At 67.6% G+C, this 460,136-nt stretch carries 403 protein-coding genes, 4 tRNA genes, 5 pseudogenes and 1 riboswitch (1 of these 413 running past the window's edge); of the genes and pseudogenes, 219 read left to right on the top strand and 193 right to left on the bottom strand.

Annotated features, from left to right (window positions below):
• The first annotated feature begins 100 nt into the window (after positions 1-100).
• The 11 genes from dnaA to ACZ5IQ_RS00055 all read left to right on the top strand — a co-directional run bounded on the left by dnaA (position 101) and on the right by ACZ5IQ_RS00055 (position 12,712).
• Positions 101-1,576 carry a chromosomal replication initiator protein DnaA gene (gene dnaA, locus ACZ5IQ_RS00005; protein ID WP_212807810.1) on the top strand — a complete coding sequence of 492 codons (1,476 nt, stop codon included), beginning with the start codon at positions 101-103 and terminating at the stop codon, positions 1,574-1,576.
• 629 nt (positions 1,577-2,205) lie between these two features.
• Positions 2,206-3,396 (top strand): DNA polymerase III subunit beta, encoded by a 1,191-nt coding sequence (gene dnaN / locus ACZ5IQ_RS00010; RefSeq protein WP_061006386.1) that lies wholly within the window; start codon positions 2,206-2,208, stop codon positions 3,394-3,396.
• 28 nt (positions 3,397-3,424) lie between these two features.
• A complete protein-coding gene (gnd, locus tag ACZ5IQ_RS00015) occupies positions 3,425-4,318 on the top strand; it encodes a phosphogluconate dehydrogenase (NAD(+)-dependent, decarboxylating) (RefSeq protein ID WP_212807811.1) in 894 nt (297 codons plus the stop codon).
• Positions 4,319-5,482 (top strand): DNA replication/repair protein RecF, encoded by a 1,164-nt coding sequence (gene recF / locus ACZ5IQ_RS00020; RefSeq protein ID WP_212807812.1) that lies wholly within the window; start codon positions 4,319-4,321, stop codon positions 5,480-5,482. It begins immediately after the preceding gene.
• Between the two features lie 23 nt (positions 5,483-5,505).
• Positions 5,506-6,054, top strand: a complete 549-nt coding sequence (locus tag ACZ5IQ_RS00025) for a DUF721 family protein (RefSeq protein WP_212813567.1) — start codon at positions 5,506-5,508, stop codon at positions 6,052-6,054.
• Positions 6,055-6,273: 219 nt separating this feature from the next.
• A complete protein-coding gene (gene gyrB / locus ACZ5IQ_RS00030) occupies positions 6,274-8,301 on the top strand; it encodes a DNA topoisomerase (ATP-hydrolyzing) subunit B (protein ID WP_020099899.1) in 2,028 nt (675 codons plus the stop codon).
• A gap of 90 nt (positions 8,302-8,391) precedes the next feature.
• Positions 8,392-10,917 carry a DNA gyrase subunit A gene (gene gyrA, locus ACZ5IQ_RS00035; protein ID WP_212807813.1) on the top strand — a complete coding sequence of 842 codons (2,526 nt, stop codon included), beginning with the start codon at positions 8,392-8,394 and terminating at the stop codon, positions 10,915-10,917.
• Positions 10,918-10,960: 43 nt separating this feature from the next.
• The gene (locus ACZ5IQ_RS00040) at positions 10,961-11,884 is read left to right on the top strand and encodes a DUF3566 domain-containing protein (protein WP_212807814.1); all 924 of its coding nucleotides are present in this window, start codon (positions 10,961-10,963) and stop codon (positions 11,882-11,884) included.
• A 65-nt stretch (positions 11,885-11,949) separates the two neighbouring features.
• Positions 11,950-12,023, top strand: a tRNA-Ile gene (locus tag ACZ5IQ_RS00045).
• 155 nt (positions 12,024-12,178) lie between these two features.
• Positions 12,179-12,251: transfer RNA gene (locus tag ACZ5IQ_RS00050), tRNA-Ala, on the top strand.
• A 95-nt stretch (positions 12,252-12,346) separates the two neighbouring features.
• The gene (locus ACZ5IQ_RS00055; protein ID WP_212807816.1) at positions 12,347-12,712 is read left to right on the top strand and encodes a hypothetical protein; all 366 of its coding nucleotides are present in this window, start codon (positions 12,347-12,349) and stop codon (positions 12,710-12,712) included.
• A gap of 72 nt (positions 12,713-12,784) precedes the next feature.
• Here the strand turns inward: ACZ5IQ_RS00055 and cwsA are convergent, their stop codons facing one another.
• Positions 12,785-13,156 (bottom strand): cell wall synthesis protein CwsA, encoded by a 372-nt coding sequence (gene cwsA, locus ACZ5IQ_RS00060; RefSeq protein WP_212807817.1) that lies wholly within the window; start codon positions 13,154-13,156, stop codon positions 12,785-12,787.
• A 131-nt stretch (positions 13,157-13,287) separates the two neighbouring features.
• On the opposite strand from cwsA, the gene ACZ5IQ_RS00065 reads away from it, so the two are divergent.
• The gene (locus ACZ5IQ_RS00065) at positions 13,288-13,815 is read left to right on the top strand and encodes a peptidylprolyl isomerase (protein ID WP_166555253.1); all 528 of its coding nucleotides are present in this window, start codon (positions 13,288-13,290) and stop codon (positions 13,813-13,815) included.
• 66 nt (positions 13,816-13,881) lie between these two features.
• On the opposite strand, the gene ACZ5IQ_RS00070 is transcribed toward ACZ5IQ_RS00065, so the two are convergent.
• Both ACZ5IQ_RS00070 and crgA read right to left on the bottom strand, forming a co-directional pair.
• Positions 13,882-14,295: a PH domain-containing protein gene (locus ACZ5IQ_RS00070; protein WP_212807818.1), complete on the bottom strand. Its 414-nt coding sequence runs from the start codon at positions 14,293-14,295 to the stop codon at positions 13,882-13,884.
• 148 nt (positions 14,296-14,443) lie between these two features.
• Entirely contained in the window at positions 14,444-14,728 is a 285-nt protein-coding gene (gene crgA / locus ACZ5IQ_RS00075) for a cell division protein CrgA (RefSeq protein ID WP_020099906.1), read from the bottom strand.
• A gap of 107 nt (positions 14,729-14,835) precedes the next feature.
• On the opposite strand from crgA, the gene ACZ5IQ_RS00080 reads away from it, so the two are divergent.
• On the top strand, positions 14,836-15,630 hold the full coding sequence (locus ACZ5IQ_RS00080) for a DUF881 domain-containing protein (protein WP_082761963.1): 795 nt from the start codon (positions 14,836-14,838) through the stop codon (positions 15,628-15,630).
• A gap of 37 nt (positions 15,631-15,667) precedes the next feature.
• The gene (locus ACZ5IQ_RS00085; RefSeq protein ID WP_061005907.1) at positions 15,668-16,336 is read left to right on the top strand and encodes an aminodeoxychorismate/anthranilate synthase component II; all 669 of its coding nucleotides are present in this window, start codon (positions 15,668-15,670) and stop codon (positions 16,334-16,336) included.
• 21 nt (positions 16,337-16,357) lie between these two features.
• Here the strand turns inward: ACZ5IQ_RS00085 and pknB are convergent, their stop codons facing one another.
• The 7 genes from pknB to ACZ5IQ_RS00120 all read right to left on the bottom strand — a co-directional run bounded on the left by pknB (position 16,358) and on the right by ACZ5IQ_RS00120 (position 26,096).
• Positions 16,358-18,241 carry a Stk1 family PASTA domain-containing Ser/Thr kinase gene (gene pknB / locus ACZ5IQ_RS00090; RefSeq protein WP_464480623.1) on the bottom strand — a complete coding sequence of 628 codons (1,884 nt, stop codon included), beginning with the start codon at positions 18,239-18,241 and terminating at the stop codon, positions 16,358-16,360.
• Positions 18,238-19,467: a protein kinase domain-containing protein gene (locus ACZ5IQ_RS00095; RefSeq protein ID WP_061005914.1), complete on the bottom strand. Its 1,230-nt coding sequence runs from the start codon at positions 19,465-19,467 to the stop codon at positions 18,238-18,240. The genes pknB and ACZ5IQ_RS00095 overlap by 4 nt, the downstream gene beginning before the upstream one ends.
• Positions 19,464-20,942: a D,D-transpeptidase PbpA gene (gene pbpA, locus ACZ5IQ_RS00100; RefSeq protein WP_464480624.1), complete on the bottom strand. Its 1,479-nt coding sequence runs from the start codon at positions 20,940-20,942 to the stop codon at positions 19,464-19,466. Before pbpA ends, ACZ5IQ_RS00095 begins: the two co-directional genes overlap by 4 nt.
• A complete protein-coding gene (locus ACZ5IQ_RS00105) occupies positions 20,939-22,414 on the bottom strand; it encodes an FtsW/RodA/SpoVE family cell cycle protein (protein ID WP_464480625.1) in 1,476 nt (491 codons plus the stop codon). The genes pbpA and ACZ5IQ_RS00105 overlap by 4 nt, the downstream gene beginning before the upstream one ends.
• Before the next feature lie 28 nt (positions 22,415-22,442).
• Positions 22,443-23,981 (bottom strand): PP2C family protein-serine/threonine phosphatase, encoded by a 1,539-nt coding sequence (locus ACZ5IQ_RS00110; protein WP_464480626.1) that lies wholly within the window; start codon positions 23,979-23,981, stop codon positions 22,443-22,445.
• On the bottom strand, positions 23,978-24,445 hold the full coding sequence (locus ACZ5IQ_RS00115) for an FHA domain-containing protein FhaB/FipA (protein ID WP_064859211.1): 468 nt from the start codon (positions 24,443-24,445) through the stop codon (positions 23,978-23,980). Before ACZ5IQ_RS00115 ends, ACZ5IQ_RS00110 begins: the two co-directional genes overlap by 4 nt.
• Before the next feature lie 124 nt (positions 24,446-24,569).
• On the bottom strand, positions 24,570-26,096 hold the full coding sequence (locus tag ACZ5IQ_RS00120; RefSeq protein ID WP_133425703.1) for a DUF3662 and FHA domain-containing protein: 1,527 nt from the start codon (positions 26,094-26,096) through the stop codon (positions 24,570-24,572).
• Positions 26,097-26,372: 276 nt separating this feature from the next.
• Between ACZ5IQ_RS00120 and ACZ5IQ_RS00125 the strand changes: the two genes are divergently transcribed.
• The 7 genes from ACZ5IQ_RS00125 (at position 26,373) to ACZ5IQ_RS00155 (ending at position 30,571) form a co-directional block, all read left to right on the top strand.
• Positions 26,373-26,455: transfer RNA gene (locus ACZ5IQ_RS00125), tRNA-Leu, on the top strand.
• A gap of 135 nt (positions 26,456-26,590) precedes the next feature.
• Positions 26,591-27,046: an SRPBCC family protein gene (locus ACZ5IQ_RS00130; protein ID WP_133425704.1), complete on the top strand. Its 456-nt coding sequence runs from the start codon at positions 26,591-26,593 to the stop codon at positions 27,044-27,046.
• Positions 27,047-27,152: 106 nt separating this feature from the next.
• Positions 27,153-27,347, top strand: a complete 195-nt coding sequence (locus ACZ5IQ_RS00135) for a hypothetical protein (protein ID WP_212807820.1) — start codon at positions 27,153-27,155, stop codon at positions 27,345-27,347.
• 121 nt (positions 27,348-27,468) lie between these two features.
• Complete coding sequence (locus ACZ5IQ_RS00140; protein WP_212807821.1) at positions 27,469-27,876, top strand: hypothetical protein; 408 nt, start codon at positions 27,469-27,471, stop codon at positions 27,874-27,876.
• Positions 27,877-27,934: 58 nt separating this feature from the next.
• On the top strand, positions 27,935-28,768 hold the full coding sequence (locus ACZ5IQ_RS00145) for an SDR family NAD(P)-dependent oxidoreductase (protein WP_212807822.1): 834 nt from the start codon (positions 27,935-27,937) through the stop codon (positions 28,766-28,768).
• A gap of 29 nt (positions 28,769-28,797) precedes the next feature.
• Positions 28,798-29,853: a DUF6670 family protein gene (locus tag ACZ5IQ_RS00150; protein WP_212807823.1), complete on the top strand. Its 1,056-nt coding sequence runs from the start codon at positions 28,798-28,800 to the stop codon at positions 29,851-29,853.
• Between the two features lie 70 nt (positions 29,854-29,923).
• Positions 29,924-30,571 carry a TetR/AcrR family transcriptional regulator gene (locus tag ACZ5IQ_RS00155; protein WP_371824501.1) on the top strand — a complete coding sequence of 216 codons (648 nt, stop codon included), beginning with the start codon at positions 29,924-29,926 and terminating at the stop codon, positions 30,569-30,571.
• Here ACZ5IQ_RS00155 and ACZ5IQ_RS00160 read toward each other — a convergent pair.
• Positions 30,568-31,065, bottom strand: a complete 498-nt coding sequence (locus ACZ5IQ_RS00160; RefSeq protein ID WP_061000052.1) for a nuclear transport factor 2 family protein — start codon at positions 31,063-31,065, stop codon at positions 30,568-30,570. The genes ACZ5IQ_RS00155 and ACZ5IQ_RS00160 overlap by 4 nt on opposite strands.
• Positions 31,062-31,928: an LLM class F420-dependent oxidoreductase gene (locus tag ACZ5IQ_RS00165; protein ID WP_212807824.1), complete on the bottom strand. Its 867-nt coding sequence runs from the start codon at positions 31,926-31,928 to the stop codon at positions 31,062-31,064. Before ACZ5IQ_RS00165 ends, ACZ5IQ_RS00160 begins: the two co-directional genes overlap by 4 nt.
• A gap of 78 nt (positions 31,929-32,006) precedes the next feature.
• On the opposite strand from ACZ5IQ_RS00165, the gene ACZ5IQ_RS00170 reads away from it, so the two are divergent.
• From ACZ5IQ_RS00170 to ACZ5IQ_RS00180, 3 genes are read left to right on the top strand one after another with little or no spacing between them, the layout of a single operon-like run.
• Complete coding sequence (locus ACZ5IQ_RS00170; RefSeq protein WP_212807825.1) at positions 32,007-32,837, top strand: SDR family NAD(P)-dependent oxidoreductase; 831 nt, start codon at positions 32,007-32,009, stop codon at positions 32,835-32,837.
• 2 nt (positions 32,838-32,839) lie between these two features.
• Positions 32,840-33,442 (top strand): TetR/AcrR family transcriptional regulator, encoded by a 603-nt coding sequence (locus tag ACZ5IQ_RS00175; RefSeq protein ID WP_212807826.1) that lies wholly within the window; start codon positions 32,840-32,842, stop codon positions 33,440-33,442.
• Between the two features lie 11 nt (positions 33,443-33,453).
• Positions 33,454-33,969, top strand: coding sequence for a nuclear transport factor 2 family protein (locus ACZ5IQ_RS00180; RefSeq protein ID WP_212807827.1), 516 nt, complete (start codon positions 33,454-33,456; stop codon positions 33,967-33,969).
• Positions 33,970-33,978: 9 nt separating this feature from the next.
• Here the strand turns inward: ACZ5IQ_RS00180 and ACZ5IQ_RS00185 are convergent, their stop codons facing one another.
• Genes ACZ5IQ_RS00185 through ACZ5IQ_RS00195 form a run of 3 tightly spaced genes read right to left on the bottom strand, consistent with a single transcriptional unit; the run spans position 33,979 to position 36,235 of the window.
• A complete protein-coding gene (locus ACZ5IQ_RS00185) occupies positions 33,979-34,305 on the bottom strand; it encodes a hypothetical protein (protein WP_212807828.1) in 327 nt (108 codons plus the stop codon).
• 25 nt (positions 34,306-34,330) lie between these two features.
• Positions 34,331-35,695 carry a neutral zinc metallopeptidase gene (locus ACZ5IQ_RS00190; protein WP_212807829.1) on the bottom strand — a complete coding sequence of 455 codons (1,365 nt, stop codon included), beginning with the start codon at positions 35,693-35,695 and terminating at the stop codon, positions 34,331-34,333.
• Positions 35,696-35,698: 3 nt separating this feature from the next.
• Entirely contained in the window at positions 35,699-36,235 is a 537-nt protein-coding gene (locus ACZ5IQ_RS00195) for an anti-apoptotic protein (protein WP_212807830.1), read from the bottom strand.
• Positions 36,236-36,467: 232 nt separating this feature from the next.
• On the opposite strand from ACZ5IQ_RS00195, the gene ACZ5IQ_RS00200 reads away from it, so the two are divergent.
• Both ACZ5IQ_RS00200 and ACZ5IQ_RS00205 read left to right on the top strand, forming a co-directional pair.
• Positions 36,468-37,199 carry an LpqN/LpqT family lipoprotein gene (locus tag ACZ5IQ_RS00200; protein ID WP_212807831.1) on the top strand — a complete coding sequence of 244 codons (732 nt, stop codon included), beginning with the start codon at positions 36,468-36,470 and terminating at the stop codon, positions 37,197-37,199.
• A 4-nt stretch (positions 37,200-37,203) separates the two neighbouring features.
• Positions 37,204-37,605 carry a hypothetical protein gene (locus tag ACZ5IQ_RS00205; protein WP_212807832.1) on the top strand — a complete coding sequence of 134 codons (402 nt, stop codon included), beginning with the start codon at positions 37,204-37,206 and terminating at the stop codon, positions 37,603-37,605.
• A gap of 1 nt (position 37,606) precedes the next feature.
• Here the strand turns inward: ACZ5IQ_RS00205 and ACZ5IQ_RS00210 are convergent, their stop codons facing one another.
• From ACZ5IQ_RS00210 to ACZ5IQ_RS00225, 4 genes are all read right to left on the bottom strand, one after another.
• A complete protein-coding gene (locus ACZ5IQ_RS00210; RefSeq protein ID WP_464480627.1) occupies positions 37,607-40,693 on the bottom strand; it encodes a BTAD domain-containing putative transcriptional regulator in 3,087 nt (1,028 codons plus the stop codon).
• A gap of 103 nt (positions 40,694-40,796) precedes the next feature.
• Positions 40,797-41,393, bottom strand: a complete 597-nt coding sequence (locus ACZ5IQ_RS00215; RefSeq protein ID WP_464480628.1) for a DUF3592 domain-containing protein — start codon at positions 41,391-41,393, stop codon at positions 40,797-40,799.
• 160 nt (positions 41,394-41,553) lie between these two features.
• Positions 41,554-42,723 carry a S1C family serine protease gene (locus tag ACZ5IQ_RS00220; RefSeq protein ID WP_061000084.1) on the bottom strand — a complete coding sequence of 390 codons (1,170 nt, stop codon included), beginning with the start codon at positions 42,721-42,723 and terminating at the stop codon, positions 41,554-41,556.
• A gap of 361 nt (positions 42,724-43,084) precedes the next feature.
• The gene (locus ACZ5IQ_RS00225) at positions 43,085-43,528 is read right to left on the bottom strand and encodes a hypothetical protein (RefSeq protein ID WP_464480629.1); all 444 of its coding nucleotides are present in this window, start codon (positions 43,526-43,528) and stop codon (positions 43,085-43,087) included.
• 222 nt (positions 43,529-43,750) lie between these two features.
• Between ACZ5IQ_RS00225 and ACZ5IQ_RS00230 the strand changes: the two genes are divergently transcribed.
• Genes ACZ5IQ_RS00230 through ACZ5IQ_RS00250 form a run of 5 tightly spaced genes read left to right on the top strand, consistent with a single transcriptional unit; the run spans position 43,751 to position 48,991 of the window.
• Positions 43,751-45,382: a metallophosphoesterase gene (locus tag ACZ5IQ_RS00230; RefSeq protein ID WP_318985910.1), complete on the top strand. Its 1,632-nt coding sequence runs from the start codon at positions 43,751-43,753 to the stop codon at positions 45,380-45,382.
• 44 nt (positions 45,383-45,426) lie between these two features.
• Complete coding sequence (locus tag ACZ5IQ_RS00235; protein WP_464480630.1) at positions 45,427-47,115, top strand: serine/threonine-protein kinase; 1,689 nt, start codon at positions 45,427-45,429, stop codon at positions 47,113-47,115.
• Positions 47,116-47,170: 55 nt separating this feature from the next.
• The gene (locus tag ACZ5IQ_RS00240; protein ID WP_212807838.1) at positions 47,171-47,797 is read left to right on the top strand and encodes a TetR/AcrR family transcriptional regulator; all 627 of its coding nucleotides are present in this window, start codon (positions 47,171-47,173) and stop codon (positions 47,795-47,797) included.
• On the top strand, positions 47,794-48,450 hold the full coding sequence (locus tag ACZ5IQ_RS00245; RefSeq protein WP_212807839.1) for an enoyl-CoA hydratase-related protein: 657 nt from the start codon (positions 47,794-47,796) through the stop codon (positions 48,448-48,450). Before ACZ5IQ_RS00240 ends, ACZ5IQ_RS00245 begins: the two co-directional genes overlap by 4 nt.
• Positions 48,451-48,484: 34 nt before the next feature.
• Positions 48,485-48,991 (top strand): pyridoxamine 5'-phosphate oxidase family protein, encoded by a 507-nt coding sequence (locus ACZ5IQ_RS00250; RefSeq protein ID WP_212807840.1) that lies wholly within the window; start codon positions 48,485-48,487, stop codon positions 48,989-48,991.
• Positions 48,992-49,040: 49 nt separating this feature from the next.
• Here the strand turns inward: ACZ5IQ_RS00250 and ACZ5IQ_RS00255 are convergent, their stop codons facing one another.
• Both ACZ5IQ_RS00255 and ACZ5IQ_RS00260 read right to left on the bottom strand, forming a co-directional pair.
• The gene (locus ACZ5IQ_RS00255) at positions 49,041-49,352 is read right to left on the bottom strand and encodes a GNAT family N-acetyltransferase (protein WP_212807841.1); all 312 of its coding nucleotides are present in this window, start codon (positions 49,350-49,352) and stop codon (positions 49,041-49,043) included.
• A gap of 79 nt (positions 49,353-49,431) precedes the next feature.
• Positions 49,432-49,728: a WhiB family transcriptional regulator gene (locus tag ACZ5IQ_RS00260; RefSeq protein WP_212807842.1), complete on the bottom strand. Its 297-nt coding sequence runs from the start codon at positions 49,726-49,728 to the stop codon at positions 49,432-49,434.
• Between the two features lie 351 nt (positions 49,729-50,079).
• On the opposite strand from ACZ5IQ_RS00260, the gene ACZ5IQ_RS00265 reads away from it, so the two are divergent.
• Positions 50,080-50,853 (top strand): transcriptional regulator, encoded by a 774-nt coding sequence (locus tag ACZ5IQ_RS00265; protein WP_371824502.1) that lies wholly within the window; start codon positions 50,080-50,082, stop codon positions 50,851-50,853.
• 12 nt (positions 50,854-50,865) lie between these two features.
• Here ACZ5IQ_RS00265 and ACZ5IQ_RS00270 read toward each other — a convergent pair whose 3' ends face one another.
• Positions 50,866-52,062 carry a MinD/ParA family ATP-binding protein gene (locus ACZ5IQ_RS00270; protein ID WP_212807843.1) on the bottom strand — a complete coding sequence of 399 codons (1,197 nt, stop codon included), beginning with the start codon at positions 52,060-52,062 and terminating at the stop codon, positions 50,866-50,868.
• 517 nt (positions 52,063-52,579) lie between these two features.
• On the opposite strand from ACZ5IQ_RS00270, the gene ACZ5IQ_RS00275 reads away from it, so the two are divergent.
• The 16 genes and pseudogenes from ACZ5IQ_RS00275 to ACZ5IQ_RS00350 all read left to right on the top strand — a co-directional run bounded on the left by ACZ5IQ_RS00275 (position 52,580) and on the right by ACZ5IQ_RS00350 (position 73,352).
• A complete protein-coding gene (locus ACZ5IQ_RS00275; protein ID WP_212807844.1) occupies positions 52,580-53,440 on the top strand; it encodes an ESX secretion-associated protein EspG in 861 nt (286 codons plus the stop codon).
• A 2-nt stretch (positions 53,441-53,442) separates the two neighbouring features.
• Positions 53,443-53,961, top strand: a complete 519-nt coding sequence (locus tag ACZ5IQ_RS00280) for a YbaB/EbfC family DNA-binding protein (protein WP_464480631.1) — start codon at positions 53,443-53,445, stop codon at positions 53,959-53,961.
• Positions 53,954-55,675, top strand: a complete 1,722-nt coding sequence (eccA, locus tag ACZ5IQ_RS00285; protein ID WP_212807846.1) for a type VII secretion AAA-ATPase EccA — start codon at positions 53,954-53,956, stop codon at positions 55,673-55,675. Before ACZ5IQ_RS00280 ends, eccA (ACZ5IQ_RS00285) begins: the two co-directional genes overlap by 8 nt.
• A gap of 3 nt (positions 55,676-55,678) precedes the next feature.
• Complete coding sequence (eccB, locus tag ACZ5IQ_RS00290) at positions 55,679-57,154, top strand: type VII secretion protein EccB (protein ID WP_212807847.1); 1,476 nt, start codon at positions 55,679-55,681, stop codon at positions 57,152-57,154.
• Positions 57,151-59,388 carry a type VII secretion protein EccCa gene (eccCa, locus tag ACZ5IQ_RS00295; RefSeq protein WP_133425723.1) on the top strand — a complete coding sequence of 746 codons (2,238 nt, stop codon included), beginning with the start codon at positions 57,151-57,153 and terminating at the stop codon, positions 59,386-59,388. Before eccB (ACZ5IQ_RS00290) ends, eccCa (ACZ5IQ_RS00295) begins: the two co-directional genes overlap by 4 nt.
• Positions 59,385-61,130, top strand: a complete 1,746-nt coding sequence (gene eccCb, locus ACZ5IQ_RS00300; protein ID WP_212807848.1) for a type VII secretion protein EccCb — start codon at positions 59,385-59,387, stop codon at positions 61,128-61,130. The genes eccCa (ACZ5IQ_RS00295) and eccCb overlap by 4 nt, the downstream gene beginning before the upstream one ends.
• A 172-nt stretch (positions 61,131-61,302) precedes the next feature.
• Positions 61,303-61,599 carry a PE family protein gene (locus ACZ5IQ_RS00305; protein WP_212807849.1) on the top strand — a complete coding sequence of 99 codons (297 nt, stop codon included), beginning with the start codon at positions 61,303-61,305 and terminating at the stop codon, positions 61,597-61,599.
• 45 nt (positions 61,600-61,644) lie between these two features.
• Positions 61,645-62,973: a PPE family protein gene (locus ACZ5IQ_RS00310; RefSeq protein ID WP_212807850.1), complete on the top strand. Its 1,329-nt coding sequence runs from the start codon at positions 61,645-61,647 to the stop codon at positions 62,971-62,973.
• Positions 62,974-63,070: 97 nt separating this feature from the next.
• A complete protein-coding gene (locus tag ACZ5IQ_RS00315) occupies positions 63,071-63,376 on the top strand; it encodes a WXG100 family type VII secretion target (protein WP_212807851.1) in 306 nt (101 codons plus the stop codon).
• A gap of 45 nt (positions 63,377-63,421) precedes the next feature.
• Positions 63,422-63,706 carry a WXG100 family type VII secretion target gene (locus tag ACZ5IQ_RS00320; protein ID WP_212807852.1) on the top strand — a complete coding sequence of 95 codons (285 nt, stop codon included), beginning with the start codon at positions 63,422-63,424 and terminating at the stop codon, positions 63,704-63,706.
• Between the two features lie 106 nt (positions 63,707-63,812).
• Positions 63,813-65,207 (top strand): annotated as a pseudogene (locus tag ACZ5IQ_RS00325) (MinD/ParA family ATP-binding protein).
• Complete coding sequence (gene eccD / locus ACZ5IQ_RS00330) at positions 65,204-66,748, top strand: type VII secretion integral membrane protein EccD (RefSeq protein WP_212807853.1); 1,545 nt, start codon at positions 65,204-65,206, stop codon at positions 66,746-66,748. Before ACZ5IQ_RS00325 ends, eccD (ACZ5IQ_RS00330) begins: the two are co-directional and overlap by 4 nt.
• A gap of 100 nt (positions 66,749-66,848) precedes the next feature.
• Entirely contained in the window at positions 66,849-67,952 is a 1,104-nt protein-coding gene (locus tag ACZ5IQ_RS00335; protein WP_212807854.1) for a hypothetical protein, read from the top strand.
• Between the two features lie 101 nt (positions 67,953-68,053).
• The gene (locus tag ACZ5IQ_RS00340; protein ID WP_212807855.1) at positions 68,054-69,532 is read left to right on the top strand and encodes a neutral zinc metallopeptidase; all 1,479 of its coding nucleotides are present in this window, start codon (positions 68,054-68,056) and stop codon (positions 69,530-69,532) included.
• Between the two features lie 55 nt (positions 69,533-69,587).
• Positions 69,588-72,638 carry an ATP-binding cassette domain-containing protein gene (locus ACZ5IQ_RS00345; protein WP_212814468.1) on the top strand — a complete coding sequence of 1,017 codons (3,051 nt, stop codon included), beginning with the start codon at positions 69,588-69,590 and terminating at the stop codon, positions 72,636-72,638.
• Between the two features lie 33 nt (positions 72,639-72,671).
• Positions 72,672-73,352: a sensor domain-containing protein gene (locus ACZ5IQ_RS00350; protein WP_212807856.1), complete on the top strand. Its 681-nt coding sequence runs from the start codon at positions 72,672-72,674 to the stop codon at positions 73,350-73,352.
• 1 nt (position 73,353) lies between these two features.
• On the opposite strand, the gene ACZ5IQ_RS00355 is transcribed toward ACZ5IQ_RS00350, so the two are convergent.
• The 11 genes from ACZ5IQ_RS00355 to ACZ5IQ_RS00405 form a co-directional block, all read right to left on the bottom strand.
• Positions 73,354-75,360 carry a serine/threonine-protein kinase gene (locus tag ACZ5IQ_RS00355; protein ID WP_212807857.1) on the bottom strand — a complete coding sequence of 669 codons (2,007 nt, stop codon included), beginning with the start codon at positions 75,358-75,360 and terminating at the stop codon, positions 73,354-73,356.
• Between the two features lie 10 nt (positions 75,361-75,370).
• Positions 75,371-76,564, bottom strand: a complete 1,194-nt coding sequence (locus tag ACZ5IQ_RS00360; RefSeq protein WP_464480632.1) for a DUF7373 family lipoprotein — start codon at positions 76,562-76,564, stop codon at positions 75,371-75,373.
• Between the two features lie 157 nt (positions 76,565-76,721).
• The gene (locus ACZ5IQ_RS00365) at positions 76,722-77,906 is read right to left on the bottom strand and encodes a DUF7373 family lipoprotein (protein ID WP_212807859.1); all 1,185 of its coding nucleotides are present in this window, start codon (positions 77,904-77,906) and stop codon (positions 76,722-76,724) included.
• Positions 77,907-77,916: 10 nt separating this feature from the next.
• Positions 77,917-78,255 (bottom strand): YbaB/EbfC family nucleoid-associated protein, encoded by a 339-nt coding sequence (locus tag ACZ5IQ_RS00370; RefSeq protein ID WP_212807860.1) that lies wholly within the window; start codon positions 78,253-78,255, stop codon positions 77,917-77,919.
• Complete coding sequence (locus tag ACZ5IQ_RS00375; protein WP_212807861.1) at positions 78,252-79,823, bottom strand: PPE domain-containing protein; 1,572 nt, start codon at positions 79,821-79,823, stop codon at positions 78,252-78,254. The genes ACZ5IQ_RS00370 and ACZ5IQ_RS00375 overlap by 4 nt, the downstream gene beginning before the upstream one ends.
• A 14-nt stretch (positions 79,824-79,837) precedes the next feature.
• Positions 79,838-81,223: a type VII secretion protein EccE gene (eccE, locus tag ACZ5IQ_RS00380; protein WP_212807862.1), complete on the bottom strand. Its 1,386-nt coding sequence runs from the start codon at positions 81,221-81,223 to the stop codon at positions 79,838-79,840.
• On the bottom strand, positions 81,220-82,566 hold the full coding sequence (gene mycP, locus ACZ5IQ_RS00385; RefSeq protein ID WP_212807863.1) for a type VII secretion-associated serine protease mycosin: 1,347 nt from the start codon (positions 82,564-82,566) through the stop codon (positions 81,220-81,222). Before mycP (ACZ5IQ_RS00385) ends, eccE (ACZ5IQ_RS00380) begins: the two co-directional genes overlap by 4 nt.
• A 193-nt stretch (positions 82,567-82,759) precedes the next feature.
• A complete protein-coding gene (locus tag ACZ5IQ_RS00390) occupies positions 82,760-83,017 on the bottom strand; it encodes an HPr family phosphocarrier protein (RefSeq protein ID WP_020099974.1) in 258 nt (85 codons plus the stop codon).
• A 45-nt stretch (positions 83,018-83,062) separates the two neighbouring features.
• The gene (locus tag ACZ5IQ_RS00395; RefSeq protein ID WP_212807864.1) at positions 83,063-85,084 is read right to left on the bottom strand and encodes a PTS fructose transporter subunit IIABC; all 2,022 of its coding nucleotides are present in this window, start codon (positions 85,082-85,084) and stop codon (positions 83,063-83,065) included.
• A gap of 25 nt (positions 85,085-85,109) precedes the next feature.
• Complete coding sequence (gene pfkB, locus ACZ5IQ_RS00400) at positions 85,110-86,087, bottom strand: 1-phosphofructokinase (protein ID WP_212807865.1); 978 nt, start codon at positions 86,085-86,087, stop codon at positions 85,110-85,112.
• Positions 86,084-86,863, bottom strand: a complete 780-nt coding sequence (locus tag ACZ5IQ_RS00405) for a DeoR/GlpR family DNA-binding transcription regulator (RefSeq protein ID WP_212807866.1) — start codon at positions 86,861-86,863, stop codon at positions 86,084-86,086. The genes pfkB and ACZ5IQ_RS00405 overlap by 4 nt, the downstream gene beginning before the upstream one ends.
• A gap of 102 nt (positions 86,864-86,965) precedes the next feature.
• Here ACZ5IQ_RS00405 and ptsP point away from each other — a divergent pair, with 102 nt between their 5' ends.
• Both ptsP and ACZ5IQ_RS00415 read left to right on the top strand, forming a co-directional pair.
• Complete coding sequence (ptsP, locus tag ACZ5IQ_RS00410; protein WP_406774756.1) at positions 86,966-88,693, top strand: phosphoenolpyruvate--protein phosphotransferase; 1,728 nt, start codon at positions 86,966-86,968, stop codon at positions 88,691-88,693.
• A gap of 64 nt (positions 88,694-88,757) precedes the next feature.
• Positions 88,758-89,732, top strand: a complete 975-nt coding sequence (locus ACZ5IQ_RS00415; protein WP_464480633.1) for a pirin family protein — start codon at positions 88,758-88,760, stop codon at positions 89,730-89,732.
• Here ACZ5IQ_RS00415 and ACZ5IQ_RS00420 read toward each other — a convergent pair whose 3' ends face one another.
• Positions 89,733-91,907, bottom strand: a complete 2,175-nt coding sequence (locus ACZ5IQ_RS00420; RefSeq protein WP_406774758.1) for an FUSC family protein — start codon at positions 91,905-91,907, stop codon at positions 89,733-89,735.
• 257 nt (positions 91,908-92,164) lie between these two features.
• Here ACZ5IQ_RS00420 and ACZ5IQ_RS00425 point away from each other — a divergent pair, with 257 nt between their 5' ends.
• The 7 genes from ACZ5IQ_RS00425 (at position 92,165) to ACZ5IQ_RS00455 (ending at position 98,223) form a co-directional block, all read left to right on the top strand.
• The gene (locus ACZ5IQ_RS00425; RefSeq protein WP_406774759.1) at positions 92,165-92,800 is read left to right on the top strand and encodes a TetR/AcrR family transcriptional regulator; all 636 of its coding nucleotides are present in this window, start codon (positions 92,165-92,167) and stop codon (positions 92,798-92,800) included.
• A 27-nt stretch (positions 92,801-92,827) separates the two neighbouring features.
• Entirely contained in the window at positions 92,828-93,760 is a 933-nt protein-coding gene (locus tag ACZ5IQ_RS00430) for a class I SAM-dependent methyltransferase (protein ID WP_406774760.1), read from the top strand.
• An 81-nt stretch (positions 93,761-93,841) separates the two neighbouring features.
• On the top strand, positions 93,842-95,236 hold the full coding sequence (locus ACZ5IQ_RS00435) for an aldehyde dehydrogenase family protein (RefSeq protein WP_406774761.1): 1,395 nt from the start codon (positions 93,842-93,844) through the stop codon (positions 95,234-95,236).
• A 114-nt stretch (positions 95,237-95,350) separates the two neighbouring features.
• Complete coding sequence (locus ACZ5IQ_RS00440; protein ID WP_212807872.1) at positions 95,351-96,214, top strand: SDR family oxidoreductase; 864 nt, start codon at positions 95,351-95,353, stop codon at positions 96,212-96,214.
• A gap of 3 nt (positions 96,215-96,217) precedes the next feature.
• A complete protein-coding gene (locus ACZ5IQ_RS00445) occupies positions 96,218-97,189 on the top strand; it encodes an NADPH:quinone oxidoreductase family protein (RefSeq protein WP_212807873.1) in 972 nt (323 codons plus the stop codon).
• Positions 97,190-97,675, top strand: a complete 486-nt coding sequence (locus ACZ5IQ_RS00450) for a DUF456 domain-containing protein (protein ID WP_212807874.1) — start codon at positions 97,190-97,192, stop codon at positions 97,673-97,675.
• The gene (locus tag ACZ5IQ_RS00455) at positions 97,672-98,223 is read left to right on the top strand and encodes a YceI family protein (RefSeq protein ID WP_212807875.1); all 552 of its coding nucleotides are present in this window, start codon (positions 97,672-97,674) and stop codon (positions 98,221-98,223) included. Before ACZ5IQ_RS00450 ends, ACZ5IQ_RS00455 begins: the two co-directional genes overlap by 4 nt.
• Here the strand turns inward: ACZ5IQ_RS00455 and ACZ5IQ_RS00460 are convergent.
• Genes ACZ5IQ_RS00460 through ACZ5IQ_RS00470 form a run of 3 tightly spaced genes read right to left on the bottom strand, consistent with a single transcriptional unit; the run spans position 98,220 to position 101,034 of the window.
• Positions 98,220-99,029, bottom strand: coding sequence for a tyrosine-protein phosphatase (locus ACZ5IQ_RS00460; RefSeq protein WP_212807876.1), 810 nt, complete (start codon positions 99,027-99,029; stop codon positions 98,220-98,222). The genes ACZ5IQ_RS00455 and ACZ5IQ_RS00460 overlap by 4 nt on opposite strands.
• Positions 99,029-100,246, bottom strand: coding sequence for an acyl-CoA dehydrogenase family protein (locus tag ACZ5IQ_RS00465; protein WP_406774807.1), 1,218 nt, complete (start codon positions 100,244-100,246; stop codon positions 99,029-99,031). Before ACZ5IQ_RS00465 ends, ACZ5IQ_RS00460 begins: the two co-directional genes overlap by 1 nt.
• A 35-nt stretch (positions 100,247-100,281) precedes the next feature.
• The gene (locus tag ACZ5IQ_RS00470; RefSeq protein ID WP_212807878.1) at positions 100,282-101,034 is read right to left on the bottom strand and encodes a hypothetical protein; all 753 of its coding nucleotides are present in this window, start codon (positions 101,032-101,034) and stop codon (positions 100,282-100,284) included.
• 221 nt (positions 101,035-101,255) lie between these two features.
• Between ACZ5IQ_RS00470 and ACZ5IQ_RS00475 the strand changes: the two genes are divergently transcribed.
• Positions 101,256-102,275: an alcohol dehydrogenase catalytic domain-containing protein gene (locus ACZ5IQ_RS00475; protein ID WP_212807879.1), complete on the top strand. Its 1,020-nt coding sequence runs from the start codon at positions 101,256-101,258 to the stop codon at positions 102,273-102,275.
• A gap of 11 nt (positions 102,276-102,286) precedes the next feature.
• On the opposite strand, the gene ACZ5IQ_RS00480 is transcribed toward ACZ5IQ_RS00475, so the two are convergent.
• Entirely contained in the window at positions 102,287-102,901 is a 615-nt protein-coding gene (locus ACZ5IQ_RS00480) for a DJ-1/PfpI family protein (protein ID WP_212807880.1), read from the bottom strand.
• A 62-nt stretch (positions 102,902-102,963) separates the two neighbouring features.
• Here ACZ5IQ_RS00480 and ACZ5IQ_RS00485 point away from each other — a divergent pair, with 62 nt between their 5' ends.
• Positions 102,964-104,298, top strand: coding sequence for an aminotransferase-like domain-containing protein (locus ACZ5IQ_RS00485; protein WP_212807881.1), 1,335 nt, complete (start codon positions 102,964-102,966; stop codon positions 104,296-104,298).
• Here ACZ5IQ_RS00485 and ACZ5IQ_RS00490 read toward each other — a convergent pair.
• The gene (locus tag ACZ5IQ_RS00490; protein WP_212807882.1) at positions 104,254-105,081 is read right to left on the bottom strand and encodes an alpha/beta fold hydrolase; all 828 of its coding nucleotides are present in this window, start codon (positions 105,079-105,081) and stop codon (positions 104,254-104,256) included. The genes ACZ5IQ_RS00485 and ACZ5IQ_RS00490 overlap by 45 nt on opposite strands.
• Positions 105,082-105,296: 215 nt before the next feature.
• Complete coding sequence (locus ACZ5IQ_RS00495) at positions 105,297-105,527, bottom strand: hypothetical protein (protein ID WP_212807883.1); 231 nt, start codon at positions 105,525-105,527, stop codon at positions 105,297-105,299.
• Between the two features lie 206 nt (positions 105,528-105,733).
• Between ACZ5IQ_RS00495 and ACZ5IQ_RS00500 the strand changes: the two genes are divergently transcribed.
• From ACZ5IQ_RS00500 to ACZ5IQ_RS00510, 3 genes are read left to right on the top strand one after another with little or no spacing between them, the layout of a single operon-like run.
• Positions 105,734-106,375, top strand: coding sequence for a response regulator (locus tag ACZ5IQ_RS00500; RefSeq protein WP_212807884.1), 642 nt, complete (start codon positions 105,734-105,736; stop codon positions 106,373-106,375).
• A gap of 10 nt (positions 106,376-106,385) precedes the next feature.
• Positions 106,386-107,579 carry a sensor histidine kinase gene (locus ACZ5IQ_RS00505; protein ID WP_212807885.1) on the top strand — a complete coding sequence of 398 codons (1,194 nt, stop codon included), beginning with the start codon at positions 106,386-106,388 and terminating at the stop codon, positions 107,577-107,579.
• A 39-nt stretch (positions 107,580-107,618) separates the two neighbouring features.
• Positions 107,619-108,515, top strand: coding sequence for an alpha/beta fold hydrolase (locus ACZ5IQ_RS00510; RefSeq protein ID WP_212807886.1), 897 nt, complete (start codon positions 107,619-107,621; stop codon positions 108,513-108,515).
• Positions 108,516-108,683: 168 nt separating this feature from the next.
• On the opposite strand, the gene pntB is transcribed toward ACZ5IQ_RS00510, so the two are convergent.
• The 5 genes from pntB to ACZ5IQ_RS00535 all read right to left on the bottom strand — a co-directional run bounded on the left by pntB (position 108,684) and on the right by ACZ5IQ_RS00535 (position 113,864).
• On the bottom strand, positions 108,684-110,114 hold the full coding sequence (pntB, locus tag ACZ5IQ_RS00515; RefSeq protein ID WP_212807887.1) for a Re/Si-specific NAD(P)(+) transhydrogenase subunit beta: 1,431 nt from the start codon (positions 110,112-110,114) through the stop codon (positions 108,684-108,686).
• 35 nt (positions 110,115-110,149) lie between these two features.
• Entirely contained in the window at positions 110,150-111,676 is a 1,527-nt protein-coding gene (locus ACZ5IQ_RS00520; RefSeq protein WP_212807888.1) for a Re/Si-specific NAD(P)(+) transhydrogenase subunit alpha, read from the bottom strand.
• Between the two features lie 284 nt (positions 111,677-111,960).
• Positions 111,961-112,308 (bottom strand): hypothetical protein, encoded by a 348-nt coding sequence (locus ACZ5IQ_RS00525; protein ID WP_061000463.1) that lies wholly within the window; start codon positions 112,306-112,308, stop codon positions 111,961-111,963.
• Between the two features lie 140 nt (positions 112,309-112,448).
• Positions 112,449-113,471, bottom strand: coding sequence for an EspA/EspE family type VII secretion system effector (locus ACZ5IQ_RS00530; protein ID WP_464480634.1), 1,023 nt, complete (start codon positions 113,469-113,471; stop codon positions 112,449-112,451).
• Between the two features lie 279 nt (positions 113,472-113,750).
• Complete coding sequence (locus ACZ5IQ_RS00535; protein ID WP_177127396.1) at positions 113,751-113,864, bottom strand: hypothetical protein; 114 nt, start codon at positions 113,862-113,864, stop codon at positions 113,751-113,753.
• Between the two features lie 152 nt (positions 113,865-114,016).
• Here ACZ5IQ_RS00535 and ACZ5IQ_RS00540 point away from each other — a divergent pair, with 152 nt between their 5' ends.
• Both ACZ5IQ_RS00540 and ACZ5IQ_RS00545 read left to right on the top strand, forming a co-directional pair.
• The gene (locus tag ACZ5IQ_RS00540; protein WP_244872714.1) at positions 114,017-114,709 is read left to right on the top strand and encodes a TetR/AcrR family transcriptional regulator; all 693 of its coding nucleotides are present in this window, start codon (positions 114,017-114,019) and stop codon (positions 114,707-114,709) included.
• Positions 114,710-114,745: 36 nt separating this feature from the next.
• Positions 114,746-116,542, top strand: coding sequence for an acyl-CoA dehydrogenase (locus ACZ5IQ_RS00545; protein ID WP_406774762.1), 1,797 nt, complete (start codon positions 114,746-114,748; stop codon positions 116,540-116,542).
• Position 116,543: 1 nt separating this feature from the next.
• Here ACZ5IQ_RS00545 and ACZ5IQ_RS00550 read toward each other — a convergent pair whose 3' ends face one another.
• Positions 116,544-117,632 carry an alcohol dehydrogenase catalytic domain-containing protein gene (locus tag ACZ5IQ_RS00550; RefSeq protein ID WP_464480635.1) on the bottom strand — a complete coding sequence of 363 codons (1,089 nt, stop codon included), beginning with the start codon at positions 117,630-117,632 and terminating at the stop codon, positions 116,544-116,546.
• Positions 117,633-117,658: 26 nt separating this feature from the next.
• Between ACZ5IQ_RS00550 and ACZ5IQ_RS00555 the strand changes: the two genes are divergently transcribed.
• Complete coding sequence (locus tag ACZ5IQ_RS00555) at positions 117,659-118,090, top strand: acyl-CoA thioesterase (RefSeq protein WP_020100011.1); 432 nt, start codon at positions 117,659-117,661, stop codon at positions 118,088-118,090.
• A gap of 188 nt (positions 118,091-118,278) precedes the next feature.
• Positions 118,279-118,722 (top strand): SRPBCC family protein, encoded by a 444-nt coding sequence (locus tag ACZ5IQ_RS00560; RefSeq protein WP_212807893.1) that lies wholly within the window; start codon positions 118,279-118,281, stop codon positions 118,720-118,722.
• A gap of 4 nt (positions 118,723-118,726) precedes the next feature.
• On the opposite strand, the gene ACZ5IQ_RS00565 is transcribed toward ACZ5IQ_RS00560, so the two are convergent.
• Complete coding sequence (locus ACZ5IQ_RS00565; protein ID WP_464480636.1) at positions 118,727-119,419, bottom strand: GntR family transcriptional regulator; 693 nt, start codon at positions 119,417-119,419, stop codon at positions 118,727-118,729.
• 136 nt (positions 119,420-119,555) lie between these two features.
• On the opposite strand from ACZ5IQ_RS00565, the gene fadD5 reads away from it, so the two are divergent.
• The 14 genes from fadD5 (at position 119,556) to ACZ5IQ_RS00635 (ending at position 137,509) form a co-directional block, all read left to right on the top strand.
• Complete coding sequence (fadD5, locus tag ACZ5IQ_RS00570; RefSeq protein WP_212807895.1) at positions 119,556-121,178, top strand: fatty-acid--CoA ligase FadD5; 1,623 nt, start codon at positions 119,556-119,558, stop codon at positions 121,176-121,178.
• A 262-nt stretch (positions 121,179-121,440) separates the two neighbouring features.
• Positions 121,441-122,244: an MlaE family ABC transporter permease gene (locus ACZ5IQ_RS00575; protein ID WP_020103356.1), complete on the top strand. Its 804-nt coding sequence runs from the start codon at positions 121,441-121,443 to the stop codon at positions 122,242-122,244.
• Positions 122,245-122,248: 4 nt separating this feature from the next.
• The gene (locus ACZ5IQ_RS00580; RefSeq protein ID WP_133425772.1) at positions 122,249-123,118 is read left to right on the top strand and encodes an MlaE family ABC transporter permease; all 870 of its coding nucleotides are present in this window, start codon (positions 122,249-122,251) and stop codon (positions 123,116-123,118) included.
• A 4-nt stretch (positions 123,119-123,122) separates the two neighbouring features.
• Positions 123,123-124,403 carry an MCE family protein gene (locus ACZ5IQ_RS00585; protein WP_212807896.1) on the top strand — a complete coding sequence of 427 codons (1,281 nt, stop codon included), beginning with the start codon at positions 123,123-123,125 and terminating at the stop codon, positions 124,401-124,403.
• Positions 124,400-125,431 (top strand): virulence factor Mce family protein, encoded by a 1,032-nt coding sequence (locus ACZ5IQ_RS00590; RefSeq protein ID WP_133425774.1) that lies wholly within the window; start codon positions 124,400-124,402, stop codon positions 125,429-125,431. The genes ACZ5IQ_RS00585 and ACZ5IQ_RS00590 overlap by 4 nt, the downstream gene beginning before the upstream one ends.
• Entirely contained in the window at positions 125,428-126,993 is a 1,566-nt protein-coding gene (locus ACZ5IQ_RS00595; RefSeq protein WP_464480637.1) for an MCE family protein, read from the top strand. Before ACZ5IQ_RS00590 ends, ACZ5IQ_RS00595 begins: the two co-directional genes overlap by 4 nt.
• Before the next feature lie 10 nt (positions 126,994-127,003).
• Positions 127,004-128,620 carry a virulence factor Mce family protein gene (locus ACZ5IQ_RS00600; protein WP_464480638.1) on the top strand — a complete coding sequence of 539 codons (1,617 nt, stop codon included), beginning with the start codon at positions 127,004-127,006 and terminating at the stop codon, positions 128,618-128,620.
• Complete coding sequence (locus tag ACZ5IQ_RS00605) at positions 128,620-129,807, top strand: virulence factor Mce family protein (RefSeq protein WP_464481519.1); 1,188 nt, start codon at positions 128,620-128,622, stop codon at positions 129,805-129,807. The genes ACZ5IQ_RS00600 and ACZ5IQ_RS00605 overlap by 1 nt, the downstream gene beginning before the upstream one ends.
• 3 nt (positions 129,808-129,810) lie before the next feature.
• A complete protein-coding gene (locus tag ACZ5IQ_RS00610) occupies positions 129,811-131,370 on the top strand; it encodes a virulence factor Mce family protein (protein WP_464480639.1) in 1,560 nt (519 codons plus the stop codon).
• Positions 131,340-132,011 carry a hypothetical protein gene (locus ACZ5IQ_RS00615; RefSeq protein WP_464480640.1) on the top strand — a complete coding sequence of 224 codons (672 nt, stop codon included), beginning with the start codon at positions 131,340-131,342 and terminating at the stop codon, positions 132,009-132,011. The genes ACZ5IQ_RS00610 and ACZ5IQ_RS00615 overlap by 31 nt, the downstream gene beginning before the upstream one ends.
• Positions 132,008-132,979, top strand: a complete 972-nt coding sequence (locus ACZ5IQ_RS00620; protein WP_464480641.1) for an RDD family protein — start codon at positions 132,008-132,010, stop codon at positions 132,977-132,979. Before ACZ5IQ_RS00615 ends, ACZ5IQ_RS00620 begins: the two co-directional genes overlap by 4 nt.
• Positions 132,979-133,542, top strand: coding sequence for a mammalian cell entry protein (locus ACZ5IQ_RS00625; protein WP_464480642.1), 564 nt, complete (start codon positions 132,979-132,981; stop codon positions 133,540-133,542). The genes ACZ5IQ_RS00620 and ACZ5IQ_RS00625 overlap by 1 nt, the downstream gene beginning before the upstream one ends.
• Complete coding sequence (locus ACZ5IQ_RS00630) at positions 133,509-134,372, top strand: mammalian cell entry protein (RefSeq protein ID WP_464480643.1); 864 nt, start codon at positions 133,509-133,511, stop codon at positions 134,370-134,372. Before ACZ5IQ_RS00625 ends, ACZ5IQ_RS00630 begins: the two co-directional genes overlap by 34 nt.
• 497 nt (positions 134,373-134,869) lie before the next feature.
• Positions 134,870-137,509 (top strand): alpha/beta hydrolase family protein, encoded by a 2,640-nt coding sequence (locus ACZ5IQ_RS00635; RefSeq protein WP_464480644.1) that lies wholly within the window; start codon positions 134,870-134,872, stop codon positions 137,507-137,509.
• Positions 137,510-137,863: 354 nt separating this feature from the next.
• Here the strand turns inward: ACZ5IQ_RS00635 and ACZ5IQ_RS00640 are convergent, their stop codons facing one another.
• Positions 137,864-138,970: a phosphodiester glycosidase family protein gene (locus ACZ5IQ_RS00640; protein WP_464480645.1), complete on the bottom strand. Its 1,107-nt coding sequence runs from the start codon at positions 138,968-138,970 to the stop codon at positions 137,864-137,866.
• 170 nt (positions 138,971-139,140) lie between these two features.
• Positions 139,141-139,899 (bottom strand): pirin family protein, encoded by a 759-nt coding sequence (locus tag ACZ5IQ_RS00645; RefSeq protein WP_464480646.1) that lies wholly within the window; start codon positions 139,897-139,899, stop codon positions 139,141-139,143.
• A gap of 67 nt (positions 139,900-139,966) precedes the next feature.
• Between ACZ5IQ_RS00645 and ACZ5IQ_RS00650 the strand changes: the two genes are divergently transcribed.
• Both ACZ5IQ_RS00650 and ACZ5IQ_RS00655 read left to right on the top strand, forming a co-directional pair.
• Entirely contained in the window at positions 139,967-140,410 is a 444-nt protein-coding gene (locus ACZ5IQ_RS00650; protein ID WP_464480647.1) for a MarR family winged helix-turn-helix transcriptional regulator, read from the top strand.
• 68 nt (positions 140,411-140,478) lie between these two features.
• Positions 140,479-140,859, top strand: a complete 381-nt coding sequence (locus ACZ5IQ_RS00655; RefSeq protein WP_464480648.1) for a hypothetical protein — start codon at positions 140,479-140,481, stop codon at positions 140,857-140,859.
• A 20-nt stretch (positions 140,860-140,879) separates the two neighbouring features.
• Here the strand turns inward: ACZ5IQ_RS00655 and ACZ5IQ_RS00660 are convergent, their stop codons facing one another.
• Positions 140,880-141,701, bottom strand: coding sequence for a maleylpyruvate isomerase N-terminal domain-containing protein (locus ACZ5IQ_RS00660; protein ID WP_244872712.1), 822 nt, complete (start codon positions 141,699-141,701; stop codon positions 140,880-140,882).
• Positions 141,702-141,856: 155 nt separating this feature from the next.
• Here ACZ5IQ_RS00660 and ACZ5IQ_RS00665 point away from each other — a divergent pair, with 155 nt between their 5' ends.
• Both ACZ5IQ_RS00665 and ACZ5IQ_RS00670 read left to right on the top strand, forming a co-directional pair.
• Positions 141,857-142,633: an SDR family NAD(P)-dependent oxidoreductase gene (locus tag ACZ5IQ_RS00665; protein WP_029105664.1), complete on the top strand. Its 777-nt coding sequence runs from the start codon at positions 141,857-141,859 to the stop codon at positions 142,631-142,633.
• 194 nt (positions 142,634-142,827) lie between these two features.
• Positions 142,828-143,736 (top strand): DUF4349 domain-containing protein, encoded by a 909-nt coding sequence (locus ACZ5IQ_RS00670; protein ID WP_464480649.1) that lies wholly within the window; start codon positions 142,828-142,830, stop codon positions 143,734-143,736.
• 65 nt (positions 143,737-143,801) lie between these two features.
• On the opposite strand, the gene ACZ5IQ_RS00675 is transcribed toward ACZ5IQ_RS00670, so the two are convergent.
• Entirely contained in the window at positions 143,802-145,112 is a 1,311-nt protein-coding gene (locus ACZ5IQ_RS00675; RefSeq protein ID WP_464480650.1) for a hypothetical protein, read from the bottom strand.
• Positions 145,113-145,302: 190 nt separating this feature from the next.
• Here ACZ5IQ_RS00675 and ACZ5IQ_RS00680 point away from each other — a divergent pair, with 190 nt between their 5' ends.
• Positions 145,303-146,190: a helix-turn-helix transcriptional regulator gene (locus ACZ5IQ_RS00680; RefSeq protein ID WP_464480651.1), complete on the top strand. Its 888-nt coding sequence runs from the start codon at positions 145,303-145,305 to the stop codon at positions 146,188-146,190.
• A gap of 69 nt (positions 146,191-146,259) precedes the next feature.
• Here the strand turns inward: ACZ5IQ_RS00680 and ACZ5IQ_RS00685 are convergent, their stop codons facing one another.
• The 3 genes from ACZ5IQ_RS00685 to ACZ5IQ_RS00695 form a co-directional block, all read right to left on the bottom strand.
• A complete protein-coding gene (locus ACZ5IQ_RS00685; protein ID WP_212807908.1) occupies positions 146,260-147,387 on the bottom strand; it encodes an NDMA-dependent alcohol dehydrogenase in 1,128 nt (375 codons plus the stop codon).
• Between the two features lie 147 nt (positions 147,388-147,534).
• A complete protein-coding gene (locus ACZ5IQ_RS00690) occupies positions 147,535-147,834 on the bottom strand; it encodes a DUF732 domain-containing protein (RefSeq protein WP_464480652.1) in 300 nt (99 codons plus the stop codon).
• Positions 147,835-147,935: 101 nt separating this feature from the next.
• Entirely contained in the window at positions 147,936-148,967 is a 1,032-nt protein-coding gene (locus ACZ5IQ_RS00695; protein ID WP_464480653.1) for a sigma-70 family RNA polymerase sigma factor, read from the bottom strand.
• Between the two features lie 60 nt (positions 148,968-149,027).
• On the opposite strand from ACZ5IQ_RS00695, the gene ACZ5IQ_RS00700 reads away from it, so the two are divergent.
• Together ACZ5IQ_RS00700 and ACZ5IQ_RS00705 are read left to right on the top strand one after the other, a co-directional pair.
• Entirely contained in the window at positions 149,028-149,867 is an 840-nt protein-coding gene (locus ACZ5IQ_RS00700) for an alpha/beta hydrolase (RefSeq protein WP_464480654.1), read from the top strand.
• A gap of 13 nt (positions 149,868-149,880) precedes the next feature.
• A complete protein-coding gene (locus tag ACZ5IQ_RS00705) occupies positions 149,881-150,918 on the top strand; it encodes an alpha/beta hydrolase family protein (protein ID WP_464480655.1) in 1,038 nt (345 codons plus the stop codon).
• Positions 150,919-150,943: 25 nt separating this feature from the next.
• Here ACZ5IQ_RS00705 and ACZ5IQ_RS00710 read toward each other — a convergent pair whose 3' ends face one another.
• Positions 150,944-152,293, bottom strand: coding sequence for an aldehyde dehydrogenase family protein (locus ACZ5IQ_RS00710; RefSeq protein ID WP_464480656.1), 1,350 nt, complete (start codon positions 152,291-152,293; stop codon positions 150,944-150,946).
• Between the two features lie 123 nt (positions 152,294-152,416).
• Between ACZ5IQ_RS00710 and ACZ5IQ_RS00715 the strand changes: the two genes are divergently transcribed.
• The 3 genes from ACZ5IQ_RS00715 (at position 152,417) to ACZ5IQ_RS00725 (ending at position 153,903) form a co-directional block, all read left to right on the top strand.
• Positions 152,417-152,593 (top strand): hypothetical protein, encoded by a 177-nt coding sequence (locus tag ACZ5IQ_RS00715; RefSeq protein ID WP_212807914.1) that lies wholly within the window; start codon positions 152,417-152,419, stop codon positions 152,591-152,593.
• A gap of 72 nt (positions 152,594-152,665) precedes the next feature.
• Complete coding sequence (locus ACZ5IQ_RS00720) at positions 152,666-153,415, top strand: DUF2786 domain-containing protein (protein ID WP_212807915.1); 750 nt, start codon at positions 152,666-152,668, stop codon at positions 153,413-153,415.
• Positions 153,412-153,903, top strand: coding sequence for a TIGR04338 family metallohydrolase (locus ACZ5IQ_RS00725; protein WP_464480657.1), 492 nt, complete (start codon positions 153,412-153,414; stop codon positions 153,901-153,903). The genes ACZ5IQ_RS00720 and ACZ5IQ_RS00725 overlap by 4 nt, the downstream gene beginning before the upstream one ends.
• Positions 153,904-154,029: 126 nt before the next feature.
• Here the strand turns inward: ACZ5IQ_RS00725 and ACZ5IQ_RS00730 are convergent, their stop codons facing one another.
• Complete coding sequence (locus ACZ5IQ_RS00730; RefSeq protein WP_212807917.1) at positions 154,030-155,031, bottom strand: DUF4331 family protein; 1,002 nt, start codon at positions 155,029-155,031, stop codon at positions 154,030-154,032.
• A gap of 85 nt (positions 155,032-155,116) precedes the next feature.
• Here ACZ5IQ_RS00730 and ACZ5IQ_RS00735 point away from each other — a divergent pair, with 85 nt between their 5' ends.
• The 7 genes from ACZ5IQ_RS00735 to ACZ5IQ_RS00765 all read left to right on the top strand — a co-directional run bounded on the left by ACZ5IQ_RS00735 (position 155,117) and on the right by ACZ5IQ_RS00765 (position 161,621).
• Entirely contained in the window at positions 155,117-155,782 is a 666-nt protein-coding gene (locus ACZ5IQ_RS00735) for an O-methyltransferase (RefSeq protein ID WP_212807918.1), read from the top strand.
• Complete coding sequence (locus tag ACZ5IQ_RS00740) at positions 155,782-156,177, top strand: hypothetical protein (RefSeq protein ID WP_212807919.1); 396 nt, start codon at positions 155,782-155,784, stop codon at positions 156,175-156,177. Before ACZ5IQ_RS00735 ends, ACZ5IQ_RS00740 begins: the two co-directional genes overlap by 1 nt.
• A 78-nt stretch (positions 156,178-156,255) precedes the next feature.
• On the top strand, positions 156,256-157,596 hold the full coding sequence (locus ACZ5IQ_RS00745; RefSeq protein WP_464480658.1) for an FAD-binding oxidoreductase: 1,341 nt from the start codon (positions 156,256-156,258) through the stop codon (positions 157,594-157,596).
• A complete protein-coding gene (locus ACZ5IQ_RS00750; RefSeq protein WP_464480659.1) occupies positions 157,593-158,339 on the top strand; it encodes a DAPG hydrolase family protein in 747 nt (248 codons plus the stop codon). The genes ACZ5IQ_RS00745 and ACZ5IQ_RS00750 overlap by 4 nt, the downstream gene beginning before the upstream one ends.
• A gap of 81 nt (positions 158,340-158,420) precedes the next feature.
• Entirely contained in the window at positions 158,421-159,491 is a 1,071-nt protein-coding gene (locus ACZ5IQ_RS00755) for an alpha/beta hydrolase family protein (RefSeq protein ID WP_464480660.1), read from the top strand.
• Positions 159,488-160,699 (top strand): saccharopine dehydrogenase family protein, encoded by a 1,212-nt coding sequence (locus ACZ5IQ_RS00760; RefSeq protein ID WP_464480661.1) that lies wholly within the window; start codon positions 159,488-159,490, stop codon positions 160,697-160,699. Before ACZ5IQ_RS00755 ends, ACZ5IQ_RS00760 begins: the two co-directional genes overlap by 4 nt.
• 91 nt (positions 160,700-160,790) lie before the next feature.
• Entirely contained in the window at positions 160,791-161,621 is an 831-nt protein-coding gene (locus tag ACZ5IQ_RS00765) for a PaaX family transcriptional regulator C-terminal domain-containing protein (protein WP_464481520.1), read from the top strand.
• Here ACZ5IQ_RS00765 and ACZ5IQ_RS00770 read toward each other — a convergent pair.
• A complete protein-coding gene (locus tag ACZ5IQ_RS00770; RefSeq protein WP_464480662.1) occupies positions 161,558-162,724 on the bottom strand; it encodes an ankyrin repeat domain-containing protein in 1,167 nt (388 codons plus the stop codon). The two genes, ACZ5IQ_RS00765 and ACZ5IQ_RS00770, sit on opposite strands and share 64 nt — an antisense overlap.
• A gap of 209 nt (positions 162,725-162,933) precedes the next feature.
• Positions 162,934-164,634, bottom strand: coding sequence for a dihydroxy-acid dehydratase (gene ilvD / locus ACZ5IQ_RS00775; protein ID WP_212807924.1), 1,701 nt, complete (start codon positions 164,632-164,634; stop codon positions 162,934-162,936).
• 75 nt (positions 164,635-164,709) lie between these two features.
• On the opposite strand from ilvD, the gene ricR reads away from it, so the two are divergent.
• On the top strand, positions 164,710-165,039 hold the full coding sequence (gene ricR, locus ACZ5IQ_RS00780) for a copper-sensing transcriptional repressor RicR (RefSeq protein ID WP_212807925.1): 330 nt from the start codon (positions 164,710-164,712) through the stop codon (positions 165,037-165,039).
• Positions 165,040-165,121: 82 nt separating this feature from the next.
• On the opposite strand, the gene ACZ5IQ_RS00785 is transcribed toward ricR, so the two are convergent.
• The 4 genes from ACZ5IQ_RS00785 to ACZ5IQ_RS00800 all read right to left on the bottom strand — a co-directional run bounded on the left by ACZ5IQ_RS00785 (position 165,122) and on the right by ACZ5IQ_RS00800 (position 169,214).
• Positions 165,122-166,714: a SulP family inorganic anion transporter gene (locus ACZ5IQ_RS00785; protein WP_464480663.1), complete on the bottom strand. Its 1,593-nt coding sequence runs from the start codon at positions 166,712-166,714 to the stop codon at positions 165,122-165,124.
• Between the two features lie 13 nt (positions 166,715-166,727).
• The gene (locus ACZ5IQ_RS00790; protein ID WP_212807927.1) at positions 166,728-167,426 is read right to left on the bottom strand and encodes a cysteine hydrolase family protein; all 699 of its coding nucleotides are present in this window, start codon (positions 167,424-167,426) and stop codon (positions 166,728-166,730) included.
• The gene (locus tag ACZ5IQ_RS00795; RefSeq protein ID WP_212807928.1) at positions 167,423-168,832 is read right to left on the bottom strand and encodes an allophanate hydrolase; all 1,410 of its coding nucleotides are present in this window, start codon (positions 168,830-168,832) and stop codon (positions 167,423-167,425) included. Before ACZ5IQ_RS00795 ends, ACZ5IQ_RS00790 begins: the two co-directional genes overlap by 4 nt.
• An 82-nt stretch (positions 168,833-168,914) precedes the next feature.
• Complete coding sequence (locus ACZ5IQ_RS00800; protein WP_064978907.1) at positions 168,915-169,214, bottom strand: thiamine-binding protein; 300 nt, start codon at positions 169,212-169,214, stop codon at positions 168,915-168,917.
• Between the two features lie 222 nt (positions 169,215-169,436).
• On the opposite strand from ACZ5IQ_RS00800, the gene ACZ5IQ_RS00805 reads away from it, so the two are divergent.
• On the top strand, positions 169,437-170,513 hold the full coding sequence (locus tag ACZ5IQ_RS00805; RefSeq protein ID WP_464480664.1) for a L,D-transpeptidase: 1,077 nt from the start codon (positions 169,437-169,439) through the stop codon (positions 170,511-170,513).
• A gap of 61 nt (positions 170,514-170,574) precedes the next feature.
• Here ACZ5IQ_RS00805 and ACZ5IQ_RS00810 read toward each other — a convergent pair whose 3' ends face one another.
• The gene (locus ACZ5IQ_RS00810) at positions 170,575-172,548 is read right to left on the bottom strand and encodes a M13 family metallopeptidase (RefSeq protein WP_464480665.1); all 1,974 of its coding nucleotides are present in this window, start codon (positions 172,546-172,548) and stop codon (positions 170,575-170,577) included.
• A 59-nt stretch (positions 172,549-172,607) separates the two neighbouring features.
• On the opposite strand from ACZ5IQ_RS00810, the gene ACZ5IQ_RS00815 reads away from it, so the two are divergent.
• Positions 172,608-173,276, top strand: a complete 669-nt coding sequence (locus tag ACZ5IQ_RS00815) for a hypothetical protein (RefSeq protein ID WP_406802149.1) — start codon at positions 172,608-172,610, stop codon at positions 173,274-173,276.
• On the top strand, positions 173,273-173,962 hold the full coding sequence (locus ACZ5IQ_RS00820) for a hypothetical protein (protein ID WP_318984813.1): 690 nt from the start codon (positions 173,273-173,275) through the stop codon (positions 173,960-173,962). Before ACZ5IQ_RS00815 ends, ACZ5IQ_RS00820 begins: the two co-directional genes overlap by 4 nt.
• A 79-nt stretch (positions 173,963-174,041) precedes the next feature.
• Here the strand turns inward: ACZ5IQ_RS00820 and ACZ5IQ_RS00825 are convergent, their stop codons facing one another.
• Together ACZ5IQ_RS00825 and ACZ5IQ_RS00830 are read right to left on the bottom strand one after the other, a co-directional pair.
• Positions 174,042-174,581, bottom strand: coding sequence for a helix-turn-helix domain-containing protein (locus tag ACZ5IQ_RS00825; RefSeq protein WP_135357928.1), 540 nt, complete (start codon positions 174,579-174,581; stop codon positions 174,042-174,044).
• Complete coding sequence (locus tag ACZ5IQ_RS00830) at positions 174,578-177,496, bottom strand: MMPL family transporter (protein WP_135357940.1); 2,919 nt, start codon at positions 177,494-177,496, stop codon at positions 174,578-174,580. The genes ACZ5IQ_RS00825 and ACZ5IQ_RS00830 overlap by 4 nt, the downstream gene beginning before the upstream one ends.
• 410 nt (positions 177,497-177,906) lie before the next feature.
• On the opposite strand from ACZ5IQ_RS00830, the gene ACZ5IQ_RS00835 reads away from it, so the two are divergent.
• A complete protein-coding gene (locus ACZ5IQ_RS00835) occupies positions 177,907-178,446 on the top strand; it encodes a hemophore (protein WP_212807931.1) in 540 nt (179 codons plus the stop codon).
• 127 nt (positions 178,447-178,573) lie between these two features.
• Positions 178,574-178,945: a heme-binding protein gene (locus ACZ5IQ_RS00840; protein WP_212807932.1), complete on the top strand. Its 372-nt coding sequence runs from the start codon at positions 178,574-178,576 to the stop codon at positions 178,943-178,945.
• Between the two features lie 52 nt (positions 178,946-178,997).
• Here the strand turns inward: ACZ5IQ_RS00840 and ACZ5IQ_RS00845 are convergent, their stop codons facing one another.
• The 3 genes from ACZ5IQ_RS00845 to ACZ5IQ_RS00855 are packed head-to-tail and all read right to left on the bottom strand — an operon-like array spanning position 178,998 to position 181,720.
• The gene (locus tag ACZ5IQ_RS00845; protein ID WP_212807933.1) at positions 178,998-179,369 is read right to left on the bottom strand and encodes a DUF3054 domain-containing protein; all 372 of its coding nucleotides are present in this window, start codon (positions 179,367-179,369) and stop codon (positions 178,998-179,000) included.
• A complete protein-coding gene (locus ACZ5IQ_RS00850) occupies positions 179,359-180,570 on the bottom strand; it encodes a M23 family metallopeptidase (protein ID WP_212807934.1) in 1,212 nt (403 codons plus the stop codon). The genes ACZ5IQ_RS00845 and ACZ5IQ_RS00850 overlap by 11 nt, the downstream gene beginning before the upstream one ends.
• A complete protein-coding gene (locus tag ACZ5IQ_RS00855; RefSeq protein ID WP_244872709.1) occupies positions 180,557-181,720 on the bottom strand; it encodes a lysylphosphatidylglycerol synthase transmembrane domain-containing protein in 1,164 nt (387 codons plus the stop codon). The genes ACZ5IQ_RS00850 and ACZ5IQ_RS00855 overlap by 14 nt, the downstream gene beginning before the upstream one ends.
• Positions 181,721-181,819: 99 nt before the next feature.
• Between ACZ5IQ_RS00855 and ACZ5IQ_RS00860 the strand changes: the two genes are divergently transcribed.
• A complete protein-coding gene (locus ACZ5IQ_RS00860; RefSeq protein ID WP_212807935.1) occupies positions 181,820-182,992 on the top strand; it encodes an AI-2E family transporter in 1,173 nt (390 codons plus the stop codon).
• On the opposite strand, the gene mmpL3 is transcribed toward ACZ5IQ_RS00860, so the two are convergent.
• From mmpL3 to trmB, 3 genes are all read right to left on the bottom strand, one after another.
• Positions 182,952-185,930, bottom strand: a complete 2,979-nt coding sequence (gene mmpL3, locus ACZ5IQ_RS00865; RefSeq protein ID WP_212807936.1) for a trehalose monomycolate exporter MmpL3 — start codon at positions 185,928-185,930, stop codon at positions 182,952-182,954. The genes ACZ5IQ_RS00860 and mmpL3 overlap by 41 nt on opposite strands.
• Positions 185,931-186,027: 97 nt before the next feature.
• On the bottom strand, positions 186,028-186,708 hold the full coding sequence (locus ACZ5IQ_RS00870; protein WP_244872895.1) for an NYN domain-containing protein: 681 nt from the start codon (positions 186,706-186,708) through the stop codon (positions 186,028-186,030).
• A gap of 14 nt (positions 186,709-186,722) precedes the next feature.
• The gene (gene trmB / locus ACZ5IQ_RS00875; protein WP_464480666.1) at positions 186,723-187,526 is read right to left on the bottom strand and encodes a tRNA (guanosine(46)-N7)-methyltransferase TrmB; all 804 of its coding nucleotides are present in this window, start codon (positions 187,524-187,526) and stop codon (positions 186,723-186,725) included.
• A 110-nt stretch (positions 187,527-187,636) separates the two neighbouring features.
• On the opposite strand from trmB, the gene ACZ5IQ_RS00880 reads away from it, so the two are divergent.
• The 3 genes from ACZ5IQ_RS00880 (at position 187,637) to ACZ5IQ_RS00890 (ending at position 192,271) form a co-directional block, all read left to right on the top strand.
• Positions 187,637-188,632 carry a hypothetical protein gene (locus ACZ5IQ_RS00880; protein WP_464480667.1) on the top strand — a complete coding sequence of 332 codons (996 nt, stop codon included), beginning with the start codon at positions 187,637-187,639 and terminating at the stop codon, positions 188,630-188,632.
• A 216-nt stretch (positions 188,633-188,848) separates the two neighbouring features.
• Positions 188,849-190,678, top strand: a complete 1,830-nt coding sequence (locus ACZ5IQ_RS00885; protein WP_212807940.1) for a phosphoenolpyruvate carboxykinase (GTP) — start codon at positions 188,849-188,851, stop codon at positions 190,676-190,678.
• A 309-nt stretch (positions 190,679-190,987) separates the two neighbouring features.
• Positions 190,988-192,271 carry a sodium:proton exchanger gene (locus ACZ5IQ_RS00890; protein WP_464480668.1) on the top strand — a complete coding sequence of 428 codons (1,284 nt, stop codon included), beginning with the start codon at positions 190,988-190,990 and terminating at the stop codon, positions 192,269-192,271.
• Here the strand turns inward: ACZ5IQ_RS00890 and ACZ5IQ_RS00895 are convergent.
• Positions 192,172-193,881 (bottom strand): GMC family oxidoreductase, encoded by a 1,710-nt coding sequence (locus ACZ5IQ_RS00895; RefSeq protein ID WP_464480669.1) that lies wholly within the window; start codon positions 193,879-193,881, stop codon positions 192,172-192,174. The genes ACZ5IQ_RS00890 and ACZ5IQ_RS00895 overlap by 100 nt on opposite strands.
• 267 nt (positions 193,882-194,148) lie before the next feature.
• Here ACZ5IQ_RS00895 and fadD4 point away from each other — a divergent pair, with 267 nt between their 5' ends.
• The 3 genes from fadD4 (at position 194,149) to ACZ5IQ_RS00910 (ending at position 197,702) form a co-directional block, all read left to right on the top strand.
• Positions 194,149-195,666, top strand: a complete 1,518-nt coding sequence (gene fadD4, locus ACZ5IQ_RS00900) for a fatty-acid--CoA ligase FadD4 (RefSeq protein ID WP_464480670.1) — start codon at positions 194,149-194,151, stop codon at positions 195,664-195,666.
• 67 nt (positions 195,667-195,733) lie between these two features.
• On the top strand, positions 195,734-196,651 hold the full coding sequence (locus tag ACZ5IQ_RS00905; protein ID WP_244872894.1) for a hotdog family protein: 918 nt from the start codon (positions 195,734-195,736) through the stop codon (positions 196,649-196,651).
• A 19-nt stretch (positions 196,652-196,670) separates the two neighbouring features.
• Positions 196,671-197,702: a PucR family transcriptional regulator gene (locus ACZ5IQ_RS00910; RefSeq protein WP_212807944.1), complete on the top strand. Its 1,032-nt coding sequence runs from the start codon at positions 196,671-196,673 to the stop codon at positions 197,700-197,702.
• 6 nt (positions 197,703-197,708) lie between these two features.
• Here the strand turns inward: ACZ5IQ_RS00910 and ACZ5IQ_RS00915 are convergent, their stop codons facing one another.
• Positions 197,709-198,137, bottom strand: coding sequence for a PaaI family thioesterase (locus tag ACZ5IQ_RS00915; RefSeq protein WP_212807945.1), 429 nt, complete (start codon positions 198,135-198,137; stop codon positions 197,709-197,711).
• Between the two features lie 205 nt (positions 198,138-198,342).
• Here ACZ5IQ_RS00915 and ACZ5IQ_RS00920 point away from each other — a divergent pair, with 205 nt between their 5' ends.
• Genes ACZ5IQ_RS00920 through ACZ5IQ_RS00935 form a run of 4 tightly spaced genes read left to right on the top strand, consistent with a single transcriptional unit; the run spans position 198,343 to position 203,326 of the window.
• The gene (locus ACZ5IQ_RS00920) at positions 198,343-198,900 is read left to right on the top strand and encodes a nuclear transport factor 2 family protein (protein ID WP_212807946.1); all 558 of its coding nucleotides are present in this window, start codon (positions 198,343-198,345) and stop codon (positions 198,898-198,900) included.
• Positions 198,893-200,575: a steroid-22-oyl-CoA synthetase gene (gene casI / locus ACZ5IQ_RS00925; RefSeq protein ID WP_406783906.1), complete on the top strand. Its 1,683-nt coding sequence runs from the start codon at positions 198,893-198,895 to the stop codon at positions 200,573-200,575. Before ACZ5IQ_RS00920 ends, casI begins: the two co-directional genes overlap by 8 nt.
• 11 nt (positions 200,576-200,586) lie before the next feature.
• Positions 200,587-202,137: an FAD-binding protein gene (locus tag ACZ5IQ_RS00930; protein ID WP_406783905.1), complete on the top strand. Its 1,551-nt coding sequence runs from the start codon at positions 200,587-200,589 to the stop codon at positions 202,135-202,137.
• A gap of 43 nt (positions 202,138-202,180) precedes the next feature.
• On the top strand, positions 202,181-203,326 hold the full coding sequence (locus tag ACZ5IQ_RS00935; protein ID WP_406783904.1) for a Rieske 2Fe-2S domain-containing protein: 1,146 nt from the start codon (positions 202,181-202,183) through the stop codon (positions 203,324-203,326).
• A gap of 81 nt (positions 203,327-203,407) precedes the next feature.
• Here the strand turns inward: ACZ5IQ_RS00935 and ACZ5IQ_RS00940 are convergent, their stop codons facing one another.
• Positions 203,408-203,677: a hypothetical protein gene (locus ACZ5IQ_RS00940; RefSeq protein ID WP_020103427.1), complete on the bottom strand. Its 270-nt coding sequence runs from the start codon at positions 203,675-203,677 to the stop codon at positions 203,408-203,410.
• Positions 203,678-203,948: 271 nt separating this feature from the next.
• Positions 203,949-204,866 carry an alpha/beta hydrolase gene (locus ACZ5IQ_RS00945; RefSeq protein WP_406783903.1) on the bottom strand — a complete coding sequence of 306 codons (918 nt, stop codon included), beginning with the start codon at positions 204,864-204,866 and terminating at the stop codon, positions 203,949-203,951.
• A gap of 110 nt (positions 204,867-204,976) precedes the next feature.
• On the opposite strand from ACZ5IQ_RS00945, the gene ACZ5IQ_RS00950 reads away from it, so the two are divergent.
• Both ACZ5IQ_RS00950 and ACZ5IQ_RS00955 read left to right on the top strand, forming a co-directional pair.
• The gene (locus tag ACZ5IQ_RS00950) at positions 204,977-206,464 is read left to right on the top strand and encodes an amino acid permease (RefSeq protein WP_212807951.1); all 1,488 of its coding nucleotides are present in this window, start codon (positions 204,977-204,979) and stop codon (positions 206,462-206,464) included.
• A 44-nt stretch (positions 206,465-206,508) separates the two neighbouring features.
• A pseudogene (locus tag ACZ5IQ_RS00955) lies at positions 206,509-207,796 on the top strand (WS/DGAT/MGAT family O-acyltransferase).
• A 98-nt stretch (positions 207,797-207,894) separates the two neighbouring features.
• On the opposite strand, the gene ACZ5IQ_RS00960 reads toward ACZ5IQ_RS00955, so the two are convergent.
• Both ACZ5IQ_RS00960 and ACZ5IQ_RS00965 read right to left on the bottom strand, forming a co-directional pair.
• Entirely contained in the window at positions 207,895-209,127 is a 1,233-nt protein-coding gene (locus tag ACZ5IQ_RS00960) for a septum formation family protein (protein ID WP_212807952.1), read from the bottom strand.
• A gap of 89 nt (positions 209,128-209,216) precedes the next feature.
• Positions 209,217-211,376 carry an acyl-CoA dehydrogenase gene (locus ACZ5IQ_RS00965; RefSeq protein WP_212807953.1) on the bottom strand — a complete coding sequence of 720 codons (2,160 nt, stop codon included), beginning with the start codon at positions 211,374-211,376 and terminating at the stop codon, positions 209,217-209,219.
• 144 nt (positions 211,377-211,520) lie between these two features.
• Here ACZ5IQ_RS00965 and ACZ5IQ_RS00970 point away from each other — a divergent pair, with 144 nt between their 5' ends.
• Together ACZ5IQ_RS00970 and ACZ5IQ_RS00975 are read left to right on the top strand one after the other, a co-directional pair.
• Positions 211,521-212,744, top strand: coding sequence for an alpha/beta hydrolase (locus tag ACZ5IQ_RS00970; protein WP_226520364.1), 1,224 nt, complete (start codon positions 211,521-211,523; stop codon positions 212,742-212,744).
• Between the two features lie 47 nt (positions 212,745-212,791).
• Positions 212,792-214,210, top strand: coding sequence for a WS/DGAT/MGAT family O-acyltransferase (locus ACZ5IQ_RS00975; protein ID WP_212807955.1), 1,419 nt, complete (start codon positions 212,792-212,794; stop codon positions 214,208-214,210).
• A 19-nt stretch (positions 214,211-214,229) separates the two neighbouring features.
• On the opposite strand, the gene ACZ5IQ_RS00980 is transcribed toward ACZ5IQ_RS00975, so the two are convergent.
• From ACZ5IQ_RS00980 to ACZ5IQ_RS00995, 4 genes are all read right to left on the bottom strand, one after another.
• A complete protein-coding gene (locus ACZ5IQ_RS00980; RefSeq protein ID WP_212807956.1) occupies positions 214,230-214,595 on the bottom strand; it encodes a hypothetical protein in 366 nt (121 codons plus the stop codon).
• Between the two features lie 234 nt (positions 214,596-214,829).
• Positions 214,830-216,062: an alpha/beta hydrolase gene (locus tag ACZ5IQ_RS00985; RefSeq protein WP_212807957.1), complete on the bottom strand. Its 1,233-nt coding sequence runs from the start codon at positions 216,060-216,062 to the stop codon at positions 214,830-214,832.
• Positions 216,052-217,623, bottom strand: a complete 1,572-nt coding sequence (fadD12, locus tag ACZ5IQ_RS00990; protein ID WP_244872893.1) for an acyl-CoA ligase FadD12 — start codon at positions 217,621-217,623, stop codon at positions 216,052-216,054. Before fadD12 ends, ACZ5IQ_RS00985 begins: the two co-directional genes overlap by 11 nt.
• Before the next feature lie 54 nt (positions 217,624-217,677).
• Positions 217,678-218,430: a lysophospholipid acyltransferase family protein gene (locus ACZ5IQ_RS00995; RefSeq protein WP_244872892.1), complete on the bottom strand. Its 753-nt coding sequence runs from the start codon at positions 218,428-218,430 to the stop codon at positions 217,678-217,680.
• Between the two features lie 147 nt (positions 218,431-218,577).
• On the opposite strand from ACZ5IQ_RS00995, the gene ACZ5IQ_RS01000 reads away from it, so the two are divergent.
• A complete protein-coding gene (locus tag ACZ5IQ_RS01000; protein ID WP_212814458.1) occupies positions 218,578-219,363 on the top strand; it encodes a crotonase/enoyl-CoA hydratase family protein in 786 nt (261 codons plus the stop codon).
• 30 nt (positions 219,364-219,393) lie between these two features.
• On the opposite strand, the gene ACZ5IQ_RS01005 is transcribed toward ACZ5IQ_RS01000, so the two are convergent.
• The 4 genes and pseudogenes from ACZ5IQ_RS01005 to ACZ5IQ_RS01020 all read right to left on the bottom strand — a co-directional run.
• The gene (locus ACZ5IQ_RS01005) at positions 219,394-219,861 is read right to left on the bottom strand and encodes a hypothetical protein (RefSeq protein ID WP_464480671.1); all 468 of its coding nucleotides are present in this window, start codon (positions 219,859-219,861) and stop codon (positions 219,394-219,396) included.
• Positions 219,862-219,903: 42 nt separating this feature from the next.
• Positions 219,904-220,389 (bottom strand): hypothetical protein, encoded by a 486-nt coding sequence (locus ACZ5IQ_RS01010; protein WP_212807961.1) that lies wholly within the window; start codon positions 220,387-220,389, stop codon positions 219,904-219,906.
• A gap of 89 nt (positions 220,390-220,478) precedes the next feature.
• Positions 220,479-221,288: an acyl-CoA dehydrogenase family protein gene (locus ACZ5IQ_RS01015; RefSeq protein WP_244881367.1), complete on the bottom strand. Its 810-nt coding sequence runs from the start codon at positions 221,286-221,288 to the stop codon at positions 220,479-220,481.
• Positions 221,289-221,492: 204 nt separating this feature from the next.
• Positions 221,493-222,611: pseudogene (locus ACZ5IQ_RS01020) on the bottom strand (acyl-CoA dehydrogenase family protein); the annotation flags it as partial.
• A gap of 58 nt (positions 222,612-222,669) precedes the next feature.
• Here ACZ5IQ_RS01020 and ACZ5IQ_RS01025 point away from each other — a divergent pair.
• Complete coding sequence (locus ACZ5IQ_RS01025) at positions 222,670-223,197, top strand: dihydrofolate reductase family protein (RefSeq protein ID WP_212807963.1); 528 nt, start codon at positions 222,670-222,672, stop codon at positions 223,195-223,197.
• Here the strand turns inward: ACZ5IQ_RS01025 and ACZ5IQ_RS01030 are convergent.
• The 5 genes from ACZ5IQ_RS01030 to ACZ5IQ_RS01050 form a co-directional block, all read right to left on the bottom strand.
• The gene (locus ACZ5IQ_RS01030; protein ID WP_212814456.1) at positions 223,194-223,769 is read right to left on the bottom strand and encodes a TetR/AcrR family transcriptional regulator; all 576 of its coding nucleotides are present in this window, start codon (positions 223,767-223,769) and stop codon (positions 223,194-223,196) included. The two genes, ACZ5IQ_RS01025 and ACZ5IQ_RS01030, sit on opposite strands and share 4 nt — an antisense overlap.
• 56 nt (positions 223,770-223,825) lie before the next feature.
• A complete protein-coding gene (locus ACZ5IQ_RS01035) occupies positions 223,826-223,960 on the bottom strand; it encodes a hypothetical protein (protein WP_020103445.1) in 135 nt (44 codons plus the stop codon).
• Positions 223,961-224,191: 231 nt separating this feature from the next.
• Positions 224,192-224,605, bottom strand: coding sequence for a hypothetical protein (locus tag ACZ5IQ_RS01040; RefSeq protein ID WP_464481525.1), 414 nt, complete (start codon positions 224,603-224,605; stop codon positions 224,192-224,194).
• A 171-nt stretch (positions 224,606-224,776) separates the two neighbouring features.
• Complete coding sequence (locus tag ACZ5IQ_RS01045; RefSeq protein ID WP_464480672.1) at positions 224,777-226,249, bottom strand: aldehyde dehydrogenase; 1,473 nt, start codon at positions 226,247-226,249, stop codon at positions 224,777-224,779.
• A gap of 55 nt (positions 226,250-226,304) precedes the next feature.
• Positions 226,305-227,063: a class I SAM-dependent methyltransferase gene (locus tag ACZ5IQ_RS01050; RefSeq protein ID WP_464481521.1), complete on the bottom strand. Its 759-nt coding sequence runs from the start codon at positions 227,061-227,063 to the stop codon at positions 226,305-226,307.
• Positions 227,064-227,120: 57 nt separating this feature from the next.
• On the opposite strand from ACZ5IQ_RS01050, the gene ACZ5IQ_RS01055 reads away from it, so the two are divergent.
• The 5 genes from ACZ5IQ_RS01055 to ACZ5IQ_RS01075 all read left to right on the top strand — a co-directional run bounded on the left by ACZ5IQ_RS01055 (position 227,121) and on the right by ACZ5IQ_RS01075 (position 234,332).
• On the top strand, positions 227,121-228,308 hold the full coding sequence (locus ACZ5IQ_RS01055; protein WP_464480673.1) for a glycosyltransferase family 4 protein: 1,188 nt from the start codon (positions 227,121-227,123) through the stop codon (positions 228,306-228,308).
• Between the two features lie 79 nt (positions 228,309-228,387).
• Positions 228,388-230,772: a TPR repeat domain-containing protein gene (locus ACZ5IQ_RS01060; protein WP_464480674.1), complete on the top strand. Its 2,385-nt coding sequence runs from the start codon at positions 228,388-228,390 to the stop codon at positions 230,770-230,772.
• Entirely contained in the window at positions 230,773-231,693 is a 921-nt protein-coding gene (locus ACZ5IQ_RS01065; protein ID WP_162563675.1) for a hypothetical protein, read from the top strand.
• 43 nt (positions 231,694-231,736) lie between these two features.
• Positions 231,737-232,519, top strand: a complete 783-nt coding sequence (locus ACZ5IQ_RS01070; protein WP_061006835.1) for an ESX-1 secretion-associated protein — start codon at positions 231,737-231,739, stop codon at positions 232,517-232,519.
• Positions 232,520-232,862: 343 nt separating this feature from the next.
• Positions 232,863-234,332, top strand: a complete 1,470-nt coding sequence (locus ACZ5IQ_RS01075; RefSeq protein WP_234785506.1) for a sugar transferase — start codon at positions 232,863-232,865, stop codon at positions 234,330-234,332.
• Here ACZ5IQ_RS01075 and ACZ5IQ_RS01080 read toward each other — a convergent pair.
• Positions 234,298-235,953, bottom strand: coding sequence for an MmpA family trehalose lipid delivery protein (locus ACZ5IQ_RS01080; RefSeq protein ID WP_464481522.1), 1,656 nt, complete (start codon positions 235,951-235,953; stop codon positions 234,298-234,300). The two genes, ACZ5IQ_RS01075 and ACZ5IQ_RS01080, sit on opposite strands and share 35 nt — an antisense overlap.
• 17 nt (positions 235,954-235,970) lie before the next feature.
• Complete coding sequence (gene pgfA, locus ACZ5IQ_RS01085) at positions 235,971-237,167, bottom strand: cell envelope lipid trafficking protein PgfA (RefSeq protein ID WP_318984785.1); 1,197 nt, start codon at positions 237,165-237,167, stop codon at positions 235,971-235,973.
• A 217-nt stretch (positions 237,168-237,384) separates the two neighbouring features.
• Between pgfA and ACZ5IQ_RS01090 the strand changes: the two genes are divergently transcribed.
• A complete protein-coding gene (locus ACZ5IQ_RS01090) occupies positions 237,385-238,494 on the top strand; it encodes an acyltransferase family protein (RefSeq protein WP_346416655.1) in 1,110 nt (369 codons plus the stop codon).
• Positions 238,495-238,501: 7 nt separating this feature from the next.
• Here the strand turns inward: ACZ5IQ_RS01090 and ACZ5IQ_RS01095 are convergent, their stop codons facing one another.
• The 3 genes from ACZ5IQ_RS01095 to ACZ5IQ_RS01105 form a co-directional block, all read right to left on the bottom strand.
• Positions 238,502-239,899, bottom strand: a complete 1,398-nt coding sequence (locus ACZ5IQ_RS01095) for an amidohydrolase family protein (protein ID WP_464480675.1) — start codon at positions 239,897-239,899, stop codon at positions 238,502-238,504.
• A gap of 104 nt (positions 239,900-240,003) precedes the next feature.
• The gene (locus ACZ5IQ_RS01100) at positions 240,004-240,642 is read right to left on the bottom strand and encodes a polysaccharide deacetylase family protein (RefSeq protein WP_318984783.1); all 639 of its coding nucleotides are present in this window, start codon (positions 240,640-240,642) and stop codon (positions 240,004-240,006) included.
• 16 nt (positions 240,643-240,658) lie between these two features.
• Complete coding sequence (locus ACZ5IQ_RS01105; protein ID WP_318984782.1) at positions 240,659-241,306, bottom strand: TetR/AcrR family transcriptional regulator; 648 nt, start codon at positions 241,304-241,306, stop codon at positions 240,659-240,661.
• A 180-nt stretch (positions 241,307-241,486) separates the two neighbouring features.
• On the opposite strand from ACZ5IQ_RS01105, the gene ACZ5IQ_RS01110 reads away from it, so the two are divergent.
• The 3 genes from ACZ5IQ_RS01110 to ACZ5IQ_RS01120 are packed head-to-tail and all read left to right on the top strand — an operon-like array spanning position 241,487 to position 243,967.
• Positions 241,487-242,332, top strand: coding sequence for an alpha/beta hydrolase (locus tag ACZ5IQ_RS01110; RefSeq protein WP_318984781.1), 846 nt, complete (start codon positions 241,487-241,489; stop codon positions 242,330-242,332).
• Between the two features lie 8 nt (positions 242,333-242,340).
• Positions 242,341-243,030 (top strand): VOC family protein, encoded by a 690-nt coding sequence (locus tag ACZ5IQ_RS01115; RefSeq protein WP_406803991.1) that lies wholly within the window; start codon positions 242,341-242,343, stop codon positions 243,028-243,030.
• Positions 243,031-243,073: 43 nt separating this feature from the next.
• A complete protein-coding gene (locus tag ACZ5IQ_RS01120) occupies positions 243,074-243,967 on the top strand; it encodes a fumarylacetoacetate hydrolase family protein (protein WP_406803992.1) in 894 nt (297 codons plus the stop codon).
• 85 nt (positions 243,968-244,052) lie between these two features.
• Here the strand turns inward: ACZ5IQ_RS01120 and ACZ5IQ_RS01125 are convergent, their stop codons facing one another.
• A complete protein-coding gene (locus ACZ5IQ_RS01125) occupies positions 244,053-244,736 on the bottom strand; it encodes a TetR/AcrR family transcriptional regulator (protein ID WP_318984778.1) in 684 nt (227 codons plus the stop codon).
• Between the two features lie 9 nt (positions 244,737-244,745).
• On the opposite strand from ACZ5IQ_RS01125, the gene ACZ5IQ_RS01130 reads away from it, so the two are divergent.
• From ACZ5IQ_RS01130 to ACZ5IQ_RS01145, 4 genes are read left to right on the top strand one after another with little or no spacing between them, the layout of a single operon-like run.
• Complete coding sequence (locus ACZ5IQ_RS01130; protein WP_346416509.1) at positions 244,746-245,624, top strand: alpha/beta fold hydrolase; 879 nt, start codon at positions 244,746-244,748, stop codon at positions 245,622-245,624.
• A 9-nt stretch (positions 245,625-245,633) separates the two neighbouring features.
• Positions 245,634-246,515, top strand: a complete 882-nt coding sequence (locus ACZ5IQ_RS01135; protein WP_318984777.1) for an alpha/beta fold hydrolase — start codon at positions 245,634-245,636, stop codon at positions 246,513-246,515.
• Positions 246,516-246,518: 3 nt separating this feature from the next.
• The gene (locus ACZ5IQ_RS01140; protein ID WP_464480676.1) at positions 246,519-248,090 is read left to right on the top strand and encodes an FAD-dependent monooxygenase; all 1,572 of its coding nucleotides are present in this window, start codon (positions 246,519-246,521) and stop codon (positions 248,088-248,090) included.
• Between the two features lie 56 nt (positions 248,091-248,146).
• Positions 248,147-249,298, top strand: a complete 1,152-nt coding sequence (locus tag ACZ5IQ_RS01145) for an MFS transporter (protein ID WP_464480677.1) — start codon at positions 248,147-248,149, stop codon at positions 249,296-249,298.
• 3 nt (positions 249,299-249,301) lie between these two features.
• Here ACZ5IQ_RS01145 and ACZ5IQ_RS01150 read toward each other — a convergent pair whose 3' ends face one another.
• Positions 249,302-253,531, bottom strand: a complete 4,230-nt coding sequence (locus ACZ5IQ_RS01150) for an alpha-(1->3)-arabinofuranosyltransferase (protein ID WP_464481523.1) — start codon at positions 253,529-253,531, stop codon at positions 249,302-249,304.
• A complete protein-coding gene (locus ACZ5IQ_RS01155) occupies positions 253,482-253,655 on the bottom strand; it encodes a DUF2613 domain-containing protein (protein WP_020103457.1) in 174 nt (57 codons plus the stop codon). The genes ACZ5IQ_RS01150 and ACZ5IQ_RS01155 overlap by 50 nt, the downstream gene beginning before the upstream one ends.
• A 99-nt stretch (positions 253,656-253,754) precedes the next feature.
• Between ACZ5IQ_RS01155 and ACZ5IQ_RS01160 the strand changes: the two genes are divergently transcribed.
• The 5 genes from ACZ5IQ_RS01160 to ACZ5IQ_RS01180 all read left to right on the top strand — a co-directional run bounded on the left by ACZ5IQ_RS01160 (position 253,755) and on the right by ACZ5IQ_RS01180 (position 258,855).
• The gene (locus tag ACZ5IQ_RS01160; protein ID WP_464480678.1) at positions 253,755-254,942 is read left to right on the top strand and encodes a glycoside hydrolase family 3 N-terminal domain-containing protein; all 1,188 of its coding nucleotides are present in this window, start codon (positions 253,755-253,757) and stop codon (positions 254,940-254,942) included.
• 25 nt (positions 254,943-254,967) lie between these two features.
• Complete coding sequence (locus ACZ5IQ_RS01165; protein WP_020103459.1) at positions 254,968-255,567, top strand: TetR/AcrR family transcriptional regulator; 600 nt, start codon at positions 254,968-254,970, stop codon at positions 255,565-255,567.
• Positions 255,568-255,801: 234 nt separating this feature from the next.
• A riboswitch (cobalamin riboswitch) is annotated at positions 255,802-255,987 on the top strand.
• 68 nt (positions 255,988-256,055) lie between these two features.
• Complete coding sequence (locus ACZ5IQ_RS01170) at positions 256,056-257,063, top strand: ABC transporter substrate-binding protein (RefSeq protein ID WP_464480679.1); 1,008 nt, start codon at positions 256,056-256,058, stop codon at positions 257,061-257,063.
• Positions 257,064-257,083: 20 nt separating this feature from the next.
• Positions 257,084-258,073, top strand: coding sequence for a FecCD family ABC transporter permease (locus tag ACZ5IQ_RS01175; RefSeq protein ID WP_073697406.1), 990 nt, complete (start codon positions 257,084-257,086; stop codon positions 258,071-258,073).
• Entirely contained in the window at positions 258,070-258,855 is a 786-nt protein-coding gene (locus ACZ5IQ_RS01180; protein ID WP_464480680.1) for an ABC transporter ATP-binding protein, read from the top strand. Before ACZ5IQ_RS01175 ends, ACZ5IQ_RS01180 begins: the two co-directional genes overlap by 4 nt.
• 177 nt (positions 258,856-259,032) lie before the next feature.
• On the opposite strand, the gene ACZ5IQ_RS01185 is transcribed toward ACZ5IQ_RS01180, so the two are convergent.
• Both ACZ5IQ_RS01185 and ACZ5IQ_RS01190 read right to left on the bottom strand, forming a co-directional pair.
• Entirely contained in the window at positions 259,033-259,875 is an 843-nt protein-coding gene (locus ACZ5IQ_RS01185; protein WP_464480681.1) for a MaoC/PaaZ C-terminal domain-containing protein, read from the bottom strand.
• A 34-nt stretch (positions 259,876-259,909) separates the two neighbouring features.
• Positions 259,910-261,259: a 3-oxoacyl-ACP reductase gene (locus ACZ5IQ_RS01190; RefSeq protein ID WP_346416504.1), complete on the bottom strand. Its 1,350-nt coding sequence runs from the start codon at positions 261,257-261,259 to the stop codon at positions 259,910-259,912.
• A 147-nt stretch (positions 261,260-261,406) separates the two neighbouring features.
• On the opposite strand from ACZ5IQ_RS01190, the gene ACZ5IQ_RS01195 reads away from it, so the two are divergent.
• From ACZ5IQ_RS01195 to ACZ5IQ_RS01205, 3 genes are all read left to right on the top strand, one after another.
• A complete protein-coding gene (locus ACZ5IQ_RS01195; protein ID WP_346416503.1) occupies positions 261,407-262,708 on the top strand; it encodes an acetyl-CoA C-acetyltransferase in 1,302 nt (433 codons plus the stop codon).
• Between the two features lie 272 nt (positions 262,709-262,980).
• Positions 262,981-263,853: an SDR family oxidoreductase gene (locus ACZ5IQ_RS01200; RefSeq protein WP_346416502.1), complete on the top strand. Its 873-nt coding sequence runs from the start codon at positions 262,981-262,983 to the stop codon at positions 263,851-263,853.
• Between the two features lie 8 nt (positions 263,854-263,861).
• Positions 263,862-264,338, top strand: a complete 477-nt coding sequence (locus ACZ5IQ_RS01205; protein ID WP_346416501.1) for a MerR family transcriptional regulator — start codon at positions 263,862-263,864, stop codon at positions 264,336-264,338.
• A gap of 5 nt (positions 264,339-264,343) precedes the next feature.
• Here ACZ5IQ_RS01205 and ACZ5IQ_RS01210 read toward each other — a convergent pair whose 3' ends face one another.
• Together ACZ5IQ_RS01210 and ACZ5IQ_RS01215 are read right to left on the bottom strand one after the other, a co-directional pair.
• A complete protein-coding gene (locus ACZ5IQ_RS01210; protein ID WP_346416500.1) occupies positions 264,344-264,667 on the bottom strand; it encodes a DUF488 domain-containing protein in 324 nt (107 codons plus the stop codon).
• Positions 264,664-265,779 (bottom strand): TDT family transporter, encoded by a 1,116-nt coding sequence (locus ACZ5IQ_RS01215; RefSeq protein ID WP_020103470.1) that lies wholly within the window; start codon positions 265,777-265,779, stop codon positions 264,664-264,666. The genes ACZ5IQ_RS01210 and ACZ5IQ_RS01215 overlap by 4 nt, the downstream gene beginning before the upstream one ends.
• On the opposite strand from ACZ5IQ_RS01215, the gene ACZ5IQ_RS01220 reads away from it, so the two are divergent.
• The 3 genes from ACZ5IQ_RS01220 (at position 265,778) to ACZ5IQ_RS01230 (ending at position 268,146) form a co-directional block, all read left to right on the top strand.
• On the top strand, positions 265,778-266,743 hold the full coding sequence (locus ACZ5IQ_RS01220) for a TIGR03564 family F420-dependent LLM class oxidoreductase (RefSeq protein ID WP_212807984.1): 966 nt from the start codon (positions 265,778-265,780) through the stop codon (positions 266,741-266,743). The genes ACZ5IQ_RS01215 and ACZ5IQ_RS01220 overlap by 2 nt on opposite strands.
• A gap of 61 nt (positions 266,744-266,804) precedes the next feature.
• Entirely contained in the window at positions 266,805-267,518 is a 714-nt protein-coding gene (locus ACZ5IQ_RS01225) for a VIT1/CCC1 transporter family protein (RefSeq protein ID WP_064859348.1), read from the top strand.
• Between the two features lie 271 nt (positions 267,519-267,789).
• The gene (locus tag ACZ5IQ_RS01230; protein ID WP_234880481.1) at positions 267,790-268,146 is read left to right on the top strand and encodes a helix-turn-helix domain-containing protein; all 357 of its coding nucleotides are present in this window, start codon (positions 267,790-267,792) and stop codon (positions 268,144-268,146) included.
• A 152-nt stretch (positions 268,147-268,298) separates the two neighbouring features.
• Here ACZ5IQ_RS01230 and phaZ read toward each other — a convergent pair whose 3' ends face one another.
• The 3 genes from phaZ to ACZ5IQ_RS01245 are packed head-to-tail and all read right to left on the bottom strand — an operon-like array spanning position 268,299 to position 272,300.
• On the bottom strand, positions 268,299-269,114 hold the full coding sequence (gene phaZ, locus ACZ5IQ_RS01235; RefSeq protein ID WP_464480682.1) for a poly(3-hydroxyalkanoate) depolymerase: 816 nt from the start codon (positions 269,112-269,114) through the stop codon (positions 268,299-268,301).
• On the bottom strand, positions 269,111-270,796 hold the full coding sequence (locus tag ACZ5IQ_RS01240; protein WP_464480683.1) for a PHA/PHB synthase family protein: 1,686 nt from the start codon (positions 270,794-270,796) through the stop codon (positions 269,111-269,113). The genes phaZ and ACZ5IQ_RS01240 overlap by 4 nt, the downstream gene beginning before the upstream one ends.
• Before the next feature lies 1 nt (position 270,797).
• A complete protein-coding gene (locus tag ACZ5IQ_RS01245) occupies positions 270,798-272,300 on the bottom strand; it encodes a long-chain-fatty-acid--CoA ligase (RefSeq protein ID WP_406801655.1) in 1,503 nt (500 codons plus the stop codon).
• A 107-nt stretch (positions 272,301-272,407) separates the two neighbouring features.
• Between ACZ5IQ_RS01245 and ACZ5IQ_RS01250 the strand changes: the two genes are divergently transcribed.
• Positions 272,408-273,586, top strand: coding sequence for a PucR family transcriptional regulator (locus ACZ5IQ_RS01250; RefSeq protein ID WP_406801656.1), 1,179 nt, complete (start codon positions 272,408-272,410; stop codon positions 273,584-273,586).
• Between the two features lie 340 nt (positions 273,587-273,926).
• Positions 273,927-274,823: an endonuclease domain-containing protein gene (locus ACZ5IQ_RS01255; protein WP_464480684.1), complete on the top strand. Its 897-nt coding sequence runs from the start codon at positions 273,927-273,929 to the stop codon at positions 274,821-274,823.
• 185 nt (positions 274,824-275,008) lie between these two features.
• On the opposite strand, the gene ACZ5IQ_RS01260 is transcribed toward ACZ5IQ_RS01255, so the two are convergent.
• Entirely contained in the window at positions 275,009-276,844 is a 1,836-nt protein-coding gene (locus tag ACZ5IQ_RS01260) for an acyl-CoA dehydrogenase (protein ID WP_464480685.1), read from the bottom strand.
• Positions 276,845-277,451: 607 nt separating this feature from the next.
• Positions 277,452-288,509, bottom strand: a complete 11,058-nt coding sequence (locus ACZ5IQ_RS01265) for a type I polyketide synthase (RefSeq protein ID WP_464480686.1) — start codon at positions 288,507-288,509, stop codon at positions 277,452-277,454.
• Positions 288,510-288,867: 358 nt separating this feature from the next.
• Between ACZ5IQ_RS01265 and ACZ5IQ_RS01270 the strand changes: the two genes are divergently transcribed.
• The 4 genes from ACZ5IQ_RS01270 to ACZ5IQ_RS01285 all read left to right on the top strand — a co-directional run bounded on the left by ACZ5IQ_RS01270 (position 288,868) and on the right by ACZ5IQ_RS01285 (position 295,579).
• Entirely contained in the window at positions 288,868-290,277 is a 1,410-nt protein-coding gene (locus ACZ5IQ_RS01270) for a condensation domain-containing protein (protein ID WP_133425844.1), read from the top strand.
• 6 nt (positions 290,278-290,283) lie between these two features.
• Positions 290,284-293,259, top strand: a complete 2,976-nt coding sequence (locus tag ACZ5IQ_RS01275; protein ID WP_293022589.1) for an MMPL/RND family transporter — start codon at positions 290,284-290,286, stop codon at positions 293,257-293,259.
• A complete protein-coding gene (gene pe / locus ACZ5IQ_RS01280; protein WP_133425846.1) occupies positions 293,256-294,425 on the top strand; it encodes an acyltransferase PE in 1,170 nt (389 codons plus the stop codon). Before ACZ5IQ_RS01275 ends, pe begins: the two co-directional genes overlap by 4 nt.
• A 257-nt stretch (positions 294,426-294,682) precedes the next feature.
• The gene (locus ACZ5IQ_RS01285; RefSeq protein WP_464480687.1) at positions 294,683-295,579 is read left to right on the top strand and encodes an endonuclease domain-containing protein; all 897 of its coding nucleotides are present in this window, start codon (positions 294,683-294,685) and stop codon (positions 295,577-295,579) included.
• Positions 295,580-296,008: 429 nt separating this feature from the next.
• Here ACZ5IQ_RS01285 and ACZ5IQ_RS01290 read toward each other — a convergent pair whose 3' ends face one another.
• The 3 genes from ACZ5IQ_RS01290 to ACZ5IQ_RS01300 form a co-directional block, all read right to left on the bottom strand.
• Complete coding sequence (locus ACZ5IQ_RS01290) at positions 296,009-297,415, bottom strand: IS1380 family transposase (protein WP_064857731.1); 1,407 nt, start codon at positions 297,413-297,415, stop codon at positions 296,009-296,011.
• Positions 297,416-297,536: 121 nt separating this feature from the next.
• Positions 297,537-298,178: a GAP family protein gene (locus ACZ5IQ_RS01295; RefSeq protein WP_212807997.1), complete on the bottom strand. Its 642-nt coding sequence runs from the start codon at positions 298,176-298,178 to the stop codon at positions 297,537-297,539.
• Between the two features lie 9 nt (positions 298,179-298,187).
• On the bottom strand, positions 298,188-299,900 hold the full coding sequence (locus ACZ5IQ_RS01300; protein ID WP_212807998.1) for an AMP-binding protein: 1,713 nt from the start codon (positions 299,898-299,900) through the stop codon (positions 298,188-298,190).
• A gap of 322 nt (positions 299,901-300,222) precedes the next feature.
• On the opposite strand from ACZ5IQ_RS01300, the gene ACZ5IQ_RS01305 reads away from it, so the two are divergent.
• The 6 genes from ACZ5IQ_RS01305 to ACZ5IQ_RS01330 all read left to right on the top strand — a co-directional run bounded on the left by ACZ5IQ_RS01305 (position 300,223) and on the right by ACZ5IQ_RS01330 (position 306,567).
• Positions 300,223-301,095 (top strand): CDP-diacylglycerol diphosphatase, encoded by an 873-nt coding sequence (locus ACZ5IQ_RS01305; RefSeq protein ID WP_212807999.1) that lies wholly within the window; start codon positions 300,223-300,225, stop codon positions 301,093-301,095.
• 77 nt (positions 301,096-301,172) lie between these two features.
• Complete coding sequence (locus tag ACZ5IQ_RS01310; protein ID WP_464480688.1) at positions 301,173-302,687, top strand: serine/threonine-protein kinase; 1,515 nt, start codon at positions 301,173-301,175, stop codon at positions 302,685-302,687.
• Between the two features lie 36 nt (positions 302,688-302,723).
• Positions 302,724-303,593 (top strand): glucose-1-phosphate thymidylyltransferase RfbA, encoded by an 870-nt coding sequence (gene rfbA / locus ACZ5IQ_RS01315; protein ID WP_064859854.1) that lies wholly within the window; start codon positions 302,724-302,726, stop codon positions 303,591-303,593.
• Positions 303,593-304,591: a dTDP-glucose 4,6-dehydratase gene (gene rfbB, locus ACZ5IQ_RS01320; RefSeq protein WP_464480689.1), complete on the top strand. Its 999-nt coding sequence runs from the start codon at positions 303,593-303,595 to the stop codon at positions 304,589-304,591. The genes rfbA and rfbB overlap by 1 nt, the downstream gene beginning before the upstream one ends.
• Before the next feature lie 14 nt (positions 304,592-304,605).
• Positions 304,606-306,012, top strand: coding sequence for a dTDP-4-dehydrorhamnose reductase (gene rfbD, locus ACZ5IQ_RS01325; protein ID WP_464480690.1), 1,407 nt, complete (start codon positions 304,606-304,608; stop codon positions 306,010-306,012).
• A 69-nt stretch (positions 306,013-306,081) separates the two neighbouring features.
• A complete protein-coding gene (locus ACZ5IQ_RS01330; RefSeq protein ID WP_406775412.1) occupies positions 306,082-306,567 on the top strand; it encodes a flavin reductase family protein in 486 nt (161 codons plus the stop codon).
• Position 306,568: 1 nt separating this feature from the next.
• Here the strand turns inward: ACZ5IQ_RS01330 and ACZ5IQ_RS01335 are convergent, their stop codons facing one another.
• The 5 genes from ACZ5IQ_RS01335 to ACZ5IQ_RS01355 form a co-directional block, all read right to left on the bottom strand.
• Positions 306,569-306,730: a hypothetical protein gene (locus tag ACZ5IQ_RS01335; protein WP_166427982.1), complete on the bottom strand. Its 162-nt coding sequence runs from the start codon at positions 306,728-306,730 to the stop codon at positions 306,569-306,571.
• Positions 306,731-306,807: 77 nt separating this feature from the next.
• Positions 306,808-307,560: a succinate dehydrogenase/fumarate reductase iron-sulfur subunit gene (locus ACZ5IQ_RS01340; protein WP_029121197.1), complete on the bottom strand. Its 753-nt coding sequence runs from the start codon at positions 307,558-307,560 to the stop codon at positions 306,808-306,810.
• A gap of 2 nt (positions 307,561-307,562) precedes the next feature.
• Complete coding sequence (locus ACZ5IQ_RS01345) at positions 307,563-309,467, bottom strand: fumarate reductase/succinate dehydrogenase flavoprotein subunit (protein ID WP_138247710.1); 1,905 nt, start codon at positions 309,465-309,467, stop codon at positions 307,563-307,565.
• Positions 309,468-309,529: 62 nt separating this feature from the next.
• Positions 309,530-310,357, bottom strand: a complete 828-nt coding sequence (locus tag ACZ5IQ_RS01350; protein ID WP_020103516.1) for a hypothetical protein — start codon at positions 310,355-310,357, stop codon at positions 309,530-309,532.
• A 96-nt stretch (positions 310,358-310,453) separates the two neighbouring features.
• Positions 310,454-310,741 carry a hypothetical protein gene (locus ACZ5IQ_RS01355; protein ID WP_061001457.1) on the bottom strand — a complete coding sequence of 96 codons (288 nt, stop codon included), beginning with the start codon at positions 310,739-310,741 and terminating at the stop codon, positions 310,454-310,456.
• Positions 310,742-310,886: 145 nt separating this feature from the next.
• Here ACZ5IQ_RS01355 and ACZ5IQ_RS01360 point away from each other — a divergent pair, with 145 nt between their 5' ends.
• The 4 genes from ACZ5IQ_RS01360 (at position 310,887) to nirD (ending at position 315,099) form a co-directional block, all read left to right on the top strand.
• Entirely contained in the window at positions 310,887-311,645 is a 759-nt protein-coding gene (locus ACZ5IQ_RS01360) for an isocitrate lyase/PEP mutase family protein (protein ID WP_464480691.1), read from the top strand.
• Positions 311,636-312,052: a hypothetical protein gene (locus tag ACZ5IQ_RS01365; RefSeq protein ID WP_464480692.1), complete on the top strand. Its 417-nt coding sequence runs from the start codon at positions 311,636-311,638 to the stop codon at positions 312,050-312,052. The genes ACZ5IQ_RS01360 and ACZ5IQ_RS01365 overlap by 10 nt, the downstream gene beginning before the upstream one ends.
• A gap of 127 nt (positions 312,053-312,179) precedes the next feature.
• Positions 312,180-314,696: a nitrite reductase large subunit NirB gene (nirB, locus tag ACZ5IQ_RS01370; protein ID WP_464480693.1), complete on the top strand. Its 2,517-nt coding sequence runs from the start codon at positions 312,180-312,182 to the stop codon at positions 314,694-314,696.
• A 13-nt stretch (positions 314,697-314,709) separates the two neighbouring features.
• A complete protein-coding gene (gene nirD / locus ACZ5IQ_RS01375) occupies positions 314,710-315,099 on the top strand; it encodes a nitrite reductase small subunit NirD (RefSeq protein WP_212808008.1) in 390 nt (129 codons plus the stop codon).
• 13 nt (positions 315,100-315,112) lie between these two features.
• Here the strand turns inward: nirD and ACZ5IQ_RS01380 are convergent, their stop codons facing one another.
• The 8 genes from ACZ5IQ_RS01380 to ACZ5IQ_RS01415 form a co-directional block, all read right to left on the bottom strand.
• On the bottom strand, positions 315,113-315,925 hold the full coding sequence (locus ACZ5IQ_RS01380) for a hypothetical protein (protein WP_212808009.1): 813 nt from the start codon (positions 315,923-315,925) through the stop codon (positions 315,113-315,115).
• Positions 315,926-315,990: 65 nt separating this feature from the next.
• Positions 315,991-316,674: a sirohydrochlorin chelatase gene (locus ACZ5IQ_RS01385; protein ID WP_133425856.1), complete on the bottom strand. Its 684-nt coding sequence runs from the start codon at positions 316,672-316,674 to the stop codon at positions 315,991-315,993.
• Positions 316,671-317,819, bottom strand: a complete 1,149-nt coding sequence (locus ACZ5IQ_RS01390; RefSeq protein ID WP_133425857.1) for a uroporphyrinogen-III synthase — start codon at positions 317,817-317,819, stop codon at positions 316,671-316,673. Before ACZ5IQ_RS01390 ends, ACZ5IQ_RS01385 begins: the two co-directional genes overlap by 4 nt.
• Before the next feature lie 137 nt (positions 317,820-317,956).
• Entirely contained in the window at positions 317,957-318,523 is a 567-nt protein-coding gene (locus ACZ5IQ_RS01395; RefSeq protein ID WP_133425858.1) for a GNAT family N-acetyltransferase, read from the bottom strand.
• Positions 318,524-318,572: 49 nt separating this feature from the next.
• Positions 318,573-319,466, bottom strand: coding sequence for a 5-oxoprolinase/urea amidolyase family protein (locus ACZ5IQ_RS01400; RefSeq protein ID WP_133425859.1), 894 nt, complete (start codon positions 319,464-319,466; stop codon positions 318,573-318,575).
• Between the two features lie 10 nt (positions 319,467-319,476).
• Positions 319,477-320,139 carry a 5-oxoprolinase subunit B family protein gene (locus ACZ5IQ_RS01405; protein WP_212808010.1) on the bottom strand — a complete coding sequence of 221 codons (663 nt, stop codon included), beginning with the start codon at positions 320,137-320,139 and terminating at the stop codon, positions 319,477-319,479.
• 74 nt (positions 320,140-320,213) lie between these two features.
• Complete coding sequence (locus ACZ5IQ_RS01410) at positions 320,214-320,909, bottom strand: queuosine precursor transporter (protein WP_133425861.1); 696 nt, start codon at positions 320,907-320,909, stop codon at positions 320,214-320,216.
• Positions 320,910-320,937: 28 nt separating this feature from the next.
• Positions 320,938-321,927 (bottom strand): ABC transporter substrate-binding protein, encoded by a 990-nt coding sequence (locus tag ACZ5IQ_RS01415; protein ID WP_212808011.1) that lies wholly within the window; start codon positions 321,925-321,927, stop codon positions 320,938-320,940.
• Positions 321,928-322,404: 477 nt separating this feature from the next.
• Here ACZ5IQ_RS01415 and ACZ5IQ_RS01420 point away from each other — a divergent pair, with 477 nt between their 5' ends.
• Positions 322,405-323,076, top strand: coding sequence for a hypothetical protein (locus tag ACZ5IQ_RS01420; RefSeq protein ID WP_133425863.1), 672 nt, complete (start codon positions 322,405-322,407; stop codon positions 323,074-323,076).
• 163 nt (positions 323,077-323,239) lie between these two features.
• Entirely contained in the window at positions 323,240-323,656 is a 417-nt protein-coding gene (locus tag ACZ5IQ_RS01425) for a DUF732 domain-containing protein (RefSeq protein WP_212808012.1), read from the top strand.
• A gap of 13 nt (positions 323,657-323,669) precedes the next feature.
• Here the strand turns inward: ACZ5IQ_RS01425 and ACZ5IQ_RS01430 are convergent, their stop codons facing one another.
• The gene (locus ACZ5IQ_RS01430; RefSeq protein ID WP_212808013.1) at positions 323,670-324,728 is read right to left on the bottom strand and encodes a patatin-like phospholipase family protein; all 1,059 of its coding nucleotides are present in this window, start codon (positions 324,726-324,728) and stop codon (positions 323,670-323,672) included.
• A gap of 340 nt (positions 324,729-325,068) precedes the next feature.
• On the opposite strand from ACZ5IQ_RS01430, the pseudogene ACZ5IQ_RS01435 reads away from it, so the two are divergent.
• Both ACZ5IQ_RS01435 and ACZ5IQ_RS01440 read left to right on the top strand, forming a co-directional pair.
• Positions 325,069-325,791: pseudogene (locus ACZ5IQ_RS01435) on the top strand (L,D-transpeptidase); the annotation flags it as partial.
• A 161-nt stretch (positions 325,792-325,952) separates the two neighbouring features.
• The gene (locus ACZ5IQ_RS01440) at positions 325,953-326,174 is read left to right on the top strand and encodes a hypothetical protein (RefSeq protein ID WP_346415499.1); all 222 of its coding nucleotides are present in this window, start codon (positions 325,953-325,955) and stop codon (positions 326,172-326,174) included.
• A 377-nt stretch (positions 326,175-326,551) separates the two neighbouring features.
• Here the strand turns inward: ACZ5IQ_RS01440 and ACZ5IQ_RS01445 are convergent, their stop codons facing one another.
• Positions 326,552-329,446: an MMPL/RND family transporter gene (locus ACZ5IQ_RS01445; protein WP_133425867.1), complete on the bottom strand. Its 2,895-nt coding sequence runs from the start codon at positions 329,444-329,446 to the stop codon at positions 326,552-326,554.
• Positions 329,443-329,874 carry an MmpS family transport accessory protein gene (locus tag ACZ5IQ_RS01450; RefSeq protein WP_133425868.1) on the bottom strand — a complete coding sequence of 144 codons (432 nt, stop codon included), beginning with the start codon at positions 329,872-329,874 and terminating at the stop codon, positions 329,443-329,445. The genes ACZ5IQ_RS01445 and ACZ5IQ_RS01450 overlap by 4 nt, the downstream gene beginning before the upstream one ends.
• 304 nt (positions 329,875-330,178) lie before the next feature.
• Between ACZ5IQ_RS01450 and ACZ5IQ_RS01455 the strand changes: the two genes are divergently transcribed.
• On the top strand, positions 330,179-330,760 hold the full coding sequence (locus ACZ5IQ_RS01455) for a TetR/AcrR family transcriptional regulator (protein WP_166427985.1): 582 nt from the start codon (positions 330,179-330,181) through the stop codon (positions 330,758-330,760).
• Here ACZ5IQ_RS01455 and ACZ5IQ_RS01460 read toward each other — a convergent pair.
• Positions 330,747-331,166 carry a nitroreductase family deazaflavin-dependent oxidoreductase gene (locus ACZ5IQ_RS01460; RefSeq protein ID WP_133425869.1) on the bottom strand — a complete coding sequence of 140 codons (420 nt, stop codon included), beginning with the start codon at positions 331,164-331,166 and terminating at the stop codon, positions 330,747-330,749. The two genes, ACZ5IQ_RS01455 and ACZ5IQ_RS01460, sit on opposite strands and share 14 nt — an antisense overlap.
• Before the next feature lie 141 nt (positions 331,167-331,307).
• Positions 331,308-332,480 carry a hypothetical protein gene (locus ACZ5IQ_RS01465; protein WP_212808014.1) on the bottom strand — a complete coding sequence of 391 codons (1,173 nt, stop codon included), beginning with the start codon at positions 332,478-332,480 and terminating at the stop codon, positions 331,308-331,310.
• Positions 332,481-332,907: 427 nt separating this feature from the next.
• On the opposite strand from ACZ5IQ_RS01465, the gene ACZ5IQ_RS01470 reads away from it, so the two are divergent.
• The gene (locus tag ACZ5IQ_RS01470) at positions 332,908-333,765 is read left to right on the top strand and encodes a DUF732 domain-containing protein (RefSeq protein ID WP_212808015.1); all 858 of its coding nucleotides are present in this window, start codon (positions 332,908-332,910) and stop codon (positions 333,763-333,765) included.
• Between the two features lie 78 nt (positions 333,766-333,843).
• Here ACZ5IQ_RS01470 and ACZ5IQ_RS01475 read toward each other — a convergent pair whose 3' ends face one another.
• The gene (locus tag ACZ5IQ_RS01475; protein WP_406804005.1) at positions 333,844-335,112 is read right to left on the bottom strand and encodes a hypothetical protein; all 1,269 of its coding nucleotides are present in this window, start codon (positions 335,110-335,112) and stop codon (positions 333,844-333,846) included.
• Positions 335,113-335,375: 263 nt separating this feature from the next.
• Here ACZ5IQ_RS01475 and ACZ5IQ_RS01480 point away from each other — a divergent pair, with 263 nt between their 5' ends.
• Positions 335,376-335,942: a hypothetical protein gene (locus ACZ5IQ_RS01480; RefSeq protein WP_244872705.1), complete on the top strand. Its 567-nt coding sequence runs from the start codon at positions 335,376-335,378 to the stop codon at positions 335,940-335,942.
• A 9-nt stretch (positions 335,943-335,951) separates the two neighbouring features.
• On the opposite strand, the gene ACZ5IQ_RS01485 is transcribed toward ACZ5IQ_RS01480, so the two are convergent.
• Positions 335,952-336,353, bottom strand: coding sequence for a MerR family transcriptional regulator (locus tag ACZ5IQ_RS01485; protein ID WP_133425877.1), 402 nt, complete (start codon positions 336,351-336,353; stop codon positions 335,952-335,954).
• A gap of 55 nt (positions 336,354-336,408) precedes the next feature.
• Here ACZ5IQ_RS01485 and ACZ5IQ_RS01490 point away from each other — a divergent pair, with 55 nt between their 5' ends.
• Positions 336,409-336,870 (top strand): PPOX class F420-dependent oxidoreductase, encoded by a 462-nt coding sequence (locus ACZ5IQ_RS01490; RefSeq protein ID WP_212808018.1) that lies wholly within the window; start codon positions 336,409-336,411, stop codon positions 336,868-336,870.
• Between the two features lie 186 nt (positions 336,871-337,056).
• Here ACZ5IQ_RS01490 and ACZ5IQ_RS01495 read toward each other — a convergent pair whose 3' ends face one another.
• Together ACZ5IQ_RS01495 and ligD are read right to left on the bottom strand one after the other, a co-directional pair.
• On the bottom strand, positions 337,057-337,527 hold the full coding sequence (locus ACZ5IQ_RS01495; protein ID WP_073694664.1) for an STAS domain-containing protein: 471 nt from the start codon (positions 337,525-337,527) through the stop codon (positions 337,057-337,059).
• Positions 337,528-337,692: 165 nt separating this feature from the next.
• Positions 337,693-338,931, bottom strand: coding sequence for a non-homologous end-joining DNA ligase (ligD, locus tag ACZ5IQ_RS01500; protein WP_212808019.1), 1,239 nt, complete (start codon positions 338,929-338,931; stop codon positions 337,693-337,695).
• Between the two features lie 77 nt (positions 338,932-339,008).
• Between ligD and fadD2 the strand changes: the two genes are divergently transcribed.
• Positions 339,009-340,721: a long-chain-fatty-acid--CoA ligase FadD2 gene (gene fadD2 / locus ACZ5IQ_RS01505; RefSeq protein ID WP_464480694.1), complete on the top strand. Its 1,713-nt coding sequence runs from the start codon at positions 339,009-339,011 to the stop codon at positions 340,719-340,721.
• On the opposite strand, the gene ACZ5IQ_RS01510 is transcribed toward fadD2, so the two are convergent.
• From ACZ5IQ_RS01510 to ACZ5IQ_RS01530, 5 genes are all read right to left on the bottom strand, one after another.
• Entirely contained in the window at positions 340,718-341,014 is a 297-nt protein-coding gene (locus tag ACZ5IQ_RS01510) for a hypothetical protein (protein ID WP_371824506.1), read from the bottom strand. The two genes, fadD2 and ACZ5IQ_RS01510, sit on opposite strands and share 4 nt — an antisense overlap.
• Before the next feature lie 125 nt (positions 341,015-341,139).
• Positions 341,140-343,320, bottom strand: a complete 2,181-nt coding sequence (locus ACZ5IQ_RS01515; RefSeq protein WP_212808022.1) for an acyl-CoA dehydrogenase — start codon at positions 343,318-343,320, stop codon at positions 341,140-341,142.
• Between the two features lie 93 nt (positions 343,321-343,413).
• Positions 343,414-344,397, bottom strand: coding sequence for a 2-hydroxyacid dehydrogenase (locus ACZ5IQ_RS01520; protein ID WP_212808023.1), 984 nt, complete (start codon positions 344,395-344,397; stop codon positions 343,414-343,416).
• Positions 344,373-345,512, bottom strand: a complete 1,140-nt coding sequence (locus ACZ5IQ_RS01525; protein WP_212808024.1) for an alpha/beta hydrolase — start codon at positions 345,510-345,512, stop codon at positions 344,373-344,375. The genes ACZ5IQ_RS01520 and ACZ5IQ_RS01525 overlap by 25 nt, the downstream gene beginning before the upstream one ends.
• Entirely contained in the window at positions 345,509-346,138 is a 630-nt protein-coding gene (locus ACZ5IQ_RS01530; protein ID WP_212814446.1) for a TetR/AcrR family transcriptional regulator, read from the bottom strand. Before ACZ5IQ_RS01530 ends, ACZ5IQ_RS01525 begins: the two co-directional genes overlap by 4 nt.
• A gap of 95 nt (positions 346,139-346,233) precedes the next feature.
• Here ACZ5IQ_RS01530 and ACZ5IQ_RS01535 point away from each other — a divergent pair, with 95 nt between their 5' ends.
• From ACZ5IQ_RS01535 to ACZ5IQ_RS01545, 3 genes are read left to right on the top strand one after another with little or no spacing between them, the layout of a single operon-like run.
• A complete protein-coding gene (locus ACZ5IQ_RS01535) occupies positions 346,234-346,812 on the top strand; it encodes a VOC family protein (protein WP_133425883.1) in 579 nt (192 codons plus the stop codon).
• A gap of 5 nt (positions 346,813-346,817) precedes the next feature.
• Complete coding sequence (locus ACZ5IQ_RS01540) at positions 346,818-347,438, top strand: hypothetical protein (RefSeq protein ID WP_212808025.1); 621 nt, start codon at positions 346,818-346,820, stop codon at positions 347,436-347,438.
• Positions 347,439-347,471: 33 nt separating this feature from the next.
• Positions 347,472-348,299 carry an MBL fold metallo-hydrolase gene (locus ACZ5IQ_RS01545; RefSeq protein ID WP_212808026.1) on the top strand — a complete coding sequence of 276 codons (828 nt, stop codon included), beginning with the start codon at positions 347,472-347,474 and terminating at the stop codon, positions 348,297-348,299.
• A 19-nt stretch (positions 348,300-348,318) separates the two neighbouring features.
• On the opposite strand, the gene ACZ5IQ_RS01550 is transcribed toward ACZ5IQ_RS01545, so the two are convergent.
• Genes ACZ5IQ_RS01550 through ACZ5IQ_RS01560 form a run of 3 tightly spaced genes read right to left on the bottom strand, consistent with a single transcriptional unit; the run spans position 348,319 to position 350,622 of the window.
• The gene (locus tag ACZ5IQ_RS01550; RefSeq protein WP_406775406.1) at positions 348,319-349,140 is read right to left on the bottom strand and encodes an SAM-dependent methyltransferase; all 822 of its coding nucleotides are present in this window, start codon (positions 349,138-349,140) and stop codon (positions 348,319-348,321) included.
• Between the two features lie 58 nt (positions 349,141-349,198).
• Complete coding sequence (locus ACZ5IQ_RS01555; protein ID WP_406775405.1) at positions 349,199-350,008, bottom strand: helix-turn-helix domain-containing protein; 810 nt, start codon at positions 350,006-350,008, stop codon at positions 349,199-349,201.
• Entirely contained in the window at positions 350,005-350,622 is a 618-nt protein-coding gene (locus ACZ5IQ_RS01560) for a TetR/AcrR family transcriptional regulator (RefSeq protein WP_226520446.1), read from the bottom strand. Before ACZ5IQ_RS01560 ends, ACZ5IQ_RS01555 begins: the two co-directional genes overlap by 4 nt.
• 77 nt (positions 350,623-350,699) lie before the next feature.
• On the opposite strand from ACZ5IQ_RS01560, the gene ACZ5IQ_RS01565 reads away from it, so the two are divergent.
• From ACZ5IQ_RS01565 to eccE (ACZ5IQ_RS01625), 13 genes are all read left to right on the top strand, one after another.
• Entirely contained in the window at positions 350,700-351,578 is an 879-nt protein-coding gene (locus ACZ5IQ_RS01565) for an oxygenase MpaB family protein (RefSeq protein ID WP_133425888.1), read from the top strand.
• A gap of 46 nt (positions 351,579-351,624) precedes the next feature.
• Positions 351,625-352,512 (top strand): class I SAM-dependent methyltransferase, encoded by an 888-nt coding sequence (locus ACZ5IQ_RS01570; protein ID WP_133425889.1) that lies wholly within the window; start codon positions 351,625-351,627, stop codon positions 352,510-352,512.
• A gap of 269 nt (positions 352,513-352,781) precedes the next feature.
• Complete coding sequence (gene eccA, locus ACZ5IQ_RS01575; protein WP_464480695.1) at positions 352,782-354,701, top strand: type VII secretion AAA-ATPase EccA; 1,920 nt, start codon at positions 352,782-352,784, stop codon at positions 354,699-354,701.
• Positions 354,698-356,296, top strand: a complete 1,599-nt coding sequence (eccB, locus tag ACZ5IQ_RS01580) for a type VII secretion protein EccB (RefSeq protein ID WP_406801665.1) — start codon at positions 354,698-354,700, stop codon at positions 356,294-356,296. Before eccA (ACZ5IQ_RS01575) ends, eccB (ACZ5IQ_RS01580) begins: the two co-directional genes overlap by 4 nt.
• Positions 356,293-360,282: a type VII secretion protein EccCa gene (gene eccCa / locus ACZ5IQ_RS01585; RefSeq protein ID WP_464480696.1), complete on the top strand. Its 3,990-nt coding sequence runs from the start codon at positions 356,293-356,295 to the stop codon at positions 360,280-360,282. Before eccB (ACZ5IQ_RS01580) ends, eccCa (ACZ5IQ_RS01585) begins: the two co-directional genes overlap by 4 nt.
• Positions 360,282-360,590, top strand: a complete 309-nt coding sequence (locus ACZ5IQ_RS01590) for a PE family protein (protein WP_020103894.1) — start codon at positions 360,282-360,284, stop codon at positions 360,588-360,590. The genes eccCa (ACZ5IQ_RS01585) and ACZ5IQ_RS01590 overlap by 1 nt, the downstream gene beginning before the upstream one ends.
• Position 360,591: 1 nt before the next feature.
• The gene (locus ACZ5IQ_RS01595) at positions 360,592-362,148 is read left to right on the top strand and encodes a PPE domain-containing protein (protein ID WP_464480697.1); all 1,557 of its coding nucleotides are present in this window, start codon (positions 360,592-360,594) and stop codon (positions 362,146-362,148) included.
• Positions 362,149-362,209: 61 nt separating this feature from the next.
• A complete protein-coding gene (locus tag ACZ5IQ_RS01600) occupies positions 362,210-362,503 on the top strand; it encodes a WXG100 family type VII secretion target (protein WP_212808036.1) in 294 nt (97 codons plus the stop codon).
• 42 nt (positions 362,504-362,545) lie between these two features.
• Complete coding sequence (locus ACZ5IQ_RS01605; RefSeq protein WP_020103897.1) at positions 362,546-362,833, top strand: WXG100 family type VII secretion target; 288 nt, start codon at positions 362,546-362,548, stop codon at positions 362,831-362,833.
• 53 nt (positions 362,834-362,886) lie between these two features.
• The gene (locus ACZ5IQ_RS01610; protein WP_406801700.1) at positions 362,887-363,759 is read left to right on the top strand and encodes an ESX secretion-associated protein EspG; all 873 of its coding nucleotides are present in this window, start codon (positions 362,887-362,889) and stop codon (positions 363,757-363,759) included.
• Positions 363,737-365,158 carry a type VII secretion integral membrane protein EccD gene (gene eccD / locus ACZ5IQ_RS01615; RefSeq protein WP_406784387.1) on the top strand — a complete coding sequence of 474 codons (1,422 nt, stop codon included), beginning with the start codon at positions 363,737-363,739 and terminating at the stop codon, positions 365,156-365,158. Before ACZ5IQ_RS01610 ends, eccD (ACZ5IQ_RS01615) begins: the two co-directional genes overlap by 23 nt.
• A complete protein-coding gene (gene mycP, locus ACZ5IQ_RS01620; RefSeq protein WP_464480698.1) occupies positions 365,158-366,537 on the top strand; it encodes a type VII secretion-associated serine protease mycosin in 1,380 nt (459 codons plus the stop codon). Before eccD (ACZ5IQ_RS01615) ends, mycP (ACZ5IQ_RS01620) begins: the two co-directional genes overlap by 1 nt.
• A complete protein-coding gene (gene eccE / locus ACZ5IQ_RS01625) occupies positions 366,534-367,439 on the top strand; it encodes a type VII secretion protein EccE (protein ID WP_464480699.1) in 906 nt (301 codons plus the stop codon). Before mycP (ACZ5IQ_RS01620) ends, eccE (ACZ5IQ_RS01625) begins: the two co-directional genes overlap by 4 nt.
• 20 nt (positions 367,440-367,459) lie before the next feature.
• On the opposite strand, the gene ACZ5IQ_RS01630 is transcribed toward eccE (ACZ5IQ_RS01625), so the two are convergent.
• A complete protein-coding gene (locus ACZ5IQ_RS01630) occupies positions 367,460-368,695 on the bottom strand; it encodes an alpha/beta hydrolase family protein (RefSeq protein ID WP_212808040.1) in 1,236 nt (411 codons plus the stop codon).
• Between the two features lie 9 nt (positions 368,696-368,704).
• Positions 368,705-369,604: an amidohydrolase family protein gene (locus tag ACZ5IQ_RS01635; protein WP_212808041.1), complete on the bottom strand. Its 900-nt coding sequence runs from the start codon at positions 369,602-369,604 to the stop codon at positions 368,705-368,707.
• Between the two features lie 51 nt (positions 369,605-369,655).
• Between ACZ5IQ_RS01635 and ACZ5IQ_RS01640 the strand changes: the two genes are divergently transcribed.
• A complete protein-coding gene (locus tag ACZ5IQ_RS01640; protein WP_406801667.1) occupies positions 369,656-370,417 on the top strand; it encodes a trans-aconitate 2-methyltransferase in 762 nt (253 codons plus the stop codon).
• Between the two features lies 1 nt (position 370,418).
• On the opposite strand, the gene ACZ5IQ_RS01645 is transcribed toward ACZ5IQ_RS01640, so the two are convergent.
• The 8 genes from ACZ5IQ_RS01645 to ACZ5IQ_RS01680 all read right to left on the bottom strand — a co-directional run bounded on the left by ACZ5IQ_RS01645 (position 370,419) and on the right by ACZ5IQ_RS01680 (position 378,934).
• On the bottom strand, positions 370,419-370,625 hold the full coding sequence (locus ACZ5IQ_RS01645) for a hypothetical protein (RefSeq protein WP_318984720.1): 207 nt from the start codon (positions 370,623-370,625) through the stop codon (positions 370,419-370,421).
• A 209-nt stretch (positions 370,626-370,834) separates the two neighbouring features.
• Positions 370,835-372,694, bottom strand: a complete 1,860-nt coding sequence (cysC, locus tag ACZ5IQ_RS01650; RefSeq protein WP_406804020.1) for an adenylyl-sulfate kinase — start codon at positions 372,692-372,694, stop codon at positions 370,835-370,837.
• Entirely contained in the window at positions 372,694-373,605 is a 912-nt protein-coding gene (gene cysD, locus ACZ5IQ_RS01655) for a sulfate adenylyltransferase subunit CysD (protein ID WP_064986140.1), read from the bottom strand. The genes cysC and cysD overlap by 1 nt, the downstream gene beginning before the upstream one ends.
• Complete coding sequence (gene stf0, locus ACZ5IQ_RS01660; RefSeq protein ID WP_020103908.1) at positions 373,602-374,402, bottom strand: trehalose 2-sulfotransferase; 801 nt, start codon at positions 374,400-374,402, stop codon at positions 373,602-373,604. Before stf0 ends, cysD begins: the two co-directional genes overlap by 4 nt.
• Positions 374,403-374,464: 62 nt before the next feature.
• On the bottom strand, positions 374,465-375,838 hold the full coding sequence (locus ACZ5IQ_RS01665; protein WP_406804021.1) for a sulfatase family protein: 1,374 nt from the start codon (positions 375,836-375,838) through the stop codon (positions 374,465-374,467).
• 100 nt (positions 375,839-375,938) lie between these two features.
• Positions 375,939-376,658: an NUDIX hydrolase gene (locus ACZ5IQ_RS01670; RefSeq protein WP_212808044.1), complete on the bottom strand. Its 720-nt coding sequence runs from the start codon at positions 376,656-376,658 to the stop codon at positions 375,939-375,941.
• 26 nt (positions 376,659-376,684) lie between these two features.
• Positions 376,685-377,170 carry a hypothetical protein gene (locus ACZ5IQ_RS01675; RefSeq protein ID WP_212808045.1) on the bottom strand — a complete coding sequence of 162 codons (486 nt, stop codon included), beginning with the start codon at positions 377,168-377,170 and terminating at the stop codon, positions 376,685-376,687.
• A 99-nt stretch (positions 377,171-377,269) separates the two neighbouring features.
• Entirely contained in the window at positions 377,270-378,934 is a 1,665-nt protein-coding gene (locus tag ACZ5IQ_RS01680; protein ID WP_212808046.1) for a purine-cytosine permease family protein, read from the bottom strand.
• A gap of 99 nt (positions 378,935-379,033) precedes the next feature.
• Here ACZ5IQ_RS01680 and ACZ5IQ_RS01685 point away from each other — a divergent pair, with 99 nt between their 5' ends.
• The 5 genes from ACZ5IQ_RS01685 to ACZ5IQ_RS01705 all read left to right on the top strand — a co-directional run bounded on the left by ACZ5IQ_RS01685 (position 379,034) and on the right by ACZ5IQ_RS01705 (position 384,538).
• Positions 379,034-379,693 carry a phosphatase PAP2 family protein gene (locus ACZ5IQ_RS01685; RefSeq protein ID WP_212808047.1) on the top strand — a complete coding sequence of 220 codons (660 nt, stop codon included), beginning with the start codon at positions 379,034-379,036 and terminating at the stop codon, positions 379,691-379,693.
• A 47-nt stretch (positions 379,694-379,740) separates the two neighbouring features.
• Positions 379,741-380,391: a L,D-transpeptidase family protein gene (locus ACZ5IQ_RS01690; RefSeq protein WP_212808048.1), complete on the top strand. Its 651-nt coding sequence runs from the start codon at positions 379,741-379,743 to the stop codon at positions 380,389-380,391.
• Positions 380,392-380,630: 239 nt separating this feature from the next.
• Positions 380,631-382,562, top strand: coding sequence for an Hsp70 family protein (locus ACZ5IQ_RS01695; protein ID WP_212808049.1), 1,932 nt, complete (start codon positions 380,631-380,633; stop codon positions 382,560-382,562).
• A 380-nt stretch (positions 382,563-382,942) separates the two neighbouring features.
• Positions 382,943-383,419, top strand: a complete 477-nt coding sequence (locus ACZ5IQ_RS01700) for a PASTA domain-containing protein (protein ID WP_244872704.1) — start codon at positions 382,943-382,945, stop codon at positions 383,417-383,419.
• 270 nt (positions 383,420-383,689) lie between these two features.
• On the top strand, positions 383,690-384,538 hold the full coding sequence (locus ACZ5IQ_RS01705; RefSeq protein WP_212808050.1) for a glycoside hydrolase family 16 protein: 849 nt from the start codon (positions 383,690-383,692) through the stop codon (positions 384,536-384,538).
• 45 nt (positions 384,539-384,583) lie between these two features.
• Here ACZ5IQ_RS01705 and ACZ5IQ_RS01710 read toward each other — a convergent pair whose 3' ends face one another.
• From ACZ5IQ_RS01710 to ACZ5IQ_RS01730, 5 genes are all read right to left on the bottom strand, one after another.
• Positions 384,584-385,447: an MT-A70 family methyltransferase gene (locus ACZ5IQ_RS01710; RefSeq protein WP_212808051.1), complete on the bottom strand. Its 864-nt coding sequence runs from the start codon at positions 385,445-385,447 to the stop codon at positions 384,584-384,586.
• 79 nt (positions 385,448-385,526) lie between these two features.
• The gene (locus tag ACZ5IQ_RS01715) at positions 385,527-386,267 is read right to left on the bottom strand and encodes a BglII/BstYI family type II restriction endonuclease (RefSeq protein WP_212808052.1); all 741 of its coding nucleotides are present in this window, start codon (positions 386,265-386,267) and stop codon (positions 385,527-385,529) included.
• A gap of 164 nt (positions 386,268-386,431) precedes the next feature.
• The gene (locus ACZ5IQ_RS01720) at positions 386,432-387,622 is read right to left on the bottom strand and encodes an alpha/beta fold hydrolase (RefSeq protein WP_212808053.1); all 1,191 of its coding nucleotides are present in this window, start codon (positions 387,620-387,622) and stop codon (positions 386,432-386,434) included.
• 6 nt (positions 387,623-387,628) lie between these two features.
• Positions 387,629-388,072, bottom strand: a complete 444-nt coding sequence (locus ACZ5IQ_RS01725; protein ID WP_212808054.1) for an SRPBCC family protein — start codon at positions 388,070-388,072, stop codon at positions 387,629-387,631.
• Positions 388,069-388,401 carry an ArsR/SmtB family transcription factor gene (locus ACZ5IQ_RS01730; RefSeq protein WP_212808055.1) on the bottom strand — a complete coding sequence of 111 codons (333 nt, stop codon included), beginning with the start codon at positions 388,399-388,401 and terminating at the stop codon, positions 388,069-388,071. The genes ACZ5IQ_RS01725 and ACZ5IQ_RS01730 overlap by 4 nt, the downstream gene beginning before the upstream one ends.
• Positions 388,402-388,487: 86 nt before the next feature.
• Between ACZ5IQ_RS01730 and ACZ5IQ_RS01735 the strand changes: the two genes are divergently transcribed.
• Together ACZ5IQ_RS01735 and ACZ5IQ_RS01740 are read left to right on the top strand one after the other, a co-directional pair.
• Positions 388,488-389,246 carry a DUF899 domain-containing protein gene (locus ACZ5IQ_RS01735; protein WP_212808056.1) on the top strand — a complete coding sequence of 253 codons (759 nt, stop codon included), beginning with the start codon at positions 388,488-388,490 and terminating at the stop codon, positions 389,244-389,246.
• Positions 389,236-389,892, top strand: coding sequence for a maleylpyruvate isomerase N-terminal domain-containing protein (locus ACZ5IQ_RS01740; protein ID WP_212808057.1), 657 nt, complete (start codon positions 389,236-389,238; stop codon positions 389,890-389,892). Before ACZ5IQ_RS01735 ends, ACZ5IQ_RS01740 begins: the two co-directional genes overlap by 11 nt.
• On the opposite strand, the gene ACZ5IQ_RS01745 is transcribed toward ACZ5IQ_RS01740, so the two are convergent.
• The 4 genes from ACZ5IQ_RS01745 to ACZ5IQ_RS01760 form a co-directional block, all read right to left on the bottom strand.
• A complete protein-coding gene (locus ACZ5IQ_RS01745) occupies positions 389,893-390,582 on the bottom strand; it encodes a TetR/AcrR family transcriptional regulator (RefSeq protein ID WP_212808058.1) in 690 nt (229 codons plus the stop codon). It lies immediately after the preceding gene.
• On the bottom strand, positions 390,575-391,666 hold the full coding sequence (locus tag ACZ5IQ_RS01750) for a TIGR03857 family LLM class F420-dependent oxidoreductase (RefSeq protein WP_212808059.1): 1,092 nt from the start codon (positions 391,664-391,666) through the stop codon (positions 390,575-390,577). Before ACZ5IQ_RS01750 ends, ACZ5IQ_RS01745 begins: the two co-directional genes overlap by 8 nt.
• 67 nt (positions 391,667-391,733) lie before the next feature.
• The gene (locus ACZ5IQ_RS01755) at positions 391,734-391,997 is read right to left on the bottom strand and encodes a hypothetical protein (protein ID WP_212808060.1); all 264 of its coding nucleotides are present in this window, start codon (positions 391,995-391,997) and stop codon (positions 391,734-391,736) included.
• A gap of 45 nt (positions 391,998-392,042) precedes the next feature.
• A complete protein-coding gene (locus ACZ5IQ_RS01760; RefSeq protein ID WP_212808061.1) occupies positions 392,043-392,663 on the bottom strand; it encodes a TetR/AcrR family transcriptional regulator in 621 nt (206 codons plus the stop codon).
• Between the two features lie 62 nt (positions 392,664-392,725).
• Here ACZ5IQ_RS01760 and ACZ5IQ_RS01765 point away from each other — a divergent pair, with 62 nt between their 5' ends.
• Entirely contained in the window at positions 392,726-393,364 is a 639-nt protein-coding gene (locus tag ACZ5IQ_RS01765; RefSeq protein ID WP_212808062.1) for an O-methyltransferase, read from the top strand.
• Positions 393,365-393,370: 6 nt separating this feature from the next.
• On the opposite strand, the gene ACZ5IQ_RS01770 is transcribed toward ACZ5IQ_RS01765, so the two are convergent.
• On the bottom strand, positions 393,371-393,928 hold the full coding sequence (locus ACZ5IQ_RS01770; protein WP_212808063.1) for a sugar O-acetyltransferase: 558 nt from the start codon (positions 393,926-393,928) through the stop codon (positions 393,371-393,373).
• A gap of 62 nt (positions 393,929-393,990) precedes the next feature.
• On the opposite strand from ACZ5IQ_RS01770, the gene ACZ5IQ_RS01775 reads away from it, so the two are divergent.
• Together ACZ5IQ_RS01775 and ACZ5IQ_RS01780 are read left to right on the top strand one after the other, a co-directional pair.
• Complete coding sequence (locus ACZ5IQ_RS01775) at positions 393,991-394,239, top strand: hypothetical protein (protein WP_073696691.1); 249 nt, start codon at positions 393,991-393,993, stop codon at positions 394,237-394,239.
• Between the two features lie 44 nt (positions 394,240-394,283).
• Positions 394,284-394,733, top strand: a complete 450-nt coding sequence (locus tag ACZ5IQ_RS01780) for a cupin domain-containing protein (RefSeq protein ID WP_212808064.1) — start codon at positions 394,284-394,286, stop codon at positions 394,731-394,733.
• Between the two features lie 2 nt (positions 394,734-394,735).
• Here the strand turns inward: ACZ5IQ_RS01780 and ACZ5IQ_RS01785 are convergent, their stop codons facing one another.
• Positions 394,736-395,281, bottom strand: coding sequence for a pyridoxamine 5'-phosphate oxidase family protein (locus tag ACZ5IQ_RS01785; protein WP_212808065.1), 546 nt, complete (start codon positions 395,279-395,281; stop codon positions 394,736-394,738).
• Between the two features lie 76 nt (positions 395,282-395,357).
• Positions 395,358-395,978: a TetR/AcrR family transcriptional regulator gene (locus ACZ5IQ_RS01790; protein ID WP_212814437.1), complete on the bottom strand. Its 621-nt coding sequence runs from the start codon at positions 395,976-395,978 to the stop codon at positions 395,358-395,360.
• 111 nt (positions 395,979-396,089) lie between these two features.
• Here ACZ5IQ_RS01790 and ACZ5IQ_RS01795 point away from each other — a divergent pair, with 111 nt between their 5' ends.
• Together ACZ5IQ_RS01795 and ACZ5IQ_RS01800 are read left to right on the top strand one after the other, a co-directional pair.
• A complete protein-coding gene (locus ACZ5IQ_RS01795; RefSeq protein WP_464480700.1) occupies positions 396,090-397,262 on the top strand; it encodes an aromatic ring-hydroxylating oxygenase subunit alpha in 1,173 nt (390 codons plus the stop codon).
• Between the two features lie 73 nt (positions 397,263-397,335).
• Positions 397,336-399,069 (top strand): acyl-CoA dehydrogenase family protein, encoded by a 1,734-nt coding sequence (locus tag ACZ5IQ_RS01800; protein ID WP_464480701.1) that lies wholly within the window; start codon positions 397,336-397,338, stop codon positions 399,067-399,069.
• Here ACZ5IQ_RS01800 and ACZ5IQ_RS01805 read toward each other — a convergent pair.
• The 3 genes from ACZ5IQ_RS01805 to ACZ5IQ_RS01815 all read right to left on the bottom strand — a co-directional run bounded on the left by ACZ5IQ_RS01805 (position 399,066) and on the right by ACZ5IQ_RS01815 (position 402,777).
• Entirely contained in the window at positions 399,066-400,526 is a 1,461-nt protein-coding gene (locus ACZ5IQ_RS01805) for a bifunctional phosphatase PAP2/diacylglycerol kinase family protein (protein WP_406775390.1), read from the bottom strand. The genes ACZ5IQ_RS01800 and ACZ5IQ_RS01805 overlap by 4 nt on opposite strands.
• A 965-nt stretch (positions 400,527-401,491) precedes the next feature.
• Positions 401,492-401,986, bottom strand: coding sequence for a hypothetical protein (locus ACZ5IQ_RS01810; protein ID WP_406775388.1), 495 nt, complete (start codon positions 401,984-401,986; stop codon positions 401,492-401,494).
• On the bottom strand, positions 401,983-402,777 hold the full coding sequence (locus tag ACZ5IQ_RS01815; protein ID WP_406775387.1) for a TIGR04255 family protein: 795 nt from the start codon (positions 402,775-402,777) through the stop codon (positions 401,983-401,985). The genes ACZ5IQ_RS01810 and ACZ5IQ_RS01815 overlap by 4 nt, the downstream gene beginning before the upstream one ends.
• A gap of 487 nt (positions 402,778-403,264) precedes the next feature.
• Here ACZ5IQ_RS01815 and ACZ5IQ_RS01820 point away from each other — a divergent pair, with 487 nt between their 5' ends.
• Positions 403,265-403,894 (top strand): hypothetical protein, encoded by a 630-nt coding sequence (locus ACZ5IQ_RS01820; protein WP_406801688.1) that lies wholly within the window; start codon positions 403,265-403,267, stop codon positions 403,892-403,894.
• 553 nt (positions 403,895-404,447) lie between these two features.
• On the opposite strand, the gene ACZ5IQ_RS01825 is transcribed toward ACZ5IQ_RS01820, so the two are convergent.
• Positions 404,448-404,606 carry a hypothetical protein gene (locus tag ACZ5IQ_RS01825; RefSeq protein ID WP_406801689.1) on the bottom strand — a complete coding sequence of 53 codons (159 nt, stop codon included), beginning with the start codon at positions 404,604-404,606 and terminating at the stop codon, positions 404,448-404,450.
• Positions 404,607-404,714: 108 nt separating this feature from the next.
• On the opposite strand from ACZ5IQ_RS01825, the gene ACZ5IQ_RS01830 reads away from it, so the two are divergent.
• Positions 404,715-405,779: an SDH family Clp fold serine proteinase gene (locus ACZ5IQ_RS01830; protein ID WP_406801690.1), complete on the top strand. Its 1,065-nt coding sequence runs from the start codon at positions 404,715-404,717 to the stop codon at positions 405,777-405,779.
• A gap of 141 nt (positions 405,780-405,920) precedes the next feature.
• Here ACZ5IQ_RS01830 and ACZ5IQ_RS01835 read toward each other — a convergent pair whose 3' ends face one another.
• The 9 genes from ACZ5IQ_RS01835 to ACZ5IQ_RS01875 form a co-directional block, all read right to left on the bottom strand.
• Positions 405,921-407,114, bottom strand: a complete 1,194-nt coding sequence (locus ACZ5IQ_RS01835; RefSeq protein WP_464480702.1) for a site-specific integrase — start codon at positions 407,112-407,114, stop codon at positions 405,921-405,923.
• A gap of 2 nt (positions 407,115-407,116) precedes the next feature.
• Positions 407,117-407,758: a class I SAM-dependent methyltransferase gene (locus tag ACZ5IQ_RS01840; RefSeq protein WP_464480703.1), complete on the bottom strand. Its 642-nt coding sequence runs from the start codon at positions 407,756-407,758 to the stop codon at positions 407,117-407,119.
• Between the two features lie 17 nt (positions 407,759-407,775).
• Positions 407,776-412,626, bottom strand: a complete 4,851-nt coding sequence (locus ACZ5IQ_RS01845) for a phage tail tape measure protein (RefSeq protein WP_464480704.1) — start codon at positions 412,624-412,626, stop codon at positions 407,776-407,778.
• 217 nt (positions 412,627-412,843) lie between these two features.
• Complete coding sequence (locus tag ACZ5IQ_RS01850) at positions 412,844-413,938, bottom strand: phage major capsid protein (RefSeq protein WP_464480705.1); 1,095 nt, start codon at positions 413,936-413,938, stop codon at positions 412,844-412,846.
• A 611-nt stretch (positions 413,939-414,549) separates the two neighbouring features.
• Positions 414,550-414,954: a hypothetical protein gene (locus tag ACZ5IQ_RS01855; protein ID WP_212808085.1), complete on the bottom strand. Its 405-nt coding sequence runs from the start codon at positions 414,952-414,954 to the stop codon at positions 414,550-414,552.
• Positions 414,954-415,256, bottom strand: coding sequence for a zinc finger domain-containing protein (locus ACZ5IQ_RS01860; protein WP_406803196.1), 303 nt, complete (start codon positions 415,254-415,256; stop codon positions 414,954-414,956). The genes ACZ5IQ_RS01855 and ACZ5IQ_RS01860 overlap by 1 nt, the downstream gene beginning before the upstream one ends.
• On the bottom strand, positions 415,250-415,996 hold the full coding sequence (locus ACZ5IQ_RS01865; RefSeq protein ID WP_464480706.1) for a hypothetical protein: 747 nt from the start codon (positions 415,994-415,996) through the stop codon (positions 415,250-415,252). Before ACZ5IQ_RS01865 ends, ACZ5IQ_RS01860 begins: the two co-directional genes overlap by 7 nt.
• A gap of 55 nt (positions 415,997-416,051) precedes the next feature.
• Positions 416,052-416,300: a hypothetical protein gene (locus ACZ5IQ_RS01870; protein ID WP_406803195.1), complete on the bottom strand. Its 249-nt coding sequence runs from the start codon at positions 416,298-416,300 to the stop codon at positions 416,052-416,054.
• 146 nt (positions 416,301-416,446) lie between these two features.
• Positions 416,447-416,641: a MerR family transcriptional regulator gene (locus ACZ5IQ_RS01875; protein WP_212814997.1), complete on the bottom strand. Its 195-nt coding sequence runs from the start codon at positions 416,639-416,641 to the stop codon at positions 416,447-416,449.
• 98 nt (positions 416,642-416,739) lie between these two features.
• Here ACZ5IQ_RS01875 and ACZ5IQ_RS01880 point away from each other — a divergent pair, with 98 nt between their 5' ends.
• Positions 416,740-417,357 (top strand): hypothetical protein, encoded by a 618-nt coding sequence (locus ACZ5IQ_RS01880; protein ID WP_212808087.1) that lies wholly within the window; start codon positions 416,740-416,742, stop codon positions 417,355-417,357.
• Positions 417,350-418,534: a tyrosine-type recombinase/integrase gene (locus ACZ5IQ_RS01885; protein ID WP_406803194.1), complete on the top strand. Its 1,185-nt coding sequence runs from the start codon at positions 417,350-417,352 to the stop codon at positions 418,532-418,534. Before ACZ5IQ_RS01880 ends, ACZ5IQ_RS01885 begins: the two co-directional genes overlap by 8 nt.
• A gap of 83 nt (positions 418,535-418,617) precedes the next feature.
• On the opposite strand, the gene ACZ5IQ_RS01890 is transcribed toward ACZ5IQ_RS01885, so the two are convergent.
• Positions 418,618-418,691: transfer RNA gene (locus tag ACZ5IQ_RS01890), tRNA-Gly, on the bottom strand.
• Positions 418,692-418,736: 45 nt separating this feature from the next.
• Between ACZ5IQ_RS01890 and dcd the strand changes: the two genes are divergently transcribed.
• Positions 418,737-419,306 carry a dCTP deaminase gene (dcd, locus tag ACZ5IQ_RS01895; RefSeq protein WP_133428252.1) on the top strand — a complete coding sequence of 190 codons (570 nt, stop codon included), beginning with the start codon at positions 418,737-418,739 and terminating at the stop codon, positions 419,304-419,306.
• Positions 419,307-419,538: 232 nt separating this feature from the next.
• Here the strand turns inward: dcd and ACZ5IQ_RS01900 are convergent, their stop codons facing one another.
• Positions 419,539-420,384, bottom strand: coding sequence for a superoxide dismutase family protein (locus tag ACZ5IQ_RS01900; protein WP_406775160.1), 846 nt, complete (start codon positions 420,382-420,384; stop codon positions 419,539-419,541).
• Between the two features lie 166 nt (positions 420,385-420,550).
• Between ACZ5IQ_RS01900 and ACZ5IQ_RS01905 the strand changes: the two genes are divergently transcribed.
• The 6 genes from ACZ5IQ_RS01905 to ACZ5IQ_RS01930 all read left to right on the top strand — a co-directional run bounded on the left by ACZ5IQ_RS01905 (position 420,551) and on the right by ACZ5IQ_RS01930 (position 427,574).
• Complete coding sequence (locus tag ACZ5IQ_RS01905; protein ID WP_212808106.1) at positions 420,551-421,861, top strand: ammonium transporter; 1,311 nt, start codon at positions 420,551-420,553, stop codon at positions 421,859-421,861.
• A gap of 224 nt (positions 421,862-422,085) precedes the next feature.
• Positions 422,086-423,648: a DUF3824 domain-containing protein gene (locus tag ACZ5IQ_RS01910; RefSeq protein WP_464480707.1), complete on the top strand. Its 1,563-nt coding sequence runs from the start codon at positions 422,086-422,088 to the stop codon at positions 423,646-423,648.
• Positions 423,649-423,743: 95 nt separating this feature from the next.
• A complete protein-coding gene (locus ACZ5IQ_RS01915) occupies positions 423,744-425,072 on the top strand; it encodes a UDP-glucose dehydrogenase family protein (RefSeq protein ID WP_464480708.1) in 1,329 nt (442 codons plus the stop codon).
• A gap of 60 nt (positions 425,073-425,132) precedes the next feature.
• Entirely contained in the window at positions 425,133-426,440 is a 1,308-nt protein-coding gene (locus tag ACZ5IQ_RS01920) for a cytochrome P450 (protein WP_464481407.1), read from the top strand.
• A gap of 1 nt (position 426,441) precedes the next feature.
• Positions 426,442-427,191: a maleylpyruvate isomerase family mycothiol-dependent enzyme gene (locus tag ACZ5IQ_RS01925; protein ID WP_464480709.1), complete on the top strand. Its 750-nt coding sequence runs from the start codon at positions 426,442-426,444 to the stop codon at positions 427,189-427,191.
• Positions 427,192-427,211: 20 nt separating this feature from the next.
• Positions 427,212-427,574: a nuclear transport factor 2 family protein gene (locus tag ACZ5IQ_RS01930; protein WP_064859798.1), complete on the top strand. Its 363-nt coding sequence runs from the start codon at positions 427,212-427,214 to the stop codon at positions 427,572-427,574.
• On the opposite strand, the gene ACZ5IQ_RS01935 is transcribed toward ACZ5IQ_RS01930, so the two are convergent.
• Both ACZ5IQ_RS01935 and ACZ5IQ_RS01940 read right to left on the bottom strand, forming a co-directional pair.
• Positions 427,552-428,775, bottom strand: a complete 1,224-nt coding sequence (locus ACZ5IQ_RS01935) for a YibE/F family protein (protein WP_082934785.1) — start codon at positions 428,773-428,775, stop codon at positions 427,552-427,554. The two genes, ACZ5IQ_RS01930 and ACZ5IQ_RS01935, sit on opposite strands and share 23 nt — an antisense overlap.
• 10 nt (positions 428,776-428,785) lie before the next feature.
• The gene (locus ACZ5IQ_RS01940) at positions 428,786-429,250 is read right to left on the bottom strand and encodes an SRPBCC family protein (RefSeq protein WP_464480710.1); all 465 of its coding nucleotides are present in this window, start codon (positions 429,248-429,250) and stop codon (positions 428,786-428,788) included.
• 36 nt (positions 429,251-429,286) lie between these two features.
• On the opposite strand from ACZ5IQ_RS01940, the gene ACZ5IQ_RS01945 reads away from it, so the two are divergent.
• Positions 429,287-429,916 (top strand): TetR/AcrR family transcriptional regulator, encoded by a 630-nt coding sequence (locus tag ACZ5IQ_RS01945; RefSeq protein ID WP_464480711.1) that lies wholly within the window; start codon positions 429,287-429,289, stop codon positions 429,914-429,916.
• 57 nt (positions 429,917-429,973) lie between these two features.
• On the opposite strand, the gene ACZ5IQ_RS01950 is transcribed toward ACZ5IQ_RS01945, so the two are convergent.
• The 4 genes from ACZ5IQ_RS01950 to ACZ5IQ_RS01965 form a co-directional block, all read right to left on the bottom strand.
• Positions 429,974-431,257: a pyridoxal phosphate-dependent aminotransferase gene (locus ACZ5IQ_RS01950; RefSeq protein WP_133428259.1), complete on the bottom strand. Its 1,284-nt coding sequence runs from the start codon at positions 431,255-431,257 to the stop codon at positions 429,974-429,976.
• Between the two features lie 115 nt (positions 431,258-431,372).
• The gene (locus ACZ5IQ_RS01955) at positions 431,373-434,270 is read right to left on the bottom strand and encodes a heterodisulfide reductase-related iron-sulfur binding cluster (RefSeq protein WP_464480712.1); all 2,898 of its coding nucleotides are present in this window, start codon (positions 434,268-434,270) and stop codon (positions 431,373-431,375) included.
• A 212-nt stretch (positions 434,271-434,482) separates the two neighbouring features.
• Positions 434,483-436,966, bottom strand: a complete 2,484-nt coding sequence (gene iniR / locus ACZ5IQ_RS01960) for an isoniazid response ATPase/transcriptional regulator IniR (RefSeq protein WP_464480713.1) — start codon at positions 436,964-436,966, stop codon at positions 434,483-434,485.
• Entirely contained in the window at positions 436,963-438,951 is a 1,989-nt protein-coding gene (locus tag ACZ5IQ_RS01965) for an Hsp70 family protein (protein ID WP_464480714.1), read from the bottom strand. The genes iniR and ACZ5IQ_RS01965 overlap by 4 nt, the downstream gene beginning before the upstream one ends.
• Before the next feature lie 215 nt (positions 438,952-439,166).
• Here ACZ5IQ_RS01965 and ACZ5IQ_RS01970 point away from each other — a divergent pair, with 215 nt between their 5' ends.
• The 6 genes from ACZ5IQ_RS01970 (at position 439,167) to ACZ5IQ_RS01995 (ending at position 446,494) form a co-directional block, all read left to right on the top strand.
• The gene (locus tag ACZ5IQ_RS01970) at positions 439,167-439,703 is read left to right on the top strand and encodes an Rv0340 family IniB-related protein (RefSeq protein WP_464480715.1); all 537 of its coding nucleotides are present in this window, start codon (positions 439,167-439,169) and stop codon (positions 439,701-439,703) included.
• A 254-nt stretch (positions 439,704-439,957) separates the two neighbouring features.
• Positions 439,958-441,070, top strand: a complete 1,113-nt coding sequence (locus tag ACZ5IQ_RS01975; protein WP_138247785.1) for an IniB N-terminal domain-containing protein — start codon at positions 439,958-439,960, stop codon at positions 441,068-441,070.
• 96 nt (positions 441,071-441,166) lie between these two features.
• Positions 441,167-443,008 (top strand): dynamin family protein, encoded by a 1,842-nt coding sequence (locus ACZ5IQ_RS01980; protein WP_409430945.1) that lies wholly within the window; start codon positions 441,167-441,169, stop codon positions 443,006-443,008.
• Positions 443,005-444,519 carry a dynamin family protein gene (locus tag ACZ5IQ_RS01985; RefSeq protein ID WP_464480716.1) on the top strand — a complete coding sequence of 505 codons (1,515 nt, stop codon included), beginning with the start codon at positions 443,005-443,007 and terminating at the stop codon, positions 444,517-444,519. The genes ACZ5IQ_RS01980 and ACZ5IQ_RS01985 overlap by 4 nt, the downstream gene beginning before the upstream one ends.
• A 50-nt stretch (positions 444,520-444,569) precedes the next feature.
• On the top strand, positions 444,570-445,253 hold the full coding sequence (locus ACZ5IQ_RS01990; protein ID WP_138247786.1) for an Abi-alpha family protein: 684 nt from the start codon (positions 444,570-444,572) through the stop codon (positions 445,251-445,253).
• Positions 445,253-446,494 carry a DUF445 domain-containing protein gene (locus ACZ5IQ_RS01995; RefSeq protein WP_464480717.1) on the top strand — a complete coding sequence of 414 codons (1,242 nt, stop codon included), beginning with the start codon at positions 445,253-445,255 and terminating at the stop codon, positions 446,492-446,494. Before ACZ5IQ_RS01990 ends, ACZ5IQ_RS01995 begins: the two co-directional genes overlap by 1 nt.
• On the opposite strand, the gene ACZ5IQ_RS02000 is transcribed toward ACZ5IQ_RS01995, so the two are convergent.
• From ACZ5IQ_RS02000 to ACZ5IQ_RS02010, 3 genes are read right to left on the bottom strand one after another with little or no spacing between them, the layout of a single operon-like run.
• A complete protein-coding gene (locus ACZ5IQ_RS02000) occupies positions 446,491-446,883 on the bottom strand; it encodes a hypothetical protein (RefSeq protein WP_464480718.1) in 393 nt (130 codons plus the stop codon). The genes ACZ5IQ_RS01995 and ACZ5IQ_RS02000 overlap by 4 nt on opposite strands.
• Before the next feature lie 6 nt (positions 446,884-446,889).
• The gene (locus ACZ5IQ_RS02005; protein WP_464480719.1) at positions 446,890-447,819 is read right to left on the bottom strand and encodes an LLM class F420-dependent oxidoreductase; all 930 of its coding nucleotides are present in this window, start codon (positions 447,817-447,819) and stop codon (positions 446,890-446,892) included.
• A 14-nt stretch (positions 447,820-447,833) separates the two neighbouring features.
• Positions 447,834-448,379 (bottom strand): hypothetical protein, encoded by a 546-nt coding sequence (locus tag ACZ5IQ_RS02010; RefSeq protein WP_138247790.1) that lies wholly within the window; start codon positions 448,377-448,379, stop codon positions 447,834-447,836.
• Between the two features lie 101 nt (positions 448,380-448,480).
• Here ACZ5IQ_RS02010 and ACZ5IQ_RS02015 point away from each other — a divergent pair.
• Both ACZ5IQ_RS02015 and ACZ5IQ_RS02020 read left to right on the top strand, forming a co-directional pair.
• Positions 448,481-449,530 (top strand): annotated as a pseudogene (locus tag ACZ5IQ_RS02015) (sulfate ABC transporter substrate-binding protein).
• Complete coding sequence (locus tag ACZ5IQ_RS02020) at positions 449,527-451,284, top strand: SulP family inorganic anion transporter (protein ID WP_464480720.1); 1,758 nt, start codon at positions 449,527-449,529, stop codon at positions 451,282-451,284. The pseudogene ACZ5IQ_RS02015 and the gene ACZ5IQ_RS02020 overlap by 4 nt, the downstream one beginning before the upstream one ends.
• A 5-nt stretch (positions 451,285-451,289) precedes the next feature.
• Here ACZ5IQ_RS02020 and ACZ5IQ_RS02025 read toward each other — a convergent pair whose 3' ends face one another.
• The 5 genes from ACZ5IQ_RS02025 to ACZ5IQ_RS02045 are packed head-to-tail and all read right to left on the bottom strand — an operon-like array spanning position 451,290 to position 457,273.
• Positions 451,290-451,586, bottom strand: a complete 297-nt coding sequence (locus tag ACZ5IQ_RS02025) for a hypothetical protein (RefSeq protein ID WP_020103971.1) — start codon at positions 451,584-451,586, stop codon at positions 451,290-451,292.
• A 19-nt stretch (positions 451,587-451,605) separates the two neighbouring features.
• The gene (locus ACZ5IQ_RS02030; protein ID WP_167838060.1) at positions 451,606-451,872 is read right to left on the bottom strand and encodes a hypothetical protein; all 267 of its coding nucleotides are present in this window, start codon (positions 451,870-451,872) and stop codon (positions 451,606-451,608) included.
• Positions 451,873-451,905: 33 nt separating this feature from the next.
• Positions 451,906-454,752: an alpha/beta fold hydrolase gene (locus tag ACZ5IQ_RS02035; RefSeq protein ID WP_464480721.1), complete on the bottom strand. Its 2,847-nt coding sequence runs from the start codon at positions 454,750-454,752 to the stop codon at positions 451,906-451,908.
• Positions 454,753-454,805: 53 nt separating this feature from the next.
• Positions 454,806-455,783, bottom strand: coding sequence for an alpha/beta hydrolase (locus tag ACZ5IQ_RS02040; protein ID WP_464480722.1), 978 nt, complete (start codon positions 455,781-455,783; stop codon positions 454,806-454,808).
• A 14-nt stretch (positions 455,784-455,797) separates the two neighbouring features.
• The gene (locus ACZ5IQ_RS02045; protein ID WP_464480723.1) at positions 455,798-457,273 is read right to left on the bottom strand and encodes a flavin-containing monooxygenase; all 1,476 of its coding nucleotides are present in this window, start codon (positions 457,271-457,273) and stop codon (positions 455,798-455,800) included.
• A gap of 661 nt (positions 457,274-457,934) precedes the next feature.
• Between ACZ5IQ_RS02045 and ACZ5IQ_RS02050 the strand changes: the two genes are divergently transcribed.
• The gene (locus tag ACZ5IQ_RS02050; RefSeq protein ID WP_406775144.1) at positions 457,935-459,395 is read left to right on the top strand and encodes an HNH endonuclease signature motif containing protein; all 1,461 of its coding nucleotides are present in this window, start codon (positions 457,935-457,937) and stop codon (positions 459,393-459,395) included.
• Here the strand turns inward: ACZ5IQ_RS02050 and ACZ5IQ_RS02055 are convergent.
• Both ACZ5IQ_RS02055 and ACZ5IQ_RS02060 read right to left on the bottom strand, forming a co-directional pair.
• Positions 459,392-460,114, bottom strand: coding sequence for an oxygen-binding di-iron domain-containing protein (locus tag ACZ5IQ_RS02055; protein ID WP_406775143.1), 723 nt, complete (start codon positions 460,112-460,114; stop codon positions 459,392-459,394). The genes ACZ5IQ_RS02050 and ACZ5IQ_RS02055 overlap by 4 nt on opposite strands.
• A gap of 1 nt (position 460,115) precedes the next feature.
• On the bottom strand, positions 460,116-460,136 hold the 3' portion of the coding sequence (locus ACZ5IQ_RS02060) for a hypothetical protein (protein WP_464480724.1). Its footprint extends 333 nt past the window's final position; the window shows 21 of its 354 coding nt (coding positions 334-354); its start codon lies off the right edge, out of view; it ends in the stop codon at positions 460,116-460,118.

Raw genomic sequence — 460,136 nt, forward strand, 5'->3', positions numbered from 1 at the left:
CACTCTCCTACTTTGTCCACAGTCTGTGGATAACTATGTGGACAGATTGTCGTCGTTTTATTGAGCCGCCGGTCAGGCGGTTGCGAGGGGGTAGTAGTCGTTGACCGCTAACCCCAGTGCATCGTTCACCGACATCTGGAAAAGCGTGGTCGCCGAACTCAACGGTGACCTCGGCGGCACCACGACGCTGACCGCCCAACAACGGGCCTGGTTGCGCATGGTTCAGCCGCTGGTGCTGACCGAGGGTTTCGCGTTGCTGTCGGTGCCCACGCAGTTCGTGCAGAACGAGATCGAACGGCACCTGCGCGAACCGATCATCGCCGCGCTGAGCCGGCACCTCGGACAACGCGTCGATCTCGGCGTCCGCATCGCGGTCCCGGAGACCGACGACCGGCCGGTGGCCACGGAAGCCCCCGAAGCCGACACGCCCGAACCCGAACCAGCCGCCGTCGCCGACGACTTGGACGACGACGCCGACGAGCTGTCCGGCGCCGAGGAGACCTGGCCCCGGTACTTCAACCGGCCGCCCGCGGACGAATCGGCCGATCTGAGCCTCAACCGGCGCTACACCTTCGACACCTTTGTCATCGGCGCCTCCAACCGGTTCGCGCACGCCGCGACACTGGCGATCGCCGAGGCGCCGGCCCGCGCCTACAACCCGCTGTTCATCTGGGGTGAATCAGGTCTGGGCAAGACGCACCTGCTGCACGCGGCGGGCAATTACGCGCAGAAGCTGTTCCCCGGCATGCGGGTCAAGTACGTCTCGACCGAGCAGTTCACGAACGACTTCATCAACTCGCTGCGGGACGACCGGACCGCGTCGTTCAAACGCAGCTTCCGCGACATCGACGTCCTGCTGGTCGACGACATCCAGTTCATCGAAGGCAAGGAAAGCACTCAGGAAGAGTTCTTCCACACCTTCAACACGCTGCACAACGCGAACAAGCAGATCGTCATCTCGTCGGACCGGCCGCCGAAACAGCTTGCGACGCTGGAAGACCGGCTGCGGACCCGGTTCGAATGGGGTCTGATCACCGACGTTCAGCCGCCCGAGCTGGAGACCCGCATCGCGATCCTGCGCAAGAAGGCGCAGATGGATCGCCTGGATGTGCCGGACGACGTGCTCGAGCTCATCGCCAGCCGCATCGATCGCAACATCCGCGAGCTCGAGGGTGCGTTGATCCGCGTGACGGCGTTCGCGTCGCTGAACAAGACGATGATCGACAAGTCGCTCGCCGAGATCGTGCTGCGAGATCTCATCGCTGACGCCGGCACCACTCAGATCAGCATCGCCACGATCATGGCGGCCACGGCCGAGTACTTCGAGACCACCGTGGAGGAGCTCCGCGGCCCCGGTAAGACCCGCGCCGTCGCCCTGTCGCGGCAGATCGCCATGTATCTGTGTCGGGAGCTCACGGACCTGTCGTTGCCGCGGATCGGGCAGGCCTTCGGCCGCGACCACACCACGGTGATGTACGCCGAACGCAAGATCAAGAAGGAAATGGCCTCGCGGCGTGAGGTTTTCGATCACGTCAAGGAACTCACCACCCGGATCCGGCAGCGGTCCAAGCACTGAATCTGTCTTCTTCGGCACCGGCCCCGCAGGCGTGATCGCCTGGGGGCCGGTGTTGTTTTAGCGGGCCGTGAGTGGGGTACCCGAGCCCCAGATCCCCGGATCCAGCGTGATTGGTGCCCCTACGACCCGAATCTCAAAAGGATTTTTTTGGCATCACGAGCACCTCCAGCCACACGACGGGTGTGTGCACAGCGCTGTGTACTACATGGGATAAACCCTGGGATTCTGCTCAGAACAATCCACATGGCCGGATTGCTCCACAAATACAAGGATTGGATTAACGACGCGTGCACAGTCTGCGCACAGGGCGGGATCCCGCCGCTGAGGCCCGGACCAGCAACTCCGTGGATCCATCCACAGCGTGCACAACCCCTATTACTAATACCTTTAGATCCCTATGGATCTTCTTCTAAAAGCAGTCCGTTGGGGAAACTCCCCGTGGACAACCGGATCCCGACGGGATTCCGGGGGTCGTCACAGGCTGCGCGCCCTGATCGTTTAGCTTTCAACTTCACGCGGAACGCTCTACGGTGTTCTTCGATAGCCGGAACCAACGCCGATGCGTGTTGTTCACGCCTCACGGCGGGATCCGGCAGGTAAGCGTGGTGGGGTAACAGCGAAGGGACGCTATGGACGTGGCGACGACAGCCGGTCTGACCGATTTGAAGTTCCGTCTCGTTCGGGAAGACTTCGCCGACGCCGTGGCCTGGGTGGCCCGGATCCTGCCGTCCAGGCCGTTGAACCCGGTCCTGGCCGGTGTGCTGCTGACTGGCTCCGACGACGGTCTGACCATCTCCGGATACGACTACGAGGTGTCGGCCGAGGTACGCGTGGCGGCTGAAATCGCGTCTCCTGGCAGTGTTTTGGTTTCGGGCAAGCTGCTCTCGGACATCACCCGCGCACTGCCGGCCAAGCCGGTGGAACTCAGCGTCGAAGGCACCCGCGTGGCGCTGAGCTGCGGTAGCGCCCGCTTCTCCCTGCCGACCATGGCGGTCGAGGACTACCCGGCGCTGCCGGCGCTGCCGGATGAGACCGGCATCGTGCCCGCCAACGTCTTCGCCGAGGCCATCGGTCAGGTGGCGGTCGCCGCCGGCCGCGACGACACCCTGCCGATGTTGACCGGTGTGCGCGTCGAGATCTCGGGCGAGAAGGTCGTGCTGGCTGCCACCGACCGGTTCCGGCTCGCGGTGCGCGAACTGACCTGGAACTCGGCGGTGCCGGATCTCGAAGCGGCCGTGCTGGTTCCGGCGAAGACGCTGGCCGAGTCCGCCAAGTCGGGAGCCGACGGCACCGAGGTGCACCTGTCGCTCGGTGCCGGTCAGGCTGTCGGCAAGGACGGCATGCTGGGTATCCGCAGCAATGGCAAGCGCACCACCACGCGCCTGCTCGACGCCGAGTTCCCGAAATTCCGCCAGCTGCTGCCGGCGGAGCACACGGCGGTGGCCACCATCGGTGTCGCCGAGCTCGCCGAGGCCATCAAGCGTGTCGCGCTGGTCGCCGATCGTGGCGCCCAGGTCCGCATGGAGTTCGCCGACGACATCCTGCGCCTGTCGGCCGGTGCCGACGACGTCGGTCGCGCCGAGGAAGACCTGCCGGTCGAGTTCTACGGTGAGCCGTTGACCATCGCGTTCAACCCGACCTACCTCACCGACGGCCTGGGTTCTTTGCATGCCGATCGTGTGACGTTCGGGTTCACGACGCCCAGCAAGCCTGCAGTGTTGCGTCCCGCCGGGGAGAATCAGTACTCGGGATCCGGTCCGTTCCCCGCCGGGGACACCGACTATGTGTACCTGCTGATGCCGGTGCGCCTGCCGGGCTGACCGGAACACGACAGCGGAGGAAGCACTGATGCAACTGGGGTTGATCGGCCTCGGAAAAATGGGCTTCAACATGCGCGAGCGTCTGCGCGGTGGCGGCCACGAAGTCATCGGATACGACCCGCGGCCGGAAGTCAGCGACGTACCGTCGCTCGCTGCGCTCGCCGAGCAGCTCGAGGCCCCGCGCGTGGTGTGGGTCATGGTGCCCTCCGGTGAGATCACCCGGGAGACCATCGAGGATCTCGCGAACGTGCTCAACTCCGGCGACCTGGTGATCGACGGCGGCAACTCCCGCTACACCGAAGACGCCGTGCATGCAAAGCTATTGGCGGACAAGGGAATCGGATTCATCGACGCCGGGGTTTCCGGTGGCGTCTGGGGCCTGACCGAAGGTTATGGCCTGATGGTCGGCGGCAGTGACGAGGACGTCGCTCGCGTCATGCCGATCTTCGAGACGCTGCGGCCCGAGGGAGATCTCGCCGACGGCTTCGTCCACGCCGGTCCGGTCGGTGCCGGCCACTTCGCCAAGATGGTGCACAACGGCGTGGAGTACGCGCTGATGACCGCCTACGGCGAGGGTTACGAGATGCTTGCCGCGTCGGACCTGATCAAGGACCCGCAGGCCGTCTACCAGGCCTGGACCAACGGCACCGTCGTGCGGTCGTGGCTGCAGCAGCTGCTGGCCAAGGCGCTGAAGGAAGATCCCCAGCTGGCCGACATCAGCGGCTACACCGAGGATTCCGGTGAAGGCCGGTGGACGGTCGAGGAGGCCATCCGGCTGCGGGTGCCGGTACCGAGCATCGCAGCCTCGCTGTTTGCCCGGTTCCTGTCCCGGCAGGACGACTCCCCGACCATGAAAGCCGTTGCGGCACTTCGTAACCAGTTCGGTGGCCACGCCGTCCAGAGGGTCAGTAAGTCCGGCTAGGTGTTTGTTCGACAGCTCAGTCTGACCGACTTCCGGTCGTGGCCGCGGCTCGACCTGGAATTGGCACCGGGTCGGACCGTGTTCGTCGGCCAGAACGGCTTCGGCAAGACCAATATCGTTGAGGCCCTGTGGTATACGGCCACGCTCGGGTCTCACCGCGTCGCCTCGGACGCCCCGCTCATCCGGTCCGGATGTGAGCGTGCCGTCGTCTCCACCATCGTCGTCAACGACGGCCGCGAGCTGGCGGTGGATCTCGACATCACGGCCGGCCGGGCCAACAAGGCCCGGCTGAACCGCTCCCCCGTCCGGTCCGCGCGCGAAATTCTCGGTGCCCTGCGGGCGGTATTGTTCGCGCCGGAGGACTTGTCGTTGGTCCGCGGCGATCCCGGGGAGCGCCGGCGTTACCTCGATGAACTCGCCAGCACCCGCCGTCCCCGGCTGGGTGGGGTGCGGGCGGATTACGAAAAAGTGGTGCGGCAGCGCACCGCGCTCCTGAAATCCGCGGGCGCCAGCCGTTTTCGGGGTGCGGATTCCGGCGCGCTCGAGACGCTCGACGTGTGGGACGGTCACCTGGCCAGCCACGGTGCCGAGCTGATCGCCGCGCGGGTGAACCTGATCAACGAATTGCACCCGGAGATCACCAAGGCCTATCACCTGCTGGCACCCGCGTCGCGGCCCGCATCGGTCCGCTACCGCAGTTCGGTCGAGGCCATCGAAGAACAGGCCGGCACCGGATCGGTCGATGTCGCGGCCTACCAGAGCGCCCTGCTCGACGAACTCGCCCGCCGCCGGTCCGCCGAACTCGAGCGCGGGGTGTGCCTGGTGGGGCCGCACCGCGACGACCTCGAGCTGCGCCTCGGCGACCAGCTGGCGAAAGGTTTTGCCAGCCACGGCGAATCGTGGTCGATGGCGCTGGCGCTGCGCCTGGGCGCCTACGAACTACTGCGGACCGACGGCACCGACCCGGTGCTGCTCCTCGATGACGTGTTCGCCGAACTCGATTCGGCACGCCGGCGAGCGCTCGCCGACGTGGCACAATCGGCTGAGCAGGTTTTGGTCACCGCGGCGGTGCCCGACGACATTCCCCAGGACTGGGACGGCACCCGGGTCAATGTGGTGATGCGTGACGACGACGGCGGACGGATTTCGGTGGTGGACTCGTGAGTGAAGAGCCTCAGAAACCGGACATGCCCGAAGGTGCTTTCCCGCCACCGCATCTCGCCCATCTCAAGGGCATGGATCTGGTGCGCCGCACGCTGGAGGAAGCCCGGGGCGCGGCGCGCAGCCAAGGTAAAGATGTCGGTCGCGGCCGTAGTGCGCCGGTCTCGAAAACCCGCCGCGGCGGGGGTCGACGCACCTGGTCCGGACCCGGGCCCGATCGCCGGGATCCGCAGTTGCTGGGTTCGGCGACCATGGACCTGGCCCGCAGCCGCGGCTGGTCGGGCCGGATGGCCGAAGGGTCGGTGTTCGGCCAGTGGTCGACGGTCGTCGGTGACCAGATCGCCGAGCACGCCTCCCCCACGTCGCTGCGCGAGGGCGTTCTCACGGTGACGGCCGAATCCACGGCCTGGGCGACGCAGCTGCGGATGGTGCAGTCGCAGATTTTGGCGAAGATCGCCGCATCCGTCGGCGACGGCGTCGTCACGTCGCTGAAGATCCTGGGTCCGTCGGGTCCGACGTGGCAGAAGGGCCCGCGGAATTTCGGTGCCCGCGGACCGCGCGACACCTTCGGCTGACGCCAAATTTGGGCGTCGCTCAGCGCGCCGATGAGTCTCAGATGACGCCCCTGGAGCGTCCGGACGCGACATCACCCGAGAAATTCCCCGCACGGCGCGAACAGACGTGTCAAAACGCTGTCAGAAAGTCAGTGCCGTCCGTACCTACCGGTAGACTGTCGACAGATCTGAGAGCGGTGTCCTCACCGCCCCCTCGAACCCCAAGGAGACGCGTTCGACGTGGCTGCCCAAAAGAAGGATGCGCCGGCTGAGTACGGTGCCGATTCGATCAAGGTCCTCGAAGGTCTGGAAGCGGTCCGCAAGCGTCCCGGTATGTACATCGGCTCCACCGGGGAGCGCGGTCTGCACCACCTGATCTGGGAAGTTGTGGACAACGCGGTCGACGAGGCGATGGCCGGTTTCGCGACCAAGGTCGACGTTCGCATCCTCGAGGACGGTGGCGTCCAGGTCACCGACGACGGCCGCGGTATCCCCGTCGCGATGCACGCCACCGGTATCCCGACCGTCGACGTCGTCATGACGGTGCTGCACGCCGGCGGCAAGTTCGAGGAAGGCGCCTACCAGGTCTCCGGTGGTCTGCACGGCGTCGGTGTCTCCGTGGTCAACGCCCTGTCGACGCGGCTCGAGGCCGACATCCACAAGGACGGCTTCGAGTGGCACCAGACCTATGACAAGTCCGTCCCCGGCACGCTGCGCAAGGGCGAGCCGTCCAAGAAGACCGGTACCACCATCCGCTTCTGGGCCGACCCGGACATCTTCGAGACCACGGTCTACGACTTCGAGACCATCGCCCGCCGCCTGCAAGAGATGGCGTTCCTGAACAAGGGTCTCACCATCGAGCTGACCGACGAGCGCGTCGCCGCCGCTGCGGTCGTCGATGAGGTCGTCAGCGATCACGCCGAAGCGCCCAAGTCCGCCGAGGAGCAGGCCGCTGAAGCCGCCGCGCCGCAAAAGGTCAAGCACCGGACCTTCCACTACCCCGACGGTCTGGTCGACTTCGTCAAGCACATCAACCGCACCAAGAGCGCCATCCAGCAGAGCATCATCGACTTCGGTGGCAAGGGTGACGGCCACGAGGTCGAGATCGCGATGCAGTGGAACGCCGGCTACTCGGAGTCGGTACACACCTTCGCCAACACCATCAACACCCACGAGGGTGGTACGCACGAAGAAGGCTTCCGCGCCGCGCTGACCACGGTGGTCAACAAGTACGCGCGCGACAAGAAGCTGCTGAAGGAGAAGGAAGCCAACCTCACCGGTGACGACATCCGTGAAGGTCTGGCGGCCGTCGTCTCGGTGAAGGTCCGTCAGCCCCAGTTCGAGGGCCAGACCAAGACCAAGCTGGGCAACACCGAGGTCAAGTCGTTCGTGCAGAAGATCTGTAACGAGCAGCTGACCCACTGGTTCGAGGCCAACCCGGCCGAGGCCAAAACGGTTGTCAACAAAGCGGTTTCGTCGGCGCAGGCCCGCGTCGCCGCGCGGAAGGCGCGGGAGCTGGTGCGGCGCAAGAGCGCGACCGACATCGGGGGTCTGCCCGGCAAGCTGGCCGACTGCCGCTCCACCGACCCGACGAAGTCGGAACTGTATGTGGTGGAGGGCGATTCGGCCGGTGGCTCGGCCAAGAGTGGCCGGGACTCGATGTTCCAGGCGATTCTGCCGCTGCGCGGCAAGATCATCAACGTCGAGAAGGCGCGTATCGATCGCGTGCTGAAGAACAACGAGGTCCAGGCCATCATCACGGCCCTGGGCACCGGTATCCACGACGAGTTCGACATCTCCAAGCTGCGGTATCACAAGATCGTGCTGATGGCCGACGCCGACGTCGACGGCCAGCACATCTCGACGCTGCTGCTGACGCTGCTGTTCCGGTTCATGAAGCCGCTGGTGGAGAACGGTCACATCTTCCTGGCCCAGCCGCCGCTGTACAAGCTGAAATGGCAACGCAGCGAACCGGAATTCGCCTACTCGGACCGCGAGCGCGACGGCCTGCTCGAGGCCGGCAAGAAGGCCGGCAAGCGCATCAACACAGACGACGGCATCCAGCGCTACAAGGGTCTGGGTGAGATGGACGCCAAGGAGCTGTGGGAGACCACGATGGATCCGTCCATCCGGGTGCTGCGTCAGGTCACCCTCGACGACGCCGCGGCCGCCGACGAACTGTTCTCGATCCTCATGGGCGAGGACGTCGAGGCGCGCCGCAGCTTCATCACCCGGAACGCGAAAGACGTTCGTTTCCTTGATGTTTAGCAATCCGCCCACGCGAAACGCGGCGAATCCGGCCCAGCTCGGCCGTCAAAAATCGATGTTTAACGTGAAACAATCCGCAGAAGGAATTCGATGACCGACACCCTGCCTCCCGAAGGCGATCGGATCGAACCGGTCGACATCCAGCAGGAGATGCAGCGCAGCTACATCGATTACGCCATGAGCGTCATCGTGGGCCGCGCCCTCCCCGAGGTCCGCGACGGCCTCAAGCCGGTACACCGCCGCGTGCTCTACGCCATGTACGACTCCGGGTTCCGGCCGGACCGCTCGCACGCCAAGTCGGCGCGTTCGGTCGCCGAGACCATGGGTAACTACCACCCGCACGGTGACGCCTCGATCTACGACACCCTGGTCCGCATGGCCCAGCCGTGGTCGCTGCGCTATCCGCTGGTCGACGGTCAGGGCAACTTCGGCTCGCCGGGTAACGACCCCGCGGCCGCCATGCGTTACACCGAGGCCCGGCTCACCCCGCTGGCCATGGAGATGCTGCGTGAAATCGACGAGGAGACAGTCGATTTCATCCCCAACTACGACGGCCGCGTGCAAGAGCCGACCGTCCTGCCCAGCCGGTTCCCCAACCTGCTGGCCAACGGCTCCGGCGGCATCGCCGTCGGTATGGCCACCAACATCCCGCCGCACAACCTCCGCGAACTCGCCGAGGCCGTGTACTGGTGCCTGGAGAACCACGAGGCCGACGAGGAGACCACCCTCGAAGCGGTGATGGAGCGGGTCAAGGGCCCGGACTTCCCCACCCACGGCCTGATCGTCGGATCCCAGGGCATCTCCGACACCTACAAGACCGGTCGCGGCTCCATCCGGATGCGCGGCGTCGTCGAGATCGAGGAAGACGCCAAGGGCCGCACCTCACTCGTCATCACCGAGCTGCCGTACCAGGTCAACCACGACAACTTCATCACCTCGATCGCCGAGCAGGTGCGCGACGGCAAGATCGGCGGCATCTCGAACATCGAGGACCAGTCCAGTGACCGCGTGGGTCTGCGGATCGTCGTCGACCTCAAGCGCGACGCCGTCGCCAAGGTGGTGCTGAACAACCTCTACAAGCACACCCAGCTGCAGACCAGCTTCGGTGCCAACATGCTGTCGATCGTCGACGGTGTGCCGCGCACCCTGCGGCTGGACCAGATGATCCGGTACTACGTCGCGCACCAGCTCGACGTCATCATCCGGCGCACGCGGTACCGGTTGCGCAAGGCCAACGAGCGCGCCCACATCTTGCGCGGCCTGGTGAAAGCCCTTGACGCCCTTGATGAAGTCATCGCGCTGATCCGCGCGTCGGCCAACGCCGATGCGGCCCGGACGGGCTTGATGGAGCTGCTCGAGGTCGACGAGGTCCAGGCGCAGGCCATCCTCGACATGCAGCTGCGTCGCCTGGCCGCCCTGGAACGGCAGCGCATCGTCGACGATCTGGCCAAGATCGAAGCCGAGATCGCCGACCTCGAGGACATCCTCGCCAAGCCCGAGCGGCAGCGCGCCATCGTCCACGACGAGCTCAAGGAGCTCGCCGACAAGTACGGCGACGACCGTCGTACCCGCATCATCGCGGCCGACGGTGACGTCACCGACGAGGACCTCATCCAGCGCGAGGACGTCGTCGTCACCATCACCGAGACCGGCTACGCCAAGCGCACCAAGACCGACCTCTACCGCAGCCAGAAGCGCGGCGGTAAGGGTGTGCAGGGCGCCGGGCTCAAGCAGGACGACATCGTCAACCACTTCTTCGTGTGCTCGACGCACGACTGGATCCTGTTCTTCACCACGCAGGGCCGGGTGTACCGGGCCAAGGCGTACGACCTGCCCGAGGCCTCGCGGACCGCGCGCGGCCAGCACGTGGCGAACCTGCTGGCCTTCCAGCCGGAAGAGCGCATCGCTCAGGTCATCCAGATCAAGAGCTACGAGGACGCGCCCTACCTGGTCCTCGCCACCCGCAACGGTCTGGTGAAGAAGTCCAAGCTGGCCGACTTCGACTCGAACCGCTCGGGCGGCATCGTCGCGATCAACCTGCGCGACGGCGACGAACTGGTCGGCGCCGTGCTGTGCTCCGCCGAAGAGGACCTGCTGCTGGTGTCCGCCAACGGCCAGTCCATCCGGTTCTCCGCGACCAACGAGGCGCTGCGGCCGATGGGTCGCGCCACCTCCGGTGTGCAAGGTATGCGGTTCAACGAAGACGACCGATTGCTGTCGCTCAACGTCGTGGTGCCGGACACCTACCTGTTGGTCGCGACCGCGGGCGGTTACGCCAAGCGGACGGCCATCGACGAGTACACGGCACAGGGCCGCGGCGGCAAGGGCATCCTCACGATTCAGTACGACCCCAAGCGTGGCAGTCTGGTCGGTGCGTTGATCGTCGATGACGACACCGAGCTGTACGCCATCACTTCCGGCGGTGGTGTCATCCGGACCGCGGCACGTCAGGTGCGCAAGGCCGGACGGCAGACCAAGGGTGTGCGGTTGATGAACCTCGGTGAGGGCGACACACTGATTGCCGTCGCGCGCAACGCCGAAGAGGCCGAAGGTCGCGACGAAACCGACACCGAGGTCGTCGACACCGCGACCGAGACCGAGACCGACGAAACGTAGTGCTGCGACTGTCCCCAGCCGCCCTGATTGAAGGAGCCGCCAGGTGAGTTCCCCGAACGAGCCGGGATACACCCGTACCGGTGACGGACCCGCGAGCAACAACGGGCCCGCCACCGGATCGGGTGGCGGCGCCCACGCGGCCGACCAGAGCGGGGACACCCCGCCCTGGCAGCGGACCCGCGGTGGGGCCCAGGCGGACGCTCCCGCGGCCGGTGGACAGAGCCTCGACGAGCGGCTGAACCGCTTCGTCAGCGGCAGTGGATCGGGATCGGGGTTGTCCAACAGTTCGCCGTCCGAGGCGGAGACGACCATCACGCCGGCCATCACTCCTGACACGCCGCCGGTCCCCCCGGTGCCGGCTGCCCCGTCGTCCCCGGCGGTCACTCCGCAGGGCAATGTGCCGCCGAAGCCGGTCCGGACGGCTGAGACCGTCCGGACGGAAACCCGGCCCGAGGCCGCCTACGCCAGCGAGATCCCGGACCTGTCCCGCCAGCCGCAGCGCCGCGCGGGCGAGCCGCGGGAGCCCCGGAGCACCGTCGCCACGGTGTCGCCGGCCCCCGCACGTTCGGCGGCGCCGCGCAGCCGTGCGGGTGCCCGGCAGGACGGACCGGTGCGGGCCAGCATGCAGGTGCGCCGCGTCGACCCGTGGAGTGTGCTGAAGGTCTCGCTGGTGCTGTCGGTGGCGTTGTTCTTCGTCTGGATGATCGCCGTCGCGTTCCTGTACCTCGTCCTGGGCGGCATGGGGGTGTGGAGCAAGCTCAACAGCAACGTTGGTGATCTGCTCACCAGCGGTGGCGGCAGCGGCGGCGAATTGGTTTCTGCCAGTACGATTTTCGGCGGCGCGACCCTCATCGGGTTGGTCAACATCGTGCTGCTGACGGCCATGGCCACGGCGGCGGCGTTCGTCTACAACCTCACCACCGATCTGGTCGGCGGCGTCGAGGTGACGCTCGCGGACCGCGACTGACGTCGCGTTTTGGGCGCAGAGGTACCCATACGGTAATCTCATCGCTCGGCCGCAAGGCCACTTTCGGGCCTATAGCTCAGGCGGTTAGAGCGCTTCGCTGATAACGAAGAGGTCGGAGGTTCGAGTCCTCCTAGGCCCACGGAAGTCGGTATCACCGACTCCCCCACCGGAAGGGTGCACCGTGAGATTGGTTCTGCTGGTGCTGGGTGCCTTGTTTGGAGTGGCCGCGGTAACCGTATGGCGGACCCAGCATGGCGCAGAGGTCTGGCATTCACTTCAATCGGACACCATCGAGGGGCCTTAGCTCAGTTGGTAGAGCGCTGCCTTTGCAAGGCAGATGTCAGGAGTTCGAATCTCCTAGGCTCCACAAAAATCCAGAGCAGTACGCAAAGCGGTTCCGACAGTCATCGGGGCCGCTTTTTTCGTGCCGGCGTTCAGCAGCGCCGTCCTACGCTGGGGCTCATGACGACAGAGATCAGCTACGCGAAGTGGATGTTGCCGCTGTCGGTGCCGTTCCGGGTCGGGCCCAAGCACAGCAAGGTGGAGGTGCGTGACGGCGCGCTGCATGTGGCCATGGGTTGGGGCTTCTCCGCCGAGATCCCGCTGGCATCGATGAAGGAGGTCCGCCGCTGGGAGGGTCGCGTCACCTCGTGGGGCGTGCACGGTTTCCGCGGCCGCTGGCTCGTCAACGGTTCGTCGGACGGCGTCGTGGCCATCACGATCGACCCGCCGGTCAAGGCGAAAGTCGTCGGGTTCCCGGTGACACTGCGTGAGCTGCGCGTCAGCGTGACGGATCCCGATGCGCTGATCGCGGCGGTGAATCACTGAGCCGACGAACATGAGCTTGTGTGCCAAATCCAGCCCGGATCTGACACACAAGCTCAGTGTCGGCGCAGAAGACTACGGCTGCGGCGTCACATCCACGCTCGGGGGCAGCGGGGAGGGCTCCGGCTGCATCGAGCGCCGCACGATCGAGAACGTGATGCCGCCGAGGGCCAGGACCGCGACGGTCGCCCCGGCGATCAGCAGGGGCCGGCGCCGCTTGGATCCGGACGACTCCACCACAAGCGCGAGATCGCCCGCGGTGTCCTCGCTGCGGTGGCACCGACGCCCCACCCAACGGGCAGTCCCCAGGGTCGAACCGACGCCCAGGCCGAGGACCCCGCGCAGGATCAGCAGCGGCCCGACGATGGTGTACTTCAGCCCGCGACCCAGGCGGGCACCGGAGCTGGGGCGGCTGACCTCGGGGACGTTCTCGGTGACAGTGCTCATCAACCAACCTCTCTACCGGACACGATTTCTGCAGACCTCCCGAGCGGAGGCCGGGCTCTACGCCAGGGCTTCCACGTTATTCGGTGGGGGCGACTTCGGGGTCTTAAATGTGAGTGGCAGACTGACTTTCCGTGACGAGCCCCATTCAGACTGCGACCGCGACGCTGCACACCAACCGCGGCGACATCAAGATTGCTTTGTTCGGTAACCACGCGCCCAAGACCGTCGCCAACTTCGTTGGTCTGGCCCAGGGCACCAAGGATTACTCCACCGAGAACGCCTCGGGCGGCACCTCCGGCCCGTTCTACGACGGCGCCATCTTCCACCGCGTCATCGACGGCTTCATGATCCAGGGCGGTGACCCGACCGGCACGGGCCGCGGCGGCCCGGGCTACCAGTTCGCCGACGAGTTCCACCCGGAGCTGCAGTTCGACAAGCCCTACCTGCTGGCCATGGCCAACGCCGGCCCGGGCACCAACGGCTCGCAGTTCTTCATCACCGTCGGCCCGACGCCGCACCTGAACCGTCGCCACACCATCTTCGGTGAGGTCGTCGACGAGGCGTCGCAGAAGGTTGTCGACGCCATCGCGACCACCGCCACTGACCGCGGCGACCGCCCGACCGAGCCGGTCGTCATCGACTCGATCACCGTTTCCTGAATTCCAGCCTGACGCGCGGCGCGGCAGTTCCCTACCGGGGGCTGTCGCGCCGTTTGCGTTCGGGAGCTAAGGAATCAGCCCGGCGTCGGTGAGGGCGTCGAGGACGTTGATGGGATCGGTGCCGACGTCCCACCGGGTGAAGACCAGGAGCCGGTCGTCGGCGGTGTCGAGCTCCAGCAGCCGCACCTTGCGGGTCAGCCGGCGGAACTCGGTGATACGCACACTCTTGAGGTCGGCCTGTGTATAAGTCTGGGTGCTGAACCATCCGCGCGCCACGAGCCCGGCCGGCGTGATCGCGAGCTTCGGCCGCGCGCGCCAGGACATCACGGCGAATACCAGCAGACCGACGGCAGCGATGCCGCCGAGAACGCGTCCGGGCAGGTCAGTGACCGAAGTCAGGGCCACCGCGGCGAGTACGACGCCGAATGCTCCACAGGCCGCGATGCCGGCGGTCGGCGGGCTCCATTGAGTTTGTTCCACGAGATGTCCACACCCTTGGGGGCAAGTTATCCACAGGCACTATCCCCAATGGGGATGAATCACATCGATGTGATTGGGTGTCCGTCAGGGTGCCAGTTGGGTTACGTCACGAGACCTGGATGTAACGAACCGGGTCGGTTGACGCAGCTCAGCGCCACCGCATGGTCAGCAGCAGACCGGTGATCATGAACGCGAAGGCGATTGCGTAGTTCCACTGGGCGAGATCGGCCATCCACTGCAGCAGGTGCGGAGTACCGGCCGGGTTCAGCGCGGCGAGCTGGAACACCGCCAGCCAGATCAGACCGATCAGCATGAGCGAGCAGAAGAACACCACGAACCACACGCTCGACGGCCCGGCCTTGACCTTCACCGGCGTCCGACTCACCGGGTTGATGGTGAAGTCGTTCTTCTTGCGAACCTTGGACTTGGGCATTGGTACCTTCGCGGACAGTCGGTGCCGCACTCCCGCGCCGGTGGAGAAAAACCGGCAATTCGGTGCGACGATGGAGCGGTATGCACTCAGAGCCTAACGCAGAAGACGTGTCGCCTCGCAGGCCCTGGTGGACGGCCGGGACCTCGGAACCTGACCAACCGGCCCGCCACTCGGCCTGGCGATTCGGCGTGCCGGTGGTCTGTGTGCTCGCCGGCCTCCTGCTCGCCACCACCCACAGTGTCTCCGGGGGCAGCGAGATCCGGCGCAGCGACGCGCCCCGCCTCGTGGACATGGTCAAGGAGGCCCAGCGCACCGTCGCCACCCGGGCCGCCGAGCGCGACAACCTGCAGCATCAGCTCGAGAATCACCACGGCGGTACCCCCGGCGCCGATGCCGCGCTCGGCGCCATCACCAGCCGGGCGAACGAACTCGGCCTGGAACTGGGCCTCGACCCCATGCGGGGACCGGGCCTGGTGATCACCCTCAATGACGCACAACGCAACGCGCAGGGCCAGTACCCGCGCGACGCCACCCCTGACGACCTCGTCGTGCATCAGCAGGACGTCCAGGCGGTGCTCAACGCGCTGTGGCTGGGCGGTGCCGAGGCCGTCCAGATGCAGGACCAGCGGATCCTGGCCACCTCGGCCCCGCGCTGCGTCGGGAACACCCTGTTGCTCAACGGCCGCACCTACAGTCCGCCGTACGTCATCACCGTGATCGGCAACGTCGAAGGTATGCGGGCCGCACTCGCCGCCGCGCCGCTGGTGACGCTCTACAAGCAGTACGTGGTGCGGTTCGGGCTCGGTTACACCGAGGAGCCGCGGGCATCGGTGGACGTCGTCGGCCACCGGATGCCGCTGAAGCTCCGGTACGCCAAACCGGCTGGACCGGTCACATATTGAGTGCTCGGCTCGGCGGGTGACCCAGTAGCCTGGCGGCATGCAGGTTCTCGTCCTCGACAACTACGACAGCTTCGTGTTCAACCTGGTCCAGTACCTGGGTCAGCTCGGGGTGCACGCGCAGGTCTGGCGTAGCGACGACGAGCGCGTCTCCACTCCCGACGGCGTCGCCGCCGTGGCCGAGGAGTTCGACGGCATCCTGGTGAGCCCCGGCCCGGGCACCCCGGAGCGGGCCGGTGCGTCCATTCCGTTGGTCCGCGCGTGCGCCGAGAACGGCACTCCCCTACTCGGGGTGTGCCTCGGACACCAGGCGATCGGCGTCGCTTTCGGTGGCACGGTCGACCGCGCGCCGGAGCTGCTGCACGGCAAGACCAGTCAGGTCCATCACGCGAACAGTGGTGTGCTGCAAGGACTTCCGGACCCGTTCACGGCGACCCGCTATCACTCGCTGACCATCCTGCCCGAGACGCTGCCGGCTGAGCTGGAGGCCATCGGGCAGACCGACAGCGGCGTCATCATGGCCGTTCGGCACCGCGAACTGCCGATCCACGGTGTGCAGTTCCACCCGGAGAGCATCCTGACCCAGGGCGGCCACCGGATGCTGGCCAACTGGCTCGCCTTCTGCGGCCAGGCTCCCGACGAGGGACTTGTCAGCCGGCTCGAGCAGGAAGTCGCCGACGCGGTTTCCGCTGCCACCCGCACCGCGTAGTTCGGCGCGGGTCGCGCGAATTTACGACGCGAAGCTCAGCGTGATCGACGCGTTGAAGTTGACCCCGCTGCCGGCCGCCGGCACCTGGCTCACGACCGCGTTGCTGCGCTGACCGCTGTTCTGCACGTCGGCGCCCTTGATCAGCACGCCGGTCCAGCCCAGCGCGCGCAGATTCGGTTCGGCGTCGGTCCAGAACTGGCCGCTCAGGTTCGGCATGACGAACTGGTTGCCCTGCGACACCTTGAGCGTGATCGGCGCGTCCTTGGCCGTCGGCGTGCCGGCCGGCGGGTCGGTGCCGATGATCTCGCCGGCCGGTTTCGGGCTGTCGACCGGGGCCGTCAGGATCGTCGTGAAGCCGACGGTGTTCAGATTCTTGGTCGCGATGTCGACGGTCTGCCCGTTGACATCGGGGATCGGGACCAGGCCCGGGCCGGAGCCGACGATGATCGTGATGACGTTGGTGATCGCGGAGGTCTGGTGCGCCGGCGGGTTGGTCGCGATGACCCGGTCCTTCTGCTCCGGCAGCGACTGCGACACCGTCTGCTGGATGTTCCGGAAGCCGGCGGACTGCAGCTTGGCCATCGCGTCGGCGGGTGACAGCTTCGACACGTCCGGGACCTCGCGCTGCTCCGGTCCGGTGGAGATGTTGATGGTGATCTCGTCACCGGCGGCGACGGAGGTGTTGGCCGCCGGCTCGGTGCCGATGACGTGGTCCGGCGCCACCGTCGAGTCGGGCCGCTGCTGCGTGCGGGTCTTGAAGCCGCGGTTCTGCAGGTTGGCGACGGCGTCGGCCTGAGCCAGCCCACGGACGTCCGGAATCTGCTGGTCGTGCGGCTTGCCACCGATCAGGTTGATGGCCACCGTGACGACGACGGTCAGCACCGCCAGGATGGCCGCGGCGATGAGCCAGCGACCGATGGGCGTCGAGGCGCGATCCGCCGACCGGTACGGCTGGGGGTTGACGCTGATCGGCTCCGGCATCATGCTGCGCGGCCCACCGAAGCCGCCGGTGCCCATCATCGCGGTGCGCTCGGCATCGGTGAGCACCTTGGGTGCATCCGGCGCCTCGCCGGCATGTACCCGGATCAGGTCGTTCCGCATGTCCGCGGCGCTCTGGTACCGGTTGTCCGGGTTCTTCGCCAGCGCCTTGAGCACGACGGCGTCCAGGCCGGGGCTGATGCCGGCGTGGCGCTGCGACGGCGGCACCGGGTCCTCGCGGACGTGCTGGTACGCCACGGCGACGGGCGAATCGCCGACGAAGGGCGGCTCACCGGTGATGAGTTCGTAGAGCACGCAGCCCAGCGAGTACACGTCCGAGCGGGCGTCGACGTTCTGCCCGCTGGCCTGCTCGGGCGACAGGTACTGCGCGGTGCCGATGACCGCGGCGGTCTGCGTCATCCGGTTGCTGCTGTCGGCGATGGCGCGGGCGATGCCGAAGTCCATGACCTTGACCGCGTTGGACTTGCTGATCATGATGTTCGCCGGCTTGATGTCCCGGTGCACGATGCCGTGCTGGTGACTGAAGTTCAGGGCCTGGCAGGCGTCGGCGATGATCTCGATGGCGCGCTGCTGCGGGAGCGGCCCCTCGGTGTGCACGATGTCGCGCAGCGTGACGCCGTCGACGTACTCCATGACGATGTACGGCAGCGGCCCGTTGGGCGTCTCGGCTTCGCCGGTGTCATAGACCGCGACGATCGCCGGGTGGTTCAGCGCGGCGGCGTTCTGCGCCTCGCGGCGGAAGCGCAGGTAGAAGCTGGGGTCCCGAGCGAGGTCGGCGCGCAGCACCTTGACCGCCACGTCGCGGTGCAGGCGCAGATCCCGTCCGAGGTGAACCTCGGACATGCCGCCGAAGCCGAGGATGTCCCCCAGCTCATAACGGTCGGAGAGGTGCTGGGGCGTGGTCATGAGATGGCCGGTCCTGACAGATCCGGGAGACGAATCGACTGGCCCGCCGGTGCGCCTGGAGTCTTGGTGGTCTCGGTGATGGTGTTGGTGACCGTCGACTGCTGCTGGTTCTTCTGGTCCTGGCGGTCCTGCGCGTTGAGCACGATCAGGATCGCGATGACGATCGCCAGCGCACCCAGGACACCCGCCGCCCACAGCAGCGCGCGCTGCCCGGGCGAGAACGTGCGCCGGGCCGGCGGGGCCGGCCGATGGCTGCCGGTGGCGGGCCGGGGCCGCGGTGTCGCGGGTGCCGGCCGGGCGGGCTCGATGGCAGCCCGCGCCTGTGTGCTCGACGGAATGGCCGCGGGAGCGGCCCGTCCGATGGTCGGGGCCTGGTTGGGCCGCGGGGGGCGGCGTCCGGCCCGGACCGCGGCGACGGCGTCGGCGAACGGGCCGCCGCTGCGGTAGCGGTGGATGGCGTCCTTGGCGAGGCTGATCTCGATCAGCTCGCGGACGTTCGGGGGCAGGTCGGCCGGCAGCGGTGGCGGCGCTTCCTTGATGTGTTTCATCGCGACGGTCAGCGCGCCGTCGCCGGTGAACGGCCGTCGCCCGGACACGGACTCGTAGCCGACGACACCGAGCGAGTAGACGTCGCTGGCGGCGGTGGCGTCGTGGCCCAGGGCCTGCTCGGGCGCGATGTACTGGGCGGTGCCCATGACCATGCCGGTCTGGGTGACAGGCGCCGCGTCGACGGCCTTGGCGATACCGAAGTCGGTGAGCTTCACCTGGCCGGTCGGGGTGATCATGATGTTGCCGGGCTTGACGTCACGGTGCACCAGGCCCGCGCTGTGCGCGACCTGCAGGGCCCGGCCCGTCTGCTCCAGCATGTCGAGCGAGTGCCGCAGGGACAGTCGGCCGGTGCGCTTGATCACCGAGTTCAGCGGCTCGCCGTTGACGAGTTCCATCACCAGGTAGGCGGTGCGGCCGGAATCGTCGAGTTCGGTCTCGCCGTAGTCGTAGACGCTGGCGATGCCGGGGTGGTTCAGCATCGCGACCGTGCGCGCCTCGGCGCGGAACCGCTCGACGAATTCGGGGTCGGTCGAATATTCGGCCTTGAGTACCTTGATGGCGACCTGTCGGCCGAGCCTGCTGTCGACGCCTTCCCAGACCTGACCCATGCCGCCAGTGGCGATGAGTCGCTGAAGTCGATAGCGGCCGGAAAGTGTGACTCCGACCCGCGCGCTCATGATCCCTCCCGTAGCGCCGCGGCGATGGTGGCCCGCCCGATGGGTGCGGCCAGCGCACCGCCGGTTGCGGACAAACGGTCTCCACCATTCTCCACTAGGACGGCGACGGCGACCTTCGGGGATTTCGCCGGGGCAAAAGCGATGTACCACGCATGTGGTGGGGTGTGACGTGGATCGGTGCCGTGTTCGGCGGTGCCCGTCTTGGATGCGATCTGCACGCCGGCTATGGCTCCCTTCTGCTGCGTCACCTGCTCGGCGCCGACCATCAGATCCGTAAGTGTAGCCGCGACCTGGGATGAGATGGCCCGCCGCTGTTGGTGCGGTGAGGTAGCCGCGATGTTGGAAAGGTCGGGTCCCTTGAGGTCGTCGACCAGGTACGGGGCCATGCTGACGCCGCCGTTGGCGATGGTCGCGGCAATCATCGCGTTCTGCAGCGGGGTCAGGGCGACGTCCTTCTGGCCGATGCTGGAGATACCCAGGGCCGGGGCGTCGGAGATCGGGCCGACGGTCGACTCCGCGACCTGCAGCGGGATCGACGGCGGCGGGGTGTCCAGGCCGAACTGCCGGGCCATGGTCCGCATCGCGTCGGCCCCGTTGTGCAGGCCGAGTTCGACGAAGGCGGTGTTGCAGGACTTGGCGAACGCCTCACGCAGGGACACCGTCGCGCCCCCGCCGCAGGCCGCGCCGCCGTAGTTCTCGAGGGTTGCGGTGCTGTCCGGCAACGTGATTCGCGCCGCCGACGTCAGCTGGGTGTCGGGGGTGGCACCGGCCTGCAGCGCGGCGGCCGTGGTCAGCACCTTGAAAGTCGACCCCGGCGGGTAGGTCTCGGAGATCGCCCGGTTCTGCAGCGGTGACTCGGGGTTGTCGCGCAACTCCTGCCAGGCGGCGGACTGTCGGTCGCCTTCATGCGAGGCGAGCAGGTTGGGGTCGTACGACGGGGACGACACCATGGCGAGAATCTTGCCGGTGGACGGATCGAGCGCCACCACCGAGCCCTTGCAGGGGTTGCCGCCGCAGCCCTGTTGCATCGCGTCCCACGCGGCTTGCTGCACGCGCGGCACGATCGTGGTGTCGACGTTGCCGCCACGCGGGTCGCGGCCGGTGAAGAAGTCGGCGATGCGGTTGCCGAACAGCCGCTCGTCGGAGCCGTTGAGGATGCTGTCCTCGGCGCGCTCGAGGCCGGCGCTGGAGTACTGCAGCGAGTAGAAGCCGGTGACCGGCGCGTAGACCAGCGGGTTCGGGTAGATGCGCAGGTAGCGGAACCGGCCGTTGGTCGGCATCGAGTAGGCCAGCAGCTGGCCGCCCGCGGTGATCTGGCCGCGCTGGCGTGAGTACTCGTCGAGCAGCACCCGCTGGTTCCGCGGGTCGGCGCGCAGGCCGTCGGCGGCGAATACCTGGGTGGTGGTGGCGTTGAGCAGCAACAGCACGATCAGTGCCATCACCAGTCCGGAGACGCGACGGAGCGAGGTGTTCATTGCTTCTCGATCACCTCGGTGTTGGCTGCCGCGATCGGCGCTTGGTTGGGGCCCCGGGTCGACAGTGGCCGCCGCGCGACGTGCGAGACCCGCAGCAGCAGGGCCAGCAGCACGTAATTGGACAGCAGCGACGAGCCGCCGTAGGACATCCACGGTGTCGTGAGGCCGGTCTGCGGGATGAGCTTGGTGACGCCGCCGACGACGATGAACAGCTGCAGCGCCAGCGCGGCGGACAGGCCCGCGGCGAGCAGCTTGCCGAAGCTGTCGCGCACGGCGATGGCGGTGCGTAGCCCCCGGATGATGACGATCGTGTAGAGCATCAGCACCGCGGCCAGGCCGACGAGCCCGAGCTCCTCGCCGACCGCGGCGATGATGAAGTCGGTGGACGCGTCGGGCACCGTGCCGGGCTGCCCGTTACCCAGGCCGGTGCCGAAGATGCCGCCGGTGGCGAAGCTGAACAGGGACTGCACCATCTGGTATCCGGCGCCGTCAGGGTCGGCGAACGGGTCCAGCCAGTTCTGCACGCGGACCCGCACGTGGTCGAAAAGTTGGTATGCGACAAGGCTTCCCACGCTGAACAGGCTCAGCCCGATGATCACCCAGCTGAACTTTTCGGTGGCCACGTACAGCAGCACCAGGAACGTCGCGTAGAGCAGCAACGAGGCGCCGAGGTCCTTCTCGAACACCATGACGCCGATCGAGCCGATCCAGGCCACGAGCAGCGGTGCCAGGTCGCGCGGCCGCGGCAGGTCCATCCCGAACACGTGCTTGCCGGCACTGGTGAACAGGCTGCGCTTGGTGACGAGCACGCTGGCGAAGAAGATCAGCAGCAGGATTTTCGAGAACTCGGCGGGCTGAATGGAGAAGCCCGGCAACCGGATCCAGATCTTGGCGCCGTACTGCTCGGCCACGGAATCCGGCAACACGGCGGGGATGGCCAGCAGCACCAGGCCGGCCAGGCCGCAGATGTAGCCGTAACGGGCGAGCATCCGGTGGTCGTGCACGAACATCAGCACCGCGGTGAACACCAGGATGCCCAGCAGCGTCCACAGCAACTGCTGGTTGGCGTTGCCGCCCGGCAGGATCCCGGCGGGCCGGGTGTGCGCCGAGAGATCCAGCCGGTAGATGAGCACCAGGCCAAGGCCGTTCAGCAGCGCAACCACGGGCAGCAGCAGCGGGTCGGCATACGGCGCGTACCGGCGCACCGCCAAGTGCGCGCCACCGAACAACACCACGAAGCCGACGGTGAACTGCACGAGGTCCATCTGCAGGCCGCGCTCCTGATTGGCCTCGACGATGAGCAGCGCCACCGTCGTGATCACGGCGGCGAAACCCAACAGCACCAACTCGGAATTACGCCGATTGGGCAGTGGAGGGGCGACCGCGACCGGAGACTGCGGCTGGGTGTCTTCCCGTCGCTGCGCCCGCCCCGGGGCGTCTTCCCGCCCCTTTTCTTGCCCCGGCGTCGTCATGCCGGTGCTCCCGCTCGCTCTCGGGCCGTCATGATGCGTTCCGGCAGTTGGTGCCCGGCTCCTGAGGTGGCGGAGGGAGTGCCGTGGCCGTCGGGGACGGAGCCGCGGGCGAGGTCGGGGCAGGCGCGGGGCTGGATGGGTTGGGAGCCGGCGCCGGGCTGGGTGCCGGTGCGGGGGCCGGAGCGGCCGTCGTCGATGCGGGGGCCTCGGGACCGGGGGCCGGCCCGCGCGGCGGCTGCGGCACCACCGACAGCGACGGTGCCGGCGTAGGTGCGGGAGGCGGCGGGGTGGCGACGGGCGGCGCGCACACCGGGAGCAGCGAGGCGCGGCTGAGTTCCTTGAGCTGACGGATCGCGTCGTCGACGGTGCCGGTCGGCAGGCCGGCGGTGACCTGGGCGCGGCCGGACTCGCGCAGATCGGCGACCTTCATGGGTTGGCAGCCCGCCCGGGTGTCGTCGACGCCGATGATCGTCATGTCCGAGTGGCTGTCCAGACACGCCAGCAGGTAGGGCTCCTGCAGCGGCAGCCCGAGCAGCGAGCCCGGCACGCCGCGCATGATGTAGACCGAGCCGTTGTGGCCGGAGACGTAGTAGTTGCTGCGGATCAGGTAGCGCCCGACGGCCAGTCCGCTCACGAGCAGCAGGATCAGCAGGATCGCGCCGATGATCAGATTGCGCCGGGTGTGCTTCTTGCGCTGCGGTGGATCAAGTTGTGCCGCAGGCTTTTTCGCGGCCGCTGCCACACGCTTGGGGTTGAAGGCGGAGGCGCGTCCGGCCGCGGTGTTGGGCGGCAGGGTGTCGTCGTCCTGACCTGACACCGCGCCCGCCAGGATGGGTGCGGTCTGGCCGTACTCGTAGTCGACGACGTCGGCCACCACGACCGTCACGTTGTCGGGGCCGCCGCCGCGCAGCGCCAGCTCGATGAGCCGGTCGGCGCAGTCCACGACGTCCGGGATCTGCATGGCGGTCTGGATGGTCTCGTGGCTGACCGGATCGGACAGGCCGTCCGAGCACAGCAGGTAGCGGTCACCGGCGCGGACCTCGCGCATCGTCAGCGTCGGCTCGACCTCGTGACCGGTCAGCGCCTTCATGATGAGCGAGCGCTGCGGGTGACTGTGCGCCTCTTCGGCGGTGATGCGGCCGTCGTCGACCAGGGTCTGGACGAAGGTGTCGTCCTTGGTGATCTGGGTCAGCTCGCCGTCGCGCATCAGGTAGCCGCGGGAGTCGCCGATGTGCACCATGCCCAGCCGCGTCCCGGCGAACAGGATGGCGCTCAGCGTGGTGCCCATGCCCTCGAGCTCGGGGTCGGCCTCGACGTGCGCCGCGATGGCGGCGTTGCCGTCGTGGACGGCGTCGTTCAGCTTGGCCAGCAGATCGCCGCCGGGTTCGTCGTCGTCGAGGTGCGCCAGCGCGGCGATCACCAGCTGCGAGGCGACCTCGCCCGCGGCGTGGCCGCCCATGCCGTCCGCCAAGGCCAGGAGGCGGGCCCCGGCGTAGACGGAGTCCTCATTGTTGGCGCGGACCAGGCCGCGGTCGCTGCGCGCGGCATATCGGAGTACGAGTGTCACGGGCGCAGCTCAATTACCGTCTTGCCGATTCGAACCGGCGTTCCCATTGGAACCCTTACCGCCGTCGTCACTTTCGCCCTGTCCAGGTATGTACCGTTGGTCGATCCTAGGTCTTCGACGTACCACTCGGAGCCTCTCGGCGACAGCCGGGCGTGCCGTGTCGAGGCGTAGTCGTCGGTGAGCACCAGGGTGGAGTCGTCGGCCCGGCCGATCAGCACGGGCTGGCTGGTCAGGGTGATCCGCGTGCCCGCGAGGGCGCCTTCGGTCACCACCAACTGGCGCGCGTACCGGCGTCGGTCCCGGTTGGGCAGCAGGGTGCCACGGAACGCCAGGCCGCGCCGCACCATGACGGCTCCGGTGGGGGCGTAGATGTCGGTGCGCAGGACGCGCAGGACCGACCAGATGAAAAGCCAGAGCAACAGGAGGAAACCGACCCGCGTCAGCTGCAGAACTAACCCCTGCATCCGACGTCCTCTCCGTTGCCGCGTCGAGGCTGGGCCCGGTGCCCGGTAGCCGTCGGCATCGTCACGATACTTTGGCGCTCACCGGCCGGTGCGAACATCATCCGGCCGGTGACAGAAACCGGGCTCAGTGAACGCGGACCACGATCTCGGAGTGACCCACCCGGATGACGTCGCCGTCGGCCAGCTGCCACTCCTGCACCGGTGCGTTGTTGACGGTGGTGCCGTTGGTCGAGTTCAGATCCGAGAGCAGCGCGGTGTGGCCGTCCCAGCGGATTTCGAGGTGCCGGCGCGAAACGCCGGTATCGGGCAGACGGAACTGCGCGTCCTGGCCGCGGCCGATGACGTTCGCGCCTTCGCGCAGCTGGTAGGTGCGGCCGCTGCCGTCGTCGAGCTGGAGGGTGACGTTCGCGCCCGCGGCGCCGTAGCCACCGCCGTAGCCGCCGGCCGGCTGACCGTAGTCGGGCTCGGCGTAGCCGGCGCCTGCGCCGCCACCGTAACCCTGGTCGCCGTAGCCACCCGGGGCCGGCGGCTGACCGTAACCCTGATCAGCGGGGGCATGACCGTAGCCCTGATCGGCCGGCGCCTGGCCGTAACCCTGCTGCTGCGGCTGGCCGTAGTTCTGCTCGCCGTAGCCGCCCTGGCCGTAGCCACCCTGCTGCTGCGGCTGGCCGTAGCCGCCCTGCTGGCCGCCGTAGCCCTGGTCGGGCTGGCCGTAACCGCCCTGCTGGGGCTGGCCGTAACCGCCCTGGCCGTAGCCACCTTGCTCGGGCTGGCCGTAGCCGCCCTGCGGGGGCTGGCCGTAGCCGCCCTGCTGGCCGCCGTAGCCCTGTTCGGGCTGCTGGCCGTAACTCTGCTGGCCGTAACCCTGCTCGGGCTGGCCGTAACCATGCTGAGGACCGACGGGCGGCGGTCCGGGAGGACCACCCTGCGGGCCGCCGAAGCCGCCCTGGCCGTACCCCGACGGGCCGGCGCCGTAACCGGCCTGCTCAGGCTGGCCATAGCCAGCCTGCTGGCCGTATCCGGGGCCACCCTGCGGCGCGCCGTAGCCGCCCTGCTGGCCGTAACCCTGCGGGGGCTGGCCGTAGCCTCCCTGGCTCGGGTCCTGCGGGTACTGCTGACCGCGCTGCTCGTCGGGCTGCCGTCCGTAGTCGTACTCGTCGCCTGGCTGGCCCTGTCCCGGGCCGGGACGGTGGGTCGGGTTGTCAGTCATCGTTGGTACTCCTGGTTCTGCGGTGTGCACGCGGTCGCTGGGTGCCGGCCGCGGTGGCCCGGCGGTTGAGTCGGGGTTGACCGCGCCGTGGGCGCGGAATTGGCCGGTATGAAGGCCAGGTGACGGCTCAAACCTGACGACCACCTCACCATACGTTTGCCATCCCCGCTCATGGACGAATCCCTCAAGGTGTTTGGCAAAAGCACTGGGTGTGAGGTCAGGATCGGCGTTCACCTTCTCGAAATCGGTGTTACTGAGCGTAATGACGTATTCGTTCGGTGCCAAAATACGGCCGCCACCGACATCACGGGCACCGGATTCGGCTTCCCGCTGGAGGGCGGCCTCGACTTCCGGGGGTGCGATCGACCCCCCGAAGACGCGGGCAAAAGCGTCTCCGACCGTGGTCTCGAGCTTGCGCTCGATCCGGTCGACCAGACCCATGTCCCCCTGCCTCGCTTCGTCTCGGTGGTCCAGATGTGATGTGCGCGATAACCGCGGACACCACTGTTACGCATGGTATCGGCCTGACCTTGCAATACGTGACCAACAGAATCGTGAGAATTCGAAAGCCGCAGGTCAGGAGGTGGCCGGCCGGCACGCGGACCGGCCGATCGCGGGATTTCGCGGTCGTGGCGGGCCGAATTGAGCCGTATCGGGTGGTCAGGCGCGGATTTGGAGCCGGGGGTGGGGGTGGTGATACTCTCTCCCAGTTGTTTGGGGCGAGTGGCGGAATGGCAGACGCGCTGGCTTCAGGTGCCAGTGTCCTTCGGGACGTGGGGGTTCAAGTCCCCCTTCGCCCACACAACAAAAGCCGCGAATCCGGTTCGGATTCGCGGCTTTTGCATTTATCGGGTGTTGTGGTGAGGCCCGTGTAGGCGATCCAGCCGAAACAAGAGGGTGACCTGCCGGGCGGTACCGATCGATAGGATCGCGCCATGAAGGGTTCGGTTACCGTCCACATGAACGCGCGGGCCGATCAGGTCTGGAATCTGATTGCCGATATTCGCAACACCCCGAAATACTCGCCCGAAGTGTTCGAGTCGGAATGGCTGGACGGAGCGACCGGACCCGCACTGGGCGCGCTGTTCCGCGGTCACGTCAAGCGCAACGAGATCGGGCCGATCTACTGGACGACGTGCCGGGTCACGGCCTGTGAGCCCGGGCGCGAGTTCGGTTTCGCGGTGCTTGCCGGCGACAAGGCGGTAAACAATTGGCACTATGCCCTGGCGCCCGCCGGTGACGGCACGGATGTCACCGAGTCGTTCTGGATGACGCCCGGCCTCCTCGACACCGTGTTCGGCATTTTCGGCGGCCAGCTGCGCACCCGGCGCAACATCCGGGACATGAGGACCACGCTCAACCGCATCAAGGCCGAGGTCGAGTCCGTCTGATCCGCCTGCGCGCAGGAAAGTGAACAGCGCGCTCCGCCCCCGGTATGAGGACGGAGCCGTCCCCAGCACGATGCCCAGCCGTGGTCTCGGCTCGTAGGGTTCGTCGATGACTGCATTCTCCTGCCGGCCGAGCCTGGCCGCGGTCGTCCTCGTACCGCGAACTCGATTCCGGCGCAACGTAATTGGAAATCCCACCTGGGCGGCCCGGATCGCCGCCGCGCGGGCGCACACCGCGCATCGGGGACGTCCCGACCTGCTTTTCGAGGAAGCGGCCACCGAGCGCGAGATGTACCGGCTGTAGCCCCCGCTGGCGGGCCAATCTGTGATTCGTGCGAGGAAACGGCCCGCTGGCGTAGGAAGCACTTCCCCGACCGCGTCGCCCGCGCTCACACTCGGTGCACGAGCTGCGGAAGGGGATCGGCATGAGGACAGAGATCGTCCACGAAAACCCGGCGCCCTTCTGGATCGCGCCCGGGACCGGTGTCGACTGGCGGACGGCCGTAGAGGCGACGGCGACGGCGGCGGCGCGGCACGTGCCGTCGGCACTGCGGTGGACAGCCGAGGTCGATGATCGCGGGACGCACCACCGCAGCGAGCGGTACGACATCTCGGAGCAGTCGTTGCCGGGCCTGCCCACGTATGTATTGACCGGCTATGGGCTGGATTACCTGAGCGACAGTGTGGACTTTCTGAAGTCGGTCGCCGCCGGACACTACGACCGGATGACGCGCCGTCAGCGCTGGCGCGGGTTGGTCCCGCATACCGCGGCCGGTGATCACTGCGAACCGCCGCTGTGGATGGGCGGCTCGGGCATCACCGGCCGAGGCTGAAGTAACCGAGTGGTAATATCGGCGACGTCCCGGTGAGAACACCGTGTGGGAGGAAGCCATGTTCATTCGTAATGCCGTGATGGACTTCGTCCAGCGCCGCACCCTGTTGCCCGAGCGACTCGACGCCGTGCTGGCCGGCCCGGGACGTGACGTCAGCGACCTGACGATCGTCGTGACGGGCGCCTCGGCCGGTATCGGCCGGCAGGCCGTCACCCAGCTCCGCGCGCGCGGTGCAACCGTCATCGCCGTCGCCCGCCGGGAGGACGAACTACGGACGCTCGCCGCCGAGACCGGATGCTCTTGGCGCACTTGCGATCTGGCCGACCAGGCGGCCACTGCCCGGCTGCTGGCCGACCTCGCCGACGAACGCGTGGACGTGCTGGTGAACAACGCCGGACATTCGATCCGCCGCAGCATCGCCGACGCCACCGACCGGCTGCACGACTATCAGCGCACGATGTCCCTCAACTACCTGGCTGCTGTTCAGCTGAGCCTGGGGCTGCTGCCGGGCATGATCGAGCGTGGCCGCGGTCAGGTCGTCAACGTCTGTACCTGGGGCCTGCACGCCAACACGTTCCCGCGCTTCTCCGCGTATGCCGCTTCCAAGAGTGCGCTGGCGATCTTCGGCCGCAGCCTCAATGCCGAACGGCCCCACCCAGGCATCAGTGCCACCAATGTCTACTTCCCACTGGTGCGCACCGAAATGATCGCGCCCACAGCCGAATACGAGGATGCCCCGGCACTGTCGGCGGAAGAGGCCGGACGCTGGATCGTGCGGGCGGTCACCCATCAGCCGGTGGAGGTCAGCCCCGCGGTGCTGCGCGCGGTCCTGCCGACCATCGACCTCATCTCCCCCGCCACGGCGGACCGGGCTCTCGCCGCCCTCACCTAGTCGCCGATCCCACGTCAGACAAGGACTCCATGAAGACGCACCCGATCTCCCGCGCGCTGTCGCGTGTCGTCATCGACGGCATGCTGCCGCTGGTCGACAGTCGCCTGCCGGCGTCGCGCCTGCCGTTCGACGCCCCGGAGATTCTCCGGCCGCATGACCTCTCACGTGCCTGGGGCGTCACGCATTTCGGTGTGTTCGTGCCGGACCTGCCCGAGCCCTACCGCTATCTCAACACCATGACGCTGCTGGGTGCGTCGGGCGCCGAACTGTTCGATCTCGACCACCTGGCCGCCGCCGACGCGCGCGACACCACCACGGTCTTCTCGTCGACCGCGCATGCGGATCAGCGGTTCTATCGGGCCTACGACATGAGCGCGGACTGCTGGTTCACCGCCGATGCCCGCCGGCTGCGCTGGGCCGAAGACCTGGCCATCAACGTGGCCCTGCCGCACGTCGTCGTCCGCGGCCGTTATCCGCAGTTCGACGTAGACCTCAAACTGAATGTCACAGCACAGGTTTCGTACTTCGTGAAGTCGCCGATCTATGACCACCTGAGCCTGCTCGCGCCCTACACCGGCACGGTCGACGGCGTCGCGGTCAGCGGTCTGGGCACCTTCGAGTACGCGAGAATCCGCACGCACCAAGCACTTACGCGCCGGCCGATACCGGCCCAGCTGAAACTGCCGCTGGATTTCTTCACCTACCAGATCATCAATCTCGACGAGCGCACGCAGGTGTTGCTGACCGACGTCCGGGCGCGGGGCCGGACCGCCTGCAAGCTGGCCCACGTGCGGGTGCTCGGCGGCGAGACCGAGGTCTACACCGACGTCCACTTCGCGGTCACCGAGTACGGCGAGCCGCTCGTCGACGATCGGGGCAACACGATGCGGAGGCCCCGCAAGTTCAAGTGGTCGGTGCGTGATGGCGACCGGGAAATTCTGGCGCTGATCGGCACTGTCGACGCGCCGTGGCGCCTCGGGCACGGACCGGGATACGTGACGGCGTACTCCTATACCGGTACCTGGGGTACCGGATCGGTCTCGGGCAGTGCATATCTGGAGTGGATCGACGTTCAGCCGGACTGAATTGCCTGTTCGTCCCAGGCAACGGTCAACTCCGGGGCAGAGGTGCTGCGGGGCTGATTAGGCTGTCCCGATGACCACGCGCCCCGTCACCGGCAGGACCGGTACCAAAGGTGTGCCGCGCGGTGAGCGTGAGCAGCTGATCGTCGAGGCCGCCATCGCCGAATTCAGCCGTGCCACGTACGCGGGCGCGTCCCTGGCCGCCATCGCCGCGCAGGCCGACGTCTCCAAGACCCTGATCATCAGTTACTTCGGTTCGAAAGAGGCGGTCTACGCCGCCTGCGTGACCAAGATCGGCACCCAGATCGAGCACGCCGTCGCCGACGCGCTCAACTCCCCCGACCACTTGGCGGGGGCCGGCGCCGCCGCTGGCGAGCCCGTGCTGGCCGCCATCTTCACGACGTTCGAGGGGCACCCGGGCGACTGGCATGTGCTGTTCGACCGGTCGGTCCCCCACGGCCCGGCGCGCGATGCCGCGCGCGAGCAGCGGACGATCCTCCGCCAGCAGGCGTTCGCCGGGGTATCGCGGTCCCTGGGCAGTGTCGGCCTGACCGATCCCGTCGACCTGGTGGCTGCCACCGGCGTCTGGGAACACATGGTGTCGGCGCTGATGCTGTTCTGGCGCAATCATCCCGAGGAGTCCGCCGCGGCGATGGTCGCCCGGGCCCACCGCGTCCTGGCGGCCATGGCCGGGCACACGCTGGACCGGGTGCGCGGCTAGGCCGGGAGCCGTCCGGCGATACCGTCCGACAGCAACCTGCGGGGCCTCTCGGTTCCGTCGAGCAGTCGCGTGACGCGTTTGACGATCTGCCAGCCGTGCGGCGCCCCGGTGGCCCGGCGAAGGTGGAAGTGGCTGACGCCGGCCCGGATGGGTTCGTAAGTCGTTGTGCGCCTGAGCAACAGCGTCGACTCGCAGACGGCGACCGCCTCATCGCCGTCGACGGTGACGACGGCGGGACTCAGGAAGTGGGTGCAACCGGTGGTGATGAAATCCTGGTGACCGGGTGAGCGCACCATGGCCGCGACGTCGGCGGGCCCGGTCATGAGCCAGTTCTCGACGTCGTAGACACCGTCGGGCGCCCACATCGCGGCGACGGCGTCGGCCTCGCCGGCGTCGACGAGCGGACCGTAGGAAGCGATCATCCGCTCGATGGCGCGTTCATCTTCTATGCGGCGCAACCGCGCTTCGAGCTCGGCCAGTCGCTGTTCGGTCATCTCGCCTCCGTGGTCAGCAGGTTCGTCAGATCTGCCAGGGCGCCGAGTTGTTCGCAGCAGTGCGCCGCGGATCGGGAGGCGATCACGCAGGTCGCGGCCGTCGCGCCGGCGTCCTCAAGCACGCCGAGTGCATCGAGTGTCTGCTGCGGCGCACCCATGGGATCCAGCGGCCTCGTGGCGAGCACGATGTCGAAATCCGTCGGAAGTTCCACGGTGGCAAGCATTGTCGAGATCTCGGCCGCGGCGAGGCCGAAGGGCATCCAGCCGTCGCCGAGCTTGACGGCCCGGCGCAGCGAACGGCGGGTCCGGCCGCCCACCCAGATCGGTACGCGCGGTTGCAGCGCACAGGGGTCCATCACGAACGAGTCGTAGTTGTAGTGATCACCCTGGTGCACTGGATGATTGGTGGGCAATGCCGTGCGCAGCGCGGCCATTGCCTCGTCCGCGCGGGCGCCCCGGTCGTCCCAGGCCGCACCCAGCAGGTCGAACTCCTCCCGCAGCGACCCGACGCCCACGCCCAGGATCAACCGGCCACCGCTGACCTGGTCGAGGGTGCCGTAACGCTTGGCGATCTCGAGCGGATGGTGGTAGCCCAGCACCAGCACCGAGGTGGCCAGCCGGATGCGGGATGTGCGCCCGGCGATGAAAGCCAAGGTGGCCAGCGGATCCCAGTACGTCGCGCCCCGGGTGGCCGCCACATCGGTCGGCACGACGACGTGTTCGGAACACGTCAGGTAGTCGATGCCGAGCAGGTCGGCGACGGCGGCGATCTCCCCGATCTCGGCGGCGCCGGCCGTCGCTTCCCACGCCGACGCGGTGGCGGGTACCTGGATCACCACTGGCGTCTGCAGACCTATCCGCATTTATGCGCCCTTCCGATCTGGCGTCTGGATCGGCTACCCTCGGACGCTGAAAACTAAAATGAATTTTAGATATGGGGCATGAACTTGTCTAGTGAGGACGCATTGCAGTTGCAGCAATACGGGCCGTGGGCCGTCATCGCGGGTGGCTCGGAAGGCGTCGGGGCCGAGTTCGCGGCACTGCTCGCGCGGGCCGGTGTCAACCTGGTGTTGATCGCGCGCAAGCCGGGGCCGCTGCAGGCCACCGCCACTCGCTGTCGCGAGTTGGGCGTGGCGGTGCGCGAGCTCACCGTCGACCTGACCACCGATGACGGTGTGGATCAGATCATCAGTGCCACAACCGATCTGGAGGTCGGACTCCTCATCTACAACGCCGGCGCCAACACCCACAGCGCCGAGTTCCTCGACGGCGACCTGACGGAGTTCCAGCGCGTCATCGACCTGAACGTCACCACCCCGCTGCGGCTGGTCCACCACTTCGGCGCGCCGATGCGCGAGCGTCGCCGGGGCGGGCTGATGTTGGTCGGCTCGCTCTCCGGGCACCTCGGCTCGGCGCGGCACACCGTGTACGGCGGGGTGAAGGCATTCAGCCGGATCTACGCCGAGGGTCTGTGGCTGGAGCTGCGCGAGCACAACGTGCACGTCCTCGAACTCGTCCTCGGCCTCACCAGGACACCGGCGATGGAGCGCGTCGGCCTCAATTTCGACGTCCCCGGCATGCCCGCGTCCGATCCGGCCGACGTCGCCCGTGAAGGCCTCGCGAATCTCGCGAACGGACCCGTGCACGTCATCTCGATGCACGCCGCCAGTCCGGCGGTCCACGCCACCACCGATCGCGACAAGGTGCTGCTGGCGTCACACGCGATGATCCAGAAGATGTTGCAGGGCACGCCCTCTGGGCCGGCGGTGTAGCCATGCCCCGCGCACCGCTCGACCGGGAACCGGCGACTCCCAGGACCCCCGCGCAGATCGACCGCTGTGACCGCATCCTCGCGACCGCCGCGCTCCTGGGGGCGCGGTACGGCCTCGAAGAGGTCCGGATGCAGGACGTGGCGGATCAGTCGGCGGTCTCGATCACCACCGTCTACCGCTACTACCCCACGAAGCATCACCTGTTCGCGGCGTTGCTGTTTCACCTCACCCAGACCGCCGCGCCGCCGGGTCCGTCGACGGGGCACCCGGTCACTGACGTCACCGAGTTCATGGCCGGCATCATCCGGGACATGCTGGCCCGTCCGCTACTGGCGCGCGCGATGATCACGTCGGTCAATGCCCGGCGCGCCGAGTCGACGGTCCGCGGCGACTACAACCTGCGGCGCAACATCCTCGGCGTCGCCGGGATCGCGGCGCCCACCGCCGACCAGACGCAGATCGCGCTCCTGATCGAGCAGTGCGCGTACGGCATCCTGTCGTGGGCCATCACCGGGGAGACGACGCCCGAGCAGGCCGAGCGCGACATGCGCCGTGCCTGCGAACTGCTCCTGGCGCCCTGGCGCCGACGAAACCGCACATCCTGAAAAGAGATCGAATGACCACCGACATCACCCTCGGCACCGGCGACCAGGCCTGCGCCATCGAGGCCATCAAGCGCACCTTCGCCCGCCGGCTGCGGTGCATGGATACCAAGCAGTGGGAGGTCTATCCGACGCTGCACACCGACGACGTCGTGTCCGAGACCTGGGATGGGTTGCCCGACAACAACAATTGGACGCCCACTGCCGGCAGTAAGAACCGCGTCGTCGGCAGGGAGGCACTCACGCGCGCCATTCGGTCACTGCTCGACGGCGGCACCACCGTCACCACCGTCCACCACGGTCACACCCCCGAGATCGAGCTGACCAGCGACACCACGGCCACCGGCATCTGGGCCATGGAGGACAAGTTGTGGTGGACCAACGGCGAAGCCGAAGAGCATCTCCACGGCTACGGCCACTATCACGAGCAGTACCGCCTGGAACACGGCCGGTGGCTCATCAGCTACCGCAAGCTGACGCGGCTGCGGGTCGACACGACGCCGCACTTCTTCGACTTCCTGAAGCGATAGGGTGCCCGCTCACTTGAGCTGACTGGCGGCATACTCCTCGGGCCGGTTCTTCTTCATCCATCGGCGCACCGGCCAAAAGATCGGCCACAGTACGGCGTAGATCACGCCGTACCCCACGTAGTAGATGATCCCGCACAGCGGCGCCGCGATCAGCCAGCCCGGGTAGATCAACAGCAGGCAGAACTGCGCAAACTGTTTGATGCCGGCGGGTTGGCCGTTGGCCATCGAGAAGAAGGCCTTCGGGTGCATCGAGTCCAGCAACCCACGCCATGCCGGGATCTTCTCTTCGACCGGCGTCTCGTCCGCGGCGACGGTGGTCTGGTCGGGCTGGGTCATGAAGGGGCTCCTTTGGCGAGGTATGTCAGAGGGTCAGGCAGGGCTTGGCGCCGTCGTACACCCCACGCCGGTATGCATCAATGCGTTCGGTCCCTTGGCCGTGGTGTTCGACGTCGCCGCGGTCGGTGCGGTAGAGCAGCAGGGCGGCGACGGCCTTGTCCAAGTCGCCCGGCGAGAGGCTGTATCTGCTGTTCGGGCGGTTGTGCAGCAGGATGCTGGCAGCCCACGAGCCGGCCAGGCAGTCGGCGCGCAGCGAGGTCTGTTTTGAGTCCTGAGGTTGACCCATGCGCATCAGCGCCGCCAGCCCGTACTGCGTTGCGATGAGCGTCGCTACCGAGAAATCGCCGCCGCTGTCATAGATGTCGGGCATCGTCTTGACGTTGTCGAAGCCGACGTAATCGTCGTCGACGCAGTAGTACAGCACCGAGCCCTTCATCGACTTGCCGCCACAGTCTGGTGCCTTGTCGGGATCGATCTTGCGTGGTGCTTTCAGTGGAGTCCAGTCGTATTTGCCGTCGGTCAGCTCCGGGATCAGCTGTGTGAAGTAGTCCTCGAGATCGTCTGGGACACCTTCGATTATCGCGTCGTACGGGGCATCGCCCCCGGCAGCTTGGTCGGCGGCATTGTTGAACGGCAGTTCGACCACCACCGGGTCACCGTTGCGATAGTCCGCACAGGACTTGGGGCCCTTGCTGAACCCGGTGCGGAACGAGCTAACGCGGTCGAATCCACTACCGTGCGCACTCAGATCGTGTTTGGCGGTACCCGGCTCGTCACGCAGGAACAGGAAACCGGCGAGGGCGTTGTCGAGATCGTCACCACTTGGGTTGTAGGTGTCTTTGGCGTGGGCGGCCCACGCTCCGGCAAAGCAGTCGGCCTGGATCTCCTTGGTCACTGTCTCGCCCTGGAAGTTCGCGCGGGCCTGGATCGCATGGCCCCACTCGTGGGCCAACACGAGTGGAATGACGAAGTCCCCGAATTTATTTCGCAAGTCGGGGAGCAGCCCCGTGGCATCCCAGGCCACGTCATCACCCTTGGAGCAGTAGAACGCGTTGCCGGCGACCTCCTCCGGAGAATCCGCGCACGGCGGCACCGGGCCCTTCTTCGGGTCCACGCCGTAAAAGCCGCCCGCGACCGGTGTGTAGTCCTTGCCGTACAGCTTGGGAAACTCGTCCTTCCAGTACGCCTGGATCTCGCCGATGGCTTGGGCAACGAGCTTGTTCACGGGATCTGAAGCGTCGCCGTGGATCTCGGCAGGCGGGGCCATGGGCTTGGCCGAAGCCGACGGGCCCGCCTGTGGATTCAGGTGCTTCTCGCCGCAGCCGGCGACGGTCAGGGTGCAGACCGCCAGGAGCGCAGATGCCCGCCAGAGGGCCCGGTGAATTCCCATCGGTTACGACGTCGGCTTGTCGTCGACCTTGAACCCGTAGTTCACGTCGGAGCCGTCGACCTTGTTGACGGTGACCGTGACGCCGTAGGTCTGGCCGCTGTCTTTGAGCTCGCAGCGCAGCGTGGCGCCGGGCGTGCCCTTCAAGTTCTCCGGGCAGGTCAGCGTTTCGGGCTTGGTGCCGAACTGCTGTCCCAGCTCCTCGCTGATCTGTTTGGCGACCTGGTCCTTGTCGATCGTCTGGACCATGTCGAACTTGACTTGCTCACCCTCGACGCTGGTGACCGTGACGTTGACGGTGCTGGTCTTGTCGCCGACCTTCATGGTGCAGTTGACCTCGGCGCCCTTCTGGCCCGCGAGGTTGTCGGGGCACGTCACCGAATCGGCCTTCTTGCCGTCGGCGCCGGTCATCTTTTCGACGATCTGGCTCTCGACGTCTTTCTTGCTCACCGACGGCGTCCCGCTGGAGCAGGCGGCGGCGCCGAACACGGCAGCCGTGATCGCAGATGCCAGAACGAGTCTCTGACACATCGTGTTGGTCATGTCGCCAACCCCTTCCGAGTTCGGGCGCCAGCCACCGGCGCCGCACTGATCGAGCGGACGGCAAAAGTTAGCGCCGCGGTGTTGGAATCCGGTTGGAAGTCCGCGCGGGTCCGGTTGGTGGCCGCCGTTCCAAGCGCGTGCGCCGCCGGGTTCAACGGAATTCCAATCGGCCGTCCATATCGTGGCGCCGAGGACGTGACCGGCGTCCGTCGTCTACCCCTGAGGAGTCACGATGCAGATGTCGCATCGGCCTGTTATCGCCGTTGCAGCCGCGGTCTGCCTGAGCATCACGCTGGGCGCTTGCGGAGGCGGAGACAAGGGCAAGAGCTCGACCAGCTCCAGTTCCAGCTCGTCGAGTTCGAGCAGCAGCTCGAGCGCGACGTCGTCGACGAAGGCCGCGCCGAAGCTGAAGCCGCGTAAGGCCGAGGAATCCGGCACGAATCCCACGATTGCCGACTACATCAAGGAAGAGAAGATTCAGGAAACGTCGATCCATCCTGGGGATCCGGGCGCGCCGGCTGTCGACATCGACCGCCCGACCGGCTGGGACAGCGCCGGCGAAGACACTCCCGACTACGCGTACGGCGCCCTCGTCTACACCGGGCCCGGCGCCCAGAGCACCGACTACACCGCGAACATCGTCGCGCTGGTGTCCCGCCTCGACGGTCCGGTGGACCCGGACAAATTGCTCAAGCTCGCAGGCGGTGAGGTGAAGAATCTCCCCGGCTTCGAGTCCGTCGGTGAGGAACCGGGCACCTCGGCCGGCTTCCCGGCGTTCCGCATCGCCGGCACCTACAACCTCAAGAGCGGTGGCAAGGCCGCCTTCGGGCAGGAGACGGTGGTCTTCAAGGGACCCGACGGCCTGTACGTGCTGCAGATCAACGCGACCAGCGACGAGAGCCAGGGCCACGAGCTGTTCGAGGCGCTGGACGCGGTGGACAAGTCTTTGAAGATCACCTTCTGACGAAATGGCGACGGCGCCACCCCGAACCAAGGCGTATCTGCTCAAGAGCCGTACCAACACCTGGTGGGTGAACGTCGAACTCGAGCTGACGGACACCCAGGTGCGGTGCCTTGCGTCCGAGTATTCGAAGTGGGTCGACGACCAGTTGGGCCTGACCGATTACCAGGCGAAGCTGTCCGCGGGTGAGGAGGTGGTGATCTTCGACTTCCCGCGGGACGCGGTGACGGTCACCTGGTTACGTCAGTTGTACCGGGGCGGCTGCGAGGTCAGCCGCGGGGACTCCCGCAAATGGGTTGTCTCGCTGGTGTATCCGTCCGGGTTCGGCAGTGTGCTCGACCTGATGACGGACCGGGCCATCTGGCGGCAGTGGCGCGAGGAACTGCCCGACCGGACCGCCAAGGCCTGATTCACACGGGCTCGACGGACTGGGCCGCCAGCCGTTCGGCGATGCCGCGGGCGAATGCCTGTTCGCCCGTGGCATCGGCGAGGCGGCCGGCCCGGTGCACCAGGGCACGGGCGCTGTCGGGACGGCCCTGGTGCAACTCGATGTCGGAGAGCAGGCACAGGAACATCGTGTTCATGACGGTCGTCCCGTCACAGGTGTATTCGTCGAACGCCTGGAAGGCGACGGCCGCGTCGCCCTCGCCCGAGCCGATGACCTGCGCCCAGACCCGGACCATGCGCGCGCATGCTGCCCATTGGGGGCTGCCCGCTGCGGTGAACTCGACGTCGACCTGGTCGGCCAGCTCGGCGATGCCGTCGGTGACACCGAGTACTGCCGCACATTCGACGTAGGTCAGCCGGGCGGCCAGGATGTTGAACACGTCGCCGCGGCTCTGCGCGAGATGCAGTGCGCGGCGGTGGTATTCGCGCATGGCATCGAGGTCGCCGCGGACGGCCTCGGCGATGGCCATCCAGCAGTAGACGCGGGGATGGAAGAAGTGCAGCGGATCGGTGACCGTCTCGGGCGGCGGGAAGTTGTCCATCATGTGCAGCCCGGTGCTGATCAGCATGTCGGTATGGCCGCGCAGCGTGTATTGCAGGATGTGCACGAAGTCGTTGACCAGACCGATCACCGGATCGCCGGACTTGTCGTACTGGTCCTGCAGGCCGATGGCGATGATCTCGACCTCGTCGATGCGGCCGTGCGCGCACAACAGCATGGACTGCAGCGCGATGGCGCCGTAGAAAGAGCGGCCCTTGACTTCCTGACCGATCTCGAAGGCCCGCTGGACGGCCGCGGCGGCCGACTCGCTGGCCTGCCCCTCGAGGATGTTCTTCGCCCCGGCCAGGTGCAGCCACAAGGTGGCCTGCCGGTCCAGGTGTTCGGGTTTGGCCGGCAGTCGGTCACCGATCTGCAGGGCGTGCTCGGCCAGCCCGGCGACGTCGTGGTAGGCGGACCGGTTCAGGGCCCGCTGGATGGCGATCTCGAGAATGCCAAGGGCCACATCGGGATTCAACTCGGCGCCGGCCCGCCAGGCATGGTCGGCGGTTGCGATGACGTGTTCGTACGCGGCGGTCGCGAGCGTGGCCGTCCGCGTGGTGGCGATCGCGGCGTGCACGCTGGTGCGGTCGGTGGTGGCGAGCTGCGCGATGAGCGCGTCGCGCACCAGGCCGTGGCTGAACCGGTAGGCGCCGGGACGGGCGGGCAGTTCGTCGAGCAGGCCGGTCTGATACGCCGGACGTAGCCGGCTCTGCACCGTCGAGACCGACAGGTCGACGATGTCGGCCAAGTCGGCGACGTTGAATTCGGGCCCGACGACGGCGGCCGCGCAGAGCACCCGACGGCAGGGCCGGTCCAGGACGCCGAGCCGGCGGCCGACGACACCGACCACGGCATCCGACAGCGCGGGATGGCCACGTTGCGGCGCGCCGTCGGTGTCCAGCGCCCGCGCCAGTTCCTTGATGTAGAAGGGGTTTCCGCCGGCTTGCTCCCAGACCTGTGCCGAGATGGCCGGCGGGATCGTGCCGCCCACCACCGCGTCGACGAGGTCTGCGGCGGCCGCGGGGTCGATGCCGTCCAGATGCAGGGTGACGGTGTCGTTCGACCGGACGATGCGCTCGAACGAGGACCGGTTCATGGGCCGGTCGTCCCCGAAGAAGGTCCAGTTGCCGATGACCTGGATGGGGACGCGCGGGAACTCTTCGGACAGCAGGACGAGGGTGTTGATCGAGGCGGGGTCCGCCCGTTGCAGATCGTCGATGACGAGCACCATCGGGGCCAGGGTCGACAGCTCGCGCAGTGCCGCGACGATGCGCTCGACCAGGGCGAATCCCGTTGGCGCGAACCGGCTGCCGGCGTTGAGGTCGTCATCGCCGTGCCATTCGGGAACCAGGGCGTTGACGACGCCGGGGGCCTCCCGCAGCACGGCCTTGCGGCCGGTGGTGCCGAGCTCGCCACCCAGTTGGCGCAGCAGCTGGATCCAGGTCCACAGCAGGGGCAGCTTCACCCCGCTCGGGTGGCCGGCCCAGGCCACGGCGATGCCCGCCGCCCGGGCGCGGTCGACGGCGGCCTGCGCCAGGGTGGTCTTGCCGATGCCGCTGTCGCCGGTCACGAGCGTCAGCCCGCCGGCGCCGCCGTCGGCCCGGCGCACCGCCGCGGTGACGGCGCCCAGTTCGGCGTCCCGGCCGACGAACGGCGGCGGCGCGGCCGGGTCCGGATCGGGATTCAGCACGTGCGGTGCGGGTGCGACGCGCAGTTCCGCGGCGCCGTCGCGAATCTTCTCGAACAGGGTCTGCAGGCCTTCGCCGGGCCGGGTACCGACCTCGCGGTCGAGTGTCGTGCGGGCCCGGTCGAATGCTTGGATGGCGTCGGCGGTGCGGTTGGACCGGTGTAGTGCCAGCATCAGATGGCCCCACAAGCGTTCCTGCAGTGGATGTTCCGCCAGGGCCGCCTCGATTTCGGGTACGAGTTCACCGCCGCCGCCGAGTTGCAGCGCCGCGTCGAAACGGGCCTCGATGGCGGTGGTTCGCAGGGCTGCGAAGCGGATGGCCTCGGGTGCGGCGAATTCGTGATAGGCGAACTCGCCGAACGGATCTCCGTGCCACAGTGCCAGCGCCTCGGTCAGCATCTCGACGGCGGCACCGGCCGAGTGGCGGATCAGCGCCGTCCGGCCTTTCGAGACAAGGCTTTCGAAGCTGACGAGGTCGATCGTGTCGCCGCCGAGCAGATTCAGCTGGTAGCCGTGGGGGTGGGAGGCGAGCCGTTGTCGCTGCGCGTCGCCCCGGCGGGCATCGGCGGTCTGGTCGGGCCCGACGTCGGCGCCCGGGTCGAGAACCCGGCGGAGGTTGGCCACATACGAGCGCACCGACGCGAGCGCCTTCGGCGGGGGCTCGTCACCCCAGACGGCGTCGATCAGGCGGTCGATGCTGACCACCGTGCCGTGATTGGCCAGCAAGACGGCCAGTACACACCGCTGCTTCGGTCCGCCGAGCGCTGCCGGCGTGCCGTCGACCCGGGCCGCTACTGCACCCGAGAGGTAGTACTGGGCCATTTCCCCCGATTCACAGCAAATTTGGAACTGGAGAGACGATACATCCGCGCATGACCTGCGGCAGCGCAGATGAACCTGGCAATCTGCTGGCGGCCGGGCCAGTTCAGAGGCGTTCCGGCCCGCGGCGGCGGCCGGCCCGGCTCACGATCCCGAATCCGGCGCCCACCAGCAGGAACGGGGCGCCGATGATGGCGAGCAGGGTCGGCAGGAACCACACCTGCCAATAGCTGTCGATGGTGGCGTCGTGCGGGTCGTCGGGGTCGTACCGGACGTCGACGTGTTCGCCCAGCTTGGCGGGAGGCGGATTGCTGCTGATCGAACTGAGAAAGCGGACGTGGGTTCCCGTGGAGGTGGCGAATTCGACACGCGCCCGGTAGCGCGGGCTGCTGCCGCCGCCGCTGGGCACCAGCTCGACGACAGTCCCGTCAGCGTGCCTGTCTGACGAATTCGATTGGGCGACAATCGCCGCGCAGACACCGGCCGCGACGGCCAACGACAGCCCGACGGCAAGGAACGCCTTCGCCAGGACGGGCGCCGCGGATGTCTTGGGTACGTCGGTGGTGCCGAGTTCCGTTGCGCCGGTGGTCGCCGGATGGGCGGGCGCGGTCCGGGCGCGGTGATTGCGCAGCAGCGCAATGAGGACGGCGATATCCACGATCACGATCACGGCGATCAGCGCCACGATGGACTCGACGCGCATGGCCCCTCCGGAGATGTCGACACGGAGAGGGTAGGACGGCGCGATTGGAATCCGGTTGGCGCGGCGATGCCCGGAAACGCCTGTGAGGGTTGTGTACGCGTATCTCGGGTTCGGCGTACACAACCCTCACAGGGATTGCGGGACAGGACGTGCGGGCGGTCTAGGCCTCCGTCTGTCCCAAGGTCACCTGCACGGAGCGCTCCGCTCCGGAGGGGTCGGCGTAGGTCACGGTGACGTTGTCACCGGGCGCCTTGGACCGGATGGCCGCGACGAGCGCTTCGGGACTGTCGATCGGCTGGTTGTCGACCTTGGTGATCACGGCGCCCTTGTCCAGGCCGGCCGCGGCCGCGGGACCGTCGGCGACAACGCCGGCCACGGCCGCGCCCTGCGCGCTGTTGTTGGCGGCCAGCTTGACGCCCAGCGAGGCGTGCTGCACCGTGCCGGTCGAGATCAGTTGGTCGGCAATGCGTTTGGCCTGGTCGACCGGGATCGCGAAGCCGAGGCCGATCGAGCCCGGCTGGGAGCCACCGGATTCCGGACCACCACCCAGCGAGGCGATCGCCGAGTTCACCCCGATCAGATTGCCGTTCATGTCGACCAGCGCACCACCGGAATTGCCGGGGTTGATCGCGGCGTCGGTCTGGATGGCACTCATCACCGACTGCTGGCCGGTCTGCTCGTCACCGGTGCTCACCGGACGGTTCAGCGAACTGATGATGCCGGTGGTCACGGTGCCCTGCAGGCCCAGCGGCGAGCCGACGGCGACCACGTTCTGTCCGACGCGCAGGTCCTTGGAAGAGCCGATGCTGATCGGGGTCAGGTCGGACACGCCCTGCGCCTTCACCACCGCGATGTCGTCGGCCGGGTCCGCGCCCACGACCGTGAAGGGCACGGTGCGCCCGTCCGCCAGCGTGACGGTCGCCTTGGTCTGGCCGCCGCCCGTCAGGCCGCGGGGCAGCCGGCCACTCGGGCTCAGCCCGCTGGGCAGTGAATCCTGTTCGGCGGCAGACTGATTGGCCTCTGCGACGACATGGTTGTTGGTCAGGATCAGGCCATCCGCGGTGAGGACGATGCCGGAGCCCTCGCCGCCCTGCTGGCCGGTCTGCACCTGCAGTTTCACGACGCTCGGCAACACCTTCGCCGACACCGCCTCGACGGAGCCGGCCGGCGCCGCCGGCGCGGGTGCGGAAGCCGTTGGCAGCGAGCGGCTCTGAATTCCGGCCGCGAGCGGAACCTGCGCCGTCGGCGCCACGCTGCCATAGTGATCGACCGCGGCCATGGTGCCGGCCGCGCCCGCCGCGATGGCTACCGCGGCGACACCGAAAGCCAGCAGCCCGGAGCGCGAGCGCTTAGCTGGCGCCGGCGGAACGGGCGCGGCGGGATACTGCTGCGGCGCCAGGTACGGAGTCCGAATCGGTTGGGTGTGGGCGTCCGATGCGTGGGGACGCTGGTAGCGGTCATTGCTCCACTGGACCAGTTTCTCCTGCTCAGCGGCGTACTGCCGCGACCAGAGGTGCTGGTTGTCGGGGGTCGGCTGTTCTGACGGGTGTCTCATTGGCGTTGACTACTTTCTCGAAACGTCGGTAAGACAGGCGTGCTCGCGCTTGATGTCTCCACCGTGCCGCCGCCAACTGAGGCGTTGCTGAGAAAGAGTTCGGGACAGCCCAAGACTTTTCAGATCACAAAAAGTGTCATTTCGGGTCGGTCGCGCGGATCCACGTGAGGGTGTTACCCCGCCCGACGTAGCTCAACTCCAGTTGTGCCCCGGTCACTTTCAAGGGCACGTAGAACGCGTCGAACGACGGCGCGGGACTGGCCCAGTGCAGCCACAACACACAGATGCCGTCATCGGGCAGCTGACCGGCGCCCGGCGTCTGGCCGATGGGCCGGACGCTCCAGGTGCCCGACTCGTCGCCCGCCCCGCGCGACCGCAGCGCACCGTCGGGCGCCAGCGTCGTGGTGGTCGGATCGTCCGGGCTGGTCCAGGCGCCGACGAACTGTTGTGCCGTGACCGATGTGCCCGGGCAGGCGGGTTCCCCGGGGGCAGCGGCGGCCGAGGGCATGCCGCAGGCGGTCAGCGCCACCACCAGTGCGGTGACCGCAGGTGCGGAATATGGCCATGCGACGCGACTCATGGCTTCAGCGTATGGCGCACAGACCGGACCTCGATGCCGTCTGCTTGGTTCCGGCGTCGTTGATCGCGATTCCGTGAACCCCGGCTGAACTTCGGCCCTGATTCCGGTGTCGGACTCGCCAGATGCTCCGTGCTGGGCCACGATCGACGGGTGCGTCCGACCCGACTGACCGTTGCCGGCGAAATCCCGGACACTGGTATCCCCGACAACTTGTCGACGACCATGACCATCGCCGAGCAGTACGACTGGCACCAGCAGTACCTGCGCCGGCACCGCGTATCGCGACGGAATTTCCTGCGCGGATCGGCGGCCGCCGCGGCGGTGGCGGCCCTGGGCCTGGCGCCGTTCGGGCGCCGTGCCTACGCACAGGACGCGCCGCTGAGCGTGGCCAACCGCCGGGTCGGTTTCGGCGGCGACGCGGACAGCCAGCTGCGGCTGGCCGCGCAGTTGTCGCGAAATCCCGGTGGCACCAGAGTGTTCGTCGACCACGGGCCCACCGATCAGTTGGGCGCGACCGTCGAGGCCGAGGTGCGCAACCTCGTCACGCAGATCCCGACCAGCGATCGCGGTGTCCTTGCGGCCGAGCAGTTCTACGCCCATGTTCCCGTCGACGGATTGCCCGGTGGCAGCGCGCATTTCTACCGGTGGCGCACCGAGGACGGCTTCGTCAGCGACGTGCGGTCGGCCAAGACGGCGATGCCCAGCGTGCGAAAGACATTGGCGCCGTTCCGGTTCACGATGATGGGTGACCAGGGCACCGATGACATACCGCGCCAGCCTGCCGGGCTCAAACGCGGCGACTACGACGACAGCTATTACAAGCCGGACAACGAGCCCGACGTCCCGCACACCGCCAACGTGTTCAATCAGATCGTCGCGTCCAACCCCGAATTCCATCTGCTGGCCGGGGATATCGCGTATGCCGACCCGTCCGGCGGCGGCAAGCCGCTGTCGTTCGTCCCGTCCGGGGGCAAGGCCGCGCACGGCTTCGACAAGTACAACCCGTTCGTCTGGGACGTCTATCTGGGCTCCATCGAGGCCAGTGCGGCGAGCACGCCGTGGATGTTCGCGACCGGTAACCACGACATGGAGGCCTCGTATCCGAGTCACGGTTACGGCGGTCACCTGGCGCGCATGGACTTTCCGGACAACGGGCCGGCGGCGTGCCCGTCGGTCTATTCGTTCACCTACGGCAACGTCGCGGTGCTGTCACTGGACGCCAACGACGTGAGCTTCGAAATCCGTTCCAACACCGGCTATTCCGACGGCACCCAGAACTCCTGGGTCGAGCGCACCCTGGCCGCCTACCGCGCCGACCCCAACATCGACTTCATCGTGTGCTTCTTCCACCACTGCGCGTACTCGACCACCGACTCGCACGCCAGCGACGGCGGTGTGCGGGTGGCCTGGTGCGAGTTGTTCGACCGGTATCAGGTCGATCTCGTGCTGCAGGGACACAACCACGTCTACGAGCGCACGGACCCGATCCGCGGCGACCGCCCCACCAAGGTCGCCGGCGACAATTCGACCGTCGACGCGGAAACCGACGGCACCGTCTACTACACGGTGGGCTGTGCCGGCCGGCCCCGATACGGTTTCCAGCCCGGGGAGCCCGAGAGCTACCGCGGCCACGAAGCTCCCGACACCTTCGTCCCGAACAGCTATGTCTGGACTGCTGAAGGGAAGAAGAAGGCGGAGGCGGTCGGCTGGTCGCGCGTGCGCTTCCGCAACTACGCCTTCATCCGCGTCGATGTCAGGCCCGGGCAGCTGCTGAGCGAAATGGACGTCACCGCGGTCGACGAACACGGCCGGGAATTCGACAAGGTCACCTATCGCCGCAGGGTGCGCGCGTAACCATTCGCTGGGCAGCGGACGCCCCCGCCTCTTATGGTTAGCCGGTGGAAGGGACACCGTTCGGCCGGTACCGGCTGATTGAGCTGCTCGGTCGTGGCGGCATGGGTGAGGTGTGGAAGGCCTACGACACCACCATGAAGCGCGTCGTCGCGATGAAGGTGCTGCCGCCGACCTTCGCCGACGACGAGCAGTACCAGGTGCGTTTCCGCAGGGAGGCCCACGCCGCGGCCGGGCTCGATGAGCCGCATATCGTGCCGATCCACGACTTCGGTGAGATCGACGACCGGCTGTTCGTGACGATGCGGCTGATCGACGGCAAGACCGTACAGCAGCTGTTGGCCGACGGACCACTGGCACCCGAGCGCGCCGTCTCGATCGTCGAGCAGATTGCTGCCGCGCTCGGCGCCGCGCATGGCGTGGGGCTGGTGCACCGCGACGTGAAACCCGCCAACATCCTGGTCACCCCAGACGATTTCGCGTACCTCATCGACTTCGGCATCGCCCGCGCCGCCGGCGAGACCAAACTGACCCACACCGGTGCCACCATCGGCACCGTCGCCTACATGGCACCCGAGCGCTTCACCAGCGACCGGTGCGACGCGCGGTCCGACATCTATGCGCTGACTTGCGTCCTGCACGAGTGCCTGACCGGAGCACCGCCATTTCCGGGCGACAGCATGGAGCGGCAGATCACCAGCCACCTCTATTCGGATCCGCCACGGCCGTCGACCATGCGGCCGGGGATTTCGGCATACATGGATCAGGTCATCGCCACCGGCATGGCGAAGGACCCCGAATTGCGCTACGCCACAACGAAAGACCTTGCCAACGCCGCGCGTTCCGCGCTGACCGGACCGGCGCAGCCCGCTCAGTTCGGTCAGCCCGCTCAGCAGACACCCCCGGCGTGGGCCGCCCCTTCGGTCCCCTACCCCACGACCGGCCCCGAGTCCTACCCGGCGCACGCGCACACGCAGTACGCGACACCGGCGCAAGGTCTGGGTGCCGGATCCGCGCAGTGGTCGCCGCCGCAGCTGGCGAACAACCAACCAGCCCAATCATGGTGGCGCAACTCGGCGGTGGTGATCGTCGCGGCCTTGGTCACGATCGTCGTCCTCGGGGGCGCCGGCATCGCGTACGTGATGTGGCCCGATAGCGGTTCGGGCGACCAGCCCCAGGCGACCAACCAGCCCAGCGCACAACTGTTTCCGTCGATGCCCACGGGTCCCGGGGGCACCGCCGGGTACCCGACCGGTTCGATGTCGACTCCCGCCTCCACCGCGGCGTCGACGCCGGCGGGACCGAGTCAGCTGCAGACCGCCGACGGTCTGACCAACCTGATCGGGACCATCAAGGCGAAGTTCGGCGACGCCATGGGATTCAAGCTCGTGGTGTACCCCGATTACGCGGTCATGGATCGCGTCTCCCCCACGAACAAGCACGTCGATCAGAGCTTCATGTACCGCGGCGGCAGCTGGAACAAGTGGGGCTCGGACACCAGCACCAGTTCGTTCGACGTGCTGGCGGACCTCGGCGCGATCAACGCGCAGGCGGTGGCCACCACCATGGCCGGTGCACCGCAGCAGCTGGGTGCGGAACCCGGCTCGCAGCTGTACCTCATCATCGAGGGCGAAGAGGGCGGCGGTCTGGGGCTCGCGATCCACTCCACGGCGCCCGGAACCGGATACATGCAGGTCAACGCCGACGGGACCATCAAGCAGATCTATCCGCCGTAACCTGCGACACCCCTGCTGCGTAGTAACGGAGCGATTGCTCTGTTATGGTGAGCCGGTGCCCCGGCCTCGTGTGTATGACCTCGACTCGGTGCTCGACGCTGCCGAATCGCTGGCCGTCGAGGCCGGGCCGGCCGGTGTCACCACCCGTTCGGTGGCCGCCGCGGCCGGCGTCTCCAACGGCGCGATCTATCACAACTTCGGCTCGCGAACCGAGCTCGTCGCCCGCACCTGGCTGCGTGCCGCACGCCGATTCCTCGATGTGCAAACGGAATTGGTCGACGCCGCCCTGGCCGACGCGGCCGCCGACCCCGTGGACGCCGTCGTCGCGGCAGCCCAGGCGCCCGCGGTGTTCTACGAGCGGCAACGGCAGTCGGCCCAACTGGTGTGGCGGGTGCAGCGCGATCAATTGCTCGGACCCGACCTGCCGGCGTCCCTGGCGGCTGAACTCAAAGACCTCGACCGTCAGCTCATCGACCTGATGGTGCGGCTGTCGTCGCACCTCTGGAACCGGCGCGACGGCGCGGCGGTCGATGCCATCACGGTGTGCATCGTCGACCTGCCGACCGCAATCATCTTGTCCCGCAACAGAATCAGCAACAGCTGGGCACGTGAACGGCTGACCGCAGCCGTACGTGCCGTCCTCGCCGACGAACCCACCCCAACCAGGAGGAAACAACCATGAGCATCACCGTCAGCTACCAGGACAAGATCGCCGTTCTCAACCTCGGCGATGACGAGAACCGCTTCTCGCTGGGCTTTCTCGACGACGTCAACGGTGCCATCGACGATCTCGTCGCGGGCGGCGCCCAGGGACTCGTGACCACCGGCGCCGGCAAGTTCTACTCCAACGGCCTGGATCTCGACTGGCTGATGGCGCACGGCGACCAGATGCAGTCCTACGTCGGGCGGGTCCACGCGCTGTTCGCGCGGGTGCTGACGCTGCCGATCCCGACGGCCGCCGCGGTCAACGGACACGCCTTCGGCGCCGGTGCGATGCTCGCCATGGCCCACGACTACCGGACCATGCGCGCTGACCGCGGGTTCTTCTGTTTCCCCGAGGTCGACATCCGGATTCCGTTCACGCCCGGTATGGCCGCGCTGATCCAGGCCAAGCTGACGCCGCAGGCGGCCATCGCGTCGATGACCACCGGCCGGCGCTTCGGTGGCGACGACGCCGCCAAGTACGGCATCGTCGAGCTGGCCACGGCCGAGGACGCGGTCGTCTCCTCCGCCGTGGATCTCGTGATTCCGGTGGCTGGCAAGGATTCCCAGACCATGGCCGCCATCAAGGCGACGATGTTCGCCCCGGCGATCGCGGCGCTGCAGGCCGGGTAACCGCCCCCAGGTGCGGCCTGATAGGCATAAGAGCGTGGGACAGAACGAGCGCAAGAAGATCGTCATGACCGACGACGAAATCGTCGAGTTCATCGATCGCAGCCGGACCGCGACCATGGCCACCGTCCTGGCCGACGGCCGGCCGCACCTGGTGGCCATGTGGTACGCCGTGCTCGACGGCGAAATCTGGTTCGAGACCAAGGCCAAGTCGCAGAAGGCGGTCAACCTGCGTCGGGATCCGACCATCACCGTGATGATCGAGGATGGTGACACCTACGGCACCCTGCGAGGTGTGTCGATCGACGGGACCGCCGAGATCGTCGAGGATCCCGACACCTGTCTGCGCGTCGGCATCAGTGTGTGGGAGCGGTACACCGGCCCCTACACCGACGAGATGCGCCCGTTCGTCGATCAGATGATGAACAACCGCGTCGCGGTCCGGGTCGTGCCGAGCCGCATGCGCAGCTGGGACCACCGCAAACTCGGCATGCCCGACATGCCGATCAGCGGCTCGACCGCGCAGTACCTGAACCAGCAGTGATCTCGGCGCGCCCCGTATCACTCTCCGATACGGAGCGCGCCCAAACCACTCAGGCCCGGTCGACCAGCGGCGCGTACTCGGGATGCTTGGCGATGTACCCGCTGACCATCGAGCATTGCGGCACGATGCGTAACCCTGCGGCACGGGTGGCGTCCAACGCCTCGGCGACGAGGATCGTCGCCAGCCCGCGGCCGCCGTACTCGGGCTGAACTTCGGTGTGCGGGAAGATTCGTCGGCCACCCCGGTCGATGTAATCGATCAGCCCGACCGTCTTGCCTTCGACGGCGATGGTGAATCGTCCGGCTTCGGCGGTGACTGTGGTCGGCGCTCCGGTCTTGTCGGTCGTGCTCGCAGTGGCCATAGAACCCACGGTAACCCTCTTGCGTAGAACCGCCGCCCGCGCTGCCGCCCCCTCAAACGGCAGCGTGGGCAAGCGGGTACTACGCGACTTCGAGGAAGATGCGGCGCTGGCGGCGGACCGGGTAGCCGTTGGCTTCGGCCAGGGACCGCAGCTGCTTCATCGCGAACGTCCGGCCGCGACCCTCCTCGGCCGGGATGACGATGCCGGCCCAGAGGCCTTCGGCGCGGGGCAGTTCGACGGCGTCACGCGCGCAGGCCCAGCGGCGCGGGCACTGGCGGCAGAGGGCCTTGGCCTCGTCGCTGGCGATCGTCGTCCACTGCTCCGGGCTCCGGGTGCACTCACCGAGCGGCAGGCCGTCCATGGCAATTGCGGTCATCGGAGTACTCCTTTGTTGTTGCGCTGCGACTGTTCCGTCGCGGTTGGGAAGAATCTATAGCACCAGACTGCAGTAATGCAACAGTTAAACCGTAGCGTTAGATATATCCGCAGGTCAGCGCGCTGCGAGGGCTCAAAAATCATCCGAATGGTCCGGAATAACATTGGTGAAAGTCGTGCTTTGGGGAGGGTGTACGGTCTAACTGAAGCGCTTGGCGCGAGACCGATACGGTTCAGTGACCGTTAACGCAATAGTTATGCGGGGCCGAACGGGTTAAGCTGTATCGGACTGCCGACGGTGCTCCGGATTTCGTGTTGAGCGCGGGCCGCAAGGGATGGGAGGTGACATCGGGTGCCGAACATCGATCCCGATGACGTCACCGAATACATCGCCCTGCCCGCAGTCGACCCCGGAATGGAGCGCGCCGGTGCGGCCGCCGCCGCCCGGCGGCGCGAGTTGGACATCAGCCAGCGCAGCCTTGCGGCCGACGGCATCATCAACGCCGGAGCGCTGATCTCATTCGAAAAGGGCCGCAGCTGGCCGCGGGAACGAACGCGCCTGCGTCTCGAAGAGGTGTTGCAGTGGCCGCCGGGAACCATCGCCCGGATCCGCAGCGGCGAGCCGGTCCCGACGACGCAGGTGCCGTTGGCGCCTCAGGCACAAGCTGCCCCAGCCCCGCCGTTGACCAACGCGGGCGAGGTTCCGCTGATCGCGCAGGCCGTCGTCGCCGCGGTGAACACGTTGGGAGCCACGGCCGACGCCCTGCCGGCGATCGAGGATTCTGAATTCACGCCGTGGGTCACGCAGATTCTGTCCGACCTGCGGCAACTCGAGGCCGTCGCCGCCAGCGCCGCCCGGCTCGGCCCGGTGTCGCCGCCGCTGATCAAGGCGTTGGGACTGGTGCGCGCCCGCATCGACGAACTGACGTTGCTCGGCGCGAAAGCGCCCACCGCGACGCTCGGGCAGCGGCTGTATGCAGCGCGCCGCAGTGCCAACCTGACCATTCAGGAGACGGCCCTGGCCGCCGGGGTTCCCGAGTCCGTCGTGGTCGGTGCCGAGGCCGAAGCGGCGGTGTCGGACCACGACAAAGAGCTGGTCGAAAAGCTGCTCGTGCAGCTGGTGTAGCCGCCGCGAGCGTCAGGAACGGTCGCGGTGCCGATCGTCACCGGTCGGGAAGTTCGCCGCCAGCGCGGCTGCGATCTCGATGAATTTGCGCCGCGTCGCCGGCGCCATTTCCCGGGTGCCGGCGATGACGCCGCCCGGCCGCAGGTGCGCATCGAACGGTACCTCGACGACGGCCTGCCCCTGCCCGGCGAACTGCTGGGCCAGGACCGAGCGGGTGCGTTTGTCGGCGTGGCCGTCGGAATCGTTGAGTACCACCACAGTTCGCTGCAGGAGACCATTGAGGCCGTGTGCCGCCAGCCAGTCGAGCGTCTGCCCGGCCGCGCCGGCACCGTCGACCCAGGGCGACGACACCACGATGAGCGCATCCAGATCCCGCAGCACCTCCTGCGTGACAGGGCTGTCCATCGTGGAGCTGCAGTCGATGATCGAGATGGTGAAATGGCGGTCCAGCCGCGAGGCGGCCTCGCGGTAGACGGCGGGATCCAGCACCCGGCGGCGGGCCGGGCTCGCCTCACCGGCCAGCACGAACAGCCCGGCGGCATTGCTGCCGACCCGGTTGCGGATGTCGGCGAAACTCTCCAGGTGCTGGTCGGACGCCAACTCCCAGTACGAGCTCAGGGCCTTGGGGTCGACGCGACTGCCGAGCTTGCCGAACGCGGTGTCGGCATCGACGGCCACTACCCGATCGTCCTGCCGGAGCTCGGCGAACAGCGACCCGATCGAGGCCGACACCGTCGTCTTGCCGACGCCGCCCTTGCCCATCACGCCGACCTTGTAGTGACCCGACAGCGCCGACCGGATCCGGTTGATCTGCTGTGCTTCCTGGATCTCGTCGGGTGACGGACCGAGGTTTACCAGCCCGAACGTCGCCTTGAACAGCGTCTTGCGCCAGCCGCGACCGGGCTCGGGCTTGCGGGTCCGGAGCAGGTCGTCGCGGCGGATGGCGTCGGCGTACGACCCGGGTGGCGTGAACTGACCCTGAGGACCGTGCGGCCAGGGTTGGTGCGGGTGCGGTCCCGGCTGCATCGGACCCGGCGGTACGGGACCGGGCTGCGGTGGGTAGCCGGTCCTGCGCTGCAGCGGTTCGGTGTGCTGCATGCCGGTGTTGCCGGCCGGATTTACCCGTGGCCAGGCCGGCGGCGTGTTCACGGGATGGCCGGCGAAAGCGCTTTCCGGGGGGTTGTGCTGCGGTTCGAAGTGGTCAGTCACCGAATACGCGCTTTCTCTCCTCGGTTCGCTCGACGCAGGTGCCAAGACGCAGATGCCATCCCAGTATCGACCACGCCGGCGCCGCCGGCGGGATGGCTGGGCCCAATTTCGTCGGCGCCCGTTCGGCCGACGGTCTGGGCCCCTTGGCTGCGGTGCTGCTGATTGGGTTGTCCACCAACGTTTTTCGCTGCGTGTCGACCGCGTCGACTGAGTGCGCGCCGTCGGTGAATTGGTGCGGATCCGGCGGCGGACCCGCTGGTAGGCTCGATGCGGGTTGTGGGGAAGCGCTGTGGGGGTGGTGTGGGGCCGCCCGCGCAGGTCAGATGCCGTGACTCGCGTAGGAGTTTGGCCATCGGCCTGCCGTCCGTCAGGTGGCGTACCAAGATGGTCACGGAGGACAGCGATGCCCGGCGCCTGGCGCCGGGAACAGGGGGTGGAGCGAGATGCAGCGGGTGGACACATGCGCCGGGCGTGATGCCGGGACGTCTGGGTCGGCTATGGCGCCGGGACGGTTGTCGTGACCGGCCCGTACACCGCGGCCAGCACCGCCTCGGGCGGCATCGACGACGTCATCGCGGTCGAGGTCACCATCGACGGCATGCTGGTCATCGCCGACAAGCTCGAGCTCATGGATTTCCCGATAAGCCTCGGCATCCGGCCGAACATTCCCCAGCTGGACCTTCGGGACCGGGTCTGGGAACAGGTGCGGCGGGATCTGACGGCGCAGGGCGTCCTCGACATCTACGGGAACCCGCATCCGGAAGTCGCCGCGATGGTCGACACCCTCAGCCGCGCCGACCGCACCATCGAGGGCCGCTGGTGGCGCCGCGACGTCGGCGGGAAGATGCTGCGGTTCGTGGTCTGTCGCAAGGGCGAACGCCATGTCGTCGCGGCCCGCGACGGCGAGATGATCGTCATCCAGCGGGTCGCCCCGCAGGTGGGCCTGGCCGGCATGGTGAATGCCGTGCTCGGCTCCGCCAACCCCGCCAACGTCGAGCCTCTGACCGCGTCGACCAGCCGGCTCAGTGACGCCCGCACCCCCGACCAGCTCACCCAGTTCGGCATCAGCCTGAGCTCGGCGCGGACCTATTCCGAACTCATCGCCAATCCCGACTCATGGGTCGAGCTCACCGCCAACGAGCGGCACGAGGGCGGTACGCACAGTGAGGCCGACGTGGCCGCCGGCGTTCTCGACTCCCGGCTGGGCCGCATCGTGTCCCTGCCGCGCAAGGTCAGCGGGGAGCTGTACGGCAGCTTCCTGGCGGGCACCGACGAGAACCTCGAACGCGCCCTGCAAGGGCTGTTGGAGTTCCTGCCGTCGCGGTCCTGGTTCGACACGGCCTCGGCGGGCGCCGCCGGCGACGATTACCAGGACTGACGTTGGCGGCCCACCATGATGACGGGTTCGATGACGAGCCGTCGGGCGACGATCCGGACGACGGCTCGGACGATGATCTCGGCGGCGCACTCGACTACCTCTACGCCGACGACGACGTCGTCCCTCCCGACGCCGGGGTCATCGAGGACGATGCGCCGTCCGCCGATGACGCGCCTGTCCCGTTCGGGTACACGGTCACCAACCCGCCGCAGACGGTGACCGTCACGGCCCTCATGGACGGCCGGATCCACCGCATCCGACTCGCTCCGGGCGTCACCGACATGACGGAAGTCGAACTGGCGGACGAGATCCTCGTGATCGCCGGACTCGCTCGCCAGGACGGCAGGTCGGCGCAATACGACGTCATGTACTCGGGACTGCGGGAACTGGGTCACGACCGCGCAGAGGCGAAGGATTTCCTGTCGCGCAGTCTCGACCTGCCGTCGCCGGAAGAGGCCGCCGCGACGCGTGCCCAGATCTTTGCCACCAGATATTCAGGGGAAGTAGACGCCAATGAGTGACCAACTCGCCGCCATGTTCAACAACGCCGTCGGCATGCTGGACACCGCACCGGCGCGTTCGATGCAGCTGTTCAGTGAGATCACGTCTGTCGACGAGACTGCGTGTGACGCCTGGATCGGGCGCATTCGCTGCGGCGACACCGATCGGACCACGTTGTTCCGCGCTTGGTACTCACGCGGCAACCTCGGCATGCTCGCCGGCCAGGCCGAGGTGTCGCTGGCGCAGGTCAACGCCCGGGTGCGTATCGGCGGCGAGCTCGGCGACATCACCTATCCCGTGAACTCGCCCCTCGCGCTGACGCTGGCGTTCGCCGTCAACGAGGCGGCCGAGGGCAATTACGCCGACGCGCTGGAAGCCGTGGAGGGCGCGGCGGTCGGCGGTTCGGAGCATTTGGTGGCGTGGGTAAAGGCCGTCATCTACACCGGCGGTCAGCGCTGGACCGATGTCATGGAGGTGCTCCGGGGTTCGGAGAGCTGGCCGGACGCCTTCCTGGCCGGTGCCGCCGGCGTGGCCCGTGGCGTCGCGGCAGCCAACCTCGGCCTGTTCACCGAGGCCAAGGACAAGCTGACCGAAGCCAATGAATCGCCGGCCGGAACGGCGTGCGGCCGGCCCATCGCGTGGTACCTGGCAATGACGTTCCGCGAGCAGGGCAACGAAGAGGGTGCCCGTCGCCTGCTGGAATGGCTGCAGGCCAACTTCCCCGAGCCGAAAGTCGCTGAGGCGCTTCGCGATCCGAACTACCGGCTGCAGACCACCACGACAGAGAAGATCGCCGCTCGGTCGGACAAGTGGGATCCGAACAGCGTCGTGGCCGACACCTCGGCGCGCGACAAGATGCTCAGTGACGCGCAGGCCGAACTCGACCGGCAGATCGGCCTGGCCAAGGTCAAGGAGCAGATCGAGACCTACCGCGCCGCAACGCAAATGGCGAAGATCCGGGCCGCGCGTGGCATGAAGGTCGCGCAGCAGTCCAAGCACATGATCTTCACCGGACCGCCGGGAACCGGCAAGACGACCATCGCGCGCGTGGTCGCCAACATCCTCGCCGGTCTCGGGGTCATCGCCGAGCCCAAGCTCATCGAGACGTCCCGCAAGGACTTCGTCGGCGAGTACCTCGGCCATACCGCCGTGAAGACGTCCAAGGTCATCGACCGGGCCCTTGGCGGCGTGCTGTTCATCGACGAGGCCTACACGCTGATCCAGGACGGACTGCAGGGCGGTGACGCCTTCGGCTCGGAAGCCATCGACACCCTGCTGGCCCGTATGGAGAACGACCGCGACCGGCTGGTCGTCATCATCGCGGGCTACAGCTCGGACATCGACCGGCTGCTGGAAGCCAACGACGGTCTCCGCTCCCGCTTCGCCACCCGTATCGAGTTCGAGTCCTACTCCCCCGAGGAGATCGTCGAAATCGCGAAAGTCATTGCCAAGAGCAATGATTCGCTGATCAACGACGAAGCGGCCAAGCAGGTGCTGGAAGCGGCGACCACGCTGTACCAGCACGAGCTGAACGGCAAGCCGGCCATCGACATCGCGGGTAACGGCCGCTATGCGCGCCAGCTGGTCGAGGCCGGTGAGCAGGCCCGCGACATGCGCCTCGCCCGCTCGATGGACATCGAGAGCCTGAGCGTCGAAGCGCTCGGCGAGATCACCGGCGACGACATGGCTTCCGCGATCAGCGGGGTGCATCGGCGCCTGAGTATCGGCGAATAACCGATGGCTGATTTCCGGCTCACCACCAAGGTTCAGGTCAGCGGCTGGCGCTTCCTGCTCCGCCGCGTCGAGCACGCCATCGTGCGGCGCGACACCCGGATGTTCGACGACCCGCTGCAGTTCTACAGCCGGTCGGTGTCCGCAGGCATCGTCGTCGCGGTCATTGTCTGTCTCGGTGCGGCGATGCTGGCGTACTTCAAACCGCAAGGTAAGCGCGGCGGGGACTCGCTGCTCGTCGACCGCAGCACGAACCAGCTGTATGTGGTGATGCCCGGGGGCTCGGGGCAGATCCGTCCGGTCTACAACCTGACGTCGGCGCGGCTGGTTCTCGGCCACACCGGTGAGCCGCAGGTCGTCAAGCCTGCGGAACTGTCCAAGATGCCGAAGGGCCAACCCATCGGCATCCCCGGTGCGCCCTACGCGACGCCGGTGAACGGCACGTCGGGCACCTGGTCGGTGTGCGACACCGTCACCAAGCCCGAGAGCGTCACCCCGACCGTCGAGACCTCGGTGCTCGTCGAACCCGTCGTTCTGGGCGGCGGCGTCGGCCCCATCCGGCCAGATCAGGGCGTGCTGGTCAAGTACCAGGACAAGACCTGGCTCATCACCAAGGACGGACGGCATTCGATCGACCTGGCCGACCGCGCGCTGACCTCTGCCGTGGGAATTCCGGTCGGTTCGAAGTCGGCGCCCATCTCGTCCGGCCTGTTCAACGCGCTGCCGAACGTCGGCCCCTGGGCCCTGGCCCCGATCCCGGCCGCGGGCGCGCCCAACACCGTCGGCCTGCCGCCGAACCTGGTGAACGGCACGGTGTTCCAGACCGTCACCGACAACAGCAAGCAGCAGTACGTGGTGCTGCCGGACGGCGTCGCGAAGGTCAACGACACCACGGCGGCCGCGCTGCGCGCCACGAACTCGTACGGGCTGATCTCGCCGCCGTCGGTGGAATCCAGCGTCGTCGCCAAAATCCCCGAGCAGACCTATACGTCACCGCTGCCGGCGAAGCCCATGACCATGCTGCTGCCGCAGGACGATCCGACGGTGTGCTGGGCGTGGCAGCGCGAAGCCGGTGACCAGGGTGCCAAGACCACGGTGATCGTCGGTCGGCACCTGCCGATCTCGCCGAGCTCGATGGGCAACGGCATCAAGCAGATCAGCGGTGACGCCACCGTCTACATCGACGGCGGTCAGTTCATCCGGCTGCAGTCGCCAGACCCGCGGTACGGCGAGGCCCAGTACTACGTCGACGCCCAGGGCGTCCGATACGGGATAGCCAACGACGACACTGCGAAGGCCCTCGGCCTCAGCGGCGCCACCACGGCACCGTGGCAGGTGGTCGGTCTGCTGATGGAAGGCCCGGTCCTGTCGAAGGAGGCGGCGTTGCTCGAACACGACACGCTGCCGGCTGATCCGAAACCGCGGAAGGTGGGCGGCAGCAACGAGGCCGCGGCGCCGCCGCATCCGGGAGGTGCGTCATGACGACCAAGAAGTTCACCCCGTCGATGAAGCGCGGTCCGCGCCTGACCCCGGGTGAGATCAACGTGACGCCGCCCGACGACCTGGGCATTGAGATCCCCGCGTCGGGCATGCAGAAGGCGATGCCGTACGTCATGGGCGGCGGCATGCTCGGAATGATCGCGATCATGATCTTCACCGGCGTCCGTCAGCTGTCGCCGTACATGCTGATGATGCCGCTGATGATGATCATGGGCACTGTCGGCTACATGGCCAGCGGCGGTGGCGGCGGCAAGAAGGTGCCGGAGATCAACGAGGACCGCAAGGAGTATCTGCGGTACCTGGCCGGCCTGCGGACCCGCGTCACGTCGTCGGCCGACGCGCAGGTGACGTTCTTCAGCTACCACGCACCGCATCCCGAGGACCTGCTGTCCATCGTGGGCACGCAGCGGCAGTGGTCGCGCAGTGTCAGCGGCAACAACGCCGACTTCTTCATGGGTGCCCGCATCGGCATCGGCGCCCAGGCGGCGGTCGACCGGTTGCTCAAGCCGAACATCGGGTCGGACCTCGCGGGCCCGATGGCCGCACCGCAGGCTCATCTGGAGCCGGTCAGCCACATGTGGGTGACCAAGTTCCTGCGCACCCACGGTCTGGTGCACGACTGCCCGAAGCTGGTGATCCTCAAGAGCTACCCGACCATCGCCATCGGTGGTGATCCGGAAGGGTCGCGGGGTCTGCTCGCCGCCATGATCTGCCACCTGGCGGTCTTCCATCCGCCGGACCTGCTGCAGATCCGGGTCCTGATGGACGATCTCGACGATCCCGACTGGGCGTGGCTCAAGTGGCTGCCCCACGTGCAGAGCCAGACCGAGTTCGACGACGCCGGGCCCAGGCGCCTGGTGTTCACCAAGCCGGACGGGCTGGCGGACCTGACGGCGCGCGGTCCGCACAGTGCCGACGCGCCCCCGTCGGGCCCATATGTTCTGGTGGTCGATCTGACGGGCGGCAAGGCCGGCTTCCCGGTCGACGGTCGCGCCGGCGTCACCGTCATCACCAAGGGCAACCACCGGTCGGGCTATCGCATCAAGGTCAATCCCGACGGCTCGTGCGAGGACCGCACGGCGTCCCAGCCATGGCGTGAGGTGACCACCGTGACCGACTCGGTGACCCCGACGTCGGCCGGCCGGTTGGCGCGCAAGCTCGCGGGCTGGTCCATCACCGGCACGATCATCGACAAGGGCACCCGCGTACAGAAGAAGGTGTCGAGCGAGTGGCACCACCTGGTCGGCGCGCGCTCGGTCGAGGAGGTGACGCCGCGGCGGTGGCGGATGTACTCGGATACGGATCAGGACCGGTTGCGCATCCCGTTCGGCCACCAGCTCAAGAATGGCGAGATCATGTATCTCGACATCAAGGAGGGCGCCGAATTCGGTGCCGGTCCGCACGGCATGCTGATCGGTACGACGGGTTCCGGTAAGTCGGAATTCCTTCGTACCCTGATCCTTTCACTGGTGGCGACGCATCATCCGGATCAGATCAACCTGCTGCTGACCGACTTCAAGGGCGGTTCGACATTCCTGGGTATGGAGAAGCTGCCGCACACCGCGGCTGTCGTCACCAACATGGAAGAGGAAGCCGAACTCGTCGGCCGTATGGGTGAGGTGCTCACCGGTGAGCTGGACCGCCGGCAGAACATCCTGCGTCAGGCCGGTATGCAGGTCGGCGCGGCCGGTGCGCTGTCGGGCGTCGCCGAGTACGAGAAGTACCGCGAGCGTGGGGCCGATCTGCCGCCGCTACCAACGCTTTTCGTCGTCGTCGACGAGTTCGCGGAGTTGCTGCAGAACCACCCGGACTTCATCGCGTTGTTCGACCGTATCTGTCGCGTGGGCCGGTCGCTGCGTGTGCACCTGCTGTTGGCGACGCAGTCACTGAACACCGGTGGCGCCCGCATCGACAAACTGGAGCCGAACCTGACGTACCGAATCGCGTTGCGTACCACGAGCTCCGCCGAATCCAAGGCGGTGATCGGTACGCCCGAGGCGCAGTACATCACCAACAAGGAGAGCGGCGTCGGCTTCCTCCGTGTCGGTATGGAGGATCCGGTCAAGTTCAAGAGCATCTACACCGGCGGCACCTATGTGCCGACGGCGGCGGAGAACGACGAAGGTGACGACGCGCCACGAGTGGTGGCGCAGAACAACTTCCGGATTCGGCCGTTCACCGCTGCGCCGATGGCAGATTCGGGAGTCGGACGATGACGAACACCGAACAGCGCGCGTTGCGCGAAGTGGTGCTGAACCAGCTGACGACCGGCGAGAGCCGGGCGTACAAGATGTGGCTGCCGCCGCTGCTGGATCCGATGCCGGTCAACGAGCTGGTGGAGCGCGACCAGCGGGCCCCGCTGCGCTTCGGTCTGGGCATCATGGACGAACCGCGTCGCCACAAGCAGGAAGTGTGGGGCATCGACACGTCGGCGGCCGGTGGCAATATCGCGGTCGGCGGAGCGCCGCAGACCGGGAAGTCGACGTTCCTGCAGACACTGGTGCTGTCGGCGGCCGCGACCCACTCCCCCAGACAGGTGCAGTTCTACTGCGTCGACCTCGGTGGTGGTGGCCTCATGTACCTCGAGGATCTGCCGCACGTCGGTGGCGTCGCCACCCGTTCCGAACCGGACCGAGTACAGCGTGTCGTCGCGGAAATGAAAGCCGTTCTGCGGCAACGTGAATTGACTTTCAAAGAGCTCCGTATCGGGTCGATTGCCAGTTACCGGCAGTTGCGTGAAGATCCGAATCACCCTGCGTCGCAGGATCCGTTCGGTGACGTCTACCTGATCATCGACGGCTGGCCGGCCTTCATCGGTGAGTTCCCGGACCTGGAGCCCGTGGTCCAGGACCTTGCCGGTCAGGGCCTGGCGTTCGGAGTGCACGTCATCATCTCGACGCCGCGCTGGACGGAACTGAAATCCCGTGTCCGTGACTACCTGGGCACGAAGGTCGAATTCCGCCTCGGTGACGTCAACGAGACGCAGATCGACCGCATCACCCGCGAGATTCCGGCGAACCGCCCCGGCCGGGCGGTGTCGATGGAGAAGCACCACCTGATGATCGGCGTGCCCCGGATGGACGGGGTGCACAGCGCAGCCGACCTCGTGCCGGCCATCACCGCTGCCGTCGACCACATCGCGTCGCTGCACACCGACATGGCACCGCGCGTGCGCGTGCTGCCCGAGCGCATCTACCTGCACGAACTCGACCCGAATCCGCCCGGACCGGAGAACGACTACCGCACCCGGTGGACGGTGCCGGTGGGCGTGCGCGAATCCGACCTCTCGGTGGCGTACAACCACATGTACAACACGCCGCACCAGCTCATCTTCGGTGCGCCGAAGTCGGGCAAGACCACCATTGCGCACGCAGTGGCGGAGGCGATCTGCAAGCGCAACAGCCCCGATCAGGTGCGGTTCATGCTCGCCGACTTCCGGTCTGGCCTGCTCGACGCGGTGCCCGAGACACACCTGCTCGCGGCTGGTGCCATCAACCGCAACATCGCTGCACTGGAAGAGTCCATCAAGGCGCTGGCGGTGAACCTGAAGAAGCGGCTGCCGCCACCGGACCTGACGACGTCCCAGCTTCGCTCACGGTCGTGGTGGAGCGGTCCGGACGTGGTGCTGCTGGTCGATGACTGGCACATGATCGTCGCCGCCAGCGGTATGGGGTCGCCGATGGCGCCATTGGCGCCGCTATTGCCCGCCGCTGCCGATATCGGTCTGCACATCATCGTGACATGTCAGATGAGTCAGGCGCACCGGTCCACGATGGACAAGTTCGTCGGTACCGCTTATGGCGCCGGAACGCCGACGATGTTCCTGTCGGGCGAGAAAGCGGAGTTCCCGTCGAGCGAGTTCAAACTCCGTCGTAGGCCCCCTGGCCAGGCGCTTCTGGTGTCACCGGACGGTAAGGAGGTCATCCAGGCGGCCTATGTTGATCCTCCGGCGGAATAAGTGTAGGTGACCCCCCAAAACCCTCGGTAGTATCAGTTTCAGACGTTCAGCAACGCTAAACGCCCGCTGATCGGCCTAGGGGGAACGGGGGTTCCGTGGGGGATCTTCAATTCTTATCTGTGCCGTTCGCACAATTCCATACCGCGATCTTGAATTGGTAAGGAGAAAAGAAATGCAGCCTTTGCAACATGAAGAGGGCGCGATCGGCGTCGGCACGCAGGTTGTCGCCAACGGAGCGCGTGGCGTTGCGACCGGCACCGCCACCATGACGGAGGCCAGCACCCTGGTCCCGGCCGGTGCAGACGAAGTGTCGCTGCAGGCCGCCATGGCATTCGCCGTCGAAGGCGTCGAGGTCATGGGCATCAACGCCTTCGCCCAGGAAGAGCTGGCGCGTGCCGGCGCGGCGTACGTCGAGGCGGGCGCCATGTATGAGGCCACCGACGTGGCTACGTCAGCGACCCTGATCTAGCCACCGCGTACGACGAGCCCACAAAGAGCCTGAGGACAGCACATCATGGGGCTTCCCGCCATGCCGGCGATGTTCTACGGAGCATTCCCGCCGGAGATGAACACCGGCCGACTCATGGCCGGTGCAGGCCCTGCGCCGATGCTGCAAGCAGCTGCAGGGTGGGAAGCGTTGGCCGTTGCGCTGGAGACGCAGGCGGTGGAGCTTGCCGCCAGCTTGGCGGAGCTGAGCGCGAACTGGTCCGGCATGGGCAGTGAACGGGCCGTCACGGCAACCACGCCGATGGTGACGTGGCTACACACCACTGCTGTGCAGGCACAGAAGCGCGCGATGCAGGCATTGGCACAGGCGGAGTCATACAGCTTGGCCTTGGCCACCACTCCGCAGCTGCCGGAAATCGAGATGAACCACGTCACGCACGGTGTACTCGAGGCCACGAATTTCCTGGGTATCAATACGGTGCCCATCGGCTTCAACGAGGCGGACTACGCGCGCATGTGGGCGTTGGCGGGCTCGGTGATGGAGACGTATCAGGCCGAGACCACCATGAACACGTTGTTCGAACCCATTCTGCCGCCAAAGCCCATCGTGATACCTGGAGTCGGCGAGGCGACGGAAGCGGCGATTGTCGCGCGAACCGCGATGGGGGTATCCGAGGCAGTGGCGCGCAATTTGGTCATTTCGCAGGTGGCCAGCCAGGCGGCAATCGAAGACGCGGCGCTGATGGTCGGAAATGCTGCGGCGCAGGCGAATTTCGCGGGACAGCGGGCCCAGGGCCAGGCGTCCAAGGCCGAATCGGCCGCGCAGCGTGCCAGCGAGCAACAGGACAAAGGCCAGCAGGGCGCGCAAATGATGATGCAGGTGGTCTCGCAGGTCGGTTCGCAGGCCGCGCAGCTGCCGCAGCAGCTCGGCCAGCTCATCACGCAGCCGGTTCAGCAGTTGAGCCAGCCGATGCAACAGATGACGCAGATTTTCAGTCAGCTGGGAAGCAGCTTCGGACAGAACAACGGGCCGCAGATCGGCCTCATGGGCGCCAGCCCCTTCTCCAATCACCCGCTGGCGGGTGGTTCGGGCGCGACATCGGGTGCGGGCTTGGTTCGCGCCGCGTCACTGCCGGGCATGGGCGGTTCGGCCCCGCGGACGCCGCTGATGGCCTCGCTGGTCGGTGGCGTCGATAACGCCTCGACCGCTTCGTTGGAGGCCGGCGCGGCAGCGGGTTCTTCCGGCGCCGGAAAGGCGCCGGTGAGCAGTGCCGGCGGTGCCGGGGCCGGAATGGGTCCCGCCGGCAAAGCAGAGAAAGGCGGGGGGACGAGGGAGGCCCTCAAGGCACCCGGGGTTCTGGTACAGGACCTCGACGACGATGACGACGACTGGTGAGTCGTCGCTTAACACACAGGCTTTCCGGCCCAGGGGGGTCGGCAAGGACTCGCCATTCCCGTGGTGAGGACACAGGAAACAGAAAAGGTGATCCAGCATGACGAGCATGAATACAGATGCCGAAGTCCTCGCCTCAGAGGCAGCGAACTTCGATCGCATCGCGGGCGAGCTGACCGGCGTCAAGACCCACGTCGACGCGGTGGCAGGCCAGCTCGCGACGCACATGAAGACACCCGAGGCGGGCATGGCGGCCCAGGCTGCATTGACTCGCTTCGACGAGGCCATGACGCAGCAGCTGAAGGAACTGGCTGACATCTCTACCAACATCCAGACTGCCGGCGTGCAGTACACCGCGGCCGATGCCGACGCCGGGTCGTCGCTGTCGAGCCAGATGCAGATCTAGCCAGACCAACCACTACGTACAACGACTCAGAAGCGGAGAAGACAAATGGCACAGGACTGGAATTTCGCCGGCATCGAGGGCAGCGCTGGCGACTTGGCCGGCGCCGTGAGCACGACACAGGGCTTGCTGGACGAGGGCAAGGCCTCGTTGGCGAAGCTGGCTTCCGTGTGGGGCGGCTCGGGTTCGGAGGCCTACCAGGCCGTCCAGCAGCGGTGGGACAACACCGCGATGGAGCTCAACAACGCGCTGCAGAGCCTCGGGCATGCCGTCAGCGAGGCCGGTGGCCAGATGCAGTCGACCGAGCACGGCGTCACCGGAATGTTCGGCTAGGCGATCCACGCGACGCAACACAGGAGGTGGGCAGGTCGGCGTAGGGTCGACTCTGCCCACCTCATGTGCGTTCCCGGTGTAATCCACACACAATCGAGAGGTACTCATGTCCGCCGACTATGACCGGCTTTTCAACAACTCGCCGGGCCAGGCCGACAACGAGGAAGCCACGCGAACCGTCGACCATGCGACCCTTGCTGCCGCCGCGCAGATGTCTGCCTCCGCGGCCGCTGCCTCGGCTGCAGGGGCCGAATCGCCGTCGGGCCCGCCCGTTGCCGGCCAGCCACAGCAGCCGCCGGGCATGGTCCCGCCGCCGCGGCCGTCTGAAGTGACGACTTAAATGCCGCCTACGCCACCGCAATTCATGCAGAACGGCCTGATGCGCTCGCCGCAGGGCGCGCCGATGGCCGGCGCGCAGTACGAGCAGCCGCAGCACGCCCCGATGATGATGCCGCCCCCACCGCGGCACATGCAGCCGCCGCCACAGCACTACGCCATGGATCCCCAGGCCGACATGCAGTGGACCGAGCAGCACATGCCGGACCAGACGTCGGCCGCCACCATCGGCGACCACCGCGCCATCGACGCGCTGTCTCACGTCGGCGTGCGGGCCGGGGTGAAGATGCCGTCGCAGCGTGGTTGGCGCCACGTGCTGTACCTGCTCACGCGGATCAACCTGGGCCTGTCGCCCGACGAACTGTACGAGTTGGACCTCTACACCCGGATCCGACGTAATGCCCGCGACTCGTACCAGATCGGTGTGCTCGGGCTGAAGGGCGGCGTCGGCAAGACGGCTGTCACGGTCACTCTGGGATCTGTCATGGCGAAAGTCCGCGGTGACCGAATCCTGGCTGTCGACGCCGATCCGGACGGTGGCAACCTGGCCGACCGGGCCGGCCGGCAGTCGGCCGCGACCATCTCGGATCTGTTGTCCGACAAGGAACTTGCGCGCTACAACGACATCCGCGCGTACACCAGCATGAATGCCTCCAACCTCGAGGTGCTGTCGTCGGCCGAGTACAGCGTCGCGCGCCGCGACTTCAACGAAGAGGACTGGTCGGCCGCGGTCAAGATCGTCTCGCAGTACTACAACCTGGTGCTCGCCGACTGCGGCGCGGGTTTGTTCCACCAGGCATCGCGAGCCGTGTTGTCGACCGTGTCCGGTCTGGTGATCGTCGCTAGCGCCTCGATCGACGGTGCCCGCCAGGCAGCGGTGACCATGGACTGGTTGCGCCAGAACGGATATCAGGATCTGCTGGGCCGGGCGTGTGTGGTCATCAACCACGTGACACCGGGCAAGACCAACATCGACGTCGACGACCTGGTGCAGCAGTTCGAGCGGCACGTGCCGGCCGGCCGCGTCGTCGTACTGCCGTGGGACAAGCACATCGCCGCCGGTTCCGACATCCAGTTCGACCTGTTGGGCAAGACCTACCAGCGGCGCATCACCGAACTCGCCGCGGCGCTGTCCGACGACTTCGACAGGCTCGAGCGCCGGTGACCGCATCGGCCGGCCCCGCAACCGCCGCGCCCACCGCGGCAGCTGACAATCCGACAAGGCAGTCGACCACCCGGGTCACCATCCTGACGGGTCGACGCATGACCGATCTGGTCCTGCCGGCGTCGACGCCGATCGAGACCTACATCGACGAGACGGTCAACGTCCTCGCCGATCTGCTCGACGACACCCCGGCCGATGTGTTGGCCGGGTTCGACTTCAAGGCCCAGGGCGTCTGGGCGTTCGCGCGCCCGGGGTCGCCGCCGTTGAAGTCCACCGAGTCGCTCGACGACGCCGGGGTCGTCGACGGTGCCCTGCTGACCTTGGTGTCGGTGAGTCGGACCGAACGCTACCGGCCGCTGGTCGAGGACGTCATCGACGCCATGGCGGTGCTCGAAGAGTCCCCAGAGTTCGACGGCGCCGCGCTGAAACGGCTTGTCGGACTGGCCATCCCAGTCGCGACGCTCGCAGTTGCTGGTGCGTCGTTGTGGTCGTGGTCGCAGTCCGGCCACGGTTGGTGGTGGCCGGTCGCGCTCGGCCTGCTGGGCGCGCTGGTGTTGGGCGGCAGCTTCGTTGCCAAGAGCCGCTACGACAACGTCGATCTGTCCGAGAGTCTTCTCGTGGCCTCGTTGCCGCTGTTGGGTGGCGCGGCCGCATTGGCGGTTCCGCTCCCTCGGGGCATCAACGACATGGGTGCGCCGCAGCTCGCCGGGGCGGCGGCGGTGATTCTGATCGTCGTGCTGGCGACCCGCGGCGGGCCGCGCAAACGTGCTGCGGTGGCAGCTTTCCTGGCGGTCATCGCGGCCGCGGTGACCGGCGCCGCCATCGCTTACGGATATGGCGGAGCTTCGTGGGTTCCCGCCGGTGCCATCGCCCTCGGACTGATCGTCGTGACCAACGCGGCGAAGCTCACGGTCGCGGTGGCGCGGATCGCGCTGCCGCCGATCCCGGCCCCGGGTGAGGTGATCGCGAACGAGGAACTGCTGGATCCGGTTGCCGCGCACAGCAATGTCATCGACGAAGAGTCGGCGACATGGCGCGCGATCATCGATTCGGTGCCTGATTCCGCGGCCCGCCTGACAGAACGCAGCACGCTGGCACGACAGCTGTTGATCGGCTTCCTGAGCGCCGGTGTCACGGTGCTGACCTACGGTGCCATCGCGATCGTGGTGCAGGGACACTTCTTCGTGCACTCGCTGATCGTCGCGGGACTGGTGACGGTCGTCTGCGGCTTCCGGTCGCGGCTCTACGCAGAACGGTGGTGCGGCTGGGCACTGTTGGCGGCGACGGTGGCCATCCCGACCGGGGTGATGATCAAGTTGGTCTCGTGGGATGCCGACAGCGCCTGGCTGGTGATAGTGCTGTACGTCGCCCTTGCGCTGGTGGCGCTGATCACCGTCGGTGCGACGGACGGCGTCGGCCGCGTCTCGCCGGTGACGAAGAGGATCTTGGAGCTGACCGATGGAGCGGCGATTGCCGCGGTGATTCCGTTGCTGCTGTGGATCGCCGGGGTCTACGACAACATCCGGAACATCCGGTTCTGACGGGTCTTTCGGCCGCGCCCGGAGCGCGATACCGCTGCAGGACCGACATGTTGGCGCCCGTACCGTGTCTTGAGTAGTCAATTTTTAGGGAGACCACGATATGTCCGAAAATCACGAGGCCGGCCCGGCGAGTGAGCAGCCGCCGACGGCCGGTGATCTCGAGGAGAAGACCCAGTTCGTCGATCGGTCGGCGTTCCAGTCGCCGAGCGCAGCCTTGCCGGGGACGGGCGACCAGACCCAGGTCGTTCCCTCGACCGCAGCCGCCCCCGAGACGGGTGACCAGACTCAGGTCGTTCCGCCGACCGTCGCGGCCCCGCAGTGGCAGCCGCCGCAGCCTCCCGCCGCGCCGAACCCTTACGGCCAGCAGGTGCCGCCCGCGGCCCCGCAGTGGCAGCCGCCGCAGCCGGGCTATCAGCCGCCGCAGTCGCAGTTCGGCCAGCCCGGAGCACCGGTGCCACCGCAGCCTGAGCAGCCGTGGAACCCCGCGGGTGCGCCCGTGCCGCCGCCGCCCCCGCCCGGGTTCGGCGCTCCGACCTACGGTGCCCCCGGGTTCGGCGCTCCGGGTTTCGGCGCTCCGATCCCGCCGGGATTTGGTCCGGGCGGCGCCCAGCCTGGTTTCGGCGCGCCCCAACCCGGTGGCTACCCCGGCCCGGGTGCACCGCAGTTCGGCGGGCCGGCCGGTCCGCAGCAGACGCCGGTCGACATGGCCAAGTCGCTGCTCACCAAGGGTGATTCGTTCATCTTCCGGTTGATGACGCGCGGTGTCCGCGGCGAACTGATTCAGCAGCCGTGGTTCCAGAACATGCGGAACAACCCGCAGGGTTCCAACCAGTTCGTCTATCTCGGCTATGGCGGAGCGGTGCTGATCGGGCTGTTCCTCAGCCTGTTCGGTGGCATCGGTTCGCTCATCGCCAGTGTGGTCTGGCTCGGGTTGGCCTACTGCTTCCTGGCCCTCGGCACGAAGCTGGCAGCCCAGTTCGTGGCCTACGGGATTTGTGGTGTGGGTGCGGCCGCCAGCCTGCTGGGTCTGTTGATCGGCATCATCGGCCTGGCGGGAGTGAGCAGCAGCCCCTACATCAGCGGTAGCCTCACGGCAATGTTGATACTGGCTGTGGTGATCAACGGTGTCATCGCAGTTGTGCTGGGCTACATCGGAATTCAGGTCCACAAGGGTATTCAGAAGATCGCTGCCGGTCAGTTCTGACAGCCCGACCGATGAACGGTGCACCCTGACATCGGGGTGCACCGTTCGCTGTTCTGAAGCTGCCGGCAGGCCATAGTCTGAATCGAACGTCAGGGGGCACGATGACAGGCGGTTTCGGATTGCGGGTGATACGCGGAACGGCGCTGCGACGTTCGGTGGCGGTATGCGTGGTGACGCTGCTCGCCGGCTGTGCGCCGACCGTCGCCGGCACCGCGGTCTCGCCTGTCAACGACCCCTTCCACGTCGCCGACCTCCCGGCCAAGGATGGCCCGAGTGGGTTGCGCGACAACGCGCCCGCAGCGGTCGGCAAGGTGCAGAACACCAACAACAGCGACGTCGACCGGCTGGCGTTGCAGGCGATCAATGACATCGCCGAGTACTGGCAACACGACTACAGCGCATCGGGTTTGAAGGGCTCATTCAAACCGATCGAGAAATTCCTGTCGTATGACGCCCGCGATCGGAGCAGTCCGGAGGCGTGCGGCGAGGACACCGCCGGCCTGGTGAATGCCTTCTACTGCCCCAGCGAGAAGCTGATGGCGTGGGACCGCGGCATCATGGTGCCGACCGGGCGAAAGTACTTCGGCGACGTCTCAGTCGCGGGTCTGATCGGGCATGAATACGGCCACGCGATCCAGTACATGGCGAAACTGGTGACCCGCAGTACGCCGGTCATCGTCCGTGAACAGCAGGCCGACTGCTTCGCCGGCGCGTATCTGCACTATGTCGCGGCCGGTGATTCCAAGCGGTTCATGATGAGCACCGGTGACGGCCTCAACCATGTGCTCGCCGGATTGATCACCGTCCGGGATCCCACGCTGGGGCCGCACGACGACGACATGCTCACCGACGGCCACGGCACCGCGCTGGACCGGGTCAGCGCGTTCCAGCAGGGCTTCACCGTCGGGCCGCAGGCCTGCGCGGCCATCGATCTGAACGACATCAAGCAGCGCCGCAAGGGTCTGCCGATGGAGCTCGAAGATGAGCCGATGGACGACGATCACCGGTCCGCAGACCTGGCGATCGACAAGGACACGATCGGCACTCTGGTCGAGTTGCTCGGGGTGATCTACTCCCCGAAGCAGCCGCCGAAGTTGACCTACGAGCCGGCGAAATGTGATATCTCACAGGGTGATTCGCCTGCCTCGTACTGTCCGTCGACGAACACGATCTCGGTGAACCTGCCTACCCTGCAACAGATCGGCACACCGGCCGACATGGCCGAAAAGACGCTCATCCAGGGTGACAACACGGCGTTCTCGATCATCGTGTCGAGGTACATGATGGCGCTCGAGAACCAGCGTGGCGTCAAGCTGGACAATCCGACAGCCGCGCTACGCACGGCCTGCCTGACTGCGCAGGCCCAGCGCCAGATGGCCAAGCCGCATGACCTGCCCAGTGGTGCCAGCCTGCAGTTGACCGCAGGTGACCTGGACAAGGCCGTCGCCGGGCTGCTCACCAACGGTTACGTGGCCACGGCGGTCGACGGGCAGGGTGTTCCGGCGGCATTCACCCGGATCGCGGCGTTCCGGGCGGGGCTGGCCACCGACGACGAGGGCTGCTACAAGCGCTACCAGTGAGGAGAGTGCATTCGTGAGCTCCGTCCCGCCGCTGATCGTGACGCTCGGTGGCGCCATGTTCACCTTCCCGCCCGGCAAGGAGGTCACCGTCGGCCGCGGCGAGGCCTCGGACGTCAGGATCCCGGACGCCGGCCCCGGTGCCAAGCATGTGGTATCTCGGTTGCACCTGATCATCCGGGTAGACCCCGGTGTCGGTCAGTGGGTGGCAATCGACAAGTCCCGCAACGGAATCTTCGCCAATCGGATGCGCGTGCCGTCGGCCGTCATCAGTGACGACCTCGTGCTGGCCGTCGGAGCTCCGGACGGGCCGCAGCTCCACTTCCGTACGGCGACCCAGGTCATTCCGGTCGCCAAGTACCGGCAGCCACCGGCGCAGATGGCATCCCCGCGTCCGACGCAGCGGATCCCTCAAGCGCCACGGCCGGTTCCGCCGCAGCCGCCGCCTCCGCCGCCGCGCCCGCCTGCAGCCGCCCCACAACGCTCGTCGGGACCGCCCGCGGGCGCCGTCACCATCGGGCGGCATTCGACAGCGACCATCAGAGTCGACGATTCGCTGGCCTCCCGAATCCACGCCTACCTGATACCCGCCCCGACCGGAACCCAGCTGTACGACAACGGCTCGGGCAACGGTACTTTCGTCAACGGTCACCGCGTCGAGGCGGTCACGCTGCGCCCCGGGGACGTCATCACCGTCGGCAACACCGACCTGGTGTTCACCGGAGGTACCGCGGTCCAGTCGCGGCAGGCGGTCGCGACCGGTGGCATCGAGGTACGCCAGGTCGGCCTCGCCATCGAGGGCCACCAGCTGCTGACCAACGTGTCGTTCGACGCCCGGCCCGGCACTCTCACGGCGGTGATCGGCCCCTCGGGCGCAGGCAAGTCGACGCTGATCAGGCTGCTCGGCGGCGTCACCAAACCCACGTCCGGGCAGGTCACCTTCGACGGACACGACGTGCACGCCCACTATGCGTCGTTGCGGTCGCGGATCGGCATGGTGCCCCAGGACGACGTGGTCCATCGGCAATTGACCGTCAGTCAGGCGCTGAACTATGCCGCCGAACTCCGGTTGCCGCCCGACACGAGCAAGGATGACCGCCACGCTGTGGTGGAACGGGTGCTCGCTGAGCTCGAGCTCGCTGCGCACCGCGACAAGCGGGTGGACAAGCTTTCGGGCGGGCAGCGTAAGCGCGCTTCGGTGGCGCTTGAATTGCTTACCGGCCCATCGCTTTTGATCCTCGACGAGCCCACTTCCGGTTTGGACCCGGCGCTGGACCGACAGGTCATGCAGATGCTGCGCCGCCTGGCCGATGCCGGGCGCACGGTGCTGGTGGTGACGCACTCCCTGACGTACCTGAACATGTGCGATCAGGTGCTGCTGCTGGCGCCCGGCGGCAAGACGGTGTACGCGGGGCCCCCGCAAGCGGTCGGATCAGCGATGGGTACACAAGACTGGGCCGACATCTTCGCCTGGGTTTCGGCCAATCCCGACGCGGCGCATGCGGTGTTCCTGCAGAACAATCCGGCCGCCGACCGACCGGCGGCGCCGCCGGAGCCCGCGGGTCCGCTCGGTGCACCGGCCCGTACCAGCACCCGCCGTCAGCTGCTCACCGTTGCGCGCCGGCAGTTGCGGCTGATCTTCGCCGATCGGATCTACACCACCTTCCTGTTGCTACTGCCGTTCATCCTGGGCGCGATGTCGCTGATCGTGCCGGGGGACACCGGATTTGGGGTGGCGACTGTAGGCCACTCCCCCAACGAACCGAATCAACTGCTCATCGTCGCCAACATCGCGGCAGTGTTCATGGGGACCGCACTGACGATCCGTGATCTGGTCGGCGAGCGCACCATCTTCCGCAGGGAGCAGGCTGTCGGTTTGTCGGCCGCCGCCTACCTTTCCGCCAAAATCGTTGTCTACAGCGCATTTACTGCCATTCAGACAGCAATCGTGGTGGCGATCGTGGTGATCGGCAAAGGTGCACCCACCCAGGGTGCCTTGCTGTTGGGCAGCCCGACTCTCGACTTCTATGTGAGTCTGACTGTGGCAGCAATTGTTTCGGCGATCCTGGGTCTGCTGCTGTCCTCGGTGGCGCGGTCCAGTGAGCAGATTCTGCCGATGCTCGTCGTCGTCATCATGCTGTCGATCGTGTTCTCCGGCGGCATGATTCCTGTCACCGGACGTGTCGGTCTGGATCAGGCATCGTGGTTCCTGCCGGGGCGGTGGGGCTTCGCAGCGTCGGCGAGCGTGGTCGACCTGCTGAAGATTGCTCCGCTCATGTCGGTCGACGATCAGCTGTGGCACCACGAATTACGTTGGTGGGCGCTGGATATCGGGGTGCTGGTGCTGCTGGGCGCGGTTGCCGGATTCGTGGTGTACCGACGGCTGCGGCTGCCGAGCTGCGGCGCCGAATCAGGTGCGCCGAAAGCGGCGCTGATCGTGGGCGCCGTGGTCCTGGCCGCGGGATTTGTGGCCGGCATGACCTACGTGACCCGCGACTCCGGAAACCGGCCGACGCAACCGACGGCACCCACAGCACCACCCAAAGCTGTTGCGCCGCCGGGGCACCGCATCGACCTGGCGACCCTGCTCCCCGACGGCAAGGCGGTGAGCGCCGCCATGCAGTCGCCGCCGATGGCGACCGCGACCATCGTCACCGCGGAAACTCCGCGAGCAGGGACAGCCACTCCCCCGCCGTGCGCCGGTGTCGCGGACGCAGGTGGCGCCACAACCTTCGGCCCGGGGTTCACCGGGATGTCAGGTATGGAACTGCGTAACCCGGCGGACCCGAATACCTGGATGGTTGCTTATGCCGTGGGCTATCCAGGACCGCAAGCAGCGGAACGGATTCCGGCCGCCGCGACATGGTTGGGATGTGCGAATACAGGTGTGACGTTCACGGCCGACGGCCGACCGGCGCGGCAGCTGGCCGTCGGTGGGGTCACATCCGACGACGGCACCCTCACCGCGGAGTTCACCGAACCGGGGCGCAGCTGCCAGCACGTGCTGACCACCAAGGCCGATGTGGTGGTCGACGTGCTGGCGTGCAGCCCGGGCGGCGGCACGCAGGCGGCGGAGCTGGCCAAGCAGATCGCTGACAAAGTCAGCTGACGGAAGGATCAGATGAATCCCTGGCGTACTGGAATGCTCATCGGAGCGGTCGTCGTTGTGGCGGCGGGTTGTTCGGTCACTGACCGGAAAGTGTCGGGTACGGCCACGACGGCCACAGGTGCCGCTTCCCCGGCGACGTCGACATCAGCTGTAGCCAAACCGATCGATGATGCCGGCCTGCCGAGGCTGTTGGGCTCGCCCTCGGAGATCAGCGACCTGGTGGGCGTCGCGATGACGCCGGAGGCGATCTTCAGAAAACCGGATACGAAGCTGCGGGTGGAACCGATCCGCTGTCTCGAAGCGGTCATGCCGGCTCTCGACACCATTGGGTACTACGGCCGAACAGGTTTCGCAGGGCAGCTTCTTCACGGGGATCAGCATGCGCAAGTGGTGCAGGTGGTGGCCGCATTCTCGACGGACGCGGAGGCGGCGGGCTTTCGTGAGGCGACTACCGGACATTGGAGGTCGTGCCAGGACCAGCAGGCGACTGTCACGGGTGGTCGGGTGCCCCTGACGTATGCGTTGGAAAGAGTTGAATCGGTCGATTCCGTCGCGAGCGTTCCGGTGTCGGGGACAGCCAGCGACGGGACCCGGGTTCCATGTCAGCACGCATTGGGTTCGCGCAGGAACGTGATCATTGACGTGCGGGTATGTGCTCCGAACGTGGCAAACAAGGGGCGCGACCTAGTCGCGAAGATCGCCGCCGGCCTGTGAATCAGCGGATGACACTCATCAGCGGAACGAAGTTGGCGTTGAGATACTCGGTAGCCAGGTAGCCGCCGGGATCGGCAAGTGCTGCAACGCTATTAGGGTCATCCACGATGATCATCGATCCGCGGTAGGCGGCCAATTGGTAGGGAAGCCCCGCTGCCCCACCGTTACCGGCGGCTTTGTCGGTGCGGACCACGACCAGTACTTCGCTGTGAATCAAGAACAATTTTCCAAGGTCGGGCATCGAACGGGTTGAACTATTGTCGCCTGGCTTGCGACGCAATTCGGGGTCGTAGTTCAGGCCGAGCGAACTGAGATAGTCGGCCGCGTTGGACGGCGTCAGCGTCTGGCTGACGCCATCGTCCGACACGTGGATCACCTGGACGCTCTTCCCCGCGGCTCTCGGATTCTGATTCTTCAGGTCGGTCTGCTGGGACGACACCTGATCAATGAGGTTGTCGGCGTCCTTGTAGCGGCCGAGAATCTTGCCGATCCATTTGAGCTGGGTCTGCCAGTTCCATGCTCGGCTGGTGTCTTTTGGCTGAGTCACGGTCGGGGCGATCGCGGCGAGGCGCTGGTAGGTCGCGTCATCGATCTCGCCGGTCGCGATGATGACGTCGGGTTTGGCGGCCTGAATGGCGCTGGTGTCGATGAAACCGACGGTGTCCTTGACCGACGGGGTTCCGGTGATCTTGGACTGCAACCATGAGGGCAGGGAAGTGCCTGCGCCGGCAATGGCCACCGGTTGTAGGCCGAGCGACAGCACGGCGTCGGCGTCGCCGGGGCCCAAGGCGGCGACAGCTGTTGGCGCCTTTGTGATTTCGGTGGTGCCGTGGGCGTGCGTGAATGATTGCGCCGTGTACGCCGGGGCGTCGGGCTTGCCGATCAGCATGATGGAGGCGACGACCGCGATGACGGTGATCACGGCGGCGCCGGCGGCACCGATGACTATTCGACGCTTGCGTGGACTCTTTTGTCGAGCAGCCGGAGGTTGGGGTGCCGCCATCTGGCCAGGCAGCGGGCCGGGCGGGTAAGGACCGCTGAACTGTCCGCTCGGATAAGTCAATACGCCATCGGGCGGTGTTGGCTGACGCGGCGGCCATGACTGCGAACCCGGAGGCGGTAGCCGACTGGGCGGCTGTAGCGCAGGGCCCGGGTTCGCGACGGCCGCGGTGGCCGCGGCCGCGAGTTCGCGGGCAGTCTGGTAGCGCGCGTTGGGGTCCTTCGCCATGCCGCGGGCGATGACTTCGTTCAGCGCCCACGGAAGAGTAGGCACCCGATCCGTGACGCGCGGTATCTCTCCTGTCACGTGTGCTGCCGCGATCGCGGCGATGCCACCCGGCAGTCCTCCATACGGTGTCCGGCCGGTGAGTAGCACGAACAGGCTGCAGGCAAGCGAATAGATATCGGCTCGAGAGTCGACGTGCTGCCCACTGAGCGCTTCAGGTGGCGCATAGGCGATGGACGCCATGACCGAGCCGTCGGTGGTCAGGTGCGCAGCGTCATCAAAGGCGCGAGCAATCCCGAAGTCCGCCAGGAAGACTCGTTCGTCATCACCGGGATCTTCGGCGTTGGCCAGCAGAAAGTTGGCGGGCTTGACGTCGCGGTGCATGATGCCCCGCCGATGCGCGTAATCGAGAGCCTTGGCGACCTCGGTGATGATGCGGGCCGCCCGCGCGGGTGACATCCGCCCGGACCGGACTTCCTGGTCGGCGTCGGTGCCCGCGACGTATTGCATGGCGATCCACAGCTGACCCGCCTCGGTTTCGCCACGGGAGTAGACCGCGACGATATTGGGGTGGTCGAGCGTGGCGGCGACATTGGCTTCGCGGAGGAAGCGCTCCCTGAACTGGCCGTCGCCCTGGATGGAAGTGGTGAGAACCTTCAGCGCGTCGCTGCGGGGCAGCTGGGGATTCTTGGCCTTGTACACCACACCCATGCCACCGACACCCAGGACGGATTCGATGGTGTAACCGGCCACGATGTCGCCGGGGTTGAAGGTCGAGGTCATTGTGGTCCGATTATTTCGCAGTCAGCAGCAGATACTGGGACGCCATTCGTTGTGTGGCGTCGAATGGTTGCAATGATGCTGCCGTATAGACCCACCGGTCCAGCGCTGCCGCGCAGGAGTAGACCCGGGCTTTGACGTCAGCGACATCGGTTGCCTGGCACTTCGCTGAGGGCAGGCCGGGCACGGCGGGACCAGGTTCACTTGGGTTCTTGGCGTCAGGCTCGGCGAACTTTTGCGCCAGCTGCGTCGCTGCGGCGGCGTCTTTGGCCCGGTACAGATGGGTGCCGCGTACCGAAACGACGTCAACGCCGGCTGGTGTCAGGGCGGTGCTCGTGAGTAACGGGTCGTCACTGAAATGAAGGATGCCGCGTGGCCCCCATAGGCCCTGATTGCTCTTGTGTTCCTTCGTGGGAACTGTCCGGCTGAGTAGGCCTTCGGGATCGGTTTGCATGGTGGCGAACTGCGCTGGATCGGTTGGCTGGAACTTGTCGATGCGTGAAGTCTGCATATCCAGCACCTTTGCAACGAATTGTGTTGCGGTGTCGCGGTTTACGTCACTCGAAGCGTATTGATACAGCACGTATGGCCCGTGCGGAGTATAGGAGCTGACTGTGAAACTTCGCTCTGACGTGGTGGCTGCGTGCGCGAGCGCCTCGGGATGTCCTGGAATTGATATCGGTTGATTGGGTGAGGCTGGATTTATTGTCGGGGCCTGTGCCGCGAATTGGCGGGCAGCGTCGTTGGCCAGGTCGGCTGTTGGGAATCGCAGTACCAGAATCACTAACTGGTTGTCGTGATCCGCGCCGCGAATGGTGCCACGACCTGAGCCGAACCCGTTGATCAGCTGATGATCTTTGGCGATCTGCTTCATCGGGCCGGGCTCGACGCTGTTTAGGCGGTCGGCGTCGAGAAATACGCCCGTCACGTTCACCCCGATGCTGATCAGGGTGGGATCGACTTCCCACGGTCCGACGACAAATTCGCCAAGCCGTTCGGCATCGATGAGGCGTCCAGATTCGGCGCCTGGTTTCAGCGCGGGCCCGGGCTTGGGTGCCGTCGGATAGTTCCCGGGGTTCAACAGGCTGACGATGGCGTCACCAGGCCTGAACGAGGGGTCTTTCGTCGCGTCGCCGTTCGTTATCGTTGTGCAGGCGGCCAGCAGTGCCACTGCGACCGTCGCTACGGCCAACTTGGCGGTCTTCATGACGTTCCCCATCGTCTCCCGACTGCGCCGGCTCCCCGTTGCGTTGCGCAGTGACTCTCCGCGAACTGTACGCACTCGAGCGCCTGAGTGCCTCAGCCCGCCGCGGCAACGGCCGGACGGCCTGAAGGCGGCCGAACGCGAGTTGAACCAGGTGCCGCTATTTCGCGGTCAGCAGCAGGTATTGGGATGCCATTCGTTGTGTGGCGTCGAACGGCTGCAACGAGGAAGCCACGTACACCCACCTATCGAATGACGCGGTGCAGTCGTAGACAAGCGCTTTCACTTCCGCATAATTGATCGCCCGGCACTTGGCCGCGGGGAGTCCGGGTACGGTCGGGCCAGGTTCGCTGGGGCTGCTACCGCCAGGCTCGGCGAGCTTCTGCGCGAGCTGCGCCGCGGTCGTGGCGTCTTTGGCCCGGTAGAGGTAGGTACCGCGTACCGAGATGACGTCGACGCCGGCTGCCGTCAATGCCGCGGCGGTTTGGACTGGGTCGTCTTCGAAATGAAGGAGGCCGCGTGGCCCCCACAAGCCCTGGTTTGCCTTGTGTTCCTTGGTGGGCACCGTCCTGCTCAACAGTCCTTCTGGATCGGTCTGCATGGTGGCGAACTGACTGGGATCGGTGGGCTTGAAGTTGTCGATTCGACTTGCCTGAAGGTCTAACGACTTGGTCGCCAGTTGCAATGAAACGCCGGGGCTTTCCTGTGCTGTGCCGCTTTGAATCAACACATATGGGCCATGCGGGGAGATGATCGAGGTGGCGAACGTTCCATCAGGCATGGTGACTTGGAGCGCCTGCGATTCCGGATGTCCGGGTATCGGGAGATTGAGTTTCGTCGAGGGATCGTGGATGCCCGGGTGCCGTGTGTAGAAACCAGATGCTGCGGCAGCCGCTTCGTCGGGGCTTGGAAAGCGCAAAACGGTGTTCTGCAGTTTGCGGAGGTGGTCGGCGTCGACGTCCGTGTGGCGGCCGGAGCCGAATCCGTAGATCAAGTGGTGCTGTTGCGCCAGTTGGTCGAGCTCGGGCGACAGGAGCGATACGACACTGAACAACAGACCGGTCGAAGTGAAGCCGACGTGCAGTAGCTGCGGGTCAATCTCCCATGGCCCGACCACGTAGTCACCCATGCGTTCGCCGTCGATAATCCGGCCGCTCTCGGGCCCGGGTTTCATGGCTGGTCCGGGCTTCGGCACCGTCGGGTAGTTGCCCGGGTTCAGCAGGCTGACTATGGCGTCACCCGGCTTGAATGACGGGTCTTTCGTGGCATCGCCGGTCGTCACCGTGGTGCAGCCGGCCAACAGTGCCACGGCCGCGGTCGCCGCGGCCAGCTTGGCGATCTTCATTCAGTGACCGCTACGGCTGGGCGGGCGGATTACCGGCCGTGATCTCGGCGACGAGCTCGTTGAGGCGGGCCCGGTCGGCGTTGATGGACTCGGTGGCCTTCGCCGTCGCGTTGCCCAAGGCCTCGTTGATGCGGGCTTCGACGGTTTCCGCGCCGAGGCGCAGCAGGCCGTCCTCGATGAACAGGTCCGTCAGCCAGTGGTGGCCGTTGAGCGTGACCTCGACGGTCTTGGCCTCGTCGGTCGCGGTGAACGACTCGGTGTTCATCTTGGCGAGCTGCTCGTCCATGACCGACTGCAGACGCTGGGCCTGCTGGAGAACCGCAGCGACCTCGGGGTGCATCTCGATCATTTGGTGTCCTTCTTGTCATCGATCTTGGTGCGACGCCGGTGTCCGATGACGCCGTCGGTGAAGGCCCGGTCCTCCTTGTACAGGACCTCGTCGGGCGACAGGTTCGCGTTGCGCTTCTTCTCCTTGCCGCCTTCGCGGCCAGCGCCGTGGCCGCCCATGCCGCCACCCATGCCGCCACCCATACCGCCGCCGCCGACCGGAGGGCGGCCCGCGGCCTGGCTGGCGCCACCGGCTGCCGCACCACCGGCACCCACCGCGGGCGCGACGGCTGCCGGCTGCATGGGCTGGCCGCCCAGCCCACCGCCACCGCCTCCGGACCCGCCGCCCGCGCCGCCGCCCGCGGACGCCGGGCTCACGCCGGGGCCGTCGGGCAGACTCGGCATCTCCGGCTTGTCGCCGCCCAAGCCGCCGGGCATGCCACCGCTCGGTGAACCCTGTCCGGAGCCGCCTGACGGCGAGCCGCCACCGGAAGGTGAACCGCCAGAGGGTGATCCGCCGCCTGCGGGCTTCTGCTCACCGGCAGAAGCCGGGCTGACGCTCGGCGACTCCGGAATCGATGGCGTCGCACCACTCGGGGTGCCACCGCCGCCACCGGCCGATGGTCCACCTCCACCAGGTCCTTGGGGCGCGCCTGTGCCGTTGCCGTCTTTCTTCGCCACGTCTCCCGGCTTGACGGCCGGCCACGGGCTCGACCCGAAGTTGGGTGGTGGCGGGGTGACGAGGGATCGGATCGTCGCCTGCTGCGCGTACTTGGCTCGTACGGTGTCGGATTCTTGCTGCTTGGTGGCGTGGCCGGTGAAGAAGTCGTATGCCGCCTGACCGACTGTCGCGAGCACGCTGGCGTTCTCGTAGTCCGCCACGTCCTGCATGCTGGGATGCTCGGGTCGCCTGCCGCCATGGATCGTGGATAGTTCGATGGCCTGGACGGCCAGGTTGTTCGCTGCCGCGGTCATCGCCGTCAGCCACGTCGAGTAGTCCTTCAGCGCCGTCTCCGCGGCTTCGGCAGCGTCGCCTTCCCACTCGACGCCCGCCATGTTGAACTTGCCGTTCAGTTCAGCCAGTTTCGCTGCCACTGCAGTCATTTTCGCGCCGAACTCGATCATCGAGGCGCCCTGGTCGCCGCCGTTGATCTGCTTGGCGGCCACCTCCCAGTCCATGCCGGGATTGCTGGGGTGCGATTCGGCTCCGCCAAGCGATTCGAGCATCCAGGGCAAGCTGCCGACCGGGTCTGAAGGGGCTGGTGCCGGGGGCAGGTTGGGCGTGATCGGTGCACCACCGCCAGCGCCCAGCTCGGTGGCATTGATGCCGGATTTCCCGGCTGCGTCGGCAGCGTCGTAAGCCGCGGCGGCCGCCCGTAGGCAGGCCGCCAGTCGCCGATTCTGAGCCCGCCCAGCCTTGAGTGCGGCGTCGAGCTGCTGCAGGTTGTTCTTGAGGAAACCGGTGGCCTCTTGCGCGATGGTCAACTCGCATGGCGCATTGGGCGCCGGCGGCAAGGTCGGCAGGTCTACGTCGACTTCAGCGGCCTTGGCGTTCAGCGTCTCCGAGGAGACTTTCAGTTTTCCAGCCATCTACTTGCTCCCCCTCACTTCTCCAGCGCCATCTGGAACCGGCTCTCCTCGCGCGGGTTGATCAGCTGGATGGGCAGCTGACGGTGGCGCGGGGTATCGATGAAGTTGTGGCGCAACAGAATTCGTGAAATACCCGGGTGTGGACCGAGGTAGGTGGTGGCGTTGGGCCACACCACCTTCGGAACGTTCCCGATCCGGGCGTTGATGAACCCCGCGAATTCCTTGAACTGCGGCGCCAAGGTGACGACGGCCCCTGCCGCCGCCGAGCGGACCACGAACTGGGTGAACACGTGTGCGTCGCCGAGGTTGATCGTCGAGTCCACGTTGTCGAACGGCATGTACACCGGGTAGCGGTCGGCGGTCTCCCCCACGAGGACGCCGGCCGAGCCGATCGGCAGCTCGTAGTGCCGGTCGGTGATCGGGCTCAGCCCCTCCAGCGCGGCGCGTTGGCCACCGAACAGACACGAGAAACCGCGCGGCGTCGTCGGCGTGGCCAGCGTGGTCAGCAGCACGGTCGCCGTCGGCGCTTGACCCGGCTTGACCCGGACGCGGGTGATCGTGTGGTCGGCGCGCGCCGACCACCACATGTTGGGACCGCCGGGTGCCGAGTAGGCCGCGGTAAATGTGCTGCGGCCCTTGATGGTTGACCACGTCTCGCGCTCGAAGCTGATCGCGGTCGCGCGGTCGTACTCCTCGAAGCTGCGGGCGGGGCGGGCGTCGATGCCGTGGCTGGCCAATTGATCGGCGATGCGGGTGGTGGTCGCCACCAGGTAGCTGGCCAGGCCGGAGACCCCGGTGCCGCGGCGCAGGGCCGACCGGCGGGTCTCGTCGGGGTCGGCGCGCAACACGATCCAGGTCCGCCGGTTGGCGGGGGCGGCGTAGGGGCCGACCACCTGCTCGTACAGCGCGACGACACTCGAGGGCGCGGTCTTGCCGACGCGGTAGCCGGCCGAGACGATGTCCGCCTCGAGATCCGGTGCGTGCGCCGCGAGCAGCTGCTCCACCAGTCGGGTGTCGAGGTTGTCGTCGGTGAAGGCCTCGCCGTTGACGATGACGGTCGGGGTGAACGAGCGCGGCACCAGTTCGACAAGCGAGACCAGGTGGTCACCCAGCCAGCGCACCGCGACGTGGTCGCCGGGCATGACCGTCGCGCCGACGGCCGGTTCCGACGGTGCCGGCGGGGCGACCTTGCGTCGGCGCTGCCAGGCGAACATCGCGGCGATCCAGCCTGTCAGCCGCCGCCCGCGGATGGCGAGGACCGAGAACAGCGCGATCAGGACACCGAGGGTGATGCCCAGCCACAGCAGATTGAAATGCATGCACAGCAGCACGACCGCCGGCACCAGCGTTGCCGCCCACAGCAGGTGCCCCGTGGTGAAGCGGAGCCCGAAGTGCCTCATCGGCGCCTCAGCGCACGGCGGGTCACCGCACCCAGGCCGAGCAGCACGATCAGCGCGGCACCGGCCACGACGACCATCGTGATCGGCCCGCGGTCCGGCGGCGGGATGTACACCGGCGGCGGAATGCTCTTGACCTGGTAGGGCGCCTGCTTGGGGCCGGCGGGAACGTCCCACGTCAGCGCCGCCACCGGGTCGATGACACCGGCGCCGACGTAGTTGTCCACTCCCCCACCGGGATGGCGTGCCGTCGCGGTGATGCGGGTGACGATCTGTGCGGCGGTCAGGTCGGGGAAACGCTGCCGCAGCAGGGCCGCCAGGCCCGAGACGTACGCCGCGGCGAACGATGTGCCGTTGATGGGGATGGGGCCGTCCTGTCCGTTCAGCGCGTTGACGGGATTGCCGTCGTAGCCCAGTGCGGTGTCGCCTTCGGCGGGGGCGGCGGCACCGACCCAGGGGCCGGACATCGAGAAGTTGCTGGGCTGGCCCTGCGGCCCGATGCCGCCGACGGTCAGCACCAGCGGCGAGTACCAGGCCGGCGAGACGATGGTCTGCACCTGCTTCCAGCCCCGCGGGTCCGACGGCACACTGACGTCCGGCGGCGGGTTCTGGTTGCAGTCCTGGCCGGTGTTGCCGGCGGCCACGATGACCACGGCGTTCTTGACGTTCACCGCGTAGGCGATGGCGGAACCGACGCCGGTCTCGTTGATGGCCCGGGTCACCTTGTAGCAGGCGGCCTCGGAAATGTTGATGACCTGTGCACCCAGGTTCGCCGCGTGCACGATGGCGCGAGCGAGGCTGCGCAGCGACCCGGCGGTCTGGGTGGTGTTCGGATCGTTGGGATCGCTGCGGGAGTCTTTCGGCTGAAATGCCTCCGAGGTCTGGCGCAGCGATAGGATGCGGGCTTCGGGCGCGACGCCGATGAACGCGTCCGTCGGTGCCGGACGGCCGGCGATGATCGACGCGGTCAGGGTGCCGTGGGCATCGCAGTCCGACAGGCCGTTGCCGCCCTTGTCGACGAAGTCGCCGCCGGGCTCGGCGGGGACCCGCGGCGAGGCGTTCACGCCGGTGTCGATGACGGCGACGGTGACGCCTGCTCCCGTCGCAAACTTCTGTGCCTCGGCGAGGTGCAGATAGTCGGCTGCCCACGGCTTGTCGGCGAAGTTGGTGTTCGGCAGCACGGTCGGTGCGGAGCAGATCTTGCGCTGCTCCATCGGCTGATCGGGGCCGGTGTCGTCGGGCGGGACGGCGCCGGGGTCGATGGCCGGCGGTTCGATGGCGAGTGCGGGCGGGGCGCTGGCGACAGCCAGCAGCAACGCAGCAGCTACGGCGGCTAGACGACGCACGAGCAACCGCCCCCACCATGGGGACGACCGCTCGTGATGTTCCGAGTCCCCCGTGACATTTTTCCCGCTACGACACCGCCGCGAACCGCGATGCCCTCCCCATACGCATGTAGCACGAATTCATACTAGTGGTGCGTAGTGGGGGCTCTGTGCGCTTTCTGTGGCTGCTGGGAGTGACCCCGAGCCGTGCCCGTCAGGCGTCGAGGTCCTGTGCCACCAGGTCAGCGACGGTGGCCAGGGCGGTTTCGTCGTCGGAGGCCACCGTCACCTGCGCTCCGTTGCCTGCCCCGAGCGTCATGATCATCAGTGCCGAGCCGGCGTCCACGGGTTCCCCGCCGTCGACCGCGAGGGTGACCTGGGCACCGGAATTGATGACGGCCTCGGAGATGACGGCCGCCGGACGGGCGTGCAGGCCGATGGCGGATCCGACGGTGACGGTCTTGCTGGGCATTGCTTCTCCTTGTGATTGTTGGGTTTGTTGCTTGATCGGGACGTTCTAGCTGTTGGCCGGCTGCAGGGCCGCGGTGGTGTCGACCGGCGGGAGCGACCGGCCCGCGCTCTTGGCGGCGATCACCGCGAGCGCACTGCAGACAGCGCCGACGACGACGGCCACCACGAACCAGATGAGGTTGCCGATGGCGAAGAAGACGAAGATGCCGCCGTGGGGCGCCTTGGAGGTCACGTCGAAGGTCATGACCAGGGCGCCGGTCACCGCGCCGCCGAACATCATCGACGGGATGACCCGCAGCGGATCGGCGGCGGCGAATGGGATGGCGCCTTCGCTGATGAAGCACGCGCCGAGAAGCCATGCGGCCCGGCCGTTTTCGCGTTCGGGCTCGGTGAACAACCGGGGCCGGACGGCCGAGGCCAACGCCATGGCCAGCGGCGGCACCATTCCGGCGGCCATGACGGCGGCCATGATCCGCAGCGATGCGACGTCGGTGATGTTCAGCCCGGCGGCGGCGAAGGAGTAGGCGGCCTTGTTGACCGGTCCGCCCAGGTCGAAGCACATCATCAGGCCGAGGATGACGCCCAGCAGGATCAGTGAACTGCCGGACATGCTGCCGAGCCAGTGGGTCAGCCCGGAGGTGACGGCGGCCAGCGGACGGCCCAGCAGGAGGAACATCGAAAGGCCGACGATCAGTGAGGCGCCGAGCGGGATCACCACCACCGGCATCAGGCCGCGGAACCACTGGGGCACCTTGAACGAGCTGATCCACAGGGCGGCGAACCCGGCGATGAGACCGCCGACGATACCGCCGATGAATCCGCCGCCCACCGTGACGGCCACCGCGCCCGCGGTGAAACCCGGTGCGATGCCGGGACGGTCGGCGATGGCGAAGGAGATGTACCCGGCGAGCGCGGGAACCAGGAAGCCGAAGGCCAGTCCACCCAAGGTGAAGAGCACGGCGCCGAGGTACTGCATCAGCCCGCCCGCCGGCAGGTTGGTCAGCGAGTTGGTGGTCGCGATGATGTGTGCGAGCGAATCCGATTGCCCGGCAGGCTTGTTGGCGATCTCATATCCCGCGAACAGGAAGCCGAGCGCGATCAGCAGACCGCCGGCCGCCACGAACGGGATCATGTAGCTGACGCCCGTCAGCAGGATCTGGCGCAGCCGGGTGCCCCAGCCCAGCCCGCCGCGAGTATCGGTGGTGGCGGCCCCGGCGGTCTCGCCCTGGACTCGGGGGGCCTGCGGATCCTTCGCCGCGGCAACGGCTTCGGCAATCATGGTGTCGGGTTCGTTGATGGCCCGCTTCACACCGGAGGCGACGACGGGCTTGCCGGCGAAGCGCTGCTTGTCCTTGACCCCGACATCGGTGGCGAAGATGACGGCGTCGGCCGCGGCGATGGTTTCGGGGGACAGTGGGGTGGACCCGGACGAGCCCTGGGTTTCGACGCTGAAGTGCACCCCGGCGCGGTCGGCGGCCAGTTTCAGGGCATCGGCGGCCATGTAGGTGTGGGCGATTCCGGTGGGACAGGCCGTGATCGCGATGATCGAGGCTGTGGGCGCCGGTTCGGCAGCAGGTGCGGCGGGGGTCGGCGCCGGGGGTGTGACCGCGGCTGCCGGTGTCGGGGCGACCACGCCTTCGACGAGTTCGACCACCTCATCGGCGGTGCCCGCGCCCCGCAGCTGTTCGACGAAGTCCTTGCGGACCAGGGCCCGGGCCAGGCTGGACAGCAGCTTCATGTGCTCGGCACCACCGGAGTCCGGGGCGGCGATGAGGAAGGCGAGGTCGGCGGGGCCGTCGGGTGCGCCGAACGGGACCGCGGGCGCCAGCCGGGCAAACCCGATCGTCGGTTCGTCGACGTGGGGCGATCGGCAATGGGGGATGGCGATGCCGCCGGGAAGCCCGGTGGCGGACTGGGCTTCGCGCGCCAGGGCGGCTTCGACGAGTCCGTCTCCGTTGGTGGCGCGACCTGTTTCGGCCATCCGGGCGGCCAGCAGTTCGATCACATTCTGCTTGTCGGGGCCGGCGTCGACGTCGAGTGCGACGAGGTCCGAGGTGATGATCGGCATGGGTGTTCCTTTTGAATAGAACGGATCAGAGGTGGGCGGAGGCGGACGTGACGGCGTGGACCTGAACGGCTTTCACGTCGATCTGGTCCGGGCCGGGCAGTGCGGAACCCGGCAGGGCGGCAGCGGCGCTGCCGTACGCGACGGCGGTCTGGAGCCGCTGCGCGGGTGTTGCGCCGGAGATGGTGGCGGCGAGGTAACCCGCCAGCGACGCGTCACCCGCTCCGACGGTGCTGCGCGGCACGATCGACGGTGCCGTGGCGGCCCAGGTGCCGTCGCGGTCGACCAGGACGGCGCCCGCGCCGCCGAGCGTGACGAGCACGGTGCCGGCCCCGCGGTCGACGAGCTGCCGCGCGGCGGACACCACCGGCATCGGATCACCCTGCGCGACAGCGTCTTCCAGCTCCGATGCGGAGCACCCGGTCAGCCAGGCCAGTTCTTCGGAGTTCGGTTTGATGAGGTCGGGCGCCGCGGATTCGAAGGCTTCTGCCAGGGCGGTGAGCGGACGTTCGGAGGTGTCCACCGCCACGCCGCACGGCAGTGCCGCCAGCCGGGCCGCGATGCCGGCGTACCAGTCGTCGGGCACCCCGGGGGGCAGCGATCCGGACAGCACGACCCAGGTGGCCCCCACTGCGTGGTCGCAGACGGCGGCGGTCAGGGTCGCCAGGGCAGCGGCATCCAGGTGGGCCCCCGGCTCGTTGAGTTTGGTTGTGGTGCCGTCTTTTTCGGTGATTGTGAGGTTGCTGCGCACGGTGCCCGGGATGGCGATGTTGTGAAACGGCACGCCGCGCGTCGTCAGCCCCGTCAGGATCGGATCGTGGTCGGCTGCCGGCAGCAGCGCGAGGGTGTCGACACCGTTCTGGGTCAGTGCGCGAGATACGTTGACCCCCTTACCTCCTGGCTCGGTGGAGACGGGGGTGAGGCGGTGTACCGCTCCCCTGGTCAGCGGCTCGTCGAGCGTGACGGTGCGGTCGAGGCTCGGGTTCAGGGTGACGGTGACGATCATGATTCACTCTCCGCGCAGATGACGTCGACGCCGGCGTCGATGAGCTCTTGGCGCTCGTGGGGGCGGATATCGGTGTCGGTGACGACGGTGCGAACCGCCGACAGCGGCGCGAAACTGACGAGGTCTTCCCTGCCGAACTTGCTCGAATCCGCCGTCACCACAACATGGTTGGCGCAGTGGACCATGGCGCGCTTGATGGCGGCCTCGTCGCTGTCCGGGGTGGAGAAACCGTGTCGGACGCTGATGCCGTTGGTGCCGAGGAAGGCGACGTCGACGCGCAGTGAGTCGAGTGTCCGCAGGGCCTGCTCCCCCACCACGGCCTGGGTGAGGCTGCGGACGCGGCCGCCCAGCAATTGCAGGGACACCGTCGGGTTGGATGTCAGCTTTGCGGCGGCGGGAATGGAGTTGGTGATGACGACGAGGTCGCGGTCGGTGGGGATGAGCTCGGCGATGCGCGCGGTGGTGGTGCCGGCGTCGATCAGCACCGTCCCGCCGGTGGCGGGCAGGAAGGCGACGGCTGCGGCCGCGATGGCGGCCTTCTGCTGGGTCTGCGTGGAATCGCGCTGGACGACGCCCTGCTCGACCAGGTGCAGGGTGCGGGCGGGCACCGCTCCCCCGTGCACGCGCCGGATGACGCCGGCCTTGTCGAGGACGTCGAGATCGCGGCGGACGGTTTCGGTGGTGACGTCGTAGGCCTCGGCCAAGTCGTTGACCGAGGCGCGACCGTCGGCGAGGACTCGCGCGGCGATGGCTTGCTGCCGTTCTTCCGCGTACATGACCCTCCAATTGTGTGGGAATCCATCCGGTTCGATCTTTGTATTGTTTGTTTTACGCTTGGATGTGTTGACTTGTCAACGGTTCGGAGTAATCTACATCACATGAGCCAGACATTTGTGAGCCCGTCGCCAAGGGTCGTCGACGTGGAAACCAGCAGTGCACCTGTAGTCCTGCGCGGCGTGCCCGCCGTCGGCGGAGTGCGGTACGCGCCGGTGCTGTGGCCGGGTCCCCGGCCCGCGCCGGAGGCCGATGACGGCGCCGCCGAGCTGGAAGAGCCGGAACGGGCGGGGGAGCGGGAGCGCTTCGCCGCGGCTTCGTCGGCGGTCGCGGACCGGCTCCGCAACCGCGCGGCGCGCGCGACCGGCGCGGCGGCCGAAGTCTTGGCCACGACGGCGACGCTCGCGCAGGACCGGGCCTGGGCGGCGGCGACGGAGAAGCGCATCGCCGACGGCATGTCGGCAGTCCGCGCCGTCGTCGCGACCGCGGACCAGTTCGTCGAGATGTTCACCCGCATGGGTGGATTGATGGCCGAGCGGGTCGCCGACCTCAGGGATATCCGGGATCGGGTGATCGCGGATCTGCGTGGCCTTCCCGAGCCGGGGGTGCCGGTGCCGGATGTGCCGTCGGTGCTGTGTGCCGAGGATCTGGCGCCCGCCGATACCGCCGGCCTGGACCCGAATCTGGTGGTCGCGTTGGTGACCAGCCTGGGTGGGCCGACCAGTCACACCGCGATCATCGCCCGTCAGCTCGGCATTCCGTGCGTCGTGGCCGTTTCCGGGCTGGAGAAGGTGCAGCCGGGAACGATGGTGCTGGTGGACGGCACCAACGGCACCGTGGAGATCGAGCCCGACGCGACCCTGGCCGCCGCGGCCGTGGCCCAGGCGCGCCGCGAGGCCGACCTCGCCGACAGCTGGCGTGGCCCGGGCGTCACTGCTGACGGGCATCGGGTCGCGGTGCTCGCCAATGTGCAGGACGGTGCCGCGGCGCATGCGGCGGCGCAGACGCCTGCGGAGGGCATCGGTCTGTTCCGCACCGAATTGTGCTTCCTGAACCGCGATCTCGAACCGACCGTCGACGAGCAGGCGCAGATCTACGGCGACGTGCTGGCCGCATTCCCGGACCGGAAAGTGGTGGTGCGCACCCTCGACGCGGGTTCGGACAAGCCGCTGCGCTTCGCCGGGCACGCCGATGAGGCCAATCCGGCGCTCGGTGTCCGTGGCATCCGCATCGCCCAGGGCAATCCGGAGCTGCTGACCCGCCAACTGCAGGCCATCGCGGCCGCGGCCGACGCCACCGGCCAGCGTCCGTGGGTGATGGCCCCGATGATCGCGACGCCCGCCGAAGCGAAAGCCTTTGCGGCACAGGTGCGGTCGTTCGGCCTGACGCCCGGCGTGATGATCGAGGTGCCCGCCGCGGCGTTGTTGGCGGATCGGATTCTGCGACACGTCGACTTTCTGTCGATCGGCACCAACGATCTGACGCAGTACACGATGGCGGCGGACCGGATGTCGGCCGACCTGGCCACGCTCAGCGACCCGTGGCAACCGGCGGTGCTGGCGTTGGTGGGTACGGCCGCCAAGGCGGGTGCCGAGCAGGGCAAGCCGGTCGGGGTGTGCGGGGAGGCTGCGGCCGATCCGGCGCTGGCGTGTGTGCTTGTCGGATTGGGCGTGACGTCCCTGTCGACGGCGGCTGCTGCGGTGCGTGCGGTCGGCGCCGCGCTCGCCGGGGTGACGCTCGAGCAGTGCCGGGCGGCCGCGGAAGCGGCGCTGGCCGCCGAGTCGTCGGCGGACGCCCGCAGCGCGGCGCTCGCTGCGCTGGCAAGCCGCTGACCAGCGGTTATCGGATGCGCATAGCACCCGGAATTAATCGGACTGCAGTCCGGTTATAGGTGACATGCCTGCTATCACCGCTGACACGATCAGCTTGCCGCGTATTGCTTCCGCTGCGCCGAGTGACACAGAACGCCCGGTGCGGTCCATCACCACCGGTCCCCGTGGCTATGAGGGCGAGGGCTTCCCGGTGGTCCGAGCCTTCGCCGGGGTCAGCCCGGTGGACCTCGACCCCTTCGTCCACCTGGACCAGATGGGTGAGGTCGAGTACGAACCCGGTGAACCGAGGGGCACCGACTGGCATCCGCACCGCGGGTTCGAGACGGTGACCTACATGATCGACGGCCGCTTCGCACACCAGGATTCCCACGGTGGCGGCGGTCTGATCACCGACGGTGCCACGCAGTGGATGACCGCCGGGTCGGGCATCCTGCACATCGAGACGCCGCCGGCCGAACTGGTCGAGAGCGGCGGACTGTTCCACGGCCTGCAGCTGTGGGTGAACCTGCCCAAGAAGGACAAGTTCGCTGCCCCCAGGTACCAGGCCATCGAGGGCCCCGACGTCACCCTGTTGTCGTCGGACGACGGCGGCGCGCTCGTGCGCGTCATCGCCGGCGAGATCGGCGACGCCAAGGGCCCGGGCGGTACGCACACACCGATCACCATGGCGCACGCGACGATTGCGCCCGGCGCGCGCCTCGACCTGCCGTGGAACCGCAACTTCAACGCGCTCGTCTACATCCTGTCCGGACGTGGCAGCGTCGGACCCGTCGGCCATCCCATCCACCAGGGTCAGCTGGCGGTGCTGGGGCCGGGCGACCGGATCACCGTCGCCGCCGACGAAGGCCAGGATTCCAACCGGCCCGCGCTCGAGGTGCTGTTGCTCGGCGGTCAGCCGATCCGGGAACCGGTCTTCCACTACGGCCCGTTCGTGATGAACTCCAAGTCGGAGCTCATCGAGGCGTTCGAGGACTTCCAATCCGGCAAGTTCGGCACGATTCCGCCGAACGCGTTGAAGCCGCACCGCCCCGGGCACTGATCACGCGGGCGCGGTCTCCGGGTAGAGGAGTTCGAGCTCGCCGAGGCTGGCGGCGACGGTCACCAGAGGCAGCGCGGCCTCGACCGACAAGTTTCCGCCGCCGGTCTCGGCGCGCAGGGCGAGCACGAAATCGTCACTGATGGGTGTGCGCGCTGCGGCGTCGGCGTCTTCGGTGCCCATGATCCGGGCGCAGATCGACGCGGTGTGCGCTTCGAGGACCTCGCGGGCGGCGCGATACGGGGCCAGGGGCGGTGGCACGACGTCAGCGATGAGGTCGGCCGCCGCCCGCAACCGGACCGTCTGATTGGCCGCCCGGACCACCGGCGCCCGCAGTTCTGTCGCCCCGCTGCTCTCCGAAAGGAAGTGGCGCACCGCATCATCCACGGTCCGGGAGGCCGTCAGCGCGTCGAAGCTCAGGGCGTGCACCCGGTCTGTGGCAGCCTCGGAGGCGCCGCGGGTCACTCGCCGCACGGCCGCGGTCAGATACCGGGTACCGGCGACGCGCGCCGCTTCCAGCGCGCGCTGAACGACCGCCGCCGACCCGCGCGGCCACAGCAGCAGCGACACCACGATGCCGACCGCGGCACCCACCAACACGTTCTCGAGCCGGATCAGCCCGACGCGCCAGCCGGCCGGGCTGATCAGGTTGTAGATGGTGAGCACCAGCATGGTGAACATCGCCTGGCCCGCCACGAACGAGAACACATCGGGCACATAGGCCGAACCGAACGCCACGATGGGCAGGACGAACCACAGCAGGACGGGGTTCGCGCCGATCAGGTGGATCACCACGGTGCCGAGGAGGAATCCGATCGCGGTGCCGCCAACGGCGCGCAACACGCGGGTCCCGGTGGTCAGCGCGCTGCTGCGCAGTACCGACAGCGATGCCATGGCGATCCAGAAACCGTGCTGCAGGGGAAACAGATGGACGACGGCCACCGCAACGGCCAGGCCGATGCCGGTACGAAGGCTGTTCTGAACCACCACCGCTCGTGTCGCGACGAATCCCGACGGGATGGCTGACACGGCCTGGGATTCGGACAGCACGCGGTCGAGGTTCCCGGCCGCCGGCAGTCGCCGACCCAGGACGCGGGCCCACACCGGCCGGGCGTCGGCGTCGGCTGCCAGTCCGATGACGCGTCCGGTCGCCCCGATACAGGCCGAGAACGTGCGCAGCCGCAACAGCTTTCGGCCCGTCGCGACGGCCAGCAGGTCGTCCGGTTCGGCGCGGATCAGCTCGATGTCCTCGCGGTAGCGCCCGCGCGTGGCGGCCCGATGCGCGGTCAGGGCGTCGGCCAGGTCGGCGCGGTAGCGATCGCGGCCCGCGGCGCGCGGTGTGCTCAGCACCCGGGCGCAGTCGTTCAGTACCCGGATGGCCGGTTCGCGGGTCTCGGCGAGCAGGGAGCCGGTGGCGTCCGTGGCACGGTCGCACAGCCAGCGCAGGTCGTCGACGACCCGCACCAGGGCGCGGCTGCCGGCGGTCAGACCGACCGGGCGGAAGTCGGCGCCGAGGAAGTTGTCGCCCAGCACCTCCATCGCATCGAAGAGCTCCTGCGCCGTCGCGGACCCCTCGAGCCGGGCGGCCAGCAGGCGGCACACCTGCGCGGCGTGCTTGCGCAGGTCGTCGTGATGCGTGGGTGGCAACAGGAACAGCGCGGCCGGGACGGCAATGGCCCAGGCCACGGCCCAGCCGAGCAGTCGATCGGGGACGGGTCCCGCCGGCGTGCACACCGGCAGCACGAACGTCATCAAGGTGGAGCGCTGCCCGGCGGCGATGATCTCGCTGAGGACACCCGAGAACGTCACGAGCAGCCCGATGGCGAACATCGCCGGCACCGCCAGCCACGGATGGGGGGACAGCAAGGTGCCCAGCGTGATCAGGACCGCGCCGTTGAAGCCGAGCCCGGCGTAGGCCAGCGCCCGCGCCGGCCGGTTGCCGGGGAAATCCACCACCACCAGCAGCGCGACGGCGCCGAAGATCGCGAACATGGTCGTCTGCGACCGGCTTCCGACGGCGGTACCGACGGCCAGTCCGACGATCGCGACGACCGGGAGCACCACACCTGCGCGGGTCGCGCGCCGGAGGGCGTCGTATTCGGGGTCCTTGTCGCGCAACCGGCTGACGAGCTGCTGCCGGCGCAACGCCGGCGACTCTCGCGACACCACGCCCGCCATGGCGCCCAACATTAATTTGGCTGACGTCGACATGCGCCGGCAACAACACGCCTGTGGCCGCGGTGTTTCGCAGGCGCCGGCACACCGGCGGTCGTTCCTGGCCGGGCTACCGATCGGCGCCGGCCCGCGGCCGGGAACCGCACGCCGTGCAGCTTTCGGTTGTTGACAGATCTGCAAGTTTGCTGGGAGCAGCAATTTCGACGGCTGTCCCGCGCATACGAGCAGGGTCGGGCCGAGATCTATGGCACAATTTGACGATGCCGTACATCGCCACCCGTGGCCCGGGTCGCCCTCCCGCGGCGAAGGCGGCCGAAACTCGTGAGCGCATCCTGCGCGCCGCACGCGAGGTTTTCAGTGAACTTGGTTATGACGCAGCAACATTCCAAGCCATTGCGATCCGTGCGGATCTGACGCGCCCAGCGATCAACCATTACTTCGCGAACAAGCGTGTGCTCTACGGCGAGGTCCTCGATCAGACCAACGCCATGGTCGTCGCTGCGGGCCGTCGCCGGGCCGAGGAAGAGACCACCTTCATCCGGCGCCTGTCGTCGTTTTTCGTCGCCGCCATCCAGGCCGATTCCGAGGACCGGTCCGCTGCGGCGTTCCTGGTGACCTCGATCCTCGAGGCACAGCGACATCCCGAATTGCGCCAGGAGGAACACGACGCGCTCGTGGCCTCCCGTGACTTCGTGACCTGGGCCGTCACCGACGCCGTCGAACGCGGCGAACTGGCCGTCGACACCGAGGTGTCCACGGTGGTGGAGATGCTCATCGCGGTGATGTGGGGCATGGGGTTCTACGCCGGCTATGTCGGCAGCCACCAGGAGCTGACCGCCGTCATCGAGCGGCTCGAACTATTGCTGGCCAACAAGCTGTGGCAGGTCACCGAATAGACCGGCATCAGCTGGTACACCTGGTACATGGGCAGCGAGCGCTCCGACGACGACACCTGGGATATCGCGAGCAGTGTGGGTGCGACGGCGGTGATGGTGGCCGCCGCGCGGGCCGGGGAAACCGAACGCGATGACGCGCTGATCCGCGATCCGTTCGCGAAGATCCTGGTGGCCGGCGCGGGTACCGGCGTGTGGGAGACGATCCTCGACGCCGATTTCAACAACCGGATGGCCGGCGCCGATCCCGAGGTGGCCGCGGTCCTCGAGCACATGGGCAACTACCAGGCGGTGCGCACGCACTTCTTCGATGCCTACTTCGCCGACGCCGCCGCGGCCGGTATCCGTCAGGTGGTGATCCTGGCGTCCGGGCTGGATTCGCGGGCCTACCGATTGGACTGGCCGGCCGGCACGACGGTGTTCGAGATCGATCAGCCGAAGGTGCTCGAGTACAAGGACGAGACCCTGAAGGCGCATGGCGCGACGCCGGCGGCGACGCTGCATCAGCTGCCGATCGACCTGCGTAACGACTGGCCGAAAGCATTGCGGGAAGCCGGGTTCGACGATTCGGCGCCGACTGCCTGGCTGGCGGAAGGGCTGCTGATGTACCTGCCGGCTGACGCGCAGGACCGCCTCTTCGAGAACATCACCGCGCTGAGCGCGCCGGGTAGCCGCATCTCGGTCGAGACGGTCGGCGAGCACGCCGCCGAACGACGCCAGCGGATGCGGGACCGGTTCGACAAGCTCGCCGGCCAGTTCGGCATGGGGCAGGTGATGAACGTGCAGGATTTGATGTACGAGGATCCCGATCGCGCCGACGTGGCCGAGTGGCTGGACGCGCACGGCTGGTCGTCGACGTCGGTCACCTCGCAGGAGGAGATGCGCCGGCTGAATCGTTGGGTGCAGGTCGATACCGTCGATGACAAGGCGTTTTCCACCTTCGTGACGGCGCGCAAGGGCTGATCGCCAGCAGTTGACCCTTCTGCCCAACCGGCTGGTTGGTTAGGATTCCGGTGTTGCCTGGCTCACGTAAGGACGTTCGTCATGACCACCGAATCTGTCGCACCCGTCGCGACCACTGATATTCCGGCTGTCGTGGCCGGTCTTCAAAAGACTTACGCCACCGGGCGCACCCGCGACCTGCAGTGGCGCAAGCGCCAGCTACTTGCGCTGGCCCAGGCGATGGAGGAGAACGAGACGGCCATCGCCAAGGCGCTGGAGGCCGATCTCGGCCGCAAGCCATTCGAGGCCTGGCTCGCGGACAGCGTCGGCACCATCGCCGAGGCCAAGGACGCCGCCAAGAACTTGCACAAGTGGGCGAAACGTCGCTACCGCCTGCTGGAGCGCTCGCAGCTGCCCGGCCGCGGCTGGGTCGAGTACGAGCCCTACGGCACGGTGCTGATCATCGGCGCCTGGAACTTCCCGTTCTACCTCACGCTGGGCCCGCTGGTCGGTGCCATCGCCGCGGGAAACACGGTGGTGCTCAAGCCATCTGAGTTCGCCCCGGCCTCGTCGCGGCTGATGGTGGAACTGGTCGAGAAGTACCTGGACACCTCGGCGATCGCGGTGGTCGAGGGCGACGGCATGGTCAGCCAGGAGCTGATCGCGCAGGGCCTGGACCGCATCATGTTCACCGGTGGCACCGAGATCGGCAAGAAGATCATGGCCGCCGCAGCCGAGCACCTGACGCCGGTGACGCTGGAGCTCGGTGGCAAGAGCCCGGTGATCGTCGCGGCCGACGCCGACATCGACGTCGCCGCCAAGCGCATCGCCTTCGCCAAGGTGATCAACTCGGGCCAGATCTGCGTCGCGCCGGATTACGTGGTGGCCGAGAAGCCCATCCGTGACGAGTTGGTCGCCAAGATCCGGGACGCCGTCGTGGCGTTCACCGCCGACGATGCCGACGGTCTGCCGATCGTCACAGAGCGGCAGTTCAACCGGCTCAGTAGCTACCTCGGCACGGGTGGCGAGGTCGTCACCGGTGGCGGCACGAACCCGGCCCGGCTCACCATCCAGCCGACCGTCGTGGTCGACCCGCCGCTCGACGCACCGGTCATGACCGAGGAGATCTTCGGGCCCATCCTGCCGGTGATCACCGTCGACTCGCTCGATGACGCCATCGCGTTCGTCAACGCCCGGCCCAAGCCGCTGGCGGCGTATCTGTTCACCAAGGCCAAGGCCGTCCGCGAGCGGTTCATCCGTGAGGTCCCGGCCGGCGGCATGCTGGTCAACCATCTGATCTTCCAGGTCTCGACGGCGCGCTTGCCGTTCGGCGGCGTCGGACCGTCCGGCATGGGCGCCTACCACGGTCGCTACGGCTTCCTGGAGTTCAGCCACGCGAAGTCGGTCATGACCAAGCCGACGCGGCCCGACCTGGGCAAGCTCATCTACCCGCCGTACACCGACAAGGCGTGGAAGATCGCGCGCAAGTTCTTCTAGAGATCGCAGACCCGGCGGCACGGCGGTCAGCCGGTCGCCGTATACACAAGGGGTGGCCCCACCCGAAAATAGATGGGGCGGGCTGTCCAATTTCTGTTCCATGAGAGGAAACCCATGCCCGGAGTGCAGGATCGCGTCATTGCCGTCACCGGAGCCGGAGGCGGCCTGGGTCGTGAATACGCGCTGACGCTGGCCCGCGAAGGCGCTTGTGTCGTGGTCAACGACCTCGGCGGCGCCCGCGACGGCACCGGCGCCGGCCACAACATGGCCGACCAGGTCGTCGAGGAGATCAAGGCCGCCGGCGGCCGCGCCGTCGCCAACTACGACTCGGTGGCCGAGGCCGAGGGCGCCGAGAACATCGTCAAGACCGCGATCGAGGCGTTCGGCAAGATCGACGGTGTGGTGTCCAACGCGGGCATCCTGCGCGACGGCACCTTCCACAAGATGACCGCCGAGCAGTGGGACATCGTGCTCAAGGTGCACCTCTACGGCGGCTACAACGTCATCCGTGCCGCCTGGCCGCACTTCCGCGAGAACGCCTACGGCCGCGTCGTGGTCGCCACCTCGACCAGTGGTCTGTTCGGCAACTTCGGTCAGGCCAACTACAGCGCCGCCAAGCTGGGCCTGGTCGGCCTGATCAACACGCTGGCCCAGGAAGGCGCCAAGTACAACATCAAGCTCAACGCCGTCGCGCCGATCGCCGCGACCCGCATGACCGAGGACATCGTGCCGCCGGAGGTCTTCGCCAAGCTGTCGCCGGAGTACGTGGCGCCGGTGGTGGCGCAGCTGTGCAGCGAGGAGCTGCCCGAGACGGGCTCGATCTTCATCGTCGGCGGCGGCAAGGTGCAGCGCACCGCGCTGTTCCAGAACGACGGTGTCACCTTCGACCACGTGCCCAGCGTTGACGAGGTGGCCGCCAAGTGGGGCGAGATCACCGACCTGTCGGCCGCCAAGGCTGCTTCGTTCGCGCTCGGCTGATAGGTGAAAGCGCTTGTCGCACAGTCGCTGACGGGTCCATCGGGCCTCGCCTACACCGATGTCGATGACGCCGCAGACCCCTCGGGCAATGCGGTCGTCATCGATGTCGGTGCGGCCGGCGTCTGCTTTCCCGACCTGCTGCTGATCCGCGGCGAGTACCAGCTCAAGCTCCCACCCGGGTTCACCCCCGGCATGGAGGTGGCAGGTACCGTCCGGTCGGCGCCGGAGAGTTCTGGTTTCGTTGCCGGCCAGCGGGTTTCGGCGTTCACCATGATGGGCGGCTACGCCGAGCGCGCGCTGGCGCTGCCGGATTCGGTGATCCCGACGCCCGACGGCTTGGACGACGCCACGGCGGTCTGCCTGCTCGGCAACTACTACACCATGTACTTCGCGCTCGCTCGCCGCGGCAAGCTGCTGGCGGGGGAGACGGTGCTGGTGCTGGGCTCGGCCGGTGGCGTCGGGGTCGCGGCCATCCAGATCGCAAAGGCCATGGGCGCCAAGGTGATCGCCATGGTGCACCGGGTCGAGGCGCTGGACTTCGTGGCCTCTGTCGGTGCCGACGTGGTGCTGCCATTGGCCGACGGCTGGCGCGAAGCCGCGCTGGCGGCGACCGACGGTCGGGGAGTGGACCTGGTGGTCGACCCGGTCGGCGGTGAGGCGTTCGATGAAGCGATTCGGGTGCTGGCGCCCGAGGGTCGCCTGCTGGTGCTGGGTTTCGCTGCCGGACAGGGCATCCCGTCGGTGAAGGTGAACCGGCTGCTGCTGCGCAACATCAGCGTCGTGGGTGTCGGGTACGGCGAGTTCATCCGCCAGGTGCCCGGTTCGGCCGCCGAGGTCGGGGCGGGCCTGGCGAAGCTGGTCGAGGCCGGGTTGCGGCCGCCGGAGCCGATGCGCTTCGCGTTGTCCGACGGTGCCGCCGCCCTGCAGGCGTTGGCAGACGGCAAGATTCACGGCAAGGCTGTCCTGGAGCCGTAAGTGAACACCTTGGGAACAGTGCTGGTGGCGCTGGTCATCGCGATCGGCCTGGTCGGCATCGTGGTGCCGGTACTGCCCGGTGGATTGCTCGTGTTCCTGGCGATCGCGGTGTGGGCGGTGGCCGTCCACACCGCGACGTCATGGGTGGTGCTCGGTGTGGCGGCGGCGTTGTTCCTGGCCGGTGAGGTCATCAAATATCTCTGGCCGATGCGCCGGATGCGTCGCGCCGACGTGTCCACCCGCAGCCTTGTCGTCGGCGGAATCCTCGGCGTCATCGGGTTTTTCGTGATCCCGGTGCTGGGCCTGGCCCTGGGCTTCGTACTGGGCGTCTACCTGTCCGAGTACTCGGCGCTGCGGGACACCAGCCGGGCCTGGACGTCGACCAAGCACGCCATCAAAGGTGTCGCACTGGCCATGGGGGTGGAGTTGACGGCCGCGCTGCTGGCCGCGGCGGCGTGGGTGACGGGATTGGTGGTCGGTAGTTGAGCGCAGAGAGACGGACTTTCGACGCGTCGGCCGGTGAGCTGCTCCTGCACACCGGCGTCACCGGCAGTGCGGCGCGGATGGGACACCGGTTGACCATCGCGATGCGATCGTGGGCGGCGACCGTGGACGTGGACGGAGACGAACCCGTTGCGGTCGAGGTGACCGTCGACCTGGACTCGCTGGACGTGCTGACGGGCGAGGGCGGTATGACGCCGCTGTCGGGTGCCGAGAAGACACTGGTTCGCAACAATGCGCTGAAGACGTTGCAGGCCAAGCGCTTTCCGCGGGCGACGTTCCGCTCGTCGTCGATCGAGCGGGATGGCGACTCGTGGCGGCTTGTCGGGACCCTGGACCTCAGCGGTCAGAGCCGCGAGCAGAGCGTCGTCGTCCACGCGGTGGGGGACGACGCGGACCTGCGGATCACCGGTGAGGCGGTGGTACGGCACAGCGACCATCGCATCAAGCAGTTCTCGATGTTGATGGGCGCGATGAAAGTGGCCGACGAGGTCCGAGTGACACTCACCGCGCAACAGGCGAACCCGACCTAGCCCCTCAGCACCGTCCGCAACCGCCTCACCTGCTCATCGGTAACACCAATGGCGGCAAGGTAATTCGATAGCGAACCATACTCGGCTTCGACGACGGCCAGGGCCGCGTCCAGGTACTCCTCGCGGACGCCGAGCACCTCTTCGGTGAGCCGGGCTTCGGCGAACGTCACGACCTCGGCAGTCTCACCGGCCCGGGTCCGGATGGTCTCGAGGATGCCTTCGCGCAGCTGCGGTACGGCGTCGTTGCTCCGCAGGAAGTCGGTGAGGATCGCGTCACGCTCGATGCCGACGGCCCCCAGCACCGTCGCCACCGTGAAGCCGGTGCGATCCTTGCCGGCGAAGCAGTGCGCGATCACCGGCCGCGAGTCGGCGAGCATCGAAATGACCTGGCGTATCGCAAGATGCGCGCCGGGCAGGGTGGGGAAGCGGCGGTACTCCTCGACCATGAAGCGACCGGCGGCGACGGCGACGTCCTCGTCATCGGGCTTCGCGGTCATCATCTTCTCGAAGGCGTTCTCGTGCGGTGCCTCGGCGGTATCGGTGCCTGCCGCGGCCAGCTCGTGGAACGGCAGCAGGTGGATCGCGACGCCGTCGGGCACCTGGCCTGGGCCGCGGCGCTCGACCTCACGCAGCGACCGGAGGTCGGCTACGTCGGTGATGCCGTAGTGCTGCAACGCTTTACGGCCGTCTTCGACGAGCCCGCTGAGCTCGCTGGAGCGGAACAGCCGGCCGGGGGCGATGCCCGTCTCTTCGGCGACGTCGCGGAAGTTCCAGGCGCCGGCGAGTTCCAGACCAGTGGACCGCATCACTGACCCAACACCGCGGCCGCCAGTGCGGACTTCTCGCGGCCCAGTTCGGCGCGCGCGATGGTGCGCATGTGCACCTCGTCCGGTCCGTCGAACAGCCGCATCGCGCGGTGCCAGGCGTAGAGCCGGGCCAGCGGGACGTCGTCGCAGATCCCGGCGGCGCCGTGCACCTGGATGGCGCGGTCGATCACATCGCACGCGACCTGCGGGGCCACCGATTTGATCTGTGACACCAGGACATGCGCGGCCTTGTTGCCCTGCTGGTCGATGGTCCAGGCGGCCTTCTCACACAGCAGCCGGGCCTGGTCGATCTCGTTGCGGGACTTGGCAATCGACTCGCGCACCACGCCCTGCTCGGCCAGCGGCTTGCCGAACGCCACGCGCTTCTGCACCCGGTCGATCATCAACGCCAGGGCCCGCTCGGCGGCGCCGAGGGCGCGCATGCAGTGGTGGATGCGGCCCGGCCCCAACCGGGCCTGCGCGATGGCGAAACCGGAGCCCTCTTCGTGCAACAGGTTCTCCGCCGGTACTCGGACGTTGTCGAAGACGATCTCGCAGTGCCCGTGCTGGTCCTGCCACCCGAACACCGGCAGCGACCGCTGGATGTCCACACCCGGGGTATCGGCCGGCACCAGGATCATCGACTGCTGGGCGTGCGACGCGGCGTCGGGATTGGTGCGGCCCATCACGATCAGGATTTTGCAGCGCGGGTCGGCGGCGCCGGTGATCCACCACTTGCGGCCATTGATGACGTAGTCGCCACCGTCGCGCAGCATCGTCGTCTCGATGTTGCGGGCGTCGGACGACGCGACGGCGGGCTCGGTCATGGCGAAGGCGCTGCGGATCTCACCACCCAGTAGCGGATCGAGCCACTGCTTGCGCTGCTGCTCGTTGGCGAACAGGTGCAGGGTCTCCATGTTGCCGGTGTCCGGCGCCGCGCAGTTGATGGCCTCGGGCGCGATTTCCATGCTCCAGCCGGAAATCTCGGCCAGCGGGGCGTACTCGAGATTGGTCAGCCCCGACTCCGACGGCAAGAACAGATTCCACAGGCCACGCTTGCGCGCCTCGATCTTGAGCTCCTCGACCACCGGCGGCACCGTGTGGTCCTGCGGGCCCTTCTCCTCGCGGTAGGCGTGGTAGGAGGCCTCGGCCGGCAGCACGCGCTCGGTCATGAACTCGGTGAGCCTGTGCTGGTAATCCTGCGCTTTTGCCGACAACGCGAAGTCCATGACCGCCACGATAAGCCACTTGGTTAGACATGTGGAAGCGCGGCCCACTCCTCGGGAACAACGCGGACGTCACTGAGGTCGATGGCCACCATGAGCTCGTCGGCCAGCGGTCGGCCGGCGGCGTCGCACCGGTAGGCGCGGCGCCGTGTCGGCACCATGATGCCGTCGGCTTCGACGATCTCACTGACATAATGGTGGGCGGCGAACCCGCCGGCGATCTCGACGCGGTAGTCATGGCGCCGGATGAGGAAATCGCTGCCGAAGAAGAAGTCCTCCTCCCGGCTGTGACTGGCGAAGCCATCGGGATAGCGCACCCGCAGGCCGCGCCACCGCTCGCCGTGATCGAGGACGGGTTCGATTTCGGTGACGTCCATGCCCGGCAGTGCCATGAAGAACGGCGTGGTCAGGTACATCCACAACGCGTAGCCGTTGAAGTAGGCCCGCTGTAACGGATTCCACGGTGTGCTCAGCTCGTGGTCGGCGAAAGTTGTTCGCGGATCCGTCTGCACGGCCACCACCCGGCCGTCGAGCTTCTCGATGGCGACGCGAGCCGGGGTGAAGTCGGTGCGCTGATCCGGTGCGCCGAACGGCCGCACCGACGCCCACTGGCGTTGCGTCGCAACGGACATCCGTCGTGGCGCCGGGTCCTGCGGCAGTCCCTTGATGCCGAACAGTTTGCCACCGGTGACGATGGTCGCCTCCACAGAGCTCAGACTGCGCCACCGGTCCAGCCCGCCGTGCGCTTCCAACACCGAGCTCAGCAGATCTGTTGTCATCTGAGGCCTTTCGCCGCCGTTGCCTCCTATGCAACACAACCCGTCGCGGCGTGGCGTCCGCCGAAGGTGGCCCTGTCACTACCAGGAGTCGCGGGGACGGACTGGCGGGCCGTGGGCCGGAATGGTGTCCGGGGTATCCGGCGCTGTGTGAGGCGAAATCTCCCCACCACGGAGCCCGCCGTGCCGCCGAGTGGCAACTGAATTCGATCAGAGGAAAACGAATGTCTACGTATCGCGCCTTTCAGGTGACTGGCCAGGCCCATTTCGAGCTGGTGGAGCGGCCCTTGCTCGAGCCACCTCCGGGTCAGGTGCGCTTCCGCGTACAGAGCTGCGGGGTGTGCCACAGCGACGTCCTCGCCGTCGAGGGCCAGCGGCCCGACCCGCACCTGCCTGTGATACCCGGTCATGAAGCCGTGGGCGTCATCGACGCCATCGGCGCCGACGTCACCGGTTGGCACGTCGGTGACCGCGTCGGCGTCGGCTTCCTCGGTGGCCACTGCGGCGTCTGTTCATCCTGCCGCCGTGGTGATTTCGTCAACTGCAACGATCAGCCCTGGTTCGGCACCAACACCGACGGTGGCTATGCCGAGGTGGCGTATGCCCGGGCCAGCGGACTGGTCCGCATCCCCGAGGGAATCGACTCCGTGGCCGCCTCGCCGCTGCTGTGCGCCGGCATCACGACCTACAACGCTGTGCAGCTGGTCCATGCGGCGCCGGATTCGCTTGTGGCCGTGCAGGGTATCGGCGGTCTGGGACATCTGGGCGTGCAGTACGCCCGCAAGCTCGGCTACCGGGTTGCGGCCATCGCCCGGGGCACCGACAAGGCCGCGCTGGCCGCCGAGCTCGGCGCCGACCACTACATCGACAGTGCGGCAACCGATCCCGCTGAGGCGTTGCAGGAACTCGGCGGCGCTGAAGCCGTCGTGGCCACGGCGTCGAGCGGCTCGTCGATGGCGCCGCTGCTGGCCGGACTGAAGCCGCGCGGCCAGCTGATCGTCGTGGGTGTCGCCGGAGACCCGATTCCGGTGAACACCGTGGATTTGGTCACCGCCAGCCGATCGATCGTCGGCAGCCTCACCGGCACCCCCGTCGAAAACGAGGACGGCATGAACTTCAGTGCCGCGCACGGGGTTGCCGCGATGACCGAGGTCCTGCCGTTCGACGAAGCACCGAAGGCCTACGCGCGCATGATGTCCGGGGACGCGCGTTTCCGCGTTGTGCTCGATATGCAGGACCGGTAGCGCCTGCGTGCTCAGGCAGCTGTCGCGCGGTCGAGGTACGGCGTGATATTGCGCAGTGCACGGGCGACGTAGTCGTCCTTCTCGCCAACGGGTGCCACGTAGCGCAGGGCTTCGACAGCGGCGTCGACGCCCTCGCTACGGGCGATGAGCCACCCCGCCAGATACGCGGACGACAGGCAGCCGCCGGCCGTCGCGACGTTGCCCTTGGCGAACAGCGGTTGGTCAAGAACGTCCACTCCGGCGGCCTGCACCCAGGGCTTGGTCGTCGAGTCGGTGCACGCCGGAACTCCGTCCAAGAGGCCGAGTTTGGCGAGGACCAACGTGCCCGAGCACTGTGCAGCCAACAGTTGCCGGGACGGGTCCAGTTTCAGGCGCGCCATCAAACACTGGTCGGCGACCACCTCGCGAGTCCGAATGCCACTGCCGACGATGACCGCATCGGCGGTGCACGCCTGTTCCAGATCGATGTGGGATTCGATGACGACGCCGTTCATCGAACCGACTCGAGGGCTTGGGCTGGCGATGGACACGCGCCAGTCCGCCTTGCGGACTCGGTTGAGAACGCCCAGTGCGATCAGCGAATCGAGTTCGTTGTAGCCGTCGAAGGTGAGGATGGCGATGTGCATGATCCGAGCCTAGGGTCGCCAATTCAATACGATCAACAAATTGTCATGCATACAATGCGGGCATGGGTCGGGCTCGGTACAAAGCCGTCGTGGACGCGCTGGCTGCCGACATCCGCGCCGGCGTGATCCCTCCCGGCGCAAGGCTGCCGACCCACCGCGAACTCGCCGCGCGTGAAGGGCTGGCGCTGGTCACCGCGACCCGCGTCTACGCCGAACTCGCCGAGATGGGACTGGTCAGCGGTGAAGCCGGCCGGGGCACTTTCGTCCGGGAATCGTCGCTCCCGCTCCGCGACGACGTTTCGGAGCGGGCATTCGCCGACGATGTCGTGGATCTGAACTTCAACTATCCCTCGGTTCCGGGACAGGCCGACCAGCTGCGAAATGCGTTGCGGGGCCTGGCCTCGTCGGGTGATCTCGACGCCCTGTTGCGGTACCAGCCGCACGCTGGGCGGCTGCACGAGCGGGCCTCGGCCGCACTGCATCTGGAGCGACGCGGCCTGAGCGTCCCGGCCGAACGCGTGTTGATCGTCAGTGGCGCACAGCACGGGCTGGCGGTCACCGCGTTGGCGATGCTGCAACCCGGCGACGTGGTGGCCGTCGATGCCCTGAGTTACCCCGGCTTCAAGGTGCTGGCCCAGGTGCTCCGGCTCGAGATGGCGCCACTTCCTGCCGGGAACGAGGGACCCGATCTCGATGCGTTCGAGGAGCTGTGCCGTACGCGGCCGGTCCGGGCGATCTACACCATGCCGACGCTGCACAACCCGCTCGGCTGGGTGACACCGGCACCGTGCCGCGAGACCCTCGTCGGGATCGCGCGCCGGCACGGTGTGACGATCATCGAGGACGCGTCGTACGCATATCTGGTCGATCGCCCGCCCGCACCGCTGGCGGTACTCGCCCCGGAACTGACCGTCTACGTGTCGGGGCTGTCGAAGAGTGTGGCCACCGGCCTGCGCATCGGATTCGTGGTTCCGCCAGCACAATTCATCGGTGCCTTCGAACGCGCGATCCGGGGGACGACGTGGAACACACCACCGTTGGTCACCGCGATTGCCGCCGGTTGGCTCAATGACGGCACCGTCACCCGGCTGGAAGCGGACAAGCGAGCCGACGCCCGGCATCGGCAGGTGGTCGCGCGCGAAGTGCTGTCCGGACTGGACGTCGTGGGGAATCCGTCTTCGTACTTCCTGTGGCTTCCGCTGCCCGGTGAGGCGCGCGCCGATCAAGTGGCGACCGATCTGCTGCGCGAAACGGTGTCGGTGTCCACCGCAGAACCCTTCGCCATGACCAAGAACCCGCCGCACGCGATCCGGGTGGCGTTGGGTTCGGTGCAGATCGACGTCCTGGCTCGATCACTCGCGACCGTGAAGCATGTCATCGACGCCCACACGTGGTGACAGGTCGGAGTCCGCGAAGTCCAGGATCATCGCCGCGACGGCGTCCGGGAATTCCACATGCAGCCAATGACCGCCGGACTCGATGGTGCGGACGTCTGGCCGACCAAAACGCGAGGCGATGGCGTCGGCAAGCTCGCCGGTGACGAAACCGTCTGCGCCGCCGCGAATCACGAGCACCGCGCCCGGGAATGCGCTGGCGGCGGGCGCGTCGGCCGCGCCGTCGTTCCACACGTCGACGTAATGGCCGGCGACGCCCGGCACCAGGTGCCTGCCGATGTCGGTGAGCCGGTCGAGCTGGGCGTCGGTGAGATGGGGGGAGATCGCCGCCCGCGAGAGGCGCTGCGCGGCACTGTCGCCGTCGATAGCGTGGAACTGCGCGACCACGCCGCCGGGTAAGCGGGTGCCGCCCAACGGAACTGGGGTGAGCAGCACCAAGCCCCAGACCCGATCGGGATGCGCGGCCGCGACCAGCTCGGCGATCTGCGAACCGAGGCTCTGGCCGACCACGATGACCGGTCCGGCGATGCTGTCGATGACGGCGCCCGCCTCGGCGGCGAGCGATTCCAACGTGATGGCGCTTGTGTCCCTGGCGGTTCCGGCGCGACGACCGAACTCCGGCAGGTCGTAGCGCACGGTCGCGACTTTGTCGCCCAGGCCGTCGATCACGCCATCCCACACGGTCAGGTCGTCGAGGAAACCGTGAATGAGAAGTACGGTCGGGGCATTCGGGTCGTGAGCCAACGTCCGGACGACAGGGAACTCGATAGGGCACCTGATCTGCATGTGCGGCGCTCCTTTCGTCTCGCTTCCGGCACAACATCCACGATGACGGCACTCGCCGGAGGTTTGGGTCACCGCGGTGATCCTGGTACCGGCAGGGTCAGCCAGCGAGGGCCGAACTCAGGCTGAAGCGTGAACCGTCAGCTCAGTCACATCGCAGATCAACAGCGGATTCCCTCCCCGCGACGACTTCGGGGAGGGAATCCGGGTTCAGGCGGTCAGCGGCCCTGCAGGGCTGAGACGCGGTAGATGCCGTGGTGCCAGAACACGCCGGGCAGCGGCATGCCGGCGGGCGGAGCCGTGATCGACGGGGTGGCGACGATGGCCGGCGGACGGACATCGGGCCCGAGGGTCGTGGCGCCGGCAGCACCGGCCAGGCCGAGTGCCGAGCCGCCGAGAACGCCGGCGGCGATGATCGAGAGGCCGAAGGTGCGGGCTGTGCTGCTCATGTGAATTCTCCTGTGTCAGTGGGTTTTTCGTGTCTTGCTCCGGTGTGTTCCGGTGATGACTCAAGAGTGCCTGGCTGCGGAGCCCGCGGGTATCGGGTAATCGGCCGAGTTGTCGGAGGATTCCCGTGTCCCCTGATCGGGGGACACGCGGCCGTCAATTTGCGATCGGAGTTACTTTTCGCTGGTTGCCGTGCGACGCTGACGGCATGAACGACGAACGGGTTCGCGTGGTGGTGGGTGACGACCACCCGATGTTTCGCGACGGCGTCGTCCGCGCCCTGACGGCGAGTGGCGCCATCGAGGTGCTGGCCGAAGCCGACGACGGCACGTCGGCGTTGGAGGCCATCCGCACCCACAAGCCTCAGGTCGCCCTCCTGGATTACCGCATGCCCGGCATGGACGGCACCGAGGTGGCGGCAGCGGTGCTGCGCGACGGCCTGCCGACACGGGTGCTGCTGCTCTCCGCGCATGACGAGGCGGAGATCGTCTACCGGGCCCTGCAGGAAGGCGCGGCCGGCTTCCTGCCGAAAGAGTCGACACGTAGCGAGCTGGTCAACGCGATCCTCGAATGCGCGAAGGGCCGCGACGTCGTCGCGCCGAGCCTGGCCGCCGGGCTCGCGGGTGAGATCCGTCGGCGGGCCGAGCCGGACGCCCCGGTGCTGAGCCCGCGCGAACGCGAGGTGCTGCAGCTGATCGCCAAGGGGGCGACCATTCCCGCCATGGCCAAGGAGCTGTACCTGGCGCCGTCGACGGTCAAGACCCATGTGCAGCGGCTCTACGAGAAGCTCGGCGTCGGGGACCGCGCGGCGGCCGTGGCCGAGGCGATGCGTCGAAAGCTACTGGACTGACGTGAGGCCGATGCTCAGCCGGATCGGGGAGTACCTGGCTGCCGAACCAGTGCGGATTTCGGCCGGGCTACGGCTCCCGCTGATCGCGCTGATCGGTGTCCTGGTGTGGATCTGGGAAGTCGACCACTGGCTGCCCGAGCTGTACGCCGTGATCCTGGGCCTGTATGCCGTCGCCGCGGTGATCTGGCTGGTGGCGGTGCTACGCGGACCCGTGCCGCGCTGGGCAGACTGGGCATCGACCGGCATCGACCTGGTGGTGATCCTGGCGCTGTGCCTGGTGTCCGGCGGCGCGACCGCGGCCCTGCTGCCCGTCTTCTTCCTGTTGCCGATCTCGGTGGCGTTCCAGGACCGTCCGCTGATGACCGCGGCGATCGGCACCCTCACTGCCACGGGCTATCTGGCGGTCTGGATCTTCTACTCCAAACACGACGACCGCATGGGCCTGCCGAACATGGTCTACACGCACTTCGGCTTTCTCGTGTGGCTGGCGGTGGCCACCACTGTGTTGTGCTGCGTGTTGGTGCGTCGACAGGAGCGCGTGCAGGCCCTACAAGAGGTGCGTCGCCAATTGGTTTCCGAGGCCATGCAGTCCGACGAGCGGCACAACCGGGAGGTCGCCGAAGGGCTGCACGACGGCCCGTTGCAGACGCTGCTGGCGGCCCGGCTGCAGCTCGATGAGGTCCGGGAGCGGACCCCCGGGCCGGAACTCGACGCGGTCTACGCCGCGCTGGAAGACACGGCGACGGCATTGCGGTCGACGGTCACCGAGTTGCATCCGCAGGTGCTCGCCCAGCTCGGGTTGACGCCGGCGGTGCGGGAACTGGTGCGGCAGTTCGAATCTCGCGGCCGGATCGAGGTGCGGGCCGACCTCGAGGAGGTAGGTATGCCGGATTCGCAGCAGCTGCTGTACCGGGCGGCCCGCGAGCTGCTGACCAACATCGGCAAGCATGCACAGGCCACGACGGTGTCGGTGCGGTTGGGCCGCATAGGCGATCGCGTCGTCCTGACCGTCGCTGACGACGGCGTCGGGTTCGACCCCGGTGTGGTGTCACGGTACGTGGCCGACGGGCACATCGGGCTGGGCTCGCTGCTGGCGCGGCTCGACGCGATGGGCGGCTCGATGCTCGTCGACTCCGCGGTCGGCGGCGGAACTCGGGTGACAGTGACGTCGCCCCCCGAGCGCGAGCTGGGTGGCACTAGATAATTCGTCGCTGGGAGGGGCCCGCGGCGGTAGCGTCACGCCATGAAACTGCGCATCCTGGTCGGTCTGCTGGCCGCAGCGGTGGTGGCCTTGGTCGTCAACGCCGTGGTGGCGGACCACACCGGTCGCGCTGCGGAACCATTCGCCGGGGGCCACGTGCTCACACTCGACGGCCCAGACCTGAACGTCCGCGAGTACGGGCCGCCCGGTGACCGGGCAATCGTTCTGCTGCACGGATATTCGGCGTCCATCGAATGGTGGGAGAAGGTCGCCCCGGCCCTGGCGGCCCATCAGCGGGTGATCGCCGTCGACCTCGTCGGGCATGGTGGCTCCGAGGCGCCGACCGATGCCGCGCCGTATCACGCCGACGGTCAGGCCGCGGCCGTCCATCGCGCGCTCGAGGCGCTGGGTGTCCGGCACGCCGAACTGGTGGGGCATTCGATGGGCGGCGAGGTGGCTGCCGCATTCGCCACCAAGTACCCGGAAATGGTTGAGCGCGTTGCGGTTTCCGATACTCCCGCCGGCGAAGATCTGGTCGAGATGCCGTTGCTCGGCAGGATGCTGTGCTGGCCCGTCATCGGGCCCGCGCTGGACCGCTTCCGCGGCGTCGATGCGATCAGCGAAAGCTCGCTGCAGACCGGGTTTGCCGCCGACTACCCCGTTCCGGCGCTGGCATTCCGGTCCCTGAAACAGCTCAACTACGCGGGGGTGTGCGACTCGAAAGACCCCGGCCGGCCCGTGGTGGAGACGTTGAAGGAGCTGGGCAAGCCGGTGCTGGTGCTGTGGGGCGACAAGGACGTCCTGACGCCGACGGCGTCGAACGTCGCGCGCTACACCGCCGCGGGCCTGCCGCCGCACCTCATTGCGGGTTCCGGCCACAGCCCGATGGTCGAGAAGCCGGACCAGTTCCTCGCGGCGATAGGCGATTTCGTCCGCTGACGAGTGCCCGGCGGCCCGCGCCGGCGCAAGGCGCGAACACAATGTGACGCTGTGAGCTTCGCCGTGTCGCTATTTTGCATCACGGCGCTCACAGCCGCACATTGTGTCCGGCACCGACACGAAAAAGCCTCCAATCCATCGGGATTGGAGGCATTTTCGTGTGTAGCGCTACAGCGCGGCGAGGATGTCGTTGACGCGGTCGCGGGCGTCGCCGAACAGCATCTGGGTGTTCTCACGGAAGAACAGCGGGTTCTGCACGCCGGCGTATCCCGAGGCCATGGAGCGCTTGAACACGATGACGTTGTCGGCGTTCCAGACGGTGAGCACCGGCATGCCGGCGATCGGGCTGCCCGGGTCCTCGGACGCGGCCGGGTTGACGGTGTCGTTGGCGCCGATGACGAGCACGACGGCGGTGTCGTCGAAGTCGTCGTTGATCTCGTCCATTTCCAGGACGATGTCGTAAGGCACCTTGGCCTCGGCGAGCAGCACGTTCATGTGGCCGGGCAGGCGGCCGGCGACGGGGTGGATACCGAAGCGGACGTTGACGCCCTTCTCGCGCAGCTTGCGGGTCAGGTCCGCGACGCCGTACTGGGCCTGGGCGACGGCCATGCCGTAGCCGGGGGTGATGATCACCGAGTCGGCCGAGCTGAGGAGTTCGGCGGCGCCTTCGGCGGTGATCTCGCGGTGCTCGCCGTAGTCCTTGTCCTCGGCGGGGCCGGCCTCGATACCGAAGCCACCGGCGATGACGGAGATGAAGGACCGGTTCATGGCCTTGCACATGATGTAGGACAGGTAGGCACCGGAGGAGCCGACGAGCGCGCCGGTGATGATCAGCAGGTCGTTGGACAGCAGGAAGCCCGAGGCGGCCGCGGCCCAGCCGGAGTAGCTGTTGAGCATCGAGACGACGACGGGCATGTCGCCACCGCCGATGGAGGCGACCAGGTGCCAACCGAGCAGCAGCGCCAGGACGGTGACGCCGACCAGCAGCCACAGGTTCGGGGAGATGACGAACCACACGGTCAGCGCCACGAACAGGACCAGCGAGCCGACGTTGAGGAAGTTCTTGCCGGGCAGCATCAGCGGCGCGGACTTGATCTTGGCCGACAGCTTCAGGTTGGCCACGATCGAACCGGTGAACGTGACGGCACCGATGAACACGCCGATGAAGACCTCGGCGGAGTGGATGCCGAGCATGCCTTCCTTGGCCAGCTCGAGGGCGCCCTGGCCGTCGAGTTCGTGCTCGACGTGCAGGTAGCCGGACCAGCCGACCAGCACGGCGGCCAGACCCACGAAGCTGTGCAGCAGGGCGATCAGCTCGGGCATGCCGGTCATCTCGACGATGCGGGCGCGCCACAGGCCGATGGCGGCACCGATGGCCATGGCGCCGACCAGCAGGGCCAGGCCCAGCGGCTCGATCTTGTTGTTGACGGCCAGCACGATGGTCGCGATCAGGGCGACGCCCATTCCGGCCATACCGAAGGCGTTACCGGCCTTGGAGGTCTCGTGCTTGGACAGCCCAGCCAGAGCGAGGATGAACAACAGGGCGGCGACGACGTAGGCCGCGTTCGCCACGTTGGTGATGGTTTCTGCGTTGAACATGAATCCGTTCCAAAGGTTCTTTAGGTCAGCAGGCTCTAGCTGCGGGAGAACATGGCCAGCATGCGGCGGGTCACCGCGAAGCCACCGAAGACGTTGATGCTGGCGAGCAGAATCGCCACGGCCGCCAGGGCGGTGATCGGGGTGTTGTGATGCCCGATCTGCAGCAGCGCGCCGACCACGATGATTCCGGAGATCGCGTTGGTCACCGACATCAGCGGGGTGTGCAGGGCGTGGTGCACGTGCCCGATCACGTAGTAGCCGATCACGATCGCCAGCGCGAACACCGTCAGGTGGACCTGCAGGGCGGCCGGGGAAGCGGCGATCAGCAAGAACAGCACCGCGGCGGCGGCGAAGGTGATGCCGAGGCGACGCTGCGTCGACATCGGCTCCTTGGCCTGCGAGACGGCGGGCGCTGCGGCGGCAGCGGCGGCGGCCGGCGCGGCGGAGACCTGCACCGGCGGCGGGGGCCAGGTGATCTCGCCATCGCGGACGACGGTCACGCCGCGCTGCACCACGTCGTCGAAGTCCAGGACGACCTGGCCGTCCTTCTCCGGGGTGAGCAGCTTGAGCAGGTTGACCAGGTTGGTGCCGTACAGCTGCGAGGCCTGCGCGGGCAGGCGGCCGGCCAGGTCGGTGTAGCCGATGATCGTCACACCGTTGTCGGTGACGATGGCCTGGTCCTTGACGGTGCCCTCGACGTTGCCGCCGTTGGCCGCGGCCATGTCGACGATCACCGAACCGGGCTTCATGGAGGCGACCATGTCGGCGGTGATGATGCGCGGTGCCGGGCGGCCCGGGATCAGCGCGGTGGTGATGATGATGTCGACGTCTTTGGCCAGCTCGGCGTAGAGCTCGGCTTCGCGGGCCTTGTAGTCGTCGCCCATTTCCTTGGCGTAGCCCGTGGCCGACACTTCACCCGCGTTGGGGTCGACGGACACGTACTCGCCGCCGAGGGAGGCGACCTGATCGGCGACCTCGGGGCGGGGGTCGGTGGCCTTGACGACGGCACCGAGCGAGCCGGCGGCGCCGATGGCGGCCAGACCGGCGACACCGGCACCGACGACGAGAACCTTGGCCGGCGGGACCTTGCCGGCGGCGGTGACCTGGCCGGTGAAGAACCGGCCGAAGGCGTGGGCGGCCTCGACGACGGCGCGATAGCCGGCGATGTTGGCCATCGACGACAGCACGTCCAGGGATTGGGCGCGCGAGATACGCGGCACCGCGTCCATGGCCAGCACCGTGATCGGGCGGGTGGCGAGCTTCTCGAGCAGTTCCGGCTTGAGGGCCGGGGAGATCAGCGAGACCAGGGTGGCGCCGTCCTTGAGGGACGCGATCTCGGCGTCGTCAGGGGCGTTGACCTTGAGCACGATGTCGGCGGCCCAGGGGGAGCCGATGTCGGCGCCGGCCTCTACATAGGCGGCGTCGGAGAAACTGGACGCGGCACCCGCGCCGGACTCAACCACTACCGAATAGCCGAGCTTGATCAGCTGCCCGACAGTTGCAGGAGTGGCGGCAACCCGTGTCTCACCAGCCAGAGACTCGCGGGGAATCCCGATGATCATCGAATCCGATCCGATCTGTGTTGGTTTGCTTGCAAGAGTCTCCCCCATCCACGTAGGGACGGTGCTCTTGCCCCCCTATACCAGTTAGCAATCGCTTATAAATTAGCAGTCGCTCATAATGCGACCAAAAGTCCGGTGCCGGGGCGTTGCCTGGATATGTCTACGTCATCAGCCCGGATTTGGGTACGCAGATTCCGACCGGTGGGATCTCCTGGACGGCAAACGTCCACTCAGTTCCGATGCGGCCGATCTCCGATCAGGGCTGGACGGTCAGGTGAGACGCGTCAACCCGCCGAAGAACTCGATGCTCGGGGCGTAGCGATCTTGGGGCAGGCGGCCTGCAATTTGTCCGTGGCCTCGGCTACTTTTTTGGAATTATCGACGAACCGCTGAAACCGGACGTCCTCGGGGCCTTTCCCGGTATCGCGCGCGATATTGGCGAATTCGTCGAATCCGGTGGCCCATGAAGCCAAATCGGATTTCAGGTCGGGCGCGGATACCGAATTTGCGGCCTGGCGGCTTTTATGTGCAAGAGCAGCCCAACGTTCGGGGTCCTCGGCAGCGCCCGGCTGCATGGCCGCGGCATTGCTGGCTTCGCCTACGGCCCGCCAGTCCTGCGCCACATCGGCCACGACGCCGCAATCGGATGCTGACGGAGTGCCAGCGTCGCGGCGCTGTGAAATCCACAGTGCCGCAGCGATTACCGATCCAACTACCGCGATAGCGACGAGTAGTGCCGCTCGGCGGCGCACGGGCGTGCGTAAAAGGGTTCTCATGGGGCTGACACTCCTGGGCGCTTGGGATTGAGCACTACCTGTCCGCCGCTCGGTGTGGGTACGTACATCGTGAGTCGTGGGTTATCGGCCTGCGCACGGTAGATATCTTTGATATCGATCGGATGCCATTCACCCAAACCGAAATTTGGAGTGAAAAACCCGGTTGAGCTTACGCCGCGACGCACGTGCTCGGCCTCGAAGTTATAGTCGACCCATTTTGCTTGATACCATTTTCCGTCGCGCTGCACCCATCGAGTGTGGTCGGGGGCGCCATTGAACGTTTCGCCCGTCAATCGGAATTTGTAATTCTCTTGCATCCGCCATGACGGGTCGACGCCCCATCCGTTCGGTGTTTTGCCGACGACGTCCTGGTAGCCGGTGGGTCCGCCTTCGATCGGGGGTTTGATGTCGCGGTGCCACGGCTTGGGCGGGGTAAACGGTCCAACCGGCGGTCCGCCGCCCGGCCCGCTCGGGTAGGGCTGCGGGTCGATGTCCCAGCGCCCGCCGCCGGGAGCGGAGTCGGCCGGCGGTGGCGGATCCCACGGATACTGCCACCCCTTGTCATCCATTAGCAGGTCCGGCTTGTTGCCGGGCGAATCGTCGGTCTTGTCGGTCGGCTCCTTGGAGCGGGGTCCTGCTTGCTTCTGCAGCGCTTCGGCGAGGAGGGCGTCGGCGTGGTCGGCTGATTGCCGAATCTTGTCGAGTGACTGCTGGGCGGTGTGCGTCAAATCCTGCACCAGCTTGCGGGTGGCCGCGGGCAGCGAAGACAGATTCGCCGGCGGCACCGCCCGACTGCTCTTTGCGTCGACAGTGATTCCGTACTGCCCCAGCGTCGACCTCAAATCGTTGAGCTGGTTCTTTGTCTGCCGAACTTCGTTGGCGGCGGTTTTGGCGGCCGATGCGACTGCCGCCGCGTCGCGGCTGTGCTGGTCCAGGCCGTCCGCTTCCACGTTGGTCCGCTGCCGCGCAGCGCTGGCGCTTGAGCCTTGCCAACTCTCGAACGCCGACAGATTGCCCAATCGCGAGCTGGCCTGAGACGCTGCGTCTGCCCGAGTTTTGCTCGCTGTGCCGACCGCATCGAGCGAGTCCGGGTTCCACTTATCGATGTCGGCTATCGATAGGCCCACAGGACATCCCCCAACCCCGTCAACTCCGCGGATACAGCCCCCGTTGACCTACCGTAACTCCCGTCGAAGGGCTCGACCTGCGCTAGTTGTTCGTGCGCACACACAATTCCGACCGGTGGGACGCAAGGCGCCAACACACCGGTCGGTGAGGTGAGATGCTCGGGTGGTTGGTTACACCGGGGGGTACGCCGGGGGCGGGTATACGCCGCGCAGGCCCCACGGGACCCAGTTGAAGAAGTACTCGACCTCGTCGCTCGCGTCGTAGTCCGGGCTCGGATCCATCAGGTACCTCCAACCGACAAGCTTGTTACTCGCGAGCTTAGCTGCTGAGGCCCGGATGCGAGTGGCAGATCGGCCGCCGAGATCCCACGGCATAGACTGGCCAACCAGTTGATTGGGTCCCGGGCCGCACGCCCGGCTGCATAGAGTGAGCTGACATGTCCACAGAGTCGTCGACAAAGGGTTCTGCCACGGGATCGCCCGCGGGGGCTTCGGCTGCGTCGAACGGGTCGAACGGCTCGTCGCGCCGTGAGGAGTTGCTGGCGGTGGCCGCGAAGTTGTTCGCGGCCCGCGGCTATCACGGGACCCGCATGGATGACGTCGCAGACGCGGTCGGCCTCAACAAGGCGACCGTGTACCACTACTACGCCAGCAAGTCGCTGATCCTCTGGGACATCTACAAGTCGACCGCCGACTTCACCGTCGATGCCCTGCACGACGACCCGACCGCTTCAGCGCGCGAGACCATCTTCAACTTCACCCGGCGGCTGCTGACCGGCATCGCCACCGACCTCGAATCCGCGGCGGTGTACTTCCAGGAGGGGCCGTACATCACCGAATGGTTCACCGAGGAGCAGGTCGCCTACATCCGCAAGGCGGAGACGACCGTCTATGAGCACGTCCGCGACGTCATCGATCGCGGCATCGCCAGCGGCGAGTTCAACGACTGCGACTCACATGTCCTCGCGCTGGGCTACATCGGGATGACACTGGGCGCCTACCGGTGGCTGCGGCCGCACGGCCGGCGCACGGCCTCCGAGATCGCCGTCGAATTCAGCACGGCACTGCTGCGCGGCCTGATCCGCGACGAAACGATCCGCACCGAGGACCCTCTCGGCGGCGGCGCCTGACACAGACCAGCGCGATCGAGAGGTGACCGAGGTCCGATGAAATCTCTTCTGCTGTCCCGCCGGGACCTCGACTTCCTGCTGTACGAGTGGCTGAAGGTCGACGAACTCACCAGCCGCAAGCGGTTCGCCGATCACTCGCGCGAGACCTTCGACGGGGTACTGGACCTCAGCGAGCAACTGGCCGAACGCTATTTCGCGCCGCACAACAAGAAGAGCGACGCCAACGAGCCGACCTTCGATGGGCAGACCGTCACGATGGTGCCGGAGGTCAAAGAGGCCTGGGATGCGTTCGTCGGCGCCGATCTGATCGGCATGTCGATGGACGAATCGGTGGGTGGCGCGCAGTTGCCCGCCGTCGTCGCGCAGGCGGCGTTCGCGTGGATCGCCGCGGCCAACGTGTCGACGTCGGGTTACCTGATGCTGACCATCGCCAACGCCAATCTGCTCACCAAGTTCGGTACGCCCGAGCAGATCGAGACCTACGTCAAACCCATGCTGGCAGGCCGCTTTTCGGGCACCATGGCGCTCTCGGAGACGCAGGCCGGATCGTCGCTCGCCGACGTGGCCACCCGCGCCGAACCGCGCGACGACGGCACCTACCGGCTGTTCGGGTCGAAGATGTGGATCTCGGGCGCCGAACACGAGATCACCGACAACATCGTCAACCTGGTGCTGGCCAAGCTGCCCGGCGGACCTCCCGGCACGAAGGGGATCTCGCTGTTCATCGTGCCCAAGTACCTGGTGAACCCCGACGGGTCGATCGGCGAGCGCAACGACGTCGCCATCGCGGGCCTGAACCACAAGATGGGGCAGCGCGGCGTCACCAACACGGTGCTGAATTTCGGTGACACGCAGTTCAATCCGGGCGGCGAGAACGGCGCGGTCGGCTATCTGGTCGGCGAGCCGCACCGCGGCATCGTCTACATGTTCCAGATGATGAACGAGGCGCGGATGGCCGTCGGCATGGGTGCCGTGGCGCTCGGCTACACCGGCTACCTGAAGTCCGTGCAGTACGCCCGGGAGCGGCCGCAGGGCCGTCCCCTGGACGTCAAGGACCCGACGACTCCGCAGGTGCCGATCGTCGAGCATCCCGATGTGCGACGAATGCTGTTGGCGCAGAAAGCCTATGCCGAAGGCGGCATGGCCCTCGGTCTGTACTGTGCGCGGTTGGTGGACGTGCAGCACAGCGCGGAGTCGGACGACGAAGCCGATGCGGCCGGCCTGCTGATCGACATCCTGACCCCGATCGCCAAGAGCTGGCCTTCGCAGTGGTGTCTGGAAGCCAACAACCTGGCGATCCAGGTGCACGGCGGGTACGGCTACACGCGCGAGTACGACGTCGAACAGCACTACCGCGACAACCGGCTGAACCCGATCCACGAGGGCACCAACGGTATCCAGAGCCTGGACCTGTTGGGCCGCAAGGTGACTCAGCGGGGCGGGGCGAGCCTGGCGGCGCTGGGACAGGTCATCGCGGAGACGGTGCGCGCGGCGGGCGAACTGGGTGGTGAGGGTGCCGAACTCGCGGGCGCCCTGGACGCGTCCTGGCAGCGACTGGTCGCCGTCACTGGCGGCATGTTCGGCTCGGGCGACATTCCCGCGGTGATGGCCAACAGCCACGTCTATCTGGAAGCGCTCGGGCACATCGTGGTGGCGTGGCTGTGGCTCGAACAGTTCGTGGCCGCCGCGGGCAAGGACGGCGACTTCTACGACGGCAAGCGGCAGGCGACCCGGTATTTCTTCCGGTTCGAATTGCCCAAGACCGCACCGCAATTGGACCTGCTCGAGTCGCTGGACCGCACGACGCTCGAGATGCGGGACTCCTGGTTCTAGCTCAGAACTGCACGATCTGCCGCACCGCGCGGCCGTCGGCGAGGGCGTCCATGCCGGTGTTGATGTCGTCCAGCGAGATGGTGTCTGACACCAGCTTCTCGACCGGCAGCCGACCCGACCGCCACAGCTCGACGAAACGCGGGATGTCCCGGGCCGGCACGGCCGACCCGAGATAGCTGCCGATCAGTGACCGGCCGTCGGCGACCAATGCCAAGGGCGACACCGAGATTCGCGCGTCGGGGTGCGGTAGCCCGACCGTGATGGTCTTGCCGCCGGGGGCCGTCACGCCGATGGCGGTCTCGAGGGCCGCGGGGTGGCCGGCGGCCTCGATGACCACATCGGCCTTGAGGTCTCCCGGATCGGTGACGGCGTCGTGCGCACCGAGCGCGCGGGCCTGCTCGAGCTTGTCGGGCAGCCGGTCCACCGCGACCACCCGCACGTCGTCATGCGCCAGCGCCGTGAGCATCGCGGCCATGCCGACCCCGCCCATGCCGATGATCGCCACCGTCTGGCCGGGCTTCGGTTGTCCGGCATTGAGCACCGCGCCGCCGCCGGTCAGCACCGCGCAGCCGAGCAGCGAGGCGACGACGGGTGGCACATCGGCGTCGACGGGCACCACCGAACGGCGGTCCACCACCGCGTGCGTCGCAAAGGCAGACACCCCCAGGTGATGGAGAACCGTTGTACCGCTTCGGGATAGCCGCGTGTCACCGCCGAGGAGCGTGCCCGCGCCGTTGGCGGCGCTGCCGGGAATGCAGGGCGCCAGGCCGTCCGTCGCGCAGGACCGGCACTGGCCGCAGCGTGGCAGGAACGTCATGACGACGCGCTGCCCCACCGCCAAATCCGAAGTGCCGCCGACCTGTTCGACGATTCCGGCCGCTTCGTGACCGAGCAGCATCGGCACCGGACGGACCCGGTTGCCGTCGACCACAGAAAGATCGGAATGACACAGCCCGGCCGCTTCGATACGCACCAGCAGCTCGCCGTCGCCCGGGCCGTCCAGGTCCAGCTCGCTGATGGTGAGCGGCTTCGATTCGGCGTACGGGCGGGCGCGCCCGATCTCTTCGAGTACGGCACCGCGAATCAACATGGCACCAGCCTGACAGACTGGCCGACATGGAGCAGGCACTGACCACCGCGGAATTCCCGGTGCACTGGCCCGTGCAGACCCGGTGGACCGACAACGACATGTTCGGGCACCTCAACAACGCGGTCTATTACGAGCTCTTCGACACCGCGATCAACGCGTGGATCAACACCACGCGCGACGTCGACCCGGTGGCCGCGCCGTGGCTCGGGGTCGTCGCCGAATCGGGCTGCCGGTACTTCGCGGAACTGAAGTTCCCGTCGCAGCTGGTCGTCGGGCTCGCGGTGACCCGGCTGGGCAACAGCAGCGTCACCTACCGCACCGGGCTGTGGGCCGACGGGGACAGCACACCCGCGGCAGTCGGCAGCTGGGTGCACGTCTACGTCGACCGCGACACCCGTCGTCCCGTCCCCATCCCGGCTCCGATCCGGGAACTGTTGGAGACCGCCGTCGTCAGCTGACTCTGCACTGATGGCGAAGAATCTCGAGTAACGGAGTGCGCCGGCTCAGGGTCAACGGCCGGACCGGCGCCGGATGCGTTGAGCCGGTATCCAGGGCGGGAAATGTCGAGAGATATCCGCCGTCAGTTCAGGATCAACGGACACACGCGCAAGATGTGCGGGACAGCGGCCTCGATATGCTCTGGGCCATGCCGATCGTGAGCAAGACCGTCGAGGTTGCCGCACCTGCAGCGCAGATCCTGGGGATCGTCGCCGACTTCGAGGCCTACCCGCAGTGGAACGAAGAGGTCACGGGCTGCTGGATCCTGCACCGCTACGACGACGGCCGGCCCAGCCAGCTTCGCCTGGACACCAAGATTCAGGGCATGGACGGCTCGTACATCCAGGCCGTCTACTACCCGGGCGACGGCCAGATTCAGACCGTCATGCAGCAGGGCAACCTGTTCTCCAAGCAGGAGCAGCTGTTCTCCGTGGTCGACCTCGGGTCCAGCGCCCTGCTGACCGTCGACATGGACGTCGAGGTCGACATGCCGGGTATCCCGTCGATGATGATCAAGAAGGTCGTCAACGACGCGCTGGACCACCTGGCCGGCAACCTCAAGACGCGCGCCGAGCAGCTCGCCGCGAACTAGCCGACTAGTCCGAAGAGGGCCACAGCCCGAGTTCGTCGAGCCGTCCGGTCAGCCGTTCGGCAGCATCGTCGAACTGGCGGCGGGTCTGCCGCACGACTTCATCGATATCCCTGTCCCGCAAGGCCGCAACCAATTCGCGGTGGTTGGCCACGGTCGCCGCACCCCACTGCGGGTCGGTGGCGTAGATCCGGACCGGCAGGTACCGGGCGGCGTGGAGCAGGAACCAGGCCAGCTTGGTCCGGCCCGCAGCGCGGTTGAACTCCTTGTGGAACAGGAACTCCGCCAGCGCGATCGCTTCGACATCACCCGCGGCGACGGCGTCGGCGAGTTCGTCGGTGAGCCGGTCGAGTTCGGCGATCGCCGGTTCGGTGATCCGCCGGGCCGCGTTCGCGGCGATCTCGGTCGCGATGGTCGCCTGCAGCCAGAAGATGTCGGCGATGTCGTCGCGGGTGAACGCGGACACCACGTGGCCGCGGTTCGGTTCGAGCTCGACCATGCCCTCACCGCGCAGCGTGCGCAGCGCCTCGCGGACCGGCGTGATGCTGACGCCGAGCGTGGCCGCGGTCTCGTCGAGCCGGACGAAGGTGCCCGACCGCAGGGTGCCCGACATGATGGCCGCCCGGAGATGGGCCGCCACCTCGTCAGATAGCTGTTCCCGCCGGCGCAGGCCGGGTAACGGTTTCGCCGAGACGTTCACGGCAGTCCTTCTTGTCGGCGGGATAGGGGCACCCGGCGGTTGTCCGGATGGTGCGGGCGTCCTATTGTGACGGCGGCAACACTATATTTGATCAAATATCAGCATCGTTTGTCGCGATCACTTCCATTCCGCCGCGATGCCGATCGAGACACAGGAGCAGACCGTGTCATCCGCAGCACTCGAGCAGCCGTATCTGGCCCGCCGGCAGAACTGGACCACCCACCTCGCCCGGCACGCCCTCATGCAGCCGGAGGGGACCGCGCTGCGTTTCGTCGGGCAGACGGTCACCTGGGGTGAGCTGCAGGCACGCGTCACCAAGCTCGCGGGCGCGCTGAGCCGTCGAGGGGTCGGCTTCGGTGACCGTGTGCTGATCCTGATGCTGAACCGCACCGAATACGTCGAGGCGTTCCTGGCCGCCAACGTCCTCGGCGCCATCGCGGTCCCGGTCAACTTCCGCATGACGCCGCCCGAAATCGCCTACCTGGTGCGGGACTGCGACCCGAAAGCCGTGATCACCGAGCAGGTGCTGGCCCCGGTCGCCACCGCGGTGCGGGAGTTGGAACCGTCGCTGGCGACCGTGATCGTCGCCGGCGGCGCCACCGAGGGGAACGTCCTCGGCTACGAGGACGTGCTCGCCGAGGACGGCGCGCCGCCCGCGCCTGTCGACATCCCCGAGGACTCCCCGGCGCTGATCATGTACACCTCGGGCACCACGGGATATCCGAAGGGCGCCGTGCTGACGCACGTCAACATCATGGGCCAGGCCATGACGAACCTGTTCACGATCGCGCCGGACATCAACAACGACGTCGGCTTCATCGGCGTCCCGTTCTTCCACATCGCCGGCATCGGCAACATGATCGGCGGCCTGCTGCTGGGTCTGCCGACGGTCATCTATCCCCTGGGCGCGTTCGATCCGGGTGCCCTGCTGGACGTGCTGGAGGCCGAGGGCGTCTCGTCGATCTTCCTGGTCCCGGCGCAGTGGCAGGCCGTGTGCGCGGCCCAGCAGGCGAAGCCGCGCAAGGTGGCTTTGCGCGTCCTTTCGTGGGGTGCGGCGCCCGCGTCGGACACTCTTCTGAGGGAGATGGCGTCGACGTTCCCCGGCACGCAGATCTTTGCTGCGTTCGGTCAGACCGAGATGTCGCCGGTGACGTGCATGCTGCTGAGCCAGGACGCGCTGCGCAAGCTCGGCTCGGTCGGCCGGGTCATCCCGACCGTGGCCGCCCGCGTCGTCGACGACAACATGAATGATGTGCCGGTGGGCGAGGTCGGGGAGATCGTCTACCGTGCACCCACCCTCATGGCGGGATATTGGAACAACCCGAAAGCGACGGCCGAGGCATTCGCCGGCGGTTGGTTCCATTCCGGGGACTTGGTTCGCCAAGACGAAGAGGGTTACATCTGGGTCGTCGATCGTAAAAAGGACATGATTATTTCCGGCGGCGAAAATATTTACTGCGCAGAAGTAGAGAACATTCTGGCCGCGCACCCCTCGATTACCGAAGTTGCGGTGATCGGGCGCCCGCATGAAAAGTGGGGCGAGGTCCCGGTGGCCGTCGTTGCTGTGACGCCCAATGCGAACGCCGATGGCGAAAGTGCCCTGACCCTGGCGGATCTCGACGATTTCCTGACCGAACGGCTGGCGCGCTACAAGCACCCGAAAGCGCTGGAAATTGTCGACGCACTCCCGCGAAATCCTTCTGGCAAGGTCCTTAAAACGGAACTCCGCGAGCGGTTCGGTGATACAAGTGTGTCGTAAGCGTGGCAAGTGACGTCGCGCTGAGAAATTCGACCACCTGAGTGGAGGGCGGATGGGCCCATGTCGCGTTTGCTGAAACTGAACGCAATTATCCCTCAGTTGGGTCACGAGGTACGCGGTGTATCGGGTACAGTCCTGTGGTCCGTCTTACTACTCGGGAGTAGCGAGACGGAAATCACTCAGTTTGTGCTAGTGGCTAAGGAGGGGACGTGCCACGCGTGACGCCGCGGAACGGCCGCTTTCCGGAAGGGAAGGCTGGTCTGTGACAGCCTCGGACAACTCCCTGGTCGGGTATCTCAAGGACCAGCTCGACAAGCCATTCACAAAAGTGGGTGGCTTCGTCAAGATGTGCATCCTCACCTTCAAGGCGCTGGTCTCGCGGCCATTCCAGTGGAAGGAGTTCATCCTTCAGTGCTGGTTCCTGATCCGGGTGGCGTTCCTGCCCACCCTGGCCGTCTCGATCCCGCTGACGGTGCTGATCATCTTCACACTGAACATCCTGCTCGGTGAATTCGGTGCGGCCGACGTGTCCGGCGCCGGCGCCGCCCTCGGTGCCGTCACCCAGCTGGGACCGCTGGTGACGGTGCTCGTGGTGGCCGGTGCCGGATCGACGGCCATCTGCGCCGACCTCGGCGCCCGGACCGTCCGCGAAGAGATCGACGCCATGGAGGTGCTCGGCATCGATCCGATCGAGCGCCTGGTCGTGCCCCGCGTGGTTGCCTCCACGTTCGTGGCCTTCATGCTCAACGGCGCGGTGATCATCATCGGTCTGGTCGGTGGCTACTTCTTCGGTGTGTACATCCAGAACGTCAACGCCGGCGCCTACGTCTCGACGCTGACGCTGCTGACGGGGTTCCCCGAGGTCGTGATCTCGGTGCTCAAGGCCACCGTCTTCGGCCTGATCGCCGGCCTGGTCGGCTGCTACCGCGGGCTCACCGTGGCGGGCGGCTCGAAGGGTGTGGGTACCGCGGTGAACGAAACACTGGTGCTCTGCGTCATCGCCCTGTTCGCGGTCAATGTCGTGCTCACCACCATCGGTATCAAGTTCGGAACGCAGGCCGGGTAGCGACATGAGCACATCGACAGTTCTGCAGGGCCGATTCCCGCGGCTCTTCTCCCGCGTCAGGGAATTCGGCGGCGCCCCGGGCCGCCTGCTCGCCAGCCTCGGCCACGTCGGCGTCTTCGTCGTGACGGCCGTCGGGCACATTCCGCACGCGCTGCGCTTCTACCGCAAAGAGGTCTTACGGCTGATCGCCGAGGTCGGCATGGGCACCGGCGCCATGGCCGTCATCGGCGGCACCGTCGCCATCATCGGCTTCGTCACCCTGGCGGCGGGCTCACTGATCGCCATTCAGGGTTTCGCCTCACTGGGCAACATCGGTGTCGCGGCGTTCACCGGCTTCTTCGCCGCACTCGCCAACATCCGCGTCGTCGCACCGGTCGTCACCGGTACGGCGCTGGCCGCGACCGTCGGCGCCGGCGCCACCGCCGAGCTGGGCGCCATGCGCATCAGTGAAGAGGTCGACGCCCTCGAGGTCATGGGCGTCAAGTCCCTGTCCTTCCTGGTGTCGACCCGCCTGATCGCCGGCATGGTCGTCATCATCCCGCTGTACGCGCTGGCCATCCTGCTGTCGTTCCTGTCGGCGCAGCTGGTCACCACGCTCTTCTACGGCCAGTCGGTCGGTACGTACGAGCACTACTTCCACACGTTCCTGCGGGTCGACGACGTCATGTGGTCGTTCCTCGAGGTCATCATCATGTCGATGGTGGTGCTGCTCAACCACGCGTACTTCGGTTACTACGCCAGCGGCGGTGCGGTCGGCGTGGGCGAGGCCGTGGGCCGCTCGATGCGTACGTCGCTGATCTCGAATGTCGTTGTCGTCCTGCTCTTCTCGTTGGCGCTGTACGGCACCGACCCGAACTTCAACCTGACGGTGTGACGCGATGACGAACCCACAGCCGAAGCCGCCCGTCGCCGAGGGGCAGGTCCACGCGCCGCTCAACACCGACCGCACGCCGCCGTACAAGGTCGTCGGCGTCATCCTTGCGGTGGTCTCCGCCCTCGTCCTGGTGGTGGTCTGGTTCCAGTTCCGCGGTTACTTCGACACCAAGGCCAAGCTGTATGTGGTGTCGCCCCGGTCCGGCCTGTCGATGGACCCGGGCTCGAAGGTCACCTACAACGGGGTCCCCATCGGCCGCGTGAAGGAGATCAACGTCGTCGGCAAGGAAGACGACACGAAGGCCCGTCTGCAGCTCGATGTCGACCCGAAGTACCTCGAACTGCTGCCCAAGAACGTCAACACCAAGCTGTTGGCCACCACGGTCTTCGGTAGCAAGTACGTCTCGTTCACCTCGCCGACCGATCCGGAGCACGCGCGGCTCAAGAGCGGCGACACCATCGACGTCTCCAAGTGCTCGCCCCCGACACCGGCCACGGCCTGCGTCACCACCGAGCTCAACACCCTGTTCGAGACGATCACGGCGATCTCCGAGCAGGTCGACCCGATCAAGCTGAACGCCACCCTGACCGCCGCCGCGCAGGCGCTGGACGGGCTCGGTGACAAGTTCGGGCAGTCGCTCGTCAACGGCAACGTCATCCTGGCCGACCTGAACCAGCGCATGCCGACCATCCGGCACGACACCAAGGCCCTCGCCGACCTGTCCGAGGTGTACTCGAAGGCCTCGCCGGATCTGTGGGACGGCCTGAAGAACGCGGTGACCACCGAGCGCACGCTGAACGACCAGCGCGGCACCATCGACCAGGCCCTCATGTCGGCCGTCGGCCTCGGCAACACCGGTGGTGACATCCTCGAGCGCGGCGGCCCCTACCTGGTCCGCGGCGCCGAGGACCTGCTGCCAACCTCGCGGGTGCTCGACAAGTACGCCCCTGAGCTCGACTGCCTGTTCCGCGGATTCGCCGCCGGTGCGCCGGCCGCGGCCAAGGGCCTCGGTGGCAACGGCTACTCGCTGGTGACCCACACCGAGCTCGTCGGTGCGGCCAACCAGTACGTGTACCCGGACAACCTCCCACGGATCAACGCCTCCGGCGGTCCGATGGGACGCCCGGGCTGCTGGACGGTCACCAAGGACATCCTCCCGATGCCCTACATGGTGATGGATACCGGCGCATCGATCGCGCCGTACAACCACTTCGGTCTCGGATCGCCGTTCGCATCGGAGTACGTCTGGGGTCGTCAAGACGGGGAGAACACGATCAACCCATGAGCATCAAGGGCACGGCGATCAAACTCGCCATCTTCTCCGCGGTCCTGCTGGCCTTCACGGCAGGCATCTTCATCGTCTTCGGTCAGTTCCGGTTCAGCCGGACCAACGAGTTCTCGGCGATCTTCACCAACAGCAGCGGTCTGAAGGCCGACCAGTTCGTGCGCGCCAACGGCGTCGAGGTCGGCAAGGTCACCGACGTCGAACTGATCGACGGTGGCAGCAGGTCGCGGGTGCATTTCACCGTCGACAAGTCCCTGTCGCTCTACCAGGGGACCACGGCCCACATCCGTTACCTCGATCTGATCGGCAACCGGTTCCTGGACCTGCGCCGCGGCGACAGCAACCAGGTGCTGCCCCCGGGCGGCACCATCCCGGTCGACCGCACGGAGCCGGCCCTGGACCTGGATGCCCTGGTGGGTGGCTTCCGGCCGCTGTTCCGGTCGCTGGATCCGCAGAAGGTCAACACCATCGCCTCGTCGCTCGTCACGATCTTCCAGGGCGAGGGCGGCACCATCAACAACATCCTCGATCAAACGGCGTCGTTCTCCTCGACCATCGGCGAGCAGGACCAGGCCATCGGTGAGGTGATCAAGAACCTCAACACGGTGCTCGACACCACGGTCAAGCACCAGAAGCAGTTCGACGACACCATCAAGAACTTCGAGTCCCTGGTCACCGGGCTGAAGCAGCGCTCCGATCCGATCGCGGACTCGGTGGCGAACATCAGCAACGCGGCCGGCTCGCTCGCCGACCTGCTGGGCGACAACCGCGAGCTGCTGCACAGCACCCTCGGCTACCTCGAGACCACGCAGCAGTCGCTGGTCGACCAGAAGGAACAGCTCAACGACACATTGCAGAAGGTGCCCCAGGCACTGAAAATCCTGGGTCGTTCCGGTGGTGTCTACGGCGACTTCTTCAACTTCTACGTCTGCGACATCGAGTTGAAGATGAACGGTCTGCAGCCGGGTGGCCCCGTGCGCACAGTCAAGCTCACCAACCAGCCGTCGGGAAGGTGCACGCCGAAGTGAGGTCCATAGAAGGGTCCGATCGGGTCCGCAGAGGCATGATGGGTCTGGCGGCCGTCGTGCTCGTCACGGCCGTGGGTGCGTCGGTCACCCAGGTGCCGATGCTGTTTGCTGCGCCGACGTACTACGGCCAGTTCAGCGATTCCGGTGGCCTGATGGTCGGCGACTACGTCCGCATCGACGGTGTCAACGTCGGCACGGTCAAGAGCATGGACATCGATCGCGACAAGGTGATCATCGGCTTCGACATCGGTACCAACACGATCGGCACGGACAGCCGCGCGCTGATCAAGACCGAGACCATCCTGGGCCGCAAAGCCATCGAGATCGAGGCCAAGGGCACCCACAAACTGCCGCCGCGCGGCACGTTGCCGCTGGGCCAGACCTCGACGCCCTACCAGATCTACGACGCCATTTTCGACGTCACCCGGGCCTCGCAGGGCTGGGACACCAAGGTCGTCAAGGAGTCGCTCAACGTCCTGTCCGAGACGGTCGATCAGACGTCGCCGCACCTGACCGCCGCGCTGGAGGGCGTGCAGAAGCTGTCCGAGACCATCGGCAAGCGCGACGAGCAGGTCCGCTCGCTGCTCGGCAACGCCAACAAGATCGCCACGATCCTCGGCGACCGCAGTGGTCAGGTGAATGCGCTGCTGGTCAATGCCCAGGCGCTGCTGCACTCGCTGAACCAGCGCGGCGAGGCCATCAGCCTGCTGCTGGAGCGCGTCTCGCGGGTGTCGCACCAGCTGAAGGCGACCATCGACGAGAACCCGAACATCAACCACGTCCTGGAACAGCTCCGGACCATCGGCGACATCCTGGTCGCCCGTAAGCAGGATCTGGCCGACACCCTGGTGTCCGCCGGCAAGTTCGTGGCCTCGCTGTCGGAGGCCATCGCCTCTGGCCCGTACTTCAAGGTCATGGTCGAGAACATCCTGCCGCCGCAGCTGATGCAGCCGTTCGTGGACGCCGCGTTCAAGAAGCGTGGCCTGAACCCCGAAGACTTCTGGCGCAGCGCCGGTCTGCCGGAGGCGCAGTGGCCGGATCCCAACGGCAAGCGCTTCGCCAACGGTGCGCCGCCGCCGGCCCCGCCGAAGCTCGAAGGCACACCGGAGCACCCCGGCCCGGCGGTGCCTCCCGGCTCGCCGTGCTCGTACACCCCGGGAGCGGGTGCCGATCCGTCGCCGGCCGATCCGCTGCCGTGCTCGCACCTCAGCGTCGGTCCGTTCGGTGGCCCGGCCTACGGTCCGCCGGATGTCATCCCGTCGGCGCCGAACCCGGCCGGGGTTCCCACCGGACCTGGTGTGCCGTCGGCCGCCTTCCCGGGACAACCGGCTGAGAACGTGCCCGGTACGCCGGTGCCGTTGCCGCCGGCACCCGTCGGTGCCCGGACGGTTCCGCTCACGCCGCAGCCCGGTGACAGCGACATCGCGCCTGGATTCGCTCCGATCCCCGGGCCGCTGATCGCGCCGCCGGCGCCGCCGGGACCGGGTCCCAGCGCCGGTCCGGCCGGTACCGCGCCGTTGCCGGGTAACCCGCCGTTCCTCCCGCCAGGGTCGCAAGGATAGGGCCGCCACGATGTCGACTGTTTTCAACATCCGGAACATCAAGAAACCGAACCTGTCCAAGGGGACGGTCATCGGTGGTGCGCTCGCGCTTGTGGCGATCGTGCTCCTCGGTTTCTTCGGTCTGCAGCTGTACCGCAAGATCACCACCACGACGATCACCGCGTACTTCCCCGAGGTCCTCGCGCTGTATCCGGGCGACAAGGTGCTGATCATGGGCGTCGAGGTCGGTGCCATCGACACCATCGAGGCGCACGGCGACCAGATGAAGGTCGTCATGCACTACTCGAATCACTTCAAGGTGCCGCAGAACGCGTCGGCGTCGGTGCTGAACCCGAGCCTCGTCGCGTCCCGTGTGATCCAGCTGTCGCCGCCCTACACTGGCGGGCCGACGATGGCCGAGGGTGCCGTGATCCCGAAGGAACGCACCCAGATCCCGATCGAGTACGACGAGCTGCGCAACCAGTTGACGCGCATCCTCGCCGAGCTGGGTCCGACCAAGGAGCAGCCGAAGGGCCCGTTCGGCGACATCATCGAGTCGTTCGCGGACGGCTTCGAGGGCAAGGGCGCCCAGTTCAACAAGACCCTCAAGGGTCTGTCGGATGCGGTGAACACCCTGAACACGGGTCGCGGTGACTTCTTCCAGGTGATCAAGAGCCTGGCGGTGTTCGTCGACGCGCTGCACAAGAGTGACCAGCAGTTCGTCTCGCTGAACAACGACCTGGCGTCGTTCACGAACAAGTTCACCAACACCGACCAGGAGTTGGCGTCGGCGCTCAAGGATTTGAACCAGGTCATGGCGACGACCCGGAGCTTCCTGGACAAGAACGGCAGCGTCCTGGCCCACGACATCAACAACGTGTCCGAGGCGACGACGGCCATTCTGCAGCCGGAGCCGCGGGACGGCCTGGAACGTGCGTTGCACGCCTACCCGAACTTCCTGGCCAACCTCGAGAACATCTACTCGCCGGCGACCGGCGGTCTGATCGCCTCCGGTGTGCTGCCGGGCGTGACCAACTCGAACCCGTTGCAGTTCATCTGCAGCTCGATCCAGGCCGGTAGCCGGTTGGGTTACCAGGATTCTGCGGAGCTGTGCGCGCAGTACCTGGCCCCGGTGATGGACGCCATCAAGTTCAACTATCTGCCGTTCGGTATCAACATGGCGACCACCGCCATGACGCTGCCGAAGTTGGTCACGTACTCGGAGCCGCGCCTGCAGCCCCCGGGCGGATACAAGGACACGACCGTGCCGGGCGTGTTCTCGCCCGACACTCCGTGGTCGCACGGCCAGCACGAGCCGGGCTGGATCACCGCTCCCGGTATGCAGGGCCTGAACGTCGGCCAGTCGACCAAGGACCTGCTGACCCCGGAATCGCTGAGCGAGCTCATGGGTGGGCCGGACATCATTCCGCCGACCGGTGGGGTCAACATGTCGGGACCGCCGAACGCCTACAACGAGAGCAGCCCGCTGCCGCCGCCGTGGTACCCGCAGCCGGGACCGGTCTCGCCGCCGCGACCGGGTAACGATCCGAGCCCGATGAGTGCCATGGCACCTGGGCCCGCCCCAGGACCGGCTCCGGCGCCCGCGCCGGCCGGACCCGCACTTCCTGCCGAAGTTGGAGGCCAATGATGACCGGGTCCATGGGGCCGAAGTCACCCTCGGCATCGCGGCATCGCGGTGGGTGGGCGCGTAACGCCCGCCGGGTCGGCGTGTTGTCGGCGGCGGCGCTGATCCTCAGCTCCTGCGGCTGGCGGGGTATCGCCAACGTGCCGTTGCCCGGTGGTCCGGGCACGGTGGACGGCCACTCGACGATCTACGTCCAGATGCCGGAAACGTTGGGCCTCAACGCCAACAGCCGGGTCCGGGTGGCCGACGTGTTCGTCGGCCGGGTGCGTGCGATCGAGCTGAAGAACTGGGTGCCTACCCTCACGGTGGATTTGAACCCCGGTATCAACCTGCCACGCAACGTGCAGGCCAAGATCGGACAGACCAGCCTGCTGGGTGCCCAGCACCTCGAGCTGGACCCGCCGGCCGATCCGTCGTCCCAACCGCTGCGCAACGGCGACACCATCGAGTTGAAGAACTCGTCGGCGTACCCGACCATCGAGCGGACGTTGGCCGGTATCTCCGGAATCCTCAACGGCGGCGGTGTGCCGAACGTCGAGAAGATCCAGTCCGAGGTCTACAACATCCTCAACGGGCGCGCGGATCAGATCAAAGAGTTCCTGCACCGGTTGGACACCTTCACCGACGAGATCAATCAGCAGCGCGAGGACATCACGCGGGCCATTCGCTCCAGTGACACGTTGCTGAAGGTCGTCGCGGATCGCAACGACACCCTTGATCGGGTGCTGACCGAGACGCCGCCGCTGATCGAGCACTTCAACAAGACCCAGGACCTGTTCTCGAACGCCGTGCTGGCGCTGGGCCGGTTGTCGAAGGCTGCGGACACGACGCTGTCGAACAGCAACGCGAACCTGCACACCAACCTCGCAACGCTGCAGCGAGCGCTCAAGCAGATCGCGAAGACGTCGCCGAACCTCGTGCCGGCCATGAAGCTGCTGTTCACGCTGCCGTTCCCGATCGACAACATCCCGAAGGTCATCCGCGGCGACTACATGAACCTCTCGCTGCACCTCGACCTGACGTTGAGTGCCATCGACAACGGCATCCTGACCGGCACCGGCCTGTCCGGTATGGCGCGCGCCCTCGAGCAGTCGTGGGGCCGCGATCCGGCGACGATGATCCCGGATGTCAGGTTCACCCCGAACCCGGCCAACGCGCCCGGCGGTCCGCGAATTGAAAGGGGGGAGTGACCGATGCTCACCCGGTTTCTGAAGATTCAGCTGATCATCTTCAGCATCGTGACCGTCGCGGCGCTGGTCGGGCTGTCCCTGGTGTACCTCAAGCTGCCGACCTACCTCGGCGTGGGCATGCACCGGTTGTACGCCGAACTGCCCAACTCGGGCGGTCTGTACAAGACCGCGAACGTCACCTACCTGGGCAACCAGGTCGGCAAGGTGCTGTCCGTCGAGCCGACGGCCCGCGGCGCGCGCGTGACCATGGACGTCAACAACGATGTGAACATCCCGGACAACGTCACGGCGAACGTGCACTCGGTGTCCGCCGTCGGTGAGCAGTTCATCGACCTGGTGCCGCCGGAGAAACCGTCGACGAAGTACCTCGCGGCCGGTCAGACCATCACCAAGGGCTCCGTCCCCAAGGAAGTCGGTCCGGCTCTCGATGCGACGCAGAACGCGCTCGCTTCGCTGCCGAAGGAGAAGATCGGCGCGCTGCTGGACTACACCGCGGAGGCGGTCGGTGGGCTCGGCCCGTCGCTGCAGCACCTCGTCGACGGCACCCAGGCGCTGGCGGGCGACTTCAAGGAGAACCTCGGTTCGGTCGACGACATCGTCCAGAACTCGGGCCCGATCATCGACAGCCAGGTCAAGTCCGGCGATGCCATCTCGCGGTGGGCCCGGAACCTGAACGTGCTGGCTGGGCAGTCGGCCCAGCAGGACGCGGCGCTGCGCGGCGCCATCCAGCAGGGTGCGCCGACGGCGGACCAGCTCAACGCGGTGTTCGGCGAGGTCCGTGACGCGTTGCCGCAGTCGCTGGCCAACGTCGAGATCGTCCTGGACATGCTGAAGCGGTACAACAAGGGCCTCGAGCAGGTGCTCGTGGTGCTGCCGATGGCCGGCCCCATCGTCGACTCGCTGACGGCGGTCTACGAGAAGGAACTGCCCATCAACCTGGCACTGGGCATCAACCAGCCGCCGCCCTGCCTCACCGGCTTCCTGCCGGCGTCGAAGTGGCGGTCCCCGGCGGACACGTCGACCGCACCGCTGGAGTCGGGTCTGTACTGCAAGATCCCGAAGGACGCCCAGAACACGGTCCGCGGTTCCCGCAACCTGCCCTGTGTGGACAACCCGGCGAAGCGCGCGGCGAGCCCCATGGAGTGCCGCGACAACAAGCCGTACGAGCCGCTGGGTACCAACCCGTGGTACGGCACGCCGGACCAGATCGTGAACTGCCCGGCTCCCGCCGCGCGCTGTGATCAGCCGGTCGACCCGGGCAAGGTGATCCCGGCGCCGTCGATCAACAACGGGATGAACCCGCTGCCGGCCAACATGCTGCCGCCCCCGGAGCGGGCGTCGGCGCCGTCCAGTGACCCGGTCAGTGCACCGGGGCAGGGCACGGTGGAGTGCAGCGGGCAGCAACCCAACAAGTGCCTCTACACTCCGGCAGCAGGACCAGAGGCCACCTACAACCCGCAGAGCGGTCAGGTGGTCGGACCGAATGGTGTGAAGTATTCGGTCAGTAACTCGAGCAACCCAGGAGACGACGGATGGAAGGAGATGCTGGCACCAGCCAGCTGAACCCCACCGATGAGCAGGACGTCACGTCGCAGGACGTGGTGACGACAGAGCCGTCTGCCGAGGAATCGATCGAGGCGCACGCGAGGAGCAGTTCGGGATTGGTGCCGGGCGAAACCGGCGAATCAGAGGGCGCGCAGCGCCCCGCCCGCATCGGGCGGGGCATCGCCCTGACGGTGTGCGTGGCGCTCGTGGCGCTGGCCGCCGCGGTCGGTGCGGGCGGCTGGTTCGCGCTCAAGTCGCATCGGGAGAGTCAGGCGCTCGCGGCGAACGAGACGGCCGCCATCGCGGCGGCCAAGGACTGCGTCACGGCCACCCAGGCTCCCGACACGACGGCGATGATCGCCGCGCAGACGAAGATCATCGAGTGCGCCACCGGCGCGTACCAGACGCAGGCGTCGTTCATGAGTGGCATCACGCTCGAGGCGTACAAGGCCGCCAACGTGCAGGTGCAGATCTCGCAGATGCGGGCGGCCGTCGAGAAGCACAACGACGACGGATCCATCGACGTCCTGGTGGCGGTGCGCGTGAAGATCAACAACAGCGCCGAGAAGGACAAGGAAGTCGGCTACCGGATGCGCGCGCAGATGGCACCGGTGGACGGAAAGTTCAAGGTGGCCAAGCTCGACCAGGTCACCTCGTGACGGTTGGTCAGGAGACGACGAGCGCCGAAGCAGTCAGCACGGGGTCCGAGTCCGAAGCGGCACCGGTGTTGGCCTCGTGGCCGGCGCGGGCCGGCGCTTTCGCGCTCGACGTGCTGCTGGGCCTGGCGATCATCACCGTGATGGCACTGCTGGGCTACGCCGCCCGGGCCGACTGGACGCTGTGGGTGTACGCCGCCCTGGCGACGCTGGCCGCGGCCGCGATCCTGGTGAACCGGTGGCTACTGCCGTCGATCACCGGGTGGAGCGTGGGCCGGTCGCTGTTCGCCATCCGGGTGGAGCGGGTCCCCGCCGGCGTTCCCGCCGGCATGGGCCGGCTGGTCCTGCGTGACCTCGCGCATCTGCTGGACACCGTCGCGGTGTTGCTGGGCTGGCTGTGGCCGCTGTGGGACCCGCGGCACCGCACCTTCGCAGATCTGTTGCTGCACACCGAAGTTCGCGTTGTCCCGGCTCCCGAGCGGGATCCGGGCCGCCGGGCCGGGCAGGTGCTGGTGGCGGGCGCCCTGGTCTGTCTGGCGGCGGTGGGGCTGAGCTACGGCGTGCAGTTCCGGCATGACCGCGCGGTCGACGAGGCGCGGCACCAGATTTCCGAGCAGGGCCCCAAGATCGTCGAGCACGTCCTGAGCTACGGCATCGACACGTATCAGAACGACTTCAAGACCGCGCAGGCGCTGGTGACCGACGGCTACCGCGACCAGCTGATCAAGCAGCAGCAGGCGGTGAGCAAGAAGCCGACGACCAACCAGTACTACGCGGTGAGCAGCGCGATCCTCAGTGCCGGCACAGATCAGGCGACCATGCTGCTCGCGCTGCAGGGGCAGCGCGGCGTCGACGCCAACACCCTGCGGTTCATCACCGCCACGGTGCGGGTCGACTTCGTGAAGTCATCTGACGGCAAGTGGCAGTTGTCGAATCTGACGGTGCTCAAGAGCCCGCGGGGAGGACGCTGATGAGCCCGCGCCGCAAGATCGATGCTGCCGAGCGCTTCGTCGCCGGTGACTACTTCAAGGCTGTTGCGGCGGCGCCCCGGCGCGTGACGCTGATCGTGATTGCCTGTGTCACAGCGGTTTTGGTGCTCTCCGCCATCGGCGCCAGCACTTATCTGCTGGTTCAGCACGAGAAGGACGTGGCGAGCCAGGCCAAGTCGGCGGCGGTGCTGGGCTACGTCAAAGAGTTCATGAGGGGCTTCACCGCGGTCGACCCGTTCCACGCCAATGCGTACGTCGAGAAGATCGCGGGCCAGTCCACCGGTGATTTCGCCAAGCAGTTCAAGGACAAGCACGACCAGATCCTGATGCAGGTGGCGCGCGCGCAACCGGCGGAGGGGACCGTCGAGGACGCGGGCGTACAACGGTGGAACGACGACGGCAGCGCGGACGTGCTGATCGCGATGAAGCTGACGACGACGACGCCGGACGGCAACGCGACCGTGGAAAGTGGCTCGCGTTGGGTGGTAACGGCTACGCAGGAAGGGCAGCAGTGGAAGATCAGCCGCATGAATCCGGTGATGTGACCCCCGGGGAGTCTGTGGCCGATGCTCCGGCCGGCGCCCCGCAGGGCAAGGCCGCCCGGCGCAGGCACCGGCTGCCCCGGCAGAAGCCCGTCGACGCCGCGCCGGCTGAAGAGCCCGTTGATGAGGCTGCTGACGCTTCGGCCGATGAGGCCGTTGGCGCTTCGACCAACGAGGCTGCTGACGCTTCGGCCGACGAGGCGGCCATAGCCGAGCCGGAAGATGCTGCCGCTCAGGAAGATTCGGACAGTGAAGCGGTTGACGAGGTAGCCGAGGAGAAGTCCGAGGCGGCGCCCGTGGTGCTGGTGCCCCATCGTCCTGCCGGTCGCAAGCTGTTGATCGCGGGTGTGGTGGCGGCGGCCCTGTTTGTCGGTGCGTCGGCGTTCGCGGGTGCCGCGGTGCAGCCGTATCTGGCGGATCGCGCCCTGGTCCAGAACAAGTTCGAGGTCGCCAAGACCGCCGCCGCGGCGGTGACCACGCTGTGGTCGTACTCGCCCAATGACATGGACAAGCTGGCGGACCGGTCGCAGCAGTATCTGGCCGGCGGCTTCGCCGAGGAGTACCGCAAGTTCGTCGATTCGATCGTCGCCAGCAACAAGCAGGCTCAGGTCACCAACCAGACCAAGGTGATGGGCACAGCGGTGGAAAGTATCAGTGCAAATGAGGCCACCGCGATCGTCTACACCAACTCCGTCGCGACCAGTCCACTGACCAAGGGCATCCCCTCGCTGCGGTACCTGTCGTATCGGCTGACCCTGAAGCGTTCCGGCGCTGATTGGAAGGTCAGTCAGATGAGTGCCCTGACCAAATTGGATCTCACTCCGCAGCTGTAGCGGCAAGCCTCGTTTGGCGGGTTTGCCTGAATTGACGTGTGCTACCTGTCAGCACACTGTGAATCGCCTGACGTGGGTTGCGGCCAAGGGTGGCAGTGGCCTGGCTGGATCCGCCAGCTATGGCGTGAATCACGTCTGGACCTGCGGTGGGTGCGTATCACAGTGACCGCCGGCGTCAATATTTGCGGAGATTCCGCCAGGGTCCAAGCCCGGTCGGCGCGCCCTTCAGCAAACAATTTTCGCATTATGAAAATTAGCTGGCTTCACGGCGTCGGCTGCGTGGAGTGAGCTCTGTTCACCCGGTTGCCAGATTTGGGAAAGCGGCAGGTCAAAGTGCGTGTTGGAGCTGCGATGCATTAATGTTACCGTCCGGTTGATAACCGATTGTGGCGGCTGAGGGGACGGGGCAAATGGCTGTTACGCATCTGGCTGGGCGGGTTCAAGCAAAGCGGGCGGCATTGCTGGGTGCGACTGTCGCAACAGCTACCGCAATGACCGTGACGGCCTCCGTGCCGAACGCGCCGGCGCCGCGGGTGGTGCCGGCGTCGCATTCGGCCGTCAACCTGTCGGCGTTCACCACGCCGTTCCCGAAGCCGGGCGTGCTGCCCGACATCACCTTCGGCGTCGGCAACGCCGCGTACAACCTGGCCCAGGGCGGCGTCGAGGCGCTGCTGCCGCCGCTGGTCCAGGCACTGAGCGCCGCCGGCGGTCTCAGCGGCCTCAATCTCAGCAACCTCATCAACCAGCTGCCGAAGAATCTGCTCAGCCAGATCCTCGATGCGCTGCCGATCAAGCTGACGCCGCTGCTGAACGCGGCGCTGGGCCCGCTCCTCACCGGTGCCTTGGTCCCGCTGCTCAGTGCGCTGGGCATCATGGACGCCCAGGGCAACGTGACGCTCAGCGGCCTGCTGGACGTCCTGGGCATCCGCCTGGACAACATCCTCGACCTGAGCAACCTGGACATCCCCGGCGTCAACATCGTCACCGCCGGACCGGTGTTCACGCTGCTGAAGATCGCCGGCCTGGACCTGGGCTGGACCCCGGGCACCGCCAACGCGATCGCCAACGCCATCAACAACACCGACTACCTCGACGTCGGCGCCATGGGCCTGATCAACGAGGTGCTGGACCGGGCCACGAAGCTCGGCGGCCTGGGCCCGCTGATCGGCGCCCTGCAGGTGGTGATCAACACCGTCGGTGACGCCATCGGCCTGGACAAGCTGGACCTGATCGATGTCCGGGTACCGCTGTCCGTCGGCTTCGGTCTCGGCGCGTTCTCCATGGGCCAGGCGTATTCGAAGGTCGTCGCGGATCTGGCGAACCAGCCGGGCGGCGCCAATCATGCGGGCCCGGTCCTCGGCAGCCTGACCGTCCTGCCGATGATCCTGCTGAACAACCTGGGCCGCGCCAACGGCGGTCTGCTGGCGCGCTTCTACCCGATCGGCGACCTGCTGGGCATCAACCTGATCACCCCGGATGTGCACGCCATGAACAGCGGTGGCATCCCGCTGCTGAACACCGGCTTGGGCATCGGCGGCGCCAACCTGCTGCCCATCAAGGTCGACGCCACCCTCGAATACCAGCCGTTCTCGGACCTGGCCGCGTGGCCCAACCCGTTCAGCCTGGCCAACAACCTGGTCGCGGGCACGCTACCGACCTATCTGCTGCGCGGCATCTCGACCGCGACGCTGACCAGCCAGCTCACCAGCCAGCTGGGCGACCTCACCGGTGGCCTGCTGAGCGGAAACCCGTTGGCCGTCAACATCTATCTGACGATCCCGACCAACACGCTGCCGTTGATGGAACCGATGTACCTCACCGGTGACGTGCTGAACATGGTCAGCTTCGGCACACTGGGCAGCCCCATCTACAAGTTGGCCAACGCCCTCGCGCCGGCCATGACCAGCCTGGTGAACCTGGGCTACACCGACGTGGTGCGCAACCCGGACGGCACCTACAGTCGCACGCTGAACGACCCCGGCACGCCGACGCCGTTCTTCTCGTTCCCGAACGTCAACTGGCAGAAGGTGCCGGCGGACATCATGAACTCGCTGGTGGCCGGCTTCAAGAAGGAATTCTTCAGCGCCAACCCGACCGATGCGCCGGACAACGCTGTCGAAGCGTTGATCAAGCTGATCACCGGCGGCAAGCTGGGCGGATTCAACCCGTTGGGTGGCCTGGCGGGCACGGTGCAGAACCTCCTCAACGGAGTGCTGGGCACGCTGGGCGGCCTCACGCAGGGCGCGACGGTCAACTCGCTGGCGGCGAAGGAAGGCGTCGTCAGCGCGACGGCCGCGACGGACATCCCGTCGACCACTCCGAAGTTGGCGCCGCTGTCGGCCAGCCTCACCGGCCTCACCGGTTCGAAGAAGGACGGCAAGCAGGCCACCGACCAGACGGCCGGCGAGAAGGACAAGACGGCCGAGGACAAGACCGGTACCACGCCGGCCGCCGAAGATCCCAAGACCGACCCGAAGGCCGAGCCCAAGGCGGAGGACACCAAGACCGACCCGAAGGTCGATCCGAAGACCGAGACCAAGACCGATCCGAAGACCGACACCAAGACGGGCACCGAGGAGTCCTCGGGCAAGCACGCCGCGCCGGAGGGCACCCCGTCCACGCCGGACAGCGGCCAGAAGCCCAAGCACGCCGCCGACGACGCGGGCAGCACGCCGACCGCGGGCAAGGACAAGAAGGACAAGAAGGCCGACAAGCCTGCGAAGTCCGACAAGGACACCAGGCGACCAAGGCCGGCACGGACAAGTCCGAGAAGGTCACCAAGGACGCCCCGAAGACCAAGAAGCAGAAGAAGGACGGCGCGGCGAAGTCAACTGCCGCGACCGGCGGGGGCTCAGCCGCCCACTGACACCCGGCAACGAGAACGCCCGACGTGCCTTCACGTCGGGCGTTCTTGTGTCATCGGCCGCGTGCGGTGGCCGATCGCTGTTGTCGCGCAGTCAATGTGGTCCGGCGTCCCCTCCGCACGTCGGGTCTCGTGCAGGTCTGACGAGCAGCGTGCTGCCGACGCACTACGGTGCCGCCCGTCCGACGGTCGCCACCGTGAGTGCGTCGGTTACTCCGAATCCGGTTCCGCTGCAGTTCAACTCGGCCGGTGTCGGCGCCCGGTTGGCGAATGATGGTCAGCAGTCGGCGGGCGGTGACGACCACGCCCACGAGCAGCCGCCCCAGGAGCCACAGGCACAGGCCGAGACAGACGCCGATGCCGAGCCCGAGGAAGAAAAGCCCGAGTCCGATGCGAAGGCCGATCTTCAGGCCGATCCGCAGGCACGCGGGGAAGCGTTCGATCTCGAGGCCGGTGACGCGAGGTCGGTGTTGGCGCCGGATGGCGAGGAGCGCGAGCCGCAGCAGGGCGCGGACGGAGACCGGGCGGGTGGGCCCGACGTCGAGAAGGAGCCGAAAAACGTTGGTGCCAAGGCTGATCCCGGTGCCGACAGTGGCACCGGTGGAGGAGCGGCCCGACGCCTGACGCCTCAAGCGAAGCCGAGCCAGCCTGGGAGTGCGCGTTCCCTGGAGTCGCACAGCACTGCCGGGGTGTCGCAGGAACCGCGTGGCGTTCCGGATCCGGCCCAGCGGCCGCCGGTGTCGCGGCGCAGCACGATGGCGGAGGAGCCACCGCCGTCCAGCAGGATGGCGGTGTCACTGCCGAGTCCGCGGAACAGGTCCTGGATCTGGTCGGGGGTGTGGCTGCCGCCCTGGAAGATGTACATCTCGTCGCGGCTTCGCACATAGGCGAGCGCGGTGCGGGCGGCGCTGGGGCCGCCGTCGTTCAGCTGTCCGGTATCGCCGGGTGCCAGTAGGCCGATGCCGCTGACCGCGACGAACCGGGCGCCCTGATTAACCAGGTTGTTGATCGGGCCAGTCGCGGCGTTGAAATCGCTTGTGCTGCTTGGGGTGATCATGTACGGCGCGCCGTCGGACGGGATGACCATGGTGCTCAGCGCTGTCCACACCTCGTTGCCGCCGGACAGGCCCTGCTTGCCCGCGTAGGGGATGGTTCCGGTGACCGCGGCGTTGGCGCGGCCCTGGCCGCGCGTGTTGTCGACGTAGGCGCCGAGCGGCGAGCTGCAACCCGTCGACGTCCACGAGCCGCCCTGCTGGCCGCGGATGTCGAAGAAGTTGGCGTTGACCGCGATGGTGGGCCGGCCCAGCGCCTGCCACGCCTCCAGCGGGGTGAAGACCTCGGAGGCCTGCAACAGACCTTCGGCGGTACGGGCGCGGGGATCGCGCTCGCAGCGGGACTGGATGCCGCGGTGGGAGTCGACGAGCAAGCGGGGATTCATGCGCTGCGACGCTGCCTTGATGACGAGCAGGTGCCCGCCATTGCCCGACTCGTACCAGTTGCCCGCGGCGTTGAGCATCGGCGCGGGGTGGTCACCGCCGAAGTTGTAGACCAGGAAGCTGCCGCGGTAGTTGGTGATGGCGTTGACCAGTAGCGAGCGCCCGTCGGCGGCGTGGGATGCCGGCACGCCGATGGTACTGACCAGGCCCGCGCACAGCGTCAGAAGCGTTGTGCGCCTGAGGGTTTTCCGCACGCGACGAACGGTGTCGCGTCGGGTAACCGGCCCGAGAAACGACATTGTGGCCCTTCCTCCGGTCCGATACAACGACCTTCAGCGTAGCCACAGCAAACACTCTGTCAACTTTGGTCACGTCTACATCACGGCGCGGTGACGGAGGAATCACCTTGGCGGACAGAGTAATTGGCCCCGCCGCCGACCGGAGTCGGGGCGGGGCCGTCGGCGCAGGGTTACGAGCCGAGCAGATCGGCGTGCATTTCCCACACCAGGATCTCGGCCGGCGTGGTGGCGGTGACGCGCTGCCCACCCGAGGCCGTCAGCCGCACGGCGTCGCCTTCCTGCAGTGGCCCGGCACCCTCGAGGGCCACCTCGCCGCGGGCCACGAACAGGTGCAGGTACTTTGCCGTCGGCAGTTCGACGCTGTCGCCGGGCTCGAGGCGGGCGCCGTGCAGCGCCGCATTGCGCTGGCCGATGGTGATGGCGGTGTCATTGGAGTGCTCGGGCCTGCCCGAGGCGATGGTGACCAGCTTGCCGCGCAACAGCTCGTCGTCGATTTCGAGCTGCTGGTAGCCGGGCGTCTTGCCGGACTCGTCGGGTACCACCCACATCTGCACGAAATGCACGGGCTCGCTGTGTGATTCGGCCCCGGTCAGGCGCCAAGAATCGTTCTTCTCCGAATGCAGGATGCCGCGTCCGGCCGACATCCGTTGCGCCAGTCCGGGGTAGATGACGCCCGAGTTGCCGGTCGAGTCCTGGTGTACGAGCGATCCGCGCAGCACCCAGGTGACGATCTCCATGTCACGGTGCGGATGGGTCTCGAATCCCGAGCCCGGTGCGACGCGGTCGTCGTTGTTCACCAGGAGCAGGCCGTGGTGGGTGTTGGCCGGGTCGTAGTGACCGCCGAACGAGAACGAGTGCTTGGAGTCCAGCCACGAGATGCGGGTGGTGTCGCGGTCGGCCGCGCGACGGATGTCGATTGTTTCGGCCATGTCGTCCCCTGTCGTTGTCGGTGAGCTTAGGTGTCGCTACTGGACGGCACAACATAAATGATGTGTCATGTATTCCGTGTGGCTGACCGATGATCAACAGGACCTCTGGCGCGCGTACCTGGCAATGAGCGGGCGCTTGCAGGCCGCACTCAACCGGCAACTGCAGCGCGATCACGGGTTGTCGCTGGCGGACTACGACGTCCTGGTGGCGCTCAGCGAGCTGCCCGATTGCCGGATGGGTGCGCTCGGTGCCCATCTGGGCTGGGAGCAGAGCCGGGTGTCCCACCAATTGGCGCGCATGCGAACCCGCGGTCTGATCGAGCGATCCGGGGCAGCCGACGACCGGCGCGCCGCCGTCGTCACCCTCACCACAGGAGGGCGGGATGCGCTCGAGGCCGCCGCTCCCGGGCACGCCGAGTTGGTGCGCGCGACGGTGTTCGACGGCATGAGCCGAGCGCAGGCGGACGCGTTGCGGCGGTGGACCGCGACGGTGCTCGAGCGATTGGACTGACGGAGCCGGGGAGCCGGGGCGAATTCGCGGCTACAGTAGGGGTCGTCGGGTTTGCGGGGAGGATTCACGTGAAACATTCGGTTGCCACCATTGCCACAGCGGGCGCGCTGGCCGCTGGGCTGGCGTGGCTGCCGGCCCCGCTGGCTCATGCCGAACGCTGTGTGCCGTTGGACGGCACCCCGATGGTGCTCAAGCGCGAGAAGAGCGTCGGCATCGGCAAGGACCTTCAGATCAACCGGACCTACACCTACGCCGATGGCATGGTGAACTGGACCATCGAGCAGTCCGGCGGCGTCAAATACAACACCGGCTTCGGTTTCGGCGCGCGGATCAACGCCGTCTACATCCCGGAACTGAATTCGAGTGGCTCGGTGCCCGGCGCACCCGGTGAATACGTGAACATCGACAGCTGGCATTTCCACGAGACCGTGCTGGTCTGCCCGCAGTAGTAGCCGTTCGCGGCGTCGCATCACACTTTCACGAACAGTTGACCGAGTTTGGCGCCGAGCCAGGGCTTGCGGCCTGCCGACAGGATCTTGCCCTGCAGAATCGACGCCCACTGGCTGCTCCGGCCATAGCCCACCAAGAGGTAGGCGACGGGGTCGGCTGAAATCCAGCAGTCGACGGCTCCGCCGGCCGGACCCACGGCGGCGGATCCGTCCTCGATCGTGACGCGATAGCGGGGACCGTCCCGGAATCGCAGCTCATAAGCCAGATGCAGCCCGGCGGCCTTCTGCCGGTCGACATAGTAGGGAATCATCGCCATTACGCCGGCTATGACGTACAACGCCTCGGCTCTCGAGATCGTCCAGTCGGCCCCGACAGCGCGGGCGATATCGAGGCCGTGGAGCAGCTGCTCGCCCAGCATCGCACTGGCCATGACCGGAACGGTCATGGCCAAACCGTTGAAGGCCGGCATCGGTTCGTCAGTTGGCCGCCGGTCGGATACCGCGATGAAGTTCTCCGCCGCGCTGATCAGCAGGTCGGCGAGCCGGCGCGGATCCCGTTCCGTGAACTGCTCGAGCATGCGAGCGTTTGCGATCACCCCTCGCTCGGTTGGGGTAGCACGCGGCGGCGCGAGCGCGAGGTACTCCTGAATGTCCGTCTCCCCTGTGACAAGCCCCGCGTAGTGCTGCAAGCCGGTGACCAGATGAGCAGCGGTCTCCGCCACGGTCCAGGAGAGATTCGGGACCGCTGCGGCGGGATCGGTCACGCTGCGTACGAGTGCGGATGTCCGGGACGCTGCGGCCCGCAAGGCTTCCCGGGTCCCTGCCAGATCGATGCCGGACACGACACAGATCCTCGCACCGGGCGGGTCGATGACGAGGTGTTTCAGGCGACCTCCGATTCGGTCGATTCGCCGGGTTCGATCGGCATGATGTCGACGCCGGATGGCCTTTGCGAGGTCCGTCCCGGTGAGCGGACGGCCTCGCATACGCTGTCGGCGTGGATATCAATGGAGCTAGCGCGGTCGTCACCGGCGGCGCGTCAGGAATCGGTGCGGCTGTTGCCCGTCAGTTGGCCGCCAAGGGTGCCCGGGTCGTCATTGCCGACCTCCAGGCCGAAAAGGGCGAGGCGCTCGCCAAGGAGATCGGGGGCGTCTTCGTCACCGTCGACGTCACCAACACCGAGCAGATCATCGACGCGGTCAAGACCGCCGCTGACCTCGGCCCGCTGCGTGCGCTCGTGAACTCGGCCGGTGTCGGCTGGGCCCAGCGCACCATCGGCAAGGACGGCGAGTTCGAGTCGGCGCACAACCTGGACCTGTACAAGAAGGTCCTCGACATCAACCTGGTCGGCACCTTCGACTGCATCCGCATCGCCGCCACCCAGATGAGCAAGAACGACCTCGCCGAGTCCGGTGAGCGTGGCGCCATCGTCAACATGACCAGCGTCGCGGCGTTCGACGGCCAGATCGGCCAGGCCGCGTACTCGTCGTCCAAGGGTGGCGTCGTGGGCCTGACCCTGCCGGTCGCGCGCGACCTGTCGGCAGTCGGCATCCGCGTGAACACCGTGGCCCCCGGCCTGATCGACACCCCGATCTACGGCGAGGGCGAAGCCTCGGAGGCCTTCAAGGCCAAGCTCGGCGAGTCGGTGCTGTTCCCGCACCGCCTCGGCAAGCCCGAGGAGCTGGCCTCCATGGTCATCGAGCTGATCACCAACTCGTACATGAACGCCGAGGTCGTCCGCGTCGACGGCGGCATCCGGATGCCTCCGAAGTAGTTCTTTCGCGAACAGACACGAAACTGCCCCTTGTCTTCGGATGAGGGGCAGTTTTGTTGCGGGGTCGCCCCGCGGGACTGCGCGCGCCGACCCCGCACCGAATGTGCGCAGAGATTGCGGATCCAGCCGTCTTGGCGATCTGGCTGCACATTCGCCGCCGAATTCCTGTGAATCGCTCGGTACGCTCGGATGGCATGACGCGCACGCGGTTCCGGCCGGTCGTATTTCTCGCTCTGTTGATCGCCTCGTTGTGGTTGGTGGCCGGGTGCAGCGGCGGCAACTCGACGCGGCATTCCGAGTCGGCCCCGGCGGCACCGGCGCCGCTCAAGAGTGGCGGGGATTTCAAAGGCGGTGCCCCCGAGGCGCCCGCGCCGCCCGTCGAACAACCGCGGGACATCGTCAAGACCGCGTCGCTGATCCTCGTCACCGCCGACCCGGCGGCCGCCGCGGACAAGGCGACCACGATCGTCGACAAAGCGGGCGGACGCGTCGACGAGCGCTCGGACGACGCCGGGTCGACGTCCGGCCGCGCGAGCGTCCACTTGGTGCTGAGAGTGCCGGCCAACGGGCTCGACGCTGCTTTGGCGTCGCTCAAGGGGCTCGGTACGGTCCAGACCCTCGAGGTCAAGACCGACGACGTCACCGCACGCCGTGTCGACCTCGATGCCCGGATCACCGCGCTGAAGACGTCGGTGGATCGGTTGCTCGGGATCATGCGTGACTCGAAGGACCCCGATGCGTTGATCAAGGCCGAGGAGGCGTTGTCGTCGAGGCAGGCCGAGCTACAGAGCCTGCAGGCGCAGCGCGACACCCTCCGCGACCAGATCACCTACAGCTCGGTCGACGTCCAGATCACCGCCGAGCGTCGCGGTGGCCCAGCCCCGGAGCGCTATCACGGCTTCTTCGGGCAGATCGAACATGGCTGGGACACGTTGTGGGCCTTTGGTTCTCACCTCGTACTGGCGTTCGGATTCCTGCTGCCGTGGCTGATTCCACTGGCGGTCCTCGGCGGGGCGCTTTACGTCTTCGTCAAGTGGTCGGGCTCGCGTCACAAGAGCGCACCAGCCGAGCCTGCGGCGCCCGCCTCCAAAACGGAGGAGTAGCTTCCGCACGTCGTGCGAAAACCCCCAATCTCGAACCGAATTGGGGGCGTTCGCGGGTGCGATCTCTACTTGGCTGCCCCCGAACTGGCCTTCTGGCCCTTGTTCGCGCCACTGCTGTCTGAGTCGGGCTTTGTCGGCTTGGTCGATGCATCCGTCTTGGCGGGCTTGCGGGGCTTCGTGAAAGTCTTCTTCAGATCCTCGCCGAACTTGTTGGTGGCAGATGTGATCTGCTTACCGGCAGTCGAGATCGCCTTCGCCGCAGCTTTTTCGACGTCCTTGACTGCTTGGGTCGGTGTGGGGCCGGCGACGGGCTTGGCGACTGGAACCGCAGCTTCCTGGCTGGTTGTTGTCGATGCGGCTGCGGTCGTGTCAATTGCTGTCGACGTCGATTCGCTCTTCGTCGAATCCGCCGGCGCGGGAGCTGAACCGGGCTTCGTCGGGACCGCCGTCCCTGACGATGCGGTTGCAGGATTGGTGGACGGAGTGATCGCCGATGCGGCAGTCGAGTCTGAAATTGCCGAGTCAACATCTGATCGAGGTGCCACGGCTGCAGTTGGTTTGGGCTTGAGAGCCTGTGCGACCCTTTCGCGCGTATATCTGATCAGTTGATTGATCACGCCATCCTCGCCCAGGACCCCAGCGGTGTCGAAATAGGAATAGCCGTTCAGGACTGCGCCGGTTATCACTGCCGGTGCATTGATGAGAAAGCTCGCCGCGGTGACGAGATCGCGCGCCTTGAGCGCGTCGCCGAACCCTTGCAGGGTGTCACCAACTGCCATCTGGAATGTCTTGATGGCGGTGAAAGAGTACTGGAACGGCCCGATGGCGAGAGCGTACGGCAGTTCGGTGGCGATGGTGTACACGTCCTTTGCCACGCTCTGCCAGATGGCGAGCGTGCCCAGCAACGGCAGCCCTACTTTGAACTTGAACCTATTGACGATCCCGTTGTACAAGCTGTCGGTCGCTCCTCGAAGGTCGCCTGCGCGGGCTTGATCGGCCGCAACACGCGCGTAGTGGGCGATACCATCCGGGCTCCAGGGGCTGAGCCATCCCTGAAGCCCTGTCGCGACGGTCTGAAGAATTGTGCCCAACGTGTTGGCGTCCGTCATACGGTTTGCGATGAGTTGCTGGAGGACCGGCGCAGGGTGTCCCACGAGGTAATGACCGATGTCCAGCAGATTGCCCACAGTCGCCTGCCCAACCGACGCCCAGGTCTCCAGCGGGTTGGTGAATGCCGTGAGTTCGACCGTTGCGGCAGAGCGCAGGGCCGGAACATGAACGGCCGCTGGGGAAGCCGTGACGGGGGTGAGAGCAATGACGCCGGCGCCGACGAGCGCGACGCCGGCGTTCATATACGGGCGTAGAGCGAGACTCAACTCGGTCTCCTTTGGTTCAGTCGAGGAGGTCAGCTGTCGCTGACCGGCCCGAAAAGTACGGACTGAACCGCAGATGTGCATTCACATTCTGTAGGCTTTTCAAATATTCAAACCAGGCGAAGTTACTAGAAGGTAGGTTTGCAAAACCGGCCACGGTTTATCTCGGAAGGCCTAGCATTCCGCCGACCGTGTGATCGAAAATGATGTGCCAGTGGGGTTTCCGATGGGGATGAAGCCGTGGGACGGCGACCGCCCGCTTACGCCGCGAATAGTGTTGGAGCGCGAGGATGTTGCGGCGCGCGGGTTGTCGTTCGCCTTCTCCACGGAGCGCATCTCGGCGCCAACGGATTGGTGCAGCTTCAGTGACACGCATCATCTGGTGTACGTATATCGCGGTGGCGCCATGCATTCCATCCAGACCGCGCTGGACTGGGGACCATCGGGCCAGGTGCCGCCGACGGCGGGAGACGTCTGGTGGAAGCCGGCGGGCGTTCAATGTGCGGCGCTGGTCCAAGGCGATGTCGCCGGCATTTGTGAGATTGCCGTCCCGCGCGGGGTGATCGACGACACGGCACTGTTGCCCCGAATCAAGTACCGGGACAGGCTCATTCACCATTTGGTCGAGGAAATTTACAGCGTTGCCGACCGTGACGACGCCATGGCGCGATTACTCACCCACTCGTTGGCTGAAACCACCCGCCTGCTGATCTGCGAGAAGTACACCGCTACGGCACCGAGGAAACCAGGGCATCGGAACCTTGACGCCCAGACTCGTTCCAGGCTCGTCGACTTCCTCAGCGACGGAATCGATTCCGAGATTCATCTGGATGCACTGGCGCAGTTGGCGGGGATGCCGGTGCACGCGTTCATCGGCGCGTTCCGGCGGGCCTTTCACACCACGCCGTACCAGTTCCTCCTGGACTTGAGGATCGACCGTGGCAAGATGCTGTTGATGTCCAGTGCGACGAGTATCGCCGAAATTGCCTCATCAGTTGGCTTTTCGACGCCGAATCACTTCGCCACCGCGTTCCGGAAGCGTGTCGGCGTATCGCCCAGTGCGTATCGGAACGCCCGGTGATCGTGACCAGGACACAAAACTGCCCCTTCTCCGCGGAAAGGGGCAGCTTCGGCTGTTCGCGAAAGAGAGTTACCAGTCTGACTCGTCGAAGGTGACGACACCGCGAATGTTGTTGCCGTCCAACATGTCCTGGTAGCCCTGGTTGATGTCCTCGAGCTTGTAGGTCCGCGTGATCATGTCGTCGATGTTCAGCAGACCGGACTTGTACAGCGCGGCCAGGCGCGGGGTCTCGATGTGCGAGCTGCCGCCACCGAAGATGTTGCCCTTCAACGTCTTCTGCAGCATGGTGAACAGGAACAGGTTCAGCTTGACGTCGGCGTCCATCATCGAGCCCATGCCGGTCACGACGCAGGTGCCCGTCTTGGCCGTCAGGATCATGGCCTCTTCGATGTACTCGCCCTTCATCTCGCCGACGGCGATGATGACCTTGTCGGCCATCAGGCCCCAGGTCAGGTCGATCATCGGCGCGATGGCCTCGGCCATCGACGGGTAGACGTGCGTCGCACCGAACTTCATCGCCTGGTCGCGCTTCCACGGGTTCGGGTCGATGGCGATGACGTGCTTGGCGCCGGAGATCACCGCGCCCTGCAGCGCGCTCATGCCGATGCCGCCGACACCGACGATGGCGACGGTTTCACCGGGCTGGACCTGCGCCACGTTGGTGGCCGAGCCGAAGCCGGTCGGCACGGCGCAACCCATGATGGCCGCGGACTCGAACGGGATGTCCTTGTCGATCTTGACGACGGAATCCTTGTGGACCGTCATGTACGGCGCGAAGGTGCCCAGCAGGTTCATCGCCGCGACCTCTTTGCCGCCGGCGGTGTGGATGCGGTTGGTGCCGTCGGCGATCGACTTGCCACCCAGCAGGACGGCGCCGCGGTCGCACAGCGAGCGGAAGCCCTTCATGCACGGCGGGCAGGAGCCACAGGCCGGGATGAACGCGAGGATGACGTGGTCGCCCTCTTCGATGCCGGTGACGTTCTTGCCGACCTTGGTGACGACGCCCGCGCCCTCGTGCCCGCCGAGACAGGGCAGCGGCATCGGGGTCGCGCCCGTCGTCAGGTGGTAGTCGGAGTGGCACATGCCCGCGGCATGCATCTGAATCTGGACTTCGTCGGCAACGGGGTCACCGAGGTCGATCTCCTCGACCTGGAACGGGGAGTTCACTTCCCACAGCAGAGCACCTTTGGTCTTCATGACGAAGATCATAGCCACAAAGTAAGAACACGTTCCAGAATGATGGTATAGAGGCGCTCTGACCTGCATAGATGATAACTAAGAACCTACTCGCCAGTCACTTGCAGACTAGGGTGGCTAGTGCCCTGGGGCCGCGGCTAGTGTGCTCTAACCGCCCGCGAAGTCGGGGCAGAGGTGAGTGGTCGAGGCGCTGACGAACAGCGCGCCCTGATTGAAGGCGTACGCCTTCTCGACGACCGTCATCTCGTCGAGAACCGTCACGCCGCCGCGGAGGTCCTTGCAGACGCCTTGGCCGGCGGCCACCATCTGGTCGGGCGTCTTGCCGGGCAGGGTGGCGCCGTTGATGCTGATCTCCTCCAGGAACGAGCCGGGGCTCGCCGTCGCCGCCGGGGCCGCCAAAACGGCAGTGGCGGTGATCACGGCGGCGCCGAGCAGCACGGTCTTCATGATCGATCCCTTTCGTCAGCAGGTCACCAGGCTGTGCCACTGAACGTATCGGCGATCGACAGGTGGAGATATAAGGGAGATCCCTACTGTTTCGACAGTCCTCAGAGGTGGGCCGGCAGTCCGAACTTCTCGAACAGCGTCGGGTCCATGAACGCGACGACGTGCGAGATGCCCTCGGGCTTGATGTCCAGCACGTGCAGCTGGAACGCCTCGTGCCGGCCCGTCTCGGCATTGCGCATGTACATGCCTGCGGCGGACTGTCCGTTGGCGGTGGTGGCGACGAACCGCATGTCGCCCGGGTGCTCGGCGGGGCACTTGAAACGGGACAGCTCGACGATGTCCCGCGGGCCCGAGTACCAGGTGTCGAACGGGGGCATCTCCCACACCGAGTCGGCGGTGAACAGCTTCACGAGCGCGTCCATGTCGTAGGACTCGAAGGCGTTGACGTACTTGGCCAGCAGGTCCTTGGCTTCGTCGGACTCCGGAGCGACCAGGACGTCGTCCTGGCTGGGGCCGACGGCATCGAGCTGGGCGCGGGCCCGTTGCAACAGGCTGTTGACGGCCGCGGTGGACGTGCCGACGGCCTCGCCGACCTCGGCGGCCTTCCACTGCAGCACGTCGCGCAGCACCAGCACCGCGCGCTGGCGGGGCGAAAGATGTTGCAGCGCAGCGATGAACGCCAGCCGCACCGACTCACGGGAGCCGACGATGGTCTGCGGATCACCCGGTGCGTCGCGCACGTCGGGCAGCGGCTCGAGCCAGGCGGTGTCGGTGCGCTCGGTGATCTCGGCCTGCGGGTCGGCCGCCGGCTGGCCCAGCCCCGACGGCAACGGCCGGCGTTGACGGCCTTCCAGTGAGGTCAGGCAGGTGTTGGTGGCGATGCGGTACAGCCAGGTCCGCACCGACGACTTGCCCTCGAAGTTGTCGTAGGCCTTCCAGGCGCGCAGGTAGGTCTCCTGCACCAGGTCCTCGGCGTCGTGCAGAGAACCGGTCATGCGGTAACAGTGGGCCAGCAGCTCGCGCCGGTGCCGTTGGGCGTCGGCCAGGAACGCGTCCCTGGACTGTGCCGGTGTGGCTGCCGCGTCTTCTCTGAGGACACTCACGTGACCCAGGGTACGCAGGGGGTGTGACATCCGGCGGGAGTCGCGGCGGCGACGGACGCACCGTGGGCCGACCCCAGATATTGTCTCTCCATGGCCACGACCCGCAGCGAACGCAGCTTCGACGGTATCGGTGGCACCAGGATCGTCTACGACGTCTGGGTGCCCGAGACCGATCCGACGGGCGTGGTGGTGCTGTCCCACGGTTTCGGCGAGCACGCCCGCCGCTATGACCATGTCGCGCAACGCTTCGGTGAGGCGGGGTTGATCACCTTCGCTCTCGATCACCGCGGCCATGGCCGCTCGGGTGGCAAGCGCGTGGTGGTCCGTGACATCTCCGAGTACACCGGGGACTTCCATCATCTGGTCGGCCTCGCGACCGCCGAATATCCCGACCTGCCACGGGTCGTGCTGGGCCACAGCATGGGTGGCGGCATCGTGTTCGCGTACGGCGTCGAGCATCCGGACGACTACAAGCTGATGGTGCTGTCCGGCCCGGCGGTCGACGCCCGTTCCCAGGTCAGCCTGCCGTTGGCGCTGGCGGCGAAGGTGCTGGGTTCCATCCTTCCCGGGTTGCCCGCGGAGAGCCTGCCGTTCGACGCGGTGTCGCGTGATCCCGAGGTGGTCGCGGCGTACAACGCCGACCCGCTCGTGTACCACGGCAAGGTGCCCGCAGGGGTGGGCAAGGCGCTGATCGAGGTCGGCGAGACCATGCCGCAGCGCGCCGCCGCCCTCACCGCGCCGCTGTTGGTGGTGCACGGCGAGGACGACAAGCTGGTCCCGGTGGCCGGCAGCCGCAAGCTGGTGGAGTGCGTCGGCTCGTCCGACGTGGCGCTGAAGGTCTACCCGAAGCTGTACCACGAGGTGTTCAACGAGCCCGAGAAGGCAGTGGTGCTCGACGACGTCGTGAGCTGGATCGAAGTGCGGCTGTGACTGGGGTGCTCGCGTGAAATGGGCTGTGCGCTTGTTGGTTTGGCTGGCGGTGCTGGCGGTGGCGGCGTGCGGTTCGGACAAGCCGGGCGGTGGCAGCGACTGGGTTGATGAGGACGTCAGCTTCGTCGCCGACGGCCTGACCATCCACGGCAGCTACCGCCATGTGCCCGGAGCTGCCGCGGCGCCGTCGGTGTTGCTGATCTCCGAGAGCGGCCAAACCGACCGCAACGGTGACAACGCCGTCGCCGGCAAGGTCGGCAACATGCGGCAGCTCGCCGAGTACCTGTCCGACAAGAAGGTCGACAGCCTGCGGTACGACAAGGTCGGCACCGGTAAGACCGGGCTCGGGCCGCACGCCCAGAACCTGCGTGACGTGGGCAGCGCGGTGTACACCGCCGGCGCCAAGGCGGCCGTGAAGTTCCTGGCCGCGCAGAAGGGCACCGACACCGCGCGCATCTCGGTCTACGGGTTGGGGGAGGGCACCGTGCACGCCTTGGCGCTCGCCACCGACACCGGCCCGGATGCCCCGAAGATCCATTCCCTCGCGCTGCTGCAGCCGCTGGCCGGCCGGTATCTCGATGTCATCACCAACCGCGTGCGGGCCTCGGTCGACGCCGACGTGAAAGCCGGCGCCAAGACCCGGCAGCAGGCCGACCAGGTGCTGGCGGACTGGTCAGCGGCCGTCGCGTCGACGCGCGCCACCGGCACCCCGCCGGCCAAGCTGCCCGAAGGCCTGAGCGCGATCCTCAACCCCGCCAACGCCAAGGCGGTGCTGGAGGCGGACGCCATCGACCCGCTGGCGCTGGCCGCGAAGCTGCCGAACGGCATGCCGGTGCTGCTGACCTGCTCGGATTCGGACGTCCAGGCCTTCTGCGAGGCGGAGCAGCCGCTGATCGCCGCGCTGGCGCACACCGCGCTCACCGTGGTTCCGCTCAAGGGTGTCAGCCACGTGCTGCGTGACGATCCGACCGACAACGTCGCCAACTACGCCAACAAGGCGCCGCTGTCCCCGCAGCTGACGGGCGCGCTGGACGGCTTCGTCACTAAGTAGTCACCACGGTTCGGGCCGGGCCGATTCAGGCGGCCGGCGGGGACCAGTGCACCACTTTCATCGCCGTCATCTCATCGAGCAGCTCAGGGCCGAAACCGAATCCGTTGCCGCTGGCGCGGCGCGGTTCGGCCGCACCACCCGGCGCACCGCCGAACACCGAATTGATCTTCACAGTTCCCACCGGCAGCGCCCGCCAGGCCTCCTGGGCATGTCCCATGTCACCGGTCAACACCGTGGCGGCCAGGCCGTACCGGTCGTCGGCTGCCTCGGCCAGTGCCGTGTCGAAGTCGGGCACGCTGCGCACAGCGGCGACGGGCCCGAAGGTCTCCTCGCTGAACACGAGCATGTCCGGCGTACAGCCGGTCAGAACGGTCGGCGGGTAGAACGTGCCCGGCCCGTCCAGTGGTTCGCCGCCGATGAGTACACGCGCACCGCGCGAGACGGCGTCGGTGACGTGCTGGTGCACGTGAGTGCGGTGCCGCTCGTCGACGAGCGGCCCGATCCGGCGGGACCATTCGCGCGCTTCACCGAGCAGCGCCTCGACGAATGCCTCGAGCTGCGACTCCACCACGTAGATGCGTTCCACTGACACGCAGATCTGGCCGGCGTTGGCAAAGGCGCCCAGCGCTGCCTGCTGGGCGGCCCAGTCGGTCTGCACTCCCGCGTCGACGATCAGCGCGTCGTTGCCGCCGTTTTCCAGCAGTGCCTTGGCACCCCGCTCGGCGCAGGCCCGCGCGATCGACCTGCCGGTGGCGCTGCTCCCGACATGCGCGACGACGTCGACCGCCTCGGCCGACGCCAATCGGGCACCCGTCGACCCATCTCCGTCGACGATTTCGAGGACGCCCTCGGGCAGGTGGGCCGCCAGTAGTTCGGCGAACCACCGACCGGTGCCCGGGCACCGCTCACTCGGCTTGTGCACCACCGTGTTTCCGGTGGCCAGCGCAGCGCCCAGCAAGCCCGCCGCCACGGCCACCGGATCGTTCCACGGTGTCAGCACCGCGACGACTCCCCGCGGCTGCGGAATCATGAGATCGGTTGCGGCCCAATTTCCCTGCAAGCTGTGGCCGCGGTGAAGCGGTCCCAGCTGGGCGTACTGCAGCAGTGTGCCGATGCTGGCTTGTACGCCACCCAACGCATCGGGTGCGGGCTTGCCGGTCTCGCGTTCGTTCAGTTCGGCCAATCCGTCGGCGGCGTCGCGGATCGCAGCCGCCGCGGACTCCAGGCAGGCGGCTCGGTCGGCCGGCGGCGTCCGGGCCCACGCGGGATAGCTTTCGCGGGCTCGTTCGACTGCGCTGTCGCATTCCGACGGGCCCGCGATCGGCACCCGCGACACGGTGTCGCCGGTGCGGGGATCGAGAACCGTCAATTCCATGGTTTGCACGCAACCTCGCTTACCCCGCCGAGCCCTGATCGAACCCGGCGGGAGCAGGAGGAGGTGTCCAACCTTCAGCGGTGGGTATATCGGCATCACGACCGACGAACAGGACGGACTGCCATGGACAAGGATGATCCCGGCTCCCGGGGCACATACACCGACGCCGACGTCGAGACCGGCGAGGCCAAGCGACCACTCAGCGCCGACGACGAACTTCGCCGCGCCAGCGCCACCGGCCGCGACGAGACGCCCGATGTCGACCAGGAATCGGGTGAAGCGCAGGAGCCGCCCGACTGACAACGGTTGCGGCGACGGCCACGACCCGTCGCGCGCGCGGAAACGTCGTACGCGTCCCATAATGTCGCGAGCATGAGTGACGACAAGATGCTGGCCCGGATCGCGGCGCTGCTGCGGCAGGCCGAGAACACCGACAACCCGCATGAGGCCGAGGCGTTCATGGCGACGGCCCAGCGCCTGGCCACCACGACGTCGATCGATCTGGCGGTGGCCCGGGCGCATTCGGCGACCCGGACCGCGGCACAGGAACCGGTGCAGCGCACAGTGACCATCGGGGAGGCGGGCACCCGGGGTCTGCGCACGTTCGTGCAGTTGTTCGTGCTGATCGCGCGGGCCAACGACGTGAAATGCGATATCGCGTCCAACTCGACTTTCGTCTATGCCTACGGGTTCGCCGAGGACATCGACGCCACCCACGCCCTGTATGCCAGCGTGGTGGTGCAGATGGTCAAGTCGTCGGACGCCTACATCTCGACGGGTGCGCACCGGCCGACGCCGACCATCACTGCCCGGCTCAACTTCCAGCTGGCATTCGGCGCCCGCGTCGGGCAGCGGCTGATCGACGCCCGCGAGGAGGCCCGGCAGGCGGCGACCGCCGAACGCGCCGACCAACCGGGGACCGCGCTTGCGTTGCGCAACAAGGACCTTGAGTTGGTGTCGTTCTACAAGAAGACGTCGCAGGCGCGGGGGAGTTGGCGGGCGACGAGTGCGTCGGCCGGCTATTCGTCGGCAGCGCGACGGGCCGGGGACCGGGCCGGGCGCCGGGCGCGGCTGGGGCCGAGCCCCGAACTATCCAGTGCGCGTACGGCTCTGGAGCGATGACCCGGGACGTTCAACGATCCGCGGTGTACGCCGCCGAGCAGTTCGTGCGCACGCTGTTCGACCGCGCCGGGGAACGCGGCAACCGGGCGGTCGAATTCTTCGGGACACAGTTGACGTTGCCGCCCGAGGCGCGCTTCGGGTCCGTCGACGCGGTGCGAAGCTACGTCGACCAGGTGCTGACCATGCCGGCAGTGGCGGCGCGGTGGCCCGATGCCGGCGCGGTGGCCGTGCGGGCGCGGCGAGGCGTGACGGCCGCGCACTACGAATCCGGTGACGGCGGCGCGGTCATTGCGGTGCCCGAACGCCAATCCACCTGGGCCCTCCGGGAATTGGTGGTCCTGCACGAGGTGGCCCACCACGTGTCCGCTGCGGTACCGCCGCACGGTCCGGCGTTCACCGCGGCGTTCTGCGAGCTGGCCGACATCGTGATGGGCCCGGAGGTGGGCCACGTCCTGCGGGTCGTCTACGCCAAGGAAGGCGTGCGCTAACTACACCCTTTCCCGCGTGCGCTGCCCCCTTTCCCGCGAGCGGCCGTGTTTGTACATGGACACGCCGCGTTCGGTGTGTATTACGCGCACGCTCGCGGCCGGCGAGCGTGCGTTTCCAGTGCTGTCCTAATGCGGCGGACCCAGATACGGGAAGACCTGCAGGGTGTCGGTGTGCGGGCTCAGGCCGGACGGTGGGCAATCGCCCTTGGTCAGCGAGGCCAGCCGGTAGTCGATCACGTCGTCGGTGAACACCCGCCCGTTCGGGTACTTGGCCGGCAGTGATGGGTTGAACGTCAGCATGTCGGGCAGGATGCCCTCAGCGTCGACGGCGGCGACGGCCTCCTCGTCGGTGTAACCGCCCGTGTGCCCCAGCAGGTGGACGAACATCGGCATCCAGCGGTCGCGGTCGTGGACCGGCTCGCTGGCGTTGTACTCCTCCTTGGTGTCGTCGGTGTTGAAGAAGCTGCTGACCGACGGATGCCCGGCCCGGTCGACGTGCAGCAGCGCACCGTCCCGGCGGACGCTGCAGCGGCCCCATATCCGGATGTCGGGCGCGGCTCCCAGGAGCGCGGTCGGCAGCTCCAGGACCATCGAGCACACATTGGCCTGCGTGTTGGAATCCACACCGGTCCAGGGGAATTCGCCACTGAGGTGCAGCGCGGTGAAGTTGCGGCCGCCCCTGATGTCGAACAGGTTCTTGATGCCGTCGAAATCGAAGAAGAAGGCATCGCTGCGGGCCCCGGCGAAGAACCGGTAACCATTGGACTCAGCGATCACCGGCTCCTTGCCGAACGACACTTCGACGCCCTCGAAGATCTTGTCGCCCACGGCTTCCGGTGACTCGGCGGCCTCGCCGGTGGCCAGGTACACATCGACGGTCTGGCGCCCGTCCACCGGCTCGGAGAACACGTAACTGAAGGCGATGTCGTTGCGGAGATCGCCGTCGTTGTCGATGGCGAGGCGGTAGATCGCATCGGGATGCAGGGCGTCGGCGTTCGGGTTGGCGTTGAGGATCAGCACCGTGCGGGCCGGGTCGGCCGGCGATTGGAAGGCGTACAGATCGCAGAGGTCCAGGCGCTGGTCGCCCAGCGGCGGGCCGAGGCTGAGGCCCGTGAAGTGATTTGACATAGCCGTCATTCAAGTGGCCGACGGGCCGCGCTGACGGCGAATCGGTCAATCTGGGCACCGGATTTTCGCGCGCTAGCCTGGGGCCATGACGCAACCCGAGCCGCAGGCAGTCGACGAGATGTTCAACCGGGTGTTGCACACCGAGGACGAGGCGCTGGCCGCCGCGCGCCAGTCCGCGGTGACGGCGGGCATGCCGGCCATCGAGGTCTCGGCGCAGCACGGAAAGCTGTTGTCGCTGTTGGCGACCATCAGCGGCGCCACCCGGGTGCTGGAGATCGGCACGCTGGCGGGCTACAGCACCATCAACCTCGCCCGCGGTATCGGAGCGGAGGGCCGCGTGACGACGTTGGAGTACTCCCCGGAACATGCCGCAGTCGCCCGGACCAACTTCGAGCGGGCCGGTGTCGCGGACCGCGTCGAGGTGCTGGTCGGCGCGGCGCTCGACACGTTGCCGCAGCTGGCGGAGCGGGGCGAGCAGTTCGACTTCTTCTTCATCGACGCGGACAAGGAGAACAACAGTGCCTACGTCGACTGGGCGGTGCGGCTGGCGGCGCCGGGCGCGGTGATCGTCGTCGACAACGTCACGCGCATGGGCCGGGTGCTCGATCCGGCCGCCGACGACCTGCAGGCGCAAGGTGTGCGCAACATGCTGGAGCTGGTGGGCAATCATCCGCGCCTGGAGGCCGCCGCCATCCAGACCGTCGGCGCCAAGGGCTGGGACGGTTTCGCAGTGGCGCGGGTGGCGACGTAGTGCTGCGCGTCGCCGCGGCGGGACTCGTGTTGGCCGTCGGCATGGCACCGACAGCCTGGGCTGACCCGACGGCACTGCCGGAGGTGCCGGTCTCGCCGGGAACGACGTTCGTCGACGATCCGGCGATCGTCGACCCCCACCCGCTGGCGGCGGAGTCCTGGAGCCGGCTGGACCCCGAACCTGCTGTGGCGCTGAATATTTCGCTCGGATCGCCGGACTGCTACGGAGTGCACGCCACGGTCCAGGAGACCGACCAGGCCGTGACGGTCACCTTGACGGCCGGCCGCAGGTCCGATCGCGAACGCATGGTCTGCACCATGATGATCATGCCGGGCAAGATCGTGGTGCCGTTGGCCAATCCTGTCGGGGCTCGGGCGGTGCTGACGGCCGAGTAGGCCCGCAACTCGAATTTGACGCAGCCGCTGATTCCCGGTGTTACGTTTCGGTGGGGCGTCGAGGCGTGAGGAGTTGCGGTGACAGCTTTGGCCGAGGTCCGACATTTTCGCCGCGGTGACGCGAGCTATGACGAGGCACGCTGCGCGACGGTGTGGAATGCGCTTGTGCCGCAGCGCTTTCCGGACGTCATCGTGCAGGCGTCGTGCACTGCCGATGTGGTGGTGGCAGTCCGCTACGCCCGCGCGAACAAGTTGGCCGTCGGTATCCGATCCGGCGGGCACAGTTGGTCGGCCAACCACCTGCGCGACGGCGGCCTGCTGCTCGACGTGAGCCGGCTCGATACGTGCCGGGTGGATCGCGACGCGATGACCGCCGTCGTCGGGCCCGGAAAAGGTGGCAGCGTGCTGGCCGCCGAACTGGAGCAGCAGGGCCTGTTCTTCCCGTCGGGACACTGCCGTGGCGTGCGACTCGGCGGGTATCTGCTGCAGGGCGGCTACGGGTGGAACAGCCGCGTGCTGGGGCCGGCGTGCGAAAGCGTGCTGGCGCTCGACGTGGTCACCGCCGATGGTGAGCAGATTCGGTGCGACGCCGAGCATCACTCCGATTTGTATTGGGCGGCACGGGGATCCGGCCCGGGATTCTTCGGCGTCGTGACGGCGTTCCACCTACGCCTCTATCCGCAGCCGTCGGTCTGCGGCAGCAGCCTGTACGTCTACCCTTTCGAGGCCGCCGACGAGATCTATACGTGGGCCCGCGCGATCAGCGCCGACGTGGACCGCCGGGTGGAGCTGCAGATCGTCGCTTCGCGGGCCATGCCGAGCTCGGGTCTGGATACGCCGGGCATCGTGCTGGCCTCCCCAGTGTTCGCCGACAGCGACGACGAAGCGAAAGCTGCAGTCGCACTGCTGGATACGTGTCCGGCGCGGCCCCATGCCCTGATGGCCGTGCCGTTCGCACCGACGAATCTGCCCACCTGGTACGACGCCGTGATGAGCAACTATCTCAGCGACCACCGCTACGCCGCGGACAACATGTGGACGTCGGCGTCGACGGCCGAGTTGTTGCCGGGCGTGCGCAACATCCTCGAGACCATGCCACCGCATCCGTCGCATTTCCTGTGGCTGAACTGGGGGCCGTCGCCCGCCCGTCAGGACATGGCTTACAGCCTGGAAGACGAGGTGTACCTGGCGCTCTACGCCGGCAGGCAGGACGCAGCCGATGACGAAAAATACGGCGATTGGGCCCGATCGAACATGGCGGCGATGTCCCACCTGGCCACCGGGATACAGCTGGCCGACGAGAACCTCGGTGCCCGGCCGGCCCGGTTCGCCACCGACGCGGCCATGGCGCGACTGGATGCGGTGCGCGCACAATATGACCCGGAGGGTCGCTTCTACGCCTGGATGGGACGGACATGAGCTACCTGGGTTACCGCGGTGACGACGCGGACACACCGTTCGGCAGGTTCTTCAATCCGGAGATGGCGGCGCTGCCACGCCATGTGGTGGAGGCGCTCGAGCACGGGCCGCAGGCCGGCCCGGTGCTGCCGGACTTCGACGAACCGCTGGCCGCCGACGGTTATCAGCAGACCGAGAACGGCTACGGCACCCTGTCGGACGGCGGGTACACCGTTGCCGTGCGCACCGACATGCCGGGCGTGACGCCGCAGATGTGGGACTGGTGGTTCGGCTGGCACGGCTGCGACGCGCGCCGCTACAAGCTGTGGCATCCGCGGGCGCATGTGTCGGCGCAGTGGCGCGACGGCCGTGACGACGTGGCCTATGTCGGCCGGACCTCGCTGGTCGAGGAGTACCTCGGCTCGGCGCTCAGTTCGGTGGCGATCCAGTTCGTCGACCCCGAGTCGCAAGGGCACGCGGGGCTGGCCATCGTCGCCCGCCTCGGTTCGCCGGACATCCCGGTCGACATCGGCTGGCTTGTTCATCAGGTGCGGCCGACACCCGACGGCGCCGAGATGCGCTCCCGATTCTGGATGGGCGGGCAGCACGTCAGCTTCCGTGCCGGTAAGTCGTTGGCGGACCATGCTTTTCGGGTCCTTGCCGCGCGTCAGCTGCCGCACCCGCGGGATCTGCTGGTGCACTGCGCGCAGGAGATGAACCACCTGGCCGGCTTCTTGCCGGAGCTCCACGCGCAGTTCGGTTGACCCGCAGCTCGCGAGGAGTCTTCGCATCGCGAGTGGCTGACGCCACTCTCGATTAACTATCGTGTGAGCTACGATCGTGGAATGGATGATAGTTCTGCCGTGGGTCGTCACCGTCCTACCTGGGTGCGTCGCACGCTGATCGCATTGGGTTGTGTCGTCGCGGTCGTGGTTTCGGCGGGCGGCTGGGTGCTGTACGCCAACGACTTCGCGATCCGCGAGCAGCGCGTCACCATCCCTGCGCCGGCGCAGCCCCTTGACGGTGTGCTGGCCCTGCCCAAGACGGGGAAGGGACCGTTCGGCCTGGTCGTGTTCGTCCACGGCGACGGTCCCGCCGATGCCAGCCGCGACGCGTTCTACCGGCCCATCTGGGAGTCCTTCGCGGAGGCCGGCTATGCGTCGTTGTCGTGGAACAAGCCCGGCGTCGGCGGCGCGCCCGGCAACTGGCTGAACCAGAGCCTGGCTGACCGGGCCGACGAGACGAGCGCCGCGATCGACTGGGCCCGCACCCGGGCCGACATCGATCCGCACCGCGTCGGCATCTGGGGTATCAGCCAAGGTGGATGGGTGGCGCCCGAGGTGGCGGTGCGCAAACCCGACTTGCAGTTCATGATTCTCGTTGGGCCGGCAATCAATTGGATGCGGCAGGGTGAGTACAACCTGCGGGCTGAACTACGGGCGCGGAACGCACCGCAGTCGGAACTGGCGGCGGCCCTGGTCCGACGAGAGCGGACGAATCAGCTGCTGCGCAACGGTGCCACCTACCACGAGTACCGCATGGCGGGCATCGACGCGTCGCCGATGTCCGCGGACCGCTGGGGATTCGTCGCCCGTAACTACCGTGCGGACGTCAGCGCGACGTTGCCGCGTCTCGCGGTCCCGGTGCTGCTGGAGCTCGGCGAGGGCGACCGGAACGTCGACGTGACCGAAACCGAACGCGTCTATCGCGCGCTGGTGCGTCCCGATCTGTTGACGGTCCAGACCTATCCGCACGCCTCGCACAGCCTCGCCAAGGATGACCTGGAAAGCAATCCCGACAGCGTAAAAGCCTATGTGATAGGAACTTTCGCGCCTCGGCAGATCTACGCACCCAGCTACCTAGACAATCTGCGGCGCTACGTCCAGGAACTGCCCGCCGCCAAGGAGGCCGGATGAGGATCCTTGCGTTGGGTGGCCCCGGCGCGATGGGTGCGGTGGCGGTCCGGCTCGCCGCGCGGCTGCCCCGGGTCGACGAGATCGTCATCGCCGACCGGGACGGTGCCGCCGCACACCGGTTGTGCGGACAACTCGCCGAGGCGCCGGTGCGGGTCAGTGCCGCCCAGGTTGACGTCACGGATGAGGTGGCCCTGTGCCGGCGCCTGGACCGGGCGGATCTCGTCGTCAACACCGTCGGGCCGTACTATCGCTTCGGAGTCCCGGTGCTGCGCGCCGCGATCGCTACGGGCACGCACTACGTCGACATCTGCGACGACTGGGAACCGACGGTGCAGATGCTCGAACTCGACGAAACCGCCCGTGCCGCAGACGTTTGCGCTGTCATCGGAATGGGGGCCAGCCCGGGAGTGAGCAACCTGCTCGTCGCCACGGCGGCCGCCGAACTCGACACGGTGCGCGACGCCTACACCGCATGGCCGGTCGACGTGTCCGGGACGGGCGGCGATGGTGGCGAGGTGCTGTTGGGCCCAGACGGCCGGCCGTCGGCCGCGGCCGTGCACTGGATGCTGCAGAGCAGCGGCAAAATCTGCACCGTCCGGGGTGGACAGCTGACGTTCGAGCGTCCGCTGCGCGCGGTCGGGTTGACCCTGCCGGGTGGCCGTCGCGGCACCGCGTACACGGTGGGCCAGCCCGAGCCCATCACGTTGCGGCGCACGCTCGGACTCACCGGCGAGGCCGTCAACCTCATGGTGATGCGGCCGCAGACCCTGGCCTACCTCGATGTGCTGCGTCGCGACACCGACCGGCGCCGACTGACCCACGAGACGGCAGCACTGCAGTTCGCGAAACCGAACCTGTTGCACTACTTACGATCTGTGCCGTTGTCGTGGCGAAGCAAAGGTCCGGGCACGCTACCGCCGTTCTTCGCCGCGGTGTCCGGCACCCGCGCCGGACGCGACCGCACGGTGCTGACCCACCTCGACCTGTCCGGGAGCGCGGCTGGATTGTTCGGGGACATGGCCCGGGCCACGGGCATCCCGCTGGCGTTGGGCCTGGCGCAGATCGTCGACGGCACCGCGCGGCGCCCGGGGGTGCACCCGCCCGACGCCGTCATCGACGCGCCGCGATTCTTCGCCGACCTGGCCCGCCAACTCGATCGGCCCGACGGCCGGCCGTTCGTCATCGTCGAACAGGACGAACGTGCCTAGACTTGGGTGCCCCGCCCGTCGTACCGCGGGCACAAGGAGCTGACCGTTGGACGCACCCATCGAAGTGCCGACCCGCACCCTCGTCGAGAGCATGCTGCGGGACGATGCCACCATCGACGCCGGTGCGCTGTACGACGTCGCGGGCGAACTCGGGATGACGGACCAGCAGGTACGGTTGTGCATCAAGCGACTGGTCGCCGACGGGCAGTTCGTCCAGGACGGACGCGGCCGGAAAGCGGTGCTGCGGGCGACCGATGAGCTGCGCAGCAGCATCACCCCGGACCTCGACTACCTCCGGCTCATGTACGCCCAGGACCGGGGCGACAACCCGTGGGACGGACGCTGGCACGTCGTGGCGTTCGCCGTCCCGGAGTCGATCCGGTCGGCGCGTGACGCCATGCGTGACGCGATCATGCGCCTCGGTGGCGCCGCGATTCAAGGTGGTCTGTACGTCTCGCCGAATGACTGGGACAGCGAAATAGCCGCCACGGCAGAACAATTGGCGATCACCGACCACGTCACCACGCTCACGACCGCGGATTTGGCCGTCGGAGGCACCGATGAGCCGCGAGCCGTCGCGGGCCTCCTGTGGCCCCTGGACGACATCGCCGAACGTCACCGGCGACTGCTCTCCGTCGCCGAACGCGCACTGTCCGCCTTGCCGGGCGCCGCCCCGACCGCGCAGCTCACCACTGCCATCGAGCTGGCCGCCGAATTCAGTCGCGCGCTCGAGCCAGACCCGCTGCTGCCGCCAGAGTTGTTGCCACAGCCGTGGATCGGCGTCGCAGCGCGGGCGAAGGTCGCGGAATGCTGGGCAGAACTGCTCAAAAGCGATGCCCCGCACCGCATCAAGCTGTTTCAGTGGTACTCGGAAGTGGTGTCCGAAGTCGCGGCGCGCAGCAGTTCAGCGGCCTCGGTCTGATAGGCGTGCTCGGCCCACTGTAACGGCGTCGAGCCGAACCGTCCGTCGGTGATGGACGGATCGGCGCCCGCCTCCAGCAGCCGCCGGATCAGCGGCAGGTCGCCCTCCCACGCGGCGTGGTGCAGCGGCGTCGCGCCCTCATCGTCACGGGCGTTGGGATCGTCCGGAAAGGTCTGCGCGACGAGTTCGACACCCGACACGTCGATGCCGTGCCGGGCGAGCAGGTCGAGGCGATCGCGGAACCCGTGCTCGGCGGCCCAGCGAATCTGCCGCTGCCACAGCTGTTCTCGCGTCTCCATCGCCTCGCCGAGCCGTCGCTCCCACGGGCTGGGCCCGGCGTCGGCGAGACCGTGGGCGAACAGTAGTTCCAGGTGCGAATCGTCCGGGCGGAACATCCGGTTGTAGAGCGTCTGCTGATCAACCGGATGGGCCCCGCGGCGCAGGAGCAGCGTCGCGAGCTCGGTGGCATGCGGATGCCGGGGCTGCCGCCGCGGCCCTTGCTCGCCTTCGCCGAACACCCCGGTCAACAGTGTGAACGGCGTCGACATGCCGCACCACAGGTAACCGCCGTTCGGATCGGCTCCGGCGTCGAGCAGGAGCGCCGCGGCGGCCAGGACGTCATTTGCACTGCGGCCCAAGGGAATCCGCGAGTAGCAGAGGTACATCATGGGCACCCAGCCGAACGGCCCGCCGCCGGTGCCGGCCAGTGCCGGGCGACGAGTGAGATGGTCGGCCAGCGCGACCGGATCACCGGCCGCGGCTGCGGCCCAGACGCTGCGGGAAACCACATCAGGCTGGGCGGCGAGCAGCTCGGCAGCGGACTGCCGGCGCGGCGGGGCGTCGGATTCGTCGTACCGCAATACCGCCCATGAGCAGAACCGGTCAGCGGGGTCGAGGGCGTTCTCGTCGACGGCGCCCGGGTCGACGCTCAGATCCGCGGCCAGCCGCAGGTAGTGCACCAGTGCGGGCCAGCCGGTGAAGCCATACCGACGGGCGACGGCGAGCTGGGCGGCGTGTAGCGCGATGCCGTTCGCCCGCTGCAGCGTGCGTGCTTCGGCGCGCAGTTTGTCCAGGGACGGATTGGTGGGCAGTGTGCTGGCCATGGCGGCCTCCTCTCATGCGCCCGTGTCCGCGAATCGGGCCGAGAAGAGGTCGGTCACAAGGTGAAGCAATCAGCAGGGAGGCTGAGCCTCTTCGAGCGGACGTCGGGCGGTCCTGCGCGCCCGACCTCACGCTATCACCGAGCCCGCCCACCGGGTGTTTTGTGCACGATTTTCCGCGCCTACCGCGGAAAATCGTGCACAAATCCCGGCTAGGTGCAGACGGCGCCGACGGCGGCGGACTGGACCAGCTTGGTGTACTTGGCCAGCACGCCGGTCTTGTAGCGCGGCGGCAGCGGCTCGAAACCTTCACGGCGCGAGGCCAATTCGGCTTCGTCGACGAGCAGGTCCAGCTTGCCATTGGCGACGTCGAGACGGATGCGGTCGCCGTCGCGCACGAACGCGATGGGGCCGCCGTCGACGGCCTCCGGCGCGATGTGCCCGACGCACAGGCCCGTCGTCCCACCCGAGAAGCGGCCGTCGGTCATCAGCAGCACGTCCTTGCCCAGGCCGGCGCCCTTGATGGCGCCGGTGATGGCCAGCATCTCGCGCATACCCGGGCCGCCCTTGGGGCCCTCATAGCGGATGACGACGACGTCGCCGTGCGTGATGGTGCCGTCCTCCAGCGCGTCGAGGGCGGCCCGCTCGCGCTCGAAAACCCTTGCGGTGCCCTCGAAAACGTCGGACTCGAAGCCGGCCGACTTCACGACGGCGCCCTCGGGAGCCAGCGAGCCGTGCAGGATGGTGATGCCGCCCGTCGGGTGGATCGGGTTGTTCATCGCGCGCAGCACCTTGCCGTCCGGGTCGGGCGGCGCGATGTGGGCGAGGTTCTCGGCCATGGTCTTGCCGGTGACGGTGAGGCAATCACCGTGCAGCAGACCGGCATCCAGCAGGGCGCGCATGACGACGGGCACGCCGCCGATCTCGTCGACGTCCTTCATCACGTGGCGGCCGAAGGGTTTCACGTCGGCCAGGTGCGGCACCTTGTTGCCGATGCGGGTGAAGTCCGCGAGCGTCAGCTCGACCTCGGCCTCGCGGGCGATGGCCAGCAGGTGCAGCACCGCGTTGGTGGAGCCGCCGAAGGCCATGACGACGGCGATGGCGTTCTCGAACGCCTCCTTGGTCAGGATGTCGCGCGCGGTGATGCCGCGGCGCAGCATCTCGACGACGGCCTCACCGGACTTGCGGGCGAACTCGTCGCGGCGCTTGTCGATGGCGACGGGAGAAGCGCTGCCCGGCAACGACATACCGAGGGCCTCGGCCGCCGACGCCATGGTGTTGGCGGTGTACATACCGCCACAGGCGCCTTCGCCCGGACAGATGGCGCGTTCGATGATGTCGACGTCCTCGCGGGACATCAGCCCGCGGGCGCACGCACCGACCGCCTCGAAGGCGTCGATGATGGTGACTTCCTTCTCGGTGCCGTCGGTCAGCTTCGCGACGCCGGGCATGATCGAGCCGTTGTAGAAGAACACGCTCGCGAGGTTCAGCCGGGCGGCCGCCATCAGCATGCCGGGGATCGACTTGTCGCAACCGGCGAGCAGCACCGAGCCGTCCAGGCGCTCGGCCTGCATGACCGTCTCGACGCTGTCGGCGATGACCTCGCGCGACACCAGCGAGAAGTGCATGCCCTCATGGCCCATCGAGATGCCGTCGGAGACGGAGATGGTGCCGAACTCCAGCGGGTAACCGCCGGCGGCGTGCACGCCCTCCTTGACCGACTGCGCCAGCCGCTGCAGCGACATGTTGCAGGGGGTGATCTCGTTCCACGACGACCCGACGCCGATCTGCGGCTTGCCCCAGTCGTCGTCACCCATGCCTACCGCGCGCAGCATGCCGCGGGCTGCGGTTTTCTCGAGACCGTCGGTGACGTCGCGACTGCGGGGCTTGATATCGGGCTGATCAGCAGACATGCAGGTAAGTATGCCCGCCGCCACCAAGCGAAATTGCATTGGATACCCCTAAGGGGTATGCGGTACGCTGGGGTTATGACGGCAGACGAGTCGGACGTTGCGGTGGCGGGTCACCCTGAGGCCCAACACGGCTATTCGCCGAACAAGGACAACTACGCCAAGCGGCTGCGGCGCGTCGAGGGACAGGTCCGCGGCATCGCCAAGATGATCGATGAGGACAAGTACTGCATCGACGTGTTGACGCAGATCAGCGCGGTGAACAGCGCGTTGCAGTCGGTCGCGCTGGCGCTGCTCGACGAGCACCTGGGGCACTGCGTGAGCCACGCGGTGGCGGTCGGCGGCGACGAGGCCGAGCAGAAGCTGGCCGAGGCCTCCGCGGCGATCGCGCGGCTCGTCCGGTCCTGACGCAATGTGACTCCACGAGCGTCGTCATCGAGTCATTTGCGATGGCGCCGCTGTCAGGGGCACATTGTGATCGCGCCGTCTCCTAGTGCCCGGCGACGACGTCCGACTCGTCGACCGTGACCGGTTGATCGGCGCCGGGTAACCGCGAGTACGCGGCGCACACCAGGCCGAAGAACAGATAGCCCAGGGCGACCTGTGGATTGGCCGCCCACGCCACCTCGGGTGCGTGGATCAGACCGATGAAGGACAACGCCGCACCGACGACCGACGCAATGGCCGCGTAGCGGAACTTCTTCTCCAGGATGAAGGTAACCATGGTGCCGAGAATCAGGCCGACGAGCACCGCGCCCTCGCCGAGCGTCTGCAACCCCTGGTAGACCACGCCCGCGCCGTTGAGCTTGTCCAGGCCCACTGCCGCGGCCGAGGTGCCGGCGGCATTCAGCGCGTTGTCGACGAGGCCGCCGGCCCATTGCGCGAGGTTGGGCAGCAGCGCCGCGACGACGGCGACGGCATGCAGGCGCGGCACCGCCTGGAAGGCCTGCGCGCCGATCAGCAGACCGATGTAGAGCAGGATCGGCACGATCGCGGGCACCGGCAACAGCGCGTCGAGCACGCCGAACAGGCCCAGGAAGCAGAAGGCCCCGATCAGCACGCCACTGGCCAGCGAATACCCGGCCCGGCCGCCGGCGTCCTTCCAGCCGGGGTGGCCGATGTAGACGGCAGGCGGGAACGGCGAGCCGAAGGCCGAGCCGATCACCGCGCCCGCGCCGTCGGCCAGCAGCACGCTGCGCAGGTTGTAGTTGTCGCCGGCGGCGGACGCGCTCTCGACGTTGCTCATCGCCTCGGTGAAGTTGTAGACGCCGAGCGGTATGGCGGTCCCCAGCAGCGGGGCCAGATGCGACAGGCCCGAGAGCAGCATGCCGATCCGCAGGTCGGGGAGCCCGATCGCGACGTCGGACACCGCCTTGGCGACATCGGGCGCCGACATGAACCCGCCGATCCAGCCGATGGCGGTACCGACGAGCAGTGCCGCAAGTCCGGTCGGGATGCCGAACGGCAGCTTCACGTCGGTGAAGAACCCGATCAGGATGATCGCCAGCACCGGCAGTCCGATCCAGGCCGCCTCCCACATCTGGGCCGCCGGCCGCATCGAGATGAACGTGATGGAGATGCCGGCCAGCGTCCCGAGCATGGCCGCCCGCGGTGTCAGTTTGCGGATGTAGGGGCCGACGAACGCACCGATCATCACGATGATGCCGATCATGAAGGCCCACGCCAGCCCCGCCTGCCAGGCCCGCATCGCATCCTTGGTGTGCAGGTAGACCGGCAGCATCACCACGAACACCACGATGAACATGTGCGGCACGCTCGGGCCGTACGGCAAAGCCGTGACGTCCGTGCGGTTTTCGCGCCGCGCGAGGCGGCGGGCCAGGAACGTGTAGTAGAGGTTGCCGAGGATCAGCGCCACCCCGAGCGCGGGCAGGATCGTGCCGAGTACGTCACCGGCGGGGACCTTGACGACGCCGATCATGAGACCCGTCAGCGTCAGGACGTTGACCAGGATGTTGAACCCCAGCCCGAAGAACGCGTTGGTGTCGCCACGCGTCCACCACGGAATGGACAGGGCCGGCTTTGGGGTGCCGGCGGCCGGGGGATCGGAGACGTCGGTGGACATGGGCAGGTCCTCTCTAGACCGCAGAAGGTGACGGGGCGCCGAGTTGTTGCAGCGCGGGAATGACCGCCGCGGTGTCCGCGACCCAGCCGAAAATGCCGCCCTGCGCGGCGATCATCTCCAGGCCCACCCGCTGGAACTCCGGGAAATATGAACCGACGCAATCGGATACGACCAGGCACTCGTAGCCGCGGTCATTGGCTTCGCGGGTGGTGGTGTGCACGCACACCTCGGTGGTGACGCCGGTGACGAGCAGTTGCGTGATGCCCGCAGCGGTCAGCGCGTCCTGCAGCCCGGTGGCGTAGAACGCGCCCTTGCCCGGCTTGTCGATCACCAACTCGCCGTCGATCGGGGCCAGCTCGTCGACGATGTCGTGGCCGTACTCACCGCGGATCAGGATGCGGCCGTACTTGCCGGGATCCCCGATCCGTTTCGACGGCGCACCGCGATTGAGCTTGGCGGGCGGGCAGTCCGACAGGTCTGGTTCGTGGCCCTCGCGGGTGTGGATGACCATGACCCCGGCGGCACGGGCCGCGGCGAGCAACGCCGCCAGCGGTGGCACCACCTTGAGCAGCTGGTCGACGTCGTTGCCGAGGCTCTCGCCGAAGCCGCCGGGCAGCAGGAAATCGCGTTGCATGTCGATGACGATCAGCGCCGTCTGACCCGCGATGAGCGTGAACGGAGTCGGTGCGGCCGGTACCGCGACAGTCGTCATGCGAGCTCCGTGACGGGCGCCGCGGCGACCTCGGTTGTCGTGCGGGGCTCGTCGAGGATGCGCGCGGCCAGCGTCAGCGCGGTGTCGTCCGACAGGGCGTTGCCCAGCAGCATCGCGCTGTACGGACGGCCGTCACCGGTCACGCCGAGCGGGACCGCGACGCCCAGGAGATCGAGCAGATTGCCGAAGTGCGTGTAGTGGCCCAGCATCGTGTTGCAATCGATCGGGTTGGCCTGCACCTGCTCGACGGTGAAGGTGGTCCCGATGGTCGGCACCACCAGGATGTCCATGGACTGCCAGAGTCGTCCCACCTCGGCCTTGAGCTCTTGCAGCTTCTGCAGGGCGGCGAACGCGTCCACCGCGGTGTAGTTCAGGCCGCTGCGGAAGATGTCGCGCACCACGGGGTGGATCGAATCAGGTTGTCGGGCAAGGAAATCACCGAACTCGACGAGCCGCTCGGCCACCCACGGGCCCTGATAGAGCAGGGCTCCCGCGGCGAGGAACGGCGCCAGTGACACCTCGACGATGACGGCCAGGCGCTCGAGGTGTTCGCGGAAACTCAGATGCGCTGCGCGCATGGCGTCGTCGCCGAAGAATTCCAGTTCGGCGATCGGCGGTAGGCCGACCCGGATCGGCCCGCCGCCGCGGCGCGGTCCCCGGTCGCGCGACCACGCGTCGGCGTCGTCGCGGCCGGCCATCACGTCGAACACCCGGTCCACGTCGTCGATGCAGCCCGCCATCACGCTGAGGCAGTCCAGCGACTTGCACGCCGGTACCAGTCCGACAGTGCTGATCAGTCCGCGGGACGGTTTGAAACCGACCACGCCGTTGAGGGCGGCGGGGACCCGGCCGGACCCGGCTGTGTCGGTGGCCACCGCGAACGGCACCTGGCCCAGCGCGACCGCCAGCGCGGAGCCCGAACTGGACCCGCCCGAGATGAGACCACCGCCGTAGACGCTGCGCGGCACCGTATAGGGCGTCCGGGTGCCGTTGAGACCCGTCGCGAACTGGTCGAGGTTGGTCTTGCCGACATAGAGCGCGCCCGCGTCGAGCAGGCGTTGCACGGCCGGTGCGGTTCGCTCGGCGACGTACGCGTAGTCGGGGCAGGACAGGGTCGTGGGCACGCCGGCGACGTCGATGCTGTCCTTCACACCGAACGGCACGCCGTACAGCGGCAGTGTGCGTGCGCCGGGCCGGTTCTCGATCTCCGCCGCGGCCGCCAACAGCTCCTCGCGCGGCACGACGGACAGCCAGGTGCCGTCATCCCCGCGGGCGGCGATGGCGTCGGCCACGCGGGCCGCGGTCTTGACCGGAGAGCCGGTGCCGGCGGCGTGCGAATCGAGGATTTCGGCCACCGACGGGCCGATGGTCGGACCAGCGGCGAACCCGTGCACATCAGAACCCATGCCTGACCATTGTCGGCAGCATGATGGCGCCGGCAGTACGGGCGTGTGTCGATCGTGTTAGGGGTCGACGGCCGCGTTGCGGCTACGTGCCGAGTTCGTCCTCGATGCGCTGGACCTTCGCGGTCAGCTGGCCGGTGTAGCCGGGCCGGATGTCGGCCTTGAGGACCAGGCTGACCCGCGGGGACACCGCAGCCACGGCGTCCACGGCCCGCTTGACGACGGCCATCACCTCGTCCCACTCACCTTCGATGTTCGTGAACATCGCGTTGGTCTCGTTGGGCAGGCCGGACTCGCGCACCACCCGCACGGCTGCGGCGACGGCCGCGGCGACGCCGCCGGACTCGTCACCACCCATCGGGCTGACGCTGAAGGCAACAATCACATGGTCGATTGTGCGCGGATTCCGCGGCTTCGACAGCCGTCCGCCGTGTTTCCCGGGTGTCGCGTGTGACCGGTGAGAGTAACGCTCGACATATCTGAGGCGATCAACTGGGCAGTTCAGCCGCCTTCGACGGGGCCGAAATCGCGGTACGACGGGCTTTCGCGGCAGGGGCCGGTCAGCGCGCTATGAGAGACTGGGGACGTTGTGAACTGGAGGTGGCGGATGCCGCAGTGGAACAAGAGCAAGCTTCTGACCGCGGTCGTGGCGGCCGGACTGGTCGCCGGAATGACCGTCGCAACCCCGTCGGCACTGGCCGACCCGGATGCGCCGGACCCCGATGTGGCGGCAGCGCCCATCGATCCGGGTCTTCCCACTGAGGCACCCTTGCCACCGCCGATCCCGCCGGCTGCTGAACCGGTGCCGGCGCCTGCGCCCGTCATCCCGGGCGCCCCGATCCCCGGCGAACCCCAGCCGATCCCGCCAGGTACTCCGGCAGGCCAGAACCCGACCCCGTTCGTCGGTCAGCCGCCGTTCAACCCGCCGACCTTCAACCCGGTGAATGGGTCCATGGTGGGTGTGGCCAAGCCGATCTACATCAACTTCCCGCGGCCCATCGCCAACAAGCAGATGGCGCAGGACGCCGTGCACATCTCGTCGAACCCGCCGGTGCCCGGCATGTTCTATTGGGTGACCGACACCCAGCTGCGCTGGCGGCCCATCGCCTTCTGGCCGGCCAACACCGTCGTCAACATCGACGCCGCGGGCACCAAGTCCAGCTTCCGCACCGGTGACGCGCTGGTCGCCACCGCCGACAACGCGACGCACCAGATGACCATCAGCCGCAACGGCAAGGTCGAGAAGACGTTCCCGATGTCCATGGGCAAGACCGGCGACGAGACCAAGAACGGCACCTACTACGTGCTGGAGAAGTTCCCGGACATCGTGATGGACTCGTCGACCTACGGTGTCCCCGTCAACTCCCCCGAGGGCTACAAGCTGAAGGTGCAGTGGGCCGTCCGCATCGACAACAGCGGCGCGTTCGTGCACAGCGCCCCCTGGTCGGTGTCCGACCAGGGCAAGCGCAACGTCAGCCACGGCTGCATCAACCTGGCGCCCGACAACGCCAAGTGGTTCTACGACCAGTTCGGCAGCGGTGACCCGATCGTCGTGAAGAACTCGGTCGGTCTCTACAACTACTCCGACGGCGCGGGCGACTGGCAGTGGGGCATGCAGACCCCGGCCGCGACGCCGTCCACGGGCAGCGGCTCGGGTTCGGGTTCGGGCGCCGGCACGCGCTGATCCGTCGACAACGCGAAAACCCCCTATTTCCAATGAAATAGGGGGTTTTCGCGTGGTATGGCTAATTCCAGATGCGCACGCGCTCGGCGGGGTCCAGGTACAGCTCGTCGGTCGTGGTGACGTCGAACGCCTCGTAGAACGAGTCGATGTTCCGGATCACGCCGTTGCACCGGAACTCCGGCGGCGAATGCGGGTCGACGGCCAGGCGCCGAATGGCTTCGGCGTCACGGGATTTGGTACGCCACACCTGCGCCCAGCCGAAGTAGACGCGCTGGACGCCGGTCAGCCCGTCGATGACGGGCGCCTCCTTGCCGCCCAGTGACAGCTCGTAGGCCAGCAGCGCGATGGACAGCCCACCCAGATCGCCGATGTTCTCGCCGACGGTGAACGCACCGTTCACGTGATGGCCCGCGTCCAGCGCCCGCGGCGTGAAGGCCTCGTACTGCTCGATGAGAGCCTTTGTCCGCAAACCGAATTCGGCACGGTCGGCATCGGTCCACCAGTCGACGAGGTTGCCGTCGCCGTCGTACTTGGCGCCCTGGTCGTCGAAACCGTGCCCGATCTCATGCCCGATCACCGCACCGATGCCGCCGTAGTTGGCGGCGTCGTCGGCCTCGGCGTCGAAGAACGGCGGCTGCAGAATGGCCGCGGGGAAGACGATCTCGTTCATGCCCGGGTTGTAGTAGGCGTTCACCGTCTGCGGCGTCATGAACCACTCGTCGCGGTCCACTTCGCTACCCAGCTTGGCCAGCTCGCGATCGTGCTCGACGGCCTGGCCCCGCAGGTAGTTGCCATACAGGTCGCCGGCGTCGATCACCAGATTCGAGTAGTCCCGCCAGCGTGCCGGGTAGCCGATCTTCGGGGTGAACTTGTCCAGCTTGGCCAGCGCGCGCTGCCGGGTCTCGGGCGTCATCCACTCCAGGTTGGTGATGCTGACGCGGTAGGCCTCGCGCAGATTGGCCACCAGCTCATCCATGCGCGCCTTGTGGGACGGCGGGAAGTGCCGGTCCACGTAGAGCTTGCCGACGGCGTCACCCATCAGGCTCTCGACCAGGCCGACGCCGCGCTTCCAGCGGTCCCGGATCGCCTCGGTGCCGGACAGGGTGCGGCCGTAGAAGTCGAAGTTCTCCGCGACCAGGTCGTCGGTCAGGATCGGGGCACGGCCGCTGATCACGCGCCAGCTCAGCCACGCCTTCCAGTCCTCGAGCGGCTCGGACGCCCACAGCGCCGCGAAGGCGACGAGGAAATCGGGTTGCCGCACCACGACTTCGGTGACCACATCGGCCGACGCGCCGACGGCCGCCAGCCAGCCGTCCCAGTCGAAACCGGGCGCCTCGTCGGCCAGATCGGCGAACCGCCGCAGGTTGTAGCTCAGGTCCGCGTCGCGGCGCTTGACCACATCCCAGTGCGCCGCGGCCAGCTTGGTCTCCAGCGCGACGATGCGGGCGGCGGTCTCGGTCTGGTCGCCGCCGTAGACCAGGCTCAGCATGCGGGCGATGTGCTGCGGGTAGGCCGCCAGCACCGCCGCGTGTGCCGGCTCGCGGTAGTAGGACTCGTCGGGCAGGCCGAGCCCGGACTGCGTGAAATGCAGCAGGTACCGCGTCGAATCCTTGGAGTCGGTGTCGACGTACGCGCCGGCGCCCCCGCCGACGCCGGTGCGCTGCAGCCCGCCTAGCACGGCGGCCAGCGCTTCAGGGGTAGCAGCGTCGGCGATGAGAGCCAGCTCGGCCCGCAGCGGCGCCAGGCCCACGGCGGCCACCTGCTCGGTGTCCATGAAGCTCGCGTAGAGGTCGCCGATGCGCTGTGCATCGGTGTTTGGGGCGCCGGCTGCGTTGGTGATGAGATCGCGCACCTGCTCCTCGGCGCGGTCGGCCAGCAGGCGGAAGGCGCCGTCGGTGGCGCGGTCGGCCGGGATGTCGTAGTCGGTGAGCCAGCGGCCGTTGACGTGACCGAACAGGTCGTCCTGCGGGCGGGCGTCGGGGTCGAGGTAGCTCAGGTCGATACCGGATCGGGGCGAGGTAGCTTCGAGAGTCACCTCGCCATCCTGCCATCGCCGCTGCAGTGCCGGTGGGCGCTGCGGGTAGCCTCACGCCCATGCCCGACGAGCGCAGCGAAGACTCCGCCGAAAAAGACGCTGCGAAAGACACAGCGAAAGACACCGGATCAGCCGGAGCGGCCACCGCCGCCAAGGCTGCCGCGCCGAGCGATCAGGCTGAGGGAATCTTCAGCCGCTACGGCATCGTCTCCGCGGTGCTGGGTGTCGTCGCGGCCGTCGCCGTCGTCGTCGCGACATGGGTCTACCTGGGGCACCGGGCCGACGACAAGGACCGCGTGCACGAGGCGCAGGCCATGAAGGCCGCCGCCGAGTGGGCCGGCCTGCTGATCAATATGACCAAGGACAACGTCGCCGTCAACGTGCCGAAGCTGCACGAGGGCACCGTCGGCCAGCTCAACGCCGATTTCGATGCCACCGTCGCGCCGTTCACCCAGCTGGTGCAGAAGCTGCAGAGCCAGACCACCGGGCAGATCGAGTCCGTCGCGTTGGAGACGCTGCACCACGCACCGCCGGGGGAGCAGGGCAAACCGGCCGTCCAGCCCGAGCTGGCGGCCATCTCCTCGGATACGACGACGGTGCTCGTGATCGCCACGTCCGTGAGCCAGAACGCCGGCGCCAAGCCGCAGACCGTGCGCTGGCGGTTGCGCCTCGGGGTGTCCGACATCGGCGGCAAGTTGCTGATCTCGCGATTGGAGACGCTGCGATGAGGAACGCGTGGCGGGTACTGGTCTTCGACATCCTGGCGCCGCTCGCGGTGCTGGCGAGCCTCGTCTACATCGGGCTGGCGCTGGACCGGCCGCTGTGGTGGGTCGTGGTGGGCACCATCGTCGGGCTGCTGGTGCTGCAGGCTTCGATCGTCAACTTCGTGCTGTTCCGCCGTGACGGCGTCACCATGGGCACCGATGACGACGCGCCCAGGTTGCGGCTCGCGGTCGTCGGCCTGACGACGGTCGCCGTGGTCGCGGCCGCCATCGTCGGCTACACCAAGTGGACGGTGCCGGATCGCACCACGAGCGCCGACATGTCCATGGTGGTCGGCATCGCCAGCAGTGTCGCGGAGGCGTCGGCGACCTTCACGCCCGGTGCGCCGAACGTGTCGATCGACCGCGCCACGGCGTTGATGGCGCCGCAGCGCGCGGAGGCCTACCGCAACGAGTTCAACGCGGTCGCCAAGGATCTGACCAGCCGTGGGGTGGCCGGGCAGGCGAGCACCATCTCGGCCGGTATCGAGACCATCGGCCCCAATTTCGCCAGTGTCGCCGTGGTCATGCGGGCCACGCAGAACACCCCCAACAAACCCGCACAGGCGACGGTGTTGGGTCTGCGGGTCACGCTGACGAAGCAGGACGGACGCTGGCTGGTCATGGACGTGACCCCGATCGCGTCGCGGTAGGGGTGGTAGCCGCTCGAGAGGGACCAAATGGTCGTCTCGGCGCGCGAGAAGCGACCATTTGGTCCTTCTCGGCGGGTGGCTACGAGCGGGCGGAACGCATCCGGGCGAACCGGTCCGAGAGCCGGCGCATGCGCACCAGCAGCGCGGCCGACGGGCTGGTGGTGCCGGCGGTGTAGGCCGAAAGTTCTTGCGCGCCAACACCGATGCGGGACGCGAACTCGGTCTCGCTGAGACCGGAACGCTCCATCAGCAGCCGGATCTGGCGGGCCACCTCGGCGCATTCGTTGGCTTCGAGCTGCGTGCGGGCGCGGGCCAGCACCTCGGCCAACGCCTTGGAGATGCCGTACGGGTTGCTCGTGGCCAGAATCTCTTCGACCTGACGGGCGGTGCGGCCGAAGGGGTCGCGCTTGATGGCGACGACGATGCGCTGCCACACCGCGAGGTCGTCGTTCTCCAGCGCGGCGCGGATGGCGGACGTCGACCAGAACTCGACGGGCTTCTCGCCGGGGGCCTGTGCCGGGAACGCGACGGTGGGCGCCCCGTTGGTGCCGGCGGCGGTGGACTTACCGGGACCGTCGGCACCAGAAGGGGTGTCCCTCACTTCGGATGTCAACGTCACCTCGCCTCCTCCAACATGGCCACCGCCACCGCCAGACAACGCTGTTTGACGTCGGGCCAATCTGCCGATTCGTGGTCGTCGAACGGGTGCGGGTCGGCCAACCTACGGACCAACTGGGTGGCCACCCACTGGTTCTTCGACCGTTCTCCACAGTAATACCCGTCAATTCCGGCCAGAACCGCGGCTGCGGTCCGGATATCCATGCAGGAGACCAAATCGACGAAGTCGGTGTAGTCCTGGACGCTGTTGCGCGACATGATCAGGTAGCCCTTGAGTCGCAGCGTCTCGGCGCCCGTCGGGATCTCGAGCCGGTCGCCGGTGGGCAACAGCACCGTCGTCGTCTCCACGGGGCTGCGGCGCTCGATGGCGGGGCCGTCGGTCTCGTCGAGCGACAGGGCGTCGAGCGCGACCGACAGCCGGCCGCCCCACATGGTGACGGGGTGCACGTCGGGGTTGTCCGACGCGGACCGGGACTGCCCGTGCGCGCGCCGCCGCAGCAGCGCCAGCCCGGTGCGCGAGCGGTCCGTGCGCGGGGGCGCCGCCGCGATCCGGCGGGGCACGGCGCGTGGTACGTACTGCTGCTCGCCGGGCTCGCAGCCGCTGAACGCCAGCGGGTCGGCGACGGTGACGGTCTGTGCGGCAAGGTTTTTCAGCTTGGCCGCGGACTTGACGACGCTGCGCAGTTCGGCGCCGGACGGGCCCAGTGCGGAGATGTCGTCGGGGATGATGACGAGGCTGCCGGTATCGGTGGCGGGCAACGGCTTCTCGAAGTCCACTGACGGCAGCAGGCGGTCCAGCCACTTGGGCAGCCACCAGTTCCACTGGTCGAACATCGCCATCAGCGCCGGCACGAGGACCAGCCGCACCACCGTGGCGTCGACCGCGATGGCCACGGCGCAGGCCACACCCATCTGGGCCACCAGCGGCATCCCGGCGAACGCGAACCCGATGAACACGGCGATCATGATCAGCGCGGCGCTCGTGATGGTGCGGGCGCTGGTGCTGACGCCGTACGCGACGGCGTCGCGGGTGTTGCCGGTCTGCAGGAAGCGTTCCCGGATACGCGTCAGCAGGAAGATCTCGTAGTCCATGGACAGGCCGAACGTCATTGCCAGGACCAGCGGCGGAATGGTGGTGTCGAGCGACTCCAGGGGCTTGAAGCCGAGCGCCTTGAACCAGCCCCATTCGAAGACGATCACCAGGCTGCCGTAGGCCGCGGCCACCGACAGCACCGTCATCAGGACGCCCTTGAGCGCCAGCACCACCGAGCGGATCGAGATCAGCAGCATCACGAACGCGATGAGCGACACGAAGACGAACACCAGCACCTCGGTGTTCGCGACGCGATGGTCGAAGTCCATGATCAGCGCCGTCGGCCCGCCCACCGCGATGGCGACGTTCGGGCCCGCGACCCCCGGCAGATGTTGTCGCAGCCACGTGATCGAGTCCCGCGCGACGAGGTCTTCGGGGTCGACCGACAGCACGACCGTGAACAGGGCGCTGCGGTTGTCGTTACTGAAGACCGGCGGCGCCACCTGGGCCACGTCCGGCGCCTGCGTCATGGTCTGGTGCAGCGCGTCGAGCGTCGCGGTGTTCTGCGCGTCGGAGGCCGTCGCGTCGGGGAACGTCGCCAGCACCCGGAGGGGGCCGAGGGCACCCGGGCCCAGCGCTTCCGCCGCGGCGGCCACGCCGCTGCGGATCTCGTGCGTCGGGGAGAACTGGCGCAGCATGCTGTTGCCCAGTTGCATGCCGAACGACGGTGCCGCGAGCAGGACCAGGAAGACGGTGGCCAGCAGCGCCGACAGCCACGGACAGCGCATGGTGCGTTCGGTCCACTGGGTCCAGAACGGCGACTGCGCGGCGTCGGAGCGGCGCGAGACGTGCAGCCACGACGAGCGCTTGGCGACCCGCTTGCCGAACGTGGCCAGCACCGCCGGGATCAGGGTGGTCGACGTCAGCACCGCGATGGCGACGGCGAGGATGGCGCCGGTGGCCATCGACGACAGCACCGGTGTGCCGATGAGATAGATGCCGGTGATCGAGGCGATCACGGTGAGCCCGGACAGCACGACCGCCAGGCCCGACGTCGCCATCGACGCGTCGACGGCCTGTTCCGGATCGCGTCCGGCCCGCAGTTCCTCCCGGAAACGCATGAGGATGAACAACGAATAGTCGACGGCGAGCGCGATACCGAACATCGACAGCGTCGTCGTCGCGAAGACGCTCATGGTGACCCAGATGGACAGGAGGTAGACCACTCCCATCGTCACGATCACCGTGCAGGCGCCGAGCAGCATCGGCATGGCCGCGGCGGCCAGGGAGCCGAACACCGCCAGCAGCACGATCAGCACGATCGGCAGGTTCCACTTCTCGGCCTCGGCGACGTCGTGCTTGGTGGTCTCACTGGCAGCCGCGCCGAGTGCGCCCTGCCCGATGACGTACAGCCGGACCTTGCCGTCGGCGGTCTGGCCGGGCTTGCCGTCCTTGATGCCGATCGCGGTGCGGAGCTTCTTGGCGATGTCGACGGCGCCGCTGTTGTTGAAGTCGAGGCGCAACGTCACGACGTAGGGTTTGCCGGCCTGCGGCTCGGCCTGCGTGGGGTCGGGGACGACCTTGACGCTGGAGACGCCGGCCGCGATGCGTTTGAGCTCGTCGACGGCGGCCGTCATGTCTTCCTGCGTGGCGTTGGCGTTGGGGGCCGCGACCAGGGCCAGCGGCGAGGCGCCCTCGTCGGGGAAATGGTCCTCGAGTTCGCGCTGGACGTGCAGCGATTGGGAGCCGGCGACCTCGAAGCCGCCGCCGCTGAGGTTGCTGGACTGGGTCGCCGCGAGATACAGGGACGGCACCATGAGCAACAGCCAGGTGGCGAAGACCACCCAGCGCCAGCGCCGCAGCAGACCGCTCAGCCGCATCATCAACTGCTGGATGGCGAACCCTCTTCCTGCGGTCGTCCCGGTTGCCACCGGAGTGTTTTGATCGGCGTTTCGTGCCGCCGACCCTACCCCAGTATGGGGTAGGGTGACCGGCTCGCGAGCGGCGATGAGGCGCCTGACGGGAACCTTGATCCAACTGCAACCGGGCCCCTGGCGTCCCCGCCGGCAACGTTGTCGGAGGCCGATGGCGGGCTCCGGCGCCAGGTTTGAACACCGCAGTGACCTGGATGTTTGCTGTGTGGATTGGTCACCGGCCGCGCCGCGATGGCAAGATGGCGGGAGCCGAATCCCGGATGAGGCCGGCGCTGCCATTGACGCCACCCCGGGAAAACAGTGTTTGCCGAGTGTTTACATGGCCGTCTCTGGTCCGTAAACCGGTGAGGAGATTTGCCATGAAGACGACCAGTGTGGCGGTTCGCCGCGGACTTGCCGGGGCGTTCGCTGTAACTGCAGTCGGCGGTGTGATGGTGACGTCGTTCGGGGCTCCGTCGGCCGGTGCGGGCCAGGATCCGTGCGCGGCCAGCCAGGTCGCCAAGACCATCGGCATGGTGGCCACCTCGACGGGCACCTACCTGGATGCGCACCCCACCGCGAACCAGACGCTGACCAACATCTCGCAGCAGCAGCCCGGCCCGCAGTCGTTGGCAGCGCTGAAGACCTACTTCGATGCCAACCCGCAGGAGGGCGCCGCGCTGCAGAACTTGCAGGCGCCGCTGGTGACGTTGTCGTCGCAGTGCAAGCTGCCGCTGACGCTGCCGCAGCTGATGGGCCTGATGCAGTCGGCGCAGCAGGGCGGCGGACTGCCCGCCACGCTGCCCGCGATGCCGAGCGTGCCCGGCGCCGTGCCGTTCACGCCCACCCTGCCCGGCGTGACGACGGCGACGGGGTCTGTGCCTGCGGCTCAGGCCGTGTCGGCACCCGCCGCGCGGTAGTTCCGGCCGCGCCCGGAGCTCCTTATCTGGCACCCCGCGAAAGTCGTCGCACTTTCTGATTAGCTTCCAGTGTCGGCATCGGTACTGGTCGCCGACATCGGAGCTCTCGACGAAGGGGTTTGACCACATGATGCTTTCCGCTCTGGCCAAGCGACGCGTTGTTGCCGGTTTCATCGGTGCCGGCGCGGTCGCCGGCAGCATGTTGTTCGGTGCCGTGCCGTCGGCCCTCGCCGACGACCTGCCGCCCAACTGCACCTCTGCGGACATCGCCGGCGTCAAGTCGGGCGTCGAGGCCTCGACCTCCGCCTACCTGTTCACCCACCCCGACGTGAACGACTTCTTCACCAGCCTCCGGGGCCTGTCGAAGGACCAGGCGCACGCCAAGGTCAAGCAGTACCTGGCCGCCAACCCGCAGACCAAGGCGGAGCTGCAGGGCATCCGGCAGCCGCTCAAGGACATCCGCGACCGCTGCGGCATCCCCGGCCCCGCCGCCCGCTAACCCGGGATTTGTGCACGAAAATCCGCGGTAGGCGCGGATTTTCGTGCACAAATCACTTGCGGAGGCGAGCCAGGCCGCGCCAGCCGAGCAGGAAGACGGCGGTGACGGTCGAGGCGACGATCACGAAACTCACCGCGACGCCCTGAGCCGAGGCCTTGCGCAGCAGCATGCCGATCACGATGGTGCTGACCCAGACCACCAACCCGGTCGGGTTCAGCGCGGTTGGGCGGCGCCAGCCCCGCGCCAGCGCCCAGCCCGCCACGGTTCCGGTCAGGAACGGCCAGCTGGTGTGCGCCACACCGGCCAGCGTGATGCCCTCGGCGTGGCTGCGCCGGCCGATGGAGCAGAAGATCACCACCAACACCACGTCGGTGAGGAAAGCCAGTGCGGCACTGCGATTTCCGGTGGTCTGCTCAGTTGTCATAGGTCATCACGTCCAGATTCAGTGGGCTGACATTGTTTTCGGCGCGGGCGGTGAAGCCGGGTTCCGGACGCGCGGGACCGCCGGCCTCCAGCGCGTCGACGGCTGCCATGTTGGCCAGTCGGTCGGTGAGCCGGAACGAGCGGAACACGAACGGCAGGCCGTCCGCGCGCAGTGGATCGGGTGCGCTCATCACGTGGAAATGCAGGTGCGGCGCACTGGAATTGCCGGTGTTGCCGACGTTGCCCAGCACCTGCCCGGTGGTCAGCCGGTCACCCGGCTTGACCTTGACGCTGCCGGTCTTCAGATGCGCGTAGAAGGCGAAGTTTCCGTTCCCGATGTCCTGGACGACGTGATTGCCGCCGTACTGCGCCAGCGTGAGGCCGGTCGGGTCGACACCCGGCACCTGCTCGGGCAGGCCGTCGAGAACCGCCACCACCGGGCCGTCGGCGACCGCGTGCACGTCCGAGCCGAAGTAGAGGTAGCTGTCCGTTTTCGCGCGGTCCCCGCTGAACAGCTGCCCGTCGGCCCGTAGCTGCTCGTAGTCGATGGCGAATCGCTCTGCGGCCCAGAGTTTTCCATCGATCGGGTTGAGGGCCATGCGGTGCGGCGTCATGTCGCAACAGCCGTTGGCGTCGAGCCAGCCGGAGCCGCGCAGCGGCGGGTCGAGTACGACGGGCTTGTGGTCGGACACCGTCACGGGTGCGACGTTCTCGGTCACCACCGGTGGCACGAGCGGCGGCATCGGCTTGGGTACCTTGACCACCACCCGGTGTGAAAGTTGCTGGGGCGCAGCGCCACCCGCGTCCAGTTTGACGTCCAGCCAGACGATCGACCGTTGTCCGGGCGCCAGATCGTTGCTGCTGATGCGGGTGCCCATGGTCCGCGTCCAGTAGGCGAGGCCGGCGCCGGACAGTTGCAGCAGGGGCCCGGCGGGTCCCAGGACGGCGATCGAATCCACGGTCACGGGTTCGGGGGAGGTGTTGGTCAGCAGCAGCTCGTATGCGAGATGCACCTTCCCGTCGGTCGCCGGAACGGGCACGGGTTCGGCCACGACGTCGACGAGGACGGGCGTGACGATCGGCTCGGCGCCTATGGAAGTCGTTGCGGGAGTAGAAGACTGGACCGATTTCGGTGCCGTCGTGCAGGACGTCAGCGCGGCGGCGAGCAGCAGTGCCGCCGCCGGCCGGCTACCCGGGATCATGCGAGGTCTCGGGGTCGGCGGGCGGCACACCCGGTGCGGGGGAAGGGGTTTCGGGCGCATCCGGGTCGAAGTCCTTCTCCGTGCGGAACAGGAAGAAGAACACCACCCAGCCGATGGCCGAGATGAAGATCCAGCTGACCAGTCGATAGATCAGCATCGTCGAGATGGCCGCCGCGAGCGTCATGCCGCTGGACACCAGGCCGGGCACCAGCACCGCCTCGACCACGAGCAGCCCGCCGGGCATCAGGGGAATCGCGCCGACGGCGCGGGCCGCGGCATACGCGACAGTCAGGCCGGCCAGCGACGGATGCCCGCCGGTGGCGTACGCCGCGCAGGCCAGGCACGCGACGTCGGCGATCCAGTTGAACAGCGACCAGCTGAATGCGACGGTCAGGGTCCGGCGGCTCAGGCTCACCGACTCCAGCTGGTTCAGGGTGCGGCGCCAGCCTTCCAGCCCGGTGTCGGCGGGCTTACCGCGCAGCGAGTTGAACCACGACAGCAGCCGCACGCCGATGCCGTCGATCTGCTGCGGATTGGCGGCGACGGTCTGGGCCAGTAGCAGCAGCGCCACGAAACCGCCGATCGTGAAGATCAGCGACAGCGGGTTCTTGCTCGCGCCGAGCAGGAACGCGCCGCCCAGGCCCAGCAGGGCCAACCCGACCACCTGCAGGGCCCCGGACATCACCAGCTGCCACGAGGCCACCAATGGCGAGGCGCCCCACAGCCGCTGCTGGCGGTAGACGAAGGTGGCCGAGAGCACTGGGCCGCCCGGCAGGGTGGTGGACAGCGCGTTGCCCGCGTAGAACGCGGCCTCGGACCGCCACTGCTTGACCTGGACACCGGCGGACCGGAGCAGGGTGCGCTGAATCTGCGCGAAGCTGTGCATCGAGGCCAGGGCCGCGACGGCCGCGGCGGCGACCCACCACCACGTCGCCGACAACAGGCTGCGCCACGCCTTGGCGAGCTGCTCCCAGACCATCACGACCTCGACGGTCAGCACGACGACGGCGATACCGATCAGAACCCAGCGCAACCACCAGTACTTGCCGCGGGGCCGGGCCGGTGCCGAACGGGCATCGGCGCGCCGGCACGCCGCCCAGAGGCCGCGACGGCGGGCCGTCAAAGACCCGGGGGCAGCCTCGTGTGACACCGCTACAGCGTATCCGGCGTGTCGCGGGCGGCTCGCCGTACGCGGCCCGCATGGCGCAACGACCCCGCGGTGTCATCGGGCGGCGCTACGCTGGCGCCCATGTCACAAGCCGACGAAGCGGTAGATCCGGTGGTACGCAAGGCCGCAGCCTGGTCGTGGCGGTTCTTGGCGATCTTCGGCGCGGTGCTCGCCGTGCTGTGGATCGTCATCAAGCTCGAGGTCATCGTGGTGCCCGTGCTGCTGGCCATGTTGGCCACGGCCTTCCTGCTGCCGGCCGTGGACCTGCTGACCCGGCGCGGTCTGCCGCGCGGCGCGGCCGTCGCGGTGATGCTGCTGAGTTCCATCGTGGTGATGGGCGGCATCCTGACGTTCGTCGTCTTCCAATTCATCGACGGCGCACCGGCTTTGGTGGAGCAGGTCACCAAGAGCATCGACGGCGCCCGCAAGTGGCTGACCGAGGGCCCGATCCTGCACCTGAGCGCCGACCAGATCAACAGCGTCGGCCAGACCGCCATCGATGCCCTCAAGAACAACCAGTCCAAGCTCACCAGCGGGGTCTTCTCCACCGCCGGCGCGCTGACCGAGATCGTCACCGGCCTGCTGCTGACCCTCTTCACCCTGATCTTCCTGCTGCACGGCGGGCGGGACATCTATGCGTTCGTCACCAAGATCATCCCGTCGTCCGTGCGGGACCGGGTGCGCGAGGCCGGCCGGGCCGGATTCGGCTCCCTGATCGGATACGTCCGCGCCACGTTCGTGGTGGCGATGGTCGACGCCGTCGGTATCGGCACCGGTTTGGCGATCATGGGGGTGCCGCTCGCGCTGCCGCTGGCGTCGCTGGTGTTCCTCGGCGCGTTCGTCCCGCTGGTCGGTGCGGTCGTGACCGGTTTCGTGGCCGTGGTGGTGGCACTGATCGCCAAGGGCTGGATCTACGCGCTGATCGCGCTCGGCCTGATCATCGCCGTGCAGCAGCTGGAGGCGCACGTGCTGCAGCCGATCGTCATGGGCCGTGCGGTGTCGGTCCACCCGCTCGCCGTCGTGCTGGCGATCGCCGGCGGCAGCGTCACCGCAGGCGTCATCGGCGCGTTGATCGCCGTGCCCATCGTCGCATTCCTCAACAGCGCCATCCGGGTGCTGACCGCTGACAATCCACGCGCCACCGAGGCCGAGGTACTCGCCGAGGCCGGTTCGGTCGCGGCCGCGGCGGTGTCGCCGGGGGACACGCCGCCAGCTACAGACGGCCCTCCCGGCGCAGCAGATCCGCAGCGCTGACCCCGCCGCCGGTGCCGCGACGCTGAGTTTCGGCGGTATCGATCTTCTCGGTGGCGTCAGGGGTGTCGGCCGGCTGGGCGCGGAACGCCGTGGTCGGCTCGTTGCCCTGGTCGCCGGGTGCGTCTGACGGCGTCTGAATCTGCGGCCCGGAGGCGCTGATGTTGCCGCGCAGCTGCCCGAGCCACGACTCGATCTCCCGGTTGCCCGGACCGCCCTGACCCTGGCCCGGCTCGGCGGGACGGCCCGCTCCCGGCGCGCGGAACGCCGTGGTGGCGGGCTCGGAGGCCGGACCGAAGGCGGTGGTCGCCGGGTCGCCGATCGCGGTGGTCGGCGGCGTCGGGTCCCCGTTCTGCGGGGTGACGGCGCGGGTCACGTTCGACACCACGTTGCGGAAGGCGCCCTTGGCGGCGCTGAACCGCGTGGTCGCGGGTTCAGCAGACGAGGGTGCGGGCGGGGCCTGCGGTGCCGGGGGCTGCGGCGGAGCGCTCGGCATCCGGTTGGTGGGTGCCTGGCTCGGCGGCTGCGGCTGCCCCGGGGTGATCCGGGTCGGGACGGCGCGCTGGCCGGGGGCCGGATGCGTGGGATCGTGCGGCGGGCGGACCGGGGCACCGGAACCGACCAGCGCACGGGGATCCTCGGGTTCGCGGACCGCGGGACGCTTGCGCTCGTCGGGCAGCTCGGTCTCGCCGAGACCCAGCTTCTGCTGAACGCGCTTCATCCACAGCGGCGCCCACCAGCAGTCGTCGCCCAGCAGCTTCATGACGGCCGGCACCAGGAACATGCGGATGACGGTGGCGTCGAGCAGCAGCGCCATCAGCAGACCGAATGCCAGGTACTTCATCATCACCAGGTCGGAGAACGCGAAGGCGCCGACGACGACGGCCAGCACCAGCGCGGCGCCGGTGATCAGGCGGCCCGTGGTGGCGGTACCGATCCGGATGGCCTCGGCGGTGGACATGCCGCGCTCGCGGGCCTCCACCATGCGGGACACCAGGAACACCTCGTAGTCGGTCGACAGACCCCAGATGACCGCGATGATCAGGCCGATCATCGGCGCCATCAGCGGCTGCGCGGTGTAGTTCATCAACCCGGAGCCGTGCCCGTTCTCGACGAACATCCAGGTCAGGATGCCCATGGTCGAGCCGAGGGTGAGGGCGCTCATCAGGGCGGCCTTGATGGGCAGCACCAGTGAGCCGAACGCCAGGAACATCAGGACGGTCGTGGTGATCACCAGGATCGCCACCATCAGCGGCAGTTTCTCGAACAGCGTGCTGATGCTGTCCTGTTCGAGCGCTGGGGTGCCGCCGACCATCACCTGGACGCCGTGCGGTTCCTGCAGGGCGCGCAGTTCGTTGATCTTCTCGCCGGCGTCACCGCTGTTGATGAGGCCGTTGGACAGCACCCGGACGGACGGGTCCTTGCTGCCGCCCTCCTGGTACGTCCGCTCGGCCCACATCTTCGACTTGTCGTTGCCGTCCGGCGTCACGAAGCCGCTGATGGTGCCGGCGTTGGCCCGCACCTGGGCGATCTGCTGATCGGTGACGGGCTGGCCGTTGTCGCTCTTGATGACGAGGGTCAGGGCGTTGGTGCGGAAGCCGGGGAAGAGCTGGTCGAACTCCTCCTGCGCGGTACGGACCGAGTTGTCCGGCGGCAGGTACTTCTCGCTCATACCGGCGAGGGCCAGCTGTCCCAGTGGGATGACCAGCAGGATCATGCCGATGGTGATCGGCACGGCGAATGCCAGTGGCCGTTTCATCACGACGTTGACCAACTTGCCCCAGAAGCCCTTCTCGACCTCTTCGCGGGTCTTGGTCTTCTGCGTCTTCTCGGCGAACCAGTCGATGATCTTGCGCGAGAACGGCCAGTTGGCCAGGAACGGCACCTTCAACAGGGTGCGCACACCGAGCGCGTCGACGTTGGAACCCAGGATGCCCAGCACTGCGGGCAGCACGGTGTTCGACAGGAACGCGGCCAGCAGCACCGACGCGATGATCGCGTAGGTGATGGACCGCAGGAAGCCCAGCGGGATCAGCAGCAGGGGCAGCGACGACGCGACGATGATCACCGCGGAGAACGCGACGGTCCGGCCCGAGGTCATGACGGATCTTCGGACGGCCGCTTCGACGTCGTAGCCCTCGGCCAGTTCTTCTCGGAACCGGCTCACGATGAACAGGCCGTAGTCGATCGCGATACCGAAGCCCATCATGGTCACGACCGGCTGGGCGAAGAAGTGCACGGGCCCGAACTCGGCGGTGAACCGCAGGATGCCGAGCGCGCCACCGATGGTCAGGCCACCGATGATGGCGGGCAGCGCGGCGGCGACCGCGCCACCGAACACGAAGAACAGGACGACCGCGACGAGCGGCACGATCGCGATCTCGGCGCGTTTCTGGTCGGTGCCGATGGTGCCGGTCAGCTCGCTCGCGAGCGGCTCCAGACCGGCCAGCTTGATGTTGCCGCCGTTGACCTTGTACAGGTCAGGGGCGACGGACTGGTAGTTCTTCAGGATCGCGTCGTCGTTGTCGCCCTTGAGCGGAACGGTGATGAAGGTGTGGCGCAGGTCCTGCGTCGTCATCTTCTTCAGCCCGTCGCTGGGCGCTTTCAGCCAGCCGACCCAGGCGACCACCTTGTCCTTGTGGTCGTTGACGAAGGTGTCCAGCTCGCCGCTGACCTTCTTCTGCCAGGCCGGGTCGGTGATCTTCTTGTCGTCGGGTGGCGTCAGGATGGCCACCACGAGGCTGGTCCGGTCGCGGCCGTAGACCTCGTCACCGAGCACCGAGGCGGCGACGGACTCGCTGCCTTCGTTGTAGAAGCCACTCTGCGTGACATGCTCGCCGAGACTGGACCCGTACACGGCGCCACCAAGGCACAGTGCGACCATGACACCGATCACTATGTATCGGAATCGGTACACCGTTCGACCCCACCAGGCGAACACGTCAGCTCCTCACGATTATCTGCATAAATTTGAGCTCAAAGGCACCCTCTAAGAGGTTGCCATTTTCAGCCACCGCACACGTCATCTGTAGTTTTTCCTAAACGCGCGAGCTCAGCAGCGCGGACAACGGCCGGAAGGGCTGCAGCCAGGCGCCCTGTTCAGGCAGCGAATCCAGGCCGATTCGCGGCAGCGGCTCCCGGAAGACACCAGGGATGTCTTCCAGGTCGACGAAGTCCAAGGTATCCGACGCTAACGCCCAACTGGCATGTTCGCGAAATCCGACCACGGTCGCGGGAGTGCCGTCGTGGGCGATGTCCTCGAGCGGTTGGCGGAACGCCTGGCCGTCGGCCGAGGCCACATAAATGCCGGCCAGACCCTCGCTGCGGCGCAGCGCGATGTGGGCCAGCATGTCGCTGTCGACGTCGCTGTCCTCGTCGGTCTTCGGCTTGGCGAACACCGCGAAACCGACGTTCCGCAGGGCCTCCACCCAGGGGCGCACGACGTCGGCGCTACCGGGTGCGATGTTGGTGAAGACGGTCGCCTCGGGCTCCAGGGACACCGGCGGCTGGTCCGGTCGCCGGCCGTTCGCGATCTCGTTGGTGCGGGCCAGTAGCCAGCGGCCCAGCGCGTCGAAGCGGGGCCGGTGGGCGGCGGTCGGCCGGCCGCCGAGGATCGACCCGAGGCCCATGTCGAGGTTCGGTGCGTCCCAGACCAGCAGCACCCGGTGCGGCCGGGGTCCCGGCGGCGGGGTGGGCGGGTAGGGCTTCACCTGTGGAATGGCCTCGGTGATCGTCACTCGGGCTTCTCCCAGATGAGTTCGGTGATGGGGCTGCCCATCCGCATGCCGCGCGCCTCATATTTGGTCGTGGGGCGCCGCACCGAGATCGGCAGGTCGGCATCGGCCGACGTGCGCTTCAGCGTCGGCTCGGCGTCGCCGACGTCGGCGATCTGCACGGCGTAGTCGGCGTGGTCGGTGGCCGCGTGCAGGATGCCGCCGGGCTTGAGGCGGCTGGAGATCAGCGCCACCGTCTCGGCCTGCAGGAGCCGGCGCTTGTGGTGGCGGGCCTTGGGCCAGGGATCCGGGAAGAACACGCGCACGGCGGTCAGGGTGCCCGGCGCGATCATGTGTTCCAGCACATCGACGCCGTCGCCGCGGACGAATCTCACATTCGTCAGGCCGGCCCGGTCGACGCCGCCGAGCAGCTGCGCCAGGCCTTTGCGGTAGACCTCGACCGCGATGACGTCGAGGTGTGGTTCCTCCTGCGCCATGGCCAGGGTCGAGATACCCGTGCCGCTGCCGATCTCCAGCACCACCGGCGCGGTGCGGCCGAACCAGGCGGCGGTGTCGATGAGGCTCGCCGCGGTGCCATCTTCGGAGCGGGCGACTTTGCCCAGCTCAGGCCAGCGCCGGTCCCAGGTGCTCTGCTGTCCGGTGGACAGGGTCGACCGGCGGGACCGGAAGCTGGTCACGCGGCGATGCTGGTGGGTGGGTGCGGCGGTGGTTTCGGTGGCCGGCTCGTTTTCGGCCGCCGAGGCGCCGGCCGACGAGGCAGCGTCGTCCTCGCGCTGGGCATACATTCGTCCATCGTCTCTCATCCGGCTGTGAGAGCCCGCATCGTGGTGCAGATTGATACCCAACAGTTGCCTGGAAAACGGCGTCGGCCGGACCCGCGCCGAGGTGCGACGATGGCATCCGGGGGTAGGTGGTGTCAGGGGATCTTTGGCAGCGGTTCACCGCGGAGCTGCAGCGGTTGACGGACGACGTGCCGGGCCTGGCGCATGTCGTCGCGGGCCCCGAACCGGACGACGCCGCCGGCCGGTACCGGTCGATATGTGCAGTGCTGAGTGAAATCGCCTGGGCGGCAAGCGAATTGGGTGACGATCGGGTGCGCCGGTGGTTGGCCTCCGATGCGATGGCGGCCCTGCGTACGGCCGCGGCGACGGCTGCGCTGGCAGCCGAAGGCCTGGTCGTCGACGCCGCCATGGACCCCGACGCCCAGCTGCGGCGGGCGCTGCACTGGCGCCGTCACGGCCGTCGCACCACCGCCGACCTGCATCAACGCTGCGCCGCGGACCTCACGCGCGGGGCATTGCGGCTGCTCGCACGTGCGGGAGTGCGACGCGTGACGTCCCGACTGGAACTTCAGCGCATCCGGCTGGAGCTGCTTCGCGAGTCCCGCCGGCAGTACGGCGACCTGCACGCCGAACTGCTCGCTCGGGTGCCGTCCCGGCGGGTCGCGACCGGGAGTTTCGAAGCCGGCGTCCGCGAGCGGCTGGTGGAGCTGGCTGCGCGGATTCGCGACGAGACCGCGTTCGCGCTCGGCGCTCCGAAGGCCGACGGCAGGTGGCCGGCACCCGGCATCCCGGGGCCGGTGCTGGCCCAGCGTCCGGACGAGGTGTGGTTGGGCCTCGTGCTGGGCGCGGGTTTCGGTCTGGGTGCGGCATTGGGGCTGGCCAGGGTGGCGACCGGGCTGGCGGGCGTGCCCGACGGCATCGGCGGCGGCGTGGGGCTGGTGCTCGGTGTCGCCCTGACGGCGGCGGTCATCGCGGGCCGCGCCCGGCTGCATCGGCGGGCGGTGCTGGACCGGTGGGTCGGGACGGCCGTCGCGGCGGCACGGCAGGCGAGTGAAGAGGAACTGGCGTACCGGTTACTGGAGGCGCAGGCGGTGATGGCGTCCGCACATCACAAAACGAAAAATTGACCGCTTTACGAATTGTGCCCACCGAAGCGCTCGCGCTACTGACGGGTAACCGGCAGTTGGCGCCCTCAAACGCGTTACCTGCGGGTTCGGGACCCGTGATTGGGCTTTCTGAATCGTTCTTGTGAGAGATCGGACAGCAGCCCGATTGTCCACTTGTATGTCACTCACGTTAACCTCTAAAGAGGTATAGCTGCGATTTGCGAGCAGGAGAATTTGATGACCTCAGCGACCATTCCCGGTCTCGACGCCGCACCGACCAATCACGCCGGGCTACTCGCCTGGGTTCGTGAAGTTGCGGAGCTGACTCAGCCCGACCGGGTGATGTTCGCCGACGGCTCGGCCGAGGAGTACGACCGTCTCGCCGCTCAGCTCGTCGAGGCCGGCACCTTCCAGAAGCTGAACCCGGAGAAGCAGCCGAATTCCTATCTCGCACTGTCGGATCCGTCGGACGTTGCTCGCGTCGAGTCGCGGACCTTCATCTGCTCGCAGCGCGAAGAGGACGCCGGGCCCACCAACAACTGGATGGATCCCGCCGAGATGCGCGGCATCATGACCGACCTCTACCGCGGCTGCATGCGCGGCCGCACCATGTGGGTCGTGCCCTTCTGCATGGGCCCGCTGGACGCCGAGGATCCCAAGCTCGGCGTCGAGATCACCGACTCGGAGTACGTCGTCGTCTCGATGCGCACCATGACGCGCATGGGTGCCAAGGCGCTGGCCAAGCTCGGCGACGACGGCTTCTTCGTCAAGGCGCTGCACTCGCTCGGTGCACCGCTGGAGCCCGGCCAGAAGGACGTGCCGTGGCCGTGCAATGACACCAAGTACATCACCCACTTCCCCGAGACCCGCGAGATCTGGAGCTACGGCTCGGGCTACGGCGGCAACGCGCTGCTGGGAAAGAAGTGCTACTCGCTGCGTATCGCCTCGGCCATGGCCCACGACGAGGGCTGGCTCGCCGAGCACATGCTGATCCTCAAGCTCATCTCGCCGGAGAACAAGGCGTACTACATTGCCGCGGCGTTCCCGTCGGCCTGCGGCAAGACCAACCTCGCGATGCTGCAGCCCACCATTCCGGGCTGGCGCGCCGAGACCGTCGGCGACGACATCGCCTGGATGCGTTTCGGCAAGGACGGCCGCCTGTACGCCGTCAACCCCGAGTTCGGCTTCTTCGGCGTCGCGCCGGGCACCAACTGGTCGTCGAACCCGAACGCCATGAAGACCATCGCCGCCGGCAACACCGTCTTCACCAACGTCGCCAAGACCGACGACGGTGACGTCTGGTGGGAAGGCCTCGAGGGCGAGCCGGAGCACCTCATCGACTGGAAGGGCCAGGACTGGATCCTGCGGGAGACGGAGACCAAGGCGGCCCACCCGAACTCGCGCTACTGCACCCCGATCTCGCAGTGCCCGTCGGTCGCGCCCGAGTGGGACGACCCGCAGGGTGTGCCGATCTCGGCGATCCTGTTCGGCGGCCGCCGCAAGACGACGGTGCCGCTGATCACGCAGGCCCGCGACTGGCAGCACGGCGTGTTCATCGGCGCCACCCTGGGTTCCGAGCAGACCGCCGCCGCCGAGGGCAAGGTCGGCACCGTGCGCCGCGACCCGATGGCCATGCTGCCGTTCCTCGGCTACCACGTCGGTGACTACTTCCAGCACTGGATCAACATCGGCAAGAACGCCGACGAGTCCAAGATGCCGAAGATCTTCTTCGTCAACTGGTTCCGCCGCGGCGACGACGGCCGCTTCCTGTGGCCGGGCTTCGGTGAGAACAGCCGCGTGCTGAAGTGGGCCATCGAGCGCATCGAGCACCAGGCCGAGGGCAAGAGCACCCCGATCGGCATCGTGCCGACCGCCGCTGACCTGGACCTGGAGGGCCTGGACGTGTCGGCCGCCGACGTCGACGAGGCGCTGGCCGTGCGTGTCGACGAGTGGCAGAACGAGCTGCCGCTGATCGAAGAGTGGTTCGAGTTCGTCGGCGAGAAGCTGCCGACCGGCATCAAGGACGAATTCGACGCCCTCAAGCACCGCTTGGCTGAAGAGGCCTGACGCTCTCTCGTACAAACACACGACCCCCGGTCTCCCAGGAGATCGGGGGTCGTGGGTTTTGGGTGACCCACCGCGAATGTGCGTCCAGATCGCCGATCGGGTGGCGGAGACGCGCTACGTGCACACTCGCGGCGTGGGGAGACCGACGGCTCCCCGCCGCAAATGATCTTGATTAGCCAAATAATCAATTTAGGGTAACCGAACTCCAAAGATTCAGGACGCTGACCAGCAAATTCAGCACCGCAAGCCGAAGCAATTCGTAGCAACACTAAGTTGCTGGAACGGTTTTAGGCGGCTAGCGTCAGCGGCGTGACCAGCACCCGATCCGCCGGCCCGACCACGCGTCGGCCGCTTGCGCGATCCCTGCTGCTGGCCACTGCGTTCGTTCTCCCGGCCGTCGCGCTGCGTCTCGCGGGCGTCCACCCGAACCCCGTCGTCTCGCTGTTGGCATTCGGCGCGGCTGTCGTCGCCGCCAGCTTCGTGCTGGCCTGGGCGGCCGAAGCAGCGCAGGTCGACGTGTCCGGTGGCCTCGCCATCGCCGTCCTGGCGCTGATCGCGGTGCTGCCCGAATACGCCGTTGACCTCTACTACGCCTACGTCGCCGGCCACAACGCCGAGTACGTGCAGTACGCCGCCGCCAACATGACCGGCTCCAACCGGTTGCTCATGGGTATCGGCTGGCCGGTCGTGGTGATCGTCGGTCTGTACGTCGCGCAGCGGATGTCGGCCGACAAGAGCAGCAAACCGATGCTGGCGCTGGAACCCGGCAACCGTGTCGAGCTGGGCTTCCTGCTCATCGCGGGATTCGTCGCGTTCATCATCCCGGCGACCGGCCGCATCCACCTGGTGCTCGGCGTGGCACTGCTGGCCTGGTTCGGCTTTTACCTCTACAAACTGACGCGCGGCGAGCCGGAGGAGCCCGCGCTCGTCGGTACTGCCGCGGCCATCGGCGCGCTGCCGGACCGTGCCCGTCGCATCACCGTCGTGACGTTGTTCGCGGTATCGGGTGCGGTCATCCTGATGTGTGCGGAGCCGTTCGCGAACAGCCTGGTCGACGCGGGCACCGAGCTGGGTGTCGACCGCTTCCTGCTGGTGCAGTGGCTCGCGCCGTTGGCCTCGGAGGCGCCGGAGTTCATCATCGCGACCATCTTCGCCGCGCGCGGCAAGAGCACCGCGGCCATCGCGACCCTCATCTCATCCAAGGTCAATCAGTGGACGCTGCTGATGGGCTCGCTGCCCATCGCCTACCTCGCCGGCGGTGGCGGCACCGAGCTGGTTCTCGACGGTCGGCAGGTCGAGGAGGTGCTGCTGACGGCCACCCAGACCATGATGGGCGTCGCGCTGATCCTGTCGCTGCGGTTCCACCGGGCGACGGCGTGGCTGCTGCTGGCGCTGTTCGTGGTGCAGTTCCCGATCACCTCGACCACCGGCCGCCTGGTGCTGTGCGGCGTCTACGGCGCGCTGACGGTGGTGGGCCTGATCATCAACCGTCGTCACATCGTCGCGACGCTGCGGGCGCCGTTCAGCGCCGGCGACAACGACGTCGACGGGGTGCGGTTCGACGGCCGGGAGTTGTCGATCGTCGGTCGCTGACCGCGGTGACGAGCGGCGCGAACCGGCGAGTCCAGGATGAGGTCCGCGGCGCGCGCGGCCATCGCCATGGCAGGCGCATTTGTGTTGCCGGACAACATGATCGGCATGATCGACAGGTCGGCAACCCGTAGGCCGTCGATGCCGCGGACCCGCAACTGGTCATCGACGATGTCGTCGTCGTTCGGTCCCATGCCGCAGGTGCCGATCGCGTGGAAACCCGTCAGCCCCTGCGTCATCGCGGCGTGCAGGAGTTCGTCATCGGATTGGGTCTCGGGGCCGGGCGTCAGCTCCGCGGCGATGAGGTCGGCAATGGGCGACTGCTGGAACACCTCGCGCATGGCGCGCAGGACCCCGATGGCGGCGGTCCGGTCGTGGGCGGTGGCCAGATAGTTGGGGTCGATCATCAAGGGGTCGTCCGGGTCGGGCGAGCTGATCCAGACGCTGCCCTCGGACGTCGGGCGCAGAATCTCACCCATACAGGACACGCCGGGCAGACGCTCGACGGTGCCGCCGGCGCCGGCCAGTGTCAGCGCGGTCACGAGCATCTGACCGTCGACGCGGGGCTGGTCGGGGGCGGTCTTGAAGAACGCGAGCACGTCGCCGGTCGGTGCGGCCAGTGGTCCCCGGCCGGTGGCGGCGTATCTGACGGTGGACCGGACCTTGCCGCACGTGGTCGACAGGTGCCGGTTGTGCCCGATGTTCCGATTGAGTCGGTAGGTGTTCACCAGGGTCCGGTGGTCGCGCATGCGCCGCCCGACGTTCGAGCGTTCCAGGTAGCGCGGCACGCCGGCGGTCGCGAGTACGTCGCTGGGCCCGATTCCGGAGAGCTGCAACAGTTTTGGTGATCCGAGCGCGCCCAGCGTGAGGATCACTTCGCGATTCGCCCGCACCACCGTCGTGAGTCCGTCCATCCGGAGCCTCACCCCCGTGGCGCGGCCCCGGGTGAACTCCAGTCGCTCTGCCGTGGCGCCGGTGAGCACCTGCAGGTTGGGGCGGGCGCGCACCGGGTCCAGGAATGCGGTGGCGGCGCTGACCCGTCTGCCGTTGTAAATGGTTGCGGGCGAAAGCCCGATGCGCGGCTCGTCTGTTTCGTTCAGGTCGCAGAGGGGCCGCAGGCCCAGGCGGGTACCGGCGGCGATCGTCGTCAGCGCGAGCGGGTCGGGGTCGCGGACGACGCTGATCGCCAGTTCGCCGCCGAACCCGCGCGTGGACGACTGACCGATGGTGTTGTGTTCGAAGCTTCGGTACGCGGCGAGGATGTGGTCCCAGCCCCAGCCGGGATTGCCCAGCTGTTCGAGCTCGTCGAAGTCGGCTTTCTGGCCGCGGTTGTAGACCATGCCGTTGACCGAGCTGGACCCGCCGAGGACCTTGCCGCGTGGCCACAGTTCGGTGGTGCCGTGCGGTCCGAGGGGAATGGTCTGGTGCTGCCAGATGTACCGCGGGTCGCCGAACAAGCGGCTGCCGAGTTTGGGGACGCGAAGGTAGGGGCTACGCGCACGGCCGCCGGCCTCGATGAGGAGTACCCGGTTGCGGGGATCGGCGGACAGGCGATTGGCCAGCACGCACCCCGCCGTCCCGGCGCCCACGACGAGGTAATCGAATGTGGCCATCGCGACCTCCGGTCGGCGTCATCAAAACTTTGCCAAAACTGCAGTCGCAAGATCACGACATCGACAGATAGTCGCATAGATCTGCAAAATATGTCGATTCGATCTACTTCTGGCGATTAGCTTAGAGTTTGCCAAAATTGCAGGAATAGCAGAATATCGTCCGTCTGCCGAGCGTTGCCGACCGCCGTCAGGTGGTTGTCGACGCCGCAGAATTCGGCACACCCACCTTCTTGACAGGTGTCAAGTCACCTGTCGTAGAGTGCCGTCATGCAGATTCGCCAGCACGTGGGCAGCGGGAAACCGGCCGTGATCTTGCACCCGTCCGGCACGGTGGTGACGTTCGACGAGTTGGAGGCCCGGGCCAACCGGCTGGCGCATCACTTCCGGGCCAACGGGCTCGTCGAGGGTGACGTCGTTGCCATCCTGATGGAGAACAACGAGCACATGCATGCGGCGATGTGGGGCGCGCGGCGCAGTGGCCTGTACTACGTGCCGATCAACATTCACCTGACGCCCGCCGAAGCCGCCTACATCATCGAGAACAGTGGCGCCGCCGCGGTGATCGGTTCGGCGGCTCTCAGTGACACGTGTGCCGGCTTGGCCGAGCACCTGAAGGGTGGGCTGCCCAAGCTGCTCATGATCGCCGACGGTGACCTGCCAGGTTGGGATCGCTACCCGGAATGCGTTGCGGCTTATCCCGATACGCCGATCGACGACGAGATCGAAGGCGACCTGCTGCAGTACTCGTCGGGCACGACGGGGCGCCCGAAGGGCATCAAGCGCGAGCTGACGCATCTGCCGCCGGCCGAGGTGCCCGGGCTCATGAAGATGCTGATGAGCTTCTGGCTCCCCAAGGATGCCGTCTACCTGAGCCCGGCGCCGCTGTACCACACCGCGCCCTCGGTGTGGTCGATGCAGATTCAGGCCGAGGGCGTCACCACGGTCGTGATGGAGAAGTTCGACGCCGAGGGCTGTCTGGACGCCATCGCGCGCTACGGCATCACGCACGGCCAGTTCGTGCCCGTGATGTTCACCCGGATGCTGAAACTGCCGCAGTCCGTGCGGGATTCGTACGACCTGTCGTCGCTCAAGCGCGTCATGCACGCCGCTGCCCCGTGCCCGGTGGAGATCAAGAAGCAGATGATCGACTGGTGGGGCCCGATCGTCGACGAGTACTACGCGTCGTCCGAGGCCATCGGCTCCACGCTGATCACGGCCGAGGACTGGCTGATCCACCCCGGGTCGGTCGGCAAGCCCATGCTGGGCGTCCTGCACATCCTCGACGAGGACGGCAACGAGCAGCCGCAGGGCGTACCGGGCGAGATCTATTTCGAGGGCGGGAACACCTTCGAGTACCTGGACGACGCCGAAAAGACCGCGGCTTCAAGGGATGCGCACGGCTGGGCGACCGTCGGCGACATCGGCTACCTCGACGAGGACGGCTACCTCTACCTCACCGACCGCCGGCATCACATGATCATCAGTGGCGGTGTGAACATCTATCCGCAGGAAGCGGAGAACGTCCTCGTCACGCATCCCAAGGTGATGGACGCCGCGGTGTTCGGTATTCCGGATGCCGAGATGGGCCAGAGCGTGAAAGCGGTTGTGCAGACCGTGGATCCGGCCGACGGCACCGAGGAGTTCGGTGCGGAGCTGCTGACCTGGTTGCGGGACCGGCTGACGCACTACAAGTGCCCGCGGTCCATCTCCTTCGAAGCGCAATTACCGCGGACCGACACGGGCAAGCTGTACAAGCAATCGCTGATCGAGAAGTACTCTGTGTGACGTGCCCACTGGCGGACCGTTTTTCGAGGACCTCAGCATAGGTTAGGTCTTCGACTGGGCGCCCGGCATGACGCTCACCGACGGTGCGGCGGCGGTACACCAGGCCATCGTCGGTGACCGGATGCGGCTGCCGTTGGACGCCGCTCTGGCCGCCGCGGTCACCGGATCACCGCGGGCGCTGGCGCACCCCGCGCTGGTGTGCGACATCGCGATCGGTCAGTCGACGCTGGTGACCCGACGAGTCAAGGCGAATCTGTTCTACCGCGGGCTGCGGTTCCACCGCTTCCCGCACATCGGCGACACCATCACCACCCGCACCGAAGTCGTTGGGCTCAAACAGAATTCAGTCAAGCCGGGCCGGCCGCGTACGGGGCTGGCGGCGCTGCGCATGATCACCATCGACCAGGACGGCCGCACGGTGCTCGACTTCCACCGGTGCGCCATGCTGCCCCTGCGCGACGACGCCGACGACACCGGCCACGCCGACGACCTCAGCACCATCGGCAGTGCCACGCCCGGGCTCCCGGACCCGACTTCGGAGTGGAATGCCGACGCGTGGCGCTCGGGGGCGCCCGGCGAGAATTTCGATCCGGAGCTCGCCGGCCAGGTGTTCACCAGCACGGCCGACGTCGTCAGCAGCGCCCCGGAACTGGCCCGCCTGACCCTCAACGTCGCTGCCACGCATCATGATTCGCGCGTGGCCGGCACTCGGCTGGTGTACGGCGGGCACACCATCGGCCTGGCGCTTGCCCAGGCCACCCGGCTCCTGCCGAACATCGTCACCGTCCTGGGCTGGGAGTCCTGCGACCACACCGGCCCCGTGCACGAGGGCGACACTCTCTACAGCGAGTTGCACGTCGAGGCCGCGCACGAGACGCCGGGCCGCGGCGGGACACTCGATCTGCGGTCCGTGGTGTTCGCGGTCGACGCCGACGGACCCGACCGGCAGGTACTGGACTGGCGGTTCAGCGTCCTGCAGTTCTGAGCATTGTCAGAATGGCGGCGTGAGCGCGTTGCGGTTGTCCGATCTGGGCAGTGACCCGGAGTCGGTGCTGCGGCTGGTCCGGTTTTTCGACGACCTCGATGCCTCGGGTGTCGACGGGGTGCTGGAGGCGGCGCAGGTCGTCGCCGGGTGTCCCGTCCACGTGCGGTGGGACGGCTCGGCACCAGAGGTCTGGCTGGAGCGCGACGCCCCGGCCCACCCGTTGGACGGCGTCCTGCTCGACCGGGTGCGGCACACGCTGGGTGACATCGGCGCCCGGGTGCCGCCGAGCTTCGGTGACCCGGCGCTGGTCGAGGTGGTGCTGTCGAGCCGGGAGCGCCCGGAGGACCGGGCGCGGGCGATCAGGCTGCTGGGGCTCGACGAGTCCCGCGAGGTCAGGGTGCTGGCGGTGTCGGCACAGTCGTCGCCGGAAGCCCTGCGAGTCATCACGTCGGCCCTGACCGCGGTGTCGGTGCGGACCGCGGACCTGGGCACCGCGACGGCGGTGGTGTGCCAGGGCCGGACCGACACGCGTGCGCTGTCCGACGAACTGGACCAGGCGATCGTCACGGCATTCCCGGCGCCGTTACCGGTCGGCGCCGACCGGGGGCCGTGGGTCGGTCTCGGGGCGGCTGGCGGCGTGTTCGCGGCGCCGACCTCGTGGTCCCAGGCGCTGCGGGCGCTGCGCTTCGCGTCGTCGACCGGTTTCGGGCGGCGTGCCGTCGCCTACGAGCGGTTGAGCGCGCTCGAGCTGCTGGCCGAGCTGCCGCCCGAGGCCACGCGCGGCAGTCACGCGCTGGCCCGCATCAACGAGATCGCGGCGACACCCACCGGCCGGCTGCAGGTCGAGACGGCCGAGGCGTTCTGCGTGTTCGGTTCGCTGCGGCGGACGGCCGAGGAGCTGCACGTGCACCACAGCACCGTGGCCGCGCGGCTCGCGCACATCGAATCCCAGTTGGGCTGGGATATGGACGATCCGCTGGACCGGTTCTCGGCGACCCTCGTGCTGATGATCCGCCGGATCGCGCTGTCGTCGGCGGAGCTGACGGACTGAGCCCGGTCAGCCCGCAAGCGGAACGATCATGAACGTGGCAGTGGACCGGGCCAACACCCGCTCCGCGGCGTCGACAATCGAGCATTCGCAGCTCAGCAGCCGGCGTCCGACATTCACCACCTGGGCTTCGGCGACCAGCGGGCCGCCGTGCGGCTGCCGGTAGTACCGGACATGCATGTCGGTGGTGACGGGGATTTCTGATCCGAGGTCGAAGAGTCCTTCGAGGCAAAAGCCGGACGCGGCGTCTGCGAGCGTCGCCAGCATCCCGCCGTGGATGCCGCCGGGCGTGATCCCTTCGAGGTCCGGCGCGAGCGGCATCGACAGGATCGCGACACCCTGCTCCTGCCAGACCACGCTGAGCTGCAGGTGTCGGTGAACGGGAGACCGCCGCAGATCTTGGGTCGCTTCGAGCGGATCGCGGAACGCGTGCGCCATGGCCGGGCACCTCCTGTCGCGCGGGAGATCCGCATGTTATCGCCCTCAGCAACGGCCGGCACTGATTAGCCGTATCCGACGATCGTCGGGAAATATCCCGGTAAGACGCGACGTATGTCGGATGACCGCGCGCGTCCGGGTTCGTGATGATGGCCACACAAGCGTGAACAGCCCACGCTCAGTCACAGACCCGAGGAGTACCCACATGGCCGTCATCGACCCCACCAAGACCTGGGAACTGGTGGAGGAACGCCTGTCGCGCACCACGAACGAGCGCCACCGCCAGGTGCTGGGCATCGTGCTCGAACACATGAAGGCGGAGGCCGTGCCGGACATGGATCGTCTGATGGCCACGTTGTCCCCGAACCCGGATTACCACTTCTGGTACGCCAACACCGACATGGGCCCGAAGACCACCGAAGGCGTGCGCGCCTATTACGAGGCGTTCGTGGCCAGCGGCGCGAATCATCTCGTCTTCGAGGTCGATCGCCTCGCCGTCGACGATGATCTGGTGATGACCGAAGGCTGGATGAAGATGATCTACCCGGGCGCGTCCGCGCAGGCCATCGGTGTGGACGTCGACGACCCGAACGGCGACTACCTGCTGGTGTTCCGTCAGCTGATCAACTGGCCGATCGACGCCGACGGCCTGATCATCGGCGAGGACGCGTATCAGACCGGCCCGGTCAGCGTCACCAAGCTCGGTGTGGCAGACCTGCCGCAGGCGTACATCGACCAGAAGGCCGCCGCCGCCAATGCCTGAACGCCGCGAGGACATCGCAGCCCTGCTGCTCGACCGCCTCGGCGATGAGCGGCTGGGGCTGCGGACCCGGGACCAGGACTGGACCTGGGACGAGGTGGTCCGCGAGTCCGCTGCCCGCGGCGCGTACGCCGCCGAACTGCGGGCTGACGGGCCGTTTCACATCGGCGTCCTGCTGGACAACGTGCCCGACTTCATCTTCTGGTTGGGCGGCGCCGCGCTGTCCGGGGCCACGATCGTCGGCATCAACCCGACGCGCGGCAACACGGAACTGGCCGGCGAGGTCCGCCATGCGGACTGTCAGCTGATCGTCACGGATTCGGCTGGGCGGGAACGGCTTACGGGCCTCGACCTCGGGCTGACGCCCGACCGCATCCTCGTCGTCGACGACCCCACCTACCAAGAAGCGATTTGTGCACGAAAATCCGCGGCCGGCGCGGAAAATCGTGCACAAATCGCTGTGGCAGACGGCGTCGGCGCCGAAACGCTGATGCTGCTGCTGTTCACCTCCGGCACGACGGGCGCGTCGAAGGCCGTCAAGTGCAGCCAGGGCCGCCTGGCGTGGATCGCCTACTCGGCCGTCGACAAGTTCAACCACGTCCGCGACGACGTCGACTACTGCTGTATGCCGCTGTTCCACGGCAACGCCATCATGGCGCTGTGGGCGCCGGCGCTGGCTGTCGGCGCGACCGTCTGCCTGACCCCGAGCTTCTCGGCGTCCGGCTTCCTGCCCGACGTGCGGTATTTCGGTGCGACGTTCTTCACCTACGTCGGCAAGGCACTCGGCTATCTGCTGGCCACCCCCGAATTGCCCGACGACGCCGACAACCCGCTCAACCGCGGGTTCGGCACCGAGGCCTCACCGGAGGACCAGGCCTACTTCAAGCGCCGGTTCGGCGCGGAGCTGTACGAGGGGTACGGCTCCAGCGAGGGCGGCGGCGCCGTCGTACTCGACCCGAACCAGCCCGAGGGGGCACTCGGCCGTCCCGCCCATCCGGGTGTCGCGATCGTCAACCCCGAAACGATGATCGAGTGTGTCCCGGCGGTTTTGGACCGGCACGGCCGCATCCTCAACCCCGACGACGCCGTCGGCGAGATCGTCGACAAGCTCGGCACCAAGAAGTTCGAGGGCTACTACAAGAACGACTCCGCCGACGCCGACCGCATCCGAAACGGCTGGTACTGGACCGGCGACCTGGGTTACCTCGACGAGAACGGCTTCATCTACTTCGCCGGCCGGCGCGGGGACTGGATTCGGGTCGACGGCGAGAACACGTCGGCCCTGTCGATCGAGCGTGTGCTGCGGCGCCATCCCGAGGTGATCGCCGCCGGGGTATACGCGGTGCCGGACCCCCGCTCGGGCGATCAGGTGATGGCCGCGATCGAGGTCGCTGACCCCATCCTGTTCGGCGTCGACAAGTTCGTGCAGTACCTGAACGACCAGGACGACCTCGGCAAGAAGGGCATGCCGCGGTTCCTGCGGATCTCGGATTCGTTGCCGGTCACCGGCTCCAACAAGGTGCTCAAGCGCGAACTGCAGGCGGACAAGTGGCACACCGACGAACTGGTGTACCGCTGGGTGGGTCGGGGCGTACCGGTTTACGGCCTGATGTCGGACGATGCCAAGCGCGCGTTGGACGATGAGTTCACGCAGTACGGACGGCAGCGATACCTATAGGGAGTTTGGGCATGACGGACTGGGACTCGACGGTTGACGTGCTGGTGGCGGGCTCTGGTGGCGGTGGCGTCACCGGCGCCTACACCGCCGCGCGTGAGGGACTCGAGGTGCTGCTGGTCGAGGCCACCGACAAGTTCGGCGGCACCACTGCCTACTCCGGTGGCGGTGGCGTGTGGTTCCCGTGCAACCCCGTGCTGCAGCGGGCCGGCACCGACGACACCATCGAGGATGCGCTCGAGTACTACCACGCCGTCGTCGGCGACCGGACGCCGCGCGAGCTGCAGGACACCTACGTCCGCGGCGGCGCGCCGCTGATGGAGTACCTGGAAGCCGATCCCAACATCAAGTTCGACATGCTGCCCTGGCCCGACTACTTCGGGAAGATGCCCAAGGCCCGGCTGGACGGTCAGCGGCACGTCGCGGCCCGTCCGCTGAAGATCGAAAAGGCGCCTGAATTCAAGGAATTGGTGCGCGGCCCGCTCGACAACGACCGGCTCGGCGTCCCGCAGCCCGACGACTACTTCATCGGCGGCCGGGCGCTGATCGCCCGCTTCCTGGTGGCGCTGAAGCAATACCCTTCGGCGACAACACAACTCAACACCGCACTGGTCGAGCTGGTCACCGAGGACGGCGCCGTCGTCGGAGCTGTTGTCGAGACCGACGGGGTCCGCAAGGCGATCAGGGCACGCAAGGGCGTGCTGCTCGCGGCCGGCGGCTTCGAGGGCAACGACGAGCTGCGGCACAAGTACGGCGTGCCCGGCGAGGCGCGAGACACCATGGGGCCCTGGGGAAATCTGGGTCAGGCGCATGAGGCGGGCATCGCCGTGGGCGCCGACACCGATCTGATGGAGCAGGCGTGGTGGTCACCCGGCCTGACCCATCCGGACGGTCGCAGCGCGTTCGCGCTGTGGTTCACCGGCGGCATTTTCGTCGACCAGGACGGCAAGCGGTTCGTCAACGAATCCGCGGCGTACGACCGCATCGGCCGCGTCGTCGTGGACCGGCTGGCCAAGGGCGAGATGACGTTGCCGTTCTGGATGATCTACGACGACACCGATGGTGGGGTGCCGCCGATCAAGGCGACCAACGTGTCGATGGTCGAGACCGAGAAGTACGTCGATGCCGGGCTGTGGCACACCGCGGACACCCTGGACGAGCTGGCCGTCAAGATCGGTGTCCCGGCCGAGCAGCTCGCCGCGACCGTCAAACAGTTCAACGAATACGCCGACGCGGGCTCCGACCCCGACTTCAGCCGCGGCGACGAGGCCTACGACCGTGCCTTCTCTGGCGGCGCCTGCCCGATGGTCCGGATCGACAAGGCGCCGTTCCACGCTGCCAAGTTCGGCATCTCCGACCTGGGCACCAAGGGCGGCCTGCGCACCGACACCACCGGTCAGGTGCTCGACACCGCCGGCAACCTGATTCCCGGGCTGTACGCGGCGGGCAACACCATGGCCGCGCCGAGCGGCTACGCCTACCCGGGCGGTGGCAACCCGATCGGCACCAGCATGGTGTTCTCCCACCTGGCGGTGCTCGATATGGTCAAACGAGAGTCTTCGTAAGGGTCCTGGTTCCAGGGCTCGGCGAATTCGAAAGGGGCACAAGATGACTGAGGCCGAGGTCCGGCATATCGATGCCGGCGTCGAGATGACGCGGTTCGCGCGCGGCTGGCACTGCATCGGGCTGGCCGAGTCGTTCCGGGACGGAAAGCCGCACTCGGTGCAGGCGTTCGGGACCAAGCTCGTGGTGTTCGCCGACTCCACCGGCGCCATCAAGGTGCTCGACGGGTACTGCCGCCACATGGGTGGTGACCTGTCGCAGGGCACCGTGAAAGGCGACGCGGTGGCGTGCCCGTTCCATGACTGGCGTTGGGGCGGGGACGGCAAGTGTCAGTTGGTGCCGTACGCCAAGCGCACGCCGCGGCTGGCCCGCACCCGCGCCTGGCAGACCACCGAGGTCAACGGGCAGCTGCTGCTCTGGCACGACCCCGAGGGTTCGACGCCCGGGCCGGAGCTGACCCCGCCGACCATCGAGGGTTACGAGGAGGGCCAGTGGTCGCCGTGGCAGTGGAACTCGCTGCTGATCGAGGGGTCGCACTGTCGCGAGATCGTCGACAACAACGTCGACATGGCGCACTTCTTCTACATCCACCACGCCTACCCGACGTACTTCAAGAACGTCATCGAGGGCCACACCGCCAGCCAGTTCATGGAGTCCAAGCCGCGCCCGGACTACGCGACCCGTGAGCTGTGGGACGGCACCTACCTGCGCTCGGAGGCGACGTATTTCGGGCCGGCGTACATGATCAACTGGCTGCACAACGATCTGGCCCCGAACTTCACGGTCGAGATCGCGCTGATCAACTGCCACTACCCCGTGACGCATGATTCGTTCGTGCTGCAGTGGGGAGTGGCGGTGCAGAACAATCCGGCGTTGCCGGCGGACAAGACCGAGAAGCTGGCAGCGTCGTTGAGCCGCAGTTTCGGCGACGGCTTCATGGAAGACGTCGAGATCTGGAAGAACAAGACGCGCATCGAGAACCCGCTGCTGACCGAGGAAGACGGTCCGGTCTACCAGCACCGCCGTTGGTACGAGCAGTTCTATGTCGACGTCGCCGACATCAAGCCCGACATGGTCGCCCGCTTCGAGCAGGAGGTCGACACCACGCACGCCAACGACCTGTGGCGCGAAGAGGTCGCCAAGAATCTGGCCAACCGCACTCCGGTCGGCAAGGCACACGCCGTCCAGTAGTCGCCGAAAAGCACTGAGCCGCTCTCGTTTTCGAGGGCGGCTCAGTGGTCAGATCGGGGTGTCGGACTCAGCGGGCGGGGCTCAGCGGGCCGGGTGCGCCTGCGGGCTCTGCACGATGGCGGCCAGCTGGCCCAGGTTCTGCAGCTTGTCCATGTCCGGAGCGGACGGGACGGGGACCGCGGAGAACGCGGGCAGCACCGGGTCGGCCGGCTTGTCCTGCAGCATGCCGAGGGCCATGTAGCCGGCCACGCCCAGACCTGCTGCCGTCAGCACCACCACAGCGGTGGAACGCCGGAACAGCTGCCGCAGGGGGCCGATGTTTTCGGTCGTCTGATGGGTCAGGGTGGTCATTGCCGTGCCTCTTCTCGGTGAAGATCACGACCGAGGTGGTCGTTGGTCTGTTCAACAACCATGCGCCCCGAAATGCTTCCCCGCAAGGGTTTATTTGATCGACTAATATTTTAAAAACCACGCATGACCTGCATAAACATCAATTAGATAGTATAATCTAAGTAACGAAGATCACGTTCGCGCGGCAGCTGGCGGGCGGGATCGTCAGTGCCGCAGCGGGTTGCGGCAGCCGCATCGGCGGTGCCGGCGCGCGATGAGTTAGCCGTCGGGGCTAGCCGACGACCGCCGGGTTCAGCAGCGGCCGCAGGAACTCGACCTGGCTGGCAAAGAACGCCCGGGCCACCTGGGTCTTGGCGGCGACGCCGTCGAACCCGTGATAAGCGCCCGGCACCACTTCCAGTTCGCACGGCACGCCCGCCGCCCGCAGCCGCTCGGCGTACTCGACATCCTCGTCGTGGAAGACATCGAAGGTCCCGACCCCGACCCAGGCCGGCGGGAGACCGGACAGATCGGCGCGCCGGGCGGGGACGGCCACCGCGGGGTCGGCGCCGCCAAGATACGCGCGCCAGCCGAAGCGGTTCGACTTCTGGGTCCACAGCCGGTGCCCCGGATGGTCCAGCCCGGGCCGGCTACCCGACCGGTCGTCGATCATCGGATATACCAAAAGCTGTGCTGCCAGGGGTATTTCACCGCGGTCATGCGCCAGCTGGGCCAACGCCGCGCTCATGCCGCCGCCGGCGCTGGCGCCGCCGACCGCCACCCGTGCCGGGTCGACGGCCGGCAGGTCGACCAGCCAGCGCAGCGCCGTATAGCAGTCCTCTAGCCCGGCCGGATACGGATTGTCGGGCGCCAGCCGGTATTTGACCGCGGCCACGGTGATGCCCAGGGCGTCCGCGAAACGCCGGCACAGCGCGTCGTCCTGCGCCGGGCTGCCGATGACGTAGCCGCCGCCGTGAATCCACAGCAGCGCGCCGCCCCGGTCCGCGCCGGTGGACGGGCGGTGCAGCCGGATCCCGACGCCCGACGGCAGGGTCAGCACCTCGACGTTGTCGGGGGTGCGGCGTTCCTGCAGGTCGGACAGTACGCGGACGAAGCGGAGGTTCCACGGCGTGATGGGACTACGCGGCATGAACCGTGCGGCCCGCGCCAGCTCGGGGTGGAAGTCGACTGTTTGCGAGAGGCCCGGCATTCAACCGACATTACTGATCGGCGCGCGTCAGGGCGGGACACGCTTGCAGTTCACACACAGGAAACTCGTTGTCCTGCGCGAAGCTGAGCATCAGTGTTCACTGAAACGCTATGACTTCCACGCCGCACAAGCATGCCGAGCCACCCGGTCTGACGGCCGAGGACGCGGGCTACCACCACACCCTCAAACCGCGTCAGCTGCAGATGATCGCGATCGGCGGTGCCATCGGCACCGGCCTGTTCCTGGGTGCCGGTGGCCGGCTGCACAACGCGGGGCCGGGGCTGTTCCTCGTCTACCTGATCTGCGGCGGGTTCGTCTTCCTGATCCTGCGGGCCCTGGGCGAGCTGGTGCTGCACCGGCCGTCGTCGGGGTCGTTCGTGTCGTACGCGCGGGAGTTCCTCGGGGAGAAGGCGGCTTATGTCGCCGGCTGGATGTACTTCCTGAACTGGGCCATGACGTCGATCGTCGACTCGACCGCCATCGCCACCTACTTCCACTACTGGTCGGCGTTCGACGCTATCCCGCAGTGGCTGATCGCGCTGATCGCCCTGGCCATCGTGCTGAGCATGAACCTGATCTCGGTGACGCTGTTCGGCGAGCTCGAGTTCTGGGCGGCCCTGATCAAAGTCGTGGCGCTGGTGACCTTCCTGGTCGTCGGCACGGTGTTCCTGGCGGGCCGCTTCAAGGTCGACGGTCAGTCCACCGGCTTCAGCGTCATCGCGGACCACGGCGGCCTGTTCCCGACCGGCCTGCTACCACTGGTGGTGGTGACCTCGGGCGTCGTCTTCGCTTATGCCGCAGTCGAACTCGTCGGCACCGCGGCGGGTGAGACGGCAGAACCGCACAAGATCATGCCGCGCGCCATCAACTCGGTGATCTTCCGCATCGCGCTCTTCTACGTCGGCTCGCTGGTGCTGCTCGGGCTGCTGCTGCCGTACTCGGCATACAAGCCGGGGGAGAGCCCGTTCGTCACGTTCTTCTCGAAGATCGGTTTCGAGGGCGCCGGCACCCTGATGAACGTCGTCGTGCTCACGGCCGCGTTCTCCAGCCTGAACGCCGGGCTGTACTCGACCGGCCGCATCCTGCGCTCCATGGCGATGAACGGCAGCGCCCCGAAGTTCACCGGCGTCATGTCGAAACGTGGTGTGCCCTATGGCGGTATCTGTCTGACCGCCAGCATCGGCCTGCTCGGTGTCGTGCTCAACGGCGTCGTGCCGGCGCAGGCCTTCGAGATCGTGCTGAACATGGCGGCGCTGGGCATCATCGCGTCGTGGGCCACCATCGTGATCTGTCAGCTGCAACTGTTCCGCTGGTCGCAGCGCGGTGAGATCGCCAGGCCGGCGTTCCGGATGTGGGGCGCGCCGTACACCGGATACGCCACGCTGGCGTTCCTGGCCGCGGTGCTGGTGCTGATGGCGTTCGACAAGCCGGTCGGCACCTGGACGGTGGCGACGCTGGTGCTCATCATCCCGGCACTGATCCTGGGCTGGTACGCGGCGCGGGGCCGGGTCCTGGCGATCGCCAAGGAGCGCGAGGGCTTCACCGGCCAGTTCCCGGTGGTCGCCAACCCGCCGCCACCGGGCGAACGTCAACCTTGACGCGTTGAGGTTTACCGCCGGCCGATTAGGGGTTTACTTGGCTGGTGGAGATCATGTCGCCGACCGATGCCATGTTCCTGCTCGGCGAGTCGCGGGAACACCCGATGCACGTCGGCGGACTGCAGCTGTTCACCCCGCCGGAGGGCGCCGGGCCCGAGTTCATCCATGACCTGCACCGGGACATGTTGGCGCACACCAACTTCAACCCCACCTACCGCAAGCGCCCGGCGCGGATTCTCGGCGGCATCGCCAGCTTCGGCTGGACGTATGACGACGACATCGACGTCGACTACCACCTGCGTCGCTCCGCGCTGCCCACGCCGGGACGGATTCGTGAGCTGCTCGACCTGTGCGGGCGGCTGCACACCAGCCTGCTGGACCGGCACCGCCCGCTGTGGGAGACATACCTCGTCGAGGGCCTCGACGACGGCCGGTTCGCGATCTACTCGAAGGCCCACCACGCGCTGCTGGACGGGGTTTCCGCTCTCCGGATGGCGATGCGCACGCTGTCCGACGACCCGTCCGAGCAGGAGGTCCGGGTGCCGTGGGACCTACCGTCCCGCAAGCGTGCGCCGAAGCAGAGCCCGTCCCTGATCGGTTCGGCGGTGGGCACCGTCGGCGCGGCGGCCGGTCTGGCGCCATCGGCGTTCCGGGTGGCTCGCGCGGTGTTGTTGGAGCAGAACCTGACCCGGACGTTCAGTGCGCCGAAGACGATGTTCAACGTCAAGATCGGTGGCGCCCGGCGGGTGGCGGCGCAGTCCTGGCCGATCGCCCGGATCAAGGCCGTCAAGCAGGCCGCCGGCGGCGTCACCGTCAACGACGTCGTACTGGCCATGTGCGCCGGTGCGCTGCGGGCCTACCTGCTCGAGCAGAACGCCCTGCCCGACGCGCCGCTGATCGCGATGGTCCCCGTGAGCCTGCGGTCCGAGGCCGACGCGGCTGCAGACCATCGCCGACTCGATGCGCGGCAACAAGCAGGTGTTCTCGGGGCTGTCGAAGACGGAGTCCATGGCCCTGTCGGCGCTGCTGCTGTCCCCGATCGCGCTGTCCGCCGTGCCGGGTTTCGTCGACGCCACCCCGCCGCCGTTCAACATCGTCATCTCGAACGTGCCGGGGCCGCGGGTGCCGATGTACTGGAAGGGCGCCCGCCTCGACGGGAACTATCCGCTGTCGATCGCGCTCGACGGGCAGGCGCTCAACATCACGCTGGTCAACAACGGCGACAACCTCGACTTCGGGTTGGTCGGTTGCCGGCACAGCGTGCCGCACCTGCAGCGGCTGCTGGGCCACCTCGAAGACTCGCTGGCGGACCTGGAGGCGGCGGTCCGCTAGGGGCGCCACGCGCGCGGCCGCCGTCGCATCTTCGCGGTACTGACCGGCTGGCGGAAAACCTGCCTGGAAATCGCGTGTGGTCAGTCTCGGCGCGCGCCTTACAGCGGCGGCGGGGCCCAGGGCAGGGTGATCGGGGCCAGGCCCGGGATCTCGAGCACGTGCGACGGCGGTGCCGGCTCGGCGGGAGCTGCCGGCTCGGCCGGGGGCGCCAGCGGCGGATGCGCCGGGTTGTCGACGGGCGAGGCCGGCGGCGCCGGCGGCACGGTCGTGTCGGTGACCGCCGGACTCGGTGCCTCGGCGGTATGGGTCACCGCCGACGAGGACGACGACGAGGACGACGACGAAGACGACGACGGCGCCACCGCTTCGGCACTCGGCGCGACTACCGGAGCCGCGGCGGTGGTCGGGGTGTTGCTCGTCGGGGCGACGGTCGTCGCGGTGGTGACGGGCGCCTGTGCCACCGGGCGCGGGGCCACCGGAGCCGGTACCGCGGTCGCGCCGCCGGGGGCCTTGATGCTGCCGGTCATCGGGCCGGGTGTCCGTGGTGCCAACGCGCAGAGCACCTGGTGGCTGCCGGCGGACCAGCTGGCCGGCCCGATGGGCCGGTGGTTGACGGTCAATGCGCTGGCGGACAAGGTCTTTGGTGCCAGATACGCGGCGGCCATCGTGAGGCAGGCGGGCCGCAGTACATCCTCCTGGTCGGCGTCCGAGGGCGGCGGGCCGTCGTGGAAGTGCGCGCCGAGGTCGATGGGCCCGACGACCTCGACCGAGTGCGGCTCGGCGCAGTCCACGGGTACGAGGCCCGTCTGACCGCCCTTCATGTCGGCGCCCAGGCAGGTGCCCGGCGGCCACACCCGGGACTGGTCCTGCTCGGCGACCAGCCCGCGGAACGGCAGCTGCTCGCCATTCGGGCCGGGCAGCTGCAATCCGCACAAGGAGATGTGTGATCCGGAACCCTCGGCACCCACCGAGCGCAGCAGGCCGTACGCGAACCGGCCGTTGGGGTCGTAGCGCGGTCCGAGGTACCGGCGGCCCGACACGGCGCAGGATTCCTGGTCGCCGTCGCCCTGGACCGAGTTGACGACCTCGAACAGGTGCGGGCTGCTGCACTGGACGAAGGCGGGGCGCTGTGGCGGCTCCGGTTGCCAGGTCAGGCAGCTGCCGGCATGCGCGCTGCGGAAGACGGCGTCGGTATGGTCGGCTTCGGTCGCGCCGCCGGCGGACGGGCCGACAGCGGCCACGGTGACCACGCCGGCGATCAGCTGGGCGCACAGCAAAGCCGCTAGCAAAGCGCGGCGTGGCGCCCAGAACTTGACCGATAGCACACTCATCGGTGCCTAGCGTGACATATTCGGCCGATCTACGCAGCTTGGCGGATCGATCTCCACCGAGTCTCTACCGTCTCGTGACGGGCGGAGGACTACTTGAGCAAAGGGTCGCGGGGCAGTCCGAGAATGCGTTCGGCGATGGTGTTCCGGGTGATCTCCGAGGTACCGCCGGCGATGGTCATGGCGCGGTAGCCCAGGTAGGCCTGGGTGAGTGTGGGAGTTTGCCCGGTCACGGCCGCGGGACCGGCCAGCTTCATGCCCAGCTCCGTCTGCCGCTGGCCCTGTTCCGCGACCACCAGTTTGGTGACATTGCCCTCGGGTCCCGGACCGGTGCCGGCGATCGCTCGGCTGATCCGTCGCAGATTCAGCAGCCGCAGGGTGTGTCCCTCGGCGATCACCGCGCCGGCGCGGTCGCGGAGCCCGGCCGCCTGCTCCGGCGGTGCCGCGTCCAACAGGGCGATCAGGTCGTCCGCACTGAAGCCGGATTGCGCGCCGGAGCCGCCGCCGATCGACAGGCGCTCGTTCCCCAGCGTGGCTCGCGCCACCAGCCAGCCCTTGTTGACGTCACCGATGACGTCGGCGTCCGGGACGAACACCTCGTCGAAGAACACCTCGTTGAAGTGGGCGTTGCCGGTCAGGCCCTTGAGGGGGTTGACGGTCACGCCGGGCGCCTTCATGTCGATCGCCATCATCGTGACGCCGGCGTGCTTGGGGGCATCGGGATCGGTGCGCACCGTGGCCAGACCCCACTGGCAGTACTGGGCCAGGCTGGTCCATACCTTCTGGCCGGTCACCAGCCAGCCGCCGTCGACCTTCTTGGCGCTGGTGCGCACGGCGGCCGCGTCCGAGCCGGCCTCGGGCTCGGAGAACAGCTGGCACCACATGATCTCGCCGCGCAGTACCGGGTACACCCAGCGCTCACGCTGGTCGTCGGTGCCGGCCTGGGCGATGGTCAGCGTCACCCAGCCGGTGATGCCGAGGTCGGGCCGCTCGACGTCGCGGAACTCCTCCTCGATGGCCAGCTGCTCCAGCACGCCCGCGTCCCGGCCCCACGGCTTGGGCCAGTGCGGCACCAGATAGCCGGAATCGACAAGGAAGTCCCGCTGCTCGTCCTCGGGCAGCGACCGCAGCGTGGCGACGGCATCGCGGGCGGCGGTGCGGTATTCGGCCGCTTCCTCGGGGAGGGCGAACGACGCGCCGTGGGCCCGGCCGGTGCGTTGTCCGTCGACCACATCGGCCAGCGGGTCGGCGCCGTCCGCGGTCAGCGCGGACAGCGTGAGGGCACGGCGCAGATACAGGTGTGCGTCGTGTTCCCAGGTGAAGCCGATGCCGCCGTGCAGCTGAATGTTGTTCTCGGCGTTGAAGACCTGGCTGTGGATCGCCTGGGTGGCGGCCACCGCGGCGCCGAACCAGGCGTCGTCCAGATCGTCGGCGCGGGCCGCATCCCACGCTGCGGCGGTGGTGAGTTCGGCCGCCACCAGCATGTTGGCGGCGTGGTGCTTGACGGCCTGGAAGGTGCCGATGGTGCGGCCGAACTGCTCCCGCACCTTGGCGTATTCGACGGCCATTTCCAGTGCCGCCCAACTGATCCCGACGGCCTCGGCAGCGGCCAGGATGCGAAAAGCGGTGTGCGCCTTGGTCGCCGCATCGCGGATGACGGCGATCGCCTCGGCCTGGTCCAGCGTCACCGAGCCGATGCTGCGCGTGGTGTCCGTGCTGTCGAGAGGGCTGACGGTGACGCCGGTGGCCTGCGCGTCGACGACCACCACGTCGTCACCGGCGACCAGGACCAGCAGCGCGGCATCAGGGGCGCCGAGCACCGTCGGGCTCTCGCCGAACACGGTGTGGGCAGTGCTGTGAACGTGGCCCGACAATCCCAGCGCGGCCACGGTGCTGCCATCGGCCATCCCGGGCAGCAGCGCGGCGCGCAGTTCGTCGGTTCCGCACCGGTCGATGACGACGGCGGCGGCGACGGTCGGCAGGAACGGCCCAGGACAGAGGTCGCGGCCTTGCGCCTCGAGTACGACCGCCAGCTCGGGCAGCCCGAACCCGGACCCGCCGAACTCCTCGGGGATGGCCAGGCCCTGCCAGCCCAGATCGGCGGCGGCTGTCCAGAAACCGGCCGGATGCGACGGTCCGCCCTCGAGCGTGGCGCGGGCGGCGGCCCGGCTGCCGAGCCGCCGCAGCAGTCCCGTCGCCGAGTCCGCGAGGTCGTTGTGGTCGTCGGTGATCGCCAGCGCAGAGGCACCCATGGCTCGACTGTAAGCACGACGGTACGGCTTCGAATAGGTCCTGACCAGCTGTGATGCACTTCACAAACGAACAGTCGCCGAACTGTGACCGCGAATGTGCTGTGGCCCCGAAACCCCGTGGTCAGGCCGGTGTACGCTCGCGAAATGACGGCTCGACCGAACAATGATGTTCACAGCCCTTCCTTGGCCACCCGGCTGCGCTGGTTCATGGCTGCCAAGCCCTCCGATCACCTGTTGGCGATGGCCACGGCCGCCGCGTCGCTGCCCGTGATCGGCAAGAGCCTCGAGCCGCTCGGCGGCGCCACTGCGATGACCCTCTGGGGCATGCGGCACGTGCCCAGCTTCTGGGCGTCCACGTCGAAGGCTCTGTTCACTCCCAGCGTTGCCGAGATCCGCCGCGCCGAGCGGGACTGCACCAACGAGGTCGTCCGGGCCGCGCTGACGGGCGTCGTGCCCCCGGCCGAACTCGACATCGAGTGGCCGGCGCCGGAGCGCACGCCGCCGTTCTGGCGGGCACGCGAACACCGGCGCCAGGTGCACCGCACCTCGGTGCGCTACGGCGACAGCCCGTCGCAGCTGCTGGATGTCTGGCGCGCCGACGACCTGCCCGCCGAGCCGGCCCCGGTTCTGATCTACCTGCCCGGCGGGGCCTGGGTGCACGGCAGCCGGCTGCTGCAGGGCTACGCCCTGATGAGCCATCTGGCCCAGCAGGGCTGGGTCTGTCTGTCCATCGACTACCGCGTGGCCCCGAATCACCGTTGGCCGCAACACATCACCGACGTCAAGACCGCGATCGCCTGGGCCCGGGCCAACGTCGACAAGTTCGGCGGCGACCGCAATTTCATCGCGATCTCCGGCGGCTCGGCCGGTGGGCACCTCGCCGCGCTGGCCGGCCTGACCGCCAACGACCCCGAACTGCAGACCGAGCTGCCCGAGGGCGCCGACACCTCGGTCGACGCCGTCGTCGGTATCTACGGCCGATACGACTGGGAGGACCGGTCGACCAAGGAACGCGAGGAATTCGTCGACTTCCTGGAGCGCGTCGTGGTCCGGCGCCGCATCGACAAGCATCCCGAGATCTACCGGCAGGCTTCGCCGATCGCGCGCGTGCACCGCGACGCACCGCCGTTCCTGGTCATTCACGGCAGCGGCGACAGCGTCATTCCGGTGGCGCAGGCGCGGGACTTCGTACACGAGCTGCGCGCGGTGTCCGCTTCGACGGTCAGCTATATCGAATTGCCCGGTGCCGGACACGGTTTCGACATGACGGACGGTGCCCGCACGGGATCGATGGCCACTGCCATAGGGTTGTTCCTCGATGAGGTTCGCCGGAACCAGAACCAGCACTGCGTCGAAGAGGTCGTCTAGACCGATCGACCGGCCGAGGTTCTGACCCGAAGCGCAGGAGAGGTCGAGTGAAACGACTGAGTGGGTGGGACGCGTTCCTGCTGTATTCGGAAACGCCCAACGTGCACATGCACACCCTCAAGATTGCCGTCATCGACCTCGCCGGCCTGGGCGACCGCACGTTCGGCATCGACGAGTTCCGCCGCGTGCTCCGCGAACGCCTGCACAAGCTGGAGCCTTTCGGCTATCAACTCGTCGACATCCCGTTCAAGTTCCACCACCCCATGTGGCGGGAGCATGCCGAGGTCGACCTCGAGTATCACGTCCGGCCGTGGCGGGTGGCCGCCCCCGGTGGCCGCCGTGAACTCGACGAGGCGATCGGCGAAATCGCCAGTACCCCACTGGATCGCAGCCGTCCGCTGTGGGAGATGTACCTCGTCGAAGGCCTGGCCAACGGGCGGGTCGCCGTGGTCGGCAAGATCCATCACGCATTGGCCGACGGGGTGGCCTCGGCCAACCTGCTGGCGCTCGGCATGGACATCACCGAGGGTCCGCAGCGGGACAACGATCTGTACGTGACGGATCCGGCACCGTCGCGCGGCCAGCTCGTCCGGTCCGCGTTCGCGGATCACCTCCGGCAGATCGCGCGGTTCCCCGGCGTCGTGAAGTACACCGCCGACGGCATGGCGCGGGTACGCAAGAGCAGCCGCAAGCTGTCGCCCGAACTGACCCGGCCGTTCACGCCGCCCCCGAGCTTCATGAACCACGTCATCACACCCCAACGGCGTTTCGCCACAGCGACTTTGGCGCTCGCGGACGTCAAGGAGACCAGCAAGAAGCTCGGTGTCACCATCAACGACCTGGTGCTGGCGATGTCGTCGGGGGCGCTGCGCGAGCTGCTGCTGAAATACGACGGCAAGGCCGACCACGCGCTGCTGGCGTCGGTGCCGATGAGCTACGATTTTTCACCGGATCGTATCTCCGGCAACCGATTCAGTGGTGTGCTGATCGCGTTGCCCGTCGACGTCGACGATGCCGCGCAGCGCGTCCAGCAGGCCCGCGAGGCCGCCTTGCTGGCCAAGGAGAGTCATCAGCTGGTCGGCCCGGAGCTGGTCGCCCGGTGGGCGGCCTACATGCCGCCGGCGCCGATGGAATCGATGTTCCGCCGCCTGTCCAACAAGGACGGGCAGAACAAGGTGCTGAACCTCAACATCTCCAACGTGCCGGGGCCCCGCGAACGCGGCAAGGTCGGCGGCGCGACCGTCACCGAGATCTACTCTGTCGGACCGCTCACCGCGGGCAGCGGGCTGAACATCACGGTGTGGAGCTACGTCGACCAGCTCAACATCTCGGTGCTCGCCGACGGTGCCACCACCGACGATCCGCATGAGGTGACGGCCGGCATGGTCGCCGACTTCAAGCAGATCCGCAGGGCCGCAGGGCTTTCCGAGGAGCTGACGGTCGTCGAGACCGCCATGGCGCAGTAGATTTGCGCCCGGTGGTGCGTCAGTCCGCCGGGCGGTTGCGGAATCGTTTGTGGAGCACCTGGCGTGACACGCCCATGATCCGACCGATCTCGGCCCAGGTCCATCCGTTGGCGCGGGCCTGGCGGACGGCCTGCTCGTATTGCGTTTTGGCGCTGACGAGGTCGTCGCGAGCCTGAGCCAGCGCTCGTCGGCTGATGCCGCCGAATACATCCGCGGCTATTGGATCGGGTTCTGCGGGTTCGTCATCAAATGACCAATCGTCGTCGTCATCATCGACGTCAAGGCCATGTGCTTTTCGGAAGGCATCGCCGGCGGCATCGATCTCTTCGCGCGTCGGACGGCGTTGTTGTGGTTCCCACCAGGGCCGCTCGGTTGGGTAGGTCATGGCTGTACCTTCCGGGGTCGATCACTGGGGAAAGTATGTGCCGACGGACCGACACGTTTCGTGTGACCGAGACCGGTGCGACCCGTCTCCAAGTGTGTTCGGGCTGGGAGCCGTCACCTTGGGCTGACAGTGTCAACCCAAGGTGACGATGTCAGCCGTTGGTGACGGATCCAGATCGGACATGTCCATGACAGCGGCGCGGTCACGTACCGCGCCGGCCGGCCGGACCGCCCGCTAGCCGACACTCTCGGAGTCGGCGACCTTCGCCTTCTCCGCCCGCACCCACTCCAGGAACCGCGTGATCGCCTCGGCGGTGTAGCGGCCGTGCGCCGAGCCGAAGACGTCGAATGCGTGCTGCGCGTTGGGGATCTCGGCGTACGCCACCGGCGCCGGTGACTGCTCGCGCAGCGCTGCGACGAAGTCCCGTCCCTCCTGGACGTCGATCAACGTGTCGTTGGTGCCGTGCAGCACGAAGAACGGTGGCGCGTCGGGTCCGATCCGCTTGATGGGCGAAGCGTCGAGGAACACCTGCGAGTCGTTGGCGTACCGCTTCTTGATGATCAGCTGCTCGAGGGCACGCATCATCTCGGCGCGGCCGGGGCCTTCGAAGCCGAACCAGTCGTACCGGCCGTACACCGGGACTGCGGCCACCACCGAGGTGTCGGCATCTTCGAAACCGGGCTGCCACTGGGGATCTCCGGGAGTCAGGGCTGCGAGCGAGGACAGGTGACCGCCCGCCGAGCCGCCACTGATCGCGACGAAATCCGGATCGCCGCCGTACTCGGCGATGTGCTCCTTGACCCAGGCCAGGGCCTGCTTCACGTCGATGATGTGCGCCGGCCACTGATGTTTCGGGCTGACGCGGTAGCCGATGGACACGCAGATCCAGCCGCGGTCGGCCAGGGCGCCCATCAGTGGGTACGCCTGCGGCCGGCGATCGCCGAGCATCCAGCCACCACCCGGAACCTGAAGCAGCACAGGGGCTTTACCGTCACGCGGCAGGTCCGGGCGGCGCCAGATGTCGGCCAGGTTGGCGCGGTGCGGGCCGTACTTGACGGTGTCCTTGTTGTACTTGCGGCGCGACAGCATGGTGCGCCCGATGCCGGGCAGGCGCGGGACGCCGGGATCGGCCGGGTTGCGCGGACCGATCACGTCATCCAGCGGCTCCTCGAACGCGGGCCGCGAGCTCCGGCTGCGGGTGAGGATGTAACCCAGGATGGCCCAGGTGATCGCGTTGATGGCCAACGCGATTCGGCCGCTGGTGCCCGAGAAGGCGCCATGCCGGCCCCGGCGGATCGCGGACAGTATTGAGGAACTGAGCACGAAGCCGGCTGCTTCACTGGACGGCCAGCCGTACGCGAACGCGACGATGCCGGGGTTCCCGGACCGGGCCAGCGGGCTGGCCGCGTTGGTGGCGTTGACGAGACCGAGGACAGCCCGTAGCAGGGTCACCGTTTTACGCGCCATCGGCCAGCGCCTTCAGCTCGCGGCGGTCGATCTTGCCGGTACTGTTGCGCGGCAGCTCCGTGAGCACCGTGATCGACCGTGGCACTTTGTAATTGGCGAGGTTGTCGCGCACGTGCTGCTTGAGGACGTCCTCGGTGGCCGTTGCCCCGTCGGCCAGCACGACGAACGCGGCCAGGCGCTGGCCGTACTGCTCGTCGTCGACGCCCAGTACCGTGGCCTCGGCGACGTCCGGGTGGGTGGACAGCGTCTTCTCCACCTCGATGGGGTAGACGTTCTCGCCGCCCGACACGATCATCTCGTCGTCGCGGCCCACCACGAACAGGCGGCCCGCGGCATCGAGATAGCCGACGTCACCCGAGGACATGTAGTCCTGGTGGAAATCCTTTGTGGCGCCGGAGGTATAGCCGTCGAACTGGGTCGAGTTGCGCACGTAGATGGTGCCCACCTCGCCTGTCGGCAACTCGTTGAAGTCGGCGTCCAGGATCTTGATCTCGGTGCCCTCGGCCGGGCGGCCGGCGGTGTCGGGGGCGGCGCGCAGGTCGGCCGGCGTCGCGGTGGCGATCATGCCGGCCTCGGTGGCGTTGTAGTTGTTGTAGATGACGTCACCGAACTGGTCCATGAACGAGGTGACGACGTCGGGGCGCATCCGTGAGCCGGAGGCCGCGGCGAACCGCAGCGAGCGGCCGCTGTAGCGGTTGCGGATGTGGTCGGGCAGTTCCATGATGCGGTCGAACATCACTGGGACGACGCACAATCCGGTTGCCTGGTACTTGTCGACCAACGCCAGCGTGGCCTGTGGGTCGAACTTGCGGCGCGTGACGACGGTGCAGGCCATCGATGCCGCGAAAACCAGTTGCGAGAAGCCCCAGGCGTGGAACATCGGTGCGACGACGACGGTCGTCTCCTCCGTGCGCCACGGCGTCCGATCCAGGATGGCCTTCAGTGCGTCCAGCCCACCGCCGGAATGCTTGGCGCCCTTGGGAGTTCCGGTGGTTCCGGAGGTCAGCAGGATCACCCGGCTCTTCTCGCCGGTGCGTCGCGGCTGCAGCCCCAGGTGGTCGATGATGAGCGACTCGACGGTCAGCGGGTGGTCGTCGGTATCGGTCCACGCCACGATTCGCGTGGTGCCGGTCCGGCCCTCGAGCGCACGATCGACCGTCGCCGTGAACTCTTCGTCGTAGATGATGACGTCGACGTTCTCGCGGGCCACGACCTCGGCCATCGCCGGGCCGGCGAAGGAAGTGTTGAGCAGCAACACATCTGCGCCGATGCGGTTGGCCGCGATCAGGGAGTCGACGAAGCCGCGGTGGTTGCGTGCCATGATGCCCACGACCTTGGCCGAGGGCAGCGTCTGCAGGGCGGCGGCGAAGGCGTCGCCGCGCTTGTCGAGCTCACTGAAGGTCAGCGTGCCCAGCTCGTCGATGAGGCCGGGGCGGTTCCCGCAGCGTTGCGCGGAACTCGCGAAACCCGAAGTGACGCTCATGTTTTCGCGCGCCATGGCACCGGCGATCCGCACGTACTTGTCCGGGCGGAGCGGGGCGATGACACCGGCCCGCACCATGGTGTTGACCAGGCCCGCTGTCGCGGTCAGCTTGTCGGTGATTCCCACGGCCGGTCAGCCTATTACCGGGAAGCGGCGCTCTTCGGCGAGTTCGTCGAGAGCGTCCTGCATGACCTTGCGGACGTGCGCGTCGACGGCATCGACGTCGGGCTCATCGCCGGAGGCGAAGGCGATCGCCGTGGGATCGACGGGCGGCAGCACCTGCATGACGATCTTCGACGGAAGCGGCAGGTTCAGCGGCAGCACGGCGGACAGCCCGAACGGCAGCCCGATGGACAGCGGCACCACCTTGGCGCGCGCGGCGCGGGCGATGGGACCGAGCGCCTTGGCGATCTTCTCGCCGCGGGTCAGGAACAGCTGGGTCTCCTGGCCGCCGATGCCGACCATCGGCACGATCGGGACGCCGGCGTTGATCGCGGCCTTCACGTAACCCTTGCGGCCGTCGAAGTCGATCTTGTTGGCGTCGGTCGACGGCCGGTAGACGTCGTAGTCCCCGCCGGGGAACACCACGACGAGGCCGCCGGAGCGCAGTGCCTCGTCGGCGTTCTCGTGGCTCGCCAGGATGTAGCCGGTCTTCTTGAAGAAGTCCGCGGTCGGGCCGACCATCAGCATGGCGTGGCTGAGGGTGTAGACGGGGCGGTCGTAGCCGTATTTCTCGTAGAAGTGCGACGAGAAGATCGGCACGTCCATGGGCAGCATGCCGCCCGAGTGGTTGCTCACCACGAGTGCGCCGCCGAGGGGAATGTTCTCCAATCCGCGGACCTCGGACCGGTGATAGACCTTCAGCAGCGGTCGGAGAATCCCCATGACCTTCTCGGTCAGCTCCGGGTCGAATTTGGTGATTTCGGGCAGCTTGGCCACGGTTTCTCCTCTGACTGCGGCAAAAACTAGAACATGTTCTAATTTTCGATTATTCACTGGTTGACCGCCGGACGCCAATCCCCTGTGGCTAGCATCACCGTCGTGACCGAAGAAGCCACCAGCGAAGATGCTGTCCTCGTCGAACAGCGCGACCGCATACTGATCATCACCATCAATCGGCCCCAGGCCAAGAACGCTGTCAACTCAGCGGTCAGCAAGGGCTTGGCGGCCGCCGCGGACCGCCTCGACGAAGACCCGGGACTGTCCGTCGCGGTGCTGACGGGAGCCGGCGGCTCGTTCTGTGCGGGCATGGATCTGAAGGCCTTCGCCAAAGGCGAGAACATCCTCTCGGATCGCGGCCTCGGCTTCACCCAGCGTCCGCCGGCCAAGCCGCTGATCGCTGCTGTCGAGGGCTACGCCCTGGCGGGTGGCACCGAGCTGGCGCTGTCGGCCGACCTGATCGTCGCGTCCAACGCGGCGGCCTTCGGCATCCCCGAGGTCAAGCGCGGCCTGGTCGCCGGCGCCGGCGGGTTGCTGCGGCTGCCGCAGCGCATCCCGTACGCCATCGCCATGGAACTCGCCCTCACCGGTGACAACCTGACCGCGACGCGGGCGCACGAACTGGGCCTGGTCAACGAGCTGACCGAGCCCGGTGGCGCACTCGATGCCGCGCTCGCGCTGGCCGAGCGGATCACCGCGAACGGGCCGCTCGCGGTCGCCGCGACCAAGCGCATCATCGTCGAGTCGTCCGACTGGTCCGACGCCGAGAAGTGGGAGAAGCAGGGCGCCATTCTGGGGCCGGTCTTCATGTCGAAGGATGCGCGCGAGGGCGCGGTGGCCTTCGCCGAAAAGCGCGCGCCGCAGTGGACCGGTAGCTGAGGCTGCCGACCATCGGCTCAGCCGATGCTGCTACCTCGGTTTCTTTTCCGGCTGCTGCACGGGGCACTGCTGCTCAACCCAGTTGTTGAGCGTGCGGCTGAACTGGCTGCGGTCGGGATCGCTGCTGTGCAGGCCGTTGGTCTTGACGAAATGCGTCACGGCGGCCTGCACATCGGCCGGCGGGTGGAAACCGTTGATGGTGTCCCCGGCTGCCTTCGAGTCCTCGGGGGACGCGCCGGACATCAGGTTCACCACCGCGCCGGTGAGTTGCAGGCACGTCCCGCCGTCGAGCTGACGGCTGGTGGGTGACGGCGGCGCTTCCGCCGCGGGCGTGCTCGGGGCGACCGAGGAACTCTGCGCCGGAGCGCTCGATGCCGAGGTGGTCGGCTGCGCCGGCTGCTTGTCACCCGAACATCCGGCCAGCAGCAGAGCGGCTGCCAGCACGGCGGTCTGACCGCCGATGAGTCGCCGCGACGTCATGTTCTCCCGGTAGCGCATGTGTTTGTTCTACCGGGAGACGGCTGTCGTCGGCCAGTGGGGTCAGACCGAGGCGACGAAGTCGCTGCTGTAGAACTCGGCCGGGCTCTGCGAATGCGGCTGGGGCAGATCGACCGCGACCCAGACGCCGGTGGTGCCGGGGGCGACGGGCAGCTGGACGGTGGCGCTGCCGTTGCCCCAGCCGTCGGTGCTCAGCGGGGCGGTGCCGATGCTCGGGTCGCCCGGCAGGCAGCCGAGGGTGGCATGCGGTGCCGGGATCACGCGGACCGTGTACTGCGCGTTGCGCGCGCCGTCGAGCATCTCGACGTGGGCGGTGGCGGTGCGCCCGTCGGAGGTGATCTCCGCCGTCGGGACGGCCGGGAAGCGGAACTTCATGTAGTTGATCGGCTGCCGATCGCAGGTGTAGGCCCGCGACATCAGGGTCTGACGGGCCGTGCCCGCGGCCTGGGCGGGCGCCGCGACGAGGGTCGCGGCGGGCAGGGCGGCACAGACGGCCAACGCGGCGAAAGCGCCACTCTTCTTGGACATGTGTCGAGTTTTTACCGAGACCGCCGGTAACGCAGTGGTGGCCGTCACAAGCGGACGGAACGCACTTTCCGCGCGGATGTTGACTTAGATCACAACGGGTTTCCGGTGCGGCCCACCGTCACATCCCAGGCGTCCGTCGTCGCCGTGCGGTCGGCCAGTCGCCGGGCGTGCCGGCCGGTGCTACCGAACTCATCGGCCCAACTGCGTGCGCGCAGGGTGGCGCGCCACAGCGGATGTTCCGCCGTGGTGCCGATGGCGCCGTGCAGCTGATGGGCGATGGTCGTCACCGGAGCGACGGCCCGGCCGACGGCCACCTTGGCCACCGTGGTGGCGTAGGCGGTGCGGTCGTCGCCGAAGCCGTACCGAGCGGCGGCGGTGATCGCCAGAATGGTTGCCGCTCTGGCACGCTCGATCTCCCCGAGCATCGTGGCCAGCGAGTGTTGCACGGCCTGGAACGCCGCGAGCGGGCGGCCGAACTGTATGCGCGTCTCGGTGTGCGCGACGGTCAGTTGTGCGGCCGCATCGAAGGCGCCGACAATCTGCACGCAGCGGCACCAGGCGCCGCGGATGGTCAGTTCGTCGGCGACCGCGAGCGGCAGCTGAACGACATCGGCTGCCGCGGTGTCGAATTCGACGATGGCGCGGGGCTCGCCGGCGAGATTGTGTCCGTCTTCGACGAGTGTCGGTGCGTCGCGCAGTGCGACGTACAGGGCGTCGGCACCTCGAGTGGCCACAACAATGGGCCCGCATTGTGGCCAGGTGGCGACGCCGTCCACCGCGAGTGTGAGCGGCCCCGATTCCGGTATCGGCAGGCCGGCTTCGGCGGCCAACCATGTTGCCAGCACATCGGTTTCGGCGATCGGTACCGCGGCCCCGTGGCGGGCCAGAGCGCCCAGCACGACGGCCGTGGCGGCGGGCCCGGCGTCGGGCTCACTGCTCAGCCGGGTCAGCCCTGAACCCTCGGCGGTGCGCCACAACGCGTCGTCGAACGTCAGCGGCAATGTCCGCGCGGGCGCGGCCGTCTGGCCGATCTGCTCGGCCAGTTCGCGCAATTCCGCATACTCGTCCGAAGGCTGTTCGGCAGCAGCCTGTTTGGTCCAGTTCTTGGCGACGATGCCGCGCAGGACCTCATTCGTGCCGCCGCGCAGCGTGAACAGCGGGGCGTGCACGCGGGCGGTGTCCAGCATCGTCTGCAGCCGCCGGCGGTCGGGGCCGTCGTACCGGTCCAGCAGCTCCGCGGCGATCTCGACGGAATCCTGTTCGAAGCGGGTGCCGAGGTCCTTCACCAGCGCGGCGGACACCGCGGCGTCCTGGCCGGCCGTCAGGGCCCGGGCGACCGATATCGAGAGTTGGCGCAACGAAATCATCCGTGCCATCAGGTCGCCGACGTCGGCGCGGGGTTCGTCCCGCAGTGCCTCGACGAGGGCGAAAAGCAGTGTGGCCGTGGACAGGAAGCGCTCCGGCCCGCTGCGTTCGAAACCCAGTTCGGAGGTCACCTGATGCCAGCCGGCGCCGACCGTGCCCAGCAGGTCGGCGTCGGTCAGCGCGACGTCGTCGAACAGCACCTCGTTGAAATGGTGCTCACCGTTCATCTGGACGATGGGCTCGATGGTGACGCCCGGAGCGTCGGTGGGGACGATGAACTGACTGAATCCCGCGTGCCGATGTTTCGGGTCCAGGGGGCTGGTGCGGGCGAGCACCACGATCTGGTGGGCCAGATGCGCACCGCTGGTCCATACCTTGCTGCCGCTCAGCAGCCAGCCGCCGTCGGTGCGGGTGGCCCTGGTGGTGACGGCGGCCAGGTCGGAACCAGCCTCATGCTCACTCATGCCGATGGCCGAATACAAAGTGCCGGAAGCAATTCGGGGCAGGAGCCGGCGCCGTTGTTCCTCGCTGCCGTAGCTGAGGAGGGCCGGCGCCACCTGTCGGTCGGCGATCCAGTGCGCGGCCACTGGGGCGCCGTGGGCCAGGAGCTCCTCGGTGACGACGTACCGGTGCATGTGGCTGCGCCCGCGGCCGCCGTACTCGACGGGGATGGTCAGCCCGACGAAGCCGGCCACCGCCAGCCGCCTGCTGAAGTCGGCGTCCCACTTCGACAGCCAGCAGTCGACACCGGGCTGCCAGCCGAACTGCGCCGCGTCCTCGGCCAGGAACCGGCGCAGGTCGTCGCGCAGTTCCGCCAGGTCACCATCGTCGGCGCGGAGCGCGTCGAAATCGTCCATCGGGCAACAGTAATCATGGCGCCGCAGATTGTCGGTGGGTCACGGCATACTCGGCGAGATGGCGACCATCTACTACAGCGCATCCAGCTTGGACGGCTTCATCGTCGATTCTGCGGGCAGCCTCGACTGGCTGCTCTCGCGTGACATCGACGTCGACGGGCCGTTCGGCTACAAGGCGTTCGAGAAGTCCGTCGGTGCGCTGGTCCTGGGGTCGACGACGTACCAGTGGGTCGTCGAGCACGAGCCGGGCGACTGGCCGTATCCCCAGCCGACGTGGGTGCTCACGTCCCGGCCCGGCATCATCGTCGACGGCCATCCGGTGCAGGCGGTGAGCGGTGATGTGGCGCAACTGCATCCGACGCTGGTCGAGGCGGCGGGCGACCGCGACGTGTGGATTCTCGGAGGCGGGGACGTTGCGGCGCAGTTCGTGAAGGCCGGCCTGGTCGATGAACTGGTGGTGTCGTACGCGCCGTGCTCGCTGGGCGAGGGCGCGCCGGTGCTGCCGGTGCGCTCGGAGTGGCGGCTGGTGGAATCCGCCGTCAACAGGGACTTCGTGTGTGCACGCTGGGCTCGCGCGGAAGGCTAACTGCCGGCGGTCGGCAGGCCGTTGTTCTTGACGAAAGCCTTTGCCTTGATCAGGAATTCGAGCTGAGTGGCAACATCGTGCAACGGCTCGACGCTGCGTGACGAGCGGCTCAGGATCACGGCGCCCTCGAGCGCGGCCAGGCAGGTGACGGCCAGGGTTGACGCGTCGGTGTCGCTGAAGCCTTCGGCGGTGAAGGCGTGTCCGAGCGCGGTGCGCCACCGGTCGAAGATCCCGGCGGCGATGGGGGTCAGGGTCGGCGCTTCGTCGCCCGACCCGACCGCCGCGGCGACCACCGGACACCCGGCGGTGAAGTCACTGTCGGCGAGGATGCGATCCCAGAACGTGACGAATCCGCGGACGAGGGCGATGCCGCCGTAGGCGGCGGAACCGTCGATATGGGCGGCAATCGCATCGCCGGCGAACTGCAGGGCCTCGATCAGCAGCTGGCTGCGGCCCTCGGGAAAGTGGTGGTAGACCGAGCCGCGCGGGGCACCGCTACGGACCAACACCTCGTCGATGGTCAGGCCCGCGGCGCCGCGTTCACGCAGCACGGCGGCGGCGCTGCGCACCATCCGTTCCCGCGTGGCGCCCCGCTTGTTGACCGTCTTGGTGACGGGCTCAGCTGACGTCAATGCGTGACCCGGTTCCGCAGCTGCGTCATCCGGTCCTGCACGCCCCGCGCCGCTTCACGCAGCCGCTCGTTGGCACCCAGGACGGTGTGCGTGAAGCGATGGCCCTTCACGTTGACCTCGACGACCCACATGGCGCCCTCCTTGATATGGGTCTCAGCATAAAACGTCGGACACATCGGGCCAAAGAATGTATTCCAGGTCACTATTGGGCGGCCGCAGCGGCCAAATGGCGTCGAAATTATGGCTGGTTACATAGTTCTGTGATCAAGAATTCACTTCTGGGTGGACGTCCGAACTCGATGTGCAGACCGTCATCAGGGGTCTTCCGCAGGGGCGTTGTGGGTTCGCCTCCGAGCGTGCGCTCAGATCGGGGATCTGGCCTGCAGGACGATCTGTCCGCACATTGGCGAAGATGTACGGCCGCGTTGATCACGAGCGTGCAGCCAGATCGAAGATCGGGCGAGAGGTGCGATCTGAGTGCACCCTCGTGGCGGGCAACGAGACGAGCAGACACAAAACTGCCCCCACTCCGAGGAGTAGGGGCAGTTTTGCGTCAGTTCGCAGAGAAAACTAGCCGGCGTTCTCCAGCGCGACGAGCGCGGCAGCGAGGAACCGAGCTGACGCACGGTCTTGATGTTGAACGCCGCGGCGAGGTGCTCGGCGTCGGCGTCGCTGACCCCGGCCAGCGCGGCGGGCGATGCGTCGAGGATTTCCTTGAGGGACTTGCCCTCGTACGCCTTGTCGAGTGCTTTGTCGAGATCTACAGAGACAGCCATACGTTTCCTCCCAGATTGTTTGCCAGACCTTCGGACGGGCGTGACGGTATCAGCGATTGCTGGGGTTCGCCTGGGATAAAAAACCGGTGCTGAAAAGCCGAATGGCCACCCGGCCGAGTCCCCCGAGGGGCGAAGGACAAAGCGCGGGTGGCCATCCGGACGAAGGCGGTATTACTCCGGGGTGTAGCCGAATGGCATCAGGACGCTCTTGGCCTGGCAGTAGGCCTCGATGCCCTCGGGGCCGTTCTCGCGGCCGATGCCGGAGTTCTTGTAGCCGCCGAACGGCGCACCCGGGTCGAACGCGTACATGTTGACCGCGTAGGTGCCGGTGCGAATCTGCGAGGCGATCTTCATGGCCCGCGGGATGTCGGTGGTGTAGACGCTGCCGGCCAGGCCGTAGTCCGAGTCGTTGGCGATCCGGATGGCGTCTTCTTCGCTGTCGAAGGGGATGATCGCCAACACCGGGCCGAAGATCTCCTCCTGGGCGATGGTCATCGAGTTGTCGACATCGGCGAACACCGTCGGCTGCACGAACCAACCGGAATCGAGGCCGTCGGGACGGCCACCGCCGGTGGCGATGCGGGCGCCTTCTTCGACACCCTTCTTGATGTAGCTCTCGACGCGCTCGCGCTGCTTCTCGCTGATCAGCGGACCGATCATGGCGGCCGGATTATCGGGGAGGCCGACCTGCATGGCGGCCGCGCCGGCGGCCACCTTCTCGACGACCTCGTCGTACCGCGACCGCGGGGCCAGGATGCGGGTCTGGCCGACGCAGGCCTGGCCGGTGTTCATCAGGCCCGAGAACAGCAGCATCGGAAGGGTGGAGTCCAGGTCGGCGTCCTCGAGGATGATCGCCGCGGACTTGCCGCCGAGTTCCAGGGTGCAGGGCTTGAGGCGCTCAGCGGCGACCTTGCCGATCTCCTTGCCGACAGCCGAGCTGCCGGTGAAGGTGAACTTGTCGATCTCGGGGTTGGCGGTCAGCGCGCGGCCGGTCTCGGGGCCACCCGGCACGATCGACAGCACGCCCTCGGGCAGGCCGGCGTCGGCGAAGGCCTGCGCCATCGCGAACACCGACAGCGGCGTCTCGGCTGCGGGCTTGAGCACGACGGTGCAGCCGGCGAGCAGTGCCGGACCCAGCTTGTTGGCGGCCAGGAAGAAGGGGACGTTCCACGCGGCGACGGCGGCGACGACCCCGATGGGCTCGCGGGTCACCAGGGTCTGGCCGTAGATGCCGTCGCGGATGTCGCTCCACTGGAACTTGTCGGCGGCGCCGGCGTAGTAGTTGAACGACGACATGGCGGCGCCGTACTGCATCATGTCGACGATGCTCGGCGGCTGGCCGGTCTCGGCGGCGAGCAGGAACTTCAGCTCATCGGCGCGCTCGGTCATGATGCGCGACGCCTCGGCGATCACCGCGGCGCGCTCGGCCGGCGACATCTTGGGCCACGGGCCCTCGTCGAACGCCTTGCGGGCGGCGGCACAGGCGGCATCCACATCGGCCTTCGAGGCCAGCGGCACCTTGCCGACGAGCTCGCCGGTGGCCGGGGAGTGCACCTCGATGACGTCCGACGTCGCGGGTGCGGTCCACTGACCGCCGATGAACAGCTGATCCCACTCGGTTTTGAAAGCCGTGCTCTGTGTCATGGCCGTCACACTACCGAGTTTTCGGCCAAACGAGAACATGTTCCAATTAGGTCATTCAGCTGGGCCGGAGCACCAACACCAGGTTGCTCGTCAAGAACTCCTGTAACACCGGTACAGAAGTCGCACGCCAGGCCCATTGCGGGTGGTAGCGGGGGAATGCGGCGACCAGCGCCCCCGTGCTGCGCGCCCACTCCAGCCCAGCTGCGGCAGACACCGCGAACAACGACGATCCGTAGTCGTTCTTCGGCCGGCGGCCGTGTTTGCGGGTGTACATCTCGGCGGCCCGCCGGCCGCCGAGGTAGTGCGTCAGCCCCATCTCGTGCCCACCGAAGGGCCCGAGCCACACCGTGTACGACAGGACCACCAGCCCGCCCGGCCGGGTGACCCGCAGCATCTCCCGGCCCATCAGCCACGGTTCGGGGACGTGTTCGGCGACGTTCGACGACAAACAGGCATCGACGCTGTCGTCGGCGAACGGCAGCGCCATGCCCGAGGCGCGCACGAAGCTACCGGCGCCATCGGGTTGCGCGGCCGGACCCGCGTGCATCTCGCGAGGGTCGGGCTCGACGCCGATGTATGTCATTCCGGCGCTGGAGAATTCGGTGGCGAAGTAGCCCGGGCCGCCGCCGACGTCGAGCACCGTCATGCCGTCGGGGGCGGTGCCGTTGAGGTCGCGCCACAGACCGTCCACGAGCGCGACGGTGTCGCGGGCGAGGCCGCCGTAGAAGCGGGCCGGGTCGCTCTGCTCGAAACGGAACTCGCCGAGCAGTCGGATCGAGCGCGCGAGGGTGGCCCGCTTACGCGTGGTGACCAGTCGTTTGGCTGCCCGGTGATTCACTCCGCAACCCTACTGACCGGTACCCTTCATTCGATGCCAGACCACCCCCAGCAGCCTGCTGGATCTCCTGACGAGATCCGGTCGGTGCTGCTGCTCTGCTGGCGCGACACCGGCCATCCCCAGGGTGGCGGGAGCGAGACGTATCTGCAGCGCATCGGCGCACAGCTGGCGGAGTCCGGCGTGCGGGTGACGCTGCGGACCGCCCGCTATCGCGGGGCGTCGCGCACCGAGGTCGTCGACGGCATCCGGATCAGCCGCGGCGGTGGCCGGCTGTCGGTCTACATCTGGGCCGGGCTGGCCATGGTGCTGGCCCGCGTCGGGCTGGGCCCGCTGCGCGGCGTCCGGCCGGATGTGGTGATCGATTCGCAGAACGGCATCCCCTTCCTGGCTCGCCTGGCCTACGGCCGGCGCGCGATGGTGCTGGTACATCACTGCCACCGCGACCAGTGGCCGGTAGCTGGGCGCGTGATGAGCAAGTTCGGGTGGTTCGTGGAGTCGCGGCTCTCGCCCCGGCTGCACCGCAACAACCAGTACGTGACGGTGTCGCTGCCGTCGGCCCGGGACCTCGTGGATCTGGGCGTCGACGCTTCGCGGATCGCTGTCGTGCGCAACGGCGTCGACCTCGCTCCGGCGGCGTCCCTGTCGCTGCCCCGGGCGACGGAGCCGCGCATCGTCGTGCTGTCGAGGTTGGTGCCGCACAAGCAGATCGAGGACGTGCTCGACGCCGTCGCGCTGCTGGCGCCAGTGGTGCCGGGGCTGCGTCTGGATGTCGTCGGCGGTGGCTGGTGGGACGAGCGCCTGGTCGCGCACGCCCGGCGGCTGGGCATCGGTGCCGCGGTCACGTTCCACGGCCATGTCGACGAGGCCACCAAACACGAAGTGCTGCAACAGGCTTGGGTGCATGCACTGCCGTCGCGCAAGGAAGGCTGGGCGCTGGCCGTCATCGAGGCCGCGCAGCACGGCGTGCCCACGGTCGGCTACCGGTCCTCGGGCGGCCTGACCGATTCGATCGTCGACGGCGTCACGGGCCTGCTGGTCGACGACCACCGTGGTCTGGTCACCGCGCTCGAGACCCTGCTGACCGACGCCGTCCTGCGCGATCAGCTGGGTACCAAGGCGCAGGTGCGGGCCGCCGAATTCTCGTGGCCGCAAAGCGCTTCCGCTATGCGGACCGTTGCCGAAGCGGTCCGGGACGGCAAGTTCGTCAACGGGATCGTCTGAACCGAGTCGCGAGCGAGCCTGGCTTGAGCTGGGAAATTACCGTCCGGAAGGTTGTCGACTCCGAATAGACTAGGGCGGTATGGGGGATGCGCTCGATGCGTTTGATTCGGTGTGGCAGCGGGCGCACGCCACATTCGGTACGGGTACGCCGCAGACCGGCGAGCATTTCGACAAGAGCGCCCAATTGCGTGGCATGCAGGCCACCGTGCAGTCCGCTGCGCCGGGGGATAACTGGCGCGGTACTGCATCCAGCGCTTATGGCACCGCCAACACCAGTCAAGGACGTGCCCTCGGCGGACTGGCCGACCTGGACCAACAGTTGCGTACTGCTGTCGATCGATCAGCCGAGATCGTCACCAAGGGGCGGCAGGGCCTTGATGAGACCCGTAAGTGGGTCCAGGACATGGCAGCCCAGGTTCCGGCGGGACGTAACCGCGACATGCAGTTGCTGCCCATCGCCAGCCAGGGACTCAAGCAGGTTAGTGATCTCCTGACGTCGACTGTGACGCAGCAGAACGCCGTCGCCGGTGACATCAAGGTGCTCACTACGCGGTATAACGCCATCAAAGGCGATCTGCCGCTGTCGCCGAAGGACGACAGAAAGGACGATCAGGACAAAAAGGATGGCAAGGACTCGGTCGTCGGCGATGACAAGAAGGATGGCAAGGACGACAAGAAATCTCCGGCTCAAACGGGCGCTGACGATGCCAATGCCCTGCAGAACGGACAGCTGACCCCCGAACAGCGCGAGCGCCTGACGCAGAACACCACCCTGAGTCCCGAACAACAGGCCGCGCTGCACAACGGAAAACTGAATATGCCGCCCGACCAGATGGCGTATCTCCAGGGATTCTCGCGTGCCTTCGGCGACAAGACGCCGGCCGAGATCAAAGCGATCATGGACAAATCCGGCCCCGACGGCAAGAGCGTTGCCGATGTCTTTCAGCTCGCATCGAACCCCAACATCAAGACGGGACTGCCGGAGACACAACCTCCGTCAATTGACCATCCGTCCAGCGGTGGAAAGTACGCACTGCCGGACGGCATCCAAAAGGTGCTCGACGGACCTGTCCTGACTCCGCTGGTCTACGGCGAACCAGTGCACAAGCCTGACGGCTCGATCGGCCCGCCGCCGCTCATAGGTCCATCCCAGCCGACTGCGGGCCTCAATGACCTCGCCAACATCATCCAGAGTGGCAACCGAGATTTGCAGGTCGGGTCTGCCCTCGACTCCGGGATGATGACGCAGAGTCAACGACTGCTCGAGCAGTCCAATGGTTGGGCTGTCCCGAATGCCCACGATTTACAGGCCGACCGTGCCCATTGGTATCAGGCCGCTGTCGATCCGACACTGCAAAACATGTTCAACGCCCTGAACAAGGACGACATGGTGATCCATGGCGCCGTTGCCGGGCCCGGCGGGGATAAGTTTCTCGACAATCTCACCAATCATCAGTGGCAGGACAACGGGTTGGCCGCGGGCGGCCTCTTTGACTGGGTTGGGGATACTGCCGCACACGATTCCACTGGCCGTGCCGCGCAGACGGCGCATGCTCTCGCCCAGTACATGAGTGATCCCGACAAGCATCATTTGCTCAACTTGGAAAGCGCGCCGGGCCAATCCCTCGGCCAAGTCAATCCCGAACTGACCCGAGATTGGGCGCGGGCCCTATCTCCCTATCTTGACGACATGGTGGGCAACAACGTCAGTGGCAACAACGGATTGTTCCCACCGCTTGATCCGCCTGACGGCAGTAAGACTGAACCGACGAACACCCGCCACGTCATGAGCGTGCTGATGTCCGACCACCCGCCGGCCGATCAGAAAGTGGACGCCAACGCGCCAAAGACGGCCAGCCAGATTGTCTTCGAAGCCACTCAGCACGACGTCAATCAGATGTTCGACAAGGCGGCATTGTCCGCAGTGGACCCAAGCGGCGCGAAAGATGATTTCTCGGCTCAGGCTGCAGGTCGGCTACAGGCAGCACTGAATCTCGGGAGCTTCGACGAAGCGAATTCCCGACTGCACAACACATTTCAAGCCCAGCACGACGCGTGGCAACTGCGTGGGAAGTTGTACGACATTGTGGGGGCGGGTGTCGACCAATTCGGTGCTCCCGGCGGTGCCGCGAAGGACGTGATGGATCTCGGCAAGGAATACATCATCGGTCCGGAGCCGAAAGAGGTAAAAGCGGCGAATGTCACCATTCCGGGAACGTTCCCCACGCAGCAGCACATGGCCGAGGTGCTGGCGCAGTCGCACGCCGGTGATATGTCGAAGTTGCAAGAATATTTCAGAGACGGTGAGTTGCATCCACCGAAGAATGATGGAGGCCCTGCGTATTCCCGGTACCACAATCAGGTAGTGGCGTATCTCAATTCCATTGGGGAATCCGGCTCGATCAACGATCTTTTGCAGTCGTACTGGACCACCTACACGGGTTCGGTCTACGGGGCGACATAGATGACACGGGGCACAAAACTCATTGTTGTGATGCTCGCGGTCGTCACGTTGATTTCCGGCTGTGTTGATTACCAGAAACCTAAGGCTGACTCAACCGCGCCGACAGAGAAGCGCCTGTTTCAATACTGGCCCACCTTGCTCAACAATTTTCGATTTCGGTGGAGTTCTGAATTGGGTATTGATGTGACGACTGGTCCGGCGATGGTGGTTCGCGCGTATTTGGAGGCCCACGACATCGCGACATTCACCCTGGACGCGAACAATGTGTATCCCGGTTTCATGCGGGCGACGCCGGAGAATTTGACATTCAAACAAGCAGAGTTGTTGCAACAGACGTATGTACGTCCCCTTGGCGAGGGGTACCCGACCACTCCGAAGGACGCCCGTGCGCACTTCGGATACACCATCAGTCATTTTCTGGAGCTTGTTCCTAGCGGGGATGGCTGGGCGGCGCTCGTGTGCGAAGGGACCTATCCCCACTTCACGGCTAGTCGTGTGCATCCGGGCAAGTATGTGTCGGTGAACGCGGACGAAGTGACCGCGCAGCCGAATAATGGTGTAGTCAAGGATGAAGATCTCGGCGTTGAGCCTATTAGAGTGACGCTGACTCAACATGATCCGCGCGTCGGACCGGGTGCTCCTGCTGATGTCACCACTCCGCAGAAGGGGCCTGCGTTCTCGCCCGACCGCGACGTTTTCGGCAACTGGTTTATTACTGCGGCGAGTTTTGGCGGGTGGGGTCCAAAAGACGTCACCCAGTCGTTGCGGTGGGACCAGCCCGAACCGCAGAATCGCTGCAACTCCGTCATGCCGCAGAACGCCGCTGAGCGTCGAGCCATCATTACCGGGTTCAGAGACGCGCCACCTCCACACGGCGACGCCGTCCCAGGATGGCCGCTACCAGCGGGTGACCGACCATGACCCCGCCACCGGAGGACGTCGCCCACCAATCTGGAGATAGATAATGACCGAACCACTACGCGTCGACCCTGCGGGATTGCTGAACTACGCGCAGCAGCACGCCGATGTCTCCTCGGGTATTTCCGGTCTACTCGGCGCGGGTGCGCCCGACGGCAAGGGCGTCGACACCAGCCATGGTGTCGTGTCGTCGGCGGTGTCGACCGCACTGACGAGTGCGCTGGAGGGCCGTGGTGAGGTCTTCGGCGCCGTCTCGGAGACGGCCGACAAGTTCTCGGAGCGCCTGCAGCGCGCGTCGAAGGCATATGCCGACGGCGATCGGCAGGCGGCGGATCGAATCAAGGCCGCAACGGGCGGGATGGAAGGAAATGGTTCCGGTGGCCAGGCGGGCGGACCGGCTGGCGGCGCTCCTGGCGCTCAGACGGGCCAACAGATGATGGGCCAAATGAGCCAGATTTTGGGGCAGGTCGGCCAGCAGGTCGGTCAGCTTGCGCAGTCGGTCACCCAGCCTTTGCAGGGCTTGACGCAAGGCCTGCAGCAGATCCCCCAGCAGATCGCCCAAGCTGCCCAGCAAGCATCGCAATCTGCTTCGGCTGGCGGCGCCGGTCAAGGCAAGGACCTCAAAGGGCGCGACGCCGAACGGGACGAGCGCGAGCGCAATGATGCGGAACGCAAGAAGGCTGCGCGCGCAGAGCGCGAAGGAGCCGGCGGCCCCCCAACGCAACAAGAACAAGCCGGACAAGGCAATTCGAGCGGCGCGGGGCGGGCTCCCGTCGAGCCGAGCGCGCCCACGGTTCGCCCTGCGCCGACGCGTGTGCCTATTGACTGAGGGCGGCCTGGAAACTCAGCGACCCGCCCGCGGGCCCCACCCCTGGGCGTCGTATGTGCGGCGATCGGCAACCCACGCGGATGTCGCGGTTCTTTCGGATCCAAATCTGCCGTTTTGCTGTTGGACATCGCCCCGCCGCATAAACTGACGGCCAAGTCAAATTTCATAGCAATGAGGGCCGCCTTCGGGATTCCGGCTTTCGGGTGACCCTCTCATTTTGCGGATCCAGGCAACTGGGCCCGGTGATGCAGTGCGTTCGAACTCCGTTCTCATTCAATGTAATTGGATATTCCGCTCCATCGATGTACACCAGGTCTGAGGAGTTGAGCATGTGGAGTTGCCGATGACGCTTTCGACGTTCGGGCTCACCCGGCTTTCGAATTCACGCACGGTCTGGCAGCCGCATTACGCGCGTCGCGTGCTCATCACCGACGCCGCGGCCATCGTCCTGGCGATGCTGTTCGCGCAATGGGTCCGATTCGGCGGAGCGGGCTACGGTCCGTCGGCCTCCATGCTCTATACCGGGTACTCGCTGGCGCTGGCCTGCCTGTGGCTGGGCGTCCTGACCCTGCATCACGCCCGCTCCGCGTCGATCCTCGGCTGCGGCATCGAGGAGTATCGCCGCGTTGTCGCCGCGTCGTTCTGGACGTTCGGGGTCATCGCGATCGTGGCGCTGCTGGCGCGGCTCGAGATCGCGCGCGGCTACCTGGCCCTGGCATTCCCGCTGGGCACGATCGGCCTGCTCATCGGACGCAAGCTGTGGCGGCGCCGGGTTCGTGCGCGCCGGCATGCGGGTGAATGCCTGACATCTGTTCTTGCCATTGGTGATCGGGACGCCATCGCGGTCCTGGCGACCGAGCTCATGAACGATCCGGGCGACGGTTACGTGGTGGTCGGCGCCGGCATCCCGGGCGATCCGGACGCGCGCGGTGACGTCATCAGGATCGGTGATCGGGTGATCCCGATCTTCGGCGACGAGAACGACGCCCTCGGCGCCCTCGGCGACCGCTGCGCCGCCGACACCGTGGCGCTGACCGACGCCGAACATTTCGGTGTCGCCGGAATCCAGCGGCTCACCTGGCGCCTCGAGGCGTCCGACGTCGACCTGGTGGTGTCGCCGGGCCTGCTGGACGTGGCCGGTGCGCGGCTGGCGATGCGGCCGGTGGCCGGCATGCCGCTGCTGCACGTGGAGAAGCCGCAGTACCACGGCGCCAAGAGTTTCCTGAAGAAGGCGTTCGACTTCGGATTCGCGCTGGCGGCGCTGATCGGGACGGCGCCGCTGCTCGTGCTCGCAGCCATCGCCATCAAGATGACGAGCCGCGGCCCGGTGTTCTACCGCTCGGAACGTATCGGGCTGGACGGCGAGCCGTTCACCATGATCAAGTTCCGCAGCATGGTGGTCGATGCCGAGGAGCGTCTCGACGAACTGCTGCCGTCGAACGAGATGGCCGGCGGCGTCATGTTCAAGATGCGTGAGGACCCGCGGGTGACGATGGTCGGAAAGGTCCTGCGCCGCTACAGCATCGACGAACTCCCGCAGTTCATCAACGTGCTCAAGCAGGACATGAGCGTCGTCGGCCCCCGGCCGCCGCTGCGCCGGGAGGTCGAGACCTACAACGGCGACATCAGGCGCAAGCTGCTCGTCAAACCGGGTGTGACGGGGTTGTGGCAGATCAGCGGACGGTCCGACCTCACGTGGGACAAGGCTGTGCGCCTTGATCTTTCGTACGTCGACAACTGGTCGATGCTCACCGATGTCGGCATCATCCTGAAGACCGTCAGTGTGGTGGCTCGCGGCGAAGGGGCGTACTGAGGCCCCGCCGCCGCTGGATCACCATCGCGGTCAGGGCTCCGATCAGCATGCCCAACCACACCACGTGTGCGGCGATCAGTAGCGCTCGTCCCGATGCCGCGGGCGTCGTCCCACCCACTCGGTACAGCGCAATGTCGTTGTCCCGGTAGACGATCGGCAGCGACAGCGGCGGAGCTGAGCCTTCCACCACCACCCAGCCCACCCCGGCCGCGGCCAATTGGTGCACGTCGGCGCCCCGCAGCAGCAGGTCCTGCACCCGCCGCGCCCGCACGCCCTCGCCGGGCACGGTCCGGCCCCCGATGACGAGGTCACCGGTCGCCAGCACGTCGGCGGACACCCAGCGCGGCAGCGGGTCGAGTACGGCCGTCGGGCCGGCCCAGGGGAACTGGCGGATGACGTCGGGCGGCAGGACCGCGACGGGTTTCGGGTCCGAGTTGATCTGTGCGGCAACCGCATACCAGCCGGCCGGGTACTGCACCGACCGCAGCTGGCCGCCGACACCCCAGGCGAGGTCGGGCAGCGCCGCCAGCACCACTACGCAGCAGCCCGCAGCAGCGAAAGCCGTTGGTAGCCAGCGCCGTAGCACCGCCACTGCGGCCGCCGCGGCCAGGGCATAGCCCGGCATCGCCAGGGCCACCCACTTCTGTCCGTCACGCAGCACGCCGGTGCTGGGGACGGTCCGGATCAGCCAGTCGAGGAACGCCGACCCCGGGTCGGTCGCCAGCAGCGCGGGCACCACCACGGCGACGACGGCGAGCACCAGCAGCGGCCGAGCCGCGGTCACGGACCACGCCTTCCGCGCGCCACAGGCCACCACCGCCAACAGCGCGACGGTCCCGACCAAGGCCCACAGCGTCGTGCGGGACACCGGCACCGCCGCGGCGTTCCAGATGCCGCCGAGCCCGGCCAGGCTGCCCAGCGTCCCGAGTCCCGGCTCGGCCCGCGCCGCGAACGCCGGCACACCGGCACTGGCCACCGGCAGGACCGAGCGGGCGACGACCGTCGCCACCAACCAGGGCAGCGCCGCTCCGACCGCGGCGGCCAGCGCGACCCACACGCCGCGCCACGTGCGCGAACACACCAGCGCCACCACCAACGCCAGCAGCAGGCCCGTCGGCGTCAGCCCGGCCAGCGCGATCCAAAAGACCAGCCGCCAGGGATTTGTGCACGACTTTTCGCGCTCACCGCGGAAGATCGTGCACAAATCGCTCGAGAGGGCGACCCAGGGCAGGCAGCCGTAGCCGACCAGCAGGCTCCAGTGCCCCTGCAGCAGTCGCTCGGCGACGTAGGGGTTCCACACCGCGACGGTGACGGCCACGAGCTGCCCGCCGAGGCCGGCGTCCAGCACCGCGGCGGCCAGCTTCGCCGCGCCCCAGCCGGCGAACCACAAGCCGAGGATCGTCAGCGCCTTGACCAGCACCCCGCCGTCGACGACGGGCGAGAGGACGGCCAGGAAGAAGTCCTGCGGCAGGGCCCGGGGCGCGGCCTCGGACAAGCCGAGGGCGGCGTCGGACAGGTAGGACCGCGGCGTCGAGACCGCATCACGCAGCAGCAGATAACCGGGCGCCAGCAGCGGCGCGGTGACAGCGAGCGTCAGCCCCAGCGCGTACAGCGCCGGCAGGGCACGACGAAAAGCGATCAGATCCGGTCCGGTGGCAGATCGGTCGGCCGCTGGGTGGGCAGCTTCTCGGTCATGGCCTCGGCCGCGGGCATCGGGCCGGAATCGGTCTCACGCCGGCCGAAGAAGCCGTGCCCGGCGGCATCGAGGCCCGGATCGATCAGTGCGGCCTGCGACCGCAGGCTGTACCCGGCGAGCAGCACACCACCGACCAGGAACACCAGGCCCAGGCCACCGAAGGTGATGGGCAGGATGCGGTCCCACAGGGCGAGCTTGTCGCGCTCGTCGTGGGCGGCGGCGACCTGCGACTCGACCGTCTGCTCGTTGGAGGTGACGGTGTAGTCGGCGAACGTCACCTCGGGCTTGAGGGCGTCACGCGAGTAGTAGTGGAAGCCGCGGTCCTTCTCCTTGACGATGGTGCCCGAGACCGGGTCCACCCAGAAGGTGCGCGCCGCGGCGTAGTAGCGCTGCATCGTGATCGGGTCGGTCGGCTCGGCCGACGGCACGCCCCACAGTTCGGCGCGCGCGGTCACCGAGCCGTCTTCATCCTTGTCGTACAGCGACGAGTACTTGATGGGCTCGACCAGCTTGCCGTCGGCGTCGAAGCCGACGTTCTGCGTGAACTTGTAGACCGACAGCCCGTTGACGTCTTCTTCGCCCTCGTAGTTGGCGTCGTACGCCTTCTGCGCGATCGGGTCGAACACCTGGTAGGTCTTCTTCTCCGTGCTGAACGGGAAGCGGTAGCTCAGCCCGGTGTGGGGCAGCGCGATGTTGGTCGGCGGGTTCTGGTCCTCGATGGTGCGTGGCTTCTGCACCGAGCCGGCCGCACCGGTCACCGCCGCGGCGGTGGTGCGGTTGAGCGTCACGGTGTCGACGAGCGCGAGCAGCAGACCGTTGTCCTGTTGCTTGTCGGTGCGGCGCACCGTGCTGCCGACCTGCAGCGTCACCACATCGGCGTTCGCCGGGTTCTCGACACTGATCTGGCGCTGCAGCACCAGCGGCACGTTCTTGTTGACGACGAACTTCTCGCCCAGCAGCGACGCGGGGTCCAGCGCGGTCCCGGTGCCGTTGCTCACCAGCGTGGTGTCGATGTCGAGCGGGATCTTGGAAATCTTGCCCGACGTATAGGTACTCAAGAGCAGAGCAGCAATCAGCAGGGCGGCGCCGAGCCCCATCAAGACGCATGCCGCGATTCGCAACCCCACAGCGCGGTTCAACCCGTGCTCCTTACTTTGTCTGCCAGCCACACAGCAACCCGACTGACCCTAACAGCCCTTACTAAGGCACACCCTCAGAGTGGTGTGCGGGTGTCGGTGAGATTCGCCGCCGAGACCGGGCACCCGGCACACTGGGGTCGTGGGCGACCTGGGACACGACACCGCGGGCAGTGCTGAGGTGAGCGGCACCCGCAGTTTCCTGCCCGCTGTCGAGGGCATGCGGGCCTGTGCGGCCATGGGCGTCGTCCTCACTCACGTGGCGTTCCAGACGGCCAACAGCAGCGGCTGGTACGGCCGCTTGTTCACCCGGTTCGACCTGGCGGTCGCCGTGTTCTTCGCGCTGTCGGGCTTCCTGTTGTGGCGCGGGCACGCCGCCGCCGCGCGCGGCCTGCGGCACCGGCCGCCGACGGGCCACTACCTGCGCTCGCGCATCGTCCGCATCATGCCGGGCTATCTGGTGGCCGTCGTGGTGATCCTGGCGCTGCTGCCCGAGGCGCACGCCGACCTGACGGTGTGGCTCGCCAACCTCACGCTCACCCAGGTCTATGTACCGCTGACGCTGACCGCCGGGCTGACGCAGATGTGGAGCCTGGCCGTCGAGGTCAGCTTCTATCTGGTCCTGCCGCTGCTGGCGCTCTTGGCCCGCCGGTTGCCGGTGGACTGGCGGGTGCCCGCCATCTCGGCACTGGCGGTGGCGAGCTTCGCGTGGCCCGCGCTGCCGTGGCACCTGCCGTTCGGCGTCAACCAGATGAACTGGCTGCCGGCGCTGTTCTCGTGGTTCGCCGCCGGCATGCTGCTGGCCGAACTGACCGTCATGCCCGTCGGCCGCATGCACCAGCTGGCCCGGCGCCGCTGGGTGATGGCGGCCATCGCCGGGGTCGCGTTCGTCATCGCGGCGACGCCGCTGGCCGGCAACATCGGACTCGCACCGGGCGCCGTCAGCCAGGTCGTGGTCAAGACGGCGATGGGCGCCGTGGTCGCCGGGGCACTGCTGGCGCCGCTGGTGCTGGACGCACCCGGGACGCCGCACCGGATCCTCGGCAGCACCACGATGGTGACGTTGGGCCGCTGGTCCTACGGCCTGTTCATCTGGCACCTCGCGGCGCTGGCCATGGTGTTCCCGGTGATCGGTGAGTTCCCGTTCAACGGCCACATGCCGATCGTGCTGATCCTGACCTGGGTTTTCGGTTTCGCGATCGCCGCCGTGAGCTACGGGTTGATCGAGTCGCCCTGCCGCGAGTTGCTGCGCCGCTGGGAATCCCGGCATGCCCCGTCACCGCGGGACAGCGCGATCACGGACGCTCCGGAGCCGGCCGCGGTCGGATAGCCGTGTTTCAGGCACCACCGGAGCGCGTCTGGTGGCGAAGGTGCCGGCGCACCACCGTGCGCACGACGCGGCGTCGGGTGCGGGCCATCGGCCCGGTCGCGCGGATCTTGTGTGCGAATCGTTCGCCGGACTCCTTCAGCCGGTCTTTGACAGTGTCGATGTCGGTGTCCACCAGGGCATGGTGGCGCTTGCGCCAGGTGCCGGCGATCATGACTGCCTCGATGTTGGCGATGTCGGCTTGCAGTGCCGCGGCGATCGGGTCGTGCGCGGGCCACAGGTTCAATGCCCGGGCGTCGATGACGACCAGATCGGCCTGCATGCCAGGGGCGAGGTGGCCGACCCGGTCGGACAGGCCCAGGGCGCGGGCACCGTGGACGGTCGCCCAGGACAGTGCCTGCTTACTGGTTGGCGCCGCGGTCGGTGCGCTCAGTCCGGTGCGGCGTAATTCCAGGTCGTGGGTCAGTCCGCGCTGGCGGGCCAGGGTTATCCGGGCGGCGGTGAGAACTTGGCCGGAGACAGCGGTTTCGGTGTCGGTACCCAGTGACGGGGCTGCTTGCACACGCAGCAGTTGTTCGGTGATTGACGTGCAATGTCCTTGCCCCAGTTCATTTTCCGGGGTGGAGGTGAAGCTGGCTCCCGCGTCGACGAGGCGCTTGACCCAATCGTCGCTCAGGCCGGTGCCGTGCACGATGTTGGCGTGTGGCCCCCACAGGCCCGCAGCGCCGACAGCTGCCCAGCCCTTGGCGGGGGCTCCCGCGCTCTGGTGCATCGAGGCGATCACGCCGCGTTCAAGGGCGGCCCGCAAGTCCCCGATCGCCACGTCGGGTGTCGACAATTGCGGGCCCTTGATGGCCATTCCCAGCGTGAGCAGTGTGCTGTTGGCGACCGGCCCGTCGAGGAGCCGGTCGACCTCGCGCACGTCATGCGGTTTGGTCGGGCCGCCGTGCGGGGTGCCGTGCAAGAAGACCGCGCGAATGCCGGCGGCGGTCAGCGCGTCGATGGCGGCATCGGCGTGCTCCGGAGTCAGGCAGTTGTGACACCAGTCGCCCAAGGTGGTTGTCCCGCAATTGATCTGGTTCAACGCGCCGGCCAAGGTGCCGATGTACATGTCTTCGGGTCGGTATCTGCGGGCGACGTGGCCGTGGGTGTGGGCGAGGTATTCCAGCAATGACCAGTCCGCGCCGGCGAACCGTAGCGCGGTCTGCCAGGTGTGCAGGTGGGCATTGACGAGCCCCGGGATGACGATGCGGTCGGTGAGGTCGACGACGTCGGCGCCGGTGGGGTCGAGGCGGTCGCCCATCGTCGCGATTCGATCGTCATCGATGAGGATGTCGGTGTGTTCCGTGTCGGGTCGATTCGGAGCCATGGTCACTACATGCGCGCCGCGCAACAGAATTCGGGTCACTCGTGATCTCCTGTACGGCCTTCGCGGGGCGCAGTAATAACGGATACAGTGTGTCCGATAATACTGGGAGGTGTCAACCACGCATCGACCGGCGACTGATGGCGCTAGTGGGTGGTGAGCGCGCTCAGGTCGGTGGTGAGGGCGCCGTTGCGGATGGGCACGCACGCGTCGGGGAAGCCCTGAACAATTTCGGCACCGAGCCGGTCGAGCTCGTCGAGGAAGGCCGGCAGGTGACGCATCGCGCCTGTGGGCAGGTCGTGGATGACCACGACGCTCCAGTCCTGCTGGACGACATCGTGGAGGCAGCGCTGAACCCACTGTTCGGGTGAATCCCAGTCGTGGGGCACCGACGTCCACAGAACGCAGGTGTAGCGGTGCCGTTGCAGGTAATCGATTGTCGCCGAGTTGAACACGCGGCGGTCCAGCACGCCGCCACCGGCATAAGGGCGGAACAGCTTGTCGGGGTGCGCCAATGGGCCGATGGCGTCTTGGGCTGCGCCGATCTCGCGGTCGGGCAGCTCGGGGTCGTCGTGGTCACCGAACTGCACCGAATGAGTCATGGTGTGGTTGCCGATCCAGTGCCCGTCTGCCTTGGCGCGCTCGGCCAATGCGCGGGTGCCTCGTCGGGTGAGTTGTTCACCCACCACGAAGAACGTGGCCTTGATGCCGCGGTCGGCGAGCACGTCGAGCACTTCGGCGGTCGTCTCGGTCGGGCCGTTGTCGAAGCTGAGGGTGACTTTCATTGGCATCTCATGGTTTTCACGCTCCGCGAGCCCGCAGCCCGGCCACGACGAGGTCGGCGACGAATTCCGCGTGCCGGCGCACCGCGGTCGGGTCAAGGGGGTCGACGGGCTCGAGCATCGTCGCCAACGGGGCCAAGCTGAAGGGTGACGTAGCGCCGTGGGCCACGAGGAAGTGCAGGCTGCGCACGTCGACGTCCGTCAGTACCCCGCGATCAACCAACGTCTTCAGTGGGGTGGTCAGCCGCGCATACAGCGGATGGATGTGCGCGTCGAACAGATACGTCAACCGCGGGCCGGGGTGTGCGCCTTCCACGGTGACCATCCGCAGTATCTCGGGATGGCGCGCGTGGACCTCGAGGAGCTGGATCAGGCCACGCCGCAGGGCCTCCATCAGATCACTGTCGGCGAGCTGGGGGTCGATGGTGATCTCGTCCTCGATTTCGCCGAACGCCCAATCCACCGCCGCGTACCAGAGGTCTTCCTTGGATCCGAACCGCTGATGAATGAGGTTGTGGCTCACGCCGAGTTCGCGATTGAGTGCGGCGGCCGAGGTGCCGTCGTAACCGTTCTCGGCGAACGTCTTCAGCGCCGCCGACAAGATGTCCGTCAGCGCGGCCGGTGACTCGGTGGCCGGCGGCCGGCCGCGGCGCTTGGCAGTGCTCATTTCGGAAGTTTAGAACAAGATGTTGACGACCATCAACTTTTCTGGATAACCTGCATCACATCACTTAGTTGATGACCATCAATTTAATGCGGGTGCGCCCGCGGGCGTCGCGTCTGGGCGCGGCGAGTGCGAAGAACCCCTCTCGATTCCGAATTCCCTACCCCGGCAAGGAAATAGTTGATGCAACGCGAAGAACACATGATCGGCGACACGTTCGCCTACCGGTTCACCGACCCGTCGGCCGACCACGTGCTGTTGGTACAACACGGCACTGGCGGCCACGGCGGGATCTACGACAAATTCGGCGCGCACTATGCCGGCCTGGGTGCCGAGGTGTGGTGCATGGACGCCCCCGGCCATGGCCGGTCCTGCGTCGACCGTCGCGCCGGGCAGTTCACCCTGCAGGAATGGGTCGACGCGGCAATGGCCGTCACCGACCACATCGTCGCCCACACCGGGTTGCCGGTGTTCATCAAAGGTTCCTCGCTGGGTACGGCGGCCGCCTATTGCGCCTACGCCGCGTCCGATGACTACGCCGGCGCGATCCTGATGGGACTCGCAATCCCGTCCTCGCCGCTGATTCCGGCCGAAAATCCTTTCCGCACTGCAGCATTCGAGCAGATGACCAGTTTCTTCGGTCCGGCGCTGCGCTTCGACATCGAGCAGTACATCGATTTCGACGAGGACTACGGCTTCCACGGCGCGGGTCGGCAGAAACACGCCGACCCGCTCAACACCTGGAGCTATGACCTGGCCGCGTGGGGCTCGATCATGCGGTACGACCCGGCTGTTCCGTTGGCCGACAACACCAAACCCATCCTGTTCGCCGTGGGCGAGAAGGACCCGATCTTCACGCCGGATATGGCCAGGGCGGTAGCCGGCGCGGCCGGTGGACCCGTGGATCTGCACATCCACCCCGACGCTGTGCACCAACTCATGTTGTTCCACACCAGCGGTTACTCGCAGGTCGTGCACGAGTGGTGTCAGCGACAACTGAAGAGCAGTCAGCACCAAGGGCAGGAGTGAACACCGCCATGTCGACCGTCATCCATCCGTCAGCAGTCAATCACCTGGCCATCGCGACCCGCGACATCAAAGGCCAGATCGAGTTCTTCAGCACCGTATTGGGGTGTGCGCTCAAGGCGTTGTATCCGATGCACGGCGCTGAAGGCTGCTGGCATGGCTTTGTCGAGCTGAATCCCAAGTCCTACATCGCATTTGTCTATCACCCCGGCAATCCCGATACGAAGCAGTACGGGGTCACCCACGCCGCCGATCCGACCGCCCCTGTCGCGCCGGGCGCCATGCAGCATGTCGCGCTGTGGGTGGACACCGATGACGAACTGCTTGCTCTGCGCGACCGGATCCGCAGTCACGGTGTCCCCGTCCTGGGGCCCATCGACCACGGGTTCTGCCGGTCGATGTATTTCGGCGGGCCGGAGGGAATCGTGCTCGAGCTGACCACCGGCGATGCGATCGATCCCGCGGCGTGGATCGATCCTGAAACCGTGGCGATCAACGGCATCAGCGCCGAGGAGTTGGAAACCTACAAGAACCCGGCACCGTTCGACCGGACCGAAACCCCGGTCGCCCAGCCGGCCTACGACCCTGCCAAACCGCACATGGCCTACCCGGACGAGGTCTACCAGCTGATCCTTGCCATGACCGACGAGCAGGTGTCGGCGATGGTCAGTTACCCCGACCCGCCCGTGCGGCTGGACTGACCGCCATGACCATCCACATCGAAACCCACACGAAGAGACGCTCATGAAACTCGCCAATTACGACGGACGTGCAGTCATTATCACCGACGCCGGCCTCGTCGACATCGGGAAGGCCTCCGGCGGGTCCCTACCCAGTCATCCCGACCACGCTGTCGCTGCCATTGACGCCGTGCAGGCCTGGTTGGCGGACCGCCAGCCCGAACCGGATATCCAGCTGAACGCCGCCGACCTGCTCGCGGATCTGAGCGTGCTCGGCCCGCCGGTCATCGCGCCGCGCCAAATCTTCGCTGTCGGGCTGAATTACGCCGACCACGGGACGGAAACCGGATTGGCGGTGCCTGACGAACCGCTGATCTTCACCAAGTTCGCGTCCTCGATCACCGGACCGGGCGGGACGATCCCCCTGCCCACCGCAACGTGTGATTGGGAAGTCGAACTGGTTGTCGTGATCGGCCGCGGTGGGCGCAACATCGGCGTCACCGATGCGTTGCGGCACGTCGCCGGATATTGCATCGGCCAGGACATCTCTGAACGGCAGTCACAAATGGCCGGTGCGCCACCACAGTTCAGCTTGGCCAAGAGCTACCAAGGATTCAGCCCCGTCGGCCCGTGGATCACAACGCTCGACGAGCTACCCGACGTCCATGATTTGGCGATTGCCACGGCACTCGACGATGAAGTCGTCCAGCAGGCCCGCACCAGCGACATGATCTTCGGCGTCGAAGCGCTCATCAGTCACCTCTCGACGGTGTGCGCGCTGCTACCGGGCGACCTCATCTTCACCGGTACCCCGGCCGGGGTCGGGTACTCGCGCACACCGGCGCGCTACCTCACCCCCGGCACGGTGGTGCGCTCAGCTGTCGAGGCGTTGGGCGAATTGCGTAACCCCTGCGTGGGGGTGCCGCCCTCTACCACCGGCGGGACCGCGACCCGCTGACCGCGATGGCTCCGGCCGCGACGACCGCAGCCGCGGCGGTCGCTGTCGTGGCGCTCAGCGTCCTGCTCGCTTGATTGCTCCCATCTCAGTTTCCTTGGTGCGCAACCTGACTCAAGCCATTGATGAGCAGTTCCAGGCCGAAGGCGAACTCCTGCTCCAGCGGCACGGGCAGATGATCGGCGACGCTGACGGTGGCCGGAAACGCCTGGGGATCCAGGGTCTGCCAGACCTCGACCTGGTCCGCGGCGCCTGCATCCGGTGGGGTCAACTGGGTCGCGAACCCCAGCACATAGCGCGCCAGTGTGGCGCACGCCTGTGCGGCCAGGGGGGCCGCGAAGCCTGATTTGAGCAGCAGTGCGATGGTCTGTTCGCGCTGGGTCATTGCATTGGGCCCGGTGGGGATCTTCTCAACCAGTAGTGGTGCCACGTGCGGGTGGCGCCGGAACACGTCGAACAGGCTGTGCGCCAACGTTTTGCAGGCATGCTGCCATGTCATGGCGTCGAGCGCCTCGTCGTCGATATGTGCCTCGGCCAACACGCTGTCGATCACCTGAGCGACCAGCTGGGCTCGGCCGGTGAAGTGTCGATACAACGTCGCGGTACCGGAGTCCAGGCGCTGGGCCAGATTGCGCATCGACAGCGCGTCGGCGCCCTCCTCGTCCAGGAGCGCAATGGCCGTCGCGATGATCCGGTCCAGCGGCACTCGCGGGCGGCCGCGCGATCGCCGCGGGCTCTGCTCCAACTCGGTGCTGGTACCTGACGTGCTCACGCCGCCAGTATGCCCACCCTTGACAGCCATTGCAATAACGGCAACACTGTATCCATTATGAATCTTCGCGATATCGATGTTCACGCGGACTCGCGGTTTGCCACCGTCGACGGCATGCGCATCCATTACCGGCGGTCAGGCAAGGGCCCGACGGTGGTGCTGCTGCACGGCAGCGCGTCGTCGCTGTACGGGGTGGAGGCCGTAGCCCAACGGCTGTGCGGGTCCTTCGATGTGATTCGCCTGGATCTGCCTGGTTTCGGGGTGACGGGGCCGCGTCCCGACGGCGACTATCGCGTCACCACGTACGCCGGGACGCTTGCCCGCATCTTCGACGCCATCGGCGTCGAGCGATGCGCCGTGGTGGGTAACTCGTTGGGCGGCAACATCGCCTGGAACCTCGCGCTCGATCATCCCGAGAACCTGCAGCTGACCGGTTTGGTGTTGATCAATGCCACCGGCTATCCCGACAAGGAACTGCCGGCCGCGATGGCACTGGCGCGCAATCCCATTGCGGGCCAACTGTTGCGGCGGTTCATGCCGCGCCGTGCCGTCGAGCGCAGTCTGCGCCAGGCCGTCGGGCCGAACTCCGACGTCGTCGATGCCGCGATGGTGGAGCGCGCGCACCGGTTATGGAACCGGCCCGGTAACCGCTCGGCGTTCATCGATTTCCTGTGCACCGACCAGGCCGACCGCAGCGGCGAGATCCCTAACATCGACGTGCCGACCCTGGTGCTGCGCAGCGCCGGCATGGACGGCCAGCACTTCACGCGCGACATCGCCGGCAGCATCGAAAAAGTCCATCCCAATGGCGGGCACCTGCTCCCCGAAGAAGACCCCGCCTGGGTAGCCGATGCGATCGCCGAATTCCTGAAGTCCGTCTCAGCCTAGGAACACCGAATGAAGTACTTCGTCGCGGCAGGAGAAGACCGCAGACTCGATGCTGCCACGCGGCGCACCTTGCGGGGCAACTACATCCGATTGTCAGATGGCATAACGCATTACGAGCTGGCCGGGCCTGACGGCGGCGACGTCGTCGTACTGGCGGGCGGGCTGACGATCCCGCTGTTCTACTGGGACGATCTGGCTGCCGAGCTCCACGCCCGCGGACTGCGGACCCTGGCCTACAGCGGCTATGGCCGCGGCTACTCCGATCGCGTCGTCGCCCCTTACGACGAGGCGCTGTTCGTCCGCCAACTCCGTGAGCTCGTCGAGTACCTCGACCTGCCCGCCACGCGCCACATGGTGGGCACGTCGATGGGAGCGCTTATTGCCATGGCGTACGTGGGTCAGCACGCCGGCAGCATGGCCACGCTGACGCTGGTGGGTCCTGCCGGGCTGAGCCGTCAACCTCTTGCACAGAAGCTGTTGGTGGGCAACGACATCACGGCCGGCTTCATCGCCAAGCGATTCGGGCGGCGTGTCCTCGATCGGCATCTGGGACACAATGTGGCAGACCCCTACCGCGCCGCCGTGCTGGCGGCGATGGTCGGCGACGCCGCGCGGTACGAAGGATCCATCTACGCGCTTTTCGAGACGCTGCAACACTTTCCGCTATTCGACCGCGCCGAGCTCTACCGGCGCACGGGCACGCTTGATCTGCCCACCCAGCTGATCTGGGGCCGTGAGGACCACGTCACGCCGATCAGCAGCCTGGACCGGGTCCGCGAACTGCTTCGGCCCAGCCAATGCCACGTCATCGATGACTGCGGCCACATGGCTCCTTTCGAACGTCCCCTCGTCGTCGCCGACCAATTGGCGACCTTCTACAGATCGGCTTGACCCATGACCACAACAAGCAGCACCACCGACGTCTTGATCATCGGCGCGGGGCCGGCCGGCACCGCGCTCGCGATCGACCTCGCCCGCCGCGGCGTGGCGGTACGCCTCATCGACAAGGCACCACACGCCTTCGACGGTTCGCGTGCCAAAGGCGTCCAACCGCGCACCCTCGAGGTCCTCGAGGACTTGGGTGCCCTACCCGACGTCCTCAATCAGGGCACCCTGTACCCGCCGATGGGCATCCACCTCGGCCCCCTCACCATCCCGTACCGCGCGATGGCCAAAGGCAAGCGCAGTGCCGACGTCCCCTACCCCGACACCTGGCTGATCCCCCAGCACCGCACCGACCGCGCACTGCATGCCCGGTTCGAAACCCTGGGTGGCCGTGTCGAATTCGGAACCGAGTTGACGGAATTCACCGACCACGGCACGCATGTCACCGCGCGCGTCACGACCACCGATGGTGGCGAGGACATCACCGCGCGCTACCTCGTCGGCGCTGACGGCGGCGCCAGCCGGGTCCGCAAGATCGTCGGCGTCGAATTCAGCGGTTCCACCGACGAGGCCGACCGCATCCTCATCGTCGACGCCGCGGTCTCCGGTGGGCTGTCGCGCAAGTACTGGCACGTCTGGCCTGGCGTCAAGGGTCGCTTCGTGGGCGCCTGCCCGCTGCCGCACAGCGACACCTTCCAGTGGATGATCCGACTTGCGCCCGACGAGCATCCGCCGCAAGACCTGGCTCAGATCAACGCGCGCATCCAGGCGCATACCCGCAACAAGCAGCTCGCGCTGCGAGACATCCAGTGGCAGTCGGTTTTTCGGCCCAACATCCGGCTGGCCGAGAACTACCGACGCGGCCGCGTCCTGCTGGTCGGTGATGCCGCGCATGTGCACACCCCCGCCGGCGCCCAGGGCCTCAACACCGGGATCGGCGACGCCTACAACCTGGGCTGGAAACTCGGCCAGGTCCTGGCCGGAGCCGACGATCGGCTCCTCGACACCTATGAACAGGAACGCCGGCCCATTGCTGCCGGCGTGCTCGGGCTCTCCACGAAGAAGTACGAGGGGATCGCCAAGCTCGACCCATCGAGCCTGCGGCGCGGAAAGGACGAGAAACAACTCGCCCTGACCTACCGCGGCGGGCCGCTGGCGCCGCCGGCCGCCGACGACACCGCGACGCTGCGCGTCGGTGACCGCGCGCCGGACGCCGACCTCGTCACCGCGGACGGGCGCCGCGTGCGACTGTTCGACGCTTACCGCGGATCGCATTTCACCGCGCTGGCCTACGGTCGGCACGCCGCCGCCGCGCTGGCAGCACTCGAGTGGCCCACCGCGGGCGCGTCACTCGACCGCCTCGTCGTCGATGCAGGCCGCGGCGGCCCCGACGGCGTGTTCGGCGACCCGACCGGAGAATTCGCCAAGATCTACGGCTTGACGCGGGACACGCTGGTGCTCGTCCGCCCCGACGGTTACATCGGCCACATCGCCGTCCACGACCTCGCCGGAACAACGCGGGCCGCCGTGCAGGCCATGACTCCGCTGTCCTCCGTATCAGCGCCGTCGAAGCAGTTATGACGGTCGGCGCCGAGGCACGCACGTCGAGCAGTCGAAACCGAAGGGCCAGTGGCCCAGTGGCCACCGGGCTGCTGGCGTACGCGTTCGCCGTGATCATGGCCGGCACGACATTGCCCACCCCGATGTATGCGCTCTACGCCGACACCATGGGCTTCACCGTTCTCACCGGCACGGTGATCTACGCGGCCTACGCCGGTGGGGTGCTGGCGGCGCTGATGCTGTTCGGACGCTGGTCCGACGCCATCGGTCGACGACCGGTCCTGCTCGCCGGGGTCGCCCTCGCGGTCGCCAGCGCCGCGACGTTCCTGATGGCCGGTGATGTGACGACCCTGGTGGCCGCTCGGGTGCTGTCGGGACTGTCCGCCGGCATCTTCACCGGCACGGCCACCGCAGCGATCATCGAAGCCGCACCACCGAAATGGCGTACCAGGGCCGCCGCCATCGCAACCGTCGCCAACATCGGCGGCCTGGGTGCGGGTCCCTTCCTGGCCGGTGTTCTCGTCCAATACTGCCCGGCACCGCTGCAGCTGGCGTTCGCGCTGCACATCGTGCTGGCGGTGGCGGCGGGCCTTGCGGTCGTCGCGATTCCCGAAACATCAGCCAGGACTGGGCAACTCGGTATACAACGGCTGCAGCTTCCCGCGGAGGTACGCGGCACTTTCACCCTCGCCGCGATCGGGACGTTCGCGGGATTCGCCTGCATGGGGCTGTTCGCCGCGCTGGCGCCGTCATTCCTGTCCACCATGATCGGCATTCACAACCACGCCGCGGCCGGGCTGGTCGCCAGCTGCACCTTCCTCGCCTCGGCGATCGCCCAGGTGGCGGCCAACCAGACGCAGCCGCACCGCGCGATGGCCGTGGGTTGCGCGATGCTGGTGCTCGGCATGATCGCCTTGGCGGCGGCGCTGATCACCAGCTCACTGGCCGGGGTCGTCGCTGCCGCCGTCATTTCCGGTGCGGGACAAGGCATCAGCTTCAGCCGCGGCCTGGCCGCCATCACCGAGGCCACACCAATCGAGCGGCGCGCTGAAGTCAGCTCGACGCTGTTCGTGGTGGCCTACCTGGCCATCTCGCTGCCCGTCATCGGCGAAGGCCTGGCCGCACAGCACTGGGGGCTGCGCAGCGCCGGCATCGGTTTCGCCATCGGAGTCGGCGTGCTCGCGGCCACCTGCCTGATCGCGTTGCCGGCCCTGCGCCGCCGGCGCTGACAGTTATCCGCTTTTCGCCCGCGGCGCGTCCCACAACGACGCCGCCAGCGCGGCCACCGAGATCAGCGCCAGGAACTGCACCCACGGCGAATGCCCGACGTAGCCGTCCACCGACCGCCACGGGTACGCGCTGAGCGCCGCGCCCGCGCCGATGAGGCCGCTCGCCGAGGCGATGACGGTCCAGCCGTCCAGCCACCGCTCCCGCGACCTCAGCAGGAACCGGATGCCGATGGCCGCCGCGACGGTCGCCAGACCCGCGAATCCGGCCACCAGGACACCGAATCCGACGAGGGCTACGCCGACCACCGCGGGACGCGGCTGCCAGGTCGGCGTCGGCTCGTCGTCGACGCGGCGCCGCATCGGCAGCAGCGCCAAGAGCGCCAGCAGCGGAAGCAGCGCCAGCCCGCCGAACAACCCGATCCGGTACGGGGTGTTCAGCGCGAACGTCAGCGTGACGACGCCCGCGGTACCGGCCGGCAGCACCCAGCCCTGCTGCCAGCCATTGATCGTCACCGGCGTGAGGATGGCGCCGTTGGCGGTGTGGGCCGTCCAGCCGGGGTTTACGCTCTCGGGCACGACGAGCACCCGCTGCACCGGAGACGGCGTCACGTCCACCTCGCGGTGATCGGAGGTCCATTTCTTCAGCCGCGCGGGAGTCGCCCCGGCACTGTGGATGTGGGCGGCGAGCGGGCCGGTCAGACGGGCGCCGACGACGGTGAAGAACGGGCCGGGGCTGATCAGCAACTCCTGTTTACCGGCGGGCAGTTGCAGCGGCGCGGATTGGCACGGCTGGGCCGCGATGGGCTTGCCGTCGAGCAGCGCGCCGACCGTGGTGTGCACCGAGGTCTGCAGGAACTGGCCGGCGATCGCGACGATCGGCCCGCGGCCGCACGGCAGCGTGATGGCACGGCGGCGGTTGGCGGCGGCGTCGGCGGCGGCGATCGGTGCGCCGTGGTCGTCGAGGGCGGTGACCTCGGCCAGGCCGGGCGGCTTCACCTGGTCGAATCCCAGGGACGTGCGGTCGATCAGGTCGTGCCAGTCGAGGATCGACAGCTTGATGGTGTCGGTTTTCGCGGGGTTGAGCTTGATGGTCTGCGGTCCGTCGCCGATCCGTCGGACCTGCGGTCCGTTGCCCAGGTCGACGGCGACGACGGTCGGATGCGCCGGCAGCTCGGAGGCGCTGGGGACCAGTCGCAGGGCGCTGACGGTCGTCGGCGCCGGCAGGTGCACGGTCAGGTTGGCGCCGTTACGGAACTGGACGATGCCTTGCGGGGCCACCCACGCGGTGCGCGGGTCGCCGTCGGTGGCGGCGTAGGCCGATCCGGCGACGTCGATGACGTCCGAGTCGCCCGACGCGCGGGTGGTGCCCGGCTGGCCGACCAGGTCGGCCAGGTGCGGCCCCTGCCGGGCCTGCACCCAGATCGTGGGGACGACGGCCATCGGCGCCGGCACGGTGAGCGTGCGGCTCATGTTGACGGGCTCTTCGGGCGACTGCGCCATGGTGGCGGCGCACCGGACCCCGTTCGGGCCCTCGGCGCAACCGGGCCGGCCCAGCTGATCGTTGCCCAAATCCCATTGTGCGACAGCCGATCCCGCAGGCGGGCCGGGCACGTCGACGGTGTGCCGCAGGCTCACGGCGTGGGCGAAGCCGGAGGCGTCGTACTGCGTCACGGAGAAATCGGTGATGCCGAACTGCACGCCGGGGGAGCCGTCGTCGGTGCCGGTCGCGGTGAACCGCACCCACGACGTCTCGCCGTAGGGCAGCGCCGCGGTCAATGGCTTGCCGGGCTGGTCGAAGCGAATAGTGCTGGTGCCGTTGGCCGTTGCCACTTCGATGCGGCGTACCTGGGCGCCGACCGCGGTGGCGCTCGGCGTCAGGGTGATGGTCGCGTTGGTGACCGGGTGGTCGAAGTCGACCTGAAGCCATTGCCCCACAGCGGTTTGCAGCGAGCTGGACACCCAGCTGGTCGAGGTGTCGCCGTCGATCGCGGCGGCCGGCCCGGCCGCCGTTGCCACGTTGGGCAGTGCGGTGGAATCGGACGACGAACTCGACGTGGTGATCCGTCCGCCCGGCCACTGGCCGTAGGCGGTCGTGGCGCCTGGGCTGGGGTAGTCCATGACGCGGTTGAAGGTGCGGCGCGGGTCGTCGGGCGCCCGGACCGCCGACGAGTGGTCGTCGACGCGGCCGTAGTCGGTTTCGCGGGCCAGCGGGGTGTCGGTGACGGTGACCTCGGGCACCGGGAGTCCGGCGCGCTGCGCATCCTGCGTCAAGACCATGGGGCCCAAGGGGTTTCGGCCCATCAGGCGGCGGCGCTCGTCGATGCGCAGCAGTGATTCGGGGCCGCCGTCGATGCGGGGCATGGTGTCGGTGTCGGCGAGGTAGGGCTGTGTGGTGGCGGCACCCGTCACTTTGTAGATCTCGACGGCGGGGTAGCGCGGCCGCAGGCCACTGTCGGAGACGAAGCCGTCCAGCGTGCCGGGGCCGACCGGATCACCGAACTGGGCCACCCGCGTCAGGCCGGGGGAACCCTCGATGGCCCGGTGCACCAGCAGCGGCCGCGCCGAGCGCGAGTTGTCGGGGTCCAGGTCGTTGCGCACCACGATGAACGAAATGCCTTGGCGGGCCAGGGTGTCGGCCAATCCGGCGGACGGCCGGCCGGTCGCGAACAGGCGTTGCACGGAGTCCAGGGCGCGGATCGTTTCGGGCGGTGTCAGCGGAATCGAGTCGCGTACGCCCCATGCGCCGCGTTCCAGGACCTGCAGGGGTTCGTCGTGCGTGTTTCCCCAGACCTGGTTGGCGAAGGGCGCGCCCGGCGCGACGAGCACGCGGCCCGGCGTCTCGGCGTTGTGCGCGTCGAGCCAGTCCGCGGTCTGGTGCCAGTACTGCGGAATGGCGCGGTAGGCACCCGGTGCGGCGAGCCGACCCGTCCATGCCAGTGACGTGCCGGCGGCCAGCGCCGTCAGCAGCACTACGGCGACGGCCATCCGCTTGTCCCGCTCGAGGTGCGCGAACGCCTGGATCCATTCGCGACGCGGCGCGCTGCCGGGCAGTGGAATGCGGCCGAGCACGTGGGCCAAGCCCAGGGTCAACGGCAGCCGCAGCACGGGCTCGAGCTTGTGGACGTTGCGCAGCGGGGTGCCGGCAGCGTCCAGGAACATCTGCACCTGGTGCGCGATCGGCGAGCCCAGGCCACCGGAGTAGGCGACCGCGAGCAGCAGCAGACCGAACAGCAGCATCGAGATGAGGCGGCCCCGGGCCGGCATGCTGCGCATGGCCAGGCCCGCCATGCCGCCGGCGGCGACCAGCGTCGTGGCGAGCACCGCCACCGAACCGGTCACCAGCGACGAACCGGCCGTCGCGTTGGTCGCGACGAATGCCGTCCAGCCGTAGGTGCCGCGCAGCACCTCGGTGAGTGACAGCCACTGCGTCGTGACGCCCGACGACTCGATGAAGTCCAGGAACGGTGGGCTGATCCGGCCGAGCAGCAGCAGCGCGACCGCCCACCACAGGATCGCGAGCAGCGTGCAGCCGAACCACCACGCCGTGAAGCGCCACCAGCGGCGGTTGGGCCGGTGCGCGGCCCACCAGATGAGCGCGGCCAGGCAGCCGGTCAGCGTGGCGACGGCGTTGACGGCGCCCATCAGCGCAACGGCGACGGCCGAGCGCGCGGCCAGCTGCCGAACCCTCGGGTCACCACGCAGCGCCAGGATCACCGGCAGCAGCACCCACGGCGCCAGCATCATGGGCAGCGTCTCGGAGGAGATGGCGCCCAGCGTCGTCAGCGCCCGCGGGGACAGGGCGAACGCCACGGCGGCGAGCACGCGGGAGGACCGGCTGCCGATGCCCAGGGCCTCGGCGACCCGGATGACTCCCCAGAACCCGACGACCAGCAGCAACGCCCACCACAGCCGCTGCGTCACCCAGCCGGGCAGGCCGATGACGTCACCGGCGAGGAAGAACGTCCCGTGCGGGAACAGATAGCCGTAGGCCTGGTTCTGCGACTGGCCGAAGGGCAGGTCGCTGCTCCACAGATTCGCCGCCCGCGCCAGGAAACGCGCGGGGTTGGCGGTGAGATCGAGTTTGGTGTCGGGCGAGACCCGGCCCGGTGACTGGGCGAACGTCAGGACCAGTGCGACCGCGCTGACGACCCATAGGCAGCGCCGCGAGAGGGGCGCTACGGGATCAGCTGCGGTTGCCGTATTCGACCCGGTTGAGCACCGATGACGCTGGATCGCCCGATTGCAGCGTCGGCTTGGTGTCCTGCTCCAGCATCAGCGTGGTGCCGAAGACCGCTGCAGCGCCGAGCAACAGACCGACCACGATGCTGGCTCCGGCGGGCACGAGGAAGCGGTCCATGGCGCCCAAACTAGCATGACGACCTGCCTGGGCCCCGTTTCGGCGGCCGTCTCACGGGGTCCCGGGGGACCGCGACCGGAACCGTTAGGCTCGAAACCCATGTCCCTGACCCGAACCCTCGGCGCGCTGGCACTGGTGTCCGGATTGGTCGCCGGTTGCTCGTCGTCGTCCGACCGTCCGGCCGCGTCCAGTACGTCCAGCCAGGCCTCCAGCACCGCGTCCTCGAGCAAGCCGATGGACGCGCCCGCACCGACCGCCCCGCCGTGCGATCCGCACGCGCTGCTCAGCACGCTCACCCTGCGCCAGAAGCTGGCCCAGCTGCTCATGGTGGGTGTCAAGGACGCCGCCGATGCCCGCGCCGCGGTGACGCAGCAGCAGGTCGGCGGCATCTTCATCGGCAGCTGGACGGATTTGTCGATGCTGTCGGACGGCTCGATCCCGGCGCTGCAGGCCGCATCCGGGGCGCTGCCGCTGGCGGTCAGCATCGACGAGGAGGGCGGCCGGGTGTCCCGGCTGAAGAAGCTGATCGGCCCGCAGGAGTCGGCGCGCGTGCTGGCGGCGACCAAGACCCCGGCCGAGGTTCAGGCCATCGCCAAGGACCGCGGGCAGCAGATGAAGGACAAGTTCGGCATCACCGTCGACTTCGCGCCCGACGCCGACGTCACCGAAGAGGCCGACGACGAGGTCATCGGCGACCGCTCGTTCGGCGCGGACCCGCAGAAGGTGACCGAGTACGCCGGTGCGTACGCCGCGGGGCTGCGTGAGGCGGGGCTCGTCCCGGTGCTCAAGCACTTCCCGGGACACGGGCACGGCTCGGGCGACTCGCACACCGGCGGCGTCAAGACGCCGCCGCTGGAGGCGCTCAAAGACAACGACCTGGTGCCGTACCGGACGCTGACGACGCAGCAGCCCGTCGCTGTGATGGTCGGCCACCTGCAGGTGCCGGGACTGACGCAGGGCGACGACCCGGCCAGCCTGAGCAAGCCGGCCTACGACCTGCTGCGCAGCGGCGAGTACGGCGGCCCGCCGTTCGACGGCGTGGTGTTCACCGACGACCTGACCGGCATGGCCGCCATCACCCAGCACTTCGGCGTGGCCGACGCGGCGCTCAAGGCGCTGCAGGCCGGCGCGGACGTCGCGCTGTGGATCACCACCGACGGCATCCCGGACGTGCTCGACAAGCTGGAGGCGGCGGTGCAGGCCGGGCAGCTGGACCAGGCGCAGGTCGACAAGTCGGTGCTGCGGGTGGCGGGCATGAAGGGGCCGGGCGCGAAATGCGTGAAGTAGGCCGCTCGTTGCATACCCTGATCTGATGGCAGGTGGAACCAAGCGGCTGCCGCGGGCCGTCCGCGAACAGCAGATGCTCGACGCCGCCGTGCAGATGTTCTCGGTGAACGGCTATCACGAGACCTCGATGGACGCGATCGCCGCGCAGGCCGAGATCTCCAAGCCGATGCTGTACCTCTACTACGGCTCGAAGGAAGAGCTGTTCGCGGCGTGCCTGGACCGGGAGCTGACGCGCTTCGTCGACACCGTCCGCGCGGACATCAACTTCGCGCAGAGCCCGCGCGACCTGCTGCGCAACGCCGTGCTGTCGTTCATGACGTACATCGACCGAAATCGGGCGTCGTGGATCGTGCTCTACACGCAGGCCACCAGCTCGCAGGCGTTCGCCCACACCGTGCGTGAGGGTCGCGAGAAGATCATCGACCTGGTGGCGCGGCTGCTCAGCGCGGGTACCCGAAACCCGGAGCCGGACAGCGACTTCGAGATGATGGCCGTGGCCCTGGTGGGTGCGGGTGAGGCCATCGCGTCCCGCGTCAGTGCCGGCGACACCGACGTCAACGACGCCACCGAGCTGATGATCAACCTCTTCTGGCGCGGCCTGAAGGGCAAGCGCGCCGAGTCGTAGGTTTCTCGCGCTCCCGCGGCGCCGCGACGGTGCACACAGATCGCCCTCCCAGCGATTCTGGCGATCTGGTCGCACATTCGCGGACCGGCAGCCCGTCCCGGGGCTCTCTCCCTTGGTGCCTTTCGCTGGGAGCCGTCAACTTTCCCTGACGCGTCAAGGAAAGTTGACCACTCCAAATCGCATGTGCCACAGGAGAGGACGACACGCCGGCGGCACGGTTCGCGACGGCGCTGGTATGGTCCGATTCGAGCCAGTCGAACCCAACGCGGTTGGGTCAGGGAATCCGGTGCGAAACCGGAACTGACGCGCAGCGGTAAGGGGGACAGGCGGAGCAATGGCCACTGGCCCCACGTGGGCTGGGAAGGCGCTCCGGCCTGGATGATCCCGAGTCCGAAGACCTGCTGGCTCGGGTTCTCGCGGCCTGGCGGCGCGAGGTCCCGCCCACGCATGGACTCCGCGACCTGAGTCCCGGATCGGAAGGCGCCGCCGTGTCTCGACGTACCATTCTGCTTGTCTCGCTGGTTGTTTCGCTCGTCTGCTCGTGTAGCGGACCGCGGGCGACAGGAACCGTCAACGCTGGAACCGCCGGCTATCCCGTCACGCTGCAGAACTGCGGACGCACGGTGACGGTGAAATCGCCGCCGCAGCGCGCGGTTTCGATCAACCAGCCGGCCAGCGAGCTGCTCCTGGCGCTCGGGCTCGCCGACCGGATGGCCGGCACCGCGTCCTGGAGCGATGACGTCCGGCCCGACCTCGCCGCCGACAACGCCAAAGTGCCTGTGCTGAGCCGGGATTTCCCGTCGTTCGAGCGGGTACTGGCAGAGAAGCCCGACTTCGTCTATGCGACGTTCGACTGGTCGTTCACCGATCAGGGCGTCGCCCCACGGGAGCGGTTCGAGCGCCTCGGGGTGCCGACGTATCAGTCCTCCAGTGAGTGCGGCGGTCAGGACGCGCCGCAGGCGCGGGCGTTGACGCTCGACGACATGTATGCCGAAATCGCCGATGTCGCCCGGATTTTCGGGGTTTCAGAGCGCGGGGACAAGCTGGTGTCGACGTTGCGGGCGCGCATGGCGACCGCAACCATCGGTCTCAGGGCCGACGGTGTCTCCCTGATGTGGTGGTACGCCGGTACCAGAACTCCGTACATCGCGGGCTGCTGCGGAGCGCCCGGCATCATCACCACCGCGGTCGGGGCGCGCAACGCGTTCGCCGACAGCAGGCAGTTGTGGCCCGAGATTTCGTGGGAGGCCATCCTGCAGCGTGACCCCGACATGCTGGTCCTCGCCGACCTCACCCGGGGCAAGGACGGCGACAGCGTCGCCGACAAGATCAAGTTCCTCGAAACCGACCCGGCCGCAAGCAAGTTGAAGGCCGTGCGGGAGAAGCGGTGGATCATCTTGCCGGCCAGCGCGATGGATCCGTCGCTGCGCAACGTCGACGCCGTCGAGACCGTCGCGTCCGGGCTCCGCGCATTCGGACTGGGCGGGAAGTCCTGACGGCGGTGCGCACCGCCGGGATGGTGGCGCTCGGCCTGGTCGGGCTGGTGCTGTCGATCGTGGCGGCCATGGTCATCGGGCCGGCCGACCTCGGCGTGGGTGACGTGTATGCCGTCGTCGCGCAACATCTTTGGGGACGCGCCGCCGACATCCCGCCGATCGATGACGGCATCGTCTGGGAATTGCGACTGCCCCGCGCGTTGCTCGCCGCGATCTGCGGCGCGGGCCTGGCGATCTGCGGCGCGATCCTGCAGTCGCTGATGCGCAACCCGCTGGCCGACCCGTTCATGCTGGGCATCTCGTCCGGTGCGTCCACGGGAGCGGTGCTGGTCGTCGTCGCGGGGATCGGTGGCGCCCTGACGCTGTCGGGCGGGGCGTTCGTCGGTGCGGTGCTCGCGTTCGTGCTCGTGCTGGCCCTCGCCGCGGTGTCCGGCGGCGGGCCGGACCGGGTGGTGCTGGCCGGGGTCGCCGGCACTCAGCTCTTTTCGGCAACGACCGCCTTGGTCGTCTTCTCCTCCGCCGACGCGCAGCAGACCCGCGGGGTGCTGTTCTGGTTGCTCGGCTCGCTGGCCGGGGCGAGCTGGTCTCAGGTGGCACTGTGCGGTCTGGTGTGCGCGGCGTGCCTGGCCATCTGCTGGCTGCAGTCAGATGCCTTGGACGCGTTCGCGTTCGGCCATGATGCGGCCGCCGCGCTGGGTGTCTCGGTGCGGCGCGTGCGCGCCGTCTTGTTGGCGACGACGGCTCTCCTGACGGCCGTGCTGGTGAGCGCCGCCGGCGCAATCGGTTTCGTCGGGCTGGTGTTGCCGCACGCGGCCCGGATGATCGTCGGGCCGTCGCACCGCCGGCTGTTGCCTGTCACCGCGATCACCGGCGCCATCTTCATGGTCTGGGTCGACGCCGCCGCCCGCACCGTATTCGCGCCGCAGGAGTTGCCGGTCGGCGTGGTGACGGCGCTCGTCGGTGTGCCGATCTTCATGTGGATTCTGGCTCGGCGCCGGAGGTTTCGATGACGAGCGGGCTCGCCGCTGAATCCGTCAGCTGGTCGACGGGCGGTCGGCTCGTCATCGACGGGGTGTCGCTGGTCGTGGCCGACGGTGAGACGCTGGGGCTGCTCGGGCCCAACGGCGCCGGCAAGTCGTCGCTGTTGCGGTTGCTGGCCGGGCTACGGCATCCCGACACTGGTGCCGTGCTGCTCGACGGACGTCCGCTCGCCGGTCATCGTCGTCGCGCGGTGGCGCAACGGGTCGCGGTGGTCGAGCAGCAGGTCAGCACCGAGCTCGACCTGACCGTCGGCCAGATCGTGCGGCTGGGCCGAATTCCGCACCGCGGCATCTGGTCTGGTGACACCGAGGCCGACTGCCGCGCCGTCGAGCGCGCCCTGCACCAGACCGAGACGACAGCCCTGCGCGACCGGGATTGGCGCACGCTGTCCGGTGGTGAGCAGCAGCGGGTGCAGATCGCCCGGGCGCTGGCCCAGGAGCCCCGCGAGTTGCTGCTCGACGAGCCCACCAACCACCTTGATATCCGGCACCAGTTTGAGCTGATGGCGCTGATCCGCGCGCTGCCGGTGACGGCGGTGGTGACGCTGCACGACCTGACGCTGGCGGCGTTGTTCTGCGACCGGCTGGTCGTGCTCGACAAAGGGCGGGTTGTCGCGGCCGGGGCACCCGCCGAAGTCCTTACCGCTGAGCTGATTTCGTCGGTCTACGGTGTTGCGGCCCGGGTCACGGTCGACGACACCGGCCGCCCGGTGGTCCACCTCCTCCCGCCTGGGTCGCCGAGCCCGAGGTAGGTCGCGAGAATCCACTGAACCTACTCGATCAACGTCACGTTGATTGCGAGCTTTGAGCCCGGTCTCCCAACATGTTTCGGCTGGAGCCGTCAACTTTCCCGACGGGTCATGGAAAGTTGACGGCTCCAAATCACAAGTGCCGCAGGAGAGCCGAGACGCCCGGGCGCGCGACGAGAGCTACAGCTCGGTGACCGTCGCCGTCAGGTGCGGGTAACCCTTCGACAGGTTGCGCAGCGCCAGCTCCCAGCCGCCGTCGATGGGCTCGACGTACAGCCCCACCTTGGCCGGCAGCAGCACGGGCTTGCCGAACTTCACGGAGTATCGAACGGCATCGGGTAGCTGGCCTTCGATGTTGGCCAGAACCGCTGCAGCGCTGAACATCCCGTGCGCTATAGCGGTCGGGAAGCCGAACAGCTTGGCGCCGATCGAGCTGGTGTGGATCGGGTTGTGGTCGCCGCCGACATCGGCGTAGTGCCGAATCTGGCCCGGCGTGATGCTGATGACCGCATTGGGCGGCGGCAGCTTCGGCTGCTTGACCGGCTCGGGCTTCGGCCCGCCGGACAGGCTGGTCCGCTGCTGGTGCAGGAACGTCGTGACCTGGTTCCACACCAGGTCATTGCCGACCTTGATGTCGGTGATGATGTCGACCAGCAGGCCCTTGCGGTGCTCGCGCAGGTTCTCCGCGCGCACCGCGATGTCCAGTTCGTCGGTCACCTTGATGGGCCGGTGCTGGGTGATGTGGTTCTCGATGTGCACCGAACCCATTGCGGCGAACGGGAAATCGAACCCGGTGACCAGCGACATCATGGTCGGGAAGGTCAGTGCGAACGGGTACGTCAGCGGCACGGTGTCGCCGAACCGCAGCCCGGTCACCGCGGCGTACTCGGCGACATTCTTCGGGTCGATGGTCAGGCCCGACACCGTCACGGTGCGGGCCGGCAAGGTGGAACCCCGCGACACGAACGGCAGCGCACCCGCCACCGCCCGCGCCATGTTCAACAATCCGTTCGGTTGCGCCATGACTACTGCCTCCTGTTCTTCGCGCAAGCGCTCATCACGCGCCCAACAGGGCCTGGCCGCAGACCCGAATCGTGTTGCCGGTCACGGCATTCGAGGCGGGGCTGGCGAAGTAGGCGATCAGCTCGGCGACGTCGACCGGCAGGCCGCCCTGGAACAGCGAGTTGAGGCGGCGGCCCACCTCGCGGGTGGCCAGCGGGATGGCGTCGGTCATCTTGGTCTCGATGAAGCCCGGCGCGACGGCGTTGATGGTGACGCCCTTCTCGCCGAACACCGGGGCGAACGCGTCGGTCATGCCGATCATGCCGGCCTTGGTGGCGGCGTAGTTGGTCTGGCCGCGGTTACCGGCGATACCGGCCATCGACGACAGGCCCACGATGCGTCCGCCCTCGCCGATGGTGCCGTTCTCCACCAGCCCCCGCGCAAGACGTTGCGGCGCAAGCAGGTTCACGGCGATGACCGAGTCCCAGCGGGCGTCGTCCATGTTGGCGAGCAGCTTGTCGCGGGTGATGCCGGCGTTGTTGACGAGGACGTCGGCCTTGCCACCGTGGTGCTCGGTGAGATGCGCGACGATCTGGGCGACGGCGTCGTCGGCCGTCACGTCCAGGGCCAGCGCGGTGCCACCGACCGCGGCGGCGGTCTCGGCCAGTGCGTCAGCGGCCTGCGGGACGTCGATGGCGACGACGGACGCGCCGTCGCGCGCGAACACGCGGGCGATCTCGGCGCCGATGCCGCGGGCGGCACCGGTCACGAGTGCGACCTTCCCGGCCAGCGGCTTGTCCCAATCGGCCGGGGCGACGGAGTCGGCGGCGCCGACGTAGAACACCTGGCCGTCGACGTACGCCGACTTGCCCGACAGCAGGAAGCGGATGGTCGACTCGATGCCCGAGGCGGCGGGCGCGGCCTTGGCCGACAGGTAGACGAGCCCGATGGTGGCGCCGCGCTGCAGCTCCTTGCCGAGCGAGCGGGTGAAGCCTTCGAGGGCACGCTGGGCGATGCGCTCATCGATGCTGTCGGTCTCGTCGGGCGTGGTGCCGACGACGACGACGCGGCTGTTGGCGGCGAGGTTGCGCAGCACGGGGGTGAAGAACTGGTGGAGCTGCTTGAGCTGCTCGGGCTTGGTGATGCCGGTGGCGTCGAACAGCAGGCCACCGAACGAGTCGGCCCAGCGGCCGCCGACGTTGTTGCCCACGAGCTCGTAGTCGTCGGCGAGGGCCGCGCGCAGCGGCTCGGCCACGCGGCCTTCGCCACCGATCAGGAGGGGGCCGGCCAGCGGGGGCTCGCCGGCCTTGTAGCGGCGCAGCGGCTGGGGCTGGGGTACGCCGAGCTGCTTGGCCAGGAACGAACCGGGACCGGAGGTGAGGACTTGGGAGAGGACGTCAGCCATTGCGGACCTTTCTGCGGACGTATGTCGTATAGACGGAACCGTCTTGTCAGAGACGAACTTACTCCAGAGTAAGAACGGTGGGTAATATAGGCGTCAAGCAACATCTTGCCTCAGTCATCCAACGTCAAACCGAACTGGAGAAAAACCGTGGCCGAGACCAACAGCCGCCGCCGCGTGGCCGTCCTGGGTGGTAACCGCATTCCCTTCGCGCGATCCGACGGCGCGTACGCAAACGCCTCCAACCAGGACATGTTCACCGCGGCCCTGGACGGTCTGATCGACCGCTTCAACCTCAAGGGCGAGAAGCTCGACATGGTGATCGGCGGCGCCGTCCTCAAGCACAGCCGTGATTTCAATCTCATGCGCGAATGTGTGCTCGGCACCTCGCTGTCGCCCTACACGCCGGCCTTCGACCTGCAGCAGGCCTGCGGCACCGGTCTGCAGTCGGCCATCGCGGCCGCTGACGGCATTGCTGCCGGCCGGTACCAGGTGGCCGCGGCCGGTGGCGTCGACACCGCGTCGGACGCGCCCATCGCCCTCGGCAACGACCTGCGCCGCGTGCTGCTGAGCCTGCGCCGTGCCAAGTCGAACGTCGACCGGCTGAAGCTCGTCGGCAAGCTGCCCGCCGCCCTCGGCGTGGACATCCCGGTCAACAGCGAGGCCCGCACCGGCCTGTCGATGGGCGAGCACGCCGCCCAGACCGCCAAGGAGATGGGCGTCAAGCGCACCGACCAGGACGCCCTGGCCGCCGCCAGCCACCAGAACATGGCCGCCGCCTACGACCGCGGCTTCTTCGACGACCTGGTCAGCCCGTTCCTGGGCCTGTACCGCGACAACAACCTGCGGGCCGACTCGTCGACCGAGAAGCTCGCCAAGCTCAAGCCGGTCTTCGGCGTGAAGCTGGGCGACGCCACCATGACCGCCGGCAACTCGACCCCGCTGACCGACGGCGCGTCGGTGGCGCTGCTGTCGACCGACGAGTGGGCCGCCGAGCACGACATCCCGGTGCTGGCCTACTTCGTCGACTCCGAGACCGCCGCCGTCGACTACGTCAACGGACCCGACGGCCTGCTCATGGCCCCGACCTACGCCGTGCCGCGCCTGCTGGCCCGCAACGGCCTGACGCTGCAGGACTTCGACTTCTACGAGATCCACGAGGCCTTCGCCTCGGTCGTGCTGGCGACGCTGGCGGCCTGGGAGTCGCCCGAGTACTGCAAGGGCCGCCTCGGCCTGGACGCGCCCGTGGGCTCGATCGACCGGTCGAAGCTCAACGTCAACGGCTCGTCGCTGGCGGCCGGGCATCCGTTCGCCGCGACCGGCGGCCGCATCGTGGCCCAGCTGGCCAAGCAGCTCGCCGAGAAGAAGAAGGAGACCGGCAAGCCGGTGCGCGGCCTGATCTCCATCTGCGCCGCGGGTGGCCAGGGCGTCACGGCCATCCTGGAGGCCTGAGCCTCGAACGTGCGGGAAATGGCCGCTGGACCAGCGGTTTTGCGGCCATTTCCACCAATTTCGCCGGGCCTGTAACGCCCCGTGAAACCGCAGCGATACCCATAGTGCCTCGTGTTTCCGTCTGACCCCCGACCTGACGGAGGCACGGGGCACTCTCGTTTTCCCGTGGGGATTTGTGCACGATTTTCCGCGCCCCCCCGCGGATTTTCGTGCACAAATCCCTGGCGCACGGGCTTGCGTTCGAGCGCGCTCAAACTCCTAGCGTCAGCGCCATGACAACAGCTACGCCAGCACAGACCTGGGTCATCACCGGAGCCTCGAAGGGTCTCGGACGCGCACTGGCCGAGGCCGCCCTTGCCGGGGGCGATCAGGTCGTCGCCGCAGTCCGCAATCCCGTCAGCGTGGCCGACCTGGGCGCCGCCTACGGTGACCGCTTCACCGCCGTCGCCTTCGATGCCCGTGACACCAGCGAAGCCGCCACGCTCGTCCAGGCGGCAGTCGACCGTTACGGTCGCCTCGACGTCCTGGTGAACAACGCCGGGCGGGCCATCGTCGGCGCCGCCGAGGAAGTCGCCGACGCGCAGCTGCGCGACCTGATGGACCTGCATCTGTTCGGTCCCGCCGCCCTGGTGCGCGCGGCGTTACCGGTCATGCGGGCGCAGGGCAGCGGGACGATCGTCCAGATGAGCAGTCAGGGCGGCCGGATGTCGTTCCCCGGCGTCTCGACGTACTCGGCGTCGAAGTTCGCTCTGGAGGGCTGGTCGGAGGCCTTGGCCGGCGAGGTCGCGCCGTTCGGGATCCGGGTGATGCTGGTCGAGCCGAGCCGGTTCCGCACCGCCTTCAACGCGGCCGACGTGCTCGACTTCACCGACGCCTCGTCGACCTACCGGGACGTCCTGGCCGCGGTACGCGCCGACATGGCCGGCGCGGACGGGAAGCAGGAAGGCGACCCCGCCGCGGCCGCGCAGATCATCGTCTCCCTGGTCCGCTCCGAGGACGTGCCGCTGCGGCTGCCACTCGGTGCCGAGGCCGTCGAGCGGCTCACGACCACCTACCAACGCGGTCTGGACGAAGTCGGCCGGTGGGCCGCGCTGGCCCGCAGCGCCGACTTCGCGGACAGCGCCGCCTCATCGCGGCCGATCTAGTATCGAGTATGTCCTCCACCGACGAACTGATGAGCCGGGCACTTGCCGCACTCGGCGAGATGGACGGACCGATGTCGATCGAGGTCATCCACCGGCTCGCCGACACCGAGGGCCTCAGCGAGCCCATGACCATTGCCGAGGTTGCCGACCTGCTCGACGTCTCCGCACACACCCTGCGCTATTACGAACGCGCCGGCCTGGTCGAGGTCGACCGCGACAGCAGCGGCCACCGCGTATACCCGCCCGAGGCGGTGCGCCGACTCGTCTTCCTGACCCGGATGCGCTTGTCCGGCATGGCCATTCGAGATCTGCAGCACTACATCGCGCTCGTGGACAGCGGAGAGCAGACGGTGCCCGAACGACTCGACATGCTGCTGGAACATCGCGACACCATCCGCCGCCAGATCCGTGAACTCACGCTTTCGCTGGCGGCCACCGAGTACAAGATCGCCACCTACGGCGGCACCACCGGCGACACCTGCTGACGGGTCTAGAGCAGCGCCGCGAGCACGGCGACGTGGCTGATCGAGACGTCCTTGGCCGAGGTGGTCAGGGTCACCGGACCCATCGATCGCAGCTTGGCCAGCTCCTCCGAGTCGGCCAACTCTGCCCGGTAGTCGGCGGCGAACTTGTCGAACTCGCCGGGATGCGCGTGGTACCACTTGCGCACTTCGTTCGACGGTGCGACGTGCGGCATCCAGGTGCCGACCCGCGGGTCCTCCTTGGGAATTCCCCTGGGCCACAACCGGTCGACGGTCACCCGGGGCGGCTGGGCGGGATCAACCGGGTCGTACACCCGAGCAGTGTCGATCATTTCGGGTCCTTGTGGATGGCTGCCGGAGCAGGCGGTGGGGTGAACAGGCTGCCTCCGACACTGCCACGCAACGTCCGTACCGCGACCAGCGCCCAGGTGCACAGCAGAAAGACGTACGCGACGACGGCGGCGACGCGGAACGCCGGCAGCCCGGTGTGTGCGGCGAGTTGCGACGTGCCGGTGACGAACGTGCCGACAGGGAAGGTCAGGCTCCACCACGTCAGTGCAAACGGCATGCCGCGGCGCATTGTGCGCACCGTCAAGGCGCTGGCGAGGCTGATCCACAGCACGGCGAAGCCCCATACCGGGACGCCGAACAGCACGGCGAAGATGTTCATGCCCGACGCCAGCTCCGGGCTGATGGCCGAGGCCGCCGCCGTCCCCAGCAGCCCGGCGGCGGTGATGCCCTGCCCCAGCGGACCCAGCACGATCCAGAGTGTCGGCACGCGGGCCGACCCCGAGGTGCCGTAGTGCGCCAGCCGGCTCCAGATCATCGTGATGATGATCAGCGCCGCGATCAGCGACAGCCCGAACATCGCGAAGCAGCCGTAGAACATCGTGGTGCGGGCCGTGCCCGGCGGCAGGTGCGGCAGCAGCAATGCGCCCGAGGCCGCCGACACCATGGGCGGCACGACGGGCATCAGCCAACCACCGAACGCGGCGTCCGGCCCGACCTCGAGCTGGGTGAACATGAGGAACGGGATGGTCATCGCGGTGAACAGGCCGCCGATGGTGCCCGCGGTCCACAGAATCCAGTCGAGATCGACGGCGAAACGCGTGCCGATCAGGTCCTTGCCGATCAGCAGGGCCCCGAGGCCGACGGTCATCAGCGCCATCGGCGCCGCACCGTAGAAGTGCGTCATCTGCGGGTTGCGCACCTGGCTGCGCGCCACCGTGGGGTGACGCACCCACTGCACCGACACCGCGACGATCAGCAGCACCAGCAGGGCGGTGGCGATCACCCACACCCCTTCGGCGAAACCCCGGAGTCCGGGCAGATGCACCGGCAGCGACGCGGCCGCGGTGGCGACGATGCCCGTCCCCATCACCGAGGCGAACCAGTTGGGTCCGAAATATTGCAGCCGGGCAGTCTCTGGTCCGTCGGTCGTCATGGTTCGATACTCACAGGTGACCCAAACCGGCCTCAAGGAGCATCCCGTGCAGATCAGCATTTTCGGTTCGTTGAGTGGTCTCAAATCGCCCGTCGACGACACCGTCGCGTACCTCGCCCAGTTGCGTGACGAGGGATTTCGCCGGGCCTGGTTCGCCCAGATGCCTTACGAGCCGGACCTTCTCACGGTGCTCACGGTCGGCCTGCGTGAGGTCGACGGCATCGAGGTCGGCACCGGCGTGCTGCCCATCCAGAATCAGCTCCCGATGCTGTTGGCACAGCGGGCGCTGACCATCAGCCAGATGACGGGCGGCCGCCTGCTGCTCGGGCTCGGCATGACGCACCAGGCCGTCACCGAGGGCATGTGGGGTATCCCGTGGGACAAGCCGGTCCGCCGGCTCAACGAATACCTGGACGGCCTGTTGCCGCTGTTGAACGGCGAGAAGGCCGACGCCACCGGCGAGACGGTGACCACGCGCGGCGCGCTGATCATCCCCGGTGCCCCGACGCCGCCGGTGTACATCGCCGCGCTCGGACCGAAGCTGTTGCAGATCGCCGGACGCCGGTCGTCGGGCACCGTCACCTGGATGACCGGGCCGAAAACCCTTGCGGGCCACGTCGGTCCGACGTTGCGCCAAGCCGCTGCCGACGCCGGCCGCGCCGATGCGGTCCGCGTCGTCGCGGCCATTCCGGTTGCCGTGACCGACGACGTCGACAGCGCCCGCAAGCAGGCCGCCGAGCAGTTCGCCATCTACGGTCACCTGCCGTCGTACCGCGCCATGCTCGACCGTGAGGGCTACGCCGGCCCGGAGGACATCGCGATCATCGGCGACGAGCAGACGGTGCGCGACCGCCTGGCCGAATTGGAAGCCGCCGGGGTCGACGAATACGTCGGCGTGACATTCGACCCGTCGGCCGAAGGCCGGGCCCGCACCCGTGCGGTGCTCAAAAAACTGGAATCCTGAGCAGGTTTGGCAAGGCTTCATTGGCTGGCGGATCGCCGCGCGCCCGCATAGCGTTGCAGGAATGGCGATCTCGTCCCATGACGCCGAGCCCCACGCGGGTTCGGTTGCGTCGAAGCTGAACTGGTTGCGCGCCGGCGTACTCGGTGCCAATGACGGCATCGTGTCGACTGCCGGCATCGTCGTCGGTGTCGCGGCCGCGACGGCCGAGCGCGGGCCGATCTTCACCGCCGGTATGGCTGGTCTGGTGGCCGGCGCGATATCGATGGCGCTGGGCGAGTACGTGTCGGTGAGCTCGCAGCGCGACACCGAACAGGCCTTGCTGGCCAAGGAGAAGCGCGAGCTCAAGGAAGACCCGGCCGCCGAGCTCGATGAATTGGCCGGACTGTTGGAAGGGCGTGGTCTGTCGGTGTCGACGGCGCGGACCGCGGCCGAGGAACTCACCGACCACAACGCGTTCGCCGCGCACGCGGTCGTCGAGTTGGGCATCACGCCAGGCGATCTGGCCAACCCATGGGCGGCGGCCTTCTCGTCGGCGGTGTCGTTCACCATCGGCGCGTTGTTGCCGTTGGTGGCGATCCTGCTGCCGCCGACGACGCTCCGCGTTCCGGTCACCATGTTCGCGGTGCTGCTGGCGTTGGCGATCACCGGCGTGGTGTCGGCCCGGCTCGGCGGTGCGCCGGTCGGAAAGGCCGTGGCACGCAACGTCATCGGTGGTGCGCTGGCCCTGAGCGCCACCTACCTCGTCGGCCATCTGGTCGGCGGCGTCGTCGCCTGAGCCCCGCCCCCCGACCGACGCCTGAGCCTGTCCGGCCCGCGCCGCCTGAGCCTGTCCGATCCGCCCACCGCCTTTGCCTGCGGTCGTCGGCGTGTCGGGCATTGGCGTGTCGCCTCTCCTGCGGCACATGCGATTTGGCACGGTCAACTTTCGTTGACCGTCAATGCAAGTTGACCGGACCAGATCGAACATGTCCCAGAGACAGGTGCTCGTCCGCAGAAGCTGTCGGTGCCCGGGCGCATACTTCCCGAACATCTCTGGGGAGGGAAACATGGGTGGACCGAGTGACGACCCGTACATGCGTGAGCTGGGTCGTCGTGCGCTGGTGAATCTCCTGGGCGAGGAGGATGCCTACCGCGCCCTCAATGGCATCTACGACGACGTGCCCGATGACGACGTGTTCGAGGAGCCCGAACCCGAACCCGATCCGGTGCTGGCCGATTTCTACAGTGGAAACAGCTTGCGCGCGTTGGCCGAAGCGCGCGACGGGCTGGACGCCGCGAAGGAGCGCTACGACCAGGCCGTCGTTCGGGCTCGGGCTGCTGGGTGGACGTGGCCCGAGATAGCGAGGGTTCTCGGCGTCTCCAAGCAGGCGCTGCACAGCCGGTTCCGAGACCGGGCCGGCTGAGGTTTGCCGAGGGGACGGGGCCGGAGGGACTGTCTCTCTACAGAACTCTCGCCGGGAGCGGTCAACTTGCCTTGACGGTCAAGGAAAGTTGACCGCTCCAGATCGCATGTGCCGAGGGAGAGAGCTCCACCGGGCGGCGCCGCGGCACCCGGTCAGGCGCGTGCCCCGGGCTCGTTGAGGAACTGGGTGATCACCGGAGCCAGCTCGCCGGCATTGGTGATGAGGTCGACGTGCCCGCCGGAGTGCAGATGCAGGTGCGAGTGCGGTAGTAGGAAATCCATGATGCGGGCGTTGGCGACGGGGATGATCGGGTCGTCGGTGCCCGCCACGATCAGCGTTTCCTGACGGACCGCAGGCAGCGCGTGGATGCTCGTCCACACCGCGCCGGCCAGCAGTTGATGCACGTAGCCGACCTTCGAGCCGGCGTGCAGCTGCTGCAGGAACAGCTTGGCGATGTCGTCGCCGTGCTGCCGCACGGTGCCACCGTAGAGTTCACCGGCGATCGAGGCGGCGTACGCGGCATTCGAGAACCGCTTCGGCGTAACCATTTTCGCGAGCACGCGCGGATGCCCGGGCACCATCACCGCGCCCGTCCCGGTGGCCACCAGCACCAGCCGCCGGCAGCGGCGCGGGTTCTGGAATGCGAATTGCTGCGCCAGCGCCCCACCCCAGGACAGGCCCAGGATGTCGACCACGGTGAACCCCAGCTTGTTCAGCAGCCGGCCCAGCACCCAGGCCAGGTAGGGAAAGCCGTAGGGCGCGAAGGAGGTTGGCGACCCGCCGGTGCCGGGCACGTCGAACCGGATCACGGTGCCCGGCAAGTGCTCGACGAAGGGGTCGAGCACCTCCAGGCTCGCGCCGATGCCGTTGCACAGCACCAGAGGAACCGCGCCCATGTCGCGACCGCGGTCGACGCGAACCCGCAGGCGCTGGCCGCAGACCGACACGTACCGCTCGGTGACCGTCATTTCTGCAGCACGTACGTGCCGGGCGCCGGACCGGTGGCGAGGAAGCCATCGGCGCCCAGCGTCTTGGGGGCGTCGACGTGGTCGCCGCTGCGCTCGGCCAGCCACGTGACGTAGTCGGGCCACCAAGAGTCGCTGGACTTCTCGGCCTCGGTGAGCCATTCCTCCGGCGTTCCGTCGGCGACCTGGCCGATCCGGTACGACGCCTTCGGGTTGCCCGGCGGGTTGACCAGTGCCGCGATGTGGCCGCTGGTGGACAGTACATAGCGGTTGTCCTTGCTGCCCAACAACTTCGCGCTGCGGTAGGTGGCCTGCCACGGCGAGATGTGGTCGGCGATGCCACCGATGACGTAGGCGTCGCAGGTGATCTTGGACAGGTCGACGGGCGTGCCGAGCATGCTCACCGCGCCTGGAGTCACCAGCGAATTGTGCAGGCCCATCATCACCATGTCGCGGTGCAGGGCGGCCGTCATGCGGGTGGTGTCGGCGTTCCAGAACAGCACGTCGAACGCCGCGGGGCTGCGGCCCTGCACGTAGTTGTTCACCCAGTAGCGCCACACCAGATCGGTCGGTCGCAGCCACGCGAACATCTCGGCCATGGCCTTGCCGTCCAGGTAGCCCTTGCGGGCCGACGTGGCGATGGCGGCTTGCGCCGCACGGTCACTCATTGCGGCAGAGGCGAATCCGGCCCGGTCCTGGTCCAGCACCGTCACGGCCAGCGTGAGGCTCGCGACCTTGTCGCCGTCGCCGCTCTCGGCCAGGTGTGCCGCGGTCATGGCGGTGATGATGCCGCCCGAGCAGCTCGCCATCAGATGGGTGCCGGCCGTCCCGGTGATGGCGCGTACCGCATCGATGGCCTCGATGATCGCCGCGCCATAGGCATTGATGTCCCAATCCTTTTGCCGGGCTTGTGGATTGCGCCACGAGATCGCGAACACCTGCTGGCCCTGCTGCACGAAGTACTCGATCATGCTGCGCCCGGGTGCGATGTCCATGATGTAGTACTTGTTGATCACCGGCGGCACCATCAGCAGCGGCACGGTGTGCACGGTCGGGGTCTGGGGTGCGTACTGGATGAGCTCGAACATCCGGGTCTGCAGCACCACAGCGCCTTTGGTGACGGCGACCGTCTCGCCGACGGTGTAGGCGTCCGGCTCGACCATGGCGGGCACCCGCGGCGACGACATGATGTCGCGGGCAAAGGCTTTCAGGCCGCGGACGGCGCTGAGCCCGCCGGTGTCGATCATCGCTTTCCAGCCGAGCGGGCTGATCAGCGGGTTGTTGGTGGGCGCCAGGCCTTCGATGGCGTTGTCGAAGACGAACCGCATCCGCGCTTCGTCGCGCCAGTCCAGGTCGGCGTCGGAGAACAGCTTCTCGGCGGTGTCCGACGCGGCCAGGTAGCCCTGCATGATGCGGTGCAGTAGCGGATTCTGTTGCCACGCAGGGTCGCTGAAGCGCTTGTCGGCGCGCTGCGGGACGCGGTCGGACTCCCCGGAAGCGATGCTGCCGAGCTCGCCGGCCAGCTCCTTGCCACGCTCCAGCAGAGTGCCGGGCTGTTTGGCCAGGCTGACGGCCATCCGGGCCCAGGTCTGGTCGGGCAGCATCCGGCGGGCGAACGGTTTGGTGGCGCTCGTCAGGAGCAGGTCGAGTGGTGCCGCGAGCTCGTCGGGGTGCAGGGTTGCCATCTCAGTTGTCGCTTTCCGTTGTGGGGATGGTGATTTCGCGACGGAGGAGCTTCCCGGTCGGGCCCTTGGGCAGGTCGTCCAGGAACCAGATGCGTCGCGGGTACTTGTAGGCGGCCACCTGGCTCTTGACGAACTCGCGGAGTTCGTCGGCGGCGACCTCGATGCCGGGCTTGAGGCTGACGGCGGCGCCGACCTCCTCGCCGAGCGAGTCATGCGGGATGCCCACGACAGCCGCCTCGGCGACCGCCGGGTGCGTGTACAGCACCTCTTCGATCTCGCGTGGGTAGACGTTGAAACCGCCACGGATGATGAGCGCCTTCTTGCGATCGACGATGTAGTAGTAGCCGTCTTCATCGGTACGGGCGATGTCGCCGGTGGCGAACCAGCCGTCGGCGTTGATGGCTTCCGCGGTGGCCTCGGGCAGGTTCCAGTAGCCCTTCATGACGTTGTGTCCGCGGATCTGGATTTCGCCGGGCTCGCCCTGCGCCACCTCGGCGCCGTCGTTGTCGACCACGCGCATCTCGACCCCCTCGACCGGCGTACCGATCGAACCGGGCTTGCGCGGCCGGTTCGGGTGGTTGAACGCCGCCACCGGCGAGGTCTCGGACAGGCCGTAGCCCTCCAGCACGGGGCAGTCGAAAGTCTTCTCGAAGTCCTGCAGCACCTGTACCGGGATCGCGGCGCCGCCCGAGACGGCGATCCGCAGCGTGTCCGTCGACGTCGTGCCGGCCGCGGCCAGCAGTGCCGAGTACATGGTCGGCACGCCCTCGAAGATGGTGACGCCGTCGCGCTCGATCAACTCGAGCGTCCGGGCCGGGTCGAAGCGCGGCAGCAGGCTCAGCGTCGCACCGGCCAGCACTGCCGAGTTCAGGCCACACGTCAGGCCGAACACATGGAACAGCGGCAGGCAACCCATGACGACGTCGTCGGGCCCGATGTTTAGCAGCGTCCGCACGCAGACGTCGGCATTACGGCCCAGGCCGCCGTGGGTCAGCTCGGCGCCCTTGGGCTTGCCCGTCGTACCCGACGTGTGCAGGACGACGGCGGTGTCGTCGCCGGCGCGCTCGACCGGCGCCGGTTGGGCCGGGAGGTCCGCGATCAGCGCCGCCAACCCGGCGTCGTCGACGATCCACCAGCCCGCGCTCGCCGCGGCGGCACCGGCCCGCGCTTCGTCGGCGAAGGCCGGCGGGGCGAACAGGGCCTTCGCCGTGGTGTTGGAGAGGTAGAACTCGATCTCGGGCGCCTTGAGCAGCGGGTTCATCGGCACCGCGACGGCGCCGGCGTACAGGATCCCGTAGAACGCGGCGGCGAAGGCCGGACCGTTCGGCAGCATGACGCCCACGCGGTCACCCGGTTCGATGCCGGCCTGCCGCAGCAGCGTGGCGACGCGGGCGGCGGCGTCGTCGAACTGGGCGTACGTGTAGGTCTGGTCGTCGCAGCGCAGCGCGACGCTGTCGGGGCGGCGGGTGGCGCTGGCGACGAGGTTCTGGCTCAGGTTGGTCATGTATCAAGCGTGATTCCGCGCGGTCCCAGAGGCGATGGTGGCGGGAACAACAGTGACCACCGCCAAATGTGACCGGCCACAATCGGCGCCTCGCCTAAGGTTGGCTGATGGCCGGGGTCGAGGAGCACATGCGGGAACTCAGCCGGATCATGCTGACGCGCGTGGAGACTCTCGGCGAGCAACTGGCCGACCGCATCTACAGCCGCATCGACGGCTACCGCACCACCCCGTCGGCGCGCGACAACGTGCGCGAAAGTTGCGTCGCCAACATGACTTTCGTGTTCCACACCCTCTGCGCTGACGGCGAGGCCGACCTGTCGCCGGCGGAAGCGACCGGCCGGCAACGCGCCGTCGAGGGCATCCCGTTGGCCGCGGTGATGACGGCCTATCGCATCGGTTTCCGCTTCATGTGGGAGAGCAGCGTCGCCGCCGCGCGGGAGGCCGGCATCCCGACCGAATCCATCCTCGAGGCCAGTGCGCGCATCTTCCTGAGCCAGGACGAGTTCACCCAGGCGATGACCGGCGCCTACCGCGAGCAGCTCACCAGCCAGATCATGGATCGGGAAGAGGAGCGGTCGGCTCTGGTCGAGGCGGTGCTGCTCGGGCGCATCACCGACAACCAGAGTCTCTGGGAGGCAGCCGATCTGCTGGGACTGCCCACGACGGGTCCGTATGTGGTTGCGGCGGCGGAGATTCCGGCCATCGGCAAGCTCGGGCTACCCGAGATCGCGAGCAAGCTCGCGGCCCGCGACATCCGCTCGGCCTGGCGCCTGCTGCCCGACCTGCAGGTCGGCGTCGTGCACCTGCGGCAGGACGCGACGTACGGCGTGCTGGTCGAGGTGCTGCGCAAGATCGCGACGGCGCGCGTCGGCCTGAGCCCGGCGTTCGCAAGTTTGGCGGAGACGGGCGAGGGCCTGCGCCTGGCCCGGCTGGCGGTGGCCGGCAAGCCGAGCCGCGACGGCTTCGTCTGCGCCTTCGACGACGCGCCGCTGGCGTTCGCCGCGGTCAGCGCGCCCGAGGTGATGAACCGCATCGAGGAGTCGGTGCTCGGCGGGCTCCGTGGGCTGCCCGCCGAGGAGCGGGCCGTCCTCTCCCAGACCTTCCAGGCGTGGCTCGACGCCGGTGGTTCCGCCAACGAAGCGGCTGCGGCAATCTTCTGTCACCCCAACACCATTCGGCACCGGCTGCATCGCATCGAGGAGCGGACGGGACGGTCCCTGTCCCGTCCCCGCGACGTCGCCGAGCTGTGCCTGGCGTTCGAGATCAGTCAGCGCCTGCCGGACTAGGTGGGGCTCGCGGGCCGGGCAGGGCGGGGCTCGGGTCGCGGCTCGGCTCGCGGGGCGCCGAGGCGTTGATCGTGCGTCATGGCAGACGGCTACTCGCAGAGATTCTGCTGTGGCGCACGGTCAATGATCCCGGGAGTTCACCGTGCGTCTTGGCAGGCCTCCACTCGCAGAAAGTCGGCTGTGGCGCACAGTCAACCGGTGCAGAGATGGCCGGGGATCGAGTGTGCGTCCGGCATCACGCGGGCGCAGGCTATCCACAGTTCGCGATCCGTCCACAAGCGCCGCCTCCGGTGTGGCTGACACTGCAGTAGATGTCTGCGGCCGCGGAGACGGTGTCGCTATGACCGAACCATTCGTCGGCAGCGAGGCCCTGGCCTCCGGCATGCTCAACCGCTACGAGCTCAGCCGCTATTACCGGCTGCTCATGCCGAAGATCTACGTGGACAAGCGGACAGAGCTGTCGCTCCAGCAGCGCACGACCGCCGCGTGGTTGTGGACGGGTCGGGAAGGCGTCGTCGCGGGAGCCGCTGCGTCAGCTCTTCATGGCGCGAGTTGGGTGGCCGACGACATTCGCATTGAACTGATCAGCGCCAAAATCCGCGCACCTCGCGGCGTGGTCACTCGCCGCGACCTGGTCTACGACGACGAGGTCACCCGCGTCGACGGGTTGCTCGTCACCAGCGTGGAGCGGACGGCGTTCGACCTTGGGCGTCGGGAGCTGATCGGATTTGCTGTGGCGCGCCTCGATGCTCTGGCTCGAGCTACCGGATTCACGGCCGACGATGTTCTGACGCTGGCTACGCGCCACCCGCATGCCAGGGGCTTGAGGCAACTGGAGCCGGCGCTGGGCTTGTTCGACCCCGGCGGCCATTCGCCGCAGGAAACTCGATTGCGATTGACGTTGATCGGCGCGGGGTTTCCGAAGCCTCAGACTCAGATTCCGGTACCTGGGCCCGACGGCAACCCGAAGTACTTCCTCGACATGGGCTGGGAGGAACTGATGCTTGCGGTCGAGTACGACGGTGCGCAACATGCTGAGTCGCTCGCCTACGACATCGAGCGTGCTGACTACATCGCGCAAGTCGGGTGGACCCATGTCAGGGTTGCCGCAGGGCATCGCAAGGCGTCCGTGATTGCGCGGGTGGAGCGCGAGTGGAATCGCCTCTGGCGGCCAGGACTCGGAGTTGCCGGGCGCACGCCGCCCCTTCCAGGGCCTCCGCTGGACCTGATGCGTTGACTGTGCGTCTTGGCAGACGGCTACTCATAGAAGTTCTGCTGTGGCGCACGATCGACGGGACGAGGGGACGGCCGGGAGTTCACTGTGCGTCTACGCAGGCGCCTACTCGCAAGAGCTCCGCGCTGGCGCACAGCCAAAAACAGCAGCCCCCGGCGAATGCCGAGGGCTGCTGTTCTAGATGCGGATCAGAAGGACGCTTCGTCCAGCTCCATGGCCTCGTTGTCGATGGACTCGACGACGCCGCGGACGCTGGTGAGCAGCGGCAGCATGTTCTTGGCGAAGAACGAAGCCGACGCGATCTTGCCCTCGTAGAACGCCCGGTCGTCGCCGGTGGCGCCCTCGTCGAGCGCCTTGATGGCGACCGCGGCCTGCTTCAGCAGCAGCCAGCCGATGACCAGGTCACCGACGGCCAGCAGGAAGCGCACCGAGCCCAGGCCCACCTTGTAGATGGACTTCGGGTCTTCCTGAGCGGCCATCAGGTAGCCGGTCAGGCTGGCGGCCATGCTCTGGACGTCGCCCAGGGCGGTGGCGAGCAGCTCGCGCTCGGCCTTCAGGCGGCCGTTGCCGTCCTGGTTCTTGATCAGCTGCTCGATCTCGCCGGCGACGAATGCCAGGGCCTGGCCCTTGTCGCGGATGATCTTGCGGAAGAAGAAGTCCTGCGCCTGGATGGCGGTGGTGCCTTCGTACAGCGAGTCGATCTTCGCGTCACGGATGTACTGCTCAACCGGGTAGTCCTGCAGGAAGCCGGAACCACCGAAGGTCTGCAGCGACTCGGTCAGCTTCTCGTAGGCGCGCTCGGAGCCGACACCCTTGACGATCGGGAGCATCAGGTCGTTGACCTTGAAGGCCAGCTCGGCGTCGACGCCGTGGACGGCCTTGGCGACCTCGGGGTCCTGGAACGACGCGGTGTACAGGTACACGGCGCGCAGGCCCTCGGCGTAGGACTTCTGGGTCAGCAGCGCCCGACGAACGTCCGGGTGGTGCATGATCGTGACGCGCGGAGCGGTCTTGTCCATCATCTGGGTCAGGTCAGCACCCTGGATGCGGGTCTTGGCGTACTCGAGAGCGTTCAGGTAGCCGGTCGACAGGGTCGCGATGGCCTTGGTGCCGACCATCATGCGGGCCTGCTCGATGACATCGAACATCTGCGCGATGCCGTTGTGCACCTCGCCGACGAGCCAACCGACGGCGGGGGTGCCGTGCTGGCCGAGGGTCAGCTCACAGGTGGCCGAAACCTTCAGGCCCATCTTGTGCTCGACGTTGGTGACGAAGGCGCCGTTGCGCTCGCCGGGCTCACCGGTCTCGGGGTCGAAGTGGAACTTCGGCACGAAGAACAGCGACAGACCCTTGGTGCCCGGGCCGGCGCCCTCGGGGCGGGCCAGGACCAGGTGCATGATGTTTTCGAACAGGTCGTCCGAGTCGGCCGAGGTGATGAATCGCTTCACACCGTCGATGTGCCAGGTGCCGTCGGCCTGCTGGACAGCCTTGGTGCGGCCGGCGCCCACGTCAGAGCCGGCGTCGGGCTCGGTCAGCACCATGGTGGCGCCCCAGCCGCGCTCGGCAGCCAGGATGGCCCACTTCTTCTGCTCGTCAGTGCCGTTGTTGTAGAAGATTTCGCACATGCCCGAGCCCATGGCGTACATGTAGGCGGCCGGGTTGGCGCCGAGCACGTGCTCGATGAGCGCCCACTGCAGTGCGCGGGGCATCGGCATGCCGCCGAGCTCTTCCTTCAGACCGACCTTGTCCCAGCCACCGTCGAGCAGTGCGCGCATCGACTTCTTGAAGGGCTCGGGCAGCGTGACGGTGTGAGTCGCGGGATCGAAGACCGGCGGGTTGCGGTCGCCGTCGGCGAACGAATCGGCGATCGGGCCCTCAGCGAGGCGCGCGATCTCGTTGAGCATTTCCCCGGCGGTGTCGGCATCCAGATCGGCGAACTTGCCTTCGCCGAGTGCCTTGTCTACGCCGAAGACCTCGAACAGGTTGAACACCTGGTCACGGACGTTGCTCTTGTAGTGGCCCACGATTTCTCCTCGATGAGATGGACTGTAGGGGTTGGGTACTCAGGGCTAAGTTACCCACCAGTAACTGGGGCTAACTATACCGCCGGGTAACTTCATCGCAAAGCAGTCAAGAGCAAATTTTTCGCAGCTAACCAACCCAGTGGTTGAACGGGGTGGTTTCGCGACCGGTTTATGGCCGCTGACCTGCAGTTTAGTCCGAATGTGATGTCCGCCACCGGAAACTTCCGGAACTGAGGATGACGTGTCAGTTGGGGCCAATGGGAGCCCTGTTGTGGCGTCTTCGCGGTGGATGCGAAGGCTTACGCCCGCCGTGATCTCAGCGCCCGAATCGGCGCGGTCCGACGGCAATCCTGGGGGGTCGCTGTGAGGCGGGTCACCATGCCGTGGTTATGTGAGGTATGCGTCGGGTAGCGGTGTGGGGCACAGGCAACATGGGGGCGACGGCGATCCGGTCGGCGGTCGCGTTCCCGGGGCTCGAGCCTGACAGAATTGCTCGCGCACGTCAATAACTTATTGACGCCAGTGCGGGGTATTTCTGGGCTGGTAGGCCCAAAGGACTGGGTGTGCACGCGGCCGGTTCAGACCGCGTGCACACCCGTCACAGTCGTCACTCCTGTGCGGCAGGTGCCTCAGGCTCGGCGTCGCCGGCAGCCTCGGCAGGCGCCGCAGCCTCCGCCGCCGACTCCGCCGCGGCCGACTCCTCAACCGTCGCCTCCGGTGCACCCGATGGCGCATCCGACGGCGGCAACTGCGACGCCAGGTGCCCGGCGAGTTCGCCGAGGGTCGGGTAGTCGAAGATCGCCGTCGGACTGATGTCGAACTTGCCGCCGAATTGACCGAACAACCGGTTGCGGAGCTCGACCGCCATCAGCGAGTCGGTGCCCAGATCGAGGAACCGGCTTGTCGCCGCGGGCGGCTGCGCCAGGCGCAGGAAGCCCTGCACCTCCTTCTGCAGGAATTCGGTGATGAACCCGGCGCGCTGGGCGTCGGGAATCTCCTGCAGTTGGCGGAGCAGCTCGCTGTCGCCGGTCGCTGCCGCGTCGCTGGTCGGCAACACCTGGTCGAGCAGCGGCGGACGGATGCCGCCGAGCATCTTGGCGGCCCGTTGCCAATTGGCCTTGAGGACCGTCGCCTGCGCGGCGCCGTGCCGGATCACCTCGCCGAGGGCGGCCAGGGCCGCCGACGGCTCAAGCGGCATCATGCCCTGCGCGCTGAGGTTCGCGGTGGCCGCCTGCGAGCTGGCCATGCCGCCCCGGCCCCACGGACCGAAATTCACGGCCGTAGCCGGCAGACCCAGCGCCCGGCGGTGCGCGACGAGGCCGTCGAGCAGCGCGTTGGCCGTGGCGTAGTTGCCCTGCGCCGGTGAACCGAGCACTGCCGAAGCCGACGAGTAGACGATGAAGAAGTCGAGATCGTCGTCCTGCGTCAACTTGTGCAGGTGCAGCGCGCCATAGGCCTTGGGGCCCAGTGTCTTCCGGAAGCGCTCCAGATCCTGCTGGGGGAGCAGCGCGTCGTCGAGCACACCCGCCAGGTGCGCCACACCGGCCAGCGGTGGCAGTTCCGTGCGAATCCGGTCGAGCAACGCCGTAACCGAGGCCTCGTCGCCGACATCGCCGGAGAAGACGTGCACCCGGCAGTGGAAGCGCTCCATCATCGCGTCGATGGCGCGCTGCGCCTCGCCATCGGGCTCGCGGCGGCTCGTCAGCACGATGTCGCCGGCACCCAGCTGGGCCAGGTACGCCGCGGTGTGCAGACCGAGCGCGCCGAGACCGCCGGTGACCAGGTAGGTCCGATCGCCGTGCGGCTGTAGCGGTTTCGGCATCTGCACCACGATCTTGCCGATGTGCCGGGCCTGCTGCATGCGGCGGAACGCGGTCTTGGCCTCGGTCAGCGGGTAGACCTCGGCAGGCACCGGAGTCCACTCACCCTTGGCCAGTCCGTCGGCGACCTCTTCCATGAGCCGCTGGATGTGCGCCGGATCGGTCATCATCGTGACGTCGAGCGCGACGATCTCGTAGTTGATGTCCGGCCGGACCTCAGCCATGCGCTCGGGGGTCCAGATGTCGCGCTTGGCGATCTCGGCGAACCGGCCGCCCTGGGCGGTCGCGCGCACCGTGGCCTCGACGAAGCCCTCGTTGGTGAGGCTGTTGAGCACCACGTCGACGCCCTCGCCGTTGGTGTCGGCGAGAATCTGATCCGCGAAATCGGTTGTGCGCGAGTCGTAGACGTGCTCCACACCCATCTTGCGTAGCGTCGCGCGCTTGTAGGTGCTGGCGGTGGCGAAGACGATCGCGCCCTTCTGGCGCGCCATCTGCACCGCGGCCAACCCGACACCACCACTGGCGGCGTGGATCAGCACGCGGTCGCCCGGCTTGAGCTGCGCCCAGTCGAACGCCAGCCGGACCGTCAGCGCGGCGGCGGGCAGCGTCGCCGCGTCGACCGGGTTGATGCCCTCGGGGACGACGGCGAGCAGCTGCTCCGGCACGTTGAGCCGGCTGGAGAAGGCGCCCTGCATGGAGCCGAACACCCGCTGCCCGACCTCGAATCGGGTGACCTCCGAACCCAATTCGGTGATGACACCGCACAGGTCGCCACCGATGGGCCCCGGATCGCCCGGGTACAGGCCCAGTACGTTGAGCACGTCGCGGAAGTTGAGGCCGGCGGCCTCGATCCGGACCTGCACCTCGTGCGGCTCCGGCGGCGTCACGTCTTTCTCGGTCAGCCGCAGGTTGTCGATCGCGCCACGCTCGGTGGGAGCCAGCACGTAGTCGTCCGAACGCGGCATCGGCAGGTGGCCGCTGCGCGCCCAGTGCATGAGCCGTGGCACGAGGAACTTGCCTTGCCGCAGTGCGAATTCGGACTCGGTGACGGGAGTGCCCAGGATGCCGGTCAGCCAGTTGGTGGCGTTGTCGTCGGCGCCGTCGAGGTCGACGAGCTTGAGCCGCAGGGTCGGCTGCTCGTTGATGACGGTGCGCCCCAGGCCCCACAGTGCGGCCTGCACGGGGTCGACGGGCTCGCCGGGCTCGGTGGCCACAGCGCGCTCGGTGACGATCCACAGGCCGCCGGTGAGGTTCAGCTTCTCCTCGGCGAGTGCGGTCTGCATGCCCGCCAGCACGGTGCCGACCTCGGTCTCGAGGCGGGCCGCGACGTCGGCGTCCTCGTAGCCCGAAGCGCGCCAGACGATTCCGGCGACGGGCGCGCCCGCCTCGGCTGCCGTGGTGATCGCCTGCTGCCAGGCGGCGGCGTCCAGGGTCTGGTCGAGCTTGACGGCGCCGGGGAGACCGGCGGCCAGCTCGTCGAATCCCGCGACCAGCCAGGTACCGGTGGTCCCTGTTGTCGCAGCTTCGGCCTCGTCGGCAGCGGCCGGTGCCGCACCCTCCTGCCAGCCCAGCGTGTAGAGCAGGCGGGTGGTGTCGCCGCCGAGCCCGCGCATCAGCGCCTCACGCGGTGCCCGCTTCACGGTGAACTCGGTGATGCCACCGAGGCGCTTGCCGTCGCGATCGAGGAAGTCGATGTCGAAGACCTGCGTCTCGTTGGTCAACTCACTGGTGTGCCAGCGTGCCCGCGCGTAGAAGCGCCGCGGCATCTTCTCGCGCAGCTCGACCTGGCCGTACCGCAGCGGCAGGAACAGGTCGTGCATGCCGTGCTCGGCGGCCAGCAGCGCCGGGAAGGCCGGGAAGGCCACACCGGTGCAGAGGTCCAGCAGGACGGGATGGATGGGCTCGGTGCTGAGGTGCTCGGCGAGCTCGTCACCGACCGACACGTCACCGATGGCCATGCCGTCACGCACCCACAGCGACTTGAGCGACGTGGACCACGTTGGGCCCCAGGCCAATTCCATGTCGTTGAAGGTCTCGAACAGCTGCTGCGGACGCAGCCGCTCCATGCGCTCGACGACGTCCTCCATCGAACCCGGGATGTTGTCCGCCGCATCTTCTTCAGAGGCGCCGGCGAGCAGGGTGCCGTCGGCGTTGAGCGACCACTCGGCCTCCCGGACGCCGTTCGGCCGGCTGTGGACCTGGAACTTCCAGCCTTCGCCGTCATCGAGGGTCCGGATGGTCAGCTGTGTCTCGCGAGACGCCTTGTCGGGCAGGATGATCGGCTCGTAGAAGAAAACTTCCTTCACCCGCGCCGGCGCTCCGACCGACGCCAGGGCCATGGCCGCGTACGTCGCGCCCGGCACCACGACGGTGCCGTAGATGACGTGGTGCGACAGCCACGGCTGCGTCTTGACCGACAACACATTGCTGTAGATCGTGTCGCCGGTGGCCAGATCCTTGGCGCTGCCCAGGATTCCGGACGTGGCTGCCGCCCCGCCGGAGCTCATGCCCACGACATTCGCGGTCTTGGGCCAGAAGCGGCGCCGCTGGAACGGGTACGTCGGCAGCTCGACGCGGTGTCCGCGGTTCTTGGCCGAGAAGTCCGGCCGGTGCCCGCAGATGTACGTCGTGGCAAGCGCTTCGGTGATCTGCCGCTGTGCGTTGGCGCCCTTGCGCAGGGACACGATGGCGCGCGGGGTCTCGGCGCCCTCGGGCCAGCACTGCAGCGCGGCCGCGGTCAGGATCGGCTGCGGGCCGATCTCCATCAGCACCGAGCAACCCAGCGCCGCCACGGTCTTGACGCTCTCGGTGAACTGCACGGGCTGACGGGAATGCCGCCGCCAGTACAGCGCGTCGATCGGCGTCTCGGCGGTGAGGACCGTGCCGGTGCGGTTGCAGATCAGCGGCAGCGTGGGCGTCGCGAACTGGAACTGCGTTGCGAAGGACTCGAATTCGTCGAGCACTGGGTCCAGCAGCTCGGAGTGGAAGGCATGGCTGGTCTCGAGCCAGGTGCACCGCGTGGCGTCCTCGCTGCAGGCGGTGACGATCTGCTCCAGATCCTCGGCCGGACCCGACAGCACGGTGTTGCGGCCGTTGTAGGCGCCGACCGACACCCGTGGGTACGCCTCGGCGGCGCGCTCCACGTATTCGGGATCGGCGAACACCGCCACCATGCGACCACCGGCCGGCAGACTGCCGAACAAGCGGCCGCGCTCGGCGATCAGCCGGGCGCCGTCCTCGAGGCTGAACACGCCGGCCACACAGGCCGCCGCGTACTGACCGACGCTGTGCCCCAGCACCGCATCGGGCTCGATGCCCCACGACTGCCACAACCGGGCCAGGCCCATCTCGACGGCGAAGATCGCGGGCTGCGCGAACGCGGTGTTGCGCAGCGTCTCTGCCGCTTCCCGATCGTTGCCGAACATGACCTCCAGCAGCGGGCGCGGCAGGATCGGATCGACCGCCTGCGCGCACCGGCGCACCACGTCGGCGAAAACGGGTTCGGTGTCGAACAATTCGCGGGCCATGCCCGGGTACTGGCTGCCCTGGCCGGGGAAGAACCACGCGGTGGTCGGCGGGTCGGTGCACTCGCCCTTGAGCACGCCCGGCCGCAGCTTGTTCGCCACCAGGTCTTCCAGCAGGTTCTTGGCGTCGTGGACGGTGTTGGCGACCACCGCGGCGCGGTGCTCGAAGTGCGAACGTCCCGAGCCGGCGGTGAAGCACACGTCGGCGATCGAGGCGTCGGGGTGTGCTTCGAGCCAGTCGCGGTACTTCTGCGCCAGGGCCGTCAGGCCCTGGGCCGAGCGGGCCGACAGCGGCAGCACGCTGATCGGTTCGGCGGCAGGGGTTTCCGGAGTGACGTCGTCGGCGGCATCCTCGTCAGACACCACGACCGGCGCCTCTTCCAACAGCACGTGTGCGTTGGTGCCGGTGAACCCGAAGGAGCTCACGCCGGCGCGACGCGGACGGCCGTCGGTGTGCCACGGGGTGGGCTTGTCGACGACCTGGACGGGCAGCGAGTCCCACGGGATGTGCGGTGACGGCTTGTTGAAATGCAGCGTCTGCGGGAGCATCTCGTGCTCGAGCGACAACACCACCTTGACCAGACCGGCGACGCCGGCCGCGGACTCGAGGTGTCCGATGTTGGTCTTCGCGGTGCCCATCAGCAGCGGCCGGTTCGCATCCCGGCCCGCGCCGTACGCGGCGGCCGCGGCCTGCACCTCGATGGGGTCACCGAGCGGCGTGCCGGTGCCGTGCGCTTCCAGGTAGTCGACGTCGCCGCCGCTGAGGCCGGCCCGGGCCAGCGCGGTGTTGATGAGTCGTTGCTGCGCACCACCATTGGGAACGGTGAGGCCACTGGACGCACCGTCCTGGTTGACCGCGGTACTGCGGATGACGGCCGCGATGCGGTCGCCGTCGCGCTGGGCGTCGCTGAGCCGCTTGAGGACCAGGACTCCGCAGCCTTCACCGCGGACGTAGCCGTCGGCGGCGGCGTCGAACGTCTTGCAGCGGCCGTCGGGCGCCAGCATCCGCGCGCGGGACGCCGCGACGATGGACGCCGGGCTCAGCAGCACGTTGACGCCACCGGCCAGCGCCATGTCGCAGTCGCCGGCATGCAGGGCCTGCACGGCCTGATGGACCGCGACCAGCGATGAGCTGCAGGCGGTGTCGACCGCCATGGCCGGCCCTTCCAGGCCCAGCGTGAACGACACGCGACCGGCGATGGCGTTGAGCGCATTACCGGTGATGAAGTGCGGTTCGAGGTTCTCGACGGAGCCGCCCGAGAGCAGGTGCGAGTACTCGTTGGCGCCCACGCCGATGAACACGCCGGTTCGGCTGCCGCGCAGCGCCGCCGGGGCGTAGCCGGCCCGCTCCAGGCCCTCCCACGCGATCTCGAGCATCAGCCGCTGCTGCGGGTCGATCCACACGGCCTCGCGCGGCGAGATGCCGAAGAACTCCGGATCGAAGGTGTCGACGCTGTCGAGGTAACCACCGGAGCGCGTGTAGATCTTGCCCGGCGTCATGGCGTCGGGGTCGTAGAACTCGTCGACGTCGAAGCGGTCCTCGGGAATCTCGCTGATCGCGTCGACACCCTGAGAAAGCACCTGCCAGAACGCATCCGGATCGGGCGAACCCGGGAAACGGCACGCCACCGAGACGATGGCGATGGGCTCGTCGGCAGCGGCGAGCGACTTGAGCTCGGTGACGGCCTTGGTGCCGGCCTTCTCGCTGAGGTTGAGGATGTCGCTGAGCAGGTAGTCCGCGACGTCGGTGAGGCGCGGGTGGTCCATGGCGAGGGTCGCCGGAAGTTCCTTGCCGACACCCTGTTCCAGGCGGCGACGCAGTTCGACAGCCATCAGGGAGTCCATGCCGAGGTCGAAGAACCCGGTCTCCTCGCGGATCTCGGAGGCCTCGATGCGCGTCACCTCGGCGACGGCGTCCCGCAGGTATTCCAGGACCAGCTTCTTGCGCTGCTGCACCGGCGCGGCGATGAGCTGCTCGACCAGTCGCGTGTTGCCGGACGCACCGACAGCACCTGCGGCGCCGGCGGATTCGGGTACCTCGCGGGCGACCTCGGCCAGCAGGGCCCGGGACCCGGCCTGCGAGTAGATCGGCAGGAACTTGGCCCAATCCATGCGTGCCACAACGGCTTCCGCGGGGTTGCCACCGGCCACCATGACGTCGGCCATGCCGGTGAGGGCGTCGGCGGGGGACAGGGTGCGGACGCCGCGGCGCTCCAACTGGGCGCGGGCATCGGGGTCGGCCATACCGGCGGCGTGGCCGTTCCCGCCCGCCCCCCAAGGGCCGAAGTTGACGCTCATGCCGGGCACGCCCTGCTCACGCAGGCGCCAGGTCAGGCCGTCGAGGAACGCGTTGGCGGCGCTGTAGGCGGTCTGGCCGTAGCTGCCCCACACCGCCGAGATCGACGACGTGGACAGGAAGAAGTCCAGCTTCAGGTCGGTGACGGCTTCACTCAGGTACCAAGCGCCCCAGACCTTCCCGGAGAAGACGCGCTCCAGCTCGGCGTCTTCCAGGGTGGCCAGCGGCGTGGTGCTGTTCTCGCCGGCGGCGTGCACGACACCGGCCAGCGGCGGCAGTTCGGCGCGCAGGGTCGACATCAGGCGGGCGACGTCGTGCGGATTGGCGACATCGGCGGTGACGACACGCGTCTGGCAGCCGTACTGCTCGCGCAGTGCGTCAATGCGCTGCTGCGCTGCCTCACTCGGCGCGCGCCGGCTGGTCAGTACCAGATTCCGGGCGCCGTGCGCGGCCAGGTGACCCGCGATCTCCAGGCCGAGCGAACCCAGGCCACCGGTCACCAGATACGTTGCGTCAGTGCGCAATTCCAGCTGAGTCGGGTTCGGCTGCCCGGTACGGCGGACCAGGCGCGGCACGTGCACCCCCTCGGCGCGCAGCGCGATCTGGTCTTCGCCGCGCGGCGCCGCGATCACCTGGGTGAGCAACCGCGACCATTCCTCGGTGCTGCCCTCGGCCAGGTCGGCCAGACCGCCCCACACCTGGGGGTATTCCAGCGCTGCCGAACGGCCGAAGCCCCACAGACCCGTCTGCTCGGGTGCGACGGTGTCGGTGTCGGTAACGCGTTGTGCACCACGGGTGATCACCCAGATGGGCGCCCGCAGCTCGGCGGCGGCCGCCGCGCGGAACAGGCGCTGCGTGCCGCTGAGGACATGGTGCTGCACCCGCAGCACGGCCTGCATGGAAGCCCGGTCGGCATCGAGCCCGGCGACGTGCAGGATGCGCAGCGTCGGCTCCTCCTCGACAGCCGCGCGCAGGTCGGCCTCCAGCTGCTGCTCGTCGGCGTCGGAGCTCAGCAACCCGAGAACGCGGTGCCGGTGGCCGGCCCGGGTCAGGGCCTCGGTCAGCGGCGCGAGCACGGCCGCGTCGTCGCTGATGACGACCCACGCGGAGCCCTCGCCGACCTCCGCGGGCGCTCCGGCCGCGATCTTGTCCCAGCGGATTTCGTACCGGGCGTCCGAGACGGATTGCGCGGTGCGCTGCCGGTTGTGCTGGGCCGCAAGCTTGTTCAGCACTGCGGTCGTCGATTCATCGGTGCCGCCCAGCAAGGTGGCGAGCTCATCGATGCGGCCGTCTTCGAGCAGGCGGACGGCCTCGGTGGTCGCCCCGCCCATGTGCGCCGTGGCGGACGGTGCGACGCGCTCGTCGCGGAACCAGTACGCCTTGCGCTGGAAGGGGTAGGTCGGCAGATCGACATTGTGGGCCGAGCCGGGCCGGACGGCGGCGAAGTCGGGCAGGTGGCCGGCGGTGTAGGTGGTGGCCAGCGCCTCGGTGATCTGCCGGTGGTCGGCGCCCTTGCGGCGCAACGACGCAATGGCGCGCGGTGCGCTCGTCGGGTCGGGCCAGGCGCGCAGGGCCGCGGCGGTCAGGATCGGCTGCGGGCCGACTTCGAGCAGTACCGCGCAACCGAGCTTGGCGAGCGTCTCGACGCCCTTGGAGAACTCGACGGGCTGACGTGCGTGCCGGCGCCAGTACTGGCCGTCGAGCTTGGCGGTGCGCCCCAGGGTGTCACCGGTGCGGTTGCACACCAGGATGCGCTGCGGCGCATTGAACGTGAATTGGTTTGCGTACGACTCGAATTCGTCGAGCGCCGGGTCCAGCAGCGCCGAGTGGAAGGCGTGGCTGGTCTCCAGCCAGTCGCAGCGGATGCCGTCACCGGTCAGCCCGGCGACAGCGCGTTCCAGGTCGGCGCCCGGACCGGAGAGCACGGTGTTGGCGCCGTTGTACGCGGCGACCGAGAGGCGGGGGTATTCGTCGGTCAGCCGCTCGACGCGCTCGGGTGCGGCGAAGATCGCCGCCATCCGGCCGCCCGGGGGCAGGTTCCCGAACAGGCGACCGCGCTCGGCGAGCAGGCGCATGCCGTCTTCGAGGCTGAACACCCCGGCGACGCAGGCCGCGGTGTACTGGCCGACGCTGTGGCCGAGCACGACGTCGGGCTCGAAACCCCACGACTGCCACAGCCGCGCCAGGCCCATCTCGACGGCGAAGATCGCCGGCTGGGCGTAGCTGGTGAGGCGCAACGTCTCATCCGGACCTTCGAAAATGACGTCCAGCAAAGGCTTTTCGAGCACATCGGCGACTGCGGCCGCGCACTGCTTCACGGTCTCGGCGAACACCGGCTCGGTCTCGAACAGCTCCTTGGCCATGCCGGCGAACTGGCTGCCCTGACCGGGGAACAGCCAGGCGGTCTTCGGCTTGTCGGCGGACGTGCCGCGCACCAGGCCCGGCGCCGGGCGGTCGTCGGCCAGCGCGCCGAGCAATTCGCGCGCGGAATCCAGGGAATTGACCACGAGCGCGGCACGGTGCTCGAAGTGGGCGCGGCCCGCACCCGCGGTGATGCAGACGTCCGAGAGGGTGGCCTCGGGGTGCGCGGTCAGCCAGGTGCGGTAGTCCTCGGCCGACTGCAGCAGCGCGGCCGGGGTTCGGGCCGACAGCGGCAGCACCATGAAGCGCCGGTCGTCAGGCTCCTCGGCCGGTGCCTGCGCCGGCGCGGCGGCGGGTGCTTCCTCAAGCAGGACATGGGCATTGGTGCCGGAGAAGCCGAACGAGCTGATGCCCGCGACGCGCGGCCGGTCGCCGCGTTCCCAGGTGGTGGCCTCGTCGACGACCTTCACCGGGATGCGGTCCCACGGGATGTGCGGCGACGGGTTCTTGAAGTGCAGGTGCTTGGGCAGTTCCTGATGCTCGAGCGACAGGATGACCTTGATGATGCCGGCGACGCCCGCGGCGGCCTCCAGGTGCCCGATGTTCGTCTTCACCGAGCCGATCAGCAGCGGGTTGTCGGCGTCGTGCCCGGTGCCGTAGGCCGCGGCCGCGGCCTGCACCTCGATCGGGTCACCCAGCGACGTGCCGGTGCCGTGCGCCTCCAAGTAGCCGACGTCGGCAGGCGACAGGCCCGCGCGCTCCAGCGCTTCGGCGATAACACGTTGCTGCGCAACACCATTGGGGACGGTCAGGCCACCCGAGGCGCCGTCCTGGTTGATGGCGCTGCCGCGGATGACGGCCCGGATCCGGTCGCCGTCGCGCACCGCGTCTTCCAGTCGCTTCACGACGATGACGCCACAGCCCTCGCCGCGCACATAGCCGTCGGCGGAGGCGTCGAACGTCTTGCACTTGCCGTCCGGGGCCAGCATGCGCGACTGCGAGAAGGTGATCATGGTCGCCGGGCTCAGGATGACGTTGGCGCCACCGGCCAGCGCGAGATCGCACTCACCGAGCTGCAGCGCCTGGCACGCCTGGTGGACGGCCACCAGCGACGAACTGCAGGCGGTGTCGACGGTGACGGCCGGACCCTGCAGGCCCAGCCGGTAGCTGATGCGGCCGGCTGCCGCGGCGCCTGAGGTACCGATGGCCATGTAGGCCTCGATCTCCGGGTAGGTCAGCTCGCCCGAGGCCATGCCCAGGTAGTCGTGCGTTGCCAGACCGATGAACACGCCCGTCTGCGTGTTGGCCAGGGCGGACGGCGCCGTGCCTGAGTGTTCGACGGCGCGCCACGCCATCTCCAGCAGCAACCGCTGCTGCGGGTCCATCATCTTGGCTTCGCGGGTGGACACCCCGAAGAAGGGAGCGTCGAACCCGACGGCGTCATCGAGGAAGCCGGCGCGGCGCGTGATGATCTTGCCGCGGGCGTCCGGGTCGGCATCGAAGAACTCGTCGACGTCCCACCGGTCTTGTGGCACCTCGGATACGGCGTCCCGGCCTTCGCGCAGCATCTCCCAGAAGGATTCGGCGTCGGTGGCTCCGGGGAAGCGGGCGGCGTACCCGACGATCGCGAAGCTGGACGTTTCCGGACCTTCGATCGTTGCCATGAAAAAGCTGTCCTCCGCGTTTTGCCGGTGACGTCCGATCCCGCGCAGGAGACCGTGTTCAGCGCCAGAATTTATGTTGCGAACGGCCGGCCTCGACGATTGGTCGGCAGATCTACTTGACGGCCGGCTCAGTCATGAATGGCCAGTTGATCTTCCGAACGGCCACGGCCAGCTCATCTTCTGCGGGCCAGTATTACATGTAGGTTGCTGAAGCACGAGGATTATGTGCGCCGGTGGTGGTTGGTCAGCGCGGACCGCCCCACCAGGCGTAACGGCGCCGGCAAAGGTTGCCGGGGTATGTTGATGGCGCCAACAGTGTTGCCGGGCCTCTGTGTGCCCAAACCTGGGAGGAAAGTAATTGCGAATCGGGAAGATCACGATCGGAAAGATCGATGATTGGACGCCGATCCCAGGTGTTCTGACCTCCTGGCACCCCACCGAGGCGGCTCGCGAAGTGGCCCGGCGGGCACCTGTGAGTTCGGTGCCGGTCAGCTACATGCAGGGCCAGCACATCCGCGGTGTCGTCGAGCGCACGGGCTCGGGCCTGGAGTACTCCCGGCAGATCATCGCGACGTGCGAAGTCCCTGGTCAGTGCGACATCGCGGCCATGAACGAAGCGCTGAACTCCTATCTGCGCAGGCACGACACCTACCGCAGCTGGTTCGAGTACACCGGCGACGGCGACATCCTCCGGCACACCCTCACCGACCCCGATGACCTCGAGTTCGAGCCCGTCAACCACGGTGAACTGGCGGTCGAGGACGTCCGCAAGCACCTCGTGGACATCCCGACACCGCTCGAGTGGGGCTGCTTCTCCTTCGGCATCGTCCAGAGCGAAGACAGCTTCAACTTCTACGCGGCCATCGACCACGTCCACGGCGACGCGGCGCTCATCGGCATCACGATGCTGGAGGCTCATGGCCGGTACACAGCATTGACAACAGGTGGCTCAGCGTTTGCTCTGCCCGACGCCGGCAGCTTCGACGAATGGTGCGTCCAGGAGCACGAGCGCACCTCGGCGCTGACCGTCGACTCTCCCGAGGTGCAGGCCTGGATCGAGTTTGCTGAGAACAACAACAACAGCATGCCGGAGTTCCCGTTGCCGTTGGGGAACGCCATGGAGCCGTCGGTCGGCGACATGGTCGGCGAATCGCTCATGGACCCCGAGCAGACGGCACGGTTCGAGTCTGCCTGTGAGGCGGCCGGTGCCCGCTTCGTCGGCGGCCTGTTCGCCTGCATGGCCCAGGTCGAGCACGAATTGACCGGTGCTGCAACGTATTACGGGCTCACCCCGCGTGACACCCGGCGCACGTCGGACAACTTCATGACGCAGGGCTGGTTCACCGGACTGGTGCCCATCACCGTGCCGATCGCCGCGGCGACCTTCAACGAAGCCGCCTGGGCGGCGCAGGAGTCGTTCGACGGCAACCTCAACATGGCGCGGGTTCCGTACTACCGCGTCCTGGAGCTCGCACCGTGGCTGGACTGGCCGCGGCCCAACTTCCCGGTGTCGAACTTCCTGCACGGCGGCGCGGCGCCACTCAACACCATCCTGGCCGCCACCGAGATGGGATACGCCAACAACATCGGCATCTACTCCGATGGCCGGTACTCCTACCAGCTGACCATCTACGTCTTCCGCTACGAGGGCGGCACGGTCATGGAGGTCATGTACCCGGACAACCCCATCGCCAAAAAGTCCGTGACCCGGTACCTGGAGGCGATGAAGTCGGTCTGCACGCGGATCGCCGACGGCGGGAACTGGTGACCTGACTTGCGACGGCTAGCCGATTTTGTGGTGCGGTGGCCTTGGGCGGTGATCGGCCTGTGGATCACGCTGGCGGTGGCCCTGCCCCTGGCTGTCCCCAGTCTCAACGAGATGGCCCAGAAGCATCCGCTGGCGATGCTGCCCGCCGATGCGCCGTCGAACGTCGCCGCCCGGCACATGACCGAGGCCTTCAAGGAACCCGGTACCGACGACCTGCTGCTCGTGGTCCTGATCAACGACCGCGGCCTGGATCGCAACGACGAAGCCACCTACCGCAAGTTGGTGGACGCCCTGCGCGACGACCCGCACGACGTCGTCATGATGCAGGACTTCATCAGCACCCCGCCGCTGCGCAACTTCATGACCAGCAAGGACAAGAAGGCCTGGGTGCTGCCCGTCGGCCTGGCCGGCGCGCTGGGGACACCGCAGTCGTACGCCGCCTACAACCGGGTGGCCGACATCGTGCGGCACAGCACCGCCGGCAGCCCGCTGAAGATCCACCTCTCCGGACCCGCGGCCACCGTCGCCGACCTCACCGTCGCCGGTGAGAAGGACCGGATGCCCATCGAGATCGCCATCGCGGTCCTGGTGCTCCTCGTGCTGCTGGTCGTCTACCGCAATCCCGTGACGATGATGCTTCCGCTCGCCGGCATCGGCATGTCGCTGGTGATCGCGCAGGCGACGGTCGCCGGGCTGTCGCAGCTGACCGGGCTGGGAGTGTCGAACCAGGCCATCATCCTGTTGAGCGCCATGATCTTCGGCGCGGGCACCGACTACGCGGTGTTCCTGATCAGCCGCTACCACGACTATGTGCGGCAGGGCCTGGAATCGACCGACGCCGTCCGGCGGGCGCTGGGCTCCGTCGGCAAGGTCATCACGGCGTCGGCCGCGACCGTCGGCGTCACCTTCCTCGGCATCAGCTTCGCCAAGATGGGCGTCTTCTCCACGGTTGGCGTCTCGTCGGCCATCGGCATCCTGGTGGCGTTCCTCGCCGCGGTGACGCTGCTGCCCGCGATCATCACGCTCGTCGGGCCGCGGGGCTGGATCAAACCGCGCAACGAGATCACCGCACAGCTGTGGCGGCGGTCCGGCGCGCGCATCGTCCGCCGACCGAAGCTGCACCTGGTGGCCAGCCTGCTGGTGCTGCTCCTGCTGGCCAGCGCCGCGGGCTTCGCGAAGTTCAACTACGACGACCGCAAGGCCGTCGCAGCGTCGGCCCCGAGCTCCATCGGGTACGCCGCGCTCGAGAGCCACTTCAACGTCAACCAGTCGGTGCCGTCCTACGTCCTCGTCCAATCGCCGCGCGACCTGCGCTCGCCGCAGGCCCTCGCGGACCTGGAGCAGATGGCGTCGCGCATCAGCCAGCTACCGGACGTCGCCATGGTCAGCGGCATCACCCGTCCCCTCGGCGAGGTGCCGCCGGAGTTCCGGGCCACCTTCCAGGCCGGCCTGGTCGGTGACCGGCTGACAGAAGGCGCGGGCATGATCGGCCAGCGCACCAACGACATCAACCGGCTGGCCAAGGGCGCCGACACCCTCGCGACCAACCTCGCCGACGTGCGCGGCCAGGTCGGCCAGATCGCCACGCAACTGCAGACGACGCTCGACGCCTTCACCGCGATCCGCAGCCAGTACGGCGGCAACAAGCTGGTGCAGAACGTGGAAGTCGCGGCCAAGCTCGTCAACAGCGTCAGCAAGCTGGGCAACACCCTGGGGCTGAATTACACAGCGGCCAAAGACATGTTCGGCTGGGTCGGCCCGGTGCTGGCGGCGCTGCAGAACAACGCGGTGTGCGACCTCGACCTGTCGTGTGCCGAAACCCGCGGCCACTTCCAGCGTCTGGAAGAAGCGCGCCAGGACGGCACCATCGACGAGATCAACAAGCTCGCCGGGCAGCTGCAGACCATGCAGGACCAGAAGACGCTCAACGCGTCGGTGCAGCAACTCCAGAGTGCGATGACCAACCTGACGAAGGTGATGCGCACCATGGGGATGGACAGTCCCGCGGGCGCGCAGGCCAATCTGACCAAGCTCCGTCAAGGTGCCGATCGGTCGGCGAGCGGCAGCCGCGAAGTCGCCAACGGGGTCGACGAGGTCGTCGAACAGATCCAGCTGATGCGGTCGGGCCTCGACCAGGCCGGCGCCTTCCTGCTGTCGATGAAACAGAACGCGGGCGGCCCGACCCAGGCAGGCTTCAACATCCCGCCCGAGGTGCTGCAGCTCGAGGCCTTCAAGTCGGCGTCCAAGATGTTCATCTCGCCCGACGGACACTCGGTGCGGTACCTCGTGCTCACCAAACTCGATCCGTTCAGCGCCGCGGCGATGGACCAGGTCAACACCATCCGCGACACCGCCCGCGGCGCCCAGCCGAACACGTCGCTGTCGGATGCCACGGTGTCGATGGGCGGCTATCCCGTGGCGCTCAAGGACACCCGCGACTACTACCAGAACGACATCCGGTTCATCATCATCGTCACCGTCGCGGTGGTGCTGCTGATTCTGATGCTGTTGCTGCGGTCGCTGATCGCGCCGCTGTATCTGGTTGGCTCCGTGGTGCTTTCGTACTTCGCGGCGCTCGGCATCGGCGTCGTGGTGTTCCAGTACCTGTTCCACCAGCCGCTGCACTGGACCGTTCCACCACTGGCTTTCGTGGTGCTCGTCGCGGTCGGCGCCGACTACAACATGCTGTTCGTCTCGCGCATGCGTGACGAATCGCCACACGGCATGCGGTACGGCATCATCCGCACGCTGTCGTCGACCGGCGGCGTCATCACCGCGGCCGGCCTGATCTTCGCGGCCTCCATGTGGGGTCTGCTGTTCTCCAGCATCGGTACCGTGATCCAGGGCGGCTTCGTCATCGGCGCCGGCATCCTGCTGGACACCTTCCTGGTGCGGACCATCACCGTGCCTGCCATGGCCACGCTCGTCGGAGAAGCGAACTGGTGGCCGTCCCGCCCGAAACCGCAGGGGAGCAACGTATGAACAAGCGACTTGCCAGCTCGTTGGCGATTGCCACCACGCTGTTGACGGTCGGTGCTTCCGGGCCCCTCGCCGACTGGATCGCGACGGCCGACGAGCCCTGGACCGGTCCCGGTTCCAGCTCTGACGCCGGCTCCGGCGGCCCGCTCGTGCCGGCCATCCCGCCGATCGGCACCCCCGGCCGTGGGTACGCACTCGGCGGCGCGCACGTCATGGGCATCCCGTACGACGAGTACATCCGTCGTACGGGCGCCGACTGGTTCCCGGGTCTCAATCGAGAGATCGTCGACTACCCCGCCGGCCAGGTGCAGGGCCACGTGCTCAGCGTCATCCCGGGCATCGACGAGCTACATCAGAAGATGCCCGAGATCGGCTTGAACGGACCCAGCATCGGTGAGTCCGTCGAGGTCGGTAAGAACAACGTCATCAACCGCGTTCAGGCCGGCGGCCCCGGCACGGTGATCGGCCTGTCCGAGGGCGCCATGGTCGTGCACGCCGTGCAGGACCGGCTCGCGTACGACCCGGCCGCGCCGCCACCGAACGAGCTGTCGTTCGCCACCTACGGTGACCCGCTCGCCATCAACCCGTGGACGCAGAGCTTCCTGCGGCAGACCTACCCCGTCGGCAGCACGGTCCCCGCGCTCGACTTCCTGATGCCGCCGGTGGTCGACAGTCAGTACGACACTTACCAATTCATCTCCGCGTACGACAGCATCGCCGACTGGCCGGACCGCCCGGACAATCTGATGGCGCTCGCGAACGCGGTCGTCGGCCTGGCCACCGGCCATACCGCGGTGGCGTTCACCAACCCGAAGAACGTGCCGCCGCAGAACGTCATCAAGACCGTGAACTCCCGCGGCGCGACGACGACGACGTACATGATCCCCGAGCAGCACCTGCCGCTCGTCGTGCCGTTCAAGTACCTCGGCATGTCCGAAGCGGACATGAATCACCTTGACGCCGTGATGAAACCCATGGTGGATGCGGGATATTCGCGCAACGACGACCCGGCGACCGCACCGGTCACCGTTGATCCCGTCAACGGCTACGACCCCGCCGCCGCCACCGCCCCGGCGACGCAGGCCGCCTTCGGTGGCGCCGCCGACCCGGTGTCACAGCTGATGTCGGGTATCAACTACGTGCTGAGCCACGGGCCGAGCGCGCACTAGGGGTTGCGCGTCCTCGCTCGGTCCGCGAGTGTGCGTTCAGATCGCGGATCCGGCGTGTGGGGCGCGCTGGCTGCACATTCGCGGCTTTGTCTCCCTTGGTGATTCCGCGAGTGTGCGTGTAGATCGCGAGAATCGCGTTTGGGGCGCGCTGGCTGCACTTTCGCGGAACTGAGCGGGCTATCCACAGTGCGCGATCCATCCACAGATCGTGCCTTCGCGGTTCCCGCGATACCTGCGATGCCGCAATGTGAGTGCTTGTGCAGACCCCGTTCATCGGTAGCGAGGCGGTTGCCGCCGGGCGAGTGCGGAAGCATCAATTGCGCTCCCGGTACATCGCGATGTTCCCCGACGTCTACACCGACAAGTCGGGTGACGACCTCACGATCTACCACCGAGCCACGGCGGCCTGGTTGTGGTCACGGCGCGGTGGGGTGATTGCCGGCCTTACCGCCTCGCGCCTGCATGGCGCCGATTACATCGAAGATCGCCTCCCGATCGAACTGGCCTGGTCGGGCCGCCGGCCACCAGCTGGAATCGTCACGCACAAGGTTCAGTTGGCGGCAGACGACGTCGTTGTTCGCGGCGGACTTCCCTTCACCAGCGTTGAGCGGACGGCCTTCGACATCGGCCGCCGCGGCACCCTCGATGAGTCGATCGCTCGGCTCGACGCACTCGGCAACGCAACCGGTTGCACGGCGGATGCCGTCCGCCGGCTTGCGCTCGAACATCACGGCGCGCGCGGCATGCGGCAATTGGTCGCGGCCCTCGACCTGTATGACCCAGGTGCCGAGTCGCCACCGGAAACTGCGTTGCGGCTATTGCTCATTCGCGCCGGCTATCCGAGACCGGCTACCCAAATCCCGGTACGAAGTGCCGACGGTAAGCGCCAGTACTACCTGGATATGGGGTGGGAGAAGTACAAGCTGGCGGTCGAGTACGACGGTGACCATCACCGCACGGATCCGCGCCAATTCGCCTACGACATCCAACGGTCAGAAGACCTCGATGAGTTGCGCTGGACGCGGATACGTGTGGTCAAGCGCCACAACGAAAGCGGTGTGCTGGCTCGGGTTGCTCGCGCGTGGGCCGCGGCTGGCGAATTTGCGACGGTGCCGCTCGACGAGTGTGCGTCCAGATCGCGGAATATTGCGTAGGGACGCTCTCGCTGCACATTCGCGGCCGTGCGTGACCAGTCCACGTGGCGAGTGTGCGTCTAGATCGTGAAAATCGCGTTGGGGTCGCGCTGGCTGCACATTCGCGGCCGTGCGTGACCAGTCCACGTCGCGAGTGTGCGTCTAGATCGTGAAAATCGCATTGGGGTCGCGCTGGCTGCACATTCGCGGCCTAGATTCCCAACACACCCGGCACAACCCCGGCCTAGATTCCCAACGCACCCGGCACAACCCCGGCCTAGCCCGGATTTTTCGTCGAGGTTGATGGGGCCCGGACTTGCGGCGGGGTCCGTGGTGAGGGTGGTTTTTTGCGGCCTCGGGGCGTGGTGGGGTGATCCCGTGTCGCCGGGAGGGGCGGGCTTTCCCAGTGCCAGTTGGCCTTTCGTGGTCGATCGGAGATGGGGCTGTCGGTCAACCGAAGGCGGTGCGGATCTTCTGCCAGGCGGTCGCGATCTGGGCGGCCCACCGCCAGGTGGCATCGATGCGCAACCGGACTTGGCGGGCGCTGCGGGTGATGCGGGCGGCCACGTGCAGGACCCGGTAGCGGAACGTGGCGATCTCGGCACGGGCCAAACCGGGATGGGTGCGGAATCCGATGAGTCGGCACCAGGTGACCAGGTCGGCGGCGGCCAGGGCGATTTCGAGCCAGGCGGCGTTGGCCCAAAAACCGTGACACGGCAGGTTACGCAGGCCGGTGGCCTTCAGTTCGCGGATCCGGTCTTCGACGCGGGCGTGTTGGCGGTGCCGTAGTTCCAGACCGGCGACCTGCCCTGGAACAACACCGGGTGGTGTGTCGGTGATGAACGCGGTGACCCGCATCCCGTCAGCATCGGTGAACCGCAACTGCGCACCGGGATGCGGGCGCTCCTTGCGCAGGATCAACCGCGTTCCGGGCGGCCAGGAGTCCAAGCTCACCAGATCGGTGGCCTCGGCGACCCAGGCACCGTCACGCAGACCACCGGCGCCCTCGATCGCCGGATACCAGCACGCCCCGAGGTTGAGGGTGTCCACGGCGTCCTGGACCCGGGCATCGACGGGGTAGCCGAAGGAGAACCCGACTCCCGCGGTGCGGCAGGCTGCGGCGAATCGGTGGGTGGCCCCGGCGGTGTCGCAGCGCACCAGCACCTGCGGTCGGGGGACATCCTGGTCGCGATTCGGGTCGGGTCGCCACCCCGGCGGGAGGGCCGCCAGCGCCTGGGCCAAGACGATGATGTGGTCGGAGGCGGTGTTGGAGCCGGCGTTGCCGGTGCGCAGCAGCCCGGCCAGGGCTTCCCCACCGGCGATCTCGGGGCGGTCCAGAAAGGCCAGCAGCGGGTGGTGGCCGAACGTTTTCTTCCAGGTCGGCGTGGCACCGTGCTTGTTGTCGGAGTGATCGATCACCAGGGTGGCATCGATGTCGATGTGCAGCCAATCGCCCGAGATGGGGGCGGCGCCGGCCTCCCACGCCGCCACCCGTGCGGCGGCTCGTGCTGCCCGCACCGCGGGCAGATGTGCGGCGTCGATCCGTTGGTCGATTAGCCGCCACATCGTGGTCGTGGAGGCTTTCGCGCCGAAGGCGTGCTCCCGGTCGCCGCACAGTTGGCCGACGGCGTCGATGCAGTCCGCTCCGTCGGCGACCGCGGCCGCCAGGTCGGCGAACACCTCCCCGGGGGCATACACCCACGGGCCGCGGTAGGTGTCGGCCAACGCGGCGGTGACCTGCGCCGATAGCCCGGTCCGGTCCGCGAGTTCCCGCAACATGGCCATCCCGGCATGCGACACGACGCCGTGGCCGTCGGCGGACACTTTCACCCGTGCTGCGGTCGCGATATTCTTCACCTGCGAGGTGCCTTCCCGCTGGAACGATCCGAACCTTAGACAAGTCCGATTATTCCTTGCAGGACAGGCACTTTCGCTTATCTACACACCCTCACCAGCAACAATCCGCGAAAAATTCGGGCTAGATTCCCAACGCACCCGCCGCGACCAGTACCACACCCACCACCGCCAGCAGGCCCGCGACTTCGTGGCGCTGGCGGGCGCGAATCCAGTTGTGCAGGTTGCTCATTGCCGTCCGCGTGCGCTGCGGGGCGATCAGGTAGGCCAGCAGCGGTATCTCGACCAACGAGAACGCCACGACATTGAAGGTCACCAGCGCACCCATCCGAACCCCGGCCTCGAGGTTTGCGGCGGCGATCACGGCCAGCGCCGCGAGATAGTCGACCGAGGGCAGCGCGATGCCCAGGCCCGCGACGCCGGCGACCCACAGGGACCGGCCGTCGAGCAGCCGGCTCAGCCACGCGGGCAGCTCGCGGTCCTTTCCCTTCGTGACGGCCAGCAGCACGGCCGCCACCAACGCCAGGACACCGATCACGATCTGGACCGTCGGCAGGTTGAAATGTGCTGAGGCCCAAGCGGGTAGCCGCGACTCGAGGAAGAACAGCACCACCGCGCCGACGGACAGGCCCATCAGGAAACCACCGCACAGGAACGCGGCCAGCTGCAGGTGCGGGCGGGGCCGGTTCAGCATGACGACGGACATGCCGATGCGGAACGGCTCCAGGCTGACCGCGACCGCCATCACCAGCAGGGTGATCCACATGCGGCGCGGTTACGCGTCCAACCGGACGAACTGCCCTTGCCGGTACTGCTCGGCACACGCCGACCGGCGCATCTTGCCGCTCGTGGTGGTCGGGATCGACCCGGCTTCCACTAGCACGACGTCGGCGACCTGCAACCCGTGCGCCCGCGAAATCGCCGCGACCACATCGTTTTTCAGCCCATCGAGCTCAGCGGCGTCGGCGCGCGACTTGAGTTCGATGATGGTGACCAGCTGGTCGGTGTGGTCGTCGGTGACGGCGATCGCCGCCACCCGGCCGCGGCTGATCTTCTGCACCGTCGCTTCGATGTCGTCGGAGTAGTGGTTGCGGCCGCGCACGATCAGCATGTCCTTGATGCGGCCCACGATGAACAGGTCGCCGTCGGAGAGGAAGCCCTGGTCCCCGGTCCGGAGCCAGCCCGTCTCGGGCGTGCCCTCGGGGGCGTCCACCAGGGTCGCGTCGAAGGCGGACCCGGTCTGCTCGGGCTTGCGCCAGTACCCGGCGGAGACATTGTCGCCACGGACCCAGATTTCGCCGACGACGCCGTCGGGGCACAGCTGGCAGGTGTCGGCGTCGACGATCTCCAGCAGCGGCGACGGCGCCCGGCCGTACCGCATGAGCGGCGTCCCACCCGCTTTGCGCAACGCGATGCCCTGCGTGAGTTCGTCTGCGGCGAACTCGACGACCTCTGGCGGCCGGCCGTGCGCACCGCTGGCCACGTAGAGCGTCGCCTCGGCCAGGCCGTACGACGGCACCATCATCTCGGGCCGGAAGCCGACGGAGGCGAAGCGTTCGTCGAACTTGATCAGGGTGGGTGGGTGGATGCGTTCGGCGCCGTTGTTGATGCCGATGACGCCGCTGAGATCGAGCTCGGCCATCTCCTCGTCGGTGACGCGGCGCGTCGCGAGGTCGAACGCGAAGTTCGGGGCGGCCGACCATGCGGGGTTGTTCCGCGACAGCGCCTGCAGCCAGCGGACCGGGCGCGTGAGGAAGGCAATCGGGCTCATGAGGTCGCCCTTGTGGCCGGAGAAGATCGGGACCGCGATCCCGAGCACCAGGCCCATGTCGTGGTAGAAGGGCAGCCACGAGACCAGCGTCGACCCCGGCGGCAGCTCTCCACCGTGCTGCGACAGCAGGTCGGCCAGCAACTGCTCGACGTTCACCCGCAGGTTCCGGTGCGAGATCATCACGCCGGCCGGCAGCCGCGTCGACCCGGAGGTGTACTGGAGATAGGCGATATCGGGGCCCGGCGGGACCTCTTCGTCGAAGTCGCGGTCCGCATCCAGGTCGAGGGTGTCGACGGCGATCACGGCGACCATGGAGGCACCGTCGTCCACGTTCTGCGCGGCGATGTCGAACGCGGCCGCGGTGGTCAGCACAACCGTGGGCGACGTGTCGGTGATGACGGCACTGACCCGCTCGTCATGCGAGCCGGGTAGCGGGACCGACAGCGGCACCGCGATGAAACCCGCCTGCATGGCGCCCAGGAACCCGACGATGTAGGCCAGCCCCTGCGGCGCGATGATCAGCGCGCGGTCGCCGGGAACGCCGTGCATGCGGAGCTCGTGCGCCACGTTGAGCGTGCGCCGGTACAGCTGGGCCCACGTCACGCTCTCGGTGACGCCGTCCCAGTCGTGGTCGTAGTCGGTGAAGGTGTAGGCCATGTCGTCGGGAGTCGCACCGGCGCGCTCGCGCAGCACGGACAGGATCGACGCATCGGACATGGCGCCAGGTTACTCAACTCACATGAGACCGGTGGTACCTGGTTTGCCGGTCAGGTGCGCTACGCCGGGCTCGGAGGGACGGTCCCCACAAACACCTGTCGTCCGGAGCCGTCAACTTTCGTTGACGGTCAACGAAAGTTGACGGCTCCAAATCGACTGTGTGGCAGGAGGCCGGTCCATCGGGAGCCGCGCGTGTCCCCCAATCGGGGGACGCGGATTTCGTCCGGTCGAGGGCCCGATCAGTGGACTGACCTGGGGCGTCGATTCCGCGAAGGTTATTTCAACGCCGCAAGGCACCCACCCCAAACCTTCAGGAGACGATATGACCACCACGACCACCACCCGCTCCCGCTTCACCCGCCGTATCGCGGCCGCCGCCGCCCTGGTGGTAGCGCCGGCGCTGGCGTTCGGTCTCTCACCCGCCGCCCACGCAGAGACGGGCACGCAGCATTTCAACGAGTGCGACCTCACCCACAAGGACGACAAGATCTGGGACGGCGTGAAGCCGCCGGCGCACGGCACCACCGGCGAGCACTCGCCGAAGAACCCGGGCCACAACTTGCAGGTCCAGTGGCCGGGCAATGACTCGATCCGTGGCTTCGCTGTGCACCCGGGTAAGCAGGACATCAAGGCGGTCCAGGATCTGCTGGTGGTGCCGACGGTCCGGGAGACCGGGATCGAATGCCCCAACCTGCTGCGCTCGGACGCCCCGAACTACTTCAAGGACGCCTACGACTCGATCCACTTCGGGAGCTCGCCGGACTGGGCCCTCGGCATCAACTCGCAGGACGGCCGCGGATACGACCAGCTGCACATCCACCTCACCCGGCTCTACGGCGCCGCCCGCGAAGACATCGACCGGGCCGTCAAGGCCGGCAAGGTCAGCAAGGACGAGCACAAGTGGGTCGACCAGGTCATCGAGGTCACCGACCACGACCAGACCTTCCTCAAGAACAGCAAGCATCAGTACCGGGCCTGGAACGCGAACGGCATCGACACCAACTTCTTCGCCAAGCTGAACGACGACGTCGTCACGCCGCTCTACAACCACGGCAACAAGCACGCCGCGATGGCGCACGAGGCCATGCTGGTCACGCTCAACCACGAGGGCAACGGGCTCATCGTCCTGGCCAGCGACACCAACAGCGGCATCCACGGTGTCGACCAGATCGAAGGAATCATGGACAAGAGGTAGGGCTGCGTCGAAAAGGCGGCCATCCGAGATCATCTCGGGTGGCCGCTCTTTCGCGTTTCGGCGGTTACGATCCGACCATGTCGCTGCCCGATGGATCGGTCTTCGCCGGATTCACCGTGGTCAGAAAACTGGGCGCCGGCGGTATGGGCGAGGTCTACCTGGTGCAGCACCCGCGGCTGCCCCGCACCGACGCGCTGAAGGTCCTACCGGCATCGCTGTCGGCCGACGCCGAATACCGGCGGCGCTTCGAGCGTGAGGCCGACGCCGCGGCGACGTTGTGGCATCAGCACATCGTCGGAGTGCACGACCGCGGCGAATACGACGGGCGACTGTGGATCTCGATGGACTACGTCGACGGTTCCGACGCCGGAAACGTCCTCAGGACGCAGTGTCCGGGCGGGATGCCGCGGGACCAGGTGATCGCGATCGTCACCGCCATCGCCGACGCGCTGGACCATGCGCACAGCCGCGGGCTGCTGCACCGTGACGTCAAGCCCGCGAACATCCTGCTGGGCTCCGGAGGCCCGGGCCGCGGCCGGGTGCTGCTGGCCGATTTCGGGATCGCCCGACGTGTGGACGATTTCGACGCATTGACGTCGACCAACATGACGCTCGGCACACCGAACTACGCGGCGCCGGAGCAGTTGCTCGGGGAGAAGCTGGATGGTCGCTCGGATCAATACGCCTTGGCCGCCACCGCTTTTCAGCTGCTGACCGGTCGGCCCCCGGGTGGCGATTCGACGCCTGTGGTGCTCATCAGTCAACGCGTGAGTGGTGTGGTGCCGCGGCTGGCGGAGGTCCGCCCGGATCTCGCCGATCTGGACCCCGTAATGGCGATCGCGATGGCCCGCCGGCCGGCCGACCGCTTCGCGTCGTGTTCGGATTTCGCCACGGCGCTGGCACGCGGGGCCGCGGCGACGCTGCCGCCGGTCGCCACGGCCCCTGCGGTACCCGGTGCGCCGACGCAGCGGTCGGCGCCGCCCGTCGTGCCCATGGGCCTTGTGCGCCAACCGGATCCGCCGACGGCGGCACGATCCGGCATGAGCCCGACGGCCTGGGCACTGACCGGAGTGGGCGTCCTGCTGGTGGTGGCCCTGGTCTTCGTCGGCGTCGTGCTGATGCGCGGGCGTGACGGTCGCAGCGGCCCAACGACTTCGGCGGAGGCCACGACGACCGCGCCCGAGACGACGGGTGTGACCGTGACGTCGGTCGAGTCCACCGAGCCGGAGACGTCCACCTCGCTGGTGCCCACCACAGCACGAATGGTGCTGCCCGACGCCGACACCCACGGCTTCACCACCTACAACGGCGCCGCCCGGTGCACCGGGGCCGACGAGGCCGCGATGATCCTGCGTACCGCCCAGTCGGCCGTCGTGATCTGCCGCAGCGGCGTCGGGGTGCTGTATTACCTGGGCTACCGGCTGTCCGACGACGCGACGATCCGACTGGGAACCGTGAACGAGTCCGGCGACGGCTTCGTCGCGTTCAACGATCCCGATTCGGCGGAATACCACGTCTCGTCGTCAGGCCTGGAAATCGTGCAGAACGGCAAGACACTGGCGTCCGAGCCCGCGGTGGAGTCTGCTCGGTGAGCACCTGACGCGGTGCGCGTATGTCAGGATGGCCGGGTGAAAGGCATCATCCTGGCAGGGGGCGCGGGCACGCGACTACACCCCGTCACCGCCGGGGTGTCCAAGCAGCTCATCCCGGTCTATGACAAGCCGATGATCTACTACCCGCTGTCCACGTTGATGCTGGCGGGGATCACCGACATCCTGGTCATCACGACGCCGCTCGACGCGCCGAGTTTCGAGCGGCTGCTCGGCGACGGGTCGCAGTACGGCGTCTCGATCAGCTACGCCCAGCAGCCCTCGCCGGACGGACTGGCGCAGGCCTTCACCATCGGCGCGGACTTCCTCGGCGGCGACAGTGTGGCGCTCGTCCTCGGCGACAACCTGCTGTACGGCCCGGGGCTGGGCACGCAGCTGCAGCGGTTCAACAACGTCGACGGCGGCGCGATCTTCGGCTACTGGGTCGCCGAACCCTCGGCCTACGGCGTCATCGAATTCGACGATGCCGGGCAGGCGGTTTCGCTCGAGGAGAAGCCTGCAGTGCCCAAGAGCAATTACGCCGTGCCGGGTCTGTACTTCTACAGCAACGACGTGGTGTCGATCGCGCGTGAGCTGAAGCCCAGTGCCCGCGGCGAGTACGAGATCACCGATATCAACCGAACGTACCTGGCGCAGAACCGGTTACGGGTTCAGGTGCTGCCCCGCGGCACGGCATGGCTCGACACCGGGACGTTCGACCAGATGACGGACGCCGCCGAGTTCGTGCGGACCATCGAACGTCGTACCGGTCTGAAGATCGGCGTGCCCGAGGAAATCGCTTGGCGGCGTGGCTATCTCAGCGGTGATGAGCTGCGGGCACGCGCCGAGCCGTTGGTGAAGTCCGGCTACGGCACGTACCTGCTGGACCTGTTGGACAGGGGATACTGATGGCACGCCTGCTGGTCACCGGGGGCGCGGGGTTCATCGGGGCCAACTTCGTCCGCTACGTCCTGGACCACACCGACCATCACGTGACGGTGCTGGACAAGCTGACGTACGCGGGCAACCGGGAGTCCCTTGCGGGCCTGCCCGAACAGCGAATGACGTTCGTCCTGGGGGATATCGCCGACGCCGCGTTGGTCGACGAGCTGATGGCGACGACCGACGTCGTGGTGCACTTCGCCGCCGAATCGCACAACGACAACTCCCTGCGCGATCCGGAACCGTTCCTGCACACCAACGTGGTCGGGACGTTCACGCTGCTGGAGTCGGTGCGCAAGCACGGCACCCGGCTGCACCACATCTCAACCGACGAGGTCTACGGTGACCTCGAACTCGACGACCCCGCCAAGTTCACCGAACGCACCGCCTACAACCCGTCGTCGCCGTACTCGTCGACCAAGGCCGGCAGTGACCTGCTGGTGCGGGCGTGGGTGCGCTCGTTCGGCGTCCGCGCCACAATCTCCAACTGCTCCAACAACTATGGGTCCTACCAGCACGTCGAGAAGTTCATCCCCCGGCAGATCACCAACGTGCTGTGCGGTATCCGGCCGAAGCTCTACGGCGCGGGCCGCAATGTGCGGGACTGGATCCACGTGGACGACCACTCGTCCGCCGTGCTGACGATCATCGAGAAGGGGCGCCTCGGCGAGACCTATCTGATCGGCGCCAACGGCGAAAAGGACAACAAGACCGTCATCGAGATGATCCTGACTCAGATGGGGCGGCCGGCCGACGGCTACGACCACGTGACGGACCGCGCCGGACACGACCTGCGTTACGCCATCGATTCGACCAAGCTGCGCACCGAACTCGGTTGGCAGCCAAAATATGTCGACTTCGCCGACGGCCTGAGCGCCACCATCGCCTGGTACCGCGACAACGAGGCATGGTGGCGTCCGGTCAAGGACGCCACCGAAGCGCGCTACGCGAGCCAGGGTCAGTGAGCGATGGGCAACCCGTGACCGAGTACGGAAAACCGTTGTCCGCCAATGCCACACCGATTCCGGGCCTGACCGTCTGGGACCTGCCGGTGCACGGCGACAACCGCGGCTGGTTCAAGGAGAACTGGCAGCGCGAGAAGATGACGGCGCTAGGGCTGCCGGATTTCGGGCCCGTGCAGAACAACATCTCCTTCAACGACGCGGCGGGCACGACCCGCGGCATCCATGCCGAACCGTGGGACAAGTTCGTCTCGGTGGCGACCGGCCGGATCTTCGGCGCCTGGGTCGACCTGCGCGACGGCCCGACGTTCGGCGCGGTGTTCACGGCCGAGCTCGATCCGTCGCGGGCGGTGTTCGTGCCCCGTGGGGTCGGCAACGCGTTCCAGACCCTGGCGCCCGACACCGCGTACGTCTACCTCGTCAACGACCACTATTCGCCTGACGCACAGTATGTTTCGGTGAACCTGGCCGACGAGACGCTGGCCATCGACTGGCCGATTCCGCTCGAGCGCGCCGAGCTCTCGGCCAAGGACCGGACGCATCCGCGGCTGGCGGACATCCAACCGGTCGCACCGCGAAAGACCTTGGTACTGGGCGCCGATGGCCAAGTCGGCCGGGCCCTGCGCGCCGAATACGGTGACGACCCCAGCGTCGAGTTCGTCACCCGCGAGCAGGTGGACCTGGCCGGTGACCTCGAGTCGGTGCTGCGGTGGCAGGACTACGACACCGTCATCAACGCCGCCGCGTACACCGCCGTGGACGCGGCCGAGACCCCGAGCGGGCGAGCCGACGCCTGGGCCGTCAACGTCACCGGCGTTGCCGCGCTGGCCCGTATCGCGACCGCCCGCGGCCTCACGCTGGTGCATCTCTCCAGCGACTACGTCTTCGACGGCACCTCCGACTCGCCCTACCGGGAGGACGACCCGATCGCCCCGCTCGGCGTGTACGGCCAGACCAAGGCGGCCGGCGACCAGATCGTCGCGACGGTGCCGCGGCACTACATCCTGCGGACGTCGTGGGTGATCGGGGACGGCCGCAACTTCGTCCGGACCATGGCGTCGCTGGCAGAGCGCGGCGTCGACCCGTCCGTGGTCGACGACCAGGTCGGGCGGCTGACGTTCACCCCCGAGCTGGCCCGGGCGATCCGGCACCTGACCACGACCGGCGCGCCGTACGGGACGTACAACGTCACCGGTTCGGGTCCGGCGATGTCGTGGGCGGACATCGCGCGCCGGGTATTCGAGCTCTCCGGCCACGACCCGGCGCGGGTGACAGGCGTCAGCACCGAGGCCTACTTCTCCTCGGCGACCGGCGCGGTGGCCCCGCGGCCGCGCAACAGCGTGCTTGACACGCAGAAGCTGGAATCAACGGGATTCATACCCGAGGCGGCCGAAGACTCGCTGGCGCGCTACCTCGGCCGGTAGCAGGGCGTTCCCGCCAAGCGGACGCTTGCTCGGGTGACTCGGGGAGTGCCATGTGAAGATGGACGGACTATGAGCTCTACAGATCTCAGCCCGGCATCCCTGCGCGCGGCGTTCGGCCACTTCCCGATCGGCGTCGTCGCCATCGCAGCCCACGTCAACGGCGAGAAGGTCGGCCTGGCCGCCAGCACCTTCGTGCCCGTGTCGCTGGAACCGCCGCTGGTGTCGTTCTGTGTGCAGAACACGTCGACCACCTGGCCGAAGCTCAAGGACCTGCCGGCCCTGGGCATCAGCGTGCTGGGCCAGCAGCACGACGCCGCGGCGCGCACCCTCGCCGCCAAGACCGGCGACCGCTTCGCGGGCATGGAAACCGAGGCGCGCGACAACGGCGCGCTGTTCATCCACGGCACCAGCGTGTGGCTCGAGACGTCGATCGATCAGCTGGTTCCCGCGGGCGATCACACCATCGTTGTCCTGGCGATCAGTGACATCGTCATCAACCCCGATGTCGAGCCGATGGTCTTCCACCGCAGCGCATTCCGCCGCCTGGAGGCCTGAGTCAGGGTCGGGAGGCCAGCTCCTGGCGATACCCCGCGACCCGCGCCTCGAGTTCAGCGGCGTCGTCAGGCCGCCCTTCCTTGCGGGCCAGTTCGGCGCGCAAGGAGAGCTCGCGGATCGCGGTCCGAATGTCGTTGACACTGTGCGTTTCTGATTGGCCCATCTGGCTGCCTTTCGTCACGGATTGGCTGCCCTTCCGAGCCTACGCCGAAACATCGCCGGCCCCGCCGGATCGGCAACCTACCGCCGGAAGAGCTTGTTACCCAGCCAGACGATGGGGTCGTACTTGCGGTCGGCGACGCGCTCCTTCATCGGGATCAGCGCGTTGTCGGTGATCTTGATGTGCTCGGGGCAGACCTCGGTGCAGCACTTGGTGATGTTGCAGTAGCCCAGGCCGAACTCGTCCTGCGCCATGTCCTTGCGGTCCAGCGTGTCGAGCGGGTGCATGTCCAGCTCGGCCACCCGCATCAGGAAGCGCGGCCCGGCGAACGCCTGCTTGTTCTCCTCGTGGTCGCGCACCACGTGGCACGTGTTCTGGCACAGGAAGCACTCGATGCACTTGCGGAACTCCTGCGAGCGCTCGACATCCTCCTGCTGCATCCGGTACTCGCCGGGCTTGAGGTCCTTCGGCGGCGCGAAAGACGGGATCTGGCGCGCCTTTTCGTAGTTGAACGACACGTCGGTCACCAGGTCGCGCATGATCGGGAACGCCCGCAGCGGGGTGATGGTGACGGTCTCGGCCGGGTCGAACGTCGACATGCGCGTCATGCACATCAGCCGGGGACGGCCGTTGACCTCCGCCGAACACGACCCGCACTTGCCGGCCTTGCAGTTCCACCGCACCGCGAGGTCCGGGGCCTGCGTGGCCTGGATGCGGTGGATGATGTCGAGCACCACCTCACCGTCGTTGACCTCGACCTTGAAGTCGTCGAGACCGCCGCCGGTGTCGTCCCCGCGCCAGACCCGCAGATTGGCTTGGTAGCTGTTGCTCATCGCTAGCTCCGTTCCGGATGGGCGGCCAGTTCGGCGTCGGTGTAGTACTTCTCGAGCTCGGACAGCTCGAAGCAGGCGAGCAGTTCGGCGGGCATGGGCACCTGCTGCTCCGGGGTGACGGTGACGTCGGGGACGATCGGGTCGCCGCCACCGGCGCTGCAGACCAACAGGATGTTGCGCCAGTCGGCGCTCATCTCGGGGTAGTCGTCACGGGTGTGGCCGCCGCGGCTCTCGGTGCGGGCCAGGGCGGCCTTGGCGACGCACTCGCTGACGAGCAGCATGTTGCGCATGTCGATGGCCAGGTGCCAACCGGGGTTGAACTGCCGGTGGCCCTCGACGGTCACGTTGTGCATCCGGCGCTTGAGGTCGTCGAGCTTGAGCAGCGCCTGCTCGATCTCTTCCTTGGTGCGGATGATGCCGACCAGGTCGTTCATCGACTGCTGCAACTCGGTGTGCAGGGTGTACGGGTTCTCGGCGCCGACGTGCTCGTCGAACGGCTCCAGCGCCTCCCGCGCGGCGGTGGTCAGCGCCTCATCGGAGACGACGGGCCGCGCCGGCAGCGCCTTCACGTACTGCGCGGCACCGAGACCGGCCCGCCGGCCGAACACCAGCAGGTCGCTCAGGGAGTTGCCGCCCAGCCGGTTGGAGCCGTGCATACCGCCCGAGCACTCGCCCGCGGCGAACAGGCCGGGCGTCCGGGCCGCGCCGGTGTCGGGGTCGACCTCGATGCCACCCATGACGTAGTGGCACGTCGGGCCGACCTCCATCTCGTCCTTGGTGATGTCGACCTCGGCCAGCTCCATGAACTGGTGGTACATCGACGGCAGGCGCTTCTTGATCTCTTCGGTCGGGATGCGCGAGGCGATGTCGAGGTAGACGCCACCGTGCGGGGTGCCGCGACCGGCCTTGACCTCGGAGTTGATTGCGCGTGCCACCTCGTCGCGCGGCAGCAGGTCAGGGGTGCGCCGGGCGGAGTCGTTGTCCTTGAGCCACTGGTCGGCTTCTTCCTCGGTCTCGGCGTATTGGCCTTTGAACACCGAGGGGATGTAGTCGAACATGAAGCGCTTGCCCTCGGAGTTCTTGAGGACTCCGCCGTCGCCGCGCACACCCTCGGTGACGAGGATGCCCTTCACCGACGGCGGCCAGACCATGCCGGTCGGGTGGAACTGGATGAACTCCATGTTGATCAGCGTCGCGCCGGCCCGCAGCGCCAGGGCGTGCCCGTCGCCGGTGTACTCCCAGGAGTTCGACGACACCTTGAACGACTTGCCGATGCCGCCGGTGGCCAGCACCACGGCCGGTGCCTCGAACAGCACGAAGCGGCCCGACTCGCGCCAGTAGCCGAACGCGCCGGCGATACGGTCGCCGTCCTTCACCAGCTCGGTGATGGTGCACTCGTGGAACACCTTGATGCGGGCCTCGTAGTCACCCGTCTCGGCGAAATCCTCCTGCTGCAGCGAGACGATCTTCTGCTGCATGGTGCGGATGATCTCCAGGCCGGTGCGGTCACCGACGTGCGCCAGCCGCGGGTAGGTGTGGCCACCGAAGTTGCGCTGGCTGATCCGGCCGTCCTTGGTGCGGTCGAACAGCGCACCGTAGGTCTCCAGCTCCCACACGCGGTCCGGTGCTTCGCGGGCGTGCAGCTCGGCCATGCGCCAGTTGTTCAGGAACTTGCCGCCGCGCATGGTGTCACCGAAGTGCACCTGCCAGCTGTCCTTGGAGTTCGCGTTGCGCATCGAGGCGGCGCAGCCGCCTTCGGCCATGACGGTGTGGGCCTTGCCGAACAACGACTTACACACCACCGCGACCCGCAGGCCCTGCTCCCGGGCCTCGATGACCGCACGCAACCCCGCCCCGCCGGCTCCGATTACGACGACGTCGTATTCGTGCCGTTCGAGTTCAGCCATGAAATAACTCCAAATTGTCGTGAATAGCGTTGAAAATCAAAAAGTTTCGTTGCCGACAAAACTCATCCGACAAACCTCGGGTCGCTGAACCACCCGGCCGACACCGCCATGACGTAGAAGTCGGTGAACATCAGGGTGCCGAGGGTGATCCACGCGTACAGCTTGTGGCGAGTGTTGAGCTTGCTGACCTGGGTCCAGATCCAGTAGCGCACAGGGTGTTTCGAGAAGTGCTTGAGCCGGCCGCCGGTGACGTGCCGGCAGGAGTGGCAGGACACCGTGTAGACCCACAGCATGATGACGTTGCCCAGCAGGATGATGTTGCCGAGCCCGAAGCCGAAACCGCTGGGCGAGTGGAACGCGACGATGGCGTCGTAGGTGTTGATCACCGAGATGATGACCGCGATGTAGAAGAAGTACCGGTGGGTGTTCTGGATGATCAGCGGGAACCGCGTCTCACCGGTGTACTTGGCATGCGGTTCGGCGACGGCGCAGGCCGTCGGGGACTGCCACACCGTGCGGTAGTAGGCGCCGCGGTAGTAGTAGCAGGTCAGCCGGAACAGCAGCAGGAACGGCAGGGACAGCGCCGCGAACGGAATCAGCGACAGCGGTCCGTCGGCCGGCAGAATCTGGGGCCAGAACTCGCTGGCCGCACCGCACTTGACGCTCAGACACGGTGAGTAGAACGGCGTCAGGTAGTGGTAGTCCGCGACGTAGAAGTGGTCCCGCTGGAAGGCGCGCACCGTCGCGTAGATGACGAACGCCGCGAAACCCAGGTCGATGAGAATCGGGGATTTGAGCCAGTTATCGGTCCGCAGGGTGCGCTGCGGTATCTGCGCACGCGTGGGGGAAAAGACGCCGGTCCCGGGGCGGTTGGCGGCGGGTGCGCTCACGAAAGCATCCTCGATTTCGTTTGGGGGCAGGGCCTACCTATGAAGTTGTGGGTACGGGCCGGTGATGGGCACGACGGACCGTCGTGCCCATGTCGGTCAGCCGCCGACGCCACCGTCGTGGTCGTGCCAGAACTCGCTGGAGTAGTCGTGGTCAGGGATCACGATCTTTTCCTTGGCCGGGCCCTGTTGCTTGATGCCGCGGCTGAATTCCAGTTCTTCGATGTCGATGTCCAGCCGCTCGATGTCGACGGCCAGGCGCTCGGCGTCATTCGCGATGCGGCGGGTGGCGGGGGAGTCCCCGTATTTGGCGGCCAGCGAGCTGACGGACCGGCGCAAACTGCCGATCAACTCGTGCAGTTCGGTGAGCTCAGTGGTGGTGGACATCGTGCGACCTCCTTGGGCTGAAGGGTGTCATAAATCACAGTACGACACCGGATGCTAGTCAGATCCGGAGATGAAAGTGAGACAGGTCACGTTTGTCGGGACGGTGTCGGCATGTCGCCGCAGTGGCTGTCGGTACGGTGTGACCATGTCCGACGCGGTTCTGGCGCAGCGCGCCGAAGCTCTATTGGCCCTGCACCAGCCGGGAAATCCGGTCGTCCTGCCGACCGTATGGGACGCCTGGTCGGCAACGCTCGCGGTTTCCGCCGGATTCGCCGCGCTGACGGTCGGTAGCCACCCCGTCGCCGACTCGGTCGGCAAGCCCGACGGTGAGGGCATGTCGTTCGACGACCTCACCACGCGCGTCAGCCAGATCACCGCGGCCGTCGATGTGCCGGTGTCCGTCGACATCGAATCCGGTTACGGCGAGGCCCCGAGCCGTCTGATCTCCGGACTGCTGGCCGCGGGCGCCGTCGGCCTGAACATCGAGGACACCGTGCACAAGGACGGGGGCCGCATCCGCGACGCGCAGGAGCACGCCGACCTGGTCGGTGAATTGCGCAGGGCGGCAGACGCTTCCGGCGTCCACGTGGTGATCAACGCCCGCACCGACCTGTTCCTGCGCCAGATCGGCGACGAAGCCGACCGGTACGAGCGCGCTGTCCAGCGACTGAAGCTGTGCGCCGATGCCGGGGCCGACTCGCTGTATCCGGTGGGCCGCCACGACGACGACACCTATCGCCGGCTGGCCGCCGACCTGCCGTTGCCGATCAACGCCATCGCGATCCCGGAGTCCGACGATCCCGCGTCCTTCGGTCCGCTGGGTGTCGGCCGCATCAGTTTCGGGCCGTTCCTGCAGCGGGCTCTGGGCACGGTGGCCGCCGACATGCTGGCGCGGTGGCAGTGAGCGACTCCGAGCACGAGCGCGGTGCCGACGAAAACTACGGATTGTGGTGGGCCGCCGGCGTTGCCGCCGCGATCCTGCTGATCATCCTCATCTATCAGGTGGTCCAGACCTCCGAGGAGTCCGAGCAGCCGTCGGGTCCCGTCGGTGACTCCACCGTGCTGACGACGTATCCGACCACCAAGCGGACGACGACCCGAACCACCACCACGACGACCACCACAACCACGACGACGACAACGACGACGACGGAAAGCACGTCGGAGACGTCGACGACGGACGAGACGTCGACGACCACCAGCACCTACACGCCGTCGAGCACCTCCGGTTACGGGACGACGACCACCACGACGACGATCTACAACCCGTACACGACGGCGACCACGGTCCCGCCCGCCGGCGTCGGGTAGCTTTCCGCAGGTCTGTGACCCGGACCACTCACTTCACGGGCGTTTGCCGAGGCCTGTGAGAAGAGCGTGACGGTCGATTCACACGCGGCAACACAATTCGCAATATCGGCTCCCTACCTTTTGGGGCATGGACGCGAAGAACCTTGTGGTCGTGGGCCACGGAATGGTCGGCCACCGCCTCGTCGAGGCGCTGCGCTCGCGGGATGCCGCGGGCCAATGGCGCATCACAGTGCTGTCCGAAGAAGCGGACGCCGCGTATGACCGGGTGGGGCTCACGGGTTACACCGAGCACTGGGACCGGTCGAAGCTGGCGCTGCCGGGCAACGGGTATGACGGCGACGGGCTCGTGGACCTCGTGCTGGCCGACAAGGTCGGCGGTATCGACCGCGCCACCAAGACGGTGGTGACCGAGTCGGGCCGCGGCATCGCGTACGACAAACTGGTGTTGGCCACGGGCTCTTACGCTTTCGTGCCGCCGGTGCCTGGTCACCAGCTCGACGGCTGCTTCGTCTACCGCACCCTGGACGACCTCGACGGCATCCGCGCCGCCATGCAGCGATCGGCCGACCACGGCAACAACACCGGTGTCGTCATCGGTGGTGGTCTGCTGGGCCTGGAAGCGGCGAATGCGTTGCGCCAGTTCGGCATGCAGGCCCACATCGTCGAGCGGGCGCCCCGTCCGATGAACCAGCAGCTCGACGACGCCGGCGGTGCGCTGCTGGCCCGCATGATCGGCAAGCTGGGCATCTCGGTGCACCTGGATGTCGGCACCGACGCCATCGAGCCGCTCGACGAGGGCATCCGCGTGCTGCTCAGCGACGGCACCCTGATCGACGCCGGCCTGGTCATCTTCGCCGCCGGTGTGCGTCCGCGCGACGAGCTGGCCCGTGACGCCGGCCTGGAGCTGGCCGAGCGCGGCGGCGTCCTGACCGATCTGTCCTGCGTGACAAGCGATCCCGACATCTACGCCATCGGTGAGGTCGCGGCGGTCGAGGGCCGGTGCTACGGCCTGGTCGGCCCCGGTTACACCACCGCCGAGGTGGTCGCCGACCGCCTGCTCGGTGGCGCTGCCGAATTCCCCGAGGCCGACATGTCGACCAAGCTGAAGCTACTCGGCGTCGACGTCGCGAGTTTCGGTGACGCGCAGGGCGTTACGCCCGACTGCCTGCAGGTCGTGGTCAACGACCCGGTGAAGCAGACCTACGCCAAGCTGGTGCTGTCCGACGATGCCCAGACCCTGCTGGGCGGCATCCTGGTCGGCGACGCGTCGTCGTACGGCGTGCTGCGCCCGATGGTCGGCGAGGCGCTGCCCGGCGACCCGCTGGCGCTCATCGCCCCGGCCGGCTCCGGTGACGGCGCAAGCGCTCTCGGCGTGGGCGCCCTGCCGGACGCCGCCCAGATCTGCTCCTGCAACAACGTCACCAAGGGCGACCTGTGCGGTGCGATCGAAGGCGGTTGCTCCGACGTCGCCGGCCTGAAGGCCTGCACCAAGGCCGGAACCTCCTGCGGCTCTTGCGTTCCGCTGCTCAAGCAGCTGCTGGAAGCGCAGGGCGTCGAGCAGTCCAAGGCGCTGTGCGAGCACTTCCCGCAGTCGCGGGCCGAGCTCTTCGAGATCATCTCGGCCACCGAGATCCGGAAGTTCTCCGGCCTGATCGAGAAGTTCGGCACCGGAAAGGGTTGCGACATCTGCAAACCCGCCATCGCCTCGATCCTGGCGTCGACCAGTAGTGGCCACATCCTCGACGGCGAACAGGCCGCCCTGCAGGACTCCAACGACCACTTCCTGGCCAACATCCAGAAGAACGGCAGCTACTCGGTGGTGCCGCGCGTCCCGGGCGGTGACATCACGCCGGAGCAGTTGATCCTGATCGGCGAGATCGCCAGGGACTTCGGGCTTTACACCAAGATCACCGGTGGCCAGCGAATCGACATGTTCGGTGCCCGGGTGGACCAGCTGCCGGAAATCTGGCGGCGGCTGGTCGACGGCGGCATGGAGTCCGGGCAGGCGTACGGCAAGTCGCTGCGCACCGTCAAGAGCTGCGTCGGTAGCGACTGGTGCCGCTACGGCCAGCAGGATTCGGTGCAGATGGCCATCGATCTGGAGCTGCGCTACCGCGGCCTGCGGTCGCCGCACAAGATCAAGATGGGTGTCTCCGGCTGCGCCCGGGAATGCGCCGAGGCCCGCGGCAAGGACGTCGGCGTCATCGCCACCGAGACCGGCTGGAACCTGTACGTCGGCGGCAACGGCGGTATGACGCCCGCCCACGCGCAGCTGCTGGCCGGCGACCTCGACGACGAGACCCTCGTCCGCTACATCGACCGGTTCCTGATGTTCTACATCCGCACCGCGGACCGGCTGCAGCGCACCGCCCCCTGGGTCGACCAGATGGGCCTCGACCACGTCCGCGACGTCGTGTGCAACGACTCTCTCGGCCTGGCAAGCGAATTCGAAGCCGCCATGGAACGGCACGTCGACGGCTACTCCTGCGAGTGGAAGGGCGTACTGGAGGACAAGGCCAAGCTGACCCAGTTCGTCTCGTTCGTCAACGCGCCTGACGTCGCCGACCCGACCATCGCGTTCACCGAACGCAACGGCCGCAAGGTGCCGATCGGCATGCCCACCGTCCCGCCCGCCAAGAGTTGATCAGGAGGCCACGATGACGCTCAACGACCTTTCCGAAGTTGCTCAGTACCAGGACCGTTCGGAGTGGACCGCGGTCTGCTCGTACCACCGGCTGGTGCCCGGCCGCGGTGCCGGCGTGCTGCTGCCCGACGGCTCGCAGGCCGCGCTGTTCCGCCTGCACGACGGATCGCTGTACGCCGTCGGCAACATCGACCCGTTCTCCGGTGCGGCCGTGATGTCCCGTGGGCTCGTCGGTGACCGCGCCGGCCGGGTCTGCGTGCAGAGCCCCATCAAGAAGCAGGCCTTCGCCCTGGATGACGGTGTCTGCCTTGATGATCCCTCGGTGCGCCTGCCCGTCTACCCGATCCGGGTGTGGGCCGGTCTGGTCGAGATCGGCCCGCTGGGCGTCGACGTGGCAGCCTGATTGCCGCTGGGCATCAGCGCGAGCAGCTGTTGTCCTCGATGGTCTGCAACACCCAGTACGCCGTGAACTCGATGATCAGCGCGATCTCCGCGATCAGCACGGCGTGATTGAAGCCGTCGAGACTCAGGTGCAGCACCACCGCGGTCAGCAAGCTGGCGGCCATCAACAGTGAGATCGTCTGGTACGCGCCACGGTAACGACTTCCACACGCCGGCGCGGTGCCGAAAGCCGAGCTGAACACCGTCAGCACGATGGCGCCGAACATGACGGCCGCGGCGATGCCGTGGGCGTTGATCCGGAACCAGTCCGGGGCCACGATCAGCACCACGACGCCGGTCCCGAGCACCGCGCGCTGCAGCCACCTCGCGGCGGCACCCAGCACGGTGCCGGGCCGCTTGGGCCGGAACAACAACCACGACGCGGCGCGTGAACCGGCGAGCACCACCGTGACCGTCCAGGCGTTGAACAGTACGGCCGACCCCGTCTGCACTGCCACGGGATCAGCTGTGCCGCACTGCAGTACCGGCCGCGTGGTGGGGACGACGGCGATCACGAAGGCCAACACCCCGGCCAGGTTGAGCAGCGTGTTCTCGGTGTCGCTGGCGCCCTGGTAAACGATCAGCATGGCGCCGATGGCGAACAGCACGCCCACGAACACGGCATGCGCGGTGGTGAAGTAGTAGGCGCTGATCGACGTCTGCCAGCACGTGGCGTGCGCGCGCTCGACGGCCAGCGCGGCACCCAACAGCACGGCCATGACCACCATGCCGCCACGGAGAAACCGGTAGGTGTCCAGCGCTACGTCATTGCCCGTCCGCTTGGCCATGTCTCCAGTATGGGCCGCGATATCCCCCACAAATGCGCGGTACCCCTTGCGTTTCCGCCGAAAACCTAGGCGGCCAGCGACAACCGGGCCGTCCGGAACCGGTGTGCCACCAGCTTGGCGACGCCCGGGTGCCGGCCCAACGGGTCGGTCACCACGTCGGCTCCGCACGTGTACAGCCGGTCCTGGAAGAGGCCGTCGGCCAAGAGGTACGACGCGACGGCGACGCGTTCGGCGCCGTGCTTCCGCAGCCGGGCCACCACGTCGCCCACCCAGTGCGTGCCACTGATCGCGAATGCGAGCTCGACGCGGCTGCCCAGCGTCGCCGACAGCATGGCGCACGTCCGGCGCAGGTCACCGGCTGCACGCGGGTCCGAGGTTCCGGCAGCCGCCAGCACCACGGAATCCGATGGGCGCCAGCCCGATTCGATCAGTCGGTCGGCGAGCACCCGGACCATTGCGGTCGAGGGCCCGAGGGCCGGCGTCACCGTGACGTCCCGGTGGCCGCTTTCGGCGATGCCGGCGGGGATGTCCTTGTGGACGTGGTAGCCCGACGACAAGAAGGCCGGGACGACGACGGCGGGTCCGGGCGGCAGCGTCGACAGCACCTCGGCCGGTGTGGGCCCGAGGACGTCGACGAACGCGGTGTGCACGCGACGGTCCAGCAGTCCGCTGACCTGCTCGGCCAGCTCGCCGATCATCGCGACACCCGAGCCCTTGCGGGTGCCGTGGGCGACCAGGACGGGGTTCATCGTGCACCTACCGAGTAGTCATCGACCGCCAGCCGGTAGCCACGCTTCACCACGGTCGCGACGATCTCCTTGTCGCCCAACGTGGTTCGTAGCCGCAGCACCGCGGTCTCGACGGCATGGGTGTCCGACCCGCTGCCCGGCAACGCGGCCAGCAGTTCCTGCCGTGACACCACCGCACCGGGCCGCAGCGCCAGCGCCCGCACGATGGACATCCCGGCCGGCGAGAGGTCCTTGACCACCCCGTCGACCACGACGCAGGTACCACGGATCTCGAGATCGTGTCCGGCGGCCCGCAGCTTTCGGGTCTGCAGCACGGGGAGCTCATCGGCGATGTGGCGCGCGAGCGCACCCAGGCGCATGCGCTCGGGGGCGGACGTCGGCACCCCGAGCCGGGCCAGCGGCCGCGCCGTCACCGGCCCGACGCACATGGCGTGCACCGGGCCCCGAAACGCGTCCAGCACTTGATCATTGATGCCGAGCTCGGTCGCGCGCATCAGGGTCGCCGCCACCGCGGGCGCCGAGGTGAAGCTGACGGCGTCGAGCCGGCGCTCGGCGATATCGCTGACCAGCGAGTCGAATGCACCGCCGGACGGCACCGGCTGCCACCGGTACACCCGGATCGGGACGACGTCGGCGCCGGCGCGGCGTAGCTCATCGAGGAACTCGGGGAACGGGTCCCACTCATCGGTGGCGCCGTGCAGCTGCACGGCGATCCGCATGCCGGCGATACCGCCCTGCAGCAGGTAGCCCAGCACCTCGCGGGACGACTCGGAATCGGGTGACCACTCCTCGGGCAGGCCTGCCGCCCGCAGCGCACCGGTGGCCTTGGGGCCGCGGGAGACGATCCGGGCGCGGCTGAGGGCATCGGTCAGTTCGCCTGACACGCCCCAGTCGTCGGCGGCGGACATCCAGCCGCGGAAGCCGATGCCGGTCGTGGCGATCAGGACGTCGGGCGGCACTTCGAGCAGCGCCTGGGTGTTGGTGCGGAGCTCGTCGTCGTCGGGCAGCGGGACCATCGAGATGGCGGGGGCGGCGATCACCGTCGCGCCGCGGCGGCGCAGCAGGGTGCACAGCTCATCGGCACGTCGTGCGGAGGTCACCGCCACCCGAAATCCGGTGAGCGGGGCCCGTTCGGGATCACTCATGCGTTCAGTGAAGGGACAACGTGTTTCCGGCTGGTTACCCGGCCATTGCTCAGCGGTGTCGCCGCCCCGGAAACGGTGACGTTTATGTCACACGCGGTGCTGAACTGGGCTTTTGTGGGCAGAAACCTCACAAGACCTCACCAGACGTCGCCTTCGCGCCAGTCACACGTGATGTCGGCGGTGGTGTCGACCTCAACCGAGACCGGCAGCACGAACAGCGAATGGTCGTCTTCGGGCGTGCGATTGACGCCGGCGGGCGCCAGCACGGACGTCGTGCCCCGCCACGGCAGCCAGCCGCGTGCGGTGTAGATCGGCCGTCCCGCATCCGAGGAACTGAGCGCCCCGATCTCGTAGGCGCCGCGGATCACCTGCTCGACGGCGTCGAGCACCGCCGTGGCCAGGCCCTGGCCCCGCCAGTCCTCGCGGACCGCAACGGCTTCGACGTAGCCGCACCGCAGCGCGGTGTTGCGGTACATCAGCCGGCGTTGGACGACCGCACCGTGCGCGATGATCGCGCCGTGGCGGCAGACCAGCGCATGCATGCCGCCCAGTGAGTGCTCCCAGTCGGCATCCGAGAAATCGCCGTCGTAGGCGTCGATGACCATCTGCCGGGCGCCCTCCCGGGTCTCGGCATCCAGATCAGCGGTGTGGACCAGTCGCGCCGTGTGAACGTTGTGGACGCGGGAGAGATCCGTGGGGTGCACCCCCTCGTTCTACCAGGATTGCGCAGCCTGCGCTGGTGCCTGTGCGGGTTCAGGCGCCAAACGGATGACGCGGCCTGGACCAGTGCATGCGCACGTGCTGACCGGGCCGGATCTGCCCCACTTTGTCGATGTCGTGGTCGGCGACGACACCGATCACCGGGTACCCGCCGGTGACCGGATGGTCGGGGCCGAGGATCACCGGTAAACCGTTGGGCGGCACCTGAATTGCGCCCCGTGTCGCGCCCTCGCTGGGCAGCTGGCGGTCCGGCCAGCGGTGCTGCAGGGGCCGGCCGTTCAGCCGCATGCCGACGCGGTCGCTGCGATCGGTGACGATCCACTCCGTGTGCACCAGGGCGTCGGGGTCGACGAACCAGTCATCACGCGGGCCGGGCACCACCAGCAGCTCCAGCAGGTCCTCGGCGATGGCCGCCACGGGCGCCTGATCCAGCTCCGGGAACTCCGCGGTGTGCGCACCGATGGTCAGCATGTCGCCGACCTGCAGCGGCCGCGGGCCGATCGCGGACATCACGTCGTAGCTGCGGGAGCCGAGCACCGGGTCGACGACGAAGCCGCCGCGGACCGCGACGTAACTGCGCAGACCGGTGTGGGGCGCACCCAGGGAGATCACCTCGCCGTCGTGCGCGTAGTGGATGCTGTTGGTGCCGAACGGGATTCCGTTCGCGGAGGGATCGGCGTCGGCGCCGGTGACGGCCACCGCCACGCCCTCTTTCCCGCCGCCATGGACCCGGGCAGAAAAGCCACCGAACGTCACCTCGATGGTGGCGCGGTCGTTGGGGTTGGCCACCAGCCGGTTGGCCAGCGTGTGTGAGCGGCGATCGGCCGCGCCCGAGCGGCTGACGCCCATGTGGGCCAGGCCGGGCCGGCCCAGGTCCTCGACGAGCGCGAGCGGGCCGGTCTTGAGGATTTCGAGTGTTGCGGTCATGGTCGCGCTCCTAACCGATTGCCCGGAACTGCACGTGCATGCCCGGAATCAGCAACGCCGGCTGCTCCCGTTCGAGGTCCCACAACGTGGCGTCGGTACGGCCGATCAACTGCCAGCCGCCCGGGGTCTCGCGCGGGTAGACGCCGCCGAACTCACCGGCGAGGGCCACCGAGCCCGCCGGCACGCGCGTGCGCGGCTCGCTGCGGCGCGGCACCTGGAGTCGCTCGTCGCCACCGACCAGATAGGCGAAGCCCGGCGTGAAACCGCCGAATGCGACGCGCCACAGCGACCCGGTATGGGCGGCGATCACCTCGTCGGAGGTCAGCCCGGTCAGCTTGGCGACCTCGTCGAGATCGGTGCCGTCGTACACGACGTCGATGGTCACGTCGGCCTGCTGCGGGGCGCTGGCCTCGGTGTTGTCGATTTCGCCGAGGCGGAGCTTGGACAGCCGCTGTGCGGTGGGAATCTGATATCGCGGTGCGGCGAGCTTGATCAGGATGGTCCGCGACGCCGGCACGATGTCGAGCACGCCGGGCAAACCCGCCGTGCGCAGCGTGTCGGTCCACGCCAGGACCTCGGCGGTGCTGTTGAATTCCAGGAGCAGCGCCTGGTCGCCATAGTCGCGGACGGTGCCGAGCATCGTCATGTCAACTTTGTCCACTGTGACGGTCATCACTCCAACCTACCCGCGAGTAGCCGGTAATTAACGCGTCCTTACGCACTCGCCAGAAGAGCCTTAACAACCGCTCAGACAGCAAATTCGTACGTTGGTTCGTGCCGCTTGATGTAGCTGATCACCCGGTACGTCACCGGCAGGAAGATCACCTCGACGGCGGTCTTGTACAGCCAGCCCTGGCCGGTGTAGACGACGAAGTCGTGGAGGGTGCTGATGCCGATGGCGTTGGCGGCGATGGCGCAGAACACCAGCGTGTCACCGAGCTGCCCGGCGAACGTCGAGCCGACCAGGCGAGCCCACAGGTGCTTCTCCTTGGTGCGTTCCTTGATGGCCACCACGACCCACGCATTGATCGTCTGCCCGACGATGAAGCCGGCGAGCCCGGCGATGATCAGCTGCGTGTAGGAGTGCACGACGTTCTCGAAGTGCGCCTGGTTCGGGTAGAAGTCCGCGGCCGGCAGGTAGATCGTCGCCCAGAAGGTCAGGGCGGCAAGGATATTCATGGCGAAGCCGAGATAGATCGCCCGCCGCGCGGCCTTGAAGCCGTACACCTCGGACAGCACGTCACCGATGATGTAGGTGAGCGGAAAGACGATGAAGCCGCCGTCGGTGATGATCGGCCCGAAGGCCACGCCCTTGGTGGCGGTGACGTTCGAAATGATCACCAGGGCCGTGAACACCGCGATCAGGATCGGATAGTAGGCCGATCCGACCTGCGCGAAGCGGGCGTGCTGGTCGGGGCGCTCGGCGACGGTCACGTCGAACATCTTGGCAGGCAGAGCTGCGAGTGCAACCTCAGGCCAGCGCGGCGGTCAGCAGGGGTGGCAGCTGATCGGCCACGGCGGGGTAGGACAGCACCGAGGCGAATGTGATGGCCGCGGACAAATCCTTGTTGGGGAAGACGATCCGGTTGGACTTGGCCTGGCTCAGTTGTGCGATGGTCGGGTCGGCCAGCACCGCGGGCCGCTGTTCGTCGGCGTCGAGCGTCCAGATCAGCACGTCGGCGTCGCGGAACGCCGTGGCGATCTGGTCGCGGGGCACGAAGGCGTGTTGCCCCTTGGTGAACGAGTCGAGTCCGCCCGGCAGGGCGATGCCCATCTCGGTGAGGAAGTCGGTGCGCCAGCCCGCCGGTGTGATCTCGACGCCGTCCGCAGTCGGAAGACCGTTGACGATCAACATCTTTCGGCCACCGAGCCGCGGGTTGGCCTGCCCTGCGCCGGCGAACTTCGCATCGACGCCGTCGATGAGTCGCTTCATGTCGTCGGCCTTGAAGACGGCCTGCCCGATGACGGTGGCCTGTTCTTTCCAGGGCTCGAAGAAGGCGTCCTGGCCGGACTGGGCGATCGTCGGGGCGACCGCCGAGAGCTTCTTGTAGGTGTCGGCGTCCAGTCCCGCGTTGGTGGCGATGATGAGGTCGGGCTTCAGCGCGGAGATCTTGTCCACCTGGATGCCGTCGTTGAGGTTCAGGACGACCGGCTGGGCCGGGCCGAGCGCGGGCTGCGCCCACGGCCACACGGCGAATGGCTGATTCCCGAACCACTCGGTCACCGCGATCGGGACGACGCCGACGGCCAGCAGGTCGTCCTGCCCGGTGAGGCCCGCGCACACGACACTCTTCGGCGGCGCCGGAATGCGGGTGGATCCGAACGCGTGATTGATCGTCACCGACCCGTCGCCGGCGACGGTGCCCGAGGCCGGCGGCTTGGAGCATGCGGCGACCATCGCGGCACCGGCCGCACCGACGGCCAGTGCCAGGAAATTACGGCGCGAGCGGTTCGGGTACACGTCGTGAGTCTTGCATCTGCCTCGCGGAATGGCTCTGCTAACACGCGAACGCACCCGGGGCGGCTGGTGTGTGACGCGCCAGGATGCCGTTACCGACCGAATTCCCGGGATGGTTTGCCGACAACGTAAATATCGATGGCGGGGAAGCTGCGTGCCGATGGGGAAGGGTAAACATACCCTAGGTATGTACCTTATTGGACTATTAGCTGGGCGCGCGTGTGCCGTGGCCCGCCAAACTTTCGGTGGCCAGGTGCTTTCGCGGGCGGGTATCCCAAAAATGGCAGTTAAATGCCGATATGTAACACACGTTTCCCCTGGGGCAGGTGGTCCAGTCGTTACCCGTGGTTTGGCGCATTGGGTTAGCGAGAACCGCGCAATGTCAGTCGTTTGACGTATCGTCGGGCCGCCTGTGGCCATGCTCTAATGGGAACGGACGTCGTTCTTCGGCGGACAAGAGGAATTTGCTGGGAGGCTGCTATGACGATCGATTCGAGCGGGCTGCGCGGCTCGCGGCGACATAGTCGGGCCGAGGTGCGTCAGGGGCTCGGTTCGAAGCGACCGGAGCGCGTCGTCACCCGGCATCTCCCCGAATTGCTCATCGGAATGCGGTGGTTGTTCGACACGGCCCAACCGGACGGCGCGATGGTGAGCGCGGGCGGTCAGATCGTGCGTTCCGGCCGGCGGACGTTGCGGTTCCGGCCGGTCGACTGGCAGGGCCACGCCGTGATCGAGATCGTCGGCCCGGCCGCCGCCGGCGACCCCTCGCCGCGCGCCGAGTTGGAGGCGTACGTCCAGGCTCTCGACGACATGGGTGAAGACGTGGTGGCCAGCTGGATCGGGCGCCGCGGCCAGGTGCGCAGCATCGCTTTGGCCCGTCCCGTGCATCCGACGCTTCGTGCCGCGGTCGACCGTTATGTGGCCGGCTGCGCCGAGCATCCCGGTCAGCAGTGCGCGTGTGGCCGCAGGGCCCGTGACTGCAGCGTGTCGCTGCGCGCGGTGGAGCGGGCGGTGGGCCGTCATCAGGTGGAGTTCGACGCCCTCGCCGGGCCGTGGCCCGATGCGCTGGACCCGTCGGGAGAGCTCGGTCTGGTCGCCGCCGGAATGGTGCCGCAGGTCGCCGAACAAAAAGTGGCCGGAAGCGCCGTCTGACCGTTTCGCCGGTATTACGGCTATAGGTCGTTAAAGCTTCATTTCCCGTTCGGTTATCGCAATGCCCGAACAATCTTTATTATTCCGTTACGGACACTGCGGGGGCGGTGCCCGGCATTAATTGACGGAAGCGTCTTATATGGCGGCGGGAGGTGTCGTTGCGATGACTGCGCGCGTGATCACCGGTCAGTTGTTGGCGGCTCTGGCGGTGGCTGCGTCAGGCCTTTCTGCCCCCGCATCGGCTGACGTCGGAACGGGCCAGATGGCGGCCTGCGCCGAACGGGGCAACCCGCTCGACTGCGTGCCGACGAATGCCGCTGCCAACGCAGCGGAGCTCGCCTATCTCACCGAGCTGCACGGCCGCATGCAGAGCAGCGATGCCGATCTGCTCAAGACTGGGCGCCTGACCTGCAATATGTTCGTGTACGCCGGTCAGCCGACCGGCGACGCCGTCAACGACATCTCCAAGTCCCTGAAGGTGAACAAGGCCTCCGCGACTTTCGTGATGGATATGGCGATGGTGCATCTGTGCCCCGGTTTGAACATCGGCGCCGACGGAGTGCCGCGCCCTCGCTATTGAGATGGCAGTGAATTCACGCCGAACCGGCGCGAAATCGATGTAGGTAAGCGGGCCAGTCCCAGGTATTCAGGAATTCGTTTGCGGCGGAGTAGCCGTTGTCATATAGCCGCTTCCGGTCGGCCTGGGAAATGTCGAAATTCAGGTATCCGATGCCGGCGGCGTCGACCACTATCGTGCGCGCCGCGACGGATGGCTGCCGGAGATAAGTCTGGTCGTGACCGAGCAGTGCGGTGTTGATGAGGTTCTCCAGGAGATGCGGGGCTCCGGGCAGATCGATCACCGGTGCCAGACCCGGGCTCGGGTCGCCGTCACCCTGGGCCGGTCGCTGTGCCGTCACAGTGATGCCGAAGCTGGGCCAGCGCGGGACCTTGCCGTCGGTGCGATCCAGCGAGTACATGGGGAAGTTCGACAGCAGCCCGCCGTCGATCAGCGTCGAGGTCGTCCCCGCGGCGCTCGTGATCGTCACCGGCCGGAAGAAGAACGGGATGGCCATGGACGCGCTGACAGCGTCGGCGACGGACTGTTCGTCGGGGTCGAGGCCGTACATCCGGCGGTAGTCCCACGGTAGCCGGACCAGCGTGCCGCGGGTGATGTCGGCGACCGTGACGACCAGGCGGTAGCGCTGCTCCGGCGGCAGCTCGCGGTCGTCGAGCGCCAGATCGCCGAAGGTCCGCACGCCCAGATTGCGCAGCTCGCCGTCGACCCAGTCGTGAATGGCGTCGCCGCGGTACATCCCCTGGCCACGGAACGCCGTCCAGTACTTGCCGAGCACCGGGATTCGGCTGGTGCCAACGGGATCCAGGAATTTGCGATAGGGCAGAGACATCGCCAGTTCCCGGAGTTGGGCGCCGGTGAGTTGGCACCCGGCCGGCTGACGACGGTTCGCGGCGGCGATGACCGCGCCCACGAGGGAGCCGGCCGACGTCCCGGACACCCGGCCGACGCGGTAGCCCGCGTCGCCCAGAGCGACGACAGCGCCGACCAAGCCGATTGCCTTGACGCCGCCACCCGACAGCACCAGATCGGCGGTCTTGACCGGGACCGCAGGGGAGTCGTCGGGCCTGTGCTCCATCGATGACGATGCTAGGTGAACGCCCGCGGTTCGCCTTGGACGGCAACGGATTGTGACGGCGGAGCGGGCGCTCGTGGCGGTGTGGCGGGCGTTACTCGGCCACTCAGCCGATTCTTAGGCGCAGACTAAGCCGCCCTCAGTACCCGTCCCTAATGTTGCTGGCACAACGAGGGATTCACCGGAGAGGGGGTGGCGAATGGAGCATCGGTACTGTGACCGCATGTTGGCGGCACGCGCGTTTGTATTGGCAATGACCACGATTCTTCTCGTCCCCACCGCGGTGGCATCCGCAGACGACGATGCGCCCCCGCCCGGGCCACCGCCGGTCTCGTTCGCGATGACCTCCGGGGCACCGATTCGGGACGGCGCCACCTACGGCGTCGGCACGGTGATCGTCGCGCACTTCGCCGCTCCGGTCGATGAGGCCGCCGCCGCGCGGGATCTGGTGGTGACCGCGAACCCGCCGGTGACCGGGTCGTGGCACTGGGTGAACAACACCACCGCGCACTGGCGCCCGCCGCAGTACTGGGCGCCGGGCACCGTGGTGTCGGTGGCCGGGGGCCCGACGTTCAACATCGGCGCGTCCCACGTGTCGATCGCCGATGACAAGACCAAGAAGGTCACCGTCTACGACGGCGGCGCACTGGTGAAGACCATGCCGACCTCGATGGGGCGCGGCGGCACCGAAACCGTCAACGGCAAGACGCTGAGTTTCTGGACCCAGCCGGGGGTTTACACCGTGCTCGACAAGAGCAATCCGGTGGTCATGGATTCGTCGACGTACGGCCTGCCGATCAACAACCACCTCGGGTACAAGGAGACCATCCCGTACGCCGTGCGCGTCAGCACCGATGGTGTGTACCTGCATCAGCTCGACGCGACGGTGTGGGCCCAGGGCAACACCAACACCAGTCACGGTTGTCTGAACCTGAACCACGACAACGCGCAGTGGTTCTACAACTTCTCCGTACCCGGCGACGTGGTCGAGGTGCGGAACACCGGCGGCAAGCCTTTGGAGCTGTGGCAGAACGGCGACTGGAGTGTGCCGTGGGACCAGTGGTGATAACGATGCGATCAAAGTTGAATCTCGGTCGCGTCGATGTGACGCACGCCACAACGCATTAGGTACACTGGTCAGTGTCACGGCAAAAGGCCTAGTCACGACCGGTACTTAGCCGATAAAATTAGATAGCTGGAAATATCAGTTTGAGGTCAGGAGTGGTCGTGGGAGCAGTAGCGCATTTGCCGAACCAGTTCGAGTCGGCACAGCCGGCGGCGGACGCATCGTTGATGGAACTGCTGTCGACGTGTTCGGGCATCATCGAGTCGACCTTCGCCGACCGCATCCGCGAACTCGGTGGCACGGAAGCCGAAATCCACCAGCTGTCGGGTTCGGCGGCCTACGCGGTGTTCGCGTGGTCCACGGGCCGCGGCTTCGGCGCCTGATTCCGTAGCCCGGCAGCGCCGCGGTGCTGCCAGGGCCCGGCCGGCCCGCCATTCCAACCCCTACTCACGCTTGTGCCCGTCTCCGAGCGACAACCTCGTCGCGCGGAGGCGGGCATTTTGCGTGCCAGGGGTCCGTGGCGCTGCTCTCGTACCGGCCGGCCTCGCGAATGAGTGCGTGTGTTCAATCGTGACGGCGATCTGACGCCGCGATCGAACCCAGGGACCGCCGGCGGCCCGAGAAAGTCCCTGGCTTCAGTCGGGATGGCCGTCGGTGCCTCGTGACTGAAACGACGTATCTCGCAATTGGGGAGTTCTCTACAGAACAAAAACGCCGCGCTGAGAGGCGATCTCAGCGCGGCGCTTTTCGGTACGACGGGTCAGACGGTCGCGTCGACCTTCTCGGCGGGGGTCGGCCACGGCACCGGCTTCGGCCGCTGACGCACGATCTGCGGCCACCAGAACCACTTGCCCATGAGGGCGGCGATCGACGGCATCATGAACGACCGGACGACCAGGGTGTCGAACAGCAGGCCCAGGCCGATCGTGGTGCCCACCTGGCCGATGATGCGCAGCTCGCTGATGATCATCGACGACATGGTGAAGGCGAAGACCAGGCCGGCGTTGGTGACCACCGAGCCGGTGCTGCCCATCGCGCGGATGATGCCGGTGTTGAGGCCGGCCTGAATCTCTTCCTTGAAACGGGCGACCAGCAGCAGGTTGTAGTCCGCGCCGACGGCCAACAGGATGATCACCGACATCGGGATCACCATCCAGTGCAGCGGTAGCCCGATGAGGTACTGCCAGATGAGGATCGACATACCCAGCGACGCGCCGAGCGAGATCGCCACCGTCGCCACGATCACCGCCGCCGCCACCACCGCCCGGGTGATGAGCAGCATGATGACGAAAATCAGTGCGAGAGCGGAGATTCCGGCGATCATCAGGTCGTAGTCGGAACCCTCGGCCATGTCACGGAAGGTCGCCGCGCTACCGGCCAGGTAGATCTTCGAGCCCTCCAGGGGAGTGCCCTTGATCGCCTCCTTGGCGGCCAGCTTGATGGCATCGATGTGCGAGATGCCTTCGGGCGTAAGCGGATTGCCCTCGTGCTGCACGATGAACCGCACCGACTTGCCGTCCGGCGAGATGAAGTTCTTCATGCCGCGCTTGAAGTCGGCGCTGTCGAAGGCCTCCGGCGGCAGGTAGAACGAGTCGTCGTTCTTCGACTTGTCGAAGGCCTCACCCATGGCGCTGGAGTTCTTCTGGCCCTCGGCCTGCTGATCCAGCTGCCCCTTCTGGGTGGCGTACATCATCTGCATGTACTTCTTCATGTTCTTCATGGTCTCGATCTGCGGAGGCATGACCGTGACCATCTGCTTCGTCAGCGCGGACATCTTGTCCATGTCCGGAATGACGGACTGGAAGTCATCCGTCATGGTGTCGATGCCGTCGAGGGTGTCGAACACCGACCGCATGGACCAGCAGACCGGGATGTCGTAGCAGTGCGGTTCCCAGTAGAGGTAGTTGCGGATCGGCCGGAAGAAGTCGTCGAAATCGGAGATGTGGTTGCGCAGATCTTCGATGTCGTACAACATGCCGTGCATCTTGCCGACCATGCTGTCCATGACGGTCGACATCTGGACCGTGATGCCCTGCATCTTGGTCATGGTGTCGATGCTCACCTGGATGTCACCGATCTGCTTCTGCATATCGTTCATCATGTCCTGCTGGTACTTCTGGTTCATGACCTGCGTGGTGCTCTGCATGCCCAGCTGGAACGGGATGGTCGAGTGCTCGATCGGCGTGCCCTCGGGCCGTGTGATGGCCTGCACCTGAGCGATACCGGGAACGGCCACAATGGCTTTCGCGATCTTGTTGATCACGAGGAAGTCCGCCGGGTTGCGCAGGTCGTGGTCGGTCTGGACCAGCAGTAGGTCGGGATTCATGCGGGCCGGGGAGAAGTGCCGGGTGGCGGCCGCATAACCCTCGTTGGACGTGAGGTCCGCGGGCATGTACTGGCGGTCGTCGTAGCTCGTCTTGTAGCCGGGGATCGCCACCAGGCCGACCAGCGCCACCGCGATGGTGGCGACGAGGATCGGGCCCGGCCAGCGGGTGATCGCCGCACCGATCTTGCGCCAGCCCCGCACCCGCATCGCGCGCTTGGGTTCGAGCGTCTTGCCCCACTTGGTGACCACGGTGATGAGGGCCGGGCCGAGTGACAGCGCGGCGAACACCACGGTGACCATGCCGATGGCCAGGGGGATGCCCAGCGTCTGGAAGTACGGCAGTCGAGTGAAGTGCAGGCAGTACGTCGCGCCGGCGATCGTCAGACCCGAACCGAGAATGACGTGCGCGGTGCCGTGATACATGTCGTAGTAGGCGTCCTCTTTGGACATGCCCGCGGTGCGCGCTTCCTGATACCGGCCGATCAGGAAGATGGCGTAGTCGGTCGCCGCCGCGATGGCCAGCATCGGCAGCAGGTTGGTGGCGAACGTCGAGAGGCCGATGATCTTGTAGTAGCCGAGCACGGCCACCAGGCCGCGCGCCGCCCCCACCAGCACCATGACGATGAACAGCTCGATCAGCACCGTGATGATCGACCGGTACACCAGCAGCAGCATGATGATGATGACCGCGAACGAGACGGCCTCCATGATCTTCAGGCTGCGGTCACCGGCGACGTTCATGTCGGACGCCTGGGCGGCCGCACCGGTGACGTAGCTCTTGACGCCCGGCGGCGCGGGGACGCTCTTGAGGATCTTGTCGACGGTCTCGACGGACTCGTTGGCGAGCGATTCGCCCTGATTACCGCGCAGGTAGACCTGCACGTAGGCGGACTTGCCGTCGGCGCTCTGCGAGCCCGACGCGGTCAGCGGGTCGCTCCAGAAATCCTGGACGTGCTCGACGTGCGCGGTGTCGGCCTGGAGCTTGGCGACGATCTGGTCGTAGTACGCGTGGGCGGCGGCGTCCAGCGGCTGCTCGCCCTCGAGCACCACCATGGCCGAGCTGTCGGAGTCGAATTCCTTGAAGTCGGAACCGATCTGCTTCATGGCGATCATCGACGGCGCGTCGTGCGGCGACATGGAGACCGAGCGCATCTTGCCGACCTCGTCGAGCGGCGGGACGATCGTGCTCAGCACCACGACGATGCCGATCCAGGCCAGGATGACCGGGACGGCGAGCGTGCGGATGACCCGCGGGATCAGCGGCCGGTGCGGTGCCTGCCCGGCCTTGGGAAACGAGTCGGTCGGGGTATCGAGGCTGTGGTTGCTCATGCGGATTTCACCAGGCAGAAGGTCTGGGCGTGCACGCCCGTGGAGGTGCGGGTGTCTTTGAGTTCGTCGTCGACGTGGACGGTGCAGGTGATGGAGTCACCGTCGCCCTGGGCGACGATGTTCGGCGACGCTGCCGGTGCGGTGGTGGACAGGGTGAGCTTCCAGGGCAGGGGCGCGTGGTCGATGCGCTGGGGCTTGGCGTCCAGGTCGAGGTAGTTGATGTCGGCGTAGCTGCCGGTGCCGGTGATCTCGTAGGTGACGACCTTGGGTTTGAACGGTTTGGCATCGTCGGCGAAGTTGCGTGGGGTGACGATGACGGGGTTCTGGCCGAAGTAGGTGCGTACGCGCTGCACGGTGAAGCCGGCGACGAGGGCCACGGCGAGGATGAGCAACGGGATCCACGCCTTCTTGAGCGCATTGCCGATCACGCTGCGATCTCCTTGGTCACGCTGACCTCCCCGTCCTTGTTGCTCGACATGCCTTGGCGGACCGTGTGAGCTGGGGCGTTGCGCACCGCTTGTGCGGCACCTCCAGCTGTGTCACATTTCAATCTGCCGATCGGCAGACTCAGCGTATCCACCACGGTAAACTTAGACAAGTTAAGCGAATCAATTGATGCAGGTCGGTGCCCACATCGGGGTTTCCCGTGTGACGCAGGTGACGTCGCCGCAACAGCGGTGACCGCCGCTACACGACGACCGGTTCGGGTCGGCGTTGAACAGGGAGCGAGGATTGGCCAAATCGGTGGGGCCACGCGGATCGGCGCGGGCACGGGTGATCGAAGCCGCCCTGGCGTTGTTTGCGGACCACGGCGTGAACGGCACATCGTTGCAGATGATCGCCGATCACCTCGGGGTCAGCAAGGCTTCCGTGTACTACCAGTTCCACTCGAAGGACGACATCGTGCTTGCCGTGATCCGGCCGGTATTCGCCGAACTCGATCAACTGGCCACGGCGATCGAGGCCGCGGAGAGCGCGGCGGCACGGCAGGAAGCCGCGATCACGGGTTTCGTCGAGCTCGCGGTCCGGCACCGGCGCGTGACGGCCGTCTTCTATCGCGACCCGGCCATCGACACCCTGGTCAAAACCCACGAGGAGTGCAGCGCCATCAACCAGCGCCTGCGCAAGGTGCTGGGCATGGACAGCGCGGATACCGAGACCCGGGTGACCATGTCGCTGGTCACCTCGGGCGTCTACGGCAGTGCGATGGATCCCGACTTGCAGGACATCCCCGACGACGAACTCCACCGCATCTTGTTGCAGTCCGCGCGGCGGCTGCTTGCGGTGGAGGAGCGGGACGCTATTCGGCGATGAAGACCGGGATCAGCCGGTCGGTCTTGGTCTGGTACTCGGCGTAGGGCGGGTAGGCCTCGACGGCCCGGTCCCACCATTCCTGCCGTTCCTCACCCTCGAGCTCACGTGTCGTCAGCTCGTAGACCTTGTCGCCGTCCTGCGCGGTGATCTGCGGGTGGGCCTTGACGTTGTGGTACCACGACGGGTGCTCGGGGGCGCCGCCCTTGGATGCCACGAGGGCGTAGCGGCCGTTGTGCTCGACGCGCATCAACGGCACGAGACGCTTCTTGCCGGACTTGGCTCCGGTGGTGGTGAACAGGACCACCGGCCGATCGAGGATCTGCACACCATCGGTGGTGCCCTGCGCGAGAATCTGTTCGGTCTGCTTGCGCACCCAGTCGGTGGGGCTCAGTTCATGTTCGGTCACGTCGATTCCCAACGGATTGAGGAAGCCGGGTTATTCCGGTCACGACCGATTCTTCCCGGTCGGCGGGCATCGGGGGAGTCCTCGGCGGAAATCCCGTGGGCGCCCGCGAAAGTCGCCGCGTCCGGAGACCTGGGCCAGGACCTAGTTGACGAATCGCTGGGCGCGAGCGGGTGCCGACGAGGTGGCGCGCGCCTGCCGGTAGCCGACCAACCCTCCGGCGGCGGTGAGCGTGATGATGCCGGCGAACCCCGGGACGGCGACCGCCGCCACCTCACTGAGGCCGGCGGCCCGCAGGTAGTCCGGATAACCCGGCCGGAAGTCCTTCGACGCGACGAGGTGCGACTCGGCGGCGAAGACGCTCCGGGGCTGGACCGGCGGGACCGGCTTGTCGGTGGTGCCCGGAGCGCCCGGCGAGATGTCGCGTGGCAACGAATCAGTGCTTGCGGCAAAGGTTTTCGGCAGCTGGGACGAGCTCTGCGGGAAGGACCGGCTGTCCGGTGGCAACTGGATGGCGGGCATGCCCGGCGTGTATTGCAGGAACGGCAGGTTGGACGCGGCCGTCGCCAACTCGCGGACGGTGGTCTCGATGGGGTTGATCAGGGCGTCGGCGAAGACGGGTAGTGCCGCGAGACCCGGAATCGGGACCGCGTCGACGACCGTCGGGATGGTGGTCTTGACGAGGTCGAGTGCGGTCAACGGAACCTGGGCCGCGGCCAGCGGCAGCTGCGCCAGCGGGGGCTTGGACTCGGTCGCGGGGCCGGTGTCCTGGCTGTTCTTCGTCGGTTCCGGAGTCAGAGCCGCCGACGGCTGCGGTGCCCCGGTGTTTGCCGGCGCCGGCGCGGAGAACGTCGACGAGCCGCCGGGGGTGAGCAGCGGAGCGTTCTGACCGGGCTTGGGCTTGACGCCCGGCACGAGGCCCGTCAGCGGTGCACCGCCGATGACGCTGGTCGGGTGCTGGATGATGCGGGTGAACTGGCCGACCATGCCGCCCAAGGTGGTTTGCAGGTTCGGTGACGAGCTGCCGCCGGTCGTGGAGCCGGTGGTGGTCGACGATCCCGTGGTCGTGGAGCCGGTAGTGGTGCTGCCACCGGTCGTCGACGAGGTGTCCGAGCCGGTGGTGGTGCCGCCGGTGGTCGTGCCCGTCGTGGTGCCTGTGGTGCCCGTGGTGCCGCCGGTGGTCGAGCCGCCCGAGGTCCCTGTGCTGGAGCTGCCGCTGTCGGTGTCGGCCAATGCCACGACGGCTGCGGGGCCCAGCGCCAGCAAACCCGCTGTTACGAGGCTGGAGGCGGCGAGCAGCCGCGCGTGGGGCATCACGCGGAGATCACCTCCCCTTTTCTGACCAAAGTGCAGTATGTCACACGCGTCTGACCATTACCTATGAACAAAGTAAGGCCTACTCCGGCGTCAATTGATGCGGGGTTTTCTCGACGTCCGACGGCGGGTCGAGTTGGTGATGACAGGGCTCGAAACGGCCGATCTTCGGCCAGGTATTGACGCCACATTCAATTTGTGTCAAAAGGTGCAAATGGGGCGAATGTGACTACTGGTGTTATTGAGTTGAAGCTCCCGTAAGAAAAGGAGACAGAATTTCAGCCCGGTCTCAGAGATCAAGGTAGCGAAACGCATAGGGTTCGAACGGTTATCGGTCCGTGTTGTTTTTGTGACTTTTGTAGCCCACCGTTACCGAAGTGAAACCAGTGCCCAGTGTGGCGCCGAGCACTCAGGAACAGGGAGCGTGCTGATGACCGCAACTACTGAAGTGACGTACCGCAGACGACCGGTGGCCGCCCGCCCGGGCCGGCCGAAGACCGGAAGGACCCAGGTCGGCTCGGTGGATGTCATCGCGACGTCCGCCGCGGTGCTGCGACCTGTCGTGGTGGCCGGCGCCATCGTGGCCGCCGCCCTCATGTGGGGACCGCGCGCGCAGGCCGACGTCGTCCATGACGCGCTCAATGATGTCGGCATCGGCAACAACGGACCCGTCAGCAACGCGATCGCCGAGGTGGGTGCCTCGATCTGCCCGCTGCTGGTGCAGCCGGGTAGTCAGATGGCCAGCACGGCAACCCAGATGAGCGGCAACGGCGGCATCGCCCCGCCGCTGGCCGGGTTCGCCACGCAGGTCGCGATCCAGACTCAGTGCCCCGCATTCATGACGGCGCTCGCCAACGGCAACATCCCGGCCCTGATGAACGGCGGCCTGCCGGTGACGCCGCCGGGGCTGCCCTCTGTGCCGTCGGTCGGCCTGCCGAACCTGTCGGGCGCGACGGCTGCGGTTCCGGGCACGCTGGGCGCGGCGACGACCCCGGTGTCGAGCGTCGTGGGCGCGGCGACGGCCCCGCTGCCGGGCACCTTGGGGGCCGCGACGGCACCACTGCCGGGCACGCTGGGCGCTGTTACGGCACCCCTGCCGGGCACGCTGGGGGCCGCGACGGCTCCGGTCTCCGGTGCGCTCGGTGCGGCGACCGCCCCGGTGGCTTCGGCGCCGGGCCTCACCGCCCCGGCGGTAACGGTGCCCACACCGGGTCTGCTGGCTCCCGCGACGCAGGCGCCGCTGCAGCTGGCGTCCTCGCCGGTCGTTCCGGCGATACCCGGCTACTGATTCTGATCCCGCCTACGGGAACGCATTGAGGGCTGTGGCTTCGAAAAGCCACAGCCCTCAATGTTGTTGCGCTAGTTGTCAGCTGTCGTGGCTGCTGCTGCTGCTCGACGCGTGCGACGCGCTGCCGCCCTCGGGGGCGCGGTGCTTGCCGCCGGTCGAACCCGCGGGAACGGAGACCGAACCGCTCGCGCCCTCGGGAGCGCTGTGCTTGCCGCCCTTCGCGGACTTGTCGGTCTTCTTGGACTTGCCCGAGGTGGCCTTCGCGGACTTGTCGTCGGTCGACTTGTCGGCGCCCTTGGTCTCGGTGTCCTTGGCGCCCGAGTCCTTGGCATCGGTGGTCTTGGTCTCGGTGCCCTTGGTGTCGGTCGACTTGGTGTCGGCGCCCTTGGTCTCGGCCTTCTCGTCGGTCTTGCCGGCGGTCTTGCTGGTGTCCTTGGCGTCCGTCTGGCTGTCCGTGGGGGCGCCGGCGGTTTCCGTCGTCTTACCGGTGTCGGTGCCCGTGGGCGTCGTGCCCGGTGTGCCGGATTCGGGCGACGTCGCACCGGTGGCCTTCGGCGTCTCCGCCTCGGCGGCGGCGGGCTTGGCCGTCAGCGACAGCGTCTGGGTGGTCGGCAGCGTCGTGGTCGAGGCCAGCGTCTTCAGCGACGTGGTGGCGGCCAACGGCGTTGCGGCCAACGGGAATCCGGACAGGATGGCGCCCGGCAGCGCCTGCAGTCCGGCGATGAGGGCACCCGGCAAGGCGCTGATCCCCTTGATGATGGTGGCCGGCAGCGTGCTGAGGTTCTGCAACGCGGCGATCGCGGTGTTGATCGCGGTGGTGATGAGCACCGGGATCTTCGCGGTCGTGCCGTTGAAGAAGGTGGCGTTGATCGCGTTGATGCCCTTGATGATGGCGTTCGGCGCCGCGATCAGGGTGTTGACGATCGGCAGGAGCGTCTGGTTGTAGATCGCCTTGTTGATGGTGTTCAGGCCGGTGATGATCGCGTTCGGGCCCTGGATCAACTGCGCGACGAACGGCCCGACGGTCTGGTTGTAGATCGCGGCGTTGAGCGTGTTGATGGCCTTGATGAACTCATTCGGGCCGGCGATGAGGTTGTTCAGGAACGTCTGGTATGCCGTGAACGGCAGCGAGATCAGCTGGAGCAGATCGGCCGGGAAGGCGGTCAGGTAGTACTTCTCCGCGTAGGTGGACACGTGGGACACGGTGGCCACAGCGGAATGTGCCGCCTGCAGGGAGTGCGGCGCGGGCAACGGTGCCGCGGCTCCTACCGAGGCGACGACGCACACCGAGCACATTCCGGCAACGAGAGACGAAGGCAGTGCGTTGTGCCGAACAGCGATTTGCATGATGGACCCCGGATTCAGTGAGGCAGAGCGGAATTAGGCGGTCTGAAAGTAGCGGAAAGACGGAGGTGCCTCTAGCCGAGCAAAAACCCCCATCGGCCGCCTGACCAGGCAATACGTGCACTATTTCCCTGCCCGGGTAAATAAATCAAGCTGAAGTTTTCCAAGAATTCATCCAGGCCCGGCCGCTGTGACGGCCACATCATTTGCCGGCGGTGCGGTGTGGGCGCTCGCCGAACCGGTCACGGTGTGATGTGGTGGTGACGATGTCCGACTTCAGATTCCGTGCCGGGGGGCTGGCTGCCGCGACGCTGACGGGTGCGGTGTTGGCGCTGGCCGGAAGCCCGTTGGTGGTGGCCGAGCCCGCGACGGACGCCCAGGGGTTCCTCGACTCGACGGCGCGCTGCCCGACGGGCGATACCGCGGTCGCGTTCGGCAGTACCGCATCGTCACGGGTCGCCGTCTGCAGGAGCGCCGGCGGAGAGTACCAATATCGCGGCGTCCGGATCAGCGACGGCGCGAAGCTGATCGTCGCCGCGAGCGCGGACGGCCGCGGCGGCTACACCGCGACGAGCGATGGCATCACCTATACCGTCAGCGCGAAATCACTTGATATCAGCGCGGGTTCGCAGTCCATCCGGTCCGAGCCCATGACCTTTTTCCGCAGCGGCGGGCCCCTGCCCGGAGCCGCGGCCGCCACGCCTGCGCCGGCTGCGCCACCGGTGGGTGCGCCGCCCACACCGGTCACCGGAGCTCCCGCGCCCGTACCGACCACGCCGTTGCCGCCGCCGTTGCCGGCGGAGGTCGGCGGTTCCCGCGCGGGCGGGCACTGACAGCAGGCCTCAGGCCGTCCGGGTGTCCCCGGGCTTGGCGGGGTGAATACCGCAGCTGCACGCGCTGATCGATGGACAGGTGCACTGCATGCCCCATTCGACGACCGCGCGCGCGAGGTGCAGTTCGGCGATCTTGGCGTCGATCTCGGCAAGCTTGGTCTCCGCGAGCGCGCGGCTGGCCGGGCGCCCGGGCGCGTCGTCGGCGAACAGCAGCTGGATCTCATCGAGAGAGAACCCCGCCGTCTTGCACACCCGGATGACGTTGAGGCGATCGATGACGGTGTCGTCGTAGCGGCGCTGCCCCCCGGCGCGTGCCGGCGCCGGGATGAGGCCGATCTGTTCGTAGTAGCGCAGCGTCGTCGCGGCGACGTCGGTGCGCGCCGACACTTCGCCGATGGTGAACGTGGCCATGACACTCCTGGTTCGGCCTTGACTTGAAGCCAACTCTAAGTCGTTGACTGTCCGTATGGCTACCAACACACAGCGATCAGACATCAGTGAATTGGGCAGGACCCGCTACGCAATGCTCCGGAGCTATCGGCGCGACGGCGAGCCGGTCGATACGCCGATCTGGTTCGCCGTCGAGCAGGATTCGATCGTGTTCCGGACCAAGCGCGGTCCGAAAACCGCACGGCTGCGCGCACATCCGCAAGTCGAACTGACGGCGTGCGACTACCGCGGCCGAAAGCGCAGCGGCGCAACCGTATTCACCGGCACGGCGACGATCCTCGAGGATGGGGCCGCGGCCGAGGCCAACCGGGTGTTGCACCGGCGCTACGGGTGGCAGTGGAATCTGGTGCCGCTGATCAGGATTCCGGGAGTGACCCAGGTGCACGCCGGGCTGCCGTGGCGGGAAAAGTGGCAGAAGGCGCGGAACCGCGGTGTCTGGGACGACAGCGCGATCGTGCGCATCGACTTCAGCGCCTGACGTTCGATCCTGTGCCCAGACAGGAATCAAGACTGACAAAAAGCACGGTGCCGACACCAGATTGGTGTCGGCACCGTGTTGGAGGTCGAAGCGGTCAGAAGGCCGGCGTCGCCATCTGCGTCTTACGACGGTGGTGGAGCAGGGCACTCAGCCAGCGGAGATCGATCAACATGTTCAGTTCCTGTCTTACGCGGACTTCTTGGTGAGGAACGGCAGCAACCGGCGACGCTCGTACATGCTGTCCGAGAAGTGGTGCAGCGCTTCCGAGACGGAGGTTGCGGTCGGGAAGGCGGACTCTGCGCCGCAGGCCAGCAGTGCGGTCGAAACCGGCTGGGATGCGATGAGAGACCACTCGTTGCCTGCTGCGATGCAGCTGTCGTTGACCTTGTCGAGCAGTTCGACGCAGGACACTGCGAACGAGGTGACCCCGCTCAGGTCCAGGATGAACGGCTTCTCTGGGAGTACGCAGCGCCGTGCCTGCGCTGCAACCAGGTCCACATCGGTTTCGTCGATGACTCCGGTGACGGTGAGCACCGTCGCCAGTTGACGGCACTGGGCGCGCACCTCGGCGTCGCCGCAGGCGACCGCCGGATTGCCATAGCGGAAAGCGGCAGACGTTGTTGCGTCGCCGGTGGCCTTGCCTGTCACTACAGCCATGTGATGCCTCCCTTCGATGTTGCCGGACGCCCGACAGCTGTGTCGTTTCTCCGGCTCGAGATCGAAGTTATGTGGCCAAGTTAAGGTACCGGGGAGTAAGTCCTAAATCATCGCTAAGAAGTGTGATTGCTCCAGCTAGCAAACATGATCTCAGCGGGGTAACGGTCACGGACGGCGCATCTGATGGCCGTGGTACCCGACCCACGGCGAATAGTCGGCGATGAGAGGCTCCTGCGGCGGCCGCAATTCCTCCGGCACGTGCTGCAAATTGATCCTGATGCGGTACCAGATCGAGCTGGGGCCGCGCATGCCGTCGACCAGAACATCTATGGCTTCCAGCGCAGATGCCGCTTCCGGATGCTTCGCCCGCCATTCGTCGAGCGCGGCCATCGCCTCGTCGCGCGTCTTTGTCCGGGCCACCTCGATGAGCGGCATCTGCGACGCCCGGCGTCCGTCGGCCGACGCGCCACCCCCGGATTTCTCGGTTTTGGGCATCGGACCCAGTTCTTCGGCCAGCGCCAGCAACCCCTCCAGGCCGCCGGCAGCGTCGTCCATCCCGGCCCAGGGGTCACCGAATTGCGCGTACCGGCCGGGCACCGTCGCCACGGTGAACTCCTCGGGACGGCAGCCCGGAACCTCGTCCCAGAACAGCGGTGTCGAGACGCGGGCGTCGGGCCGCGACCGCACCGAGTAGGCCGACGCCACCGTCCGGTCCTTGGCGTTCTGGTTGAAGTCGACGAACACGCCCTGGCGTTCCTCTTTCCACCAGCGACTGGTCGCCAGGTCGGGCACCCGTCGCTCCACCTCACGGGCCACGGTCTGGGCCGCCAACCGCACCTGCTTGTACGGCCAGTTCCGCTCGATCCGGGCGTAGATGTGGAAGCCCCGCGAGCCGGACGTCTTGGGCCAGGCCGTCAGCCCGTAGTCGGTGAGCACGTCGCGGACGACAGCTGCGACGTCGAGGATCTGCGGCCACTCGACACCCGGCATCGGATCGAGATCGACGCGCAGCTCGTCGGGGTGTTCCAGGTCGTCGGCCCGGACCGGGTGGGGATTGAAGTCGATGCAGCCCAGGCCGACGGCCCACACCAGCCCGGCGGCCTCGTCGATGACGGCTTCCTTCGCGGAGGTGCCCGACGCGTATTTCAGCTCGGCGACGTCGATCCAGTCCGGCCGCTTCTCCGGTGCCCGCTTCTGAAAGATCGCTTCCTGGGCAATGCCTTTCACGAACCGCTTCAGGATCATGGGCCGCCGGGCCACGCCGCGCAGCGCGCCGTCGGCGACGGCGAGGTAGTAGTTGACCAGGTCGAGCTTGGTCACGCCCGGTTCGGGAAAGATCACCTTGCCGGGGTTGCTCACGACAACCTCGCGCCCACCCACCTCGAGGGACCGCGAGTCACCCATGAAGTCATCGTAATTGGCCCGAGAATTGGGGCTGGAGTTCTGGCCGCGTTACCCGCGGTGTCACCTATGGTTGGCTCATGGCGAAGCTGACCGACCTCCCGTCACAGGTGGCAAACAAGGTTCAGGAAACTTTGGAAAAATTGGGCGGCAAATCGGTCACCAAATTGGCTGACCGCGGCGCCGCCGAATTGCACTACGCCAAGAAGATGTTCGAGGCGGGCGCGCTCAAACTCGAGTCGCCACAGCACATCGCGGCGATGCTGGCCGACATCGCCCGCTGGGGTGAGATCGGCATGGTCCCGGCGCTCAACGCGCGTCGTACCCCGCACCGCACCGCCGTCATCGACGACGACGGCGACATCACCTTCCAGGAGTTCGACGACGCCGTGAACGCCACGGCCAACGCGTTGCGGGCCAAGGGGGTTCAGGCCGGGGAAGGCGTGGCGATCCTGGCCCGCAACCACCGGTGGTTCCTGATCTCGGTATACGGCGCGGCGCGGGTGGGCGCGCGCATCATCCTGATGAACACCGAATTCTCGGGTCCACAGATCAAAGAGGTCTCTGAGCGCGAGGGCGCGCAGCTCATCATCTACGACGACGAATACGCCGGCGCCGTCGCGCTGTCCGAGCCGCCCCTGGGCAAGCTGCGGGCACTGGGGCACAACCCGGACAAGCCGGAACCGTCGGGCAGCATCGACGAATCCCTGGCCGAGGTCATCGCCCGGACCAGCAGCCTGGCGCCGCCGAAGGCGGCCAAATCGGCGTCCATCATCATCTTGACCAGCGGCACCACGGGAACTCCCAAGGGCGCCAACCGAAGTGCCCCGCCGTCGCTCGCCCCGGTGGGTGGCGTGCTGTCGTCAGTGCCGTTCAAATCCGGTGAGGTGACCAGCCTGCCCGCGCCGATGTTCCACGCGCTCGGGTACCTGCACTCGACCATCGCCATGCTGCTCGGCAGCACGCTGGTGCTGCGGCGCCGGTTCAAGCCGGCCACCGTGCTCGCCGACATCGAGCGGCACCGGGTCACCGCCATGGTGGTGGTGCCGGTGATGTTGTCGCGCATTCTGGACGAGCTGGACAAGACGTCACCGAAGCCGAACCTGTCGAGCCTGCGCATCGTCTTCGTGTCGGGTTCACAGTTGGGATCCGAACTGGCGACGCGGGCGCTCAAGGATCTGGGCCCGGTGATCTACAACCTGTACGGGTCGACCGAGATCTCGTTCGCCACCATCGCGCGGCCGCAGGACCTGTCGATCAACCCGGCGACGGTCGGCCCGGTGGTCAAGGGCGTCCGCGTGAAGATTTTCGACGACAACGGCAAGGAACTGCCGCAGGGCAGCGTCGGGCGCATCTTCGTCGGCACCACATTCCCGTTCGAGGGGTACACCGGCGGCGGTGGCAAGGAGATCATCGACGGGATGCTGTCGTCGGGCGACGTCGGCTATTTCGACGAGCGGGGATTGCTGTATGTCAGTGGCCGTGACGACGAGATGATCGTGTCGGGCGGCGAGAACGTCTTCCCTGCCGAGGTCGAGGACCTGATCAGCGGGCATCCCGAGGTGGTGGAGGCGACCGCGATCGGCGTCGACGACAAGGACTTCGGCGCGCGGCTGCGGGCCTTCGTCGTCAAGACCGAGGGGGCGACGGTCAGCGAGGACGACATCAAGTCCTACGTCCGAGATCACCTGGCGCGCTACAAGGTTCCGCGTGAGGTCGTCTTCCTCGACGAGCTGCCGCGTAACCCCACGGGCAAGATCCTCAAGCGCGCGCTACGGGAGATGGACCTCTAGTACCCGTTGACGTACCAGGACAGGCAGGCCGGCCTGCCGCGGCACGCGATGATGGCGCCCGCGTCGGGAGCGGCGCCGCGCACCCTGGGCGTATTGCGATCGGGCAGGTTGCAGTTCACGACGTAGGGGTTCCACGGGACGATGCCGTTGACGCACGGCTCGCCGGTCGCCTGCAGCGTGACGGTCGGGCTGCGCAGCGCCGTCGGCAGGATCGTGAACGCGATCGCAACGGCTGCTATGAAGACCGGCCGCAGTATGCGCGACGCGCGTGTGGCCGGCTCTGTTGTGGTCATGACCATCACCACCAAACATGTTTCCGCCTACGTCAACGGTACACCTGGCCGACCAGCCGCGGACAATAGGGAAAACCCCCATTTCTGCACTGAAATGAGGGTTTCCCGTCCGTTGGTGGCGGCGGTTACGGGTCGCGCGGCAGGCCCAGCAGCCGCTCGGCGATGATGTTCAACTGCACCTCGGAGGTGCCGCCGTAGATTGTCGTCGCGCGGCCGGCCAACAGGTATTCGTCCCACCGGCCGGAGGGCTGTTGCGGGTCACCGACAACCGCGTCGCTGCCGAATGACGCCACCCCGAATTCGGCATAACCCTGGCCGGTCTTCATCGAGAGCAGCTTGGAGATCGCGGCCGCCGGCATCGGATCGCCACCGGCGAGGGTCAGCAGCGTCGAGCGCATGTTGAGCAACTTCGCGGCGTGGCCCTCGGCGATGAGCTTGCCGGCTTCGTGGCGCTGCAGTTCGTCGAATTCGCCGTCCCGCAGGAACTCCACTAATTGATCGAGGCTGGCCAGGAACGGCGGCTCGCTGCTGCCGATCGACACCCGTTCGTTGGTCAGGGTGTTGCGGCTGACCTCCCAGCCGCGGTTCACCTCGCCGAGCACCATGTCGTCGGGCACGAAGACGTCGTCGATGAAGACGGTGTTGAACATCGCGTTGCCGGTGAGCTCGCGCAGCGGTTTCACCTCGACGCCGGGGCTCTTCATGTCGAGCAGGAAATACGTGATGCCTTGATGTTTCGGCGCGTTGGGGTCGGTCCGGGCCAGGAGCGCACCCCACGCGGAGAACTGGGCTCCCGTCGTCCAGATCTTCTGGCCGGTGATGCGCCAGCCGCCGTCGACCTTGACGGCCTTGGTGGTCAGGCTGGCGAGGTCGCTGCCGGCACCGGGCTCGGAGAACAGCTGGCACCAGATCATGTCGCCGCGGAACGTCGGCGGCAGGAAGTCCTGCTGCTGCTTGTGGGTGCCGAACGCGACGATCGACGGGATGATCCACGCCGCGATGCCCATCTGTGGCCTGCGCACCTTTCCGGTGCTGAACTCCTGAGCGATGATGATCTGCTCGATCGGCTCTGCGGCCCGGCCCCAGGGCGTCGGCAGGTGCGGCTGCACCCAGCCGCCTTCGGCGATCGCGGCGTTGCGCTCCGGTCCGCTCGGAAGTGCTTTCAGCGCAGCCACTTCCGCCCGGATCTCGGCGCGCAGCTTCTCGGTGTCCGGGTCCAGGTCGATGTCGATGGACCGCATGCCGGAGGTCGTGGCGAGGTCCACGACCTGGCGCGGGTGGTCCGCGGCCCGGCCGAATCCGGCGACCAGCGCGATGGCGTGCCGGTAGTACACGTTGGTGTCGTGTTCCCAGGTGAAGCCGATGCCGCCGTGCACCTGGATGCAGTCCTGCGCACAGTGCTGCGCGGCGACGGGCGCCAGGGTCGCGGCCACCGCGGCGGCGAACAGGTAGTCGGATTCGGCGTCACCGGACGCGTGCTCGTCGAGCGCGCGGGCGGCATCCCAGACGGCGCCCGTGGCCCGCTCGGTCTCGGCAATCATGTTGGCGCACTTGTGCTTGATGGCCTGGAACTGACCGATGGGGCGGCCGAACTGCTTGCGGATCTTGGCGTACGCGGCGGCGGTGTCGGTGGCCCACCGCGCGACGCCGACACATGCGGCCGACAGCAGCGTCGTGATCAGGGCCCGGGCGTGCGACTGGTCCAGGCCGGTGAGGATGCGGTCGGCGGCGACCGGTACGGCGTCGGCGCGGACGTGGGCGACGGGGTGCAGCGGGTCGACGCTCTGGACTGGGTCGATCTGCAGGCTCGCGGTGTCGAGGGCCACCCACCGGCCGTCGACGGGCACCACCAGGAGCTCGGCTTGCGCGGCCGCGGGGACGGCGCGGATCTCACCGCTGACGACGAGTCCGTCGCCCTGGGTGGTGGCGGTCAGGCCCGAGTTCAAGGCGTACGCGGCGATGATCTCGCCGGAGGCCAGGCCGGGCAGCAGGGCCGACTTGGGGTCGTGCGCGGCGATCAGCGCACTGGCGATGGCCGACGGGACGAACGGGCCGGGGACGGCGCCGTAGCCGAACTCGGCCAGGGTGATCGCGAGTTCGAGGATGCCGAAGCCTTGTCCGCCAACGGCTTCCGACAGGTGCAGGCCCTGCAGGCCTTGGTCGGCGGCCGCGGCCCAATACGGCGGCGGGTTGCTGATCGGGGTCTCGAGGGCCTCGTGCAAGACCTCGGACGGCGCGACCCGCGCCACCAGGGATCGGACCGAATCGGCCAGATCGTTGTGCTCGGACGTGATCGCGATGGGCATCGTTGCCTCCTGTGACCGGCTGTGGGCTGTGCAGGGCGCACCCAACCAAATAACTGGTCGGTTGGTTCCGAGAGTAACCCACTTGACGGGTGTTTAGAGGTTCACTTCGTTCACTACGTTGGCCAGCTGCTGTCCAGCGGCGAGTCGCTCGCAGTTACCGACCGCTTCGGCCAGGTAGCGGTGCATGGTGTCGGCGGTGTACCACGTGGTGTGCGGGCTGACGACGACGTTGTCGAGCTTGAGCAGTGGATTGGCGGCGTCGACGGGCTCGGTGGCGAAGACGTCGAGGCCCGCGGCCTGCAGGGGCCCGTGCTGTAGTGCGGAGACCAGCGCGGGTTCGTCGATGACGGCGCCGCGTGAGGTGTTGACCAGGACCGCACCCGGTTTCATCCGCGACAGCGCCGCGGCGTCGAGCAGTCCTTCGGTGTGTTCGGTGAGCGGCAGGTGTAGCGAGACGACATCGCTGACGGCCAGCAGGTCGGGGAGCGTCCGCCAGCCGGGGTGGCCCTGTGCGCCACGGGTATTGGTGTGCACGACGGTCGCGCCCATGGCGGTGAGGATGGTCTCGACTCGTTTGGCGATGTTGCCGTACCCGATCAGGCCGACGGTGCAGCTGCCGAGATCCCGCACCGTCTCGCCGAGCGTCGGGTCGGTGGGCCAGCCGGCGCCGGCGCGCGTGGCGCGGTCGAGTTCCGGTAGCCGGCGCAGGGCGGCCAGCATCAGCATGACGGTGCCCTCGGCGACCGACGGCGCGTTGGCGCCGGGCATGTTGGCCACGGCAATGCCGAGGCGCGTCGCGGCATCGACATCGATGGTGTTGACGCCCGCGCCCATCTTGTGGACCAGCTTGAGGCGCCGGCCCCGTTCCAGATCGTCGGCGCTGACCGGCCGCAGGACATGCCACAGCACATCGGCCTCCGGCAGTTCCCGGTAGAACGTCGCGTCGTCGTCCGCGGCGCAGAACCGCACATCGACCAGATCGCCGAGCGGGGCCAGGAATTCGGTAACGCGCGGGCCGGGCGTGAAGTGCGCCAGTACCCGGATGGCCGGATTCACCGCCACCGCTTGGCGATCCATTTGGCGATGAGATCGGCCTGTTCGCTGCGGGCGCCCGGGGTCGTGAAGTAGTGGTCGGAGTCGATGGCGTGCAGCGTCTTGTCCGTGGACGCCAGGGCGTCGAAGATGCGTTGCGCGTCAGAGGGATACACGCCGGAATCCTGCTCGGCGTTGATCACCAGCGCGGGGTTGTCGATGAGGGCCAGGTGCGGTTCGGCCCGGGTCTGCGCGTGACGCAGGCTCCACATCGTCAGCCAGCTGCGCAGCGTGCAGGCGGCGGCGATGCCGTTGGCCGAGCGGTTGGCCTGGACGGGGGTGCCCGCATAGCACTGATTGGCCGGGCGTTTGGTGGGTTCGAGCGTGGGGTCGATCATGCGCAGGTCGGCCCAGGTCCGCATGACCGTGAAGGGGCGGTCGCGGAAGCCCGCGGCGCGGACACGCGCGTACTCGGCTTCCACCCAGTCGGTGATCGCGTGGTTTCGGGCGACCTGCGCGTCGCGGTAGCGCTGAACGAATTCCGGGGAGAAGGGCGGGCCGTTGTGCTCGGCGAACGGGTCGAGATCGGGATCGGTTGCCAGCGCGTCGGTTTCGTCGGTCACCGAACCGTCCATCCAATTGGTGAGCACGTCCGGTCGGCCCGGGTGTGCCGCGCTGGAGATGTAGCCGTCGGCCGGCGGCAGGTCGTAGACGCCCGCGGCCGGGCGCATCCCGTCCAGTGGGGTGATGTGCGGTGACAGCGCCTGGGCCTGATAGGCGGCCATGAGCGATCCGCCGCCTGAATTGCCAAGCAGAACAACGGTTTCCACGCCGGCCACCTCGCGTAGCCAGCGCACCCCGACCCCGATGTCCACGAGCGCGTGATCGAGCAGGAAGCTGGATTCGTAGCCGCGGAATCGGGTGTTCCAGCCGAGGAACCCGATACCGCGGGTTGCCATGTAGTCGGCGAGGTAGTGCTCGGCGAAGTCGATCTGGTAGTGCGTGGCGATCATCGCCACCTTGGGCTTGCGGCCCATGCCCCGGTAGTAGATGCCCTGGCACGGGTGGCCACCGGACCCGGCGCGCAGCGCGGTGGGCGAGTCCATTCCGATGAATTCTCGGGTGACTCCCGCGGCGGACGAACTTCCGGGTCTGTTCATGTACGCGGATTCCCCTCGTGGTAGATGGTCCGGTAGAAGATGTTGGCCAGGGTGGTGACGCAGGCGTCGTCGTCTGCGGTGGTGGCGCCGTCGCCTGACAATTGGGTATAGCAGAACTGGTTCAGCATCGATACCAATGCCACGGCAACGAGCCGTGGATTGTCGTCCGGGCAGAAGCCTTGCTGCTGAGCGTGTTTGACCATCGACACGATCAGGGAGATCGGTAGCTCGCAGATTTCGGACCAATACTGCGCGAAATCCTCGTTGATCATTGCCAGCTGGGAAATGGCGATGACCTCGGCAAGCCGGTGCCGGTAGGTCTCCCAGTGCGCGGCGGCGGCCTGGTGGGAGCGTTCCCAGTTGGTCAGTTCGGCGCTGATGGCCGGCAGGGCCCGCTCGCGGGCTTCGTCGCGGAAGCGCTGTGCCCATTCATGGACCATCGCCTCCTTGGAGTCGTAGTAGTTGTAGAACGACGCGGTGGAGCGGCCGGCCTCGGCCGCGATGTCCGAAATGGTGGTCGCCAGAATGCCTTTGCGGGCAATGACGGCGCGCGCGGCGCTGTCGATCGCCGCCTGCGTCTGGCGGCCCCGCACGGTGGGGAGCTGCTCGCGGGGCGCGACGGTCACGGTGGCGTCCTTCCGAAGAGTCATTGATCAAACCTGAACCTGATGTTAGATTCAGATTAGGTGATTGACCAGACCCTGTCGTCAGGAGTGGCACGATGATCAAGCCCGACAACCGCAACGCTGAATTCGAGCTGGGCGGCATCAACCATGTCGCCCTCGTCTGCGCGGACATGGCGCGGACCGTCGACTTCTACTCGGGCGTGCTCGGCATGCCGTTGGTCAAGTCACTGGATCTGCCGGGCGGCATGGGGCAGCACTTCTTCTTCGACGCCGGTAACGGCGACTGCGTGGCGTTCTTCTGGTTCGCGCAGGCGCCCGACGGGGAGCCCGGCATCTCGCAGCCGGCGGCGCTGCCCGGCCTCGGCGAGTTCGTGAGTGCCGTCGGCTCGTTGAACCACTTGGCCTTTCATGTGCCCGCGGAGAAGTTCGACGAGTACCGCAAGCGGCTGAAGGAAAAGGGCGTGCGGGTCGGCCCGGTACTCAACCACGACGAGAGCCCCATGCAGGCGTCGGCCACGGTGCATCCCGGTGTGTACGTGCGGTCGTTCTACTTCCAGGACCCGGACGGCATCACGCTGGAATTCGCCTGCTGGACCAAGGAATTCACCGAGGCCGATACGGTGACCGAGCCGCGGACAGCGGCCGACCGGAGGCCGGCGGTGGCTCCGGCCTGACTCTGATGACCGGACGCCTGCTGTCGGCCGAGGAATGCGATCGGCTCTGGCAGGCCTGGACACCGACGGAAGTCGCCGAACGGCTCTCGGGCACCTCGGCCCGCTGGTATGTCGCCGCGGGTTGGGCGCTGGACCTGTTCGTCGGTGGGCTGGGACGTGCCCACGACGATCTCGAAATCGGAGTTCCGCGTGACCAATTCGCCGGGCTCGTCGGCGCGTTTCCGGGCTTCGAATGGGATGTCGTCGGCGGCGGTCGTGTCTGGCCGTTCCCCGAAGAAGCGGACACCATGCACCAGACCTGGCTGCGTGACCCGGCGACCGGGTACTACCGCCTCGACGTTTTCCGGGAGCCGCACGTCGGCGACCGGTGGGTGTGCCGCCGCGACGCTTCGATCACCATGCCGTACGACGAGCTGATTCTTCATACCGACACCGGCATCCCGTATCTGATCCCCGAGGTCGTGCTCCTGTTCAAGGCGAAAGCGCAACGCACCAAAGATCAAGCAGACTTTCTGCGCGCACTCCCGATGATGGATCGGTCCCGGCGATCCCGGCTGTCCGGTTGGCTGTCGCAGGTGCATCCGGATCATCCCTGGCTGGAAGTGCTCTCGAACACTGCACCTTGATCTCAACCATGGTTGAGCTTGCAGGCTGGGTGCATGCCTACTTGGATTTGCGACGGATGTGGAGTCGAGCACGCCGACACCGACACGCGGCCGCCCGAGAACAGTTGTGTTTTCACGGTCGAGGTCGTTCCCATCGAGGAATGCGGCCACTTGCCACCACATGGCACCTGGACGACTCTGGAACGTCTTGCCGCGCAGCCACATCAGACCGAATACGTCGACCATGGCCGGGGAGTGCACAGCCTGCGCAGGGCACCCCGGTTCGCGATCGGGCACCGGTCATATCTGGTGCAGACTGCTGCCGGCAACATGTTGTGGGATGCGCCGAGCTACCTGGACGATTCGATCGTCGGTCTGGTGAATGCGCTCGGCGGGGTCGCGGTGATCGCGTCGAGCCATCCCCATATGTTCGGCGCCCAGCTGTCCTGGAGCAAGGCGTTCGGCGGCGCCCCGGTCTACGTGAATGCCCGTGACCAGGAATGGGTTCCGGTCGCCGATCCGGTCATCGAATACTGGGACAGCGAGATCGAGCCGCTGCCGGGACTTCGGCTGGTGCACGTGGGTGGTCACATGCGGGGCAGTGCCGTGGCGGTGTGCCCGGACGGCACGCTGCTCGTCGGGGACACCATCTCGGGCGCCCTGGCCAAAGACTGGGTGTCGTTCCAGCGCATGTACCCCAAGCACTTGCCGCTGTCGGCGGCAGTGGTTCGGCGTATCGTCGACCGCCTTGATGCCTACGAATACGACCGGCTCTACACCCTGGGTGGCGACGAGATCGACCACGACGCCAAGGACATCGTGCACCGCTCCGCCGACGCTCATATCCGCCATGTCAGCGGTGAATTCGACCACCTGACCTGACGTCACGGCGCAGGCGCGGCTACTTCGTCGCCTCGACGAAGTAACCGCGCGGCACGTCGGGTACGTCCATCGGTACCGCGGGGGCGAACCAGCGTCCCCACTCATTGCCCGGCACAGCCACATCGGTGACGACGGCCGACCAGCCGTGGCGCTCCGCGAGCTCACCCGGTTGATCGGTCCCGAACAGCCACGGCGCGCCGTTGCGGGCCATCGACTGGCGTACCGCCGCGAGCAGCTGTGCGTCGAGCAGCGTCTTGCCGACGACGTCGTACAGCAGCACCGAACCGGCCGCGGACAGCGCGTCGACGCGTTCGAAGAGTGTGCCGACGGCGGCCGCGTCGAGGTACTGCAGTAGGCCTTCGATCAACCACACCGTCGGCTGCCGGTCATCGAAGCCATTGGACCGCAAGGCATCTGTCCAGTCGCCGGTGAGATCGACGCCGACGGCAACCCGGGTGCACGACGGTTCTTCGCCTGCCAGCGCCGCGGCCTTGGCGGCAATCACATCGGGCTGGTCCAGTTCGTAGACGGTCGTGGCGCCGGGCCAGGAAAGCCGGAACGCGCGGGCGTCCATGCCCGCGGCGAGAATGACGACCTGGCGGACAGACTGCGTGGCGCGCAGCAGGGCCTCGTCCCAGAATCGGGTGCGCACCACGATCTGCCGCGTCGGGCGGTCCCCGGCTTCGGCGACGGCCTCGGCGAGCAGTCGGCGGCCCGTCTCACCGGCCAGGCGTTCGGCGAACGGATCGGTGAAAAGGCGGTCGGGCCGGCGGGATTCGTCGGCGCGGATGGCGGCGACCAGAAGGCCGGTGTTCGCGACGGCCTGTGCTCCTTCGTGCATGCCTCCATGCTGCCGGTCAGCCGAGCCCTGCGCTTGGATATTTTTGCCGCCTCCGCGACTATCCCGTCAGCCCGACGTGACTCGGCAGCGCGCTGCGCCGCTGGGTGTACTGCGTCGGCGTGACCGAGGTGAACCCGCGGAATTCGCGCACGAAGTGGGGTTGATCGAAGTACCCGAGAGTGGCCGCGACGCCGGCGCCGTCGCCGCTGCCGGCATCGAGCAGGCGCAGGGCGGCCTGGAGCCGCCGCACGCGCAGATAGGCCTTCGGGGTGAGCCCGATCTCGTTGCGGAATGTCGCGATCAGGCGTTTGGGGGAGAGGCCGGTCAGTTCGGCCGCTTCGGAAACCCGAAGCGACGGTTGGTGTTCGGCGGTGTGCAGGACGGGCATCAGCGTGTGGGATACCGGCCGCAACCGGGCGAGGAGGAAGGCTTCCACGATCTCGATGCGCCGCGGCCAGCCCGGTGTCTCGATCAGTTGCTCACGCAGCCGGGTGGCGGCGGCGCCCCAGAGGTCGGTCAGGTTGACGCAGGAATTCTCCAAGTCCGCCAACGGGATTCCGAAGAACGGCAGCGCGCCGCCGGGCCGGAAATGAATGGTCAGTACCGCTTCGCCGGGATCGATCCGGGTGACGTACGACAGCGTGCCCGGGCCGGTGAGGAATGACGGCTCGACCGGCATTCGCGTGGCGCCGTCGGCGGAGAAGAAGTCGACGCGATCTCGGCCGCCGACATCGATCACCACGGTCGCCGCGCCGCGCGGCAGTGCCCGGCTCCGATCAGCGGTGACGCCGCCGTGCGCCCAGTACCCGAAGAAGTCGATGTGCTGGCTCAGCGGCGGCCGAGGCCGGTGCAGCTGGGGGCCGTTCACCGGCGGACGGCCCGCTTGCCGAGCGTGTCCAGCAGCAGCGCCAGATGGTCGATCAATTCGTCTGGAGTGAAGGTGATTTCGCCCGACAGCCAGGCGCTCAGCGTCTGGGCGACGCCCCCGACCGCGAAATGAGTGCTGGCCCGGCGCCGGTCTCCGGCGGGCAGCTGAAGGGCGTCGCCGGCGTGCTGGCCGAGCAGCATGGCGAAGAAGACCGTCGACTCGTTGCGCTTGCGGGCCACCACCTCGTTGGACAGCTGGGCGCTGAACAGCAGGCGGCCGACCCGGGGATCGTCGGCGATGGCGTGCACGATGTTGGCCATACCGGCGCGGCTCTGCTCGTCGGGCGGCGCCGCGGCGACCGCCGCCTGCGTCGTGGTGGCGAGCTCGGCGATCACATGGTCGAACACCGCCTCGACGAAAACGTCTTTGTCGGAGAAGCTTTCGTAGAAGTACCGCATCGCCACGCCCGCTCCGGCGCAGATGGTCCGGACAGTTAGCTCCGGTGCCGGTGGCGCGGCGCCCAAAATCTCCAGTCCGGCGTCGATCAGCCGGGCCCGTCGTTGGGCCAGGCGTTCTGCCGCGTCGATCCCGCGGTACGGCCGTACCTGAGGCACCCCGCCATCTTGACACCTGCACCGTGCCGCGGGCAATATCAGGAATCAATCGTTCTCACTTTTGCGAGGAGTGACCAATGACGGTCGATCTGGTCGAGATGCCGGTCAACGCTTGCGCGCCGGGCCGTCGGGTCCGCCGGAATGTCCAGTACGCCGACGGATTGGTCGGTGCGGCGCTGCTGGCGGGCCCGGCCAACGTGATCATGCAGCTGGCGCGGCCGGGCGTCGGCTATGGCGTCGTCGAGAGCCGCGTGGAGAGCGGCCGGACCGACCTGCATCCGATCAAGCGCGCCCGCACGACGTTCACGTACCTCGCGGTCGCGATCCTGGGATCCGACGAACAGAAGGCGGCGTACCGCAGCGCGGTCAACACGGCGCACCGGCAGGTGTACTCGACCCCGGACAGCCCGGTGAAGTACAGCGCGATGGACAAGAACCTGCAGCTGTGGGTGGCGGCGTGTCTGTTCAAGGGCGCGCTCGACGTCTATCGCATGGTGGTCGGTGAGTTGGACGACGAGACCGCCGAGGAGTTCTACCGCCAGGGCATGACGATGGGCACCACACTGCAGGTGACGCCGGAGATGTGGCCGGCCGACCGGGCCGCCTTCGACAAGTACTGGCAGGAGTCGCTGGACCAGGTGCACATCGACGACACGGTGCGCGAGTACCTGTATCCGATCGCCGCGGTGCGGATGAAGGGGCTGCAACTCCCCGGTCCGCTGCAGCGCTGGTTCGAGTCGTTCTCCCTGCTGCTCACCACGGGCTTCCTGCCGCAACGTTTCCGCGACGAGATGCGGTTGCCGTGGGATGCCAAGCGGCAGAAGCGTTTCAACTCGGTGATGAAAATCGTGAAGGCGGTCAACGGGGTCCTGCCCGGGCCGCTGCGGCGGTTCCCGTTCAACTGGATGCTGCGCGATCTGGACTGGCGCCTCCGCACGGGCCGCCCGCTGGTCTGAGTCTCGTCTCGGTCGCCGTCCATGTTGTCGGCGTACCCTCGCGCGGGTGCGGACCGACAATGACAGCTGGGACATCAACTCGAGTGTTGGATCGACTGCGGTGATGGTGGCCGCGGCGCGAGCATTGGAAGCGGCCAAGCCCAATCCGCTTGCGGTGGACCACTATGCCGAGATGTTCACCCGCGCGGTCGGCGGCGTCTGGGCCGACGTGCTGGACGGCGAGGCACCGGAACACCCGTTGGCGACGCCGGAGTTCGGCGAACCGTTCATCAACTTCCAGGGCTCGCGGACCAAGTACTTCGACACGTACTTCCAGCGCGCCGCGGCGGCCGGCGTCCGCCAGGTCGTGCTGCTGGCCGCGGGGCTCGACTCCCGCGCCTACCGCCTGGACTGGCCGGACGGCACCGTCATCTACGAGCTCGATCAGCCCCAGGTCCTCGAGTTCAAGCGGGAAGTGTTGGCGGGCAATGGGGCCGACCCGAAGGCGGAACGCCGCGAGATCGCCGTCGACCTGCGCGACGACTGGCGGACAGCGCTCACCGATGCCGGCTTCGACCCGTCGCGCCCCTCGGCGTGGATTGCCGAGGGGCTGCTGATCTATCTGCCCGCGACGGCACAGGGCGATCTGTTCACCGGAATCGATGAGCTGGCGGCACCCGGCAGCTGGGTGGCGATCGAAGAGGGCAAGCCGATGCCTGCCGAGGTGTTCGCGGCCAAGCGGGCTGCCGGGGACGAGATGGCGGAGGGCTTCTTCAAGCTGATCTACAACGAGCAGATCGCGCCCGCGGCGGACTGGTTCGGCGCGCGGGGCTGGCGCGCCGAGGCAACCGGGCTCGCTGATTACTTCCGCTCGGTGGGCCGTCCGGTGCCGACGAACCCCGAAGCGGCGACCATGATCGCCTCGAACACCCTGGTCACTGCCGTTAAGGAGTGAGCGTCGTCACCCGCTGATGCGGTGGGGTGCGTCTCGACAACTTAAGTTATGCAATGCTAACTTCGCAGGGGTTAGCTTAGGCATACTTAAGGAGATATGCGGGGACTCTAATATCCCGCGAACACAGATATGGGCACTGACACATTTGCGGTATCCGCCGCGGCGCACTTCCAGCAAGGCGCGCCCGCACGACGGCACAGTGCCCGTCTCTCGGCCCGTCGGGAACCAACCCGATCCGCATGCCGACTCCTTCTTAGGGCGGCCGCCAGATGAGTGGATTGTCCCCTGGCGTGTCGACGACGGAAAGGACCCACGTGCGACCGAGCACCGCGGGCAGTAACACAGTGGTGGCCGAAGTGGATGCGGCACAGCGGGTATCACGGGTCGACCGTGACGTGCTGACCCGGTTCGCCACCGGCTGCCTGGCGCTCGGCCTCACCGTCGACGGCCGTCGCCGCCCGGCCGACCTCGATGCCGCCCTGGGTGGCTTCCTGACTCTGACGCGCATCGCCGGCGAGCACTGCGACGCCTGGACCGGCTTGGCTGCCGCAGGCGCGGCAACGCCCGACGTGGTCGAGGCCATCTGGCGGACGGTTTCGTCGGCGGGCGTGTTGCAGCAGGCCCTCGACCTCGCCGACGGCGATCTGGGCTTCACCTACGACAGTGGTCTGTACCTGCAGTTCCGCGCCGCCGACCGCGACGGTTTCCAGCTGGCCTACGCCGCGACGCTCGCCGGTGCCGGCGCCTACGAAGAGGCTGATCAGCTCGTCGGCGACCTGCTCGACCGCAAGCCGGGCTGGCTGCCGGCGCGCTGGGTGCGGGTGGCGATGCACCACCGTACCCGCCGCTGGTCCGACGTCGTCCGGCAGCTGACCCCGATCGTCAACGACCCCAGCCTCGACGCGAACTACGCGCATGCCGCGCGGGTGGCGCTGGGTATCGCCCTGGCACACCTGGGCATGTTCGCTCCCGCGCTGTCGCACCTCGAGGATCCCGAGGGACCGGTGTCCGTCGCCGCCGTGGACGGCACGTTCGTCAAGGCGCTGTCGCTGCGGGCGCAGGGCGAGGACGACGAGGCCACCGACGTGCTGGCCGAGCTGTATGCCGCGCACCCCGACAACACCGCAGCCGAACATGCGTTGACCGACACCAGCTTCGGCATCGACCCGACGACCGCCGCCAGGATCGAGGCCCGGCACAACCCGTGGGATCCCGAGACCGAGCCGACCGAGGCCGACTTCGTGGACCCGGATGCCAAGTCGCGCAAGGCGCATCTGCTCGTCGAAGCCGAGGCCGAGCTCGCCGAGTTCATCGGCCTGGAAGAGGTCAAGTATCAGGTGGCCCGGCTGAAAAGCTCTGTGGCCATGTCGATTCGGCGGCAGGAGCGGGGCCTGGCCGTGGCCCAGCGCACCAATCACCTGGTGTTCGCCGGACCGCCCGGAACCGGTAAGACGACCATCGCCCGCGTGGTCGCGAAGATCTACTGCGGCCTGGGCCTGCTGCGTAAAGAGACGGTGCGCGAGGTGCACCGTGCCGACCTGATCGGCCAGCACATCGGTGAAACCGAGGCCAAGACCAACGCGATCATCGACAGCGCGCTCGACGGCGTGCTGTTCCTCGACGAGGCGTACGCGCTGGTGTCCACCGGCGCCAAGAACGACTTCGGTCTGGTCGCCATCGACACCCTGCTGGCCCGCATGGAGAACGACCGCAGCCGCCTGGTCGTGATCATCGCCGGCTACCGCAAGGACCTGGACATGTTCCTGGACACCAACGAAGGTCTGCGCTCGCGCTTCACCCGCAGCATCGACTTCCCGTCCTACTCGGCGACCGAACTCACCGAGATCGCCATGCGGATGGCCGAAAAGCGCGACAGCGTCTTCGAACCCGCGGCGCAGAAGGAGATGGAGCAGCTGTTCGGGCACCTCGCGACGGCGACGACGCCCGACGCTGCCGGTGTCGCGCGCCGCAGCCTGGACATCGCGGGTAACGGCCGCTTCGTCCGAAACCTGGTGGAGCGCTCCGAGGAAGAACGTGAGTACCGGCTGGATCACCTTGCCGCACATGACTTCACCGATGACGAACTCATGACGATCACCGCGGGTGACGTCAGCAACTCGGCCGCGCCGTTGCTGCGCGGCCTCGGACTGGCGGTGCCCAGCGAGGAGCCGAAGGCGGATCGCGCATGAGCAAGCGCAATGAGACCGATCGACTGACATTCAGTTCCCGTACACCGGTGAACGACAACCCGGACCAGATCCACTACCGCCGCGGATTCGTCACGCGGCACCAGGTGTCCGGTTGGCGATTCCTCATGCGGCGCATCGCCTCTGGTGTGGCCCTGCATGACACCCGCATGCTCGTCGACCCGTTGCGGACCCAGAGCCGCTCGGTTCTGGTCGGCGCACTGGTGCTCGTCACCGGCCTGGCGGGCTGCTTCGTCTTCTCCCTGATCCGGCCGGCGGGTGTCGCGGGCAACAACGTGATCCTGGCCGACCGGGAGACCTCGGCGCTGTATGTCCGGGTCGGCGACCAACTGCACCCTGTCCTCAATCTGACGTCGGCCCGGCTCATCGCCGGACGGCCCGACAACCCGACCCTCGTCCCGAGCGCGGAACTGGACAAGTTCCCGCGCGGCAGCCTCATCGGCATCCCGGGCGCCCCGGAACGCATGGTGCCCAACACTTCTCGTGACGCCGACTGGACCGTGTGTGACGCGGCCACGGGCGAGGTCGTGGGGGCCACCCTGATCACCGGCCCGCTCGCCGAAGGCGGATCGCGCGCGGCCGCGCTGGGTGCCAACGATGCCGTGCTGGTGCGCAACGACGGTGTCGGCTCCGCCGGCGTCAACGGCGGCAGCTGGCTGCTGTGGAACGGCAAGCGCAGCGCGGTCGACCTCAACAACCGCGCGGTGACGGCAGCACTCGGCCTGGGCGCCAACGGAACTGCCCTGCCCGCGCCCCGTGCCATCGCCGATGGCCTGTTCAACGCGATCCCCGAGTCGGCCCCGCTGGCCGCACCGGTGATCGTCAACGCGGGCCAGCCAACGCCGTACCCCATGCCGGTCGCGGCACCCGTCGGCGCCGTGGTCACCGCCGTCACCACCGAGGCCGCCACCGACAACGCGGTGCGGTACTACGCGGTCCTCGACGATGGCCTGCAACCGATTTCACAGGTCGTCGCCGCGATTCTGCGCAACACCGACTCGTACGGTCTGGAGCAGCCGCCGCGGCTGAGCGCCGACCAGATCGCCCGCATCCCGGTCTCCACCGCGATCAACACCGCGGCGTACCCGGAGCGCCCGCTGACCGTCGTCGACGCCACCAAGGCACCGCTGACCTGCGCCCGCTGGACCAAACACGATGGTGCCACGACGAATTCGCTCACCCTCCTGGCGGGAGCGACGCTGCCGCTGCCCGCCGACGCGCACACCGTGGCACTGGCGGGCCCGGCCGGCACCGCGCAGCGCGTCGCGGTAACCCCGGGCACCGGTTACTTCGTCCAGGCCACCGGCCAGGGGGGAACCCCGGCGCTGTCGGGCTACTGGATCAGCGACACCGGCGTCCGCTACGGCATCTCCACCGAGGGTGACGCCACCAATGCCAACCGGAAAACCCCTGCCGCGCTGGGACTCACCGCATCACCGCTGCCGGTGCCGTGGTCGATCCTCAGCCAGTTCACGCCCGGCCCGACGTTGTCGCGCAGTGAGGCGTTGCAGGTCCCGGCGCTCGTGCCCACCCGGACGAGCCCGGCAGTCGAAATCGCCGTGAGGGAGAACCCGTGAGCCGTCTGATCTTCGAAGCGCGGCGCCGGCTGCCCATCCCGGCAACCCGCGCGAGCGTCATCACCATCGAGCCGCCGCCGGAGCTGCCGCGGCTGGTGCCGCCGTCGTTGTTGCGCCGGGTGCTGCCCTACCTGATCGTCATCCTGATCGTCGGGATGATCGTGGCCCTGGTGGCCACCGGCATGCGCGTCATCTCGCCGCAGACGCTGTTCTTCCCGTTCGTACTCCTGTTGGCGGCCACCGCGTTCTACCGCGGCTCGGACAACAAGACCCGGACCGAGGAGGTCGACGCCGAACGCGCCGACTACCTGCGCTACCTGTCGGTGGTGCGGGACAACGTGCGGGCGCAGGCGGCCGAGCAGCGCGCTGCCCGCGAGTGGTCCCACCCGGCGCCCGACCAGCTGGCCGCAGTCGCCGGCACCCGTCGCCAGTGGGAGCGCGACCCGCACGACGCCGACTACCTGGTGGTGCGGGCCGGTCTGCACGACGCCCGCCTGGAAACGGTACTGCAGGTCAAGGACACCGCGGCCGAGATCGATCTGGAACCGGTGTCGCACAGCGCACTACGCGGACTTCTCGACGTGCAGCGGACGGTGCCCGCGGTGCCGGGCGGTATCGACCTGGCCAAGGTTTCGCGGATCACCGTGCTCGGTGATGCCGATGAGGTGCGCGGCGCGCTGCGGGCCTGGATCGCGCAAGCGGTGACGTGGCACGACCCGGCCCTGCTGGGGATCGCCCTGGCCGCGGCGGACGCCGAGGCGCTGGAATCGGAGTCGTGGTCGTGGCTGAAGTGGCTGCCGCACAGTGACATCCCGGGCCAGATCGACGGTGTCGGCCCGGCTCGCTACCTCGCCGCCGGCGTCCCCGAGCTCGCCGCCCTCATGTCAGGTGAGCTCGCCGACCGGCAACCGTTCGGCGGCGCCGACAGCACGCCGCTGCGGCACCTGCTGATCGTCGTGGACGACCCGGACGCCGACCTCGGTGAGCTGCTGCCGCGGACCGGCCTGGCCGGTGTCACGGTGCTGCAGCGCGGCACCGAACAGCCCGAGTACCCGGACCCCGACCGCCCGGTGCTGCGCGTGTCCGGTGGCCGCATCGAGCGGTGGGCCGCGGCCGGCTGGCAGCCGTACTTCGATGTCGCCGACGACTTTTCGCCGCACGCCGCGGCGCACCTGGCCCGCGGCCTCGCGCGCTGGGACTCCAACCCGAACCGGGCCCGGAGCACGGGCGCCGGCCTGGCCACCTTCGGCACCCTGCTGGGCATCCCGGACGCGGCGGCGCTCGACGTCGCCGGCCTGTGGGCGCCGCGCTCGCGGGCCGAGGAGCTGCGCGTGCCCATCGGTGTCACCGCCACCGGTGAACCGCTGATGTTCGACCTGAAGGACGAGGCCGAAGGCGGCATGGGTCCGCACGGTCTGATGATCGGTATGACGGGCTCGGGCAAGTCGCAGACCCTGATGTCGATCCTGTTGTCGCTGTTGACGACTCACTCGGCCGACCGCCTCATCGTCATCTACGCCGACTTCAAGGGCGAGGCCGGCGCCGACATCTTCCGGGACTTCCCGCAGGTGGTGGCCGTCATCTCGAACATGGCGGAGAAGCGCTCGCTGGCCGACCGGTTCGCGGACACCCTCCGCGGTGAGGTGGCCCGGCGTGAGCAGTTGCTGATGGAGGCCGGTCGCCGCGTGCAGGGCAGCGCCTTCAACTCGGTGCTGGAGTACGAGGCGGCGCAGGCAGCCGGACACGACCTGCCGCCGATCCCGACGCTGCTGGTGGTCGCCGACGAGTTCTCCCTGATGCTCGCCGACCATCCCGAGTACGCCGAGCTGTTCGACTACGTTGCCCGCAAGGGCCGTTCGTTCCGCATCCACATCCTGTTCGCGTCGCAGACGCTGGACGTGGGCCGGATCAAGGACATCGACAAGAACACCTCCTACCGCATCGGTCTGAAGGTCGCGAGCCCGTCGATCAGCCGGCAGATCATCGGCGTCGAGGACGCGTACCACATCGAGGCCGGTCCGGAACACAAGGGCGAGGGCTTCCTGGTCCCCACCCCGGGCGCGGTGCCGGTGAAGTTCCGCAGCACCTACGTGGACGGCATCTATGACCCGCCACGTGCCGAGAAAGCGGTTGTGGTGCATGCGGTTCCGCAGCCACAGCTCTTCCCGGCGGGTCATGTCACGCCGGCTCCCGACACGGTGATCGTCACCGACACGGCACCGGACCTGCGTCCGCCCCGCAAGCTGGTCGCCACCATCGGCGAGCAGTTGGCGCAGTACGGCCCGCAGGCGCCGCGCCTGTGGCTGGCTCCGCTGGACGAGCCGATCGCGCTGCCGGAGCTGTTGGCCGGTACCGAGATTCCCGCGGGCCACGGCCGGTGGCCGCTGGGCGAGATCGACAGGCCGTTCCAGATGCGCCGCGACCCGCTGGTCTTCGACGCCACGTCGGCGGCCGCCAACCTGGTCATCCACGGTGGGCCGAAGTCCGGCAAATCGACTGCGCTGCAGACGTTCATACTGTCGGCGGCCGCGACCCACTCGCCGCGTGCGGTCACGTTCTACTGCCTCGACTACGGCGGCGGCGGGCTGCGCTCGCTCAAGCCGCTGGCCCACGTCGGCAGCGTCGCGTCACCGCTGGAACCCGAGCGCATCCGTCGCACCTTCGGCGAGCTGGAGCAGCTGCTGGCGTCGCGTCAGGCCCGCGCCGCCGCCGGTGACGGCGACCTGCGCGATGACGGCTACGGCGACGTGTTCCTGGTGATCGACAACCTGTACGCGTTCAGCCGCGACAACACCGACACGTTCAACACCCGGAACCCGTTGCTGTCCAAGGTGACCGAACTGGTCAACACCGGCATGGCCTACGGCATCCACGTGGTGATCACGACGCCGAACTGGCTCGAGGTGCCGCTGGCGATGCGCGACGGCCTGGGCCTGCGGCTCGAGCTCAAGCTGGCCGACTCGCGCGACAGCAATGTGCGGTCCGCGGGTAATCCGGGAGTGGCGGCCCTGTCCCGCCCCGCCGACGGCGTCCCGGCCGATCAGCCGGGCCGCGGCCTGACCATGGCAGCCGAGCACTTCCTGTTCGCCGAACCGGATCTCGGTGCGATCGCCGCCATCAACGACCGGTACCCGGGGCAGACGGCGCCGCCCGTGCGCCTGCTGCCGACGGACCTGGCCCCGGAAACCCTTGCGCCGCTGTACCACAGCCCCGAGACGATCGTCATCGGTCAGCGCGAGCAGGACCTGGCCCCGGTCACGGTCGACTTCGCGGCCAACCCGCTGCTGATGGTGCTGGGCGACGCCAAGTCCGGCAAGACCACGCTGCTGCGGCACGTGATCCGTACGGTCCGCGACAACGCCACGCCGGAGTCGGTCGCGTTCACCGTGATCGATCGCCGGCTGCACCTGGTGGACGAGCCGTTGTTCCCGGACAACGAGTACACGCCCAACATCGACCGCGTGACCCCGGCGATGCTCGGTCTGGCCGCGCTGCTCGAAAAGCGCAGGCCCCCAGCGGGTCTGACGGCCGCCGAGCTGAGCGGCTGGACATACCGGAACGGGCAGGGCAACCACCTGCACTACCTGATCATCGACGACGTCGACCAGATCCCGGATGCCCCCGCGGTCAGTGGTCCGTTCGTCGGCCAGCGGCCCTGGACGGCGCTGCTGGGACTGCTGTCCCAGGCGTCCGAACTGGGTCTGCGGGTGATCGTCACCGCACGGGCCGCCGGCTCCGCACACGCGGTGATGACGGCTCCGTTGCTGCGCAGGCTCAACGAGCTGCAGGCCACCACCGTCATGCTGTCCGGCAACCCGCAGGACAGCGGCCGCATCCGCGGCCACCGGTTCAACCGGCTGCCGGCCGGTCGGGCCATGGTGCTCGGCAACAGCGACGAGGCCACGTATGTCCAGTTGATCAATCCGCTGGTGGCCGACCCGATCACCGGGCGGCCCACCGGAACACAACGAGGGGAGTTCCACTGATGACCTTGCGCGTCGTTCCCGAAGGACTGACCGCAGCCGGTGCCGCCGTCGAGGCGCTCACCGCTCGGCTCGCCGCCGCCCACGCCGCGGCCGCTCCCGCGGTCACCGCGGTGATCCCGCCCGCCGCGGACCCGGTTTCGCTGCAGACGGCGATCAGCCTCAGCGCCCACGGCGCCGAGCACGAGGCGGTCGCGACCCAGGGCGTCACCGAACTCGGCCGCGCCGGCGGCGGTGTCACCGAAGCCGGAATCAGCTACGCGACGGGCGACGCCGAAGCCGCCGCCACCTACGTCACGGTCCTGGGCTGAGATGACCGCCCCCATCTGGATGGCGCTGCCGCCGGAGGTCCATTCGACGCTCCTGTCCAGTGGACCCGGTCCGGGCTCCCTGCTGGCCGCGGCGGCTGCGTGGCAGTCGCTGCGCACCGAATATGCTTCGGCCGCAGCTGAACTCACCGCATTGCTGGGTGAGGTCCAGGCGGGGGCCTGGGAGGGGCCGAGCGCCGAGCAGTACATCGCCTCCCACGCGCCGTATCTGACGTGGCTGGCACAGGCCAGTGCCAACAGCGCCGCCAACGCGGTCCAGCACGAGACCGCCGCGGCGGCCTACACCACCGCCCTGGCCGCGATGCCGACGCTTCCCGAACTGGCCCTCAACCACGTCGTGAACGCCGCGCTGATCGCGACGAACTTCTTCGGTATCAACACGATTCCGATCGCGCTCAACGAAGCCGACTACGCCCGCATGTGGCTGCAGGCCGCGACCGTGATGAGCACCTACCAGGCGGTGTCGGGCGCGGCGGTGGCGGCGGCCCCGACGACGACGCCGGCACCGATGATGTTGGCGGCGGGCGTCGGCGAGGCCGGCACCGCGTCGGCGAGCGCGACGCAGGCGGGCGCCCAACTGCAGGCGGCGGATGCCGGTACGTCGCTGGACGCATCGAACGCGATCACCGACTACCTGTACAACTACATCAAGACGCTGCCCGGCGGCGATCTGATCTGGAAGTTCCTGCAGGATCCGCTGGGCCAGATCCAGCAGATGATCTTCGACTTCCTGACCAACCCCTCGCAGGCGTTGGTCACCTGGGGGCCACTGCTTTTCGCGCTCGGCTATCAGGCGTTCTTCCAGCCCGTGGGCTGGGGCACCTGGGGCGCGATGCTGTCGGCACCGCTGTGGGGGCCGGCGCTGATCGCCGTCGGCCTGTCGAGCCTCGGGTTGTTGGCCCTGCTGGAACCCGACTACGTGCCGGATCCCGAAGTCGCCGACGCGTTCCCGCCGCCGCCGCAATTGCAGGCCGTCGACCACCAGATGCCGGTCGTCAGCGTCGCCCCGACGGTGCCGGCCACCCCCGCCTCCCCGGCGAGTGCGCCCGCACCCGCTCCGGCCGCGTCGGCAGCGGCTCCCGCGCCGGCAGCGCCGGCACCGCTGATGGCATACGCGGTGGCCGTCGACGATCCGGGACCGGGCTTCACCCCGACCGTGCGGGACGGCGCCACCGCGCCGGCACCGGCGTCCGGCATCGCTGCCGCCGCAGCAGCAGCCGCGGCAGCAGCAGCGGCCGAGCGTCGCCGCGCCCGTCGCCGCCGCGCAGCGAAAGAGCGCGGTGTCCGCGACGAGTACATGGACATGAACTCGGAGGTCGATCCGGACTTCGGGGATGACGCCGGTTCAGACCGGGCTCCCCGTGCCGATGTTCTCGCTTCGGCCCGCGGTGCCGGACCGATCGGTTTCAGCGGCACGGTGACCCGCCAGGACCAGCAGGCAACAGGCCTGAACCGCCTGACCGGCAACGGTTACGGGGGCGGTGTCACCGAACCCATGCTGCCCGGCAGCTGGGACACGGAAGGCGGTGCCAACCGCTGATCCTGCGGACGAAAAGACTTGACCACCAACAGAATCCGGACGAATCCCGAGAGGAATCACTATGAGCATGCTCGACGCACACATCCCCCAGCTGGTCGCTTCCGAGTCGGCCTTCTCCGCCAAGGCCGCACTGATGCGCAGCACCATCGCCCAGGCGGAACAGGCCGCGCAGTCGGCCCAGGGCTTCCACCAGGGTGACTCGGCCGTCGCGTTCCAGGCCGCACACGTCCGCTTCATGGCGGTCGCCGCCAAGGTCAACGCCCTGCTCGACATCGCGCAGGCCAACCTCGGCGACGCGGCCGGCACCTACGTCGCGCAGGACACCGCCGCGGCCGGCACCTACACCTCGGTCTGACCGCCGCACCCACACCCAGACACCTAGCAGCGAGGAGATCCCATGTCCCAGATCATGTACAACTACCCGGCGATGCTGGCCCACGCCGGTGAGATGACCGGTTACGCCGGTGCTCTGCACGCCGTCGGCCTCGACATCGCCAGCGAGCAGGCCGCGCTGGCCGGCGCCTGGCAGGGTGACACCGGAACCAGCTACCAGGCGTGGCAGGCCCAGTGGAACACCGCGATGGAAGAACTCGTCCACGCCTACCGGGCGATGGCGAGCACCCACGAGACGAACACGCTGTCGATGAGCGCACGCGACAGCGCCGAAGGCGCCAAGTGGGTTTAGGTCCAACGGTTTCGGCGCGTTCCGGGTCACTCGGTGACCCGGAACGCGCCGGAATCCCGGTCTCCGCGGTAGAACTCACCGCGGACCAAGCCTGGTTCCTCGCGGACCGTCTCGGCGCCGGGGGCTTTCCGTGGGTGCTGGCCATCACGCAGCCCTACAGCGACCCCGCCGCCAAGGGCGGTTTCGACGCCGACCAGGTCACCGCGCTGACGCGGATGGGGGTGCTGTCCGCCGATGGCTCCGTGCATCCCGCTGTCGCGCAATGGATTCGGGCCGTATGCCGGCCCCGGCGCTGGCTGGAACTGCGATGGGTGTCCGGAGCCGGTGCCATGCTGCGCGGCATTCTCGTGCGCAACGGCAACCTGACCGTGGCGGTCTTGCGCAGCGAGCACCTGATGACCTGCACCGAACTGACCGTCGCGTCGACGGATGCACTGGTACCGGTGCTCACGGCAGGATTGTCCGGCCGGGCGCCGGCCCGGTTCGACGAATTCGCGATGCCAGCCCACATCGGGGCCAAGGCCGACGAACGACTGCGCCGCGGCGACTCGCTGGACCACGTGATGGAGCACCTCGGCATCCCGGTGTCCGCGCATGCCGTCGTACGGGCCGCCTTCGCACCCGGCCGCAGCTATGTGGAGATCGTAGCGGGGGACCACCGCGACGGACACCGGATCAGCACCGACGTCGGCGTCAGCATCGTCGACACCGCCGCCGGCCGCGTCGTCGTCGCACCGGTGAAAGCCGCTGACGGCACCTGGATTTCAAACTTCACCCCGGGCACCGACCTCGCCGTCACCGCTGCGGTGCAGCGGCTGACCGCGACACTGCCCGACGGTCCCTGGTTCCCCACGGCGAACCTGACCCGAGACTTCGAGACCTCGACTGGAGAACGGAAAGAACATGTCCCCCAACACGTCTGGTAGTACCGCGATGCCGATTGTGCGGGTCGCGGTGCTTGCCGCGGGCGACGAGCAGGGTGGTCGCGGGCGACTCACCGACGTAGCCCTGCCGGCCGGCCTGCCCCTGCGCGAGATCGTGCCTGCCGTGCGGCGCATCGTCGGAGTCAACGGGGCACCCGACTCCGCAGCCCCCGCCGAGCTGTCACTCGCGCCGCTGGGCGGTGCGGCGTACAGCCTCGACGCCACCCTCGACACCGTCGGTGTGGTCGACGGTGACCTGCTGGCGCTGCAGCCCGTGCCTGCGGGTCCGCCGGCGCCGCGCATCGTCGAGGACATCGCCGATGCCGCCGCCATCTTCTCCGCCGCCCGCGAAAACCCCTGGGGTAACGCGCATATCCGGCGTTTCGCGGCGTGGGCCGTCGTGGCCCTGACGGTGCTCGCCACCGCGCTGGCGACGCTGGTGCGGGTGCGTACCGGCCAGCCGGCCGGGCTGTTCACCGTCATCGGCGTGGCGGTGCTGACCGTCGCGGCTGCGCTGTTGACCCGTCCGGCCATGCCGCGGCTCGCGACCGCCCTGAGCCTGGCGGCACTGCTGCCGGTCGGTGCCGCCTTCGCACTGGCGGTCCCCGGCCCGACCGGTCCGGCCGCCCTGCTCCTCGGTGCGGCGGCGGTCGCGGCCTGGTCGATCGTCAGCATCACCGTCGGCGGGCAGGCCATCGCGGCCTTCACCGCCACGACCGTCCTCGGTATCGCAGGCGTGATCGTCGGTGGCGCTGCGTCGATCTGGCAGCTGGGCAACGCCGTGATCGGTGCTGTGCTCATCGTTTTCGCGCTGCTGGTCATGGTCCAGGCCGCGCAGCTGTCGACGCTGTGGGCGCGCTTCCCGGTGCCGAACATCCCGGCACCGGGCGACCCGACGCCGTCGGCCCTGCCGCGGTCCGTGCTGGCTGATCTGCCGCGCCGGGTCCGCGTGTGCGACGCACACCAGACGGGCTTCCTCGCCGGTGCCGTGCTGACCATGACCACCGGCTCGGTGGTCCTGGTGGCCGGGGCCCACCCGTCGCCGTGGGCGTGGTACGTGGTCGTGGCCGCGGCACTGGCGACGGCGCTGCGGGCCCGCATCTGGGACTCGGTGCCGTGCAAGGTGTGGCTGCTCGGCCAGCCGTATCTCGTTGCGGCCGTGCTTCTCACGATGTTCGCGATCGGTGGCCACTACGCCAACGCATGGTGGTCGCTGGGCGTGCTCGCGGTGCTCGTGGCGGTCGGCGTGGTGGCCGCACTGAACCCGCAGGTCGCCGATCCGCAGACCTATTCGCTGCCGATGCGTCGCCTGGTCGGCTTCGCGGCGACGGCCTTGGACGCTTCGCTGATCCCGGTGCTGGCCTACCTGGTGGGTCTGTTCGCCTGGGTCATCAACCGGTGATGGTGGCCATCCGGCGCGGAATCTCCGTCCTGACAGCCGCTTTGGCCGCCACCGCCGCAGTGGTGCCGACGGCGCTGGTGCCGACCGCAGGTGCCGTCGTGCCGCCGCACGTCGACGAGCACGCGGCGCCGCCATCGGGCAGCGTCGGCCCCGTCGCGGCGATGGGGCAGCGCGGACAGTGCGTCACCGCCGGCGTGCTGCCCGGCACCGATCCGGGCGCACCGGGTCCGGGCCACACCCTGCTCAGTGTGCCGGGTGCCTGGGCCTTCAGCCGCGGTGACGGACAGACGGTGGCGGTCATCGACACCGGCGTGCATCCCGGTCCGCGGTTGCCCAATGTGGACGCCGGCGGTGACTACGTGGAGAACACCGACGGGCTCACCGATTGCGACGGCCACGGCACGCTCGTGGCCGGACTGATCGCCGGTCAGCCGGGCGCGGACGGGTTCTCCGGCGTCGCGCCGGGCGCCCGCATCCTGGCCATCCGTCAGACGTCGGAGCGGTACGCGCCCCGCGGTAACGGGGGAGATCCGGCCGCGGCGTATGCGACCATCGCGGTCGCGTCACTGGCCCGGGCCGTGGTGCATGCCGCCGACCGCGGCGCCAAGGTCATCGCCATCACGGCGGTCACCTGCCTGCCCGCCGACCGGCCTGTCGATCAGACCGAACTGGGCGCGGCGCTGAAATACGCTGCGCAGGAAAAGGACGCGGTGATCGTCGCCGCCGCGGGCAATGATCGGGCCGGCCTGGCCGGTGGCCCGTCCTGCGAGGCCAACCCCCTGGACAATCCCGGGAACACGGCCGACCCGCGCAACTGGGCCGGCGTCAAGTCGGTATCCATCCCGTCGTGGTGGCAGCCGTACGTGCTGTCGGTCGGGTCGCTCGACGCCACCGGACAACCGTCGGACTTCACCACACCCGGGCCCTGGGTCGGCATCTCGGCGCCAGGGGAGAACGTCGCGTCGACCGGCGTGAACGGCCTGGCCAACGCACTGCCCAACGAACGCGGTGACCTGTTCCCGTTGCGCAGCAGCAGCTACGCCGCCGCGTACGTCGCCGGCGTCGCGGCCCTGGTGCGCAGTCGATTTCCCGCACTCAACGCGGCGGACGTGACGCACCGGCTGACCGCCACCGCGCACGGTGCCGCGCGCATGCCGTCGAACCTGGTGGGCGCCGGCGTCGTCGACCCGGTTGCGGCACTGACCTGGGACCTGCCGGCAACCGCCCCGGCACCGAAATCTGTTGCGGTGGCGATGCCGCCCGAGCCGGCGCCGAAGGACACCACGCCCCGGACCATCGCGTTCACCGGTGCGGCAGTGCTGGCCGTCGCCGCGCTGATCGCCCTGGTTGCGTACCGAAGAAAGGACGGCGCCCGATGACGGCCCGAATCACGTTGGCACTGCTGGTGATGATCCCGGCGGCCATGACGTACCCGTGGCACACGACGCCGCACAAGTGGATCCTGGGTGTCGCGGTCGCCGTGGTGCTGCTGGTCTTCGCCTGGTGGCGTGGCATGTTCCTGACCACGATGGTGGCCCGGCGGTTCGCGGTATGGCGCCGGAACCGGCGCGGTTCCGCGCGGCCGCCGGCCGGTCAGGTCACTGTCGTGCTGGAAGCCGACGAATTCCCTTACGACGCACTGCCTCTCGTCGCGTCCTACGTGGACCGGTACGGCGTGCGGTGTGACTCGGTGCGCGTCACGGAACGCCGACTCGACGGCGCGCGCAGCGCATGGGTCAGCGTGACCGTGGCGGCCGCATCGAATCTGGCTGCGCTGCAGGCACGCTCGTCGGAGCTGCCGCTCGCGGACACCGCGGAGAAGGTGGCCCGGCGGCTGGCCGACCAGCTGCGTGAGGCCGGCGTCCCGGTCGCGGTCACTGACGCCGCGCCCGCACCCCGGTCGGACGGCGCGCGCGAGACGTGGCGTGCGGTCCGTGACGAGGACGGCTACCTGACGGCATACGGGCTGCCCGCCGATCGGCGGCTGCCCGGTTGCCTGGCCGAGCTGGCCTCGACGACCGAACTGTGGACCGTGCTCGAGTTCGCGCCTGGCGCAACCATTTCCGCGGCCTGCGCGGTACGCACGGCCAACGCTCCCGCCGCGGCGGCTGTCGCGGGCCTGGCGCGCGAGTCGGGCCGGCAGGGGCCGCTGCTCGCGGCGATGGCCCCGGCGTCGGCCGGCGGCCTCGGCACGCGGCCGGGTGCGCTGACGAGCGAGTTACTCGCGGAGCTGTCGGGACGCGGCGCTGACACTGCCGTTGCGTCTGCGGCGCGGGCGTAACGCCGATCCGGACTCCAGGGTCAACGGGCCGAACGGGCCCGGTCGGCTTGACGGTCGCTGCCGTCGAACATGAACGGGCTCATGAACTTGGTCATGCGGCGCAGGTAGTCGGGCTGGCTGACGTGCAGGATGTGGTTGCCGGGGAACCAGTGGAATGCGCAGCGATCCCAGTGTTCCCACAGCAATTCGGCCTGCTGCGGCGGCGCCAGGCGGTCACCCAGACCGGCGATGATCAGCCGGCGGTCGCGCGGCACCAGCGGCCGGTAGTTCAGCGGTGAGTGGTACTGCCCGGCGGTGGCGATCAGGTCGTCGTCGGTGTGCGCCAACCGGTTGCTCAGCTTGACCAGCAGATTGGCCGGGAACCATTCGTCGACCGTGCGGTCCGGTGTCACCACCGGAACGTTCGGGATGACGGCCTGGATGCGGTCGTCGACCGAGGCGATCAGCGACGAGGTGTAGCCGCCCAGCGACATTCCGGTCAGGGCAACGCGGTCGACCCCGGTGTGCTCCAGATAGTCGAGCACGGAACGGAAGTCGTGCACCGCTTGCGCCATGGCCTCGGCGAAGCCGGGGACGCCGTCCATGAAGAAGCCGTAGCCGCTGTACGGAGAGCCCTTCTCGGCCCGCGGCCCGTGGAACGGCAGGGTGTACAGCAGGACGTCGTACCCGGAGCGGAAGAACCACGGCAGCGAGAAGAACAAGCCGTTGAACAGGTAGGGCGAGCCCATGAACCCGTGGATCACGCACAGTGTGGGACGCGGACCGTCGTCGTGCCGCCAATGCTGGGCATGCACCACGTTGTTGCGCGCATAGCCGCGTCGCCGGTCCCGCATGCCGGGATACACGGCGTCGTAACTGCTCTGGAACCAGATGTTCTGCACCTGGCCGCGCGCGACCCACTGCGCGACGGCGCCGGCGGGACGCGCGGACACCTGCGGCGGACCACTGGGCGCCGGGAAACACTGCCCGGGGTCCTTGGTGGCGGCCAGTTCGGCATAGAACCGCAGGGCGTCGGGGTCGTCGCCGGCCCGGTTGCGCACCGCCGACGCTGCCATCCGCGGAACCATGCCGGCGCCGATCACCGAGGCCAGCGCCGTACGAAGGCCCAGGTCAGCCACGGCCGAGGAGTCGACGATCAGCTTCTGTTGCCACGTCAGGTCGGACCGGCGCGGCAGTCCGCGGGCGGTGGCATCCGCGCCCGGCACGTCGGGGACCGGGACGGGTGGGTTGAACGCATCGCCGTGCGGATTGTTCACGTTCGGATGCTAACCCCGGTTCTCGGCGCCCGTCAGCCGATCTTCGAGATCGAACAGCCTGGCGGCGTTGTGGTACAGCACTTTTCGCAGCCAGTCGTCGTCCGGGGCCACCTTGCTGAGCACCTCGAGGGACTCGCCGTACCGGTACGGGATGTTGGGGAAATCGCTGCCGAACAGGATGCGGTCACCGAGCGCAGCCAGCCGGGGCAATTCGGCAGGCGGGAACGGCATGGACTCCTCGATGAACGGGGTGAACGCCATGGTGGTGTCCAGGTGCACGCCGTCGAATCGTTCGCAGAGGTCCAGGAAGTCCGTGTATTCGGGCATGCCCAGGTGCGCGATGATGAGCTTCAGACCCGGATGCCGGTCCAGCACGGTGCGGATCTGGCCTGGGCCGGTGTGCGCGCCGGGCGTCGGGCCGGAACCACAGTGGATGATCACCGGGACATCGGCCTCGTCGATGGCGCCCCACACGTCGTCGAGCAGCGGGTCGGCGGGGTGATAGGCGCCGACCTGGACGTGCGCCTTGAAAACCTCGGTGCCGCCGGCGATGGCCTCGGCCACGTAGTCAGCTGCGCCGGGCTCCGGGAAGAACGTCGCCGTCGACAGACAGTCGGGGTTCTGCGCGGCGAACTGCGCGGCCCACTGGTTCAGCCAGGCGGCCATGTCGGGCTTGTGCGGATAGACCAGCGACGTGAACGCCAGCACCCCGAAACCACGCAGCGTCTCCAGCCGGTGCTGCTCCTCGGTGCGGTAGGTGATGGGCCAGGTGCGGCCCGTGAGCGGCCCGGCGCTGTCGAAGTACTTCCACACCTTGTCCATCACGTTCTTGGGCATGAAATGGGTGTGCACGTCGATCAGGCCGGGAAGGGCCAGCGACTGCCAGAAGTCGCGTACTGAATCGTCCATCACCCAACAGAATGGCAGGCGCGCGCCAGGACCCGGCGGCAGGATGGGGATGTGTGGAATCCAGACACCTACCTCGCCTTCGCTGACCACCGCGGCCGGCCCTTCTACGACCTGCTCGCGCGCGTCGGTGCCCAGGCACCCCGGCGCGTGGCGGACGTGGGCTGCGGCCCCGGGAATCTGACTGCCACGCTGTCGGAGCGCTGGCCCGGCGCGGTGATCGAAGCGGTGGACAACTCACCGGAGATGGTCGAGGCGGCCCGGGCACGCGGCGTCGACGCCCGGGTGGTGGCGGCCGCCGACTGGGCGCCCGCGGCCGACACCGATGTGATGGTGAGTAACGCTGTGCTGCAATGGGTTCCGGAGCACCGCGACCTGTTGCGGCGGTGGGCCGCCGAACTGCCGAAGGGTGCCTGGCTGGCCTTTCAGGTGCCCGGCAACTTCGACTCGCCGTCACATCGGGCGGTGCGGGAGGTCGCCCGGTATCCGGAGTTCGCCGAGGCGCTGGCCGACATCCGGTTCCGCGAGACGAACGTGGTCGACGACCCGGCGGGCTATGCCGCGCTGCTGACCGCCGCGGGGTGCACCGTCGACGCCTGGGAGACGACCTATCTGCACCAATTGACCGGTGCCACACCGGTGCTGGACTGGATCACCGGCACCGCGCTGACCGACGTCCGCTCCCGGCTCACCGTCGACGCCTGGGAGCGGTACCGGCAGGCGATCATCCCGCTGCTGGCGCAGGCATACCCGCCCCAGCCCGACGGCACGACGTTCTTCCCGTTCCGCCGGATCTTCGTGGTCGCCCAGACGTGAATCAGTGAATCTGCTGGTACTGGTGCTGAATCGGGGTCCCGGGCTGGGGCGCGTTGTTCTGGTGCGCGAACACCTGGTGCACTGAGCTCGAGGTGGTGGAGGGCGCGGCGTGAGCGGACGTGGCCAGGCCGATCGCGATGAGGCCGGGCGCGACGGTCAGGCCGATGACGATGATGAAGTAGCTGACCCAGCGGGTGACGATGCTCATCTGAATTCTCCTGCTGCTGTGGGCTTTTGATGTCGTATCCGGGGTGATCCGGTGTTGACTCAAGAGTCCCGCAGCAGGGCCCGGCCGTCTGTCCACCAGCCGGGCCCTCAACAGGATGAATTCACTGTCCCCCGATCGGGGGACACCGCCACGGGGATTTGTGCACGATTTTCCGCGCCGACCGCGGAAAAACGTGCACAAATCCCTGGTCAGCGGAGGGTGTTGAGCGCCCCGAGCACCTGGGCGACCAGGGTGTCGATGTCGGCGCCGGTGGTGTCGACGACGAGATCCGGGTTCTCCGGCGGCTCGTAGGGGGCGTCCACGCCGGTCAGGCCGCGCAGCTCACCGGCCTTGGCCCGGGCGTACAGGCCCTTGGGGTCGCGGCGCTCGCACTCGCTGCGCGGGGTGGACACGTAGACCTCGATGAACGGCAACTTGGCGACGGTGCTCAGCTCGCGGGCGGTGTCGCGGTCCGACTTCAACGGCGACACCAGCGAGGCCAGCGCCACCACACCCGAGTCGGCCAGCAGCCGGGCCAGGTGACCCACCCGGCGGATGTTCTCGGCCCGGTCACCGGCCGAGAATCCCAGGTCGTCGGACAGCCCGTGCCGGATGTTGTCGCCGTCGAGCAGATAGGCCACCTGCCCGCTTTCGACCAGCGCCCGCTCGACCGCGACGGCCAGCGTCGACTTGCCCGATGCCGGCAGCCCGGTGAACCAGATGGTCGCGCCCCGCTGCCCGGTCCGCGCCCACCGGTAGGACCGGTCCAATGACGAATGGTGCCAACGGATGTCGCTGCGCGAGTGGGTGCCGAGCTTCACCTCGCGCGGCTCGGTGATGGTGCCGGCGCCGACGGTGTCGTTGGACGTCTCGTCGATCAGGATGAACGCGCCGCTCTCCCGGTTGTCGCGGTACGGGTCGGCGATGACGGTCGAACTGGTCCGCAGCGTGACGGCGCCGATGTCGTTGAGTACCAACTCGACCGGCTGATCGATGTCGTCCAGCGTCTCGGGGTCGAGTCGCGTGTGCAGCGCCTGCACCGTGGCGCGGACGGTGCGGGTGCCCTGCTTGAGCGCCAGTCGGTCACCGGCCCGCAGCGGGGTCTCGGCGAACCAGCAGACCGTCGCGTCGAGTTCGCGGGCGAGTACCGGCACCGAGGCGTTCTCGGCACTGCTGACGAGCACGTCGCCGCGGCCGACGTCGATGTCGTCGGCCAGCTCGATCGAAACCGACAGCGGGGCAACGGCGGTGGTGCGGTCGTCGTCGAGGGTGTCCACAGCCGTGACGGTCGAACTGGTGCCGGCCGGCAGGCTGAGCACGGTGTCGCCGACCTTCAGGGTGCCGGCGGTCAGCCGGCCGGTGTAGCGACGGCGCAGCTCGGCGGTGGGTCGGGACACCCACTGGATGGGCAGCCGCAGCTTGGCCGGTTCGGGTTGTGGCGCACTGAGTTCGATGCCCTCGAGGTATTCCAGCAGTGTCGGCCCCTCGTACCACGGGGTGTTCTCCGAACGGTGCACGACGTTGTCGCCGAGCTTGGCCGCCAGCGGAATGACGGTCAGGTCCACCGCGCCCAGGCGGGCCGCGACCTTGCCGAGCTCGTCGTGTACCGCGTCGAACCGGGCCTGGTCGAAGTCGACGAGGTCGATCTTGTTGACCGCCGCCACGAAATGCTTGATGCCCAACAGCTTTGCGATCCGGGCGTGGCGCAGGGTCTGGCGCAGCACGCCGGCGCGGGCGTCGACCAGCAGGATGGCCACGTGCGCGTTGGAGGCGCCGGTGAACATGTTGCGGGTGTAGCGCTCATGGCCCGGGGTGTCGGCCAGGATGTAGCTGCGGGACTCGGTGGAGAAGAAGCGGTAGGCCACGTCGATGGTGATGCCCTGTTCGCGTTCGGCGCGCAGGCCGTCGGACAAAGCTGCCAGGTCGGCCACACCGTCGTCGTCGGTGACGGCGTCCAGGTGGTCGAGCGGCAGGCTGTCGGTGTCGTGCAGCAGCCGGCCGATCAGGGTGCTCTTGCCGTCGTCGACCGAGCCCGCGGTGGCAATGCGCAGAAGTTGCCTGGTGCTCATCAGAAGTAGCCCTCTCGCTTACGGTCTTCCATCGCCGCCACCGACGTGCGGTCGTCGGCCCGGGTCTCGCCGCGTTCCGACACGGTGGCAGCGGAGATCTCGGTGATCACGCTCGCGATGTCGACGGCTTTCGACCGCACCGCACCGGTGATGGTGAGGTCGCCGACGGTGCGGTAGCGCACCCACTCGACTGCCGCCGATTCGCCGGGACCGGGTTGGGTGTACTCCGACACGGCGAGCAGGATGCCGTCGCGCTCGAACACCTCCCGTTCGTGCGCGAAGTAGATCGACGGCAGCTCAAGGTTTTCCAGCTCGATGTAGCGCCAGATGTCGAGCTCGGTCCAGTTGGACAGCGGGAACACCCGAACCTGCTCGCCCTTGCGGATGCGGCCGTTGTACAGCGACCAGGGCTCGGGCCGCTGGGCCCGCGGGTCCCACTGGCCGAACTCGTCGCGGAAGCTCAGGATGCGTTCCTTGGCGCGGGCGCGCTCCTCGTCGCGGCGGGCACCGCCGAACGCGGCGTCGAAGCCGCCGGCCTCCAGCGCATCCAGCAGCGTGCGGGTCTGCTGCCGGTTGCGCGAGGCCCCCGGTCCCGGATCGGCCACCCGGCCGGTGTCGATGCTCTCCTGCACCGACCCGACGATCAGCTTGTGCCCCTGGCCCGTCGTGCGGCGATCCCGGAAGTCGATGACCTCGGGGAAGTTGTGGCCGGTGTCGACGTGCAGCACCGGGAATGGCAGCGGACCGGGCCGAAATGCCTTCTCCGCCAGGCGAAGCAGGACGATGGAGTCCTTGCCCGCGGAGAACAGCAGCACCGGGCGCTCGAGCTCGGCCACGACCTCGCGGATGATGTGCACGGCCTCGGCTTCGAGCAGCCGGAGTTCGTCGACCTGGGTATCTGTGGTGCTCATACCGGCAGCCCCTCCTTTTCGGCTTCGGCGCGGTAGCGCTCCACCCATTCGTCAGAACGCTGATCGGCCTGACGTTCCAGCACCGGTTTCGGTGCGAGCCTGCGGTCCTGACCGAGCGCCTCCAGCACATCGCCGACGACCTCGGTCAGGTTGCGCCACAACACCGGATACGGCACTTCGATCCGGTTGACGTTCTCCTCGGCGAACCAGTTCTGCCAGCCCTCTTCCTGGGCCCGCAGCATCTTCACGACGTGGGCGATGGCGCCGGCGTGGTACTCCGCGCGAGCGTCGCGCACCGGGTCCGGGCGGCCCCGCCACACCCGCGTCTGCACCGCGCGCCAGAACGAAACCGCCTGGGACACCACGTCGGGCCGGTGGATGTGGATGAGCACCGGGTCCGAGCCGATGACGTCGCGGATGGCCGCCAGCAGCCCGTCACCGGAACGGTCCGGCAGGTCCTTGGCTCGTCGTTGCAGCTGCGCGGTCTGGTTCCACATGAGCTTGCCGCCCCAGATCCCGTTGGGTGTGCGGCCGGCGGTCTGGATGTAGTCGCGCCAGATGGTCGCCGGCGCCAGTTCGGGCCTGCCGTCGATCAGCGGGTCGAGGAGCCGCAGGATCGATTCGTCCTCGGTGTCGGCGAACCACTCGCGCGGCTGCGGCGACATGCTGCTGTGTGGCAGGTACTGGAAGAACTCCTGCGGTTCGCCGGCCACCCCGGTGGCGCGCAGCGACTCGACCAGAAGCGTGCTGCCGCTGCGCTGTGATGCGAGGACCAGATAGGCCGTCGGTGCTGTCATGGCGCAAGAGCCTAGCCTGCACCGAAATCCCTTGCAGAAGGGGATTTTTCGCACACTGAGTATTAGTCTTGCGACGTCGAATCCGCGTTGATTCCGCGGTCGGAGGCCGCCGCCGAGCGGCTCCGCGCGGGGCGCCCGTGGATGCTCAGATACGTCCCGGTGTAGCGGTCCGAGATCTGTGTCCCGGTGAAATCCGAGGGTATGACATCGCCCGTCTGCTGTCGCCACGTGTTGAGCTTGAGGGCCAATTGCGCTGCCACCGCGTGATATTCGGGCTGCACGTCGAGGAGCAGATTGTGCCGCTCGGTGGGGTCGGCGTGCAGGTCGTACAGTTCGCGGGCGGGGCGCGGGTCGCCGATGGCCGACTGCACCGCGCGGCCCGGCGGACTGTCGGCGATGTCCCACGGCAGGTCCAGCAACGGGCGCGAGGCATAGTTCTCGATGTAACTGAAGTCTTTTGTTCGCACTGCGCGAATGGGGTCGAACGAGTCGTGATAGGTCTTGGCGGTGTAGACCTCCTCGCGCACCACGGGCTGAGTCCCGGCCCCGGTCAGCGCCTCCGCATGCGACAGCCCCTCGACGGCGGCCGGAACGGGTACCCCGAGCAGGTCCAGCAGCGTCGGCAGCAGATCCACCCCGCTGAACAGTTCGTCGTAAACCCGTGGCTCGATGCCGGTATCGCGCGGTGGCCGCACGATCACGGCGATGCCGGTCCCGGCGTCGTACAGCGTCGACTTGGCCCGCGGCAGCGCCGGACCGTGATCGGTGAGGAACACCACCCACGTGTTGCGATCCAGTCCGCCGGCCTCGAGTGCGTCGAGCAGCTGCCCCACCGCCGCGTCGGCGACGGCGATGGACCCGTAGAACTCCGCCAGGTCGTCCCGCACACTGTCGGTGTCGGGCAGGTAGTCCGGGACGCTGACGGTGTCGCTGGCCGCGGGTTCGTAGCGTTCCCGCGGGTACGGCCGGTGCGTCTCGAAGAACCCGGTGGTGAGCAGGAACGGCTTCTGTGGTGGTTCCTCGAGCCATTGCACCGCCCGTTCGACGACGTACTCGCAGAACGAGTTCGACACGTCGAACTCGTCGAACCCCAGCCGGGACGGGAACGACGTCTCGTGTTGCATTCCGAACAGTGCTGTGTGCCAACCGGATTCGGACAGCAGTTGGGGTAGCGTCTGGACGCCCGCGTAGTACTCCCACCCGTGGTGCGCGAGCCCGACGAGCCCGTTGCTCTGCGGGTAGCGCCCGGTGAAGATCGAACCGCGCGACGGTGAACACAGCGGGGCGGTGGCGTGGGCCCGGGTGAAGCGGATGCCTTCGGCGGCCAGTTGGTCCAGCCGCGGGCTGCTGACGTCGTGGTGACCGTACGCCCCGAGGTAGCGCCCGAGGTCGTGCCAGTGCACGAACAGCACGTTCTGGCCCGGCGTGTGGGGCATGGGTCGGCTACCTCCTGGCGATCATGGTCACGAAATCAGCCATGAAACCGCGAATTGCTTTACTGTTCAACGGTTTCGTGCGGCATGATTCGTGCCCGCCTCATCGCCACGCGAACACCGGCTGCTCCAGCTCGTCGACCGGGTCCGGCCGGCCTTCCAGCCCGAGCCAGCGCATCTGCAGCAGGACCGCGCCCGTGGGCGCGTGGATGAGGTCGTTGCCCAGCGGAATCTGGACCACCGGACGGTCGCTCTCGGGAATCGAGATGAACCGCGGCGAGTCCGGCCGCTGCAACTGGTGCAGCCCGACGCGGTACACGGCCAGCACCTCGTCGGGTGACGGCTGCGGGTCCAGCCGGCCGCCGCCCCACACCACCACGGGCGTGATGACGTATCCGGAGCGCGTCGCGTAGTCGTCGAGCAGCCCCAGCACGGATTCCTCCGCCAGCTTGATGCCGACCTCTTCGTGCAGCTCGCGCAGTGCGGCGTCCACGACCGTCTCGCCGGGATCGAGGCGCCCGCCGGGCAGCGCCCACTGCGCGGAATGCGAGTTCAGCCGGGACGTCCTGCGGCACAACAGGAACGCCGCGCCGCCGGCGACGTCGACCATGCGGCCGTCCAGATTCTGGTCGGGCAGCGGCCGGCCACCGATCCATTCGTCGACCGGGGCGGGGTCGATCCGGTCCTCACCGCGCTCGGAGTCCACCAGCACGATGGCCACCGCGGCGTGGCGCTTGGTGGGGTCGTCGACCACCCGCCGGCGGTGGCCGGCCAGGTGCGTCCCGATCTGCTCGCGCAGTGCGTCGTCGTACCGGATCGTCATCGGCCCGACGCTACGCGCCGGCTGATTCAGGTGGTGGGCGGCATCCCACAGGCCAGGTACACGTATTTGTTGGGCACGTCGAATGTGAATGCCCGGGCCGGCAGCGCGGCCAGCAGGTCGGCGGGTAGCGGCGTCTTGTAGCGCAGCGACATCGAACCCTCGAAACTCGGGTCGACCGCGGAGAGATCGGGGGCGTCCAGCAGCAGACCGGACTCGTCCAGCTCGGCACGGACCATGGTGCCGGCGGGCGCGTCCCACAGGTGGTTGACGGTCTTGGCGCCCTTCTTCGGCACCGACGACAGCGTGCCGAGCAGCCGCTTCTCGGTGATCACCAATGCGCCCACCAGGCTGCGGAGGGTGCTCTTGGCGACCTTGCCGGGGACGTGGCCGGAGAACCGGAACGTCACCGGGATGAACTCGGCCACGTGCAGCAGCCCCTCGGCCTGGAGCTGCTCACGGATGTCATCGGGCAGGTTGCCGATGCCGAGCAGCTTGCGCAGCAGTACAGCCATGCCTTCAGCGTAGGCCCCGGGGGTGAATGCCCCACGAGAAACGGCGCCGAGCGTGGACGTGTTGTCTCACACTCGGCGCCGCGTCGGTGGTGACGGCCGTCAGTTCTGCGCGGGCAGGACGTGCTCTCCGGTCTTGTCCGTGGCCAGGCACAGCGAGCAGATGTAGCCGCCCTCGGCCGAGGCCAGCATGTCGGGCCGCTCGTACTCGTGGTGGCACTTCTGGCACAGCAGGTGCGCGTCGGACGGGTTGCCGTGCTCGTCGTACATCGGCAGGTCGATGCCGTCGTCGGTGCGGCGCAGGTAGTACTTGCCCTTGGTGGCGATGGCGATGATCGGCGGCAGCACCACACCGAGCCCGATCGCCACCAGCGGCGAGTAGGGGGTCAGCGCCGAGCCGAGTCCACCGAAGAACGCCACCACCGACAGGCCCGCCGCGATCAGCATCGAGCCGAAGCCCACCGGATTGAAGGCGTACAGCATGCCGCGACGGAACTCGGGCTCCTTGGGCGACAGCTTCAGCAGGTACTTGTTGAAGACGATGTCGCTGGCCACCACCACAACCCAGGCCATGCCGCAGTTGGCGTAGAAGCCGAGGATGGTGCTGAGGAAGTCGAACATGTTGGCTTCCATCAGGATCAGCGCGATCAGCAGGTTCACGCCGAGGAACACCAGGCGGCCGGGGTAGTGGTTGGTGATGCGGGTGTAGGAGTTGGTCCACGCCAGCGAGCCCGAGTAGGCGTTGGTGACGTTGATCTTGATCTGGCTGATCACCACGAGCACCACGGCCAGGGTCATGGCGAGCCAGCCCGGCAGGAAGTTTTCGTAGATCGACAGGAACTGGTGCACCGGCTGGTTGGCGATGCCCGCGCTGTCGGCGACATTGGCGATCAGGTAGACGGCGAGGAACAGGCCGACGACCTGCTTGATGGCGCCGAAGAACACCCAGCCCGGGCCGGCCAGGAACATCCAGGTCCACCAGGAGCGCTTGTTCTCCGGGGTCTTCGGCGGCATGAACCGCAGGTAGTCGTTCTGCTCGGCGATCTGCGCGATCAGTGACAGACACACGCCGGCGGCCAGCAGCGTTGAGCCCATGTCGAAGCCCTGGATGTGGTCCTTGCCCTGGTAGGCGAAGAACTGCCCGACCGATTCGGGGTGGCTGATCAGCAGGTAGACGAACGGCGCGACCATCAGGATCAGCCACAGCGGGGTGGTCCAGACCTGCAGCGTCGAGAGCACCTTCATGCCGTAGATGACCAGCGGGAAGATGATCAGTGTCGACACCGCATAGCCGAGCCACAACGGCAGGCCCAGGCCCAATTTGAGGCCCTGGGCCATGATCGACCCCTCCAGCGCGAAGAAGATGAAGGTGAACGTCGCGAAGATGACGTTCGTGACCACCGAGCCGTAGTAGCCGAAGCCACTGCCGCGCGTCACCAGATCGAGGTCGATGTTGTAGCGGGCCGAGTAGTAGGCCACCGGGAACCCGGTCAGCAGGATGACGACCGCGAAGATCGCGATGCCCGCCAGTGCGTTGGTGGTGCCGTACGAGATGCCGATGTTGGCGCCGATCGCGAAGTCGGCCAGGTAGGCGATACCGCCCAGTGCCGAGATGCCGACCACGCGCGTCGACCATTTCCGGTAACTGCGCGGCGCAAAGCGGAGGGTGTAGTCCTCCAAGGTTTCGCGTGTCGCGGTCAACCGGTCCTGATCGACGTCCGGTACAGCGGCAGGCGACAGCGGCTCCTGGCTGAGGTCTTGGGTCATGGTTAGCGAAGCTATGGTCAGTTTGTTTCGTGCCCGTGACAGTTATGTTCCGGGCGGTAGCGAATTTCCAGCGCGCGAGCGCATCCCGGAAGGAGACCGGTGACGAACCGCAACCGCTGGCTGATCGGGGCCGCGGCCGTGATCGGTTACGCCCTGCTGTGGGTGGGCTGGGCAGCGCAATGGCCCTGGGTGACGGCTTTCGACACGTCGCTGCTCGCGCCCTTGCACCGGTACGGTGCGGCACATCCCGGCTGGGTGGTCGGCTGGCAGTGGTTCTCCTTCGTCTTCGGACCCTGGACCTTCCGGATCATTGCGGTGGTGATCGCGTTCGTCGCGCTCGCACGGCGACAGCGCCGCACCGCGCTCTTCCTCTTGATCGGCATCGCCGCGACCGGTCTGGTCACCGAGATCGCCAAGGACATCGCCCAACGGGCGCGGCCGCTGACGGCGCTGGCACACGAACCGTCGTGGTCGTTCCCCTCGGGGCACGCGCTGGGCACCATGGCCGGTGCGCTGGGGCTGTGTGCGGTGTTCCGGCTGTGGGGGGTGGCGCGGCAGCGGCTGATCGAGGTGCTCTGTGCCGTCATCGTCGTGACCGTCGGGGCGAGCCGGGTGGTGCTCAACGTGCACAACCCGACCGACGTCCTCGCAGGGTGGTTGCTGGGTGCGCTGTGGTTCCTGATCTGCGTGCCCTTGCTCGCGCCAGTGCTTGCGTCGGCCGGGTCTCAAAGCCGAAGCCCTATCGTGCCCAAACCTTGACCCGCCCTGGCTTGACCTTCCAGAGGGCGGTTCTCGACCATGGACGGGTGCGCCGACTGTTCGCTTTGCTGTGTGCTGCCGCGCTGGCGGTGGCACTGGCGCCCGTCGGCAACGCGGTGGTCACTCCGTGGTTCGCCAACTCGGTGGGATCGGCCACGCAGGTGATTTCGGTTGTGGGCGTTGGTGGTTCGTCGGCCAAGATGGACGTGTATCAGCGAGGGCCCGCAGGGTGGGACGCCGTCGCGGTCGGGATCCCGGCGCACGTCGGCTCCCGGGGCATGGTCCCGCAGAGCCACGACGGCAACCTGCAGACCCCGATGGGCATCTTCACGCTGCCGTTCGCGTTCGGCACCGCCGCCAATCCCGGCACGGGTCTGCAATACGTCCAGACCACACCTGATCACTGGTGGGACGGCGACATGAAGAGCCCCACCTACAACACCATGCAGGTGTGCAAGAAGGCGCAGTGCCGCTTCGACACCGATCCCGCGAGTGGCACCGAGAACCTCGACATCGCACCCTACAAATACGCCGTGGTCATGGGCGTGAACCCGCAACGGACGCCCGGCAACGGTGGCGCGTTCTTCGTCCACATCGGTGACGGCCCGACGGCCGGATGTGTGGCGATCGACGAGGGCACCCTGGTGAAGATCATGCGATGGCTGCAACCGGGAGCGCTGATCGCCGTTGCCAAGTAATCAGATATGAAGGGCAGCACCGAGTTTCAGCTTGAGCGGCATCGCCGCGTCGTGGGTGCGGTCGTGGCTGTGGATCTCATCGATGCCGCCCCTGTCGGGCGTTGCGGCACACCGGGCGCACAGGCTCGGCAGGTTTCGTCCACAGGGCGGGCACAGCGGACGAAAAGCAATCTGCGAGAACGCCGTTCGCACGTGTCCCGAGCTGCGACGACGCGTTCGCACGTTAGGGTGGTGGGGTTATGAGCCACCAGCTGGGGTTGTCGATCGGGACGACCAACCTGGTCGCAGCGCGCGTCGGTGAACCGCCCATGGTGCGGCGCGCGGTGCTGCGCCTGTACCGTGACCGCGCGCCCCAGATCGGGTTGGCCGCGGATGCCCTCGACGACGGCGTGACACTCACCGGCTTCGTTGAACGCGTCGGCGACCCGGTGCCGATGGTGGCGCCCGACGGCACGGCGTATCACGCCGACCAGTTGGTGGCCGAGGCGTTGGACGCCCTGATCGAGGCCGCGGGCGGCGAGCCGCCGACAGGACAGCTGGCGATATCCGTTCCGGCGCATTGGGATACCGCGACGCTGCGGGCGATGCGGACCGTGATGCGATCCAATCCCAGCCTGGCGCCCAACGGGGTTCCGGCGCGGCTGGTGTCCGACGCGGTCGCGGCACTGACCGCACTGCACGCCAATCCGGGTCTGCCCGCCACCGGCACCGCAGCGCTCCTCGATTTCGGCGGTGGTGGCACCAGCATCACGCTGGCTGCCGCGGACACGTCGTTCGAGCCCGTCGAGACCGTTCGGTACACCGAATTCTCCGGGGAGGCCGTCGACCAGGCGCTGCTGGCGCACGTGCTCGACCGCGTCGGTGGTGCCGGGGGAGTGGACACCGCAGGCACTGCGGCTGTGAGTTCACTGGAGAAACTCCGTGAATCCTGCTGTGCGGCAAAGGAAGCACTGTCGGAGGCCGAGACGGCGACGGTGCCGGTGGACATTCCGGGCCACCAGGGCGATGTCGAGGTCACCCGCGCCGAGTTGGCCGAACTGCTCGACGAACCGCTGACCGGGGTGCTGGCGGAGCTCGATGAGCTGTTGCAGCGCAACAACATTGCGTGGCGGTCCGTCAGCTCGCTGGTTGCGGTCGGTGGTGGCGCGCGGATCCCGGTGATCAGTACGCGGCTCGCCGCACATCTCGAGGCGCGTGGCGCCGCGGGCATTCTCGTCACGACCCCGCAGCCGGCGCTCGATGCCGCGGTGGGTGCGGCACTGTTCGCGGTGTACGGCGCCGACGCCGACGCCAAGACCGGCATGGCGCCGGCCGCATTGCTGGGCACCGCACCGACCGCGGCCGTCGACGGCGGGCCTGCCACCGCGCCCGCGGCCATCCCCGAACTCGACGTGCTCACCGACACCGCGGCAGCCCGGGTGGTCAAAACCACCGGGCCGTCCCTGGCCTGGTCCGAGGACTCCGACGGCGGCGGTGACCTGCTGCCCTACACCGGCGACGACGTCTTCGGTGACACCACGACCACTCGCGCCATCGCGCAGTATGTGCCGCCGGCCGCCGCGGTGGCCACCGAGCCGTCCAAGGCCTGGCAACGGCTCCCGCTGGTGGTGTTCGGCGTCGCGATCTTCGCCGCGATCGCGGCCGTGGGCGGCGTGACGATCGCGCTGACCGGTGACCGCAAGCCCGTCGCGCCGCCGACCACCCCGCCGCCGTCACTGAGCGAATCTCCGACGCCACCGCCGGCGCCGCCGGCCGAACCGGCGCCGCCCAGCACTGTCACCGTCACCAACGAGGTCCCCGCACCGCCACCCCCGCAGCCCAGCCCGACGTACCAACCGCCGGTCACCCACGCGCCGGCGCCGACGCACACCACCACGACGCACGCGCAGACGACGACTCCACCGCCGGCGACCACCACCGCCACCACGAGCGAGCCGCCGCCTCCGCCACCACCACCGCCTACGTCGGAGACGCCGACCTCGACGACGCCGACCATGACGACGAGCTACATCCGGCTGCCGTTCGTGCCGGTGCCGATCCCGATTCAGGTCCCCAAAGGCCCGGACCAACCGGTCGAATCCCAGCCGCCGGCCAATCCGTACTACCCGGGACAGCAGCAGTACCCGTACGGGCAGTACCCGCAGCAGTATCCGCAGCAATACCCCTATTGATAGGCGGAATTGCATCGGATCTCGCTGATTTGAATCCCGTATTGACTATTGACGCAGGCGTCGGAACGTCAGTGTGAACAGGAAATTTACTTGCTCGCATACCACAAATGCGGCAATCTTGTTCTATGAATTCGACAAGAACACGCGTCGGGTTGGCGGCCGCTGCGGCCATGGTTGCGCTGGGCACTCTGGGTGCGATCTCCGCTGGAGTGACCGATGGAGGCGCCGTCGCCGGCTCCGACCACGCCCCGACCAACACCGTTTTCAACAGCCCGGAAGTCCCCGAATTCAACAACGGGGCCACCCAAACCTGGTCTCCGGCGGCATCAACTGCTTCAACGATGAGCGCAGCGCCGGGAGTTAAGGCAGGATAGGGCCCCATGAAGACTGCATGGGGTGTTGCTGCGGCAACTTCGCTGGGTGCTGTGGCCTTGATGTGTAGTGGTGTGGCGTCCGCCGGTTCTGCGCCCAATGTGGTCGGCCAGAAGTTCAGTGACGCGCGGTCGGCGCTGTCCAGTGCTGGATTCAAGCCGCTGGTCTCGACGACGGTGGGCGACCAGCTGCAGTGGCCGAACTGCGTTGTGACCAATCAGGTGGCCCGCACGGTGGCAGCGCCGGCGAACAGCGGTGGTTCGAGCAGCAGTCAGGTTTTGCTGTCGCTGAACTGTGAGGCGGCGTTCGCCACTGCGGGTAGCCCCGGTAACTCGCTGGGTAGCCCGGCGGGTTCGCAGGCTTACGCCTCGGCGTCGGCATCGGCCGCAGCGGCTGCTTCGTCGGCGTCCGCCGCAGCCGCGGCTGAGGCGGCAGCGGCCGGCGAAGCGGGCCAGGTCTGGGAGGGCCAGAACTCCGACCGCTGAACCTGAACCGGTATTGCTGGACGGTTTCGGTTTCTCGATGGTGCGGAATACGCGGCTGTCTGCACACCTGCGCGTTCGGTATTGCTGTTCTCGATGCTCGGGTAGGGATTCGCTGGCTGGCGTAGAGATTTGGACAAGCGTACGTTTTGCTGACTGCTGGTTCGCGCTCGCGTGCCCGTGACGAGAATGCCGCTCTGACAGGTGATTTCAAGCGTGTCGTAAGTTGCGCCAAGTCTGTCTGAGCGGCTTGTATATCCCCTTGTGCCGGAAATGGATCGTCGAAACATGATGCGCGCGTCGGGGCTCGGCCTGCTGGCCGCCGCCGCGATGCCGTCCCCCGCCGCTCTGGCGGATCCCCAACCGGGCAGTTCGCCCACTGCGCCGCTGGCCCCGCAGCCTGCCGCGCAAACGCCCACGTACATCTTCCACGATGAGTTCGACGGCCCCGCCGGGTCGCGGCCCGACCCGGCCAAGTGGAACATCTCGCCGCGGCGCGAGACCATCAAGAACCCGGTGTTCTGGGACCGCCCGGAGAACATGGGTCAGTACCGCGACGACCGTGAGCACGTCTTCCTCGACGGCAAGGGCAACCTCGTCATCCGCGCCACGCGCGATGCCAACGGGAAATACACCAGCGGCAAGGTCTTCGGCACCTTCTGGGGTGGCATCAACACCACCTGGGAAGCCCGGATCAAGTTCAACTGCCTGACCAACGGCTGCTGGCCGGCCTGGTGGCTGTCCAACGACCACCCCGTCGTCGGCGGCGAGATCGACCTGGCCGAGTGGTACGGCAACGGTGAATGGCCGTCGGGCACCACGGTGCACGCCCGGTCGGACGGCACGTCGTTCGACACGCACCCGCACCCGATCGACGGTGGCTGGCACACCTGGCGCGTCACCTGGAACGACGCCGGTATGTCGTTCTGGCAGGACTACACCGAAGGCATGCAGCCGTACTTCTACGTGCCGGCGAACTCTCTGGACGACTGGCCGTTCAACCTGCCCGGCTACTCGGTGTTCCCGGTTCTGAACCTGGCGGTGTCCGGTTCCGGTGGCGGCGACCCCAAGGGTGGCAGCTACCCGGCCGAGATGCTCGTCGACTACGTGCGCGTCTGGTAAACCTCCGACAACTGTCGATGGGCCCCGCTTCGGCGGGGCCCATTCTCATTGGGGGCCGCGACCGCGGAACGTGGTGCCGGCCCGCTCCAGCAGTCCGCGTACGCGGGTGATTCCGTAGCCGGTCTCCTCGGCGAGCTGGCGGATGCTCTCGCCGTTCTCGTAGCGGATGCGCAGTTCCTTGCCGATGCGTTCGGCCGTCGTCGGGTCCAGCCGGACGTGCTTGGTCACCGGCGGCACGTCGATGGCGCCCCCGGCGTAACCCTTGTGGACCTGGCCGCGCGGCGTGACATCGGCGGCGGACTCGTCGCCCCACGCCGTCCAACCCGGCTGCGGATGCCGGGCAAACAGCTCCAGATACGGGCCGGGCGAGCAGGCCTCGATGAATCCGTACTGCTCGTCGGGCTTGCGGGAATGCTCCCGCTTGCGGGTCTCGATCATGTTGACCTGGCTGCGGGCGTGCGGCAGCGTGCGCATGCTGCCGCGCACGCCGAACAGGATGATCTCGGTGACGTTGCGGAAATAGAAGCCGACACCGCGGCCGTCGGGCCCGCCGTCCTTGCGCCGCTTGGCCCAGATGACGTTGGAGACGTAGCGGTAGCCCCACGCCTCCATGACGCGCAGCCCCTCGGGCAGCAGCGCGTTGGGCACCCACAGGTACAGGTGCGAGTCACGCGCGGCGACGGTGGACACCGGGATGTCGCAGATGGCCTCGAGATCGAGCGTGGAGTACCGGTCAAGGCGCCGGTGCTCCGGTGCCACCTTGCCGGTTCGATTGGTGAAACGCCAAGGCGGATCGGCCAATACGGTCTTCCAGCCGCCATCGATGGTGGGCAGCGGCGGCGGCGCGGCGATATCGCGCAGGGGGGCGGCCTTCGACTCGGCGCCGGCCTGATCGCTGCGTTTCGCCACGTTGTCACTCCTACCTTCGAATTAGATCTTTTCGAACGGAGAAGATCTTCACGAAATCGTAGGCGATGGCACCGACAGGTCAGGCTTCCCAGAGGCCGATGTCGTCTGCGGGTTGCCGGTCGTCTCGAACCGGGGCGTGGTCGGCCCAGGTGCGGGCGCAGATCGCGACGGCCAGCAGCGGGCAGCCGCCGCTGTCGCCGCGCTGCATGCGGGGCCGCAGCTTCTCGGTGTTGGTGGTGGTCGTGGTGGCCAGGATGCGGCGGGCGCGCTCGTCGTCCATGCCGGCCTCGATGCCCAGGCGGTAGCCGAGCGTGCGCAGGTCGGTCTGCGTGCGGGTGATGATGACGGCGACGTCGATCAGCGCCGCGTCATACAGCGCCCGGTACGCGCTCAGGTCGCGATCGAGGTTGCCGTCCTTGGCATTCCACTCCACATCGAGGGCCAGCCGGTCGACGAAGTTGTCGACCTTGTAGCCCTCGTTGAAGACCTCGGTGTCTTCCAGCGTGGGGTGCATCTCGCCCGCCGGCTTGTGCGGCATCTTGCGCAGTTCCAAGCGGATTCGGGTGTCCACGCGTGCCTCACGCCAGCCCTTGTTGCGGAAGGCGGTGTTGAGGCGGGCGGCGAGTTCGGTCTCCTGGCCGCCGGGCTGGACGAGATCGTCGGTACGGAGCTGGAATTCGTGCAGGGCGGTGAGGAGCTCGTCGAACCGCTGCGGGTTGGTGGCGGCGAGGATCGCGGCGGCGTTGCGGGTTTCGATGAACTCGTACCGGTCGCGGATGTGCGGCGGCAGCACGCGGGTGTACGAGTCCGTCAGATCCACGGGGCGACGGTAGCAGTGCGCCGGTCCACGGAATAACCCGCGGAAGTCCGCCGTCGCATCGTGCTGTGCAGGCCCTTGATCTTTCGCCGCATGACCGGGCACTACACGCTGACCGAGGAACACGCCCGGCGGCTGGCTGCGACGGCGTTGCGGGGCTTGTCCCCCTAGTGACCCTCGCCGCCGCGCGTCAGCCCGTCGAGGAAGTCGCCGAGTTCGCGCTGCACCGTGTCAGGCTGTTCGGTGAGCAGGGCGTGGCCGGCGCCGGCGATGTCGACGATTCGCGTGCGGGACAGGTGGGCTGCGGTGTACTCGGCCTCGCTGCGCGGGATGTAGTCGCAGACGCCACGCAACAGCAAGACCGGTATCGACTGCAGACGTCGCAACGCGTCAGGGGTGAGCCCGGTGCCGGGCTCGCGTTGCAATTGCTCGTGCAGGTAGTGGCCGGGTGTGGAAGAAGGGGACGGCGGCGGTTCGCCGGAACAGGTGAGTCCGCCGGCGGCGAGGTCATTGAGTGTCGCGAAGCGCGCGTCCATCTCGGGGTCGTCGCCGAATACGTGTGCGGTGTCGGGATCGGTGAGCGTCAGCAGGTACATGAACAAGTTTCGTGGCGTGAGCGCGCTGGCGTACAGGCGCAGGGTTTGCGTGGTTGACAGACGCGCCTGTGGCTGCGGGATCGGCGCCGCGCGGCCCAGAACTGGCAACGAACCGGGTGACAGCAACACCAGCCCCTCGACCCGGTCGGGTTGCTCGGAGGCGAACGTCTCGATCACACCGGAGCCGGCGGAGTACCCGAGCAGCACGACCCGTGCCAGGCGGAACTCATCGAGCAACTCGGAGAGGTCGGCCACCGCGCGGGCGGTCGAGTACCCGGTGGGGCGTTCGAGACGCGACGCGTCACCCGCGCCGATCTGGTCGTAGAAGATGACGGTGCGGTCCGGCACGGCGCGGAGTATCGCGGTTTCTTCGGCCTGGCTGAACGGCACCCCGGGGCCGCCGTGCACGGCCACCAGCGGTGGCAGGTCGCCGGGTCGCTCATGAATCCGCACCGGCATCACCGCACCATCTCGCAGGTGGAGCCCGTCGGCGACCCGAGACGGCAGCGGCCTCGGCATCAGATACAGGCCGCTGGCGGCCAGTGTTGCCAGGCTGAGCGCGATGATCGTCGTACCGCGCCGGCCCAAGACGCCGACGAGCCGGGTGCCGACCCAGGCGGTACCGATCACGGCCGCCACCCCTACGGCGATCGCTGCCGATGCCGGCAACCCGACCGCTGCGCCGGCGATCACAGCCGCGCCTTCCAGAACCCACGCGACCACAACCACCGCTACTGCGGCGAGCACGGTTCTGGCCATCATCGACGCTCAGCGACGGGTGAGTACCGACTCCAACTGTTCGGCGGTGCGCGCCCAGCCGTTGTGGAAGTTGTCGTACTCGTGCGAGGGCAACAGAGAGTGCTCGATCTTCATCAGCGTCTCGCCCTCGCCGTGGGGTTCGAAGGTGACGTTGACGACGCTGGCCATCGTCGGGTCGGGCCAGTTCGAATTGCTCCACGTGAAACGAAGCAGTCGCGGACGGTCGATCTCCAGGAAGTGGCCGATGATCAGGACGATGGTGCCGGTGGCGTCGTGGTCGACGTCGAACCGCAGCTTGCCGCCGACATGGGGTTCGACGGTGATGGCGACGCACCGGGACGGGCGTGGGCACATCCAGTCCATCAACGACTCGACATCGAGCCACTCGCCGAACACCACGTCGGGGACTGCCGGCATGACGCGCTGCACGCGCACGGTGACGGGTTCTGTCATTGACCATTTCCTTTGCGTCGCAAGCGGTCTGCGAGGGCATCCGCCCGCACCGACCAGAAGTTGGATTGTTCGTTGATCCACTGCTGCGCCATGGTCAATCCCTCGGGGCGCAGGGACACCCAGCGTTCGCGGCCGCGGACATCGCGTTGTACCAGGCCCGCCGATTCCAGCACGCCGATATGCCGGGAGACGCCGGCGAACGTCATCGGCAGCGGGGCGGCCAGGTCGGTGATGCGCGCATCGCCTTGCCGCAGCGTCTCCAATAGCCGGCGGCGCGTCGGATCTGCCAGGGCGGCGTAGGCGCGGTCCAGCAGCTGATCTTCAACCATCTTGTTGACTATAGCGGCGGATCGTGCTCTCCTGGAACGGTGACGTTCAACAAGTTTGTTTAATGAATCTGTAGAGGAGGGACGCCGTGCAGAAACCCGACATCGTGTCCGCGGCCGAATGGGACGCCGCGCTGGAGAAGATGCTCGTCGCCGAGAAGGAATGGACCCGCCAGCGTGACCAGTTGGCGGCGATGCGCCGCCGCATGCCGTGGACGCCGGTCACCAAGGACTACACCTTCGTCGGTCCGGACGGCGAGCTCAGCCTGGCCGACTTGTTCAGTGGGCGAAGGCAACTCGTGATCTACCGGGCGTTCTTCGAGGAGGGCGTACAGGGCTGGCCCGAGCACGCCTGCCGGGGTTGTTCGATGATCGCCGACAACGTCGGCCATGTGGCCCACCTGAACGCGCGCGACACGACGCTGGCGTTCGCCTCACGCGCGCCGCAGCCCGACATCGCGCGGATGACGGCCCGGATGGGCTGGAAGATGCCCTGGTACACCATCACCGACGACTTCGACGTCGACTTCGGCGTACACGAGTGGCACGGCACCAACGCCTTCATCCGCGACGGTGACGTCATCTACCGCACCTACTTCATCAACAACCGCGGCGACGAAGCACTCGGCACCTCGTGGAGCTATCTCGACATGACGGCGCTCGGCCGGCAGGAGACCTGGGAGGACTCGCCGCCCGGATACCCGCAGGACCCGCCCTACGAATGGTGGGACTGGCATGACACCTACGGCGAGCATCAACCCTCGCGATGGTTCGGCGACCCCGATCCCAGCAAGCCCGACGATCCCCGTCCGCCCCGCACGGAAGGGTGCGCCTCCTGTGAGCGATGAAGCCCATCTCGCGGATCTCTACCAGCAGACCATGGACCGCGTCGTCGAGTTGGTCAGTGCGCCAGATGTTTCCGTCGATACTGCGGTCGCTGCTTGTCCCGGCTGGTCGGTGCGGGATGTGCTGGCACACATGGCCGGCGTCGCGCAGGACTGGGCCGCCGGGCGCCGGGTCGCCCCACCCAACGATGCCCAGACGGCAGCGCAAGTGGCTCGGTTCGACGGGTGCGGCCTCGACGACATCCTGCGGGCCTGGGGCGATGCGGCCGCCGAGCTGCCGCGGCTGGCTCAGGAAGCTATCGCCCCGCCGCTCGGCGACATCGTCGTCCACGAACATGACATCCGGGATGCGCTCGGCCGACCGGGCGCGCGTGATTCCGCTGCACTGCAGCAGGTTTCGGATCAGCTCCTGCGGATGCTGGTCACGCCGGTGCCGATGCGTGTCGTCGTCGAAGACGGTGAGTACCGGTGCGGTCCGGACGCGGAACCTGCGGTCGATCTGAAGACGACGCGATTCGAAGCGGTGCGCTGGCGCACCGGGCGGCGCAGCCGTCGTCAGATGGCGGCCATGGTGTGGTCCGGGGACGCGGCGCCGGTGCTCGATCACCTGTACCTGTTCGGACCCGCGACCGCCGATCTCGTTGAGTGACTACGGCTGAGGCTGACTCAACAACGCGACGACGGCGTCGGTCAAAGCCGCACGGGCGACGTCGAGATCCGACGTGAACCCGATCTGTCGTTCGTTGCTGAGACCGCGGATCGCGGCGGGAAGCAGGCACCGCACCCGGTGCAACTGATGCGGGTCGACGTCGAGCCCTTCCATCAGGTAATCGAAACCCTGAATCCAGTCGAGTTCGCGGGCCGCGAAAGCCGCTGCGGTGCGCGGATATTCGGCGGCGATGTCGGACCGTCGCGCCGGCAGTGACGTGCGCAGCGCGGTGAGGGCGCGGCCCTCGGTGGTGTCCAGGTAGCGCCACACGGATTCAATGGCGCCTTCCACCCGTTCGCGCAGGGTGCCGGTGAGCGGCGTCTCCGGTCCGGACGCCCAACTGCGGGAGTGGATTTCGGTGATCACTGCGACCCAGAGCCCGTCCAGGTCGGCGAACTGATGTTGCACCGTGCCCCAGGTGACGCCCGCATCCTTGGCGATGCGGTTCGCCGACACCGGCTCGCCACCGCTGTCGGCCAGACAGCGGATGGCGACGTCGAGCAGGCGGGCCCGGGTTTCCAGGCCGCGCTTGTTCAGCTTGGTGCCGGCGCCCGACTCGGTGACGACGGCCTGCCACTGCTCCCGGGCGAGGGCCGCCTGCGGGGAGTCGCGGGCCGGACGGTCAGGCAAATCGACCCGGATTCGCCGCGACGGCCCGGTGCAGCGTCGGCCGGTTGGCCCGGTAGGCCTCGACGACGGGTGCCAGTTCGTGCGGGCTGGCCCCGTGCATGATCACCGAATGCACGCCCAGATCATACTGGCGGGCAATGGTTTTCGCGCAATCCTGCGGCGAGCCCTTGGCGACGGCGTCCAGCCACTCGGTGGGGATCAGCTCGGCGATCCGCTGCAGCGTCTCGAACGACGCGCTGGCATCGATGGGCCCGGCGGTCGCCGCATCCGTGAACAGGTCGGACTGCCGGATGCGATCCCACGTCGCCCGGTCCCAGCCGTTGGCCGAGACCAGGACATCTGGGTACGCCTGCAGGTACGTCGCGAGCCGTGCGACGCCACGCCGGATCTGGTCGTCCTCGGACAACGCATCGGGGACCGTCGCCAAGCAGGCCCAGATGCGGACACTGTCCGGATCCCGGCCGGCCTTCTCCGCGCCGCGGCGTACCGCGGCGACAGACTTCTCCGTCGCCTCGTCGGAGAAGAACGTATGCAGCACAACGAAATCCGCAATCTCGCCGGCCAGTTCCATGGTCTTCGGGCCGACCGCCACCAGGCCGATCGGCGGCCCGTCTTCCAGGCCGTTCACGTGGCGCAGCATGGGCCACTTCCCGGCTGGGCCGTCGTGATCGAGGATCATCTCGCCGGCCCAGAGGCGGCGCAGGATGCCGAAGAAATCGCGCAGCCGCGCCTCGGTCACGACCGGCAGACCGATCGCCTGCCAGTAGGGCCCCATCCCGCGGCCGAACGCCATGGCGAACCGGCCCTCGGTCAGGGCATGCATCGTCGACCCGATGGTCGCGGTGACCGTGGGGTGCCGGGTGTGGTGATTGGTCGACGGCGCGATGCCCAGCGTCGTGCTGGCGCCTGCCACCGCGCCGCTGAGAACGCCCGCGTCCTTCACGGTGAAGCGCTCACCGATGTGGCAGGAGCCCAACCCGAGCGCCTCGGCATCCCGGGCCTCGGGCAGCACCACGCGGGTGTCCGCGGGATGCCGGGTGACGGCGTAGTAGCCGAGCTCGTTGAGCTGGTCCTGCGTGCTCATGGTGCGCCTTTCATCGGAGACGCTTAGCACTGTTAACCATCTAGCAGGCAATTGTCAATGAGGGTTCTCAATAACTTGGAGCGTCTGCCGATGCACCCGCCGCGTCGATGCTCGGGAACCGGGCATGCAATTGATCGATCAGGAACCGGGCCTCGTCGAGGTCGCGCCGCAGCTCCCGGGCGCGCCGGCGCATCGACCGCGCCCGCTCTGACCAGGCCGTCGCATCGGGCAGGGACTCGACCCTGGCCAGCCTGGATGCGAGGTCCCAGGCATGCCTACGCAGCTCGGCGCGCAATGCCCGAGCTTGTGCCACATCGGCATCTTCAGTCACGCCGCCATATTTACATGACGGTCAATTGGCTGCATGGCCAAATGCTTAGATTGACTTTGAATCGTGGCTCACGGCCGCTGTCGACACTGACAGGACGACGTCGACGACGGCGTCGAGGAACGCATCGTCGAACGGTTCGCCCGTCACGATCACGCGATGGTGGACCGGGCCGACGAGCCACTCGGCCAACGCGGCGACGTCGGTCTCGGGGTGCAGCTCGCCGCGTTCGATCGCGCGGAGGAACGGTTTTTGGTCGCGCGTGCGCTGATCATCGAGGTAGCGGGACCGAAATGTCTGTGCCAGTTCCGAATCGTGTTGCGCTTGCCCGATGAGTGCGCGGTAGACGGCGCCCGCGTCATCCGTGGTCAGGAAGTGCGCGGTATCGCGCAGATGTGCGCGTAGATCCGAGTCGAGGCAGCCGGTATCGGGCGGCTCCAACGCTGCGGCGGCGTCTTCGAGGAATGCGTCCATGAGGACTTCGGTCTTGGAGCCCCACCAGCGATAGACGGTCTGCTTGGCGACTCCAGCCGCTTTGGCGATGCCTTCGATGGTGACGCCGGAAAAGCCCTTTTCGACGAGCAGATCATCAGCTGCGCGCAGTACGGCTTCCCGCGCAGCTTCACTGCGACCGTGCCGGTTCCCGTGATGCGGTTGCGCGCCTGCCATGGGTCGATTGAACACCATCGTAGCTCTAGTCTAGACGCAACGTTGCGTCTACTGTAGGTCGTATGACCTCAACACTGAACCAACCGGAATACGCCTCGATCATCAATCGCCTGTTCGCCGATGCACAGTTGGACGATCAACGGCGGCAAGGATTTTCGCCGACCGACTACGACATTGCGGAACGTGCCGAGGTCTGCCAGGACTTCTACCTGTCGGTGGCTCCTGACCCGGGCCGACTGCTGTACAGCCTGGTCCGCGCAGTGAAGCCCTCGACGATCGTGGAGTACGGGATGTCGTATGGCATCTCCACCTTGCACCTGGCCGCGGCGGTCCGAGACAACGGTGTCGGGCGGATCATCACCACGGAGATGAGTTCGCGGAAGATTGCGGCGGCCCGCGCGACGTTCGCTGAGGCGGGGGTTGCCGATTTGATCACGATTCTGGAAGGTGACGCCCGCACGACCCTCGAGACCGTCACGGGTCCAGTGCAATTCGTGCTTCTCGACGGTTGGCCCGATCTGGACCTGCCGGTGTTGAAGATCCTGGAGCCGGTATTGGCGCCCGGTGCACTGATTCTCGGCGACAACGTCAGGCTCGACCCTGATCACGTCTACCGCGACTACGTCAACGCGCCGGGGAGCGGCTACGTCAGTGTCCCGATTCCGCTCGACAAGGGCATGGAATTGACCGTTCGGGTGTAGCCCGCCCTACAGCGGGCGCACCACCCGGGCGGGTGAGCCAATGGCCAGCACACGCGGCGGCAGGTCGCGGGTGACGACCGAACCGGCACCCACGACGGTGTCGGCGCCGATCGTGACGCCGGGGCACACGATGACGCCGCCGCCGAGCCACACGTTGTCACCGATCGTGATCGGCTCGGCTGCTTCCCACTTGTCTCTCCGGGGCCCCGGCTCGAGTGGGTGAGTGGCCGTCAACAGCTGCACGTTGGGTCCGATCTGGACATCGTCGCCGATGCTGATCCGCGCGACATCGAGCAGGATGAGCCCCCAGTTCGCGAAAGTGCGTGCACCGATGGTCGTTTGGTAGCCGTAGTCGCACTGCAGCGGCGGCCGGATCTCACTGCCGTCCCCGAAAGCGCCGAGGAGTTCTCGGAGTAGACGGTTGCGTTCGTCGAGGTCGGTGGGATCGAGCGCGTTGATCCGGTGGGTGAGCCGCTGTGCGTGTTTGGACTCGCGGATCAATTCGGGATCATCGGCGAGGTACAGGTCACCAGCGAGCATGCGGTCGCGCATCGAACGGGCCATGACTCCACGTTAGGTGCGCCCGGCCCGGTGAACCTTTTTGACGGCTGATTCGTTCAATTGATATGAGCATCATCGACTTCCGCCGCCGGCGCCCCGCCGCGCCGACCTTCGTGGTGGTCGACCGTCTGCACGGCCGGCGTGCCGAAGAGGTGCCCGGGGAACAGATCGCCGCCACCGTGTCGTCGTGGCTCGCCGAACTGGGTGTGGACAGCCCGCTCATCGATGCACTGGAATCGGCCGCCCAGAATCAGGACTGGCCGACCGTCTACGCCCTCGGGGAGCGGCTGTCGGTCGACGTCATGGTCGCGTAGCCGAAACCCACACGCGGTCGTCCGACGTCGCGCACAGTGGGTGCATGACAAAGTTGCGCGTTGGGAATGCCTGTGCCGCACTCGGCTTGGCCGTGTTGTCGGCACCCGTCGCAGCGGCGACGCCACCCGAGGGAGACGTCGTGCGGACCGACCTGGCGCGCGGCGACACCACGGCTCCGGTCGACATCGATACCGGTGGCGCGCCGTCGACCCTCATCATTCAGGGACTGAAGCTGGCGCCGGGCGCCAGCAGCGGCTGGCACACACATCCCGGCACCGAGTATTCGGTGATCAACACCGGTGGTGTCGTGCTGCAGACCGCGGGTGACTGTGCGGGAACCGAGTTCGCCAGTGGCCAAGCGGTTTTCATTCCCGCTGGGGTACCGCACCGGGTTGCCAACGAGAACACCGGCGCCGCCGACGTCGTCGTCACCTATACGGTGCCCGTCGATGTCCCTCTGCGGGTCGATGCACCCGACGCCTGCGCCGGCTGAGCTCAGCCCAGCGCCAGCTTCGTCGGCGCGCCGTCTATGCTCGACAGGTTCTTCTGCTGCCAGTAGTCGGCGACACCCTCCGGCCCCTTCTTCTCGGCCCAGGTGTCGAGCAGCACGCGCTCGGACTCGACCGACATGAGCGGCACGCCGAAACCGCATGAGGTCTGGACGATGTCCACGCTCAGGTCATAGATCTGACGGGCACTGATGTGCGGCGGGAACTGGCTGTAGAGCTCGTCCCAGTCCGCGTCGCCGGGCGCGACCTCACGGGCGGTGCCATACAGCCGCAGGATCATCGGCTCACGCTCGAACGAGCAGAACATCAACGTCATTCGCGGGTTGTCGAGCAGGTGCGCCGAGGTCTCGTTGCCGCTGCCGGTCAGGTTCAGCCAGGCCACCTGATGTGGCCCCAGGACGCGAAGCGAGTCCAAGCCCTTCGGCGACAGGTTGACCCGGCCGTCGCGCGCTGCGGTCGCCACGAAGTAGATGCTCTGCGCGGCGATGAACGTGCGGAACCGGTCGTTGATCTCCGGGAACTGCTTGGCCATGTGGGCATGCTTGCACGCGGGACAGGCCGGGGGCGAGCGAGTTTCAGATGCCGGGATGGGTCGCCCGTCCGCGCGGCTACGGAGCTGCGTGGGTGGCTGTGTCGTGATGCAGCTGGACTGCGGGCGCGACCCAACGACGGAGGAACGCGCGTAACTCCTTGCCGTGGCGGTCAGGGCCGCCGGGATCCAGGATGAACGACTGCAGTGTGCGCAGCATGAACTCGACGAGCTCATCGAGTTGCCGGCCACTGAATCCGGCTGCAGGCCAATCGACTTGGAAACGTTCGAGGATGGAGCGGCCGAATGTAATCGCCGTCTCGGAGGTGACGCCCGCGGCGAACGCACTCGCCCTGCCGGGATGCATGACCAGGCTCAGGTAGCGGTCGTTGGGGAGCTGTTCCAAGGTGTAGGCAATGCCTTCGATCACGGCGTCGGTGGGGTCGGTGATCGACTGCAGGTCGTCGGCCAAGCGGTCCAGAAAGCCTTCGACAGCCGACAGCGCGGTGCCCGCCATCAGCGCGTCGAGCGTCGGGAAATAGCGGTACACGGTCTGCCGGGTGATCCCGAGTTCAGTGGCCACATCGGACACGCTCACCGAACCACGCGCGTCGATCGACGAGCGGGCCGCGCTGACAATGCGGCGAACCGCCTCCTCGTCGTCGACGGGAATGTCACCAGACCAGCCGTGTCTGCGCATCACCGCATACTTCCATCCCGCCGCCCATCGCTGAACGTTACCGGCTCTTGACCATACACAGGGCCACTGATGTATGGTCCGAATATTGCCCAACGTGAAATGAGGTCAGCAATGACGGCGATCACCGAAGGACCGGTCGGCAATCAGGACGAGGCACTGACCAGGCGCGCCTTGCGCCATGCGGTCGACAAGACGACGGACATGGCTGACCGCGAACTCCGGGTGCCGTTGCACTACTACCGAGATCCGAAGATCACGGAAATCGAGGAGTCGCAGGTGCTGCGCCGCGTGCCGCTGGCGATCGTGCCGTCGGCCCAGATTCCCAACGTCAACGACTACGTCGTGCGCTCGGTGTTGGGCGACTCGCTACTGGTGACCCGCGACCGTGACGGCGTCAGTCACGTCTTCCTCAACTACTGTCGGCATCGCGGCGCGAAGCCGGCCTGCGGCTCCGGTAACGCCGCCCGGTTCACGTGCCCGTACCACGCGTGGAGCTACAAGAACACCGGCGAACTGTTCACCGTTCCCGGCAGGGCGGGGTTCGATTCGATGGACAAGGCCGATTACGGACTTGTTGAGCTGCCGAGCCAGGAGCGACATGGCTTCATCTGGGCCGTGCTGACTGCCGGCGCCGACATCGACGTCGATGGCCATCTCGGGCCCATCGGGCCGGAACTCGAGCTGATGAACTATGCCTCATACGGCTACCACACGGAGAAGGAGTTCCAGTCCCAAGTGTCGTGGAAGGGCGCCCTGGAAGCGTTCGCGGAGGGGTACCACTTCCCATTTGTCCACGGCGAGAGCGTGATTGGGCAGAACACCCTGCCCAACACCGGGGTTTACGACGAGTACGGCAAGCACCATCGCATCGGCTTTCCCTTCACCTGGGTCGCCAACCTTGCCGACGACCCGTCGGGGTCGTGGGACCCGCATCAGAACATGGGCGTCATCTACTGGATCTATCCCAACCTGATCCTGGCGAACAGCCCGGTCGGCGTCGAGATCATCGACATCTTGCCGGCCGGCGAACCGACCCGGTGCACGGTCCGGCACAGCTGGATGGGACGCGTGCCGGCCACCAATGATGAGATGCGTGCGGCGTACGACCAGGTGTACGACAACGTCCACGCCGCGGTCGTCGACGAGGACTTCGCCATGCTGCCCCAGTGCGGGGAAGGCGTCAGGCACGGCCAGCACGACCACATGATCATCGGCCGCAACGAGATTGGCGTGCAGCACATGATCAGGGTGTTCGCCGAGGAGCTCGGCGTGGCCCTCGGATAAGTACGCGCAATTCGCGGTCCCACGAGCGTCCGGGCGCTAGATTCGTGCCAAACCCGGACCGAAGAAGGTACCCATGCCGAACTCTCGCGGCCTGTTGCTCAACCCGAACGATTTCGATCCCCAGCAATTCGATCCCGAGACGCGGCGTCAGCTGCGGGCCTTGATCGATTGGTTCGAGGATCGCGGCAAGGCGCGGTTGCTGCAGGACGATCTGGACGCGACCTGGGTCGCCGACTTTCTCGAATTCATCAAGCGGGAGCGCGTTTTCGCGACGTTCCTGACGCCGTCGGAATTCGCCGACGGTGATCCGAACAAGCGCTGGGACACCTCCCGCAATGCCGTGCTCAGCGAGATCCTCGGGTTCTACGGGCTCGCGTACTGGTACGCCGAGCAGGTCACCATCCTCGGCCTCGGCCCGATCTGGCAGAGCGACAACATCAAGGCCAAGGAGCGGGCCGCCGCCCAACTCGAGGCGGGCGGGGTCATGGCGTTCGCGCTGTCCGAACGCGAGCACGGCGCCGACATCTACAACACCGACATGCTGCTGACGCCGACGTCCGACGAGGGCGTCGTGTTCCGGGCGTCGGGGGAGAAGTACTACATCGGCAACGGCAACGTCGCGGGCATGGTGTCGGTGTTCTCGCGCCGCACCGACGTCGACGGGCCCGACGGCTACGTGTGGTTCGTCGCGGACAGCGGCCATCAGAACTACCAACTGATCGACAACGTCGTGCACGGCCAGATGTTCGTCAGCACGTTCCGGCTCAACGACTATCCGGTGCACGAGGAGGACATCCTGTGCACCGGGCCGGAGGCGTTCTCGGCGGCGCTCAACACCGTCAACGTCGGCAAGTTCAACCTGTGCAGCGGCTCGATCGGTATGTGCGAGCACGCTTTCTACGAGGCGATCACGCACGCCAACAACCGGATCCTCTACGGCAACCCGGTGACCGACTTCCCGCACGTGCGTGCGTTATTCGTCGACGTCTACGCCCGGTTGATCGCGATGAAGCTGTTCAGCGACCGCGCCATCGACTACTTCCGCAGCGCCGGCCTCGACGACCGTCGGTACCTGCTGTTCAACCCCGTCACCAAGTCGAAGGTCACCTCCGAGGGCGAGCGGGTCATCACCCTGCTGTGGGATGTTCTGGCCGCCAAGGGATTCGAGAAGAACACCTACTTCAACGAGGTCAACCGCCTCATCGGTGCGCTGCCCCGGCTCGAGGGCACGGTGCACGTGAACGTCGCGCAGATCCTGAAGTTCATGCCCAACTACATGTTCAACCCGGCGAGCTACCCGGAGATCGGCACCCGCGGTGACGCGGCCGACGACGTGTTCTTCTGGGCACAGGGGCCCGCGCGCGGCGCCTCCAAGGTGCAGTTCGCGGACTGGGCGCCGGTGTACGAGCGGAACCTCGCGGTGCCGAACGTGGCCCGCTTCTACGAGCAGGTGCAGGCCTTCAAGGACCTGCTGCTGACCGCGGCACCCGACGCCGACCAGCAGCGCGACCTCGACTTCGTCCTCGTTGTCGGGCATCTGTTCACGCTCGTCGTCTACGGGCAGTTGATCCTGGAACAGGCCGAACTGACCGGTCTCGACCACGACCTGCTGGATCAGATCTTCGACTTCCAGATCCGTGACTTCTCGTCGTATGCCGTTGCGCTGCACGGCAAGCCGAGTTCCACTGTGGCGCAACAGGAGTGGGCCTTGGCGGCGATCCGCAAACCGATTGCCGATGTGGGTCGTTTCGACCGGGTCTGGGAACAGGTGGCGGCGTACGACGGTGCGTACGAGATGCGGCCCTAGAGAGGACGGAACACCGGCAGCGCCCGGTACCGCACGGTGAAGCTGGCTTCGCTCAGCGCTTCGCCCACCTCGCCGTCGTAGGCGACGGTGGTGGGTCCGTCGACCGCGACGAACCGGAACTCCGGCACCTGCAGTTCGTGATACAGCGGACTGCGTTCCAGCCGGCCCAACAGAACCGCCGTCGCGATGCGCAGCCGGCTGAACCGGCGCCCGGTTTCCAGGATTCGGACGTCGATCAAGCCGTCGTCGAGGCGCGGCCGCACCGACGGGGCGAAGCCGGACGGGAAGTACGTCGAGTTGCCCAGGAAGAATAGTTCGGTCTCAAGTGTCTTGTCGTCGTACCTGATTCGTACTGGGGCTTCCTTGCGCAGCGTCAGGTACAGCGCGTACATGCCGGCCAGGCGTTTGCCCATCCGCCGTTCGAGCTTCTCGCGCGTGCGCACGTAGTTCGGGTAGGCGCCGATGCTGGCGGTGTTGATCACCATGCGTTTCTCGTTGAGGCACACCAGATCCACGTAGGCCGCGGAGCCTTCGGCGATGGCCTTCACGGTGCGGGCCACCGAATCGCAACCGATGTCCTTGGCGAAGTGGTTGAACGTGCCGCCCGGGAACACCGCCAGCGGCACACCGGCCTCGACGGCGATGCCCGCCGCGCATGCCACCGTCCCGTCACCGCCACCGACCGCGAGCACCTCGGTGCGTGCGGCCGTCTCGCGCAATACCTTCTCGATGTCGTCGTCTTTTTGGAGCTCCACGATTTCCATGCGCGGTAAGGCTTTTCGTGCTTCGTCGATGACGCGCTTGCCCGTCCCGTCGCCGGACGCCGGGTTGATCACCAGCGCCACGCCTTCGCCCTGTGGCCTGGGCTCGGTCCGGAACCGCAACGGATCCGACGTCGGTAGCGTGGTGGCCGGAATCGTCGGGACGATGCGAGCGCCCAGGACCGCGATCGCGGCGCCGATGCCGAAGCCGGCGAACACGTCACCGGGGTAGTGCGCGCCGGTGGCCACCCGCGACAGTCCGACCAGGCCGGCGAGGAGAGCCAGCGGCAGACCGGCCGGTGCGGATTCGAGGCCGACGCCCACCGCGAATGCCGCGGCGCTCGCGGAGTGCCCTGATGGGAGGGAGTTGGAGGTGGGGACACGCTTGCTCCGCCGGACCAGCGGGATGAGGGTGCGGTCCGGGCGCGGCCGGACCCAGATTCGTTTGGCGAGCTGGTTGGTCACCAGGCTGGTCACCGCGAGGCTGACGACGCCGCGTGCCGCACCGCGGCGCACCGACTGGCTGCCGAACGCGCCCATACCGGCCGCGATGGCGAACCACAGCTTGGAATGGTCAGCCGCCCTGGTCAGGCGGGGCATCGTGGAGTCCAGGAGTGGGCTCGGCGACTCGGCTACTGCTTCGAAGACCTCACGGTCCAGACTGCCCAGGCCCTTGCCGATCGCGCGCACATCCATGGGGCCAAGGTATCTGTCGCGGGCGGATAGTGCTCGAAGCTCTTGTGACCGGATGGCCAAAGACTAACTTCTCGCGCACGCGGATTGCCTTTCGCGACGGGTGACGTGCTTCGAGCTATCGAGCGACGCGATGCCTTGATACCGCTTTCGAATATGGATATCCCGGCTTGAAGAGAGAGCGTGTATAGCCTGCCAGTGTTTGCGATGCTGGCTGGCGACACCGCATTGCGGCCTTCTGAAGACCCGGAGAAGGAACGTGGAGTATGACGTTGATGCACGGAACGTTTGGTATCAGTAGTAGGCGCACATTAATAGCGAGGTTCGGTTTACAGTGCCGAATTGGCGAACTTCACGTAGTCAGTTATACCGGGGCGAGGCATTTCACAAGACGCTAGAGTGAGTGCATTCCAAGACAACTATTCGTTATGTTTTGGCAGTACAAGTCGCGTCAGGAACGCAATCGAATTCTCGAACATCCTTTGTGTATGGAGCACCAGTGCGCCGATGCCGGTTGGAGGATCGGGGTCAGAATCGAAGTAGACGGCGTGTTCTAAAATCTTGCTTCGTATAGTGTTCCACGTGCCTCTACTGGGTATTCCGTCTGGTCCTCGGACCAAGCCGTGCGCCTTTCCGGCATACTGTTCGTCGGTGGGTGCTGAAATAACCCCAAGTGACGGGCGTACTAGGCCAGCGCTGAACCGTGCGACACCGTGTGTGTTCCAGTCCCGACATAGATTTCGAGTGGGCAGCTTGTGTCGACGCATAAGGATTTCAATCGAAATAGATAGGCCGTCAGGCTCGTCCTTGATGCTAAATGCCGCAGGTGTTGGCCGCTTTTCTCCTGTTACAGGATCGATCACCTTCAAATAATCGGGTTTGTCCGGCACTCTCCGATAAAGTCGCGCTTCGTCAGAGAATTGATCATCATCGTAGCCGCCAATTGGCCCTGTTTTTATCACAAGCGGTCAGCGAATGATGTCGCGCCAGCGCGGATTTCGGCGCTCCACTTCCTTCGAGAAATGGTTCAGGCGATTTCCAAGTTCGTTCAATGGCAGCTCGGACCCTTCGCCTGACAATGGATATCCCGAGATATTGCTTGCGCACCACCAATAGCCAGCAGATGGATAAATCTCGATTGTTAACGACATTTCCTGTGCTGCCCAGTAGAAGATCAACCCACCGTCTTCGGGCGCGATCGACGCATCGACAGTGTTTGCTTTGAAGAGAAACTTGATGAGTTGCTGTGCGCGTGCTGCGACTGACGCTTCGATCAGTCTGCCGGCCACCAGCTTACTAATTGCCGCGTAGGCACGTTGGGCTGCGTCGGTTGCTGAATTACGGGCCGAACAGTGTTCGGCCCATGTGTCAGCGCTGGTTTTGCAGGCAATTTGAGCAGTGCGGAATTTCACCCTCGGTGCATCAAGGGTTCTCGGACGCCAGCCGATGTCTACAACGGTCATTGTTGGCTCCTCCAATCCCGTTTCATCGCGTCGCTGAAACTAGCTTCAAATGTTTTGTTCTCTAGGCGGTGCGCCGAATCCATAAGATGTTGCGCAGCCGAGTTGGGATCGTCCGGGATTTGATGAGAATCGGACTTGGGCACTGCAACCACTGAGATCGTTACTTCGGAACGTTCAGCCTTTCGGCGGGTCATTTGCAACCACACGCGACGTTGCACGTCGTCTTCGTCGTCGACTCGATGTACACGGAAACCAACGTGCTCAGCGTCGTCCAAGTGATTGTTGTCGAGGTGAGTCGTTGTCGATCTCGTGAGGTAGTCGGTGAGCCAAGCTGCGCCGTCGATGTTGTCGAGGACGTTGGTGTAGTGGCACTGACAGCCTTGAACCTTCACGGAGTCGTCTGACATCTCGTCCACCGTGTCGACGAACTCAGCGAACCGATCGTTTAGCTCCGAAGCTAATGACAGGTAGCCGGGGTATTGGTTTCCATCGCCATCTGAATCGAATGTCCACGTCAATGAGAAGTGATCAAACTGGAACGCAATAGTTCGGGACAGCGAGCTGTTGGCTAGTTGCACTGCGGGCATCGGCCATGGCAGTGAAAACAGGTCGACCTCGGGAAGCAAGTCGCTGGGGCGCATCTGGGGTGACGACTGTGTGAAGCCGGGGTACTGCGTGGCCCACTTGCTCCTCAACTCAGTGAGGAGGTTGATGTCCAACTTGAGCGGGTCGATGTAGACGGTAAAGACTGCAGCTCGAACGGGAGGGCTTGTGTATTGCGCGTTGTCCACCGAGCCCACCATGCCGATCATAATTACATAAACGTGATACCTGGATGGTTTGTGCCCCCAAATCCGCTCATGCGTGTTTGTATTTTGCTTCGGTCAGAGCGCTGCGGTTGTTCGACTGACAGATCGAAGGTTGAGCCGGTGCGCTGTCCAGGCTCAGCCCTCTAGCCCGATTCGGTTGGCGACGACGTGTGACTCCAAGATCCTAGGCTGGTCACTATGGAGCGTGGAGCCGATGACGGGAATCGAACCCGCGTATTCAGCTTGCGGTCGCGCTGTCCGCTGGTGTCGTAGCGTGTCCGCTGATGTTTTGTGCCACAACCGATTACGCCATTTCGTGACACCAGCGGACACCACGCGACACCAGCGGACACTCTGGCGATTATGCGGGGAAAATACGGAGCGCCCGCTAACCCGTGGGGGTAGACCAGGCCGCCGGCGGGCATAGACGGGCGCAGAGGTGTCATACCCCAGCGGTAGCGTCGCGGTGATGCACGCACACATCGCACATCGGGGAGCGTGGCTCCCATGGGAGTCCATGTACGACGACGACGCGGGGCACCGCCTCGCAACCTGGATCGACGACAACGTCGGGGACGACGAATACCGGAAACGCGAGATCTTCACGCCGCTCAAGAGCAACGAGACCAGCTCGCCCAAGGTGCTGGCCGCGATGGCCCGCAATGCGCCGAACGTCGCTAGCCGAAGTCCTGGGCCGCGCCGAAACGGCCTTGTGGTCGCTGCGTGGCCCCGTGAGCCCCAGCTTCAGGACTGCGTGAGCCGAGCCAAGGACAACACACTCATCGTGTTCCAGTGGGGCGATCACCTCTCTTTCGAGGGCTGGGCGACCGCGGTCCAGGCGTTCAACGCGGGCACCGGCGAGCCCACCCCGCCTCTCGACGAAGAGCTGGACGAGGAATTTCGGTTTCTGCTGATGAGCTCCCGGGAGCTGTCCTCGGGCGCACAGCGCGGCCGCGAGCGGCATATCCCCCAGGCCTCGATGGCTGTGTTCAAATCTGCCGGCCTGGACGAGGACTTCGTGGTGACGTACTGCATCGCGCTGGGCTACCTCGGGGACACGAAGAACATCCGGGATCACTACCGCGCCGCGAAAGGCTAGGCGCGGCCGTGGCCCAGGATCTGCGGTTCACGTGCCGGTCCGGGGCTTCGACCAGTGATCGAACAAGACTCGCGGCCCTTCGAGTCGATGCGGTTGTCTGAAGCCCATCGCGGCGACGCTGGAGCAGGAAAGCTCGCCGCAGGTAGCGGCCGATTTCTCGCTCATTCGCCGAATGGGATCGATAGTTTGCTGACGATCGTCGGATCGCGTTGATTTTTGTTCGATTTTTCAGGGGGAGAGGACCCTTGCCGCGGCGAGGGGCCGCCTGGGGCTGGCCGCAGAGTCTTGACCCGCCCCCCGCCTCGGGCCGGGCGCCGGAGCCCCCGCACGGGGGCCGGTGGGGGCGGGAGGGCCACCAGCTCGCCGGGCTCGGCTCATGTGGACCATGGCCAGCCACGAGGCGCTGAGGGGCAACCAGCGGGCAGTGTGGGCGTCGGCCCAGCCGCCGCGCCCGCGCCAGGTGTTCGAATGCCGCAGGTCAGCAGGTGTTTGCTGACTCGGCTGACTGGTTGGGATCAGCTAACGCGGGTCTGTCGGGCGCGGACCCCCGACGTTACGCAGACGGCTCGCCGTTGTTGGACGAAGGTGCGTCGCGAAGGTGATCTGGGTTGACGGCCACAACGTCGATGACCTCGTCGGCGGTGATCGGGTTGGCAGCGTAGTCGGCAGCCAGCTCGGCGTAGTCCGCGTCGGTCAGGCGGCGCTTGGTCATGAGTCCGATGGTAGGCGCGGTCGGTTTCATTCGAACGCACTCCGCGAGCGTGCACGCCATGGCATGCTTCCCAGCAAATAGTCACGCACGTCAGCGAAGAGGATGCAGGTGGCAGACAATACGGCCGTCGACGATGACACCGCCAAAGCGCCCAAGACCCGGCGGGTCCGGGCCAAGTCCGCATCGAACGGAAGGGTCGATGGCCATGCGTCCGGTGCTGTCCCGGCCGGCGCAGACGGTCCCAAGGCCCAGCGGACTGTCCTGTTGGCATTTCTCCAGCACGGTGATGGCCCAACTGCCTCGATCGGTCGCCATACGGTTGAGCAGGTGCGCAAGGCGCTCGACGGGGTCGACCCGGCTGACCGTGAACACACCACCCTCGATGTCTGGTTGGAATCCGGCGGTGGAGATGCTCACTCGGCGTACAAGATTGGCCTGATTTTCCGCAGTGTCGCGTCTTACATCCGCGTCGTGGTGCCGGACTATGCCAAATCTGCTGCAACCCTGCTGAGTTTGGTGGCTGACGAGATCTACATGGCTCCGGCGGCGGAACTCGGGCCGTTGGATGCCCAGGTGACCCATGAGCAGGAAGGCATCACGGTTTCGGCATTAGATCGTGCCCGGAGCCTGGACGATTTGACCGAGACCGCGATGGATATCGTGCTCCGCGGCGGGGGGATGGTTCTTCAATACACACGGCTGAGTCGTGCGGAGGCGATCACCGCCATGCTGGACTTTTCGGCGAAATTCATGGAGCCGATCGTGGCGAAGATCGATCCGACGATGCTCCACTGGTCCAATTCACTACTGCGTGTCGCGAAGGAGTATGGCAAGCGGCTGATGGAGACTCGGTCGAATTGCCCGCCGGGCTTGTCGTCTACGGTCCCCGCTCAGCTATTGGAGGAGTACCCGACCCACGGCTTCGTGGTGTCGCGCGCTGAAGCTGAGGGGTTGGGCCTTCCGGTTAAGCCAATCGAAGATTACGAACATCTCGCGATGGTGAATCATGCTTACCGGACTGCGGAACAGCATGCCATGAATCTCATTGGTGTCGTTCCCTTTCCTCCCGGTGACGGGCAGACTAGAGGCGAGGGTGAGGAGTTGACTGGTGATGAAGGCGATGAATGCCGCGGTGAACGTGGGGACGACTCGGAAGGCGGCAATGGTGAATAGCAACTGCGGCCCTGAGCGGACCGAGCGCCGGGATCGCATTCGCCGCATCATGACCGACCTGGGCGCACCCACTTCGGGGAAGCGTGACCAGGAGATTCGCGATATCTGGCGCGAGGCCGCCGACTCGGGGCGCTGAGCCAGTCAGACGCCAGCACGGCACTGACTCCGCGCGAAGCTCTGTACGGCGGCGGCTAATGCCTGGGGCTGGGAGTGGACGTAGGTCTGCATGGTGAAGGCCTTGGAGGCGTGTCCCAGCCATGCTGCGATGACGGCGATGGGTACGCCTTTGAGGTGCATCGCGGTGCCGCAGGTGTGTCTGGCGTCGTGCAGTCGGACGTGCCGGACGCCGGCGGCGTTGAGTAGCCGGGCCCACCGGGAGGTCAATGTGTGAGGGCTGAGGGCTTGCCCGGCTTCGTTGACGACGACGAACCCGGACGCCTGGTAGTCAGGGCCCAGCGCGAGCTGCTGGGCGGTCTGGAGCGCCTTGGCTGTCTTGAGCGCGGCCACCAGATGGTCGGGCAGCGGAAGCTCGCGCCGGCTGGCGCGCGACTTCGGTGTGTCCTCGACGATGTGCTTACCGAACCGCAACCGTGTCTGAGCGACCGTGAGCGTGCCGCGCTGGAGGTCTACGTGCTCCCAACGCAGGCCGGCGATCTCGCCGCGCCGCATGCCGCACAGCGCCAACGTCCACGCGATCGCGTACTGGTCGCCCGTGAAGTACTTCTCGACGGTCTCGACCTCTTCTGGGGTCAGCGTGTCTGGCGGCTTCGGATCTCCCTCCGCTCGGTCGACCAGGGCGGCCACGTTGCGCACGACGTGGCCCTGCTTCTTCTCGCTCTCGAGGATCGAGTCGAGGAGTCCCAGTAGATAGTTGATCGACCGTGGCGACCAGGGTTTCCGCGTCCGGCCGGTGGGGGAGGACAGGCCCCCGGCCCGCAGCGCGGTCACGAGGTCATCGAGGTGCCGCTTGGTGAGCTTCTGCACCAAGATGGCGCCGAGCTCGGCACGCACCACAGTCAGCTTCTCCTCGTAGCCGTTGACCGTCGATCGCTTCCGGTCAGCCGCCACCTTGCCGGCGATGTAGTCGTCGCACGCATGGTTGATCGTCCGTTTGTTGGCGTGAACGTACATGCCTCTGACCACGTCGCCCCGAATCGCGTCCAGGGCGTCGCGGGCTTCGCGCTCGGTCTTGTATCGCTTACGGAACCGGAGTCGCTTCGGGCCGTCCCATCCGACGTCGACGGTGAGCTGGTAGCGAACAACGGGCCGGCCTCCGGACCGGGCATCCAGCTCGATCCGTTTGATCTGCGGCGGCAGTTGGCGGCGCTCAGCCATGCTTACTCCTTCGGGGCGCGGGCGTGGACTTCGGCGATCGGGATATGCATCTGATCGCCTGGTGATTGCCGTGGGCACCGTGGGCATATCGGCAGCCAATGCTCACTATTCAGTAGATAGGTGGCCGGACCTGAATAGGTGATCTCAAAGCCTGCCGACAGCAGCTCGTTCTCGTAATCGATTTCCACCGGCTCGTGGTTGTGAAACGCGTTCACGCTCGTGCCCGAAGCAAAGCCGTACAGATACAGCCGGCCGCCGGGTTTGAGGACGTGTCGCAGTCCAGCTGCATACCGGCGCCGTGCACTGGGCTCGAGATTGTCGTACAGCTTCGAATCGACCACGACATCAAACTGGGCCTCGTCGTAACCGTCGAGGACGGTGGTGACGTTGCCGTGCTGGAAATCCACTGCGACACCGGCATTTCGGGCGTTCTTGCGGGCTCGCCTGATGGCCGACGGTGCCGCGTCGATACCGGTGACGGTGCAGCCAGCCTGGGCGTACATGATGCTGTGATGCCCCGTGCCGCAGCCGGGGTCGAGCACGCGACCTCGTACGGCATTGAGCGCGACGAGCCGTCGGAGGATCGGCTGTGCGGCGCCAATCTCCCATGGTGCACAACCCAAGCGGTACAGCGCTTCTGCCATCTCCGCTGGAGTCGGCGTCATTTCGGAAGGCCTGACTGGCGCGTGGCCATCCGGTCCGGCTGCCGCATGCCGGGAGGTGCCTGCATCGTGACCGGCCCGTAGATCGCGACGCCCGTGTTGGTGGTGTTGTTGCTGTTGGAGTTGTTCGTCGTATTCGTGTTGGTGGTGCCGCCGCCATTGGTGGCGTTGGGCAGCCAGTCCGATGCCTGGGGCAGCACGGAGTCGAGCAGACCCATGCCGACGCTGCCGAGTCCGCCGTCACCGCCAGCACCAGCGGGCCCGGGCATGGCGCCGTTGCCGTAGTGCTGGGTGCGGTTGGGGTCTTCTCCCGGCCGAGGGCGCAGCATGCGCTGGTCGCCTTGGCCGTCAGGGCCTCCGCCGAAGTTCTTCAGCAGTCCGCCAACGTAATTCGCGCCACCAGTGAACAGCTTCCAGATGCCCCACTGGGTGGGGTCCGAGAACACTGAGCCGTCGAACCCGAGCACCTCCATGGCCCCGGACAGCAGGTCCTTGCCGAATGACTTGCCGTCCGGGCCGCCGTCGCTGGTTCGGTCGCCGCGGCCGGTGCCACGGGATCCGCGTTTCGCGGACTTCTCGTTGACCTCTTCTTGCTTGGATGCCTGGTCGTCCAGGGCGTCCTGGTGTTCGCGCTCGGCCTTGTTCAACCGCTCCTGTGCCGCTGCCTGGGCCGACGGCTTCGCCTTGGGGTTGGCGTTGACTTCGTCCAGGTGCTGCTTGGCGATCTCGACAGCCTTGGCGGTGTCGTCGACCTTCTGCGCCGCGTTGCGCAGCGCTCGCTGCTCAGCGCGAGTAGGACCACCGCCCGAGCCGCCGTAGCCGCCTCCCCCACCGCCATAGCTGCCCCCGTAGCCGCCACCGCCGCCGCCGGACCCCTCGGGGTACAGGGCTTCCTCGGGCAGGTACATGTGCTGGTCGAATTGCGGGTCGGATGCACCGGCCGCGCCCGCACCGAGGGTGAAAACGCCGTTCTTGCCGCCAGATTCGACGTTCCGGCCGTCGGGCAGGGTCGCGGCCATGTGGCCGTCGTTGTTGCCCGGGCCGTGGTCATACCAGCCGACCCGCAGCGATCCGGCAGGACCGTTGCCGGTCTTGAATCCGCGGGCGGCGAGCCACGTGGCGGCATTCTTCGTGGTCATCAGACCGTCGCCGCCGTCGCCGAGTCCGGCGTTGATCAGCTTCGCGATCGACCCGGAGCAGTCGTTGCGCAGCGCCTGGCTGTATGGGGTGCCGACCATGGCCTCGGCGGCATCCTCGATCGCGAAGCCGCCGCCGTCGGCGTAGCCCTTCAGTCCCGACAGGTCGCGCAACAGGTCGATCGGTGGGACATAGCCGTTGTTCATCGCGTTGATCAGCGGCCAGTTCTTCGCCGTCGAATCCGCGGTGTTGACGGACTCCTTGTTGGACACCTTGACGAAGCCGCCGCCCATCACCTGCGCGAGGATCGAATCGCTTGTGCCGCTGCCAGGTCCGCTGATCCGGCCGGACGGGTCGATCCGGCCGCCCGTCGCACGGCCGCCGATTGACTGGCCGGGCGTGACCGGTGCCTGTGGCATCGCGCCCGGGTTCTGGCCCGACTGCAGGCGCTGGACCCATGCCTTGAGCGCGGCGTCGTAGTTCTGCACCTGCAACTCGATCGGTACCTGGACCGGCGTGCCCTCGACCTTCTTGACGTACGCCTTCCAGCGCTCCACGGCCGCGTCGTCGTTCGCGGTGACGACGATCTCGCCGTTGGGCAGGTGCTCAACGGTGTTGCCGATGTCCTTCATCTGCTGCATGAACGCAGCCTTCTTGTCGTCCGGGACGCTCACCACGACCTGCTTGTCCGACGGCACCGCGACGACCGCGGCGCCGAGCGCCTTGAACGCCTCCACGCCGCGCGCCGAGGCCTCCCACACGCCATTGAGCGAGCGGTTCTCCTGCGCCCAGCCTTCGGCTGCACGCGTCGCGGTGAGCGCCTGCTGATTCATGGCCTGGTTCATCGTCGCGGCCGACTCCGCGGCGTCGGGCAGCTTCGCCATCAACTGGTCGAGGTCACGCAGCACCGGCTCGTAGGTGCGCTCGACCTTCCCGCCAGGGTGCTCCCGTTCAAGCGCTGCCTGCTGGGCGTCGTTGTACGCCTTCAGTTTCTGGGTGACGATGTCCCAGTTGAAGCCCTCCTTGGACAGTGCCTTGGACAGTTCCTCGGTGCTGACGCCGGCCGCCTGTGCGGTGTCGAGCATCTTCTGCACGTCGGCGTTGCCCTTACCGGCCGCGGTGAGGTTGTCGGTCAGCGTCTTGTTCAGTAGCGCGCGGGCGGAGTCGCTGCCCGTCGCGGCACCGAGGACCGTCCCGGCCGGCAGATTGAAGGACTGCTCCCGGTCCAGAGCGGACGGGGCGCCGTCCTTGCGCTCGCCGAGCGCGGTGTTGATGTCCTTGCGGGTCTTGTCCGTGAGGCGTCCGGCGGCGAGCGTGTCCTTCAGAGCGTTTTCCGCGGCCTGCTGTTCGCCGGCCTTCCGCGCCGCGTCGGCGTGTGCGGCAGCGAGTCCGCCGACGAGCGCGGTGGCGCCCATGATCGCGATGCCCCACGGGCCGCCGAGCGCCGACATCAGCCCGCCGGCCGCCATGGACAGGCCCGAACCGGCTGCGCGGGCGGCGCCCATCACCGTGCTCATGCCCCTGATCGATGTCACCGCGTTGGAGCCGGCCTGCTGAATCCGTTGCAGCGGGCCCACGTTCTGCACCAACTGGGTGCGCAGGAAGCTGTTGTGCTGCGCGAAGGTCTTGGCCTGCTGCGCTCCCTCGAGGTAGGCCGCACGCATGCGCCCGACCGGGCCGAGCGTGCCCTCGGTGGCGCGGGTCAGCAGTCCCTGCTGCGTCACCAGACCGGTGGTCTTGTCCTTGACGTCATTGAGCGGGGTCCGCAGCTCAGCCCACACGCCCTTGGCCCGGGTCGCTGCGCCGTTCACCGTATTCAGCACGGGGGGAAGAAGTTTCGTCTTCGCGATGAACATCGCGAGGGCTGCCATCAGGCCTGTCGACAGCCATTGGTTGCTGCCGAACAGGTCGGCGATGATCCGCAGCGGCGGCTCGACGGCCTTGATCGCCATGCCGAGCGCCTGCCATCCGACGACCGCGACGCCACCGGCACCGGTAGCGAGCGCCTTGATCGCCTTGCCGAGGGTGGGCGCGAGATCCTTTGCAGCGCCGGAGATATCGCGCCACACGTCAGCGATGACAGCCAGGCCGCCTGTGGCGGTGCCCTTCTTGAGGCTGGTGAACGAGTCGCCGATGCCTTGGATCACCGTCAGCAACTTGTCGCCGCCGGACTGCAACGCTGGCTTGAGCAGGTCGTAGAAGGCCAGCTTGGCGCCGTCGGTGGCGTTGGAGATCTTCTCCATGACACCGGGGACGCCCTGCATGTTGGCGGCGGCCATCTTGGTGGCGCCGCCGACCTCGATGACCGACTTCTTCATCTTGTCGAGCGTCTCGATGCCCTGGCTGCCGGCGATCATCGCGCCGCGGATCGCGTCGGTGCCGAACACCGTCGCGACGTTCTCTTGGAAATCGTCGGGCCGCATACGGCTCGATGCCTCGCCGATCTGCCGGAACAGCTCGCGCATACCGACGAACTCGCCCTTGGTATTCCGGATGTTCAAGCCCAGCGCGTCCATGGCCTTGCCGGCCTGATCCGACGGCGCCGCCAGGTGGGTGAGCATCGTCTTCAGCGACGTGCCGGCGTCGGAACCGCGGATACCTGCGTTGGCGAACAGCCCCAGGGTGGCGACGGTGTCGTCCATGGAGATGCCGAAGCCGTGCGCCACAGTGGCGGCCTGCTGCAGGCCCAGCATGAAGTCAGGCACCTCGCCGGCAGCAGCGTTCGCGACGTTCGCCAGGGCGTCCGCGACGTGGTTCGCGTCCTCGGCCTTGAGTTGGTAGGCGTTGATGATGTTGCCCTGCGCCTCGGCGGCGGTGGCGGCGTCGATCGACGCGGCTGCGGCGAGCCGCAGGGTGCCGGGGGCCGCGCCCATCGCCTGATTCATGTTCAGGCCGGACTTGGCGAGCTCGAGCATCGCTGCTGCGGCGTCCGCTGCGGAGGCACCGACGATGGTGGTGTCGGCGCCGAGCTGCTGAGCCTTCTCCGACGCCTTGGCCATCATCTGGGCGCTCGCCCCGGTGACGCCTTGCAGCCGGTTCAAGTTCGACTCCATGTCGACGCCGGCCTTGACCGACTGCTTGATGGTCGAGAAGAGACCCGCGCCGCCGACCAACGCCATCGCCGGGCCGATCATCTTCTTGAATCCGGCGGCGAACCGGGTGGCCGACTCGGTGCCGGCCCGTTCGGCCTGCTGCCCGGCGGCCGAGAAGTTGTACCCCAGAGGCGTTCTCGCGCCAGACCGGCTCGCGGCAGCCTGCGCGGCGTTGGCCTCACGTTGCGCTGAAGCCTGGGCCTTCTGCGCCTGGGTGAGCCCCTTCGTCGCGCGGGTCAGGCCGTCAGCGGTCAGCTCCTGCGTGCGCTGCGCCCGCGCCACCGACTCCGCGGCGGTGGCCCGCTGCAGTTCCGTCGCCTTCGCATTGCTCGAGACCTGCTGGTAGCGCTTCTGGGCGAGCTCGAGGCGGCCGAGAGCGTCGGCGTCGGCCTTGCGGGCCTTCTGCACAGAGATCGTCTGGCGCTCGACCTTGCGGAGTGACTCAACGACTTTCGCGCCGTGGGTGTCGATCGACTTGGCCATCGCGGAGCCCATGACTTGGGTTTGTCGGTTGAACCGGGAGGCGGCTTCCTTGCCGATCTTCTCCACGCCCGCGGCGATACGAGACGCCTCCGGCATGAGCGGCACCCAAACCTGGGCCAGCTCAACGGCATTGCTCATATCTTCGCCTTTCGCACGACGGTGGTTCGGGGAGCTGATTGGCCATCAGTGGGCACTATGTCCAATCAGCTCCCCGAACCGAGACCTTTGGCTGGTGCCGGGTAAGCGGCCGGAAACCCCGACATTTGCCAAAGGAGTGTTGGAGAGCGCGTCACCGTGGAGGAACAAGCGGTCGCGCACCCCAACTGGGCCCCCACCCAACCGGAAGGGCCCAAGATCAGAAGATTGGAGGGGTCAGACCGCCGATCTCGACGATCGAAGTCGGGTAGCGCTCAGCGGTGAACGCGGCGAAGCCGTAGACCTGCAGGGTCACGGTCAGACTCTTGCCTCCGATCTCCTTGAGCACTCGAGACTGGATGCCCGACTCGTACAGGAGGCTGTCCATGGACCGCTGGACGTAGACGACGTCTTCGTCGTTGCCGGCGCCGTAGGTAGTGCCGATGTTCGGATCCAGCGCGATGGGCAGGCCCTGCATCGAACCGACGAAGCCCTCAGGCGTGACGCGCTCGAACGCGGCGACCGAGTTCTGCGGGCTCTGCGCCGACGGCACGACCAGAGGCCGCTGGTTGGCGTCCAGGATGCCGGTCATCCAGGCCCACCGACGCGGGTGCATGGCGATGTGCTGTGCGGCCTGCATGCGGCCGGTGTTCACGCGCTGGATCGCGTCGGCGACCGCGGCGTAGAACTTCGCCAGGGTGACACCGCCCGTGATCGCGACCGTGCCGATGCCCGGGGTCGCGTGAACGCCGAGCATCTGACCCGCAGCACCGGTACCACGCAGGGTCTGGACGTCCAGCTTCATCGCGTAGTCGGCGTACAGGTCCTGAAAGATCACCTCGTCGTAGTTGACGGGCGACTGCTCCAGCAGCTGCAGCGAAACGTCGGTGTCACCAGCGATGGTGCGCACCTTGGCTTCGATCTCATCCTCGTCGGGATCAGCGCTCGCCACCGCGGTGTTCTCCGCCGCCTGGATGCCGACCGACGTCCCGGACTTCATCCGGGGGAAGTTGATCGAGTTCGTACCGGCCGGCAGCGGCTGATTGGTCGCCAGGTTGGCGTAGACGCGGGACGCGCGGGCCAGCGCCACGTACTGGTCGACCAAATAGATGGGCGGAACGAAATGCCCACCGTTGCCGGGAGTGGTATCCAGCGCGCGATAGGCCTTGTCGGTCGCGACGTCGGTTTTGTGCCGGCGTAGACGCTCGTCGGCCTCGACGTGGCCCCCGCTCCGCATCGATGATCGGATCAGGTCGCGGAAGTAGGACTGGCCGCCGCCCTTGGCGTACGTCGCCGGCTCCTTTACCGAAAACATTGTCACTGTGGCTTGACCTCCTGAAGTTGTGGATTGCGACCGAGGCTCGCTCGGGCTGACGTCGGGTTCCTGGTCCAGCGACGGACTCTGGGCGGACTGCCCGGCGGCTTCCCGCTTCCGCTGAATGACCTCGGCCTCGTAGGCCGACGGGCCATACCTGCCATCCCCGCGGTACGTCAAGTCGTCCACTTGGTGCCACCCTTCAAATCTGTTGTCGCGCAGCTACTACTGCGTTCACTTCGTCCTCCGGTATCCACCAACGTCCGGACTTCCGGAACGCCACCCGCGCGAAACATCCACGCCGGCAATGCCATCGGACTGCGTCCTGCGTAATGCCGAGCTGCCCGGCCGCGGTTGCGACGGATACCACTGCAGTCGAATCGTGCGGCAACGCCTCACCATCGATTCGCGCGCTCGCGTTCACGCGAGGCTCAGCACGAGCCCTGCTGTGGTAGTCCAATTCCTGCCGCAACTCGCGGATCGAGGCCGGTAGAACGCTGCTGCGCCGGCGTAGAAGCTCCTCGAGCACGTCGACTACACCGACGATCTGCGCTGCGACCCGCCGCGAGATCATGACCCCGCTGACACCGGCAACCTCGACGACACGCTCTTCACCCACCAGGCGCCGCCTCTGTGGCGGTCTCGATCATGCCTGGGAGCAGCACGATCAGCCGGTGCACGCCGCCGCCAGGGCAGGGTATGCGCGCGAGTTCCGGGTTGTAGCTATTGATTTCGTTCAGCGGGTCGGGGTGCCAAATCATCGCATAGGAGCAGTCGCAGGTTTCGAAGTCGACGACAGAGGCGACCGGCCAACCCGTGGAGTACCACTCGATGCTGCCCGATCGAGTCATGATCGCGCCGATCTCCGCCGCGGTTGCCTCGAAGCCACTCGCGACGGCCCGCAGCCCAGCGTCACGTCCGGCGGCACGCTCGAAGGCACCGGCGGCCATTCCTACGGCCCGCCAGCCGATGGCCGCCGCATAGCGCAGCCAGTCGGCGTCTGAAATGTCGCTCATCAGTCCTCCCTCGTGTAGCGCGGCTCGGAGAAACTGTCAGCGCCCGAGTTGTGCTTCCGAGCCGCGATGCAGTCCGTCGGGGACCACGCCACGCCCGAGCCTTGACTCGAGGCTGTAGAGGCGCTGCCGCCCCGAGCGGCCGCAGCCATGCGGGCGACACACGGCACGCGGCGGTCACGGACGCGCCGGATGCCATCGGCAGTGACGCAGTACTCGCCTACCTGGGCGCCGCAGTTCGGGCAGGCGATGTGCAACGCGCCGGTCGCTTCGTAGGCCGGGTAGGCCTGCTCCCCGTTCACCATGCCGTCACCTTCCCGTGCTGTGGGAACTCGGTGGTCCAGCACCGCATGCATAGGTCGTGGCGGTGGCTTGCGGGGGTTCGCCGCTCAGGTTCGATATCGCTGCCGCATGCCGTGCAAAGCGGCTCAGCGTCGTCCTCAACTACATGCTCATGCTCATGCTCATGCTCACTGGGGGGTATCGGATGGGGTATCGCGTAAGAGATATCGGATGGGGTATCGGATATGTCTTCCAGTACGCCGCGAGTGAGCATCGATGCCTCGAATTCGGCAAGTGCTCGCGAAACCGATGTGTTCCATTTCGCGGCGTTCGCCGCAGCCTTGTCGTCGTCCGACGGTATGTCCCGTAGTGGTGGGGGGTACTTCCGGAACTGCTGATAAGCAGACTGGCGCAATCGCTGAGAGCGCAACCCGGTGAGCGCCCGTGCGACTGACGCGTACTTCTGAGGGCCACCCCGCGCGGCGCCGTCAAGGTCCAGGAAGGGCCGGATCCAAAGCTGACCCTGGTCGTGGTCAATCCAGCCAGCCTCTTTCAGGGTGTGAAGATCCGCGACGATCGTCAGTTCATCGAGATCGCCTGTCGCAGAGGCCCACTCGCTGAAATGGATGCCGATCGTGCCGGCCATCGACAGGTCGGGATGAACCCACAGCCACATCAAAAGACGCTGCGGCCCCGAACTTAAAGCGCGAAACCCTTCATCGTTGAACAACTTCCCGGGAAACACTGCTTGCGCGCGCGCCACTGGGCCGTCACCTCGACTTTCGATGTGGCCTGCGTGGTGGATAGGTGCGGCCCACTTATCCGGCGTCCCCTCCGGTGCAGAGTTCACGCCGCCGGCTCGAACGGATCAGGCGGAAGAGCGCGATTACGGCGTCGATCTCTTCAGGGTGGAACTCGTCCGGCAAGGCTGCGGCTTCGGCCTCGAGAGGGTCGACCGGCGAAGGCGCGGGGCAGGCTGGGCGCGGCGTGCGCGATGCTTTCCCGCCGACAACGGTCAGCTTCGGGCGAGCCGAGACGTTTGCGTCGTCAGGCGTTATCGTGGGCATGGGACTTCCTTTGGCGGTCGTGGAGACTGCGCGGTCGTTCTGGACGAAGGGCCTCGATTGCAGGGAGGCCTTTCGTCAAGTCGGGGGTGTTGTCGTCGTCGACCAGGCCGAGGTCGCAGTGGTCAGCCTGTGGGTAGTGCCGCAACTCAGGCGACCTCGCCGTTGCTGGCGGCCTGCTCCAACTTGGCCAGGAACTCGTCGAGTTGGCGGTCGGTCGAAAATCGCCGCCGACCAATCCTGATCCAGCCCAGCGATCCGTCCGCCCAGAGCGCGAAAACCTTTCTGCGGCTTACGCTCAGGCGCTCCATGATCTCTTCAACACCGTTGCTTTTGTTGACCATGACCCCGTTCCTTGTTGCGTGTCGCGAATAATGCGTACTACGCAAACCGTAATCAAGCACTTCGCGGCACGCAAGTGCACGCGCTAGAGTTCTGCTGCATGGCGCATGATGATCAGCACGCTGATGATGACGGGAAACGATGGGCCGAATCGCTCGTCAAGCGAATAGGTGCGACGGCCAAAGAGTTGCGGTCGTCGCACTCTGCACGTTGGATCAGCGACCGCACCGGTCAGCTCGGGTTCCGGATTCCCGCCACGGTGATCGCGAAGCTCGACTCGGGTCACCGGGGCGGCGTCCTGAGCGTCGCCGAGCTGATTGTCTTGGCAGCTGCGCTCGACGTCTCACCGCTAGAACTTTTGTTGCCAACGGGACCGACGCAGCCGGTTGAAGTACTCCCGGGGACAAGCATGAGTCAGGAGGACTTTGTTGGATGGTTCACTGGGACTTCGGATCTGACACCGACCGGCATTCGGGACCGCGACGCGCATCAGCGGCTGTTGCTGGCTGCCCAGATCAATGGCATTGACGACGAGCTGAAGTCTTTGCGTGACGGACTCGCGCGGGTTGAAAAGGCTCCGCTGTTGCTGGAAGCGCAGTACCGCAAGCAGCTTGAAGCCGATGCCGCGCATTATCGGGGGACTATTCGGTCGCTGGAGCAGCGGCGCAAGATGCTTGCTGCGGCGCTTGAACGGAGTGGCGAAGATCTAGATGCCTAGACAACGGCTCGCGCCGGGCGAGCACGGAAAAATCACCAACGCACGTCGTGGTGAAATCTTCTCGGCCACAACGTATGTGCGACTTCACAACGGCAAGCTGAGGGAGCGCGAAGCCACGTCGCGGAAGTCGGCGGAGGACGCGCGCCGAGAACTAAAGCGGCGCATACAAACTGAGCTAGAAGCCGGTGAACCGACCGGCGTAATCAACCGCTGCACAACGCTTTCCGAACTGTTCCAGGCGTGGGTCCCAGTCAAGGTGGCGGAGGATCGGATCGGCGAGCGGACCGAAACTATCTACCGAGATGCGTGGCGGCTGCACGGCGAGGAGCAGCTCGGTGCGCTGCGGATCGCGGAGCTGACGACCAGCCGTGCCGACGCTCACCTCAAGGCACTGCCGACGTCGGCCGCCACCTACATGCGAATCATCCTGGTCGGCATGTACGGGCTCGCAGTCAGGTTCGATTGCTGTCGGCACAACCCAATCCGGGAGACCAAGACTGCCAAGGTCGAACGCAAACGAGTGCGCGCGCTGACCGCGATCGAGTTCGAACAGGTGCGCCACGCCGTCAGGGCGTTCTGCGACCGCAAGGGGCCGGGGCCGCGTCGGGCTCCGATGCTGCCGGCCTACGTCGAGCTGCTCGTTGCGACGGGAGCGCGGCCGTCCGAGGTGCTGGCGATCCGGTGGGAGGACGTTGACCTTCTCGCTGATCCTCCGACCGTGACGATCACCGGGACGGTGGTGGAGTCGGGCCGGATCGCGGGCAAGCCGATTCACCGGCAGCCATGGAGGAAAGGCCACACGCCAGAGCACACTGTGACGCTGCCGAAGTTCGCCGTGAAGGTACTCACCGACCTGTACGGGGTTACGGGGCCAGACGGCGGCACGGACGGCGTCGTGCTCACCAATCGCAACGGTGGACTGCTCAGTCGAGCGAACATCGCGGACTCGCTACGGCAGGCGCTCAAGCCGCACGAGCACCTCCGCTGGTTCCATCTGCACGCTGGGCGCAAGACCAATGGCACGGCTGTGCGTGACCTGCTCGGGGTGGAGGCGGCACAGCAGCAACTCGGACACGCGCAGATCGCGACGACCGAGAAGCACTACGTGCAGCGGGTTACCGCGGGACCGGATACCAGTGCTGTGCTGGACGAATGGGCTAGCAACGGGACTGGCTGACCCAATTTACGGGGAAAATACGGGATTCGGCCGATTCGACGTTGGTCGATGGACTCGCGATAGGGCCCTGACCTGCATGTGTGTGGAGCCGATGACGGGAATCGAACCCGCGTATTCAGCTTGGGAAGCTGATGTTCTGCCATTGAACTACATCGGCATGGTGCCGCTGCAGGATATCAACTCGGCCCGATAGGCTCCCCACGTGCTCCTCTCCGATCGCGATCTTCGTGCTGAAATCGCTGCTGGACGTCTCGGCATCGACCCGTTCGATGACTCGATGGTGCAGCCCTCCAGCGTCGACGTCCGGCTGGACAGCCTGTTCCGGGTCTTCAACAACACCCGCTACACGCACATCGACCCGGCGCAGCAGCAGGACGAGCTGACCACGCTGGTCGAGCCCGCCGAAGGCGAGCCCTTCGTCCTCCACCCGGGCGAGTTCGTGCTGGGCTCGACACTCGAAACCTGCACGCTGCCACACGATCTGGCGGGCCGTCTCGAGGGCAAGAGCTCACTGGGCCGGCTCGGCCTGCTGACGCACTCCACGGCGGGCTTCATCGACCCGGGCTTCTCCGGGCACATCACGCTCGAGCTCTCGAACGTCGCCAACCTGCCGATCACCCTGTGGCCCGGCATGAAAATCGGCCAGCTCTGCCTGCTCCGCCTGACCAGCCCGGCGGAGCACCCCTACGGCAGTGACAAGGTGGGCTCCAAGTACCAGGGACAGCGCGGCCCCACGCCCTCGCGGTCGTACCTGAACTTCGTCAAGCCCTAGCCCCGTTGACTGCGAACTGACGCAGAACTTCTGCGAGTCGCGGGCTACGTAGATTCGCAGTCAACGCCACCTGAGTGCTGAGTCCGCGGTGGAGGGGTGCGCTACTCGGCGTTTCTCGCCGTGGCCGCAGGATCAACGCACACGGGCTGCTCGCCGCCGTTGACCCTGTAACCAGGGCACCACTTACTCGACCTTTTGCGCCCTCGATACAGGGTCAACGCCTAGACCAAACTCAGCCACCCGGCATCGGGTTCACCGGCGCGACCGGGCTGGTGGGAATCGTCGTGCTCGTGGTCGGCACCGTCGTGGAAGTAGTGGTCGTGGTCGACGGAGTAGTAGATGTCGGGGAAGTGGACGTCGAAGTCGCGCTCGAAGACGTCACCGGCGGCGCCACCGGCACGCCCGTCGTCTCGGTGACCGTCGCGGTCGACGTCGAAGTAGACGGAGACGAAGACGAAGTAGAACCCGCAGGGGCGAGCACTGCACACGCCACCCGCCCACCGGCATCACCGGTCGCCAACGTCTCGGCGTCCGGCCCAGGTGTGCCGTTGTGGGTGTAGCGCGGCGGGATGTTGGCGAAGTTGTCCGGCCCCTGGTGGATGATCAGCGCACTGCCTTCGGGCCCCTTCAGACCGGCTTCGGTGAATGCGTCGGTCGTCGCGACGACCTTCCCGGTGCCGTCGCCGCGGATGTTCAGCGGCGTCAGGTCACCGCTCGCCGGATGCCCGGTGTGCCCCGCGACCTGCAGGTGGCCGCCGGCCGAGGTGAAGTCGCCTTCGCACTTGCCGACGGAATGGATGTGCATGCCGTGGCTACCCGGGGCGAGGATGCCGCCGCCGGTGGTCTCCACGGTCACGGTGGCGTAGCCGTCGGTGAAGTCGATCGAGGCGTTCGCGACGGGCCTGCCGTCGGAGGTCTTCAGCACGACGTTCAGCGCGGACGGATTGGCCTGGGTCCAGGTGGTCGGCGGCGCCGAGGTCGATGATTTCGACGTGTTCTGGTTGGAGGAGTTGCAGGCGGCCAGCACAAAAACGGGTGCAGTGAGCAGGGCGGCAGCTGCAGTTGTGCGCTTCAACATGAACACCCTGATACCCGGAACCACCAGCGTCTAACCGCCACTTGTTTCACGGGGAACCACGCCCCAAATACCCATGTGAGGCTGGTGTAACAAGTCGGAAACGCAGTCGCCGCGTGCCGGAAACGCCGCCGATACATCCTCGTCAAGATTGTCGAAGGAGTCTCACGTGCAAGGCATCGATCCCGCCGCCACCGCTTGGCTGCTCGCCAGCACCGCTCTCGTCCTGCTGATGACGCCGGGCCTGGCCATCTTCTACGGCGGCATGGTCCGCACGACCGGCGTGCTCAACATGATCATGATGAGCTTCATCTCGATTCCGCTGGTGACGGTGGCGTGGCTCGTGCTCGGGTACACGCTGGCCTTCTCCGACGGCGACGGTTTCCTCGGCAACCTCGAGCACTTCGGCATGCTCGGCATCAGCCCCAGCACCACGCACGGCGCCGTCCCGGAGCTGCTGTTCGCCACCTTCCAGCTGACGTTCGCCATCATCACCGCCGCCCTGATCAGCGGCGCCATCGCCGACCGCGCCAAGTTCTCGGCGTGGATGGTGTTCGTGCCGATCTGGGCGATCGTCGTCTACAGCGTGATCGCGCACTGGGTCTGGGGTCCGGACGGCTGGCTCGCCAAGATGGGCGCGCTGGACTACGCGGGCGGCCTGGTCGTCGAGATCGCGTCGGGCGCCTCGGCGCTGGCGCTCGCCATCGTGCTGGGCCCGCGCATCGGCTTCAAGCAGGACGCCATGCGCCCGCACAACCTGCCGTTCGTTCTGCTCGGTGTCGGTCTGCTGTGGTTCGGCTGGTTCGGCTTCAACGCGGGCTCGGCGCTGGCCGCCAACGGCACCGCCGCTGCGATCTTCCTCAACACCCTGGTCGCAGGCTGTCTCGGCATGCTGGGCTGGCTCACCGTCGAGCAGGTACGCGACGGTAAGCCGACGACATTCGGCGCGGCGTCCGGCGTCGTCGCCGGCCTGGTCGCGATCACCCCGTCGTGCGGCACGGTCAACACGCTGGGCGCGCTCATCGTCGGCCTGCTGGCCGGTGTGGTCTGCTCGTTCGCGGTCGGCCTCAAGTTCAAGCTCAACTACGACGACTCGCTCGACGTCGTCGGCGTGCACTTCGTCGGCGGTGTCGTCGGCGTCGTGCTGATCGGCCTGCTGGCGACGGATGTCATGACCGGCGGCGTCCGCGGCCTCTTCTACGGCGGCGGATTCGCCCAGCTCGGCAAGCAGTTGCTCGCGATGGCCGTCGTCGCCGCGTACGCCTTCACGGCGACGTTCGTCCTCGGCAAGATCATCGACAGGGTCATGGGTTTCCGGCTCAGCGCCGAGGACGAGACCGCCGGCGTCGACTTCACCCAGCACGCCGAAACGGCCTACGCGGAGGGCGTGCACGGCCACCTGGGCACCCGCCGCCCGACGGGTTCCAGCTCGCTGACCGATCTGTTGAAGCAGCCTCGCCCGGACGCCGAGGACGCCTGAAACTGCTTAGGTCATCTACGCCGAACGCGGGTAGGGTTGAACCACCGGCATTGGCGGGACCATGTGAGCCAGCGCCGCGGCAAGAACTGCATCGTGGCTCCATGAGCTGGGGGAATCGGTAACGACTCCGCCGTTCGCTGCGATGAAGTATCTGGTTGTGGCCTGCGCGGCAGGGAATTCTCGGTGTCGGCCTAGATAGCGTAGCGAACACTATTGGAGGGTCAGTGGACATCGTTCTGGGTGTGTCTATGACGCCAACCACGGTGCGTATGGCGCTGGTTGAGGGTGAAAAGGCCGACGGCGAGATCGTCGACCACGATATTTTCGAAACGCAGACGGCCGACGGTTCAGCAACGCCGGTTGAGCAGGTTGTCAGCGCGATCCTGGGTACCCGGGAGAGCGCCGAGGAAGGCGGCCACCACCTGAAATCGGTGGGCGTCGCATGGAGTGACCACGACGCCGCCGCGCAGTTGCGCGACGCGTTGGACGCCGCAGGCGTCAAGGACGTCATGATGGTCTCCGAGCTGCACGCCGCGGGGTCGCTGGCACAGGCTGCAGGCCGGGCCGTCGGCTACTCGAGCACCGGTCTGCTGTTCGTCGACCGCGACACCGCCACCATGTCCGTCGTCGATGCCGATGGTGCCATCTCGAAGGTGCTGAGCCGCAGCCTGCACAGCACCGACGCCATGGCCGTCCTCGGCGACATGGCAGCCGCCGTCGCCACTGCCGATACCTCGCCGCAGGGCATGTTCGTCGTCGGATCCGGCGTCGACGTCACCGCGGTGCAGGCGCACCTGGCCGAGCTGCTCGACATCCCGGTGAACGCCCCGGGCGACGCCGACCTGGCGCTGGCTCGTGGTGCCGCCCTCGCCTCGGCCAGCGCGCCGATGTTCGACGCTGCCACCGCCGGCCTGGCCTACTCGGCCGCACCGGGTGGTGTCGCTGCCGCGGCTCCGCTGGCGGCGCCGCTGCTGACGGCCGACGAGTTCGGTTTCGACGAGCTGGGCGACGCCCCCGTGGTCGCCGACCAGGGCCGCAAGCCCTTCCTGCTGGTCGGTAGCGCGCTCACCTCGATCTTCGTCGTCGGCGTTGTGGCCCTTGCCATTTCGCTTGCGGTGAGCATCCGGCCGACGGTCGATCAACGGCCCGCGCCGGCACAGGCCGCCATCGTGCCCAGCGCTCCGGTCGTCGCTCCCGCGCCGCCGCCGGCCGCCGTCCCGCCGCCCGCCCCGGCACCGGCAGCTGCCCCCGAACCGGCACCCGAGGCGCAGGTTCAGGCTCCGCGCCACGTCGACGCGCCGCAGGTCGTCAAGGAATCCGCGCCGCAGGTGCATGTCTCCGCGCCCGCTCCGGAAGCCCCCGCGCCGGCTCCGGCACCCGTCCCGGTGTCGATGCCCGACGTGCCGGCCGCTCCCGTCGAACCCCCGCCCGCGGCGGTTCCGGCCCCGGCTCCGGCAGTGCTGCCGCCGCCGGTCTACGTGATGCCCGGTCAGCAGCCGCCGGCCTGGAATCCGTGGGTGCCGCGTCCGCAGCAGCCGCAGTGGATCCCGGGCAACAATTACCCGGACTACCCGAGTCGCGGCGGCCGCGGTCACGACGACGACTACCCCGGCAACTACCCGGGCAACGGCTATCCCGGAAACCAGTACCCCGGCAACGGCTACCCCGGAAACCAGTACCCGGGCGGCTCGAACGGGTACCCGGGCGACTACCCCGGTGACTCCGGCAAGAAGCCGAAGCAGCCCAAGCAGACCTGCTTCCTGATCTTCTGCCAGAAGAACAACTGACGTCCGTCAGGCCGGCGGCTGTTTGTCATCTGCCGTTGGCCTGACGCTCAGTGTCACTTCGCGCCGCGCTCATCACGGCTGCCTATCAAGGCACTATGAGATGCACCGTGTTCGGTACCGGCTACCTTGGGGCGACGCACGCCGCCGGCATGGCGGAGCTCGGCCATGAGGTCCTCGGCGTCGACGTCGACCCCGGCAAGATCGCGAAGCTGGCGGCCGGTGACATCCCGTTCTACGAGCCCGGGCTGCGGAAGATGCTGCGCGACAACATCGAAGCCGGGCGGCTGCACTTCACCACCGACTACGACGAGGCCGCCGAGTTCGGTGACGTGCACTTCCTCGGCGTGGGCACCCCGCAGAAGAAAGGGGAGTACGCCGCCGACCTGCGCTACGTGCAGTCCGTCATCGACACCCTTGTGCCGCGGCTGCGCCGGTCCGCGGTGATCGTCGGCAAGTCCACCGTGCCGGTGGGTACCGCCGCCGAACTCGGGGCCCGGGCCCGCGAGCTGGCGCCGGCGGGCATCGACGTCGAGGTGGCGTGGAACCCGGAGTTCCTGCGCGAAGGATTCGCCGTCAAGGACACCCTGCACCCGGACCGCATCGTGCTTGGCGTGCAAGCGGATTCGCAGCGCGCCGAAGCGGCGATCCGGGAGCTGTACGCCCGGATCCTGGAGCGCGGCGTGCCGTTCCTGCTGACCGACCTGCAGACCGCCGAACTGGTCAAGGCCTCCGCGAACGCCTTTCTGGCCACCAAGATTTCATTCATCAACGCCATCGCCGAGGTGTGTGAAGCGACCAACGCCGACGTCACCGTGCTGGCCGACGCACTGGGCTACGACCCCCGCATCGGCCGGCGATTCCTCAACGCGGGCTTGGGTTTCGGTGGTGGTTGCCTGCCCAAGGACATCCGCGCCTTCATGGCCCGCGCCGGTGAACTCGGCGCCGACCCCGCGCTGACGTTCCTGCGCGAAGTCGACAGCATCAACATGCGCCGGCGCACCCGGATGGTGGAGCTGACCAACAAGGCGTGCGGTGGCACGCTGCTGGGCGCCAACATCGCGGTGCTGGGTGCGGCGTTCAAGCCCGAGTCCGACGACGTGCGTGACTCGCCCGCCCTCAACGTGGCCGGCATGCTGCAGCTCAACGGCGCGGCCGTCAACGTCTACGACCCCAAGGCCATGGACAACTCCCGCCGGGTCTTCCCGACACTGAACTACTCCACCTCCGTCCTCGAGGCCTGCGACCGCGCCGACGCCGTGCTGGTCCTGACCGAATGGCAGGAGTTCCTGGACCTGGACCCCGAACAGCTGGCGGCCACCGTCCGGGTGAAAGTGGTTGTCGACGGCCGCAATTGCCTCGACGTCGGAAAATGGCAGGCTGCGGGCTGGCGGGTGCACGCCCTGGGCCGCAATCTGACGCCCTGATTTCCGACTGCAGTATGTAGCCCGACGGCGACGGGCGTGCCTAAGCTCGGCTCCATGACGCTGAGGCAACGGCTCAACTGGTTCGCGCTGCACGCCGTCATCCGCAAGCTCGCCGCATACGGCGCGCGGCACGGCGACCTCCAGGGCCGGCTCATCGCCGACCCGGCGGTGCGGACCGACCCCGGCGCGTTCGCCGACGAACTGCGCAGCCGCGGCCGGATGTACCGCGGCCGGGCGGCCTGGATCACCGCGGATCATGCTCTCGTGCATCAGATTCTGCGTTCGGATGACTTCACCGTCACGCAGATCGGCGGGACGCTGCCCGGCGTCCTCGGCTGGCTGGAGAACAAGACCACCGTCAAGGGCCGGTTGCATCCGCTACTGCCGCCGTCGCTGCTGTCGGTCGACGGCGAGCAGCACACGCGCTACCGCAAGACCGTCTCGGCGGTGTTCACCACGCGGGCCGTCGCGGCATTGCGGGAACGGGTGCAGGAGGCCGCGACCGGACTGATCGACGAGCTCGCGGCGGGGGCCACCGTGGACATCGTGGACAGCTACTGCTCGCAGCTGCCCGTCACGGTGATCGCGGACATCCTCGGGGTGCCCGAGCATGACCGGTCGCGCATCCTCGAATTCGGTGAACTGGCCGCGCCCAGCCTGGACATCGGGCTGACCTGGCAGCAGTACCTCAGCGTCGAGGACGGGTTGGACGGCTTCAACACCTGGCTGGCCACGCACCTCCGCGAGCTCCGGGCCAATCCCGGCGACAACCTCATGAGCCAGCTCATCGCCGCCAGCGACGGGGGCGCCCGGCTCAACGACGAAGAACTCCGGGCCACCGCGGGCCTCGTGCTGGCCGCCGGGTTCGAGACCACGGTGAATCTGCTGGGCAACGGCATCCGAATGTTGTTGCAGCATCCCGATCAACTGGCCCTGCTGCAGGCGCAGCCCCACCTCTGGCCCACCGCCGTCGAAGAGATCCTGCGGCTCGACTCGCCGGTCCAGCTGTCGGCCCGCATCGCCAGGGTGGACGTCGACATCGCCGGGTACCACGTGGGCGCCGGTGAGCCCGTCGTCGTCTACCTGGCGGGCGCCAACCGGGACCCGGCCGTCTTCCCCGACCCACACCGCTTCGACGTCACCCGCGCCAACGCGGGCAAGCACCATTCGTTCTCGGGCGGACGGCACTTCTGCCTCGGTGCGGCGCTGGCCCGTTCCGAAGGAGAAGTGGGTCTGCGGACGTTCTTCGAGCGGTTCCCCGACGCGCAACTCGCGGGCCCCGGTACCCGGCGCGACACTCGCGTGCTCCGTGGCTGGGCGGCATTGCCGATCGCACTCGGGCAGGCGCGTGCAGCGGTACCGTCGTGAAATGGCCTTCCGCACAGCCCTGATCGAGGAAACCGCCGCATTCGGCGACATCATCCGCAAAGCCGACCTGGATACGCCGGTGCCCACCTGCCCGGGCTGGTCCCTCAAGCAGCTGTTCAAACACGTCGGCCGTGGCAACCGCTGGTGCGCGCAGATCGTCGCCGAGCACCGCAAGGAGGCACTCGATCCCCGCGAGGTTCGGGATGGGAAACCGCCGGAGGACCTCGACGCTGCCATCGACTGGCTGAATGCCAGTGCGCAGGCCCTGGTCGACGCCGTCGAACACGTCGGGTCGGATGCGAAGGTGTGGACGTTCCTCGGGCCGAAGCCCGCCGGATGGTGGATCCGGCGTCGCGTGCACGAGCAGACTGTGCATCGCGCCGATGCCGCTCTGGCGCTGGGCCTTCCGTTCGTGCTCGATCCCGAGCTGGCCGCCGACGGGGTGACCGAGACGCTGGAACGCGTGGCGCTGATGGCGCCCGCCGGGGATCCGCCGCTGGAGCGCGGGCGGTCGCTGCACCTGCATGCCGCCGAATCCGAACTCGGCCCCACCGGCGAGTGGCTGGTGGTCAACGACGAGGACGGGTTCGGCTGGTCGCATCAGCACGCCAAAGGTGATGCGGCAGTGCGGGGTCCGGTGACCGGGCTGCTGCTGGCCGTCAACCGCCGGCAGACGGTCGAGGAGGCCGGCCTGGAGGTGATCGGCGACGCCGCCGTGTGGCAGCGCTGGGTCGACCACTCGGCGTTCTGAGGTCAGGTAGGTTCGCAGACATGACGACTTCCGAGATCGCGACGGTTCTCGCCTGGATCGACGCCCTCAACGACCGCGACCTGGACACCCTGGACAAGCTGTCGAGCGGTGACATCGAGATCGGTGACGCGAACGGCGCCACCCAGGGGCGGAATGCGTTGCGGGCCTGGGCAACCGACCTCGACGAGAAGTCGACGGTCGGCCGGATGTTCGTGCACGACGGCGTCGTGGTCGTCGAGCAGACCATCACCGGCGGCGGTGCCGACCGCGAGGCCGCGACCGCGTTCCGTGTCGTGCACGACCACGTCACCTCGGCGTTCCGGCACGACGACCTGGCATCGGCGCTCGCGGCGACCGAGCTCATCGAGTCGGACGCGGTGTAGCCAGCACCGCCGCGATGGCGGTGGTCAGCGGTACCGACAGCGCCAGCGCGATGCCGCCGACTGCCGACCGGGCGATCTCGATCGCCACGCTCTCGCTGGTCAGCACGTCGCCCAACGACCGGTTGGCCACGCTGAACAACAGCAGCAGCGGCAGCGCACTGCCGGCGTAGGCGAGCACCAGCGTGTAGACGGTGCTGGCGATATGGTCGCGCCCCACCCGCATGGCACCGGTGAAGATGGCCCGCCGGGACGCGCCGTGTTCGGCCAGTTCGAAGGCCGTCGACGCCTGCGTGACGGTGACGTCGTTGAGCACACCCAGCGACCCGATGATGAAGCCGGCGAGCAACAGCCCGGTGATCGACACGGACCCCATGTAGGCCGCGATCTCGTTGTTCTGGTCTTCGGACAACCCGGTCAGGTGCGCCAATTCGATTGCACCCCAGGACAACACCGCCGACAACAGCAGCGAGCTCAGGGTGCCGAGCAGGGCGGCGCTGGTGCGCAGGCTGACGCCGTGCGCCAGGTAGATCACCGCGTACAGGATCACCGACGACGCGACGAGTGCGACCGGGATGGCCGAGCCGCCGTCCCGCAGCGCCGGGAGCAGGAAGACCGTCAGTACCACGAACGCGACGGCGATACCGACCAGCGCCCGCAATCCGCGCCAGCGGGCCACCGCGACCACCACCACGGCGAAGACGGCAGCCAGCGCGACGAGCGGCCACGTGCGCTCGAAGTCGAAGAAGGCGTAGGTGGTGGTGCCGGAGTCGTCGACCTGGCGGGTCACCCGGATGTGGTCACCGGCGGCGAGGTGCGGCTGGCCGGGGCCGGTGCTGAACTCGAGCAGCGTCTCGGCGCCCGAGTTCGGGCCGGAGTCGATGCCGATCAATGACTGCACGCAACTCCCGGCGCCCGGCGGTGCGGTGACCGGAGCCGACGTCAGCACCGCGCCGACCGACGGGCTGCCGCAGTTGTTCATGCCCGTCGACACGACGTGCCCGGCCTCGGTGCTCACGGCGCCGCCGTGGGCGTTCTGGAACGGCAGCGGGATGTCGACGGCCTTGCCGTGCGGCCACAGCACGACGGCGCCGATCACGGTCGCCAGCCCGATCACCGCCAGGAGGCCGACGACGATCTTCGCGGCCAGCGGGCTGAGCGGCGCCGGGCCGGAACTGTGCGAGTGGGTATGCGAGTGCGCCACCCGAGTCAGCCTAGGGGGTCGGCCTGAGAGCTTCCCGACGCTCCGCCTCGATCACCAGCTTGGCGGACAGCGTCGTCAGCACGTACTTGACCACGGCCCGGTAACCCAGACCGACGATGCGCCAAGGGCTTTCGAAGGTCCCCTGCCAATCGATGCGGGTGCCGTCCGGCTCGGGCGTGAAGGTCACCTGCGCCTGGTAGTTCCGTACCGGGGTCTTCGAGATGATGGTGTAGCCGTGCCGCCGGCCGGGCTCGTGGATCATCGTCTGCTCCCGGGCGGGAAACCGGGGCGTACCGACGGCGCGGATGGCCCCGACGCCGCCGTCATCGGCAGGTCCGCGGGTCTCCCAGGCCGAGTAGTTGATCAGGGGACGCGCCCACTCGGACCAGCGGGAGCCGTCCGACACCACTTCGAAAAGCGTGCTCGGCATGGCCTGCGCATGGCGGGTGACCCGGACTTCGTAGTGGTGTGTCATGTTGACCAAGTTAACGGAACGTTGTTCTATTAGGCAATGGATTCGCCGGATTCACCACGGGCACTGACGTTTGCGCGGGCGCGCAGCCCGGAGCAGCGGGAGGACCGCCTGCGCCGGCTGACCGAGGTCACCCGCGCGCTCCTGGACAGCACCCGGGCCAGCGAGCTGACGCTCGGCGACGTCGCCGCCGCGGCGGGCCTGGCCAAATCCGGGGTGCTGCGTTACGCCGGCTCCCGGGAGGCGCTGCTGCTCCTGGTGATGTACCACGAGCACCTGGGCTGGCTCGACGACCTGCAGGCCCACCTGCATGACGAACGGCGCAATGCGGCAAAGGCTTTGGCGTACACGCTCGCGCAGCGCCCGGTGCTCTGCGATCTGATCAGCGCGGCGCCGGTGTTGATGAACCGGCTGACATCCGAAGCGGCCGAGACGGTGCGCACGCAGGCGCGCGACGTCGAGGACCGGCTCCGCGAGACCCTCAGGCCCCGGCTGCCGCTGGATCGTCAGCACCTGGTGCTGCTGACCGCCGCGATCCACGCGTTCGTCGGCGCGGTATGGGGTTGGGCCGCAATCGATTCCGTCAACCAACCCGAACCCGGCACCGAGTTCGAAGACACCCTCGCCGCACTGCTGCGGACCTTCATCGCGGGCCTGAAACACCAGTGATTTGTGCACGATTTTCCGCGGCGGGCGCGGAAAATCGTGCACAAATCCCCGGGGAGATTACTGGCGGTAGCTCGCCAGGAAGTTGCCGAGGCGCTCGATGGCGGCGGCCAGGTCGCGGGCCCACGGCAGCGTCACGATGCGCAGGTGATCCGGTGTGGGCCAATTGAATCCGGTGCCCTGCGTGAGCAGGATCTTCTCCTGCAGGAGCAGGTCGAGCACCAGCTGCTCGTCGTCCCGGATCTCGTGTACCTCGGGGTCCAGCCGCGGGAACGCGTACAGCGCGCCCTCGGGCTTGACGCAGGAGACGCCCGGAATCTCGTTGAGCTTGTTCCACGCGACGTCACGCTGTTCGAGCAGCCGGCCGCCGGGCAGGATCAGGTCCTCGATGCTCTGGTGTCCGCCGAGGGCCACCTGAATGGCGTGCTGCGCAGGCACATTCGGGCACAGCCGCATGTTGGACAGCAGGCTGATGCCCTCCAGGAAGCTGGACGCGTGCTCCTTGGGGCCGGTGATGGCGAGCCAGCCGGAGCGGTAGCCGGCCACGCGGTAGGCCTTGGACAGGCCGTTGAACGTCAGGCACAGCATGTCGGGCGCCACCGACGCCATAGGGATGTGCTTGGCCTCGTCGTAGAGGATCTTGTCGTAGATCTCGTCGGCCAGTAGCAGCAGCTGGTGCTTGCGCGCGAGGTTCGCGATGGACTCGAGCGTCTCGCGGCTGTACACCGCGCCGGTGGGGTTGTTCGGGTTGATCACGACGATCGCCTTGGTGCGGTCGGTGATCTTCGACTCCAGGTCGGCGATGTCGGGGTTCCAGCCCTGCGTCTCGTCGCACAGGTAGTGCACCGGGGTGCCGCCGGCCAGCGCCGTCGACGCCGTCCACAGCGGGTAGTCCGGCGCCGGGATCAGCACCTGGTCGCCGTTGTCGAGCAGCGCCTGCAGCGTCATGGTGATGAGCTCGGAGACGCCATTGCCCAGGAAGACGTCGTCGACGTCGAACCGGGGGAAGCCCTCGACCAGCTCGTAGCGGGTGACCACCGCGCGGCGCGCGGACACGATGCCCTTGGAGTCGGAGTAGCCCTGGGCGTGGGGGAGTGCGGCGATCATGTCGCGCATGATCACGTCGGGCGCCTCGAAGCCGAACGGCGCCGGGTTACCGATGTTGAGCTTGAGGATCCGGTGGCCCTCGGCCTCGAGCCGGGAGGCCTGCTCGTGTACCGGGCCGCGGATCTCGTAGAGGACGTCCTGCAGCTTGGTCGACTGCGCGAACGTCCGCTGATTACGCGGATGACCGCTGTGCCATGTGCGGTCAGCGGGTACCTGGTGGGTGGTCACGGGTTCCATGCTCTCATCGGTGTCGAATTCTTTTGCCCATGTGCGATCAGGGCCACATATGCCAATGGCCAGCTACGACGCTCCTGGCGGCGGGTCGTAGCTGGCCATTGCGGTGTACTTCGCGTTACCGCTTACCGGGGCGCTTTGCGCCCGGGCGCAGACCCAGTCCGACGACCGGCGGTTCCGGCTTGGCCTCTTCCGCCGGGGCGGCAGGTGCCGGTGCGGCGGGAGCCTCGGCGGCCGGCTCGGCAGCCGGAGCCTCAGCGGCCGGTGCGGCGGGCGCCGCCGGTGCTGCCGGAGCAGCAGCCTTCTTGGCGCCGGGGCGACGTGCGCCCGCGGCCAGACCCAGACCCTTTACCGGGGCGGCCGGAGCGGCGGGAGCCTCAGCAGCGGGAGCCTCAGCAGCGGGAGCAGCCTCGGCAGCCGGGGCCGGAGCAGCAGCAGCCGGAGCGGCAGCCTTCTTGGCACCCGGACGCTTGGCGCCCGCGGCCAGACCCAGACCCTTGGCGGGCGCGGCGGCAGCCGGAGCCTCGGCAGCCGGAGCCTCGGCGGCGGGAGCCTCAGCGGCCGGAGCCGCAGCCGCCGGAGCGGCGGCCTTCTTGGCGCCCGGACGCTTGGCGGCCATGCCCAGGCCGGTGACCGGCTTCGCGGCGGCCGGAGCGGCAGCGGCGGCAGGTGCCTCGGCGGCCGGAGCGGCCTCGGCAGCGGGAGCCGGAGCCGGCTTCGGAGCTTCCTTGGCCTTCTTCTCCGCGAGCGCCGCGGAAGCCTTTGCCGCCGTGCCCTTCTCGGGCAGCGTCACCTTGCTGGTGTCCAGCGAGTTCAGCAGCAGCTGAGCGACGTCGAGGACCTCGGTCTTGTCGATGCTGCGGGTCGCGGCGACGTCGTCGACGCCGTCGCTCATCATCACGCGGCAGAACGGGCAGCCGGTCGCGATCGCGGAGGCGCCGGTGTCGACGGCCTCTTCGGCGCGCTCGGTGTTGATGCGCTTGCCGATGTGCTCTTCCATCCACATGCGGGCACCACCGGCACCACAGCACAGGCCGCGGTCGGCGTGGCGGGGCATCTCGGTGAGCACGGCGCCGGCAGCACCGACCAGCTCACGCGGGGCCTCGTACTCCTTGTTGTGGCGACCGAGGAAGCAGGGGTCGTGGTAGGTGACCTCTTGGCTCACCGACGACACCGGGACCAGCTTCTTGTCCCGCACCAGGCGGTTCAGCAGCTGCGTGTGGTGCACGACGGTGTAGTTGGCGCCCAGCTGCGGGTACTCGCGGCCGATGGTGTTGAAGCAGTGCGGGCAGGTGACGACGATCTTGCGCTTGGCCGGGTCGACGCCCTCGAACAGCTCGTTGATGGTCTCGACGTTCTGTGCCGCGAGCTGCTGGAACAGGAACTCGTTGCCGGCACGACGGGCCGAGTCACCGGTACAGGTCTCGCCGGTGCCCAGCACCAGGAACTTCACGCCCGCGGTGGCGAGCAGCTCGGCGACGGCCTTGGTGGTCTTCTTGGCGCGGTCCTCGTAGGCGCCGGCGCAGCCGACCCAGAACAGGTACTCGAAGCCGTCGAAGCTCTCGACGTCCTGGCCGTAGACCGGGATGTCGAAGTCCAGCTCGTCGATCCAGGTGGTGCGTTCCTTGGCGTTCTGGCCCCACGGGTTGCCCTTGAGTTCCAGGTTCTTGAACAGCACGCCCAGCTCGCCGGGGAACTCCGACTCGACCATGACCTGGTAGCGGCGCATGTCGACGATGTGGTCGATGTGCTCGATGTCCACCGGGCACTGCTCGACGCAGGCACCACAGTTGGTGCAGGACCACAGCACGTCGGGGTCGATGACGCCGCCCTGCTCAGCGGTGCCGACCAGCGGGCGCAGCGCCTGCTCGGGGCCGGAACCCTCGATGCGGGCGAAGCCGTCCTCGGGGACGCCGTGGCCGTGCAGGCTGTCGCCCAGCTTGGCGAAGTCGACCGAGCCCTCTTCCGGCATCGGCTTGCCCTCGATGATGTACGGCGCCTTGGCGAACAGGTGGTCGCGCAGGTTCATCATGACGAGCTTGGGGGACAACGGCTTTCCGGTGTTCCATGCGGGGCACTGCGACTGGCAACGACCGCACTCGGTGCAGGTCGCCATGTCGAGGTTGGCCTTCCAGGTGAAGTCCTCGATGCGGCCGCGGCCGAACACCGCGTCCTCGGCGGGGTCGTCGAAGTCGATCGGCTCGCCCTTGTATTCCATCGGCAGCAGCGGGCCGAGGCCGTCGGGCAGGCGCTTGAAGGTGACGTTGATCGGGGCCAGACCGATGTGCAGGTGCTTGGAGTGCAGCACGATCAGCAGGAAGACCAGCATGATGCCGATGTGCGCCAGCAGCGCGATGGTCTCGATCCAGACGTTGGCGGTGTGGCCCAGCGGAGCCAGCAGCGCGGCCATGCCGTCGGAGAAGAAGGCACCGTTCTGGTACGGGAAGTGCTCGCCGAGGACGTTGACGGCGGCGCCGCGGAAGACCGCGTAGGACGCAATGACCAGGAAGATCATGATGAGGATCTCCCACGCGCCACCGTTGTGCGAGCCGTAGAACCGGGACTCGCGGCCGATGCTGTCGGGGTTCCGGGTCAGCCGGATGATCGCGAAGACGATGATGCCGGCGAGCACGGCCAGCGCGAAGAAGTCCTGCAGGAAGCCCAGGACAGCCCACCGTCCGACGAATGGGATGGCGAATTCCGGATCGAACAGGACGCCATAGGCTTCCACGTACACCGATGCGAGGACGAAGAAGCCCCACATGGTGAAGAAGTGCGCAATGCCGGGGATCGACCACTTGAGGAGCTTCGACTGGGCGAAGACTTCCTTGTTCTGGTTCAGGAAGCGGCGGACGAGATCGTCCTTGCGGCCACGTTCGTCGCCGAGCTTCTGCCCGGAGCTGATCAGCTTGGTCAGCCACAGGACGCGCTTGGCGGCGAACCCCAGGACGATGACCGTTGCCAACAGCCCGATGACCAGTCTGGCCACGTCGAGCGTGTGTTCGAGATTCTCCACCGCGCCTCTCCCAGTTATGTAGCTACCGGCCGGTAACTTGTTGAGGTTACTAACCGGTAACTTAAGCTAGATGCCTGCTCATAGTCGCATCCTGGGTAGAACGGACGCTAGCAAGGCTGTCCTAACTTGAGCTGCGGTTACGCGCCGCCATTTTTGCCGTGAACCGGGCCTGGCCAGGCGGCTGCAGCACGCTTCCTTATATATGGGCGGCGTCAGACCTTCTCGACGAGCAGCGCGCGCAGCATCGACAACATCTCCGACCGTGATTCGGCCCCCAACCTGCGGCGAATGCGGGCGACATGGTGCTCGACGGTCTTCGCTGAGATGAGCAGACGGGCCCCGATGTCGCGGTAGGGCATGCCCTGCAGCACCAGTTCGGCAACCTCGCGCTCGCGGTCGGACAACCGTGTCCAGGCAGGTGTCGGGGCAGGTGTGGCCCGAGCGTCGGCCGAGGCAGGAGGTGGTGTGGTGTTGCGCACATCTGTGCCCGGACGCGGAATAGCGGGGGTCGCGGGCTCGACGGGATCGGCCGCGGCCTCGAGGGCGGCGTCCTGCTTGAGATCGCGCGCCAACTGCAGCATGGCGCCCGAGATCTTGCCGTCCGCCGAATGCAACGCGGCCTGGCTGGCCAGCCGGGTCGCATCCCACGTCAAGCCGAAGCGGGCCAGCCCGCGGGCGGCCGCCGTCACCTCGGTGGCGTCGACCCCGTCGGCCAGGACCCGCAGCCAGGCGCGGCCGGCCCCGGCCAGCGCCGTGGCGTAGGCGCCGTGCGCGCCCTCGGCTCGACTCGCCGCGGCGAGGGCCTGCCCGTGCGGGGCGACGGCCTCGGGTGCATTGGCCAGGATGCCGGCGTGCACGCCCGCCCAGTGCAATGGAACCGACCACAGTGCCGGATTGCCGGCCGCCCGCAGCAGCCCGAATGCCTCGGCCAGCGGTTGGCGTAGCTGGTCGACTTGCTGCAACCGGGCCGCGGCCACCCACAACTCGCCGAGCGGCAGGAGCGCGAACAGGTCCAGGGAGTACTCGGCCAGCACCTCCATGGCCGCGTACCAATGTTTCTGCAGCGCGCCGGTGTCGCCGCTGCGCCGGGCGATCGCGGTCTGCAGCGCGGTGAACCACAGCGCGTCGCGCCGGTGCAGGTCGGCGACCGCGGTCGCGTCCAATGCCGGGACGGCGGAATCGAGTTGGCCGTCGAGCATGCGGATCCAGCCGAGCAGCAGCCGGTGGCGCAGACCGGTGAAACCCGCGTCGCCGCCACCGGTGCGGATGGCCCGGCCGATGACACTGCGCGCGCGGACGGCGTCGCCGCCGTGCAGGGCGACGAGGCTCAGCAGGGCGGCGGGGCTGTCCGGTGCGACCGAGTGAACACCGTTGGTGGACCCGAGAGCCTGCGTGAGGCGTGCCATCGCGACGGCGAACGGCTGGTCGAGCGTCAGCAGCATGCCTTCTGCCATACCGCGCGCCGCACGCGCGGAAGACGTTGGCGGCATGGAGTTCTCGGCCTGCAGACAGGACCGGGCCAGGTCCGCGTCGGCGGTGGCGACACCGACCACGGCGCCCGCGGCGGCGACGAACGGATCGGCATCGGGGCCGAGCCACCGGAACAGGTCCGCGGCGTGCGCGGCGGCGCCGTCGTGCATGGCGACGCTGGCCGCGATACGCACGGCCTGCGCGCGGACGGCGGCGTCGTCGGCCGTGAGCAGTTCGTCGGCCAGGGTTCCGGCGGTGGTGCAGTCGCCGGTGACGGCGAGGGCGTCGGCGAGTTGGACGTCGGCCGGGGCGGTGCCGGCGCGGGCCGCGGCGCGGTACAGGCGCGCTGCCTGACGCGGCGCGGCGGAACCGGCCCGGTGGATCAGGTCGGCCGCCAGCAGGTCGTCGACGGTGCCGTGCTCGGCCAGCTTCAGCGCCAATTCGGTTGACAGCGTGGCGGATTCGATCTGCGAGCGCAGCAGCCGGCATTCGGTCTCGCGGTGCCGCGCGGCCCCGACCAGTCGGGTGAGGCTGCGGTGCAGCGTGTCGATGAACCGCGGATGCAGTGAGGCGGACAGCAGCCCACTGGCGCGGGCCCGGTCCATCAGCACGGCCGCGTCGTCGCCGGGCAGTTGCAGGGCGGCGGCGATGTCGTCGGGCCCCAGTTCGGGGCTCAGCGAGCACAAGAGCAACGTGTCGAGCAGGTGCTCGTCCAGCCGGCGCAGCCGCTCGCTCAACGCGACGGACGCGGCCCGGACCGGATCGGCGCCCGACGCCAGGGCCGACAGCGCCGAGTACACCAGCAGTGGGATGCCGCCGGTGCCGGCGATCAGCGCGGGCACCTGGGTAGCGGGCACGCCGGCGCGGGCCAGCGCCTCGTTGATCTCGCGGGGCGTCATCGGCGCCAGCTGGATCGGCGGATGCTGCCGGCTCAGCGTGGTGGTGAGTGCGTTGAGCGCGGGCTCGTGCGCCAACGGCTCGGCGCTGACCACCACGGTGCGGGCCGGGTCGCCGGCCAGCTCGGTCAGCGCGGCCAGCTCTGCCGGGGACAGCAGCTGGGCATCGTCGATGACGATGGCCGCATCCGGCGCCTCACCGGGCTTGGGCACCCGCGCGAGCATCGTCGTGCCGTTGGCCCGCAACGTCTTTCGCACCGCTTCCAGCGCGGTGGTCTTGCCGCTGCCGATTCCGCCGAGCACCAGCGACGTGCCGGCCGCTGCGGTCATTGGCTGGTCGATGCCGAGGGTTGCGCGGTGATGGGCGCCGACGCGGTGGCCACCGATGCCGACGGTGCGGACGCGGTTTCCGCCGACACCGACGCCGTCTTGGGGGGCTGCTCCACCGTGGGCTGCGAACTGGGCGCCTGGGTCGACGGCGCGGCCGTCGGAGTCTGCGTGCTGGGCGGCTGCGTCGTCGGCGGCTTCGTCGTGGTCGGCGGCGGCTGCGTGGTGGTGGGCGGCTGCGTCGTCGTCGGCGGTTGCGTCGTTGTCGTGGGCGGCTGCGTGGTGGTCGTGGTGGGCGGTGGCGTCGTGGTTGTGGTGGTCGTCGTCGACGGCGTGGTGGTCGTGGTGGTCGTGGAGGTTGTGGTCGTGGTGGTCGTCGTCGAGCTGGTGGTCGACGGATCGGTGGTGGTCGTGGTGACCGGCGCGTCGGTGGTGGTGACCGGGTTGGTCACCGTCGAGGTCTCCACCTGCCCGTTCGGATTCGTCTGTGTCACAACGGACTTGGTGGCCTTGTAGGTGCTCGTGGTGATGGAGCCGTCGGGGCCGGTGATGGTGGTGGTGACGTCGACGGTCACCGGGCCGGACGGGGTGTCGTTGCTGGTGAGCCCGACCGCGGCCCAGCTACCGCCGGCGACCAGGAACGCCGCGGCGGCCGCGCCGAAGATCAGCGGTGGGCGCCGGTACCAGGGGACCGGGGCCACGTCGGGCAGGTTGTCCTCTTCTTCGTGGGCGAAGTCCATCGCCGGCCGGGCGGTGGTCTCGCCGAAGGGCGCCGCCTCGGCATAGCCGGTCGAAAAATCCGTGGGGTAGTCGCCGCCGACCGCCGCACCGGGTTCCTCGTCGTCAGACCAGGCCAGCGACGGCCCGACGGTCGAAGACGGGTTCGCGTCCACGGGCGGCACCGGAGCCGCCATGGTCTCGGGGCCGCCTGCCCAGCCTGCCGGGCCGGCGGCCCAGCCCATGGTGGGGGCCATGCCTGTCGGGGCGTCGGCGCTCATGGTGCGCTGATCCACCAGCGGAGCGCCACCGGCGGCGGTGAGCGCCGGCTGCGGCGAGGTCACGACCGGAACCCGGAAGTGCTCGGAAAGTCGTTGTGTGACAATCGGAATCGACGCACCGCCACCGGCAGTGGCCACGGCGGTCAGGACGCCGGCCGGAATCTGGTTGCGCTGCAGGGATTCCTGCACGACGGCGAGCAGCCCCGCCAGCGCCGGTTCGAGCAGTCGCTCCAGCTCGGGGCGGGTGATGCGCAGCGCCGACGCGAAGCCGGGCAGGTTGGCGCTGACCGACGTTGCCGTCTCCGACGAGAGGCGCTCCTTGGCCTGCCGGCACTGGTCGCGCAGCTGGGACAGCGAGCCGACGGCCGCGGTGCCGGCCGGATCCGCGTCGGACGAGTCGCTGATGCCGGCGATGACGTGGTTCAGCAGGGCCTGGTCCACCAGGTCGCCGGAGAACTCCGGATAACGCACGGTCTCGCCGATCTGGCTCAGTGTCGCGGCGTCGGCGATGGTCACGCTGGTGCCGCTGCCACCGAAATCGCAGAGTGCCACCACGCCGTGGTCGGGCAGTCCGGACCCGGCCTTGAGGCCGGCCAGGGCCGCCGCCGCGTCGGAGACCACGGGTGCGGCGGCCAGGCCCGGCTTTCCGCGCAGCGCCGCGGAGAGTGCGCCGATGGTGGACATGCCCCAGTGCGCGGGCGCGGCGATGACGATCGGGGCGCCGCCACCGGCGGTGCGGGCCATGGAGTCGAGGGCCTCGGCCAGGACGGCTTCACCGCGATGCGCCGAACCATCCGGGGCGATCAGCGGGATCGGGTCGCCGACGCGCTCCACGAACCCGGTCAGCACCAGGCCGCCCGGCTGGGTGGGGATGCCGACTTCGGCGGGCCGGTCCGGGTACAGGGCCAGGATCGCGCGACGGCTCAGCGGCGGTCGCCCGGCCGGCACGGCCACCAGATTGGTCTGGCCGATCGACAAACCGAGGCTCATAAACGTCCACTCCTTTGATGCGCTACCGGACTCAGGCCACCCTATGCGCTGGCGGCCTGGGGGTGGGACACAATCCCCTAACGATTGGTGAATCCCTAACGGGAGTGCCCCTAACGGGTGACGTCGGGTGCTGGGGTCAGCACCGATCTCCAGGAGCTTTATCGGCGATAGCATCGAAATAGTTATCAACGGGTCCCCAGAAAGGAGCAGGTGCCATGGCAAATCCGCTACTGGATTTCGTCATGTCGGTCGTCCGTGACCCCGACGTGGCTGCCCACTACGCCGCCGACCCCGCCGGTGCCATCGCCGACGCCAACCTCACTGGCGTCACCACGGCGGATGTCGCGCACCTGATCCCGGTGGTGTCCGAATCTCTGGGCGCGGTGTCGTCCGCAGCGGGTGGCGTGCCGACCGCCGGATTCGACGATCCCGGCGTCAACGTCTGGACCAGCGGTGCCGCCACCGCGGCGTTCGATGCGTTCGACGCCTTCGACACACATGTGCCGACGGTGGTGTCTCCGCAGGTGATTTCCGACCCTGACGTCGGCGGATTCGACAGCGGCCCGGTCTTGCCGGCCCATGACGCCGTGCCGGACCTGGCGGTGTCCGACGATCTGGGCCTGCACAGTGACGTCCCGGTCGTCGATGCCGGGCAGCTCTCTGATCCGGGTGCGCTCGACTGGCACCCCGTCGATACCGCAGACCCGTCGGCCGGTGTCGAGCATCATCAGGACTTCGACTTCTTCAGCTGACCAGCTCATCCCCGAAACGCCGGTGGCCGCCATGGCCACCGGCGTTTTGTGTTCTCCCAACGCATGTTCAGCAAACACCCTAGCCATCCCCTAATCCCCTAATAGGGGGAGCGCGGATACCCCACCAAGTTTGGTTGGGGGTAGGGGTGGTTGCCCCGTTTGCACGGCCCTTGACGGCCCCTAACGTTGTTCTCAGTTCGCCGGACAGCGGCGAGAGAACTTCCACAGAGCAACACCCAACGAAAGGGACTCCAATGACCAGCCTGATCGAATTCATCATCGACCTGTTCCGCTTCCCGACCGTCGCGAGCTCTTTCGTCGCGAACCCCGAGCAGACCATGCGCGACGCCGGCCTCGCCGGTGTCACCTCCGCACAGCTCGCCTCGGTCGCCGCGAGCGCCGTTCCCGCCGGCGTCGTGCTCGGTGGCGGCGACCCGGTCGTCGGCCTGCAGAACGCGGTCTCGGACTACTACAGCATGTCCTCGCCGTTCTCCCCGCAGACCGGCTTCGTCTCGCAGCCGACCTTCGCTCCCAACACCGACTTCGCGAGCAACAACAATGTCCCGGTGGCGAGCGGCAACAACATCCCGGTGCTGAGCCCCGACCAGCACGCCGGCGCCAACGCCCAGCAGGGTGCGTTCAACCTGGGCTTCGGTGACATCACCCTCGGTGGCAGCCACGTCCAGCAGGGCGACGGCGGCGTCAACATCGCGGGCAACAACCACGGTGACATCGCCAGCGGCAAGGGCGCTGTGCAGGGCGACGGCAACACCGTCACCAACGGCGACATCCTGACCGGCAGCCACTCCCCGGTGATCGTCGGCACGGGCAACCACGCGACCGACAACTCGCAGACCGCGGGCGGCCACATCATCCAGGGCAACTCGGGTCCGGTGGTCAACGACGTCAACACCGGTGGCGGCAACGGCGGCGGCGCCAGCGCCGGCGGCGGCCTGATCGGTGGCGGCCACGCCAGCGGCGGCAGCGGTGGCAGCGGCGGCAACATCGTCATCAACGACGGCAACACCTCGTCGACGCACGTCGGTGGCAACCAGACCACGGTCGGTGGCGACCTGGGCAGCGGCAACAAGAGCGTCATCGACGACTCGTCGCACTCCTCGACGGTGAACACCAGCCTGAACAGCGGGAACACGGCCAACACCAGCATCGGTAGCGGCAACAGCACCCACACCAACATCGGCAGCGGGAACACCACCCACACCGACCTGAGCGCCGACAACTCGGTGCACAGCACGGTTGCCGACAGCTCGGTGCACGAGGCCAGCATGAACACCTACGCACCGACCGAAACCCACACCACCACCGACATGAGCCACACCACCCACATCGATCCGCACATGCACTGATCGATCGCGACAAACCGTCCGGCGGGGCCACCTACAGGCCCCGCCGGATGTTTGCGCATACCGTTAGACAGTGACAATGCAGTCGAGGAGAGCCCAGTGACGCAGCCGAACGAGGCGAACCCGCGCCCGGTCGCGGTGATCGTCGAGTTGATCGACCACACCAGCCGGATCGCAGGCCTCAACGACCGCGAAGACCTGGCGCAGCGGTTGCTGGCGGCCAAGACCCGGATCAGCGATCCGCAGATCCGGGTGGTGATCGCCGGGCAGCTCAAGCAGGGCAAGAGCCAGTTGCTGAACTCGTTGCTGAACATGCCGGTCGCGCGCGTCGGCGATGACGAGAGCACGGTGCTCACCACCGTCGTCCACTACGGGGACGCGGCGGCCGCCGAACTCGTCCTCGCCCCGGCCCAGGAAGGGGGCGATCCGTCCGTCGTCGCCATCCCGCCCAACCAGCTGTCGACCGATCTGCGCCACGCCCCGCAGGCCCAGGGTCGCCAGGTGCTGCGCGTCGAGGTGGCGGCGCCGAGCCCGATGCTCAAGGGCGGCCTCACCTTTGTCGACACCCCCGGCGTGGGCGGGCTGGGGCAGCCGCACCTGTCGGCCACTCTCGGCCTGCTGCCCGACGCCGACGCCCTCCTGATGATCAGTGACACCAGCCAGGAGTTCACCGAGCCGGAGCTCACGTTCATCCGGCAGGCCCTCGAAATCTGCCCGGTGGCAACGATTGTCGCCACCAAGACCGACCTCTATCCGCACTGGCGCGAGATCGTCGCGGCCAATGGCGCGCATCTGCAGCGCGCGCGGCTGAACGTCCCCGTGGTTCCCGTTTCTTCCGCGCTGCGCACCCACGCGCTGGCACTGAACGACAAGGAACTCAACGACGAGTCGAACTTCCCGGCGATCATCAAGTTCCTCACCGACAAGGTGCTCAGTCGGGAGAACGACCGCATCAAGGATCAGGTGGTCACCGAAATCCACGCGGCCGCCGAACATCTCACCCTGGCCGTGTCCACCGAGCTGGCCGCGATCAACGACCCCGAGAAGATCGAGCGCATCAAGGCCGAGCTGGAGCAGAAGAAGGAAGACGCCCAGAATGCGTTGCAGCAGACCGCATTGTGGCAACAGGTGCTCAACGACGGCATCGCCGACCTGACCGCCGACGTCGACCACGACCTGCGTAACCGGTTCCGCAACATCACCGCGCACACCGAGCGCGTCATCGACGGCTGCGATCCCACGCAGCATTGGGCCGAGATCGGCGCCGAGTTGGAGAACGTCGTCGCGACCGCGGTCGGCGACAACTTCGTCTGGGCGCATCAGCGCGCCGAGGCGCTCGCCGCGGAGGTGGCCCGCACGTTCGTCGAGGCCGGGCTGGATTCGGTTGAACTGGCCGAGGTCAGGGCCCGCGACATGGGCGCGGGCCTGGGCGAGTTCAACCCTGTGGCGCGACTGGAGTCCGAGCCGATCCGGGCCGGGCACAAGGTGATCACCGGGATGCGCGGGTCCTACGGTGGTGTGCTGATGTTCGGCATGCTGACCTCGTTCGCCGGGCTCGGCATGTTCAACCCGCTGTCGCTGGGCGCCGGACTTGTGCTGGGCCGCAAGGCCTACAAGGAAGACATGGAGAACCGCATGCTGCGGGTGCGCGGCGAGGCGAAGATGAACGTCCGCCGGTTCGTCGACGACGTGTCGTTCGCCGTCGGCAAGGAGTCGCGTGACCGGCTGCGAAACATCCAGCGCCACTTGCGCGATCACTACCGGGGCATCGCCAACCAGACCACCCGCTCGCTCAACGAGTCGCTGCAGGCGACCCTCGCCGCGGCGCAGATCGAAGCCGGCGAGCGCGACAACCGCGTGCGGGAACTGGAGCGGCAGTTGAACATTCTGCGCCAGGTCATCGACAACGCGGTGAAACTCACTCCGGCCCTGGCGCAGTGAGCACAAGCGCACGCGTCCGCGCCATCCTGGGCGGCGTCATCTCGGCCTACCGGTCCGACCCCATCTACCAGCACCGGCCGCAGGCCCTGGCCGAACTGGACTGGATCGGCCGCCGGCTCGATCAGCCGATCCGCATCGCCCTCGCCGGCACCCTCAAGGCCGGCAAGTCGACGCTCGTGAATGCGCTTGTGGGCGAAGAGATTGCGCCCACCGACGCCACCGAGGCCACCCGCCTGGTCACCTGGTTCCGGCATGGCATGACGCCCCGCGTCACCGCCAACCATCGGGACGGCCGCCGTACCGACGTGCCGATCACCCGCGGTGACGGCCTGACCTTCGACCTGGCGCGGTATTCCGGCGCGCAGGGCGCCGCCAATGTGGGGGACATCGTCGACCTCGATGTGCAGTGGCCCGCAGCCGAATTGGAACAGACGACCATCATCGACACGCCGGGGACGTCGTCGCTGTCGCGTGACGTCTCCGACCGCACGCTCCAACTCCTGGTGCCACGAGACGGCGTGCCCCGGGTGGACGCCGTGGTGTTCCTGCTGCGCACCCTCAACGCGCCGGACATCGCGCTGCTCAAGCAGATCGGGGAACTCGTCGGCAGTGGCTCGGGTGCCCTCGGCGTCATCGGGGTCGCGTCGCGCGCCGACGAGATCGGGGCCGGACGCATCGACGCGATGATGTCGGCCCGTGAAGTGGCCACGCGGTTCACCGCGGAGCTGGACCGCACCGGCGTCTGCCAGGCCGTCGTCCCGGTGTCGGGGCTGCTGGCGCTGACCGCGCGCACCTTGCAGCAGAGTGAGTTCACGGCTCTGCAGAAGCTCGCGGCCCTGGACGGTGACGGCGCCACCGCCCTCACCAAGGCCATGTTGTCGGCGGATCGCTTTGCCCGGCAGGATGATTCGCTGCCGGTGGACGCCATCACCCGGGCCGCGCTGCTGGACCGGTTCGGCATGTTCGGCATCCGGATCGCGATCGCGGTGCTGCGCGCCGGCGTCACCGATTCGCAGGGGCTGGCCGACGAACTGCTGGACCGCAGCGGGCTGGTGGCCCTGCGCGACGTCATCGATCAGCAGTTCGCGCAGCGCGCCGACATGCTCAAGGCGAACACCGCGTTGCGCTCGCTGCGGCGCTTCGTGGAGGCCAATCCCATCTACGCGACGCCGTTCATCCTGGCGGACATCGACCCGCTGCTGGCCGACACGCACGCGTTCGAGGAATTGCGGTTGCTCGGTCAATTACGTTCCCGGCCAACCACATTGAACGACGACGAGATGGCCTCCCTGCGCCGCATCATCGGCGGCTCCGGAACCGACGCGGCGAGCCGGCTGGGGCTGAGCAGCGACGCGCCGTACGACGGTCCGCGGGCGGCCTTCGCGGCGGTGCAGCGGTGGCGCCGCCGGGCCGATCACCCGCTCAACGACCCCTTCACCGCACGCGCCTGCCGGGCCGCCGTGCGCAGCGCCGAGGCCCTGGTCGCGGACTATGCCGCGCAGGGAAGGTGAGATATTCGAGATCGTTGGCAATTGGTGCCCCGCGCGGCTACCGTTTGCGGGTGGCTCAATCGTTTGATCCCTTCGGCCTGGTAGGACGCGCGGTGGACGCCGCTCGACTCGGTCTGGACGTCTACAGCTGGACCGAGCAGCAGATCGTCGGCGCCCTGCGCAAAGGCCTCAACGAACTGGAACCCGAGGACGGTGCCGACGACGTCGTCGCCGCCGCCGACGCGCCGAAACCGGCCGCCGGCGACGAGACGCTCAACTCCAAGATGAGCCAGCTGCTCAACCGGGCGCTCGACCAGAACACCGCGGGCAGCCAGACCGAGCTGTACCACCATCTGCTCGATCAGTTGGTGGCCGACGAGGCCCGCATCGTCGGCGCGCTGTCCGACGGCTCCGTCTCACCCTTGGTCAACGTGTACGACCGGACCCGGAAGGCGGTCCTGGAGAACGCGGCACTGGTCGGCCGGACCGCCAACGTCGCGCTCCCACAGATGACGCCGCAGTACGTCGGGCATTTGCTGGCGCTGCGCCTCGTGGAGATCGGTCCGGAGGATTCTGCGCTGAAAACCGAGTACGAGGTGTTGATGGCTGAGACCATCGTCCTCAACGCGATCAAGGCCGCGTCGAAGGGTCCGCTGCCCGCCAAGGTGGAGAAGCTGACGTTGACGCTGTCGCCGCTGGGCCGATCGCTGTGGGCCGCCGCCACCGCGGAGGACGACCAGAACGGGTGGCGCTGATGTCCTTGACCGAGATCCTTCTCGACTTCCGCGCGCACTGGGTCATCTACTTCTCCATGCCGCTGGTGGCCGCCTTCGTCGGCTGGAGCACCAAGATCGTCGCGATGGAGATGATCTACCGGCCGCTTGAGTTCAAGGGCATCGGTCCCATCGGCTGGCAGGGCATCATCCCGCGGCGGGCCGGCAAGGTCGGCTCGACCACGATCGAGCTGCTCACCGCGAATCTGCTCAAACCCGAGGAACTGCTGTCGCGGATCGACGCCAAAGAGGCAGTCGAGGTGCTGCGCGAACCGCTGTCGGCATCGATCAACGACATCGCCCGCGACGTCGCCGAGGAGATCCGTCCGGGGCTGTGGGATTCCCTGCCCGAGGCGGGCCGCCAGGCGATCCTCAACCGCATCCACGCCCAGGCGCCGCGCATCACCGAGAAGATGCTGAACGAGATGCAGTCGGACCTCAGCCGGTTCGTCGACCTGCAGTTCCTCGCGGTCACCACGCTGGTGCGCAACAAGGAGAAGCTCAACAAGCTGATGCGCGGCCTGTCCGACGACGCCATGGCGTTCGTCCGGCGCAGCGGCATCTACTTCGGCCTGATCATCGGTACCGCGCAGATGTTCGTCTGGGCCATCTTCAAGCTGCCGTGGATCATGCCGGCCTTCGGCTTCGGTATCGGTCTGATCAGCGACTACATCGCGCTCAACATGCTGTTCCGGCCCATCAAGCCGACCAAGTACCTGGGCTTCATCAAGTTCCAGGGACTGCTGCACGCCCAGCGCGAGAAGATCACCGCCGACTACGCGCGCATCCTCTCCGAGGACCTGTTCGCGCCCGACATCCTCTTCGACGGCATCCTCAAAGGTCCCGGCGCCGACAAGCTGTTCGCCATGATCGCGCGGGAGGTCGAGGCCGCCATCGACAACGAGATCGGCGGGTGGACCGGCACCGTCGTGAAGTTCGCCGTGGGCACGTCGAAGTACAACGCGCTGAAAGACCGCGTCGTCGATCTCGTCGTCGAGAGGCTGCCGGCCACGCTGCTGGACGCGCAGGACTACGCCATGAGCAAGATCGATCTGGAAAAGACGATCATCGAGAAGATGAATCAGCTCACCAACGAGGAGTACGAGTCGATTCTGCGGCCGGTGTTCAAGGACGACGAGCCGCTGATGGTCGCCATCGGCGCCATCCTCGGTGGCTGCGTCGGTGAGCTCCAGGTGCTGATGATCGAGTTCTTCACGCACTAGTGCGGGCGCGGCCCCGGCGGGTGGGTGCGCCGGGACTGGGTGATCGACGACGACGTCGTCGGGGTCCGGCTGGTGGTCGTGCTGTCGCCCCTCGGCGCGGACGTCGTGTCGGTCGTGTCCGTCGTCTCCGGGGTGAGCGGCACGTCGATGTCCGTGGTCGACGGCGTCACCGACGAGTAGCTGGTTGATGTCGGCGCGGTCGTGGTGAGCGTCGTGGTCGACGAGTGGACCGGGTCAGTCACGATGACGGGCACCGGCGGCGGCTGCGGCTGGTTGTAGTGCCGCGTCACCCATGCCCCGGCGAAGTACAGCAACGCGATGGCCGCGAGCGCCGCGATGCTGGCACCCACGAGATGAGGGGTGCGCTCATGCCACGGCCGCTCGGTCATGGCCGGTCAGCGTAGCTGTGGAATGACTTCCGTGCTGAAGAACTCGATGTGGTCGAGATCGGCCATGTCCAGCACCTGCAGGTAGATGCGCTCGACGCCGGCCGCGATGAACGGCGCCAGCTTGTCGACGATCTCGGCCGGCGTGCCGACGGTGGGGGAGTTGCCGCGCATCTCGTCGACCTCGCGGCCGATGGCGGCGGCCCGCCGGGCGATCTCCGCCTCATCTTTGCCCGCACACAGCACGAAAGCCGCCGAGTACGTGATGCTTTCGGGCGCCCGGCCGGCCGCCTCGACGGCCGCCCGCACCCGGCCGAACTGAGTGGTCAGGGTGTCGATGTCGACGAACGGGATGTTGAATTCGGCAGCGAACTTGGCGGCCAGCGCCGGGGTCCGCTTGGCGCCGCCGCCACCGATGATCACCGGCGGGTGGGCCTGCGCCGGCTTGGGCAGGGCCGGGGAGTTCTTGACGGTGTAGTGCTTGCCCGCGAAGTCGAAGTGCTCGCCGACCGGGGTGTCCCAGAACCCCGTGATGATCTGCAGTTGTTCTTCCAGCCGGTCGAAGCGTTCGCCCAGGGCCGGGAACGGGATGGCGTAGGCCTCGTGCTCTTCGGCGAACCACCCGGCGCCGAGGCCCAATTCCACACGGCCACCGCTCATTTCGTCGACCTGCGCGACGGCGATGGCGAGCGGCCCGGGGTACCGGAACGTCGCCGACGTGACCATGGTGCCGAGCCGGATGGTGCTGGTCTCGCGGGCGATGCCGCCGAGCGTCACCCACGAGTCGGTGGGCCCGGGCAGCCCGTCGCCGGCCATGGCCAGGTAGTGGTCGGATCGGAAAAACGCTGAGTAGCCGAACCTTTCGGCGGCCTGCGCGACGGCGAGTTGGTCGGCGTAGGTGGCACCCTGCTGCGGTTCGACGAATACCCGGAAGTCCATGCCGCCCAGCCTAGTCAGAACGCCTTCACGCCCGCCGTCGAGACGAACATCCCGTGGCCGGTGCCGGCGTTGGTGAAGCGTGTGCCCTCGGCGCCGGCGAGGATCGTCCAACCCACCGCCGAGTAGGTCTGGTAGTCGATCGTCACGGTCGGGATGGCGCCGAGATTGCCCAGGCCCCAGGACAATTTGCCGTCGGCGGTGACCCGTACGCCGCGCGCGGTCTCCCCGTTCACCTGCGGCGCGTTGGCGAAGTCCGACTCGCAGTCGACGGCGGCCGCGTTGAGCTGGCACCGGGTCTGGCCGGACTTGGTCGCAATGAAGACGTAGCCGTTCTGCGGGGCGAGGGCCTGCGCGGTCGGCGGCACGGCGCTCGGTACCGGGATGGGGCTGACGGGAACCGGGCGGATCGCCTTCTCGCTCGGCGTCGGTGTGCTCGCCGCGGACGTTTCCCCGCTGGGCAGTCCCGACTTCGGGCTTCCTGTGGTGGTGCTGTCGCAGCCGGCGAGCAGTGCCACCGCCAGCGCGGCGGTGGCAGACATGGTGAGCCGTGTGTGGTTCATCGGCAATCAGGCTACGGGAGATCTGATCGCGCTGATCCAGACCGCTGCCCCGGCGCGTCCTCCTGCCTAACGTCGAACTTCCGTAGTGAACAGAGGTGGCGATGAGCAGAAAACACATATCCCCGCTCGGTGTGGTCGGCGTCGTCGCCATCGCGGTCGCCGGAGTTCTGATCGGGTTCAAGAACATTCACGGTCCGTCGCCGGATGCGTTGCTGAACGTGTCGTATGACCCGACACGCGAGCTGTATGCCGCGCTGGACCCGCAGTTCGTCGCGCAGTACCGCAAGCAGACCGGCGTCACCGTCGACATCAGCCAGTCGCACGGCGGGTCCGGCCGACAGGCGCGCAACGTCATCGACGGGACGTCGAAAGCCGGTGTGGTCTCACTGGCTTTGGTCAGTGACGTCGACAAGCTGGCCAAGCGCGGGCTGATCGCCAAGGACTGGCAGCACCGGCTGCCCAACAACTCGGTCCCCTATACGTCGACCATCGTGTTCGTGGTTCGCAAGGACAACCCGAAGAACATCCATGACTGGCCCGACCTGGTGAAGGGCGATGTCTCGGTGGTGACCCCGGACCCGCGGACGTCGGGCAACGGCAAGCTCAGTGTGCTGGCCGGGTGGGGATCGGTGACCACTCGCGGCGGCACCTAGGCAGCGGCCCACGACTACCTGGCGGCGTTGTTCAAGCACGTCGCCGTCGCCGACGAGGGCGCGCGCGGCGCGGCCACCAGCTTCGCCGTGCAGAAGATCGGCGATGTGCACCTGACGTGGGAGAACGAGGCCATCCGGGAGGTGGCCGCGGCGCCCGGCGAGCTGCAGATCGTGTATCCCCCAGTGAGTATCAAGGCCGAACCCGCGGTGGCCTGGGTCGATGCTAACGTGGCCGGCAAGAAGACCGAGGCCTACGCGAAGGCCTACCTGAACTACCTGTTCACCGACCCGGCCCAGGACGTCATCGCGAAGTACGGGTACCGCTCGATCAACCCGCAGATCCAGGCCAGGTATCGGGCTCAGTTGCCGGACATCGCGCTGTTCCCGGTGACCGCGATCGCCAAGGACTGGGACGACGCCGCCGAAAAGTTCTTCGGCGACAACGGAATCGTCGACACCATTCATATCCCTGCGCAGCGAACGGTGGTGGGATCGTGAGCCTGCTTTCGAACCTGAAACTCAACTACGACCGCACCCTCGCCCGGCGGGATCTCATCGCCGGTCTGACGGTGGCCGCCATCGCGCTGCCGCAGGGCATGGCCTATGCCCTGATCGCGGGTGTCGACCCCAAATACGGCGTCTTCTCCGCCATCGTGGTGACGCTCGTCGCTTCGATATTCGGTTCGTCGTCACACCTGATCAACGGACCCACCAGCGCCATCTCGCTGTTGGTGTTCAGCTCATTGGCGTTCATCGATCCGGAGAACCGCACCGAACTGTTCGAGGCGCTGTTCGTACTCGGGGTGCTGGTGGGCACCATTCAGATCCTGATCTCGGTGTTCAAACTGGGTGACCTGACCCGCTACATATCGGAGTCGGTGATCGTCGGGTTCATGGCGGCAGCCGCGTTCCTACTTGCCTTGGGCCAGTTGGGAAATGCGGTCGGGGTCAAGGACCGGGGCAACGGCAACATGCAGGTGCTGTACCGCACCTACCTCACGCTGTTCCACGGCGACGCGATCAATTACCGAGCCGTCGTCCTGAGCGGCACCGCTGTCGTCGCCGCCGTCGTGCTCCGAAAGTTGGTGCAGCGCTACGGCTTGCCGCAGCTCGACATGCTTGCCGTGCTGGTCCTCGCGGCGCTGATCGCCTACTTCGCGGGCTGGTCGACACCCGGCCACGGGGGTAAGACCGCGGTGTCGATCACCGGGAAGATTCCCGCCAGCCTGCCCGACTTCCACATTCCGGTGGTGCATTGGGAGTGGCTGCCGCACCTGTCGGAGGGCGCGTTGGCGGTCGCTTTCATCGGCTTGATCGAGGCGTTGTCGATCGCGAAAGCCATTGCGCACCAGACGCAGCAGAAGATCGACTACAACCGGCAGATCGTGGCAGAGGGGCTGGCCAACCTCACCGGCGGCTTCTTCCAGAGCCTGCCCGGTTCGGGTTCGCTGTCGCGGTCGGCGATCAACTTCCAGGCGGGCGCGGCCACCCGGTTCTCCGGCGTCATCGCGTCGGCGGCGGTGGCCGGCGCACTGCTGCTGTTCGCGCCGCTGCTGAGTTACATCCCGAAGGCGGCACTGGCCGGCCTGCTGCTCGTGACCGCAGTGCGTCTGGTCGACTTCCATCGACTTGTGCGCACGGTCAAAGCATCTCGCTACGACGCCGGTCTGGTGATCGTCACGGCGATCACCGGCGTGGTCGTCGACCTGGACAAGGCCGTGCTGCTCGGTGTTGCGCTGTCGATCCTGCTGTTCGTGCCGCGGGCCTCGAAGCTCAAGATCGCCGAGTTGGTGGTCACGCCCGAACGTGTGGTCCGGGAACGGGTCGGCGATGAACCCGACAACCCGGCGGTGTTGATCTACGACATCGAAGGAGAGCTGTTCTTCGGTGCCGCACCGGAAATCGAGCACGCCCTGGACGCACTCACCGAGCGGGTCAAGGCCGAAGGCACCCAGTTCGTCGTGCTCCGTCTCAAACGGGCCCGCAACCCCGACGCGGTCGGCATCGAGCGGGTCGAGCGGTTCCTGCATGACCTGGCGGAGCTGGGCGTCACCGTCCTGCTGGCCGGCGTCCGGCCCGACATCCTGGACCTCCTCAGCAATGTCGGGCTGCGTGAGTGGTTCCCGGACGAGCGCATCTTCCCCGAAGAGGACAAGGAGTTCTCGGCAACGCTCAAGGCAGTCCGCTACGCGGAGTCACGGCTGGTTCCCGGTGGCGTCCGCAGCGGCGACGAGCTGTACTACCTCGTCTGAGGCGACTACTGCGGCAGCAGCGGCGGACGGCAGATGTTGTTGATCGGGTCCCACCACGCGCCGTCGCGGCAGTCGAGCGGCGTCGTCGAGACGGGCGGCCGGCAGCTGTTGATGTTCGGGTCCCACCAGCCGCCTGGGCAGTTCTGCACCAGCGGGGCCTGGCACCGGTTCTGCACCGGGTCCCACCACGTGCCGTTGTCGCAGTCGGCATTGCTCACGGCCGGAGCGATCGCGGCGGTGATGGCCATGGGCGCCAAGGCGGCCGCGGCGATGACGGCGGCACGCTGCAGTGACTTGTGCATGCCGCCAGCCTAAAGGGCCTCAGTTACAAGGCAAGTCGCCCGGCGTGTAGTAGGGGACCCCGGCCGGGGTGTAGCACGGCGGCCGGCCTGCGGCGGCCTGCGCGGCGGCGTCCTCGGGAGCCGCCGCGGCCACCGCCGCGCCGCCGGCGATGTTCGTGCAGCCACCGGCACTGACGTGGCGGCCGCCGACGCTGCCGCACACATCGGCGTGTGCGGCCGGGGCGCCGACGGCCGGCACGGCCGCGGACACCAGCAGGAACAGCACTGCAGCAACGGATTTCTTCATGGAAAGAGTATTGACGACTCCGTCAGTGTGGCGTCAGCTTTCCTTGTAACTGCCGTCGTCTGTCCGGGTGAAGTAGCGACCGGGCGGGGGCAGCGGGTCGCGGCGCAGCGGCCCGGCGACCGGGCGGTGCCACGGCGTCATCGGTACCTCGTCGACGACGCGGACGAACGCGGGCCGTTGCTCGGCAGGCAGGCTCGCGAGCGCCTCGTCCAGGTCGGCGGCGGAGACGTCCTGCCCGTCCACCAGGGACAGTGCCGCGACCGCCACTTCGGCGTCGTCGGTGGCGACGCCGAAGGTGTGCACCAGGTCGACGGCCGGCAGCTTGCCGAGGGCCGCGGTGATCGGCAGGGACGCCACCACATCGTCGGCGGTGCGGATCTGGGTGTCGACGGAGTCGATCAGCCAGTAGTCGCCGTCGGCGTCCCGGTTGACCAGACTGCCGCTGGAGAACCAGGCGTCGCCGGCCTCGAACAGATTGCGTAAGGGCGGCGCCGACGCGGTGGTGGCGGAACTGATCTTCACCAGCAGCAGGCCGGTCTCGTCGGGGACGCAGCGGATGGCGTAGCCGTCGGCGCCCGAAACAACCTGCTGCGCTTCGGGATCCCACCGCACGACCTCGACGGTCGCGCTGCCCGGGAGCGGCCGGCCCAGTGACCCGGGCTTGGCCGGGTTGACGTTGGCCAGGATGGCCTCGCCCTCGCTGGTGGACCAGAAGTCGAGGACGCCGGCCGGGGCGAACCGGTCCAGCACCCGGCGCCACAGGCCGCGCGGCATACCGGAGCCCACGAACAGCCGCACCGAGTGGTTGCGCTCGGCGGGCTGCGGGGCGGCGTTGACCAGCGGCCGCAGCTGCGCCCACGTGTAGCAGACGATGGTCACGCCGTACCGGCGGACTTCCGTCCAGAACGTCGTCGGGTCCAGATCGGTGGCCATCGCCAGTCGGCTACCACCGGCGACGGCACCGCCGATCCCGGTCAGCAGGCCGGAGGTGTGGTAGATCGGGTTGATGCAGTAGACGGTGTCGGAGTTGTTCAGCGTCGCCGACGTCGCGGTGCCGTAGGCCGACAAACCGAAGCGGCCGTTGGTGACTCGGATGGGACGCGGGTCGTCGTCGGGGCCGCCGAAGAAGATGAACGCGAGCTCACCGGCGCGCCCCGGGTTGGGGCGGTACCAGTCGGGGATGCGTACGGCGTTGGTCTCGCCGATCTCCAGGGCCGTCAGCGTGCGGTCCCGATTGAGGTACGGGGTGTCCAACAGGAACGTGTGCAGCGGGCGGCCGGCGAAGTCGGCCTCGGAATGTTCGGGGTCGGCGATGACGCGGTTGACCTTGCCGAGCTCGACCTCGCGCGCGGTATCGGCGCCGGGACGCAGCATGACGGCCACCGCGCCGATGCGGTTGAGCGCGGTCACCACCGCCAGGGCCGACGGGCGCGTGTCCATCAGCACCCCGACGTGCTCACCGGCACGCACGCCCGCGGCGAGCAGACCGCGGACCACCGCGTCGATGCGCACCTTGTTCTCGCCGTAGGTGTAGCTGCGGTCCTCGTACATGAAGCTGACGTCGTTGGGGGCGTGCTGGGCCTGTTCATCGAACAAGAGCGCCAACGAAATTCGCGTGTCGGCGTCGAGCCCGCGGATGCGGGCCAGACGCGGCATCTGCTGCGACACCGTGCCGAACATGCCACGGATGTCGCCGACCGAGCGGGCCACCGAGCCGGCCACCATGCGACCGGCGTCGAGCAGCAACTGGACGCCCTCGCCCTGATCTCCCGGACCGGGTTCGGCGGCCTTGGTGGTGTCGTCGATCTTGGTGATGGTCTCCGGCAACGGACCGTTGCCGTCGGCGTACCGCATCCATTCGGCCACCAGCGGCCACGTGTTCTTCGTCGCGCTGCCGCCGACGACCAGGCCGAAATGACCTGCATGCAAGGATTTTTCGTAGATGTCCGCCCGCGGTGCCGCGTCCTGGATCGCCCGGACCGCATCTGGCGGCGCGATCTCGTCGACCTCGCCCACGAACGCCAGGATCGGCGACGTGATGTCCGCCAGCGTCACCGGCCGGCCGGCGATGCTGAAACCGCCCGTCAGCATCCGGTTGTGGACCAGGAACTGCTGCAGGAATTCGTTGAGGGCCGGGCCGGGCCACGCCACCCAGCCGTCGTTCATCAGGTAGCGACGCTGACCCTCGCGGGGCAGCAGGGCGTCGCGGTCGTGCAGCGCGAAGAGGAACTGCAGCTGGCCCGTCACCGCTTTGACCGGATCGAGCAGCTGGAATCCGGTCCGGGTGGCCCAGCCCGGCAGTGCACGCCCGCGCAGCAACTTATCCATGATGAACCCGGCGCCCGGAATGGCGACGTCCGCGGGCACCCCGAACGGGGCCATCTTGCTGAGGTCTACCGGGCTGCCGAAGGCGATGACGCTGGTGATGCCCTCGCTGCGTCGGTACGCCGAGGTCTGGTAGCAGAACATGCCGCCCTGCGAATAGCCGGCCAGGTGGACGTCGCCGCCGGTCAGGGCGCGCATCTCGTCGATGGCGGCGTCGACCGCCAGCACGTGATCGGCCAGGTTGCGCTCCAGGCCGCCGGCTTCCTTCTCCGGCGATCCGAAGTCGATTACCCACGGGTCGACGCCGTTCTCGATCAGGGTGCGCACGCCGCTGGCCTGCGGTGACACGTCGAAGACGTCGGCAGTGAGCATCAGCGGCGGCACCAGTAGCACCTGGGGACGGCCTGCCTCACCCGTGGTGCGGTACCGCCGGAGCTTGTGGATGCGGCCCTGGGCGACGATGTCGTACGGCGACGGCTCTTCGCCTGTCTCCAGTCCGCCGTAGCGGGCAACTTCCAGCCAGTTGCGAGTCGTCGCAACAACCCTGTCGAACATTCAGTCCGCCCTTTCGATCAACACTCGGTGCTGATCATGCCAAGCGGACGGGTTCACCACGGCAGTTTGACCGCCAGTTTGGGTGTCGGCGGGTTGGTCGACCGCAAATGCACGTCGGTCGAGCGGATCGGATCGAGCACGCGGGTCAGGAACGTCAGCTCGTCGGCGAGGGCCGCCTCGAAGCAGGGCCCGTCGTAGAAATCGAAATGGTCGGCGGGGTATTCGCACAGATGCGCCAGGTAGCCCGCCTTCTTCGCGGCGCGGCGAGCGGCGTCCGGCGGCGCGATGAGGTCGTTGGTCCCGACCTGCACCAGCAGCGGGCACTCCAACTGACTGGCGTGGACGGTCGGCCGGTTGAACGCGATCTCCAGCACCGTGCGGGCGGTGAATTCGTTGCGCCACGTCGGGCCGGACATGGCCACGTAAGCCTCTTCGGCGCCGGGAGTGGTCAGCACAGCAGTGGCGCCGTGCGGCCCCGTGAGGGCGACGTTGTGCGGCTTGCGCCCGAGGCGCGCTCCCGCGGCATCGAGCACCCCGTGGGCGACCAGACGGGCCAGCGGCCCCACGCCGCCCTCCTGGTACCCCTTCACCAACGCGGCCAGCCCGTCGGTCGCGGGACACAGTGCCACCACGGCGGCCACCCGCTGGTCCTCGGCGGCGACGGCGATGACGTGCCCGCCGGAATACGAGGTACCCCACAACGCGATGCGATCGCGGTCGACGCCCGGCAGGTTTCTCGCGGCGTCGATGGCAGCGTGGTAGTCCTGCCGCTGCTTCTTGACTGAAATGTACTGGCGTGGTTCGCCTTCGGAATCGCCGAAGCCGCGATAGTCGAATACGACCACGTCCATCCCGGCGGCGGCGAAAGGCTCGGCGAACGGCATCAGGCCGGAGTCGCGGGTGCCGCCGAAGCCGTGGGCCATGACGACGCACGGCCGCCCGCTCTTTCCGGTCAGTGCGTCACTCCGGGCGGTCAGATGCGAAGCGGCACAACGCTCACCGTGACTGATGAATACGAAGTCGGTTGTCATGATCGCTCCTTCGGTCAGACCACGGACAGTGGTGCGGCGGCGGGCGTGAAGACGAGGGCGGGATCCTCGATGGGCCCGTTGCGCAGCCGCTCTTGGTCCATTTCGTAGGCATGCTTGAAAGCCCACGGGCCGTAGGTGCCGCCGCGCGGGAACTTCGCGACGGCCCGCTGGACATAGCCGGACGTCATGTCCAGCAAGGGAACTCGTTCCATGGTCCCGTCCTCGAGGATCGGGACCACCTTGGCGTAGCCGTGCTCGTCCATGTAGTCGAGCATTCGGCAGAAGTGCTCGCACACCAGATCGACCTTCAAGGTCCAGGCGATGTTGGTGTAGCCGACGGCGAACGCGAAATTCGGCACGCCGGACAGCATCATGGCCTTGTAGACCGTGAGGTCCGGGAGATGCAGCAGGTGTCCGTCGACGCTCAGCGCGATCTTCCCGAAGGGGACCATGTTCAGTCCGGTCGCCGAGATGATGATGTCGGCAGCCAGTTCCTGGCCGGACTTCAAGAGGATGCCGTGCTTGGTGAACCGCTCGATGTGGTCGGTGACGATCGACGCCTTGCCCGACGAGACCATCTTGAACAGGTCGCCGTCGGGCACCATGGCCAGGCGCTGCTGCCACGGGTTGTACCTGGGCGTGAAGTGCGTGTCGACGTCGAAATTCTTGGGCAGCTGTCGAGCCACGTTGGCGATCAACAGCTTTCGCATCAGCTTCGGGTGGCGCATACACATCTTGAACATTCCGCGGTTCAGCGAGATGTTCTTGCGCCGCACGATCTTGTACGCCCGCTCGTGGCCGAGCACCTTGTTGAGCACGTTGGCGATCGGGTCGGACGCCGGTATCGAGAACACGTAGCTCGGGGACCGCTGCAGCATGGTGACGTGCGCGGCCTTGTCGGCCATGTTCGGGATCAGCGTGACGGCCGTCGCGCCGCTGCCGATGACGACGACGTTCTTGCCGGTGTAGTCCAGGTCTTTCGGCCACAGTTGGGGGTGGATCACCGGGCCCTCGAAATCCTCGCGGCCGGGGAAGTCGGGGATGTACGGGTTCTCGTAGTCGTAGTACCCGGTGCCCAGGAACAGGAAGCGTGAGGTGAACGTCTCGGTGTGCCCGTCGTGGGTGGTCGAGACGGTCCAAAGCCCTTGCCGGGAATCGAAATTCGCCGAATCCACGTGGTAACCGAACCGGATGTGGCCGGCCAGGTCGTTCTCCTCGACGGTCTGCTGCAGGTAGTCGAGGATGATGTGCCCGTCCGCGATGGACTTGCGGTGCGTCCACGGTTTGAAGCCGAAGCCGAAGGTCGGCATATCCGAGTCGGAGCGGATGCCCGGGTACTGGTGCAGGCTCCAGGTGCCACCGATCGCGTCTCGTCCCTCGAGCACCACGAACGACGTGTCCGGGCGAAGAGTCTTGAGGTGGTACGCCATTCCGATTCCGGAGATCCCGGCGCCGATGACCAGGACGTCGATGGGAGCGGTGGTTGTCATGGGCACTCCTTTGCCGGTCCGGCGGGTGTACCTGCGACGTTAGTAGCGCGACGACGCGTCCACGCCGGGTTTTGCAGACTTGCCGCGCTTACCGCGTCCACTGCGAGTTCCGGCCCGGCCGGGGTCGCCGGGCGGGCGCGCTGTCCATCGACCCGGGCACGGATCGTCGACGGTTAGGTGGGCTCGGTGGTTCTGGCCGTGCCCATCCCGACTCGCGCTGCCCGGGTGTCCGATCCGCGCTGCGATCCTCGACGGTTAGGTGTGCTCGGTAGTTGGTGCCGGCTCGTGCCCGGCTCGGTTGGCTGTGCCGCGATCCTCGACGGTTAGGGCGGCTAATCGGTAGCGCTCGCCCGACCGCACCCAGCCCGGGCTCCGCACTCCGGGCCGCGTCGCGATCCCCATCGGTTAGGTCGCCTAATCACTGTCGGTCGCCTGACTGTCGCGGGTCCGGGATGGTCGGCGGCGCGTCCCGTCGGCGCCGTCTGCGTGTGTCGGGTGGCTAGTCGATCTAACCGTCGACGATCCCCTTCCCGTCGTTCCCACGGCGCCCGGCCGGGTCCAATCTGGCTGCGGCCCTTCTATTTAGCTGCTCTAACCGTCGCCGATGGGTCGCGTCCGCGGCCCCCGATTCGTGTCGGTGGGCAGGTATACATTCGAACGTATGAGCGAATCAAATGGTGATCCCCACGCCGCGGCCGCGGCGGTCGACGCGATCACCCTGGCCACCCGGCAAGAGAACGCCGCCGGCGCCCGCCGCCTGGGGGCGATCGGTGACCTGTGGGCGCTGCGGGCCCCCGACGACGACATCGAGAAACGGTATTGGGCGATCGACGGCTATGCCGGGCTGGTCGTCGAGGTCGCCGCCGCGTTGGGGATATCCCGTAAGCGGGCCCAAGCCCAGGTGGATCGGGCGGTGACGCTCCGCACCCGCCTGCCGAAGGTGGCGGCCATCTACGCCAACGGCCTGATCGATGCGGTGATGGTCGCCATGATCGTCGCCCGCACCGACCTGATCATCGACGACGACGTCGCCGGGCAGGTCGATGCCGACCTGGCCGCCAAGATCGTGGCCTGGGGCCGGTTGTCGAAACCGAAAATGGAACAACGCATCGACGCCATCATCGCCGCGTCCGACCAGGCCGGGGTCCACCAACCCAAACCCCCGTCGCAGGCCCGCTACCTCGACATCCGCGCCTGCGGCCCCGGCGCGGCCAGCATCTGCGGCACGATAGACGCGGCGACCGCCGCCGTGCTCGACGCCGCCATCGACGACCTCGCCAAGAGTGTGTGCCGCAACGATCCGCGCTCCCATGATCAGCGCCGCGCCGCCGCCATCGACGCCCTCGCCCGCGGGCAGCGGCTGGCCTGCCAATGCGACAACCCGGACTGCCCCGCCGCCGCGGCCGCCATGGGGGAACCGCCGGCCGCGACCGTCGGCACCCGCGCCGTCATCTACGTGATCGCCGGCCCCAAAACCCTCGCCGGCCAAGCCCCGGGGTTCCTGCCCGGATACGGGCAGATCCCCGCCGAGCAGGTCGCCCGGCTCGCCGAGGGGGCGACCATCCGCGAGGTCGAGATTCCGCCGGATGCGGCCGAGCCCCGCTACCGTCCGTCGGCCAAGCTGGCGGAGTTCGTGCGCTGCCGAGACCTGACCTGCCGATTCCCCGGCTGCGACCGGCCCGCGCAAGCCTGCGACCTCGACCACACCGTCCCGTACCCGGCCGGGCCGACGCACCCGTCAGACCTCAAATGCCTGTGCCGGTTCCACCACCTACTCAAAACGTTCCACGGCTGGACCGACCACCAATACCCCGACGGCACCGTCGTCTGGGTCGCCCCCACCGGACACACCTACATCACCAAACCCGAAGGCGCCCACTGGTACCCACAACTGGCCACACCCACCGGAACACCCACAATCACCGAACAACCACCACGCACCCCCGGGCGCGGGCACTGCATGCCCAAACGCAAACGCACCCGCGCCCAAGAACGCCAACAACTCATCAACGAAGCCCGCATGGTCAACGAAGAACGCATCGCCAGCGAAGAATGGCACCGATACCGCGAACTCGAAACGGCCCGCGCCGCAGAGGAATGGGATGAACCCGCACCCTTCTAGGCGGCCATCGCGGCATACCCCTCGGCGAGTGCTCGCAATTGAGCCGCACCATCGCCGGCGTAGGACGAACCGTGCATGAGGGCAAGCGTCGAGGGGTTCAACGCGGCGAGTTGCTCGAGCGTCGGTGCGAGGTTCGTCGTCAGCCCGGTGGCGTGGAAGATGGCCTCTGCCTCGAGCGCCGGGGCCACGCAGTCGGATTCGGTCAGTGCCGGGCAGTGTCCGGTGTGGGTGAAGAGGTCGCCGGCGAGCAGGGTGGAGGTCGTCTCGTCGAACCACAATCCCGCTTCCCAATTGTGCGGGACATGCGGTGTGGCAATGAATCTCAGTCGGTGCCCGCCGATGTCCAGCGCCGTGTCAGGGGCGGGGACGGGAGGTCGGTCGCACATGTCGACCAACGACAGCATCAGAGCCAGCCCGCCGTGCACGACCTCGGCATGCGGTGCCGCGGCCAGCATGAGGTTCATCGCGCCGCACTCGTCGGCTTCGAGGTGTCCGAACGAGATCCAGCGCAGCGTGGGCAGTGGGATGACCCGGCTGATGGCATCCGAGACGAGTGGGAACAGTTGTCGCTGCCCGCAATGGAAGAGGAACGGCTCATCGCCGGTCAGGAGGAACTGGTTGAACGTGAAGCCGTTCTCGGTGATGTCCGGAATCCACGTGGAGAGCCGGTAGATGTCGGGGGCAATCTCGTCGACTGCCGTTTGCGGGTCGGCATTCATCTCACCATGGTGCGCCCTGCGC

This window comes from Mycobacterium toneyamaense (assembly GCF_055384815.1).

Coding starts and splice junctions, on each gene's coding strand:
- dnaN (WP_061006386.1), top strand. CDS start 2,206: ATGGACGTGGCGACGACAGCCGGTCTGACCGATTTGAAGTTCCGTCTC.
- gnd (WP_212807811.1), top strand. CDS start 3,425: ATGCAACTGGGGTTGATCGGCCTCGGAAAAATGGGCTTCAACATGCGC.
- ACZ5IQ_RS00025 (WP_212813567.1), top strand. CDS start 5,506: ATGCCCGAAGGTGCTTTCCCGCCACCGCATCTCGCCCATCTCAAGGGC.
- gyrA (WP_212807813.1), top strand. CDS start 8,392: ATGACCGACACCCTGCCTCCCGAAGGCGATCGGATCGAACCGGTCGAC.
- ACZ5IQ_RS00055 (WP_212807816.1), top strand. CDS start 12,347: ATGACGACAGAGATCAGCTACGCGAAGTGGATGTTGCCGCTGTCGGTG.
- cwsA (WP_212807817.1), bottom strand. CDS start 13,156: ATGAGCACTGTCACCGAGAACGTCCCCGAGGTCAGCCGCCCCAGCTCC.
- crgA (WP_020099906.1), bottom strand. CDS start 14,728: ATGCCCAAGTCCAAGGTTCGCAAGAAGAACGACTTCACCATCAACCCG.
- ACZ5IQ_RS00085 (WP_061005907.1), top strand. CDS start 15,668: ATGCAGGTTCTCGTCCTCGACAACTACGACAGCTTCGTGTTCAACCTG.
- pknB (WP_464480623.1), bottom strand. CDS start 18,241: ATGACCACGCCCCAGCACCTCTCCGACCGTTATGAGCTGGGGGACATC.
- ACZ5IQ_RS00095 (WP_061005914.1), bottom strand. CDS start 19,467: ATGAGCGCGCGGGTCGGAGTCACACTTTCCGGCCGCTATCGACTTCAG.
- pbpA (WP_464480624.1), bottom strand. CDS start 20,942: ATGAACACCTCGCTCCGTCGCGTCTCCGGACTGGTGATGGCACTGATC.
- ACZ5IQ_RS00105 (WP_464480625.1), bottom strand. CDS start 22,414: ATGACGACGCCGGGGCAAGAAAAGGGGCGGGAAGACGCCCCGGGGCGG.
- ACZ5IQ_RS00115 (WP_064859211.1), bottom strand. CDS start 24,445: ATGCAGGGGTTAGTTCTGCAGCTGACGCGGGTCGGTTTCCTCCTGTTG.
- ACZ5IQ_RS00120 (WP_133425703.1), bottom strand. CDS start 26,096: ATGGGTCTGGTCGACCGGATCGAGCGCAAGCTCGAGACCACGGTCGGA.
- ACZ5IQ_RS00130 (WP_133425704.1), top strand. CDS start 26,591: ATGAAGGGTTCGGTTACCGTCCACATGAACGCGCGGGCCGATCAGGTC.
- ACZ5IQ_RS00135 (WP_212807820.1), top strand. CDS start 27,153: ATGACTGCATTCTCCTGCCGGCCGAGCCTGGCCGCGGTCGTCCTCGTA.
- ACZ5IQ_RS00140 (WP_212807821.1), top strand. CDS start 27,469: ATGAGGACAGAGATCGTCCACGAAAACCCGGCGCCCTTCTGGATCGCG.
- ACZ5IQ_RS00145 (WP_212807822.1), top strand. CDS start 27,935: ATGTTCATTCGTAATGCCGTGATGGACTTCGTCCAGCGCCGCACCCTG.
- ACZ5IQ_RS00150 (WP_212807823.1), top strand. CDS start 28,798: ATGAAGACGCACCCGATCTCCCGCGCGCTGTCGCGTGTCGTCATCGAC.
- ACZ5IQ_RS00155 (WP_371824501.1), top strand. CDS start 29,924: ATGACCACGCGCCCCGTCACCGGCAGGACCGGTACCAAAGGTGTGCCG.
- ACZ5IQ_RS00160 (WP_061000052.1), bottom strand. CDS start 31,065: ATGACCGAACAGCGACTGGCCGAGCTCGAAGCGCGGTTGCGCCGCATA.
- ACZ5IQ_RS00165 (WP_212807824.1), bottom strand. CDS start 31,928: ATGCGGATAGGTCTGCAGACGCCAGTGGTGATCCAGGTACCCGCCACC.
- ACZ5IQ_RS00170 (WP_212807825.1), top strand. CDS start 32,007: ATGAACTTGTCTAGTGAGGACGCATTGCAGTTGCAGCAATACGGGCCG.
- ACZ5IQ_RS00175 (WP_212807826.1), top strand. CDS start 32,840: ATGCCCCGCGCACCGCTCGACCGGGAACCGGCGACTCCCAGGACCCCC.
- ACZ5IQ_RS00180 (WP_212807827.1), top strand. CDS start 33,454: ATGACCACCGACATCACCCTCGGCACCGGCGACCAGGCCTGCGCCATC.
- ACZ5IQ_RS00185 (WP_212807828.1), bottom strand. CDS start 34,305: ATGACCCAGCCCGACCAGACCACCGTCGCCGCGGACGAGACGCCGGTC.
- ACZ5IQ_RS00190 (WP_212807829.1), bottom strand. CDS start 35,695: ATGGGAATTCACCGGGCCCTCTGGCGGGCATCTGCGCTCCTGGCGGTC.
- ACZ5IQ_RS00195 (WP_212807830.1), bottom strand. CDS start 36,235: ATGACCAACACGATGTGTCAGAGACTCGTTCTGGCATCTGCGATCACG.
- ACZ5IQ_RS00200 (WP_212807831.1), top strand. CDS start 36,468: ATGCAGATGTCGCATCGGCCTGTTATCGCCGTTGCAGCCGCGGTCTGC.
- ACZ5IQ_RS00205 (WP_212807832.1), top strand. CDS start 37,204: ATGGCGACGGCGCCACCCCGAACCAAGGCGTATCTGCTCAAGAGCCGT.
- ACZ5IQ_RS00210 (WP_464480627.1), bottom strand. CDS start 40,693: ATGGCCCAGTACTACCTCTCGGGTGCAGTAGCGGCCCGGGTCGACGGC.
- ACZ5IQ_RS00215 (WP_464480628.1), bottom strand. CDS start 41,393: ATGCGCGTCGAGTCCATCGTGGCGCTGATCGCCGTGATCGTGATCGTG.
- ACZ5IQ_RS00225 (WP_464480629.1), bottom strand. CDS start 43,528: ATGAGTCGCGTCGCATGGCCATATTCCGCACCTGCGGTCACCGCACTG.
- ACZ5IQ_RS00230 (WP_318985910.1), top strand. CDS start 43,751: ATGACCATCGCCGAGCAGTACGACTGGCACCAGCAGTACCTGCGCCGG.
- ACZ5IQ_RS00245 (WP_212807839.1), top strand. CDS start 47,794: ATGAGCATCACCGTCAGCTACCAGGACAAGATCGCCGTTCTCAACCTC.
- ACZ5IQ_RS00255 (WP_212807841.1), bottom strand. CDS start 49,352: ATGGCCACTGCGAGCACGACCGACAAGACCGGAGCGCCGACCACAGTC.
- ACZ5IQ_RS00260 (WP_212807842.1), bottom strand. CDS start 49,728: ATGACCGCAATTGCCATGGACGGCCTGCCGCTCGGTGAGTGCACCCGG.
- eccA (WP_212807846.1), top strand. CDS start 53,954: ATGAGTGACCAACTCGCCGCCATGTTCAACAACGCCGTCGGCATGCTG.
- eccB (WP_212807847.1), top strand. CDS start 55,679: ATGGCTGATTTCCGGCTCACCACCAAGGTTCAGGTCAGCGGCTGGCGC.
- eccCa (WP_133425723.1), top strand. CDS start 57,151: ATGACGACCAAGAAGTTCACCCCGTCGATGAAGCGCGGTCCGCGCCTG.
- eccCb (WP_212807848.1), top strand. CDS start 59,385: ATGACGAACACCGAACAGCGCGCGTTGCGCGAAGTGGTGCTGAACCAG.
- ACZ5IQ_RS00305 (WP_212807849.1), top strand. CDS start 61,303: ATGCAGCCTTTGCAACATGAAGAGGGCGCGATCGGCGTCGGCACGCAG.
- ACZ5IQ_RS00310 (WP_212807850.1), top strand. CDS start 61,645: ATGGGGCTTCCCGCCATGCCGGCGATGTTCTACGGAGCATTCCCGCCG.
- ACZ5IQ_RS00315 (WP_212807851.1), top strand. CDS start 63,071: ATGACGAGCATGAATACAGATGCCGAAGTCCTCGCCTCAGAGGCAGCG.
- ACZ5IQ_RS00320 (WP_212807852.1), top strand. CDS start 63,422: ATGGCACAGGACTGGAATTTCGCCGGCATCGAGGGCAGCGCTGGCGAC.
- ACZ5IQ_RS00335 (WP_212807854.1), top strand. CDS start 66,849: ATGTCCGAAAATCACGAGGCCGGCCCGGCGAGTGAGCAGCCGCCGACG.
- ACZ5IQ_RS00340 (WP_212807855.1), top strand. CDS start 68,054: ATGACAGGCGGTTTCGGATTGCGGGTGATACGCGGAACGGCGCTGCGA.
- ACZ5IQ_RS00345 (WP_212814468.1), top strand. CDS start 69,588: ATGTTCACCTTCCCGCCCGGCAAGGAGGTCACCGTCGGCCGCGGCGAG.
- ACZ5IQ_RS00350 (WP_212807856.1), top strand. CDS start 72,672: ATGCTCATCGGAGCGGTCGTCGTTGTGGCGGCGGGTTGTTCGGTCACT.
- ACZ5IQ_RS00355 (WP_212807857.1), bottom strand. CDS start 75,360: ATGACCTCGACCTTCAACCCCGGCGACATCGTGGCCGGTTACACCATC.
- ACZ5IQ_RS00360 (WP_464480632.1), bottom strand. CDS start 76,564: ATGAAGACCGCCAAGTTGGCCGTAGCGACGGTCGCAGTGGCACTGCTG.
- ACZ5IQ_RS00365 (WP_212807859.1), bottom strand. CDS start 77,906: ATGAAGATCGCCAAGCTGGCCGCGGCGACCGCGGCCGTGGCACTGTTG.
- ACZ5IQ_RS00370 (WP_212807860.1), bottom strand. CDS start 78,255: ATGATCGAGATGCACCCCGAGGTCGCTGCGGTTCTCCAGCAGGCCCAG.
- ACZ5IQ_RS00375 (WP_212807861.1), bottom strand. CDS start 79,823: ATGGCTGGAAAACTGAAAGTCTCCTCGGAGACGCTGAACGCCAAGGCC.
- eccE (WP_212807862.1), bottom strand. CDS start 81,223: ATGAGGCACTTCGGGCTCCGCTTCACCACGGGGCACCTGCTGTGGGCG.
- ACZ5IQ_RS00390 (WP_020099974.1), bottom strand. CDS start 83,017: ATGCCCAGCAAGACCGTCACCGTCGGATCCGCCATCGGCCTGCACGCC.
- ACZ5IQ_RS00395 (WP_212807864.1), bottom strand. CDS start 85,084: ATGCCGATCATCACCTCGGACCTCGTCGCACTCGACGTCGACGCCGGC.
- pfkB (WP_212807865.1), bottom strand. CDS start 86,087: ATGATCGTCACCGTCACCCTGAACCCGAGCCTCGACCGCACCGTCACG.
- ACZ5IQ_RS00405 (WP_212807866.1), bottom strand. CDS start 86,863: ATGTACGCGGAAGAACGGCAGCAAGCCATCGCCGCGCGAGTCCTCGCC.
- ptsP (WP_406774756.1), top strand. CDS start 86,966: ATGAGCCAGACATTTGTGAGCCCGTCGCCAAGGGTCGTCGACGTGGAA.
- ACZ5IQ_RS00415 (WP_464480633.1), top strand. CDS start 88,758: ATGCCTGCTATCACCGCTGACACGATCAGCTTGCCGCGTATTGCTTCC.
- ACZ5IQ_RS00420 (WP_406774758.1), bottom strand. CDS start 91,907: ATGGCGGGCGTGGTGTCGCGAGAGTCGCCGGCGTTGCGCCGGCAGCAG.
- ACZ5IQ_RS00425 (WP_406774759.1), top strand. CDS start 92,165: ATGCCGTACATCGCCACCCGTGGCCCGGGTCGCCCTCCCGCGGCGAAG.
- ACZ5IQ_RS00430 (WP_406774760.1), top strand. CDS start 92,828: ATGGGCAGCGAGCGCTCCGACGACGACACCTGGGATATCGCGAGCAGT.
- ACZ5IQ_RS00435 (WP_406774761.1), top strand. CDS start 93,842: ATGACCACCGAATCTGTCGCACCCGTCGCGACCACTGATATTCCGGCT.
- ACZ5IQ_RS00440 (WP_212807872.1), top strand. CDS start 95,351: ATGCCCGGAGTGCAGGATCGCGTCATTGCCGTCACCGGAGCCGGAGGC.
- ACZ5IQ_RS00460 (WP_212807876.1), bottom strand. CDS start 99,029: ATGCGGTCCACTGGTCTGGAACTCGCCGGCGCCTGGAACTTCCGCGAC.
- ACZ5IQ_RS00470 (WP_212807878.1), bottom strand. CDS start 101,034: ATGACAACAGATCTGCTGAGCTCGGTGTTGGAAGCGCACGGCGGGCTG.
- ACZ5IQ_RS00475 (WP_212807879.1), top strand. CDS start 101,256: ATGTCTACGTATCGCGCCTTTCAGGTGACTGGCCAGGCCCATTTCGAG.
- ACZ5IQ_RS00480 (WP_212807880.1), bottom strand. CDS start 102,901: ATGCACATCGCCATCCTCACCTTCGACGGCTACAACGAACTCGATTCG.
- ACZ5IQ_RS00485 (WP_212807881.1), top strand. CDS start 102,964: ATGGGTCGGGCTCGGTACAAAGCCGTCGTGGACGCGCTGGCTGCCGAC.
- ACZ5IQ_RS00490 (WP_212807882.1), bottom strand. CDS start 105,081: ATGCAGATCAGGTGCCCTATCGAGTTCCCTGTCGTCCGGACGTTGGCT.
- ACZ5IQ_RS00495 (WP_212807883.1), bottom strand. CDS start 105,527: ATGAGCAGCACAGCCCGCACCTTCGGCCTCTCGATCATCGCCGCCGGC.
- ACZ5IQ_RS00500 (WP_212807884.1), top strand. CDS start 105,734: ATGAACGACGAACGGGTTCGCGTGGTGGTGGGTGACGACCACCCGATG.
- ACZ5IQ_RS00505 (WP_212807885.1), top strand. CDS start 106,386: ATGCTCAGCCGGATCGGGGAGTACCTGGCTGCCGAACCAGTGCGGATT.
- ACZ5IQ_RS00510 (WP_212807886.1), top strand. CDS start 107,619: ATGAAACTGCGCATCCTGGTCGGTCTGCTGGCCGCAGCGGTGGTGGCC.
- pntB (WP_212807887.1), bottom strand. CDS start 110,114: ATGTTCAACGCAGAAACCATCACCAACGTGGCGAACGCGGCCTACGTC.
- ACZ5IQ_RS00520 (WP_212807888.1), bottom strand. CDS start 111,676: ATGATCATCGGGATTCCCCGCGAGTCTCTGGCTGGTGAGACACGGGTT.
- ACZ5IQ_RS00540 (WP_244872714.1), top strand. CDS start 114,017: ATGTCCACAGAGTCGTCGACAAAGGGTTCTGCCACGGGATCGCCCGCG.
- ACZ5IQ_RS00545 (WP_406774762.1), top strand. CDS start 114,746: ATGAAATCTCTTCTGCTGTCCCGCCGGGACCTCGACTTCCTGCTGTAC.
- ACZ5IQ_RS00550 (WP_464480635.1), bottom strand. CDS start 117,632: ATGTTGATTCGCGGTGCCGTACTCGAAGAGATCGGGCGCGCCCGCCCG.
- ACZ5IQ_RS00555 (WP_020100011.1), top strand. CDS start 117,659: ATGGAGCAGGCACTGACCACCGCGGAATTCCCGGTGCACTGGCCCGTG.
- ACZ5IQ_RS00560 (WP_212807893.1), top strand. CDS start 118,279: ATGCCGATCGTGAGCAAGACCGTCGAGGTTGCCGCACCTGCAGCGCAG.
- fadD5 (WP_212807895.1), top strand. CDS start 119,556: ATGCCGATCGAGACACAGGAGCAGACCGTGTCATCCGCAGCACTCGAG.
- ACZ5IQ_RS00580 (WP_133425772.1), top strand. CDS start 122,249: ATGAGCACATCGACAGTTCTGCAGGGCCGATTCCCGCGGCTCTTCTCC.
- ACZ5IQ_RS00585 (WP_212807896.1), top strand. CDS start 123,123: ATGACGAACCCACAGCCGAAGCCGCCCGTCGCCGAGGGGCAGGTCCAC.
- ACZ5IQ_RS00590 (WP_133425774.1), top strand. CDS start 124,400: ATGAGCATCAAGGGCACGGCGATCAAACTCGCCATCTTCTCCGCGGTC.
- ACZ5IQ_RS00600 (WP_464480638.1), top strand. CDS start 127,004: ATGTCGACTGTTTTCAACATCCGGAACATCAAGAAACCGAACCTGTCC.
- ACZ5IQ_RS00605 (WP_464481519.1), top strand. CDS start 128,620: ATGACCGGGTCCATGGGGCCGAAGTCACCCTCGGCATCGCGGCATCGC.
- ACZ5IQ_RS00610 (WP_464480639.1), top strand. CDS start 129,811: ATGCTCACCCGGTTTCTGAAGATTCAGCTGATCATCTTCAGCATCGTG.
- ACZ5IQ_RS00615 (WP_464480640.1), top strand. CDS start 131,340: ATGGAAGGAGATGCTGGCACCAGCCAGCTGAACCCCACCGATGAGCAG.
- ACZ5IQ_RS00625 (WP_464480642.1), top strand. CDS start 132,979: ATGAGCCCGCGCCGCAAGATCGATGCTGCCGAGCGCTTCGTCGCCGGT.
- ACZ5IQ_RS00640 (WP_464480645.1), bottom strand. CDS start 138,970: ATGTCGTTTCTCGGGCCGGTTACCCGACGCGACACCGTTCGTCGCGTG.
- ACZ5IQ_RS00645 (WP_464480646.1), bottom strand. CDS start 139,899: ATGGCCGAAACAATCGACATCCGTCGCGCGGCCGACCGCGACACCACC.
- ACZ5IQ_RS00650 (WP_464480647.1), top strand. CDS start 139,967: ATGTATTCCGTGTGGCTGACCGATGATCAACAGGACCTCTGGCGCGCG.
- ACZ5IQ_RS00670 (WP_464480649.1), top strand. CDS start 142,828: ATGACGCGCACGCGGTTCCGGCCGGTCGTATTTCTCGCTCTGTTGATC.
- ACZ5IQ_RS00685 (WP_212807908.1), bottom strand. CDS start 147,387: ATGAAGACCAAAGGTGCTCTGCTGTGGGAAGTGAACTCCCCGTTCCAG.
- ACZ5IQ_RS00690 (WP_464480652.1), bottom strand. CDS start 147,834: ATGAAGACCGTGCTGCTCGGCGCCGCCGTGATCACCGCCACTGCCGTT.
- ACZ5IQ_RS00695 (WP_464480653.1), bottom strand. CDS start 148,967: ATGTCACACCCCCTGCGTACCCTGGGTCACGTGAGTGTCCTCAGAGAA.
- ACZ5IQ_RS00700 (WP_464480654.1), top strand. CDS start 149,028: ATGGCCACGACCCGCAGCGAACGCAGCTTCGACGGTATCGGTGGCACC.
- ACZ5IQ_RS00710 (WP_464480656.1), bottom strand. CDS start 152,293: ATGGAATTGACGGTTCTCGATCCCCGCACCGGCGACACCGTGTCGCGG.
- ACZ5IQ_RS00715 (WP_212807914.1), top strand. CDS start 152,417: ATGGACAAGGATGATCCCGGCTCCCGGGGCACATACACCGACGCCGAC.
- ACZ5IQ_RS00720 (WP_212807915.1), top strand. CDS start 152,666: ATGAGTGACGACAAGATGCTGGCCCGGATCGCGGCGCTGCTGCGGCAG.
- ACZ5IQ_RS00725 (WP_464480657.1), top strand. CDS start 153,412: ATGACCCGGGACGTTCAACGATCCGCGGTGTACGCCGCCGAGCAGTTC.
- ACZ5IQ_RS00730 (WP_212807917.1), bottom strand. CDS start 155,031: ATGTCAAATCACTTCACGGGCCTCAGCCTCGGCCCGCCGCTGGGCGAC.
- ACZ5IQ_RS00735 (WP_212807918.1), top strand. CDS start 155,117: ATGACGCAACCCGAGCCGCAGGCAGTCGACGAGATGTTCAACCGGGTG.
- ACZ5IQ_RS00750 (WP_464480659.1), top strand. CDS start 157,593: ATGAGCTACCTGGGTTACCGCGGTGACGACGCGGACACACCGTTCGGC.
- ACZ5IQ_RS00755 (WP_464480660.1), top strand. CDS start 158,421: ATGGATGATAGTTCTGCCGTGGGTCGTCACCGTCCTACCTGGGTGCGT.
- ACZ5IQ_RS00760 (WP_464480661.1), top strand. CDS start 159,488: ATGAGGATCCTTGCGTTGGGTGGCCCCGGCGCGATGGGTGCGGTGGCG.
- ACZ5IQ_RS00765 (WP_464481520.1), top strand. CDS start 160,791: ATGCTGCGGGACGATGCCACCATCGACGCCGGTGCGCTGTACGACGTC.
- ACZ5IQ_RS00770 (WP_464480662.1), bottom strand. CDS start 162,724: ATGGCCAGCACACTGCCCACCAATCCGTCCCTGGACAAACTGCGCGCC.
- ilvD (WP_212807924.1), bottom strand. CDS start 164,634: ATGTCTGCTGATCAGCCCGATATCAAGCCCCGCAGTCGCGACGTCACC.
- ricR (WP_212807925.1), top strand. CDS start 164,710: ATGACGGCAGACGAGTCGGACGTTGCGGTGGCGGGTCACCCTGAGGCC.
- ACZ5IQ_RS00785 (WP_464480663.1), bottom strand. CDS start 166,714: ATGTCCACCGACGTCTCCGATCCCCCGGCCGCCGGCACCCCAAAGCCG.
- ACZ5IQ_RS00790 (WP_212807927.1), bottom strand. CDS start 167,426: ATGACGACTGTCGCGGTACCGGCCGCACCGACTCCGTTCACGCTCATC.
- ACZ5IQ_RS00795 (WP_212807928.1), bottom strand. CDS start 168,832: ATGGGTTCTGATGTGCACGGGTTCGCCGCTGGTCCGACCATCGGCCCG.
- ACZ5IQ_RS00805 (WP_464480664.1), top strand. CDS start 169,437: ATGCCGCAGTGGAACAAGAGCAAGCTTCTGACCGCGGTCGTGGCGGCC.
- ACZ5IQ_RS00815 (WP_406802149.1), top strand. CDS start 172,608: ATGCCCGACGAGCGCAGCGAAGACTCCGCCGAAAAAGACGCTGCGAAA.
- ACZ5IQ_RS00820 (WP_318984813.1), top strand. CDS start 173,273: ATGAGGAACGCGTGGCGGGTACTGGTCTTCGACATCCTGGCGCCGCTC.
- ACZ5IQ_RS00830 (WP_135357940.1), bottom strand. CDS start 177,496: ATGATGCGGCTGAGCGGTCTGCTGCGGCGCTGGCGCTGGGTGGTCTTC.
- ACZ5IQ_RS00835 (WP_212807931.1), top strand. CDS start 177,907: ATGAAGACGACCAGTGTGGCGGTTCGCCGCGGACTTGCCGGGGCGTTC.
- ACZ5IQ_RS00840 (WP_212807932.1), top strand. CDS start 178,574: ATGATGCTTTCCGCTCTGGCCAAGCGACGCGTTGTTGCCGGTTTCATC.
- ACZ5IQ_RS00845 (WP_212807933.1), bottom strand. CDS start 179,369: ATGACAACTGAGCAGACCACCGGAAATCGCAGTGCCGCACTGGCTTTC.
- ACZ5IQ_RS00850 (WP_212807934.1), bottom strand. CDS start 180,570: ATGATCCCGGGTAGCCGGCCGGCGGCGGCACTGCTGCTCGCCGCCGCG.
- ACZ5IQ_RS00860 (WP_212807935.1), top strand. CDS start 181,820: ATGTCACAAGCCGACGAAGCGGTAGATCCGGTGGTACGCAAGGCCGCA.
- trmB (WP_464480666.1), bottom strand. CDS start 187,526: ATGAGAGACGATGGACGAATGTATGCCCAGCGCGAGGACGACGCTGCC.
- ACZ5IQ_RS00885 (WP_212807940.1), top strand. CDS start 188,849: ATGACCTCAGCGACCATTCCCGGTCTCGACGCCGCACCGACCAATCAC.
- ACZ5IQ_RS00895 (WP_464480669.1), bottom strand. CDS start 193,881: ATGGCCACATTCGATTACCTCGTCGTGGGCGCCGGGACGGCGGGGTGC.
- fadD4 (WP_464480670.1), top strand. CDS start 194,149: ATGCAGATTCGCCAGCACGTGGGCAGCGGGAAACCGGCCGTGATCTTG.
- ACZ5IQ_RS00905 (WP_244872894.1), top strand. CDS start 195,734: ATGACGCTCACCGACGGTGCGGCGGCGGTACACCAGGCCATCGTCGGT.
- ACZ5IQ_RS00915 (WP_212807945.1), bottom strand. CDS start 198,137: ATGGCGCACGCGTTCCGCGATCCGCTCGAAGCGACCCAAGATCTGCGG.
- ACZ5IQ_RS00920 (WP_212807946.1), top strand. CDS start 198,343: ATGGCCGTCATCGACCCCACCAAGACCTGGGAACTGGTGGAGGAACGC.
- casI (WP_406783906.1), top strand. CDS start 198,893: ATGCCTGAACGCCGCGAGGACATCGCAGCCCTGCTGCTCGACCGCCTC.
- ACZ5IQ_RS00930 (WP_406783905.1), top strand. CDS start 200,587: ATGACGGACTGGGACTCGACGGTTGACGTGCTGGTGGCGGGCTCTGGT.
- ACZ5IQ_RS00935 (WP_406783904.1), top strand. CDS start 202,181: ATGACTGAGGCCGAGGTCCGGCATATCGATGCCGGCGTCGAGATGACG.
- ACZ5IQ_RS00940 (WP_020103427.1), bottom strand. CDS start 203,677: ATGACCACCCTGACCCATCAGACGACCGAAAACATCGGCCCCCTGCGG.
- ACZ5IQ_RS00945 (WP_406783903.1), bottom strand. CDS start 204,866: ATGCCGGGCCTCTCGCAAACAGTCGACTTCCACCCCGAGCTGGCGCGG.
- ACZ5IQ_RS00950 (WP_212807951.1), top strand. CDS start 204,977: ATGACTTCCACGCCGCACAAGCATGCCGAGCCACCCGGTCTGACGGCC.
- ACZ5IQ_RS00960 (WP_212807952.1), bottom strand. CDS start 209,127: ATGAGTGTGCTATCGGTCAAGTTCTGGGCGCCACGCCGCGCTTTGCTA.
- ACZ5IQ_RS00965 (WP_212807953.1), bottom strand. CDS start 211,376: ATGGGTGCCTCTGCGCTGGCGATCACCGACGACCACAACGACCTCGCG.
- ACZ5IQ_RS00970 (WP_226520364.1), top strand. CDS start 211,521: ATGACGGCTCGACCGAACAATGATGTTCACAGCCCTTCCTTGGCCACC.
- ACZ5IQ_RS00980 (WP_212807956.1), bottom strand. CDS start 214,595: ATGACCTACCCAACCGAGCGGCCCTGGTGGGAACCACAACAACGCCGT.
- ACZ5IQ_RS00985 (WP_212807957.1), bottom strand. CDS start 216,062: ATGGCGCGTAAAACGGTGACCCTGCTACGGGCTGTCCTCGGTCTCGTC.
- fadD12 (WP_244872893.1), bottom strand. CDS start 217,623: ATGGTGCGGGCCGGTGTCATCGCCCCGCTCCGCCCGGACAAGTACGTG.
- ACZ5IQ_RS00995 (WP_244872892.1), bottom strand. CDS start 218,430: ATGGGGATTCTCCGACCGCTGCTGAAGGTCTATCACCGGTCCGAGGTC.
- ACZ5IQ_RS01005 (WP_464480671.1), bottom strand. CDS start 219,861: ATGCGCTACCGGGAGAACATGACGTCGCGGCGACTCATCGGCGGTCAG.
- ACZ5IQ_RS01010 (WP_212807961.1), bottom strand. CDS start 220,389: ATGTCCAAGAAGAGTGGCGCTTTCGCCGCGTTGGCCGTCTGTGCCGCC.
- ACZ5IQ_RS01025 (WP_212807963.1), top strand. CDS start 222,670: ATGGCGACCATCTACTACAGCGCATCCAGCTTGGACGGCTTCATCGTC.
- ACZ5IQ_RS01030 (WP_212814456.1), bottom strand. CDS start 223,769: ATGGTGCGCAGCGCCGCCGCCGTGCTGCGTGAACGCGGCGCCGCGGGC.
- ACZ5IQ_RS01035 (WP_020103445.1), bottom strand. CDS start 223,960: ATGTGGGTCGTCGAGGTCAACGTGAAGGGCCATCGCTTCACGCACACC.
- ACZ5IQ_RS01040 (WP_464481525.1), bottom strand. CDS start 224,605: ATGGCTGTCTCTGTAGATCTCGACAAAGCACTCGACAAGGCGTACGAG.
- ACZ5IQ_RS01045 (WP_464480672.1), bottom strand. CDS start 226,249: ATGACACAGAGCACGGCTTTCAAAACCGAGTGGGATCAGCTGTTCATC.
- ACZ5IQ_RS01055 (WP_464480673.1), top strand. CDS start 227,121: ATGCCAGACCACCCCCAGCAGCCTGCTGGATCTCCTGACGAGATCCGG.
- ACZ5IQ_RS01060 (WP_464480674.1), top strand. CDS start 228,388: ATGGGGGATGCGCTCGATGCGTTTGATTCGGTGTGGCAGCGGGCGCAC.
- ACZ5IQ_RS01065 (WP_162563675.1), top strand. CDS start 230,773: ATGACACGGGGCACAAAACTCATTGTTGTGATGCTCGCGGTCGTCACG.
- ACZ5IQ_RS01070 (WP_061006835.1), top strand. CDS start 231,737: ATGACCGAACCACTACGCGTCGACCCTGCGGGATTGCTGAACTACGCG.
- ACZ5IQ_RS01075 (WP_234785506.1), top strand. CDS start 232,863: ATGACGCTTTCGACGTTCGGGCTCACCCGGCTTTCGAATTCACGCACG.
- ACZ5IQ_RS01090 (WP_346416655.1), top strand. CDS start 237,385: ATGCGGGCCTGTGCGGCCATGGGCGTCGTCCTCACTCACGTGGCGTTC.
- ACZ5IQ_RS01100 (WP_318984783.1), bottom strand. CDS start 240,642: ATGAAAGTCACCCTCAGCTTCGACAACGGCCCGACCGAGACGACCGCC.
- ACZ5IQ_RS01105 (WP_318984782.1), bottom strand. CDS start 241,306: ATGAGCACTGCCAAGCGCCGCGGCCGGCCGCCGGCCACCGAGTCACCG.
- ACZ5IQ_RS01110 (WP_318984781.1), top strand. CDS start 241,487: ATGCAACGCGAAGAACACATGATCGGCGACACGTTCGCCTACCGGTTC.
- ACZ5IQ_RS01115 (WP_406803991.1), top strand. CDS start 242,341: ATGTCGACCGTCATCCATCCGTCAGCAGTCAATCACCTGGCCATCGCG.
- ACZ5IQ_RS01120 (WP_406803992.1), top strand. CDS start 243,074: ATGAAACTCGCCAATTACGACGGACGTGCAGTCATTATCACCGACGCC.
- ACZ5IQ_RS01130 (WP_346416509.1), top strand. CDS start 244,746: ATGCCCACCCTTGACAGCCATTGCAATAACGGCAACACTGTATCCATT.
- ACZ5IQ_RS01135 (WP_318984777.1), top strand. CDS start 245,634: ATGAAGTACTTCGTCGCGGCAGGAGAAGACCGCAGACTCGATGCTGCC.
- ACZ5IQ_RS01140 (WP_464480676.1), top strand. CDS start 246,519: ATGACCACAACAAGCAGCACCACCGACGTCTTGATCATCGGCGCGGGG.
- ACZ5IQ_RS01155 (WP_020103457.1), bottom strand. CDS start 253,655: ATGGACCGCTTCCTCGTGCCCGCCGGAGCCAGCATCGTGGTCGGTCTG.
- ACZ5IQ_RS01160 (WP_464480678.1), top strand. CDS start 253,755: ATGTCCCTGACCCGAACCCTCGGCGCGCTGGCACTGGTGTCCGGATTG.
- ACZ5IQ_RS01165 (WP_020103459.1), top strand. CDS start 254,968: ATGGCAGGTGGAACCAAGCGGCTGCCGCGGGCCGTCCGCGAACAGCAG.
- ACZ5IQ_RS01175 (WP_073697406.1), top strand. CDS start 257,084: ATGGTGGCGCTCGGCCTGGTCGGGCTGGTGCTGTCGATCGTGGCGGCC.
- ACZ5IQ_RS01180 (WP_464480680.1), top strand. CDS start 258,070: ATGACGAGCGGGCTCGCCGCTGAATCCGTCAGCTGGTCGACGGGCGGT.
- ACZ5IQ_RS01185 (WP_464480681.1), bottom strand. CDS start 259,875: ATGGCGCAACCGAACGGATTGTTGAACATGGCGCGGGCGGTGGCGGGT.
- ACZ5IQ_RS01190 (WP_346416504.1), bottom strand. CDS start 261,259: ATGGCTGACGTCCTCTCCCAAGTCCTCACCTCCGGTCCCGGTTCGTTC.
- ACZ5IQ_RS01200 (WP_346416502.1), top strand. CDS start 262,981: ATGACAACAGCTACGCCAGCACAGACCTGGGTCATCACCGGAGCCTCG.
- ACZ5IQ_RS01205 (WP_346416501.1), top strand. CDS start 263,862: ATGTCCTCCACCGACGAACTGATGAGCCGGGCACTTGCCGCACTCGGC.
- ACZ5IQ_RS01210 (WP_346416500.1), bottom strand. CDS start 264,667: ATGATCGACACTGCTCGGGTGTACGACCCGGTTGATCCCGCCCAGCCG.
- ACZ5IQ_RS01220 (WP_212807984.1), top strand. CDS start 265,778: ATGGTTCGATACTCACAGGTGACCCAAACCGGCCTCAAGGAGCATCCC.
- ACZ5IQ_RS01215 (WP_020103470.1), bottom strand. CDS start 265,779: ATGACGACCGACGGACCAGAGACTGCCCGGCTGCAATATTTCGGACCC.
- ACZ5IQ_RS01225 (WP_064859348.1), top strand. CDS start 266,805: ATGGCGATCTCGTCCCATGACGCCGAGCCCCACGCGGGTTCGGTTGCG.
- ACZ5IQ_RS01230 (WP_234880481.1), top strand. CDS start 267,790: ATGGGTGGACCGAGTGACGACCCGTACATGCGTGAGCTGGGTCGTCGT.
- phaZ (WP_464480682.1), bottom strand. CDS start 269,114: ATGACGGTCACCGAGCGGTACGTGTCGGTCTGCGGCCAGCGCCTGCGG.
- ACZ5IQ_RS01240 (WP_464480683.1), bottom strand. CDS start 270,796: ATGGCAACCCTGCACCCCGACGAGCTCGCGGCACCACTCGACCTGCTC.
- ACZ5IQ_RS01245 (WP_406801655.1), bottom strand. CDS start 272,300: ATGACCAACCTGAGCCAGAACCTCGTCGCCAGCGCCACCCGCCGCCCC.
- ACZ5IQ_RS01250 (WP_406801656.1), top strand. CDS start 272,408: ATGGCCGGGGTCGAGGAGCACATGCGGGAACTCAGCCGGATCATGCTG.
- ACZ5IQ_RS01255 (WP_464480684.1), top strand. CDS start 273,927: ATGACCGAACCATTCGTCGGCAGCGAGGCCCTGGCCTCCGGCATGCTC.
- ACZ5IQ_RS01265 (WP_464480686.1), bottom strand. CDS start 288,509: ATGGCAACGATCGAAGGTCCGGAAACGTCCAGCTTCGCGATCGTCGGG.
- pe (WP_133425846.1), top strand. CDS start 293,256: ATGAACAAGCGACTTGCCAGCTCGTTGGCGATTGCCACCACGCTGTTG.
- ACZ5IQ_RS01295 (WP_212807997.1), bottom strand. CDS start 298,178: ATGTGGATCACCCTGCTGGTGATGGCGGTCGCGGTCAGCCTGGAGCCG.
- ACZ5IQ_RS01300 (WP_212807998.1), bottom strand. CDS start 299,900: ATGTCCGATGCGTCGATCCTGTCCGTGCTGCGCGAGCGCGCCGGTGCG.
- ACZ5IQ_RS01305 (WP_212807999.1), top strand. CDS start 300,223: ATGACCACCACGACCACCACCCGCTCCCGCTTCACCCGCCGTATCGCG.
- ACZ5IQ_RS01310 (WP_464480688.1), top strand. CDS start 301,173: ATGTCGCTGCCCGATGGATCGGTCTTCGCCGGATTCACCGTGGTCAGA.
- rfbB (WP_464480689.1), top strand. CDS start 303,593: ATGGCACGCCTGCTGGTCACCGGGGGCGCGGGGTTCATCGGGGCCAAC.
- ACZ5IQ_RS01330 (WP_406775412.1), top strand. CDS start 306,082: ATGAGCTCTACAGATCTCAGCCCGGCATCCCTGCGCGCGGCGTTCGGC.
- ACZ5IQ_RS01335 (WP_166427982.1), bottom strand. CDS start 306,730: ATGGGCCAATCAGAAACGCACAGTGTCAACGACATTCGGACCGCGATC.
- ACZ5IQ_RS01340 (WP_029121197.1), bottom strand. CDS start 307,560: ATGAGCAACAGCTACCAAGCCAATCTGCGGGTCTGGCGCGGGGACGAC.
- ACZ5IQ_RS01345 (WP_138247710.1), bottom strand. CDS start 309,467: ATGGCTGAACTCGAACGGCACGAATACGACGTCGTCGTAATCGGAGCC.
- ACZ5IQ_RS01355 (WP_061001457.1), bottom strand. CDS start 310,741: ATGTCCACCACCACTGAGCTCACCGAACTGCACGAGTTGATCGGCAGT.
- ACZ5IQ_RS01360 (WP_464480691.1), top strand. CDS start 310,887: ATGTCCGACGCGGTTCTGGCGCAGCGCGCCGAAGCTCTATTGGCCCTG.
- nirB (WP_464480693.1), top strand. CDS start 312,180: ATGGACGCGAAGAACCTTGTGGTCGTGGGCCACGGAATGGTCGGCCAC.
- nirD (WP_212808008.1), top strand. CDS start 314,710: ATGACGCTCAACGACCTTTCCGAAGTTGCTCAGTACCAGGACCGTTCG.
- ACZ5IQ_RS01380 (WP_212808009.1), bottom strand. CDS start 315,925: ATGGCCAAGCGGACGGGCAATGACGTAGCGCTGGACACCTACCGGTTT.
- ACZ5IQ_RS01385 (WP_133425856.1), bottom strand. CDS start 316,674: ATGAACCCCGTCCTGGTCGCCCACGGCACCCGCAAGGGCTCGGGTGTC.
- ACZ5IQ_RS01390 (WP_133425857.1), bottom strand. CDS start 317,819: ATGAGTGATCCCGAACGGGCCCCGCTCACCGGATTTCGGGTGGCGGTG.
- ACZ5IQ_RS01400 (WP_133425859.1), bottom strand. CDS start 319,466: ATGACCGCAACACTCGAAATCCTCAAGACCGGCCCGCTCGCGCTCGTC.
- ACZ5IQ_RS01405 (WP_212808010.1), bottom strand. CDS start 320,139: ATGACCGTCACAGTGGACAAAGTTGACATGACGATGCTCGGCACCGTC.
- ACZ5IQ_RS01410 (WP_133425861.1), bottom strand. CDS start 320,909: ATGTTCGACGTGACCGTCGCCGAGCGCCCCGACCAGCACGCCCGCTTC.
- ACZ5IQ_RS01420 (WP_133425863.1), top strand. CDS start 322,405: ATGACGATCGATTCGAGCGGGCTGCGCGGCTCGCGGCGACATAGTCGG.
- ACZ5IQ_RS01425 (WP_212808012.1), top strand. CDS start 323,240: ATGACTGCGCGCGTGATCACCGGTCAGTTGTTGGCGGCTCTGGCGGTG.
- ACZ5IQ_RS01430 (WP_212808013.1), bottom strand. CDS start 324,728: ATGGAGCACAGGCCCGACGACTCCCCTGCGGTCCCGGTCAAGACCGCC.
- ACZ5IQ_RS01445 (WP_133425867.1), bottom strand. CDS start 329,446: ATGAGCAACCACAGCCTCGATACCCCGACCGACTCGTTTCCCAAGGCC.
- ACZ5IQ_RS01470 (WP_212808015.1), top strand. CDS start 332,908: ATGACCGCAACTACTGAAGTGACGTACCGCAGACGACCGGTGGCCGCC.
- ACZ5IQ_RS01475 (WP_406804005.1), bottom strand. CDS start 335,112: ATGCAAATCGCTGTTCGGCACAACGCACTGCCTTCGTCTCTCGTTGCC.
- ACZ5IQ_RS01480 (WP_244872705.1), top strand. CDS start 335,376: ATGTCCGACTTCAGATTCCGTGCCGGGGGGCTGGCTGCCGCGACGCTG.
- ACZ5IQ_RS01485 (WP_133425877.1), bottom strand. CDS start 336,353: ATGGCCACGTTCACCATCGGCGAAGTGTCGGCGCGCACCGACGTCGCC.
- ACZ5IQ_RS01490 (WP_212808018.1), top strand. CDS start 336,409: ATGGCTACCAACACACAGCGATCAGACATCAGTGAATTGGGCAGGACC.
- ACZ5IQ_RS01495 (WP_073694664.1), bottom strand. CDS start 337,527: ATGGCTGTAGTGACAGGCAAGGCCACCGGCGACGCAACAACGTCTGCC.
- ligD (WP_212808019.1), bottom strand. CDS start 338,931: ATGGGTGACTCGCGGTCCCTCGAGGTGGGTGGGCGCGAGGTTGTCGTG.
- fadD2 (WP_464480694.1), top strand. CDS start 339,009: ATGGCGAAGCTGACCGACCTCCCGTCACAGGTGGCAAACAAGGTTCAG.
- ACZ5IQ_RS01510 (WP_371824506.1), bottom strand. CDS start 341,014: ATGACCACAACAGAGCCGGCCACACGCGCGTCGCGCATACTGCGGCCG.
- ACZ5IQ_RS01515 (WP_212808022.1), bottom strand. CDS start 343,320: ATGCCCATCGCGATCACGTCCGAGCACAACGATCTGGCCGATTCGGTC.
- ACZ5IQ_RS01520 (WP_212808023.1), bottom strand. CDS start 344,397: ATGGATCGCCAAGCGGTGGCGGTGAATCCGGCCATCCGGGTACTGGCG.
- ACZ5IQ_RS01525 (WP_212808024.1), bottom strand. CDS start 345,512: ATGAACAGACCCGGAAGTTCGTCCGCCGCGGGAGTCACCCGAGAATTC.
- ACZ5IQ_RS01535 (WP_133425883.1), top strand. CDS start 346,234: ATGATCAAGCCCGACAACCGCAACGCTGAATTCGAGCTGGGCGGCATC.
- ACZ5IQ_RS01540 (WP_212808025.1), top strand. CDS start 346,818: ATGACCGGACGCCTGCTGTCGGCCGAGGAATGCGATCGGCTCTGGCAG.
- ACZ5IQ_RS01545 (WP_212808026.1), top strand. CDS start 347,472: ATGCCTACTTGGATTTGCGACGGATGTGGAGTCGAGCACGCCGACACC.
- ACZ5IQ_RS01550 (WP_406775406.1), bottom strand. CDS start 349,140: ATGCACGAAGGAGCACAGGCCGTCGCGAACACCGGCCTTCTGGTCGCC.
- ACZ5IQ_RS01565 (WP_133425888.1), top strand. CDS start 350,700: ATGACGGTCGATCTGGTCGAGATGCCGGTCAACGCTTGCGCGCCGGGC.
- eccA (WP_464480695.1), top strand. CDS start 352,782: ATGAGTGGATTGTCCCCTGGCGTGTCGACGACGGAAAGGACCCACGTG.
- eccB (WP_406801665.1), top strand. CDS start 354,698: ATGAGCAAGCGCAATGAGACCGATCGACTGACATTCAGTTCCCGTACA.
- ACZ5IQ_RS01590 (WP_020103894.1), top strand. CDS start 360,282: ATGACCTTGCGCGTCGTTCCCGAAGGACTGACCGCAGCCGGTGCCGCC.
- ACZ5IQ_RS01595 (WP_464480697.1), top strand. CDS start 360,592: ATGACCGCCCCCATCTGGATGGCGCTGCCGCCGGAGGTCCATTCGACG.
- ACZ5IQ_RS01600 (WP_212808036.1), top strand. CDS start 362,210: ATGAGCATGCTCGACGCACACATCCCCCAGCTGGTCGCTTCCGAGTCG.
- ACZ5IQ_RS01605 (WP_020103897.1), top strand. CDS start 362,546: ATGTCCCAGATCATGTACAACTACCCGGCGATGCTGGCCCACGCCGGT.
- eccD (WP_406784387.1), top strand. CDS start 363,737: ATGTCCCCCAACACGTCTGGTAGTACCGCGATGCCGATTGTGCGGGTC.
- mycP (WP_464480698.1), top strand. CDS start 365,158: ATGGTGGCCATCCGGCGCGGAATCTCCGTCCTGACAGCCGCTTTGGCC.
- eccE (WP_464480699.1), top strand. CDS start 366,534: ATGACGGCCCGAATCACGTTGGCACTGCTGGTGATGATCCCGGCGGCC.
- ACZ5IQ_RS01635 (WP_212808041.1), bottom strand. CDS start 369,604: ATGGACGATTCAGTACGCGACTTCTGGCAGTCGCTGGCCCTTCCCGGC.
- ACZ5IQ_RS01645 (WP_318984720.1), bottom strand. CDS start 370,625: ATGAGCATCGTCACCCGCTGGGTCAGCTACTTCATCATCGTCATCGGC.
- cysC (WP_406804020.1), bottom strand. CDS start 372,694: ATGAGCACCAGGCAACTTCTGCGCATTGCCACCGCGGGCTCGGTCGAC.
- cysD (WP_064986140.1), bottom strand. CDS start 373,605: ATGAGCACCACAGATACCCAGGTCGACGAACTCCGGCTGCTCGAAGCC.
- stf0 (WP_020103908.1), bottom strand. CDS start 374,402: ATGACAGCACCGACGGCCTATCTGGTCCTCGCATCACAGCGCAGCGGC.
- ACZ5IQ_RS01665 (WP_406804021.1), bottom strand. CDS start 375,838: ATGCCCCACACGCCGGGCCAGAACGTGCTGTTCGTGCACTGGCACGAC.
- ACZ5IQ_RS01670 (WP_212808044.1), bottom strand. CDS start 376,658: ATGACGATCCGGTACGACGACGCACTGCGCGAGCAGATCGGGACGCAC.
- ACZ5IQ_RS01675 (WP_212808045.1), bottom strand. CDS start 377,170: ATGGCTGTACTGCTGCGCAAGCTGCTCGGCATCGGCAACCTGCCCGAT.
- ACZ5IQ_RS01680 (WP_212808046.1), bottom strand. CDS start 378,934: ATGACCCAAGACCTCAGCCAGGAGCCGCTGTCGCCTGCCGCTGTACCG.
- ACZ5IQ_RS01695 (WP_212808049.1), top strand. CDS start 380,631: ATGAGCCACCAGCTGGGGTTGTCGATCGGGACGACCAACCTGGTCGCA.
- ACZ5IQ_RS01700 (WP_244872704.1), top strand. CDS start 382,943: ATGAAGACTGCATGGGGTGTTGCTGCGGCAACTTCGCTGGGTGCTGTG.
- ACZ5IQ_RS01705 (WP_212808050.1), top strand. CDS start 383,690: ATGGATCGTCGAAACATGATGCGCGCGTCGGGGCTCGGCCTGCTGGCC.
- ACZ5IQ_RS01720 (WP_212808053.1), bottom strand. CDS start 387,622: ATGATGGCCAGAACCGTGCTCGCCGCAGTAGCGGTGGTTGTGGTCGCG.
- ACZ5IQ_RS01725 (WP_212808054.1), bottom strand. CDS start 388,072: ATGACAGAACCCGTCACCGTGCGCGTGCAGCGCGTCATGCCGGCAGTC.
- ACZ5IQ_RS01730 (WP_212808055.1), bottom strand. CDS start 388,401: ATGGTTGAAGATCAGCTGCTGGACCGCGCCTACGCCGCCCTGGCAGAT.
- ACZ5IQ_RS01750 (WP_212808059.1), bottom strand. CDS start 391,666: ATGAGCACGCAGGACCAGCTCAACGAGCTCGGCTACTACGCCGTCACC.
- ACZ5IQ_RS01760 (WP_212808061.1), bottom strand. CDS start 392,663: ATGGCAGGCGCGCAACCGCATCACGGGAACCGGCACGGTCGCAGTGAA.
- ACZ5IQ_RS01765 (WP_212808062.1), top strand. CDS start 392,726: ATGACCTCAACACTGAACCAACCGGAATACGCCTCGATCATCAATCGC.
- ACZ5IQ_RS01770 (WP_212808063.1), bottom strand. CDS start 393,928: ATGGCCCGTTCGATGCGCGACCGCATGCTCGCTGGTGACCTGTACCTC.
- ACZ5IQ_RS01775 (WP_073696691.1), top strand. CDS start 393,991: ATGAGCATCATCGACTTCCGCCGCCGGCGCCCCGCCGCGCCGACCTTC.
- ACZ5IQ_RS01780 (WP_212808064.1), top strand. CDS start 394,284: ATGACAAAGTTGCGCGTTGGGAATGCCTGTGCCGCACTCGGCTTGGCC.
- ACZ5IQ_RS01785 (WP_212808065.1), bottom strand. CDS start 395,281: ATGGCCAAGCAGTTCCCGGAGATCAACGACCGGTTCCGCACGTTCATC.
- ACZ5IQ_RS01790 (WP_212814437.1), bottom strand. CDS start 395,978: ATGCGCAGACACGGCTGGTCTGGTGACATTCCCGTCGACGACGAGGAG.
- ACZ5IQ_RS01795 (WP_464480700.1), top strand. CDS start 396,090: ATGACGGCGATCACCGAAGGACCGGTCGGCAATCAGGACGAGGCACTG.
- ACZ5IQ_RS01800 (WP_464480701.1), top strand. CDS start 397,336: ATGCCGAACTCTCGCGGCCTGTTGCTCAACCCGAACGATTTCGATCCC.
- ACZ5IQ_RS01805 (WP_406775390.1), bottom strand. CDS start 400,526: ATGGATGTGCGCGCGATCGGCAAGGGCCTGGGCAGTCTGGACCGTGAG.
- ACZ5IQ_RS01810 (WP_406775388.1), bottom strand. CDS start 401,986: ATGACCGTTGTAGACATCGGCTGGCGTCCGAGAACCCTTGATGCACCG.
- ACZ5IQ_RS01820 (WP_406801688.1), top strand. CDS start 403,265: ATGCACGCACACATCGCACATCGGGGAGCGTGGCTCCCATGGGAGTCC.
- ACZ5IQ_RS01825 (WP_406801689.1), bottom strand. CDS start 404,606: ATGACCAAGCGCCGCCTGACCGACGCGGACTACGCCGAGCTGGCTGCC.
- ACZ5IQ_RS01835 (WP_464480702.1), bottom strand. CDS start 407,114: ATGGCTGAGCGCCGCCAACTGCCGCCGCAGATCAAACGGATCGAGCTG.
- ACZ5IQ_RS01840 (WP_464480703.1), bottom strand. CDS start 407,758: ATGGCAGAAGCGCTGTACCGCTTGGGTTGTGCACCATGGGAGATTGGC.
- ACZ5IQ_RS01845 (WP_464480704.1), bottom strand. CDS start 412,626: ATGAGCAATGCCGTTGAGCTGGCCCAGGTTTGGGTGCCGCTCATGCCG.
- ACZ5IQ_RS01850 (WP_464480705.1), bottom strand. CDS start 413,938: ATGTTTTCGGTAAAGGAGCCGGCGACGTACGCCAAGGGCGGCGGCCAG.
- ACZ5IQ_RS01855 (WP_212808085.1), bottom strand. CDS start 414,954: ATGAGCGACATTTCAGACGCCGACTGGCTGCGCTATGCGGCGGCCATC.
- ACZ5IQ_RS01860 (WP_406803196.1), bottom strand. CDS start 415,256: ATGGTGAACGGGGAGCAGGCCTACCCGGCCTACGAAGCGACCGGCGCG.
- ACZ5IQ_RS01870 (WP_406803195.1), bottom strand. CDS start 416,300: ATGCCCACGATAACGCCTGACGACGCAAACGTCTCGGCTCGCCCGAAG.
- ACZ5IQ_RS01875 (WP_212814997.1), bottom strand. CDS start 416,641: ATGGTCAACAAAAGCAACGGTGTTGAAGAGATCATGGAGCGCCTGAGC.
- ACZ5IQ_RS01880 (WP_212808087.1), top strand. CDS start 416,740: ATGGCGCATGATGATCAGCACGCTGATGATGACGGGAAACGATGGGCC.
- ACZ5IQ_RS01885 (WP_406803194.1), top strand. CDS start 417,350: ATGCCTAGACAACGGCTCGCGCCGGGCGAGCACGGAAAAATCACCAAC.
- ACZ5IQ_RS01900 (WP_406775160.1), bottom strand. CDS start 420,384: ATGTTGAAGCGCACAACTGCAGCTGCCGCCCTGCTCACTGCACCCGTT.
- ACZ5IQ_RS01915 (WP_464480708.1), top strand. CDS start 423,744: ATGAGATGCACCGTGTTCGGTACCGGCTACCTTGGGGCGACGCACGCC.
- ACZ5IQ_RS01925 (WP_464480709.1), top strand. CDS start 426,442: ATGGCCTTCCGCACAGCCCTGATCGAGGAAACCGCCGCATTCGGCGAC.
- ACZ5IQ_RS01930 (WP_064859798.1), top strand. CDS start 427,212: ATGACGACTTCCGAGATCGCGACGGTTCTCGCCTGGATCGACGCCCTC.
- ACZ5IQ_RS01940 (WP_464480710.1), bottom strand. CDS start 429,250: ATGACACACCACTACGAAGTCCGGGTCACCCGCCATGCGCAGGCCATG.
- ACZ5IQ_RS01945 (WP_464480711.1), top strand. CDS start 429,287: ATGGATTCGCCGGATTCACCACGGGCACTGACGTTTGCGCGGGCGCGC.
- ACZ5IQ_RS01950 (WP_133428259.1), bottom strand. CDS start 431,257: ATGGAACCCGTGACCACCCACCAGGTACCCGCTGACCGCACATGGCAC.
- iniR (WP_464480713.1), bottom strand. CDS start 436,966: ATGACCGCAGCGGCCGGCACGTCGCTGGTGCTCGGCGGAATCGGCAGC.
- ACZ5IQ_RS01965 (WP_464480714.1), bottom strand. CDS start 438,951: ATGAGCCTCGGTTTGTCGATCGGCCAGACCAATCTGGTGGCCGTGCCG.
- ACZ5IQ_RS01970 (WP_464480715.1), top strand. CDS start 439,167: ATGGCAAATCCGCTACTGGATTTCGTCATGTCGGTCGTCCGTGACCCC.
- ACZ5IQ_RS01975 (WP_138247785.1), top strand. CDS start 439,958: ATGACCAGCCTGATCGAATTCATCATCGACCTGTTCCGCTTCCCGACC.
- ACZ5IQ_RS01995 (WP_464480717.1), top strand. CDS start 445,253: ATGTCCTTGACCGAGATCCTTCTCGACTTCCGCGCGCACTGGGTCATC.
- ACZ5IQ_RS02000 (WP_464480718.1), bottom strand. CDS start 446,883: ATGACCGAGCGGCCGTGGCATGAGCGCACCCCTCATCTCGTGGGTGCC.
- ACZ5IQ_RS02005 (WP_464480719.1), bottom strand. CDS start 447,819: ATGGACTTCCGGGTATTCGTCGAACCGCAGCAGGGTGCCACCTACGCC.
- ACZ5IQ_RS02010 (WP_138247790.1), bottom strand. CDS start 448,379: ATGAACCACACACGGCTCACCATGTCTGCCACCGCCGCGCTGGCGGTG.
- ACZ5IQ_RS02025 (WP_020103971.1), bottom strand. CDS start 451,586: ATGCACAAGTCACTGCAGCGTGCCGCCGTCATCGCCGCGGCCGCCTTG.
- ACZ5IQ_RS02030 (WP_167838060.1), bottom strand. CDS start 451,872: ATGAAGAAATCCGTTGCTGCAGTGCTGTTCCTGCTGGTGTCCGCGGCC.
- ACZ5IQ_RS02035 (WP_464480721.1), bottom strand. CDS start 454,752: ATGTTCGACAGGGTTGTTGCGACGACTCGCAACTGGCTGGAAGTTGCC.
- ACZ5IQ_RS02040 (WP_464480722.1), bottom strand. CDS start 455,783: ATGACAACCGACTTCGTATTCATCAGTCACGGTGAGCGTTGTGCCGCT.
- ACZ5IQ_RS02045 (WP_464480723.1), bottom strand. CDS start 457,273: ATGACAACCACCGCTCCCATCGACGTCCTGGTCATCGGCGCCGGGATC.
- ACZ5IQ_RS02050 (WP_406775144.1), top strand. CDS start 457,935: ATGAGCGAATCAAATGGTGATCCCCACGCCGCGGCCGCGGCGGTCGAC.
- ACZ5IQ_RS02055 (WP_406775143.1), bottom strand. CDS start 460,114: ATGAATGCCGACCCGCAAACGGCAGTCGACGAGATTGCCCCCGACATC.